This is a genomic window from Citrobacter sp. HN-141 (genome assembly GCF_033341895.1).
Classification (GTDB): domain Bacteria; phylum Pseudomonadota; class Gammaproteobacteria; order Enterobacterales; family Enterobacteriaceae; genus Citrobacter.
In genome coordinates, this window is record NZ_JAWPBF010000001.1 from 57,023 (window position 1) to 418,546 (window position 361,524).

The window sequence follows — 361,524 nt, forward strand, 5'->3', positions numbered from 1 at the left end:
CTGCATCACATACGAAGAAATCGCCGCATTCCAGTCAACATCAACCAGATTGCTCATCTGTTGCGTTTGGCCCAACGCGCGATCGGCACCCAACGAATCCAGAGCGCTAAGTTCACTGAGTTGCGTACCGAGTTCAGCACGAACAGACAGCACATTATTCAGTGAGTTCTTCAGACCACGGTTGGATTTATCGATGGCGGCTTTGGCTGCATCTTTAGCCGCATCATCGCCTTCAATCGGCGTTTTCAGGGCTGCAATAGCGGTATCCAGCATGACGAATAAGTTCGTTTCTGACTTGCTTCCATCTGGCTCTGGAACCGCGTTGCTGGTCACCGAGTTAAAAATCTTATCCCCGGTATGACCAATCACCATTGAGCGAGCGGCATCGACCTGTTGGGTGATATTTTGCGTTCCACCACTATAGGTTCCATCAGTCTTGGCAAATGGCGGCGCTTCCGTTTTGTAGCCGCCAAAGATATAGCGACCATTACCGTCGGTGCTGTTCGCCAGATTCATTAACTGATCGCGGATCCCTTGCAAATCAGTTGCCAACGATGCCCGGTTATCATCACTCAATGTACCGTTGCCAGCATTGACAATTTTTTCCTGTGCCGCGGTAATCGCGGTCGTCGCCCGGCTTAACACGTTCTCTTCCAGTGACACTTTTTGCGTCGCGAAAGTACGCGCCAGCGTATATTGGCTGTTCTGCGCCTGAGCCTGTGAAAGCACCACAGCCTGTGATGCGGCAATCGGATCGTCAGACGGGTTGTTCACGCGTTTCCCCGTTGACATCTGCTCGCCAAATTTCAACCATTCAGCCTGAGAGTTGGTGATGCCGCGCATATTCTGCTGGTACATCATCTGAGTACTGATACGCATTGAGTTCCTCTCCCTTAGCGAATATTCAGCAGTGCATCAAAGAGCGAATTCGCCGTTTGCAGTACCTGAGCGTTGGCCAGGTAATACTGCTGATAACGCTGCAAATTCCCGTACTCTTCGTCGAGGTTCACCCCGGAAATAGACTGTTGCTGATTTGAAAGCTGCGTGACCACGTTGTTTTGCGTGGTGCTGCTGGTTTTTAAGGTCGCCGTTTTGTTCCCGACATCGCTCACCAGCGTAGCGTAAGCATCGTTAAAGGTTTTATTCCCGATGGTTGCCTTGGTTTGCAGATCCAGCAGTTTCTGGCCGTTACGGTTATCGCTTTTTCCTTTATCAACATCGGGATCAGCGTCATTTTTGGACACTTCAGCCATGGCGATTTTCGACTCATCGGTCACCGCCACTTTCATATTAATAATGGCGTCCCCCACGGGTTTTACCGTAAAGCTATCATTTGCTACCGCACCATTTTTGACGGTAATTTCCAGCCCATCAAACGACATTTTTCCGCCAGTGACCGTCGGCTTAAAGCTGGTATTGTCAGCCAGACGGGTTACCTGCCAGTCAGTACCATCAAACGTAATTTTATAGTCTGTGGCCTGCACCGACGAGCTGTCCGTCATTTTAACATCAAGCGCACCGGTCCCTTTATTCTTCGTATTGCTAAGGACTGCCGGGCCACCAATATCGAAAAAGTTTTTGCCCGGGTCGCCGTTGGCATCAAAACCTTCTTTGTGCTGCGTGTTAAACGCATCAGCAAAGGCGAGGGCCAACTGACCAAGGGTATTACGCGTCTGGTCGAGTTCCTGCGAACGGAACGTCAACAGCCCGCCCAGCGAACCGGTCGTGATCAACTTTTCCGGGATGGCAACTTCTCCGGCCACGCCGTCAACATAAGCGACGGTCGTGCGAGAGGGATCATCGCTGGAAGGTACAGCGGCCAGTTGGCGAGCATTGCTGCCTTGCACCAGCGAGTAGCCATTCGCCATGGTCACGTTATAGGTGCCGCCGTCCTGAATGCTGACTTCCACGCCGACAATCTTGTTCAGCTCACTCACCAGTTGATCGCGCTGATCGAGCAGATCGTTCGGTGACGCACCCGCGCCAACGCCGGTCAAACGGGAGATTTGGTCATTAAGGCTGGCAATTTGCTTCGAATAGTTATTGATCTGATCGACGCTGGCCTTAATCGCAATATTGACCTGCTTATCCTGATCGCGCAGATATTGGTCCGTCGTTCTGAACTGATTGACTAAGCCATCAGCTTTACCGATAAGTGCCTGACGTGCCGCCGGATCTTCAGCGTTACTCACCAACGTCTGCAGGCTGGTAAAGAAACCCTGCATCGACGTTGAGATCGAACTGGTTTTGCTGGCGAGCAGGTTGTCAATTTTTGACATTTGCTCATAACGTGTCGTCAGACCGCTGCTCTGGTTCTGCGCCGCACGTAACTGATTAGTGATAAATGAGTCATACTCACGCTGTACGCCAGAAACATAGACACCATTGCCGACCCAGCCCCCCGCACCCAGCGTGCTGTTCGCTTGCGCCATAATTGTCGTTTGTCGGGTATATCCGGCAACGTTATAGCTGGAGATGTTATTACTGGCAGTGTTCAACGCGGCCTGCGCTGCGCTGAGTCCACTCATCGCGTTATTAATCAAGCTGGACATGGAGGTTCCTTGTAATCCTTCAATACTCGGTATTATCGGCAGCAGGTCAGCAGACTTGAGCTATTTAAAAGAGATTATCGAGATTCGTGCTGTAGGTTTTACTCACCTTTTCGCTCATCGATTTTAGCTGCTGGATCATGCTGGTTAATTTGCGCGCGTAGTTAGGGTCAGTGGCGTAACCCGCATTCTGCAATGCCTGGGCACCCTGCTCAGCGGTCGCGGCACCGGTCACCGCGGCGTAACGCGGATTGCGGGATATCAGACCGACATAATCCGACAGTGCTTCAAGATAGGAGCTATACACACGGAATTTCGCTTTCACTTTTTTCGCCTCACCGTTTTCGTATTCGGTGGTGGTGATTTCAGTGGTCGGCCCTTTCCAGCTTCCCGAGGCTTTCACCCCAAAAATGTTAAAGCTCGGCTCGCCGTTCTCCCGTCGAATTTGTCGTTGCCCCCACCCGGACTCCAGCGCCGCCTGCGCCAGAATCAGATGATGCGGCACCCCGCTTTGCTGACTCGCCAGCTTAGCCGGCAGCGATAGCTGAGCGAGGAAATCTTTACTGTCACCTGACAGCGGCTCATCATTGCTTTCCGTCGCCCGGGGAATGGCTTTACGCACCAGTTGCGTCAGCGCCTGATTTTGATAGCTGGTCACCGTTTCCAGCGAGAATTTCATCGGCACCTGCGGCGCATCATCCGCAGGTTGCCCCTGTCCTTGCGTCATCTGCTTGACCATCATTTCTGCCAGTCCCAGACCTTTTCCTGCCGTCATCTGCTGGGCGATCTGTTGGTCATACATACTGGTGTATAAACGCGTGGAGTCGCTGCTAAACACACCGTCTTTTGGCAACGCCTCGCGCATACTTTTCAGCATCATCTGCACGAACATCCCTTCAACCTGGCGGGCGACCGGGCGGATATTTGCCGCCGGGTCCTGACCCGCTTTCGCTTTCAGTTCGTTCAGTGATTGTGCATCCCAGGCTGCGCTGGTCAGCAGTTTGCTATCACCAATCATCAGATGATTTCCAGTTTGGCGCGCAGACAACCCGCACTTTGCATGGATTGCAGGATAGACATCAGATCCATCGGTGTTGCCCCCAGCGCATTCAATGCACGTACGACGTTGTTCAGGTTGGCGCTGGAACGAACGCTCTGCAACGACCCACCGCTCTGGCGCAGATCGATCTGCGTTTGTGGCGTCACCACGGTTTGTCCACCACCAAACGGGGTATCCGGCTGGCTGACGTTCGCCTGGCGGTTAACCGTAATCGACAGATTGCCTTGTGCAACAGCGCAACTATCCAGCGTCACTTCACGGTTCATTACCACCGATCCTGTACGGGAGTTAATAATCACCTTCGCGTCCTGCGGCGTGACGTTCACTTCCATATTCTGGATATCCGCGAGGAAACGTACCTGCGAGCTATTGCCGCTCGGGACGCGTACCTGGATCGTGCGTGCATCCAGCGCAGTCGCACTGCCAAATCCGCGAGAGCGGTTGATGGTGTCGGTTATCTGCTGCGCCATGGTGAAATCTTCATTATTCAGCTGCAGATTAATGGTGTTACCGCCACCAAACTGGGTAGGCAACTCGCGTTCAATAATGGCACCGTTGGTGATACGCCCGCCGTTAAGCTGGTTCACCTGGACACTACTACCACCCGCTGCGGCGCCTGCACCACCGACCAGAATGTTCCCCTGCGCCAACGCATACACCTGGCTATCGACCCCTTTCAGCGGCGTCATCAGCAACGTCCCGCCACGCAGGCTTTTGGCATTACCCATTGAAGAGACCACCACATCAATGGTTTGTCCCTGCCGCCCAAACGCCGGGAATGACGCGGTCACCATCACCGCCGCCACGTTTTTCAGCTGCATATTGGTGCCCGTCGGCACGGTAATACCCAGCTGCGAGAGCATGTTATTCAGCGTTTGTGTGGTAAACGGTGTCTGGGTGGTCTGGTCACCCGTACCGTCCAGCCCCACCACCAGACCGTAGCCTATCAGCGAGTTTTCACGCACCCCCTGAACACTGGTCAGATCACGAATGCGATCGGCATGCGCAAAGGTGGTAGCCAGTACCAGTACCATTCCAACAAGAGTTTTAAACACTGGATACCTCGCTTACATCGGCGATAAATTAAGGAAGAAACGCTGCAACCAGCCCATATTCTGCGCTTCATTGATATAGCCGTTACCGACATATTCAATACGCGCATCCGCAACCTGCGTTGACGGTACAGAGTTGCTGCCGCTAATGGTGCGCGGGTTAACAACCCCAGAGAAGCGAATGAATTCAGTGCCCTGGTTAATGGCGATCTGTTTTTCACCCACGACATGTAAATTGCCATTCACCAGTACCTGATCAACCGTCACGGTCAACGTACCACTGAAGGTGTTTCTGGCGTTCGCGCCGCCTTTACCGTTAAACGAGTTGCCGCCTGAAGCCTCTACGTCGGCACGCTCGTTGCCAAACAGCCCCTGCAGGTAACGTGGTACCGTGTCAAAACCAAAGTTAGTTTTGCCATCACGACTGGCATTCGCCGAGGAGCTTTTGCTCGCACTGACGTTTTCCTGCAATACGATAGTCAGCGTATCGCCAATATTGCGCGGACGGCGGTCTTCAAATAACGGCTGGTAGCCATAATTAATCGGCTGCGCAGACTGAAATATTGATCCATTCGCCACCGGCGTCGGGCCTGGAACGGGCTGGGCAGTCGTCGCGCCCTGCACGAGCGGAGTAGCCGGTATCCAGGCACATCCTGTCAGTGAAACCACCAGCAGGGCCAAAATCGGGTATGGGTGAAGCGCGTGTTTTCGCATTGCCTTCATCTTCAAAATCAGTGCGCCGGTGAGGCTTTCACCCCACCGGACGTCACTTTAGAGTTGCGTCAGTTTCTGCAGCATCTGATCGGTGGTCGATACCGCTTTACTGTTGATTTCATAAGCACGTTGAACCTGGATCATGTTAACCAGTTCTTCCGCCACGTTGACGTTAGAGGTTTCCACATAACCCTGGTACAACAAGCCCGCGCCGTTCAGCCCCGGCGTGCTTTCGTTCGGTGCGCCGGACGATTGCGTTTCGGTGTACAAATTCTCACCAATACTTTCCAGACCGGTATCATTCATGAAGGTTGTCAGGTTGAGCTGTCCCACCTGAACAGGCGCAGCCTGGCCCTGCTGAGTCACACTGACAATACCGTCTCGTCCAATGGTGATGCTCAGCGAGTTCGCCGGGATAGTGATTGCAGGCTGCACCTGAAAACCACCCGCCGTGACCAACTGACCGTTCTGATCCACCTGGAAAGAACCATCACGTGTATAGGCTGACGTCCCATCCGGTAACATGACCTGGAAAAAGCCCTGGCCTTTAATCGCCACATCTTTGCTGTTATTGGTCTGCGACAGGTTACCCTGGCTGTGCAAACGTTCGGTCGCAACCGGACGCACACCAGTACCAATCTGCAAACCAGACGGCAGCGTCGTCTGTTCAGAAGACTGAGCCCCCGGTTGACGAATCGTCTGGTACAGCAGATCTTCAAACACCGCACGCTGGCGTTTGAAACCATTCGTACTGACGTTTGCCAGGTTGTTGGCAATCACATCCATGTTGGTTTGCTGCGCGTCCAGGCCGGTTTTGGCGATCCATAATGAATTGATCATAAAATGTCCTGTATTAACTCATCGACAGCAGTTGGTTGGCGCGGCCCGCGTTATCATCCACGCTACTGATAATCTTCATCTGCATTTCGAAGCGGCGAGCGCTGGCGATCATATCGCTCATCGCCGCAACGGGTTTGACGTTACTGCCTTCCAGTACGCCCGACATCACGCGGATGCTGGGGTCAGCTTGCAGTGTCGGCCCCCGGGTAGCCTGCGCTGCCGCACTCAGACGGAACATACCGTCATCGCCACGTTGCACTTCACTTCCCGTCGCTTTAACCAGCTTCAGACGTCCTACTGGCGCCACCGTATTCGCGGGATCGCCTGGGTTGAGCGCCGAAATCGTTCCGTCTGCGGCGATAGTCACTTCCGACCCTTCCGGTACCGCTATCGGCCCAGCTTCGCCGATCACCGGATGTCCCTGAATAGTCAGCTCACCGGTTGGACTCACCTGAATAGCGCCATTGCGGGTGTATCCTTCGCTGCCATCAGCGGTCTGCACAGCCAACCAGCCATCCTGCTGCAAGGCCACATCCAGCGGGCGGGAGGTATAATCCATCTGGCCTGGCGTCATATCGGCCCCAGGCGTGGAAGCGACCACCAGCGTACGCGTCGGCAGTGAAAGCCCTTCTACGGGAACCGCGCGCAGCGCGTTGAGCTGAGCACGAAAACCCGGTGTCGAGGCATTTGCCAGGTTGCTGGCCGTCACCGCTTGTTGATTCAGCGTCTGACTGGCCGCGCCCATGGCGGTATATATTGCGTGATCCATTAAGCCATCCCGTCAGGCGCTTAGCGCAGGTTGACCAGTGTGTTAAGGATCTGATCCTGGGTTTTGATAGTCTGCGCATTCGACTGATAGTTACGCTGAGCGACAATCATATTCACCAGTTCTTTACTCAAATCCACGTTAGAGGCTTCCAACGCACCGTTGGTCAGCTTGCCGAAGTTACCCGTACCCGCGGTACCCAGCAGCGCCACACCGGAGGCCTGAGTTGCCGCCCAGACGTTATCGCCCTGAGACGCCAGACCTTCGTTGTTGGCAAAGTTTGCCAGCACGATCTGTCCCAGAACCTGTTTCTGTTCGTTGGAGTAGTTACCAACTACGGTACCGTCATTGTTAATCTGATAGCTCACCAGATCGCCTGGTTTGTAGCCGTCCTGGTTAGTGGCAACAATGTTGTTTGCGCCGGTGTTCTGCTGCATGGAGTTCTGGAAACTCATTGCGAAGGTGACGGCCGGTGCGCCATTGAGCGCGGCGGTAGTGATATCGAATGTACCGCCGCCGATTAACGCGCCATTGGTATCAAATTCCAGCGTGGACGTCGGTGCGGTTGGCACAGCAGCCTTAGGATCGCTGCTATCAATGGTATAGACAGCCCATTTGTTATCAGGCTGCTTTACAAAATAGGCGTTAACTTCGTGGGCATTGCCCAGGCTGTCATAAACGGTGACAGGGCCTTTTTTGTTATAGCTGTCAGCATCTTTCGGATCGAACTTTGTCGTTGTCGGGATTATTTTATCCGATGAGTTCAGGTTGATCTGCATTGAGGCCTTGCTGGTTGCCTGTGCCGCCATCAATGTATTGGGGATCGTGATCGGCCCCGGGTTCGCACCCTGCTGAACGGTCGGCGGCGTACCGGTCGCCGGATAGCCCGTCAGTTTCAGCCCCTGCATGTTAACAATGTTGCGGTTTTCATCGAGTTTGAACTGACCGTTGCGGCTGAAGAAAACGGAACCATTGCTGTCAACCATACGGAAAAAACCGTTCTGGCTGATAGCCACATCCAGCCCACGTCCGGTGTTGGTGGTGGTACCATCGGTAAAGTCCTGGGTAATACCCGCAACTTTAACGCCCAGACCCACTTTAGAACCGGCGAACATATCGGCAAAAGATGCCGTACCGGATTTAAAACCGTAGGTGGCGGAGTTGGCGATGTTGTTACCAATGACATCGAGGTTGGTCGCTGCAGCGTTCAGACCGCTGACCGCTTGTGAAAAGGCCATGACTTACTCCTGATAAGTGTGAAGGCTTAAATTATCTGCCGTACTTCGTCGAGGGTGGTGGTTCCATAGGTGCCCAGATCCAGTGTGTTACCGCCGTTACTGCGGATAACACCCTGCACCAGCGCAAACTGTAGAGGCTGCGCCACAAGCTGCGTTCCGGCGTTGCTGGCCGCAATCGAGACGTTATACGAACCGCTCGGCGCATCCGTGCCGTCCGTCATGGTGCCATCCCAGGTAAAGGTATGAACGCCCGCTTTCAACCCGCCAATATCAATGGTGCGTACCACCTTGCCGTCTTTATCGGTAATGGTTGCGGTAACCTTATCTGCCGGCTGCTGCAGCTCAACGCCAAACGGTGTCGTGGTCGTCGTAGCCCCTTCTTCGGTACCCTTACCGGTCAGAATGGTGGTCCCCGGGATCATGACGCCATGACCAATCAGCGTACTGGCCTGCAACGACTGGCTGCTATCGATCTGTCCGGAGATCGATCCCAGCGTGGTATTCAATTTTTCAATGCCGCTTACGGTACTGATTTGCGCTAACTGGGTAGTCAACTCATTGTTTTGCAGCGGGTTGGTTGGGTCCTGGTTTTTTAACTGCGCGACCAGAAGCGTCAGAAAGCTGCTTTGCAGATCGGCCGCGTTGCTCCCGGTCAGCGAACTTTTGCCAGTGGCAGCATTAACACCCGACGTACTCGGGTCATTCATTTTTACAGCAACGGACATATGCGCCTCCTTTACTGGCCCAGCGTCAGCGTTTTAAGCATCAAGCTTTTCACGGTATTGAGCACTTCAACGTTTGCCTGATAGCTGCGTGAAGCAGACATGGTGTTAACCATCTCGCCAACCACGTCGACATTCGGCATTTTTACGTAGCCATTCGCATCCGCCAGCGGATTGCCCGGTTCATAAACCAGCTTGTCCGGCGCCTGACTTTCAATGACGTCAGCGACTTTTACGCCACCGGTTGCTGCGCCTGGTGCTGCATCAACCTGAAAAACAACCTGCTTTGCGCGATACGGCTGACCATCAGGTCCGGTCACGCTATCGGCGTTCGCCATGTTGCTGGCAGCCACGTTCAGACGCTGAGACTGAGCCGTCAGCGCAGAGCCTGCGATATCAAAAATATTGAGCAACGCCACGGATTAGTTCCCTCCTTGCAGCACGTTCATCATGCCCTTGATTTGCCCACCTAACGCGGTAAGCCCCATCTGGTACTTCAGGCTGTTATCCGCAAACTGCGTACGCTCCCTGTCCATATCCACCGTGTTGCCATCCAGAGACGGCTGGTCAGGAATGCGATAGAGCAACTCCGTAGAAGGAGCCGAGACAGTCTGGGCAGGAATGTGTTGTGCAGAGGTCAGCGTCAACGAAACACCGCCTGTTTCTTCCCGCCCTCGCACCATGACTTTTTTTAATTCACTGGCGAAATCCAGGTCGCGCGCCTGATACCCCGGCGTGTCGGCATTGGCAATGTTGGCCGCTAATATTTCCTGGCGTTGGGCGCGCAAATTCAGCGCTTCCTGTTGAAAACGTAAGGCGGCATCGAGCTTATCGAGCATATCTCCTCCGCAAATGACAAAATTCAGCCGACAGCTTAAATCCCATCACGCGCGCGTTATCGCCGGAATAAACGCAAAATGCGTCGCTATTTGTTGCGTTGATGACTGCGTCACACAGGTAAAATCCTGCCACTACCTGAAAAAGCGCGAGGTTTTGATGCAAACGTTTAAACGTGGAATAGTCGTGGCAGCACTGCTGTTCAGCCCTATGACGCTGGCACAAGACCTGAATTCGCAGTTAACCGCGTGGTTTTCCCAGCGCCTGGCCGGGTTTAGCGATGAGGTGGTCGTCACTGTCCGTACGCCGCCAAACTTGCAGCCCAGCTGCGATCAGCCTGCGCTGAGCGTGTCCGGCAGTGCGAAACTGTGGGGTAACGTGAACGTGCTGGCCCGCTGCGCCAATGAAAAACGTTATCTGCAGGTCACTGTGCAAGCCACCGGCAACTATGTTGTCGCAGCGACCCCTGTTGCCCGCGGAAGCGCACTGAACGCGGCCAGCGTAACGCTAAAACGTGGTCGTCTGGATCAACTGCCGCCACGCACCGTACTGGACATTAACCAGGTTCAGGATGCCGTGAGCCTGCGCGACCTGGTTCCCGGTCAGCCAATCCAGCTCACAATGTTGCGCCAGGCATGGCGGATAAAAGCGGGTCAACGCGTGATGGTTATCGCTAACGGAGACGGCTTTCGGGTCAATGCCGAAGGTAAAGCGCTCAACAATGCAGCCGTCGCGCAAAACGCACGAGTGCGGATGATTTCTGGTCAGGTGGTGAGTGGAATCGTCGATTCTGATGGGAATATTCTTATTAACCTATAATAGGTTAAAGATTTTTTAGCGAGTGCCGATAGATAATCAACCAATGATTAAAGCGGGTCGCTATAGCGTAACCCCTCGATGAGGATAGAAAAAATGAGTATTGATCGTACCTCACCATTGAAGCCAGTAAGCACTGTTCAGCCACGCGAAACCAGCGACTCGCCGGTACAAAAAGCGCGGAAGGAAAAAACAGCGACGACAAACAGCACCAGCGTAATGCTGAGTGACGCTCAGGCCAAACTGATGCAGCCCGGCACCAATGACATCAACATGGAGCGTGTCGAAGCACTGAAAACCGCGATCCGTAACGGCGAGCTGAAAATGGATACCGGAAAAATTGCCGACTCGCTAATCCGCGAGGCACAGAGCTACCTACAGAGTAAATAAAGTATGACTCGTTTGTCAGAAATACTTGATCAGATGACGACCGTCCTCAATGACCTGAAAACGGTGATGGATGCTGAGCAGCATCAGCTTTCTGCAGGACAGATCAACGGTAGCCAGCTACAGCGAATTACAGAAGAAAAAAGTTCTTTGCTGGCCACCCTCGATTATCTGGAGCAGCAGCGCCGCCTGGAAAATGACGCCACGCGCAGCGCCAATGATGAGATTGCCGAGCGCTGGCAGACAATCACCAAGAAAACACAGCATTTGCGCGATCTCAACCAGCACAATGGTTGGCTGCTCGAAGGGCAAATCGAACGCAATCAACAGGCAATTCAAGTGCTGAAACCGCACCAGGAGCCGACGCTGTATGGCGCGAACGGCCAGACCTCTGCAGCACATCGCGGCGGGAAAAAATTCTCTATTTGATCATTGCCTGATGGCATTGTGCTTATCAGGCAACGCTATTCTGTTGGCCGGATGCGGCGTAGTACCGCCATCCGGCATAGGATGTCCATTACGCCGTCCGGCGAACGAACTCTTTCACTTTAAAGCCCAGCACAGCAAGAGCGGCGAAGTAGGCAACGATTCCCACGACCACCACCGCCAGCAAACGCATCACACGCCACACCATTGTCCCTTGTGACCAGTCCGGCATCATGTAAAGCATCCCTACCAGCGCAGCAGACATCACCAGCACTGAAATCACCAGACGCGTCAGGAACCAGGCCCAGCCCGGCTGTGGGGTGAATATTTTCTGTTTGCGCAGTTGCCAGTAGAGCAGTGAAGCATTCAGACATGCCGCCAAACCGATCGACAACGACAGTCCGGCATGCTTCAACGGCCCGATAAACGCCAGGTTCATCACCTGGGTCAGAATCAGCGTCACAATGGCAATTTTGACCGGCGTTTTAATATCCTGACGCGAGTAAAAACCAGGCGCCAATACTTTCACGATGATAATGCCAATCAGACCGACCGAATACGCCACCAGCGCGCGCTGGGTCATCGCCGCATCAAACGCGGTAAATTTTCCGTACTGGAACAGCGACACCGTCAGCGGTTTTGCCAGGATACCCAACGCCACGGCACTGGGTAACGCCAACAGAAAGCACAGGCGCAGCCCCCAGTCCATCAGACGGCAATACTCATCATGATTACCACTGGAAAAACTTTTGGACAGTGACGGCAGCAGGATTGTCCCCAGCGCCACCCCCAAAACACCGGACGGAAACTCCATCAGACGGTCAGCATAGTACATCCATGACACCGAGCCGGAGGCCAGAAACGAGGCGAAGATCGTGTTAATAATCATGGAAACCTGGCTGACGGAAACCCCAAGGATCGCCGGCCCCATTTGCTTCACGACGCGCATCGCACCTTCATCGCGGAAGTTGACACGCGGCAGTACCAGCATGCCAATTTTCTTCAAATGCGGAAGCTGATAAACCAGTTGCAGCACACCGCCCACGGTGACAGCCCACGCCAGCGCCAGCACCGGCGGATGGAAATAAGGCGCGGCAAACAGCGCAAAACCAATCATGCTGATATTCAGAAACGTCGGCGCAAACGCTGGAATGGAGAAGCGATTCCATGTGTTAAGGATTGCACCTGCCAGTGAGGCCAGCGAAATCAGCAGAATATAAGGAAAGGTTATCCGCAGCAGTTGGGTGGTCAGTATGAACTTATCTGCAGTATCAGCGAACCCTGGCGCGGTGACCATTATCACCCACGGTGCAGCAAGCATCCCGGCCACCGTGACGACGGCCAGCGCTAGCGTCAATAGACCAGAAACATAGGCGACAAACACGCGGGTGGCGTCTTCGCCCTGCTTACTTTTGTATTCGGCAAGAATCGGTACAAACGCCTGGGAGAACGCACCCTCAGCAAAAATACGGCGCAGCAGGTTAGGAAGTTTGAATGCCACAAAAAAGGCGTCGGTCGCCATCCCTGCGCCAAAGATTCTGGCGACAATCGCGTCACGCGCAAAACCCAGCACACGTGAGAACATCGTCATCGAGCTGACGGCTGCCAGCGATTTTAATAAATTCATCTATGTTGTATTCCAGACTCTGAGGCAGAACCCCGCATAGCCAGTCCATTGGCCGGAGAAGGCGTTGAGCCCTCATCCGGTGATGTCGCAGAGCCTGATGCCGACGCTAAAGCGTCTTATCAGGCCGACAAACTGGTCTATAGCTTGAAAAGAGGTGTTTTTTGAGTGGGCATATAGTACCTGGATTACCGTGAATTACTACCGCCAGATGTTACAGGGGGTTATTCCTCCATCGCCTCCCGCCACAGTTTTTCTACCACACGCTGTGCCAGAATCGCCTGCTCGCCCGCCGTCTCAGGAACCGTCTGATTTTGTACGCAGGCTATAAAATGACGAGCGCAGCCGGCAAACCCACGTTGTTCTAACGTCGTTTGCCATCCTGCAATGGGCTTATGTACCACACCCTGCCCGCGTTCCTCGCGCCATTCCCGCATATCCGTCACATCAATCAAGCCCCCCTCCATCACGGCCTGGATACACTCGCGCTGGCTACCAGCGCGGCGGTGCATACTGGTGGTTATCTGTAGCTGGTCGGCAGAAAAATGATGTTCAGCATACAGCATCTCACCGGTGTCATTTGTTAACAGCGTGCCGCCATTAAGTTGAACCTTTCCTCCCGCCAGCCACAGCGCGGTGTCTACCACGTGCAGATAATCATCCAGCAGCGTAAAACGCAGATCGTGCGGCCCGACGCTATCCGTACGGTGCTTGTCCATACGAACAGACGCCGCATTGCCCAACTGCGCCTTTAGATCCTGATACAGCGGCGCAAAGCGACGATTAAACCCAACCATTAGCGTCAGTTTTTTCCGCGCCGCCAGCTCCACCAGTTGTTCAGCTTCGCGCAGATTTTCTGCCAGCGGCTTGTCCACGCAAACGTGAACGCCGGCATTCAGCAACTCACTCACTACAGCGTAGTGGGTGGCGGTACTGGAATGAACGAAAACGGCATCGCAGGTTGCCGCTAAATTCTGTACGGAATCAACGTATGGCATTCGCCAGGTTTCACAAATACGCAGCGCTTTTTCCCGCGAGGGCGACCATGCACCCTGCAGCGTCCAGTCCGCAGATGCGCCCAACACAGGCAACCATGCCTTTTGCGCGATGCCCCCTAACCCGACCACGCCAATACGCAATTTTCCCACGTCAGTCTCCCAGGTGTGCCAATAATGAATCGAGCCGCTGTTTCAACTCTGCCACTTCGGTTTCCAGCGCTTCAACACGCGCCTGCAAATCTCCAGACGCCGCCTGCGGCTCATCTGCCGCAGCGAGTGACTCATCAACCTCACCACAAAACAGGTGCATATAACGACTTTCTCGTTTTCCAGGTTCGCGCGCCAGGCGGACCACATAAGGGCCATCTTCCCGGGTAGCCAGTTTCTCCAGCGTCGACTCTACTTCCGCCATATCGCTGAACTCATACATTCGGGATGCGCGGCTACGCAATTCACCCGGTGTTTGAGCGCCACGGAGTAACAGCGTGGTGATCAATGCCACTTCACCCGCGCTAAGCTTAAGATTGCCAAACTCTGAATTACAGAACCGCTGTTCGTATTTGGTCACGCGATTACCAAAGCCGCTGACCGTGCGCAGAAAATGCCTTTTTACCAGGTTATCAAGCTGATCCTGCACGTCGGCTTCCGACAGATTCATCACCGGTTCACGGTTGGTTTTTTGATTACACGCGGTCACCACACCATTCACGGAAAGGGGATACTGTTCCGGTGTAGTAACCTGCTTTTCTAATAAGCAACCAATCACACGGGCTTCGGTGGCGGTTAATTCGTATTTCATCGTCTTCTCCATTATTCAGGCCGTGCGCCTGAAACTTAGCGACCGGGGGTCCATTCTGATGTTGTCAACGCCGTCAGCACATGATCGCGCCACTGTCCATCAATCAGCAGATAGTCTTTTGCATACCCTTCTTTCTCAAAGCCGAGTCGCGCCAGCAAATCGCCGCTACGCTTATTGTGTGGCATGTAGTTCGCCATAATGCGGTGAATATGTTGCGTCCGCTGTACATAACGAATTGCGGCGGTCAGGGCTTCGTACATCAGCCCCTGCCCTTGCCACTTCTGCGCAATGGAATAACCGAGATAACAGGCGTGGAAAGATCCGCGCACCACGTTCGAGAAGTTCGCAACGCCGATAATTTCTTTTTCATCCGGATCGAGCAGCGCGAAATACCAGGCCGTGCCTTGTTTATGGAATTCAGAGATCATGCTCAGACGCGCCTGCCAGCCAGAGGGGTAGCAGTGGCTTTCATCGCGGATAGGTTCCCAGGGTTTTAAGAAATGACGATTCTCTGCGTAATAATCTGCCAGACGCCAGGCATCACGCTCATGCACCAAACGCACGACCAGGCGGTCCGTGGTTAAGCGCACTTTTGGCACGTTACTGCGATAGCCAAACATTCTATACCTACTCCTTCCCGTAACGTCTTCAATACGCAATTCGCATTACTATACCTGTGCAAATACACCGTGTGAAAAGAGCAAAATGCCATTTTTTGAATTATTCACACATTTTGATGAAAACTCTCTATCAAGACTGACTTTTGATAAAAAAATATTGTCCCGCCAAGGGTGGGAAAAGCGCAAACGACACCGCAGAATAGAAGGTGCTTATCTTTTAAACTCTCCACCGAGTGACGAGTTTTTTCCCTGGAGGGGAAATGTCGCAAGTCTCGCAGGCAAGGAACCTGGGTAAATATTTCCTGCTCATCGATAATATGCTGGTCGTGCTGGGTTTCTTTGTCGTTTTCCCACTGATCTCTATCCGTTTCGTCGACCAAATGGGCTGGGCCGCCGTGATGGTCGGTATCGCACTTGGATTGCGCCAATTTATTCAGCAAGGTCTGGGGATTTTTGGCGGCGCAATTGCTGACCGCTTTGGTGCCAAACCCATGATTGTGACCGGCATGCTGATGCGTGCCGCCGGGTTCGCCACGATGGGGATTGCGCACGAACCCTGGCTCTTGTGGTTTTCCTGCTTCCTCTCCGGCTTAGGCGGTACGTTATTCGACCCGCCCCGTTCAGCACTGGTGGTCAAACTGATCCGCCCGGAAAAGCGCGGGCGCTTTTTCTCTATTCTGATGATGCAGGACAGTGCCGGTGCCGTTGTTGGCGCATTACTCGGCAGCTGGCTGTTACAGTACGATTTCCGCCTGGTCTGCGCCACGGGGGCAATTTTGTTCGTTCTGTGCGCTGCATTTAACGCCTGGCTGCTTCCGGCATGGAAGCTATCCACCGTGAAAATTCCCGTGCGCGAAGGCATGAGCCATGTGATGCATGACAAACGATTTGTCACCTATGTCCTGACGCTGGCGGGGTATTACATGCTGGCGGTACAGGTTATGTTGATGCTGCCGATTATGGTTAATGACATTGCCGGTTCGCCGGCTGCCGTGAAGTGGATGTATGCCATCGAGGCGTGTCTCTCTTTAACGCTGCTCTACCCTATCGCCCGCTGGAGTGAGAAACGTTTTCGTCTTGAGCATCGGCTGATGGCAGGCCTGCTGATCATGTCTCTTAGCATGATGCCCATCGGTCTGGTCGGGAATTTACAGCAGCTTTTCACCCTGATTTGCACCTTCTATATCGGTTCTATCATTGCGGAACCGGCACGCGAGACGCTGAGCGCCTCACTGGCGAATGCACGCGCACGGGGCAGTTACATGGGCTTTAGCCGCCTGGGACTCGCCATCGGCGGAGCCATCGGTTATATCGGTGGCGGCTGGCTGTTTGATATGGGTAAAGCACTGTCACAGCCAGAGCTCCCGTGGATGATGCTCGGCATTATCGGCGTTATCACCTTCCTCGCGCTGGGTTGGCAGTTTAGCCATAAACGCCCGTCACGCAGCATGCTGGAACCTGATGCCTGATAGCTGACCAGACGTCCCGGACTCAATTTCAGTTTTTTCTGCTGGCGTCCGGGCCGCTGGTGCTGGATGCTGCTTTGTGTCACGATTACGCCACAAGCATCATGTTGAGGAACCCCATGAAAAAGATTTTTTTTGCTGCTGCACTGATTGTCAGCGGCCTGTTGGTTGGTTGTAATCAACTCACACAGTACACGGTTAGCGAGCAAGAGATTAATCAGGCACTGGCTAAGCATAACGACTTCTCGAAAGATATTGGTCTGCCTGGCGTTGCTGAAGCCCACATCGTACTGACCAATCTCGCCAGCCAGATTGGTCGCGAAGAACCGAATAAAGTGACGCTGACAGGCGATGCCAATCTGGATATGAATTCCCTTTTTGGTAGCCAGAAAGCGACCATGAAATTGAAGTTAAAAGCATTGCCAGTCTTCAATAAAGAAAAAGGCGCGATTTATCTACAAGAAATGGAAGTGGTCGATGCGACCGTCACACCAGAGAAAATGCAATCAGTGCTGCAAACGCTGATGCCCTACTTAAATCAGTCGCTGCGCAATTACTTTAACCAGCAACCGGCCTATATTCTGCGTGAAGACAGCAGCAAAGGCGAAGCGCTGGCGAAAAAACTGGCGAAAGGGATTGAGGTTAAACCGGGCGAAATCATTATCCCGTTTACCGATTAATCAACATCAGGGCGCGAATGCGCCCTTTTTTTTCGTGCAAACGAAAACGTTTCCGCTTATCCTTTGTTTCCGGCAAAAAAGACTATCCTCAGCCGGAGCATATTGATGACTGCACCATCCCAGGTTTTAAAGATCCGCCGCCCAGACGACTGGCACCTTCACCTTCGCGATGGCGACATGTTGAAAACTGTCGTGCCTTATACCAGTGAAACTTATGGTCGCGCGATTGTTATGCCAAACCTCGCTCCGCCGGTCACTACCGTTGATGCGGCCATTGCGTACCGTCAGCGCATTCTGGACGCTGTACCCGCCGGACATCACTTTACGCCGTTGATGACCTGCTACTTAACAGACACGCTGGATCCTAATGAAATTGAGCGTGGATTCAACGAAGGCGTCTTCACCGCCGCGAAACTTTATCCCGCCAATGCAACAACCAACTCTACACACGGTGTAACCTCGGTCGATGCCATTATGCCGGTACTGGAGCGCATGGAAAAATTGGGGATGCCACTGTTGGTGCATGGTGAAGTGACGCACGCTGAGATCGATATTTTCGATCGCGAAGCACGTTTCATCGAAACGGTGATGGACCCCTTACGTCAGCGTTTAACCGCGCTAAAAGTGGTGTTTGAACATATCACAACCAAAGATGCCGCCGACTACGTTCGCGAGGGCAACGAGCTTCTTGCCGCAACCATCACACCGCAGCATTTAATGTTTAACCGCAACCATATGCTGGTCGGCGGAATTCGTCCGCATCTGTACTGTCTGCCGATACTCAAACGTAACGTTCACCAGCAGGCGCTGCGTGAACTGGTTGCCAGCGGATTCAGTCGTGCATTCCTGGGTACCGACTCCGCACCGCATGCGCGTCATCGTAAAGAGTCCAGTTGCGGCTGTGCGGGCTGCTTTAATGCACCGACCGCGCTGGGCAGCTATGCCACTGTGTTCGAAGAGATGAACGCTCTGGACCATTTCGAAGCCTTCTGCTCACTCAATGGCCCACAGTTCTATGGTTTGCCGGTGAATGAGACCTTTATTGAGCTGGAACGCGTGGAGCACCAGGTCCCGGAGAGCATTGCGCTGGAAAATGACACGCTGGTGCCATTCCTTGGCGGTGAAACGGTACGCTGGTCAGTAAAACGCTAAAAAAATGTAGCCCACTGTTGTCAACTGGCGCAGTTAACTGTATAAATAACCAGTATATCCAACAGGGGGCTATTATGCGTATTGAAGTCACTATTGCCAAAACTTCACCTTTACCAGCCGGTGCTATCGACGCGCTGGCAGGTGAACTCTCCCGCCGTATTCATCATCATTTTCCGGATAACGAAGGTAACGTTACCGTTCGTTATGCCGGGGCCAACAATCTGTCGGTTATTGGCGCATCAAAAGAGGACAAAGAACGCATCAGCGAAATCCTACAGGAAACCTGGGAAAGCGCGGATGACTGGTTCATCAACGAATAAAAAATGATATGCAGTTATGTTTGTTTGCCGGGTCGCCCCGGCTTTTTTATACGTGAATCCTTTAAATCAATCTTGCATTCACCACGCTGGCAGATAATTTATATTAAATACCTTGATTATCTTTTAATCAAATCACCAAAATAATTGCACAACATGCTAAAAAAAAATGAATAACATGTTGTTTTATTAGTCAGATAACACTGAAAACAAAAAATTTATGCGCTGCCCTCTTTAAATTTTCAATGAATACCCTTATTTATTGATATACTGAAGTTGCTTCAGAAAAAAACGCATTGAACCTCGAAAACCGTTGTCTAGTAACACGAATTAGGGGGCATGATGGAAAAGAATAATGAAGTCATTCAGACTCATCCGCTTGTAGGGTGGGACATCAGCACTGTTGATAGCTACGATGCGCTGATGCTGCGTTTGCACTACCAGACCCCGAATCGTCCGGACCCGGATGGGACTGAAGTCGGTCAAACGCTCTGGTTAACCACTGATGTTGCCAGGCAATTTATTTCGATATTAGAAGCCGGAATCGCCAAAATTGAATCTGGCGATTACCAGGTAAATGAGTATCAGCGACATTAAACCTGATACATCACACCATCAAAAGGCACCTTCGCGGTGCCTTTCTTATTTGCAGGTTGAATATTCCGGTTCAGTTATTTACCCTGCTATACCTGTCATACTTCAAGTTGCATGTGCGTTGGCTTTACCCGGCCTTTGGCCTCGCCCCTTCGGGGCCAACGTAAGCGCTGTTCAAAACCGCCAGGGCATTTTGTCCTGCAACTCGAATTATTTAACGTATGCTATCGCGATTGCAGAGAGAAGCGGATGAAATACGACTTAATCATTATTGGCAGCGGTTCCGTGGGCGCCGCAGCCGGATACTACGCCACTCGCGCTGGTCTTAACGTTCTGATGATCGATGCGCATATGCCACCGCATCAACAGGGCAGCCACCACGGCGATACACGATTAATTCGTCATGCTTATGGCGAAGGTGAAAAATACGTTCCGCTGGTGCTACGTGCGCAGACCTTGTGGGATGAACTTTCCGCACAAAATGAAGAGCCTGTTTTTGTTCGCTCTGGCGTTATCAACCTGGGCCCAGCAGATTCAACCTTCTTAGCGACCGTAGCGCAAAGTGCCAAACAGTGGCAGCTCAATGTCGAACAGCTGGATGCAGCAGCCATTATGGCTCACTGGCCAGAAATTCGCGTGCCTGAAAACTATATCGGGCTGTTTGAAGCCGAATCCGGTTTTTTACGCAGTGAGCTAGCCATTAAAACCTGGATTCGCCTGGCTGAAGAGGCGGGTTGTGCACAGCTGTTTAAATGCCCCGTCACGGCGATTCATCACCACGGTGATGGCGTAACGGTTACAACAGCCGATGGTGACTACCACGCGAAAAAAGTCGTCGTCAGCGCCGGTACCTGGGTCAAGGCATTACTGCCTGAACTGCCGATACAACCGGTGCGTAAGGTGTTCGCATGGTATCAGGCTGACGGGCGCTACAGTGTCAAAAACACATTCCCGGCATTTACCGGCGAACTGCCAAATGGCGATCAATACTACGGTTTTCCGGCTGAGAATGACGAGTTAAAAATTGGCAAACATAACGGCGGACAGGTCATTCATTCACCTGAAGAACGTAAACCGTTTGCTGCTGTCGCCAGCGATGGTTCTGAAGCCTTCCCATTCCTGCGCGCTGTTTTGCCTGGCATTGGCTGTTGTCTGCATGGCGCATCCTGTACTTACGATAACTCGCCAGATGAAGACTTCATTATTGATACGTTGCCAGACCATGACAACACGCTGGTGATTACCGGACTCAGCGGACACGGTTTTAAGTTTGCTTCCGTACTGGGCGAAATTGCGGCTGATTTTGCCCAGGGTAAACCGTCAGCCTTTGACCTGACACCATTCAGGCTGTCCCGTTTTAAGCGATAATTGATCAATGGCCTCGTTGGTGAGGCCATTTTTAATGACAGGAATAACATTGATGCGCCGCATCTTTCACTATCTGGTTAATAATATTCGCGAGCATTTCATGCTCTACATTATTTTATGGTCGCTGCTGGCGATTATGGACGTCATATATATTATGTTCTTCTAATTGATATGCGCTGACATTAATTGACAAAAACTGATAATTACTTAATTTCATTGCAATAAACTGAATAACATAATTCTCATCCTTCCTTGTTTTCAAGCCCTTCTCTTTGTTCACTCACACTAACGATTTGATGATTGCGCCTTTAATTAATCAATTTTATTGAAATAAGAATAAATATCATCACCATTGTTATTTATTAGTTGCATTAATGTCTTTTACGCGCCATTTTCATTCACTTCTGAAATATCTAACGGTATGTTTATGCAATTCAATAATAGTCCACAGCGTTATGGCGTGGTGTCTGCCGCATTGCACTGGCTGGTCGCTATTGCCGTTTATGGCATGTTTGCTCTGGGTTTATGGATGGTAACACTCAGTTATTACGATGGTTGGTATCACCAGGCGCCTGAACTGCATAAAAGTATCGGTGTGTTGCTGATGATGGGACTGGTTGTCCGCATTGTCTGGCGGGTTGTTTCCCCTCCCCCTGCCGCGCTGAAAAGCTATTCCCGTCTAACCCGCATTGCGGCGGCATTGGGCCACCTCACTTTATATACCCTGCTTTTTTCTATTGTCATCAGCGGCTATCTGATCTCTACCGCAGACGGTAAAGCAATCAGCGTATTTGGTTGGTTCGATGTTCCCGCCACCTTTGCCAACGCAGGCGTACAAGCCGACATCGCCGGTAACGTGCACCTGTGGCTCGCGTGGGCCGTGGTGGTTTTATCACTTCTGCATGGGCTAATGGCCCTGAAACATCACTTTATCGATAACGACGATACCCTTAATCGCATGTTGGGAAAATCGTCATCTGACTATGGAGCTTAAAATGAAAAAAAACCTGCTGGGACTCACACTTGCCTCTTTATTATTCACGACCGGCTCTGCCATCGCGGCGGATTACAAAATTGACAAAGAGGGACAGCATGCCTTTGTTAATTTCCGCATTCAGCATCTGGGGTACAGCTGGCTGTACGGCACATTTAAAGACTTCGACGGTACATTTACCTTTGACGAGAAAAATCCGGCTGCCGATAAAGTCAATGTCACCATCAACACCAACAGTGTTGATACCAATCATGCCGAGCGTGACAAACACCTGCGTAGTGCAGAATTCCTCAATGTGAGCAAGTTCCCGCAGGCCACCTTTACGTCCACCAGCGTGAAGAAAGAGGGCAACGATTTGGATATCACCGGTAACCTGACCCTGAACGGCGTCACCAAACCGGTAACACTGGATGCAAAGCTGATGGGTCAGGGTGGCGATCCATGGGGTGGCACACGCGCCGGTTGTGAAGCTCAAGGGAAAATAAAGCTGAAGGATTTCAACATCACCACCGATCTCGGTCCCGCTTCGCAGGAAGTCGAATTAATTATCTCGGTGGAAGGCGTACAGCAGAAATAACGTCCTATTGATGCCGGATGAGGCTTTTGCCACCATCCGGCATCGTGTTACTGCGCCGGATCGGGAATACCGAGCTTAGTATTTAAATGACCCCGCGATTTGTTAAAGATCTTATTGCCGTTCTCACGCCCCGCGCGACGGCGGCGCTGCTCTTCTTCCGGCAGTTCACTCTCTTCACTACACAGTTCACTACAGCAGCCTTTATACTTTTGCGCACAGGCTGGACACTGAATAAACAGCAGATGGCAGCCATCGTTTTTGCAATTGGTATGGCTGTCACATGCGCTACCGCACTGGTGACAATGCGAAATCACATCGTCAGAGATCCTTTCACCCATGCGTTCATCGAAAACAAAATTTTTGCCGATAAAACGCACAGGCAGCCCCTGCTCACGCGCTTTGCGGGCATACTCAATAATGCCGCCCTCAATGTGCCAGACTTTGCTAAACCCGTTATGTTTCATCCAGGCACTGGCTTTCTCACAACGAATCCCCCCGGTACAGTACATAACGATTTTTTTATCCTTATGCTCCTGCATCATGTCTACCGCTTTCGGCAGTTGATCGCGGAAGGTGTCTGCCGGGATCTCCAGTGCGTTTTCGAAGTGACCCACTTCATATTCATAGTGGTTGCGCATATCAATAAACACCGCATCCGGATCGTCCAGCATGGCATTCACTTCAGCAGCCTTCAGATAATCACCCACGTTGCTGGCGTCAAAATCAGGATCATCAATGCCATCCGCGACAATTCGCTCACGGACCTTCATGCGCAGAACCCAGAAAGATTTGCCGTCATCATCTAATGCAATATTGAGACGCACCCCGGATAATGCAGGATCAAATGCGTATAACTGTTGGCGAAACGCATCAACGTGACTTTGCGGTACACTGATTTGTGCGTTAATGCCTTCCCGCGCAAGATATACGCGGCCAAACACATTCAATGTCGTGAACAGTTGATACAGTGCATCACGCGTTTGCTGAGGATCAGCGATGGTGAAATATTTATAGAATGAAATCGTCGTGCGCGGCTCAGATTCCGCCAGCATTTTAGCTTTGAGCGCGTCATTCGAAATGCGGTTGTGTAACACTGGCATGGTGTACGTATCCTGCAATCAGTAAAAATGAAAATTGGCCGGCATGATAAAGCAAACATCGCCAATTTACATCCACACATTTTACGCTACATTTCATACTTCACGATAAAAACGCAACAACAATTGATGGTTTAATCACCGTTCTCCCGTCGTAAATTTTGATACGCGTAAAAAAATGCGACAATACAGGGAATTGGTCGTTAGAAGACAGGATAGACATGACGAATTTACCCAAGTTTTCGGCTGCGCTACTGCATCCGCGTTATTGGTTAACCTGGTTGGGTATTGGCATCCTTTGGTTAATCGTGCAGTTACCCTACCCAGTGCTCTATAAATTGGGATGTGCATTAGGGCACCTGGCATTGCGTTTGATGAAACGTCGGGCAAAGATTGTTTCCCGCAATCTGGAACTGTGCTTCCCGCAAATGAGCGAGCAGGAACGCCAGCAGATGATGGTAAAAAACTTCGAGTCTGTCGGTATGGGCGTAATGGAAACCGGTATGGCCTGGTTTTGGTCCGACAGGCGAATATCACGCTGGACTGAAGTTATCGGAATGGAGCATATCCGTGACGTTCAGGCACAGAAGCGTGGGATCCTGTTAGTTGGTCTGCACTTTTTGACCCTTGAGTTGGGCGCACGCCAGTTTGGCTTACAAGAGCCGGGAATTGGCGTGTATCGTCCTAACGACAATCCGCTGCTCGACTGGCTGCAAACCTGGGGGCGTATGCGCTCCAATAAATCAATGCTCGATCGTAAAGACCTGAAAGGGATGATTAAAGCGTTGAAGAAAGGTGAAGTGGTCTGGTACGCGCCGGATCACGATTACGGCCCTCGCGCCAGTGTATTTGTGCCTTTGTTCGCCGTTGAACAAGCTGCGACGACGTCCGGTACCTGGATGCTGTCACGAATGTCGAATGCCTGCCTGGTGCCATTTGTTCCCCGCCGCAAACCTGACGGCAAGGGGTATCAATTGATCATGCTGCCACCGGAGTGTTCACCACCGCTGGACAATGCTGAAACAACGGCGGCCTGGATGAATAAAATCGTTGAAAAATGCATCATGATGGCCCCCGAGCAATACATGTGGCTACATCGCCGCTTCAAGACACGTCCTGAAGGCTCCCCGTCTCTGTACTGAGTCTTTGTTGCAGTCCAGTGGGCTGCAACACCTTCTCTCCCCTTTTAGGTTTAACTGCTATCCGCATTGCAGCAACTATCAACCAGGCGCATAATTAGCCTGCTTATTTATATTTAATCGATAGCGCAAACAGCGCATCACACTGCGGATCGCTATGTCACCCTCTGATGTCCCCATAAACTGGAAACGCAATCTCACCGTTGCCTGGCTGGGCTGTTTTTTAACCGGCGCAGCATTTAGCCTGGTCATGCCATTTTTACCCCTTTACGTCGAGAGTCTTGGCGTGACGGGTCACAGCGCCCTGAATATGTGGTCAGGGCTGGTATTCAGTATCACCTTCCTGTTTTCAGCGATTGCCTCACCTTTCTGGGGCGGGCTGGCCGACCGTAAAGGCCGGAAAATTATGCTCTTACGCTCGGCGCTGGGCATGGCCATCGTCATGCTGCTGATGGGGCTGGCGCAAAATATCTGGCAGTTCTTGATCCTGCGCGCCCTGCTGGGTTTACTCGGTGGATTTATTCCTAATGCCAACGCACTGATCGCAACCCAGGTGCCACGCAATAAAAGCGGCTGGGCGTTGGGAACACTTTCCACCGGCGGCGTCAGTGGTGCTTTACTTGGGCCACTGGCAGGCGGGTTACTTGCCGATCAGTATGGTCTGCGCCCCGTATTTTTCATTACCGCCCTGGTGCTGTTGATCTGTTTTATTCTGACACTCTTTTTTATCCGTGAACGCTTCCAGCCAGTGAGCAAGAAAGAGATGCTGCACGTTCGCGAAGTCGTGACGTCGTTAAAGAATCCAAAGCTGGTGCTGAGCTTGTTTGTCACTACCCTGATAATTCAGGTTGCAACCGGCTCTATTGCGCCAATCCTGACGCTGTATGTACGGGAGCTTGCGGGCAATGTCAGCAATATCGCGTTTATCAGCGGGATGATTGCCTCTGTACCCGGTGTTGCGGCCTTAATCAGTGCACCAAGACTCGGCAAATTGGGTGACAGGATTGGCCCGGAGAAGATCCTGATCGTGGCATTGGTTATCTCCGTACTGTTGTTGATCCCAATGTCATTCGTCCAGACACCCTGGCAGCTAGGCGTGCTGCGCTTTTTACTGGGTGCCGCTGATGGTGCATTGCTGCCTGCCGTACAGACCTTGCTGGTGTATAACTCAACCAACCAAATCGCCGGGCGCATCTTTAGTTACAACCAGTCGTTTCGTGATATCGGCAACGTGACTGGGCCGTTAATGGGAGCTGCTATATCAGCAAATTATGGCTTCCGTGCCGTCTTCTGCGTCACCGCGGGTGTTGTGTTATTCAACGCTTTCTACTCGTGGAATAGTCTGCGCCGTCGCCGGGGATCTCAGGTCCCGGGATGATTTTGTATATCCATTCTCAACGCTCCCCCCAACATATCAATTGGCTTAATGTGGGGGGATACGCAGAGTGAACTCAATAACAGTTCTGATCGTACTGGCTACACATCTTTTTTAAACGTCATGACACTCAATAACGCTTAATATTATTCTAGCTGTTATAGTAAACCACTTTATTTCTACCTGAGTTTTTCGCTTCATACAGCGCAGCATCAGCATATGATACGACTTTATCAGCAGAATAATCATCAGATTTACTACAATATACACCGATGCTGATTGTCATTTTCTCTTTCAAGCCATATATATTGGGCACCGCTGTTTCAGTCTCAACATTTTTTCTTATTCGTTCCGCAACAAACATTACTTCAGCTTTATCTTTACACTTAATCAGTATCCCAAACTCTTCCCCACCAATTCTCGCAAAAATATCGGAGTCCCTGATCGATTTATTAACAATATCAACAATGCTCTTTATAACGCGATCGCCTTCCTGATGGCCATAAGTATCATTGATGCGTTTGAATTTATCTATATCCAGTATCATTATACAAACAGCACCTTTTACTAAAGATGACTTCAGTGCCTTATAGAATAATTTCCGGTTATATATCTTAGTCATCGCATCTTTTATTGCTGAATCCGTCTCTCTCTTAAGAATAATGAACGTGTTGTACATTAATATAGATATGATACATAAGGTGCTGATGACTTCGATGCCCCTACTGACATACCAAATATACATACTATATTCATCCAGACTTAACAGCAGAACATTCGTCAGGATTGCCGAGCAACACAGTAACGCGATGCTTTTCCATAAGATACCATGCATTTTGGTTTTCACTGCCAGATACAATAAAACCATCCCCCATGCAATAATCAGAGAATATATGTAGCCAATATGCCAGTGCACCGTTTTATTGTCAGCTTTGAGACTGGTAATTTTAATCGTGACATCAGCGTTATAGCTGGATAAATTATGTGAAAGGAATGCAATTGCCAGCATAATCAGCAATGCTATAATGATGTAGCATGGTTCTCTTTCTTTAGTCTCAATAACGGTGGAAGTCGCTTTATACGCTTTCAATGATACAAAAAACAATGCAATAAAACTCACTTGCCTAAAATAATAGAAGATAGCAATATCATTTGTCCGTTTTTCTATCAAAACACTATCATTAATTAAATCCTGAACGATATATATAGTTTCTATAAAATAGATATTATTACTGAGGAATGCCATTCCTAATATCATCAGGTATGTTAGATCTCTCCTGCAAAGGTACTGAAATAGCATAAAAAGAAAAATAATTCCGTACAGAAAGAACAACCCCACGATGATAATTAAATATGTTGTTTGAGGTACACTCTGCACTTCTAACTGATACTGAGAAAGACACACACCAACAATAAGATAGCTGACTAAGCAAACTATGTAAAAACTCATCAACCTGCTATTGTTTGAATTACTATTATCCATAACAGCCTTGGCAAGAATCCCTTTTAGCATTTTATATATTAAGTTATTACTTTTTGCAAATTAATAATTCAACCCATAACACAACATTATTTATTCATCTTTTAATGATAAATAGCTTATCTATAACTTCTGTTATTATTCATTAAATATGATGAATTCATTTTTATGCAAACCAGGAGTTTACATACGAGTTACAAATTAAATGGTTGGCGATATTATCCACATTACTAAATGTTGATGATTTCAGATGTTATCTATATCTGCTTCTTGATATCATTCTCCTTTAATTTCATGCCGTTAATTAATGTTTATCTCATCTGCCCATTGTGTTTTTTCATTGTAAGCTGTCGCAAGTTTGCTATTCAATCACCCCCTTTAAACTATAATATCCTCACGTATTGTGCTCCAGTCATAACCGCTTGAGTTTAATACATTACACCCCATTCTTAGATACTTAAGGTTTATTGTTCATGAATCGTATTGGCGGCAGAGTTCAACCCGTATTTTTGTTGTTCCAGGAAGCACCACAACCGTGTGGTTAGGGTGAGAAACACCCGATGCTTCAAGTCGTTGCATACCTGAAACTTCGCGATAAACGAATGCTTTGACAGTTTTCACCACACCACCTATATCTTTTTATTAAGCCAATCACCCATGCGATCAGGATGCGAATATGAATGCCTTGTACCCCACCCTTGAAGAAGCCATTGATGCAGCCCGTGAAGAGTTTCTGGCCGATAATTCAGGCCTTGAATCTGACGAAGCCAGTGTCCAGCAGCTGAACGTACAAAAGTACGTGCTACAGGATGGCGATATCATGTGGCAAGCTGAGTTCTTTGCCGACGAAGATGATGGTGAAGGCGAATGTTTGCCCATGCTGAGCGGTGAAGCGGCACAAAGCGTTTTTGATGGTGACTATGATGAGATTGATATTCGCCAGGAGTGGCAGGAGGAAAATACGCTCCACGAATGGGATGAGGGTGAATTTCAACTGGAGCCTCCCCTTGACACAGAGGAAGGCCAGACCGCAGCCGATGAATGGGATGAACGGTAGTTACTCGTAAGGCCCATGGTGTACATCGAGCGGTAATAGCAACGTATCAAACACCAGCGAAAACGGCAGATCCAGGATGGTGACATAACGCCACGCAGAGTCCCGGACGTCCCATTGTACGCCTGGATAGTATTGATTTCCGTGTCCTTGACCGGGGATCGTCCGGCTAATAATGCTGCCGCATCCGCTCAGAAGAAAGACCATCATTCCCACAGCCAGTATTCGCACTGGATACCTCATGACTTTTATATTCAGTATAAAAAAATACCGGCTCCAGGCCGGTATTTTTACGTTTCACACGCTTATTTTTTCCTGAGCGCCAGTGGGTTCAGGGTTATCCCCTGATAATAATTAACCCATGAGGAATACTTATCTGGTGAATTCCAGACGCGATAATGTAAACGCGCCATGGTCACCGGATCGCTCAACAGAACCAGGCGGCGATCGCGATTCAGTTTCTCCGGCGTTTCATTCAGCGCCTGCTCGACATGGCGATCGCGTGCGATTTCAAGCACGTTACTCGCACGATGGCGCGCGGTAGCCATGGCCGTTGCCAGCGCGTTAAACGACGGATTAAACACGGCGTGCATGAAACCGTCATCCAGCGAACGATTACGGTTCAACTCCAGATAGTTATCCGTGTCCACCAGCACCTTCGGCGGTGAATACTCTTCCGGGATCAGGAACAGTTTCCAGCGTTTGGTACGTAACCCAACCGTTGAACGACTGGAAATGACGGAAACAAACGGCGACAGGATTAGTGAAAAGACAATCGGAGCCAGCCAGAACAGGAAACGCAGATCCAGCCAGGCCATCCCTACTGCCCACACCAGACCCAGCAACAGCTGAGATCCGTGACGCATAAACGCCTCGCCCCACGGAGTGGAGTCGTCATCACGTTGCGGCGAATTCCACACCACTTCCCATCCGAGGAAGGCACTCACCACGAAAACGGTGTGGAACAGCATACGCACCGGCGCCAGCAGCACGGAGAACAGAACCTCCAGCAGCAGCGACAGCGTGACGCGAATAAATCCACCGTACTCTTTCGTGCCTTTGCACCAGATAAGCAGAATACTTAGCAGCTTCGGCAGGAACAACAGCACCATCGTTGAGGCAAACAACGCGATAGCCAGCTCAGGACGCCACTGCGGCCAGACCGGGAACAGCTGACGTGGTTGCAGGAAGTACTGCGGTTCCGTCAACGCATGGACCACCTGCAATGCGGTCGACAACGCGAGGAACATAAACCATAACGGCGCGGACAGATAGGACATAACGCCGGTCAGGAACACCGCGCGATGAACCGGGTGCATCCCTTTAACCAGGAACAGCCGGAAGTTCATCAGGTTACCGTGGCACCAGCGACGGTCACGCTTGAGCTCATCCAGCAGGTTTGGTGGCAGCTCTTCATACGAGCCCGGCAGATCGTAAGCAATCCACACGCCCCAGCCCGCACGACGCATCAATGCCGCTTCCACGAAGTCATGGGAGAGGATCGATCCCGCAAACGAGCCTTCGCCCGGTAGCGGTGCAAGCGCACAGTGTTCAATAAACGGTTTCACACGAATAATCGCGTTATGACCCCAGTAGTGCGACTCACCCAACTGCCAGAAGTGAAGTCCGGCGGTAAACAGCGGGCCATAAACGCGGGTAGCAAACTGCTGGCAGCGCGCGTACAGGGTGTCCATACCAGACGCTTTCGGTGAAGACTGGATAATCCCGGCATTCGGGTTCGCTTCCATCAGGCGTACCAGACCGGTCAGACAGTCTCCGCTCATCACGGAGTCAGCGTCCAGCACCACCATATAGCTGTACTGGTTGCCCCAGCGACGACAGAAGTCATCAATGTTACCGCTTTTACGCTTCACACGGCGACGGCGGCGGCGGTAGAAAATCTGTCCTTCGCCCTGCACTTCGGCAATCAGTTCCATCCACGCCTTTTGTTCCGCGACGCAGATATCGGGGTTATAGCTGTCACTCAGAATGTAAACATCGAAATGCTCCGCATTCCCCGTGGCTTTAACCGACTCCCACGTCGCACGCAGGCCCGCGAATACGCGGTCAACGTCCTCGTTACAGATAGGCATGATTAGCGCGGTACGGTGCTCGGGATTCAGCGGTTCATCCCCTACCGTTGAGGCAGAAATACTGTACTTGTCACGCCCAATCAGCAACTGCAGGAAGCCCATCAGCGCGGTCCAGAAACCGGCTGATACCCAACAAAAAAGCACGGCAAACAAAATGAGGATACCGGTCTGTAGCACATAAGGCAGCAACTGCATAAAGGAAACCCACAGGTTCTGCCCCATCATATCTGCTGGATTAATGAACGCCCATCCCTGATAAGGAAGGATCGTCTTCATATACCAGGTCGCGACGACCGTTTGCGCCAGCGTTAAGATCAACAGCGTGTAACGGCGGATCGTGCCGACGGTACGCCATTTTTGCTCACTCTCTTGTTCTTCTTTCGTTAAACGAGAAAGATAACGCGGTGTGACATCGCGCCCACGCAGGCGATCCCAAAAACGGCCAACCGGGTTAGTACGCCAGGGATCGGGAAACATTGAGGTACGTGTCGCTTTCGGCATTGCCTGCAGCTGGTCACGCCCTTCATCATCCTTTATCAACTGATCTTTGGCCAGAGAGTCTGGCCAGGCTTGCTCAAGGCGAGCTTTTACAGAACCCTGCGGTGAATCATCTTCGCGCGAGTAAGTACGGTGCTCGGCATCCAGCGCCTGATGAACGGCGCGGATGTCAGTTTTCGGCAGTGCCGCTTTTTCGATATCCGAAAGCGGCATTGCGTCAATATACTCAGTTGTCTTATTCATTGGCAGGTAACTGGTAGCTCCAGGTTTCACTCAACGGCTGATCGGCATTGGCCAACGCAGCACGCATTTCAGTGGTTTTCTTCGCATCTTTCACTTTCACGCGCAGCATCAAACGCCACCCTTTCGTGACCGGGTTGTAACGCACGGTGCTTTCCACGATTTCACCGTTGTCGCCAATGCTGGTTTGCGCGGTAATCGGGGTGTCCTGCGGCAGCTTTTTCATCTCGGTGCCGGTGAAATCCACCACAAACGCGATAGTGCCGTCAGGCTGGCGAATGAGATTGGATTGTTTGACATCCCCTGTGGAACGGCGAGTCTGCTGCACCCAGGCATTTTCTGGCGCATGAAGCTTATCTTCATCACGCGTAAACGTCAGGGTGTACTTAAAGTTCATCTCTTTGCCTGCTTCCGGCAGTTGATCCGGCGTCCAGTAGGCAACGATGTTATCGTTTGTTTCGTCGTTAGTGGGGATCTCAACTAATTCAATTTTGCCTTTACCCCAGTCACCTTTTGGCGTGATCCAGGCACTTGGGCGCAGGTCATAACGATCGTCGATATCTTCGAAACGGGAGAACTGACGTCCACGTTGCAGCAGGCCGAATCCCTGCGGGTTTTCCATCGCAAAGCTGCTCACCGCGAGATGTTTCGGGTTATTCAGCGGACGCCAAATCCACTCGCCGTTACCAGCATGGATAGACAATCCGTTTGAGTCGTGCAGTTCAGGACGATAATTTGTCGTCGGAGAAGGCTGGTTCGGCCCGAACAGGAACATACTGGTTAACGGAGCTACGCCCAGTTTGCCCACTTTATCGCGCAGATAGACTTTGGACTGAACATCCACAACCGTGTCACGCCCAGGAATAATCACAAAGCGATACGCCCCGGTCGCACGCGGGGAATCCAGCAAGGCATAAATGGTTAAACGTTTGTCAGTCGGTTTTGGACGTTCGATCCAAAACTCGCGGAAGCGGGGAAATTCTTCGCCAGAAGGCAGAGCGGTATCTATCGCGAGACCGCGCGCAGACAGACCATAGACCTGGCCTGCACCCAGAACACGGAAATAGCTGGCACCGAGCATGCTGACGATTTCATCGTTTTTATCTTTGCTGTTGATCGGATACAGCACTTTGAACCCGGCGAAACCGAGATCTTTTACCGTGTCTTTATCATGCTGAACATCGCCAAAATTAAAGTAATCCGGGCTGTATTTGATTCTTTTCACCGCAGTGGCGGTGACTTCGTTGATTTTGACCGGCGTGTCGAAGTACATACCCTGGTGGTAGAATTCGAGCTTAAATGGGGTCTTGAGATTGCTCCAGTACGCTTTGTCGCGATTAAACTGGATCTGCTGATAATCCGCATATTTCATGTCGCGGAAAACGGAGGGCAAGTTACTTTTTGGCGCCTCGTAGCCTTTATCGGCTAAGGATTGAGCTTGCTTTGCAACATCATCAATACTGAACGCCCAGCTCGATGATGTATACAGCGTTAACATTACTGCTGCACCCAACCAACGCATTTTCATCATTTGTAGTTTATGTTTCATAATTAGTAAGCACTTCCCCCTTTGTGTGCTTATATTGATCCGATCCATTTTAATGGATAATCGGGTATTCCGACAACTGAATCCCTGTATTGTTCGCGTGCTGGCTCATGGTTTAATCAGGTTCGCCTACCTGTTTTCACTTTGAGTGCTTATCCTGGAGACAGGTTGTTGGACTTCGTGTAGGGTTGCCTTCGAATGTAACCATAATTCGTCTTAGGGATAAGACGAAAAGTCTGAGAATACGTAACTGTCTATGAGCTCTGTATCTCCACCGCGTGAATATTTTCTGGATTCCATCCGTGCCTGGCTGATGTTGTTGGGGATTCCCTTCCATATCTCGCTGATCTACTCCACGCATACCTGGCATGTGAACAGTGCAGAACCGTCATGGATATTGACCCTCTTTAACGATTTCATACATGCATTTCGCATGCAGGTCTTCTTTGTTATTTCGGGTTATTTTTCATACATGCTGTTTTTGCGCTACCCCTTAAAGCGCTGGTGGAAAGTGCGTGTTGAACGTGTGGGTATCCCCATGCTGACCGCCATCCCGCTACTCACGCTGCCGCAATTTATCATGCTGCAATATGTGAAAGGTAAAGCCGACAGCTGGCATACTCTCAGTGGATACGATAAATACAACGCACTGGCATGGGAGCTGATTTCTCATCTGTGGTTTTTACTCGTCCTTGTCGTTTTAACAACCGTGAGTATGTGGGTGTTTAGCCAAATGAAACACCGGTTGACGAGCCCCGATGGCATCAGCACTTCCACGGTATCGATGACGAAACTGACGTTGATTTTTTTGTTGCTTGGCGTCGGATACGCCGCCGTCAGAAGAACAATTTTTATCGTCTACCCGTCTATTCTCAGCGATGGCATGTTTAATTTCATCGTCATGCAAACGCTGTTCTATGTGCCGTTCTTTATGCTCGGCGCGCTGGCGTTTATCAATCCGCAGCTAAAAGCACTGTTCACAACGCCCTCGCGCAGCTGCACGTTCGGTGCGGCATTCGCTTTTGTGGCTTATCTGCTCAATCAACGCTATGGAAACGGCGATGCCTGGATGTATGAAACCGAATACGTGATAACGATGGTGATGGGACTGTGGATGGTTAACGTCGTTTTCTCGCTCGGCCACCGTTTATTGAATTTCCAGTCAGCCCGCGTCACCTATTTTGTCAATGCTTCACTGTTTATCTATCTGGTGCATCATCCGTTGACGCTGTTTTTCGGTGCCTATATCACACCACACATCACATCAAATCTGCTGGGTTTTCTCTGTGGGCTGCTGTTTGTGGTCGGGATTGCGGTAATATTGTACGAAATCCACTTGCGCATACCGGTGCTGAAGTTCCTCTTTTCCGGGAAACCCATCGTTAAGCAGGATAAAAACAAGGCCATTGCCGGATAGCAGACCTGTCATTGCATGGCTCAGAGCAGCCATTCAATCGGTAATATAGAGGCCAGCCTCACCAGAACCCGCTTCCAGAATCCTGTGGCGGGTTCTTTTTTCACTACCCGCTCACTGCCGCCAGGACAGTCTACCCAGTTTATCCGGCCCCAGCGGTCCAGGCGCAATTGCCAGGCCACATCACGCTGGCTTTGCATAAAGCGTTTATGAATCAATGACGCCAGCACTTCACTCTCAATCACAAACCCCATTTCCGTATTGAGCAACGTTGAGCGCGGATCAAAATTAAGCGAGCCGATGAAGACTTTGCGGCCATCAATGCTGAAGGTTTTCGCATGCAGACTGGAGCCCGAATTGCCGGTCAGCCCGCGATCGTGTACCACCGCACCGCGATCGCGGGTTGGTTTTAGCTCATACAGTTCTACACCATAGCGCAGCAATTTTTTCCGCCAGCGCGCATATCCCGCATGCACAATTGCCACATCATTCGCGGCCAGCGAGTTAGTTAAAATAGCAATTTTTACCCCTTTTCGGACCAGGCGCAGGAGCTGTGCGACTCCGGCACGTGTCGGCACAAAGTAAGCGGAAATTATATCAATACGCTCAGTGGGTGAGCCCATGACGTCAAACAAACGCTGCGGTAATAGCGAGTGACGCGGCGCTTTCCCCTCTCCTTTTGCCGGATCGTCACTGAGCAGCCGCGTTTTGGCCCAAATCAGCGACAGTGAACCCTGATCGAGCTGCGTCATAAACTGGCTGGTCTCCAGTTTGTGCAAATAGCGTCGGGTAATATCGTCGTTATACCAGGATTCTGGCAGTTCAATACGTTGCGTCGTTTCTGGCTCAGACAACGCAAGGACGCTCTGTAACGTTGAAACTGACTGACATTGCCAGTAGCGCTCAAAATCATCCGCGACCTCTTTCACCACCGGACCGATGGCCATCACGTCAAGATCGGAAAACAACGGTTCTTCACCCGCACCAAAATAGGCATCACCGATATTACGCCCGCCAACCAGCGTCACTACACCGTCCGCGGTATAACTTTTATTGTGCATGCGGCGATTGAGCCGGGCGAAATCGGTTAAATACCCCAACGCGCGAAGGATGCGAAATGAGAAGGGATTAAACAGGCGGACTTCAATATTCGGATGGTTATCCAGCAGACGCAGCGTGTCATCAAGGCCCGGCGTGTTGTTATCATCCAACAGCAAACGAACCCGTACCCCGCGTTTCGCCGCGGCCAGCAGAACAGAAAACAACAGCAGCCCGGACATGTCGTTCTCCCAGATGTAATACTGCACATCCAGCGTTCGTTCCGCCATTTCTGTCAGCCGATAACGGGCTGCGAAAGCATCCAGACTGTCATCCAGTGCCAGAATGCCGCACTGATCCGGATGGCTTACGCACAATGGGGTAATGGCACGCTCAAGTCGCGTCATATCAGGCCGTGTTATCATCGCCTTGTTGGGTGAGTAATCTCTTGTATAACCTGGCATTTTCCTCATCAAAACACACGAAATAGATTTGATCAGGTAGCGCACGGCGGGTGATAAACTTCAGCACCGTATTCACCGCTATCTCCGCCGCCGCCGCACGTGGATACCCGTAGGCTCCGGTGCTGATAGCCGGGAACGCAATAGATTGATAGCCATTGGCCAGTGCCAGTTGTAATGAATTGCGATAGGCCTCCTCAAGGCGTTCAGCTTCATGATGATCGCCGCCCTGCCAGACGGGCCCAACAGTGTGGATCACCGCTTTGGCGGGAAGATCTCCCGCCAGGGTGATAACCGCATGACCGGTTGGGCATTCGCCCTGTTGCTGTAATACCTGTTTGCAGGCTTCCAACAGTGCCGGTCCAGCTGCACGATGAATCGCTCCATCAACGCCACCGCCGCCCAGCAATGAGGAGTTGGCCGCATTGACAATCACATCAACGGCGATTGTCGTAATGTCGCCCTGTAAAACATGAACACGCGATTGCATAAGTTCCCCCTGACAAAACACTCTCTGTTAAGTGTACAGCAGGGTTTTCTACGAAATCTCACTTTTTAACCATACAGGTGCATATCTACGCCGGAACGATTCATTTATATTCAATATTAAGAATCGCCAGATTTTTCTGTTCATTAAGGTACTGCATTTTCACACTGGCAATTTGCTGGAGGCTTTCAGGGGCCATCGCTATCTGTTGCGTGTTATAGCGACTACTCCGTAGCTTGCCATCACGTATACATGACAATTCAATCTGTTGTTGTTGCGAGTTCACCTCACAAGGCGATTCAACTATTGCGCCACGGAAATGGATAATTCCGCCAGGTGTGATTTGCTGCGCCGTTGCGGAGAACATAAAAAAAGAAGTAACACATAAACTGGTACTTAAAATACGTTTTAATAAGGTGCTCATAAGGGTTCCTCAATGATAAACCATCCTTGAGGGATCGAAGTGATCCTTCACCGCTGCGATTAACGACCAAATAAAAACGTTTTCACGTCTCTATATTCATAGAACAGCACCGCTGTCCCAGCCACACCCTTAAAGCAAATACAGCAAAAAATCATGAGCGACTGCTTGAATCAGGCCACTGCTGGGACAGATGCAATGACTGCCCATCCGAAACGGTAACGACAATGTTGACCGTATCTTCAGGTGAAATATTAAAGCTCAGTTTTGTTAATTCAATCGGCCGATTAGCAGGGATCGACAGGCTTGTTTTCTGTTGCGTTTGGCTTTGCCCCCCCGACCCTTTACGTATGGCAAGAACTTGTACCTGGCACACGCAGGGTTGCGATAACGTCACCTGCGGAATAATGGTATACATCTCACCTTGCTGGGTTGTATTAAAGGTTATTTGATTTGAAAGCGCGGCAATAAGTAATAGCGTATGCATAATATGCTCCCGAAAAAAAACAGGGCTTTCGCCCTGTTTATTATCAGTCATAAAACTGAATTAGTGCTGGTTAGCTGTCGCATTGTTGCCATAACCAACCTGCTGAATCAGAACATTCGAGTCAGATGCAGTCTGATTAACCACCGCACCGTTACGACCACCGAACTGAGTTACACTGATGTCAGCATTTTTTGCATTCCACTGATTGATATCTGCGCTGTTCTGGAAGCCAGTCTGTTTCAGGCTAATGGTACTATCATCAGCACCTTGCCCGACGGTAGCACCGTTACCATGTCCGTGTTGTGTGATGGTCACGTCTGATTTACGTGCATCACTTTGCAGCGCATTCGCAACGTTACTTGACCCATATTGGTAAATACTCAATGAAGAGTCCGGGCCATAATTACTACCACCGTTATGGTGACCATTGCTGTTCAATTGCGGAACAAGGCCTGCCAGAGCACTGCCAGAAACTACGATTGCTGCGAATGCTGCCACTTTTAAAAGTTTCATGGTAAAACCCCCATCGGATTGATTTAAACGTCGTTCACGGATTAGCGTTGAGTAACGCGAATTGCCATTTGCGACTGTCTCTGCACCACAACTGCTGTTTTTTGTGTACCGTACTGGGTAATATTTGCTTTATTACCAGAACCTTTCTGGATAATCATCGCTGTATTACCGTAAGAACTTTGTTTAATACTCGCATCATTGGAGCTGCCCGTTTGATCAATATATGCAAAATTATATGATCCTGTCTGGTCTGTTCTCGCCCGGTTACCTGAACCTTCTTGCGAAATGACCGACAATAACTTGCTGCCCTCCTGGCGAGTATTTGCACTGTTAGCAGTGCCAACCTGACCAATAATGGCTGCCTGATTAAATGAAGACTTACTTAATTCATTTACCGCAAAGTTATATTCTGAATTAGCTAAATCATAACTGGTTGCGGATGCAATCCCAGGCACACCCAGTATTGTAAACATCATAAATAACAACTTGTTTTTCATGCTGTCACCCTGGACCTGGTCGTACATGAAGTTAAATTAATTACCACTCAAATTGTTGTTAACATGACTTACATTTGTTAACGCCACGTTACGATGAAGAGTATGTCCGTTGAAACATTTTAAATAACTCACCCGCGAGTGGTATTTTTATATCCAGATTCACACCAAAGTACTAATTAACAGTGAATAACACCGCTACAGGTAAAGGTTTTATTTTTATTTCGTCATCAGGAATGAATGTCTATGCAGTCACTGAAAAAGTGCACTTTCCACGATTTCAGGGCTTCGTAGCACCGCGTCGCGATAGTCATCGATGCAAGTCGTGACAAAGGTCAGTTTTTTCCGCCTAAAATTGTCCAACGTAAAGTGGGACAAAGAATTTTGAATTCATTAGAAATATAAAACTCGATGATTATAAATTAAAACATTATAAATCAATAAATTACTATAATTTGTATGATTTTTTAAATCTATGCAGCAACGGTAAAATGTACAACTTTCCTATCAAATCTAAACTCCAATAAAACCCAAAAATCACATTTAAATAGATAATTTTACATCCTGTTACATGTTTAACACTTGCTTTAAGATTTGTAATAGCTAGATTGAAATCAGTTGAAGTCCATTTGTTTTAATATTTTCACCCCTTTGGGTCGATATTTTATTTCTACACAGCAGTGCAACATCTGTCAGTACTTCTGGTGCCTCTATTTTAGTAGAGACAGCTGTCAGGTGTGCGACTAAAAAGTGGAGTTTCATCATGTTTAATGAAGTCCATAGCATTCATGGTCATACATTATTGTTGATCACGAAACCTTCTTTGCAGGCAACTGCATTATTACAACATTTAAAACAATCACTGGCGCTAACCGGAAAACTACATAATATTCAACGTTCTCTGGATGATATTTCCTCCAGCTGCATTGTTTTACTGGATATGATGGAGGCAGATAAAAAACTGATCCATTACTGGCAAGATAATTTGAGCAGAAAAAACAACAATATAAAGACGTTATTGTTGAATACCCCTGATGACTACCCTTATCGGGATATCGAAAACTGGCCACATATCAATGGCGTGTTTTACGCAACTGAAGACGAACAGCGTGTCGTTAACGGCTTGCAGGGTGTCTTACGCGGTGAATGTTACTTCACGCAAAAGCTTGCCAGTTATCTGATCACGCATTCTGGAAATTATCGTTATAACAGCACGGAGTCGGCGTTACTGACACACCGTGAAAAAGAAATACTTAATAAATTGCGTATCGGCGCCTCAAATATTGAAATCGCTCGCTCACTATTTATCAGTGAAAATACGGTAAAAACACATCTTTATAATCTTTTCAAAAAGATAGCTGTCAAAAATCGTACGCAGGCGGTCTCATGGGCCAATGATAACCTCAGGCGATAAAGCCATGAAACGCTATTTGACCTGGATAGTGGCAGCAAATTTATTCTTTGCTGCCGGGAATTTGCACGCGGCTACCAGCGTAGAGGTGGAGGTTCCCGGACTGTTAACTGACCACACTGTCTCTTCAATCGGGCATGATTTTTATCGTGCATTTAGTGACAAGTGGGAAAGTGAGTACACAGGAAATTTAACTATCAATGAAAGACCCAGTGCGCGTTGGGGAAGTTGGATCACCATAACGGTCAATCAGGACGTTATCTTCCAGACTTTTTTATTCCCCACGAAAAGAGACTTCGACAAAATTGTCGTCTTCGCATTGGCACAAACTGAGGAAGCATTAAATCGCCGGCAAATAGATCAAACACTATTAAGCACGAGCGATTTAGCGCGCGATGAATTCTAAAACATGATTTTGTCCGGAGGCTTTCATGCGTGTCAAACATGCAGTGGTTTTGCTCATGCTAATTTCACCATTAAGTTGGGCCGGAAACATGACGTTTCAGTTCCGAAACCCAAACTTTGGTGGCAACCCGAATAACGGGGCTTTTTTGTTGAACAGCGCTCAGGCGCAGAACTCCTATAAAGATCCGAGCTATAGCGATTACGGAATTGAAACCCCGTCAGCGCTGGATAACTTTACTCAGGCGATTCAGTCACAAATTCTCGGTGGCCTGCTCACCAACATTAATACCGGTAAGCCGGGAAGAATGGTGACCAATGATTTTATCATTGATATCGCTAACCGGGACGGGCAACTGCAATTGAATGTTACCGACAGGAAATCGGGAAAAACATCAACGATCGAAGTGTCGGGTTTGCAAACACAGTCAACCGATTTCTAAGCCATAGCCACGAAAGGAAAAAATCATGCAGCGCTTACTTATAATGGTTGCAGTATTTTTACTCAGCGGATGCTTAACGTCCCCACCGCAAGAAGCCGCTAAACCGACATTAATGCCTCGCGCCCAAAGTTACAAAGACTTGACGCATCTCCCGATGCCTACGGGTAAAATCTTTGTATCGGTTTACAATATCCAGGATGAAACGGGTCAGTTTAAACCTTATCCGGCAAGTAACTTCTCCACTGCCGTACCACAAAGTGCCACGGCAATGCTGGTTACCGCACTGAAAGATTCGCGTTGGTTCATCCCGCTGGAGCGCCAGGGATTACAGAACTTACTGAACGAACGGAAAATCATCCGTGCGGCACAGGAAAACGGCACGGTTGCTATTAACAACCGAATTCCGCTGCAATCATTAACCGCAGCTAACGTGATGGTGGAAGGTTCAATCATCGGCTATGAAAGCAACGTTAAATCAGGTGGTGTCGGCGCGCGTTATTTCGGTATTGGTGCAGATACGCAATACCAACTCGATCAGATTGCGGTAAACCTGCGTGTGGTTAACGTCAGTACCGGTGAGATCCTTTCTTCGGTCAACACCAGTAAAACCATCCTGTCTTATGAAGTGCAGGCAGGGGTATTCCGTTTCATTGACTACCAACGGCTTCTGGAAGGGGAAATTGGTTATACCTCTAACGAGCCGGTCATGCTTTGCCTGATGTCAGCCATTGAAACTGGCGTTATCTTCCTGATAAATGACGGTATCGATCGCGGCTTGTGGGATTTGCAGGATAAGAAACAAGTTGATAACGACATTCTGGTCAAATACCGTCATATGTCGGTACCTCCAGAGTCCTGATGCTAAAGAGAGAATAAAAAGCGTGAGGGAAGCCTCACGCTTTTTTTATTTACTGGTCAGTGTGGATGAAGTCGGGTTTTCGCGACGTGATGCCAGCCACAGACCACTGTTTTTCATCGCATAGCCAAACACCAGTCCCAGCCCCAGAGAAGGCAGAACCAACTGCCAGTCGCCCTGCCCTGCAAATGTTGCGCATGCCCCCATAAATGTGCCAGGGACAAATGAAAGCAGCCATTGCTTTGCCTGGATACACATCATAAATGCGACAATTCCCGTTATGACATAGCCAAGGATGTCCATATGCGGGGCAAGCGCGCTACCATTAATAATCACCAACGCCCACACCACACCGCTTAGCAGCGTACACGCCGAGATCCACAGCCCTTTCAGTCCACCTTGTGGGCAGGCAAAATAGGCCGTACAGCCCAGGAAACCAGCCCAACTGAGTAAACCAAGAGAAACGGCCACCCATCCCCAGAGTCCGGAGAGAATGCCCGTTGTGATTGCAATAGAGAGGAGTATGTTCATGCCGCGCATCTTAGCAGAAAAACGGCATAGTAATGAGATCGTGCACACAATTTATGCAAGTTGATAAATTGAGTTGCAGTAAATAGTGATTTAAATCACATTTATTCGTCGGTATCTTCCTGCAATTCGTCCCACATTGCGCTAATGGCATCGCGCGTCAGCGGCGCCATAGTTCGCCAGAAAGCGGTATTCGCGTGCGCCTCAACTTTACCAAGGAACGTGTCGCACCAGGGAAGCAGGTAGTCAACAAACAAGGTTTCCAGTGCTTCACTCTCATCTTCTGCGGACTGGTCTTCAAGCCAGGATGCCGCCAGCAACAAGGTGCCAATATGATCGGCTGGTGTATCCGCCAGCGGCATTCCACGCGCAGACAGGAATGCACGAACATCTGCTTCCTTCGCCCCTTCTACCCAGGCGCTACGATAAGGCGGCACTGAACACTCTTTCCCGACAAACAGCGCGTTGTAATCTGCAGCAAGCTGGGGCATATCACAGCTTTTCTGCAAACGGGCCAACAGCTCATCCTGTTCCAGTGGCCAGTTAGCAGACAGTTTACCTTCGCTAATCAGGGTAAACAGGGGAACCAGTAAAGGGTCCTGCGGTTGGCGGTAAAACAGCGAGCCCAGTACACGGCACAGGATAGAAAACTCGTTCATTGATATATTCCAGTTAGTAACAATTAAAGTTCAGCAAATTCCGCGATAGGCTCCATGCCCCGCGATTCAAGAAACGACAGCAAGCGTTTTGGTGAAACGTTCAGAATTCGCTCTTCCGGGAAGCCCACATCATCCAGAATCTTACGGCATTCACCGAACTCTCCCAACGTAAATGCGGTATGGGAATCTGAACCCAGGGCCACCCAGCCACCTGCATCACGTACTGCCGCAGCCACAGCACGACAGTTATCTTCACTGCCCTTACGCGAATGCAAAAATGAGGAATTATTGATTTCCAGTGCGACCTGATATTTTGCCGCCGCCTGTGCAATTGCGGTGATATCGACGGGATATTTGGGATTTCCTGGATGGCTGATAATATGCACATTGCCATTCGCCATCGTGGCGATCATCGCCTGAGTATTGGTCTCTTTATCGTGAGGGGCAAAAACTGGCTCATGGAAGCCCGCAATAATCAGATCGAGTGAGTCAAACATCGGCCCTGAACAGTCGATCTCCCCTTCAATATTCTTAATGTTCGCTTCTATCCCGCGCAGAATCCCCACGCCGTTCACCACGCGCGGCCAAATACGCATGTTAATAAAATGCCAGTGGTGTGGCGCATCCGCCATGTCCGGTCCATGATCGGTGATGGCAAACAGCTTGATACCCTTGCGATGGGCTTCAGCGATGTAATCACTCAGGGTGCTGTAGGCGTGGGTGCTGGCAACGGTATGCATATGCAGGTCAACGGGATACATAACTCTCTCCTGTAGTCGTTTTCCGTCAAGGATAGCAGGTATCGCCGCCATTAATACCCTAAATAATTCGGGTTGTATTGAGTCGAAACCCGGCACTGGCCGGGTTGACATTGATATCAGTAACCCCGAACGCGATCGACCTGACCGGTAACCGCTTTGCCACTTTCCAGGCTAAGGATTGTACGAGAGATATAATCCACCGCTTCCGCCGGGCGCGTTACCGCTGCAATGTGCGGCGTCATCGCCACACGCGGGTGTTTCCACAATGGGTTGTCTTCGGGTAGCGGTTCTCGGCTATAGACATCCAGCATCGCACCTTTCAGTTTTCCGCTATTCAACGATGCCAGAAGATCGTCTTCATTGAGATGAACGCCACGCGCCAGGTTAAGCACATAGGCTCCATCCTGTAATTGATTCAACAGTCCGGCATTAATAATACCTACCGTTTCTGCCGTATTGGGCAGAAGATTAATCAGCACACGCGTCTGGCTTAAAAATGCACTCAACTCTTCGGTGCCTGCAAAACTTTCCACACCAGGCCAGGATTTACGGGTACGGCTCCAACAGCGTAACGGGAAGCCCCATGCCTGCAGGCTCTCTGCCACTTTAGCCCCTAATACACCGGCCCCCATGATTCCGATAGTAAATTCATCACGGGTATACTCTTGCAACGGCTGCCACTTCGCCTGGGATTTTAATGCCTGATAGTCATCAAAGCGGCGGAACCAGTGCAACACCTGACTCACCGCATACTCCTGCATTTGCAGGCCCATACCGGTATCTTCCAGACGGAAAAGTGGAATCGAGGTATCCAGCATCTCCGGGTGCGCTTTTAGCTTACTGAGGATGGAGTCCACTCCGGCTCCCAATGCAAAGACGGCTTTCAACTTTCGTCCTGCCAGCATTTCAACCGGCGGATGCCAGACCAGCGCATAGTCGGCAGGGGCGTTATCACCCGCTTTCCACTCGCGAACGTTAGCGCCAGGGACGGCTTTCGTCAGCGCCTTTACCCACCAGGCCGTATCAAATGTAGGGTGATAGAAAATTATTTCCATATTGTCTCCTGAACATTGTTATGCGGAACATTCTCGCACTTATTATCATCATTTTCCGAGGGAACATCAGATTAGCAAATTTCAGGGTGCTGGCAAAAAAAACAATTCCCGCTCATTTAAGCCCCATGTTGCTTGAAGTTTGTGTAAATGCACGTTTTTTTGAAAAAGTAGATTGACGCCGGGGCGGTATTTCCCCTACATTAGCGCCCGTTCCAGCAGTACAGGAACAACAATATGGTGAGGTGTCCGAGTGGCTGAAGGAGCACGCCTGGAAAGTGTGTATACGGCAACGTATCGGGGGTTCGAATCCCCCCCTCACCGCCATATTCGAGAAAGAGCTCGTACGCAAGTACGGGCTTTTTTTTCGCATATTGCACACCTCCGGGGGGATGAGAAACCCCCGACCGGGGTTCGACTGCTGGCGTTGCCAGCTGGACAGACCGGGAGCATCGCGAACGGGCTGCCCCGTAGGGGCGAGCAAAGCGAGTCAATCCCCCCCTCACCGCCATATTCGAGAAAGAGTTCGTACGCAAGTACGGGCTTTTTTTTCGCATTTGACCCATACAGACTACCAACCTCCCTCAGAATCCGTCGATGGGTCTTCGCTTTCAGTCAGTTCCTACGCCATAAACGCATTCCTGGCATACACTAGTTAAAACGATAAAAGTGAGGCAACAGGATGATAGCATTCCCGGCCAGCTTACTGCTCCTGAATGGAAAAAGTGCTGATAACCTTCCCCTGCGTGACGCTATTGCTCAACTGCGCAATGAGAGTGTCGAAATCCATGTTCGCGTGACCTGGGAAAAAGGCGATGCGCAACGTTACGTTGATGAAGCGCTCCGGTTGGGCGTGGCAACGGTGATTGCCGGCGGTGGTGACGGTACCATCAACGAAGTATCCACAGCGCTGATTCACTGTCAGGGGGAGAATGTTCCGGCACTCGGGATTTTGCCATTGGGAACGGCAAATGATTTTGCTACCAGCGTTGGCATTCCTGAAGCGCTGGACAAGGCATTAAAGCTGGCTATTGCCGGGAACTCGGTAGCGATTGATATGGCGCAGGTCAACGATAAAACCTGCTTTATCAATATGGCGACCGGAGGGTTCGGTACGCGGATCACCAGCGAAACACCGGAGAAACTCAAAGCCGCCCTGGGCGGTGTGTCGTACTTTATTCACGGGTTAATGCGCATGGATACGCTAAAGCCAGACAGTTGCGAAATTCGCGGCGAAAACTTTCACTGGCAGGGGGATGCGCTGGTGATTGGTATTGGCAACGGGCGTCAGGCCGGTGGCGGACAGCAACTTTGCCCGACAGCGCTCATTAACGACGGTCTGCTGCAACTGCGAATCTTTACCGGTGAGGAGCTGATTCCGGCACTGTTGTCGGCGATAACTCAGTCCGAAGACAATCCGAATATCATTGATGGCGCATCATCATGGTTTGATATCCGTGCGCCACATGAAATTACCTTCAATCTGGATGGTGAACCGCTCAGCGGGCAAGAGTTTCATGTTGAGATCCTGCCCGCAGCCCTGCGCTGCAGATTACCACCGGGCTGCCCATTATTGCGCTAATCCGACGGTACTCTACTGACATCAGGCAATCGTGACTTTGTTATCCAGATAAACATCCTGCACGGCGTTAATCAGCTTCACGCCGTCAGCCATGGTTTTCTTGAACGCTTTACGTCCAAGAATTAACCCCATACCACCGGCACGCTTGTTAATCACCGCAGTACGCACCGCATCGCTGAGATCGGTTTCTCCGCCGGCCGCACCTCCGGAGTTAATGAGTCCGGCGCGTCCCATATAGCAGTTCGCCAGTTGATAACGCACCAGGTCAATCGGGTTATCACTGGTCAGCTTGCTATAGACACGATCGTCGGTGTAGCCGAAGTTAACCGCTTTATACCCGCCGTTATTCTCTGCCATTTTTTGTTTAACAATATCCGCGCCGATAGTCGCCGCCAGATGGTTTGCCTGCCCGGTCAAATCAGCCGAAACATGATAATCCACTCCGTCTTTCTTAAACGCGGAGTTACGCAAATAGGCCCACAGGACCGTTACCATGCCCAACTCGTGGGCGCGCTCAAAGGCCGCAGAAATCTCTTCAATCTGGCGGCGCGACTCCTCTGAACCGAAATAAATAGTCGCCCCCACCGCGACCGCGCCCATATTGAACGCTTGCTCCACGCTGGCATACAGCGTCTGGTCAAAGGTATTCGGGTAGCTGAGCGTTTCGTTATGGTTAATTTTCACCAGGAATGGAATGCGATGCGCATAACGACGCGAAACAGACGCCAGCACGCCATAGGTTGACGCGACGCAGTTGCAGCCCGCTTCAATCGCCAGCTCAACAATATTTTTGGGATCAAAATACAGCGGGTTTGCGGCAAACGATGCCCCAGCAGAATGCTCCACCCCCTGGTCTACAGGCAGAATCGACAAATAACCGGTTCCCGCGAGCCGTCCGGTGTTGTACAGCGTCTGCATATTACGCAGCACGGCGGGTGGACGGTTATTGTCAACCATCACGCGGTCGACGTAATCATGTCCTGGCAGGTAAAGTTGGTCAGAAGGAATGGTCATACAACGATGCTGTAAAAGGTTGTCGGCATCTTTGCCAAGCAACTGCGCAATATCAGTCATAGCTATGCTCCCGTAAGTTCCGATTTGATATCGGAAGTGGATTGTCCTGACCCGCCTGGTGGCGGGCAGCAATAAGCCTGGTACTGACTACGCATTTTTTCCATCTTTAGCGCACTTTTCAGCGATTTCCGCTGGCTCGATTCAGGCATCAAAAAATGATACAGCGGTCAAACTTAGACCATAAAGGTATTTAAAAGGTATTATCAAATGGTACTATCCAGCCGTACCTTACCTGTCATGAAGGATTTAAAGATGAAAACTACAGTTAAGCTGTCGTTCATGATGTTTGTGGAGTGGTTTATCTGGGGCGCCTGGTTTGTGCCACTTTGGCTCTGGCTGAGTAAAAGCGGCTTTACTGCCGGTGAAATTGGCTGGTCTTATGCCTGTACCGCCATTGCCGCGATCCTCTCACCGATCTTCGTCGGTTCGATCACTGACCGCTTTTTCTCTGCGCAAAAAGTACTGGCAGTGCTGATGTTTGTCGGCGCGATTTTGATGTATTTTGCCGCGCAACAGACGACGTTCGGCGGATTCTTTCCACTATTGCTGGCGTATTCACTCACCTATATGCCGACGATTGCACTAACCAACAGTATCGCCTTCGCCAACGTCCCGGATGTCGAGCGTGATTTTCCACGCATTCGCGTAATGGGCACGATCGGCTGGATCGCATCCGGCCTGGCTTGTGGATTCTTACCGCAAATGCTCGGCTATAACGACATTTCACCGACCAACGTTCCGCTGCTCATTACCGCCGCAAGTTCCGCATTATTGGGCATCTTTGCTTTCTTTTTACCGGATACGCCGCCGAAAAGTACCGGCAAGATGGATTTTAAAGTCATGCTGGGTCTGGATGCGCTGATCCTGCTGCGTGATAAGAACTTCCTGGTCTTTTTCTTCTGCTCTTTTCTGTTTGCCATGCCGCTGGCGTTTTACTACATCTTCGCCAACGGCTACCTGACAGAAGTTGGGATGAAAAATGCGACCGGCTGGATGACGCTGGGTCAGTTCTCTGAAATTTTCTTTATGCTGGCACTGCCGTTCTTCACCAAACGCTTTGGCATTAAAAAGGTATTATTGCTTGGTCTTATCACTGCCGCGATCCGCTACGGATTTTTTGTTTACGGCGGCGCGGAAGAATATTTCACCTACGCCCTGTTATTTCTCGGCATTCTGCTACATGGCGTTAGCTACGATTTCTACTACGTTACGGCCTACATCTATGTCGATAAAAAAGCGCCGGTGCACATGCGCACCGCTGCGCAGGGGTTAATCACGCTCTGCTGTCAGGGATTCGGCAGTCTGCTCGGCTACCGCCTGGGTGGGGTGATGATGGAGAAAATGTTTGCTTATAAAGAACCGGTTAATGGCCTCACCTTTAACTGGGCTGGCATGTGGGGATTTGGCGCGATCATGATCGCCGTTATCGCCGTGCTGTTTATGATTTTCTTTCGCGAGTCAGACAAAGAAATCACCGCCATTAAGGTGGACGACCGCGATATCGCATTGCAACAAGGGGAAGTTAAATGAAAGCAGAACGTATTCTCGGTGCTCTTTATGGGCAGGCGTTAGGGGATGCGATGGGTATGCCGTCGGAACTGTGGCCACGAACCCGGGTAAAAGCTCACTTCGGTTGGATCGACCGTTTTTTGCCCGGTCCTGCGGAAAATAATGCCGCCTGCTATTTCAACCAGGCGGAGTTCACTGATGACACCTCCATGGCGCTGTGTCTGGCCGATGCCCTGCTCGAGTGCAACGGAGAGATTGTTCCGGACGTTATTGGCCGCAATATCCTCGCCTGGGCTGAACGTTTTGATGCTTTCAATAAAAACGTGCTGGGCCCCACCTCAAAGATTGCGCTCAACGCCATCCGCGACGGTAAGCCCGTTGCTGAGCTGGAAAACAACGGTGTCACCAATGGGGCGGCTATGCGCGTGTCGCCGTTGGGATGTCTGCTACCGACAGGTAATCTTGATGCGTTTATTGACGACATCGCGCTGGCCTCCAGCCCGACACATAAGTCTGATTTAGCGATTGCGGGCGCGGTGGTCATCGCCTGGGCGGTGTCTCGAGCTATCGACGCAAGGACATGGCCTGAGATTGTCGGCGCACTTCCCGCGATTGCTCTCCACGCTCAGCAAAAACGGATCACTACGTTTAGCGCATCGCTCGCCGCCCGCCTTGAACTGGCATTGAAAATCGTTCGCGAGGCCAACGGTGCGGAATCTGCCAGCGAGCAGCTGTATCAGGTGATTGGTGCCGGGACCAGCACCATCGAATCCGTGCCCTGCGCCATCGCGATGGTCGAACTGGCACAAACCGACCCTAACCGCTGTGCCGTACTGTGTGCGAATCTCGGCGGTGACACTGACACCATCGGGGCAATGGCAACCGCTATTTGTGGTGCGCTACACGGCGTAAGCGCGATTAATCCGACGTTAAAACAGGAACTGGATACGGTGAATAAGCTCGATTTCACCCGCTATGCCAGTGCGCTAGTGCGACTGCGCGAGCAACGGGAGGCGCTATGAGTGCAACGCGTCTGCAAACGCTTCTCCCACAGTTGCACAGCCAGCGACCGGTAACGGTAGTCGGTGCGGCGGTTATTGATGTGATTGCCGATGCGTATGCTCTTCCCTGGCGCGGCTGTGATATTGAGCTTAAGCAACAGGGCGTGAACGTGGGCGGTTGTGCGCTCAACATTGCCGTCGCTCTAAAGCGTCTGGGCATCGAGGCCAGTAATGCCTTACCGCTGGGTCAGGGCGTGTGGGCCGATATAATCCGCAATCGTATGGCGAAAGAAGGATTGCACAGCCTGATCGACAATGCTGAGGGCGATAACGGCTGGTGTCTGGCACTGGTCGAGCCGGACGGTGAACGCACATTTATGTCCTTTAGCGGCGTCGAAAATCAGTGGAATGCTGACTGGCTGGCACAGCTGAATATCCCGCACGAGAGTTACGTCTACCTTTCCGGCTACCAGCTGGCCTCGCCCTGTGGTGAATTGCTGGTGCAATGGCTGGAAGGTCTGGAAGAGGTGACGCCGTTTATCGATTTTGGCCCACGAATTGGTGATATTCCCGATGTCCTGATGGCGCGGATCATGGCCTGTCGTCCGCTGGTGTCACTTAATCGTCAGGAGGCAGAAATTGCCGCCGAACGGTTTGCATTGAGTCAGGATGTGGAAGGTTTTGGCGCAGAATGGGTGCAGCGTTTCACCGCACCGGTGGTAGTGCGTCACGATAAAGACGGCGCGTGGTATTTCAGCGCTCAGACATCCGGTTGCGTGCCCGCCTTTCCGACCACAGTCGTTGATACCATCGGTGCGGGAGACAGTCACGCTGGCGGCATGCTGGCTGGGCTGGCATCGGGTTGGTCGCTGGGCGATGCCGTCCTGCTTGGCAATGCGGTAGCAGCCTGGGTGGTGGGTCACCGCGGTGGCGACTGCGCCCCCTCACGCGAGGCGTTACTCCTCGCACACAAAGACGTATAGGTCGCTTCGACAGTAACTGATACTGTATTCAATAGGCCGTTGCTGCTGATCAAGCGCTACCTGCTTGATCACCAGTACCGGCACTTTGCTGTCCATCTGGATATGCGACTGGAACTCGGCGTCCGGCATCCGCGCACTGACGCGTGAGCGTGTGCGCTGTGGAAAGATATGTTGGCTGCGGAAATAGTCGTACAGTGAAACGCCAATGGCATCCACATCATGGATAAGATGGGTGGGTACCCATGATTCTTCAATAGACACAGCATCTTCATCAACATAGCGAATGCGCTTCAGCAAGAAGACCTCACTGCCGACAGCAATAGCCAACTGCTGAGCCACCTCTTCCGGACAGGGCACCACGCGTTTATTCACCCACAGCGTATCCGGCTTTTTACCGCGTAACACCACCTGTTGTGAAAAACCGCGCGCTTCTTTGAGCGAATACTCGAAGATGTTATTGATTTGCGTCCCGTAGCCACGCGCACGCGTCACCACCCCCTCTTCTTCCAGCGCCTGCATCGCTTTTCGCACCGTAATGCGTGAAACGCCAGTCAACTGGCTGAGGTCGCGCTCGCCAGGCAGGATATTACCATGCTCCAGGATCCCACTGCGCACAGCGTTCTTAACCGTTTGAGCAAATTTCATATACAGCGGCGTGTTGTCCGCCGCTGAAATACGTTCATTCAGTTGCGCGATAAGCTGGGTATGCGCTTGTTCCATTTATCTTTTTCCTGGCAGCCGTTTCCGCAGCCAGTATACCATTTCTGCTCATCACCACCACGCGTGGAAATGATGCACCGGGCCAATCCCCTCGCCCACTTCCAGCGTATCCGCCTGCGCCAACGCCGCAGAGAGCCACAACTTAGCCTCCTGCACCGTATCAGCCCAGTTAGCATGACGTGGACGCAGTGCCGCCAGCGCTGCCGACAGCGTACAACCCGTTCCGTGCGTATTTTTGGTTGCCACTCTTGGCGCGGTGAAACGCTGTTCGCCATCACTGGTAAAGAGCCAGTCAGGGCTTTGTGCATCATCCAGATGCCCCCCTTTCATTAACACCGCCTCACAGCCCAGCGCACGCAGCGCACGCCCCTGTTCTAACATTTCCTGCTCCGTTCGGGCATGCGATGCCCCGAGCAGCGCCGCCGCCTCCGGCAGATTAGGGGTAATAATCGACACTTGCGGTAACAGACGGGTACGCAGCGTTTCAACGGCAGAGGAAGACAACAGCGGATCGCCGCTTTTTGCCAGCATTACCGTATCCAGTACGACGTTTTGTACCCGGTGACGCTGTAAACGTTCGGCAACGGCTTCAACAATGTCAGTTTCTGCCAGCATGCCGATTTTGGTGGTATCGATGCGCACATCGCTGAGTACCGAGTCCAGTTGCGCCGCCACAAAATCGGGTTCAATCCGGTATACCGACTGTACTCCGCGCGTATTTTGCGCCACCAGTGCCGTGATGACTGAACAGCCATAAGCGCCGAGTGCTGAAAAAGTTTTTAAGTCGGCCTGAATCCCTGCGCCACCGCTCGGATCGGTTCCGGCAATGGTTAAGGCGTTAATCCGTTTCATGCGTGCTCCTGGGGGTTCATATTATAGAGGGCGTCGAGAAATGCCGGGACAAAACTGCCTGGTCCGGTCGATTGTTGCGTGGCGATTTGTCCGGCCTGTTTCATCCAGCTACAGGCGGAAGCGATGTTATCAAGCCGGTCACCGGGCAGTGCGCAACTGGCGGCGACTACCGCTGACAGTGCGCATCCGGTGCCCACGACCCGTGTCATCAGCGGATCGCCACCATGAATACCCACCGTCCGCTGACCATCCGTGACGTAATCTACTTCCCCGGTAACCGCAACAATGGTTCCAACCTGGCGTGCCAGCGTTTGTGCTGCCGGAATCGCAGCCAATGCTGTGTCGGTGGTATCCACCCCACGCCCACCGGCATTCATCCCAGCCAGGGCGAGTATTTCTGACGCGTTGCCACGAATCGCAGCCGGGCGCAGCGCAAGTATGTCCAGACAAAAGCGACGACGAAAATCCAGTGCGCCAACGGCAACAGGATCCAGCGTCCAGGGGGTTTTTACCTGCTGCGCCTGCTCAACGGCGGCACGCATTGCCGTTGCTCGCGCCTGAGTCAGTGTCCCAACATTAATGAGCAGCGCCTGGGCAATAGCAGCAAACTGGCTGGCTTCCTCTGGTTCAATCACCATCGCGGGGGATGCCCCTAAAGCCAGTAGCGTATTGGCGGTAAAACTCTGCACAACGTCATTAGTCATACAGTGTGTCAGTGGGGAAAGCGTTCTAAATTGCTGTAAGGTGTGAGCCGCAAGGGTACGGCTGTGCAGGTCAGGCTGCATGGTTCAACTCCTGCCCACGTGAAGAAGGGACACGAGCAGTGTCAGACTTCCCTACGCTGGCATTATCCAGATCAGGTGGTACGGGTATTTCTCAGCCTTCACCAGAAGGGCACCCCGAGTCGTTGAAACACAAATATGATATTCAGGTTTCGGCAACAGGATACTGCCTGCGCTTAACGATGTAAATTGGCGCGGAACAGGCTTTGGCGGTGAAACCGCTGGATCACGGTTGCCGGATTTCTGTACTTTCATTTACACTTTTTACGAAATGACTGGAGTAATCACAAAATAGTGCTTGTCAGATGTCCTGTTAGCCAGGAATCATACAGGGCTAATTTTGATGACCCGAACAGGTAGAGAGGATGGGTATGAAGAAGAAAATGTTGCTGGGTGCACTACTGCTCGCAAGCAGTGCGGTCTGGGCCGCGCCGGCTGCAACCGCAGCCCCCACAGGTATTGATAAATATGAGTTGAGCAGTTTCATTGCCGACTTTACCCATTTCAAGCCCGGTGACAAGGTTCCACCACTGTATCTCACCGAAGAATACACCATTAAGCAGTGGAATCTGCGCAACCTGCCCGCACCGACGGCAGGCACCCACTGGACCTACATGGGCGGCGCGTACGTGCTGGTCAATGATGCTGATGCTAAGATCATTAAAGCCTACGACGGCGAGATTTTTTATCACCGGTGAAAAAGATAACGCGCTTTCAACTAAGTGAGAGCGCTTATTAAAAATTATAACCATCTAAAAGTATTAATAATATTCCACTACTACTTTCACAAGACTTCTTACACTTCCCGAATGAAAATCATCGCTATACACCACGTATTTTCCATATAAAACAAGGTCCATTTTTTGCTCAATCGAACTAATTTCATTAAAACTCAAAAGATTATAGCTCTTACTACTACCACTATCGAAATATATCTTGTTAGCGCCATCTAATGAAATCTCAAATCCGACATCACCCGCACCTGTAGCATTTCGCGCATCTTCGTTTTTAAGAATACTACCAACTGCATTGCTTGACTCAAAATGATATCGAAACGAATCAGATGACACCCCTGTAGTACACTTAAAAGCAACCTCACCGGCCGTCTTTTCTAACCTAAAGAAACTCTGCGGTGTACCTCTCAGGTCATTAATAGATATATCTGGCGCACTAAGCACTCCATCTAAAAATTTGCATGTTTTAATTATTAATTTCACATCAGGATTTATTTTAAAAACATACTTATGGCCTTTATTTGATGTAGCGCCAATACCTGTACTTTCTCTAGGTTCAAACCTAATTTCAAAACCATCGGACAAATTTGCAGCATTTATGGAGTTTTGATTATTAGCAGAAATAACATCAAACGTGAATTTTAGGTTTTGCTTGTTAATTTCATTTATATCTTGAGCTTTATAGTTCGTTTCATAAGAATTGATTTTATATTCTACAGTATTTGGTGAGCTAGGGTAGTTTGCTTTTAGATAAATAAATCGCCCTCCCCCAACATCATATTTAAAGTAAGGTGAAGTTGGGTATTTAATGTCAAAAATTGTTTCAACGCCCCAACCAAATATATTCCTGCACATTGGTTTTTTCGTGAATCCAAAGTTTTGCAAAACAAGTTCATTTCCATTCATTGTCGAAATAGATAACACCTCGTTTCTTTCTACACTTTCGATTCCGCCATCAGGAATATAGCAATTGGCAATGGAGTTAAAACTAAAAAAAACAACAAGTAAAAAAAATAATCTCATGATTTATCCCTCACCGACAAATATAAACTTTACTTTCATCAATCGTTTTGCCGAAAGTGATTGAGCATGAAAGTCCCTGTTGTTTATTGACCGCCACTTTTATCTCTGATGGCACTTCATTGGTGCGAATAAAGAGCTGACTCCCCTGGCCTACCACGCCGATATTGTGCCCGTGGCTATCTTCGATTTCGTAACCAAACGTCAGTGGTGAACCATCAGGGCGCTGTGCCCGGATATACCAAGGTTTACGTTGGTCGGTATCAAACGTTGCCAGCACAACCGCTCCCCGGTACGGCGCTGCGCTACGGCGATTACCTTGCAGGTCGGTTTCACTCTTGGCATTAGACACATCCAACGTCAAGTGGTTTTCACGATAAGGCGTTAAGCCGTCGTAGACCACCACGCCATTGCGGTTGGTGGTACGGTATTTCTGCCCATTCACATATGCCCCTTCCAGACCCGGCGCATGCATCACGGCAAACGTTTCTGATAGCCGATTGGCTAAATTCACGCCCCCAGACCAGGCCACCAGCCCTCCGGAAATACTGCCGCCAGTTTGTGTATATTTAGACGACTGGCTGTAGCTGCCGTTAAGCGTCGCAACTGGCGCATTCCACGTCAGATTGCCGCCAGCCGTTGTTTCGCTACCCTGCCGTTGATGACTGAGATTCACCCCATAGTTAAACTGATCGCGACTGCCTGCGGTGCCGGAAAGCCCGGTATTGTTGGATGCAAAGCCATCGTCATCAAAGGTCGTTGAGTTAGATACATACAAATGTCTGCGTGGACTGCTAATATCATCGCCCCAGTCGAACGGAATAGAGATAAAGACGTTAAAACGTTTATCTTCATGATGATCTTCATCGTAAGTCTGGCTGGCGGAAAAGGTATAGCTAATCCGTTGCCAGCTATTGGAATAACTCACCTGATAGTCTTTACTGTTACCGCTCCGCCCCCAGTAATCACGCCACAGCGTGCTCAGTGATACCGAGCCCCAGCCTTGAGGCAAGGACTGGCTGACGTTAGCCGAAAAGCTGTTTTTACGACCAAAATCATTCTGGTAATAATCCGCGATGTCATACACATCATTTTCATCGCGATGATAATTGTCCTTATTGTTTGCCCAGACATGATCGTTAAACGTCCGATAATCCCGTGATGAGTAGCGATAGGCAGCAAGCCCAAAACGCGTGGCGGTTTGCGTCAAATACTTGTTATAAGCAATCTGGTAACTTTGCCCGTCAAACACATCGCCATTATCCTGTTTGCTGTGCGATTGTGTCGCATCGACGGAAATCGCACCGATACGCGTATTCCAGCCAGTACCAAGCGTAAACGCATTGTAGTTATCTGCCAGCATGGTGCCGCCATACAGCGTTAACAGATTATTCAGCCCGTATTGGTAGCTCATTTGTGCAAAGTCGGTCTGATTACTGGCGCCTTCGATATGGCTACGTCCAGCGGCAAAATCATATTTTGACACGCCGGGTTGCAACATATTGGGCACCGCAGCGTAGGGCACCAGATAGGTTGTTACCGATCCGTCAGCCTCTTTAATGCTAACGTCAAGATCCGCGCCGCCGCCAGCAAGCTGTAAATCGGCAATGGAGAACGGGCCTGGCGGGACTTCTTTCTGATAAACGACAAAGCCGTTCTGTTCGATGGTGACCAGCGCGTTGCTTTGCGCAATCCCCTGAACCAGCGGCGTAAAATTCTGCTTTGAGTTCGGCAGCATCTGCATATCACGATACAACCGTACGCCCCGAAAACGTACCGCATCAAAAATATCTGATGAGGTATACATATCCCCGGCACGCAGCGTGCCCAGAATTTGCGGGATGCCACGTTCCAGATACAGGGTATTACTTTTCCATTCACCGCTGCTGTCATCAGTTTTGTTATAGCTGGCATCGGAATGCAACTGCCAGCCCAGCAGATTTAACCCACTGGTAAAACGAGCATAGGTACTTTTACTGTTACCCGAATCCTTATAATCGCTGTAATACTGGCTGGCATAGTACGAGGTATAGAAGGCATTGATGCCACGATCCCAGTTCTCAGGAGGAACATACCCTTGCTCAAGTTCGTCGACAAACGCCTGCGGTACGCTGAGATCAAGACGAAACGTGCCGATATTCCAGGCATAACTGCCCCCTTGCACCGCCTGCTTCAAGGTTGGGCATTCATTCAGCTTGTCTAACGCCTGTACATTTATCCCCAGACGCGTTAATGCGTCACGGGATAAACAGGTGTCATCCGGATTATCCTTAACGGTTATTTCATACTTACCACGCCACTGCTTATTGACGTAGATATCAATATCATATTGGCCTGGCAGTGGTTGATTATCATCGAGGCGAAAATTTGAGACCTTTTCGCCTTTCATACCGCCCATCATAAAGTGGGTGTCAAACGTCTCTTCTGCGGCCTGGGCGTCAATGCCAACCAACAACAGCAGTATTGCCGAAGCAAGCGGAGTCATCCTTAACATAATCAGCTCCTGTTATTTTAGGCTGACGTTATCGCTAATATAATTGCCGTGATCATCAATAATGGTCAATTTATACTGACTGGCGTTGCTATTCTTCAATGCCACTTTTTCACTGGAGAGCGGAGCAAGCATAATACTTTCATTGTTGATTTTGACATTATTAGCTTTGACTTCTGTCACCGTAACCCAGTTAGCAGCATCATTTCTAATAGAATAACCATTACCACTGCGTGTTAACGACAGTTTATGGAAAGTATTTTTATTAACGGCCGCTATACCTTTAGGACGATAAAATAATTTAATACGATTCTGCATCGCGAACTTCAATACATTTTTCCCAGTGTTGTCAGGGTTATTTGGTGGAATATCCAGTACATTAAGATAAAACAAGCTTTCTTTGTTATTTGGCAACATATTCGGCATTTTTTTAATTTTCAACTGCTGACCAGAATCCGCAGCTATCTTAGCCACCGGAGGAGTCAGCATAAATGGTACGTGAATTTTTTCCGGTGGCAACGAACTGTCGCCGTCATCAATCCATGACTGTACCAGTGCAGAGCGTTCACCCTGATTCATCAATTGTACCAATACTTCTTTCTTTTCTGCTGGGTAAATAACACGAGTGCCATAGATCACAATGCCAGCATGGACGGGTTGCACAGATACGATTAATAAAGCGCTTAGAATCCATTTCATGTTGCGTTCGTCCTTTAAAAAAACAGCCGGTGAACACACCGGCATAGAAATTTATTCTGCAGAAACGGAAATAGTTAAAACTGATGATATTTCCCCTGCAACAACGGGTGTTGCTGTATTTAACCTAGCGTACTGTGCTGAAAATCCCAGAGTATATTCCACCCCTGAAGAATCATCTTTAGTTGCGGTAATAATATCTTTGACATTAGTTTCCTGATCATTAGTAATCGACTTGTTACCTAATTTCAATTTAACACCAACACCCTTAGACGCATCGACTTCACCGTTTACTTCTTTTGTATTTTTAAGTACACCCTCTGTAGTAAATTCTCCATTAGAAATTCTTATTGTATTTAATTTTGTACCTGCGGGACATATTATCTTCATTGGTGTTGAATCAGATACTTCAGTACCAACAACTGCACCTGCAGACAATCCAGAAAAACGTGAAGCATCAATTTCCGGCAATGTGATAACACTTGAATTCATGTTGTCTGCAAAATGGCAAGAACTATTAATAATAGTACCTTCGATTGTTAACGTCCCTTCTTCCCCGGCAGCAAAAGCCCCGGCACTCATAAACACAGCAGACAGTACAGCAGCAGAAATAATTGAGCGTTTCATAATATCTTCCTTAATAAAGTAATTTCTATTTATTACCAGGGGTCGGCCCTTGAAATTAAATTCGCACAGCACAAACGTTACCGCAATGTAAACATGTTGTTTTTTTGATTTAAAACAAGTTACAAATAGCAATATAATTGCAACAAATGAATATCATAGATATTATTATCGACTTTAATAAATTAACGTAATTAATCGTTAGATATCATTATTCAGGCCAAAAAAAAGCCCCCATCTCTCATTAAAATGATGGGGCCTGCTATGCAGTACGCTTTTTTAATCGTAGCGATTTAATACTATCTGTCGCGAAGAATCCCCAGGAACAGCGACGATACGGGTCACAACGCCTTGTGCTGGAGCAGTCATCACATTGTTGATATCTGCACTATGCACAGTCTGACCACACCGCTGTTGCACAGTACTATCCACGACATCAGTGCTACAGGTGGGTTCAACTATCTTGCCGGTAATGGTCAAGGTCGCGGTATCAGAAGCAAAAGCAGACGTGCTAATTCCATAAGCCAGTGTGATAATTCCCAAGAATAAACTAATTTTCATGTGTTCATTATTCCTGTAATGGGTCAGAAACAGCATGCAAGCTGCTTGTCCGTTGAATTATGAGATAACTTCCCTGCTAAAACCAATTGAAATTGTAGATTGATGAGATTGGTATGATCAATTTTAATGATGCATTAAGAGGAATTATTCGGAAAAGGACACGGATTATAGTGGCATGATGAATAATATCGGGCAGTTTGTTCACTCCATATATTCACCGTATCAATATATCATTGATACGGTGAATATGTACAACACCTTTCGCATCAGAAAAAATTACACTGCGCGGAAGGCAATTTCCCCTGGAATAACCTCTCCCTGCCAGTAGAGCTGGGCGGCGACACGGCCGGCCAGATCGCGGTAAATCGCGGTGAATTCACTGTCAGGACGACTGATAACCGTCGGCATACCGCGGTCGAGATCTTCACGCAAGGAAATATGCAGCGGCATCTGTCCCAGCAGTTGGGTGTGATATTGCTCAGCCAGCTTTTGTGCGCCACCCGTGCCGAAAATCGGTTCATGATGACCGCAGTTGCTGCAAATATGCATGCTCATATTTTCAACAATGCCCAGCACCGGTACTTCCACTTTTTCGAACATCACGATGCCTTTTTTCGCATCGATAAGCGCAATGTCCTGCGGCGTCGTGACCACTACCGCGCCCGTTACCGGGATGTTCTGCGCCAGCGTCAGCTGAATGTCACCGGTGCCCGGCGGCATATCCAGGACCAGATAATCAAGATCCGGCCATAAGGTCTCTTGCAGCATTTGTAACAACGCCTTGCTGGCCATTGGTCCACGCCATACCATCGCGTTATCGTCAGTGACCAGATACCCAATGGAATTGGTTGCCAGGCCATGAGACATAATCGGCGCCATATGGGTGCCATCTGGCGAGGTTGGACGCTGATTTTCCGCACCGAGCATGGTTGGAATGGACGGACCATAAATGTCGGCGTCCAGAATCCCTACCTTCGCGCCTTCCGCGGCCAGCGCCAGCGCCAGGTTCACGGCGGTAGAGGATTTACCCACGCCACCTTTACCTGAACTGACGGCAATGATGTTTTTCACACCATTAATACCCGGCTGATTTTTCACGCGCTTCAGCGTCGCGATGTTATGCGACAGTTTCCAGTCAATGGCTTTAGCACCGGTAATACGCAGTAAATCGGCACTGCATTGCTCTTTTAATGCCTCAAACGCGCTGTGCCAGACGAATGGCATGACCAGCTCAACGTGCAACGTGTCATCCATCCAGGCGACGTGGTGCAACGCTTTCAGCGTCGTCAGATTATGCTTCAGGGTTGAATGCTGAAAATTCGCCAGCGTCCCAGCGACCATGGCGCGCAGGGTTTCTGGTGATTTGGCCTGGGATTGTGCGTTCATCCCGACTCCTTTTTGTTGTTCTGAATATACAATAGTCACCAGGTAGTTTACTCCAACCGCAACAATTATTCATTTACGGATAAATGCCCTTATCGCTTGGCGCAGTAATTACCATTTTGGTACTATCAAAGCCCTTTTCACTACAAAAGAAGTAATTGCCCACTATGACTCAAGTCGCGAAGAAAATTCTGGTAACGTGCGCGCTGCCGTACGCCAACGGCTCAATCCACCTCGGCCATATGCTGGAGCACATCCAGGCTGATGTCTGGGTCCGTTACCAGCGAATGCGCGGCCACCAGGTTAACTTCATCTGCGCGGACGACGCACACGGTACGCCAATCATGCTGAAAGCACAGCAGCTTGGGATCACGCCAGAGCAGATGATCGGTGAAATGAGTCAGGAGCATCAGACTGATTTTGCAGGTTTTGATATCAGCTATGACAACTACCACTCAACGCACAGCGAAGAGAACCGTGAACTGTCTGAACTGATTTACACGCGCCTGAAGGAGAACGGTTTTATTAAGAACCGCACTATCTCTCAGCTTTACGATCCGGAAAAAGGTATGTTCCTGCCGGATCGTTTTGTCAAAGGCACCTGCCCGAAATGTAAGTCTCCGGACCAGTACGGCGATAACTGTGAAGTGTGCGGCGCAACCTACAGCCCGACCGAACTTATCGAGCCGAAATCCGTCGTTTCCGGCGCCACACCGGTAATGCGTGACTCCGAGCACTTCTTCTTTGACCTGCCGTCGTTCAGCGAAATGCTGCAGGCGTGGACGCGCAGCGGCGCGTTGCAGGAACAAGTAGCGAATAAAATGCAGGAGTGGTTTGAATCTGGCCTGCAGCAGTGGGATATTTCCCGCGATTCACCGTACTTCGGTTTTGAAATTCCGAATGCGCCAGGTAAATATTTTTATGTCTGGCTGGATGCGCCAATTGGTTATATGGGTTCGTTCAAAAACCTGTGCGACAAACGTGGCGACACCACCAGCTTTGATGAGTACTGGAAGAAAGACTCCGATGCTGAGCTGTATCACTTCATCGGTAAAGATATCGTCTACTTCCACAGCCTGTTCTGGCCTGCCATGCTGGAAGGCAGCAACTTCCGCAAACCGACTAACCTGTTCGTTCACGGGTATGTCACAGTAAACGGCGCGAAGATGTCCAAGTCTCGCGGTACCTTCATTAAAGCCAGCACCTGGCTGAAACACTTTGATGCCGACAGTCTGCGTTACTACTACACCGCGAAACTCTCTTCGCGCATTGATGATATCGACCTGAACCTGGAAGATTTTGTTCAGCGTGTTAACGCCGATATCGTCAATAAAGTAGTGAACCTGGCTTCGCGTAACGCAGGATTTATTGCGAAACGCTTTGACGGCATTCTGGCCGCCGAACTGGCCGATCCGGCACTGTACAAAACCTTTACCGACGCAGCTGCAGTCATCGGCGAAGCGTGGGAAAGCCGCGAATTCGGTAAAGCAATCCGCGAAATTATGGCGCTGGCCGACGTGGCGAACCGCTATGTTGACGAACAGGCACCATGGGTTGTGGCTAAACAGGAAGGCCGTGACGCCGACCTGCAGGCAATTTGCTCCATGGGTATTAACCTGTTCCGCGTCCTGATGACGTACCTGAAACCGGTACTGCCGACGCTGGCTGAACGTGTTGAGGCATTCCTGAACAGCGACCTGTCCTGGGATGCCATTGAGCAACCGCTACTCGGTCACAAGGTCAACACCTTTAAGGCGCTCTACAACCGTATCGACATGAAACAGGTTGAAGCACTGGTGGAAGCGTCGAAAGAAGAAGTGAAAGCCGCAGCCGCACCGGTGACCGGCCCGCTGGCGGATGACCCTATCCAGGACACCATCACCTTTGACGATTTCGCCAAAGTTGATCTGCGCGTGGCGCTGATTGAAAACGCCGAGTTCGTGGAAGGTTCCGACAAACTGCTGCGTCTGACGTTGGATCTTGGTGGTGAGAAGCGTAACGTCTTCTCCGGTATTCGCTCTGCCTACCCGGACCCGCAAGCCCTGATTGGCCGCCAGACCATTATGGTGGCGAACCTGGCTCCGCGTAAGATGCGCTTCGGTATCTCTGAAGGGATGGTGATGGCAGCAGGCCCTGGCGGAAAAGATATCTTCCTGTTAAGCCCGGATGACGGTGCTAAACCTGGTCAGCAGGTGAAATAATAAAAAAGCCGGAGATAATCTCCGGCTTTTTTTGCTTTTTTCCGGCTGGCGGCTTCGCCTTACCCGGCCTTCAAATCCCGTAGGCCCTGCAAACGCAGCGCCACTGGACAACAATCACGACTTCGCTTTATGTACCCGCGCAGTTAAACCTCGTAAGAAATAGCGCAAAAATTGATCGCCACACTCACGGTAGTTCTTATGATCCGGTGCACGCATCATCGCAGTAATTTCCGGCATCGATACGCGAAATTTCTGTTCGGTCATAATGGCCAGAATATCATCGGTTTTCAGTGAAAACGCAATACGCAGTTTTTTCAGTACCGTATTGTTGTTAACACGACGTTCAATCGCCAGCTCCGGCGCAGAATCATCTTTGCCACGCAGATGGTAGATAAGGCCGTTCAGAAAACCGGAGAGGATGATATCCGGGCAGCGAACAAAGCCGTCTTCATCTTCTTTTGTCATCCAGGTGTCAAAACCTGCCGAGGTGGCTTCCATCTCAGCAAGCGCAAGAATGCGCACCATATCGTTATTGTTCGCTTTCAGGGTGTAGCGCAGGCTACGAAGAATATCGTTACTTAGCATAGAGCCTTCAACTGTCGGTGATGCAATGGCGCGCAGTGTACCAGTTTTACAGGCCAATCGCCTCTTTTAGACTTTTGAGGTAACGACGGCTCACTGGGACAGTCAGTCCGTTACGTAAAATCAGCTCAGCCTGGCCATTATCTTCCAGACGGATCTCCTGCAAATGGGCCATGTTGACCAGGTATTGTCGGTGGCAGCGTAGCAGCGGAGTTCGGCTCTCCAGCGTTCGGAGCGTCAGCTCGGTGAATCCTTCTTTACCATCGCTACTGGTCACATACACGCCGCTCATACGACTGCTGACAAACGCCACATCATCCATTTGCAGCAGATATATTCGGCTATGACCGCTACAGGGAATGAACTTAAGCGCCTGCTGATGTTCCGGCAGTAACGACACATCCTGCTTCGTGCGCTCCTGACGTAAACGGCTCAGCGTTTTCTCCAGCCGCGTTTCTTCAATCGGCTTAAGCAGGTAATCGAAGGCATGCTCTTCAAAGGCTTTCACTGCATATTCATCAAAAGCGGTGAGAAAAACGATATATGGGCGATGCTCGGGATCCAGCATACCCACCATTTCCAGCCCGCTGATACGCGGCATCTGGATATCGAGGAACAGCACATCCGGGCGCAGCTTATGTACTGCGCCAATGGCCTCTACCGCATTCGAACACTCTCCGACTATCTCGATGTCGCTTTGCTCCTGTAACAGGATCCGCAGGTTCTCCCGCGCTAACGGCTCATCATCGACAATCAGCACTTTGATCATGCCAGTTCCTCCAGGGGAAGTCGTAAAGTAATTCGGGTAAAGAGGTCAGGCTCACAGGCTACGCTGATGCCAAAATCATCGCCAAACCGTTCCCGCAGGCGTTTGTCCACCAGATTCATTCCAAGCCCGCTGGACTCTGTCGTGGGCTGATACAGTCCGGCATTATCTTCAATATCCAGCATCAGATACTGCCCTTCCTGACGAGCAGTGATAGAGACTTCTCCGGTATCAAGTAGCTGGGAAGTGCCATGCTTAATCGCATTCTCGACTATCGGTTGCAGCGTAAACGCAGGCAATTGCTGATGCGCAAGCGCTTCCGGGACCGTTAAGGTCACCTGCAGACGGGACTGGAATCGTGCCTTTTCAATTTGTAGATAGGCATTTACGTGTTCGATTTCATCAGCCAGCGTCACAATTTCCGACGGGCGTTTTAAATTCTTACGAAAGAAAGTCGAGAGATATTGCACCAGTTGGCTGGCCTGTTCGCTGTCACGACGGATCACGGCTTTGATCGTATTCAACGCGTTAAACAGAAAATGGGGATTAACCTGAGCGTGCAGAAGTTTGATTTCTGACTGCGTCAGCATCGCTTTTTGTCGCTCGTATTGCCCGGCCAGGATTTGCGCGGAAAGCAACTGGGCAATCCCTTCCCCCAGCGTGCGGTTAATTGAGCTAAAGAGACGGTTTTTGGCTTCATACAGTTTAATCGTCCCCATCACCCGCTGGTTTTCACCACGCAAAGGGATAACCAACGTCGACCCTAATTTGCATTGCGGATGCAGTGAACAGCGATAAGGCACTTCATTACCATCGGCATACACAACTTCCCCGGTTTCAATCGCCCGTTGGGTGTATGAAGAGGATATGGGCTTGCCTGGCAGGTGATGGTCATCACCAATGCCGGTAAACGCCAGTAACTTCTCGCGGTCAGTAATCGCCACCGCACCGATATCCAGCTCTTCATACAGCACCTGAGCGACCTTCATGCTGTTAACCTCGTTAAATCCCTGTCGCAGAATCCCCTCCGTAGAGGCGGCAACTTTTAGCGCAGTGGCAGAAAACGCCGAGGTGTATTTTTCAAACATCGCGCGTTTGTCGAGCAGAATGCGCATAAACAACGCAGCACCAACGGTATTGGTCACCATCATCGGTGCGGCAATGTTACTGACCAGGTGCAAGGCATTCTCAAAGGGACGCGCAATCAGCAAAATGATCAGCATCTGCACCAGCTCGGCAACAAAAGTAATCGCGCCCGCCGTCAGCGGGCTAAATACTTTATCAGTACGGCCACGTCGGGTAAGGACACTGTGTACCAGTCCCCCAAGCAGGCCTTCCACGATGGTCGAAATCATGCAACTGAGCGCCGTCATGCCCCCCATCGAATAGCGATGAAGACCGCCGGTCAGGCCAACCAGTCCCCCAACAACAGGACCGCCAAGCAGACCGCCCATCACCGCGCCGATGGCGCGAGTATTCGCAATGGAGTCTTCAATATGCAGCCCAAAGTAGGTGCCCATAATGCAAAAAATGGAGAAGGTGACGTAACACAGAAGTTTGTGCGGCAGTCGGATAGTGACCTGCATCAGCGGGATAAACAGGCGCGTCTTGCTCATTAGCCACGCGATAACGAGAAACACGCACATCTGCTGAAGCAGCAGCAACACCAGATTAAACTCGTACATACCCGCCAACCACACATTTCTTAAAAGCGCGTAACATACATGGGCTGCGCGTAACTTTCTTTGAACTGTTGCAAAAAAACAGGAATTTGTGAGAACGATCACTCGAAAGCGCGAGAATGACGACAATCTCACCCTTCTTCTGATCAAAAAACAGACAAAACTACCTGGTTCGCAAAAGAGCGTCTAAAGTAAAACTGGGACCTCGCGAGCAAGAGTGAGACAACGATGGCGCTTTACACGATAGGTGAAGTGGCTTTGCTTTGTGATATCAACCCTGTCACTTTACGTGCATGGCAGAGACGTTACGGATTACTAAAACCTCAGCGTACAGACGGGGGGCATCGCCTGTTTAACGATGCGGACATTGACAGGATCCGTGAGATAAAACGCTGGATAAATAATGGCGTTCAGGTCAGTAAAGTTAAAATGTTACTCAGCAATGAGAACATTGATGTGCATAACGGCTGGCGTGAGCAACAAGAAACGCTATTGAGTTATTTGCAAAGTAACAATTTGCACAGCCTCAGGTTGTGGATCAAAGAGCGTGGTCAGGATTACCCTGCGCAAACGCTCAATACACATTTGTTCATTCCCTTACGCCGACGTCTGCAATGTCAGCAGCCCATTCTCCAGGCGCTATTGGGGATCCTTGACGGTGTGCTCATCAATTATATTGCGATTTGCCTTGCCTCGGCGCGTAAAAAACAGGGTAAAGATGCCCTGGTGGTCGGCTGGAATATCCACGATACCACCCGCTTATGGCTGGAAGGTTGGGTCGCCAGCCAGCAAGGATGGCGTGTTGATGTACTGGCCCACTCGCTCAATCAGCTACGGCCCGAGCTGTTTGAAGGGCGCACCCTGCTCGTCTGGTGCGGAGAGAACCAAACCCCTGCACAACACCAGCAACTGGATGAGTGGCGCGCGTTAGGTCACGATATTTATCCACTCGGTATTTAATATTTTATTAACAAACGTGTACAATCCTTATATTCACATAAGGAGTACAAAATGAGCGCAGCTAAAATCGGTGTTATAACCCTCTTCCTGCTGATGGCTATCGGTGGTATCGGCGGCGTGATGCTGGCAGGTTATACCTTTATTTTACGTGCCGGGTAAGGTAGTACGCTAATCGCTCAAACCCGCGATCGGCAATGACTGCGGCCAAGGCGACCAGCAGCGCCCCCTGGATCACATAGGCGGTATTAAACCCGCTTAACCCGATAATAATCGGTGTTCCCAGCGTATTCGCACCAACGGTAGAGGCAATCGTTGCGGTGCCAATATTAATAATGACTGACGTGCGAATCCCGGCCAGAATAACCGGCGCCGCAAGCGGAAGTTCGACTTTGCATAGCCGTTGCCCATGACTCATGCCCATCCCGCTGGCGATATCTATCACGCTGGCAGAGATCCCTCCCAGCCCTGCCAGCGTTGCCTGTAAGATCGGTAACACCCCATACAGGATCAGCGCGATAATCGCAGGCTCTGGGCCAAACCCCATCACCGGTACGGCGATCGCCAGCACCGCAACCGGCGGAAAAGTTTGCCCCACCGCGGCAATCGTTTCGACCAACGGTCTGAATTCTCCCCCCCATGAGCGGGTTACCGCTACACCTGCCCCAACCCCAATAATGACAGCAATCAGGCTTGAAATACCCACCAGCGTGAAATGCGCCAGCGCCAGCGCCGTAAAGCTCTCTTGCTGATAAACAGGACGCGGCAATTGGGGAAACAACGCGCTGAACAGTGCCTGGCTGTGAGGCAATCCCACCAGCAACACCAGGAACAGCGCAATAAGCCACAGCAGAGGATCAAACAGATGTTTCACTGTGCGGTGTCTCCGAAAGCAGATCGTGAAAATGCAGCGTACCGCGGGCCACGCCCTGGACATTAACCACCGGCAACACATCACAGCCCCGGGCGACAAAAACAGATAGCGCCTCACGTAACGTCATCTCGTCCACCAACGGCTCACCGGCCAACTGTTCACCACGACGGATAAAATCCCCCACCGTGCGCAGTGACAGCAGCCGGACCCCCAGTTCACTGCGACCAAAAAAGGTCTGCACGAAATCATTAGCAGGTGCAGTCAACATCGACAGCGGCGTGCCCTGCTGCACCACCTTGCCCGCATCCATTAACACCAGGTGCTCCGCCAGTCTCAGCGCTTCATCAATATCATGCGTCACCAGCACGATGGTACGACCCAGCAGACGGTGGATACGGGTCATCTCCTGCTGTAGCGCACTGCGTGTTACCGGGTCCAGCGCGCCAAAAGGTTCGTCCATCAGCAGTACCTGAGGGTCAGCCGCCAGCGCGCGTGCCACACCGACCCGCTGCTGTTGGCCGCCGGAAAGCTGATGCGGATAGCGGTGACGCAAATCCGCTTCCAGCCCCAGCAACGCCATCAGTTCTTCTGTTCGGTCATCAATACGCGCACGTGACCACTTTTGCAGCTGTGGTACGGTGGCAATGTTCTGGGCGACTGTCCAGTGCGGAAACAAGCCAATCGACTGGATGGCATAACCCATACGTCGCCTTAATTCCAGCACCGGCAGGCTACGGATCTCTTCCCCGGCAAAACGGATCTGCCCACTGTCATGCTCGACCAGCCGGTTGATCATTTTCAACGTGGTGGACTTCCCCGAACCGGAGGTCCCAATTAATACCGAAAAACTCCCTTCGCCTAAATGCAGATTGAGATCGCGCACGGCCTGTTGCTGGTTATAGGTTTTATTGACATGGCTAAATTCAATCATCGTTTGTCACCTTCAGCAGCGCTAAGCCTAAATCAAACAGCGCATCAATCAGCACTGCCAGTACCACCACCGGAATCACGCCCAGTAGCACTAAATCAACGGCGCTACTGAGCAGTCCCTGAAAGACCAGCGCGCCAAACCCGCCTGCCCCAATCAATGCGGCAATAACCGCCATCCCCACCGTCTGAACCATCACCACCCGCAAACTGCGCAGGAAAACGGGTAGCGCTAACGGAAGTTGCACCGAAATAAAACGCTGGCGCACGCTCATTCCCATCGCCCGCGCACTTTCCAGCACATCACGCGGAACCTGATTCAGCCCGGCCACCACGCCACGAACCAAGGGCAATAAGGCGTACAGCACCAGCGCAATCAGCGCGGGCGTCAGGCCCGTTCCCGCTACGCCGAGCGAGCTAAGCCACGGGAAATGCTTAACCAGTCCGGCAAGCGGCGCGATCAACAAACCAAACAATGCGACGGAGGGGATCGTCTGGATGATATTCAACACGGCAAATATTGGCCCCTGACGCGAAGCAGAAAAGGTGCACCAGATACCCAGCGGCACGCCAATACACAGCGCAGGCACCACGGTACCGAACAGAATAGTCAGATGCTGCGCCAGAGCATCATCAAAGACATCCTGGCGGTTGGCATATTCTTTGAGCAGAGAAAGATCGTTAAGGGTACCGGACAGTAGCAGCGCCACTGGCACAATGACAATTTGCGCATGCAGCACCCAGCGCCAGAGCGGCTGAATGGTGATACGCCGAATGGCGTCACTGCCAGCCAGCAACAGCACTCCTAACCCAAGCCAGAAACCGCTCCCCAGGCTGGTTCTGGCGACAGAAGTTCCCGTCTGAGCCAGATGCGTTGCCGTTTTCCCGGCCATAAACAACGCCGCAATCACCAGTAACTGGACAACAACCAACGTCAATACACTGCCGGATTTACCGGGTATGAAGCAGAGAACCACGAGCAGTAAAAATGTCGCCGCCAGTCCCCACGCCATGTGGGGCCAGACCTCCCAGAGTTGGCGACCTTCACCGGAAACCAGACGATTAGGGGCATAGCTGATGAAAGGAAGCGCCGCTGCGGCCACGGTCAGAACCACCAGCAGCAACAGCACCCGATTAACTGATATCTTCGACACAACACTCACCTGCTGCAAATCCGTTACTTCACCCATCCTTTTTGCTTCAGGTAATCTGCAGCGACTTTTTTCGCATCCAGCCCCTCAACGGCGATACTGGCGTTGAGCTGCTGCAGCGTTTTTTCATCCAGACTGGCAAAGACCGGCTGTAGCCATTCCCCCATTTGCGGGTACTCCTTGAGCACCACGTCACGCACGACGGGTGCAGGCGCGTAAATGGGCTGAACCCCTTTGGGATCGCTTAATGTTTGCAGCCCCAGCGCAGCAACAGGGCCATCGGTTCCGTAAGCCATTGCGGCATTAACGCCGGAGGTCTGCTGCGCCGCAGCTTTAATTGTCACCGCAGTATCGCCCCCTGCCAGCGACAACAATTGGTTCTGATTGAGCTTGAAGTCATACGCTTTTTCAAAGGCGGGCAGCGCGTCTGCACGTTCAATAAACTCGGCGGAAGCCGCCAGTTTGAACGTCCCCCCCTCTTTCAGGTAGCTGCCTAAATCCGCAAGAGAGACAAGTTTGTTTTTTTCAGCGATATCCTGACGTACTGCAATAGTCCAGGTATTGTTGGCTGGCGCAGGCGTTAGCCAGATCAGTTTATTTTGCTCAGCGTCCAGTTTTTTCACTTTCTCGAAACCTGCCTGCGCATTTTTCCACGCGGGGTCGTTTTCATCTTTAAAAAAGAATGCGCCATTGCCGGTATATTCCGGATAAATATCCAGCTCACCGGAGGTGATTGCCCCACGCACCACTGGGGTGGTACCCAGCTGTACTTTATTGACGGTTTTCACGCCATGGCTTTCGAGCACCTGCAAAATAATGTTGCCGAGCAGCGCCCCTTCGGTATCTATTTTTGAACCGACCGTGACGGGTGACGCGGCCTGTAAGGGCAGGCTTACCGCGGCTAACAGCGCCAGCGAACCCACCGATACTTTTGAGATTATCATGCTGTACTCCTCATCCTTTTGCGGCTCTTTTCAGAGACTTGAGGAAAAAGCATAGTCGAAAAATCAAGCCTTAACCTGGCTATTGGGTGGTAACGCTGAGAGTTATTAGCGGTAAGGCGATAATAAAATAAAAAAAATCCGGCAAACCCAATGTGAATTTGCCGGATGATACGATTTAGTCGGCCTGATAAGCATTGCGCCATCAGGCCTGAGCATGGATTTACTCGTCAATTAAAGCAGTTCGAATTCGCCCTGCTTCACTCTGGCGGAATCCACACCGATAAAGACGTTAAACTTGCCAGGCTCTGCATCGTATTTCATCTGCTGGTTCCAGAACTTCAGCGCTTCAATATCAATCGGGAAGCTGACGGTCTGGGTTTCACCAGGCTTAAGATTCACTTTCTCAAAGCCTTTCAGCTGTTTTACCGGACGACTCATGGAGGCGGTCACATCCTGTAAATACATCTGAATCACCGTTGCACCTTCGCGCTTGCCGGTATTGGTCACCTGCACGCTGGCCGTCACGGTTCCGTCACGCTTCATCGTCGGGGAAGAGAGCTTCACATCAGAAACCGTGAACGTGGTGTAGCTCAGGCCATAGCCAAAGGGATACAACGGACCATTCGCTTCATCAAAGTAGCGCGACGTATATTTGTTCGGCTTATCGGCGTTATACGGGCGACCAGTATTAAGATGGCTGTAATAGACCGGGATCTGCCCCACCGATCGTGGGAAAGACATCGGCAGCTTACCTGACGGGTTATAATCGCCAAACAGCACATCAGCAATGGCGTTACCGCCTTCGGTGCCGGCAAACCAAGTCTCGAGGATCGCATCAGCCTGCTGATCTTCCTTCACCAGTGCCAGTGGACGACCGTTCATCAGCACCAGCACCAGCGGTTTCCCGGTTGCTTTCAGCGCAGCAATCAGATCACGCTGGCTTTGCGGGATAGTGATATCGGTTCGACTGGACGCTTCATGCGCCATCCCCTGCGCTTCACCGACTACCGCGACAACCACATCAGATTGCTGCGCTGCTTTTACGGCTTCATCGATCATCGCCTGTGGCGAACGCGGGTCAACCTTCACCGCTTCTTCATACAGGTTGAGGAAATCAACAATGCCTTTGTCGTTGGTGATATTCGCCCCTTTGGCGTACAACACTTTGCCCTGATCGCCGACGGCGTTTTTAATCCCCGTCAGTACCGTTACCGACTGATCGGCAACACCGGCGGCGGACCAACTGCCCATCACATCACGCTTGCTGTCAGCCAGCGGGCCGACGACCGCCACGGTGGCAGATTTTTTCAGCGGCAACGTTTCCAGACGATTTTTCAGCAGCACCAGGCTTTCACGTGCTACTTCACGCGCCTCTTTGCGATGCAAACGACTTTCTGCGTTGGTGTCCTGCGGGTCAGACTCTTTGGCCCCCAGATGGCTGTACGGATCGTTAAACAGACCCATATCATATTTCACATTCAGTACATGGCGCGTGGCATCGTCGAGTTCCGCCATCGAAACCTTGCCCGACTTAATCAGTCCCGGCAGATACTTACTGTAGTATTCATCGCTCATGCTCATGTTAATACCGGACGTGATCGCCACGCGCACAGCGTCTTCAGGGTCGGACGCGGTTCCATGCTTAATCAATTCTTTAATTGCGCCGTGATCGGAAACCGTTATGCCTTTAAAGCCCCATTTATCGCGCAGCACGTCTTTGAGCAGCCAGGCATCAGAGGTGGCAGGCGTCCCATTCAGTGAATTAAGCCCCACCATCACCGCACCGCTACCGGCATCCAGTCCGGCCTTGTACGGCGGCATGTAGTCGTTAAATAAACGCTGCGGACTCATATCCACAGTGTTGTACTCTTTACCGCCCTCAACGGCGCCATAAGCGGCGAAGTGCTTGACGCTGGTCATCACTGAATAGCGATCGGCCGGGCTTTTCCCCTGCATTGCTTCCACCATGGTTTTGCCCATGATGGCAGTTAAATACGTATCTTCACCAAAACCCTCGGACGCACGGCCCCAACGCGGATCGCGGGAGACATCGACCATCGGCGCCCAGGTCATGTTCAGACCATCGTCTGCAGCTTCATACGCAGAAATCCGGCCAACGGTTCTGACCGCATCAAGGTTAAAAGAGGATGCCAGGCCAAGGCTTATCGGAAACACGGTACGTTGACCGTGCAGCACGTCATAGGCGAAAAAGAGAGGGATTTTCAGGCGGCTGAGTTCCATAACCTGATCCTGCATCTTACGGATATCCTGGCGCGTGACGGTGTTAAAAATCGCCCCTACCTGTCCATCTTTGATCATCTCACGGATGGCTTCTTTCGGGTTATCAGGTCCGACGCTTATCAAACGCAATTGCCCAATTTTCTCATCCACGGTCATCTGTGTGAGTAAATCGGTCACAAACGCATCCCGCGCTTCAGGCGTCAGTGGATGGTTACCAAACAAGGTGTCCGCCAGCGCTGGTTGCAACGCCAGGCCCACCGCGACACCTACAGAACATAGCCATTTCATGTTGATTCTCTCTTAATTTCTACCCGACGAGGCAGCGAAAATATAACAAAAACCGCAGCTTGCCGTAAGCCTAAACGGGAGTGGGGAAGAAAGCTAAGGATATTCTCTGAATTTTCAAAACCAGCATGAATCAGTGGGATACAACACAGAGACAATGCGAATGAGAAAGCGTATTGTCATACATAGCGCTATGCTTGTTCCTGATATTGAGTCCCACCACAAGGAGTGGAGAATGTCTTCCATTACAACAACTGATAATAAAGCGTTTCTGACTGAATTGACCCGACTGGTCGGCCATTCACACCTGCTCACCGAACCGGCCAAAACGGCCCGTTATCGTAAAGGCTTCCGCTCGGGCCAGGGCGATGCGCTCGCCGTCGTTTTCCCTGGCTCGCTATTAGAACTGTGGCGTGTCCTCAGCGCCTGCGTCTCGGCTGACAAAATAATCCTGATGCAAGCCGCCAATACCGGTCTGACCGAAGGCTCTACGCCTAGCGGTAATGATTACGATCGCGACATCGTTATCATCAGTACTCTGCGCCTCGATAAGCTGCACGTCATCGGCAACGGTGAACAGGTGCTGGCTTATCCCGGTACGACACTGTATTCGCTGGAAAAGGCGCTCAAACCTTTTGGCCGTGAACCGCATTCGGTGATCGGCTCTTCCTGTATCGGTGCTTCCGTGATCGGCGGTATCTGCAACAACTCTGGCGGCTCGCTGGTACAACGTGGTCCGGCATACACAGAAATGTCGCTCTTTGCACGTATTGATGAGCAAGGCAAGTTACAGCTGGTCAACCATCTGGGTATCGAGCTGGGTCAAACGCCGGAGCAGATCCTCAGTAAACTCGACGACGAGCGGATCAAAGATGATGATGTCCAGCACGATGGGCGTCACGCACACGATCATGATTACGTCACCCGCGTCAGAGATATTGAGGCCGATACGCCGGCACGCTATAACGCAGACCCTGAGCGTTTGTTTGAATCTTCTGGTTGCGCCGGAAAGCTTGCGGTGTTCGCCGTGCGCCTGGATACCTTTGAGGCTGAGAAAAACCAGCAGGTATTTTATATCGGTACCAACCAGCCAGAAGTGCTGACAGAAATCCGTCGTCATATTCTGGCCAAATTTGAACATCTGCCGGTCGCGGGTGAATATATGCACCGCGATATCTATGACATCGCCGAAACCTATGGCAAAGATACGTTTCTGATGATCGACAAACTCGGCACTGACAAAATGCCGTTTTTCTTTACGCTGAAAGGCCGCACCGATGCGATGCTGGAAAAAGTGAAAATTTTCCGCCCGCACTTTACCGACCGGGCGATGCAGAAGTTTGGCCATTTATTCCCCAGCCATTTACCGGCACGGATGAAAAGTTGGCGTGATAAATACGAACATCACCTGCTGTTAAAAATGGCCGGTGGCGGCGTAGCAGAAGCACAGAGCTGGCTGACTGAGTTTTTCAAAACCGCCGAAGGTGATTTCTTTGCCTGTACGCCGGAAGAAGGTAGCAAGGCCTTTTTGCACCGCTTCGCCGCGGCGGGGGCGGCCATTCGATATCAGGCCGTCCATGCGGATGAAGTGGAAGATATTCTGGCGCTGGATATTGCGCTGCGCCGTAACGATACCGAATGGTATGAGCACCTGCCGCCGGAAATAGACAGCAAGCTGGTGCACAAGCTCTATTACGGCCACTTTATGTGCTATGTCTTCCATCAGGATTACATTGTGAAGAAAGGTGTGGATGCTCACGAACTGAAAGAGCAAATGCTGGTGTTACTGCGTGAGCGCGGGGCACAATACCCTGCAGAACATAACGTGGGACATCTGTATAAAGCGCCAGAAACATTGACGCGTTTTTATCGCGAGAACGACCCGACCAACAGTATGAATCCAGGCATTGGTAAAACCAGTAAGCAGAAGTACTGGAAAGAGTCGTAGGCCCGATAAGCGTAAGCGCCATCGGGCACGTTGCCGATGGCGCTTCGCTTGCCCGGCCTACGGTTTAATCGTTTTGCGCAGTTTGCTCACCTGTCGCTGAACCCGCTGCCGCCATCTGTGCGGCTTTTTGCTTTTTATAGCTCAGCGCCGCGGCCGGAACAGGCATCACTTTGCCGGTTTCGATCCAGGTGCGTAAACGACTGGCATCAGCAAAGTGGGTGTATTTGCCAAAGGCATCCATGACCACCAGCGCTACCGGCTTGTTATTAATGACCGTACGCATCACCAGACAGTGACCGGCGGCATTAGTAAACCCCGTTTTGGTGAGCTGAATGTTCCAGTTATCGCGGTACACCAGATGGTTGGTGTTACGGAACGGCAGCGTATAAGCCGGATTAGCAAAGGTCGCCATGTCTTCACGCGTCGTACTCAACTGACCAATCAGCGGATACTGCTTGCTGGCAATCAGCAGTTTCGTTAAATCACGCGCCGTCGAGACGTTATGAATCGACAAGCCAGTCGGTTCCACAAAGCGCGTCTGGGTCATTCCCAACGACTTCGCCTTCGCATTCATCGCCTTGATAAATGCGTTATAACCGCCCGGATAGTGGTGCGCCAGGCTTGCCGCTGCGCGGTTTTCTGAGGACATCAGCGCCAGTAGCAGCATATTCTTACGACTGATCTCACTGTTCAGACGCACACGAGAGTAGATGCCTTTCATTTCCGGCGTCTGGCTGATATCCACTTTCAGTTTTTCATCCAGCGGCAGTCGTGCGTCAAGCACTACCATCGCCGTCATTAATTTGGTAATCGACGCAATCGGACGCACAAGGTCCGGGTGGTTCGAATAGATAACTTTGTTGGTATTCAGATCAACAATCATCGCACTACCCGAAGCAATCTCAGGTTGAGATGCCGCTGCGGTAGTTGCCGTTTTCGCTACGGCTTGGGGTGCAAAAGGAACGGCCAGCACCAGGGCAAGACTTAATAATGAAACTCGGAATTTCAGCATGATGAGGTTTCTGATAATGGTTCACGCACGTCACAACGCACACCGCCTGAAATAAGGATTATCTCAGGCTAGCTCTGGCATCATAGCGATCCGGCAGGTTTGCCGCTACAGAAGAATCATCTCGAAATGCTGCGTTGCTGACTTTTACGTCAACAACGCAGCGCAGACAGGTTGTACACCTAGAACAATCGGTACCCGTAGCCCCACAGGATCACCGTAATCGCCAGCAGAACCTCCAGCACCAGCACACCGATCGCCAGCGTTGAACTGGAAAAGCTCAGCCCTTCTTCTTTCGTGATATTCAGGAACGTTGGAATACCGAGATAGAGTAAATAGCCGGTGTAAAACAGCGCGATGGTTCCCACGAGCGCACACAGCCAGACCAGCGGATACAACGCCACCAGTCCGCTCAAAAACAGCGGCGTGGCAACATATCCGGCAAAGACCATACAATGCGCCAGCGACGGGCGTCGCGAGTAATTACGCGCCATCCACCAGATCACTCTGCCCATAATGGCCACACCCGCCAGCATCACACCGTAAAACAGAATTGCCATCGCAAATCCGGTAAACAGGGATAACTTCAGGATATTGCCGTCGCCAAAATTCCAGCCAATTTGCGTGGTGCCAATAAACGCACAAATCACCGGAATTGCCGCCATCAGCAGGACATGGTGGGTATAGTGATGCGAAACACTTTCGTTCTCGCTGTTGATCACGTGCATTTCACGATCGGGATGGGAAAACAGCCCCCAGACATGGTTCATACCGCCCCCTTCTTGTCAGCTCCGGACCTCAACACTTCAAGTATAATTCAGCTTTTGATTATTTTATGTACACATGAAAAATACCGATGCGCTGAGTTGCTGCTTTTCCGGCATGAACAATTCACTGGGTGTATGCTATAGAGCGTGGAGGTCATACAACGTATGGATATAACGCATTATGTTGAGCAATACGGCTATGCGGCGCTGATTATTGGCAGCCTTGCCGAAGGCGAAACCATTACCTTGCTAGGCGGTGTTGCTGCGCATCAGGGAATTCTTAAATTTCCGCTGGTGGTACTCTCCGTCGCGTTGGGCGGGATGATTGGCGATCAGTTGCTCTTTTTACTTGGGCGTCGTTATGGCGGCAAAATTTTACGTCGTTTCTCGCATCATCGGGCAAAAATCCACTATGCGCAGAAGATGATCCAACGGCGTCCCTATCTGTTTGTGGTCGGCACGCGTTTTATGTACGGCTTTCGCGTCATTGGCCCGTTGCTGATTGGGGCCAGCCACCTGCCGCCGAAGATTTTCATCCCACTGAATATCCTGGGGGCGTTTGTCTGGGCTTTGCTGTTTACCACGCTCGGCTATGTTGGCGGTGAAGTGATTGCCCCATGGTTGCATAGCCTCGACCAGCATATTAAACATGGGATCTGGTTGGTTCTGGTTATCGGCGTTGTAGTGGCTGCCCGCTGGTGGATGAAACGGCGAAGTAAACGCAAAGAACAGGCAAATTGACCCGACAGCGGCTTCTGCCGGGTCAGACTATCAGGAGGCGCGGTAACCGCCGCCCAGTGCGCTGGTCAGCTGTATAGAAGCATCCAGCCATTGCCCCTGTAGAACCAGACCATTAAGCTGTTCGCGTAATGCCGGAATTTTGGCCTCGCTAACCCGGGAAACTGCAATGATACCGGCGCTATATCGTGCCTGCGCAAGCCCCACGACGCGCTGTGCGTCATGTTCAATTTGCTGCTGATGCTGGTTCTTCTGCGCCAGCGTTTCTACCTGTGATGCCGCACGCGCCACGTCATTCACCGCATCGACCACGGCCTTGTTGTAATTTGCCACCGTCAGGTTGCTCTGCGCTTTCGTGATATCGAGATTCGCATTCAGTCTGCCGCTATCAAAAATAGGCAGCGTCAGTCCAGCCGTCACGCCCATCTGCTGTGCAGAATGGCGGAACAAATCGCTCAGATGTAGCGCATCCTGCTGTAAAAACGCCATCAGGTTCACGTCCGGATAGAATGCCGCTTTTGCCGCATCAATGCTGCTCAGCGAAGACTCGATGTACCAGTGTGCGGCCTGTAAATCAGGGCGGCGGGCCAGCAGCGAATAACCAAGCTGGGACGGTAGCTGGCTTTCTACCGCCGGTAGCGCCGTTGCTTTAAGCTTCATGACGGAAGATTGCGAGTTGGTCAGTGCGCTCAGCCGCGCCTCTATCACCTTCATTTTGCCGCTGACATCGTTCAGCTGCTGCTCCGTTTTACTGGAATCGATATCCGTTTCAACACCTTCGACAGAAGAGGTAATCCCGTTTTGATACAGTTGACGATCGACGGTGATGACGTTCTGCTGCTCGTTTTTAATCTGCGTCAGTACGGTTTTCAGCGCCGCCTGTGTCTGCCACTCCCAGTACAAACGCGATACGCCGCTCGCCAGTAACTGGCGGGTTTGCTCACGTTCAGCCTCACGCGCTTTCACCTCACCAATACGCGCCGCCACTTCAGCCCGGTTTTTACCCCACAGATCCAGGTTCCAGCCCGCGGTTAAACCAAAGGTTCCATTGGTGTACCACGGCCCCGTATTTCCATCCAAATCGGTAGCAAACGGTCCCATCAGCCCTTCAGCCGACATTTTCTGACGCTCCACATCTGCGGAAAAATCAATCTCTGGACCATCCTGCGCCTTAACCGCTTTAGCCTGCGCTTCTGCCAGTTGAATGCGCTGTTCTGCTACCTGCATATCTGGAGAATTCTTGAGGGTGCTGTCAATCAACGCATTCAGCTGTGGATCGTGATACGCCTTCCACCATTGGCTATCCGGCCAACCATTTTTTAATGCCGCAGGCAATGCGGAATCCACGTTCACTGCGGGTGTCTGCTGTGACAGCGATTGACGATTGTCATGCATGGGTGCACAACCAACCATCAAAATAAGCAGCGGCAAACATGCCGTTGCAACAAGAACAGAATTACGATTCATGGGAATATACAGGTAAGAAAAGATGCACAGAGAGTACGACTTACCGCATTCTCTTTTTTAGTTACGCGTGGCAATACATCTTTTGAAATAAAATCACATAATTAAGAAACATATACATAACAAATGGTTCTGTCAAAATAATTCCACTGAATTATAAATGGAGGCGTAATGTCACAAACGCTTATCAGGCCTGCGAAATACGCGTCCGTTCCGTAGTCCGGATAAGGCGGTTACGCCGCCATCAGGCGATAATAGGGATGGCCTGAATCGCGCGTGCAATATCCGGTGAATTATTCAAAGCCCGAATTTCCTGAAACAGTTCTGTCGCTTCAACATATTCTTTACGAAGATAGCCCAGCCACTGTTTGATACGCGCCACATGATACAGCCCGGTATCACCCTGTTTTTCCAGTCGGGTATATTTTTGCAGTAACGTCACGACTTCAGGCCACGGCATACGCGGTTCGTTATATTTCACCACACGACTCAAATTAGGGATATTAAGCGCACCGCGCCCGATCATGACGGCATCGCATCCGCTGATAGCCATACAGTCCTGTGCGCTTTGCCAGTCCCAGATCTCACCATTCGCGATAACCGGGATATTGAGACGCTGGCGGATCTCGCCAATAGCCTGCCAGTTAATGTGCTCGGCCTTATAACCTTGCTCTTTCGTTCGACCGTGCACCACCAACTCACTGGCACCGGCCTGCTGGACGGCATCAGCAATTTCGAACTGCCTGTCACTGCTGTCCCAGCCCAGACGCACTTTTACCGTCACCGGTAAATGGGCCGGAACCGCATCACGCATGGCCTTAGCGCCACGGTAAATCAGCTCAGGGTCCTTCAGTAACGTTGCGCCACCGCCGCTGCCGTTCACCAGCTTCGACGGACAGCCACAGTTTAGATCGACGCCATACGAACCCAGCTCAACCGCGCGGGCTGCATTTTCTGCCAGCCACTGCGGATACTGCCCCAGCAGTTGTATACGCACCGGCGTACCGGATGTCGTGCGGCTGGCGTTAAGCAGTTCAGGACAAATGCGGTGAAAGACTTTTACCGGCAGTAGTTGATCCACCACGCGAACAAATTCGGTGATACAGAGATCATAATCATTCACTTCAGTCAGCAACTCGCGCACCAGTGAGTCGAGCACGCCTTCCATCGGCGCCAGTAAAACACGCATATTGTTACCCGCAAAAAAGAGAGGCGCTATGGTAACGTCTCTATGCAGGAGATTAAAGCGTCTCAGCGCCGGGCACAGGTTTGGTTATGCTGATTGGGGGCATTGCCTGATGTTCCAGATATCTATTTCCACTATGCTTAGAATTCATGATGTGATCGGTAGCACGTTTTAAAGTTTAATTGTATGATGAATCAGTCTCGTCAAGGGTTTCAAATATGAGCAAGTCACTGAACATTATCTGGCAATATTTACGCGCATTCGTCCTCATTTATGCCTGCCTCTATGCAGGTATTTTTCTTGCATCGCTGCTGCCAATCACGATTCCGGGCAGCATTATCGGCATGCTGATTCTGTTTGTATTACTGGCATTACAGATCTTACCGGCAAAATGGGTAAACCCAGGCTGCTACGTACTGATTCGTTACATGGCCCTGCTGTTTGTCCCGATTGGCGTGGGGATCATGCAGTACTTTGACTTGCTACGCGCACAATTTGGTCCGGTCGTGGTGTCCTGCACCATCAGTACACTGGTCGTATTCCTGGTAGTGAGCTGGAGCTCGCACATTGTTCACGGCGAACGCAAAATCGTTGGCCAAAAAGGGTCTAAACAATGATGTCGTATATCTGGTGGTCGTTACCCCTCACCCTGGCGGTATTTTTTGCTGCACGTAAGCTGGCAGCGCGATGCAAACTGCCGTTGCTGAATCCGTTGCTCGTCGCAATGGTGGTGATTATTCCCTTTCTGATGCTGACCGGTATCCCCTACGATCACTACTTCAAAGGCAGCGAGGTGCTGAACGATTTACTGCAACCTGCCGTCGTCGCGCTAGCCTATCCGTTATATGAACAGCTGCACCAAATCCGTGCCCGCTGGAAATCCATTATCGCCATCTGTTTTGCCGGCAGTGTCGTGGCCATGGTCACGGGCACCTCAATTGCCCTGCTGATGGGGGCTTCACCGGAGATTGCCGCCTCTATTATGCCTAAATCGGTCACCACGCCTATCGCTATGGCTGTGGGTGGCAGTATTGGTGGTATTCCGGCAATCAGCGCAGTGTGCGTCATTTTTGTCGGTATCCTCGGCGCCGTATTTGGCCATACCCTGCTCAATGCCATGCGCATTCGCACCAAGGCAGCACGTGGACTGGCAATGGGTACGGCTTCACACGCCCTGGGCACGGCTCGCTGTGCTGAACTGGACTACCAGGAAGGTGCATTTAGCTCACTGGCGCTGGTGATTTGCGGAATTATTACCTCATTGGTTGCCCCCTTCCTGTTCCCGGTTATCCTGGCGGTGGTAGGCTAATCTGCATTTTTAAGCTGTTTATTTGCGATGCGTTGCACATTTTTCATTTAAGTTTCATAAGTTGCACACACAATGAGATTTGGATCACATATAAAGCCCTGTCAGGCCCGTAAACTACGGTTCCATTACATTGTTATGAGGCAACGCCATGCATCCACGTTTTCAAACTGCTTTTGCCCAACTCGCGGATAACTTGCAATCAGCCCTGGCCCCTATTCTGGCGGATGAACATTTCCCCGCCATGCTGACGGCTGATCAGGTATCTTTGCTTAAACGCGAATCGGGACTGGACGAAGACGCGCTGGCATTCGCTCTGCTGCCTTTAGCTGCGGCCTGCGCACGCACCCCGCTGTCCAACTTCAACGTTGGCGCAATCTCACGAGGTATCAGCGGAACCTGGTATTTCGGTGGGAACATGGAGTTTCTGGGTGCCACAATGCAGCAAACCGTTCACGCCGAGCAGAGCGCTATTAGCCATGCCTGGTTACGTGGCGAAAAAGGACTCGCCGCGATTACCGTCAACTACACCCCTTGCGGGCACTGCCGTCAGTTTATGAATGAGCTGAACAGCGGACTGGATTTACGGATTCACCTGCCCGGGCGTGAACCACACGCACTGCGCGACTATCTGCCGGACGCTTTTGGGCCAAAAGATCTCGACATCAAAACGCTGTTGATGGACGACCAGGATCACGGCTTCGCGCTGCAAGGCGATGCGCTGACCCAGGCGGCGATTGCCGCAGCAAACAGATGCCATATGCCCTACAGCAACTCCCCGAGCGGCGTGGCGCTGGAGTGTAAAGATGGTCAGATTTTCAGCGGTAGTTATGCTGAAAACGCCGCCTTCAACCCAACGCTGCCGCCGTTGCAGGGTGCATTAAACCTGTTGAGTCTGAACGGTTACGACTATCCGGACATTCAACGTGCGGTGCTGGCAGAAAAAGCGGATGCGGCGCTTATCCAGTGGGATGCGACGTCTGCCACCCTGAACGCGCTGGGCTGTGACAATATCGAGCGCGTACTACTCGGTTAAATCATGATGCCCGGTGGCGCCGCGTCATCGGGCAACAGTGACTAAAATCCCCTCAATCAGACTGCTGTTTCTTGCGCTCCGCCGTTGGGTACAGTAGCCTGATTGACATTCCATCCAATTATCGAGTTTTCTGCATGTTAAAGCGCGTGTTTTACAGCTTGTTAGTCCTGGTAGGCTTGCTGCTGTTGACAGTGCTTGGGCTCGACAGATGGATGAGCTGGAAGACGGCCCCCTACATCTATGACGAATTACAGGATCTCCCCTACCGTCAGGTTGGCGTTGTCCTGGGCACGGCAAAATACTACCGTACCGGTGTCATCAATCAGTATTACCGCTACCGCATTCAGGGCGCATTAAATGCGTATAACAGCGGCAAAGTAAACTATCTGCTCCTTAGCGGCGACAACGCGCAGCAAAGCTATAACGAACCGATGACAATGCGTAAAGACTTGATTGCCGCAGGCGTCGATCCCGCTGACATCGTGCTTGATTACGCAGGGTTCCGTACGCTTGATTCGATTGTTCGCACCCGCAAAGTATTCGATACCAACGATTTCATCATCATTACTCAGCGATTCCATTGTGAGCGGGCGTTGTTTATTGCGCTGCATATGGGCATTCAGGCTCAGTGCTATGCGGTACCCTCGCCAAAAGATATGCTTACCGTGCGGGTGCGCGAATTCGGCGCTCGCTTTGGTGCGCTGGCCGATCTCTACCTTTTTAAACGCGAACCCCGTTTTTTAGGTCCGCTGGTACCCATCCCGACCATGCATCAGGTACCCGATGATGCTCAGGGATATCCGGCAGTCACGCCTGAACAATTACTCGAATTACAAAAGAAACAAGGAAAATAAGCATGGATGTACAAACACTCTTCGTCGTATTGGCCTTTCTGCTCATTCCCCTCTTTTGTTTCAGGGAAGCCTGGAAAGGATGGCGCTCCGGAGCCGTAGATAAAATTAAGAAGAATGCGCGCGAACCGGTTTATGCTTATCGCTCGCAAGAGCCATTGCAATTTTGGTCCTATGTGCTGGTTTATGCCGGATGCGGATGTTTATCATTAGGTATGGTTGTTTATTTGGTATTTTATCGTTAACGATATTGTCTTTATATTAGATGTTGAGAATAACTAATATTATGATAACGGTTACCATTTCAATATAAGGGATTCATGCTGCCCGTCAGCATTTCCCTCACACCTTCTTCTATTTGTGAATCCTTTCACAGAATACTCTTCCTGCAGTGCTTAGCCTTAAGAATAGCTTTTCACTTTTTATATTTTGTTATTAAAGGGTTGCCTTAATTTACTCAAGCATTAAGGAAGAAAATATGCCACAACAAAATTATCTGGATGAGCTCACGCCGGCTTTTACCCCATTATTAGCAATAAAAGAGGCCTCTCGTTGTTTATTATGTCACGATGCCCCCTGTAGTCAGGATTGCCCGGCACAAACCGACCCAGGGAAATTTATTCGCTCCATTTATTTCCGCAATTTTAAAGGCGCGGCTGAAACTATTCGGGAAAATAATGCGCTCGGTGCGGTATGCGCCCGGGTATGCCCAACCGAAAAATTATGCCAGCGCGGATGTACGCGTTCAGGAATTGATAAACCTATCGATATTGCGCGTCTGCAGCGATTTATTACCGATTTTGAACAGCAGACCGCAATGAAAATCTATCAGCCCGCAACAAAAACGCTGGGCAAGGTCGCCATCATCGGTGCAGGTCCGTCCGGATTACAGGCCAGCGTAACGCTGAGTAATCTTGGCTATGACGTCACCCTCTTCGAAAAGCAGGCCCAGCCAGGCGGCTGGTTGCGTTATGGCATTCCAGAGTTTCGTCTGCCGCAGACGGTTTTAGATAATGAGATTGCCCGTATCGTAGAAATGGGCGTGACCATCAGATGCAATTGTGAAGTGGGTACTGCCCTTTCCCTTGAGCAACTCAAAACAGAATACCGCGCCGTACTGGTAACTGTAGGGATGTCTTACGGTTCTACGCTGCCTCTGTTTGATCAGGCGAATAATGTCGAAATTGCCGTCGACTTTCTGCAACGGGCCCGACAGTCAGGCGGCAATATTAGCGCCGGGCAAAGCGCATTGATCATCGGCGGTGGCGATGTGGCAATGGATGTCGCCAGTACACTGAAACTGCTGGGCTGCCCGTCCGTCACCTGTGTCGCACGTGAAGAACTGGCTGAATTCCCTGCCAGCGACAACGAGTTCAACAGCACCCAGGCGTTAGGGGTATCGATTATTGACGGTTTCACGCCTGTGGCGGTTAGTGGAAATCGCGTCACCTTTAAGCACGTACGCCTGCCGGGAGAACTCTCGCTTGAAGCCGAACATATTATTCTTGCCGTCGGTCAACATGCGCAGCTTGATGATTTCGCCGCGTTAAAGCCACAGCGCAATCTTATTGATACGCACAATTACCAAACCGCCGATCCGGTTATGTTTGCCGCGGGCGATATTGTTAAAGGCGATAAAACCGTTGTATACGCCGTGAAAACCGGAAAAGAAGCCGCTCAGGCCATTCATCACTATTTAGAGGGAGCTTGCTCATGTTAACGAAAGATCTTTCTATTACTTTTTGCGGCGTCAAATTTCCCAACCCGTTCTGCCTCTCTTCTTCTCCGGTGGGCAACTGCTATGAGATGTGTGCCAAAGCCTATGATACCGGCTGGGGGGGTATTGTTTTTAAGACGATCGGTTTCTTTATCGCCAATGAAGTCTCCCCGCGCTTCGACCATCTGACCAAAGAAGATACCGGCTTTATCGGCTTCAAAAACATGGAGCAAATTGCCGAACACCCGCTGGAGGAGAATCTGGCCGCAATTCGCCGACTGAAACAGGACTATCCTGACAAGGTCCTGATTGCGTCGATCATGGGTGAAAACGAAGAACAGTGGCAGGAGCTGGCTCGCCTGGTTGAAGAGGCGGGTGCAGACATGATCGAATGCAACTTCTCGTGTCCGCAAATGACCTCACATGCCATGGGCAGCGATGTCGGGCAAAGCCCTGAGCTGGTCGAAAAGTATTGTCGGGCAGTTAAACGCGGCTCAACCTTACCAATGCTGGCTAAAATGACACCAAATATTGGTGATATGTGTGAAGTTGCTCTGGCGGCTAAACGCGGAGGTGCTGACGGTATCGCGACCATCAATACGGTTAAATCCATCACCAATATCGACCTGAAGCGCAAAATCGGGATGCCGGTCATCAACGGTAAATCCAGTATTTCTGGTTATTCCGGCAAGGCCGTGAAGCCTATCGCTCTGCGCTTTATTCAGCAACTGCGTATGCACCCTGAACTGCGCGATTTTCCGATTAGCGGCATTGGGGGGATTGAAACCTGGGAGGACGCCGCCGAGTTTCTGCTGTTGGGTGCTGCCACGCTGCAGGTCACCACCGGAGTCATGCAGTATGGCTACCGAATCGTGGAGGACATGACCAGCGGGCTATCGCATTACCTCGCCGATCAAGGATTTGACTCGCTGGAGGAGATGGTTGGTCTCGCTAACGCCAATATCATCCCCGCAGAGGAACTTGATCGTAGCTACATCGTCTATCCGCATATCAATCTCGCAAAATGTGTGGGCTGTGGCCGCTGCTACATCTCCTGCTATGACGGTGGGCACCAGGCAATGGAATGGAATGAGGAGACCCGTACACCTCACTGCAACACGGAAAAATGCGTGGGCTGCCTGCTGTGCGGTCACGTTTGCCCGGTAGCCTGTATCGATCTCGGTGAGGTGAAATTTAAAACCGGCGAGAAAGCACATGCTTTAACCTTGTAACACTCACAAAAAAGCCCGGTGCAGATTGCGCTGCACCGGGCTTTTAGCGTTCTAATCGTTACTTCTTACGTGCGTATTTCAGTGAATCCAGCGCGACGGCGAAGATGATGATGCCGCCCTTAATAATGTACTGCCAGTAAGGGTTCACGCCGATGTAGGTCAGACCGTAGTTGATGACGGTGAAGATAATCACACCGGTCACCACGCCGAAAACCGTCCCCACGCCACCGCTGAACGACACGCCGCCAACCACGCATGCCGCAATAGCATCCAGCTCGTACATAAAGCCGAGGTTGTTGGTTGCAGAACCGATACGCCCTGCTTCCAGCAAACCACCGAAGGCATAGAACACACCAGACAGCGCATAGATAATCAGCAGGTTCAGCGCCACGTTTACACCGGACACTTTCGCCGCTTCAGGGTTACCGCCGATAGCGAAAATATTTTTACCAAAACGGGTCTTGTTCCACAGCACCCAAACAAAGGCCACGGCAATCAAGGCATAGAAAGTAATGTAGGAGAGTCGGAAACTACCCAGCGCAATAAAGCCCTGCGCAAAGGTTGAGAACCCGCTGTCAAAGCCAGAAATTGGCGATGCCCCAACAAAATCGTAATACAGGGAGTTAATACCGTAGACGATAATCATCGTGCCGAGGGTGGTAATAAAGGGCGTCACATTCAGATAAGCAATGATGATACCGTTTACCAGACCGATAATGGCGCCAATCACGCAAACAATCAGCACCACTACAATGATCGGCATCGTCGCCATTTCCGGGAACACCTTGTTGGCATTCTCCATCGACTGCAGCAAGGTTGCTGCCACGACCGCCGCCAGGCCAACCTGGCGCCCTGCTGACAGGTCCGTCCCTTGCGTAACAATCAGCCCGGCAACCCCCAGCGCGATAATAATACGCACCGAGGATTGCGTTAGAATATTACTCAGGTTCAGTAAACTTAAGAAAGTGGGATCCTGGAAAATAATAATTGCCAGCAAAACCAAAAGAACAACGTAAATTCCGCCTTCTTTCAGATAAGTAAGAAAACTTTTCTTATTTAACGCACTCATGAGGAGCCCCTAATCTTAAAGGTGCAAAGACGCAAGACGGAGGATTTCGTTTTGCGTTGTGGTTTTGGTTTCAACAATTCCCGCGACGAGGCCATTGCTCATCACCAGAATACGATCGGTAATACCTAGCAATTCTGGCATTTCAGAGGAAATAATAATGATCCCCTTTCCTTTTTTCGCCAGTTCAGCAATCAACTGATAAATCTCAAATTTCGCGCCAACATCAATACCGCGTGTCGGTTCATCCAGCATCAGGATTTCCGGCTGCGTTAACAACCAACGGCCAATGACCACCTTTTGCTGATTACCGCCAGAAAGCGAACCAATTTGCGTACGGTGCCCTGGTGTTTTTACCCTCATCGAGTCAATTACCCACTGGGTATCGCTCTTCATGCGGGAATTATCCAGCAGGCCGACTTTATTTTTATAGTTCTGGATATTGGAGATTAACGAGTTAAAACCAATGTCCAGATAGGCATAAATCCCGGTTGAGCGACGCTCTTCGGTGACCAGCGCAAAACCATGGTTAATCGCTTCATTCGCGCTGTGGTTATTGATTTTTTTGCCGTGGAGCGTAATCGTGCCCGATGATTTCTCACGAATGCCAAACAACGTTTCAACGATGTCGGTGCGTTTCGCGCCAACCAGACCGGCAATGCCGAGAATTTCCCCTTTATGGAGATCAAAAGAGATATCACGAATCGACGGCTGACGCAGAGAAGTCAGGTTACGCACTTCCAGAATCACTTCTCCCGGCTTGTTCTCTTTGTCCGGGAAACGTTGGTTCAGTGAACGTCCGACCATCATGGCGATGATCTTATCCATGTCCAGCCCTTCCAGCGGCTGGGTCGCAATCCATTGACCATCGCGCAGCACGGTAATTTCATCACACAGTTGAAAGATCTCTTCCATTTTGTGAGAAATATACACAATCCCGCACCCACGCTCTTTCAGCTTACGGATGATGGTAAACAGATGATTAACCTCTTTCTCGGTTAACGATGAGGTCGGTTCATCCATAATGACGATTTTGGCGTCATACGAAAATGCTTTTGCAATTTCAATCATCTGCATTTGCGAAACAGATAATGTTCCGACACGCGCACGCGGATCGATGTCAATATCCAGTTCATCGAATATCGCTTTGGTATCGCGGTACATTTTTTCCTGATCGACAAACATGCCTTTGGTGGGATAGCGCCCCAGCCACATGTTGTCCATTACAGAACGTTGTAATACCAGGTTTAATTCCTGGTGTACCATTGAAATACCATTCTCAAGCGCTTCTTTAGCAGAATGAAAATCGATTTCTTTACCCTGAAATAAAATACTACCGGAATCTTTTTGATAGATCCCAAAAAGACATTTTAATAATGTTGACTTTCCAGCGCCATTCTCGCCCATCAGAGCATGAATAGAATGTGGGCGGACTTTTAAATTGACATTATCAAGAGCCTTAACGCCGGGAAAGGACTTGTTGATGCCGCTCATTTCCAACAAGTATTCGCCTGACGACTGAGTATTAGTGCTGACCATAATTATACCTTGTTGGCCTTGCAGAGTGCGCAATTAAGGGCGCAATGAAATTGCGCCCACAGACGGAGTATTTATTTGTTGGTGAACTCTGCCAGATTATCTTTATCGACACCGACATATGGAACGCGAACAATTTTGTTCTCAATTTTCCAGTTGGTGCCGTCTGCCGCGCCTTTGCCATCAGCCAGGTTTCTCGCCAGATCGAAGGTCGCTTTCGCCTGGTTGTTTGCATCGTTCAGCACGGTACCGGCCATGGCGCCAGATTTCACCAGAGCCAGTGCTTCAGGCAGCGCATCGACGCCAAATACCGGGACGCTGGTTTTGTTGTGCGCTTTCAGCGCTTCAACTGCGCCCATCGCCATGGCGTCATTGTTGGCGATAACCACTTCAATTTTGTTTGCGTTAGGACCAGACATCCACGCATCCATTTTATCTTTCGCCTGAGCGGTATCCCACATTGCGGTATCTAACTGCAACTGCTCAGTTTTAATGCCTTTGTCGTTCAGCTCTTTAATCACGTAGGTCGTACGTGCTTCGGCATCCGGGTGTCCCGGTTCGCCTTTCAGCAGAACAAACTGAATTTTGCCGTCTTTGTTCAGATCCCAGTTCGGGTTAGCGGCCCAGTGCTTGGCAATCAAATCACCCTGAATAATGCCGGACTCTTTAGAGTCAGTGCCGACGTAATAGGCTTTGTCATAGCTGTCCAGTGCTTTACGGGAAGGCTCTTTGTTGAAGAATACAATCGGTACGTTCTGTCCGCGTGCTTTTTCAATGACCGTGCCAGCAGCTGCCGGGTCAACCAGGTTGATAGCCAGTGCTTTAACGCCTTTTGCCAACAACACATCAATCTGATCGTTCTGTTTGGACTGATCGTTTTGCGAGTCATTCATCAGCAACTGTACATCCGGCGCCGCTTTGGCATCTTTTTCAATAGCCTTACGTACCACAGACATAAAGTTATCGTCATATTTATAGATAGTCACACCAATGCGGGTATCAGCAGCGTGCGCAGCCGCGCCGAATAACATGCTTGCCATTACAGCAGACAGGGTCAACACCTTCTTATTCATGGTATCTCCGGTTTTATTATGCAGGGTAGTGCTTGAGATAAATGCTCGGCAGGCAGAACGTTACTGAAGTGTTACTGAACGCCGAAGCTCACTTTTAAAAATATTTCTTCCGTGTCTGGCAACACTCCAAAAACAGGCTTTAATTGTTGTTTAAGACGCCTATACCTCGATGAAAGTGATTATTCACCGTTACATAGTAGTTACAGCGCAGCAAACAGTGTCATCATAGCTATCGCATTGTTAAGATACTGTGAATTTACTCACATATTGAAAGCGGTTACATAGCCCGACATTATCAGTTAGTGATCGGTGCCGCATTCTGCCGCAAAGCCACAGAATGACGTCGCACCAGCGTCGGCATAAAGCAATGAGTTGCATCAGGATCCAGCGTTCCCGCCGCGCCTTGTAGCGCAAGCTCGGTGGCCATTTTTGCCATAGAAGCAATGGGATAGCGCACCGTTGTCAGCTGCGGGTCGGTGTAACGTGCGATGGGAATATCGTCGAAACCAATGATAGACAGATGTAATGGAATGGCGATGCCGTTGTCTTTTAACGCCGTTAGCGCGCCAGCGGCCATATTGTCGTTGTAAGCGAAGACTGCCGTCAGTTGCAGGTTACGTCCCAGCAGTTCCACCATGGCGGACTCTCCGCCCTGCATATCCGGTGAACCGGTACCGATCCAACTGTCGGCCGGGGTAATCCCCTGTTCTTTCAGAGCACTTAGCCACCCTTCTTTACGCATTGCATCGTCCTCAATGCGGTGACTCGACGCCAGGTAACCAATACGTTGATGCCCATTGTTCAGCAGCATACGGGTTGCCATTTTGGCGCCGCTAATATTATCCAGACAGACGCAACGATGCGCATAGCCCGGCACAATGCGGTTGATCAGCACCATACCGGGGATCTGATCCATAAACTCCGCCAGCTCGCGATCGCTCAACGCTTTCGAGTGAACAATCAGTGCGTTACAACGCTGACGAATCAGTACCTCAATGGCATGACGCTCTTTTTCGGCTTCGTGGTAGCTGTTGCCAATCAGGACGTACTTCTGATGCTGCTGGGCAACCAGGTCCACGGCTTTGACCAGCGCGCCAAAAAATGCATCTGATACATCCATCACCACGACCCCAATCGTGTCGCTCACCTGCGTCGCCAGCGCTTGAGCATTGGCGTTAGGGCGATAGCCGAGCTGAGTCACAGCTTTCATTACCGCTTCACGCGTATCGGGACTCACCAGTGCACTGTTGTTGAGTACGCGGGAAACGGTCGCTACAGAAACGCCAGACTGCCGTGCCACATCACGAATGGTTACCATATTCACTGCCCTGTTTTAGATTGCGGCTACCCGCAGACACCCCAGGCTGGGTATTTTGTCAGCACAACGAAACGGACTGCGTGAGTGATGTCACAGGAATGAAAGCGCTTACATCCATTTTGTTAATGAATGTGATCCAGATCGTTATCTGGATGTTCGCGGTAATGATGTCCCTGACGCACGCAGGGTTAATTGACGCCATAGCCATTCTACCGGGCCTTGCCGGTAAAAACGCAGCCAAATGACGGAGAAAAGCAGGTTAACGGCCCAGACCGGAATGACAAATAACAGCAGCGCCAGTCGGTCATATTTCATAAATAAGCCGAATTGATAAAACAGCGTGGTGCAAATTAAGGTTTGTAACAGATAGTTGGTCAGCGCCATACGTCCAACGCAGGCTATCGCAACAACGCCTTTTAAGCGGCTCAGCTGCGGCCAGAAACCAAACAGCAATGCGGCATAGCCAATTGTCTGAAACGGCGCGCCCAGCTCACGCGGGGCCTGCAACAGAAAAGCGCACCAGCGATATGCCCAATCCAGATGCCACTGCGCAACGATAGCAGGCAGGTTAATCGCAATGCCAATAATGACCAATAACGCGCCGGTACGTCGATAGTGCTGCAAACTGTACTGCCCTTTCAGCCAACCGCTGCGCATCAATGCCGCACCCAGCAGCATCATCCCCGCCAACTGCCAGCCGTACTGTGCGCCCAGCGCCAGTAAGCTATTCGACAGCATATCCACGCGATTACTGACCGCTTCCATACCGCCGTTAATCTTCCAGTACTTCTCATACAGCAACGCAGAAGCATCCGGTGTCCAGGCCCGACTGGTCTCACTTCCGGAGATAAACCCCAGCAGCAACAGCACGCCAACGCCCACCAGATAGAGCAACACGCCGGTATTAAACAGACTTTTGACGGAAGGGGCATCGCGAACCAACCGCCAGCAAATCAGCCCGATGAGACCATACGCCAGCAGGATATCGCCATCCCAGAACAGCAAACCGTGAATAAACCCCAGCAGGACCAGCAAAGTGAGTCGCGACTGGAGCCAACGTTTGCCTCGCGGTAGCAGCATCTGCAAACCCGCGCCAAACAACAGCGCAAACAGCGTGAGGAATTTCACCTGCGCAAAGAGATCAAGCACAGCCCAGGTCCAGGCATCTGACGGGGTAATGTTGCCGTACCAGGCAGGATTCAGATAGGCCGCCTTTGGCAGACCAAAGGCGCTAATATTGAGAAGCAGGATGCCGAGGATGGCGACGCCACGAATAAAATCCAGCGTGACATTACGCTCCATGGCCCCTGCCCTGATCAGTTGTGGTGACGCACGGCGCGCAGGAATTCCTGACGCGTATTCTGGCTGGACTTAAACAATCCGCCAAGCGAGGTGGTGGTGGTGGCGCTGGTCGCATCACGGATACCACGCGCTTTCACGCAGTAATGCACAGCATCAATTGAAACCGCCACATTATTCGTCCCGAGCAGCGTTTGCAGCGCGGTGAGAATTTGCTGAGTCAACCGTTCCTGGACCTGCGGGCGCTGAGCGAAGAACTGCACAATGCGGTTAATCTTCGACAGACCGATGACCGAATCTTTCGGAATATAGGCCACCGTCGCTTTGCCATCAATCGTGACGAAGTGATGTTCGCAGGTGCTGGTCAGCGTGATATCACGAACCGTGACCATCTCATCCACCTTCATTTTATTTTCAATGACGGTGATTTTAGGGAAATTGGCGTAATCGAGGCCGGAGAAAATCTCATCGACATACATTTTTGCGATGCGATGTGGCGTTTCCATCAGACTGTCATCGCTCAAATCAAGATTGAGCAATTGCATAATCTCGGTCATATGACCGGAGATAAGACGTTTGCGCGTTTCATTATCCATCTCTTGCACGGGCGGGCGTAGCGGTGTTTCAAGACCACGCGCGACCAGCGCTTCATGAACCAGGGCCGCTTCTTTACTGAGTGATGACATTTCTTTTTCTCCTGCAGGTGGGGCGCCTCTGCCCTGCGTGGGGCAAAGTTTTTAGGCTGTGTCACAGCCAGAACATTGTGCGTGAGGCGGCGCACATAATCCAGTATTCGCCGCGATAATTATTGAAATTGGTGCTGCCTTTTAGCACACAGATTTCAAACGTCGTTCAACCGGGTGAATTCGAGTGTTAATGTAAAGTTATATAGATGATGAAGTATGTTTGCTCAATGCGGAAGTGAAAGTTACTCACAGTGCAATGAATAATCTGTATTATGGTGAGTTCGCAAACACATTCAGGTTCAACACAACAAGGAGCCACGCATGGAAATGCTTGAAGAGCACCGCTGTTTTGAAGGCTGGCAGCAACGCTGGCGTCATGACTCCACCACGCTAAATTGCACCATGACCTTCAGTATTTTTCTTCCGCCACCCCGCGATACCACCCCGCCTCCGGTGCTGTACTGGCTGTCGGGTCTGACCTGTAATGATGAAAACTTCACCACCAAAGCAGGCGCGCAGCGCATCGCAGCAGAGCTGGGCATTGTGCTGGTGATGCCGGACACCAGTCCGCGTGGCGAGCAGGTAGCTAACGATGACGGCTACGATTTAGGCCAGGGGGCGGGATTTTACCTCAATGCCACCCAGCAGCCGTGGGCAACGCATTTTCGTATGTATGACTATCTGCGTGATGAGCTTCCGGCCCTGATTCAGTCGCAGTTTAACGTCAGCGATCGCTGCGCCATCAGCGGACACTCCATGGGCGGTCACGGCGCATTGATTATGGCGCTGAAAAACCCCGGGAAATACACCAGCGTTTCCGCCTTTGCGCCGATCGTAAACCCTTGTCGCGTACCGTGGGGTGAGAAAGCTTTTAGCGCTTATCTGGGCGAAGATAAAACACAATGGGCAGAGTGGGATAGCTGCGCATTAATGCTGGCCAGCAAGCCCGCAGATGCGATTCCGACGCTAATCGATCAGGGAGACAGCGATCAGTTTCTTGCCGATCAGCTACAGCCCGCGGTACTGGCCGAAACGGCCCGTCAGACTGCATGGCCAATGACGTTACGCATCCAGCCAGGTTACGACCACAGCTATTACTTTATTGCGTCGTTTATTGAGGATCACCTGCGCTTTCACGCCCAGTATTTGCTGCTGAAGTAGCCTTCGAGGGCGCAAGCCCTCTTGGTTTCTCCATTATTCCTTCACTTTTTATCCATTTTTATTTCTCCGCTATCTCATTGATTTTATAACACTTCCTCAAATTTCATATCAAACACAAATGATTTCTATTATCATTTGTGTTTACAAAAATTCACACTTTTGTACAATCCCCCCGCTTCTTTACTGAAAAGAGTCCTTAAAAGACAAATACATACAATTGTCATGGCCTTTCACATGACACGCAGTTAGATTCATTTAAATGGAATGATACAAATGACTATACCTCACGTTAAGGCTGTAGCCGCCGCAGTATGCGTCGCGAGTCTCCCATCACTCGTCTATGCCGCCGACCAGGATACCGTGGTCGTCACCGCCACCGGGTTTGAGCAAAAAATTCAGGATGCCCCCGCCTCCATTTCGGTTATTACCAAGCAGCAGATCGAAGATAAAGCGTATCGCGATGTGACCGATGCACTGAAAGACGTCCCTGGTGTTGTTGTGACCGGCGGCGGTAGCAGCAGCGATATCAGCATCCGCGGTATGGCCTCGCAATACACGCTCTTCCTGGTTAACGGTAAACGTATCAGTACACGCGGTACCCGCCCGAACAGCGACAACGCGGGTATTGAGCAAGGCTGGTTACCGCCACTGGAATCCATCGAGCGTATCGAGGTGATCCGCGGCCCGATGTCGTCGCTGTACGGCTCTGACGCCATGGGCGGCGTGATTAACGTGATCACCAAAAAAGTCTCGAATACCAAAGCCTGGACCGGCTCCCTACATGGTGATGCTACCCTCCAGGAAGATCGGGACTCCGGTGACCTTTACCAGACAAACGCCTACGCGTCCGGACCACTGATCGACGGGCTACTCGGCGCAAAAGTGACCGGGCTGTTCTCCCATCGCGGAGAAGATAAGATAGTCAATGGTTACAATGAACAGCGCCTGCGCAACGGCGGACTTACCCTCAACTTCACCCCGGATGATAAAAACGACATCGACTTCGATGTCGCGCATGAACTACAGGATCGCAACAGCACGCCGGGCGAATCGATGGCGGCAGAAAACTGCCGTAACGGTGTTTGTAAGCCAAACAGCAAAAGCTACAACCGTTATGAACACACAACGTATTCATTAACCCACAGCGGTTATTACGACGATTTCAACAGCACCAGCTATGTTCAGCAGGAAGAGACCAAAAACCCTGGTCGTCAGATGAAATCCTACAATACGATCTTCAATAACCAGAACCAGGTCTTCCTCGGGGCGCACACCCTGACAGTTGGCGGGCAATACCGTTATGAAAAACTGCGCGATAACGGCAACCAACTGCAGGCAGCTGACGGTCTGAACAAATTGACCCGCTGGAGCTGGGCGCTGTTTGCCGAAGATGAATGGGCGGTTACCGATACTTTCACGCTGACCGGCGGTCTGCGTATGGATAAAGATGAAAACTACGGTGACAACTGGACGCCGCGCGGCTATGGCGTATGGCACCTGAGCGATCAATGGACCTTAAAAGGCGGTGTTTCTGCGGGCTATCGCGCGCCGGATCTGCGCCAGTCATCCGCAAGCTGGGGGCAAGTGACCGGTGGCGGTCGTCTGAACGGGATCATTGTCGGCAACCCGGATCTGAAACCAGAAAAAAGCCTGAGCGAAGAGATCGGTTTACTGTGGGATAACGGCAACGACCTCAATGCGGGCGTCACGCTGTTCAATACCGACTTCAAAAACAAAATCACCGAAGTGCGTCGCTGTAACAGCAGTGCCGATCCGGCTTGTACTATTGGCAGCACCCATTACGACTTTGTCAGCGATCGGGTTAACGTTGATAAAGCCAATATGCGCGGCGTCGAATCCACCTTCGGCTGGAAAATAACCTCCGACATCAACTGGACGGCAAACTACACCTATACGGAATCTGAACAGAAAAGTGGTCAGTTCTCGGGTCAGCCGTTAAACAAAATGCCAAAGCATATGTTTAACACCACCCTGGACTGGCAGGCTACGCAGGATATCGGTTTCTGGAGCCGTCTGAATCTGCGCGGGAAAACGTCTGAATACCTGAGCCGTACCTCCATGGCGCAAGGCACTCCTTCCTATACCCAGGTCGATATCGGTATGCGTTACTACGCAACCAAAGATGTACTGCTTACTGCGGGCGTGTATAACGTGCTGGATAAACAGATTGATTACGATACCTATGACACCGTGCTTGATGGTCGTCGCTACACTGTTGGCCTGACTTACAACTTCTAAAGTTTGGACAATAAAAACCCCGGCAAGGTGAATGTCTAATGCCTGTTAGTTAAGCATGTATGGAGAACATTTTATTCCGCTACGGGGTTCCGTTCACTTCAACGGTATCACTTCTTTGAATCACAGATACCCGTGAACGTGCAAGGGAGGCTCACCGCCGCCTCCCTTGCAACCCAGGCTCCCGGCACGGAAAATCGTCGCTGCGCGAGCTATTCGTCTTATGCCGTCTGCCTGTCGGGTCGGGGTCGAGCCTGCGTCCCTGCAGGCCGTCCCCTCTGCCCGCATCCCTGCGGGCAGCCCCGGTCAGCCGTCAACGCCTCATCGATTTTCAGCCGGACCAGGGTGTCGCTTCAACTCTCTGACTTTCAGTTAAATCTGTTTTGCTGTTCAAACATGTTCAAATAAAAATACAGATGGTCAGGCGTGGCGGGTCCGGCTGAAAATTGCCGACGTGTTTCCGTAAGGCCGGGAGAACCCGCAGGGATGCGGGTTCAGGGTGCGTGCGACAGGGATGTTGCATCGCGCCCGGCCCGGTAGCCTGGAGGAATAAGCGGAGGGGATTGCGCAGCAACAATTTTCCGTGCCGGGAGCCGGGATTGTTAAGGGTGCGGCGATAGCACCCTTAACACGTTCACAGGCGTTCAGTGTACAGAGAAGCGATGAACATGAGGTGAACGGAACCCTTTCTCAGAGAGAGCATGTTCATTACCCCGCCAACACATGTTGATGCTTTCTGAAACTAAAATGTTAACTGAACAGCGTGAGTGCCGGGGGAGGGTGATTGTCTGCCGGATGGCAACACGGAGGTCTTACCCGACCTACACTATCTTACGTAGGCCGGATAAGCGCGGTACCATCAGGTACAAGATTACTTCTTCACACGTTTCGGAAAGTGCATTTCGCTGTAACGAACGAAACGGGTTCCTTTGGTCAGCTTATAGCCAAACCAGATGATCAGGAACAGCGGGATACCAATGTAGGTTGCCATTACGCCGCCCCAGTCAATGGTATCTTTCAGGAACGCTTCGTAGTTTTGCCCCAGGGTGATTATCAGGCACAGGACAAAGGCAAAGATCGGCCCCAGAGGGAAGAAGCCTGAGCGATACGGCAGATCCTTAATATCATGGCCCTGCAACACATAACCACGACGGAAACGATAGTGGCTAATCGCAATTCCCAGCCAGGCGATAAAACCCGTCATCCCGGAGGTGTTCAACAGCCACAGGTACACCGTCTGGTTACCAAACATGGATGTCAGGAAGCACAGACCTGCCACGACAGTCGTCGCATACAGCGCGTTACGCGGTACGCCGCCACGAGACAGTTTAGAGAAAATACGCGGCGCTTTACCGTCACATGCCAGGGTGTAGAGCATACGCGTTGATGCATACATACCGGAGTTACCCGCCGACAGCACCGCCGTCAGGATAACGGCGTTCATCACCGCCGCCGCAGACAGCAGACCCGCGTGCTGGAATACCAGCGTGAACGGGCTGACGCTGATGTCTTTTACATCATTGCGCAGCAGGCTCGGATCGGTATACGGGATAATCAGGCTGATAATCAAAATCGCGAACACATAAAACAGCAGAATTCGCCAGAATACCTGGCGCACCGCGCGTGGAATGTTCTTCTCTGGATCTTCAGATTCGCCCGCGGCGATACCAATCAACTCGGTCCCCTGGAAGGAGAAGCCGACGATCATCGCCACACCAATCATGGCGGCAAAACCACCAGCAAAGGGTGCATCACCTGTCGTCCAGTTACTCCAGCCCACCGGTTGAGCACCTTTGAAGATACCGATAATCATCATCACGCCAACCACGATGAAGATAATCACGGTGGTAACTTTGATCAGTGAGAACCAATACTCTGCTTCGCCAAATCCACGTACCGAAATGTAGTTCAGCAGGAAGATAACGCCAAGGAACAGCGCACTCCAGATCCAGCCTGGCGTATCCGGGAACCACCAGCTCATTACCAATTGTGCGGCCACCAGGTCCACGGCGATAGTCACCGCCCAGTTGTACCAGTAGTTCCAGCCGAGCGCGAAGCCAAAGCCTTCTTCTACATAGTTCTGACCGTAGGTAGAGAACGAACCGGAAACCGGCATGTAGGCAGCCAGCTCACCGAGACTGGTCATCAGGAAGTACACCATCAGGCCAATCAGAATATAGGAAAACAGCGCGCCGCCAGGACCCGCCGCAGAAATGGTTGCACCAGATGCAACAAAAAGACCCGTACCGATGGAACCACCAATGGCGATCATCGTCAGGTGACGCGCCTTCAGTTCACGGCGTAGCGTGGGCGCTTCTGTGGTTTTAGTTTCGGAAACCATGTGAAAATGCTATCCATCCAAAAAATGAGGCGCGATTGTAGCAGACGAAATGGCATTCTTCCGGCACAAATGCGCTGTTATAAGAGACCTTCATGACTGGCCGCGGATTATAAGTAAAGCAGAAAATGGGCAACGTATGACGATTGCCCTCAGTTGAAGATGGGATGTTCATTGCAGGCGCGACGCACCAGCGTCTTATTCAACCTGCTCTACCTGGTCGCTATAACGCAAAAAACGCAGCAGCGAGTTTGAAAGATGTTTTTGGCGATGATGGACGCGCCAAAGCGTGCGGACCAGACGTGGCAACGGCACCGGAACTTCGCTTAACGTTCCTGCCTGCAGTTGTTCGGCAATAACCCGACGTGACAAGCAGCTGATCCCCAGGCCATGGCGGACAGCATGTTTAATAGCTTCAGAGTTACCCAACTCCATTGCCATCTGAAATCTCGGTAGATGAGACAGCAACAGGTAATCCACCAGCTCGCGAGTACCCGACCCACGTTCGCGCAGGATCCAGGGCGAAGCCGCAAGTTGCTCCAGCGTCACGGGACCCGTGGTTAGCGGCGATGACGGCGCAGCAAATACCACCAGTTCATCCTCCAGCCATGGTTCAGAGATGATCTCCGTACTGTGGCAGGGCCCTTCAATAAGCCCGATGTCGACCCGAAAATCCAGCACCGCATTGATAACATCCTGGCTGTTGCCCACGCTGAGTTCCAGCGGCAAGTCGGGGAAATCACGCCGGTAACCTGCAATCATGGCAGGTAAAATATAGTTGCCGATGGTGCTACTGGCATAGACGCGAATCGCGCCATTATCTTCACGAAAAAGCTGTTCGATTTCTGTCGTTTGCTCGAGCAAGGCCAACGCACGCGGATAGAGTAAGCGCCCGTGCTCATTGACGACCAGCCGCTTGCCGACACGGTCAAACAGTTGCACGCCAAGTTGCCCCTCTAAATCGGTCAGCGCAGCACTCACCGCTGACTGCGACAATGACAACATGACAGATGCCTGAGTCGTCGAGCCGCTTTTCAGTACCTCAGCAAACACTTCAAGTTGTCGCAGAGTGATATGCATAGTCGTTTTCCAGCGGGTAGCCCGCGCTTACCACTTATAAAGATTAATTATAAATATATAATCAATTTTATTTTTAAGCCACTTCACCTTACAATTTTTGCCAAGAAATCATTCAAATTGTTCAGGAGGGGTTATGACTGAACTCGCCCTACAGAATCATCGTCGTACAGTGTGGCATTTTATTCCGGGGCTTGCCCTGAGTGCAGTTATCACCGGGGCCGCCTTATGGGGAGGTTCCATTCCCGCCGTCGCAGGTGCCGGGTTCAGCGCCCTCACCTTAGCCATCTTATTCGGGATGGTTATCGGCAACACCGTGTACCCACAAATCTGGAAAAGCTGTGACGGTGGCGTGCTATTTGCCAAGCAACATTTACTGCGTCTGGGGATCATCCTGTATGGTTTCCGCCTCACCTTCGCCCAAATAGCCGACGTTGGTGTCAGCGGTATCGTCATTGATGTCCTGACGCTCAGCAGCACCTTTATGCTGGCCTGCTTCCTCGGACAGAAAGTCTTTGGTCTGGACAAACACACCAGTTGGTTGATTGGCGCGGGGAGCAGCATTTGTGGTGCCGCCGCGGTATTAGCCACCGAGCCGGTGGTGAAAGCAGAGGCCAGTAAGGTAACGGTCGCTGTAGCTACCGTGGTTATCTTCGGGACCATTGCTATCTTCCTGTACCCGGCAATGTACCCGCTACTGGCGCACTGGTTTAGCCCGGAAACCTACGGGATTTATATTGGCTCCACGATGCATGAAGTTGCACAGGTTGTTGCTGCCGGGCATGCAATCACCCCGGAAGCTGAAAACGCAGCCGTCATTGCTAAAATGCTGCGCGTCATGATGCTGGCTCCGTTCCTCATCATCCTGGCGGCACGTGTTAAACAACTGTCTCCGGCGACCGGCGGAGAGAAAAGCAAAATCACTATTCCGTGGTTTGCCATCCTGTTTATTGTGGTCGCGATTTTTAACTCGTTCCACCTGCTGCCACAGCCAGTGGTGAACATGCTGGTTACGCTGGACACCGTGCTGCTGGCGATGGCGATGGCCGCACTGGGGCTGACCACTCACGTCAGTGCGCTGAAAAAAGCCGGTGCAAAACCTCTGCTGATGGCACTGGTGCTGTTTGTCTGGCTGATTGTGGGCGGTGGCGCGATTAACGTTGCCATCCACGCGCTGATGGCATAATCGATCACGACTCACCTCCATTAACCCGCTATACTCTCCCTTTTTGTATTTGAGTATGGCGGGTTAAATTTATGAAATATATCGGAGCGCACGTAAGCGCCGCTGGCGGTCTGGCTAACGCTGCTATTCGAGCTGCAGAAATCGAAGCGACCGCATTCGCCCTGTTCACCAAAAATCAGCGCCAGTGGCGCGCCGCACCATTGACCACTGAAGTCATTGATGACTTCAAGTCAGCCTGCGAGAAATATCACTTTTCCTCCGCACAAATCCTGCCACACGACAGCTACCTGATTAACCTCGGCCATCCCGTCAGCGACGCGCTGGAAAAATCACGCGATGCTTTTCTTGATGAAATGCAGCGCTGCGAGCAGCTTGGTTTATCCCTGCTTAACTTTCACCCGGGCAGCCACTTAATGCAGATCCCGGAAGATGAATGCCTGGCGCGTATTGCCGAATCAATCAACATTGTCCTTGCTCAGACTCAGGGCGTGACGGCAGTCATTGAAAACACCGCCGGGCAAGGCAGTAATCTGGGTTTTAAGTTCGAGCATCTGGCGGCAATCATCGACGGCGTCGAGGATAAATCCCGGGTAGGCGTCTGCATCGACACCTGCCACGCCTTCGCGGCCGGTTACGATTTGCGTTCCGCTGACGAGTGTGAAAAGACATTCGCTGAATTTGAACGTATTGTCGGCTTTAACTATTTACGCGGTATGCACCTGAACGATGCCAAGAGCGCATTTGGCAGCCGCGTTGACCGCCACCATAGCTTAGGGGAAGGCAATATCGGTCACGATGCATTCCGCTGGATCATGCAGGACAGCCGTTTTGACGGCATCCCACTGGTACTGGAAACCATCAACCCTGATATCTGGGCCGAAGAAATCGCATGGCTGAAAGCGCAGCAAACTGAAAAGGCGGTTGCATAATCATGAACGACAGGGAAAAGCAGATCCTTAAGATCCTGCGACGCAATCCGCTGATACAACAAAATGAAATCGCCGATATTTTGCAGATCAGCCGTTCGCGCGTCGCCGCACATATTATGGATTTGATGCGCAAAGGAATGATTAAAGGTAAAGGTTATATCCTTACCGAACAAGATTATTGCGTCGTCGTCGGGGCAATAAACATGGATATTCGTGGTGTCGCTGACATCCACTATCCTCAAGCCGCATCTAACCCCGGCAGCATCCACTGTTCTGCAGGCGGCGTGGGACGAAACATCGCCCACAACCTGGCGCTACTGGGCCGTGACGTGCATTTAATTTCCGCTGTTGGCAGCGATTTCTATGGCGAAACGCTGCTGGAACAGACCCGTCAGGCCGGTGTTAACGTTTCCAATTGTATTCGTCTGCATGGACATAACACCTCCACCTATTTGTCGATCGCGAACCAGCAGGAAGAGACCGTACTGGCGATTAACGACACCCACATTCTGCAACAGCTAACACCGCAGTTGCTGAACGGTTCACGGGATCTTATCCGCCATTCCGGCGTCGTGCTGGCGGATTGCAACCTGACTGCTGAAGCCATCGAGTGGGTATTTACGATTGCTGATGACATTCCGGTATTTATTGATACTGTTTCAGAGTTCAAAGCAGCAAAAATGAAGACCTGGTTTACGCGTATTCATACGCTCAAACCCACGCAGAAAGAGCTGGGCATTTTATGGGGTAAGCCTGTCCAGTCGGATGCGGATCGCGTGCAGGCCGTCAACGACCTCCATCAGCAGGGCGTAAAACGCATCTTTGTGTGTCTGGAAGACGAATCCGTTTTTTGCAGCGAAAAGGACGGAGAGCAATTTTTACTGACATCGCCGAAGCATACTGTGATAGACAGCTTCGGTGCCGATGACGCATTTATGGCGGGATTGTTATACAGCTTCCTGGAAGGCAGTGAGTTCCGCGAAAGCGCGCAGTTTGCAATGGCCTGCGCAGCATTATCACGCGCCAGCGTCAGTATTAACAACCCGACGCTCTCTGCCGATAATGCCCTGTATTTGCTGAAAACCGCTTAGATATAATGCCGGATGGCGCTACGCTTATCCGGCCTACAAACAACAGCACTTCCTCGTAGGCTGGATAAGGCGTCAGCCGCCATCCGGCAAGACATCCGGCTACGCTAAACCAATAAAGAAACCGGCTATTGTGGCGCTCATCAGGTTAGAAAGCGTTGCCGCAGCCAGTGCTCTCATCCCAAGCTGTGCGATTTCCGGTGCGCGCTGCGGCGCAATGGCTGAAAACGCCCCGACGACGACACCAATCGAACCAAAGTTTGCAAAACCGCACAGCGCAAAGGAAATAATCGCAATGGTCTTCACATCCAACGTCCCACCGGTTTGCAGGTACGGCGAGAAGTTGAGATAAGCGACAAACTCATTAATCGCCAGCTTCTGCCCGATCAGGCTCCCCGCCAGCGTTGCATCGCTCCAGTCCACCCCCATAATCCACGCCAGCGGAGCCAGGATATAGCCAAAAATCCCTTCCAGGGTCGCGTGACCGAAACCAAACCAACCGCCAACGCCGCCAATAATGCCGTTAATTAACGCAATAATGGCGACAAATGCCATTACCACCGTCGCAACGCCTGCGGCAATCTTCAGCCCGGTCATCGCCCCACTGGCCGCCGCTTCGATGATGCTTTTCGGTGGTGTCTCAGTAAACGACAGGTTCTCGAAGGTGACGCGAGACTCTTCTGTTGCCGGGCTCAACATACGCGCGAACAAAATTCCGCCAGGAATTGCCATCAACGATGCCGCCAACAAATAATCGATGGGTACACCCATTCCGGCATAACCAATCATCATTGAACCCGCAATAGACGCCATCCCGCTACAAATTGCAGTAAACAGTTCATTGCGATTCAGGCGATCAATAAAGGGTTTCACGATTGCCGGAATTTCGTTTTGCCCGAGAAAAATTGTCGTCACCGCGACAAATGATTCGATTTTGCTGATGTTCAGCGCTTTCTGGAAAATACCACCGAGAATACGGATCAACAGTCCCATTACGCCAATGTAGTAAAGCAGGCTTATCAGCGCGGTAACAAAAATGATCGCAGGGAGAACACGGAAGGCAAAGATAAAACCGGCACCGTCAAACAGCACATCCATTTTAGGACCGACCAACGAGCCAAAAATAAATGCACTCCCCGCATCGCTATATGACATGACCTTGTGGACGCCGAGTGCCGCCTGTTCAACCAGCCATTTCCCCGGAGGGAAATACAACATGATACCGCCAATGGCGATTTGCAAAACCAACGCGGCGCCAACGGTACGCAGACTAATCCGTTTTTTATTTACTGACAGCAGAAACGCGATGGCCAGTAATACCACCATACCCACAACACTTCTCATTATATCCATAATGAAATCCCTTCATGCCAGGAAACCCGGCGCTAACGCCAGGTTTTGGTAGGTTTGATATTCACGGGCGACCACTTTCTGCCCGGTAAATTCGGTCAGGCGAGGCGTTGGTATTCCTTCGCAATCTCGCAAGCCAGTATGGCGTTGTTGAACACCAACTGAATGTTAGATTTCAGACTGTCGCCTCCGGTCAGTTCCGCAACCCGTGCCAGCAGGAACGGCGTACTATCTTTGCCCACCACGCCCTGCTCTTCAGCTTCTTTCACTGCCCGATCGATTGCCGCATTAATTTTTTCTTCTGCCATTGCGAACTGTTCAGGGATGGGGTTTGCGACAACCAGGCCGCCGTTCAGGCCGGTTTGCCATTTCACCGCCATCGCACGGGCAATGTCTTTTGCGCTGTCCAGACGAATACTGACGTCAAACGGACTGGTGCGGCAGAAAAATGCTGGCAGTGATGTTGTCTGATAACCAATGAGCGGCACACCGAAGGTTTCTAAATATTCGGTTGTTAATCCAAGATCGAGAATAGATTTTGCCCCTGCGCAAATAACCGTGACATTGGTATGTGCCAGTTCTTGCAGATCCGCAGAAATATCAAATGTATGCTCAGCCCCGCGGTGAACACCGCCGATACCACCGGTTGCAAATACTTTAATTCCCGCCATAGCGGCAATAATCATGGTAGAGGCAACGGTAGTCGCGCCATTTTTCCCCGCGGCGAAAACAAACGGTAAATCTCGACGGCTAACTTTAGCAACGTTATGCCCTTCACGTCCTAAAAGTTCAATTTCGTCTTTACTCAAGCCCACTTTCATTACCCCGCCAATAATGGCAATGGTTGCAGGCACAGCGCCATGTTTGCGAATAGTTTCTTCTACTTCAATTGCTGTCTGCGCATTCTGTGGAAATGGCATGCCATGGGAAATAATGGTTGATTCAAGTGCAACAATGGGTTTTTTACTGTTTAATGCTTCCTGAACTTCTGGAGATATTTGTAATAATTCAGAGGAAAGAGTTAATTCAGACATTCTGTGTTCTCCACTAATGAGCTAACATTCGCAACAGACAAATCAGGGTTATTGGTATATTCACAGGCCAGTGCCATCGATGAGCAACCCTGCGCAAATCGAACCGAATCAATAAAGGGCAAACCGTCTACCCAGCAGGACGCCAGTCCCGCCATCATGGCGTCACCCGCCCCCGTGACATTAATGACGTGAGTTTTAATGGGCAGCGACCAACCGCTACTCCCCGAGATATCACTATAATAAACACCGTCCCCCCCCATGCTGAGCACCAGGCGGTTTAGGCCGCGTTCATGAAACCACGTGGCAACTTTGCCAACATCCTCTCGCCCGGAGAGGGCAATACCACTCAGGGTTTCAGCTTCAAGTCGATTAGGTTTTAAGGTATGGATTTTGCCGAGCTGCTCGCGAATTTTAACGCACTTCCATGCCGATACCGGGTCAACAAACACCGGTACCTCACCCGCATTTTCCAACACCCATGTCAGCGCGTCTTCACTAATATTACAGTCAGCGACAATGACTTTTGCTGCACGAATAAAATCACGATGTTGTGACAAAAAATCCGCTGAAATGTGGTCGGTAATACTCATATCATTAATGGCAACCAGCATCTCACCGGTATTATCAAGCAGCGACAAATAGCTTGATGTATTTTCTCCAGCAACAATCAGGCATTTTTCGACATGAACACCAGATTGATTAGTTTGCGCCAGCAGTGATTGCCCATAGAAATCGTTACCAACGGCAGTCAGTAACCATGAATTTTTCCCCAGTAGCGCCAAATTATGAGCGATATTGCGCCCCACGCCGCCTGGTGTAAATTTTATTTTCCCCGGATTCGAGTCCGCATAATTAAGAGAAGCATGCGAATACCCAGCGACATCCATATTGGCCGAGCCAATGGTTACTATGTATTCCTTTTCACGCATAGCATGTCCCCTGGCAATATAATTACCACTTATGAGTTCGTCAGAAATAACCCTTACCACACCAAGGATTATTAGAGCACATGTTCACAATCAAACACGTGTTCATGTTAGCCAGGTTTTTTGTAAAGTAAATCCATCCGCAAGATCTAAAACAAATAGATATGAACAGAATCACAATTTTTTATAGATACAGTTTGCAAGGGCGCGAAAAAATGAGAGGTAGAACGCAAATTGAGCAAGTCAGAAAAAAAACCTCCGGATAACCGGAGGTTTTTCAGATGCACCAGGCGGACTGCGTGTATTAACTGAGCGAAACCAGATCCTCCGGCATGTGGTTGTACAAAATCCGCCAGAAGTGCTCAGCCGTTTTATTCAAGCGGGTATCCATCCGGTAAATATAGGCCTGAATAGGTACCATCAGTTCCGGCGTCTGCAGACAAACCAGCCGCTTGTCACGCAGTTCGTTTACGATAGTCCACGCCGGCAGCCAGGCGATACCATGCCCATCTAATGCCATATTTTTCAATAACTCACTCATCGAAGACATAAACAGTGTACGAGCAGAAATGCCCCCCACTTCCGCCAGATGACGGTTTACCAATCTTCCCATGTAGGATGTGCTGGTATAGTTCAGGATCGGCACCTGCGGCTGATAGATATCTAACAACGCCTTCCCCTGCGCGTCAGCCGCACAGACGGGATACAGCTCAGACTCAAAAACCTTTAAACCGCAGAAAGGTGACTGCATTAAGTCTTCATCCCGAAAGGAGATAATAAAATCACTTTTCCCTTCACGCAGGGTATTCACCGCTTGCACCACATCAATCGCCTCGACGTGATAAACAAACTCTTCCCCCCAGGCCGCCATTGAGTGCACTAATCTGGGCAACATAGTCAGCGACAGAGAATGTGCCGCCGCTATTTTGATATTGGGTACCCCAAGCAGGTTGTGCCCGCTGAGCTCATCCAGATTGCATTCCAGCTGTTGCAGCAGGCTACGGGTTTGTGAATGGAATAACTTGCCCTCCTCCGTGAGTTGCAGTGGGCTCGTCGTGCGATCAAAAAGCAGTACCCCCACGGCTGATTCGAGCGCTTTGATCCGCCTGCTAAATGCCGGTTGGGATATATTGCGTTCCTCAGCCGCCTGGGAAAAATGACGACACGCCTCCAGCGTCAGGAAATCATATAACCATTTTGTCTCAATATTTTTCATGCCTGTCACGCGGATGTTTAAATATGCCAATTGGCTTTAAGCATCATGCCTGAATATTTCCAGAGATGAAATTCATCATCGCCACCTGGTGATTCGTTTTTTGCATCAAGCCTTCGTTTTTAACATTACCATACCTCCCTCCCACTCGGCCACAACCGCTCGCCTGCCGCGTATTGTCGGACCTCAGGCTGAATACCGGCCTGATGAGATGACAAACGAAGCCACATCCATGCGGTTTTTGCATTGAACAAAACATTATTGCATTTCTCCTCACGCCTCACTGCTGTTAAACATTACCAGCAGATACAACGTAGCTCTGAATATTAATCATCGGTGAATTGAGGTATATATCGTGAAAGGTTTAATTGGCGTACTTGGTGGTATGGGGCCAGCGGCAACAGTCGATCTCTTTAATAAATTCGTCACCTTTACCGCGGCACAACGTGACCAGGAACATATCCCATTAATTATTTCATCAATTCCTGACATTCCTGACCGAACTGACGCGTTAATGCATCATGGTAATTCCCCGCTCCCGGCAATGCGCGATTATATGCATAAACTCGAAGATGCTGGCGCTGAGTGTATTGTGATCCCCTGTAATACCGCCCATTTTTGGTTTAATGAATTAAAAGAGTGCTGTCACACAGAGCTGCTCAGTATCGTTGAAACGACCATCAACGAGGTCAAGAACTGCGGAAAATCACGTATTGGACTGCTCGCCACCAACGCCACGTTGTACATGGGTCTCTATCAAAAAGGCATTGAATCTCTTGGGCTAACCTGCATCAGTCCTGACTCGGCCAGTCAGGAAAAAGTGATGGAAAGCATCTATTGCTTAAAAGCCGGTGATGCTAAGCGGGCACAAATGCTGATGAATGAACAGGCTCAAGCACTCTTCTCTCGCGGCGCACAAGTTATCGTACTGGGATGTACTGAAGTTCCCGTCATCCTTGCTGAGGCTGTCAGAACGTCACCTGAAAAATATATTGATTCAACCGGTTCATTGGTTCGCGCCGGTATTAAATGGTACGAGAAACGCGTGGGTAAAAATCACCTTTTGGTGCAATGAAAATCTATGCCGTGCTAATTGTTGCATTAAATAAACACCCATTTTAATAACGAATTATTCTCTGGCGGAGGCCATCATGATTTGGCTGGAAATTATCGTAGTGTTGGGCGCAATATTTTTTGGCATCCGCCTCGGCGGAATTGGTATCGGTTTATGTGGCGGGCTGGGGCTGGCTATATTAACGCTGGGATTTGGGCTGAGAATTGGTTCACCGCCCGTTGACGTTATTCTCATTATTATGACGGTTGTCGTGGCAGCATCTGCGCTACAGGCCGCCGGAGGTATGGATTATCTGGTTCGCGTTGCCGGGAATTTCATGCGGCGTAACCCTAAATATATCAATATTATTGCGCCGATCATCACCTGGTCGATGACCATTATGGCGGGGACCGGGTTTATTGTTTTTTCTACCCTACCGGTGATTGCCGAAGTCGCAAAAGAGTCCGGTATCCGCCCCTCACGCACGCTCGCAGGCTCCGTCGTCGCCTCCCAGGTGGCCATATCCGGCTCGCCGATCAGTGCTGCGATGGCCGCAATGTTAACCATCATGGAAGGAAACGGCGTCAGCTTTATACAGGTCATGGCGGTATGCCTGCCCGCCTCGTTCGTTGCCGCCATGGTGGCCGCATTAATCGCTTCACGCCAGGGGTGCGAGCTACAGGATGATGAAGTGTATCTGCAACGCCTGCAAAAAGGCCTGGTCCGTAAATATGAAAGCCAGAGTAGTACGACGCCGGGTGCCGTGCTTTCCGTGGCCCTGTTTATGCTGGCAACCATCGTCATCGTCATCCTTGCTGCCTGCCCTCAGCTACGTCCGGGATTCGACGTCGGTAGTCCAATGAATACGCGGGATATCATTATTATCTGCATGTTATCTGCCGCTTGCCTGATGGTCGTGTTATGCAAAACATCTACAGATGCCATTGTACTGACATCCACTTTTCGAGCAGGGATGAGTTCGCTGGCCGTCATTCTCGGCATTGTTACACTGGGAACCACATTCATTGACGCACACTTAGCGGAAATTAAAGACATCGCGGGTAATATTCTACAGGCCTACCCGATGCTGTTGGCTCTGGTACTGTTTGGGACCTGCGCGCTTCTCTATTCGCAGGGAGCCACCACGCCGCTGATTATCCCGCTTGCCGTCGCGCTCGGCGTACCCACCTGGGCCATTCTGGCTTCCTATGTGGCAGTGACTGGTGTGTTCGTTCTACCCACATACCCCACTTCACTGGCGGCAATGGAGTTCGACACCACCGGGACAACGCGCGTGGGCAAGTATGTTTTAAACCATCCGTTTATGTTGCCAGGACTGGGTGGGATCATCGCGGGCGTTGCCTTTGGTTTTATCATCGCGCCAATGATTGCCTGACCCGTTTTATTCAGGGGGGCCGAAAGCGATATCGCCCCCTGAAAACTTCGCGACTTACCTGACCTGGCTCACCATAGCAATACCGTCTTACCTTTATCTATTTGCTTCACATCGCTGCTTTTAATCACGCGGTGATAGCCATAGGTGTCAGCATATTTTGTCAGTCCTGTCCCGGAATCCGGCTCAGGCTTGCCTTGCGTCTCTATCGTTACCCCTGATGTTGTTGTCATCACATAAGTGGTTGAGCACCCCGAAAGCAACAGCGTAGCGAGTGACAGAGAGGCAAAAATGTGCGTTTTTTTCATATTCGATTTCCGTGATGAGTTTGATTTAAGGGCACTTTATCGAATTTGGTTAAGGCAGGATGGATTATTGTGGCGGTGCCGCAACGGTCGGGATCAAAGAATAAAAAAGGGCAGAGAAATCTCTGCCCTGGGAAGTAAAGAAGGGTTAGGCTACTTTCGCGACGGCGTCCACTTCCGGGCGCTTCAGCACCGCGTAGGAGAGACCTGCCACCAGCGTACCAGCAACAATCGCCAGCAGGTAACCAAGCACTGGGGTAATGGCGCCTGGGATCAGCAGTACAAACAGTCCGCCGTGTGGCGCCATCAACTTCGCACCCACAGCCATTGAGATTGCTCCCGTCACCGCGCCACCGACGATACAGCATGGTAGAACACGCATCGGATCGCGTGCCGCGAACGGAATTGCCCCTTCGGTGATGAAGCACAAACCCAGAACCAGCGCCGCTTTGCCACCTTCTTGTTGTGCTTTGTCGAACTTACGACGCGCAACCAGCGTTGCCAGACCCAGAGCCAACGGTGGCACCATACCTGCCGCCATAATGGCTGCCATCGGTGCATAAGTTTGCGTACTCAGCAGACCCACCCCAAAAGCGTAGGCCGCTTTGTTCACTGGGCCGCCCATGTCAGTACACATCATGCCGCCAAGAATAGCGCCAAGCAGAACCGCATTCGCCGTCCCCATGGTTTGCAGCCAGTGAGTCAGGCCTTCCAGAATGCCCGCAACCGGTTTACCAATCAGGTAAATCATTGCCAGACCAACGACCAGGCTCGAAAGCAGCGGAATAATCAGAATCGGTTTCAGCGCTTCCATACTCTGTGGGAGTTTCAACTTCGTGCTGATGAGCTTCGCCACATAACCGGCAAGGAAACCGGCGATAATCCCACCGATAAAGCCAGAACCGGTGCTCACCGCCAGCATACCGCCGATAAGACCCGGCGTCAGACCCGGACGGTCAGCGATGGAAAACGCAATGTAACCCGCCAGAACTGGCACCATCAGCGCAAACGCTGAACCACCGCCAATCTGCATCAGCGCCGCCGCCAGCGTCCCCTGCTCTTTGAACGCCTCGATACCAAAAGCAAATGAGAGTGCAATACACAGGCCGCCAGCAACCACCATCGGCAGCATGTAAGACACACCGGTCAGCAGGTGACGATACGCGCCCGCGCCCTCTTTTTTTCCTTCGGTGGCCGCAGTCTGATTCTTCCCGGCAGGCTGGTACGGAGTCGCTTCATCCAGCGCTTTATCCAGTTCCTGCTTCGTTTTCTTCAGCGCCAGACCCGTAGACGTGCGATACATCGGTTTTCCAGCAAATTTCGCCAGATCAACCTCAATATCAGCCGCCACAATCACCAGATCAGCCTCGGCAACCTCTTCCGGCGTAATGGCATTACCTGCCCCTACAGAGCCACGGGTTTCTACTTTCACCCACCAGCCGCGTTTTTTCGCTTCGGTTTCAATGGCTTCAGCAGCCATAAACGTATGAGCAACGCCGGTCGGACAAGCCGTCACCGCCACCACACGTTTTGGACCATTGCTTGCCACTGGTGTTGCCACAACCGGCGCGGTATATGGCTGCGCATGGCCTTTTGCTTCACTGAGAAAAAGCTCGGGATGTGCAACCGCACGACCTATGTCGCCCAGCCAGACTTTTTTGCCGTTCAGCGAGCTGTCGGCAGGAAGCGTGTCGCCCAGAACAATCGCCAGTTCGGCATCATTAGGATTATCAATAATTTCCAGATGTGCTTTCTGCGCCGCCGCTCCAAGCAGGGTTTTCGCCATGTAAGCGCGAGCCTGGCCGAGATTAGCGTCAATAATCAGCAGCGTTTTCATTATGCCTCTCCTGCTGTCAGTTAAACGGTTTTAAGTCGACACGCGCCATCATTGCGGCCAACTGAGGACGATCGGTAATGCCCACATTGCTTTGGCTTACCGCCAGGGCGGCAACTGCCGTCGCCAGACGCAGGGTATGTTCGCTGGATTCACGCATCAGCAAGCCGTAAATCAGACCGCCAACCATTGAATCACCCGCGCCTACGGTGCTGACCACCTCAACTGACGGCGGTTTAGCAATCCACTCACCCGAAGCGTTAACCCACAGCGCACCTTCCGCGCCGAGTGAAATCACCACGTGAGCAATACCCTGCTCGCGCAGCGCATGCGCCGCTTCAATCACATCTTTCATTTCCGGCAGCTTACGGCCTGCCCAGATTTCCAGTTCACGACGGTTTGGTTTCACCAGCCACGGTGCCGCTTTCAGACCCGCCACCAGCGCTTCACGACTACTATCAAAGATAATGCAAGGACACTGACTGCGCAGGCGCGTCATCCAGTCAGTGAATGCTTCAGGGCTCACGCCGGTCGGCAAGCTGCCGCTGACGCACACCATATCGAATTGCCCCAGCCAGCTTAGTGAGTCATTCACAAAGCGTTCCCAGTCAGCCGGTGTGACTTCAAAGCCGGAAAAATTGAAGTCAGATACTTCACCATCTTTTTCAGTCAGCTTGACGTTAATACGGGTACGCCCCTGCACCACCTGAAAACGGTTAGCGATGCCCAGTTCACTGAACAACTGCTGAAAACCATCCTGGTTGTCCTTACCCAGAAAACCGCCGACAGTCACGTCAATCCCCAGGTCCTTAAGCACTTTTGCGACGTTAATCCCTTTTCCTGCCGCATGCAGACCGGTCGTTTTCACCAGATTGACTTCACCACGTTCAATTTCTGGGCAAAAACCGACCAGATCGTAAGCCGGGTTCAGGGTGATAGTTGCAACACGTCTGCTCATTATGCGCCCTCCCCAAGACCTGCCGCGATGGCATCGCCAATGGCTTTCAGCGCCTGTTCAGCATCTTCACCCTGTGCGGTAAAGCGCAGGTGGTGTCCTTTTTTCACGCCCAATGCCACCACTTTCATCAAACTGCGTCCATTTGCCGGTTTTCCGGTTCCATCAAGATTCGTCACGGTTATTTCACTATTAAATTGTTTAATCGTATTCACCAGCATGGTGCCCGGACGGGCGTGTAAACCATGCTCATTACGCACTACAAACTCGGCACTCAGTACACCATCAGTTAATGCATCATCGCTGGTCAGCAGCGCCAACACCGTTGCTGCATCCGCCTTCAGCAAACGGTCAGCTTTATTGCTCAGCAACAGATCGCCAAGACGCTTCAGCACCGCAACGGGCTGGTCATCATTCATCGCGACAGTCACCAGCAGCGCAGCGGCTTCGCCCTGCACGTCAAATGCGCTTGCCGCACGACTGATTGCGACGGCGCTGCGCACATTGCCTTCAGCACAGTCATTCAGCCAGATGCCCTGACCAAGATTCATTGGTTGCTCGTTAATCGCTCTGGCCACAAAGGTGGCATCTACTGCCCCGGCTTCTTTCAGACGTGCGGCGTTTAGCGCCTGCAGCGTCACCAGCGAATTGGCGACGACGTCCAACGATAGCGTTTCGTTATCAAGCTTCAGCTGCTCGCTCTGCTTTTCACCCATCAGCAATGCACGTAATTCTTCTGCCGTGGTGGCGGATTTCAGCTGTTCCGCAACCGAGTCATCACTCAATACATGAGTCAGTTGACGCAACAACCCAAGGTGCTCATCTGAGCTGGCTGCAATGCCGATTGCCACATACGCAACCTGACCTTCGCCCCATGTCACCCCCTGTGGAAACTGAAACACCTGCACCCCGGTTTTCAGCACCTGATCGCGTGTATCTGTCGTACCGTGAGGAATGGCAATACCATTGCCGAGAAACGTCGATGTTTGTTGTTCGCGTGCCAGCATGCCATTGACATAGCCGTCCGCAACGTTGCCTGCTTGCACCAGGGCTGCGGCAACCTGGCGAATAGCCTCTTCTTTATTCCCGGCCTGTTCGCCCGGGTGAATATCCTGAACAGATAACTGGAACATGATTCTCCTCTCCTGCTGAATTGAAACGATTCAGCTAACATGAGAAAAAAGGCGCCACCCGACTCCATCAGTTAAGGCAAGATGACGCTGAAACGTTTCAAGAAGTCTGGATCTTTCTGCGTCAGCACGCAAGTAAAGTTAACAATTAACTTGCTGAATTTAGATGTACCGCACATTTTCTCAGCGTTTCTTTAAAACAAGCTGACGCAAAAACGCGTTCAGCTACTCAACTTCAGCATCGTCAGCATGTGGACTTCTCAGACTGAAATGACATTTTGATTTTCCATGCCGATTTTGATTTAGTGCCCTGTTTATTTTCTGGCGAGCAGCGTAAACTCCGCCTCTCTTCACTCCACTGATAGCTAAACATGCATAACACCCCCGTAGCCGCCACACCCAAGGCGTTTGATTTAACGTCTTCGGCGTTCCTGCTTGTCGCTTTTCTCACGGGTATCGCCGGGGCATTACAGACGCCCACGCTCAGCCTTTTTCTGACCGATGAGGTCCATGCACGTCCGGGAATGGTGGGTTTCTTTTTTACCGGTAGCGCCGTCATCGGCATTTTGGTAAGCCAGTTTCTGGCCGGACGCTCTGACAAAAAAGGCGATCGTAAAAACCTGATCGTTTTTTGCTGTGCACTGGGTATGCTGGCCTGCGTGCTGTTTGCCTGGAACCGTAACTATTTTATTTTGCTGTTTGTTGGCGTATTCCTCAGTAGCTTTGGCTCCACCGCCAACCCGCAAATGTTTGCGCTCGCTCGTGAACATGCCGATCGCACGGGTCGGGAAGCCGTCATGTTCAGCTCGATTTTACGTGCTCAGGTTTCACTGGCCTGGGTGATCGGCCCACCGTTGGCCTACGCGCTGGCCATGGGGTTCAGCTTTACGGTGATGTATCTCAGCGCAGCGGTGGCATTTATTGTCTGCGGCGCGATGGTCTGGTTTTTCTTACCGTCAATGAACAAAAGCGTACCTCTCGCAACAGGTGCGGTTGAGGCTCCACGCCGTAATCGACGTGATACGTTGCTGCTTTTTGCTATCTGCACATTAATGTGGGGCACCAACAGCCTCTATATCATTAATATGCCGCTGTTTATCATCAACGAACTGCATCTGCCGGAAAAACTCGCCGGTATCATGATGGGCACCGCAGCAGGGCTGGAAATCCCAACCATGCTGATTGCCGGATATTTTGCGAAACGTCTGGGCAAACGTCTGTTGATGAGAATCGCCGCCATCGCCGGGTTCTTTTTTTATGCGGGTATGCTGTTGGCACATTCGCCGGCGGTTTTGCTCGGCTTACAGTTGCTGAACGCGATTTACATCGGCATCCTCGGCGGGATTGGCATGCTGTATTTTCAGGATTTAATGCCGGGACAGGCGGGATCAGCCACAACGTTGTACACCAATACCATCCGCGTCGGCTGGATTATTGCCGGGTCGTTGGCGGGTATTGCCGCAGAAATCTGGAATTACCACGCCGTATTCTGGTTTGCGCTGGTGATGATCGTCGCGACGGTTGTGTGCCTGGTACGCATCAAAGACGTTTAAGGCGCAGTCAACGCTTCCAGCTCAATAAGATACAACATGGCCTGGCGTGTCGTTTTACCGCACATTTCCGCACTGGGTTGCAAACCAGCACACACTTTTGGGCGCAACGGAGACACAAAAATCTTACAGCGCAGGGATTCATCTAGCTGAACGCATGGCGTATTGGCGGGTTTGCCATCAGGCATGCCCGGGATAGGGCTGGAGATAGAAGGCGCGGTGCAACATGCGCCACAATCCGGACGGCATTCCATACAGTATTCTCTTTAGGGTAAACCATCGGATTGTTCAGGTAGCGAACAGTATACACAAATTCACTCGGCGCGCCTCAAGATGGCATACACACAGCCAACAACGAGGTAACCAGAAGGGCGAAGTGTATACCACCTTTTTTGCACCAGCAAAAGTGTGAATTCCGCTTGCCTGAATGCCCTGGCGCGAGTAGTTTGACGCGATATTTTAGACACTCCTCACTACAGGATTTTTTCGATGCCAAGAGCGAACGAAATTAAAAAAGGTATGGTACTGAATTACAACGGCAAGCTGCTGATTGTAAAAGATATTGATATTCAGTCACCGTCAGCACGTGGTGCAGCCACGCTGTACAAAATGCGTTTTTCCGATGTCCGTACCGGTCTGAAAGTTGAAGAGCGCTTCAAAGGCGACGATATCGTGGATACCGTCACCCTGAGCCGCCGTGGGGTTGATTTCTCCTACGTTGATGGCAACGAATATGTCTTTATGGATAAAGAAGACTATACCCCGTATACCTTCACCAAAGACCAGATTGAAGAAGAGCTGCTGTTCATCCCGGAAGGCGGGATGCCGGACATGCAGGTACTGACCTGGGACGGCCAGCTGCTGGCGCTTGAACTGCCGCAGACCGTCGACCTGGAAATCGTTGAAACCTCGCCAGGTATTAAAGGTGCTTCAGCGAGTGCGCGTAACAAGCCAGCAACCCTGAGCACCGGTCTGGTTATCCAGGTTCCTGAGTATCTGAGTGCGGGTGAGAAAATCCGTATTCATATCGAAGAGCGCCGTTATATGGGTCGCGCAGACTAATACCTCTGCCACACATTGACGATCAGGGACAGCACGGGCTGTCCCTTTGTCATTTTCAACGTTGGCTTCTGAGATAAAAATCATCCATCAACAGTGATTCCAGATACTGTTCATCTTCCCGTATAAACCCCACAATTACGCTAACCGCCCGCGCATAAAATCCCTTTTCATCACGCTGCTGGCAGCTATCACGGAACAAGGGTGCCCAACACATAATGTGATGATGCAGAAAGTAATATTGTGCAGATAGCGTTTCCTCTTTGGCCACCATCCTCGCCATCAACGCCAGCTGTATAGCGATATGATCGGAGGGCTCATTTTCCTGCGCAGCCAGCCCATGTTCAACCAACAGTACATTCATTTGTCGACGTTCTTCGGCCGCTGTTGTGTGCGGATAATGTCCCGCATACGGGGAAACTCCACCAGGCGGCGGCAGCAGAAATAACGTTGCAAAATCTGCGGCCAGCTCCAGTTGTCGGCTTTCACGACGCAGAACCTGCGTCAGGCTACGCTCCAGTTTTTTGACATCCAGCGAAAGCCCGGGAATACCCGCCAGCGACGCCAGCCACTGTCGGGTATCCTCGCTTTCAAGACGAGCGAGTTGTTTCTGGTCCAGCTCACGAAACAGCAATTGTGAAAACCACTGATAGACCGCGGCGCGTTGCTGGAAAATAAGGCTATGCTGCATTGTCCCCCTCCTCTTTCACAATCTCCGGCCCACCAAATCCCGTGACCGGTGGAACATGTTGCTGATAGCGTTCGACATCCACCAGCACGGTATGCGCTGAAGGCCCTTGCGCCAGTTGAGACGTACCAATATCCGCGCTCAGAACATTAGGATCGCCATAGGTACATAGCGTCCCGGCTTTCCCGCCTTCCTGTGGGGAATACCATGCCCCTTCATGAATGCGGATCACGCCTGGGGTAAAATCAGGGCTAATCACCACCCCCGCCAACACCTGACCGCGCGCGTTAAAGACCCGCGCAATATCCCCGGCTTTTAACCCCCGCGCGGCAGCATCTTGCTCACTGATGTAAAGCGGTTCTCTTCCCGCTACCGCATACGTGCTGCGAAACGCATCACTTGAGCACAACTGGGAGTGCAGGCGTTTATCCGGGTGACAGGATTGCAGGTGCAGTGGATATTTGTCTTTCCTACCCTGATGGCTACGTTCAAACGGCTCCATCCACACCGGATGCCCAGGGCAATCGTCATACTGAAAACCGGCAATCGTTTTGCTGTAAATTTCAATCAGACCTGATGGTGTGCCCAGGGGATTAAGATCGGGCTGATCGCGGAATTCGCCATGACGCACCCACGGTTGTCCCGCGGGATATTCAACATACCCTTCACCTTTCCAGAACGTGTCAAAGTCTGGCAACGTAACACCGAACGAGGCACCCATTTTGACCCCTTCGTCATAGAGTGCTTGTACCCACTGCATTTCATCGCGGTTTTCCCGGTATACCGACTCCTTGTCAAAACGTTTACAGAGTCCGGCAAACACGTCGAAATCATGCCGCGCTTCATATTGCGGTTTGACGACCTGATGCAGCGCCATCAGTCCCTTATTCGAATGGGTACCAAACTGCTCAATGTCGTTGCGTTCAAAGCGTGTGGTAACAGGCAGGACGATATCGGCAAAACGACAGGATGCGGTCCATTGGTGATCTAACACCACCACGGTCTCCAGTTTCTTCCACGCCTCGATCATTCGGTTGCGATCCTGCTGGGCGTGGAACGGGTTAGCCGCGCTGTAGATCGCCATTTTGATGTCAGGGTAGATTAACGTCTCACCGTTAAAGGCGATTTTTTTGCCCGGTTCCAGCAGGCAATCAACAATACGTGAGGTAGGAATATGCTCAGATACGCCGCGAAAATCCGGTTTATACTTCGCCTCTGGCGGATTGTTAATGCTCCCCAGACCAGAAAGTACCGGCCCGGCTGACGTCACCGTCCCTCCGCCATTGTAGTGCCAACCAAACCCCACACCGCCGCCCGGTAACCCAATTTGACCGACCATACTGGCCAGCACCACCAACATCCAGGGATACTGTTCGCCGTGGTGCATACGCTGTACGCACCAGCCGCCCATAAACTGCGTCCGGCCTTTCACCAGCAGCCGGGCAAAATCACGGATCTGATCCGCCGTCAGCCCACAGATTTCCGCTGCCCACTCGGCGTTTTTCGGTTGCTTGTCTGTTTCTCCCATCAGGTAGGGTAAAAACTGCTCGAAGCCAACGGTGTAGTCGTTAATGAATGCCGTGTCGTACAGTTTTTCTTCATACAGGGTGTGTGCGAGCGCCAGCAGTAACGCAACATCGGTTTGTGGTCGTAACGCCAGCTGTTCACACCCCAGAAAATTTTGCGATTTGCTGCGCACCGGATCAACGCTGATGACGCGCATTTTGCCCTCGGCGACGGCCTCTTTAATCTGCTGCCAGTAGCCAAACGCGTCGTGATCGGGAACCAAAAATTCAATCTGCAAATTCTTAATGGGATCACAGCCCCACAATACGATGGTATTGCTGTTCTCGATAACCAGCGGCAGCGAGGTTTGCTGTTCATAGACTTCAAGCGAACCAATGACATGCGGCAAAATCACCTGAGCTGCAGCCGCCGAGTAGTCGCCTACGGTCGTCACATAGCTACCATGCAAACCGAGCCCTCTGTCCATTGCACCGCCAGCCTTGTGGTATTTGCCCACCATTTGCCAATCCGCCAGCCCGGTGAAGACGCCGGATGAACCGTAGGTTTTTTGCACCCGCTCAAGCTCTTCATAAAACAGGTCCAGCGCCTGATCCCAGCTAACCCGCACAAAACGATTATCTCCCCGCTGGCTACGGTCCGACTTCTCTCGCTTGCGTAACCAGTCCAGTCGAACCATCGGATAGCGAACCCGTGAAGGGTTGTAGACGATTTCACGTACCGCATTGAGCATATCGCACGGGTATTTGTCATGTTTGAACGGGCGCGTTTCCGTCCACTCGCCGTTAACCACTTTGGCTTCAAAAGCACCATAATGTGAGCCGGACTGGATCCATTGTTCGGGGTTTTCCCCCGCCGCCCATACTTTTGAGATCAGCGGATTAGGCGCCAGCGCACTGGCTGCGCCAACCGCCAGCATTCCGGCCAGAAAACGACGGCGGGACGGATTAAAGTCATGAATATCCATATCTTATCCTTATTATTTGTTGGGTTCAGACACATCGCTGGCGTGGGTCTGGAGGTATTTCAACAACGTACGTTCTTCCACCGGATTGAGTCGATAATACGTCGACATCGCTTTCAGTCCGGCAATCCAGCCATTGGCGGTGTATCGGGTAGTCGGTGGCGTGCTGTGACAGGCGCTACACGTCGATTGCAGCATCTGATCCGAGTACTCCCACACCGGAGTAATGCTATCGATGAGTCCCTGCGCGGAGGTCCATGCGGTCACGCTCACCTGCTGCCATTCCTGATGCGAACCTGGGTCAGTCTGGGTTTGCAGGACTTTCACGTTTTCCATCAGCGAAGCATCAAGGACCGCGGAGAATACGCGTTTGCCCATATACTGGGTGATCACCCGCCCACGCCCCTTGCTTTCACGCCAGCCCGTCACTTCCAGCTGGACGTTGCTCCCCTCTTTTTGCAGCACCTTGACCTGGGTTGCCGGAAATAACAGCGCTTTCCCTGCTGGTGCCCCTGCCGTGGCTGTCAGTGTTTTTTCGCTTAACGAAAACAGCGTCGTCGCAGTCGCTAGTTTTTCTCCCTGCTGTTGTAGCTGCTTGTAGCGATCGCGAAAGCCACTGCTCATGTCCGGTTTGTGGTGTGCGATCCCTTTGTGGCAATCAATGCAGTTGCTGTCCTTCGCCGCTGCCGCCGTCATCTGTGCCGCGGCATTAGCGGATTGTTTTCCATGATCCATCGCCTCATAGCTGTGACACGATTTACAGGCTGCCGAATTGTTGGCGCTCATCCGTGCCCACTCTCTCTGGGCGAGCTCAGCCCGTTTGGCATTGAACTTTTCCGGGGTATCAATCGAAGGTGAGATAAAGGTGTGGTAGAGATCGTTTAAGGCTTCGGTTTTACGCATCAACGTCGGGACGACTCCCGGGGGAATGTGGCAATCCTTACACTCCGCTCGCACGCCAGAGGCATTACGAAAATGCACACTGGTCTTATACTCCTCTCCTGATGTGCGCATCGAGTGGCACGATAAACAAAACTCCGTAGTGCTGGTGTAATGGACTCCTTGCCATGTTCCCCAAATAACAATGGCCATTACGACTGCGCCACCTAACGCACACCAAAGCGCGTTCTTTTTTATCCACGACATACCTGCCTCCATTTTTTTAATAGCATCACGCTAAGGGATATTAAAAAGCAAAAATAGAGACAGCGATTTCAGATTATAGGAACAGCCTTAACTCTATGAGGCGTGTCAAAATAGCAATATGCTGAAACGTGTAATATGCCGATATTGTTTAAACAAGGAATTTCCTCATGCTGATACTGTCTCTCAATAGGGAAAGTCGCATCCCGCTACAATTGCAGATATTTCAATTCTACTTTCAGGCAATTCAGCAAGGTGATTTGCTTTGCGGGGATAAACTGCCCTCTATCCGCGAGCAGGCGCAGACGTTAAACGTGGCCAAAATCACGGTGGTGATGGCGTATGAAAAACTGATGGCGGCCGGTTTTATTAAGAGCAGGCAGGGTATCGGCTATGAAGTCACATTTACGGCACCTATGCGTAGCCCCCCGGTACACGTGCCATCTGCGGAGGGCTCACCGCCGATAAAGCCTAAGCCTGCCGGTGTTTCTACCGATGTTTACGCTGAAATGGGGCGTGAGTGCTATTGCCGGATGGGCGTCCCTGACCCTAATGCGTTTCCCTGGTCAAGCTGGCGTAAATGGAATAATGCCCCCAGCGTACTTAAAGAGCAGCTACTGACTCGATATCATTCACCAAACGGATTATTTTCATTACGTGAGCAAATTGTCAGATACCTTAATTTATCTCGCGGCATTAATACCAACGCACAAAACATCATCATTACTGATGGAATTCAGGAAGGATTATCACTGCTCAGTCAAATATTCATTATTCATCATGCACTAAGCCAGAATAAAAAATGTCACGTGGTCGCCGAATCACCTTGTTATTCTGGCGCGTGGCATCTGTTTAATTATTATGGTGCTGAGATTACGTCTATTGCCGTGGATAATCACGGGATGTGCACCGATAATTTACCCGAGGTTGAAACCCAGCTTTGTTATGTGACACCTGCTCATCAGTATCCAATGGGCAGTGTTCTGTCACTTGAGCGACGTAAGTCATTACTCACGTGGGCACAACGAGTGGGCGCCTGGATTATTGAAGACGATTACGACGCCGTATTTACGTATGGTGAGAATCCCCTTCCGGCACTGAAAGCCATGGATTACCACAACCGGGTTATCTACATGGGGACCTTCTCAAAAACGCTGGGACCGGGGGCACGTCTCGGTTACCTCGTTTGCCCTGATGAACTGCTGCCCGCCGTTCAAAATATGAAAGCGCTGAACAACAATGGTAGCCAGTGGTTATTACAGCAGTTTTTAGCCGAGTTAATGCAAAACCAGGTGTTTTATACCCATCTCGGCAAGCTAGCCTGCAACTACGCAGCACGCCTCGCATTACTGCGTGATGGCTTATCAGCCCTGTTCCCTGAAGGCAAGATCGATGGTGCCACGGCAGGGTTACATCTCTCATTGCGCATTAACTGGTCGCCTGACGTCATCGCAAAACTACGCCAGCGCTGTCTGCGGGCAGGGGTACGCTTTGATACATTACAGGAAATTGAAAACGGCTCAGAAACAGCCTGGCGGCAACAAAATTCAGATGCGGTGATGTTCTTTGGTTTTGGCGGACTGCAGATGCCGCACCTCAGAAAGGTATTAAACATACTGGAACAGGAGAGGTGTGCGTTATTACACCAATAACAACGCACCTGAGTATTGCCGGGGGACGCAACAAGCGCCACCCGGCAATTTATCGCCTGGTGTTGGGCGAATTACAGCAGATCGCGGAACTGCGTTTTTTTCAGCGCCAGCTCCACGCCGCGAACTTCTGCCAGCCCTTTCAGGCGACCAATCGCGGAGTAGCCCGGGTTCGTTTTCTTGTGCAGATCGTCAAGCATCTGATGCCCATGATCCGGGCGCATGGGGATCGGACGCAAATCCCCCGCTTTCTTACGGCGTTGCTCTTCACTCAAAATGGCTGCCACCACCGATACCATATCCACATCGCCCTGCAAGTGTGCGCCTTCGTGGAAGGTTTTCGGGTTTTCTTCACGGCAGGTTGAACGCAAGTGTGTGAAGTGAATACGATCGCCAAAGGTTTCAATCATTTTTACCAGATCGTTATCGGCGCGCACGCCATACGAGCCAGTACACATGGTGAAACCATTATTGATACTATCTACCGTTTCTTTCAGCCATTGCATATCTTCAATGGTCGACACGATACGTGGCAGACCGAGGATTGGCCGTGGCGGATCGTCAGGGTGCACTGCCAGACGTACGCCAACTTCCTCAGCAACAGGCACAATCGCCCGCAGGAAGACAGCCATGTTATTGCGCAGATCGTCTTTGCTGATCCCATCATATTCCGCCAGGCGCGCGCGGAACTGATCCAGCGTATAACCTTCTTCGGCACCGGGCAGGCCAGCAATAATGTTGCGGGTCAACTTTTCAATGTCGGCAGCGGTCATTGCATTGAAATAATCCAGCGCCTGGCGCTGCTCTTCAGGGGTGTAATCGGCTTCGGCTCCCGGACGTTGCAGAATGTGCAATTCAAAAGCCGCAAACGCAATCTGGTCAAAACGCAGCGCTTTGGACCCATCCGGTAGCTGATATTCAAGGTCAGTACGCGTCCAGTCCAGGATCGGCATGAAGTTGTAGCACACGGTATCAATGCCGCAGGTCGCCAGGTTACGAATACTTTGCTGGTAGTTTGCAATCCACGTCTGATATTGGCCGGACTGTGTTTTGATATCTTCGTGGACAGGGATACTTTCCACCACCGACCAGGTCAGCCCTTTTTCGGCCAGAATCGCCTGGCGCTTTTGAATTTCTTCTACGGGCCATACTTCACCGTTTGGAATGTGGTGCAAGGCGGTCACAACACCCGTTGCGCCAGCCTGACGCACATCATCAAGCGATACTGGATCGTTTGGTCCGTACCAACGCCAGGTTTGTTCCATTGCTTCACCTCACAAGTTGTTATACCAAATTAAACGACTCTTATGACGACTACCATACAGGCATCCGGTATACGATCAACACATCGCCCATCATTGATTGATCCAGCTCACATTACCCGGATAAATGAGGCACACCAATTCAATTTGTTGTCATATAACTTTATACTGCCATTGTTAATTAATGGTTAATCAGGTGTATTAAATGAAGACTATTGCCTCAGCGTCTCTTGCGGAAAATGTCGTGATGCCTCGGTACGATCGCCAACAGCTAAAAACGCGGATCGTACATTTTGGTTTCGGTGCATTTCATCGCGCCCATCAGGCGTTATTGACCGACCGGGTGCTAAATTCGCAGGGCGGAGACTGGGGGATTTGTGAGATCAGCCTGTTCAGCGGCGACCGGTTGATGAGCCAGCTACGCGAGCAGGATCATTTATTTACCGTGCTGGAAAAAGGAGCGACTGGCAACCAGCCGATTATCGTCGGGGCCGTCAACGAGTGCCTGAATGCAAAGCTGGATTCACTGGCGGCCATTATCGAAAAATTTTGCGAGCCTCAGGTCGCGATTGTCTCGTTAACCATTACGGAAAAAGGCTACTGTATTGATCCTGCCACCGGGTCACTCGATATCGCTAACCCGCGCATTATTCACGATCTGCAAGTGCCGGATGAACCTCACTCTGCACCGGGTATTATTGTTGAGGCCCTGCACCGCCGACGTCAACGTGGGCTGCAACCGTTTACCGTTCTCTCCTGTGATAATATCCCGGACAACGGCCATGTGGTAAAAAACGCCGTACTGGGAATGGCGGAGAAACGCTCACCTGAACTGGCTAACTGGATTCGGGAGCACGTCAGTTTCCCGGGAACCATGGTAGACCGGATTGTCCCGGCAGCGACTGAAGAATCACTGGATGAGATTGCCCGCGAATTAGGCGTGGCAGACCCTTGCGCAATCAGCTGCGAGCCGTTTATTCAGTGGGTCATTGAAGACCATTTTGTCAGCGGCCGTCCGCAATGGGAAACGGCCGGTGTACAGATGGTTGATGACGTTTTGCCGTGGGAGCAGATGAAACTGCGGATGCTGAACGGGAGCCATTCGTTTCTCGCTTACCTCGGTTATCTGGCGGGATTTCAGCATATCAGCGACTGTATGCAGGACCGCGCATTTCGCGAAGCGGCTCACCGCCTGATGCTCAGCGAACAAGCCCCAACGCTGCGCATCACCAATGTTGATTTAGACCAGTATGCCGACAGCCTGCTGGAACGCTTTGCCAATCCGGCGCTAAAACATAAAACCTGGCAAATCGCGATGGATGGTAGCCAAAAATTACCCCAACGTATGCTGGACGGGATTCGCGTTCATTTAGCACGTCAAAGTGAGTGGCCGCTGCTGGCACTTGGGATTGCGGGCTGGATGCGCTACGTAAGCGGGATTGATGATTCAGGTGAAATTATCGATATTCGTGACCCGATGAGTGACAAAATCCGCACTATCGTCGAACAGAGTACGGAATCAGAACGCGTCAGCGCGCTGCTTTCACTGCATGAAATCTTCGCCACTGACCTCGCACAGAACCCACACTTCGTCGATACCGTGGAACGAGCCTGGCAACGTATCGCCCAATATGGTGCACATCAGGCGGTCATCGAGACGTTAAAAAGTTAACGATTTCTGCCATTAAACAGGACGAAGTTCGTCTTCGTCCTCTCTGCCCTTCTCTTTTCCCCCGTTTTTCGCCAGGATTGTTAAAAGCCATTACGGTAATTTATGATTCTGGAGTAAACGTGACTAAAACCAATCTCATCACGGGTTTTCTCGGCAGTGGCAAAACCACCTCTATTCTTCATCTATTGGCCAACAAAGATCCCGCAGAGAAGTGGGCCGTTCTGGTCAATGAGTTTGGCGAAGTGGGTATCGACGGCGCACTGCTTGCCGACAGCGGCGCAATGCTCAAAGAGATCCCCGGCGGCTGTATGTGCTGCGTTAATGGTTTGCCCATGCAGGTTGGCCTCAATACGTTGTTACGTCAGGGAAAACCGGATCGTCTGCTGATTGAGCCCACCGGGCTCGGGCATCCCAAACAGATCCTGGATTTACTGACCGCGCCGGTTTACGAACCGTGGATCGACTTGCGCGCAACGCTTTGTATCCTTGATCCGCGCCTGTTGCTGGATGAGAAAAGCGTAGCGAACGAGAATTTCCGCGATCAGCTGGCCTCTGCCGATATTATCGTTGCCAATAAATCCGATCGTGCCACGACAGAAAGCGAAATTGCACTGCAAACCTGGTGGCAGCACTACGGCGGCAACCGCCAGTTAGTTCACGCCGATCATGGACAAATCGACGGACAATTACTGGATTTGCCCCGGCTGAATCTGACGGCGCTTCCCTCCAGCGCGGCACATACTCACCAGCATGCTGATAAAAAAGGGCTGGCAGCACTAAGCCTGCCTGCGCAGCAACGCTGGCGTCGCAGTCTGAACAGCGGTCAGGGGCATCAGGCCTGCGGCTGGATTTTTGACGCTGACACGGTGTTCGATACCATCGGCCTGCTGGAATGGTCACGTCTCGCCCCTGTCGGCCGCGTAAAGGGAGTGATGCGTATTAAAGAGGGGCTGGTGCGTATCAATCGTCAGGGTGAGGACTGGCATATTGAGACGCAAAACGTCGCTCCTCCTGATAGCCGTATTGAACTCATCTCCGATACCGAGACCGACTGGAATGCATTACAGAGTGCATTGTTGAGGCTTCGTTTAGACGTTGGCGCGTAAGGTTGCCTGCGTTTTATAGCAACGGTAAACGACGATGAAAACCCGATACCCACTCATACTCCTGCTTAATATTGCTGGTCTGGCGCTATTTCTGTCCTGGTATCTTCCACACGGGCATGGGTTCTGGTTTTCTCTTGATTCGGGTATCTTCCACTTCTTCAATCATAAGCTGGTTGAGAGCCCGCTCTTCCTGTGGATTGTCGCTGTCACCAATAACCGGGCATTTGACGGCTGTTCATTATTGGCGATGGGCACATTAATGCTGAGTTTTTGGCTAAAAGAAACGCAGGAAGGTCGTCGCCGTATTGTGGCAATTGGGCTGGTGATGCTGCTAACCGCGGTGATATTAAACCAACTGGGCCAGGCGCTTATTCCGGTTAAGCGCGCCAGCCCCACTCTCACATTCGATAATATTAATCGCGTCAGCGAGCTGCTGCATATTTCAACAAAAGATGCGTCCAGAGACAGTTTTCCTGGCGATCACGGTATGATGCTGCTTATTTTTTCCGCATTTATGCTGCGTTATTTCGGAAAAGTCGCAGGAATCATCGGCCTTATTATCACTGTGGTTTTTGCCTTCCCACGCGTAATGATCGGCGCACATTGGCTCACAGATATCGTGGTAGGTTCAATGACCGTCGTATTGATTGGCTTGCCCTGGTGGTTAATGACGCCATTAAGCGATCGCCTGGTTATGCTGTTTACCCATTATCTTCCCGGTAAAAACAAACAATTTTTAAACAAATAACGCAGAGTAATTAACATCATCAGGGATACTTCTGATTTCCTGATGATATCTGCCGGGAAATTATCACTCTGACTGTCATTCTCCTGTCATATTATTCCTGTTTAAAATGAATGAATTGCGTGTTTTTTGCCCTATCTGTTCTTAATTTAGCCAATGCAGTTTATTCACTTTCTGTATCACTTTTTCTTATAAGAAATCACATAAAATCACTCGCAATGACCGGAGCGATCGGGTAACCTCAGACTCGTTTTGCCTCGCGGGATAATTATTCACTATAAGAATAAATTTGTGCGTTCTGCCACAGATTTGACCTTAAAGAATTGTCTCCTCATGCGTTGGTAATTAGTCTCGTCACGTTTGGCATTTTTTATAACGATATTTATCGTTAAGGACTTCAAGGGAAAACAAACAAAATGGTCAAATCTCAACCGATTTTGAGATATATCTTGCGGGGGATTCCCGCGATAGCAGTTGCGGTTCTGCTTTCTGCATGTAGCACAACGAACACCGCGAAGAATATGCATTCTGAGACGCATGCTGTGGGTAATGGAGATAACTCTTCACTGCAAGCCTCTCAGGATGAATTTGAAAGTATGGTACGTAATATCGATGTTAAATCACGTATTATGGATCAATACGCTGACTGGAAAGGCGTGCGTTACCGCCTTGGCGGCAGCACTAAAAAAGGTATTGATTGTTCAAGTTTCGTACAGCGTACGTTCCGCGAGCAATTTGGTTTAGAGCTTCCGCGCTCAACCTACGAGCAACAGGAAACGGGCAAATCCGTTTCGCGCACTAATCTGCGCACAGGCGATCTGGTTCTGTTCCGTGCGGGTTCCACCGGCCGTCACGTCGGTATCTATATCGGCAATAACCAGTTTGTACATGCCTCGACCAGCAGTGGCGTTATCATTTCCAGCATGAACGAGCCTTACTGGAAAAAACGTTACAATGAAGCTCGCCGGGTCCTGAGCCGCAGTTAATTTCGTTTGGCAGCTATCCCTTGGCTATCCTGATGAGACTTATCAAAAGCACTGCTTCGGCGGTGCTTTTTGCGTTGCGCTATGTTTAAGAAAAATCTCACTATACGAATCAATCCAGGTTATAGTTTTACGGATCAAGCCGTTTAATAATAAGCAAATACCCCAGGTAAACATAAGGAACTATGTTCAGACGTCCCTCTTCTTCCAGTCGAAATGTCCTTTTTACCTGTATTTTTACGGGGGTAGTCGTCGCGGTACTTGTCAGCACCCTGCAGTTTTTTGCCACCTGGCACAAACGAGATGTTAAGTACGAAACGCTTCTTTCCGATATCGACTATTACATCAGCAGTTACCTCTCAGACCTCAAAAGTACAACAGATGCCCTGCAGCCGCTGGTCTCATACAATTGCCAACAAGTTGCCGCCAAGCTGACCGCCAGCGCAGCATTTAACCTCAATGTACGCGCTTTTTTATTGGTAAAAGATGGTATTGCTTTCTGCTCCTCCGCAACTGGCGCGATGGACTCGCCTATTCTGTCGCTGATCCCGAAGCTGGATATCCACAAAGATGTCGATGTGGAATTACTGTCCGGTACCCCGATGATGCCTGACAAACCGGCGATCATGATTTGGCACCGAAATCCTTCATTTAATAATAGCGGCGTCTTTTCCTCACTGAATATCAATCTGGCGCCTTACCTGCTCTATACCGCCCGAGAAGATGATTTCGACGGTATTGCAATTATTGTTGGTGATACCGCTATCACGACCTTTTCATCCCGACTGATGGACGTCTCCGCGCTGCCGGATACCACCTGGCGCCAGACGACGCTGAAAGGGATCCCGATGAAGATCCGGCTATACGCGCAAGAGTGGACGTACACTGACGTCTGGTATGCCGTCATGTTGGGATGTATGGCCGGGATCATGACCGGGTTGCTTTTGTGGTACTACAACTACGCCGTTCGTTTACGCCCGGGAAAGGATATTCTCAACGCTATCAAGCACGATCAGTTTTATGTGGTCTACCAACCGGTCGTTGAAATGCAGACGCTGGAAGTAAAAGGCGTAGAAGTATTGTTACGCTGGCGTCACCCGACAACAGGTGAGATCCCGCCAGATGCGTTTATTCACTACGCTGAATCACAACAAATGATCGTGCCGCTGACGCAGCATCTGTTCAAACTGGTGGCCCGTGATGCCCCCGCATTAAAAAAAGTGTTACCGCAAGGCGCAAAGCTCGGGCTCAACATCGCCCCAACGCACCTGCATGGTGAGAGCTTTAAAGACGATATTCAGCGCCTGGACGCCTCCCTGCCGCCACGCTATTTCCAGGTTGTACTCGAAATCACCGAACGCGATATGCTCAATCAGCATGAAGCATCAAAGTTGTTTGAATGGCTACACGCTGCCGGATTCGAAATTGCCATTGATGATTTCGGCACCGGCCATAGCGCACTCATTTATCTGGAACGCTTTACCGTTGACTATCTGAAAATCGACCGAGGATTTATCAACGCCATTGGGACAGAAACGCTAACGTCTCCGGTACTGGATGCGGTGTTGACACTGTCTAAGCGTCTTAATATGCTGACGGTTGCCGAAGGGGTAGAAACGCCTGAGCAAGCCCGATGGCTGCGCGATCGTGGGGTTCATTTCTTCCAGGGATACTGGATCAGCCGCCCATTAATGCTTGATGATTTTGTGCGTTGGATGGAGCAATCCGATAAGCCAACGTGGTGATCTCACCAGGCGATTCATATATTTTCACTCGCCACCCCAACCGCTATTTCTCGGGCAAGAAGCCTGTCGGGTTGTGGCAGGACAAGGAAACCTCTGTGATATGATGCCTCGCGTACTGCTTCTGTTTATCGCCCTTATCGGGTTTAACGTTCATGCCCAATCCATCAAAGAAAGCTACGCCTTTGCCGTGTTGGGTGAACCCAAGTACGCATTTAATTTTAATCACTTTGATTATGTAAACCCCGCTGCCCCTAAAGGCGGGCAGCTCACCCTCTCCGCCCTGGGTACCTTCGACAACTTTAACCGCTACTCGATGCGCGGCAACCCTGGCGCACGCACCGAAACGCTCTACGATACGCTGTTTACCACCTCGGATGACGAACCCGGCAGCTACTACCCGCTCATCGCTGACAGAGCGCGTTACGCCGATGATTATTCGTGGGTAGAAATCGCGATTAATTCGCGGGCCCGTTTTCACGATGGTTCCCCTATTACCGCACGCGATGTCGAATTCACCTTCCATAAATTTATGACCGAAGGCGTACCGCAGTTTCGTTTGGTCTACAAAGGAACAACGGTAAAGGCAATTGCCCCGTTAACAGTGCGAATTGAACTCGCCAAACCGGGCAAAGAGGATATGCTCAGCCTGTTTTCCTTACCCGTTATGCCCGAAAAGTACTGGAAAGATCACAAGCTCAGCGACCCCTTGTCGTCGCCACCGCTCGCCAGCGGCCCTTATCACATCAGTCAATGGAAAATGGGACAGTACATTGTTTATTCGCGCGTTAAAGATTATTGGGCGGCAAACCTGCCCGTCAATCGCGGACGCTGGAACTTTGATACCATCCGCTACGATTACTATTTAGATGATAACGTCGCTTTTGAAGCATTTAAGGCTGGAGCATTCGACCTGCGACTTGAAAACGATGCAAAAAATTGGGCAACCCGTTATACCGGTAAGAATTTCGCGAATCATTACATTGTCAAAGACGAACAAAAGAATGAGTCCGCACAGGACACACGATGGTTAGCCTTTAATATTCAACGTCCAATGTTTAGTGACCGACGTGTACGGGAAGCAATTACGCTGGCCTTCGATTTTGAATGGATGAATAAGGCCCTGTTTTATAATGCCTGGAGTCGGACGAACAGCTATTTCCAGAACACCGAGTATGCAGCCAGAAGTTACCCCGATGCGGATGAACTGGTGATCCTTGCGCCATTGAAAAAAGAGCTGCCACCGGAGGTCTTCAGTCAAATCTATCAACCACCGATGTCGAAAGGCGATGGCTACGATCGTGAAAACCTGTTGAAAGCCGATACGTTACTCCAACAGGCGGGATGGATACTGAAAGGGCAACAACGGATAAATAGCACCAGCGGTAAACCGCTGACCTTCGAGTTACTACTCCCGGCAGGCAGCAACAGCCAGTGGGTATTGCCATTCCAGCACAATCTGCAGCGCTTAGGTATTACGATGAATATCCGCCAGGTGGATAACTCGCAAATCACTAACCGCTTGCGCAGCCGTGACTATGACATGATGCCAAGGCTCTATCGCGCAATGCCGTGGCCAAGCTCAGACCTGCAAATTCTCTGGGCCTCTGAATATATAGACTCCAGCTATAACGCGCCCGGAGTGCAAAGCCCGGTCATTGATAAACTGATTAGCCAGATCATTGCCGCACAAGGGAATAAAGCCAAACTGATCCCGTTGGGGCGGGCACTGGACCGGGTATTAACCTGGAACTACTACATGTTGCCGATGTGGTACATGGCAGAAGATCGTATCGCCTGGTGGGATAAGTTTTCGCATCCGGCTATCCGCCCGATTTATACCATTGGCATCGACAACTGGTGGTATGACGTCAACAAAGCGGCGAAACTTCCCGCAGCCAGACGACAGGGAGAGTAAATGGGCGCTTATCTGATTCGACGTCTGCTGCTGGTGCTCCCCACGCTCTGGGCCATCATTACTATCAACTTTTTTATCGTACAGATTGCACCTGGCGGTCCTGTTGAGCAGGCCGTCGCCGCCATTGAGTTCGGACAAAGCGGTGCGTTGCCCGGTGCGGGCAGTGAAGGTGTGCGTGCCAGTCACGCGCAAACCGGCGTCGGGAATATCAGCGACAGCAATTATCGCGGTGGTCGGGGTCTTGACCCGGAAGTGATCGCAGAAATCACCCGTCGCTACGGATTCGATAAACCCATTCATGAACGCTATTTCAAGATGCTCTGGGACTATATCCGCTTTGATTTTGGCGACAGTCTGTTTCGCAGCGCCTCTGTTCTTACGCTAATCAAAGACAGCCTGCCGGTCTCCGTGACTTTGGGGCTCTGGAGTACACTCATCATCTATCTGGTGTCGATTCCACTTGGTATCCGCAAAGCGGTCCACAACGGCAGTCGTTTTGACGTCTGGAGCAGTGCTTTCATTATTATCGGCTACGCCATCCCCGCATTCCTGTTCGCGATTTTGCTGATCGTCTTTTTTGCCGGGGGCAGCTATTACGACCTGTTCCCGCTACGCGGACTGGTGTCCGCTAATTTTGACGCCCTGCCCTGGTATCAAAAAATTACCGATTATCTGTGGCACATAACCCTACCGGTGCTGGCAACCGTGGTGGGTGGGTTCGCCGCGCTGACCATGCTGACTAAAAACTCATTTCTGGATGAGGTACGTAAGCAGTATGTCGTTACTGCGCGTGCCAAAGGCGTTAGTGAGAAAAATATTCTGTGGAAACATGTGTTCCGCAATGCCATGTTGCTGGTAATCGCAGGATTTCCCGCCACATTTATCAGCATGTTTTTCACCGGTTCGCTGCTGATCGAAGTGATGTTTTCGCTTAATGGTCTGGGATTACTGGGGTATGAATCTACCGTATCGCGCGACTACCCGGTGATGTTCGGCACACTCTACATCTTCACCCTGATCGGCCTGTTGCTCAATATCCTCAGTGATATCAGCTATACGTTGGTCGATCCTCGTATTGATTTCGAGGGACGCTAATGTCGCGATTAAGCCCCGTCAATCAGGCCCGCTGGGCGCGTTTTCGTCATAACCGCCGCGGCTACTGGTCATTATGGATTTTTTTGGTGTTGTTTGGCCTGAGCATGTGTTCCGAGCTGATCGCGAATGATAAGCCGCTGTTGGTTCGCTATGACGGCAGCTGGTATGTCCCTCTGGTTAAAAACTACAGTGAGAGCGATTTCGGCGGCCCGTTAGCAACAAAGGCTGATTACCAGGACCCATGGATGCAACACCGTCTGGAGAGTCAGGGTTGGATACTATGGGCCCCCATCCGGTTCGGCGCTACCAGCATCAACTTTGCCACCGATAAGCCCTTCCCTTCTCCACCCTCTGCGCAAAACTGGCTGGGCACTGACGCAAATGGTGGTGACGTGCTGGCGCGTATCCTTTACGGCACCCGCATTTCAATTCTGTTTGGCTTGATGCTGACCCTGTGTTCCAGCGTCATGGGGGTGATGGCCGGCGCACTACAGGGCTATTATGGCGGTAAGGTTGACCTGTGGGGGCAACGGTTCATCGAAGTGTGGTCTGGTATGCCAACGCTGTTTCTGATTATTTTGCTATCCAGTGTCGTTCAGCCTAACTTCTGGTGGCTATTAGCGATCACCGTGCTGTTTGGCTGGATGAGCCTGGTTGGCGTGGTACGCGCGGAATTTCTGCGCACCCGAAACTTTGATTACATTCGCGCAGCGCAAGCGCTCGGGGTTAGCGATCGCAGTATTATTTTGCGTCATATGCTGCCGAATGCGATGGTTGCCGCCCTGACCTTTTTACCGTTTATTTTATGCGCCTCAATCACCACGCTCACCTCGCTGGATTTTCTCGGGTTCGGATTACCGCTCGGCTCTCCATCACTGGGAGAATTACTGTTGCAGGGTAAAAATAACCTTCAGGCCCCGTGGCTTGGCATCACCGCGTTTATCTCCGTTGCCCTCTTATTATCGCTATTGATTTTTATTGGTGAAGCGGTACGCGACGCATTTGATCCCAATAAGGCGATTTAAGATGACACAACCTCTGTTAGCCATTGAGAATTTATCCGTCGGTTTTCGTCAACAAGCTACCGTACGCACTGTAGTCAATGCTCTCTCTTTGCGCGTTGATGCCGGGCAAACGCTGGCGCTGGTGGGTGAATCTGGTTCAGGCAAGAGCGTCACCGCGCTTTCGGTGTTGCGTCTGTTGCCCACGCCGCCTGCGGTGTACCTCTCCGGTGATATCCGCTTTCACGGTGAATCATTACTTCACGCTAACGAGCAGACGCTGCGCGGTGTACGGGGAAATAAAATTGCCATGATTTTCCAGGAACCCATGGTGTCGTTGAACCCATTGCATAACCTTGAAAAACAGCTCTATGAAGTTCTGTCTTTGCATAGGGGAATGCGTCGGGAAGCCGCACGGGCAGAAATTCTGACCTGTCTGGATCGGGTAGGCATTCGCCATGCAGCGAAACGCCTTACAGATTATCCGCACCAGCTTTCCGGCGGCGAGCGCCAGCGCGTAATGATTGCTATGGCGCTGTTAACCCGCCCGGAGCTGCTCATTGCCGACGAACCCACAACCGCGCTGGATGTCTCTGTGCAGGCGCAAATTCTGCAACTGCTACGAGAATTGCAGCGTGAGCTGAACATGGGATTGCTGTTCATCACCCATAACCTCAGCATCGTGAGAAAGCTGGCCGATTCCATTGCCGTCATGCAGAACGGTCAATGCGTTGAACAAAATCGTGCCGAGCCACTGCTTGCCGCGCCAACCCATTCCTACACACAGAAACTGTTAAATAGCGAACCCTCCGGCGATCCCGTCCCTTTACCCGCCGGACAACCGCCATTACTGGAAGTGAATGGGCTGAGCGTCGCCTTCCCTGTACGCAAGGGTATCCTCAAGCGCGTGGTGGATCATAACGTGGTGGTTAACAACGTTAGCTTTGCCCTCAGGCCCGGTGAAACATTGGGGCTGGTGGGCGAATCAGGGTCCGGGAAAAGTACCACCGGTCTGGCGCTGCTGCGATTAATCACATCGCAGGGCAGTATCGTGTTCGATGGTCTGGCGCTGCATACCTTAAATCGTCGCCAACTGTTGCCAGTACGTCACCGCATTCAGGTTGTTTTTCAGGACCCCAACTCTTCACTGAATCCGCGTTTGAGCGTATTACAAATTATTGAAGAGGGATTGCGCGTTCACCAGCCAACGCTTTCCGCTGAACAGCGTGAAGCGCAGGTAAAAGCAGTGATGGCTGAAGTCGGACTCGATAGCGAGACCCGCCATCGTTATCCTGCAGAGTTTTCCGGTGGTCAACGCCAGCGCATAGCCATTGCCAGGGCATTGATTCTCAAACCCTCGCTGATCATTCTGGATGAGCCGACATCCTCGCTCGACAGAACCGTACAGGCGCAAATCCTCACGCTGTTAAAGTCCTTACAGGAAAAGCATCGTCTGGCCTATATCTTTATCAGCCATGATTTGCATGTCGTACGTGCGTTATGCCATCAGGTTATTGTGTTGCGGCAGGGAGAAGTCGTGGAACAGGGGCAATGCGAGCACGTATTTAACGCGCCACAACAGGCCTATACGCGTCAGCTGCTCGCGCTAAGCTGACGCTCAAAATGGATTGTTATTTGAAAAAGGTTCTGCGATGGCCACGCCGAAGTTTTTCAGTCTGCAGGTCGCGGCAAACTCATCCTGGCGGTTCACAAACAGGCACGGTTCCCCTTCACATTCCAGTACGGAACAAGGAACTTCGATATCACTAAGCGCCTGACTGAGTTTATGCATGACCGACCACGCACTGTCGCCATCGGGACTGAGTAATTTTAGCGCTACCAGGCTATTTTCTGTACTTTGGCCGTTTTGCGGAATCGGTTCAACTTTTGAGCCTGCGAAACCCACCGACCAACGATAGCACTGCGGCAGACGATGAACGATTGAGAGTTGTAATGTCATCACTTTCTTTCCCTGGAAGTACAGTTACTTCACAATTATTTTACATCAATATTAACACATCATTGACAATACGTCTTTAGACAGTTGGTAAACGTTTACACCCTGTCTTTAAGCCGCTTTCCGAACCCCGTATTTAAATTTATTCAATGGGTACGGCATGTTTCCGCGCTATATGTACGCGTTTCTGCGATCTAACTCAACCTTTTTAACTACAATGATGTGACTTTTTACATAAATTGATTTTACATAAAATAAACATTACTGGGGGAAATGATGGATTTGAGGTTGATATACATCAACTCCGGAGGCCTTATGGCCCCCAGGTTGTGTAATAGATCACCGTTTTTTGCTGCGACTGGCGTAGAGATAGAAGAGAATTGAGCTGGTGGCGCAAAACGCAATCGACCAAATCATTGGCCAGGCTGAGTTAAAGGTCGCCAGTGACAAGAGCGCGCCAACAATCGCGCCGATACCAAAACGAAACGTCCCCGCCAACGATGAGGCCGTACCGGCCATGTGTGGAAACTCATCCAGAATAACCGCCATCGCATTTGATGACACCATCGACACGCAACCTACAAACGCCGCAACACCGACAACCAGTGCCCAGAATCCAACGCCGAACAGCGCGCTGAATACCATCCAGCCCGCCATCACAAACTGGATCCACAGCCCGGTACGGAACATATTTAGTGCACCAACCCGACGAACAAAACGACTATTAATAATCGTCATCACAAACAGGAAAACGATGTTCAGTGCAAAATAATAACCGAAGTGCTGCGGTGAAACATGGTTGATTTCAATGTAGACAAAGGGGCCTGCGCTCAGGAAAGAAAACATCCCTGCAAAGCTAAACCCACTGGCCAGCATGTAACTCAGGACGCGCTTGTGGCGAAACAGCGAGGCAAAGTTGCCCAGAGTAGTACGCAAGCGAAACGGCTGACGACGCTCAACGGGCAAGGTCTCTTTGATCAGCGTAAAGATCATCACCGAGGCCAGAATCGCCGCCACAGCGAGGATCCAGAAGATATAGTGCCAGCTCAGCCATACCAGCACCCAACCGCCCACAATAGGCGCCATCAGTGGTGCAATCGTCGTCACCAGCATGACAAATGACATCATGCGCGAGAATTCTTCCTTCGGATAGATGTCGCGCATCAGGGCATTGATGACCACGCTTGCCGCCGCGGCCGCCAGACCGTGGAAGAAACGCATAGTGATCAACTGATCGATAGTTTGCGCCAACGCACAGGCGACCGCTGCCGCCGCAAACACCAGGGTCCCTCCCAGTATCACCGGTTTACGCCCGATGCTGTCGGCCATCGGCCCATAGATCAACTGCCCCACCGCGAACCCCAGAATATAGGTACTGAGGGTCATTTGCGCGCTGCCTGCCGGCACGCCAAATTGAGCAGAGATCACCGGCAGCGCCGGAAGATACATATCGATCGACAACGGCATCAACATGGCCAACAAGCCAAGGATAAAAACAATGGCAATTGAAGAGTTCTGCCGGGTGGTCACATTTAGCTCCTGATATTAACGCGGGGTTAAGTTAACGCTGGCGATTTCTTCTTCAGTCAATGGACGGTATTCACCGGGCTCCAGATCCTCATCAAGCTTGATGGCACCGATGCGTTCACGATGCAGTTCCACAACGTGATTCCCGACAGCGGCAAACATGCGTTTAACCTGATGATAGCGCCCTTCACTGATGGTCAAACGTACCTGAGTCGGCGTAATCACTTCCAGCACAGCCGGCTTCGTCAGATCTTTCTCGTTATGCAATTGCACACCGCGGGCAAACTGCTCAGCGGTATCGTCTGCCACCGGTGATTCCAGCGTCACCCGATAAGTCTTCTCACAATGGTGACGCGGAGAGGTAATGCGATGCGACCACTGACCGTCGTCGGTCATTAACACCAGCCCGGTGGTGTCGATATCCAGACGTCCTGCCGCATGCAGTTTGTGCGCGACAGGTTCATCGAGAAAATAGAGAACTGTCGGGTGATCCGGGTCATCCGTGGAGCAAACATAGCCCTGAGGCTTATTCAGCATAAAATAGCGTGGACCCGCCTGTTGAACCAGAGAATTGCCGTCATATTCAACGTCATGTTCTGGCAGCAGCTTAAAGGCGCTATTTCTGACGATTTCGCCGTCGACGGTAACACGGTTACCACGGATCTCACGCCCGGCAATAGCGCGGCTGACGCCGAGTTGCTGAGCGATAAATTTATCAAGTCGCATGAGTGTGATTTTGCCTGTAACAATACGGAAATCGGGCGTTATGCCCGAAAAGTGGAGCCGTTTTCCGCTCAGTATAACGAGCTAACAACTTCCCTCAAGGGAAAAAGATTCGTGGCATACTATACGCGAGACTGTTACATATTGTGAGCCCATGATTTTTACTCTTCGTCCTTACCAAAAAGAAGCCGTGGATGCCACGCTCAACCATTTTCGCCATCACCGCACGCCGGCAGTTATCGTCCTCCCCACAGGCGCGGGCAAAAGCCTGGTGATTGCTGAACTGGCGCGGGTTGCTCGTGGGCGCGTATTAGTGCTGGCACATGTCAAAGAGCTGGTTGCGCAGAATCATGCCAAGTACTGCGCTCTGGGGTTGGAAGCCGATATCTTTGCCGCCGGGTTAAAGCGCAAAGAGAGCCACGGGAAAGTGGTTTTTGGCAGCGTTCAGTCGGTGGCACGTAATCTGGACGCCTTCCAGGGCGAATTCTCCCTGCTCATCGTCGATGAATGCCATCGCATTGGTGATGATGAAGAGAGTCAGTATCAACAGATCCTGACGCACCTGACCAACGTAAATCCTCATCTACGCCTGCTCGGGCTCACCGCCACGCCTTTTCGCCTGGGCAAAGGCTGGATTTATCATTTTCATTATCATGGTATGGTGCGCGGCGATGAAAAAGCGCTGTTTCGCGACTGCATTTATGAATTACCGCTGCGCTACATGATTAAACACGGCTACCTGACGCCGCCAGAACGCCTCGATATGCCGGTCGTGCAGTATGACTTTAGCCGCCTGCAGGCGCAGAGTAATGGCCTGTTTAGCGAAGCGGATCTGAATCAGGAGCTAAAAAAGCAGCAGCGAATAACACCGCATATCATCAGCCAGATTGTCGAATTTGCCCAGACGCGTAAAGGCGTCATGATATTTGCCGCTACCGTTGAGCACGCCAAAGAGATTGTCGGCCTGCTGCCTGCTGACGACGCTGCGCTAATCACCGGAGATACGCCAGGCGCTGAGCGCGATGTGCTGATTGAAGAGTTCAAAGCCCAGCGCTTTCGCTATCTAGTGAATGTGTCGGTCCTGACCACCGGCTTCGACGCTCCGCACGTCGACCTTATCGCCATTCTGCGCCCGACGGAGTCAGTTAGCCTTTACCAACAAATTGTCGGTCGCGGGCTGCGTCTGGCCCCGGGTAAAACCGATTGTCTGATCCTCGATTACGCCGGCAACCCGCACGATCTGTACGCACCGGAAGTGGGTGCACCGAAAGGGAAAAGCGACAACGTTCCGGTACAGGTGTTCTGCCCTGCCTGTGGGTTTGCGAATACCTTCTGGGGCAAAACAACGGCAGACGGCACGCTGATTGAACACTTTGGCCGTCGCTGCCAGGGATGGTTTGAAGATGATGACGGCCATCGCGAGCAATGCGATTTCCGCTTTCGTTTTAAAAACTGTCCGCAGTGTAATGCGGAAAATGATATTGCCGCACGCCGCTGTCGCGAGTGCGATACGGTACTGGTCGATCCGGATGATATGCTGAAAGCCGCGCTCAGGCTCAAAGATGCGCTGGTTCTGCGCTGTAGCGGCATGGTGTTACAGAACGGCGAGGATGAAAAAGGCGAATGGTTGAAAATCACCTATTACGATGAAGATGGTGCCGACGTCAGCGAACGTTTTCGCTTACACACGCCCGCACAGCGAACGGCCTTTGAACAGCTGTTTATTCGCCCACATACCCGTACCCCCGGCGTGCCCTTACGCTGGATAACCGCCGCCGATATCCTCGCCCAACAGGCCCTGCTGCGGCATCCTGATTTTGTGGTGGCGCGCATGAAAGGCCAGTACTGGCAGGTACGTGAAAAAGTCTTCGACTATGAAGGTCGTTTCCGGCGGGCACATGAATTACGCGGTTAATCGTACTTTTGATTGATGTGCCAGCCGTTTGAGTATAGAATCTCGCCCGCTTTTGCATACGCAAAGCAGATCACTTACCTGTTGCTGGGTCGCCTGTAGCAGGAATTATTAAAGAGAGATTTAAATGTTTACTATCAACGCTGAAGTACGTAAAGAGCAGGGTAAGGGTGCGAGCCGCCGCCTGCGTGCCGCTAACAAGTTCCCGGCAATCATCTACGGTGGCGCAGAAGCCCCGGTTGCTATCGAACTGGATCACGATGCAGTTATGAACATGCAAGCTAAAGCTGAATTTTACAGCGAAGTTCTGACCCTCGTTGTTGACGGTAAAGAAGTTAAAGTTAAAGCTCAGGCTGTACAGCGTCACCCGTTCAAGCCGAAGCTGTCCCACATCGACTTCGTTCGCGCGTAATCGCCAACAAGTTGAAGAAAAACCCCGCCTCGGCGGGGTTTTTTTATGCGTTTAATTTAGTTTGACGACATTAAGAGCAACGAGAACCCACTTTGCTTTTCCGCTTTCTTAAATCTCGTCAAATTCAATTAACGCCTCCCCTAATCGAGGATCTGAAGTTTCCGCTGCTGTAATCATACCTTTTAGCCGATTGAATAATGCCCGTTGACGAACGCTGGCACTTTCCGGTTTCCACGGCAAAATTCGTATTGGTATAGTTTGCCCTTCATTCAACGCATCAAATACCTTTTCATTGGTAAGTAAGTCGCCGCCGCTCCATGTCTTGCTATCAAACTGAAAATCAAAAAAGACATGGAGTTCCAGTTCATCTACACGCACTCGACGCTTTGCATTATCGATGCTTATTTCCACCTTCTCTTTATGTGTCAAAGTAGCATCAAGATTGAGTCCATACCGTTTCAACTGCCCCTTATCGTAATAGTAACTCATGCTGGAATAGGTTGATTTAAAAGCAAATCCAGTAATGAACAAACCAGTAAATAAGAACAGTGGGCATATGAACAAAATCAGTAACCAGTTGGCACCATGAGTATAAAACAGTACCAACGAGAGAACTGTGAACACAATACCAAGCATCAACATCATCAAAAATGTTACAATGTGAGCGTACAAAACCTGCCGAAATAAACTGAAATTAACAGACGGCTTCTGACGTATTCCTTTACTCACTACTGTGTCCTTTTATGTAGTATGCCCTTATTTTCCGCCAGACGTGCGACGCTGGAGCTGATCGCGCAGATTCGGCGGCGTACCTTTGATGGTCAAGGTGTCTGTCGCCGGGTCCCAGAAAATACGCTCGCCCAATAGCATGGCATCGAAGTTAATCGTCAATCCACCGCCGCTTCCGGCAAATTTCGTTAACTGACGCAGCGTACTGCGATCTGCCGGGAAGCTCTCTTCCAGCTCATACCCTTTATCCGCGGTAAATTCACTAAAGCTGACTTCACTGACGCCGGAAAGCTCTTTGGACAGCGACTCCAGTTCGATCTCTTCGCCTGCCTGCAGCTGCTCGTTACAGTAGCTGTAGACCTGCTGGCGCACGTTCTGACGCTCAGCTTTATCGAGCTGCGCCTCAGCGGTAAAGTCGTCCACGGCCTGCAGCAGGCCACGGTTTTGCGCTTTGGCATTCAAACCTTCGCTGGCGCCGAGGAAATCCATAAAGAAATCGGCAACTTTACGCCCGACCCGCCCTTTCAGGAACGTCAGGTATCGCGTGGACTCCGGGTTGGTTTCCCACTCGGTTAAATCAATACGCGCGACGATGTCCGCATGATTGATATCCAGATAGTGTGTCGGGTTGATATCCAGATTTTCATTGACGCGCATACTGCTTAAATTATTCAGCACCGCGACCAGAAGATACTCTACCGCCAGATAGCGATAATGGCAGAACAGTACGATACCACCGTCGGCAAAAGGATATTTCGCCAGTTCGTCGCGCAGACGTCCCGTCGCAGCACGACTAAAAGCCAGAAAATCCTCTTCACCCTGGCGCTGTAAGCGCAGCGTTTGCGCCAGCTCGCTCTCTTCGCTAAAGAGGCCATAGGCTTTATTCTTGGCGCTATACACCCGGTGCAACTCAGCCATCATCTCGACAACCGTCGCTGTCGGTTCCAGTAATGAATCGCGCAAGACCAGCTCAAGATTCTGCTCGTCACGTTTGATAAGCTGGTGCAGGGCAATCTGGTTGATATCCAGACTCATGATAAACTCTCCTTTTAGACCGGGCGGTATTCAACCACCTGCCGGACAGTGACGCAATAGAAGATAAAAAAGCAGAAAAAAAACTGTCTCTACGGTAATATGTTGCCCTTTCATGAACAGACTGATTTCGATTTATGCCACAAATTTCCCGCTATAGTGACGAACACGTTGAACAATTACTGAATGAGATGCTCAACGTACTGGAAAAACATAAGGCACCAACCGATCTTTCCCTGATGGTTTTGGGAAATATGGTGACTAACCTTATCAATACAAGCATCGCACCGGCCCAGCGCCAGGCGATTGCGAACTCTTTTGCCCGCGCATTGCAGTCTTCGGTAAACGACGACCAAGCGCACTAAGAGCCTGCTCCGGGGAAACGAACAACAGTTTATGGTAACTCATCATCAGCGCTACCGTGAGAAAGTCTCCCAGATGGTTAGCTGGGGGCACTGGTTTGCCCTGTTCAACATGTTGTTGGCCATGGTACTCGGTAGCCGTTACCTGTTTGTCGCCGACTGGCCGACAACGCTTGCAGGGCGTGTTTATTCTTACCTGAGCGTTGTCGGGCATTTTAGCTTCCTGGTGTTTGCCACCTATCTGCTAATTCTGTTTCCTCTGACGTTTATCGTCATGTCCCAGAGGCTGATGCGCTTCTTATCAGCCATCCTGGCGACAGCAGGTATGACGCTGTTGTTGATCGACAGCGAAGTGTTCACCCGCTTCCACCTGCATCTCAATCCCATCGTCTGGGAGCTGGTCATTAACCCTGACCAGAATGAAGCGGCTCGCGACTGGCAGCTGATGTTTATCAGCGTGCCAATCATTCTGCTAATCGAAATGCTGTTTGCGACCTGGAGCTGGCAGAAACTGCGCAGCCTGACGCGTCGCCGCCATTTTGCCAAACCGTTAGCAGCATTCTTTTTCGTTTCATTTATCGCCTCACATGTGGTGTACATCTGGGCTGATGCCAACTTCTATCGCCCGATTACCATGCAGCGTGCAAACCTGCCACTTTCCTATCCTATGACCGCACGTAAGTTTCTGGAAAAACACGGTCTGTTGGATGCGCAAGAGTATCAGCGCCGCCTGATTGAACAGGGTAATCCGGAAGCGGTCTCCGTCCAGTATCCGCTCAGTGAGCTGCGTTACCGCGATATGGGTACGGGTCAGAATGTCCTGCTGATCACCGTTGACGGTCTGAATTACTCGCGCTTTGAACAGCAAATGCCTGCTCTGGCTGAATTTGCCGGACAGAATATCTCCTTTACGCGCCACATGAGTTCGGGAAATACTGCCGACAACGGGATTTTTGGCCTGTTTTATGGCGTCTCGCCAAGCTACATGGACGGCATTTTGTCGACCCGAACACCTGCCGCGCTAATCTCTGCGCTGAATCAACAAGGTTATCAGTTGGGATTGTTCTCCTCTGATGGCTTCACTAGCCCACTGTATCGCCAGGCATTGCTGTCAGACTTCTCGATGCCAAACGTGCAAACGCAATCTGATCAACAAACTGCAAGCCAGTGGATTAACTGGCTGGGCCGCTATGCGCAAGATGATAACCGCTGGTTCTCATGGGTTTCCTTTAACGGAACGAACCTTGATGACAGCAACCAGAAGAATTTTGCCAAACGCTACGCCAGCGCGGCGCAAGATGTGGATGCCAACATCAACCGTATACTCAGCGCACTGCGTGATTCCGGGAAGCTGAACAATACGGTGGTCATTATTACCGCAGGCCGCGGCGTGCCGCTGACGCAGGAAGAGAATAACTTCGCCTGGTCGCGTGGCCATCTACAGGTGCCTCTGGTTATTCACTGGCCGGGAACACCTGCGCAGCGTATTAATAGCCTGACCGATCATACTGACCTGATGACAACACTGATGCAGCGCCTGCTCCACGTCAGTACCCCAGCAAGCGAGTACTCACAGGGTCAGGATTTGTTTAATGCAACACGCCGCCATTACTGGGTCACAGCAGCTGACAGCAGCACAATGGCCATTACCACACCAGAGATGACGCTGGTGCTTAATAACAACGGTAATTACCAGACCTATGATTTACGCGGCGAGAAAATTAAAGATCAGAAACCGCAGCTGAGTTTGCTGCTGCAAGTGCTGACGGATGAGAAACGATTTATCGCTAACTGATTAATTATAAATCAGTTAGCAGTCCATCCTCTTGCATTCGTGGTGGAAAGCAGTAGTATTAGCAGCCATAAGTGTCGGCACGTAGCGCAGCCTGGTAGCGCACTGTCATGGGGTGTCAGGGGTCGGAGGTTCAAATCCTCTCGTGCCGACCAAAAATTCCAAAAAAAACCAACCCTTGTGGTTGGTTTTTTTATGCCTGTTTTCTGTACGGGGAAGCAATGGGGAATTATCGGGGAAAAAACCCGGTGCATCTGTGAAGGATCTTTGGTGAATTTAGGGACCAGTGCATCGCTACGTTTATCGGCATTCTCCAGCTTGATAAGTCATTAGCAGTTGCTAATGACTTATCACCGTTCTTAATTTTCTCAACGGCCTTATCAAGTTTGTCTGAAGATGTTGCACAAAGGAAATTATTCTCAACAACAACTACTTACGATTATATTTTAGTACTTGTAAATAGAGCAGTAGCCAAACTCCTGCCCCTCCCCATACACCAACAATTGCACCAATTTTTCCAGCTAAGATATATTCCGAAAAGGGAACCTCTCCTTTACTGATCAGCCAGGTACTAGCAACCATTCCAATAGAGAACGTAACTGCCAGTATAAACACCAACTTAATAAGTTCTAATAGAGGATGTTTCATTTACTCTCTCCATTAGCTTCTTTTTGCGTCACATTGCCAGTCCATTCTGAGATTACAGAACCACCAAAACCACCCAGTATACCAGGGTATGGGCTCATGTGACTGCCCTGATATATACCGTATCCGATAGACTTTTCCGAATATTTCAGTGAATACTTACTGGCATCCATTCCTGGCTGATTTTTTATATACTGTGATTCAAACTTATTAGTAATTGAAGCACCAATATTATAGCCAAAACCTGTACCGTCCATCCCTGCTGATATCGTTGCCAGCGTGCTGATGGTCTGCTTCTGATCCTCACTCAGTTGCGACAGGTCAGTCACATCAGGATACAGCATACCTGCAATCGCCCGGGCCGCAAGTTCTCCCGTTGCTGCGCCCGCTGCCGCGCTGTTTCCCTGCATCGCCGCCACTGCGCCGCCCAGTATCGCGTGAGCAATAACATTTACCGCAGTATTGCCCTCTGTCGATTTAAGCAGATGCGCTAGCTGTGGTGCCGACGCCCCCGCCAGCGCGGCCCCCATATCACCGCCAGCCAGATACGCGGTTTTGCTCCCCGTTATCCACTTTTCCCAGCGCTGTTAAAGAACTTATAGCTGTGAAATCAAAAATCCTGACGTATGCTCGGGATCTATGTGTTAGCTCAAAAGCTCCATTGATACGTTGCCAGTATTAAAAAATTCCTTAAAAACACTGATAACAATATCAAAGTCTTTTGTAAGCTGACGTTCAGGCCAACAATCACCAAGTATCATCATTTCGGCATCAAGTTTAGAGCGATCCCAGTAACTTCTTATCTGATATTCATCTTCGAAGATCTCACCTAATGTTATTAGGTAAAAATTATTTTCTGTTCTTACCTGAAGCATTTCACCTCCACTATCCACCCTGGTTAGGGTATCAAGAGTTATGGAACCTTTTTTTCCCTGAAGTTTTTTCAACTGATTTAATATATCATCCCAGTTTGAAATCTGCTTATTTCCGCCAGTTCAATTTAGCGTCCAACTCATTTTAAAATTCATTTTAATCCCTAGCCTTGAGAGATTTCATTCCCGGCTGCCAATAGAGGACAGACCCAGTAGTCTCTTCATAGATTGTTAAAGATTTTAGCCCCGCTTTATCGGCCATAGCTGCTATATCACCGCGACAATAACCACATACAGGCTCTTTAGATACACTCATTGTCATCTCACGCCCTTGAGACATACCCTTTTCAAAAGCTTGTTGGATGACGCCCACTTCAGCATGAGCTGTAGCCATATTTCCATTAGGAAGAGGCTTGCCTTGCTTATCTATTTTAGCTTGGATTCTTCCATCAATGAGTGTTGGCTTATTCACATCTGCTAAGTTGGATGGTCTTGCACCCTGATTGGTATCAGTGAAGATCCCGCGAAAATCTAATGAAAAAATGGCTTCGGACGGGCGCTCACGGTTCGCCAGTGACACTTACCGCCACCGCAACGTAGTGGTGCGGTGTTTTGGGCGGTTAAAAGAATACCGACGTATTGCCACACGTTACGACAAAACGGCGAGAAATTATCTGCCGATGGTGAAATTGGGCTGTATCCGGCTCTTTTACAAGAAGTTATGCAATAAGGGACACAGCCTAATATATGAGCTTCCTGGACTGCCCGGGTCAGTATTTGGTGGATAATAAATTGTACTTACTGGTGTTCTACCTGGCTAACCCAACCCTGAGGGATAACAGGTCCCTGAGGCGGGTTTGTAAAAGGCTGTAGTTTTGGGGGGGATTTAGGAATTGAAACTTTTGACATTCCATTCCCTTGAATGTCTCCATCAGCATCCACAACTCCAGGTTTCAGCCTGCCAGGACGGATATCCAGTATCGGAAGTTTCTTATCCTTATCTCCCAGCGCATTATTCTCAACAACAACTCTTTCCGGTGCACATCCCTGCGACGATAACAGTTTTTCCCTTTCCTTTCCGTAAATTATAACCGGTTTTCTCTGCTGTATTTCTGGAACGGCAACTTTTGCGCTGTTAAGCGTTTTTGGCTCCACAGACGCTACCGCCCGGCCGTTACACTTAGTCTGCTACTCCACAACCGTATCATTATGAAGACGTGATGCCACGACACACGCCTCAGAAGCATCTGTAAGTGGCTGAATAGTTTTATCGTTCTTTTCTAATCAAAGAGTCATATTTTCCAAATTCGGGAAACTGATCATAATTCCCCGTCACATCGACCGTTGTTTGACTCTCTCCCAGTTTATAGGGATTAAAATGTTCTTCCCTTACCACGGCACTACCATCTTCTTTAAAAAGATAAGTCGTACCATTAGAAACATTCATAAATCCAGCACCTTCACCTTCGATCTCGGCGAACTCTCGGTGAACTGCCATTGAAAGAAAAAGTCGCTCATCATCCAGAACTTTAAAACTATAAAGAAGATATTCTCTTAATTCTTCATCTAAAAAACCGACACTAATCCAACCAGCATTTTTTGTGACCTGAATAACATGTGATGGTTTTACATCAGAACCGATAAGTGCAGTATATGGCATCCCGTGAGAATGTTTTTTTTTGGCTTCATTCTCGCTTAGCGGATTCATTGGTTCTTTATAACCAGCGGACCATTTCTTACAATAAAAAACCTTATCCATTATTTGTAAACCTTCCCGTTAGTATCTCGGATTATGACATCAGCTTGCTTAGCCGCATTAAGAACTGATTGTGGAATTGGTTTCATCTGAGGTGGCACCTCCAAGATGTTACTCCCTTCCATCTGGCTTCCAGCCAACTTACCACTGGAAGGAACATTTGCGATTGTAGCACCGGCAGGATATTTATTCACAGCTTCCCGGATGTAACTGGTCGCCGTAGCCTCTGTAATATCAGCAAATTGTGTGAACTTACGAGACACTATCTCACCTGTTGCCGGGTTATATGAATCCACACGATAATAGCCGTTTCCGTTGGGTTTGTTTACATACAGTTCATTATACGGATAATTTTTAGACTGTTCTGCGTTAAACTTATTTCCGGCCTGAACATTCTGCAACCAGCCTGGCTTCGCAGAACTCACCGTTGTAACCTCAGCTTTTGCTGCTGCAATCTCTGCTGCATTCTTACCGACGGTAAGGATCCCCGCTGCACCCACGCCGCCTGGCGTTGCAACTTCAGCAGTCAGGATCCCCGCCTGATTCAGGCAAAGTATCGCTGCCGATTGACACCCTGCCAGCACCGCCTGTGCTGCTGCGGCCAGTTCAGGGGTAGCTGCAGCCAGTAAACCGCCACCAAGCCCGGCTGGCAGAGCTACCATCAGCGCATCCTGCATCGCCAGCCCTTTTTGACAAGAGGCACTACCGGGGGCAGTGCTGCAGGACATGATATTTTTCGCATGCTCCTGCGCCGCTTTTACCTGCCCGTCCTCTGTTCCACCACCCAGCAGGTTATTCTCAACCGCATTTTTCCCGGCCTGCGCCCCGGCAGCCGCCGACGCCGTGCTATCGCCCGACAGACCACCGGCCATCCCTGCTGATATCGTTGCCAGCGTGCTGATGGTCTGCTTCTGATCCTCACTCAGTTGCGACAGGTCAGTCACATCAGGATACAGCATACCTGCAATCGCCCGGGCCGCAAGTTCACCCGTTGCCGCACCCGCTGCGCCCGCTGCCGCGCTGTTTCCCTGCATCGCCGCCACTGCGCCGCCCAGTATCGCGTGAGCAATAACATTTACCGCAGTATTGCCCTCTGTCGATTTAAGCAGATGCGCTAGCTCCGGTGCTGACGCCCCCGCCAGCGCGGCCACCATATCACCGCCAGCCAGCCCCTGAAGCGCCGCCGTTGCCGCCTGAATCCCCCGCTGAATATCGCTGCCCGTGCCATACTTCGCCAGTTCTTCCTTATACTTCGGCGTATCTTTCAGCTTATCCGCAGGCAGATTCGGATTGTCCCTGCGCGCCTCTTTCAGCGCATTTATCTCTCCCTGTGTTCTGGCAATATCCGCTGCCTGACCGCCAATATCACTGATGAGACTTACCGTCTGCAGCCGCTTCTGCTCTTTCTCTTTGTCAAAAATCGGGCTGATGCTGTCGTTCGCATGTTCCGTATCACGGCTCAGACCGGATACATCCTGCTGCTGGTTCGCTGTATCACGAACTGTAATTGATCCTTTCGCTACCGCCGCCTGCGTAGTTCCTTCCGCATGCCCGCTGTTGCCACCCGCTGATATCATCCCGCCGGGCATATTGCCTTTGAACGTGTCGCCGCCAAAAGAACCGCCGCCGCTCAGGCTGACGCCTGAATGACTGACCTTAAAGTCCGCTTCGTTATGAATGTCCCTGAACCCCAGCGTTCCGGTATACAGGCTGTTTTTGTCCCCCGTTGCCGTCGAAGCGATTACCGCACCGTCCAGTTGCGTGTGACGTCCCACCGCCACATCAAATCCGCCATCGCCCGCAAAAAGCCCTGTCTGCTCCTGAACCGAGTCATAAGTGCTTTTCATCTTGTCCTGGCTGGCGCTGATATAGCCCGAACCGGTCATGCTACCGAAGGTAAAACTGCCGCCTGCCGCTACGCTGTTCTGCTTCGATTTGTAGTCGTTGCTGTCCTGCTGGCTGCTCATCCACAGGTCTCGACCAATATCCGCGACCACTTTATCGCCGCTGACCTGCGCGCCATTCAGAAGGGCATCGCGACCACTGGTCATCGATACTATGCCACCGCTGTCCAGCGTGGTCTCCGTCCACGCCGTGCCGTTACCCTTCTCATGTCCTTTTGCCGCATTCACGTTGGCGAAGACGCTGATACCATAGCCATTGGTTCCTCCGCCAATGCTGACCCCTACACCGCCGCCGCTGCTGCTATTTTTCCCGGTTGTCTGTTGAGTGTTTGCCGCACCGCTCAGTACGATATCATTCGCTGCTGCAAGCGCGGTGTCCCCACCCGCCTTTATCTGGCTGCCGCCGATCAGAATATCGCCGCTGTTCCCGCTCTGACCTTTACCCGTCGCCGTAATAGCCAGATTGTTGCCTGCATTCAGGGTGCTGCCTGCCACAGTATCACTCCGGGCATGCTGCTCAGACTTTGATTTCTGGGAAGTCAGAGAAATGCTGACGCCTATACCGTTATTCGGATCGCCGCCGGCCTGAGCAACTGCAACCCCCTGCGCAGCCTGCACGCCGGAAAGCGCCGCTTTCGTTGCCTTCAGAGCCGCAAGACGATCGTCACTCTCATCTTTCGCATCCTGCGCTGCTGAAACCGCGCTGTTCACCGCACTGCCCACAGCCCCTGACAACGCCACCGTCAGTCCGCTGGTTTTCTGTTCAAACTTCTCATCACGGGTGCGTTTGTCGTGTCCCGGTTCAATAAGTACACTATCGCCGCGAACAGCAATATCTTTCTGGGCGATAATATCCGCGCCGCCGATATGTGCCTGCTGGCCTGCGGTGATACTGACGTTGCCCCCCGTAGAACCGACCGTACTGAAGCTCTCGCTTTGGGTGGTGCCTTTTTCGCGCAGATCGTGCGTCGTTTTACTGCTACCGATGGTGAAGCCGATCCCGCCCGACCCCATCAGCCCGCTCTTTTTCGTCTCTTTAAAGCGCCATGAGGTATCCGTATTGGTGGCGGCAACGATATCCACATTGTTGCCAGCCCCCAGCGCCACATTGCCGTCACCGGCAACGGCTGAGCCCTGTACCAGAATGTTATTCCCGGCGGCGACAGTCACATTGTCCCCGCTCAGCAACGCACCTTTTTCCCGCGTAGCACTGTCTTCTTCAATCGTATGGGTAGTCTTTTTACTGAGGAATCCTTTTTTGGTTTTCGTGGTTTCCTGGTAGTGATAATCGCTCTCTGTGGCAGTCGTGAGATTCACATCCCGGCCTGCCGTGACACCGATATCGCCCTGCGCCGTAACATCCGCTGCCTGCGCACTCACATCGCGCCCGGCGATTATGACCGAGTCGCCACCGCTGGCAATTTCCGTCCCCTGCTGGCGTACGGCGTCATTGACCACGGTTTTCTTCTTCGCACGATAGCTGTCGCCGTCGGTCGTTGCTTCAGCCAGCAGGTTGACATCACGCCCGGCCAGCAGACCCACATCATTTTCCGCTGCCAGCCCGGCCGCGTGAGAATTAATATCCTGACCCGCTTTCAACACCAGATTGTCACCCGCTGAGACGGTGGTACGGGAAAGCCCGGTGCTGTGCGATTCACTGCCGCCGTTACGGCTATTCTGCTGAGTGGTGGCCGCATTCAGATTGAGATCGTTACCCGCTGTAAGCTGAGCATTCCCCCCCGCGTTAACATTGCTGGCGGTGACGTTGAGGTTATTCCCGGCATTGATACCGAGGTTACCGCCCGCGCTGATGGTGCTCCCCTGCCAGTCCACCGACGAACGACCGGTCTCAGTGACCCTGCGTCCGGAATGGCTCCGGGCATCGTTAATCTGGTTGGCATTTACCGCAATATCTCCCCACGCATCCATCAGCAATGAGCCACCCGCAGAGAGATTCGCGCCAGTAACGGTGATATCCTTGCCTGCCGAGAGCGACAATCCGTCCTGCGCGGTAATGGACGCCACAGAACCCAGCAACGTATCTTTAAAGCTCACATTGCGGTATTTGTCCCTGGCACTCACATCAATCTGCTCCGCCAGCGTCAGGTTATTGATGTTGCCGCCGAGGCTTTCCAGCGTCACCGTTTTTCCGCTGATGGCGGAGCTGACGTTGTTGATATCACCAATCGCATTCAGCGCAAGGTTGCCCCCGGCCTGCATCAGACTATTGTTAAGGTTGCTGATGCTGTTCTGACTGTCGAGAGTGAGATCGTTTCTCGCCAGCAGCGTACTGCCAGCGTTGGTGATATTCCCACTGGTAAGCTGAACATTATTCCCGGCAATGACGCTACCGTTGTTCACCGTGATATCTTTCGGCGAGAGATACAGCTTCGGTATCATGACCGTCTCACCGTTGACGGTCGCGGCTTCCCACCACAGCATGCTGTGCTCAAGGGACGCTATCTGATCGGCCGTCAGGGCCACCCCAAATTTCAGCCCCAGCGACTGCTGGGTACTGGCAGCGCTGTCCATCAGATAACGCATCTGGTCAAGATCAGAACCTATACCGTTGATGTAACGACTTCCCGTCTTATTCAGCATAGCGTTACTGACATAGCGGGTATCGAACGCCGCATCACCGAGGAAACGGTAGTCATATTCCGGGTTCAGTTTGAGACGATCGAGCATATAGGCCGATCCCAGAAACTGGTTTTGATCGGTATACGCAACGTTAGTTTCACGCGGCGCTTCGCCCGGTTTGATACCCAGCATGGCATTCAAATCACCAAACAGGCTGGGATCGAGTTGACCAAGACCATTCAGTTTCGGGTTGACGTTGATCAGGTACGGGCTTTTCGGATCGTCGGAGACAACGAAATAGCCGTTCTTTCCGGAAGGCAACGGATACACGCTGGTATCCACCGTTTTGCCCTGATTTTGCCCGGCAGTATTCACGCCCTTCTCGCCTGGGTTAATCAGGCCATTCAGTTGGCCGAGGCTGGCATCCCCTTTCTGCGTGGTAGAAACAGAGCTGAGCGTGGCGTCTGATACGCCATCGCTTTCCAGCGTGCCGCCGCCGTTAATCTGCTGCAATGCGTCATGCAGTCGATCGTTCCACTGTGGGGAACTGACGCTCACCGTGTCATTGCCTGCCAGCGCCTGCTTTTGCACCCCATTACTGAGGGTTTGGTTGCTGAGGGTGTTGAGGGTTGGCACAGAAATAGTGGTGCCGACTCCACTGTTTGCTGTTGTATTGGTATTACTAATGTTATGAGTGAATGTCGCACTGATATTGCCAGCAGCGCTTATCACTGCACGATAAGCATCACCATCAGCGACAAACTCAGTTTTTCTTTCACCCAGGATATAGGAGACCGATGTCCTGCCACGTTCTTTGTCCCGCCACCAGTACCATTTATCCCCCTCACCAGAAAGTGGACGCCAATCCTCACTGCCGCACTCATTGCTGAACCATTCACAACGATACTCTGCCTGAATATAAGTTACTCGCCGCCCGCTCTCAGCGGAGAGATTATTCAGTGTTTCTCCGGTAAGCCCTGCATTGCGTCCAGCCAGTATCTGGCTGGCGCGATTATCCAGGTTAACGGCATCAACAATAATATCACGGGCGGCCACAATACGGGCTGCCCCCCCCGTTACAGAGACCGTGACAACCGACTCACTCTGTACAAACTGACGGATATCATTACCTGTAAGAAGGTAAGAAACACCTGTCCGGCAGTTGTCATTCTTACCACCGGTACACTGCTCCCACTCCTTCCAGACGACATTATCACCCCGGTCAATCCACTCGTTCAGACTGACAGCAAAATCCGCATATTGACCCAGAGAGCTGGAGTAAGCAGGATACTTATCCCGAGCAGGAACAGCATCCGGATAGTTTTTATCGGACTGGTTAATCGTCAACCCATCCCGCTGGTTCAGCAGATGCCCGGTTTTGATGGTGATATCACCATTCTGGGTTTCGATATTGCCGGAGGTGTTGACCACTTCGCTGTTGGCATTTCCCGCCGCATCTCGCTGCATCCACAGATTGTTGCCTGCGAGGATATCGCCGCGCTGGTTGGTAATGGTGTTGGCATAAAGCGCCAGATTATTTGCCGCGTACAACAGCGCCGTATTAACGATAGCGCCAGGCGCATTGAGCGTCAGAGAACCACGCGTGCCGGTGAAACCATCGACTGAAATATTACCGCGACTGGTCAGCGTAATATCGCCACCGCCCTGTAACGTTCCGGCGGCATTGAGCGCCACGTTGCTGCCGCTGAGGTGGCTCGCACCGTTGCCCGTTGTGATTTGCCCGTTATTGCTGAGCTGCCCGCCCGCCGTCAGGTTGAGCGACTGCCCCTGAAGCACGCTACGGTTGTCGATAGCACCTTCGCTGGTCATGGTCAGCGTTTTACCGGCGGCAAACGCGCTTTGCGCAGTAAAGCCATTCACCAGTTTCAGCGTCAGATTACCCAGCGCAACCACCTGCCCCAACGCATCCAGCCCGTGGCTTTCAACAGACAGATCGCCACCGCTGAACAGTTTGCCTGCCGCATTCTGATTAACCTGACTGGCATTAACACTCAGTTGCGAGTTGCCCAAAAGCGTACCGTTATTCGTCACCTGCGTGTATTTCACTGCCAGTTGACCGGCCTGTGTCGTTCCCTGGTTGGTAAAATTGTTACCGGTAAGCGTGGCGCTGTCGGCCAGCCAGTTCCCGCCATTAGTGGCCGTTGCCGCATTCAGAATGAGGTTTGTCGCTTGTAACCAGCCTGCGCCGGAATACTGCGGCGTGGTCAGCGTCATTCCCGCGCCGGAAAGCAGTTTACCGTCATTGAGCGCGCGAGTTGTGGCGTTAAGATGGGTATCTCCACCGCCCTGCATTAAACCGTAGTTGGACAGCACTGGCGTAGAAAGCGTCAGCCCCTGACGGCTGACAATCTCCCCGGAAGCCTGGTTTATCAAATCGCCGCTCAGCGACAGCGTTGCGCCATTATCCCCTTGTAGGCGTCCGCTGTTGGTCAATGTGCCGGACGTCATGCCCAGCGTCGCACCCTGAATTTTGCCCTCGTTGGTGACTGACGCCGCAGTCAGATCCAACGCGCCACCGCTCAGCATACTGCCCGCTTTCTGCTGCCTGACCGCGCCGTTCATGGCAAGCGTGAGCGCATTTACGCCGCTAATTGCCGCGCTGTTATCGAGGGTTGTCCCCTTCAGCGTAAGATTTTTCGCCGTCCATTGCCCGGAGTTAGTCAGAGAAAGCGCCTGTAGCGTCGCGTTACCCAGCGCGGTAATTTTGCTGCCCGCTGTGGAAGTCAGGTTATTCGCGAGCGTAAGCTGCAGGGCGTCGGCGCTGTGTATTGCCCCATTGTTTGTCAGCGTTTGTGCATTGAGCAGAATCGACTGCCCCTGCCATGTGCCATTATTCGTCACATCGCCAGAAGTGAGTTTCAGCGTACCCTGCGTCAGTAGTGAACCACCTGCTGCGTTAATCAATTCCTGTTGCGGTGAAGCCATCGCCATGCGCGCCATCAGACGCTGAAGTGCTTCCAGCGTCAGGCTTTGCAGGCCGGTCAGCGTGCCCTGGTTGTGGATCCGGTTTTGCTGCAGGGTCAGGGTCTTTCCCTGTACCGTGCCGCTGTTATCAAGCTGTGCGCCGTCGAGCGTTACGTCGCTTTCGCTGAGCAGCTTTCCGCTGTTATCAAGCTGCTGCGCGGTCAGTGACATTCCGCCATGACTCATCATGTCGCCTGACGTGGTAAGGCCGTTGTTTACAGTCGCCGTCAGATTACCCAGGCTTATCAGCGAGCCTTTGTGCAGCCAGTCATCAGCGGTCAGCGTAAGTTGCTGCCCCTGCAGCGTTCCTTGCGTCGTTATACTGCTGGCATCAAAGGTCAACGCGCCGCCGCTCAGCGTACGGGACGTTATGCCCGTCGTGAGTACATCACCAGACAGGGCCAGTCCGTTTGTCCCCTGCCACAGACCTGTATTGTTTAACGTCGAGGCTGCAAGTGTCAGCCTGTCACCGGCAATACGCCCGGCGCTGTTGATATCATCAGCCGTCAGCGTCAGTGCGCCGCCACTTTGAATGTGTCCGGGGTTGATAAGTCGCCCGGATAGCTTGCCTTCCAGGCCATGTAAACCGTTAAGCACGCCGCTGTTATTCAGCGAGCCGGCAGTGAATGTCAGGACATCGCCCTGCAGTACGCCGGCGTTTTCCATCGCACCGGTATGCACCAACAGCGCATTACCGGCCAGCCATTTACCTGTGGCATCCGTGGTGACGGTATTCGCAGAAACCGAGGTACTGTCATTACCCTGAACCAGACCGCTGTTACGGATGGATTTTCCATCCAGAGTGACACTTTTCGCCGCCAGCATACCGCGGTTATCCAGAGAGGCGGTGTTTATCGACGCCCCCTGTTTCGCTACCAGGTTACCCTGGTTTTCAACCGAGTTTGCCAGCGCCAGGTCCAGGGAATCGGCCTGAATATCACCGCCGTTAATTAATGTGTTGCCGCGCAGCGTGAAGTCGGTATTCGTCAGCAGCAGACCGTGGTTTTCCAGCGTATCGAGACCTAAATCCAGCCCCGCGCCGCTAACCAGTTGTCCCTGCTGACCATTAAACAGATTGCGGGTGGTAAGCTGTAGCACCGAATTACCCTGCACAGTGCCGTTATTCATAAGCTCCGGCGCGGAAATGCTAAGGGACTTTGCTGCAATCGTTTTGTCGTTAAACAACTGCGCTGCAGCCAGTTCGAACAGATTCAGACTGCGCAGCGATCCCTGGTTATCCAGTCGCCCGTTAGCCTTAATTTTCAGGCTATCCAGTGCCTGAATGCTGCCGCCGTTCCGCAGGATGTCCAGCGTAATCGCCGCCGTACGGGCCTCCAGTTGGCCATCGTTGTCGATATGCTTTCCGCTAAGATGCAACGCTTCGCCGCTGGTTACCTGCCCACCCGCAAGGTTAGTGAAGCGATTGCCATCCCAGGCGAGCGCCTGATTCCCCTGCAGGATCCCACTGTTGCTGAGATCGCCGTGTAATGCCAGCACCTTCGCCGCCAGCATTCCGCTGTTATTCGCACTGGCGGCATGCACGGTCATACCTTGTTGACTGAGTACCTTGCCCTGGTTAGTGAACGCGTCGTGTATTGTCGCCGTTACCCCCGTTTCACCTAACGCATTACCGCTGTTTTGCCACGTATTTGCTTCCAGATTCAGCGTGCCGCCCTGCAGCAAGCCGGTGTTGTGCAGGGTCTGATTCTTCAGGCTCAATTCACCCACCGACAACACATTGCCGTCGTTATTCACGTCCTGACTGTTCAGCACGAGCGTATCAGCAGCCATGAGTCCGAGGTTATCTGTCTGCTGTCCGTTAACAGATAATGACGTGTCCGCCAGCAGGCGCCCCGCAGTTTCGTTTTTTACCGTCGCATATTCACTTTGCAGATTAACGCCGTTAATTTCTCCGCCGTTAACTAACTGGCGACCGTTGAGGTGCAATGAACCGTCGGTGGTAATCAGCCCATGGTTGGTCAGATACGGTATATCCAGCGCCAGAGAACGCCGGGCATAGAGCGAGCCGCCGCTAAGGTTATCTAACGTATCAATCTGCAGGTCCATTGCCGCGTTGCCCTGCATCAGGCCGCTGTTCACAACATGCTGACTGCGAAGCGTTAACGTGTCGGCTACCAGAGAGCCGCTGCTGGTGAGAAGTTCAGGTACAATAATCGAGATGCGTTCAGCGCTGGCGCTACCGCTATGAGTCAGCGTCGCCGCGCTGAGCGTCAGGGTATCGGCCAGCAGTTCACCCTGGTTATCAACTGACTGCTGCGCGCTGAAACCAACGCGTGTGCCGGTGGATTTTCCGCGATGACTGAGCCTGTCCGCCGTTACGTCCAGCGAACCTTTTGCCGCCTGTACACCGTCCAGTGTGATGCGGTTGCCGGTAATCGCAAGGTCCAGACCGCTCTGCAGATGACCGTCCTTGCCGGTAGTCAGCTGCTTTGCGCCTACGTTAAGCGCACCAGCGGCATTAACCTGACCGTTCAGGTTCAGGTTTTGCGCAGCGTTTAACTGTATGCCCTGTTGTCCGGCGATCAGCGAATCTTTCGCGGCGGTAAGGTTTTCAGCATTGACTGTCACCCCCCGGTTGCCAGAGAGAACGCCATATTGTTCAACTGACGCGGCCTGCACCGTTAGAGTGCCATCAGAGAGCAACTTTCCACTATTACGCAGCGTGGCATCCGCCCGGATATCCGCATCGTTTTTCGCGCTGAGGGTGCCCTGTTGATTCAGCGTTGTTGTCTGTACTGAAAGCTGGCTCCCGCTCGCCAGCGTGCCCTTATTATCCAGCGACCCGCTATGGACCGATACGCTGTTACCCTGCATCAGACCTGTGTTGCTAAGACTGCTGACAGAAGCATCAAGACTGCCGTTTGCCGCCAGTTGACCACCATTCACGAGGTGGACACCGGAAAGAGACAATGCGCCTCCCGCATTGACCTGTCCCTGGTTGTTCATTTCGCTACCGGCCAGGCTTAATGCTCCTTTCGCATCGGCCCGACTGGCGTTATCCAGTGCTATGTGCTGCGCCTTCAGCGTGAGTCCGTTACCTGCAGAGAGCAATCCCCCTTTAGCCGACAGGTTGCCGTGACTGTTAAGGCTAACATCAGCATCACTCCCCAGCGTGGAATGGGTCAGCGTCAGCCCATTAGTACTCGCGACATCCAGTTTTTCTTTACTGGTCAGGCTACCGTCGGTGATTGTCAGCGAACCGTCACTACGCAATGAAGTGTTTTTTTGGCTAACCAGAGTGGTTGCGGCAATGGCGACATCCTGTTTAGCCGTAATCTGCAACTTTCCAGCTGCAGCAACTCCGCCCCCCTCGATCGTCATCTTGCCATCGCTACCCAACTGCACGCCTGCGCCACTGGAGAGATTTGCACCTTGTAGCGCTAACGCCCCGGTGCTGTTGATGGCCATCCCGCTTGCGGTCTTATGGTTGCCGGTCAACGTGACGCCTTCGCCACTGGCGGAAAGACCACCGTTTGCCAGAGTGTTGCCAATCGTTAATTTCCCGTTAGCATTGAGGGTGATATCACCCTGGCGGGCATTCAGATTCCCGAGATTGACTCCCAGCCCTTTCTCGCTGGAGACCAAATGAATACGGTTAGCGTACATCCCACCTAATGCGCCGGTGTCTACCGCAATTTTCGGTGCTTCCCCTTCGCCATTCAGCGGGCTCGTCTGACCATTCGCCGCGACGCGATTCGCCCCAGCGATAACCGTCAAATCTTTGGCGTGTAGCGCAGCGTTAATTTCCGTGGCGCGGGCAATAATTGACACCGCATCGCTCTGACTACCATCCAGCCCTTTGCCTTCAATGGTAATGCTGCCTTTGCTCACATCCAGTGACTGCAGGTTACCGTTAGCATCCAGCACCGGTTTACCGGTAGTCAGGGTGGCGTTAGGCGTGTTGATAAATCCGCACCCGTTACAGGTAATACCGTAGGGGTTGGCGACCATGACGTTGGCGGCTTTCCCCGCGACTTCGGTATAGCCCTGTAGCTGCGAACGGTTAGCGCCGGTAACTTCGTTGATGATCCCTGACGCTTCCTTTCCGGGACGCAGGTTCGGGTTATTCTGGACGATGCCGCCGAGCTGGGTTTGGGTAAATTGCCCGGTCGCGTTGTTGAGGATCAGCCCCTCTTTTCCCACGTTGTAGTCGTTATATTTGTTGTGTGAAATCCCGGACTGGTTCGGCGTGGCAATATTCACCACCGGAACACCATTGGCGGCTTTATCCATCTGCGTATTGCCTTCAGGCGTGATGGCAGCAGCCATCGCCGGGAGCAGCGGTTGGGTAGCCAGCAGGAAACTCAACATGCCACTTAGCAAACGCTGGGAGAAACGCACCTGATCCTTTTTCATCATCCTTGTTCCTTAAAATGCCACCGCAACGCGGTAATACACATTGAGATGATCCGGTGCCAGCCAGTCCGGATAATTCACTGGCGTTCCTACGGTAAACTGACTGGAGAACCAGCGCCCTGAGCTGGTTAATCCCAGCGCGGCCCCCCACAACGTGCCGGAGGCATACCTGTCAACGCTATCTTGTTTCAGCCAGCCGCCGTCGAATGCCGCTATCGCGCCAATCTGTCCCAACACCGGCAGCGTAAACAGAGAGTAATTCACTTCGTTGCGCCAGTAGCCGCCGTTATCTCCTGAAATGTATTGTTCTTTATAGCCACGTACCGATGTTTCACCGCCCAGCGTCAGGCGTTCGCTGCCGTAAAGGCGGTCCGGTGACCATTGAAAATAGAGGCTGCTCAGCCACCACAGTTTTTCTGTCAGCGGGCGCTGAAAACTGCCGCTGACGCTCCACTTGCGAAATTCTGCCTTTGGCACATCACCCTGTTTATCATTGTCATCCTCTGCGCCAAACCACGGCACGCCCTGGGTGAATGAGGGGTTAAACGTCGCAACGCCGGAAGCAATTTTTTGCGTATGGTTGATACCCAGCGAAACGCTGGAAAGCTTGCGGCTACTGGTTTCCAGCAGGACATCATTCAATCTGTTACGATTGATTCGATGCGTGAGACCCAGCGATACTGCGGTTTTGCTCTCACCGTTGCGAAACAAAACCCAGGAGCCGGTCAGACGATGGGTTTCGCTGTCACCGGTGGAGCGCCAGGCATAGCCATTGTTATCAATGGTGCTGAGGTAGTTACTCCAGCTGTAGCTGTAATCCAGCAATCCGTAGCCGTAAGGAACACTCACGCCAGCAGCAACGTTCTGCGCATCTTTACTGCTGGAAAAATCGCTGCTACGCCCGCCGCTGATAAACCATTTATCCGCCAGCCCAAGCATATTATTGAAAAATAATGCCCCGCTCAGTTGTCCGGTACCGGTACTCTTTTGTCCGCTGTTATCAAAACTGACGGAACCGTTAACGGGGAATTCAGGCGTGGCGCTCAGATTAACTATTGATAACCCCTGCTGGCTGCCCGGCAAAATTTCAATTTCCACCGGCGTCTGGCGAACCCGGTTCAACTGCTCCATACCCTGTTCAATGTCACGCAGATTGAGAATCTTTCCTTCCAGCCCCGGAAAGATCATTTTCAGCGTGCGCGATGGGACACCTTCCAGACGTATTTGCTGCAATTTTCCCTCAAGCACCGCAATGTGCAGCACCCCAGAGGAGAGATCCTGTTCGGTTAAAAAGGCACGACTGGTGATGTAACCTCGGCTGATATACCAGTCGGAAATTGCGTTTGTCAGTTCCGTCAGGCGAGGAATATCCAGGCATTGATTCACCCACGGCGCGGTAAGCTTTGCCGAGGCAGCGGCGGACAACGTCGTTGCGCCGTCAATATCAATGCGCGAAATCATAAAACACGGCCCTTCAGTCGGGGCTGGCGTTTTCGACGTGACGGCTTCGGGCAGCGTAACGCTACGCTCCAGCTCTTCACGCTGGCGCTGGTTTTCATTAAGTAGCTGCTGTTGCTGCTGCTGAATGGTATTACGATCCGCAGGAGAGAGTGGTGCGGCAGAAACCGTGGTGAACGGCAAAACTAACATCCCAATCAGTAATGCCAACTTTCTTTCATCCCTGAACTTCACCCTATCCCCCAAAGTACGAAACCGAACTTAGCTGTGCGCTCCTTGCCAAAAAAGCACAAAATGCAAACAAAAGTAAAGGCAATAAATGCTCTTTCACTTTATTACTATTGCATTTTAGGATTTTTTATATTCTTAAGTTAAATTACGCTTACTCTATTGGCCCAATCCCATCGCTAGTCGCCCATTTGCATAAAGAGCGCTGGGATGAGTATGTCGCGCACGTCGTGCCGCCTGGGTGACGTCTGCGGAGTTCTCTTCCAGCTGCTTGCACCTTCAATATCAACATTGCTTATTATTGCCACTTGTTAATGTTGATATTTAATCAATGTTGTCAAACAGCAAATCGAGAATTCTTTCGTCTCGCAAACCGCCACCACCTTGATTCAAATCATAAAGAGTTTTCTTTGTAAAAATTCCAATGAGAGCTTTTTGAGTCAGGATATACTATTTGCACCTGTAAAAAGTAAGGTCACGTTGCCTTATCATCTACGTGATAAATCAGGATTATCCCATGCCCCGGAATATAACGAAATTAAGAGTACTCAGGAGAAGAAGATGCCTGAATTAACACCTTTTAAGGTGATGATCGTTGATGACCACCCACTCATGCGGCGAGGAATTAGTCAATTATTACAACTGGATACCGCATTCGATGTTGTCGCTGAAGCCGGCGATGGCGCGAGCGCTATCGATCTGGCAAACCGTCTGGATCTTGATGTGATCCTGCTCGATCTCAATATGAAAGGCATGAGCGGACTGGACACCCTGAATGCGCTACGTCGGGACGGCGTTACTGCGCAAATTATTATTCTTACCGTTTCGGATGCCGCCAGCGATGTGTACGCCCTGATTGATGCCGGCGCAGATGGCTATTTGCTGAAAGACAGCGATCCTGAAGTTCTGCTGGAAGCCATTCGCGCTGGTGCAAAAGGAGGTAAAGCCTTTAGCCAACGCGTCAGCGATTATCTGCGGGAACGGGAACTGTTTGGCGCTGAGGAAGATCCGTTCAGCGTACTCACCGAACGCGAGCTGGATGTGTTACATGAGCTGGCTCAGGGATTATCGAATAAACAGATAGCATCTGTACTGAATATTTCCGAGCAAACGGTGAAAGTGCATATCCGCAACCTGCTGCGTAAACTTAACGTCCGCTCTCGCGTTGCCGCCACCATCCTGTTTTTGCAAACACGCGGAATGCAGTAATCAATAAGATGCCGGATGCGACGCCGCAGCGTCTTATCCGGCCTACAAGACCCACACAGGCCCGAAAGCTGCGCGCCATCGGGCAATCTGAACGCTTATTTCTCCTGCGGTGCCAGCTGTTCCATCGCCTGTTTGATGCTGCGCTCAATTACCGCCCGACGGGTATCATTGGCGGGCAATAATTTCAGCATCATCTCCCACGCCGCAACCGCCTCACCGAAGCGCTGCTGTTCGAAAGCGTTAAACGCGTACATGCTCAGTACGCGCACATTCGCATGTTCGCCCCTGACCAATTGACGTAACAACTCCCCACCGCGACGGTTATCATCTGGATCGGAAGAACGGGTCAACGCTTCAGCATAACCCAACGCGGCATCGCTATTTTTAGGATCCAGTCGGTAGGCATTGGCATACGCCTCAGTCGCCGTACTGGCATTACCGAGAACCATGCCTACGCGCCCAAGCATAATCCAGCCTTCAACGTTTCCGGCATCGGTTTGCAGCCGGGTACGTAATCCCAACGCCAGACGCGCCATATCCTCTTCATTCAGCGGTTCAGCCTTTGGATCTAACGCTCGCTCCAGCAACGCCGGAGCCTGTGCAGTCGCCTGCTGCCAGACCTTAACCTGCTTATAGCTGCCGGTTTGGTAATAGCTCACCGCGCCCACCACCAGCGCCACGATAACGCCGGGTATAAAGAGTCCTAATCCACCGCGTTTGCCGTCGGGGGTAATCTCATCAGGAAATTCTTCCTGCTTCACTCGTACGCGACGGCGTGAACGGGCAAAAATAATCCAGCCCCCCAGACCAATTGCCACAACGGGCATCACCCACAACAGCACGGTCAGCGGTGTCAACGGCGGATCGTAAGTCACGAAGTTGCCGTAACGCGCCACCATGTAATCGACAATTTCTTTCTGGCTTTTCCCTTCCTGCATCAGTTCGTAAACCTTCTGACGCAGATCGGTGGCAATCATTGAGTTAGAATCAGCAATGCTGTTGTTCTGACACTTGGGACAGCGTAACTGTTCAGTGAGCTGACGGAACTGCTGTTCCTGCGCCTCATCTTTGAACTGCATCACGTCGATAGTGGCCAGCGCCGATCCCGAGATAACCAGCATCAGCAGGCCCAGAAAGAACCTCATTGCGCAGCCTCCTTACTGTATTTATCCCACAATGGTTTGAGCTCGCTCTCCCATACCCTGGCGTTTAAATCACCGGCATGGCGATAACGAATAATGCCTTTACCGTCGATCAGGAACGTTTCCGGCGCACCGTACACCCCCAGATCCAGACCCAGCATACCGTCGCCGTCAAACAGACTTAAGGCATACGGATTGCCCAGCTCTTTCAGCCAGACGATGGCTTTTTGACGATCGTCTTTATAGTTCAACCCAACGACCCGCACGCCTTGTACCGACAGCTGGTTCAGATACTGGTGCTCAGCGCGACAGGTCGGACACCAGGTCGCCCAGACGTTTAGCAGCACCGGTTTCCCCTGCGTCAATACATCAGCCTGGTAATGCTGGCCCGGATTTTCCAGCGACTCCAGACGGAACGTCGGCACCGGTTTACCGATTAATGCCGATTCCAGATTCGTCGGGTCGTCTCCCTGTGCGTTACGTGCCAGTTGCCACAGCAGCGCCGCTGCAATAATGAGAAAAATAATAAATGGGATTAACAATGCATTGCGCTTCATACAGCCTCCGGCGCGTTTTTTTGCGCAGCAGCACGAGGACGCGTGCGCTGGCGATAGCGTGGATCAAACAGGCAGAACAATCCGCCCAGCGCCATCAGCAACCCTCCGGCCCAAATCCAGCGAATAAACGGTTTATAGTACAGACGCACTGCCCACGCGCCGTTGTCCAGCTCTTCGCCTAATGCCGCATACAGGTCACGCGTCAGTCCGCCATCGATCGCCGCTTCGGTCATCATTGAACTGGTGCTGTTGTAAAAGCGTTTTTCCGCATGCAGCGTCGCTTCCGGCTTGCCGTCACGGGTCACACCAATCACGGCCACGCCCCCCCGGTAGTTAGGTCCGGTAATATCTTTTACTTCGCGGAAAGTGAACTGATAATCATGGATACTGACGCTATCGCCCGCCTTCATGCGCACATCACGTTCAACGCTGTAGTTCTGGCTAAAGGCAATACCGACAATAGTTATCGCCAGCCCAACGTGGCCCGACACCATGCCCCAGTAGCTCGGCGTCAGCTTCGTGCCACGCGAAATACGCAGGAACGCCTCGGACATCGCCAACACAAATATCCAGCATGCCATTGCCATACCCACGACCGTCATCGCGGCAATGCGATCTTCAAACAGCCACGGCAGCAGCACGGACAGTACCAGCGTGGTAACAAACGCGACAAGCAGTAGCGTTTTCAGCTTACGCGGTCGGTCACGTCCCCAACGCACCAGTGGCCCAATCCCCAGCAGCAGTGCGAACGGCGCCATCAGCCAGGTAAACATAGTATTGAAGAACGGCTCGCCAATCGAAATACTGCCCAGCCCCAGCTGTTTGTGCACCAACGGTAACAGTGTGCCCAGCAGCACCACCAGCATCGCTGCAATCAACAGAACATTGTTCCCTAACAGCAGCGATTCACGCGACCATAGCGCGTTATTCACCCGTGAGCGAACCTTGTGACCGCGCACCGCAAACAGCAGCAGGGAACCGCCGATAACCAGTACCATAAAGGCAAGAATGAACATCCCGCGCGACGGGTCAGAGGCGAAGGCGTGCACCGACACCAGTACCCCCGAACGCACCAGGAACGTCCCCAGCAAACATAGCGAGAAGGCGCAGATTGACAGCAGTAACGTCCAGGCTTTAAAGCTGGCGCGTTGTTCGGTCACTGACAGCGAGTGCATCAGCGCAGTCCCCACCAGCCACGGCATAAACGAAGCGTTCTCTACCGGGTCCCAGAACCACCAACCGCCCCAGCCCAGTTCGTAGTATGCCCACGCAGAGCCGAGCACAATACCCAGCGTCAAAAACACCCATGCCGCCAGCGTCCACGGACGCGAAAAACGGGCAAAGGTGCTATCCAGACGCCCGCTCATCAGTGCGGCAATGGCAAAAGCAAAAGCCACAGAGAAACCGACATAGCCCATATACAGTAATGGCGGATGGAAGATCAGCCCCGGATCCTGCAACAACGGATTAAGGTCACGCCCTTCTATCGGGAAATCCGGCAGCGTGCGGGAAAACGGATTGGAGGTAAACAGAATAAACAGCAGGAAGCCGACGCTGACCATGCCCATCACCGCCAGTACGCGTGCGACGATATCCAGCGGCATCCTCTGGCTGAACAGCGCCACAGCGAACGTCCAGCCGCTCATCAGCAACACCCACAGCAACAATGAGCCTTCATGCGCGCCCCACGTCGCGGCGACGCGATACCAGAACGGAAGTTGCGTATTGGAGTTGCTGGCGACATAGGTCACGGTAAAGTCATTGACCACAAATGCGTTTACCAGCACCAGAAACGCACCCATCACACAGATAAACAACACCCAGGCAAAGGGTCGCGCAGAGGCCATCATCCGGACATCGCCACGCGCAACACCCCACAGCGGATAAACCGACAGCAACAGTGCAACGCCGAGTGCCAGACACAGTAGCCCATTGCCAATTTCAGGCATCATGACGTTTTATCCTTATAAACACTTTCCGGGCGACGGTGGTTTTCCTGCATCGCCTTTTCGACCTCCGGCGGGGTGTAATTTTCATCATGTTTGGCAAGAACCTCTTTGGCCTGCACATGATTTCCCTGATCCAGTTCCCCCTGAACAACGACGCCCTGCCCTTCACGGAACAGATCCGGCAGGATACCTTCGTAGGTCACATCCACCACGCCTTCGGCGTCATAGATGCTGAAGTTAACTTTCAGCGACTGCGGGTCACGCTTCACACTACCCGGCATAACCATACCGCCAACGCGCAGGCGTTGACCGACTTCCGGCATCTGCTGAGTTTCGCGCTTGCCGTAGAGTATTTCTCCCGGCGTATAGAATAAATCGATATTGGAACGCAATGCGTAGAGCACCAGCGTGATGGTCAATGCCAGGCCCGCCAGTACCGCGCAGGCTATCCATAACCGATTTTTACGTCGAATATTCACGCCGCCTCCCGTTGCACTTGCGCCGCACGCATGCGCGCTTCTCTCGCCCGCTGCTGCGCCACGCCGCGTAAGATTGCGCGATGCTGTAGTGCAGAATGCAGCACCAGCACCACCAGCGGGATAACGCTCATGGCCACAGCCAGCCAGACATACAAGGCGTAGCCGCCCATCGCGAAAAAATCACTCCATGATGCAAATGCAGGGGTCATTGGCGGCCTCTTTTTAAGATCAGTTCGCTCACACATGGGCGGCGTTTTTCCATCATCAAAATCAGGTTACGCATGCGCATCAGCGCCAGCGTGACAAACAGTAACAGATAACCGACGATCGCCAGGCGCAGCGGCGTACGCATCGCCGGATCAATACTCTGCTGCATGCGGGTCGACCCCTGGTGCAACGTATTCCACCACTCGACCGAATAGTGGATAATCGGTAAGTTCACGACGCCAATCAGTACCAGAATACCGGCTGCCCGTCCCGCCATGCGGCGATCATCAAAGGCATGCCACAGCGCAATGGCACCAACATAGAGAAACAACAGCACCAGCTCAGAAGTGAGTCGGGCATCCCAGACCCACCAGGTTCCCCACATTGGTTTTCCCCATGCAGAGCCCGTCACCAGTGCAATAAAGGTAAACACTGCGCCAATCGGCGCCATCGCTGCCAGCGCCAGATTGGCCATTTTCATCTGCCAGACCAGGCCGATAAATGCGGCAACCGCCATCGACGCATAAATACCCATCGACCAGATTGCCGCCGGGACGTGCAGATAGATGATGCGATAGCTCTGCCCCTGCTGATAATCCGCTGGCGCGAAGCCAAATCCCCAAACCCATCCTGTTACCAGTACCACTGCGCTGGCAATCGCCAGCCATGGGATAAACCAGCCACAGATCTGATAGAGACGTGGGGGCATCGCCAGTTGATGAAGTGTTTTCCACATAGTTCAGTCACCAGACTCAATAAATTAGTAAATTTCCGTTTTACCGGAGGGCGGCTTCGCCATGTCCGGCCCACAAGTCATATCTGCGCTATTGCACGCTGATACGTAACGCCGCCGCCGTCGCAAAGGGACTTAATGTGGCGCTTCCTACCAGTAGAGCGCCAAGAATCGCCATATACCCTTCAACGGGTAAGTGCATCGAGGCGGCGTCCATCGCAGCGGTCGCAAAAATCAGTAAGGGAATGGTTAACGGGAGTACCAGCACGCTCAACAGCACGCCACCGCGTTTTAACCCCACCGTCAGCCCCACGCCAGGCGCGCCGAGGAAACCCAGCGTCGGCGTTCCAAGCAGCAACGTCAGTGCCATAATTTGCCAACCATACATATCCATTCCCAGCAGCAATGCCACCAGCGGCGAGAGGATCAGCAGCGGCAAACCGGTTACCACCCAGTGCGCCATCACCTTCGCCAGCACCACGGCCGGTAGCGGCAATGGCAGCAGCATCAATTGTTCGAGGCTGCCATCCTGTAAGTCATCCCGGAATAAACGTTCCAGCGCCAGTAATGAGGCCAGCAATGCGGCAACCCAGATAATGCCCGGTGCAATACGCGCCAGCAGCTGTGGCTCCGGCCCTATGCTGAGCGGGAACAGGGTTATGACGATCAGGAAAAACCATAACGGATTGGCGATCTCTGCACTATGACGGAACGCAACCCGCAGTTCTAAACGGAAGATTTGCCACATCATTGCGCGGCCCTCTCGCTGGTCAGCGCAATACGTCGCACTTTATCGGTCTCAACACCCAGAGGCTGGTGCGTGGTAAGGATCACAATACCACCCTGCTCTGTATGCTGTGCCATGCGCTGAGTCAGTCGCTCAACGCCGTGCACATCAATTGCCGTAAAGGGTTCATCGAGGATCCACAGTCGCGCGCGGGTCAGCCAGAGGCGAGCCAGTGCTACGCGCCGCTGTTGTCCGGCGGAGAGTTGATTAACAGGAATATCTTCATATCCGGCGAGTCCTGCCTGCGCCAGCGCCGCCAGACAATCGCCATCGTGATGAAAAAACCGCAGATTCTCCAACGCCGAAAGCCGGGTTTTTATCCCCGGCTGATGTCCGATCCACAGTAGTTCCTGATGGTAGCTGTCCCGCACCTGGTGCAGCGCTTTCCCTTGCCAGCAAACCTCTCCGGCGTCAGGACGAGCCAGCCCGGTAAGCAACCGCAGCAGGGTGGTTTTCCCTGCGCCATTACTCCCGGTAATTTGTACCCATTCCCCTGCATTGACGCGAAATGACAGATCGCTAAACAGTATTCTGTCATCTCGCTCGCAGAGCAGTTCTCTGGCCTCAAGCATCCTGATTATTTACATCCTGTTAAAAGCCCGGTTTGACTTCGCGCATATCAGGCAGTTTGTGGGCTATCCCTTTATGACAGTCAATACAGGTTTGCCCTTCTTTCACGGCCTGGTCATGCATTTTAGCCGCTACGCCTTTCTGGGCGGTTAAATCCATAAACTCGAAGTTGTGACAGTTCCGACACTCTTGCGAATTATTGTCTTTCATACGCCGCCATTCATTTTGCGCCATCGATAAACGGTGGTCTTCAAATTTTTGCGGTGTATCTATCAACCCCAGTGCTTTCGCGTACAGCTCCTTGCTGGCCTTGATTTTGCGGATCATTTTCGGACCCCACTCATGAGGGACGTGGCAATCAGGGCAAGTCGCGCGCACACCGCTGCGGTTGTTGTAGTGTACGGTTTCCATATATTCCTGGTATACCGTGTTGCGCATTTCGTGACAGCTAATGCAGAACTCTTCAGTATTGGCCTTTTCCATACCGGTATTAAAGCCGCCCCAGAAAATAATGCCGCCCACAAAGCCGATTAACAACAGCGTGCCGAGCGCCAGACGGCTGGGGCGACGCCACCATTGCCAGACGCGCTTAATCCAGCCTGGTTTACGGTTAGAATTTTCCATAATGACCTCCCGAGCCTATTCCAGTAGGCGTAAATTGTTGCAGCCAGTTTGGATACGGACAGCGCGGAACAACCGGAGCGTACTTACAGTACGTGAGGACTGTGAGCACTGCCCTGGTCCGAAATGGCAAATAAAATAGCCTAATGGGACAGGCTCTCATTTCCCGTAACCTTTCGAGGGGGTAAAGGTATTTTCAACAATCGGTGCCGCATCAGCCTGCGGGACATGACACTGCAGGCAGAAGTAACGACGCGGAGCGACTTCAGCCAGTACCTTGCCGTTGCTGTCCATAAAGTGCGTCGGGCTGATACGCGGTGCACCGGTGGTGCGGTAGCTTTCAACACCGTGACACTGCAGGCAACGGTTGGTATTGGTCGTCACCTGGTAGCCGTCAACACTGTGCGGAACCATTGGTGGCTGATTCACATAATTCAGCGGCATACGCTCCTGCTCTTTCGGCATGCGAATCGCCCCTTCCTGTGTTCCCGAGACTTCCGGTGACTGACTCAGATCCACTCCATTTGCAGCCCAAACAGCCCCACTGACGACCAGGGCAAGCAGGGCCGTCCATTGACACAGCGTCTTAATCAGGTCATGGCTTTTCATTGTTTAGCTCCCGAACTCCATCGCATTTACACTTCATCCTTTAAGCTGCCTCTTTGTTGGCTGCGCTCCGAAACCCCAGTCACATAGTTACTATGCTCCCGGGGATTTCCTCACTTGCCGCCGCGATGCATCTCAAATGATTTTGTGTATCGTTATTGTAAAAACATCCTCAGAACAGACATCCACACAGCGACCGCAGGCCATGCAATCGCGGCTGGTTACCTGCACCGGACTTTGCTCATCCAGCACCGGCGCACGTAGCACATGCGGTTCCGGGCAAACATGAAAACAATCCATACAGCGGTTACATCTCTGACGTTCTTTTGCCGATACGGTTAATGCACCTTTACTACCCAATACGCCATACAGCGCACCCAGGGGGCAGAGATGTCCGCACCAGCCATGCTCAACAACCAGTAAATCAAATAAAAACAGTGCAAGAATAAGCAGCGCCCCGCTGCCAAAGCCCATTACCAGGCTACGTCCCAGCAAAGAGACCGGATTTATCCATTCCCATAGCAGCGTCCCTGTCAGGGCAGAACCGACCAGGATAACCACCAGCAGGACGTACCGTATATGGCGCGGCAAAGTTGCAGACTGATTCAGGTCAAATCTTCTGCGCAGCCAGCTCGCCAAATCAGTAACCGGATTCATCGGGCAGACCCAACTACAAAACAGTCGCTTACCTGCAAGGGCATACAACACCGTAATAATGGCGGCCCCTGTTAACGCGACTGTTGCTGGCAAGTGCCCGCTGGCCAGGCTTTGCAGGGTGATCAGCGGATCGGTTAACGGAATGGTATCCAGCAACAGGCTGCTGCTGTAATTACCATGCAGCACCCACACGCCCAGCCACGGACCGCTGAGAAACATTGCCAGAACCAGGAACTGACTCAGACGACGCAACACCAGCCAGCGATGGCTCCGCCACCAACCTTTTTTCGCTTGTGCTTCACGCCCCGCATCACGTTTACGATTTGCCATTGTTCCCCTCCAGCCAACCGAAGCGGTAATGGTGCCCCAACTCCCCTTTCGCCAGCGACAGCGGTAACACTTTTATTGCTGGCTGTTCCAGTACGCAGACTTTTTCGCATTTACCGCAGCCAGTACAGGCATCGCTATGCACGGTAGGAATAAACCGCGCATGCTTACCGGTACGCATGTTGCGGTCCAGCTCCAGGGTGATGGCCTCATCGATTTTCGGGCACTCGCGATAGCAAACGTCGCAACGCAATCCCTGATAGTTAAGGCAGTTCTCGTGATCCAACAACACCGCCAGCCCCATGCGTGAATCGTCAATAGACTCGATCTCCCTGTCCAACGCGCCGCTGGGGCAAACTTTGGCGCACGGAATGTCTTCACACATCTCGCAGGGGATGTCGCGAGCGACAAAATAGGGTGTTCCGGCCGCCAGCCCGGAGGCCAACGTTGCCAGTTTCAGCGTGTCATACGGACACGCCTGAACGCACTGACCGCAACGTACGCAGGCGCTGGCGAATGCCTCCTCGCTCAGTGCACCTGGCGGGCGCAACCGCACGCCGGTTGCGCGTGCGGTTTGTTGTTGCAACCCCAGCGCCACGCCAACGACAGCCAGCCCGCCCGCTGCGCGAACCATATCGCGCAGAAAGCGGCGGCGGCCATTTTGGGGTTTTGCTGACCGGGACATAACGCGTTACACCTTCGCCAGTTTCACGGCGCACTTCTTGAAATCCGTCTCTTTGGAGAGCGGATCCGTCGCATCCAGCGTCAGGTTGTTCACCAGCTGTGCGGCGTCGAAGAACGGCATGTACACCAGCCCCTGCGGCGGACGGTTACGACCGCGTGTTTCAACAATCGAAATCACTTCACCACGACGGGAAACCACTTTGACCTTGTCACCACGGCGCAGATCGCGCGCTTTCGCGTCCAGCGGATGGATAAACAGTACCGCCTCCGGGAAAGCACGGTGCAGTTCAGGCACACGACGCGTCATACTGCCGGTATGCCAGTGTTCCAGCACACGTCCGGTAGACAGCCACAGGTCATATTCTTTATCCGGTGCTTCAGCCGCCGGTTCAAATGGCAGTGCGAAGATGACGGCTTTCCCATCCGGTTTGCCGTAGAACTTGTAGCTTTCACCCGCCTTCACGTACGGATCGTTGCCTTCGCTGTAGCGCCACTGAGTCTCCTTACCGTCGACCACCGGCCAGCGTAACCCGCGCGCCTTGTGGTAATCATCGAACGGTGCAAGATCGTGTCCGTGTCCGCGACCAAACCAGGCATACTCTTCGAATAGGCCTTTTTGCAGGTAGAAACCGAGTTCGCGAGATTCATCGTTGAGTTGATCTTCAGCCAGTTCGCTGACCGGGAATTTCGTTACCGCTGGCGTGGCGAACAGCACGTCATACAACGTCTTACCGCGCAGCTCGGGTTTCTTCGCCAGCAGTTCCTCCGGCCAGACGTCTTCCGTTTTGAATCGGCGGGCAAACTGCACCATTTGCCACAGGTCAGATTTCGCTTCACCCGGTGCTTTAATCTGCTGGCGCCAGAACTGAGTACGGCGCTCGGCGTTACCGTAAGCCCCTTCTTTCTCTACCCACATCGCTGTTGGCAGGATCAGGTCGGCCGCCAGAGCACTGACCGTCGGGTACGGATCGGAAACGATGATAAAGTTGCGCGGATCGCGCCAGCCAGGCATACGCTCTTCGTTGATGTTCGGCCCAGCCTGCATGTTGTTGTTACACATCACCCAGTAGACATTGAGCTTGCCATCTTTCAGTGCGCGGTCCTGTGCCACAGCATGCAGGCCGATTTTCGCCGGAATGGTCCCCGCCGGAATGTTCCAGTGTTTTTCACAGATATCGCGGTGTTTCTCGTTCGTCACCACCATGTCCGCAGGCAGACGGTGAGAGAAGGTCCCGACTTCACGCGCGGTACCACAAGCGGAAGGCTGACCCGTCAGCGAGAATGGGCCGCAGCCTGGCTGAGAAATTTTACCGGTCAGCAGGTGCAGGTTATAGACCAGATTGTTTGCCCATACGCCACGGGTATGCTGGTTAAAGCCCATCGTCCAGTAGGAGATAACTTTCTTCTTCGGATCGGCATACAGCTGTGCCAGCTGTTCCAACTGATCTTTTGGCACGCCGGTCATTTCTGCGGTTTTATCCAGCGTATATTCCGCAACAAACGCTTTGTACTCTTCAAAGCTGATCGGTTCAGAGGCGTCAGAACCGGGGTTTTTCGCCGCTTTTTCCAGCGGATGGGTAGGACGTAAACCGTAGCCGATATCCGTCGCCCCTTTACGCAGGTTAACATGCTTGCTAAAGAAGTCCTGGTTTATCGCATTGTTTTGAATGATATAGTTTGCGATGTAGTTGAGGATCACCAGGTCGCTTTGCGGCGTAAAGACGATGCCGTTATCCGCCAGCTCAAAGCTACGATGCTGGAAGGTGGAGAGAACGGCGACGTTGACGTTAGGATCGGACAGACGACGGTTGGTAATGCGCGACCACAGGATCGGGTGCATTTCCGCCATATTTGCGCCCCACAGGACGAAAGCATCCGCATGCTCGATATCGTCATAGCAGCCCATCGGCTCATCCATACCAAAGGTACGCATAAAACCGACTACCGCTGACGCCATGCAGTGACGTGCGTTCGGGTCGATGTTATTGGAACGGAAACCCGCTTTAAACAATTTGGCAGCGGCATAACCTTCCCAAATCGTCCACTGGCCAGAGCCGAACATACCAATAGCATCCGGCCCTTTCTCTTTCAGAGAGGCTTTAAACTTCTCTTCCATCACATCAAAGGCCTGGTCCCAGCTAATCGGGGTGAATTCGCCTTCTTTGTGATACTTGCCGTCTTTCATGCGCAGCATCGGCTGCGTTAAACGGTCTTTTCCGTACATGATTTTCGGCAGGAAATAACCTTTAATGCAGTTAAGGCCACGGTTAACCGGCGCATCAGGATCGCCCTGACATGCCACAACTCGTCCTTGCTGGGTTCCTACCAATACGCCACAACCCGTACCACAGAATCGGCACGGGGCTTTGTCCCATTTGATCGCTTCTTGCTGACCGACTACCGCACGGGCAACGCCCGGCACGCTTAACCCGGCAGCCGCCGCAGCGGCCGCAACGGCGTTAGCTTTCATAAAGCTACGACGACTGAGTTTCATGGTGTTTCCTCACCTTGCTCATCCTGCTGGTGATAAACCAGCGACACCGCCAGCACGCCCGCAACGTTGCGCACTGACTCAATTGTTTTCATTAGCGTTTCACTATGCTCAGCTTCGACCACCACAATCAGCTGACCGCTTTCCACATCGCTGAGTGCAACGTCGCAACCCGCAAACGAACGTAACTGCGTGGCGATATCGCTGATGTGCTGACTTTTGGCCTGAACGACCAGGCTGCAGACCTGCCAGTTAGTGTCCATGGTTGTACTCCGCATTAATGGCTGATACCGGACAGATAGCGACACACGCGCCGCATCCGTTACATGCCTGATTGTCGAGCTGCGGCTGATAAATACCGGACAGCGTGGGACGAAAGGTAATGGCCATGGGTTCACAGCTATCCTGACAGCGATGGCATTCAACGGACTGATGCGCGAGACAGTTGTCACCGATCGAAAAATTCAGATCCCATGCCCTGGTGTGGCGCGGAAGAAAAAGTGATTCGGGACAGGCCTCTGCGCAGGCGTAACAAAAGCTGCATTCGCCGTGTTTGAAATTTACGCTTGGATAACCACCCTGGCCTCGCTGCAGGATATCGGTTTCACACGCCTGGATGCAGGCGTCACAACGGAGGCAATGAGCCAGAAAATGTGAGTCTTCCCTGCTCCACGGCGGACGAATCCCACTGCTGGCTTTACGCCAACTGCCTGTCAACATGCCTCGACGGGATAAATCAACCATGACATTGTCCTTCCATAATGACGCTCTCCCTCGGCGGGGTGAACGACAATAAAAAACGCACTATTTATGAGTAGTTATTTTTAACCGTAAGATATTTCAGGATGTGTTAGAGGTGCATACCCCAATTGGGGTAAATGCTGTTGCCGGATCAAAAGAGTGTTGAGTTGGCGGGGAAAAGTGCGCTTTTGCTCACATTTCAATGAGTTATGTAATGAATTATATAACGAAAGCATGAAACAGAGAATAATCTCATAATTCAGATAATTCCTGGCATTTATCGCTACACAAATTCCAAACCTTTAATTAATGCACTTAAAATATAAGTAAATTTAGATTAATAGACGATATGAATATGCTAACCTGCCCTGGATACGTTCATAAGACAGAAGAAAGGAAACACTGTGAACAATAAGATGAAGACAATTGTCCCTGCCGTACTCTTTGCCGCCTTCGCCAGCACCACTACGTGGGCGACAACCACCGATGCCAGCGCTCAGCCGCTGGAAAAAGTCGCCCCTTATCCTAAAGCGGACAAGGGAATGAAGCGTCAGGTTATTCAGCTTACTCCTGAGAAAGATGAATCTACTCTGAAAGTAGAACTGCTGATCGGACAAACGCTGGAAGTTGATTGCAACAAACATCGCCTTGGCGGAGAACTGGACAGCAAAACGCTGGAAGGTTGGGGTTATGACTACTATGTATTCGACAAAGTCACCTCTCCGGTTTCAACCATGATGGCCTGCCCGGACGGTAAGAAAGAGAAGAAATTCATCACCGCGTATCTGGGTGAAGACGGTATGCTGCGTTACAACAGCAAATTACCGATTGTGGTCTACACCCCGGAAAACGTGGAGGTGAAATACCGCATCTGGAAAGCAGAAGATAAGATTCAGGACGCCGTCGCGCGCTAAGTGAGAATGTGCCGGATGGCGGCGTACCGCCATCCGGCCTTTTTTTTACAGCGCGATATCCGCCACGGCTTTCTGCTCAGGCTGCGGTTGTGCCTGAGGTTTCAGCTGTGGTTTCGGCGCTTCATCAGCAACCTGCGGCTTGTCATATTTAAGACCCAGAACCTCACTGGTGTATTGCAGCTCTTGCTCCGTAGCTTCAACGTTGCCGTTCAGCTTGGTGCCATAAGACGGAATAATCGTTTTCAGCTTCGCCTGCCATTGCGGACTGGCAACTTTATCTTTAAACACTTTTTCCATCAGATGCAGCATGATCGGTGCCGCGGTTGATGCCCCCGGTGATGCGCCCAGTAGCGCAGCAATGGTTCCCTCTTTATCGCTGACCACTTCGGTTCCCAGACGCAGAACGCCGCCCTTCTCAGCATCGCTTTTGATGATCTGCACGCGCTGGCCCGCTTGCCACAAACGCCAGTCTTCTTTCTTCGCCTCGGGATAGTACTCCTGCAAAGCAGCAAAACGATCGTCGTCGCTGAGCATCACCTGGCTTACCAGATATTTGACCAGATCGAAGTTATCCAGACCCACATTCACCATTGGCATAAAGTTGGACGTGGTTGTAGAACTGAGCAGATCCCACAAGGAGCCATTTTTCAGGAATTTAGTGGAGAAAGTTGCGAACGGCCCAAACAGCACCACGCGCTTGCCATCAAGGATACGGGTATCGATATGCGGTACGGACATCGGCGGCGCGCCAACGGAGGCCTGACCGTACACTTTCGCCAGGTGACGATTGACCACATCAGGGTTTTCCGCCACCAGGAACTGACCACCCACCGGGAATCCGGCATAGCCTTTCGCTTCCGGGATATCGGTTTCCTGCAGCAGTTTCAGTGCTGCACCACCGGCACCGATAAAGACAAACTTCGCCTTGATATCGTGTTCCGCTTCGTTGTTTTTCAGATCAGCAACCGTGACGGTCCAGCTATTATCCGCGTTACGCTTAAAGCCGCGAACTTCGGTGCTCAGTTGCAGCGCAAAATTAGGCTTTTTCTGCAACGATGCAATCAGCTGGCGCGTAATTTCACCGTAGTTCACGTCAGTACCAATCTCGGTACGCGTTGCCGCAACTTTTTGTTTCGGATCGCGACCTTCCATAACCAGAGGCGCCCATTCTTTAATCTGCGCGTGATCTTCAGAGTAGCGCATACCGCGGAACAGAGTGCTTTGCTGGAGTGCCGTGTAACGGGCACGCAGGAAATTTACGTTCTCGTCGCCCCAGACAAAGCTCATATGGGGAACCGTGGTGATAAACGAGCGGGGTTCATGCATCACGCCGTTGTTGACCTGATACGCCCAGAACTGGCGGGAAATCTGGAAGGCTTCGTTAATTTCGACTGCCTTTTCAATACTGATGCTACCGTCAGCCTTTTTAGGCGTGTAGTTCAGTTCCATAAGTGCGGAGTGGCCTGTTCCGGCGTTGTTCCAGCCGTTTGAACTCTCCTGAGCAACGCCATCCAGTCGCTCTACCATGGTCATTGACCATTGCGGCTCCAGCTCCTGTAAATAGGTTCCCAGTGTGGCGCTCATGATGCCGCCGCCAATCAACAGTACATCCGTTTCCTGCTCTTCCGCCGCTTTCGCTTTTGCTGCCATCGAGACAACATTCAGCCCTACGGCCATGGTGAAGAGCATGGCAGTCACTTTTTTCATAATGTTAATGCCTTACTTTTAGTATCGCTTTTTGCTTTTAGTGCAGGTGAAAATCGAGCGGTAACAACGGTAACACTTAAGTAAAAATAATTAAATATTGTTTATAAATTATATTTAAATTTTAAAAATGTTATTAATACGTTGATTCTTTATACGGTTATTGACAATCATTTCTGGAAACCTCCCCGTCAGACGGGTACTATGCTGCGCTTTGCTATTCACCGCACGGATGCCTGTCGGTCTGCTGTCATCAGGCCTTTTCTGACCTGAGAGTAACTATGTCTGCAACACACTCTTCCCCTGCCGCGGTGGCAGAACACACCACCCGCACCGTGTTACGCCAACCCCGCCTGTTGGTTCGTGAAACGCTGGCTGGTGTGGTAACCGCCCTGGCGCTGATCCCGGAAGTGATTTCGTTTTCAGTTATCGCCGGCGTAGACCCTAAAGTCAGCCTGATAGCCTCGGTCGTACTGTGCCTGGCGATGTCCTTTTTAGGTGGGCGTCCGGCAATGGTTACCGCCGCTGCAGGATCGGTTGCATTAGTCATTGGCCCGATGGTGCATCAACACGGCGTGCAATACATCCTGCCAGCGGTAGTGCTGGCCGGGATTATTCAGATCCTGTTTGGCGTGTTAGGCATGGCACGTTTGATGCGGTTCATCCCCACGGCAGTGATGACCGGTTTTGTCAACGCGCTGGGTATTTTGATTTTCTTTGCTCAGGTTCCGCACTTCTGGGGGAAAAGCCCGTTAATCTGGGGGCTGTTCGTCCTGACGCTGCTGATTGTGCTGTGGGTTCCGCGGTTTATTAAAACAATCCCCGCGCCGCTTATCGCCATCGTGCTGCTGACCGTGTTCACTGTCACCAGCGGGCAACTGTTACCGACCGTCGGTGACGAAGGTTCAATGAGCGGCAGTCTGCCGGGCTTGACGCAGTTACTCGTACCACTCAACCTGCAAACGTTAGCCATTATCTGGCCCTGCGCGCTGAGCATCGCTTTTGTTGGGTTGATGGAGTCATTGTTAACCGCCCGTCTGGTTGACGACCTGACGGTCACCCCGTCAAATAAAAACCGTGAAAGCACTGGACTGGGCGTAGCCAATATTCTTGCCGGATTTTATGGTGGTATTGCCGGATGCGCGATGATCGGTCAAACGATTGTCAACGTTGAGATGGGTAAAGGACGCAGCCGCGTCTCGACGTTTGCCGCCGGGCTGGTGCTGTTGCTGCTGGTCACCGCACTCATCGAGGTGATGGCAAAGATACCGATGTCAGTACTGGCGGGAATTATGGTGATTGTGGCGGTAAAAACGTTTAGCTGGCACAGCATCCGACCCACGACGCTAGCCAACATGCCGGTCGCCGAAACGCTGGCAATGTTGGTTACCGTCGCCGCGACAGTCTCTACCGGCAACCTGGCGATTGGCGTGGTTGCCGGCGTGGTTACGATGTTGATACTGCCGCGCATCGTCAGAGGGAAACGGGCGTCTACATCAAAAACAGCGTCGCCAGACCCAGAAAAATAAAGAATCCGCCGGTGTCGGTGATAGCGGTAATCATGACGCTGGAGCCGACCGCCGGATCGCGTCCGAGCTTCACCATCGTCATCGGAATGATAACCCCCATCAACGCCGCCATCAGCAGATTGAGCATCATCGCCAGGGTCATCACACCGCCGAGCGCCATATCATCGTACAACCACCACGTAATACCGCCCATAATCCCGCCCCACACGAGGCCGTTGATTAGCGCCACGCCCATCTCGCGCAGGATGAGAAACGTCAGGTTCCCCGGCTGAATATTTTGCAGCGCCAGCGCGCGGACGATCATAGTGATAGTTTGATTCCCGGTATTGCCGCCGATACCCGCCACTATCGGCATCAGCGAGGCCAGTGCCACCAGCTGTGAAATGGTGTGCTCGAAACCGTCGATTACCCGCGAGGCGATAAAGGCGGTACAGAGATTAATTGCCAGCCACGCCCAACGGGTTTTTACCGCTTTAGTGACCGGAGCAAATACGTCCTCTTCGGCACTTAAGCCCCCCATTCGACGCAGATCGGTATCGGTTTCTTCGTAAACCACATCAACGATCTCATCGATGGTTAAGCGTCCCATCAGTTTGCCTGAGGGATCAACCACCGCAGCACTGACCAGGTTGTCACGTTCAAACGTACGCGCAGCGTTCTCGGCGATATCTTCCGGAGAAAATGTCAGCGGATCATCCTCCATCACTTCGCTGACTTTACGCTGCACGTCATTGAGCAAAATACAGGTTAGCGTCAGTTCACCCACCAGTACTTTATTGCGATCGGTCACGAAAAGTTTATCGGTGTTCTCCGGCATTTTCCCCAGCCGCCGCAGGTAGCGTTGCACCACTTCCAGCGTCACGTCCGGACGCACGGTGATGACTTCGAACTCCATGATCGCGCCGACGCGATTCTTCTCGTAGTGCAGCACCTGACGGACGCGCGCCCGCTCTTCAGCAGGCAGTGATGCCAGCAGTCGACCGGTAAGGTTACGGGGTAAATGCTGTACCAGATAAATTTGTTCGTCGATGTCGAGATATTGCAGCGCATCCAGGAGCTCGCGGTCGCTCATCTCGTCGATCAGGTCATCCCACACATTTTCTGATGCTTCAAGCAGGACGTTGCCGCGTTTTTCACTTTCGACCAGTCGCCACAGGGCGTGACGCTCTTCGGAGGGCAGTGCTTCGAGGGTATCGGCCAGATCAGGTGGCGGCAGATGCGCCACCAGTGCCCCTACCTCAGCAATATCGTCGGCTAACGTACCGACGTCATATTGCTCAGCCAGGGTAAGCTTACCCAATAATGTTGAAATGATGGCTTTATCAGTGGTCAGTAGCCAGATAAGACGAGCACGTTCCTCGTCACGTAACCTGGCGCTGTTTTTGTTTATTACGGACATCAATCATAAATCCATGATATGAAATATCATCAATCATGATGCCGAATTATGTAAATAACAATAAACGAGGCCGCCGGCTGGATAAAAAACCGGCGGCATATGGGATCATGCTGTGCGAGCCACCGCATCACGTGAGGCTGCATCACGCTCATCGCCCAGCAGTTCACTCAATTGCCCATTACGCATTTCCAGCAAACGGTCTGCATGAATAAAGTAATGATCGTCATGGCTAATGGCGAAAATAGTTTTGCCCATCTCCTGCATCAGCGGCAACAATACCTGGTAGAATTCACGCCGGAAATGCGGGTCCTGATCGGCGGCCCATTCATCCAGCAGAATGATGTCGCGCTCCTCTGCTAAGGCCAGCAACAGCGCCACACGCTTTTTCTGCCCTTTCGACAGCTTCAGGTTGAGAATGCGCCCGTCGTTCAGCTCCAGCTTGTGCGCCATTTGCAGATGTTCCAGCCACTTCGCGACCAGCGCCGGAGAAGCGTCTCTGCCTTCGGGTCCCAGCAATTTGTCAAACAACCAGACGTCGGTAAACACTGCCGAGAACAGCTTACGGTAGTCCTCCGGTTTTTCGACAGCAACCGCCTTGCCATCCAGTAAAATCTCACCAGACTGCGGCTGGTACAACCCGGTCAGCAACATCGCCAGCGTGGATTTACCGCTGCCATTACCGCCAATCAGGAAGATCAGTTCACCACGACGGATGGTCAGATTCACTGGCCCAACGGAAAACGCATTATCCTGATAATGGAAAACCACATCACGCAACTCCAGCGTTTGCCAGTCCGGAAATGCGGTTGGCCGCGGGAATTCTGCCTTGAAGGGGGCCAGGGAGAACTTATTCAGCTTGTTGAACGCCACCTGTGCCGTCAGCAGCGTCGGCAGTGCGCCAACGGCAGAGAGCAGCGGCGTGCGCAGGAATAGCAACGTCAGCGAATAGGTTGCCGCCACCGCGGTATCCGCCCAGCCCAGACTGTTGGCCATCCAGAATACCAGGCCAATGGCGCCCAACATCATAATATTCGACCAGTTGACCGCGCTCAGGTGGAAGGTATCAGCACGAATAATATGGTGGCGGTATTCTTTGGCATCCGGGACGTACAGCTGGTTAAAGATATGCTCGGCGCGCTCGCGGTTGAGCGTCAGTTCTTTGCGCCCTTCCAGCACCGTCTGGTAGTCGTTGTACAGCTTGTCTTCGGTTTCACGCAGGGTAGCCATGTGTTTATACACCCGCGCCACCAGCACAAACCCGCCCCAGATGGTGATTGCCATCCAGATTGCCGTCACCAGCAGCATTTTCGTCGACAACATGGCCAGATACGCCGCTGACCCCACGGTCAAAATAATCCCCTGTACCAGCTCAGGCAGGCGCACAAAGGCAATGGTAATGTTACGGATATCGCTGGTTAAACCGGCCAGTAACGAGGCGCTACCGATTTGCTCGATACGCTCGACGTGGGTGTCCAGAATACGTTTGATAAATTCGCTACGCAGACGGTAGACAAAGTGGTGTCCCAGCGTGGTGAGCGCCAGCTGTGAACCGAGGGTGACGACCATCAGTAACAGCAGCAGGCCAAGAAACTCCGGTAGCACCATCAGCGTGGTGTCGACCGTTTCAATCAGGCGCTGGTTGATAAACGCAATCAGCCCAATTCCCAACGCGGCGCTGGCGAGGCTGAGCGCCATAACGCTCATAAATGGCCAGCGATACTGCCGCCAGACAAGAAGTAAAAGTTCCATGCACACAACCCGGACAAGTAATAACAGCCCGCAGTTTAAACATCTCTTCGCTGACAGCAATAATAATTCTTATTTTTATTCTTTTTTACCCGCCTGACGAAACGTCAGGTTGTAGCGACAATCTCCGGTCAACGGATGATACCCTGTCTTAAGCGGCTGGACGCCGTGATAAAACAGCCGCGAGTTTCCCCCCCATACCACCACATCACCATGTTCCAGCAATACTCGCTTTAGGGGATCGTTGCGCCGTAAGCCACCAAACTGAAAAATTGCCGGCAGGCCCAGCGATGCAGAGACGATAGGCGCTCGCAGGTCAGGCTCATCTTTATCCTGATGTAAAGACAGTTTTGCCCCCGGCGTATAGCGATTAATAAGGCAAGCATCCGGTTGAAAATCAGGATAGCCTGCGGCCGTTGCCGCCTGTTGGCACAGCTCAGCAAAGACCTCGGGTAATGGCGGCCAGTGAGCGCCAGTTAATGGGTCGACCGGTGAATAGAGGTAGCCATGTTGATCCGTTGTCCACCCCAGATGGCCGCAATTCGTCATGGCTACCGACATCGTATAACCGCCAGGGGTGACCATCTGGCGGAACGGCGACTGCCTGGCTGTCGCCGCGATTGCCTGCAGTAAAGCGGGTGCGTATTCAAATGCAAAACGCCGCAAAATCACCGCACCTGACGCCAGCGGCTCGTGCCAGGGTTTCTCATCGGCAAAGAGATCGAGCATTAGGTTTCCTCGCGGGTGGCTTCACGTTGCAATAGCTGCGCCTTGCGCGTTATTCCCCAACGATAGCCAGAAAGCGCGCCGTCGCCACGGATTACGCGGTGACACGGGATCACAATAGCTAGTTTGTTCGCCGCGCAGGCACTGGCGACGACACGCACCGCCTTCGGCTTGCCGATAGTGCTGGCCAGTTGCTGATAACTCACCGTCTCACCACAAGGGATTGCCCGCAGCGCTTGCCATACCTGTTGCTGAAAGGCAGTTCCCTGAATATCCAGCGGCAGTGACAGTGCAGTATTGCGCGTGTTAATCACGGCGATCACCTCACGCACATGTTGTTGAAACTCCGCATCGGCGGGCTCGTCACGTGCCGTCGGAAACAGTTCATGTAATTCTGCGATCAGCGCAGCATCGTCGTCGCCCAGCAAGATTGCACAGATACCCCGTTCACTTTCCGCGACCAGGCAGCGACCCAGAGCGCAATCTGCGAGGGTATAGCGCACAGAAACATTACCGCCGCCTTGACGAAATTGCCTGGCGGTCATGCCTAATGCCTGATCCGCTTTGCGGTAATAGCTGCTGCTGTCGGGGAATCCGGCGTCAAGAATCGCCTGCGTGACCGGTGCGCCTTTTGCCAGCGCGTCACGCAGGCGACGGGCACGCCATGACTGTTGCCAGGCTTTCGGGGTCATCCCGGTGGTTGCTTTGAACAGGCGATGCAGGTGAAACGGGCTCATCGCCACATGCTGCGCCAGGGCCTCCAGTGTGAGGGGGGACTCTCGCTCCAGCAACTGACAGGCGTGGGCTATTTTGTCCAGCCGCTGCTGTTGTGCGCTGTCTTTGTCCGGCTGGCAGCGTTTGCAGGGACGAAACCCTGCCGCCTGTGCCTGCTCAGCATCCGCGAAGAAACTGACATTTTTGCGCAGCGCGTGTTTTGCCCGACAGGACGGTCGACAGAAAATGCCGGTCGTCTGAACAGCAAAAACAAACTGACCGTCAGCCCTGGCGTCACGATCCAGCACAGACTGCCAGCGTTCATCATCAGTTATATGGAAGAGATTTGTCATGATGGACTCCTTTGTTAAGCATAGCGCTTAGCCTCAGTGTGTCCGCATTGCGGGTTATAAAAACCCGCAATCTTGCTTTTTAATTTTTTTCGCTGACCAGGAAGCTTTTAAATTGCGGCGACATCCAGGTTTTAAACCCGTCGCCTTCTTTAACAATCATATACACCGCCAACCCTTCGCGACGCACGACTTCTTTGGCCTTTTGCGGGCCAAGCACCATTAGCCCAGTATCCCAACCATCAGCCTCCAGCGCCGTAGGTGCAATCACCGTCACAGAGACCAGATTGTGTTCAATAGGACGACCGGTTTGCGGATCGATGACATGGGACAAACGTTTTCCGTCCAGTTCGTAATAGTTGCGATAGCTACCGGAGGTGCTGATGCCATGTCCGTTGATATCGACAATCGCCTGCACCGTGTTTTCACGATCGGTCGGTTTCTGTATTGCCACACGCCACGGTTGCCCCTCGGCATTCATTCCACGGCTGTTCAGAGCACCACCAACAGAAACCAGATAGCGGGCGATCCCTTCCTGTTCCATCAAGCGCGCCAGATGATCGGCCGCATACCCTTCCCCCACGGTGGAGAGATCAACGTACAGCGCCGGCAGATCTTTCTGCAGATAATTCTGGTGCGCCTCATTAACCACCTTCAGATGTGCAAGCCCGGTTTGCACTTTGGCTGCGTCAATTTGCGCCTGAGTGGGAATATGCACCGGTTGCTTATCCGGGCCAAATCCCCACAGATTGACCAACGGTCCCACGGTAATATCCATGGCCCCATCGGTTTTTGCGCCAATGCGCAGCGCCGAAGTCACGATATCTGCCATGGCATCATTCACCGGCCACGGCGACAGACTTTTCGACAGGTTAAAACGCATCAGCGCAGAATCATTCTTATAGGTAGAAAGCAGTTGATCATCAGCATCGAGCTGCGTCTGGATCTTCGCCTGCAACTCCCCGGCGCGTTTGGCATCCACGCCAACCACACTGACCCGCCAGAAAGTGCCCATGGTTTTGCCTTCCAGGACTGTCGCGGTTGAGGACGGGGTCTGGGTTGATTTCGGGGCCTCATCGCACCCGACAAAAAAGAGTGTTACAGCCAGGAGCGCTGCACGACAAAAAATCATATCCATACGTGATTACCCTTATGAAAACGGGCGCAAGAGTACACCAAAAAAGAGTGTTTGTACGTCAGAAAAACGGCATTAAAAAAGGCCCCGTAGGGCCTTTGATAGAAATAAATGCAGATTAGAACTGGTAAACCAGACCCAGTGCTACGATATCATCGGTAGAGATACCGGCATTACGGGTGAACTGGTTGTCATCCAGCAGGTTGATTTTGTAATCAACATAGGTGGACATGTTTTTGTTGAAGTAGTAGGTCGCGCCAACATCAACATATTTCAGGATATCCTGGTCGCCGTAGCCGCTGTCCAGATCTTTACCTTTGGACTGCAGGTAAGCCACAGACGGACGCAGACCGAAGTCGAACTGGTACTGTGCAACAGCTTCGAAGTTCTGTGCTTTGTTAGCCCAGCCCAGTTTGCCCGCACGCGTTGCGTTGTAGGTCTGGGTGTACTGTGCTGCCAGGTAGACGTTGTTCGCGTCGTATTTCAGACCGCCAGTGTAGGTTTCAGCACGATCGCCGGTACCGAAGCCCAGCTTGTTCTGCTCATCAGTACGTTTGGAGCTGGTGACCGCGGTACCCAGGGAGAAGCCTGCGCCGATATCATAAGTGATAGATCCGCCAACGCCGTCACCGTTCTGATTCAGTGCGTCACGACCGTTGCCAGTCACGCCGGTCATGCCTTCACCTTCCGGACTACCGTTTTTACCCTGGTACTGCAGGGCAAAGTTCAGACCATCAACCAGACCGAAGAAATCAGTGTTACGGTAGGTTGCAAAGCCGTTACCACGCTGCTGCATGAAGTTGTCAGAACCGTAGGTATCGCCGCCGAATTCCGGCAGGACGTCGGTCCAGGACGTGACGTCATAAACCACGCCGTAGTTACGACCGTAGTCGAAAGAACCTGCATCAGCGAATTTCAGACCGGCAAACGCGACACGCGTCCAGGCGTTGTTTTCGTTTTCAGAGGAGTTACCCATGATCTGGTATTCCCACTGGCCGTAACCGGTCAGTTGGTCGTTAACCTGGGTTTCACCTTTGAAGCCGATACGCATGTAGGTCTGATCGCCATCTTTAGTAGAGTCATCAGAGAAATAGTGCAGACCGTCGACTTTACCGTACAGATCTAATTTGTTGCCGTCTTTGTTGTAAATTTCAGCCGCATTTGCTGCGCCTGCTACCAGCAGAGCCGGTACCAGGAGGGACAGTACTTTAACTTTCATGTTATTAACCCTCTGTTATATGCCTTTATTGCTTTTTTATGCCACTGCTCACTGGCTAACCCTCATTAACCAGTCGGCAACTTCATTCTCCGCAAAAACACAGAATAATCCAACACGAATATGATACTAATACTTTAAAGATGTTTCATTTATCGATGGAGATGTTTCAAAATATTAACAAAAGGGAACTTTTTTTAATTAAGAAAATGGAGAGAATAAGCACGAATAGTCAAGAACCATTACAAAAAACCTATAAATCAATCAGTTACACAAAACACAGCCATAGCACTGAATGATAAAACAAAATCTTCACTCGCAACTAAAATAGACTCGCTATCATCATTAACTTTATTTATTACCGTCATTCATTCATGAATGTCTGTTTACCCCTATTTCAGCCGAATGCTCTGCGTTCGGTTTTTTTTTACCCTTCTTTACACAAACGTCACGGTTCTGTGCTACCGATGAATAACTATAACGACTATTAACTATCTCACCTGTTCACCATCACATATAAATCAGACAAATAATTTCTTGTTATTTAATGCTAAATCTGTCGTTTTCATACCTCTATTTGTACCGATAGTGACCGGCTGTACATGTTTGCATTGCCTGCCTGGCAACGATACACAGCAATAAAAAATGCAGCTCAGCGGATGTTGCGTAAGTATGGCAATTCATACATTACCCTTTATACTGCCCCTTCATCTTTAGCGTCGTTTTAACAGGTCATAAACACGAATGAGTCAGTCTGACACAACGGCTTCTACCCGATTCTCCCTGCTTCCGGGAAGTATTACCCGTTTCTTCTTATTACTGATCGTGGTGCTGTTGGTGATGATGGGCGTGATGGTCCAGAGCGCGGTCAACACCTGGCTAAAAGATAAGAGCTATCAGATTGTCGATATCACCCACGCAATTCATAAAAGGGTGGATACCTGGCGATACGTGACCTGGCAAATCTATGACAATATTGCAGCTACAACCAACTCATCAACTGCCGACGGGTTACAGGAAACCCGGCTCAAGCAAGATGTCTACTATCTTGAAAAACCCCGGAGAAAGACGGAAGCGCTGATTTTTGGCTCGCATGACAGTTCTACGCTGGAAATGACCCAGCGTATCTCAACCTATCTGGATACGCTGTGGGGCGCGGAGAATGTCCCATGGTCAATGTATTATCTGAATGGTCAGGACAATAGCCTGATTCTTATCTCGACGCTGCCGCTGAAAGATCTCACCTCCGGCTTTAAAGAATCGACAATTGGCAACATTGTCGATTCGCGCCGCGCTGAAATGTTACAACAGGCCAATGCGCTTGATGAGCGTGAAAGCTTCTCGTCCCTTCGCCGGTTAGTCTGGCAAAACGGCCATTACTTCACGTTACGCACAACCTTTAATCAGCCAGGGCATCTGGCAACCGTGGTCGCGTTTGACCTGCCGATTAATGATTTGATCCCGCCGGGCATGCAGTTGGACAGCTTTCACCTGGAGCCCGATGCCACGTCTACGGCTGAGCATCTCAGTGAAAAAGAGTCGCCTGACAGCGTCAGCATCAACTTTAACAATAGCAAGATTGAGATCTCCTCAGCGCTAAATTCAACGGATATGCGACTGGTCTGGCAGGTTCCCTTTGGTTCATTACTGCTTGATACGCTGCAAAGCATTCTGCTGCCGCTGTTACTGAATATTGCTCTGCTGGCGTTAGCGCTGTTTGGCTATACCACTTTCCGCCACCTCCCTGCCCGCTCAAACGAAGTGGCGCCAAACCTTGCCGCAAATAATGAACTCCGGGTGCTGCGTGCAATCAATGAAGAAATTGTTTCGCTGCTGCCGTTGGGGTTATTGGTGCACGACCAGGAATCCAACCGCACGGTTATCAGCAATAAAATTGCCGACCATCTGCTGCCACATTTAAATCTGCAAAATATCACCAGTATGGCGGAGCAGCATCAGGGAGTCATCCAGGCCACAATCAATAATGAATTGTATGAGATCAGGCTGTTCCGCAGCCAGATCTCAGCCCGCACGCAGATCTTTATCATTCGCGACCAGGATCGCGAAGTACTGGTCAATAAAAAGCTGAAACAAGCGCAGCGACTGTATGAGAAAAACCAACAGGCACGCGCTGCCTTTATGCAAAACATTGGTAGCGCACTGAAAGATCCTGCCAAAACGCTGGCCATCAATGCTGCCGCACTCAATACGCCCGACAGCCACAAACTGGCAAACCAGGCAGACGTTCTGGTACGTATGGTCGATGAGATTCAATTGGCCAATCTTCTGGAAAGCGATGACTGGAAAAGTGAATCAACGCTGTTTTCCGTGCAGGCGTTAATTGACGACGTCGTGCCTGAAGTATTACCCGCCATCAAGCGTAAAGGGTTACAGCTGCTGATTAAAAATCATCTGAGCGCCAATGATGAGCGCCGTGGCGACCGCGATGCCCTGCGTCGTATTTTGCTGCTGCTCATTCAATATGGCGTGACCACAACGCAGATTGGCAAAATTACGCTGGACGTCGACCAGGATGAGTCGGAGGCAGAGCGTCTGACCTTCCGTATTCTGGATACCGGGGAAGGCGTCGCGCTGAATGAAATTGATAATCTGCACTTCCCGTTCAGCAATGACACCCAGAGCGATCGATATGGCAAAGCGAATCCACTCACGTTCTGGTTGTGCGATCAGCTCGCACGCAAACTGGGTGGACATCTGAATATTAAAGCGCGGGAAGAACTTGGAACGCGTTATATCGTCCATGTTAAGATGCCGCTGCATGACCAACATGCTGATAATGAAGAACGCCTGTTGGATGACGTCAGCGTGATGGTTGACGTCACCTCGAATGACGTACGCAGCATTGTATTGCGTCAGCTGGAAAACTGGGGGGCAACCTGCATCACGCCCGATGAGCGACTGAATAGTCAAGAATATGATCTCTTTATCACTGATAATCCGTCTAATCTTACTGCCTCGGGCTTGCTTTTAAGCGATGATGAGTCTGGCGTGCGAAAAATTGGCCCCGGTCAGCTGCGCGTCAACTTTAATATGAGCAATGCTATGCAGGAAGCTGTCCTGGAGCTAATAGAAGAACAACTGGCGCAAGAAGAGATCCAGGAACTCACCCTCGGCGGTGATGAAAACGCCGAACTTCATGCCAGTGGTTACTATGCACTCTTTGTAGACACAGTACCGGATGATGTTAAGAGGTTGTATACTGAGGCAGCAACCAGCGATTTCGCTGCGTTAGCCCAAACGGCCCATCGCCTGAAAGGCGTGTTTGCCATGCTTAATCTGGTACCCGGCAAGCAGTTATGTGAAGCGCTGGAACATCTTATTCAAGAGAAAGATGCTCCAGGTATAGAAAAGTACATCAGCGACATTGACGTTTACGTCAAGAGCTTGCTGTAGCAAGGTAGCCCAATACATGAACACTATGAACGTAATTATTGCCGATGACCATCCGATTGTACTGTTCGGTATTCGTAAATCACTTGAACAAATCGAGTGGGTGAACGTTGTCGGCGAATTTGAAGACTCCACTGCACTGATCAACAATTTGCCTAAATTAGATGCTCATGTGTTGATTACCGATCTCTCAATGCCGGGGGATAAATATGGTGATGGGATCACGTTAATTAAATATATTAAACGCCATTTCCCAAGCCTGTCGATCATCGTTTTGACCATGAACAACAACCCGGCCATTCTGAGCGCGGTACTGGATCTCGACATTGAAGGGATCGTGCTGAAACAAGGTGCGCCAACTGACCTGCCTAAAGCGCTGGCGGCGCTGCAAAAAGGTAAGAAATTCACCCCGGAAAGCGTCTCTCGCCTGCTGGAAAAAATCAGCGCCAGCGGCTATGGCGACAAACGCCTGTCACCGAAAGAAAGTGAAGTTCTGCGCCTGTTTGCCGAAGGTTTCCTGGTGACTGAAATCGCTAAAAAGCTCAATCGCAGTATTAAAACCATCAGTAGCCAGAAAAAGTCTGCAATGATGAAGCTCGGCGTGGAAAACGATATCGCCCTGCTGAATTACCTGTCATCCGTGACGTTAAGCCCGTCAGATAAAGAGTAATTCGGTTTCATATCATCTGCCTGATGGCACCGTGTTTATCTGGCCTACGAACAATACAGCGTTGTGTATGTTCTGTAGGCCGGATAAGGCAAACACCGCTACCCTGCCCCTTTTATCCCCGCGTTTTTCTCACGCGTTCCGCATAGACCGTCAACGTCTGTTTTAGCACGTCTAACGTCACTGGCTTGGACAAACAGCTGTCCATTCCCGACTCCAGACAACGCTGCTTCTCTTCCGCCAGAGCATTGGCCGTCACACCAATCACCGGCAGCGTTAGCCCCAGTTGGCGAATACGCTGCGTCAAACGATAGCCATCCATATTCGGCATGTTGACGTCGCTCAGCACGATATCAATATGGTTTTTACTCAACACATTGAGCGCGTCCACACCGTCGTTAGCAGTTTTACACTGATACCCCAACGATCCTAGCTGATCGGCCAACAAACGACGGTTAATCGGATGATCGTCAACCACCAGAATCATCATGTCATCGTTTGTGGCGCCCACTTTGTCCGGAGCTGGCAGTGCGGTGGAAAGTGCTTCACTGCCCAGTTCAACGCTGTAAATATGCGCCAGCAGCGCGGGCAACTCGTGCGGTGATGCCACGCTGTGCACCCACTCCCCAGGCGTTCTTTCCAGCGGAATACCAATGTGGCGACGACAGAAAATCACCGTGGCTCGTCCCTGCCATGCCTGATCCTGCACATCATCAGCAATCAATACATCATTTGCATCAGGTTGCTGTCCCTCATAACGCAGCACCGTCATCCCGGTGCGCGTGAGGCTGGATTCGATAAAGTGATAGAGTGACGCGTTTCGCACCGCCAGCCAGCAGCGGGTACTGGCAAGACCGTCCACGCTTTTATTCTGTGGGTACTGGGCACCATACAGCGGTATCCGCAGCGTAAACTGGCTCCCCATCCCCGGTTCAGAATCGACGGAAATATCCCCGTCCATCATGCTGATCAGTTTCTCACAGATAGCCAGACCCAACCCGGTCCCCTGGAAATTACGCTGCACGCCCGTCCCCACCTGGAAGAAGGGATCGAACAGGCGAACGACTTCTTTAGCCGGGATCCCCACGCCAGTATCACGCACACGAATGCTGAGGTAGTCGCCGCTGCACTGAACATGCAGCACAATACAGCCGGTATCAGTGAATTTAATCGCATTACTCAACAGGTTAGAAATGACCTGCTGTAAGCGCATCGGATCGCCATTTAATGCCACAGGCACATCCGGTTCGATGAAACAGTACAATCCCAGTTGCTTGCGTACTACCAGCGGCAGATAGTTGGCCGTAATATGGCTCATCACTTCCCGCGGTGAAAATTCACGCGGTTCAATCTTCAACTGTTCGGATTCAATTTTCGAGAAATCAAGAATATCGCTGATAATCTTCAACAACAGGCTGGAGGAGTTATTCATCGCCGTCACCAGGCGATCCACTCCGCTGGGCAGTTCTTTCGTTTGCAGCAGGTCGAGGTTGCCGATAATGCCATACAGCGGCGTGCGTAATTCATGACTCACCGTCGCAAGGAACATTGATTTTGACTGGCTGGCCTGTTCCGCCGCCTGCGCCATCTCCTGTAACGACTCTTCCATTTTCACACGCGCACTCACATCGACCAGGACGCATATCGCTACGTTCTCATTGCGATAACGTGAATGCACAAAGCTGATTTGCAGATTGGTATTATTGCTGGTCAGCACATCGACGAAATTAACCTGCTGGCCGCAGATAATTTGCGTCAGCCGTTGCCTGTCTTCATGCGTCAGCATGTTGAGATAGGTATGCGCCAGCTCGTTGCTCAGAATGTTAATGCCATCAATTGTGCGCAGAATACAAATACCGACCGGCGCAGAAGCCACGATTTTACGGTTAAACTGCTCATGCTCTTCCAGGCGCTGGGCATCGCTTTCCGCTGGAATAAAAATACGCCGCTCATACATGCGCGTCAGCATAAACAACGCCGCACCTACCAGCACATTCAGCAGAACCGCATTCAGGATCATCATGCGTATCCGCTCCAGCACCAGATCGACCGGCACGGAGTACACAATACTGAGCGATGACGGCGGCAGGTTTTTCTTCAACACCAGGTTGCGAAAACCCGGCGTGTAGCCAAACCACGAGCGCTCCTGCATCCAGCGCGATTCAGACTGAATAGCGCCTTCAGGACCGGTGAGTGAGATCAGCGCATGACCATTTTCATCAAGGATTGTCACCCCCATCGGCAAACTGCCCGGCGTAAAGAAGTTCTCCATGCGAATCGGCTGTTCCACACCCAGCAACGCCTGCAGACGATTGGCAAGATAGACCGGCGTCAGCGCATAAAAATACCCCACCCCCGGACGCGGTCCCTGGCTTATCCAGAACAGGTTATTGCCGTTTTCTTCCTGCGGCGCATTGCGATACTTAATGATGCGCTCATGCAGCGCTTTCAGCGCCTCGTCACGTTCGACAGGCATATCCCGCAGACCGAAATTGGCCATACAGAGGTTATCGCTGCCGATCAGAAACACGCGGTTCAAATCATAAGCCGCTGAGAAATTGTCGCGCCAGTAGCGCATAAACCACGCCAATGACTCCAGCGAGCCACGCCAGGCATTCCCCATCACCGCACAGTCGGAATCGGCAAACAGCGGTTCAAAATTCGGCACCACGGTTTTATCATCCCGTGCCCGCAATGACATCACGCCGTTTTCTGCCGTTAACCGGTTTTCAGCAATGTATTTCAGCTCTTTTATCACGTCAGAAGTACGCTGAATGTAGCGTTGGGCCTGATCGGAGCTGAGATTAAACTCCTGGCGGATCTCAGATTCTCGCTGGTGCAGCGCATTCACAATGTAGAACACCGACGCAAAAGCAATCAGACACCAGACCAGTAAGGCCAGCGCTCTGAACAGGTAGCGTGAGACTTTTAGGGTTGAATGAACGGAAGCAAGGTATTTCAAAGGGGCGAAGCTCCGCCTCAGGGTATCAATAGAGTGTGGTTAAGGTAGCGGTAAATGTCCGGCGTCGCAATGCCCTCTCTTTACGGGAATATGATACACCGCTCTGACACCGTTGTCTTAACCCCTGATAATCGTCGTTTGCCTAAAAAACACTGCACGGATGTGAGAATGCGCAAGCTGAGATGGCTGACGCGTCGTTTATACCCGCGACGTTTACGCAACCAAATGATCATGATGGCCATTCTGATGGTCATTGTGCCGACGATTTCTATTGGTTATATCGTAGAAACCGAAGGCCGGTCAGCAGTCTTATCTGAAAAAGAGAAAAAACTGTCATCGGTGCTCACTCTGCTTAACGGCGCGCTGGGCGATCGCTTTAGCCACTACGCGGAGTTACCGCGTGAAGCGCGCATTCGGGCGCTAAATCTTGAGTTGGGCCCCATCACCGAACGGATCACCCAGGCATTTCCTGGCATTGGTGCGGGGTATTACAACAAAGCACTGGATGCAATCATCACCTACGCCCCCTCTGCGTTGTACCAAAGTAATGTCGGTATCACCATCACCGAGGATCACCCCGGGCGCGAAGTGATGCGCAGCAACGCACCTGTGGTTTTTTCCGGACGACAGGTTCGTGGCGACATCCTCAACTCCATGATCCCCATCGAACGACAGGGTGACGTCATTGGCTATATCTGGGCGAATGAACTGACGGAAGATATCCGCCAGCAAGCCTGGAAAATGGACGTCAGGATCATTGCCGTACTGGCTGCCGGACTCATCAGTAGCCTGCTGTTGATTGTGCTTTTCTCTCGCCGTCTCAGTGCGAATATCGACATTATCACCGACGGACTCTCCACGCTGGCGCAAAAAACGCCAGCCCGCCTGCCTGAACTGCCCGGCGAACTGGGGCAAATCAGCCGCAGCGTCAATGCGCTGGCACAAACGCTTCGGGAAACCAAAACCCTTAACGACCTGATTATTGAGAACGCAGCAGACGGCGTCATTGCCATCGACAGACAGGGCGATGTCACCACCATGAACCCGGCGGCAGAGCAAATCACTGGCTATCAGTTGCATGAACTGGTCGGGCAACCCTATGCAACCCTCTTTGCCGATACTCAGTTTTCCAGCCCGGTACTGGATACGCTGGAGCACGGCACCGAACATGTCGCCCAGGAGGTGAGTTTTCCTGGTCGCGACCGCACCATTGAAATAAGCGTCACCACCAGCCGGATCCATAACGCGCATGGCGAGCTAATCGGAGCCCTGGTGATTTTCTCTGATTTAACGGCCCGCAAAGAGACCCAGCGCCGACTGGCACAAACGGAAAGGCTCGCGACGCTCGGCGAGTTGATGGCTGGAGTGGCGCATGAGGTACGTAACCCGCTGACGGCAATCCGTGGCTACGTCCAGATCATCCGCCAACAAACGTCTTTACCAGAACATCAGGAATATTTATCCGTTGTGCTGAACGAAATTGACTCAATCAATAAAGTCATCCAGCAACTGTTGGATTTCTCACGCCCGCGGCAAAGCCAGTGGCAGCAGGTACGGCTCAACGCGTTGATTGAAGAAACGCTGATCCTCGTGCAAACCGCGGGCCTACAGGCTCGAATCGCGTTTACCACGGAATTAGATGCCAGCCTGCCCGCCATCGTCGCCGATCGCGAACTCCTCAAGCAGGTGATCCTCAATATTTTAATCAATGCGGTGCAGGCGATAGCCGCACGGGGCGAAATTCGCATCCGCACCTGGCAATACTCCACCTCACAGCAGGCGGTGATGATTGAAGATAATGGCAACGGTATCGATAGTGCTATTCAGAAGAAAATATTCGACCCCTTCTTTACGACCAAAGCGTCAGGTACGGGTCTTGGACTGGCGCTAAGCCAGCGCATTATCAACGCGCATCAGGGGGATATCCACGTGACAAGTATGCCGGGCTGCGGCGCAACCTTCACCCTGATTTTACCTCTTAACCCGCAGGGAAATCCGTCAGAATGAAAACGACCTACCGAATTCTCATCGTTGATGACGAAGAAAATGTTCGCCGTATGCTTACCACTGCGTTTTCCCTGCAAGGGCATGAAACGCACTGCGCCAGCGACGGAAAAGCCGCGCTGACTCTGTTTGCTGATACGCATCCTGACGTAGTACTGATGGACATCCGCATGCCAGAGATGGACGGTATTGATGCACTGAAAGTCATGCGCGCCCAGCAGCCGCGGATCCCCGTTATTCTGATGACGGCCTACGCCGAAGTGGAAACCGCAGTGGAAGCTCTCCGTAGCGGCGCGTTTGACTATGTGATTAAACCCTTTGATTTGGATGAGCTCAATCTGGTCATTCAGCGCGCACTACAGCTACAGGCAATGAAGCAGGAGATCCGCAATCTACATCAGGCGCTAAGCACCAGCTGGCAATGGGGGCATATCCTGACCAACAGCCCGGTGATGATGGATATTTGTAAAGACACGGCAAAAATCGCCCTCTCACAGGCGAACGTACTAATTAGCGGTGAAAGTGGCACAGGAAAAGAGCTGATTGCCCGCGCCATCCACTACAACAGTAAACGCGCCAACGGTCCCTTTATCAAAATCAACTGTGCGGCCTTACCGGAATCCTTACTGGAAAGCGAACTGTTTGGTCACGAAAAGGGGGCATTTACCGGTGCACAGACCCTACGCCAGGGACTGTTCGAACGTGCGCATCAGGGAACGCTTCTGCTCGACGAGATTGGTGAAATGCCGCTAGTTCTGCAGGCCAAACTGCTGCGTATTTTGCAGGAAAGAGAGTTCGAGCGCATCGGCGGACACCAAACTATCCGCGTCGATATCCGTATTGTTGCCGCCACCAACCGCTGCCTGCAAACAATGGTGAAGGAAGGAACGTTCCGCGAAGACCTGTTTTATCGGCTTAACGTGATTCATCTGACCCTTCCCCCGTTACGCGAACGCCGCGAAGACATCGCCCTGTTAGCGAATCACTTTTTACAAAAATTTAGCTCAGAAAATCAGCGGGATATCATTGAGATCGATCCAACGGCGATGTCCATGCTTACCGCCTGGCCATGGCCAGGGAACATTCGTGAACTGTCTAACGTCATCGAACGCGCGGTGGTCATGAATACCGGTGCGGTGATTTTTGCCGAAGACCTGCCTGCGCAGTTCCGATCGCCTGTCAGTACCGTAACAGAGGTAAAAGCAGTTCAGACCGGAGAACGCAATCTGAAGGAAGAAATTAAGCGTGAGGAAAAACGCATCATCCTTGAGGTGCTCGACAATCAGGATGGCAACCGCACCCGTACCGCGCTAATGCTGGGGATCAGTCGGCGCGCTCTGATGTACAAATTGCAAGAGTATGGTATTGACCCGTCAGGCTCCTGATACCTAAATTTGCTATGCAGAATTTTGCACACTGCGCAAAACTCTGCATAGCAACTCCCCCTTCCCCTCACCAGCCAATAAAAAATAAATCATAAAATTCAAATAATTAAAAATTAATTTCGCCATTTGTCATTCTGGCACCCGGCTTGCAATTCCCTGAACGTACCCAAAATGGAGTATGCAAAAGGGAAACATAATGAAAACAAAACTGATTACTTTACAAGACGCAGCGAGCTTCTTTCGTGACGGCATGACCATCATGGTCGGCGGTTTTATGGGGGTTGGCACGCCACCTCGCCTTGTCGAAGCCTTACTTGAATCTGGCGTCAGGGATTTGACGTTAATTGCCAACGATACCGCATTTGTCGATACCGGTATCGGCCCCTTAATCGTCAACGGCCGCGTGAGCAAAGTGATTGCCTCGCACATTGGCACCAACCCTGAAACCGGTCGCCGCATGATTGCCGGTGAAATGGACGTACAACTGGTGCCGCAAGGCACTCTGATTGAGCAAATTCGCTGCGGTGGCGCAGGCCTTGGCGGTTTTCTCACACCAACCGGCGTCGGCACCGTAGTGGAAGATGGCAAGCAGACCATGACGCTCGATGGCAGAGTCTGGTTGCTCGAACGTCCATTACGTGCCGATCTGGCGCTGATCCGCGCACACCGCGCCGACACGCTTGGCAACCTGACCTATCAACTTAGCGCCCGTAATTTTAACCCACTGATTGCCCTCGCCGCCGACATCACACTGGTTGAACCGGATGAAATGGTCGGGATCGGTGAACTCCAGCCAGACCAGATCGTTACCCCCGGTGCCGTTATCGACCATATCGTCATGCCACAGGAGAGCTAATCATGGATGCTAAACAACGTATTGCGCGCCGTGTGGCGCTTGAGCTTCACGATGGGGATGTCGTCAACCTGGGGATTGGTCTGCCGACGATGGTTGCCAACTACCTGCCCGCTGACATTCATATCACATTGCAGTCAGAAAATGGTTTTCTCGGTCTGGGCCCGGTCACGACCGCGCATCCAGACCTGGTAAACGCCGGTGGGCAACCGTGCGGGATTTTACCAGGCGCGGCCATGTTTGATAGCGCCATGTCGTTTGCGTTAATTCGCGGCGGCCATGTCGATGCCTGCGTGCTCGGTGGGTTACAGGTCGATGAACAAGCCAACCTCGCCAACTGGGTCGTTCCCGGAAAAATGGTTCCCGGCATGGGAGGGGCGATGGATCTGGTGACCGGCGCGCGCAAAGTGATTATCGCGATGGAGCATTGCGCAAAAGACGGCTCAGCGAAGATCCTCCGACATTGCACCATGCCGCTGACGGCACAACATGCGGTGCATATGCTGGTCACCGAACTCGCCGTTTTCCGCTTCATTGACGGAAAAATGTGGCTTACGGAAATCGCAGAAGGATGCGATATCGCCATGCTGCGTGAAAAAACCGAAGCGCAGTTTGATGTCACCGCCGAGCTGATTATCCTGCGAGGTGATGCATGATCGGCCGCATTGCTCGTTTTATGACGCGCGTGGTCAGCCGCTGGCTGCCCGACCCGCTGATTTTCGCCATGCTGCTAACGCTGTTGACCTTCGGCATCGCGCTGTGGCTGACGCCACAAACGCCAGTCAGCATGGTGAGATTCTGGGGTGATGGTTTCTGGAACCTGCTGGCCTTTGGCATGCAGATGGCGTTGATCATCGTCACAGGCCATGCGTTAGCCAGTTCAGGACCGGTGAAAAGTCTGCTGCGTACGGCAGCGTCTGCCGCCAAAACCCCCGCTCAGGGCGTGATGCTGGTGACGTTTTTCGGTTCAGTCGCCTGCGTCATCAACTGGGGTTTTGGTCTGGTAGTGGGAGCGATGTTTGCCCGTGAAGTCGCACGCCGGGTACCCGGCTCCGACTATCCCCTGCTGATTGCCTGCGCCTACATCGGTTTTCTCACCTGGGGGGGTGGCTTCTCCGGCTCAATGCCATTGCTGGCGGCAACGCCAGGCAACCCGGTTGAGCACGTCGCAGGATTAATTCCGGTCGCAGATACGCTGTTTACCGGTTTCAACATCTTCATCACCGTGGCGCTGATCGTCGTGATGCCGTTCATCACACGCATGATGACGCCAAAACCGTCTGATGTAGTAAGCATCGATCCGAAGCTGTTACTGGAAGAAGCTGATTTCCAGAAAAAACTGCCACCCGACGCCCCGCCATCGGAAAAACTGGAAGAGAGCCGCATTCTGGCCCTGGTAATCGGGGCATTAGGGATTGCTTATCTGGCCCTCTATTTCACTGAGAAAGGCTTCAACATCACCATCAACACCGTCAACCTGATGTTTATGATTGCCGGTCTGCTGCTGCATAAAACGCCTATGGCCTATATGCGTGCCGTTAGCGCTGCCGCACGTAGCACCGCCGGCATCCTGGTGCAGTTCCCCTTCTACGCCGGTATTCAGTTGATGATGGAGCACTCTGGCCTCGGCGGATTGATTACCGAGTTCTTCATCAACGTCGCCAACAAAGACACCTTCCCGCTGATGACCTTCTTCAGTTCAGCACTGATTAACTTTGCCGTGCCATCTGGCGGCGGCCATTGGGTTATTCAGGGACCGTTCGTCATGCCAGCCGCTCAGGCGCTTGGCGCCGATCTCGGTAAGTCAGTAATGGCTATCGCCTATGGCGAGCAGTGGATGAACATGGCGCAGCCGTTCTGGGCGCTACCTGCATTGGCGATCGCCGGATTGGGTGTGCGCGACATCATGGGGTACTGCATCACCGCCCTGCTTTTCTCAGGCGTCATTTTTGTCATTGGATTGACCTTGTTCTGACAGCCATTACTTACATAAAGGAACAGAAAAATGAAAAACTGTGTCATTGTCAGCGCGGCACGTACCGCAATCGGTAGCTTTAATGGCGCACTGGCGACCACCAGCGCTATCGAGCTGGGATCAACCGTGATAAAAGCGGCAATCGAGCGCGCTCATCTTGATCCGCAACAGGTTGAAGAAGTGATTATGGGTAATGTGCTGCAGGCCGGTCTTGGACAGAATCCGGCGCGTCAGGCATTGCTAAGAAGCGGTCTTTCCGACACCGTTTGCGGCTTCACCGTCAACAAAGTGTGTGGCTCCGGTCTCAAAAGCGTGGCGCTTGCGGCTCAGGCGATCGCCGCCGGACAGGCCCAGGCACTGGTCGCTGGCGGAATGGAAAACATGAGTCAGGCCCCCTACCTGTTAGACGCAAAAGCCCGCTGGGGATATCGCCTCGGCGATGGGCAATTGTCGGACGTTATTTTGCGCGACGGCCTGATCTGCGCCGAGCATGGTTACCATATGGGGATCACCGCAGAAAATGTCGCCAAAGAGTATGGCATCAGCCGCGAAATGCAGGATGAACTGGCACTGTTATCACAGCAGAAAGCTATTGCCGCAATAGAGTCCGGCGCTTTCCAGGCCGAAATCGTCCCCGTCAGCGTACAATCGCGTAAGAAAACCCTCATTTTTGAACGCGATGAGTTTCCCAAGGCAGACTCCACGGCGGAAGGTCTTGCCGCATTGCGTCCTGCCTTCGACAAAGCAGGTACCGTTACCGCTGGCAACGCCTCGGGGATTAACGACGGTGCTGCCGCTCTGGTGGTAATGGAAGAGTCGGCAGCGCTGGCTGCTGGGCTAAAACCGCTGGCGCGAATCAAGGCCTGGGCCAGCGGCGGCGTCGCCCCGGCGATGATGGGCATGGGACCCGTTCCGGCCACGCAAAAAGCGTTACAACTGAGCGGGCTGCAACTGTCGGATATCGACCTTATCGAAGCCAACGAAGCATTTGCCGCACAGTTTCTTGCCGTGGGTAAAACGCTGGGGTTTGATGCGCAAAAGGTCAACGTTAACGGTGGTGCGATTGCGCTGGGCCACCCTATCGGCGCCAGCGGCGCGCGTATTCTGGTCACATTGCTGCACGCGTTACAGGCACGGGATAAAACGCTCGGTCTGGCAACTCTGTGTATCGGCGGCGGCCAGGGTATAGCAATGATCGTGGAGCGGATGAACTAAAAAAAAGGGCCGGATTTCTCCGGCCCTTCTCATTACAACTTAATTACTCTTCTGCGTCATCTGCCGCATCATCGTCGCTCTCAGCTTCAGGAGCGATATCATCGTCCCCTTCCGCAGCACTACCGTCGATGGAGTCAAGTTCTTCATCATCAACCGGTTCAGCAACACGTTGCAGACCGACGACGTTTTCATCTTCCGCCGTGCGGATGAGGATCACGCCCTGGGTGTTACGCCCAACCACGCTGATTTCCGACACGCGAGTACGCACCAGCGTACCTGCATCGGTGATCATCATGATCTGGTCGGTATCTTCAACCTGTACCGCGCCGACAACAGAGCCGTTGCGCTCGGTAACCTTGATGGAGATAACGCCCTGCGTCGCACGAGACTTGGTCGGATACTCTTCTGCCGCGGTACGCTTACCGTAGCCGTTCTGCGTCACGGTCAGGATGGCACCTTCACCGCGCGGAACAATCAGAGAAACAACTTTATCTTCTCCTGCCAGCTTGATACCGCGTACACCGGTCGCGGTACGTCCCATCGCACGGACTGCGTCTTCTTTGAAGCGCACCACTTTACCGGCAGCAGAGAACAGCATGACTTCGTCACTACCGGACGTCAGGTCAACGCCAATCAGCTCGTCGCCTTCGTTCAGGTTAACCGCAATGATACCGGCGGAACGCGGACGGCTGAACTCGGTCAGCGCGGTTTTCTTCACCGTACCGCTGGCGGTCGCCATGAAGACGTTCACACCCTCTTCGTACTCGCGTACCGGCAGAATTGCGGTGATGCGTTCGTTGGCTTCCAGCGGCAGCAGGTTGACGATTGGACGTCCACGCGCGCCACGGCTGGCTTCCGGTAGCTGATAAACCTTCATCCAGTACAAACGACCGCGGCTGGAGAAGCAGAGGATCGTGTCGTGAGTGTTGGCCACCAGCAGGCGGTCGATAAAGTCTTCTTCTTTAATGCGTGCTGCTGATTTACCTTTCCCGCCACGACGCTGTGCTTCGTAATCGGTTAACGGCTGATATTTCACGTAGCCCTGATGAGACAAGGTTACGACAACATCTTCCTGGCTAATCAGATCTTCGATGTTGATGTCAGCGCTGTTCGCGGTGATTTCAGTACGACGCGCATCGCCGAACTGCTCACGAACCAGCTCCATCTCTTCACGGATAACTTCCATCAGACGATCGGCACTGCCCAGAATGTGCAGCAGTTCAGCGATCTGCTCCAGCAGCTCTTTGTATTCGTCGAGCAGTTTTTCATGCTCAAGGCCGGTCAGTTTCTGCAAGCGCAGATCCAGAATCGCCTGGGCCTGCTGTTCAGTCAGGAAGTACTGACCATCACGCACGCCAAACTCAGGTTCCAGCCATTCAGGACGCGCAGCGTCATCACCCGCACGTTCCAGCATGGCAGAGACGTTACCCAGTTCCCAGGAGCGCGCAACCAGCGCCGCTTTCGCTTCTGCCGGGGTCGGGGCACGACGGATCAGTTCGATAATCGGATCGATGTTGGCAAGAGCAATCGCCAGCGCTTCGAGGATGTGCGCACGGTCGCGGGCTTTACGCAGTTCAAAAATAGTACGGCGGGTAACCACTTCACGACGGTGACGAACAAACGCAGCGATAATCTCTTTCAGGTTCATGATCTTCGGCTGGCCATGGTGCAGCGCAACCATGTTGATACCGAAAGAAACCTGCAGTTGGGTCTGGGAGTAGAGGTTATTCAGCACCACTTCCCCGACCGCATCGCGTTTCACTTCAATCACGATGCGCATACCGTCTTTATCAGACTCGTCACGCAGCGCGCTGATGCCTTCAACGCGTTTGTCTTTTACCAGCTCGGCAATTTTCTCGATCAGGCGTGCTTTGTTCACCTGATACGGAATTTCATGCACGATGATGGTTTCACGACCGGTTTTCGCGTCAGCTTCGACTTCTGCACGTGCGCGAATGTATACCTTGCCGCGACCGGTACGGTAAGCTTCTTCGATACCACGACGACCATTGATGATCGCTGCGGTCGGGAAGTCCGGACCCGGAATATGTTCCATCAGCCCTTCAATGCTGATGTCTTCATCGTCAATATATGCCAGACAGCCGTTGATCACTTCCGTCAGGTTGTGCGGCGGAATGTTGGTTGCCATACCTACCGCGATACCGGACGAACCGTTCACCAGCAGGTTAGGAATTTTGGTCGGCATGACGTCTGGAATGCGTTCGGTGCCGTCGTAGTTATCGACGAAATCAACCGTTTCTTTTTCCAGGTCAGCCATCAGCTCGTGGGCGATTTTCGACATACGGATTTCCGTATAACGCATCGCAGCTGCGGAGTCGCCATCGACAGAACCAAAGTTACCCTGACCATCCACCAGCATGTAGCGCAAGGAGAATGGCTGCGCCATACGAACAATGGTGTCGTAAACGGCGGTATCACCATGAGGGTGGTATTTACCGATTACGTCACCAACGACACGGGCAGATTTTTTATAGGCTTTATTCCAGTCGTTGCCCAATACGTTCATGGCGTAAAGTACGCGACGGTGTACCGGCTTCAGGCCATCTCGGACGTCCGGCAGCGCACGGCCAACAATGACCGACATCGCATAATCCAGATAGGAGCTCTTCAGCTCTTCCTCAATGTTGACCGGTGTAATTTCTCTCGCAAGGTCGCTCATCTAACCGCTATCCCTCTACTGTATCCCGGATTCAAAGGTCGCAAATTATAACACACCCGTGCAGATTCAGGTAAATGGATTCCCCCAGACAGAGGCTTTATTCATCCCGTCAGGCTGATATACTCGTTTGTATTGCTAATTTAGGAGTAGAAGCCCCAATGAATGCCGAAAAACAGCCGGTAACTCACAACGTTGACCATGAAGAAATTGCCAAATTTGAAGCAGTCGCGTCGCGCTGGTGGGATCTTGAGGGTGAATTTAAGCCTCTGCACCGCATAAACCCGCTGCGTCTGGGCTATATCGCCGAACGGTCAGGTGGTCTGTTTGGTAAAAAGGTACTCGACGTCGGCTGCGGCGGCGGGATTCTGGCAGAAAGCATGGCGCGTGAAGGCGCAACGGTCACCGGCCTGGATATGGGGTTTGAACCGCTCCAGGTGGCAAAACTGCATGCGCTGGAAAGCGGCATTCATGTTGAGTATGTGCAGGAGACTGTCGAAGAACACGCCGAGAAACATGCGCATCAGTATGACGTCGTCACCTGTATGGAAATGCTGGAACACGTACCGGACCCGCAGTCGGTGGTCAGAGCCTGCGCCAGGCTGGTGAAACCCGGCGGCGAAGTATTTTTCTCCACGCTCAACCGTAACGGTAAGTCCTGGTTGATGGCTGTGGTCGGCGCGGAATATATTCTGCGCATGGTGCCGAAAGGTACGCACGATGTGAAAAAATTTATTAAGCCGGCTGAATTGTTACAGTGGGTCGACCAGACGGTGTTGAAGGAACGTCACATGACCGGTCTGCATTACAACCCCATTACCAACACCTTCAAACTGGGCCCCGGCGTGGATGTGAACTATATGGTACATACCACCGCCAGGGTTGATTAACCGCTCCTGTAGGCCGGATAAGGCGCGCCAGCGACGCCATCCGGCATGCTAACGGGAACAATGCCTGATGGCGCTTCGCTTATCAGGCCTACAAATCCTGTGCCAGATCATAAGAACTTTCTTTGCCTTAGATGAAGAAATCAGCACTCGATCAAATTTTCTATTTTTTTTCTCAATTATTGACATCCCCGCCAGGCCTTATAAGACGCGCACTTAGCGATCCTTACCCTTTTGCAACCTCAATTTAACCTCAAAATCAACTCTTGTGCTGAAAAGAATCCCTACTAGAATACTCACCATATAGCGTCTATTTTATCAAACAACCCCTACATATAGTATTTATCCACAGACTTAGTCACAACGTGGCACTGTGGATAATATGGGGGATATTTTTTCTTTCACGGACAGGTAAAAAACCACATGAATCAGAGTCTGCTGGTGACAAAGCGTGATGGTAGTACAGAGCGCATCAATCTCGACAAAATCCATCGAGTTCTGGATTGGGCGGCAGAAGGACTGAATAACGTATCGATTTCACAGGTCGAGTTGCGCTCCCACATTCAGTTTTATGACGGTATCAAGACTTCCGATATCCATGAAACGATCATCAAAGCTGCTGCAGACCTGATCTCCCGCGACGCGCCGGATTATCAGTACCTGGCTGCTCGCCTGGCCATTTTCCACCTGCGTAAAAAAGCCTACGGCGAGTTTGAGCCGCCAAAACTGTTCGACCATGTTGTGAAAATGGTTGAAATGGGCAAATACGACAATCATCTGCTGGAAGACTACACGGAAGAAGAGTTCAAGCAGATGGACTCGTTCATCGAGCACGACCGTGATATGACCTTCTCTTATGCTGCGGTAAAGCAGTTAGAGGGCAAATATCTGGTGCAAAACCGCGTCACCGGTGAAATTTATGAAAGCGCACAGTTCCTCTACATTCTGGTAGCGGCTTGCCTGTTCTCGAACTATCCGCGTGAAACCCGTCTGCAATACGTTAAACGTTTCTACGACGCCGTTTCTACGTTCAAAATCTCTCTGCCGACGCCAATTATGTCCGGCGTGCGTACCCCTACGCGTCAGTTCAGCTCCTGCGTACTGATCGAGTGCGGCGACAGCCTGGACTCCATCAACGCAACCTCCAGCGCAATTGTGAAATACGTTTCTCAGCGTGCCGGTATCGGCATTAACGCCGGTCGCATCCGTGCGCTGGGTAGCCCAATTCGCGGCGGTGAAGCGTTCCACACCGGCTGTATTCCGTTCTACAAGCATTTCCAGACTGCGGTGAAATCCTGCTCTCAGGGTGGCGTACGCGGTGGTGCAGCCACGCTGTTCTACCCGATGTGGCATCTGGAAGTAGAAAGCCTGCTGGTGCTGAAAAACAACCGTGGCGTAGAAGGTAACCGCGTCCGTCACATGGACTACGGTGTGCAGATCAACAAGCTGATGTACACCCGTCTGCTGAAAGGCGGCGACATCACCCTGTTCAGCCCATCCGACGTCCCAGGCCTGTACGATGCGTTTTTCGCCGACCAGGACGAATTCGAGCGTCTGTACACCCAATATGAAAACGACGACAGCATCCGCAAACAGCGCGTGAAAGCGGTTGAGCTGTTCTCGCTGATGATGCAGGAACGCGCTTCTACTGGTCGTATCTACATTCAGAACGTTGACCACTGCAACACCCACAGCCCGTTTGATCCGGCTGTCGCACCGGTACGCCAGTCCAACCTGTGTCTGGAAATCGCACTGCCGACCAAACCGTTGACCGATGTGAACGACGAAAACGGTGAAATCGCGCTGTGTACGTTATCCGCATTCAACCTGGGTGCTATCGACAGCCTGGATGAGCTGGAAGAACTGGCCGTACTGGCTGTGCGTGCTCTTGATGCGCTGCTGGATTACCAGGATTATCCAATTCCGGCCGCTAAACGTGGCGCCATGGGCCGTCGTACGCTGGGTATTGGCGTAATCAACTACGCCTACTGGCTGGCGAAAAACGGTAAGCGTTACTCTGACGGCAGCGCGAATAACCTGACCCATAAAACCTTTGAAGCCATTCAGTATTACCTGCTGAAAGCCTCTAACGAACTGGCAAAAGAGCAAGGCGCATGCCCGTGGTTCAACGAAACCACCTATGCGCAGGGTATTTTGCCGATCGATACCTATAAGAAAGATCTGGATGCCATTGCCAACGAGCCGTTGCACCTGGACTGGGAGCAACTGCGTGAGTCCATTAAGACCCACGGTCTGCGTAACTCCACGCTTTCTGCGCTGATGCCGTCGGAGACCTCTTCGCAGATCTCCAACGCAACTAACGGCATTGAACCACCGCGCGGCTACGTGAGCATTAAAGCATCCAAAGATGGCATTCTGCGTCAGGTTGTGCCGGACTACGAACACCTGCACGACGCGTACGAACTGCTGTGGGAGATGCCGAACAATGATGGGTATCTGCAACTGGTAGGGATCATGCAGAAATTTATCGATCAGTCGATTTCTGCCAACACCAACTACGATCCGTCACGTTTCCCGTCCGGAAAAGTACCGATGCAGCAGTTGCTGAAAGACCTGCTCACCGCCTACAAATTTGGTGTCAAAACGCTGTATTATCAGAACACCCGTGACGGTGCGGAAGATTCTCAGGACGATCTGGTGCCGTCCATTCAGGACGACGGCTGCGAAAGCGGCGCTTGTAAGATCTGATGAATGATGCCGGGCGGCGCTACGCTTGCCCGGCCTATAAATTAATTCGCGGTAATGTAAGTCGGGTAAGCGAAGCGCGTCCGGCAATACATTCCAGACAGGATTCACATCAATGGCATACACCACTTTTTCACAGACGAAAAATGACCAGCTTCTGGAACCGATGTTTTTCGGCCAGCCGGTGAACGTCGCCCGCTACGATCAGCAAAAATATGACATCTTCGAAAAACTGATCGAAAAGCAGCTCTCTTTCTTCTGGCGTCCGGAAGAAGTCGACGTTTCACGTGACCGCATTGACTTCCAGGCACTGCCGGAACATGAAAAACATATTTTTATCAGCAACCTGAAATATCAGACGCTGCTGGACTCTATTCAGGGTCGTAGCCCGAACGTGGCGCTGCTGCCGCTGATTTCTATCCCTGAGCTGGAAACCTGGGTGGAAACGTGGGCATTTTCCGAAACTATTCACTCCCGCTCTTATACCCATATCATCCGTAATATCGTTAACGATCCCGCGGTGGTGTTCGACGATATCGTCACCAACGAACAGATCCAGAAACGCGCGGAAGGCATTTCCAGCTACTACGATGAGTTGATCGAGATGACCAGCTACTGGCATCTGCTGGGCGAAGGCACGCATACGGTCAATGGTAAAACGGTTGTCGTCAATCTGCGTGAACTGAAGAAAAAACTGTATCTGTGCCTGATGAGCGTTAACGCGCTGGAAGCTATTCGCTTCTACGTCAGCTTTGCCTGCTCTTTCGCTTTTGCGGAACGCGAACTGATGGAAGGCAATGCAAAAATCATTCGTCTGATTGCCCGTGATGAAGCCCTGCATTTGACCGGCACCCAGCATATGCTGAACCTGCTGCGCAGCGGTGTCGACGATCCAGAGATGGCCGAAATTGCCGAAGAGTGTAAACAAGAGTGCTATGACCTGTTTGTACAGGCCGCGCTGCAGGAAAAAGAGTGGGCAGATTATCTGTTCCGTGACGGCTCGATGATCGGTCTGAACAAAGATATCCTGTGCCAGTACGTTGAGTACATCACCAATATCCGTATGCAGGCTGTTGGTCTTGATCTGCCATTCCAGACACGCTCTAACCCGATCCCGTGGATCAATACCTGGCTGGTATCCGATAACGTCCAGGTTGCACCGCAGGAAGTGGAAGTCAGCTCTTATCTGGTCGGCCAAATCGACGCCGAAGTTGATACCGACGACCTGAGTAATTTCCAGCTCTGATGGGCCGCGTGACTCTGCGCATCTCTGGCACACAACTGCTGTGCCAGGATGAACATCCTTCCCTGCTCGCCGCGCTCGAATCGCACAACGTTGAAGTCGAGTATCAGTGCCGTGAAGGTTACTGCGGTTCCTGCCGTACCCGCCTGGTGGCGGGACAGGTTGACTGGATTGCGGAACCTCTGGCGTTTATTCAGCCGGGTGAGATATTGCCCTGCTGTTGCCGGGCAAACGGGGATATTGAGATTGAAATGTAGTGCTTAGTGGACTTCATGCGCGGAGACCAGTACCACGTCGCCGCGTTTTTTCATCTGCATAATATACAATGCCCCTGCCAGCACCACCAGCAAAGCCCCAACCAGGTAAATCGCCCGATACCCCACGCCTTCGACCATCATCCCCATGATGAACGCACCAATGGCCATTCCCGCGTCCATTGCATTGAAAAACAGCGAATTGGCCACACCGATTTTGTGCGGCTCCACCGAGCTAATAATTTGTGTCTGAAACACAGGCGTCACTGAGCCATAGCCGATACCAATTAATCCACCGGCCAGAATCATCATCATACTCCCGTTGGTGTAGCCCAACGCCACCAGCCCAACGGTGAAGGCCAGCAAGCACGGGTAAACCACGTATTTCGGCCCTTTTTTATCACAAATATTGCCGGTAAAGGTCCGGCAGACCATCAGGCAAATAGCGTAGCAAAGCAGGAAATTACTGGCGGCCGCCATCAAATCCAATTCGCGGGCATACAATGCAAGGAAGGCTGAAACGCCCGCATAGGAAAAGGTCATAAAGAATGTCACCATCGCGAAAGGCAGCGCAGCGCGGTCAAACATGGCAGCAAAGCCCAGCTTCGGTTTAGAACCATCAGCGTGACGAATCACCGGCGGTACGGCGACAATCAGCGACAGCCCAATCCCCAGCGCCGCCACAGCCGTACACAGCCAGAATGCGGCGGTGTAGGCTTCCCAGCGCGCCATGTTCAGCCCGACCCATGGCCCAACCACCATTGCCAGTCCCATGGCTAAAGAGAAAAAACTGATGCCCTCCCCACGTCGGGAGGCCGGTATCAACCGCGCGGAAATCGTTCCTTTTACCGTGGTTATAACGCCAAACGTTACACCATGAAGCACCCGAATCAGCAGGAGTGATTCAATTGAATGGCAAACCGGATACAGCGCAGTGACCACCAAAAAGGCCAGAGAAGAGAGCACCAGAATCGTTTTATTCGAATATTTCCCCACCCACTGCCCGGCAAAAGGACGGACAAGAATGGCAGCACCCAAAAAGAACGTGACTAATAAACCGGCCTTATCAGGAGTCGCATGCAGGCGATCCGAAATATAGATCGGAAGCAGGGTCAGCAGGACATAAAAAACAAAAAAGATAATAAAGCTGATAATCGTTATTGCCCAAAAATCCTTCGTCCACAGTTTTTCTTTCATTTTCGACAACCTGTTCAGACGGCGCACACAGGCAACGCTCAGCTCAACTGAACCACGGACAGGTGCGTCAAAATATGATTTATACCCGTCATACTTCACGTTGCTTACGTGTTGGCTACGCCAATTATTTTGGGTACTGAATGTAGAAAGTCAGTATAAACAGGCCTATGCTATTAGAGAAATTAATCATTTTAATTATATTAATTAGAGATAACTAATGACACTAACGCAGATCCACGCCCTGCTTGCCGTTCTTGAGTACGGAGGTTTTACCGAAGCCAGCAAGCGGCTCTATATGACCCAATCGGCAGTGAGTCAGGCTATTTCAGCGCTTGAAGAAGAGCTGGGCATCGATATTTTGATCCGTGAGCGTCGAAAAGATATTCAGCTAACGCCAGCAGGTTCCCGACTTATCCCACATCTGCGGGAGATTATCGTGCAAACGCACGCGGTCAAAGAGATTGCCGAGCAGGAGAAGCAAAACCCAATTCGTACCCTGCACATTGGCTGTTTTCCCAGCGCCTGCGCCTGCATTTTGCCCGGCATCATCCGCTACTTTGAGCACCAGCACCCTACTATCAAAATCATACCCTACGAAGAAAACAGCAACGAGATTGTGGATTCACTCCGCAATGGCAGCATTGATGCAGGCTTTGTACACTTCCCGGTCAGTAATATGTATTGCGTACCGGTCATTCGCGACAAATTTACCGTAGTGGTTCCCGAAAGCCACCCGCTGGCAACCAACACGACCGTTTCGCTGGAAGAACTGATGGGAGAGCCGCTGATTATCAGTAAAGGCCGCTATGAATTAAGCATCATGACGTTGTTTAAAGAAAAAGGGATTGAGCCAGTTATTAAATACGAATTTAACCACCCGGATACCGCAATGAGCTTTATTCGCCAGGGGCTGGGGATTGCATTATTACCGGAACTCACGCTGAAGGCAGTAGGCGGGGAAATTCGCTCAGTGGCGCTGGAGCCAACGTTTTATCGACAAATATCATTATTGGCAAAAGAGCCGCCGGTAGACGGCAGCCCTTTATTTCTACTGCAGGCATATATGGAATCGTTGACTGCTGACGGCCTCATCTAGCAATCTGCTCACGCTTCACCAATAAGGCCTGCGAAAATACGTTCATCGCAGGCCTTCTGCCGTTACTCTTTATGCAGGAATTTCACCGCTTTGTCGGGGAAGTCGGTGAACAGCCCGTCAACGCCCGCCTTGTTGTACAACACGTCATACAACTGGTTTACATCCGTTGCATAATCCGGCAGCTGATCGGCACGAACAGTATAAGGATGCACCACCATCTTGTTCTGGTGCGCGTCCTGTACCATACCCGTTAATGAGATATTGCCCTTACTGGACTTCTCATCAACCAGCATATGGTAGTCCGGCCCAATGCCGTCCGCATACTCCGCCACCTGCTTCATGGCACCCGGTTTGAACATCCAGTCGTAGTTGTAATTCACCCAACTACCGTCTGGTTTTTTCTCCTGAGTTTCATTCCAGTCAGTGTACGCAATCAACTGCACCAGATTGAGATCCATCCCCATCTTCGGTTCCAGTTCATTTTTGATGCGTTTTAACTCCGCAACATCAAAGCACTGCAGATAGACATTGTCTTGTTTACCGGTGTACCCGTACTTTTTCAGCACTTCCAGCGTCTTAGCGGCGATGTCCTTCCCTTCCTGGTGATGGAACCACGGCGCTTTCATTTCCGGGTAAATGCCGATGTTTTTGCCGGTTGAATGATTTAATCCCTGAACAAACTCAATTTCTTCTTCGAAAGTGTGCACACGGAAATCAGATTTACCCATCGGGAAACGCCCTGGATATGTCTGTACCTTTTTGCCATTTTCGATATCAAAACCTTCGGTAAATTTCAGCGATTTGATCTCATCCAGCGTAAAGTCGATGGCATAGTAACGCCCATCTTTACGCGCACGATCCGGAAAGCGCTCAGCAACATCGGTTACGCGGTCAAGATAGTGGTCATGCAGGACAACCAGATGATCATCCTTGGTCATCACCAAATCCTGCTCCAGAAAATCCGCGCCCTGAGCATAAGCCATCGCTTTCGCAGGCAGCGTGTGCTCGGGTAAATATCCGCTGGCGCCACGGTGTGCAATGACAATTTTATCTGCGGCAACCGCCGCACTGCTAACAACCATACCTGCCAGCATCAGCGCGACGCTGAGACTTTTCAATGTGGTTTTCATTCATTAGCCCCCGTTACGCTTCAGCATCATTTCTGCATGATGGCGTTTTTCACCAATCATAACGACCACCAGCAGAACCACCGCCAGTACGCTACCGCCAATCATCACCATGAAGCCGCCATCCCAGCCGAAGAAGTCAACGGTGTAACCTACAATGGCGCTCGCCGCGACAGAGCCACCCAGGTAGCCGAACAGTCCGGTGAAGCCTGCCGCCGTCCCCGCCGCTTTTTTCGGTGCCAGTTCCAGCGCATGCAGACCGATCAACATGACCGGGCCGTAGATCAGGAAGCCGATGATAATCATACAAGCCATATCCACGTTCGGATTGCCTGCCGGGTTCATCCAGTAAACGACCGTCGCGATGGTGACCAGCGTCATAAAGAACACGCCGGTGGCACCACGGTTACCGCGGAAGACTTTATCCGACATCCAGCCGCACAGCAGCGTACCTGGGATACCGGCATACTCATACAGGAAGTAAGCCCAGGACGATTTATCCAGTGCAAAATGCTTCACTTCTTTCAGATAGGTCGGTGACCAGTCCAGGATACCGTAACGCAGCAGATAGACGAACACGTTGGCGATAGCGATATACCACAACAGTTTGTTCGGCAGTACGTATTGCATGAAGATCTGCTTCGCAGTCAGCTCTTCTTCCGCTTTTTCGTTGTAATCATCCGGATAGTCGTTCTTGTACTCTTCGATTGGCGGCAGGCCACAGGACTGCGGCGTATCACGCATCATCGCAAAGGCGAACAGCGCAACGACTATCGCACCAAAGGCAGGCATGTACAGCGCCGCTTTCCAGTCGTTAAACCAGGCCATACCCAACAGGAACAGCAGCGGAGGCAGACCGCCACCGACGTTATGCGCACAGTTCCAGACGGAAACGATGCCGCCACGCTCTTTCTGCGACCACCAGTGCACCATGGTACGGCCACACGGCGGCCACCCCATCCCCTGGAACCAACCGCAGAGGAACAGCAGCACAAACATGACGGCAATGCTGGATGTCGCCCACGGCACGAAGCCCATGAACAACATCACCGCAGCAGCCAGAATCAGGCCCGCGGGCAGGAAAACGCGCGGATTCGAGCGATCCGAGACGGACCCCATGATGAATTTCGAAAATCCGTATGCAATGGAGATACCGGACAACGCAAAGCCCAGATCGCCACGAGAGAAACCCTGTTCAACCAGATACGGCATGGCCAGAGCAAAGTTCTTACGTACCAGATAGTACGCGGCATAACCGAAAAATATCCCCAGGAAAATCTGCCAGCGCAATCGACGATAAGTCGGATCGATCTCCGCTGCAGCTAAACGCGCTTTGTGTGGCGCAGGTTTAAAAATGCTCAACATATATAGTAGCCTCCGTGGCCGTCTTTCATTCGAAGGAAACACTGCAGATTGCCGTAACAACCCTACCGCTCCCAGTGTGGCCGCGATGTTAAGGAAACATTCCGGGCAATAATGTGAATTGCAGCACAGATTGTTACACATTTATGACAAATGTTCATAAAAGCGCACGGAATCACGTTTCATTTTCGAATTATGAGCGATTATGCGCGAAATCAAACAATCCATGTTTTTTATGTGGCTAAATGATAAAAAACGAACTGTGAGGAAAAACAATGAAAACTCGCGACTCGCAAACAAGTGACGTGATTATCATTGGTGGAGGAGCAACAGGTGCAGGGATCGCACGCGACTGTGCTCTGCGCGGATTGCGCGTCATCTTAGTAGAACGCCACGATATCGCGACAGGCGCAACGGGCCGTAACCACGGTCTGCTGCACAGCGGAGCACGTTACGCCGTTACTGACGCTGAATCTGCCCGCGAATGCATTAGCGAAAACCAAATTCTGAAACGTATCGCCCGCCATTGTGTTGAGCCGACGGACGGTCTGTTTATTACGCTGCCGGAAGATGAACTCTCTTTCCAGGCCACCTTTATTCGTGCCTGTGAAGACGCGGGCATCCGCGCAGAAGCGATCGATCCCCAACAGGCGCGTATTATCGAACCTTCGGTAAACCCGCAACTGATTGGCGCAGTGAAAGTACCAGACGGTACCGTTGATCCTTTCCGCTTAACCGCCGCCAACATGCTGGATGCACGAGAGCACGGTGCGATCATCTTAACAGCCCATGAAGTGACGGGGCTGATTCGTGAAGGTGCGACGGTGTGCGGGGTGAACGTACGCAACCATCTGACGGGCGAGATGCAGTCTCTGCATGCGCCGGTGGTCGTGAATGCCGCCGGGATCTGGGGGCAGCGCATTGCGGAATATGCCGATCTGAGCATCCGTATGTTCCCGGCGAAAGGTTCTCTGTTGATCATGGACCATCGTATAAATCAGCATGTTATCAACCGCTGCCGTAAGCCATCTGACGCCGATATTCTGGTGCCTGGCGATACCATTTCGCTGATCGGTACAACCTCGCAGCACATTGATTACGACGATATCGACAGCAACCGCGTCACCGCAGAAGAGGTGGATATTCTGCTGCGTGAAGGTGAGAAGCTGGCGCCAATTATGGCGAAAACTCGCATCCTGCGTGCTTACTCCGGTGTGCGTCCGCTGGTGGCCAGCGACGACGACCCGACCGGTCGTAATGTCAGCCGCGGAATTGTACTGTTCGATCATGCACAGCGCGACGGACTGGACGGATTTATCACCATTACCGGTGGCAAACTGATGACCTATCGCCTGATGGCAGAATGGGCCACCGACGCAGTGTGCCGTAAACTGGGCAATTCTCGCCCTTGTACGACCGCAGAGACAGCACTGCCGGGCTCGCAGGAGTCAACCGAACACACGCTTAAACGCGTGATCTCATTGCCTGCGCCACTGCGCGGCTCGGCGGTCTACCGTCACGGCGACCGCACCCCGGCATGGCTTAGCGAAGGCCGTCAACATCGCAGCCTGGTCTGTGAATGCGAAGCGGTCACCGCAGGTGAAGTGCAATACGCCGTCGAGAATTTAACCGTCAACAGCCTGCTCGATTTGCGTCGCCGTACCCGCGTCGGGATGGGGACGTGTCAGGGCGAATTGTGCGCCTGCCGCGCCGCAGATTTGCTACAACGTTTTAATGTCACCACCGCCGCACAATCTATCACCCAGCTTTCTGAATTCCTCAACGAACGCTGGAAAGGCGTGCAGCCTATCGCGTGGGGAGATGCACTGCGCGAAAGCGAGTTCACCCGCTGGGTTTATCAGGGATTATGCGGTCTGGAAAAGGAGCACCAGGATGAAATTTGATACCGTCATTATCGGCGGCGGTCTCGCCGGGCTGATGTGTGGCCTGCAACTGCAAAAAAGCGGGTTGCGCTGCACGATTGTTACCCGCGGCCAAAGCGCCCTGCACTTCTCCTCCGGCTCACTGGATTTGCTCAGCAACCTGCCGGATGGCCAACCGGTAACCGACATTGAAGCGGGGCTGAATGCACTGCGTACTCAGGCTCCGGGTCATCCTTATAGCACCATCGGAACTCACAACGTTCTGGAACTGGCCCAGCAGGCGCAGAATCTGTTGGAAGCGTGCGGAACACATTTGCACGGTAAGGTTCATCAGGCTCATCAACGTGTAACACCGTTGGGAACCCTGCGTTCAACCTGGCTTAGTTCAGCGGAAGTGCCGGTCTGGCCGTTATCAGCACAACGTGTCTGTGTGGTGGGAATCAGCGGCTTACTGGATTTCCAGGCGCACCTTGCCGCGGCCTCACTGCGCCAGCGTAACCTCAGCGTCGAAACAGCTGAAATCGATTTGCCAGAACTGGATGTCCTGCGTGATAACCCAACCGAATTTCGCGCCGTCAACATTGCACGTCTGTTAGATAACGAAGATAAATGGTCGCTGCTCTATGACGCCCTGCTGCCAATCGCAAAAACCTGCGACATGATAATTATGCCAGCCTGTTTCGGCCTGGCTGACGATCGGCTCTGGAAGTGGCTCAACGACCGCCTGCCCTGCTCACTGATGTTATTACCCACTTTACCGCCGTCAGTGCTGGGCATGCGCCTGCATAACAAATTGCAGCGCCAGTTTGTACGCCAGGGTGGGGTGTGGATGCCGGGCGATGAAGTGAAAAAAATCACCTGTCAGGATGGCGTTGTCAGCGAAATCTGGACCCGCAACCATGCCGATATTCCATTGCGCCCACGCTTCGCCGTGCTCGCCAGCGGTAGCTTCTTTAGCAGCGGACTGGTCGCCACGCGGGAGGCCGTTCATGAGCCGATTCTCGGTCTGGATGTACAACAAACCGCCACACGTGCGCAGTGGTATCAGCGTGACGTCTTTGATCCGCAACCGTGGCAACAGTTTGGCGTAACTACCGATGCTGAACTGCGTCCATCGCTTGCAGGAAAAACAGTAGAGAATATGTTTGCCATCGGATCGGTACTTGGCGGTTTTGACCCTATCGCCCAGGGTTGCGGAGGCGGAGTGTGCGCAGTGAGCGCTTTACACGCCGCACATCATATTGCGAAACGTGCAGGAGGCCAGCAATGAGCGACACACGTTTTGAAAGTTGTATCAAATGCACAGTGTGCACCACAGCCTGCCCGGTAAGCCGTGTCAACCCAGGGTACCCAGGTCCTAAACAAGCCGGGCCTGACGGTGAACGTCTGCGGTTGAAAGATGGTGCGTTATATGACGATGCGCTGAAATATTGCATCAACTGCAAACGCTGTGAAGTGGCCTGCCCTTCGGATGTCAAAATTGGCGATATCATTCAACGCGCACGAGCCAAATACGACACGACGCGTCCGTCGATACGTAACTTTGTCTTAAGCCATACCGATTTGATGGGCAGTGTTTCTACGCCATTCGCCCCCATCGTGAACACCGCGACTTCACTGAAACCGGTGCGTCAGCTTCTTGATTATGCACTAAAAATCGATCATCGCCGTACGCTGCCGAAGTACTCCTTCGGGACCTTCCGTCGCTGGTATCGCAGCATAGCCGCGCAACAGGCGCAGTTTCAGGATCAGGTCGCGTTTTTCCACGGTTGTTTTGTGAACTACAACCATCCGCAACTCGGTAAAGATCTGATAAAAGTGCTGAACGCGATGGGTACCGGCGTACAACTGCTGAGTAAAGAGAAATGCTGTGGCGTACCACTGATCGCCAACGGTTTCACCGATAAAGCACGTAAGCAGGCGGTAAGTAACGTGGCTTCACTGCGAGAAGCGATTGACGGAAAAGGCATCCCGGTTATTGCCACCTCTTCAACCTGTACCTTTGCGCTACGCGATGAATACCCTGAAGTGCTGGATGTCGACAACTCAGGCCTGCGCGAACATATTGAACTGGCTACACGCTGGCTGTGGCGCAAGCTGGACGAAGGGAAAACCTTACCGCTGAAAACGTTGCCGCTAAAAGTGGTCTATCACACACCCTGTCATATGGAGAAAATGGGCTGGACACTCTATACGCTGGAACTGCTGCGACAAATTCCTGGACTTGAACTGACAGTGCTGGATTCACAGTGCTGTGGGATCGCCGGAACGTACGGATTTAAAAAGGAAAACTATCCGACGTCACAGTCAATCGGCGCACCGTTATTCCGCCAGATTGAAGAAAGCGGCGCGGATATCGTCGTGACCGACTGCGAAACGTGTAAATGGCAGATTGAGATGTCTACCAGTAAGCGCTGCGAACATCCGATCACCCTGCTTGCCAAAGCGTTGGGTTAAACCTGCTGCCCGGTGTCATTTGCTACCGGGCATTTTTTGCGTAGCCCGTTCCGCTTAATTGAATACGTTGTAGTCGGGCGTATTTATCTCTGATTCACCCACGCAAAGACCCCATTTCCCGCATGCAGCGCATATTAAAAGTGGATACCGTCACGCCATCTTCTCTTTCCGGTGACGGACTACCATGGCTAAATCCACTACATCTACACCGCATGATGCCGTTTTTAAAAAGATAATGTCTTACCCTGAGATGGCTCGGGATTATCTGGATATACAGATCGCGATTTGATGGGATTAGTGGACCGCCTGGTCTCGCTATTAGTTACAAGCACCGCTAATGACAGCCAGCTACAAACGTTACTTAATTACCTGCTACGGTACGGTGACGTTTTTCACGTCAGCGAATTTATCCATGAAGTTGCCGAACGTTCCCCCCATCATAAGGAGAGGTTGATGACAATTGCAGAGAGGCTAAAACAAGAAGGTCACCACAATGGGCTACAACAAGGGATACAACAAGGATTAGCGCAAGGAGTACAGAAAGGTACGCAAGAAGAAGCCTTACGTATCGCGCGCATGATGCTGGAAAAGGGAATTGATCGTGATTTAATTCAGTTAATTACCGGGCTATTGCCTGGCGATACCACCGCATGAACCAGATTGGGAAGGCATTTAGCCTTCCCAATCAATGATTAAATCGTCAACGACTCAACCACTTCGATCCAGCCGTGTTCGCTAGCGATATCCTGATTGTTTAGCCATCGGCGCAGCATATTTAGCGCCATCATCGCGCACACTTCCTGACGAATCGCCAAGCTGTAGCGATTTGCATTCAGCCGTACGCGCAAGGCGTGTGTCCCATCAGGCGTGGCCAGTGCGAAGTTAATATGTTCGTTTTCGAAAGCCGATATCGCGAGTGCCAATCCAGCATAATGTTTGCTGCGTCGCTCGGTTATCCAGTGAGCCGTTTGCGCCAGCGTTTCTTCCTGGGGCGGAACCACTTCACTCGCCAACAGTGGCGCATTCGCACGAGAAAGCTGGAGTGCCACCAGACCACCGGTGAATTGTTCGCTCAGCGTCAGACTGTACTGGCGCTCCTGGAGCTTACGGGCAATTTGCGCAGGTAACCCTTCGGTACCTTCAAAAATCATATTCTGCCCGGCAACGCGCTTCACCTCTGGCCATAGCGCCAGCATCGCTTCACGTTGGGAATCGGGCCCGGTTAACTTCAGCTCAATAATCGGCATCGACGAGCGATATCCCATTGTCACCCCTGGCGGTAAAACCAGAGAGTCCAGGCTCTGTGCCAGATCGCTTTCAGAACGACCAAAGGTCGTTAAGCGCAGGCATAGCGGGGGCTGAGAAAGAGAAAAACGTTCACGCAGGCGCGGCAGGATCTCATGTTCAACCATGACTTTAAATTCTGACGGCACACCCGGCGTAAAGAACATCAGGCAGCGATTAAGCTTCACGGCGAACCCGCAGGCAGTTCCGACCGGATTATTGATAAACTCCGCGCTGGCCGGAAGTTCAGCCTGTTTGCGATTGCTCGGCGCCATCACGCGTCCCCGCTCACGGAAAAAACGCGTCATTTCGGCCAGCCACGCTTCATGCAGCACCAGCCCTTCACCTTTGGCGGTTGCCGCCGCCAGTGCGCTCAAATCATCGCTGGTCGGCCCTAAGCCGCCATTAACGATCAGCACATCAGCATGTTCGCTACGCTCACGCAGAATAGCGACCAAATCATTCAGATTGTCGCCTACCGTATTGCGGCGTGTTAACGGTAATCCCTGATTAAAGAAAAAATCGGCCAGCCAGGCGGCATTGGTGTCGACGATTTGTCCGTGCAACACTTCATCCCCGGTGGATAGCATCTCCACGTTTAACATCGTGTTCTCCTGCTTTTATGATGAAAACACTATAACGCATGGAGGGGGGAAGGCGCGACTGAACGCCGCGCCAGAAATGTTAGAAGCTGGCGTTAACCCCAACGTACGGGCCATCAGCAATTGCGTTATCACGGTTGCCGTCTTTACCTGCCAGGTTCAGGTAACGATAACCGGCTTCAATGCTCAGCGGACGCATAATCGTCAGACGCGCACCGGCATTTGCTTCTTCGTAGCTGTCGATACCGCTGGAGAGTGAGTCCGGGGAGTAGTAGTATTCGCCAAACAGACGGAAACTGTCGCCAATCGGCCACTGTAAACCACCACCGACAGCTGCCGCGTAGCCTTCATCACCGTCTTTCGGGTTGGTATAGATACCTTTCCCACCGACTGTTGCCAGCAGCGGACCCAGAGGGATATTCAGACCAAGGCCAAGCCCTGCAACATCACCGTCGTCATCGTTATGCATCCAGTTGCCGCTAACAGCCAGTCCGGTGGACTCAGTACCCATACCAAAGCCGAGGTTAGTGTAATCTTCGCCAGCCTGACCGCTAATGCTAATCGCATTCGCCGACGCAGAAACAAACAGCATTCCGGCAAAACCCAGTAATAAACTTTTTTTCATTTTCTATCCTTTCCAGCAAGAATCAAAACATAGCCCCAAAACCGCTGGATTGTACTGCCAGATGGCGAGGAATCAATGAGCTAAAAAAGCGATACAATGACATATTGTAACTAAATACTACCCGCAATGTTTCAGTAAGGTTAAGTTCTTACCTGAAATAGACGGTGAAAGGCACCTGATTGCCGTTTTCAACAGACAACCTTCTTTTCCCCGGCAAAGCAGGCTTAAACAGCAATGAAGCGTTTTTTCTGTCGCCTGCAAAAGGTAAGATAAGTTTACGATGGACTCCTCCGCCCTCCCCTACAAGGAACAGACTTATGCGTCAAAGAACGATTGTTTGCCCACTCATTCAAAATGAAGGCTGTTATTTATTGTGCAAAATGGCCGACGATCGCGGTGTTTTCCCTGGCCAGTGGGCGTTGTCTGGCGGCGGCGTTGAGCCAGGCGAACGTATCGAAGAAGCCTTACGTCGGGAAATCAGGGAAGAGCTGGGAGAACACCTCGAGTTATCGCAGATTACCCCCTGGACCTTCAGTGACGATATTCGAACCAAAACCTATGCTGATGGTCGCCAGGAAGAGATTTACATGATTTATCTCATCTTCGATTGTATTTCCGCCAACCGTGAAGTGAAGATTAACGAAGAGTTCCAGGATTTCGCCTGGGTTAAACCGGAAGATCTCGCCCATTACGACCTAAACGTCGCCACACGTAAAACGTTAACATTGAAAGGGTTATTGTAAGTTCACAGGGTGATAGCAGCAAAATATTGACCCTTCAGATCATGGCATTGCACTCATCATTCAGCAGCAGAGCGGCGATGCCATAGCCACGACAAAATACGCGTAAAAATCATTTATTTTCAGACAAATAAAATGTTCTCCTCCGCATTCCTCTTTATATCTCCAACCTTAAACTCTTAAGGATAAATTAACCTTCAGTCTTTAATCTTTGTGGCCTGATGAAATAATTAACGATGCCCCTGTTTATCACTAAAAATAAAACGGCGGTGGCGTTAAATGGCTGAAGGAATAATGATGTCTGACTTTTTGCCTTTCTCCCGTCCGGCAATGGGTGATGAAGAACTTGCCGCAGTTAAGGCGGTTCTGGATTCAGGGTGGATAACCACGGGTCCTAAAAATCAGCAGTTGGAAGACGCTTTCTGCCAGCTCACAGGTAACCAAAACGCTGTTGCCGTCTGTTCCGCGACGGCAGGTATGCACATTACGCTAATGGCGCTGGGTGTGGGTGAAGGCGATGAAGTGATCACCCCGTCGATGACGTGGGTATCTACACTCAACATGATTGTCCTGCTGGGCGCCACACCGGTTATGATCGATGTCGACCGCGATACGCTGATGGTGACCCCTGAACACATTGAAGCCGCTATCACCCCGCGTACCAAAGCCATTATTCCCGTGCATTATGCCGGGGCCCCCGCCGATCTTGATGCCATTTACGCCATCGGTGAACGCTACGGAATCCCTGTTATTGAAGATGCAGCGCACGCCGTCGGAACGTTATACAAGGGTCGTCATGTTGGTGCTCGTGGTACCGCAATCTTTTCCTTTCACGCGATCAAGAATGTGACCTGTGCCGAGGGTGGACTGATTGTTACTGACGACAGCCAGCTCGCTCAACGGCTTCGTAGCCTGAAATTCCACGGCCTGGGGGTAGATGCTTATGACCGTCAAACCTATGGTCGCGCGCCGCAGGCTGAAGTTCTCGCGCCGGGGTACAAGTACAACCTGACAGACATCAACGCCGCCATCGCCCTGGTGCAGTTGAACAAGCTGGATCGCCTCAACGCGCGCCGGGCGCAAATTGCGCAGCAGTATCAACAGGCGCTGGCCGATACGCCGTTTCAACCGCTCACCCTGCCCCAGTGGTCGCATGTGCACGCCTGGCATTTGTTCATCATTCGCGTGGATGAAGCCCGCTGTGGGCTGAGCAGAGATGCTCTGATGGAAGCACTAAAAGCCAGAAATATTGGCACAGGCCTGCATTTTCGCGCGGCCCACACGCAGAAATATTATCGCGAACGTTTCACCGATCTTTCTCTGCCTAATACCGAATGGAATAGCGCACGCATTTGTTCACTGCCGCTATTTCCCGACATGACCGACGATGACACACAACGCGTCATTACGGCACTTCGCCAGATTGCAGGACAATAAGCATGTTTGAAGCCTCACCGATTAGTAAAGTCTCGGTGGTCATTCCCGTTTTTAACGAACAGGAAAGCCTGCCAGAATTAATCAGGCGCACCAGCGCCGCCTGCGAAAAACTGGATACCGAATATGAAATCCTGCTCATCGATGACGGTAGCAGTGACAATTCGGCTCAACTGATGATGGACGCCTCCCAGGCCCCGAACAGCCATATTGTCTCTATTCTGTTGAATCGAAACTATGGGCAGCACTCGGCGATTATGGCCGGTTTCAGCCACGTCACTGGCGACCTGATCATCACGTTGGATGCCGATTTGCAAAACCCGCCAGAGGAGATCCCGCGGCTGGTTGCCACGGCAAAAGAAGGCTTCGATGTCGTCGGAACGGTGCGTCAGAACCGCCAGGACACCCGCTTTCGTAAGACCGCCTCACGGATGATCAATCATCTGATTCAGCGCACCACCGGTAAAGCCATGGGCGATTATGGCTGCATGCTGCGCGCCTATCGCCGTCACATCGTCGATGCCATGTTGCATTGCCAGGAGCGCAGCACCTTTATTCCGATCCTGGCTAACATCTTTGCCCGCCGAGCCACGGAAATCCCGGTGCACCATGCCGAGCGTGAATTTGGCGACTCTAAGTACAGTTTCATGCGTCTGATAAACCTGATGTATGACCTGGTAACCTGCCTGACCACCACGCCATTGCGTATGTTGAGCCTGCTGGGCAGCATCATTGCCGCCACAGGCTTTACCCTGTCGGTCCTGCTTGTTGTTCTTCGCCTGACGCTCGGCCCGCAGTGGGCGGCAGAAGGTGTGTTTATGCTGTTTGCCGTGCTGTTTACCTTTATCGGCGCGCAATTCATAGGCATGGGATTACTCGGCGAATATATTGGTCGCATCTATAACGATGTCCGCGCACGCCCTCGCTATTTTGTTCAACACGTTATCCGTCCACAAACCACGCAGTCAACTGAGGAAAACCGCGCATGAAAGCCGTCGTATTTGCCTATCACGATATGGGATGTCAGGGGGTTCAGGCCCTGTTGGATGCGGGTTATGACATCGCTGCGATTTTTACGCATGCCGATAACCCAGGTGAAAAAGCGTTTTTTGGCTCAGTTTCCCGCCTCGCTGCCAGCGCAGGTATTCCGGTGTACGCTCCGGACGAGGTCAATCACCCGCTGTGGATCGAGCGGATCGGCCAGCTCGCCCCCGATGTGATCTTCTCATTCTACTATCGCCATTTACTCAGCGATGAGATCCTGCGTCTTGCGCCTGCGGGTGCCTTTAATCTGCACGGCTCATTGCTGCCCAAATATCGTGGCCGTGCACCGCTGAACTGGGTATTAGTCAATGGCGAAACCGAAACAGGCGTGACGCTGCACCGCATGGTCAAGCGCGCAGATGCCGGTGCCATCGTCGCCCAACAACGCATTACCATTTCCCCCGATGACGTGGCGTTAACCCTGCACCATAAATTATGCCAGTCTGCCCGCGAGGTACTGGCACAGGCGCTGCCGGCCATCAAAGCCGGTGATTTTCAGGAGTACCCACAACAGGAAGCCGATGCCACCTGTTTTGGTCGCCGCACGCCGGAAGACAGTTTCCTCGACTGGAATAAACCCTGCGCACAACTGCATAACATGGTTCGCGCCGTGTCCGATCCATGGCCGGGTGCATTTAGCTATGCCGGTACGCAAAAATTCACCGTCTGGTCATCGCGCCAAAGTGCAAATACATCTGCGGCGCTGCCAGGAACGGTTATCTCCGTATCACCATTGCTGATTGCATGTGCCGATGGCGCACTCGAAATCATTACCGGGCAAGCGGGTGATGGCATTACCATGCAGGGCTCACAGCTGGCACAAGTTTTGGGTCTGGTCGCCGGTTCCCGCCTCAACAGCCAGCCCGTTTCCGCCAGCAAACGCCGCACCCGGGTTTTGATCCTTGGCGTTAATGGTTTCATTGGCAACCATCTGACTGAACGCCTGCTGCGCGAAGATAACTACGAAATCTACGGGCTTGATATCGGCAGCGATGCGATCGAGCGTTTTCTGCAACACCCACGATTCCATTTCGTGGAAGGCGATATCAGCATTCACTCCGAATGGATTGAATATCATGTGAAAAAATGCGACGTCGTGCTGCCACTGGTCGCCATTGCCACGCCGATTGAATATACCCGCAACCCGCTGCGCGTCTTCGAACTCGATTTTGAAGAAAACCTGAAAATTATTCGTTACTGTGTCAAGTACCGCAAACGCATCATTTTCCCGTCAACATCTGAAGTTTACGGTATGTGTACCGATAAAGATTTCGATGAAGACAGCTCCAACCTGATCGTCGGCCCGGTTAATAAACCACGCTGGATCTACTCGGTCTCTAAACAACTGCTGGATCGCGTCATTTGGGCATACGGTGAAAAAGAAGGGCTACGTTTCACCTTATTCCGTCCGTTTAACTGGATGGGACCGCGTCTGGACAGCCTGAACGCCGCACGTATCGGCAGCTCACGCGCCATTACCCAACTGATCCTGAATCTGGTGGAAGGCTCCCCCATCAAGCTGATTGAAGGTGGTAAGCAAAAGCGCTGCTTTACCGACATTCGTGACGGTATCGAAGCCTTGTTCCGTATCATTGAAAACGACGGCGGGCGCTGTGATGGCGAGATCATCAATATCGGTAACCCGGATAACGAAGCCAGTATTCAGGAACTGGCTGAAATGCTCCTCTCCTGCTTCGAAAAACATCCATTGCGCCAGCACTTCCCGCCGTTTGCTGGTTTCCGCGACGTTGAGAGTAGCAGCTACTATGGCAAAGGCTACCAGGACGTTGAGCACCGCAAACCCAGTATTCGTAACGCCAAACGTTGCCTGAACTGGGAACCAACAATCGAGATGCAAGAAACGGTTGAAGAGACGCTGGACTTCTTCTTACGCAGTGTGGATATCACGGAACACACATCATGACCAAAGTGGGCTTGCGCATAGATGTCGATACATTCAGGGGGACACGCGAAGGCGTGCCCCGCCTGCTGGAGACATTGAACCGGCATAACGTTCGGGCAAGTTTCTTTTTTAGCGTCGGGCCCGACAATATGGGACGCCATCTCTGGCGTCTGGTGAAGCCGCAATTTTTATGGAAGATGCTGCGCTCAAACGCAGCCTCACTCTACGGGTGGGATATTTTACTGGCTGGCACCGCCTGGCCTGGAAAAGAAATTGGCCTGGCCAATGCGGCCATCATTTCACAAGCTGCCCGGTATCACGAAACAGGCTTACACGCCTGGGATCATCATGCCTGGCAATCACGAAGCGGCAATTGGAACGATAAACAGCTGATTGATGATATTTCGCGGGGCATTAATGCGCTCGAAACGATCATCGGCCAACCCGTCACCTGTTCTGCCGTCGCTGGCTGGCGTGCCGACTCGCGCGTGGTCGAGGCAAAAGAAACATTCCATCTGCGCTATAACAGCGATTGCAGGGGAACATCGTTATTCCGTCCTGTACTTGAAACAGGAGAAATGGGGACGCCACAAATTCCGGTCACGCTACCAACATGGGATGAGGTGGTTGGTCAGGAGGTGCAGGCCGCGGACTTCAACGACTATATTCTCTCCCGCATTCAGCGGGACAAAGGCACCCCGGTCTACACGATTCACGCAGAGGTGGAAGGCATTGCTTTTCAGCAGAAATTTGACGATCTGCTCATTCGTGCCGCCGACGCTGGGATTACGTTTTGTCCACTGGGCGAACTGTTACCAGACGATATCAGTACACTGCCAACGGGCCAGATCGTTCGTGGCAAAATACCCGGCAGAGAGGGATGGCTCGGCTGCCAGCAACCCGCGAGTGTGACACCATGAAATCCGCACGTTACGCCCTGGCATTTGTCGCATTTATTGCACTGTATTTTATTTTACCCATCAATAGCCGCCTGCTCTGGCAGCCCGACGAAACGCGCTACGCTGAAATCAGCCGGGAAATGCTGACGTCTGGCGACTGGATCGTCCCACATTTTTTAGGGCTACGCTATTTTGAAAAGCCCATCGCGGGGTACTGGTTAAACAGCATCGGGCAATGGTTGTTTGGCGCAAACAACTTTGGCGTCAGGGCGGGGGCTATTTTTGCAACCCTACTGACTGCACTCCTGGTCGCCTGGCTGGCAATGCGGCTATGGCGTGATAAACGTACGGCCCTACTCTCTGCCGTTATATTTCTAACGTTTTTTTCTGTTTACAGTATCGGAACCTATGCGGTACTTGATCCCATTATCGCGCTGTGGCTGATGGCAGGCATGTGCTGTTTTTGGGAGGGAATGCAGGCCACCACCAGAACAGGTAAAATTGTCGCCTTTTTGCTGTTAGGATTCACCTGCGGCATGGGCGTGATGACCAAAGGCTTTCTCGCGCTCGCTGTCCCCGTCCTCAGCGTGTTGCCATGGGTTTTCGTGCAAAAGCGCTGGAAAGAGATCTTTATTTACGGCCTGTTGTCGATTATCAGCTGTATTGCCATTGTCCTGCCGTGGGGGCTGGCGATTGCACAACGCGAGCCCGACTTCTGGCACTACTTTTTCTGGATTGAGCATATTCAGCGTTTTGCGCAGGATGATGCCCAGCATAAAGCACCATTCTGGTACTACATACCGGTTTTCGTGGCGGGCGCCTTACCCTGGCTCGGGCTACTACCGGGGGCATTGCGTACCGGCTGGCGTGAACGGGATGTTCCACGTAGCGCCTTATACCTGCTGAGCTGGATTATTATGCCGATCCTGTTTTTCAGTATCGCCAAAGGGAAGCTGCCAACCTATATTCTTTCCTGCTTCGCACCGCTGGCGATCCTTACCGCACGGTTTGGCTTGCAGGCGGCTGAAAAAGGTTCTGCAGCGCTGCGCGTCAACGGTTGGATCAACATTCTGTTCGGTGTTATTGGTATTGTCGCCACATTTATCGTGTCCACGCTCGGGCCGTTGAAGACACCGGTCTGGTCGCATATCGAAACGTATAAAGTGTTTTGCTCATGGGGTATCTTTATCACCTGGGCGCTGTTTGGCTGGTATACGCTTAACAACCGTGAAAAAAACTGGAAATTAGCAGCGCTCTGCCCGCTGGGGCTGGCGCTGTTGTTCGGCTTCTCAGTACCGGACCGGGTAATGGAATCCAAACAGCCACAGTTTTTTGTCGAGATGACCAAAGAGTCGCTGGAGTCGAGCCGTTATATTTTCACCGACAGTGTTGGCGTTGCCGCAGGCCTGGCCTGGAGCCTGAAACGCGATGACATCAACATGTACGGGCAAACAGGTGAGTTAAAATACGGCCTTAATTATTCGGATGCCCAGGGACGCTTCGTCAGCCGGGATGACTTTGCCGACTGGTTGGCGCGACATCGTCAGGAGGGGATCATTACGCTCGTGCTGTCAATTTCGAAGGATGAAGATATTAATCAGCTTGCCATTCCCCCCGCCGACTATATCGACAATCAGGGGCGTCTGGTCTTGATTCAGTACCGGCCTAAATGATCTGGCTAACCTTAGTCCTTGCCAGCCTGCTCAGCGTCTGTGGACAATTGTGCCAGAAGCAGGCCACCCGCCCGGTACCCGCCCACGCGCGAACACGCTATATCGCGCAGTGGATTGGTCTGGCGCTGGCCTGTCTGGGACTGGCCATGCTGCTCTGGCTGGCAGTATTGCAGAATATTCCCGTCGGCATCGCCTACCCGATGCTAAGCCTGAACTTTGTATGGGTCACGCTGGCGGCATGGAAAATCTGGCGCGAACCTGTCACAACGCGTCACTGGCTGGGGGTTGGGCTACTCATCACCGGCATCTTTATTCTTGGGAGTGCGGTGTAATGGGCATCTTTTGGGGGCTGTGCAGCGTGATTATTACGTCGGTTGCTCAGCTAAGTCTGGGTTACGCGATGGATAATCTGCCGCCCATGCTGCAACCGCTGGCGTTTATCTCCGCCGTTTTTTCAACCAGCAGCAGCGCATTCGCCTTGTATGGCGGGCTGGTAGGTTATTTACTGTCAGTGATGTGCTGGCATAAAGCCCTGCATCAGCTCGCGCTGAGCAAAGCCTATGCCTTGCTCAGCCTCAGCTATGTGCTGGTGTGGATCGCATCAATGATTTTACCTGGCTGGCAGGGAACCTTCTCAATAAAAGCCCTGGTGGGTGTGCTGTGTATTATGGCGGGATTAATGACCATATTCTTACCTGCCCGCCAACACACGCCCTGAGATCATTTATCGTCAGACAGTTGTCGCAGACGCTCCCATTCTTCACAGAGATACTGTCTGGCATCAATGATTTTAATCACTCGCGATGTGTCACGGTTAATACAATACTGGGCATCTTTTAGCGGTGACAGCAGATCGCCTACTTTTACACGCTCGCAGGCTTGCGCTTCAGCCAGCATTTTCAACGAACCACCGGTATCACAAAGTACAATATAGAGCCTCCCTGCTTTTCGGTTACAGCAAGACTTCTTCACATGCCATTCCATAGCGCACCTTTTGCTAATGATTTTCACAATAGGTTACACTTTAGCAGATAAACTAAAGGACAATGGCCCGGGAATGGCAATTATGCGGGATAAATTTAATGTTTTCTTAAGCTTTACCGCGGGTACGGACCCACTCCAGCAGCGCCCGGCGAGAAATCTTAATACCACCGCTTTTCAATTCTGCGGGTAAGGTTAGCCATCGAACGGGTTGCTGGAAACGTGCCAGCTTATCTTTCACCCATTCAGCCAGATCAATACTTCCGGCTTCGGCATCGTACTCCACAACCGCAACGGGGCGATGGCCAAACTCTTCATCTTCGATTGGCACAATAAAAGCTTGTAGAACATGGGGATGCGATACAATAACGCGCTCCACCTCTTCCGGTTGGATCCCTTCTCCGCCACTAAAAAACAGGTTGTCCATCCGCCCGACAAGGGTTAACTTGCCATCATGCACGATGCCGCGATCGCGGGTGGCAAACCAGCCTTGCGCATTAACCAGCGGATAAAGCTGTCCGTTACGCCAGTACCCTTGCGCCATGCTGGCGGCACGCAGCCAGACTTCATCATCAACAATCCTGACTTCTCTGCCTGGTAGCGCAGAGCCGACATCCGCCTTACCATCGGCTTCTTTCGCACACACCGTGGAGGCAAATTCCGTCAACCCGTAACCGCACCAGCAGCGAATACCCTGCTCACGCGCTTGTTCCGTCAATTCAACAGGAATCGCGGCACCGCCCAGCAACACGGCCTTTAGCGATACCGGTGCGTTATTGACCAACAGTCGCCAAAGCTGCGTGGGAACCAGCGAAGCATGGGTACAACCCGCCAGCATCTGCTCTAACGGCTGCTTATCGCGCACGGTCATACGCGCCCCGGCAAACAACCAGCGCCACATAATCCCCTGACCGGAAACGTGAAATAACGGTAGCGAGAGCAGCCAGTCATCGTTTTCGCCAAATGGCATCAGTGACAGCACCCCCTGCGCACTCGCCAAATGCGCCTGACAGGTATGTACCGCTGCTTTAGGCAGTCCGGTTGAGCCGGAGGTTAACGTCATTGTGCTCAAGCGCTGAGGCAACCAGACGGCAGCATGCTCGCCAGACTGTTCCAGCATTCGCAGCGGTGTCAGTCCCGGGAGCGGACTTTCGCCTTCCAGATCCAGCGCAAAACGCAGCGTCAGATCCGGGATTAACACATCCAGCAACGACTGTGGCAACTGCGGGTTCACAGGTAAAATTCGTGCCCCGCACTGCAACAATGCCAGCCAGGCCAGCAGCGGACGGGGATGATTCCAGGCGCGGAGCAATATGCCATCGCCCTCTTCCACCCCTTGAGCCGCAAAGCCACTTGCCAGACGATCGACTCGCGCACAGAGATCGCCCCAGCTTAACACCTCATCGTTGAGGCGTAAGGCTGGCGCGTCCGCACGAGCCTGTCGCCAGTGACGCCACGGCCAGTCAGTAAAATCAGGCGTATCGGACAATCGCTCCAGGCCCGATGCGCTTGCGCCATCGGGCATTTCCCACTGGGTCATAGCAATCGTTCCAGCGCATCAATCTCAATGCACGGCAACGTACTGCCAGGCCAGGTACGCACCTGCTGGCACTGCATCAGGCTGAGCGTATCCAGACCAGGGATAGTCTGTGGCGTCAACCAGGCAGCAATGCGCGCCAGCTGGGTTAAGCCCAGGCTCGATTCGATAGAGGAGCTGATCACGGCGGTGAGACCGAGCGCGTGTGCGGCTGCAACCTGCTCACGCACCTTGTCGAGGCTACCCGTCAGCGTAGGCTTGATGACGACAGCCTTCACGCCCTCTTCGGACATAAAGGTGAAATCGGCTTCACGCAGACTTTCATCCCAGGCGATGGCAATCCCTGTTTCACGCGAGAACGCACGGGAATCATCACGGGTTTTACACGGCTCTTCGAGGAAGGCAATGCGGCCGCGATACTCAGGATTGACATATTTCGCAAACTGCTGGGCTTTCAGCGGCGTCCACGCACGATTGGCATCGAGCCGCAGGTGCAGTTCCGGGATCGCCTCCAGCAACAGATTGACGACCATACCGTCGCGAACCGCTTCATACAGACCGACTTTTACCTTCGCAACTTTCTCGCCAGGCATGTCTGCCAGTTGCAGCACCAGATCGTCAGGATCACCGGTACACAACGGCGCAGCACGATAGTCCGCCGCCTCAGGCAACGTACCCTCAAGCTCGGCCAGCGCACAGCTAACACCAAATGCAACGGCAGGCAGTTGTGGTAAGGATGAATCCCCCTGCAGCCAACCGTTAACCCAGGCCAGCAGCGCAGTTTGCGCCTCTTCCCAAGTTTCCTGGCTGAAGCCCGGTAGTGGAGAGATCTCTCCCCACCCTTCGTGCTCGCCGTCACGAAGACAAACGTACAGCCCGTCACGCGTTTTTAACCGCCTGTCACGCAAAATCACCCCCGCGTCCATGGGGATCTGCCAACGGTATACCTGCGCGCTACGCATTACGGATTCCGTTTGAATTTGCTGAAATCAGGCTGGCGTTTCTGGTTAAAGGCGTTACGGCCTTCCTGACCTTCTTCCGTCATGTAGAACAGCATGGTCGCGTTCCCGGCCAGCTCCTGCAGACCCGCCTGGCCATCGCAGTCAGCATTCAGTGCGGCTTTCAGGCAACGCAGCGCCATCGGGCTGTTTTGCAGCATTTCACGACACCAGCGCACCGTCTCTTTTTCCAGATCGACCAGCGGAACCACGGTATTGACCAGGCCCATATCCAGCGCCTGTTTTGCATCGTATTGACGGCACAGGAACCAGATTTCACGTGCTTTTTTCTGGCCGACGATACGCGCCATGTAGGATGCGCCCCACCCGCCGTCGAAGGAACCGACTTTCGGGCCAGTCTGACCAAAGATGGCGTTTTCAGCCGCAATGGTCAGGTCACACATCATGTGCAGCACATGGCCACCACCGATGGAATACCCTGCCACCATCGCGACAACCGGTTTCGGACAGGTACGAATCTGGCGCTGGAAGTCCAGTACGTTCAGGTGATGCACACCGGAGTCATCCTGGTATCCGCCGTAATCGCCACGTACTTTCTGATCGCCGCCCGCACAGAACGCTTTGTCGCCCGCGCCGGTCAGAATAATCACGCCGATATTGTCGTCATAGCGCGCATCCGCCAGCGCCTGAATCATCTCTTTGACGGTGACAGGACGGAAAGCATTGCGTACCTGCGGACGATTAATGGTGATTTTTGCGATACCGTCGGTGGATTTCTCATAGCGAATGTCGGTGTAGCCTTCAGAGCAATCGAGCCATTCTACCGGTGCGTAAAGCATTGTTTCATCAGGATAGATCATAAAATGTCCTATAGTCAGCGACGCAGAATCTGAGCCAGACAGTCCACCACGCCAGCGGGATTCTCCCGATGTGCGTTGTGTCCGGCGTTACGAATCACATGGTTCGGTACGGATATTTCCGCCGCCAGAGCGCGGAATTTATCGTCACGTTCACCACATAAATAATAAAACGGAAATGTGCGCGTTTTCAGTTGCACACGTAAATCAGGTTGTACGGCAAGCGAGGTGGCCTCCAGCATTGCCGCCAGCGTTTGCCCATTATTCTGGCTACGCAGAGCGACCAGCGCCTCTCTTTGTGCCGCGTTCAGCGAGGAAAAAACGGGCTGTTGATACCAGTCATTAAACACCTCACGTAGCGGCTCTGCGCGGAAACGCGCAGCCCAGCGGCCATCCGAGAGACGACGCTGAACGCGCGCTTCTTCGCTTTGCAAGCCGGGATGTCCACCTTCAACCACCAGACCACAAAGTCCGGGCATCTCCTGGCAGGCCGCCATCATCGCGACTCTGCCGCCAAGAGAGTATCCCACCAGCCAGTAGTTAAGTATGTTGTAACTAAGTAGAGTGTTACGCAGCAAATCGCTGACATCATCGAACCCGCTCACGCTGATGTCAGCGGAGCCACCGTGGCCAGGCAGGTCGATATACAGCCGCGAATAGTCCGGGAATGCTTCACCGACCGCCTGCCATTCCCGGCGATCGCCGGAAAATCCGTGCAGGAAAACCAGCCAGGGGAAATCCACCTGCCCCGTGTTCGCCTGCGCGTGCAGGATCATAGATGACTGACCTGCGCCAGCAGTTGCTGCAGGGTTTGCGCCCCGTCAGTTTCATTCACTACCAGCTCAATCACCGTTGCCACCGGAGTACGCCAGGCGTTCGTCAGCGCGCTCTCCAGTTGCGCCCAGTTCTCCGGGCGGTGATATTTGAGGTCAAACATAGCCGCGGCATGCTCAAAATGGACGTTCTGCGGCATCAGGTAGAACCGTTCACGTTCGCCTGGCGGGGTTGGCAGCAGAGAGAAAATCTGTCCGCCGTTATTATTCACCACAATCAGGACAAACGGTGCGGAAACCTGGCGCAAAAGCGCCAGCGCATTCAGGTCATACAGCGCGGATAAATCGCCAACAATAGCCAGCGTCGATTTCGCACTGGCACGCTGTACGCCTGCCGCTGTTGATAGCAGACCGTCAATACCGCTCGCACCGCGATTGCTGTAAACCGGAAAACCTGCCGGAAGCTGAGACAGCGCGTCAATCAGCCGTACAACCAGGCTGTTCCCCACGAACAACTGTCCCTGCTCTGGCAGATACTCGCGAATACGGTGCGCCAGCTGTGCTTCGCCAAACGTGTCGCGGCGGGCTTCTACCGCCTGCCATGCCTGTTGCGCCAGACGAGGGATTTCTACGCACCAGGGCTGACGTTTCTCCGCCGGATGCAGCTCCAGCCAATCGCCAACTTTCGCCACCAACCTGCGGCCACGATGATGGGCCGGATCGAGGCGGCCTTCGATATTATCGACAATCCAGTATTCCTGCGGATCGCAGCTAGCCTGCCATTGCAGCAGACGTTTTCCTGTCAGGCTGCTGCCAAGCTGCACCACAATCTGCGCCTGCTGTAACTCAGCGACCGCTTTCGCATTTCCCAGCCACAGGTCGGCGCACGGTAGCGGTTGTCCGGTTTGCGACAGCACATCACCAATAAGCGGCCAGCCTAACGTCTGCGCCCAGAGCGCAACTTTCTTGCCCTCTTCGGCGCTCATGCGCCCGGCAAGTACCACACCACGTTTTTGCCGCCAGAAGAACCAGTCGCGCTGTTTGTCGCTTTCCAGCCGACGCGCTTCGCGCAACCAGGGTTTGTCATCCTGCCACCAGTCGCCCAGGCGCTGCTGCCACTCAATGCCCGTGTCGTCCATCTCGCCATACAGCGGCTCCGCAAACGGGCAGTTAATGTGTACCGCACCGCTGTGCAGTAAGGCCAGAGCGTTATCGAGGGTAGACACCAGCCAGCTTGCCGGAATGTCCTGCGTCGGACGCGGTAAAGAGAGCGTTTGCGACGGATGTGACGCAAACATGCCGGCCTGACGAATCGCCTGGTTAGCGCCACAGTCAATAAGCTCAGGCGGTCTGTCAGCGGTGAGTAAAATCAGTTTTTCACCGGTCAGTCCGGCTTCAATCAGCGCCGGATACAAATTCGCTACCGCCGTACCAGAGGTGACAATAACGGCAACAGGTTGCCTGCTGACTTTCGCCAGGCCTAAGGCGAGATGTCCCAGTCCGCGCTCGTCAAAATGGGTATGATGGATAAAAGCGGGATTTTCCGCTGCCGCTAAAGTCAACGGCGTCGAACGCGAGCCAGGGGCAATGCAAACATGCCTGACGCCGTGGCGAGTGAGTGCTTCCAGAATGACCGCCGCCCAGCGTCGGTTAAATGCGCTTACTGACATGAGATTGTCCGGTATCAATATTGCGACACAGTATAAAGAATCGAATAAATGGATTTTTGATATGAGTCGGGAATATACACGAAATCATTATCCTTCCATCTGTAATAAAGTACGTAACCCTGCCGCTTTATTATCTATTTCTTGCCATTCTTGCTCAGGATCTGAACCGCGCACGATCCCCGCCCCGGCATACAGGCGTACGACATTTGCGCTAATTTTCGCTGAACGTAATGACACGCAAAACTCGCTCTGACGCAGTGAAAGATAACCCGCGGAACCGGCGTACCACTCGCGTTCAAAGGGTTCATTATGTTGGATAAATTCACGCGCCAGCTCGCGGGGAATACCCGCTACGGCTGCAGTAGGCTGTAGCTGTACCAGACAAAGCGTATCGTCGGCCTGATTGAGCGCAGTCCAGATACAGCGGCGCAGATGCTGTACTTTGCGCAGTCTGAGTACCTGCGGCGGCAGGACATCGAGGGTTTGCGTACAGTTCTGCAGCCGTTGGCAAATATCTTCCACCACCAACATGTTCTCACGCTGGTTTTTATCGTCCTTCATCAGCCATTCACCAAGCTGCCAGGCGCGATGATCGTCAGGGTGATTGGCGACCGTTCCGGCCAGCGCCTCAGTGCGCAGTGCCGTGTCACGCCGTCTATACAGACGTTCAGGGGAAGAGCCAAGAAAAGCCGATTCGGCGGAAAACGCCATATAGAAGTGGTAACAGTTGAGATTTAAACGCCGACTGGAGGCCATAACCGCCGCGGCATTAACCGGCTGAGAAAACTGTAAATCGGTCGCACGCGCCAGCACCACTTTGTCGAGTTCTTCCTCAGCAATGGTCTGCGTGGCAAGCTCAATCAGGCGAACCCAACCGTCTTTATCCGGCCAGTGCTGCTCTCCCGTCAAAACCAGACGCAATGTGGGAAGCGGTTTTACCTGCGCAAGCGTTGAAATAAACGCAGCGGCCTGCGCGGCATCTTCACGCAACGACACGTCGCTATACAGGTGGAGTCGTAAGGTCGCAACCCCGGCGCAGCGTCGCCATTCCAGTCGCGGTAGCAATAAATTACCGCGCTGCGGCTCAAACGCATTCAGGCCCCAGATGCGCAGTTCGGGGTGATTATCATATTGGCGTAAAAACCGTTGGGCAGATTCCAGTGAGGAGAATGTCGCCACTGCGCCCAGCACAGCCGCTTCTTCATCGCCGTTACGTTGCTGCCAGTAAAACTGAGGCCAGACGGGCTGGCTGGCCAGCCATCCTAAAGCGTCAAAAGCATCGTTCAGTGGGAAAGGTATGTCGTAAATACGAATGCCAGGTGCTGCCGGTATCTCTTGCGACAAAATGCGCATCAGACTTTCCAGCACAGTAGTGATTGAATGCACGCGGACCTCTCCCTGTTAAAAACCTCTCATTATACGGGGTACTGAGCAGAAAAAGCAGTACCCCCGTATAGGGAGTGCGATGACAGCGCTATATTTATCGCCGTGCCAGCAATAATCCCATCACTAAACCGACTGTCGCCCCCACGCCGATCCCACGCCAGGGTTTTTCGTGTACATAGTCATCGGCCCGGCAAACTGCCTGCTTTGCACGATAATAGTAACTGTCAGAGGCGTGACTAACGCGATTTCTCACCTCTTCTAACGCCTGCTCAGCCCGCGCTTTTAACTCAAGATACTTCTGGTCGGCAGGATCGCCGGAAGAACGTAGCACTTCTGCCAGCGTTTCGCTCAATAATTCCAAATCATCATCAATACGTGACTCGTAAGAATGAAAAGACATTATATTCTCCCTTTCTATTGACGTACCCGCTAACTATAGACGACAGGGGCTGTTTACGCTTGATGCCCCTCACGCGCCATGCCGATATGTGGAATACCATCTTCGTCATAGATCTCCGTGACTGGAACAAACCCAAATTTCGCATAGAACGATTGCAGATGCGCCTGAGCCCCCAGATATAACGCCTTATGCGGCCAATGCTGCGCACAGGAGGCCAGCGTTTGCGTCATTAACTGCTGCCCCAATTTTTCGCCGCGTAGCGCTTCGCTGACAATCACCCGGCCAATCACTACCGGCTCCAGATCATCGTCACTTTTCAGAATCCTCGCATACGCCACCAGTTCATCATTATGCCATCCCAGAATGTGACGGTTCTCGCCGACTAAGTCGTCGCCATCCACGTCCTGATACGGACATTGTTGCTCAACAACGAATACCGCACAGCGAAGCTGAAGAATAGCATACAGCTCCTGAACACTCAGCTTTGCATGATGGAGATCTTGCCAGTGGATCATTGTCTGCCCCTTTGTTGTGATAACCTGAACACCCTGCCTCATTGATGGCGAAAAGTGTAACGTAAAGATGGAATTACTATTTTTAGGTACGTCTGCGGGAGTTCCCACACGTTCTCGCAATGTAACGGCAATATTACTGAATCTGCAACACCCTACTCAGGCAGGTTTGTGGCTTTTTGATTGCGGCGAAGGGACGCAGCATCAAATGCTTAGCACCTCGTTCAACCCGGGCAAACTTGATCGTATTTTTATCAGTCATCTGCATGGCGATCACCTTTTTGGTTTGCCTGGGCTGCTGTGCAGCCGTTCAATGGCCGGAAACGTCCAGCCGCTGACGCTTTATGGTCCGAAGGGATTACGGGAATTTACCGAAACAGCCCTGCGACTGAGCGGTTCCTGGACCGATTACCCGCTGGATATTGTAGAAATTACCGCCGGTGAGGTTGTGGATGACGGCCTGCGCAAAGTGACCGCGTTTCGACTGGAACATCCGCTGGAGTGCTACGGTTTTCGTGTTGAAGAACACGACAAACCCGGCGCGCTTGATGCCAACGCGCTCAAAGCGGCGGGCGTTAAACCAGGCCCTTGTTTTCAGGATCTTAAAGCGGGAAAAACTATCGAGCTGGAAGACGGGCGCACCATTAACGGGGCCGATTTTCTCGCCCCGGCAATCAAGGGAAAGTCCGTCGCCATTTTCGGTGATACCGGGCCCTGTGCGAGCGCTATCGAACTGGCAAAAGGGGTGGACGTGATGGTGCATGAAACCACGCTGGATTCGTCAATGGAGGAAAAAGCCAACAGCCGCGGGCACAGCTCCACCCGGCAGGCCGCACAGCTGGCACGGGACGCCGGTGTGGGCAGACTCATCATGACCCACGTCAGCTCACGCTACGATGCAAAAGGCTGCCAGCGGCTACTTGAAGAGTGCAGAGCGCTGTTCCCGGCAACGGAACTGGCTCACGATTTCGCCATTTTCACCGTTTAACGCTTTATTTTTCCGCCTCAATGCCGATAACAGTGGAAAGGCTGGTTTTCACACTGAGGACAGGATGAACAATTTCCAGAAAGATATTGATGACAGGACCAATCTAACCTTGTCGAACCGCTTTGAGCTGCTGCTATTTCGCCTCGGCAAGTCGGTTGAAGAGCAGAAATCAGAGCTGTTTGGCATCAACGTTTTCAAACTCCGTGAAATCGTTCCGATGCCAACATTTACTCGCCCTGCCGGCATGAAGGCTCCGCTGTTAGGCATGGTGAATATCCGGGACCAGGTGATCCCGGTGATCGACCTGCCTGCTGTCGCCGGGTGTAAACCCGAAACCGGGCTTAATATCCTGTTGATCACCGAGTACGCCCGCAGCGTACAGGCATTTGCGGTGGAGTCAGTAGAGAACATTATGCGCCTCGACTGGCAGCAGGTGCACACTGCGGAGAAAGCCGTCAATGGTCGCTACATCACCAGTATTGCTTGTCTGGACGACGACAAAGAAACCAACAATTTGGCGCTGGTGCTTGATGTCGAACAGATCCTGTATGACATTGTGCCGTCCAACCACGATTTACGCGCAACCGACCTGAAAACCAGCAAATTCAATATCACGCCAGGTGCGGTAGCCATTGTTGCGGAAGACTCCAAAGTTGCCCGGGCGATGCTGGAGAAAGGACTGAACGCGATGGAAATTCCGCATCTGATGCATGTCACGGGCAAAGATGCCTGGGACAAAATTCAGCAACTCTCCGCAGAGGCTCAGGCGGAGGGTAAGCCTGTCAGCGAGAAAATCGCCCTGGTGCTTACAGATCTGGAAATGCCGGAGATGGACGGTTTCACACTGACCCGTAAGATTAAAACCGACGAACGTCTGAAGAAGATCCCGGTTGTCATCCACTCTTCACTGTCCGGTAGCGCCAACGAAGATCACGTCCGCCGGGTGAAGGCCGATGGCTACGTGGCAAAATTCGAGGTCAACGAATTATCATCTGTGATTCAGGAAGTGATGGAGCGTGCAGCAAAAGATGTTAGCGGTCCTTTGGTGAGCCGTCAGCTTTCCGCCTGATAGCCTTGCCCGCATAAAAAAACCCGCCGAGGCGGGTTTTTTCGTTTCAGCGTGTCGCTTACATCAGCGGCGTCGCCAGCTGCACGATGCTGATCAGCGGTTGTGGGTAGATACCCAGCACCAGCACCAGCAGTGCGGAGATCAGCACCACGATACCGCCCGCGCTGTACTGCCAGTTAGACGGTGCATCGCGGTTCAGTTGCTGCGGTGCGCTCAGGTACAGGCTTACTGCAACGCGCAGGTAGTAGTACAAACCAATCGCGGAACCGACCACCACAGCAGCAACCAGCCACCACAAGTTGGCCTGCACACCGACAGCCAGTACGTAGAATTTACCGATAAAGCCCAGCGTCATCGGGATACCCGCCAGAGACAGCATCATCACCGTCATCACTGCCGCGAGGATCGGACGATGCCAGAACAGGCCGCGATAGGAGAACAGAGAGTCTGCATCCGGACCACGGTACGGGCTGGACATCAGGCTGACCACACCGAACGCGCCAAGGCTGCTGAACAGATAACCGGCCAGATACACGCCTACCGCTTCCATTGACATCTCGCCGCTCTGCAGGGCAATCAGCGCCACCAGCAGGTAACCGAGGTGAGAGATGGAAGAGTAACCGAGCAGACGTTTGATATTGGTCTGGCTCAGCGCCATCAGGTTACCGAAGATGATGGACGCAAAGGCAATTATACCCAGCACGATACGTACCGCTTCGCTGTCGCCAACCGGCGCGTACAGGAACAGACGCATCACCACGCCGAAGATAGCGATTTTGCTCGCCGTCGCCAGGAAGGTGGAAACCGGGGCTGGAGCACCCTGGTATACGTCTGGCGTCCACAGATGGAACGGAACCAGCGAAAGTTTGAAGCCGAGGCCCACGATCATCAGACCGAAGCCCGCCAGCAGCAGCGGCTCATGCAGCATACCGTCGCCGAGGCTCTTACCAAGTGCAACGAACGACAGGTTGCCGGACTGTGCGTACACCAGCGCCATACCAAACAGCAGGAAGGAAGACGCTGCGGCAGACAGGATGGTGTACTTGATACTGGCTTCCAGCGAACGTTTCTGACGGAACGCATAACCGACCAGGCCAAACAGCGGCAAAGAGATCAGCTCAATACCAAGGAACAGCGCCGCCAGATGGTTAGCATTGGCGAGCAGAATTCCACCCAGCGCGGCAATCAGCACCAGCAGGTAGAACTCTTCCCGGTTGTCGTCGTAGCCTTCCAGCCACGGGTAAGCGAAGGTACAGGTGGCAAGGCTCGCCAGCAGCACCAGCCCGGTGTAGAGCATAGCGAAACCGTCAACCCGCATCAGCGGGGTGACGTCCATGGCGCCCGCCTGGCCAACAAACCAGAGCGAAACCAGCGCGGCGTTAAGCCCAATGACCGACAGCGTGGCATTGAGGAAGTGATTGCGTCGCCACGCAATGGAGAGCATCACAACCACCACCGTCAAGCCGACGATCAGCAGCGGTAGCAGCGCAATCAGGTGTTGTGGAGTTATTGTCATGGCGATTTACGGCCTTGTAGTAGTAACGGAATTAACAAACCACTGCTGGATGTTGCTCATCGCAGAATGCGAGGTATCCAGAATCGGCTGCGGATAGAAGCCAAGCAGTACCAGAAGCACAACCAGCAACAGGATGATAAACAGCTCACGCAGCGACATCCCTGGCAGTTCAACACTGGCAATCTGGCTTTTCGCCTTACCAAAGTAAGCGCGATGCAGCATCGCCAGCGAGTACACAGAGGCAAACACCAGACCAAAGGTCGAGATCACGGTAATGACCGGAACCACCTGGTAGCTGCCGAACAGAATCATAAATTCGCCAACGAAGTTACCTGTACCCGGCATACCCAGCGTACACACTGCGAAGAACATAGACAGTGCAGGCAACCATTTCATTTTGCCCCACAGGCCGCCCATCATACGCATATCACGCGTGTGCAGACGTTCGTACAGCTGACCACACAGAATGAACAGACCGGCTGCGGACAGACCGTGCGCAATCATCTGGATAACAGCACCCTGGTACGCCAGCTGGCTGCCGGTGTAAATAGCAATCAGTACGAAGCCCATGTGCGATACGGAGGTGTAAGCGATCAGACGTTTGATATCGTACTGATTAAAGGCCATCCACGCGCCGTAGAAGATACCGATAACGCCCAGCCACATTGCGATAGGTGCAAACTCAGCCGACGCGTTCGGGAACAGCGGCAGAGAGAAGCGCAGCAGACCGTAAGCCGCGGTTTTCAGCAAGATCCCCGCCAGGTCAACGGAACCTGCCGTCGGCGCCTGGGAGTGGGCATCCGGCAACCAGCCGTGCAGCGGAACCACCGGCATTTTCACCGCAAACGCGATGAAGAAGCCCAGCATCAGCAGATATTCCACACCGTGGGACATCGGAGTATTCAGCAGCTCTTCATAGTTGAAGGTCCACACGCCGGTCGCTTTATAGTGCACAAACACCAGCGCCAGGATGGCAATCAACATCACCAGACCACTCGCCTGGGTATAAATGAAGAACTTGGTCGCCGCCGTGATACGCGTTTTACCGTCAGAGGCTTTATGCCCCCACAACGCGATCAGGAAGTACATCGGCACCAGCATCATTTCCCAGAAGAAGAAGAACAGGAACATGTCGATGGCAAGGAACACGCCGATAACGCCGCCCAGAATCCACATCAGGTTCAGGTGGAAGAAGCCCTGGTATTTTTCGATTTCATTCCAGGAGCACAGTACCGCCAGAACACCGAGCAGACCGGTCAGCACTACCATCAGCAGCGATAAACCGTCGATTGCTAAGTGAATAGAGATGCCGAAACGCGGGATCCACGGCAGGATAAACTCAGACTGCCACTGCGGAATGCCAGCGGATTGCGTCAGTGAATAGCCGCCCTGCAACCACAGCTGCAGGCCAAGCGCCAGCGTCAGTCCCATGGTAATCAGCGCTATCCAACGCGGCACCTTCACGCCAAAGCGTTCGGTCTGCCAGCAAAGGAAGCCACCGATAAAGGGGATTAATATCAACCAGGGTAATAACATAGCTAAGTATGTCCCTTATATTTACTCCTGCTCAGGCTATCTCACTCGTCAGCCCAAATCCCGGCAGTGCTCGCAATCCTCACGTGCTTCAGTACGCTCCGGTTGCTCTGCGCTGGCGGTATTCGGTCTGACTTCGCCGATGACGCCTGTACTTCAGGAACAGATTTTCAACGAATTCTAAAAATTATTTTGGGTTTGTAGGCCGGATAAGCGAAGCGCCATCCGGCAATCGTTCATCCAGCCAACAAACTCAACGCAGTACCATCAACAGTGCCAGCACAACGACGGCGCCGATGCTCATTGATGCGACATACCAGCGCAGATAACCGTTCTCGCTTAACAGCAGGCCTTTACCTGCAAAGCGGGAAAGGATAGCCGGAATGTTCATCATTGCGTTCAGCGGATCGCGTTTCAGCAACCAGGCAACACCCAGGAACGGCTTGACGAACACTTTGTCGTACAGCCAGTCAAAGCCCCAGGCGTTATACCACCAGGTACCCAGCAGGCGGCCCGGCGCACTGTTGGCAATCGACGTCACCAGCGTGCGTTTACCCAGCCACAGCCATGCTGCGATCAGGATGCCTGCAATCGCGACGATACCGGAGGTAATTTCCAGCGTCATGACACGACCATGCGGCAGCTCGGTCGTTGCCGGCAGTACACCCTGCAGCGGCGGCACAATCAGCGCACCAACGAAGGTGGACAGGATCATCAGCACAATCAGCGGCAGATGATGGGTAATCCCCTTCCCTGCGTGAGCGTGAATTTGTTCTTTACCGTGGAACACGATGAAAATCATACGGAAGGTGTACAGAGAGGTCATGAACGCACCGACCAGACCTGCAACCATCAGATTGATATGACCGTTCGCCATCGCACCGGCCAGAATCTCATCCTTACTGAAGAAGCCAGCGGTAATCAGCGGCAGAGCCGACAGTGCCGCGCCACCGATCAGGAAGCAGAGATACACCAGCGGAATAGACTTACGCAGGCCGCCCATCTTGAAGATATTCTGTTCGTGATGGCAGGCCAGGATAACCGAACCGGATGCCAGGAACAGCAGCGCCTTAAAGAAGGCGTGCGTCATCAGGTGGAAAATAGCCGCATCCCACGCTTGTACGCCGAGAGCCAGGAACATATAACCAATCTGGCTCATGGTGGAGTACGCAAGAACGCGTTTGATGTCGGTTTGGACCAGCGCGGCAAACCCTGCCAGCACCAGCGTGATAGCACCAATAATCCCTACCAGATGCAGAATTTCCGGGGTCATCAGGAACAGACCGTGGGTACGTGCAATCAGGTAGACACCGGCGGTAACCATCGTCGCGGCGTGGATAAGCGCAGAGACAGGCGTCGGGCCGGCCATCGCATCAGCAAGCCAGGTCTGCAACGGCAGCTGTGCAGATTTACCAACCGCACCGCCCAGCAGCATCAGGGTTGCCCACATCAGCATGTTGTTACCGTCTGCAAAGTGCGCAGGCGCCAGTTCCACCATTTCGCGGAAATTCAGCGTACCCAGCTCGTTGTAGAGGATGAACAGCGCGAATGCCAGGAATACGTCACCCACGCGGGTTACCACGAAGGCTTTCATTGCCGCAGCGCCATTCTTCGGATCGGTGTAGTAGAAACCAATCAGCAGATAGGAGCACAGGCCCACACCTTCCCAGCCGAGGTACATCAGCAGCAGGTTATCCGCCAGCACCAGAACCACCATGCTGGCGATAAACAGGTTGGTGTAGGCGAAGAAACGAGAATAGCCCTCTTCACCGCGCATGTACCAGGAGGCGAACATGTGGATCAGGAAACCAACGCCGGTTACCACCGAGAGCATAGTCAGCGACAGGCCGTCCAGCACCAGGTTAAAACCGATGTTGAAGTCGCCGACCGACATCCACGTCCACAGCGGCTGGTTGTAGGCCTGTTGACCATTGGCAAAGAAGTCAACACCAACAAACGCAGTCACCAGCGCCGCCAGGCCAATCGACCCGACGCCCACGATTGCGGACAGATTCTCTGACCAACGGCCACGAGAAAACGCCAGTAATACAAAGCCAATAAATGGCAGAATAATGGTTAAGGCAAGCATGTTCATCCACGCATCTCACTTACTGAATCGATGTTCAGGTTCTGGCGACGGCGATGAAGTTGCAGCAACAGCGCAAGTCCAATGCTCGCTTCAGCAGCCGCGAGGCTGATGGCAAGAATGTACATCACCTGACCATCGGTCTGGCCCCAGTAGCTCCCGGCGACCACGAAGGCCAGTGCGGAGGCGTTAATCATGATTTCCAGCCCGATCAGCATAAACAGCAGATTGCGGCGGATAACCAGACCAGTTAAACCCAGTACGAATAAGACAGCCGCGAGGATCAGTCCATGTTGTAAGGGGATCATGCGTGCTCCTCCGTTTTTCTTTTCGCGCGGTCATCAGTGCGATTGCTCAGCACTTCACCGGAACGCTCTTCGCGCCCCACGTGGAAGGCCACAACCAGACCCGCCAGCAGCAGCATCGAAGCCAGTTCAACCGCCAGTACATACGGTCCGAACAGGGAAATACCGACTGCTTTCGCGCTAATTGGCGTGCCGTCGATGCCCTGATCGTTAACGCCCAGAATGGCGTAAACAATAACCACCAGCATGATAGCCGACAGAATCGCCGGACCAATCCACACCTGCGGTTTCAGCCACTGGCGTTCCTGCTCAATTTCAGAACCACCGAGGTTGAGCATCATTACCACGAACACGAACAGCACCATGATGGCGCCCGCGTAGACGATAATTTCCAGCGCACCGGCGAAGTAAGCGCCTAACGAGAAGAACACCCCAGAAATCGCCAGCAGCGAAATAATCAGGTACAGCAACGCGTGTACCGGATTGGTGTGGGTGATCACCCGCAAGGTTGCGAGAATGGCTATCAGGCCACAGATATAAAAAGCGAACTCCATTGCCCCTCTCCTTACGGTAACAGGCTCTTGACGTCGATAGGCTTGGCTTCGTTCTCTGCTTCGCCTTTATCTTTGCCGTCGATTGCCATACCTGCCATCCGGTAGAAGTTATATTCCGGGTATTTGCCCGGACCGGAGATCAGCAGATCCTCTTTCTCGTAAACCAGGTCCTGGCGCTTGTACTCACCCAGCTCGAAATCTGGAGTCAGCTGAATAGCCGTAGTCGGACAGGCTTCTTCGCACAGGCCGCAGAAAATGCAGCGTGAGAAGTTAATGCGGAAAAACTCCGGATACCAGCGGCCGTCTTTAGTCTCTGCTTTTTGCAAAGAGATACAGCCAACCGGACACGCTACCGCACACAGGTTACAGGCAACGCAGCGCTCTTCACCGTCTGGATCACGGGTCAAAACGATACGACCACGAAAACGGGGCGGTAGATAGACCGGCTCTTCCGGGTACATCTGCGTTTCGCGTTTGGCGAACGCATGCAGGCCGATCATCCAGATACTACGTACCTGGGTGCCGAAGCCTACTAACAATTCTTTTAAGGTCATGGTCTTTGTGTCCCTTATTGCGCCTGCCAGAGAATGACAGCCGCCGTTACCAGCAAGTTGACGAGCGTCAGCGGCAGACAGACTTTCCAGCCGAAGGACATTACCTGGTCATAACGAGGACGCGGTAACGACGCACGAATCAAAATGAACATCATCATGAAGAACGCGGTTTTCAGCGCGAACCAGACGAATGGCGGTAAGAACGGGCCATGCCAGCCACCGAAGAACAGGGTAACCATCAGCGCAGAAATGGTGACGATACCGATGTACTCACCCACGAAGAACAGACCGAATTTCATACCGGAATATTCAATGTGGTAACCGTCGGCCAGTTCCTGCTCGGCTTCTGGCTGGTCAAACGGGTGACGGTGGCACACCGCCACGCCCGCGATGGCAAAGGTGACAAAACCAAAGAACTGCGGAATAACGTTCCAGATATCAGCCTGGTTGTTGACGATGTCGGTCATGTTAAATGAACCGGCCTGTGCCACCACGCCCATCAGGGACAATCCGAGGAACACTTCGTAGCTCAGCGTCTGCGCAGACGCACGCATCGCACCGAGCAGAGAGTATTTGTTGTTACTGGACCAGCCGGCGAACAGCACCGCGTAGACCGCAAGGCCTGCCATCATCAGGAAGAACAAGATCCCGATGTTCAGGTCAGCAACCACCCAGTTCGGACTCACCGGCACAATAGCAAAGGCCAGCAGCAGCGAGGTGAAGGCGATCATTGGTGCCAGGGTAAAGATGACGCGATCCGAGAATTTCGGGATCCAGTCTTCTTTAAAGAACATCTTGATCATGTCCGCAACCAGCTGGAGCGAACCGCCCCAGCCAACACGGTTCGGTCCGTAACGGTTCTGGAACAGACCCAGCAGACGACGTTCGCCAAAGCTCATGAATGCCCCGCAGGTGACCACCACCAGCAGGATCACCACCGCTTTGAGAATGCTCAGCAGGATCTCAATCAGATCGGGTGTAATCCAACTCATTGTTGTGCCTCCTGCAGATCCTCAAGACGCGCACCTGCCAGAACCGGCGCGATGCCAGGCATACCCATCGGCAAACCAACCTGCCCTGCCGTTAATCCTTCGGCGATTTCAACCGGCAGTGTAACCGTGTTGCCATCGTAGCTGAAAGAAACGCGCGTGCCGGCATTGACACCCAACTTCGCGGCATCTGCCGGGTTGAGTTTGATGTAGGGCTGCGGCATGCGGGTCTGGAAGACCGGTGCACGCTGGGACATTTCATCACTACCAAACAGATGGTAGTACGGTGCGATACGCCACTGACCATCCTGAGCCTGGAAGCTCGCCGGAACGGTAGTGAAGTAATCCAGGCCACCTTCAGATGCTTCAATCAGACGCACGCCCGGATCGCCATGACGCAGTTTACCGCCCACTTCATCCTGGAACTTGTTCCACGCCTGTGGGGAGTTCCAGCCTGGTGCCCAGGCAAACGGAATTTGTGAACGTGGCGCAGACGGTTGGTTGTTCCCTTCCATCGAGAAGGCGAACATGGTGTCTTTATCCTGCGGCTGGCGCGGCTCGTGCACGCTGATGTTAGCGCGCATTGCGGTACGACCACTGTAGCGGTGCGGTTCACGCGCCAGTTTCTGTCCACGGATACGGAAGGTTGCGTCCGGCGCATCATCTTTGATACCCGCCAGCTGCGGCAACTTCTCAACGACCGCGTCGATAACGTGGTCGAGCTGCGTCCAGTCCACTTCACGGCTCTGCACGGTGCTGTGCAGCGAATGCAGCCAGCGCCAGCTTTCCAGCATGATAGTGTTGCTGTCGTAGTAGGACGGATCATAAACCTGGAAGAAACGCTGGGCGCGGCCTTCGTTGTTAATCACCGTACCATCGCTTTCGGCGAAGCTTGCGGCGGAAAGCACCAGATGAGCGTTTTCCATAATAGCCGTACGCTGATGGTCAATGACCAGTACCAGCGGCGCTTTCGCCAGCGCAGCATTTACGCGAGTCGCTGAAGCATGACGATGCAAATCGTTTTCCAGCACCACAACGGCGTCAGCACGACCTGTTTCCAGCTCGGTCAGCGCATCGTCAAGGGAACCACCGCCAATCATACCCAGGCCCATGCTGTTAACAGAGCGGGCAATCATGGTGATCCCCACATCAGCACCGCGGACTTTCAGTGCTTTCGCCACGTTAGCAGCAGCCTGAATCACTTCGGCGCTACCGGCGTTGGTGCCGGAAATAATCAGTGGTTTCTTCGCCCCGGCCAGTGCCTGAACGATAACGTCAATTTTGTTCTGCAGGTCACGGCCGATGCCGTCAACCGCCGGTGCGTTGTTATCCAGCGCATGGGCGATAGCGAAACCTAAACGCGCCTGATCTTCAACCGGTGCACGGTAGGTCCATGCCGCGATATCATCCAGACGGGTGTTATCGACGTTGGTAACGAACAGCGGGTGTTTGGCACGCTGGCCAATGTTAAGGATTGCGGCGATTTGCCAGTCGGCCACTTTCTGTGCCGCTGCCATTTCACGCGCTTTCCCCTTCACAGCCTGACGCACAGCCAGCGCAACACGCGCCCCGGTCTGGGTGACATCTTCACCCAACACCAGGACCGCGTCGTAAGATTCGATTTCGCGCAGAGCCGGGGTATGAATACCGCCGTCACGCAGCACGCTCAGCGCCAGTTGCAGACGTTCCTGCTCACCCTGGGCGATACCGGTATAGAAGTTATCCGCACCCACCAGTTCACGCAGCGCGAAGTTGCTTTCAACGCTGGCACGCGGGGAGCCGATGCCGATCACTTTCTTCGACTGACGCAGAATATCTGCCGCACCCTGCATCGCCTGCTCAGCGTTCAGGGTGATCAGATCATCGCCACGGCGCTGGACCGGCTGACGCGGACGGTCTTTCAGGTTCACGTAGCCATAGCCAAAACGACCACGGTCGCAGAGGAAGTAGTGGTTAACGGTACCGTTGTAACAGTTTTCGATACGACGCAGTTCGCCGTAACGCTCACCCGGGCTGGTGTTACAGCCGATGGAACACTGCTGGCAGATGCTCGGCGCAAACTGCATGTCCCATTTACGGTTATAACGCTCGGAGTGCGTTTTATCAGTGAACACACCGGTCGGGCAGATTTCTACCAGGTTACCGGAGAATTCGCTCTCGAGCGTACCGTCTTCCGGACGACCGAAATAGACGTTGTCATGTGCGCCATAGACGCCCAGATCCGCGCCGTCCGCATAATCTTTGTAGTAACGCACGCAGCGGTAGCAGGCGATGCAGCGGTTCATTTCGTGAGAGATGAATGGCCCCAGATCCTGATTGCGGTGAGTACGCTTAGTAAAGCGGTAGCGACGGAAGCTATGACCGGTCATAACGGTCATATCCTGAAGGTGGCAGTTACCCCCCTCTTCACAGACCGGACAGTCGTGTGGGTGGTTAGTCATCAACCATTCCACCACGCTTTCACGGAATTGCTTCGCTTCTTCGTCGTCGATAGAAATAAAAGTGCCTTCGGTAGCCGGTGTCATACATGACATCACCAGGCGACCACGCGTATCTTCCGCGTTTTGATATTGCTTCACCGCACACTGGCGGCAAGCACCGACGCTCCCAAGCGCCGGGTGCCAGCAAAAGTATGGAATATCAAGGCCGAGAGACAGACAAGCTTCCAGCAGGTTGTCCGCTCCGTTGACCTCATATTCTTTGCCGTCTACATGAATCGTAGCCATAGTCAGCATGCTTCCAGTTGGCTTAGTCAGTGACCAAGCGTTAATCGAATTTCTTTTCCGCTTTATCCTTCAAGCTGCCTCGGCGTTGGCTTCCCTCGTTCATCCCAGTCACTTACTTTAGTAAGCTCAGGGATTCTCTCGGTTGCCGCCTTGACGCATCTTGAATGCTTTCGCGTAAAACGTTTACCAGCGCTCTTTCAGCAGGTTCGGCTGAATACCACTAATTACGTGGGTATTGCTGAAAGTCTGCTTAATGCCAGCTTCGAATTCTTCGCGGAAATATTTAATGGCGCTCTGCAGCGGTTCAACCGCGCCCGGTGCGTGTGCACAGAAGGTTTTACCCGGGCCGAGGAAACGACACAGTTGCTCAAGTGTCTCGATATCCCCTGGCTGGCCTTCGCCACGCTCCAGCGCACGCAGAATTTTCACACTCCACGGCAGACCGTCACGGCACGGCGTACACCAGCCGCAGGACTCGCGGGCAAAGAACTCTTCGAGGTTACGCACCAGAGGAACCATGCCAATCTCGTGGTCAACCGCCATCGCCAGCGCGGTACCCAGACGGCTGCCTGCTTTACCAATGCTTTCGAATTCCATCGGCAGATCGAGGTGTGCTTCGGTCAGGAAGTCAGTACCCGCCCCGCCCGGCTGCCAGGCTTTGAACTTCAGGCCATCGCGCATACCGCCCGCGTAATCTTCGAGGATCTCACGCGCGGTAGTGCCGAAAGGCAGTTCCCACAGGCCAGGATTCTTCACACGACCGGAGAAGCCCATCAGCTTGGTGCCCGCGTCTTTGCTCTGCGAAATATTCTGGTACCACTCCACGCCGTTGGCGAGGATAGCCGGTACGTTACACAGCGTTTCGACGTTGTTTACGCAGGTCGGCTTACCCCATGCGCCAGAGCTTGCCGGGAACGGCGGTTTGGAACGTGGGTTAGCACGGCGACCTTCGAGGGAGTTGATCAGTGCGGTTTCTTCACCGCAGATGTAACGCCCTGCCCCGGTGTGCACGAACAGTTCGAAATCGAAACCGGTGCCCATGATGTTTTTACCAAGCAGACCGGCTTCGGTCGCTTCGGCAATCGCACGGCGCAGATGCACAGCCGCTTCGATATACTCACCGCGCAGGAAGATGTAACCACGGTACGCTTTCAGCGCAAACGCGGAGATCAGCATGCCTTCCACCAGCAGGTGCGGCAGCTGTTCCATCAGCAGGCGGTCTTTATAGGTGCCCGGCTCCATTTCATCGGCGTTACACAGCAGGTAACGGATGTTCATGGATTCGTCTTTCGGCATCAGGCTCCATTTCAGACCGGTGGAAAAGCCCGCGCCGCCGCGCCCTTTCAGGCCAGCGTCTTTTACCTGATTAACGATTTCGTCCGGTGACAGCCCGGTCAGGGCCTTACGCGCACCTTCGTAGCCGTTCTTGCTACGGTATTCGTCCAGCCAGACCGGCTGTTTATCATCACGCAGACGCCAGGTCAGCGGATGCGTTTCGGGAGTACGGATAATGTCTTTCATTTATACCGCTCCAACAGTTCGGGAATGCCTTCCGGGGTCAGGTGAGCATGAGTATCTTCATCGATCATCATGTTCGGCCCCTTGTCGCAGTTCCCCAGGCAACAGGTCGGCAACAGCGTAAAGCGACCATCAAAGGTCGTCTGCCCCGGCTTGATGTTGAGTTTTTTCTCAAGCGCAGCCTGGATCCCCTGGTAGCCATTGATATGGCACACGACGCTGTCGCAATAGCGGATCACGTGGCGACCGACCGGCTGGCGGAAGATCTGGCTGTAGAATGTCGCAACACCTTCGACGTCGCTTGCCGGGATACCCAGCACGTCAGCGATCGCGTAGATCGCTCCATCCGGCACCCAGCCACGCTGTTTCTGAACGATTTTCAGCGCTTCAATGGACGCCGCACGCGGGTCTTCGTAGTGGTGCTTCTCGTGCTCAATCGCTTCACGCTCAGCCGCACTCAGCTCAAAAGCCTCGGTTTGTGGTTGTTGATTCTCGTGCATAATTAGCGGTCCACATCTGACATAACAAAATCGATACTACCCAGATGGACGATAAGGTCGGACACCAGGCTGCCACGTACTGCTACCGGGATCTGCTGCAAGTGCGCATAACTCGGGGTACGGATACGAGTACGGTAACTCATGGTGCTGCCATCGCTGGTCAGGTAGTAACTGTTGATACCCTTGGTCGCTTCCACCATCTGGAAGGACTCGTTCGCCGGCATAACCGGGCCCCACGAAACCTGCAGGAAGTGGGTGATCAGGGTTTCGATATGTTGCAGCGTGCGCTCTTTCGGCGGCGGCGTGGTCAGCGGGTGATCCGCTTTGAACGGGCCTTCCGGCATGTTATTGAGGCACTGCTCAAGGATGCGCAGACTCTGGCGCAGCTCTTCCACTTTCAGCATCACGCGGGTATAGCAGTCGGATACACCGCCGCCAACCGGTACTTCAAAGTCAAAGTTCTCATAACCAGAGTACGGACGTGATTTACGCACGTCAAAATCAATACCCGTCGCACGCAGCGCAGCACCGGTACAGCCCCAGTCCAGCGCTTCTTTTTTGCCATATGCGGCAACACCCTGCGAACGGCCTTTCAGGATGGTGTTGCGCAGTGCAGCTTTCTCGTAGGAATCCAGACGCTTCGGCATCCAGTCGAGGAAGTCACGCAGCAGTTTGTCCCACCCGCGTGGCAGATCGTGTGCGACACCACCGATACGGAACCAGGCCGGGTGCATACGGAAACCGGTGATCGCTTCGACAACGTCATAGATTTTCTGACGGTCGGTAAAGGCGAAGAATACCGGGGTCATTGCGCCGACGTCCTGAATGAACGTGGAGATGTACAGCAGGTGGCTGTTGATGCGGAACAGTTCAGAGAGCATGACGCGAATCACGTTCACGCGATCCGGTACGGTAATGCCCGCCAGCTTTTCGACTGCCAGCACGTATGGCATTTCGTTCACGCAGCCGCCGAGGTACTCGATACGGTCAGTGTACGGAATATAACTGTGCCAGGACTGACGCTCACCCATCTTTTCAGCGCCACGGTGGTGGTAGCCGATGTCAGGCACGCAGTCGACGATTTCTTCGCCATCAAGCTGCAGGACAATACGGAACGCACCGTGTGAAGACGGGTGGTTAGGACCGAGGTTGAGGAACATGAAGTCCTCATTTTCGGTGCTACGCTTCATGCCCCAGTCTTCCGGTTTGAAGGTCAGCGCTTCCATCTCCAGATCCTGCTTGGCTTTGGTCAGCTCAAACGGATCGAATTCAGTGGCGCGTGCCGGGTAGTCTTTACGCAGCGGATGGCCTTCCCAGGTATGCGGCATCAGCAGACGCGTCAGGTGTGGGTGGCCTTCGATATCGATGCCAAACATTTCCCAGGTTTCACGCTCATACCAGTTGGCGTTCGGGAACAGTTTGGTGAAAGTCGGTACGCGCAGGTCGTTTTCAGACAATGCCACCTTGAGCATGATATCGCGATTGCGTTCAATGGAGATCAGGTGATAGAAAACGGAAAAATCCGCGGCGGGTAACCCTTCGCGGTGCGTACGCAGACGTTCGTCCATGCCGTGTAAGTCAAACAGCATGACGTAAGGTTTCGGCAGTCTCTTTAAGAAATCGCCAACTTCGAGTAACTGTTCACGCTTGACCCAGACAACGGGTACCCCGGTGCGAGTCGCCTGAACGGTAAAGGCATCCGGCCCAAAACGGTTGCGCAGTTCGCCAATGACCGGGTCATCGAGGTGATCCCGTGTTTGCCATGCAGCGTCTTGCGCGGTTAAGTCGGTCATATTGTTCACCATTGCAAATGGTTCGTGGTAGTCGGCAGTGCTTCGCGCTGTTTATCCACTTCATCCTTCAAGCTATCTCGGTGTTGGCTGCCTTCCCTCACCCCAATCACTTACTGATGTAAGATCCAGGGGATTCGCTCAGTTGCCGCCTTGATACACCTTGAATGATTTTGTGTATGTCTAATAGTTCACGAAGCGCAATGTTGCTGCCGACAGGCGCAAATTAAATCTCGTCTGGTGTACGAAGATTCGTTACAGCAATACGTTCGCCGCGTTTACGCTCGCGTTCTGACTGCATATTGGCGCGATAAACGCCCTGATCGCCAACCACCCAGGAGAGCGGACGGCGTTCTTTGCCAATGGAGTCTTGCAGCAGCATCAGTGCCTGCATGTACGCTTCTGGACGCGGCGGGCATCCCGGGATGTACACATCTACCGGAATAAATTTATCAACGCCCTGCACTACCGAGTAGATATCGTACATACCGCCGGAGTTGGCGCATGCGCCCATGGAAATAACCCATTTAGGTTCCAGCATCTGATCGTAGAGGCGCTGAATAACCGGGGCCATTTTGGTAAAGCAGGTTCCGGCTACGACCATCAGGTCAGCCTGACGCGGTGATGCACGCAGAACTTCCGCACCAAAACGGGCCACGTCATGCACGGCGGTAAACGAGGTCACCATCTCTACGTAGCAGCAGGAAAGGCCAAAGTTGTATGGCCAAATTGAGTTTTTACGGCCCCAGTTAACCATGTCATGCAGCTTGCCCATAAACACGTTTTTGTTAACTTCTTGCTCCAGGGGGTCGGTTACGATCTCCTGTTTTTGCAGGGGGTAACGGTCGTTCTCACCGTTAGGATCTATGCGGGTGAGCGTATAATCCATCTTAATGCCTCGCGGTTAGCGTTGACGATTAGCGATACTGTTCGTTTCCGGGTTCATACGCTCGCGGCGTGAACGCGCGGGCGTCCAGTCCAGCGCGCCAATACGCACCAGATAAACCAGACCTGCCAGTAACACAAAAATAAAAATTGCAGCTTCCACAAAGCCAATCCAACCGCTTTCACGGATAGAAGTTGACCATGCGAACAGATACAGCGCTTCAACGTCGAAGATAACGAAGAACATGGCTACCAGATAAAACTTGGCAGACAGGCGCAAGCGGGCGGTGCCGACCGAGTCGATACCTGATTCAAACGGCACGTTTTTAGATCTCGCGCGTGCGCGACCACCTAAAAACCAACCGCCGACGAGCATCAGGCAGCACAGGCCAATGGCGACAATAAGAAAGATAGCGAATGCCCAGTGATGAGCGATGACTTCAGTGGATGTTGACATACTCATTGCTTACTCATCAAAAGTAGCGCCAAATTCTCTGCTCTTTTCGGCAGATGAACGCCACATCGATTCATGGGGAGGAATAAAAAAAACCTTACAATCACTGTAGAAAATCATTTATACAGCCAATTGATGGGGTTTTTTACTCCTTTCTATAACCTTTTGTCAACTTTAACAAAAGTTTCCTCACATTATTTTACACCGTTCCAACTTCATTAACATAAAGTGCTCTTTAGACTAATTTCGATCGCATCATCAGTCATTTTCAATGTTGTTGAATCGTGTCCGTTGTGAAGTAAAAAAGATAATACACGTCTATTTTGACAGGAATTCGCACAGATGCCTCCCCCTAAATGGGAGTATTTTCTTGATCTGTGACACGCTTTTGTTAATTCACCATAAAAAACAGCAACAATTTCTCTAGTTTTTTAACATGGAAATGAATAGCGCCTCGAGTGATTATTTTTTGCACTATCTGTGGGTGGCTTTTTTACCTACTGATTTTGTTAAGTTTTGGTATACAAAATGGCATCTCCGACCATTATTTGCATAAAAAAAGAGCCACTGGATGTTTTTTCATCACCAGCGACTCTTTTTTGCACTTACATTTTATAACGATTATTTATGGTACATCACTCGAAGTCGCCCTCAACAATCAGCGAATCATCTCCCCCTTCAGGGGTAAACTGGTTGTATTGCCACGGATTTTGATAGGTCTGCATCGACTTAAAGATCACCTGAGCCAGCTCATTTTGTGAGGCAGGGTCGCAGCACAGCAAGTACTCTGTTTCCGGCAACGGTGGCAATCCGTCCGCCGCGCCCAGTACGCGTAAATCCGGGCTCATCATTTCTACTGGACGGGCAGTCACGCCCAACCCCGCCTTCACCGCCGCACGCACAGCCGCTAATGTTGAAGCAACATAGGCCAGACGCCACGGGATCTGCGCAGCGTTCAGCGTTGCCAGCACCATATCGCGGAACGGACTCGGATCGTCCAGCAGCACCAGCGGCACCGGTTCACCTTTTTGTAAAATATACTCGGCCGCACAATACCAGTGCGTCGGTGAGGTACGCAGATTCAGACACTCAAAATCGCCTGGCCGGTTGGTTGTTACCACCAGATCAACGTCTTGTGACTTCAGCATATCCACCATGTAGGCGTTACGTTTCACTCTGACATCCAGCGCAAGCTTCGGATAAACCGAACTTATCCGGTTCAGCAGAAAAGGAAGGATGGTATCCGCTGACTCATCAGAAGCGCCAATAGTTAACACTCCCTGAAGATTGTTAAACATCAATGATGAGCATGCCTCATCATTAAAACGCAATATTTTTCTGGCGTAACCCAACAGCTGAATCCCATGCTCGGTCAGTAGTTTGTTACGTCCATGGCGCGCGAACAACTCTTTCCCCACTAGTTGTTCGAGGCGTTGCATTTGCTGACTCACCGCAGACTGAGTGCGACATACCGCAGCTGCCGCAGCCGCGAAGGTATTCAGATCGGCAACAGCAACGAAGGTTCTCAGCAGATCGAGGTCGAGGTTAATTATCGGACGATTTGCATTTATCATAATTTTTCACTTACTCGCGGGTCATACCGGGTTAATGCTGTGCATTCAGAAACAAACAACTCCATTTGTAATGGACCTCCCTCGCCGTTTCACCAAGTGTAACCGGGTGAAAATAAGGATGTATTTGCTTTAACAAACGAAACAATTCCTCTTCAGCGCTATTTAATACCCGTGGTACTCATCGGAATATAGCAACGAGAAAGAGTCACTTTTTAGCTATTGGATGATTCTGACTAATGGAAAACATGTAAACTTTGTAAATTTAAAAAATAGTTAACGAACACTAATTTACACATTAAAAACTAACTTTTCAGTATGTTAGAAACTCTCAACTAACATTAGAATTATCGCAAAACACAAGTTGCGTACCATTTCATGGGACTTATCTTAACCTAAAACCACTATATTTATAAGTGTTATCGCGAATTAATCGAAGCAAAAAGGTGTTAACTCAGACTAGTGGTTTTCGTATTATTAACGCGTTCAATAAATCCTGTTTAAATATTAAATAATAATTAATTAAGAATGCCACCATTCATTAATTATACTTAACAATAGATTCACACCGCGCCGTTGTCAGATCAGGCCGATAACAGTTTGTCAGGCTCAAACCTCAGTATTTTCGAATCGCGCAATACAGCAGATACTGCAGACCGCGCACCGCTTTGCACATCCCACTATTTTCAGCCAAACAAATCACCACATCCAAGTCGCCACCGCGAAATATATAACCATAAAATACAAAATATCAAGATTATAATTCTATATTAAATTCATTATTTAGTTATTACCAGTTAATTATAACCTCGCAACTTTCGAAATCTTCTACTAAAGACCCTTCAAAACTCACCGTCGGGGGAGTACATTGTTCTGTGCTGACTTCCACGGCAGGGAGTGGCATTCACAGCTAAAAAGGTCAAGATTCATGTCCCCCATTGAAAAATCCAGCAAATTAGAAAATGTCTGTTATGACATTCGTGGCCCGGTTCTGAAGGAAGCAAAGCGCCTGGAAGAAGAAGGCAATAAAGTTCTGAAACTCAACATCGGCAACCCTGCGCCATTCGGGTTTGAAGCACCAGATGAAATTCTGGTCGATGTGATACGCAACTTGCCTACCGCACAAGGGTATTGCGATTCAAAAGGTCTTTATTCAGCCCGCAAAGCGATCATGCAGCATTACCAGGCCCGCGGGATGCGCGATGTTACCGTGGAGGACATTTATATCGGTAACGGCGTTTCTGAATTAATCGTTCAGGCGATGCAGGCGTTGCTGAACAGTGGGGACGAAATGCTGGTTCCTGCACCTGATTACCCGCTGTGGACAGCGGCAGTATCGCTCTCTGGCGGTAATGCCGTGCACTACCTGTGTGATGAATCTTCAGACTGGTTCCCGGACCTTGATGATATTCGGGCAAAAATCACCCCGCGCACGCGTGGGATCGTCATCATCAACCCAAACAACCCTACCGGCGCCGTCTATTCCAAAGAGTTGCTGATGGAGATTGTTGAGATTGCTCGCCAGAACAACCTCATTATCTTTGCTGACGAGATTTATGACAAAATTCTCTATGATGATGCCGAGCATCACTCAATTGCGGCAATGGCCCCGGACCTGCTGACGATTACCTTCAACGGCCTGTCAAAAACCTATCGTGTTGCTGGTTTCCGTCAGGGCTGGATGGTACTGAACGGACCGAAGAAACATGCCAAAGGGTATATTGAAGGTCTTGAAATGCTGGCCTCAATGCGCCTGTGTGCCAACGTCCCGGCGCAACACGCCATTCAAACCGCGCTGGGTGGCTACCAGAGCATCAGCGAATTTATCATGCCAGGCGGACGTTTGTATGAACAGCGCAACCGGGCCTGGGAATTACTTAATGATATTCCGGGCGTTTCCTGTGTGAAACCGCGCGGCGCGCTGTATATGTTCCCGAAAATTGATGCCAAACGCTTCAATATTCATGATGACCAGAAAATGGTACTCGATTTCCTGCTGCAGGAAAAAGTCCTGCTGGTCCAGGGCACCGCATTCAACTGGCCGTGGCCGGATCACTTCCGTATCGTCACGCTACCGCGTATTGATAATATTGAAATGTCGCTGAGCAAGTTTGAGCGTTTCCTGTCCGGTTATCACCAGCTGTAATCATGCAAAGTGCTACCGGGTTTGCATCCGGTAGCACTCTCTGCGCAAAATACCGTTACTGAAGTCACAGAGTAAGGGTCGTTATGAAGCAGAGCCACTTTTTTGCCCACTTATCCCGTCTGAAGCTCATCAACCGCTGGCCGCTGATGCGTAACGTACGCACCGAAAACGTCTCCGAACATAGCCTGCAGGTCGCCATGGTCGCCCATGCACTGGCCGCGATTAAGAACCGGAAATTTGGTGGTCAGGTTAACGCAGAGCGCATCGCGCTACTGGCGATGTACCACGACGCTTCCGAAGTACTGACCGGCGACCTCCCTACCCCGGTAAAATACTTCAACTCACAAATTGCTCAGGAATATAAAGCCATTGAGAAAATTGCCCAGCAGAAGCTGGTCGATATGGTTCCGGATGAATTACGCGATATCTTTGCGCCATTAATTGATGAGCACGCCAGCAGCGATGAAGAGAGATCGATTGTGAAGCAGGCCGATGCCCTGTGCGCCTATCTGAAATGTCTGGAAGAGCTTTCGGCCGGTAACAACGAGTTTCTGCTGGCAAAAACACGGCTGGAAAAAACGCTGGAGTCACGGCGTAGTGAAGAGATGGACTATTTTTTAGCGGTCTTTGTCCCAAGCTTCCATCTGTCGCTGGATGAAATCAGTCAGGATTCACCGCTGTAAGTTTGCGGCGACGTTATGTCGGCCGGATAAGACGTTTACGTCGCCATCCGGCCTACAAGCCCCACGCAGCGTAGGCAATCCCGTAGGCCGGATAAGGCGGCAGCCGCCATCCGGCGCATAAAAATTAAAACGGGAACAGCATCGGGATCATCACCACACACACCGCCATCACGATCACCGTAAATGGCACCCCAATTTTCACAAAGTCGCTAAAGCTATAGTTACCCGGCCCCAATACCAGCGTGTTGACGGGTGATGAGACTGGCGTCATAAAGGCCGCGGATGCCGCCATTGCAATCACCATCGCAAAAGGATACGGCGAAACGCCCATCGACTTTGCCGCCGCCAGCGCAATCGGCGCCATCAGCACTGCTGTTGCGGTATTCGAGATAAATAAGCCAATGGTCGCACACAGGACAAACAGACAACCCAACATCATGTACGGGCCATATCCCCCACCGACGTCCATGAGTCCTTTTACCACCAGATCGACACCGCCGGTTTTTTGTAAAGCCAGCGCGAAAGGCATCATCCCGACGATCAAGATAATACTTGGCCAGTGGATAGCCTTATAGGCGCTCTCCGCATCAATACACCGGAATTTCCCCATTAGCAGGCAGGCGATAATGGCGGCCACCGTATTGGGGATTTCATCCGTCAGCATTAACGCAACCATCAGAACCAGGCAGAAAATCGCGTGCGGTGCCTGGCTGTGTGCCGGAGACGCTTCACTGACTTCGACCGGCATGTTCAACACCACAAAGTCGCGGCCTTTTTTCCCAAGCGCGGTGATAAGTTTCCAGTTACCCACGACCAGAATGATATCACCCATCAGCAACGGTTCATCCACCACCGCGCCGTCCATCGCCGTACCATCACGCTTCACCCCGACGACGTTCAGGCCGTAACGCGTACGAAACGCGATTTCCCGTACCGTTTTACCGATTAATTCTGATTCCGGGATCAACGAAATCTCAGCCATCCCCACATCGAGCGCCTGTTCGGAAAAATACTCGCCGCGCAACACCATCGGCTCCAGCAATTGTTCACTGCAGAATTCGCGCAGATCGACATCAGCGGCGGACATATCAATGAGCAAAACGTCGCGGGCACGGAACTCAGAGACCCCATTAACGTCCACAATCACGCGCCGAAAGCGACGCCAGCGCTCAACACCAATCACGTTCGCCCCGTAGCGCTCACGCAGCTTCAGGTCGTCAAGACGCTGGCCAATCATCGGCGAGCCGGGACGAATAGCCAGGCGGCGGGCGCGCCCCGTCAGACGATACTCTTTGATAAGATCGCGAAAGGTCCGGCGTTTCCAGCCATCCCCCTGCTGCCCGGCATCATCGCCCTTCAGCATAAAACGCATCAGCAGCATGTAAATGATACCGAGCACCAGAACAACCAGCCCCAACGGAGTCACGCTGAAAAAGCTGAAGCCGTTAAGTCCCTCGCGCAGTAACTCACTGTTGACGACTAGGTTCGGTGGTGTCGCCACCAGCGTCATCATGCCGCTGATAAGCCCCGCGAAGCTAAGCGGCATCATCAGGCGTGAGGGAGAGGTTTGCATGCGCATAGATACGCTTAAAACAACAGGAATAAAAATCGCGACTACGCCGGTGGAACTCATAAAGGCACCGAGTCCGGCGACGGTGATCATCAGCAAAACCAGCATTTTGACTTCACTACTGCCGGCCACCTTCACCAGCCAGGCCCCCATCACCGTTGCCACCCCGGTACGCACCAGGCCGTCCCCAATGATAAATAAGGCCGCAATCAAAATAACGTTAGGATCGCTAAAACCCGAAAAAGCCTCTGAAATGCTCAGTGTTCCACTCAGAACAAAGGCAATGATGACCAACAGAGCAACGGCATCCATACGCACTCTGCCAGTAGCAAACAAAACGACGGCAATCGCCAACAATGAGAGAACCCATATCAATTCACCGTTCACAACATATCCTTGTTAAATGAGAGGGATGGATTGAGTTTGCCATAAAAAAGCCCCAACAGTCTGGGGCTAAATCACGATCAGGTATTTCTTACCACGACCACATTTCCGTTGGGTTGCTTGGTCACGGAAATCTGTTCCAGACTGGTCAACGAAAAGTCGACCTCATCCAGACGCGGCGTGTCTGACGGCGCGTTGACCGCGATCACATGACATCCGGCAGCCAGGCCAGAGAGCACCCCAGCGGGCGCATCTTCAACCACGGTACACTCCTGCGGTGCCAGACCTAGCAGTTGAGCGCCTAACAGATAGGCATCGGGCTCGGGCTTGCCCCTTTTAACCCGCTCAGCAGTGACAAACACTTCAGGCGCGGGAAGACCAGCAACACGATGGCGTGCCCGTGCGACCGGCATTGACCCCGAGGTCACAATCGCCCAAGGGATACCCGCTTTATTCAGGTGATTGAGTAACTCAATCGCCCCTAGTAGCGCGGTGATTCCATCCGTTTCAGTCGCTTCGATATGCTCCAGACGGGTGAATTCCGCCGCGATCTCCGCGTCTGACTTGCCAGGCATAAAGTGCCGCAAGGAAGTAATTGCCTGCTTGCCGTGAATAAAACCGAGTACCTCGTCATGATTGAGACCAAAACGATCGGCCCAGTTACACCACGCACGTTCTACTGCGGGTAAGGAATCGACCAGTGTCCCATCCAGATCAAACAGAAAGCCTTTGCACTGCACGCTCGCCCCCTCAGGCATTAATGATTTGGTTAATTTCATTCGCGCTCAGGTGATACTGACGCGGGCAGGAGTGCCAGACATTCAGCATACGCTGATATTTTTCCCACATTGGAGTCTGAGCGTTGAAGCCATGTGTACCGGCATCAAAATGGGTATAACGGCCTTCCACGTTCACCATAAAACGAACATACCCGAGGAAACGGGCTTCCGTTGCGGCATCAAAGCCAAGGAACGTCACGCGGCGTTCATCAATAGCCTGTGCATCTTTAAGGTTAGTCCAGGACACGTGTAATGCGTGATACATCTCCATAATATCGATAATCGTACGACAGGTTTCTTCCGTCAGCTCACCAAACTCACGATCCAGCTCGCGCATCTGCAAGCCGTAACCGCGTTCAATAATCGTCTGTAAACGACGATAACGCTCGGCGTTGGTCGGATCGAGCATGGTCATCATTTTGTACTGGTTCGACAAAATAAGACGTTGAGCGTTGGTCATTTCCATTTGGGACTCCTGTATCACTACTACTGCGATGAAAAAAAAGAAGGCAACTTGTGCCTTCTTTTATATGCGTAATCAGGGGTCAATTACAAATCATCGAGGAAAGTTTTATCCAGTTGTTTGAAGGCGCGCTTAAGCGTGTCAGCCAGCGCCTGGTAATCCGGCTTCCCTTCAACCGGCGATAACGCCTGCCCGGCTTCTTGTAATTTTCCCCGAACTTCGTAGAACCAGTTGAGAATCGAAGGCGGCAGCGGCGTAACGGAGCGTTTACCCAACCACCACATGCCCTGCATTGGCAGGCTCAGCGCAAACAGCGCCGTTGCCACAGCCGGCCCCAACTGACCACCTAACGCAATTTGCCAGCATAAGGTGAAGACGGCGATAGGCGGCATAAAACGGATCGCGTAACGCGTCATGCGGATCACGCGGTTCTCAACAAACACAGGCGCCAGGCGCTTTTCCATTGGCCACGTCTTTGCGTAGTGCTGTCCCCGGCGAAACAAGCTAAAAAAATTGACGGAGCGATTATCCGGTGTCGACATGGCGGTTACCTCAACTTCACATATAAAAATTAAAAAATTTGTGCAAAACAACAACTACAAAGGACATCGTTCAAAACATTTTGTCTTTGATACCCACATTCAGGTATCCTGTGCCGGCCTGTAAGGCCTTTAGTCCAAAATCATTGAGTCGTCAAATTGGCATACAGTATGCCATTGGCTGAAAAATACGCAAAATGGCATAGACTCAAAGGTATTTATTCCATCGTGCCCAAAAAGACCCTGGCGCATGATGTTAATCATAAACGTCGGTGTCATCATGCGCTACGCTCTATGACTCCCTGACGTTTTTTTAGCCACGTATCATAAATAGGTACTTCCATGTCGAGTAAGTTAGTACTGGTTCTGAACTGCGGTAGCTCCTCACTGAAATTTGCCATCATCGATGCAGTAAACGGTGAAGAATACCTCTCTGGTTTAGCCGAATGTTTCCATCTCCCAGAAGCACGTATCAAGTGGAAAATGGACGGCGGTAAACAAGAAGCGGCTTTAGGTGCAGGCGCCGCTCACAGTGAAGCGCTGAACTTTATCGTTAACACTATTCTGGCACAAAAACCAGAATTGTCCGCGCAATTGACTGCAATTGGTCACCGTATCGTACACGGCGGCGAGAAGTATACCAGCTCCGTGGTTATTGACGATTCCGTTATCCAGGGCATCAAAGATTCCGCCTCTTTCGCACCGCTGCACAACCCGGCTCACCTGATCGGTATCGCAGAAGCGCTGAAATCCTTCCCAAGCCTGAAAGACAAAAACGTGGCTGTGTTCGACACCGCGTTCCATCAGACTATGCCGGAAGAATCTTACCTCTACGCTCTGCCGTACAGCCTGTACAAAGAGCATGGCGTTCGTCGTTACGGCGCGCACGGTACCAGCCACTTCTTCGTGACTCAGGAAGCGGCAAAAATGCTGAACAAACCGGTTGATGAACTGAACATCATCACTTGCCACCTGGGCAACGGCGGTTCTGTTTCTGCAATCCGTAATGGTAAATGTGTTGATACCTCCATGGGTCTGACCCCGCTGGAAGGTCTGGTGATGGGTACGCGTTCCGGTGACATCGACCCGGCGATTATCTTCCACCTGCACGACACCCTGGGCATGAGCGTTGACCAGATCAACAAAATGCTGACCAAAGAGTCTGGCCTGCTGGGTCTGACCGAAGTCACCAGCGACTGCCGTTATGTTGAAGACAACTACACCACCAAAGAAGACGCTAAACGTGCAATGGACGTTTACTGCCACCGTCTGGCGAAATACATCGGTTCCTACACCGCGCTGATGGATGGTCGTCTGGATGCGGTTGTCTTCACCGGTGGCATTGGTGAAAACGCAGCGATGGTTCGTGAACTGTCTCTGGGCAAACTGGGCGTTCTGGGCTTCGAAGTTGACCACGAACGTAACCTGGCCGCACGTTTCGGCAAATCTGGTTTCATCAACAAAGAAGGTACCCGTCCTGCGGTGGTTATCCCAACCAACGAAGAACTGGTTATCGCGCAAGACGCGAGCCGTCTGACTGCCTGATTTCACACCGCCAGCCTAGCTGGCGGTGCTGTTTTGTAACCCGCCGTATATCGGCGGTAACGAAAGAGGATAAACCGTGTCCCGTATTATTATGCTGATCCCTACCGGAACCAGCGTCGGCCTGACCAGCGTCAGCCTTGGCGTGATCCGTGCTATGGAACGCAAAGGCGTTCGTCTGAGCGTCTTTAAGCCAATCGCTCAACCTCGTGCCGGTGGCGATGCGCCAGACCAGACTACCAGCATCGTGCGTGCTAACTCTTCTCTGCCAGCCGCTGAGCCGCTGAAGATGAGCCACGTGGAATCTCTGCTGTCCAGCAATCAGAAAGATGTGCTGATGGAAGAGATTATCGCGAACTATCACGCGAACACCAAAGATGCTGAAGTTGTGCTGGTTGAAGGCCTGGTCCCAACCCGTAAACATCAGTTCGCCCAGTCTCTGAACTACGAAATCGCGAAAACGCTGAACGCGGAAATCGTCTTCGTGATGTCTCAGGGCACCGATACTCCGGAACAGCTGAACGAGCGTATTGAACTGACTCGCAGCAGCTTCGGCGGCGCGAAAAATACCAATATCACCGGCGTTATCGTTAACAAACTGAACGCACCGGTTGATGAGCAGGGCCGTACCCGCCCGGATCTGTCCGAGATTTTCGACGACTCTTCCAAAGCGAAAGTGATCAAAGTTGATCCGGCTAAACTGCAAGAATCCAGCCCGCTGCCAGTACTGGGCGCGGTGCCGTGGAGCTTCGATCTGATCGCAACACGTGCAATCGATATGGCGCGTCACCTGAACGCTACTATCGTTAACGAAGGCGATATCAATACCCGCCGCGTGAAGTCTGTAACGTTCTGCGCACGCAGCATCCCGCACATGCTGGAACACTTCCGCGCAGGTTCCCTGCTGGTAACTTCCGCCGATCGTCCTGACGTGCTGGTTGCAGCATGCCTGGCGGCAATGAACGGCGTAGAAATCGGCGCCCTGCTGCTGACCGGCGGCTATGAAATGGACGCGCGCATCAACAAACTGTGCGAACGTGCATTCGAAACTGGCCTGCCAGTCTTCATGGTCAACACCAACACCTGGCAGACCTCTCTGAGCCTGCAGAGCTTCAACCTGGAAGTGCCGGTTGACGATCACGAGCGCATCGAGAAAGTTCAGGAATACGTTGCAAACTACATCAACGCTGACTGGATTGAATCTCTGACCGCGACCTCTGAGCGCAGCCGTCGTCTGTCTCCGCCAGCGTTCCGCTATCAGCTGACTGAACTGGCGCGTAAAGCCGGTAAACGTGTTGTTCTGCCAGAAGGTGACGAACCGCGTACCGTTAAAGCAGCGGCTATCTGTGCTGAACGCGGTATCGCAACCTGCGTACTGCTGGGTAACCCGGATGAGATCACCCGTGTTGCCGCGTCTCAGGGCGTTGAACTGGGTGCTGGCGTAGAAATCGTTGACCCGGATGTGGTTCGCGAAAGCTACGTTGCTCGCCTGGTCGAACTGCGTAAAAACAAAGGTATGACCGAAACCGTTGCCCGCGAACAGCTGGAAGACAACGTGGTTCTCGGTACTCTGATGCTGGAACAAGACGATGTTGACGGTCTGGTTTCCGGTGCCGTGCACACCACGGCAAACACCATTCGCCCACCGCTGCAGCTGATTAAAACTGCGCCGGGTAGCTCTCTGGTGTCTTCGGTGTTCTTCATGCTGCTGCCGGATCAGGTTTATGTTTACGGCGACTGCGCGATCAACCCGGATCCGACCGCAGAACAGCTGGCAGAAATCGCGATTCAGTCTGCTGATTCCGCGATTGCCTTCGGCATCGAACCACGCGTTGCAATGCTCTCCTACTCCACCGGTACCTCTGGTGCAGGTAGCGACGTAGAGAAAGTACGTGAAGCTACGCGTCTGGCGCAGGAAAAACGTCCTGACCTGATGATCGACGGTCCGCTGCAGTACGATGCGGCTGTTATGGCTGATGTAGCAAAATCCAAAGCGCCGAACTCTCCGGTTGCAGGTCGCGCTACCGTGTTCATCTTCCCGGATCTGAACACCGGTAACACCACCTACAAAGCGGTACAACGTTCTGCTGACCTGATCTCCATCGGGCCGATGCTGCAGGGTATGCGTAAGCCGGTGAACGACCTGTCTCGTGGCGCGCTGGTAGACGATATCGTCTACACCATCGCTCTGACCGCGATCCAGTCTTCCCAGCAGCAGTAATCTGCTGTGTACGCCGGATGGTGACCTAAACGCATCCGTTGCGACCTACATAGCGTGATTCTTGAAACCGGAAATAGCTGATATTTCCGGTTTTTTTATGCCTGTCCCGTTCATTAACAAATTCTGAAACATTTGCTTAGATGCGCTGCATCAATGAATAACTATTCCCCTGTTTGCATACTTAGCCTCTTTGCTTTGCAACAGGGATAGTCCTTTATGTCTGCAGTAACAGAATCACAACCCGCGAAAAAATGGGCCATGCCCGACACGCTGGTGATTATTTTTTTGGTCGCCATTTTAACCAGTCTGGCAACCTGGGTCGTTCCCGTCGGAATGTTCGACAGCCAGGAAGTGCAGTACCAGGTTGATGGACAAACCAAAACGCGTAAAGTGGTCGATCCCCACTCTTTTCGTATTCTGACCAACGATGCGGGTGAAGAGCAATATCACCGGGTTAAGTTCTTCACCACCGGCGATGAAAGCCCTGGTCTGATGAATTTTCCGTTTGAAGGGTTAACCTCCGGTTCAAAATTTGGCACCGCCGTTGGCATCATTATGTTTATGCTGGTGATTGGTGGTGCATTCGGTATCGTAATGCGCACAGGAACCATCGATAACGGCATCCTGGCGCTGATCCGTCATACCCGGGGTAATGAGGTCCTGTTTATCCCGGTACTGTTTATTCTCTTCTCGTTAGGCGGTGCCGTCTTTGGGATGGGGGAAGAAGCGGTCGCCTTCGCCATTATCATTGCACCGCTTATGGTGCGGTTAGGTTACGACAGTATCACCACCGTTCTGGTGACCTATATCGCCACCCAAATTGGCTTTGCCAGCTCATGGATGAACCCATTCTGTGTGGTTGTCGCACAGGGTATTGCGGGTGTCCCTGTACTCTCGGGTTCGGGTCTGCGCATCGTCGTGTGGGTTGTAGCGACGATGATCGGCCTGACGTTCACGCTGGCCTACGCGGCACGCATTAAGAAAAACCCTCTGCTGTCCCGGGTGCATGAATCGGACCGTTTCTTCCGTGAGCAGCAGGACGAGGTCGTCGAGCGACGTTTCACACTGGGTGACTGGCTGGTCCTGATCGTGTTGACCGCAGTGATGATTTGGGTGGTCTGGGGCGTTATCGTCAACGCGTGGTTCATTCCTGAAATTGCCAGTCAGTTTTTCACCATGGGGCTGGTGATTGGCATTATCGGTGTTGTTTTTCGACTCAACGGTATGACGGTCAATATCATGGCCTCCTCGTTTACTGAGGGTGCGCGAATGATGATCGCGCCTGCCCTGTTGGTCGGCTTTGCCAAGGGAATATTGCTGCTGGTTGGTAATGGCGAAGCGGGTGATGCCAGTGTGTTAAATACCCTACTGCACAGTATCGCCAACGGTATTAGTGGCCTGGACAACGCGATTGCGGCCTGGTTTATGCTGCTTTTCCAGGCTGTGTTTAACTTCTTTGTCACGTCCGGATCGGGTCAGGCAGCACTGACTATGCCGCTACTGGCACCACTGGGCGATCTGGTAGGGGTCAACCGCCAGGTCACCGTGTTGGCCTTTCAGTTTGGTGACGGCTTCAGTCATATTATCTACCCAACCTCTGCATCGCTGATGGCGACATTAGGGGTGTGTCGGGTGGACTTCCGCAACTGGTTGAAGGTGGGCGCCACGCTGCTGGGTCTGCTGTTTATTATGTCCAGCGTAGTGGTCATTGGTGCGCAACTGATGGGCTACCATTAAACAACAAGGCCGGATAATGCGCATCAGCGGCTTATCCGGCCTACCACGAGTCCCGATCCGTCATCCAGGATCGGCGGCGCTGAGTTTACTCAGCTTCTTCGTGTTTTTCGGCTTTCGCACTTTCATTCTTGGCATTGCGTGTCATCCACAGCGCCAGTGCTTTCAGTGAGTCCGGTGTAAATTCGTCACAGCGCGCGGTAATTTCTTCCGGCGTCAGCCAGCACACTTCACTAATCTCTTCTTCCTGCAGCGCAAACGGTCCGTGAGACACGCAGCTAAACAGCCCGCCCCAGACGCGACAGTTCTGGTCTTCAAAATAAAACTGACCGTGCTCGGCAAATGGGACGCCGGCAATGCCCAATTCTTCTTCCGCTTCACGACGCGCGGAGTCCAGAAGCTGTTCATCAGCCTGCACAACACCCCCCGCGGTAGCATCCAGCATACCGGGCATAAAGTCCTTTGTCTCAGTGCGACGTTGAACCAGAATTTTACCCATACCATCGTGTACAACGATATACGTTGCACGGTGGCGCAAGCATTGTGCCCGCATTTGTTCCCGGCTGGATTGTGCGATGACTTCATTGTCTTCATTCACAATATCCACCCATTCAGTACTTGCCAAACGACGCTGTTCCACCATCAGGAAACCTTCTTTTTTCTAGCGCTCTTACGGCGCGTTTACGTTTGTGGGGTAACTTACGGATTAATCTCGATCTGCGCAATAATACTTTGATCATTGAGTGCCATCACGCTGAGAACATTATCATCCAGAATCCCGTAGCTTGCCGTAAATCCCCCTTTCGGGATACTTACCGAACCTGGGTTAAACTGGTAGATATCCCCACGTCGCTCTGCCACCGGCAGATGCGTGTGCCCATAAACCAGCACATCGCCAGCGTTGAGCGGTGGTAAGTTATCCGGACCAAAAAGATGTCCGTGCGTCAGAAAGAGTCGCTGGCTGTCAGTCAGAATTTGCTGCCACGGCGCGGTTATTGGAAAATGCAGGAGCATCTGATCCACTTCGCTGTCGCAATTCCCACGCACCGCAATTATCCGCGACGCCTGCTCATTCAAACGCTCGGCGACCTGCGCTGGCGCGTAGCCCTCTGGCAGCGCATTACGCGGCCCATGGTTCAATACATCGCCCAGTATCACCAGCCATTGCGCACCGCTTTGGGCAAACCGTTCAAGTACGCATTCCGTAGCCGGCAACGAACCATGAATGTCCGATGCGAACATCAGTTTCATCACTCACCCCTCGTTGAAAAACACCTTTCAATGATACTGGATTACGCCCCTACTTTCAGCAGGAACGCTTCGCTGAAAGCGCGATAAAACGTTGTACCGAAGCGCGCTGCCACTGGAAGGTGGCATACTCCGCGAGCTGTTCTGGTACATCATCGCCATTCAGAACCAGTCGATTAAGCATTAGCGCTAAATCGCTGTCTGCAATACACCATTCACCAAACAAATTCTGCTTACCGTGCGCCAGTAAACTGCCCGCCGTAGCAAACAATTTTTCCGCACTGGCCCTGCCTGCTTCCGTCAACGGACCTTTCTTCACGCCACCAAAAACCACATCCGTCGAACGCTCTTCCCGGACAGGCATCAGATCGCTGCGGAGCCAGGCCTGAACCTGGCGGGCGCGAGCTCGTTTTTGTAGATCGTGCGGATAAATGCGCTCCCATTGCGGCGGCGCGAAACGCTCTTCCAGGAATTCGGCAATCGCCGAGGATTCACTCAGTTCAAAACCGTCAATGTCCAGAACCGGTACGCGCCGCGTCAGCGCATACCCTTGCCATGAAGGTTGCAAGTGTTCACCACTGTTGAGGTCGACAGTTTTCAGCGTAAAAGGCAGCCCTTTCTCTTGCAGAGCGACATAAACAGACAGCACATAAGGGGAGAAAAAGTTGGCATCTGACCACAGCGTAATTGCAGGTTTGCTCATAATGTCCTCTGACGTGTATTGGCTTGCTTTCAAAATATAGAGTCTTTCTCTCGCTGTCACTTGATGAAAACTCACGCACGTCAGCAGCTTCTATACTTGTAGTGACCCGGTTCATGACAAAACGGACGCTGAAAATGATCGACCTCTACTACACGCCATCGCCAAACGGGCACAAAATCACACTGTTTCTCGAAGAGGCACAGTTAAAATACCGGCTGATTCATGTAGATATCAGCAGAGGCAGCCAGTTCCGCCCTGACTTTTTGCTGATTTCACCAAATAATAAAATTCCGGCTATCATCGACTGCGCCCCGGAGGATGGTGGAAAACCCATTAGCCTGTTTGAGTCTGGTGAGATTTTACTCTACCTGGCGGAAAAGAGCGGTAAGCTACTCAGCGGTGAATTACGCGAGCGCCACACCACGCTGCAGTGGCTCTTCTGGCAGGTTAGCGGACTTGGGCCAATGCTGGGACAAAATCATCACTTCAGCCACTTCGCACCGCAAACTATCCCCTACGCTATTGAACGGTATCAGGTAGAAACCCAGCGACTATACAACGTCATGAATAAACGTCTGGAAATATCACCCTGGCTGGGTGGCGATCATTACAGCATTGCCGACATTGCCTGCTGGCCGTGGATTAATCTCCACCAGCGCCAGCGTATCGACCTCGACAACTATCCGGCGGTCAATAACTGGTACGAACGAATCCGTACTCGTCCCGCAACAGAACGGGCGATGCAGCAAGCGCAGAGCGAGAAAAGTTAACGCGATTCGGTTCTCGTGTATCATGAAAAGGTTCATACATGGAGGAAACCTGCAATGTCACAACCTGACGCAATTATTCGTATAAAAAACCTTCGTCTGCGCACTTTTATCGGCATTAAAGAAGAGGAGATCCTGAACCGACAGGATATCGTCATCAATATTGCCATCCACTATCCCGCAGACAAAGCCCGGACCAGTGAAGATATCAACGACGCGCTGAATTATCGCACCATCACCAAGAGCATCATTTCGCACGTTGAGAGTAACCGCTTCTCATTGTTGGAAAAATTAACGCAAGATGTGCTCGATATCGCACGCGAACATCACTGGGTCACTTATGCTGAAGTGGAGATCGATAAACTTCACGCATTGCGTTACGCCGACTCCGTTTCCATGACATTGAGCTGGCAGCGCTAAACGTAACCCGGGAGGCGACATGCAGATTCTGATTACCGGCGGTACTGGCCTGATTGGACGTCATTTGATCCCCTGCCTGCTGGAACTGGGGCATCAGATTACCGTAGTGACACGTACTCCTGATAAGGCTCGTCAGATTCTGGACTCCCGGGTCACGCTATGGAAAGGGCTGGAAGAGCAGCAAAACCTCGATGGCATTGATGCTGTCATCAATCTTGCCGGAGAACCTATCGCTGACAAACGCTGGAGCGCTGAGCAAAAAGAGCGTTTGTGCCAGAGCCGCTGGGGGATTACGCAGAAACTGGTCGATTTAATCAAGGTCAGCGACACGCCGCCTGCCGTACTCATCTCTGGTTCCGCTACGGGATACTACGGCGATCTGGGTGAAGTCGTTGTGACGGAAGAAGAACCGCCACACAATGAATTCACCCATAAGTTGTGCGCCCGGTGGGAACAGATCGCCAGCGCTGCGCAAAGCGACAGAACGCGCGTATGTTTGCTGCGTACTGGCGTTGTATTGGCCTCTACGGGCGGGATCCTCGCTAAGATGGTCCCACCGTTTCGTCTGGGGCTTGGCGGTCCTATCGGTAATGGGCGTCAATACCTGGCCTGGATCCATGTTGACGATATGGTCAACGGGATTATCTGGCTGCTGGACAACAATCTGCGCGGTCCCTTCAACATGGTTTCGCCATACCCGGTTCGCAATGAGCAGTTTGCCCATGCGCTGGGTCATGCCCTGAACCGCCCGGCGATCCTGCGCGTTCCAGCGGCCGCTATGCGGCTGCTGATGGGCGAATCCTCGGTGCTGGTCCTCGGGGGTCAGCGCGCGTTGCCCAAACGCCTGGAAGCGGCCGGTTTTGCGTTTCGTTGGTACGATTTGGAAGAAGCGCTGGCCGATGTCATCCGATAATGTCTGATATCCCTTCACTGTTGCCATTGTGGTGGTATGGTTAAAAAACCGAATACCACGATGGCGACGTTATGGCGATAATATCAACACCCCGACTTACCCTCTCGTTGTACCAACTCGCTGACTGGCCTTTTTTCCAGCGGCTACGAGAAAATCCTGACGTCATGCGTTTCATGGGGGATATCGCCCCAACCAAAGATACTCGCCTGCTCTTCGCCAGACGCCTTTCCGCTCGACATACCTTTGTTATCCGGGAGCACAACAACACGACGCAACTGGGCGATATTGGCTTACAGATAAGCCATCTTTATCCTCAGGAAGCTGATATTGGCTACGCCATCACGCCACGGGCGCAAGGAAAAGGTATTGCCAGTGAAGCCGTACGTGCCGTGTGCGATTATGCCTTTCAACAGGCTGGCGTAACGGCGATAAATGCCTATGTATTAGCCGGGAATACCGGATCGATACGCATTCTGGAAAAAACAGGATTCAAACGCACTCAGGTGCTTGAAAAAGCCTATGAAGTGAACGGCATAGCGCATGACGACTGGGTTTATCGTCTGGAGTACAGCGCGTTAAAACGGTAGGCCCGGCAAGCATATCGCCTCCGGGCAACTCAATTACTTCAGCGATCCTTTAAGGAACTGCTGTAAACGCGGGCTTTGTGGGTTCCCAAACACCTGCTCCGGATTGCCCTCTTCTTCAATTTTTCCCTGATGCAGGAAAATAACGTGTGAGGAAACGTGGCGGGCAAACCCCATTTCATGCGTCACGACCACCATGGTTTTCCCCTCCTCAGCCAGCTGTTGCATGATGCGCAGCACTTCGCCGACCAGCTCTGGGTCTAGCGCCGAGGTGGGTTCATCAAACAGCAGAACTTCCGGCTCCATCGCCAGCGCACGGGCAATTGACACACGCTGCTGCTGACCGCCGGACAGATGCACCGGGTATTTCCCCTGCGCGCGCTCATCAATACCGACTTTGGCCAGATACTTCACCGCACGCTCGCGGGCTTCCTGCTTGCTCAGCCCCAGCACCTGAATCGGCGCTTCCATGACGTTTTCCAGCACCGTCATATGACTCCACAGGTTGAAGTGCTGAAAAACCATCGTCAGTCGCGTACGTAACAGACGCAGCTGATTTTTATCTGCAACCTTCAACTGACCGTCTTTGTCGCGTACCAGACCAATATTCTGACCGCTAACCACAATCGTTCCGGCGCTCGGTTTTTCCAGAAAGTTAATGCAGCGCAGGAAGGTACTTTTACCTGAACCTGACGAACCAATAATGCTGATAACATCACCCGCATTGGCCTGCAGCGATACCCCTTTCAGCACTTCATGTTCGCCGTAGTGCTTATGTAAATCGATAACGTTTAATTTATTCTCAGGCATCGTGTTACTCGAACTATTTAGAGGATACATGCTGCAACCAGCGTTTTTCCGCTTTACGGAACAGGCTGATCAGGACATACGAAATCATCAAATACAGTACAGCGGCAATACCGAATGCAGTAAATGGCTGGTAGGTTGCCGAGTTGATGTCACGGGCGATTTTCAACAAATCCGGCACCGTCGCGGTAAACGCCAGCGCCGTGGAATGCAGCATTAAAATGACTTCGTTGCTGTATGCCGGTAACGCGATACGCAGCGCGGAAGGCAAAATAATGCAGCGGTACAGTTTGAAGGAAGAGAAACCGTAAGCGCGTGCGGCTTCAATCTCGCCATGCGGAACGGAACGGATGGCCCCGGCAAAAATTTCCGTCGTGTAGGCACAGGTATTCAGCGTCAGCGCCAGTACGGTACAGTTAAGCCCACTGCGGAAAAATGCGTTGAGGAAATCTGTCCCTTTCACAATCTCCAGCGTATACATGCCGGAATAAAACACCAACAGCTGAACATACAGCGGCGTTCCACGAAAAATATAGGTGAACAACCAGATAGGAAACTGGATAAATTTATTGCTTGATACACGACCAATCGCCAAAAACAACGCCAGTATTCCGCCCATCACTACTGACGAAATCAAAAGCCACAGGGTGATAGCGACGCCAGTGTAGCGATATCCGTCGGTCCACAGCAGGGACTTCCAGTATTCCTGAATAATCTCAATCACAGGTCAGCCCTCTTCACACCCACGGAATAGCGGCGCTCAAGGTACAGCAGCACACCATTAGAAACAGTGGTAAACACCAGATAGATGACCCCGCACACGACGGCAAAATAGAACGGCTCCCAGGTACTCTTCCCGGCAAGCTGAGTCGCTTTAACCACGTCTTCAAGTCCAAGCAACGATACCAGCGCCGTAGCCTTAAGAATAACCTGCCAGTTATTACCGATTCCCGGTAAGGCATAACGCATCATCGCCGGGAACATAATGCGACGAAATATTTGTGAGCTGGTAAAGCCAAACGCCGTTGCGGCTTCAATATGGCCTTTTGGTACAGCCATAAACGCACCGCGAAAAGTTTCGGTAAAGTAGGCACCGTAGATAAATCCAAGGGTGATAATGCCCGCAACCATCGGATCGATATCAATCTGGCCGATACCGATTGCATCAGTAATGGTATTCAGCGCGATTTGTAATCCGTAGAAGATGAGCAGCATTAAAACCAGATCGGGCACGCCGCGGATTAGCGTGGTGTACCCTTCGAAAATAAGCCCCATTGCCCGGCTTTGCGACAGCTTTGCTGCTGCGCCGACAAGACCTATCAGAACCGCCAGTACCACCGAGCTGAGTGCCAGCTCCAGCGTAACAATTGCGCCCTGTAAAATAACACCTGAAAAGCCATACAACATGCTGCCTGTCCTGTCGTGTGTGGTGGAGTAGTAAGCCTCTTTTGATTTCAGACTAACCGTTAAATGCCGGATGGCGGCCTTGCCTTATCCGGCCTACAAAATCACCGTAGGCCTGATAAGCGCTGCGCCATCGGGCATAAATTCAACGCGTCAAAAATCTACGGGCTTTATCAGCACCTGCGGTAATTAACCGCCGTAAACATCAAAATCGAAGTACTTTTTCGCCAGCTTCTCGTAAGTACCGTCAGCTCGCATTTCGGCAAAGGCTTTGTTCAGCGCTTCGCGCAGCTCGTTATCGTCTTTGCGCAGCCCCATACCGGTACCCACGCCGAATAACTTCTCGTCTTTCACAGACGGGCCGCCGAATTTGTAATCTTTACCGACTGGCTGTTTCAGGAAGCCTTCGCTGGCCGCGACTTCATCCTGGAATGCGGCGTCAATACGCCCGGCAGTCAGGTCAGAATAGATATTGTCCTGCCCCTGATAAGAGACAATCTCAATACCTTTTGGCGCCCAGTGTTCGTTACCGAACGTTTCCTGAGTGGTGCCCTGCAGCACACCAACACGTTTACCTTTCAGCGACTCAATGGTCGGCTGAATAGCAGAATCTTTAGCGACAACCAGACGCGAATCGGCTGCATAAAGCTTGTCGGTAAAAGCGATTTCCTGCTGACGCTTTTCAGTAATGGAAAGCGAGGACATGATGGCATCGATTTTCTTCGCTTTTAGCGAAGGGATCAGCGCGTCCAGCGGGTTTTCCACAAAGGTACATTGCGTATTGATACGTTTGCACAGCTCTTTAGCCAGATCGATATCAAAACCGACCAATTCACCCTGTGCATTTTTCGATTCGAACGGTGCATAAGTAGGATCGGTACCGATACGAATTTTTTGCGGGATGGCTGCAAATGCTGCGGTAGCACTGGAGAAAGCCAGAACCAGAGAAAGAGACAACACCAGTTTTTTCATAACTATCCTCAACAGACTGTCTTTTATAGGGGATCTTTACAGGACCAGGTGCAGTTATCGTGCCATTAATCAGGCCGACAAGGCAAAGCATTCTACCCTGTCAGCAGGATTTATTTGCATGAAAAGCGCTTAAGTATGCAATCACGCCCATTAAAACTACGATGAAAGCACCAAAACAGTGCACTGAAATCATTATGCACCGTAATGGTTAACCCCTAGGGTGCAGTCAATTCCCCGTTTCAGCGTATCAATCGCCGTAGACATTAAAGTTAAAATACTTACTCGCCATTTTGTCGTAGGTGCCATCTTTACGCAGTTCGCCCAGCGCTTTATCAAACGCCGCTTTCAGCTCGACATCGTCTTTGCGTAAGCCAATCCCGGTCCCGTCGCCAAAGTATTTTTTATCTTTTACTGAAGGACCGGCAAACGCGTAATCTTTACCTGCTGGTTGTTTCAGGAAGCCTTCGCTGGCTGCGACTTCGTCCTGCAATGCCGCATCCAGACGGCCTGCCGTCAGGTCAGAATAGATAAGGTCCTGGTTTGCATAAGCCACCACATCCACGCCTTTGCTGCGCCAGTTGTCATTGGCATAGGCTTCCTGCGTCGAACCTTGCAGTACACCAACGTGTTTACCCTTGAGTGAATCCAGAGTCGGTTGAATTGGGGAGCCTTTCGCGGCGATCAGACGTGAATCGGCTGCGTAAAGTTTGTTTGAGAAAGCAATTTCTTGCTGGCGTTTCTCGGTGATGGAAAGCGAAGAGATGATGGCATCAATTTTTTTCGCTTTCAGCGACGGGATCAGCGCATCAAAATCACTGGCGACCCAGGTACATTTGATCTGCATACGTTTACACATCTCATTTCCCAGATCGATATCAAAGCCGACAAAATCACCTTTGGCATCTTTAGAGGAAAAAGGAGCGTACGTTGTATCTGTACCAATACGAACTGTCTGCGGAAGTGCTGCGTAGCTGGCCGCGGTGGCGGAGAGCCCTACCAGCAAAGACAAAGCAAGAACCGTCTTCTTCATACATAACCCTCAAGTGGCGTAATTTTATTATGTTTTACGTTGTGTTGTGTGTTTGCAGACTTTTTCATGCAGGTCTTATGCCATTTTCGCATCGATGAGGATATTCGACGTTAAATATGTTAATAAAACGTTGCAATAATGTCCTGATTTTGAAGATAGCAGGTCTGACGGTTGAACCGCAGCGTTTCGTTGCGTTTTAACGAATTAAATGTTGAGGATATGATCGCGGTTACAAAATTGCCCTGAAACAGGGCAACGGATGTTTCTTTGCACGCTGATGGAACGGCTTACGCCCCTTGCCAGCGGGTGAACAGGTCCTGCGGAAGAGCGATATCAAACTGATCAAGCACACGATTAACCGTTTGATTAATCACATCATCAAGCGTCTGTGGCCGATGATAGAAGGCGGGAACGGGTGGCATAATCACCGCGCCAATTTCTGCCGCCTGAGTCATAAGACGCAAGTGCCCGAGATGCAGCGGAGTCTCACGTACACACAGCACCAGGGGACGGCGTTCTTTCAGCACCACATCTGCCGCACGGGTAAGCAGTCCATCGGTGTAGCTGTGAACGATGCCAGAAAGCGTTTTGATTGAACATGGCAGAATAACCATTCCGGCGGTCTGAAAAGAACCGGAGGAGATACTGGCGGCGATATCGCGCGTATCGTGCGTCACATTCGCCAGCGCCTGCACGTCGCGTACAGAGAGGTCCGTTTCCAGCGCCAGCGTCTGCCGCGCCGCCTGGCTCATCACCAAATGGGTTTCCACATCGGTAACGTCACGCAAAACCTGTAGCAGGCGCACACCGTAAATTGCCCCGCTTGCGCCAGAAATACCAATGATGAGTCGTTTCATGTTTAATCGCCCTTGCTTGCTCAGGGCCGACTTTGCAGGAATTTACGGTGAGTTGCAAGCAAGGGTGCAGGTTGCCCCTTGCTTGCGATCAAACGTTAACCTTCGTTGTGCATCTCAAGATTTTCCGCTTCGTTCTGGCGCAATACCGCTTTGGCATCGTCATTACGCAAAGAGTCGAGGAAATCGAGATACTGCTGGTCAACATCTTTAGTGACATAGACGCCATTAAACACAGAGCATTCAAACTGCTGAATGTCCGGGTTCTCAGCACGTACAGCGTCGATCAGATCGTTCAGATCCTGGAAGATGAGTCCATCCGCGCCAATGATTTGACGGATCTCGTCCACTTCACGACCATGAGCAATCAGCTCCGTCGCTGTTGGCATGTCAATACCATAAACGTTCGGGAAGCGAATCTCCGGTGCGGCAGAGGCCAGATAAACCTTCTTCGCGCCAGCTTCACGCGCCATTTCGATAATCTGTTCTGAAGTCGTTCCACGCACGATGGAATCATCAACCAACAGTACGTTTTTATCACGGAACTCAGCACGGTTGGCATTCAGCTTACGGCGCACGGATTTACGGCGCAGCTGCTGGCCCGGCATGATAAAGGTACGCCCCACGTAGCGGTTTTTCACAAACCCCTGACGATATGGCTTACCGAGGATACGGGCAATTTCCAGCGCGATATCACAAGAGGTTTCCGGAATGGGGATCACCACGTCGATATCCAGGTCTTCCCACTCACGGGCAATTTTTTCGCCAAGCTTTGTTCCCATATTCACACGGGCGCTGTAGACGGAAATCTTGTCGATGAAGGAGTCAGGACGCGCGAAGTAAACATATTCAAACAGGCATGGGTTGCTGACCGGATTATCGGCACACTGGCGGGTAAACAGCTGGCCTTTTTCGGTGATATACACCGCTTCACCAGGAGCTACGTCGCGCAGGAATTCAAAGCCCAGCGTATCCAGCGCCACGCTCTCAGACGCCACCATATATTCGGTACGACCATCGCCGATATCGCGTTTGCCCAGCACCAGCGGGCGGATACCATTAGGATCGCGAAACGCCACCATACCGTGACCGATAATCATCGCCACGCAGGCATAGGCACCACGGATCTGACGGTTGGTCGCTGCAATCGCAGCAAAAATATTGTCGGCTTCCAGCGGATAATGGCGGAAGTTATCCAGCTCGCTGGCGAAAATATTCAGCAGAATTTCTGAATCTGAAGTGGTATTGATGTGACGGCGCTTTTCTTCGAACAGCTTTTTACGCAGCTCATGCGCGTTGGTCAGGTTGCCGTTGTGGGCAAGCGTGATGCCATACGGTGAGTTGACGTAAAAAGGTTGAGCTTCAGAGGCGCTGGAGCTGCCAGCCGTTGGGTAACGCACATGACCGATGCCCATATTGCCCTGCAAACGCTGCATATGGCGCGCTTCAAAAATATCGCTCACCATTCCGTTTGCTTTACGCAAACGGAAGCAGTTATTGGCATCAATGGTGATGATGCCTGCGGCATCCTGACCACGGTGCTGAAGCACCGTTAACGCGTCATAAATCGACTGGTTTACCGGCATAACACCGGCGATACCGACAATACCGCACATACGTCTTTTCCTCGTTCAGCAACGACCCAAAGTTTATACTTTGGGCAAGAAACTTGACGAGCTTTGCAGATAGTCAAAGAACCATCTGATGATGAAACTGAACTGCGGGATCAGCTGCGACTTACTCCAGTCTTCACTTTTCGACAGACCGGTAAACGTATCGAGAAAGAACAGTATGGCGGCGACGATCAGCGCCCCTCTCAGAGCACCGAAGCAGATCCCCAACACCCTGTCAGTACCCGACAGGCCTGTTTTCTCCACCAGCTGGCCTATCACAAAGTTAACGATAGCGCCGACGATAAGTGTCGCGATGAACAGTATCGCGATAGCAATCCCATTTCGAACCAGTTCGTCTTCAAAGCCCGTAAACCAGACAGACAGGTAAGTGTAGTAATGGCTGGCGACAAAGAAAGCACAACCCCAAGTCACCAACGATAATGCTTCACGTACAAAGCCACGGATCAGGCTAACCAGACAGGAAAAACCAATCACCGCGATAATGGCGTAATCAATCCAGACCATAAGTGTCCCACGATTTTACGCCCTGTCGTCCTGTTCGGGGCGCATTCTAACAGAAAAAGAAAACGTTTGCGTAGGGATTTCCTTTCCACGCGTAAATAAAAATGGCGCTGAAAAAATCTTCAACGCCATACGGTTTTATGCCTCTTCGGGCACTGCCGGATAGCGGTGTTAACACCGTACCCGGCCGACATGAGACTGCCCCTTAATTAGGGGTATACCCCATCACAACCCCACTCAGGCCGGAGATTTTCTGCAGTTCTCCCAGCGAGTTTTTCAGCTTATCTCTGGACGCATCAGGCCCAACGAGAATTCGGGTTATTTTACCCTGTACCGGCGTTGACGGGGAAGTATATACCCGGAAGCCCGCACCACGTAACTTACCGACGATCTCATTGACCTTATCCGCATTTTTCAACGCACCGAGCTGCACAACGTAGGCTTTCCCGGTTGGTGCCGGCGCGTCTTCGACGACCGGTTTCGGTGCTGGTGCAGGAACGGGCGTCGGCGCCGGAGCAGCGGCAACAGGTTGCGGCTTCGGTTTTGGTTTTGGCGGCTCCACAGGCGCAGGGACAGGATCGAACTCTGCGTTGTTTGCTGCCGTCAGACGCGACGGGTCCAACGACGGCGCGGCCGCGTCACCGGCACGCACCTCTTCTGCCGCACCTTCCGGCGGTTGCGTCGGCAGTGCCTGCGTCGCCGCAGGCATCATGTCCGGTTCATCGCGATCGCCAGGTTTTGGTACCAGCGGGATCGCCGCAAACTCATCCTGATAATGTTTTTTCTGCCCGTCGAGCAGCCCGGGAAGCACAATCACCCCTAGCGCGACCAGCACAATAGTGCCAACTAATCGATTCTGAAACTTACTCGCCACCGCTTCTCCCCACGTCTATTACTTCCATGACATGTGCGACAGTGTGAAACGATCCACACACCAACACGGTATCTTCTGGTTTTGCCGCGGCCAGGGCCGCAATCCATGCCTGAGCCACGCTGTCATAGGCTTCGCCATTACCCAAGTGCTCCAGCAGTTGTTCTGCCGTTGCGCCACGCGGGCCTTCCAGAGGCGCACAATACCAGTCGTCAACCACGCTTTTCAACCAGGCTAACGTACCGGCAATGTCTTTATCATGTAGCATACCGATAACCGCAAGTACGCGCCCACTTTTCACTAACTTTTTCAGACGTTCAGTCAAATATTCCGCCGCATGTGGATTATGAGCAACATCAAAAATCACCCGCGGTGACTCGCTCACAATCTGAAAGCGCCCCGGTAAAATAGCCTGCTCGATACCTTCACGAATCGCCTGCTCGCTGACGTTAAGTCCGCTGGCTCTCAGTGCTGCCAGTGCGGTCGCGGCGTTAGGTTGCGGGACCTGCGGTAACGGCAGTTGTGTCAGCGTACCGTGGCTATCGGTGAATGACCAGTCGTTATCCGTAACCGAATAGCGCCAGTCCACGCCACGGCGCTGCAGTATCGCCCCTGTCTCTTGCGCCACATCCGCGATGGTATAGGGCATTTCCGGTTCACCGACGATAGCCGGTTTCTCTGCACGGAAGATCCCCGCCTTCTCACGGCCAATGCTTTCGCGATCGGGTCCCAGCCAGTCAGTATGGTCAAGCGCAATGCTGGTGACCACCGCGACATCGGCATCGACGATATTGGTTGCGTCAAGACGGCCACCTAAACCCACTTCCAGAATCACCACATCAAGCTGCGCCTGTTTAAACAGCCACAATGCTGACAGCGTGCCGTATTCAAAGTAGGTCAGCGAAATATCGCCACGTGCGTCTTCAATCTCAGCAAACGAGGCGGTATGCGCGGATTCAGGCAGTTCACGCCCCTGCACGCGCACGCGTTCCGTGTAGCGCACCAGATGCGGCGAACTGTATACTCCGACCTTATAACCTGCTGCGGTCAGCACCGATTCCAGCGTACGGCAGGTCGTGCCTTTTCCGTTAGTTCCCGCCACCGTAAAGACAAATGGCGCAGGTTTCAACACGCCCAGTTTGCGCGCCACCAGGCTTACTCGTTCGAGGCCCAGATCGATGGTTTTACTGTGCAGGTTTTCCAGATAAGAAAGCCACGACGCCAGGGGCGACGTGGCTTGAGGAATATGTTTATTGTCCATGATGCCTGTAGATTCTTTACGTTGAGAAAAGCAAAAGGGCAGCGCCTGTGGCCCTGCCCTTTTCAGTTATCAGGCCTCTGATTCCTGATCGGGTACCGGAGGTACCACCTCGCCTTCACGCGGTTCATCCGGATTCGGCGCGGGCAGATTCATCAGCTTCGCCAGAACACTTGCCAGTTTCAGACGCATTTCCGGGCGGCGTACGATCATATCGATAGCGCCTTTTTCAATCAGGAATTCACTACGCTGGAATCCCGGCGGCAGTTTCTCACGTACGGTCTGCTCAATAACACGCGGACCTGCAAAGCCGATCAGTGCTTTCGGCTCAGCAATGTTGAGATCGCCCAGCATCGCGAAACTTGCAGAAACACCACCCATGGTAGGGTCAGTCAGTACGGAAATGTACGGTAAACCACGTTCCTGCATTTTTGCCAGCGCCGCAGAGGTTTTTGCCATCTGCATCAGTGACATCAGCGCTTCCTGCATACGCGCCCCGCCAGACGCGGAGAAACAGATCAGCGGGCAGTTGTCTTCCAGCGCCTGTTCGACCGCACGGACGAAACGCGCGCCGACGACAGAGCCCATGGAGCCGCCCATGAAAGCGAACTCGAATGCAGCTGCAACGACCGGCATGCCGTGAAGCGTACCTTTCATTACCACCAGCGCGTCTTTCTCACCGGTTTCTTTTTGCGCAGAAGCCAGTCTGTCTTTGTATTTTTTGGAATCACGAAACTTCAGCACATCTTTCGGCTCAAGCTCGCTACCCAGTTCCACAAGAGAACCTTCATCTAACAGGCTATGCAGGCGATTACGCGCCGACATGCGCATGTGATGGTCACACTTCGGACAGACCTCAAGATTACGTTCCAGCTCAGCACGGTATAAAACCTGACCGCAGCTATCGCACTTGGTCCACACCCCTTCAGGAATGCTTGCCTTGCGGGTGGGAGTAATGTTGCTTTTAATTCGTTCAATCCAGCTCATTGGTGACCTTTCTGCCTGAACCCTAGTCAGCTTTGTTATAAGGGGCGCATAATGCCATTTTTGCCCCTAACAGACCATGAATGTTGCACATTAAAACATAACAGCCCGAAACTTTGGATAAAAAAGTGGTCGAACCGCTGAGTTACTTTCTATTTTGCAGCCCGTGACGCAGCGCGTTTATGGCGAATCACTTCAATCACACCAGGCAATACGGAGAGGACGATAATTGCCACAATCAGTAATTTCAGGTTTTCCTGAACGATCGGCAGATCGCCAAACAAGTAGCCTGCATAAGTGAACAGCAATACCCACAGCAACGCGCCTACAACGTTATACATCGCAAAATGACGGTAAGACATGTGTCCCATACCCGCAACAAACGGTGCAAATGTACGCACGATAGGAACGAAACGCGCCAAAATAATCGTTTTGCCGCCATGACGCTCATAGAACGCATGGGTTTTATCCAGATAGCTGCGGCGGAAAATTTTGGAATTTGGGTTACTGAAAAGTTTTTCACCGAACAACCGGCCAATCGTGTAGTTCACCGCATCGCCCACAATCGCCGCCACAATCATCAACGCCACCATCAGATGAACATTGAGATCGTTCGTAGGCAGCGCAGAAAGCGCACCAGCAACAAACAACAGCGAATCTCCTGGCAGGAACGGCGTTACCACCAGTCCTGTTTCGCAGAACAGGATCAGAAACAGAATCGCGTATACCCAGATACCGTATTCCGCGACCAGCTCCGCCAGGTGCACATCAATGTGCAGGATAAAATCGATGAGGAAGTAAATCAGATCCATAGTTATGCCTTTATACAATTCAAATTAGTCCGCCAGAAATAGCGGGCCCATTGGCGGTTTTGGCAGGTCAAATCGGTCAGGGTAATCTACCGCCACCAGATACAGACCTTCCGCCTTCGCCGTTGCTGCTGCTAACGTTCTGTCCTTCGCCGCTAACAGTTCTGCAATCCAGCTCTCCGGCTGGTTGTGGGCGCCTACTTCCATCAGGCTGCCGACAATATTCCTGACCATATGATGTACAAAGGCATTCGCTTTAATATCCACCACCACATAAGTGCCGAAACGCGCGACGTTTATATGCATCACGTTACGCCACGGCGTGCGTGACTGACACTGCACTGCCCGAAACGAGGTAAAATCATTTTCGCCAATCAGGCACTGAGCCGCACGATGCATACGCTCAGCATCCAGCGGCTCATAGTAATGTGTCACGCCTTTACCCAAAACCGCAGGGCGCAACCGATGATTGTAGATGATGTAGCGATAACGGCGAGCCGTGGCGCTAAATCGGGCATGAAAATCATCCGGTACCGCTTTCACCCAGCGTACGGCGATGTCACCAGGTAAATTCGCATTTACCCCCAGCGTCCACGCCGCATCTTTACGCAGGGCGGTCGTTTCAAAGTGCACAACCTGCCCCGTACCGTGAACACCCGCATCCGTGCGGCCCGCACAAAAGACAGTAATGCGTTCATTCGCAACCTGAGAGAGCGCTTTTTCCAGTTTTTCCTGAACGCTACGCACTTCGTTCTGGCGCTGCCAGCCATAATACTTGCTGCCGTCATACTCAATGCCCAGCGCAATTTTATGCGTTGACGGCTGTTGCAGGTCAGACATTAGTACAGGTACTCCTGCACCAGTTTTTCCGCAACTTTTACTGCCATCAATGCGCCGCCAAAGCGCACATTATCCGCCACGGACCAGAACTGAACCTGTTCCGGCATACCGTAGTCGTTATGTACGCAACCAATTGACAGGTGCGGCGTACCAGACGCATCGCCAACCTGGGTCGGGAAATCAGTCTCTTCTGACAGCACAATATCTTCACCACGAGAAAAGGCATCACGCGCCTCTTCTGCGGCCAGCGGGCGCAGCGCTTCAAAATTCACCATCTGCGCATGACCGTAGAACACCGGTGACTGCACGATGCTGGCTGAAATTAACAGGCCGTCATCTTGCATAATTTTACGGACTTCATCGACGATACGACGTTCTTCGCGCACGCTACCTTCGCGATCGGGCAACAGCGGCAGCATATTGAACGCCAGTTGGCGGCCAAAGAAGTCATCCTCGTCAATCGGGATACCGTTGAGCAATTTCGCACTCTGCCCGGCCAACGCGTCTACCGCTTTTTTACCGTGGGCGGAAGCCGAGATAATGTTGGTTACCGTAATACGTGAGAGGCCACCGTCATCGATCAGCGGCTTCAGCGCGGAAAGCAGTTGACTGGTCAGGCTGTTTGGCACCGCGATAACGTTGCGATTGCGGTAATCTGCCAGTACAAATGGGTTAACGTCCGGGACGACCAGCGGAACGTCAGGCTCGAGCGCAAACAGACCACTGCTGTCAATCACCAGACAACCGGCATTGGTTGCTTCTTCCACCCATGCCGCAGTGGCTTCAACCCCCGCGACAAAAAATGCCAGTTGAGCCTGGGTCCAGTCAAAGTCAGCAACATCCTGGACAATGACCGATTTACCGTTAAAACGCAGGTGTTCACCGGCACTTTCATTACGAGCCAGCGCATAGATTTCACCGACCGGGAACTGGCGTTCAGCCAGCGTATCGAGCAGGGCTTCGCCTACGGCGCCCGTTGCGCCCAGAATGGCAATATTCCAGCCTTCAGACATGGTGATTTACTCCAGAAATACATAAGCGTCCCTGTCGTATTATTCGACAGGGAGCATTAAGAAGACATTAATGTGCCGGATGATGAACGGCGTTAAAACCCAGCTTACACAGCAGGGCTGCGGCGGCGGCATCGTCACACATTACGTATAAAGACGACCATTCGCGACGTTCAAGATAATTCTTGCGCAGTTTATCAAACTCACCCGGAATTCCAGCAACTTTGCGCAGTGGCGCATCGTCGCGGCGCACATCATACACTAAATGAACCAGCCTTTTCAGTGTTGGCTGATCTAACGGACCATGCAAGGTAATACGGCCAAATTCCGGCGCAGGCAACAGCGTGTTTAATGCAACGTGCTGTTCACGACCAATAAATTTGCTATAGGCCTCGAAGACCTGCGTTGTCCCACGTGCTTTCCCTTCCAGGGTATAGCCGGCAATGTGCGCCGTACCAATGTCCGCTTTCTCCAGCAGCGCCACATTCAGGTCCGGCTCGCCTTCCCAGACATCCAGCACGACGCTCAGCGGCTGCCCGGCGTTGAGTCGGTTCAGTAAGGCGGAATTATCCACGACCGGTCCGCGGCAGGCATTAATCAGAATGGTTCCGGGCTTCAGGCGGCTAATCAGCGCCTCATCGGCCAGGTGAAGCGTTTTGTACGGCCCTTCTTTGAATAACGGCGTGTGGAAGGTCAACACATCTGCTTGCTCAACCAGTTCTTCCAGCGTGCGGAAATCGCCCTCGTCGCCCCGATCGGCACGCGGTGGATCGCACAGCAAAGTACGGATACCTAATGCTTCCAGTCGCGCCTGTAAACGCCCTCCCACATTACCTACACCGACAATACCGACCGTACGGTCACGTAATGCAAAACCATCGCGCTCAGCCAGCATCAGCAGCGCAGAGAAGACATATTCCACTACCGCAATCGCATTGCAGCCGGGAGCCGCTGAAAAACCAATACCTGACTGCGCAAGCCAGGCATCATCCACATGATCCGTGCCTGCCGTTGCCGTACCGACAAACTTTACCGGTTTTCCACTGAGTAGCGATGCGTTTACTTTCGTCACCGAACGCACCATTAACGCATCCGCATCATCCAGTTCGGTGACGGGAATCGGGCGACCGGGAACCGCTTTGACCTCCCCCAAACGACTGAACAGTTCGCGGGCATAGGGCATATTTTCATCAACGAGGATTTTCACGTCTTTCTCACCTGTTTGAGAACGAGAGTTAACCGGGCAAGTGTGCCATAATCTCGCCGCCAGGCATACTGCGAGACCTGGTTAGCACAGATTTAAGGAACAGAGATGATGCAGCCCATTTCAGGTATGCCCGCACGCCCTCCCGGCGAAGGCCAAAACCCTCCTTCCGTTGCCGGTGAACAGCCACTGTCCACGCAGCAGCGTACCGTGCTGGAACGATTGATTACCCGTTTGATTTCGCTTACCCAACAGCAAAGCGCTGAGGTGTGGGCTGGAATGAAGCACGATCTGGGCGTCAAAAGTGATACGCCATTGCAGTCACGTCACTTCCCCGCAGCAGAACAAAACCTGAATCAGCGTCTGGGGGTTGCTCAGCAGAATCATGCTAACCGTCAGGTTCTGTCGCAGCTCACTGAATTACTGAGTCAGGGAAATAATCGCCAGGCGGTGAGTGATTTTATCCGTCAGCAGTATGGGCAAACGGCGCTCAGCCAGCTCACGCCTGAGCAGTTAAAGAACGTGCTCACTCTGCTGCAGCAGGGGCAGCTTTCGATACCGCAGCCGCAGCAGCGCCCGGCAACCGATCGCCCTTTATTACCCGCCGAGCACAATACGCTGAATCAGTTGGTCACTAAGCTGGCGGCCGCCACGGGAGAGTCGGGGAAAATGATCTGGCAGTCCATGCTGGAACTGTCTGGTGTAAAAAGCGGCGAGCTGATCCCGGCAAAACAGTTCACCCATCTGGTGACATGGCTGCAGGCGCGCCAGACCCTCAGTCTGCAAAATGCGCCGACGCTGCAAACGCTGCAGGCGGCGCTAAAACAGCCGCTGGAGCCAAATGAGCTAACGGCCATAAAAGAGTATGCACAGCAAACGTACCAGATCCAGCCGCAAACGATCCTGACGGCGGTACAAGTGCAGGACTTGCTGAATCAAATCTTCCTGCGCCGCGTGGAACGTGACCGGGAGCAGGAATTAAACGATCCGCGTCATCTTCAACCCATTTTCAGCCCGTTCGCACCGGTGATTGAAACAATAAAAACACTGTCGGCACGACCGGGGCTGATATTTGTCGCCTTGCTGGTAGCATTAGCCCTGTTCTGGTTGCTTGCTTAACCTTTTCGCAGAGTCAGCAGCGTCACGAAAATGCCCACCACCGCGGAAATCGCCCCGGCAAGGAATACCGAGGAGTAACCGTATGCAGTGGCCAGAACCCCGGCGACAGGACCGCTTATGCCGTAGGAGATATCCTGAAACGCGGCGTAACCGCCGAGAGCCGTACCACGAACCTGGGCAGGCACTCGCTTCACGACCTCCACACCCAGCGCCGGGAAGATCAGCGAACACCCGGCCCCGGTTAATGCCGCTCCCAGCAGCGCAATCCAGGCAGATGGAGCCTGCCATAGTAGAATCAGACCCGCGGTTTCAACCAGTAAAGAGACAACTGCGACGTTAACCCCGCCAAACCTGTCTGGCATCCAGCCAAACAGAATACGCATCAGCACAAACGCCCCGCCAAATGCAGTCAGAGTGAAACCCGCCATCGTCCAGCCGTTGCTGACAAAATAGAGCGAAATAAAGGTACCGATTACCGCAAAACCAACGCCCTGCAGCGCCAGGCCCAGACCAGGTTTCCAGATAAGTCCCACCACGCTCCACAACGAAGGGCGTTCTCCTGCATGCGCAGGCACTTTACGCACGGTACCGTTGAACGCCCATGCCAGCAGCGGTAATACCATCGTGGTTCCCGCCAGCGCCGCGAAGCCAAAGTGGCTGTGGATCAGTAGCCCCAGCGGTGCACCGGCCGCCAGCGCGCCGTAAATCGCCATTCCGTTCCACGACATCACCTTACCGGAGCGCGTTGGCCCGACCAGCCCAAGCCCCCAGGTCAGCGTTCCGGTCAGTAACTGGCTTTCACCACAACCGAGGATCAAACGCCCAACGATCAACAACGCAAACTTCACCGGAACGGAGACGGGCAATAGCGCGGCTAACAGCCACGCCGCACCCGCCAGCGCACAGGCAAACATCCCCTGTAGCGCCGAACGTTTAGCGCCATATTGATCGGCTAAGCGCCCGGCGTAGCCGCGCGTTAATACCGTTGCCAGAAACTGGACGCCTACGGCGATACCGACCATGGTGTTGCCATAGCCCAGTTCCTGATGCACAAACAGAGGAATGACGGGCAAAGGTAAACCGACCGTCATATAGGTCAGGAAAACCGCAAAAGCGATACGAAACAGCGAAAAATTCGCCGAAGGTGTTTTTTCTTGTTGGGTTACAGCTGTCATGCGTTACTCCAAAATGCAGAGTAAGGCGAGGAATGTCCACGCCCCCTCTACCTGACTATCAGGATTAAGGTGCGTTGGATAACGTTAAACGCTTACGCATTATCAAGAGGATAATGTTGAAGCTGGAGTCTGCCTGCGAGTGGCCCTGGCTGTCAACTGTGAAAGCATCGCAGTGCGTTTCAACGCTGTGATTTCTCTACGAACAAAAAGGGAAATACCGCATCAATGCCTTTCGCTCTGAACCGCTCGGTTACCTGTTCACGCTGCTGCGGCGTCAGGAGCAGGAACATCATATCCCAAATCTCTTTGGGTCCTGCTTCCTGCACGATGTTGCGATCTGGTGCTTCGGTTTTCTCATTTTCATTCAGATACGAGCGTAGATACAGTGGGAACACAGAAATATGAAATTCCTCGGCCTTAGATTTCGCACGCTTGCGCTTAACGCCCTCTTTCCCTTCACTGTAGGTATTTAAGCGCAGGCGTACAGCGGGTGCGCTTCCAGGAAACCCCGGTAATTCAAGACACTCCTTTACCGTGAACCACTCTTTTACCATCAGTTTCTTTCCTTTCTGCTGATGAAATAAAAATATTTTTTCTTTTTCGCGAAATTTCAAATTAATTCTGGCACTATTCCTACGATAAAAAGAAAGTAACGTTCTTTTGTCTTTCTAATTTATAACTTGAAAAATATCGGTGCCGATAACACATCTTCTTAGGATTACAGAATGGAACAAAAAAGCCAAGACTGGCATCGTGCAGATATTAAAAGTGCACTGGAAAAAAGAGGTATTACACTCAGAGAATTGTCACGTTCGGCGGGTTTATCTCCTGACTCGCTGCGTAATGTATTTACCCGCAGTTGGCCCCGTGCAGAACAGATCATCGCACAGGCGCTGGAAACCACGCCGGACGTAATTTGGCCGTCACGCTATCTTGCAAAATCAGCAAAAAAAACCGTTACAAAGAATAACCATCAATTATAAATATATTAACCAAAATTTACCCGGCGGATTTATTAATATCTCAATAAAATACATTTACGATATTAATAGCACTATCGACCCTTCCCATCAGATTAAATCCTGTTAAAGCAATACGCGAACTTATTACCTATTCCATTAACAGGAGTCATGATGAGCTGGAATAAAACAACAGCAGTTAATCACGCTAAATCCCACGCGAGTTCACATTCTCAAGGACGCTGCGCGGAATTTACCCGCAAAGCCATTCAGGCAGGAGGTATCACTCTTGGGCATACTTATCATGCTAAAAATTATGGCCCCATGCTAAAAAGTGCCGGTTTCAGCGCCATTGGCCACTTTGAACAGCCCCGAGAAGGAGATGTCATCATCATTCAGCCGTATGAGGGAGGAAACCCAAGCGGTCATATGGCGATATTTGACGGCCAGGAGTGGTACTCCGATTTTAGACAGCGTGATATGTGGACGGGGCCTGGCTATCGGGCGGCAAAACCGTCATACACCATTTACAGGAAACAGTAATGAAAGCGTTCTCGTTGATTGCTCTGGTTTTGTTACTTTGTGGCTGTTCTTCATTCCACCGTGACAGCACTCAGGATGTTAAACAATTCTATCTCGCGTGGATGTCCGCATACACACAAGATCAAGACACGTCCGCACTCATGCAACGCTATGTAGCGAAAGACGTTATCAATCGTCTGGCGCTGATTGATAGTCTTTACGAGCAGGAAATACGGGATTCTGACTACTTTATGTACGTGCAGGATTACGACCCAGAATGGATCCCGCAGTTACGGGTTGGACCGGCTCAACCTTTTCTCGGTGGCGAAAAGGTGGAAGTGCAATTAGGTGGGCCGACAGGCGAAGCACCCATGCTGCTGGAAGTGTATACGCGTTGGGAAGACAGGCGCTGGAAAATTTATCGCGTTCGCGATATTCGCGATCGTTATGAACAGCCCATCTACAGTACCGGGGATATTACCCGTGCGAAAGCATGGTCTACGGAGATCGCACCGGAGTACGAAAAGATGAATAAGTAAAAAAGGGAGCCATCAGGCTCCCTTTTGCATCTCATTTTTGCAGACTTACGCTTTCAGCTTACGCATAACCAGCGTGGCGTTGGTACCGCCAAAACCGAAGCTGTTAGACATAACAGTCGTCAACGCTTGCTCGGTCGGTTTAGTCACGATGTTCAGACCTGCAGCCTGCTCGTCCAGCTCTTCAATGTTGATGCTCGGCGCGATAAAACCGTGTTCCAGCATCAGCAGAGAGTAGATGGCTTCCTGAACGCCAGCCGCACCCAGTGAGTGACCGGTCATGGCTTTGGTTGCAGAAATGGCCGGGCTGTTATCGCCAAAGACTTCGCGGATTGCGCCCAGTTCCTTCACGTCGCCTACCGGAGTAGAAGTACCGTGGGAGTTCAGGTAATCAATCGGGGTATCAACACCGTGCATCGCCATCTGCATGCAGCGAACTGCACCTTCACCTGACGGAGCAACCATATCTGCGCCATCAGACGTTGCGCCGTAACCTACGATTTCAGCATAGATGTGCGCGCCACGAGCCAGTGCGTGTTCCAGTTCTTCGACAACAACCATACCGCCGCCGCCTGCGATAACAAAACCGTCACGGTGTGCATCATAAGTACGGGAAGCCTGAGACGGGTTGTCGTTATATTTGGTAGACAGCGCGCCCATTGCGTCGAACTCGCACGCCATTTCCCAGCACAGCTCTTCGCCGCCGCCAGCAAAAACGATGTCCTGCTTGCCCAACTGAATTTGTTCAACAGCGTTGCCGATACAGTGTGCAGAAGTCGCACAAGCAGAGCTGATGGAGTAGTTGACGCCGTGGATTTTGAACGGTGTCGCGAGGCAGGCAGAAACGCCGGATGCCATCGCTTTGGTGACCACATACGGGCCAACCGCTTTCAGACCACGCGGGCTACGCATTGCGTCAGCGCCGAATACCTGAAAACGCGGAGAGCCGCCGCCGGAACCTGCAATCAGGCCAACGCGCGGATTGTTCTGGTAATCTTCTGCAGCAAGGCCGGCATCAGCCACTGCCTGCTCCATAGAAAGGAAAGCATAGATGGATGCGTCGCTCATAAAGCGCACTACTTTGCGGTCAATGAGGCCAGTGGTATCCAGTTTTACGTTGCCCCAGACGTGGCTACGCATGCCGGAGTCCTTCAGCTCCTGAGAGAAAGTGATCCCTGAACGTCCTTCACGCAGAGATGCCAGGACTTCCTGCTGGTTATTACCGATGCTGGAAACGATGCCCAAGCCAGTAATCACTGCACGTTTCATTCAATACCTCTGTAAGTCGCACTATTTTAAAGTTTCGAGTGGCACAATAGCGTACACTTGTACGCCGAACAAGTCCGATCAGCCATTTAATGTGGAAATTTGCGCAGCCAGGCACTCCTCGTTAAGATCGGGGCACAGCCTGCCAGACGAGTAACTTACGTGAAACAATACGCAATACAACCTGCCAACCTTGAATTCAACGCTGAGGGTACACCTGTTTCCCGAGATTTTGACGATGTCTATTTTTCCAATGATAACGGGCTGGAAGAGACACGTTACGTCTTCCTTGGCGGCAACCACCTCACCGCACGTTTTCCTGCGCACCCACGCCCGGTGTTCGTGGTGGCAGAAAGTGGCTTTGGTACCGGGCTAAACTTCCTCACGCTCTGGCAGGCATTCGCCACCTTTCGCAACGCACACCCTGACGCTACCCTGGAAAGATTACATTTCATCAGTTTTGAAAAATTTCCGCTGACGCGTGAGGATCTGACATTAGCGCATCAGCGCTGGCCAGAACTTGCCCCGTGGGCCACGGCGCTGCAAGAGCAATGGCCGCTGCCGCTGGCGGGATGCCATCGCCTGCTCCTTGATGAAGGACGCATCACGCTGGATCTGTGGTTTGGCGATATTAACGAACTGACCAGTAAGCTCGATGACTCTCTGAATCAAAAAGTGGACGCCTGGTTTCTGGACGGCTTCGCCCCGGCAAAAAATCCGGATATGTGGACGCCAACACTCTTTAACGCCATGGCCCGACTGGCCCGTCCGGGTGGCACGCTGGCAACCTTCACTTCTGCAGGCTTTGTGCGTCGGGGGTTGCAGGAAGCCGGGTTTACGATGCAAAAATGCAAAGGCTTTGGTCGCAAACGCGAAATGCTGTGTGGCGTAATGGAACAGACGCTGACGCTCCCCTCCTCGGCACCGTGGTTTGCACGTACCGGAACAGAAAAACGCGAAGCCGCCATTATTGGCGGTGGTATTGCCAGCGCATTACTGTCTCTGGCGCTACTGCGCAGAGGCTGGCAGGTCACGCTCTACTGCGCTGACGATAAACCCGCGCAGGGTGCTTCCGGCAATCGTCAGGGCGCACTCTATCCGTTGCTCAGTAAACATGATGCGGCGATTACGCTTTTCTTCCCCACCGCATTTACCTTTGCTCGTCGCCTGTACGATGCCCTACCCGTTAATTTTGCCCATGACTGGTGTGGCGTCACGCAGCTCGCCTGGGATGAGAAAAGCCAGCAAAAAATCAGCCAAATGCTGTCCCTTGAACTGCCCGATGCGCTCGCCGTCGGGGTGGACGCAGACCAAATTTTGCAAACAACAGGCGTTGTGACCGAATGTGATGGCATCCAGTACCCGGCCAGCGGATGGCTGTGTCCGGCACAACTTACCACCGCCGTTCTCGACTATGCGACAACGCTTGGGTTGCGTACCCACTACCAACACACACTGACCTCACTTGCTCATCAAACCGATAGCTGGCAGCTGCAGTTCGCCAGCGGAGAAGCAGCAACACATGAGGTCGTGGTTCTGGCGAATGGGCACTGTATTCACCGTTTTGAACAGACTCAGTCACTACCGGTGTATTCCGTTGGCGGCCAGGTAAGTCACATTCCCACGACGCCTTCGCTTTCCACACTGCGTCAGGTTCTGTGCTATGACGGCTACCTTACCCCGCAAAACCCGGAAAATCAGCAGCACTGTATTGGCGCCAGCTATCATCGGGGGAGTGAAGAGACGTCGTTCCGTCATGATGACCAGCAGCAAAACCGTCAGCGTTTGATCGACTGCTTGCCGGATGCGGCATGGGCGAAAGAAGTGAACGTCGGTGACAATGCAGCCCGTTGCGGCGTCCGTTGTGCCACGCGCGATCACTTACCGATGGTCGGTAATGTGCCGGACTATAATACCACACTCGATCAGTATGCCCGGCTTGCAGAAGACAAAGAGCATGCTTTACGCGCACCGGTATACCCGGATTTGTTCATGTTGGGCGCACTGGGGTCACGCGGGCTATGTTCTGCCCCGCTATGTGCAGAAATTCTGGCCGCGCAAATGAGTGATGAACCGATCCCAATGGATGCCAGCACGCTGGCGGCGCTAAATCCGAATCGCCTGTGGGTACGGAAGTTATTGAAGGGTAAAACGGTGAAATAAGATACCATCTCATTATTGCCTGATGCGCGGCGCTTATCAGGCCTACAACCCCAATCTGAATCGTTTGTGGGTAAAAAAATCGTAGGCCGGGTAAGCGTAGCGCCACCCGGCAAGCTGAGAATGCCGGATGGCGGTCGGCTACGGGCAATGATTATTTTGTCGCCTTCTGGAACAGGGTGTCCCACATCTCTTTCACTAATGCCTGGTCGCGAGGCGAGAGTTCGCCCGCACTGATGGCTTTCTCCAGGCTGCTGGTCACATTGGCGTACAATGCTTCAGCGGAATGGTCCTCACCACCGTCCAGTTCAGCAACGGCCAGCGTCAGGTGCCCACGCAAGTAACCACTGGCAAACAACTCATCATCGCTGGCGTGCTCTACCATATCGTCGATTAATGCCAGAATGCGTGATTCAAACTCCGCGATCATCTTCTTTCCTCATTGTAAACGTGGCATCGGCGTCAGTTGAGCGCTTCGGGCCACGGGAATTGTTCCGCCTTAAGTTCAGGCGTGTGATAATAATTTTGTAGTGCGTTAATGAAACGCGCCGGGCGTTCGGGGATCCCCTTTTCCAGATACTCCATCACCTGGGCATGAACGCGGCGCTGGAATACCACGCGATCTGGTTCAAAGTCCCCTTCCAGGTTGTCGCAACTGACGTTAAACGGGTAGCCCGCCGCCATGCAAAACAGCCAGTCAAACGCCTGCGGCTTCACTTCCACATCTTCAAACTGACATTGCGTCTTCGCGTCGCGGCCATCGGGGCAGTACCAGTAACCGAAATCGACCAGCTCACGGCGCGCCTTACCAGCGATGCACCAGTGTGAGATTTCGTGTAACGCGCTGGCGTAATAACCATGCGCAAAAACGATACGGTGATACGGTAATTCCGCATCAGCAGGAAGATAGATCGGTTCGTCGTCGCCTTTAATCAGACGGGTATTAAATTCATCGGCAAAGCAGCCGTTAAATATCTCAATTAACTGTTCGTAGTGATGGGTATTATTCATTAGTTCATCCCCAGCCAGTGGAGAATCTCCTGTCCATGATTATCATAAAGTAGCTTGGCGCTCATCACGGCGGAGACGATGACAATCATTGGCCGAATGAGTTTTTGTCCTTTACTGAGCACCAGCCGCGAGCCCATCCGTGCGCCAATAAACTGGCCAATGAGCATCACAAATCCGGTCGCCCAAATCACTTTGCCGCCGAGAGCAAACAGCAATAGCCCACCGATATTCGATGTGGCATTTAATACTTTGGCGTGGGCCGTCGATTTCGCCAGGTTATAGCCGCATAACATGACAAAGGCCAGCGCGTAGAACGACCCCGCCGCCGGACCAAAAAAGCCATCGTAAAAGCCAACACAGCCACCGGCTACCAGCGCGAAAGGCAACCCGTGCAATCGACGCTGCCGATCTTCTTCGCCCACTTTCGGCATTAACAGAAAGTAAAGGCCAATACAGATAACCAGAACCGGCAGGATCTGACGCAGAATATCTGACTGCACGTGCTGAACCAATAGCGCGCCGCTCATTGACCCGATAAACGTCATGAAGATATTGAGCTTCTGATCCGCCAGGTTAACCACACCACGACGAATAAAATAGAGGGAAGAAGAGATAGATCCGCCACAGGCCTGCAGCTTATTAGTCGCCAGCGCTTGTGCAGGTGGCATCCCGGCCGCCATCAATGCCGGGATGGTGAGTAAACCACCGCCTCCGGCCAGAGAATCAATAAAACCTGCCAGCATCGCCACAAAAAAAAGCACACCCAGCAGCAGCGGAGACACCATAAACAAATTGGCAAAATGATCCATTAGAGTACATGCTCGTCCAGTAGCGCCTGGCAGGAAGGCGGCAACGGCGGCGGTGTCTTCTTCTCAGGCTTGGTGGTTCCAGGTTTTGGAGGTTCGAACCAGCTTTGCAGCTCCGCGCCGCAGCCGTCACCCGGTGGCGGTAACGGTTGATCTTCGCACTCAAGACTGTCGGCAGGACAACGTAACCGGACATGCATATGCGCACGATGCTGGAACCATGGCCGCACTTTACGCAACCAGTCCCTGTCGGTCCCCGCATCCAGACAAAGTTGCTGCTTAATCGCCGGATTCACGAAAATACGCGTTACTTCATTATCTTTTGCCGCCAGCCTGATCAGGCTGAAAATCTCCGGCTTCCACAGTGACGGCACGACACGTTTGCCGTCCTGTGAGACCAAATCTAACGCCTGCGGCCGCAGCAGTTGCGACTGGGTCCAGCGCGTTTTTGGCAGTTGCAGGAAAATATCGACATCCAGCCCAGTCTGGTGACTGGCATGACCGCCATTAAAACGCCCACCGGCCGGCATACCCATATCACCGATTAACACCGTGCCCAGCCCCAGATTATTAGCCTGATTACTCAGGCGCTGGATAAACATCACCAGGTCCGGATGACCAAAGTAACGGCGCTGATCGGTGCGCATCACCTGATAGTGTTCTGACTGTACCGGCAGCGTATCCGCCCCCACGATACAGCCATTGGAGAATGCGCCGATAGACTGTGCGCTACCCGCAACCGGATGGGTAATTTTCTGCCAGGGCGTCGCCGCCAGACAGGCGGTGCTGGCAAGCAGAGCCAGCGCCGCAAGTGCCATTTTTTTCATTTCTTACCAGCGTGGAATGTCAGTCTTCACATCCGCATTTTGCGCCCGCTGGCGCAACAGGTGATCCATCAATACGATCGCCAGCATCGCCTCGGCGATCGGCACTGCGCGGATCCCAACGCACGGATCGTGCCGACCTTTAGTGATCATTTCAACTTCTTCACCAAAGCGGTTAATGGTGCGCCCCGGAACGGTAATACTGGACGTCGGTTTCAGCGCCATATGAGCAATGATTTGTTGCCCGCTGCTGATCCCGCCCAAAATGCCACCCGCATGATTGCTCTGGAAACCGCCTTTGGTGATTTCATCACGGTTCTGACTGCCGCGCAGCGCCACAACGTCAAATCCGTCGCCAATCTCAACGCCCTTAACGGCGTTAATGCTCATCAGCGCATGGGCGATGTCGGCATCCAGGCGGTCGAATACAGGTTCGCCAAGACCTGCCGGCACACTGTCAGCGACAACGGTGACTTTTGCCCCAATGGAGTCACCCTCTTTCTTCAGTCCACGCATTAGTTCGTCCAGCGCGTCGATTTTATCCGGGTCCGGGCAAAAGAAGGGATTCAATTCGACCTGAGACCAGTCTTTAATCTCCAGCGGAACATCGCCCATTTGAGTCAGACAGCCACGGATTTTAACGCCGAATTTTTCCGCCAGATATTTCTTGGCGATTGCTCCCGCCGCTACGCGCATTGCCGTTTCACGAGCGGATGAACGTCCACCGCCACGATAATCACGCAGGCCGTATTTCTGCTCGTAGGTATAGTCGGCGTGTCCAGGACGGAAAACATCCTTGATGGCGCCATAATCCTGAGAACGCTGATCGGTATTTTCGATCAGCAGACCAATACTCGTACCCGTGGTGACGCCTTCGAATACGCCGGAGAGGATCTTCACTTGATCTGGTTCCCGACGCTGGGTAGTGTAGCGCGACGTGCCCGGACGACGCCTGTCGAGATCGTGCTGCAGGTCGGCTTCTGTCAGAGGAATGCCCGGCGGAACACCATCAACGATACAACCGAGCGCCAGCCCGTGTGATTCACCGAAGGTCGTTACGCGAAAGAGTTGCCCAATTGTATTTCCTGCCATCACGGCTCCGTTATGCGTGTTGTGTATCTGCGCGTGTAGTTAGTCTTTGTAAATGCTGAAGTGCTCACGAGCGGCTACTAACTGCTCTTTGGTCAGCATGAATACACCGTCTCCACCGTTGTCGAATTCCAGCCAGGTAAACGGCACATCAGGGTATTGCTCTATCAGATGTACCATGCTGTTTCCGACTTCACAAATCAGAATACCGTTATCAGACAGGTAGTCCGGAGCATTGCCCAAAATGCGGCGAGTCAGCTTCAGTCCATCACTACCGGATGCCAGACCCAGTTCAGGCTCATGGCGGTATTCGTTCGGCAGGTCTGACATGTCTTCCGCATCAACATACGGCGGGTTAGTGACAATCAGGTCATACTGGATTTTCACCAGATCGCGGAACAGGTCGGAACGGATTGGCGTGACGTGATGAATCAGACCGTGCTCTTCAATATTGTGTTCGGTAACCGCCAGCGCATCCGTCGAAATATCAACCGCATCCACTTCAGCTTCCGGGAAGGCATAGGCGCAGGCGATAGCAATACAACCGCTGCCGGTGCACATATCGAGGATATGCTGCGGCTGCTCGTTGATAAGACCCGCAAAGCGGTTATTGATCAGCTCGCCAATCGGCGAACGCGGAACCAGCACGCGCTCATCAACATAAAATTCATGCCCGCAGAACCAGGCCTTGTTGGTCAGGTAAGCCACCGGAATACGCTCGTTGACGCGACGAATTACACGCTCAACAATACGATGACGCTCGCTGGAGGTCAGACGTGCGGTACGCATGTCCTCAGGAATATCCAGCGGTAGATAAAGAGACGGCAGCACCAGCTGTACGGCCTCATCCCACGGGTTATCCGTGCCATGGCCATACCAGATGTTCGCCGCGCTAAAACGGCTGACCGCCCAACGCAACATGTCCTGAATGGTATGCAGTTCACTCACTGCTTCATCGACGAAAATTTTATCCACGTATTCCTCCAGGGCATGCTCGTATTAATTTCGGCGGCTAGTTTGCCACGAAGACGGCGATAAATCAGCATTCACACGGGGCCTGAGCGCGAAAATTGCGTTTTAAGCGATCGGATGCCCGCCGAGTCGGGTTAAACTAACGGAAAATAAAAGTTGAGACTCTCGAATGAAAAAGAAAACATCGCTCAGCGAGGAGGATCAGACGCTGTTTCGCCAGCTGATGACCGGCACGCGTAAAATTAAACAGGACACCATTGTTCACCGACCTCCACGTAAAAAAATTGCCGAGGTTCCGGTTAAAAGACTGCTACAGGAGCAGGCTGATGCCAGCCACTATTTCTCGGATGAGTTTCAGCCGCTGCTGAATACGGACGGCCCGGTAAGATACCTGCGTGCCGACGTCAGCCATTTCGAACTGAAGAAAATGCGCCGTGGCGATTACTCCCCGGAGCTGTTTCTCGATTTGCACGGATTGACGCAACAGCAGGCTAAACAGGAGCTCGGCGCATTGATTGCCGCCTGTCGTCGTGAGCATGTCTTTTGCGCCTGCGTAATGCATGGCCACGGGAAGCACATTCTGAAACAGCAAACGCCGCTGTGGCTGGCACAACATCCGCATGTGATGGCCTTCCATCAGGCACCGAAAGAGTACGGTGGCGATGCTGCACTACTGGTACTGATCGAAGTGGAAGAGTGGTTGCCACCTGAACTCCCCTGAGCCTGCGATTCAGAAACAGAAAGAGCCGCATTTGCGGCTCTTTTATTTTCCGGATGGCGGCTCTGCCTTATCCGGAGGATGAAACATGGCACGGGTTCGATTAAATCGCTTTTGCCATTTTCAAATTACACGGGCTCATCTGCCAGTTAAAAATGCCCTTTCCGCTCTCATCAAGCGTTACGCTGGCTATTGCAGATGTGGTAAACATCGGCGGCGTTTCACCCGGGCAAAGCTCAGACACCAGATATCCCACTAACGGTAAGTGAGAAATCACCAGCGCCGTCGCGATACCTTCATTGGCCAGAGCCTGTAAATAGGCGCTGACCAGACCGACATCGCCGCAGGGAGTCAGCTCCGGCAAAACATCCACACCGGCTGGCAGGTTCATACACTCTCCCACCACATCCAGCGTCTGTTCGGCTCGTAGGAACGGGCTCACCAGAACACGTTCGATATCCACTTTTTGACCTTTCAGCCAGTTCGCCATCAGGCGAGATTCGTCACAACCACAAGAGGTTAAAGGACGAACCGAATCACTGGCGGCATCGAGGGCCGCGTCGCCGTGACGCATGATAAAAACTTGCATATTGCACCGCTTTTGTTAACCAGAATCACCAACACGTTTACACAAAGCCCCTATTGGCTGTGGTAACTATGTGGTGGCCGGCATTGTGCCTTATCCATTCACCGAATGAAACGCTGTTTTTTACCTCAACGGCGTAAGTATAGTCAATCTCTGTTTACATTTTGAGCGCGACACATACATTCGGTGCGGATTCATCCTACCTTTGACCTCATGAATTCAGGTCAGTTTCCCCGATATTCCAGAATCTTTCACCACGTTCCGCCATCTGCAATAACTGTTCACACGGAGTAAACCGTGAACCATATTGCGTGGACAGTCGTTGCAGAACCGCAACCACTTCACCCGCACCGAGAGAATCCATATACCGGAACGGGCCGCCGAGGAATGGCGGAAAACCAATACCAAATACAGCGCCGATATCACCATCACGTGCGCTGCGGACGACCTGCTCACCAAAACAGCGTGCTGCTTCGTTAAGCATTAACATGACACACCGCTCGGCAATTTGCGGAGCTGCGAGTTGGCCCTGACCCTGGACGCCAATAAGCGTATAAATTGCAGGGTCGACCTGTTTTTTGCTTTTACGCCCTTTCGCGCCATAAAGATAGAAACCCCGACCATTTTTTCTACCTTTGCGATCGTCATTCAAAATTGAAGCAACAACATTTGCAGGCGCGCTAAAACGTTCTCCATATGCGGCCTCAAGCACTGGTATAATTTTAGTGCCCGTATCAATTCCGACCTCATCCAAAAGTTGGATTGGCCCTACCGGAAAACCAAACTTAACCAGCGCGGCATCAATCGCGTCGACACGTTCGCCTTCGGTCAGCATGCGAATCGCTTCGTTGATGTAAGGCGCTAAAATACGGTTAACGTAAAAGCCAGCCTTATCCTGGACAACAATCGGCGTTTTTCCCTGTTTTTTCGCTAACTTAACGGTTGTGGCAATCGTCTGCTCAGAGGTTGTTGCATGCGGGATCACTTCCACCAGTGGCATTTTTTCTACCGGGCTAAAGAAGTGCAGACCAATTACCTGCTCAGGTCTGGCAGCATTAGCCGCAATATCGCCAATCGGTAAAGATGAGGTGTTCGATGCAAAAATAGTATGAGGGGCACAATTCTGCTCAATTTCTGCCACCATCTGTTGTTTTAATGACAGATCTTCGAATACTGCTTCAATAATCAGATCGCGATGAGCAAAACCGCGATAATCGGTGGTTCCCGAAATCAGCGCCAGCTGTTTGTCACGTTCACCCGCTTTGATATGACGGCGACGAACCTTCGTTTCAAGTTGATCCCAACTGTACTTCAGCGCGTGGTTGATTCCTTTAGCATTAATATCTTTGATGCGCACCGGCAAGCCGCCTTTACAGGCAGTGACGTAAGCAATACCGCCGCCCATCAGGCCACCGCCCAAAATACCGACGCTATTCAGCGGGCCGGGCTTCGCTTCACTACCGGGATCCTTTTTCACATCGGTATTGGCAAAAAAGATGTTCCGTAGCGCCTTAGACTGCGAAGTCATCGCCAGCTCGCCAAACGCGCGAGCTTCCGCCTCATAGCCGCTGCTGCTGCCCTGCGCGAGACCGGTTTCGATCACCTCAAGAATGCGGTCCGTTGCGGGGTAGTTGCCCAGCGTTTTTTGCGCCGTCTTTTTGCTGACCATACGAAACAGCAGCGCACGTCCCAGCGGCCCCGCCAACACGCGTTCACGTACGGGCAGAACCCGGTGCGCCGAACTGTCTTTTTTAGCCAGTTCAACCGCAGCTTCCAGCAAAATGGTCTGTGGTACAACTTCATCCACCAACCCCACTTTTAGCGCCTGTTTTGCCCGGAGCTGTTTTCCTGTCAGGATCATATCCAGCGCTGTACTGACACCAATAAGACGGGGCAATCGCTGGGTGCCCCCGGAACCGGGAAGCAGGCCTAACTGCACTTCCGGTAAACCCAGCACGGTTTTAACGTCATCGGTACAGATACGGTTATGACAGGCCAGCGCCATCTCCAGCCCACCGCCCAGACAGGCACCATGAATCGCGGCGACAACCGGGATCGGCAAGGCATTAATTTCCGCCATGATCTGCTGCCCCTGACGGGCCAGCGTTTCAGCTTCCTGTGCGCTGCGGCAATCACCTATCATGTTGATATCGGCACCGGCGATAAAATTATCGGGTTTCGCCGAAATGAACACGACGCCACGCAACGCTTTATTGTCGCGAATTTGTTTCAGAATGGCCCGAACCTGAGAAGCGAACTCCGCTTTCAGGGTATTCATTTTCTCTCCGGGTACATCAATGGAGACAACGGCGACGTTATCCAGACGCACGTTGAGCGTAAAAGCCGATGTCATTTCCATTATTCTGCCTCCAGAACCATTGCCGCACCCAAACCACCTGCCGCACATGCGGTGACTAAACCAAACCCACCGCCACGACGGCGTAGTTCATGGAGGGTTTGGGTGATCATTCGTGCACCGGTTGCGGCGAATGGGTGCCCATAGGCAATTGAGCCACCCAGCACGTTAAATTTACTGTCGTCGACTTCGCCAGTAGCATGGGAGCGCCCCAGCACTTCGCGGGCAAAACGCTCGCTGCCCAGCAACTGGAGGTTCGCCAGCGTTTGTGCGGCAAAGGCTTCATGCATATCAATGAGCGTTAAATCCGCCATGGTTAACCCTGCGCGCTCCAGGGCCAGTGGTGTCGACCATGCAGGCCCCAACAGCATGTCCTGCCAGACATCGATGGCGGTAAAGGCAAAACTACGCAGATATCCCAGCGGTACCAGCCCCAACTCTTTCGCACGCGATTCCGTCATCAAAATCACGGCGGCTGCGCCGTCCGTTAGCGGGGTACTGTTTGCTGCGGTGACGGTGCCGTGCTTGCGGTCAAACGCCGGACGTAGTTTGGCGTAATCCGCCAGCGTAGAGTTACCGCGAATATTGTTATCTTCCGAAAAAGGATCTTTAAACGGCGGCGCATAGGTCGTCATCACCTCATCCGCTAGTTTTCCTTCAGACCATGCCTGTGCTGCGCGCTGATGAGAACGGTGCGCCAGGGCATCCTGTTGCTCTCGGGTAATACCATAGGTTTTGGCCATTTGCTCAGCCGTATCCCCCATACGCAAACCGGTGGAATACTCGGCGACGGCAGGCGGCACAGGCATCAAGTCACGTAAGCGCAATCGGGAAAAGAGTTTAAGGCGTTGACCGGTTGTGCGGGCTTTATTGACATCCACCAGTACTCGCGCCAGCTTTTTGCTGACGCCAATAGGCAGAACGGAAGAGGAGTCTGCGCCGCCGGCAATCCCAGCACGAATAGTACCGGCCATCAGGCTTTCAGCGACATTCGCCACGGCCTGAAAGCTGGTTGCACAAGCCCGGCTTACGCTGTAGGCATCGGTATGCACATTCATCCCGGTTCCCAGAACGATTTCCCGGGCAATGTTGGGGGCTTCTGGCATTTGAACCACCTGGCCAAAAACCAGCTGTTCAATAACATCAGCAGGTATTTCGCTGCGGGCCAGCAATTCACCAACAACCATTTTTCCCAAATCAACGGCGGGAATGCCATGAAACGCGGTAGCCTGACGGGCAAATGGCGTACGCAATCCGCTCACGATGGCTATACGGTCGCCCTGGCGGGTAACCAGCGGTAAAGCCTGACTCATAACACTCCCCTGTAAAAAATAAAAATAAGTGGTCTGACCTGATCATAGTCTTAACCAATTTTTTACATTTAGCCAAGCGGGGAGAAAAGAAAGTGAGAGCTATGACACAGTGAATAGTCACTGACTGTTACGAAAATGCCCTTGCCACCAGGTGGCAAGGGCATGAGCAGAAGGGATTAACGCAGGCCCAGCTGGAAAATCAGCGTTTCAGCTTCACAGGCAAAAACAAAATCGATATCCAGACGCACACCCTCTGACTCTTCAGTGAAAGTCGAGGTGATTTTGCAAGGTTCAGATTCCACGCTACGTGCCTTCTCAGTCAGAGCGGCCAGCGTTTCTTCTGCCTCTGCGCGATTCGCGAACACGCGGCTGTAGGAAGCGGTGCAATCGGAGTTGTCCATGATGGTGCCAACATCCATACAGCAGCAAACCGGGGTTTCATCAGCACTGCATTTACTCATTGTAGATTTCCTCTGTATTCGCACCCGAGGTGCCAGATAAACGATAGGGACATTTTACGCTCCCATTATTCGCCTCTCCAGTCGTTAATTGTGCGAAATGAGATAAGTGACAGAAATCACACTTAAAAATGATCTAAAACAAAAATCGCCCAAACAGGTGAGTGCGCGTACCCGCAATTTTGCCAGCTGAATCGCGTTTCTTAGATCAGAATTGAAAATATTTATAAACATACTTGCAACATTCTGGCTGGTCCGACCTATACTCTCGCCACTGGTCTGATTTCTATGTGGTACCTCAGACCCTACACTTCGCGCTCCTGTTACGGCATGTAACATAGTTTGTATAAAAATAAATCTATGAGGTTATGGTCATGAGCCAGAAAACCCTGTTTACAAAGTCTGCTCTCGCAGTCGCAGTGGCAATTATCTCCACACAGGCCTGGTCTGCAGGCTTTCAGTTAAACGAATTTTCTTCCTCTGGCCTTGGCCGGGCATATTCGGGTGAAGGCGCTATTGCAGATGATGCGGGTAACGCCAGTCGTAACCCCGCGCTGATCATGATGTTTGATCGCCCTACTTTCTCTGCGGGTGCCATTTTCGTTGACCCGGATGTCGATATTTCCGGACGCTCACGTATTGGTAACGACGCCAGCCAGGACAATATCGCCCCAACCGCCTGGATACCGAACGTGCATTTTGTTGCCCCGATTAACGATCAATTTGGTTGGGGGGCGTCAGTTACCTCTAACTATGGTCTGGCAACGGAGTTTAACAATAATTACGCAGCCGGCTCGATGGGCGGAAAAACCGATCTGGAAACGCTCAACTTAAACCTGAGCGGCGCCTACCGTCTGAATAATCATTTTAGCTTCGGCCTCGGTTTTAACGCCGTCTATGCCAAAGCGAAGCTTGAGCGTTATGCAGGCGATCTGCCGCAGCAAATCGTTGCAGGCTCTGGTGGCCGGGTTCCTCCCGCACTGGCCGCACAATACCCGGCAGATACCCAGATTGCGCGCCTGAAGGGTGACGAATGGGGCTTCGGCTGGAACGCCGGTATTCTTTATGAAGTGGATAAAGACAACCGTTACGGTTTCACCTACCGTTCGGAAGTAAAAGTTGACTTCGACGGTGATTACCGCAGCAGTCTGCCATCAATGGACCGTATTCCAGCGCAGTTGCGCCCGGTGTTCGCTAGCCTGCCTGCTGGCACTAACGGCAACACAATCGACGGTTCGCTTGATCTGAATCTGCCAGAAATGTGGGAGTTCTCAGGTTATAACCGCGTTGCGCCACAGTGGGCGGTTCACTACAGCATGGCATATACCAGCTGGAGTCAGTTCCAGGAGCTTAAAGCAAAAGGCAGCAACGGCCAGACTCTGTTCTATAAAGAAGAAGGTTTCAAAGATTCTTACCGTATCGCGCTGGGGACTACCTACTACTACGATGATACCTGGACATTCCGTACCGGTATCGCCTTCGATGATAGCCCAGTTCCAGCTAACCGCCGTTCCATCTCTATTCCGGATCAGGACCGCTTCTGGCTGAGTGCGGGTACCACCTATGCGTTTAATAAAGATGCTTCATTGGATGTCGGCATTTCTTATATGCACGGTCAGAAAGTGAAATTCGAAGAAGGCCCGTACTCCTTCGAATCAGAAGGGAAAGCCTGGCTGTATGGTATGAACCTGAACTACGCATTCTGATTTTCATCAGATGTAAAAAAGGTGAGCTTTTTAGCTCACCTTTTTATTTGCCTCTATTCCTTACTCAGAATCGATCTCTTTTAACTCATCCTGAATATCTTTTGCGTTCGGGTTTTCTTCTGGTTTGAGTTTACCGCCATTCGCAATAAAGTCATGACGCTGGAAGTAAGCTTCTCGCACCATGATGTAAGGATCTGAAGATTGACGCAGCAGACCGTCAGAATCGAGCAATTGCGCACGCGTTTCAATTCCTTCAACCGTCCATTTACCTATCGACAACGGCCAGGTTAGCCAGGACAGAACCGGATACAGCGTATCCACCATATCGCCGCCATCATCACGCAGCGTGAAACTGCCGTAGAACGGAAGCTGCATATATGGACCGTAACCGACATCATAATGGCCTAATGTGCTGCCGAAGCGGTGTGGTTCAACACGCTGCAACTTCGGATTCGCCATCCCCGCCACATCAATAAACCCGCCCATACCTAACAAGGTGTTGAGGAAGAAACGGGTAAAATGCACCATCCCCTGATAGGGGTCGCCTTGCAGGAAATAGTTAACCATGACAGCCGGTTCTTCAAGGTTGCCAGTAAAGTTGCTCAAACCATTACGGGCCGGCTGCGGAACATAATCACGCCAGGCTACAGCCACCGGGCGAACAACGTATGGATCCAACACATTAAAGTTGAAGTTGTACATGGTGCGGTTGAACCCTTCAAATGGGTCCGAACGCCCCTGCTGTTCAGTACCGGAGCTCGCACACCCCACCAAAAGTGTGGTTCCCAGCGCAAGCGCCGACAGGCGAAGCTTCATAAGTGTCTCCCTGTGTATTATGGCTATCGCTGATTGCCATCCATGACGGAACGATGATGTATCCGCCTGATTAGATGTGAGCGATTGTAACAGCACGTCAATCGATGTCTATATGCCCTAACTTACTGATTTGATCATAGCCTGGTAATACAGACACAGTGATGGTTCATTTTAACGAAGCCAATAAAAGCATGCGTTACCATTTTTGCGATTTCAGACTTTATCCACCTACCCTCAAATAAAAACCGCTACGCTTTAGCAATACGTGCTTATTCAGGAGCCTGGAATGACTGACATCGAAAAAGAAAAGATTGATCGCCACAGCGACGAGCTCCAGGTGGAAAGCGAAGAAAAGCGGAGCGGAAAAAAGATAGAGCTCAATGAGGACAGGCTCCCCTCACGAGCAATGGCGATCCACGAACATATCCGCCAGGACGGAGAAAAAGAGATGGAACGCGACGCGATGGCGCTATTGTGGTCAGCCATCGCAGCCGGACTGTCAATGGGAGCCTCACTGCTGGCAAAGGGAATTTTTCACGTACAACTGGAGGGTGTTCCCGGCGGATTTTTGCTGGAGAATCTCGGTTATACCTTCGGCTTTATTATTGTGATTATGGCCCGCCAACAGCTCTTTACGGAAAATACCGTCACCGCCGTCTTACCCGTTATGCAAAACCCTACCCTCGGCAATTTTGGTCTGTTGATGCGTCTGTGGAGCGTAGTACTACTGGGTAATATTCTGGGCACCGGGGTTGCGGCATGGGCGTTTGAATACATGCCGATTTTTGATGAAGAGACCCGCGATGCCTTCGTGAAAATTGGTATGGATGTGATGAAAAATACGCCAACAGAGATGTTTTCCAACGCCATCATTTCTGGCTGGTTAATTGCCACGATGGTGTGGATGTTCCCCGCCGCCGGAGCGGCAAAAATTGTGGTCATTATTCTGATGACCTGGCTAATTGCGTTAGGCGATACCACGCATATCGTCGTCGGCTCGGTAGAAATTCTTTATCTGGTCTTTAATGGCACGCTGCACTGGAGTGATTTTTTCTGGCCCTTTGCGCTACCAACGCTCGCCGGGAATATCTGTGGCGGAACGTTTATTTTCGCGCTGATGAGCCATGCGCAGATCCGCAATGATATGAGCAACAAACGCAAGGAAGAAGCCAGGTTGCAAGCAAAGCGTGATGAGCAAAAGCAGAAAAACCAGAAAAAACAGGCCTGAATGGTGACTGTTTGAGCAGTCGGGTGGCCTGAGACTTACCGTTGTGAGTAAAAAACGCTATACTCGTGCCGCTTCGTCCCCTTAGTTAAATGGATATAACGAGCCCCTCCTAAGGGCTAGTTGCAGGTTCGATTCCTGCAGGGGACACCATTAAGTCATTTCACATCACTTCAGTTCACTTAAGAAACCCAGTGATACCAAGCCTCTCAGAAAACCCAAGCTTTAAATAGCTTTCATATCTCTTCATGACATTACAGCATCATGATGGTATAAGTGATGGTACTCACCAGTTCGATATCCAGATACCATCAATTACCTCTCAAGGGGTGCCACTTATGGCTATAAACGAGCTTTCACCCAAACAGATCGAGAATGCCAAACCACAGAATACCGATTACAAATTATCCGATGGTGGCAGCTTGTACCTATTGATCAAAAAGGCAGGAGGTAAATACTGGCGTATGAATTATCGCTTTGCTGGGAAGCAGGCAACATTAGCGTTAGGTGTTTATCCAGATGTGCCGCTTGCAACCGCTCGTAAACGCCGAGATGAAGCCAGGCAAGTGCTGGCCGATGGCAAAGATCCACGCGAGCTAAAAAAAGCTGAAAGCAATGAGGCAACTTCACCGTCATTTGAAACGATCGCTCGCGAGTGGCATCGCGGATCTATGGGCCATCCAGAGTGGAAAGAGATCACCCGTAATAAAATTTTGAGGGAAATGGAAAACCACATATTTCCTCTAATCGGTAGCAAACCCATCGACAGCTTAAAAACACGGGATCTATTGCCTTTGCTTATCAGCATGAACGAACAGGGCATCGGTGCTACGACGGGGAGAGTTAAGACCACGATGAGCAGCGTTTTCCGCTATGCGGTCCAACGTGGAGTTGTCGAGTACAATCCAGCCCATGATCTGAAAGGCGCTTTAACGAGTCCCAAAACTAAACACCGCCCTGCCCTTGCCTTGGATCGTCTACCTGAATTGATAGCTAAAACTGAAACGTATACCGGCAGACCACTCACCAGACTCGCAGTGTTACTTTCTCTTCATACATTTGTCCGTTCGAGCGAACTTCGTCACGCTCGCTGGGACGAGATAAATTTTGAAACTGCAATGTGGACAATCCCTGGCCAGCGAGAAGAAATTGCAGGTGTAAAATTCTCTGAACGTGGGGCTAAAATGGGCAGTGCGCATTTTGTGCCGCTATCATCTCAGGCGATGGACGTATTGAAGTCGATCAAATTCATTAGCGGTGAATACACGCTGATTTTTCCTGGTGATAGCAATCCTTATAAACCTATGAGCGAGAATACGGTTAACAAAGCGCTCCGTACTATGGGCTATGATACTCAGGCTGACGTTTGTCTACATGGTTTCCGGGCAATGGCCTGTTCAGCTTTAACCGAATCAGGACTGTGGTCACGGGATGCAGTAGAACGACAAATGAGCCATCAGGAACGTAACGAAGTACGGGCGGCTTATGTTCATCTGGCACAGCACATGCAGGAACGCCGCCGAATGATGCAATGGTGGTCAGACTATCTGGAAGCAAACGCTGATAAACATGTTGCGCCATACGACATGAAGAAATTGCGGATAGTGGGCAGTTAACCGAAAAAACTGAAGCTAGCCCAAACAGGCGAAAAGCAGTAACACCTGCTGTCTGCTTCAGTTTTCATCAGGTGCGCACGAAGGTGACTTGATGGATAGCAACGTTTGGAAAGAAAACAGAATTGCGCCTTTAGAATACTGCTCATTTGAAAGAGCAGCTAAGTTGCTCAATTGCGAATGTGAAGACCTAATTCATTGGAATAAAATAGGTGCTATATCGATAGCATTTAAGCCAGAAAATATGGAAGGTTCTTTTTCTGTTCAATTACGTGAGCAGAAAGATAGCGCTGACATAGAAAAATACAATAAATCTCAATATATCATGCACGAACTTGGAATTTATGGCTCTCAATTTCTACGCAATTTGGGCGATGTAAATGACAAGGGCTATATAGCATCAATTGATGAATTTCGATTTCATGGAAACATTAGTGACTTATGGGTTATAATTAATGGATCAGTGGATGAAAAAAACAGCATAACTATAACAAAATCATTCAGCACTGGATATAAAACACTAAGCCCTGCAAACATTCCAAATGACATAACCTCAGCGTTATTTTTTTACCAAGGAACGAAAGACGTCATCCTTGAGTTAAAAGACCTCCTAATTACGAGGAACGATATCGAAAAAATATGGACATCGGCTATATCAGGTAAACAAATGGAGAGTTATTTTACAAGCAAGACGCGTGAAATTAAGGTTATTCCTGTCAGCTCAGTTTCAATAGCACAAACTGACAGACACGAACACAACCGACAAGAAGTTGAACTGGTTGCCATGAAAGTTCGTGAACATTATCCGGATGAATGCACCAAAAATGGCAAATTACTACTCAATAAATGGGTAAAAGCCACTCTAGCGCGTAAAAATGATTATGGCGGTTTGAAACTTAGATCCGAGAGAAAGATTTCCACAATACTTAGCGGAATTATCAAAGCAGAAAAAACTACTGAGTAAGCTTACTCGACTGCTGAGTAAACTTACTCAGCATTTCACTCTATCCGGCTGTTATATACCATCTGCCATGTTGATTACACAAGCGACATAACATGGCAGGTGAAACCTATGATTACGCAGATCTATCCCCTCTCAGGACACGCTCGCCCACGAGCTACTGCTGACTTTTTAAAAGTTAGCACCGTCACCCTCTGGCGTTGGGAAACAAGCAAACCTGATTTCCCAAAATCAATTCGCCTCTCTGAACGCGTCACTGTTTACGATGCAGCAGAGATTCGCGCCTGGCTGGAAGCTAAGAAACACAACTAATCCCCCGGAGTAAAACCATGAAATTAAAAAATTCTGGCTTAACAGCCAGCGGCCAAACTCACGCTAAAAACAGTAGTGTTCTAATTATCAAACACAGCAAAAGAGCAGCCGATGCGTAATATCGACCTTATTCACGAAGTCACTCACGCCGCTGCCGGTCGTTGGCCATCAGTACTGGCAAGCCTCAATATCGATGTCCCTGATTCACCGCGTAAGCACACCTCATGCCCTGCTTGCGGTGGCAAAGATCGCTTTCGTTTCGACGATAACGGACGTGGTTCGCATATTTGCGGTCAGTGTGGCGCAGGAGATGGTTTAGACCTGATCCAGAAAGTAAATAACTGCGACACCACACTGGCCGCACGCCTTGCGGCTGATGTACTGGGTATTGATTACCAGGCAACGGAAACAGACCCGACGACAGCCAGCCTGAGACGGAAGCGGCTGGGAGCCGAACAGCAGCAGCGCAAACAGGAATGCCAGAAACAAGCCGTAGAGGACGCAAAACAGCGCCGAGATATGTTTGTCCGTCTGTATACCGGAATACGCCAGCAAGCTGTGCAGGGTGAATCTGATTATCTGCGATCAAAAGGACTGGGTGGGTTCACTTTCCCCATACTGACCGATGGTTCAATCCTCCTGCCGCTGGTGGATGAATCTGGGGCTGTTGTGGCAGCACAGACCATCACTCCACAAGGAGAAAAACGCCTTGTGTCGGGGTCGGCAAAGCGTGGGGCATATCACACCGTAAACACACCAGAGCAATCGCAGGAAGTGATTATTGCCGAAGGGCTAGCAACAGCCCTTTCTGTCCATCTGATGCGCCCTGACGCATTGACGGTGTGCGCTATTGACGCCGGGAATCTATTACCCGTGGCAGAAGCCATGCGCCGGAGCCACCCAATACTGCAAATTATCATCGCCGCCGATAACGACTATCACGACGACAGCCAGCCGAACATCGGGAAGATAGCCGCTGAGAAAGCTGCTCTGTCCGTGGCGGGCTGGATTGCTTTACCTCCGACGGAGGAAAAGACCGACTGGAACGACTACCACCAGCAAAAAAAACTGAAAGCCGCTACCGCAGCATTTACCGATTCGATGTATCAATCACTGGAGGAAGACGTGACAGCTGAACTCAAACCTATTGAAGGCAATAACCCGCGCCGTAAAACTGACAGCGGCGATATTTCGCAGATGGCGGTCAGCCAGAAGGCAAAACTTCTCGCCGGACGTTGGGAAATACTGGCCGTCAATCCTAACAGCGGGACTGTTTATTGCTACATGGCAGGGATATGGGAAAAGCTAGCAGATAGTGAGCTTGAGCGCGTCATGGTGTCAATTTTTGAAGAACACAAAGCCCATTACACTGAAAAGGGGATTAAATCCGTCGTAGCGACAATGAAACTACAGCTTGCAGTTATTGGTGATCAGCGCGGTGATTTGATTGGGTTCGAGAATGGTGTTTATGACCTGATTCGACAGACATTCCGCAATCACGGTCCGGAAAACTGGTTAATGAATCACAACGGGATCATCTATACCCCACCGGTGCCCAGTGAGAATCTCACGACTCACGCACCGAACTTTAGTCGCTGGCTGACCCATGCTACCGCAAACGACAGCCAGAAAGCTGATCGGATAAAAGCGGCGTTGTTTATGGTACTGGCGAAACGGCACGACTGGCAGCTATTCATTGAGATTACGGGGGAAGGTGGCAGCGGAAAATCAGTATTCAGCAGCATCGCTACTGCTCTGGCGGGCGAACACAACACCGCTAGCGGAAGCATGAGCACGTTAGATCTCGCCCGAGGGCGTGCGCAGTTTGTCGGAAAAAGTCTGATTATTATGCCAGACCAGACACGCTACGTGGGTGAAGGAGCCGGGATTAAGGCCATTACAGGTGGTGACCCGGTAGAGATTGACGGTAAATATGAGAAGCAGTTTACAGCCGTTTTAAATGCCGTAGTACTGGCAACCAATAACGAACCTATGACCTTCACAGAGCGTAACGGAGGCATTGCCCGCAGGCGCGTTATATTCCCATTCAACCACACGGTGTCAGATGCCGATAAAGACCCGGACTTAACCGCGAAGATCCGCCGTGAAATCCCTATCATTATTCGTTACCTACTAAAAGCATTTACTGACCAGAACAGTGCAAAGAGATTACTCATCGAGCAGCGTGATTCACTGGAGGCACTGGATGTGAAGCGTGGTACTGATCCGGTAATCGATATGTGTGCTGCACTGTATTTCATGAATGAGCCTAAAGGGTTGATGATGGGTGGCGGCACATGGACAGGCCAGCCAGAACCTCGTAAATATCTGTATCACCTTTATCTGGCTTTTATTGAATATCACGGGCTGGGCAAGCCGCTTTCTGTTAATAAATTCTCACGCGCTATCAAATCAGCCGCCAGAGAATATCGAGCCACCTACCAGACGCGAAGTATTAATGGCAGAGCACAAACCAACGTGGGATTTACAGAACTGGCAGAGGAATTTATCCCCCGCGCTTTTGGTGTATCTCCACCTCATGAAAATGAGTGAGAATTTTACGACAGGACTTATCCCTACCACTCTACCAAAATGAAGATTAAGCCAGCAATCACAAGGTTTTAGGCATGGTAGATATATCTATATTTATCCCTACTTATCCCCATATACCCCTACTAAGTAATTTACTCCGTGTGGTAGGCTTTCGGCATTTGGTAGGGTTATGTAGGGTCATGAAAATATTAGCCTACAAGTCTGAAACTAGCGTTATTACTGGGTTTTTTCAGTTTGGTAGGGCAAGTAGGGATATACATGCTGCAAAAAAATTCACAGGAGGTGTAAACATCCTGATTCAGCTACAGATAAGTACCACAACTGGCAGACGCCGCGCAGGTGAGTTACGGGTATCGATGCCCTCAATACGCGAACGCTCAGCAAAATTTTATAGACTAAGCCCCATCACCCCCCACGCATCTTTCCAATCAGCAATGCGTTTTGCTGAAATAGCATGATGAGTCGACTCATCATTTTGCGCACGGTGCCCACCGTGTTTCTCCAGATAACCCATAAATGCCGTATAAATATCATTCCTGATCCACGATAGCGGCGTGACATAGAAAGTATTCGGTTCTCGACCAAGATCTATAAATACCCAAAACTCATTATCATTTTTATCAAGGGTACACTGGGCAGCATAGTTTGTTGAGGTTTGCCAGGTCCCTGACGTTTTCGCTCTGGTGGTAACTTTATACGTTTTACCGTTTGGGGCATCAAATGTGATGGATGACCTGTTGCCCTCTTTCTGGACGATGGCATTACTGGCACCAAGGCTCGTGAGTTTCTGCAATACCATTAACTGCCCTAATTCTGCTGTAGTCATATTTCCCCCTGAGCTGTTTAAAACAAATTAAGCGATCACATCAAATTTGAAGCGATGAAATAATCCCGTGAAAAATAGCAAAACAACGCCCAATGATTACTAAAAAAAGCATCATAAGGAACGTGGAGAAATCGACCAAACAGTTTGCAGCCAAGTTAACCGCTGTTGCAATTGTGGGATGAACTCATTGAGCCAAAACAGGGAAGCAACATAACCCGAAGATCCGCCACCACGACTGAATCGCTCGACGTAAAAGTCGTTGCCGCCCACCCGATTGATTAACGACTTCCCCGTCAGTGACTGAAATGCTGCCGAAATAATATTCGCTAACTCATCTTTATCTTCCGGGATACAAACCTGACATAAGGCTTGTCGCATCTCCAGCCACAAGAACAAACTCCCTCTCAATCCCCATTGCGTCGGAGCAGGTTCAAACAAGTCTGATACAACGGCCCACTCACGTTCCGGAAAGCTAATCTTTTTTGCCGCTGCTTGATGTACCAGCGGGAAAAATTTCAGTCTGAAAAACTCAGCTTCTACCGTAAATGTAAAACCTTCAGCTACTTCAAAGTGAATGGTATCAGCCGTTGATATCGCTTTCCCCGTCAACGCAAAAAAGAGGTGATTTAGCCTGGTATCCAGTTCGTTAAGGTCATCAGGACATTGCTCAACACCGCAAGCCGCAATCATTTTATCGACCAAAAATTGGTTGCCATCATAATCAGTGAACAATTGCCGCTCAGTGGAAACCACTTTTCTGAAAATTTGTGCGATGGTCAATTTTTGCGGGAACAGAAGATATTGCAGATCAGACCGTTTATGCCTTTCAACGACGATATCATAAGCAGTCTGCCGCTTAGCATTTGTTGTCGCACTTCGGTCAGCGCCAAGAGTTAACAGTTCTCCAATAACCGACAAATTAGCCCCATGCCATGCAGCCTGATGCAGCGGGGTATAACCTTTAGGCTCACTGGGGTGATTTACCAGATCAGGATAATCACGAAGAATAGGTAAAAGCGTATTCCATTCGCCCTGGAAGGCGAGTTTCAATACTTTATCGCTAACAGACATCATTCCAGCCTCTCTTATTCTGCCCGTTCAGTGTCCCAGCGTAAAAAAATACGCTTTAACTTATCGACTGTATGCCGCCATTTTGGTGTGGTCGGTTTGCAGACCGTATTCTGATTACCAAAGAAACCAATCTCATTAACCGCTTCCTGTTCGCTGCGGGTTTCCAGCCATTTCACAGGGACAAAATATTCAGATTTATCAGGGTCATCCGCATTCTGGCGATAGAGATCGCTGTACTTAAGTACGTCCATCGCCAGTTTTTCACCGTCTTCGGTGTTGATCGTGAAGCTACTGGCAGGCTCAACCGCACTCTGGACAATACCAACTCCAACGTAACCCGTTGCCGGGATTTTTACCCACACACGATTGCCAGGCTGCAGCTGCTTTAACGTTTGGCTATACCAGCTTCCGCCTCCGGCGCTGATAAACCCGTAGCGGCGAGCTTCTTCCCAGACGCGGCTTTTCGGGTCACCAAATGAGACGTAAAACTCACCGAACCAAGGTTCTTTTGCACCCGTAATAGCGTCCACAGTCGCTTGCGCTGCGTTGGTTTGGGTTTCGCCCGGATCAATTAGCCACGTGCGGCTTAAAAACTGTTCTTCGCCATGTTGAAAAACTCTAAAGAAAAGCACATTTATCGGAAGCTTATTTTTACTGAGATACGCAACAATGCGCTCTGTGGACGAGTCCAACTCTGCCGCAACAATAATGATTTGATGAGTTTGGTTAATGGACTCTTCTTCTAGTTCAGCATTAAAGCGTTGCTTAAATGCATCAGCCAGATTACCGCCACGGGAGAATTTTTCATAAATCTGCGACAGGCGATCGGCGGTTAAATCATCGACCCAAGAGGCGTAATCCAGCGCTTGCGCCACCACTTCACGCGGCGTGCGATCGCGCTTAAGTTCAATCAGGATCAACGAGGCATCTGGTGCAATTGCCAGCAAGTCGATACGCCCGCTGTCGAACGTATTGACCTCCTCACCGATAATCATCCACTGATCGGACAGTATGGCCGGATCTTGGATAATCATCTTCTGCAGCAGTTTTTCACTGGAGAGCTTGCTGATAGTTAGCGGCTGAGGGTTCTCCCCCACCCGCCAGATAGCATGATGAACCGGCATTATCTGTTCCTTAGCTTAATGCTGCATCTGTGAATGCATCCGCCAGATGGAGCTGGGTTTGCTGGGCAGATTGCAGGCGGGACTTAAGTTGGTCACATACTTTGAAAAAATCTTCAATAGTGGATATCACCTTCAATTGAATTGCTGTAGGAGGAAGAGCTATGGGGGCTGATCTCAAATTTTCTTGGGATATATTCATTTGGCTTTCAGCCATACCAGATTTCGATGCTTCCAAATAATCAGCTGTCACCCCACGGTTAAGGCATAATGAAATATATTTTGCTGATATATCATCTGAAATTAAATGAAACCTGATGATTTTGTCCGATATCATTAACTTGGAACGTGTCTTTTCAACTAAACACGAAACACCAACTCTGTTCTTTGGTCCCGCTCTTGTTACTAAGATATCACCATCATGAACCTCATATTGAGGTCGGGGCAGCTTACTACTTGGCAAAGTTTTATTTTCCTGTTCTCTATACTCCAAACTTTGTACTGCAGTAGTTTTTAATACCCCCCAAATATCTTCATTGGGTGATGGCTCAGGAGAACAAGCGGGACTCCAACCAGCATCCATGTTTGCAATAATTTCACCAATGCGACACCACTCCCACCCCACCGGCAACTCAAACGGTTTCTCCTCATCACTCACTGGCGGCAAAGGTTTTTGTTTTTTAATTTTTCCTTCTTTCACCAGTTGCGATTTTTCCTGCTCAATACGTTTGAGCAGCTCTGAGGCGGGTTCATCATTCGGGTCTTGAGGCACCAGTTTGCCCATCACCGCCAGTTGCAGAATAGTTTGTTTAAGTGCATCAATGCTCGAGCCAGTGGTAAAAAGCGTGTCGAAATGCTGGCTGATTCGCGCCCAGTTTTCGGCGAGTTCTTCGGCATTTTGGCTATCGGTCAGTGTTGCCAGCAGGGTTTCTACCAGTTGCTGATGTGCATCCAGACTGGTCAGGGATTGCTGTTCCAGTTGGTCGCAAAGGGACATAAGTTCTTCAACTTTAGAAGCAATTCGATTCTGTTCGCCAATAGGAGGTACTGAAATAACAAGGGGGTTTAACTTTTCGAGAGAAATATTAGCAATATTTGTTGTCTGGCTTGAACTATCAATAAGAATAGATTTTATATTAGGAGAACGTAATACTGACATCAGAAAAGCAGCATTAAAGCCATATGGTCTGATGGCGCTTAAAAAACCACCAAATGTTGCGGAGCCAGTAGGAATATTATAGATGTATGCAACTTTTCCAACCAGCTCTCGACTGTTTGCCATTGACATAACAATATCGCCTTTTTCAGCGAATTGCTCAGAGCGCTTCACAAATGATTCACTAACATAAAGTAAATCATCCCATTCTATGCTGTCTTGAACATTCGCTGTCCGCAGGCAAGCAACTTTTCCTTCAGACGGTTCTTTATGCTTTTCACTCGCAGGGAATGTAATTCCACGAATAATTGCAACTGTGTTACCTAAACGAGCACATTCCCACCCCACCGGCAACTCATACGGTTTCTCATCCTCGCTAATTTCAGGAAGCAGCTTTTGCTTTTTAATTTTGCCCTGCTTAACCAACTCCGCTTTTTCAGCAGCAATACGCTTTAACAGCTCAGAAGCCGGTTCATCAGTCGGGTCCTGCGGCACCAGCTTGCCGCGCACCGCCAGTTCCAAGATCAGCTCACGCAGTTTCTTAATGCCATAGAGGTCGATTTTACCGTTGCTGCCGCGTCCTGCTGTCGAGCGGGTTTGCAGGGCGGAAGTCCAGGTATCGATATGTTGGGTGATCAGTTTTTCAACGGCCATCAGTTCGCCCCCTTGTTACCCGCCAGCGCGGCACCGAGGATATCGCGCAGCTGGTTGCGCAGTTCGCTGATTTCCGCCTGCTGAGTCTGATACTGCGCCAGCAGTTCGTCCGGATCGTGGCTGATGGTTTCGCCCTGGTACGGGTTCTTGATATCAAGGTTGAAGTTGCGGGCGATGATGTCTTCGATGCTGACTTTCCACGCTTGGTTGTTCGCTTCGCGGCTGGCAAAGCCGTCGGCTTCGCTGCCCCACCAGTCGATTTCAGTCTGGAATTCTTCGTACTTCATCGGCTTGGTTTTGCTGTAGTTCTTCACGCCATCCGGGTACGGGTGTTCGTAGAACCAAATCTCTCTGGTTGGCTGCCCTTTGGTGAAGAACAGAATATTGGTTTTGATGCCGGTGTACGGGTTAAACACGCCGTTTGGCAGACGCACGATGGTGTGCAGGTTGCACTCTTCGGTGAGCAGCTTTTTGATTTTGGTTTTAACACCTTCACCAAACAGCGTACCGTCTGGCAACACCACCGCCGCACGGCCTTTATCGGCCAGCACTTCAATAATCAGTTGCAGGAACAGGTCGGCGGTTTCACGGGTCTGCATTTCTGCCGGGAAGTTTTTCTCAATGCCGTCTTCTTCGGTGCCGCCAAACGGCGGGTTGGTGACAATCACATCTAGCTGCTCATCCCAGGAGGAAAGCGGCTTGTTAAGGGTGTTGTCGTGTCGGATTTGTACCGGTACTTCAATTCCGTGCAACAGCATATTGGTGGTACACAACAAGTGTGGAAGCTGCTTTTTCTCGACGCCAAAAATCTGCTTTTGCAGTGTTTTATGGTCTTCGGTGGTTTTAACGTAATGCTCTTTCACATGGTCGAACGAACAGGCCAGGAAACCGCCAGTACCGCAGGCCGGGTCCATGATCGACTCACCCAGCTTCGGGTCGATACGGTTGACCATAAAGCGCGTCACCGCGCGCGGGGTATAGAACTCACCCGCATTGCCTGCGTTTTGCAGGTCGCGCAGGATTTGTTCGTAGATGTCGCCAAACAGATGGCGCTCTGAACTGCTGCTAAAGTCGATTTCATTGAGTTTATTGATCACCTGACGCAGCAGCGTACCGTTTTTCATGTAGTTATAGGCATCGCTAAACGCTTGTTTCACTACAAAACCACGCGGGTTTTTATCGATTGGCGCAATCATGCTTTTCAGCGTCGGGAACAGATCGTCATTCACAAACTCCAGCAGCTCATCACCGGTAATCCCTTCGCTGTTCGCCGCCCAGGTGCGCCACAGGTAACGTTTAGGGATTGGCAACTGGTAGTCATCCTGCTCCAGTTCCAGTTCTTCTTCCTGGGTGTCAAAAATCTTCAGGAACAGCAGCCAGGAAAGCTGGCCTAAGCGTTGGGCATCGCCGTCCACGCCTGCGTCTTTGCGCATGATGTCCTGGAGGGATTTTATGACTGAGCTAATCGACATGTTTTATTTCCGTTTTTAAAAAATGATGCCACCGGGAGCCGTAAGCGCCAGGTGGCAGAATAGTGGTTGGGTTATCAGGCGGAGCGTGGTGGCAACTGGTAGATTTCGTTTTCCAGTTCGTTCACCGCATCTTCGTAAGCCTGCTTGTTACCAAAGCTGCTTTTGATAATTTCCAGCGGGCGACCCAGCGTGTCGAACGGTTTGAGTTTCAACACCTGGATATCCTCGATTTCCTGCACGCCTTCATCAGCGTATTTATCCAGAAGCGTGTTTAACACATTCTGCGCAGGCGCGGAATATTTGGTGAAGTAGTTACGCTTGCGCACACTATTGGCACGTTCCTGGCGCGTAAGCGGTGGCTGGCCGTATACCACGTGGCAGAGCAAATCGAACGGGTCGAGATCTTTACCCACCTCTTCGGCTAACACATCCCAAAGCACGCCTAACTGTTGCAGTTCCTCAATGATAACCTGCTTGCGGGCGGCAGATTGCCACTTACGGGTGAAGTCATCAAGTGATGCGTAGTCTTTATCTTTTAGCAACGTTTTGCGGGTGTAATCCTGGAAGGATTCTGTGACCAGTTTGCCGTCGGCGTCGTAATACTGCACACGCTTTGCCAGTACTTTTACGGTGACGCCGTTGACGTGGAACTTACGGATTTTGTTTTCGTCGTCTTCTTCAAAAGCCCCACTGCCGTTACCTGATGTTGAGTCATAGATGGCAGGTGTTTCAGCGACGCCATTTATCAAATCAGGTAATTCGTGCTCTGGCGTTTCGTCTTCAAGCTGGTCGTCGAAATCAGATTCAGGATCGGTAATATCCTGCGGCGTGGTACGGATCACTTTCTCTGGTACGCCGTCGAAGCGTTCGTCCGCAAATAGCTCGGTCGCTTTTTTGAAGTCGAGAATGGTGAACCACAGCTTGCCGTATTTTTCGTTGATACGCGTGCCGCGCCCGATGATCTGCTTAAATTTGGTCATCGACTGAATGTTCTGGTCCAGAACCACCAGTTTGCAGGTCTGCGCATCCACACCGGTACTCATCAATTCTGAGGTGGTGGCGATAACCGGGTAGGCTTTCTTCGGGTTGATAAAGTTATCCAGTTGCCCTTTGCCGACATCGTCGTCGCCGGTGATTTTCATCACATACTTTTCGTTCTTCTTCACCTGCTCCGGATTCAGGTTGACCAGCGCCCGGCGCATTCTGTCGGCATGGTCGATGTCGTTACAAAAAACGATGGTTTTATCCATCGGGTTGGTACGTTTTAAATAGTCGGTGATAGTTTGCGCCACCAGCCAGGTGCGCTCATCAATGACCATCGTGCGGTCAAAATCTTTCTGGTTATAAATACGGTCTTCAATCAGTTCACCATGTTTATCAACCTGCCCTTTGGTTGGCCGCCAGCCCTGTAAATCGACATCAATATCCACACGCACCACTTTGTAAGGGGCAAGGAAGCCATCTTCAATGCCTTCTTTGAGCGAATAGGTGTAAACCGGCTCACCAAAGTAGTCGGTGCTTGAGACTTCTTCGGTTTCTTTCGGCGTGGCGGTCAGGCCAATTTGTGTAGCGCTACTGAAGTATTCGAGGATTTCGCGCCAGGCACTGTCTTCCGACGCGCTGCCGCGATGGCATTCGTCAATCACAATCAGGTCAAAGAAATCAGGGGCAACCTGTTTAAACGCTTTCTGATGCTCTTCGGGGCCGGTAATAGCCTGGTAGAGTGCCAGTTGAATTTCATAGGCCGGATCGATGGTGCGCCCGGTGATTTTTGTCATCGCGCTTTCAAAAGGTTGGAAGTCATTAATTTTAGTCTGATCGACCAGGATATTGCGGTCAGCAAGGAACAGAATGCGTTTCTTATTTTTTGCTTTCCATAAACGCCATATAATTTGAAAGGCTGTATACGTTTTCCCGGTTCCAGTGGCCATCACCAGTAATACCCGTTTTTGCCCGGCAGAAACGGCCTCTACTGTTTTATTGATTGACTGGAGCTGGTAGTAACGCGGGGATTTGCCTTCGTGGTAATCCTGACTGATCACCGGCAATTGCTCAGCGGTGAAACCTTTCCAGACGCAGTATTTATTCCACAGCTGTTCCGGCGTTGGGAAATCGTTGAGCGTGATTTCTGATTCAAGCTGGGTGGGATTCGTTTTATCGTGGAAGATAAAACCATCGCCATTAGAGGCAAAAACAAAAGGCACGTCGAGCAAGCGAGCGTAATCCAGACCCTGCTGCATCCCTTTGCCTATCTCATGCTTATTGGCTTTAGCCTCTATGACGGCAAGCGGTAATCCCAGCTTATGGTAAAGCACAATGTCCGCTGATTTCACGGTCAGACGTGCTGCCAGCTTGCCGCGCACCACCACTTTACCATCGCGGAGCTTCACTTCCTGGCGGATCTGCGACATCACATCCCAGCCCGCGTCTTTAATCGCGGGCAGGATGAATTTGGTAATGATGTCCGTTTCGGTCAGATGAGTTTTGTTTACGCCAGCCATAGCAGAGCACTCCACGATATTGGGTTAGCTCTGATTTTACACAGATTAGTGCATGACGTAATGACCTGAAACGATGTTTTGGGCAATTGGTAGACACCATTCGGAATCAGAAGTCGCTTCAAAATTGCAGTGACCTCTTTTTTGCAGCATGTCAGTCTACGCAAAAAAGAGTATTGCGATAATCTGGCTCATGCGAGTACAACCGAACAATAAAACCGTCCCGTGCACGCCAGCGATTGCTAGCCTCATCACTTTTTCCCTTTGTTTTTGCGCCAGCGCCACACTAGCGCCCCGATAATCAGCACAATTAACGCGTCAATAATCGGCTGCTCCCGGATGAAATCGCCGACCGCACTGATACCAGAAAACACCGCTTTATTGAGGTGTTTCCAGTGCGCAGACCATGCCGCTGCACTATCAAATCGACGGCTAACACTGTAATGACCGAGGCTGTTACTTTCGGTACGCCATGCAACTGATTCGCAAGTTTCTGCGCTGCCCATATCAGTACCGACATACTGATAGTTACGCGGATTTTCCGCCATATACAGCACCCATGCACCGCCGTTCGGATAAACGCAGGTGTAAACCTCATGATAGGGATCGCCATTAAAAGAGAGGTACTTAAAGCGCGTTGTCACTTTGCCATAACGCAGATCACCCAATGGCCCCATACCCAATGCTTCCGCCAGCCGCACATCGGTTTCATAGGGCGCGCGCTCACGCGCCAACCGTTCGGAAATCTCCAACTCTGCACGCTCGCGTTTATTACGCTGGGATTCCTGATAGCCGCGTTCAATTTCAGCCTCGTTACGTCTTGCCAACTCAGCGGCGGTTACGACTTCAACGTTATCAGCCATCAATAAAGCCCTCCCAATGCAGCCATAAACAACGCATGCGGGTTAAGTTGCAGCTCCAACTCATCAGAGTGAGCAAGACATAACCCCGATCCGGTTGTTTAGCTTGGGGAATGCCATATTTAACGCGCAGAAAGCCGCATAGAATATAGAAATCCATCAGGTCACATTCCAGCATCAGCTTCATGGTGGTTTTTTCGGTGCGTAAAGTATCGATATGCCGCTGCAGGTGCTGGCGGTCGGTGAATGGATGCCAAAGATTATCCGGATCAGCCATCAACCCACCGGCATACGCCGCTGTTGAACGGTATTCGCACATCACATCAGCCGTCTATACGGCGCTGCGAGATTCGGCTTCGGTCAATAATCCCAAGCGGACTGCAATTACCCGGTCTGCCGGGAAAGAGGGGAGTCCATGTATTCTTGATAGGTCACGCCTGACCTCCGAATTGCTTCGCCAGGTGGGCAATTTCAGTACGGGCAAACCGACTCCCTGGTTCTATTCCCGCACACTTAAAATTGAGCCACTCACAATCACCTGATGGTATCTGTGATGGTACTCAGTGAAAGCTTCCTCACTAAATACATTATTATCAATATTTTAAATATAGATTCGATTCCTGCAGGGACACCATGAACACTTCTCACTAAGTCTAATTAATTCCATAACCCACTGTTTTAACTGCACTCATCTCCTTTTACTTGTCCAGCAAAGTGCCATTATTTCTAATGGAATCTATACATCTCTGCGTATAACATTGTGTATAACAGAGTTCGATCTTTTTTCTATACACATGCTGTTATCTGACAAAGAGCAAAACCTAAGGACAAACCCTATACACTTAACGATGGTATGGGACTATCACTCCTCATCGACACAACGGGCAGTAAAGGCTGGCGTTTCCGCTATCGCTTTGCAGGTAAGCCTAAGATGATTTCCTTCGGTGTATATGGCGATGTGTCATTGGCACAAGCACGTGCTAAACGTGATGAAGCGCGTTCGATGTTGGCCAAAGGGATCAACCCAAGTGAAGCCAGAAAAGCAGATAAGATTGCTTTGCAGTTTGCACATGAGAACAGCTTTGAGTCAGTGGCCAGAGAATGGCACTCATCGAAAAAAGCCACCTAGTCAGAGGGGTATGCAAAAGAAGTTCTCAATTGTCTGGAAAAGGATATTTTTCCTTTTATCGGCCAGCGCCCAATTGAGCAGATTGAACCACTAGAGCTGCTCACCGTCCTGCAAAAAATTGAGAAAAGAGGTGCGCTAGAGCAAACCAGCAAGATCCGCCGCCGCTGCGGTGAAGTGCTTCGTTATGCTGTTGCCACTGGTAGAGCAAAGTATAATTTTGCACCCGATTTAGCTATTGCACTCAGTAAACCTAAAACTCAACACTTCCCGTTCCTGACTGAAAATGAATTGCCTGCTTTTGTCAACGCTCTGGAAAACTTTCAAGGCAGTTTAGTAACCAAATATGCCACACAGTTGCTGATGCTCACAGGTGTGCGCACAATCGAACTACGTGCCGCAGAATGGGCTGAGTTTGATTTGGATAATGCCTTATGGGAAATCCCCAAAGAACGGATGAAGAAACGCCGCCCCCATTTGGTTCCGTTATCTACTCAGGCTATCTGCATCCTGAAGAAGCTGCAAGAAATAACTGGGAATTACAACCTCGTATTTCCTGGACGAAACGACGTCAGGAAACCAATGAGCGAAGCCAGTATCAACAAAGTGATAAAACTACTGGGCTATCATGGTAGGTTAACGGGTCACGGCTTCAGGCATACCATGAGTACTATTTTGCATGAGCATGGTTTTGAAAGCGCCTGGATTGAAATGCAACTTGCGCATGTTGATAAGAACTCTATCCGGGGGACTTATAACCATGCGCAATATATTAAAAATTGTCATAAAATGATTCAGCACTATGCCGATTTATTATTCCCCTGTCAAAAATACAACTAGCTAAGAAAAATAAAACATGTATCCCTTATAAGGTTTGATTTTTTCTGCGTTTTTTAACTTAACACTAAAATCAAAATCTTTAGTAGTTTCAAATATATCATGCCTAGCGCCATTAAAAAAAATCGACTCAATGGAATGTTTTTCAATTATTTCATGAGATGATGATTTCAAATAAACTATTTGGCCTTCATAAATGCATTTTCTTTGCTTAATATCTTCTAAATTTTTTATAGAAAAGCCAAAAGCAGATTGTTTATCAAAGATTTTGGTTGGCACAAAAAATTCAAATGCTTTGCTATTAGTTAATTCAACACTCATCAAATGATATTTTTTTGATTTATCAGCAACAAGGAAAATACCATGGCATAACTTATCAAAAAAAATGCATTTTTCTAATAATAATTTATAACTCAACATGTTATCTTCAATTGCACCATGAGCAATTCGGTTTCTTCGCTGTACTAGTTCGAGTATTTCCTCAGTTAACTTATTAATTATTTCATTATGTTCAGCACTATCATCTAATCCAAAAAACTCTTTATAGTATTCAGGATACTCATTTAATGATAAGGTTTTGTCGATTATCCTATCAATACCTACATTATTAAATAGGGAAGTAATTAAATCATACCTAAAATTTGAAGTATGATTGGAATATACCTTTTCAACTAAACTAAAATCCTCAATTCCATACCCTAATGATTGATACAGGCTTGTTATTAATAAGCGATGTTTATTTTCTTTATCTTCGTCACTCAGATAACGATCTTCTAAATTTCTTTTGGCATATTTCAATGTCAAATCACAATGCATTTCTTGCATTTTCTTTGGCAGAAACTTGTAATTCTTCACTCCTGATGAGATTAATTTCACATAGCCTTCAATTTGACTTTCAATAAACTGTTCAAATAACCCATACAAAGATATTATAGTTATATTGTATAAGTACTGACTTCTTGTAACTCTCTTCCTATTATCATGGTGTTCTTTTATGAAATGATTATATTCGTTGTCATTGGCATCATGGTATCCATGTTTAAGATCATTCGCCAATTTATTCAAAAGCAGTTCTACATTGTGCATGTAAGACATCTGCATTTTGAGGCTTTCATAACCAGCTTGAAACTGGATATATGACGTCATCATAACTCAAATAAATCCTTTCAGATAATTAATAAATGCCTCATCACGACGATCTAGTGCAGCTGGATTTGTGTTTCTGCCTTCAAAAGTAGAATAATTATCAATATAAAACTGCTCAATAGAGGCTAATATTTCTTTTCTTTTTGATATCAATTTATCTTTATAATCAAGAAAACCAGAAACAGCATACATCAAGGAATCATAAACAGCTGTAGTTGGTCTTTCAAACCAAGACCAATATACATCCTTTCTGCATCGATACATCCTAAATGCTTGATCATCGAACAATGTATCAATTAACTCAAGAGTACTTACAAAAACATACTCCATTTGTTGCATGGTCTCGAAATCTAAAGAATTAGCTCTCTCAAGATATTTATCTAAGTATTTCTCCAAGGTCATTCCTTTTTGCAGGTCTCTCCTTTGTCGATAAGAAAAGAATCTCAAAACTAATTCTACATCACTCATATTTTTGAAAAATCTGTTTTCAATACGCTCCTCGCTATCAGTATATGTTCCGTCAATACTGTATGTTGGAGCCGGAATATCCCACAACTTACATAAATATTTGTTGGAAGATAATCTGATGCAAAACTTGTTAAAAGGCCCGTTAAAATTCGCATTACGCTTTTCTTGTGGCGTTAATAGTTCTCCGCCACTATTGATTCGGTCAAAAACCATTTGCTTCATGAAATCAGCTTCTTCCGAAGTTTTTGCAGTCTCATTTAACAAAATGATAGATGAAACATAACGACGATCTATTCCCTTCCTTATCATTTCAGGAAGAGTTGAATAACGCCTGCCATTTAACTCTGACCATTGAGTTAAACCTTCCAGTTCAAACTCATCATCATAAAATTTTGCAATTGCAGTTAACCGCTGCAAGCCATCCATTACCTCATAAGAAGAGAATTCATACTCATATAAGAAAATAGGTGGAATGGGCACATTCATAATTAATGATTCGATTAGTGCCGATCTTTTCTTATTATCCCAGCGATGCCGTCTTTGAAACTCAGGATCCAATATGTAACTTGAATTATGAACAATTTGACCAGATATTGTATTCAATGGATATCTAGCCTGTTCAGTTACTATTCTTATTTCCCCCTGAACATATTTCTTATTAATCTCTTCATCTGTTAATTTTTTTACATTATCAGATGGTAAGTCAAAGCTAATTTTTTCATTATTAAAAATATTCACGAATAATCCTCCTGCAAAGCTATGCTCAAACTTTACCACAAGAATACCAATAATCTCACCAAAATCGCACTACACCGCACCCGCCTGCCGTTTTCATATCACTAAAATTTTTCAGTTGGGATTTTTTACAAACGATACCGCCAGCCCGCGCCAGTGCTGGGGATGTACATCGAGACAGGAACTGAAAAGAATGAAAAGAAATTCAGTTTTTTTCAGTTTTACTGTCCGTAGTATCTATGGCCTGAATACGCAACTATATGATATTAAATGGATAATTAATTTTAGGTGTGTGATTTTATGAAGGTTTGTGAAACATGAAAAACATAACAAGTTGAAAAATAATAATTTTATGTCCGTATAAACTGAAATCCTGTGTTCAGGTTCCGGGAACGGATCGGCCATTCCCGACGCATACTTTACCCATTCTTTTGCGCAGCCAGCAGCAACTTTAAAGCCTTTTCCCGTTCCTCGGGTGGAATTGCATCAATTAGCTCTTTAACCCTCCCCTGCCCGTTCAGCGCGCTTGGACTAACGGAATGGGAGAGAGCAACATTCATCACAAAAGAGTGACCGCACTCCACATTAGAGCAATAGCAGTACACATCGTACAGTTGTGGGTGTTTCCTGTTTGTTTTACCTACGGGATATGACTGATAGATTTGCTCTTGAATTGTCATACCAGAAAACGTTAGGCATTATCAGGCATTGCACCACGGTAGAACATACCAGACGATCAACAAAAAACATAAGTGACGAGCAACGCCAATCAGCTTTGCACCACACAGCCCTTGTCGCTATTTGCGAATAGTTCGATCACAACTAAATAAGTAACATAAAATCACATGTACAAGTAGTTGTACGTATGCCATGATAAACCATCAAGTCTCGACACCCTGGAGAAGTCATGCAACACGTAAACTACACCGATGCTCGACAGCATTTAGCTGACCTGATGCAGCAGGCTAATGATGATCGTGCGCCAATCCTGGTTACGCGTAAGGGTGCTAAAAGCGTGGTAATGATCGACGCGGAGGAGTTCGCATCGATTCAGGAAACGTTGCACCTGTTCAGTAACCCTGCGAACGCTGCACACATTGAAGCCAGCCTTGCATCGCTCGAACGCGGCGATTATGAGGAACTGGACATTTAATGAAAGTCAGGATATCCCCGCAGGCAAAAAGCGATCTTCAGTACTGGGCCGAGAATGACCCAAAGACGCATAACAAGGTAATGGAGTTAATCAAATCGGCTAAGGAAAGCCCCTTCAAGGGGATAGGGAAGCCGGAGGCGCTAAAGCACCGTAAGCCCCTCTGGTCACGTCGCATCACGAAAGAACACCGTCTGGTGTATTACGTTGAGCAAGGCGATCTGTACATTGTCGCGTGTCGTTATCACTACACCACGATCTAACAGCTTTTCCCTGGCTGGCGGGTTTGCCTTAAACTTTGCCAGCTAATTAAATTATCATCATAAAAACAAATTGAACATCAATAAGTTATCATTAGATGCGTTTCCTGCAGGGACACCATCACATCTATCACGCAACGCTGCGTTTTATTTCACCATCACGGTACTTGCCATAGCTCCACACAGTTTCTCCCCCGGCGTTTTGCGCCATACAGCGCTTCATCAGCCGCCTGGATAAGGCGCTCATAATCGGGATGTCCATTAAACATCGCTGCACCGATTGAAAGAGAAAGTAAAATGGGTTCGCCTGTCGGAGAGTTCACCTTAATTCTCTCCACGCCTTTGCGGATCCGCTCCGCAATGCGCAGAGTGTCTGCCACGGTGATTTCGGTCAGGATGATGAGGAACTCATCGCCGCCATAGCGAAAAACATAGTCGCAGGTACGCACATTGTCATAAAACGCACCGGCGACTTTACGCAGGATCTCATCTCCGGTGTTATGTCCCCACGTATCGTTGATCTGCTTAAATTTGTCGACATCAATCAGCAGCGTCGAAAGAGGTATCCCGCTCCGACTGGCGTGAATGATTTCGCGTTTAAAAATGGTTGGCAGAAAACGACGGTTCAGCAAGCGCGTCAACACGTCCATCCCCACCTCATGTCGCGAGACTTCATCAAACAGTTCGCGCAGTAAAGTGACGATTTGCGAGAGTATGTTCCGTGTTTGCTGCAAAAACTTAACCCGTCGCGGTTTACTGGCGAGGGCATCGTCAGAGATGCGGATATCTTTAAAAATGTCATCAAAATCCTGGATCAGGCGGGATATATGTCCTGCCTCAGCAATCCCACTGAAGTAATGACGTCCCTTATGGCTAAACCACAATCCGAAATCGGATTGACCAAGCGGGCTGCTATTCCCGATGCTGGAGTCAAACATGACTTTATAAAGCAGCGTCATTTCCCACGTCAGTAACGCGTTAGTCTGCCGTTCCTTTTCCTCTTCTGCGTTCTCCATCAGTGAGAAGATGCGATAGTTTTCGTCCTCTTTAGCCGCATTATTCTCACTGAAGACATACGCTCGTGACATAACCTCCATCGCCAGATCGATACTGTTGATGGCGTAGTGGTAAATGTTGAGTTTGATTTCAGAAGTGTGCGGACTGGTATTAATCAGCGGCAACAGTAATTTTTTTAGTACCCTGAAACCCATTTCAACCAGATCAACAGAGATCCCGATGCGAGCGTGAACATCCGCGGCACGCTGCTGGGCGCGCATCTGTTCTTCAACCTGTTCGACCTGGCAGGAAAGCACATCGACAAGCCAACGACGTAATGCTTCTTGTAGCTGCCTTTCCACCTGCTCGGTGGTCAAAAACTCTGCGGCATTAGGGTCGGCCAATACAACGCGGTAAAACTCTGCGATCAGCACCGGCGCATGAACGTGTGCCAGTTGTGCTGCAAGCTGATGGACGTATGGGTCCGTCTCATTAATCAACTGTACCCACTCGTCCTTCACGGTTTGCAAATAGGTTTCCATAGAATGGCCCTCAGGGTAAGTTGTTACCGTTTTCGGTACGGCTGGCAAATTATAGTCTGTTATGATTATTGTGTATGAATGCCTTCCCTACCAATATCGCCTTCACATACACTGCTTTGCACAATCCAAACAGACTGACTGACACTGGACTCCTTTCTGGCGGCTAACATGAAACAAATAACCTTCAGCGATCTGCAACAACAAAGTGAAGCGGCAGCCCATTCTCCTCGCTTGCGCGCACATCGTAATTTTCATCCGCAACTAAGCGATCCCGTTCAGCGTCTGGCGATTGCGATGGAACCCGGAACCTATGTCCGTCCTCATCGCCACCCACATACCTTTGAGCTGTTATTACCTCTCAGCGGACGCTTTGTGGTATTGAATTTTGATGAGGCTGGCGTCGTTACGCGACGTGTTGTGTTAGGAGAGGACTGTATGGCGCTGGAGATGGATGCCGGTACCTGGCACGCCGTCTTGTCCCTGGATAAGGGGGGCGTTATTTTTGAAGTTAAACACGGTGGTTATCAACCCGTGACCGAACAAGACGTTGCGGCCTGGGCGCCTGCCGAGGGCGAGCCCGGCACGACTGAGCTGATGGCCTGGTATCAGCATGTTCAGCCCGGAGATACGCCGTTTAGCGCCTGAGCATTTCGCGATGCCAGACAGGAGCCAGACCGATTTGGCAAACCCCGTATTCTGGCATCCCGTTGGACGTTAAGGTTATAATCCTGACAACGATTTTATTGGATCAGACGCAAAAATGACAAAACTCACCCTACAAGAGCAGATGCTGAAAGCTGGCTTAGTCTCCAGCAAAAAAATGGCGAAAGTACAGAGAACGGCGAAAAAATCGCGCGTTCAGGCCCGTGAAGCCAGAGAAGCGGTTGAAGAGAATAAAAAAGCACAAATTGAACGGGATAAGCAGTTAAGCGATCAACAGAAACAAGCAACGCTGTCGAAAGAATACAAAGCGCAGATTAAGCAGCTTATTGAAATGAACAAAATCACCATTTCCAAAGGTGATATTGGGTATAACTTCACCGATAATAATCTGATTAAAAAAATCTACGTAGATAAGGTGACACAGGCGCAATTGATTAAAGGGCGTCTGGCTATTGCCCGGCTGACCGCCGAAAGCGACCGTGACAGCGAATATGCTATTATCCCGGCCGTCGTTGCCGATAAAATTGCGCAGCGCGACGACAGCTACATCGTCTTAAATTGTGAGCTGAGCCAGGAAGCGAAAGACGAAGACGATCCGTATGCTGACTTCGTCGTACCTGACGATTTAATGTGGTAAGTGAAAAATGCCGGATAATAAGTCCGGCATTTTTTCTAATAATGAGGTGACGACTCAGATGTTCATTCAATTACCCTTATCATAACCGCGCCTCCTCTCTCTAGAACTTATAATGCTCTTTGCTTAGCCCGTATTTTCTCATCCGCAAATACAGTTTTTTGCGCGGAATTTGCAGATATTCTGCCACTTCATTAATACGCCCTTGATGAATATTTAGCGCTTCGGTAATGATTTGCCGCTCATACTCTTCAACCCGACGATCCAACGGTGTTGGTTCCGGCATATGCAACTGCGGATTGGCGGTTTCCGCCAATGGCAGCAACCCAACGGCAAAAAGCTCTGCGGCGTTTGCCAGCTCTCGCACATTACTCAACCACACACGACGTCGCATCCCTTTCAGCAATTCTCCGTCGACCTGTGGAATGGGGTGGTTCAGACGCAGACAGGCTTTTTGCAGGTAATGGCGAAATAGCGGCTCAATATCGTCCGGGCGCAGGGATAACGGCTGGCAGGCGATTTGCGTCATGGCGAAACAGTAATACAGTTCGGCCACGATCTGGTTTGTTGCCGCCAGCTCCACCAGCGATGTCGTGCCAATACCAATTAACCGAAAAGGACGCCGCTCCTGGCTTTGCAGGTGAACCAACTGGTGCTGTTGCTCGCGCGTCAAACACGCGATATGGCTTAATACCAGCGTCCCGCCTTGCGCTTGGGCAATCAGCTCACCGAGCTGAGCGGTGTTCCCGGTGGTGAGCTCTGCGCGGATAAACGGCCCCTGGGCGCTACGTCCCAACTGATGCAGATAACGGGCTCCCGTCATGCGTCCCGTCCCGGGCTCCCCATAAAACCAGACGGCAAGATCCGTTTCTGCCAGTTGCTGCAGGCGTTGACGGTACTGATTTATCCAGTCGCTGTAGCCCACCAGCTCAACCTGCAGCTTTTGTTGGCAGTAATGACGACGGGCAATCACAGATTTTCGCTGTTGCAACGCCTCTGCAACCTGCAACAGCAGCTTGCCGGGATCGACCGGCTTTTGCAGAAAATCCCATGCCCCTTTTTTCACCGCATCCACCGCCATCGGCACATCACCATGTCCGGTAATCAGCAGGATCGGCAGCTGGTTATCATCCTGATGAAAAAGAGTCATCAGTTCGATACCGTTACAGCCGGGCATACACACGTCACTCAGAACGATACCGGGCCAGTCAGCCTGTAGCCAGTTTCGGGCATCGTAGGGGTTATTGCACGCGCATACCCGATAGCCTGCCTGCTCAAGCAACAAGGTGTAAGCATCAAGGACATCGGCATCATCATCAATCAGCAGAACAGAATATTCATCACTCAACATCTTCTACATCCGTCAGGTTGAATTGCAGTACCACGCAGGCATTGCGCCCCAGCGTTGACGCCAGGCGTAGCTCGCCGTTCATCTGCGTCATTAATGAGACACAAATTGATAGCCCTATACCGAGACCAACATCCTTACTGGTAGTAAACGGTTTTAATAGCGACGGTAGCAGTGCACCAGGCCAGCCGGGGCCATTATCGCTGACAAAGACACACACCGTGCTGCCCTCGACCTGCCAGTAAACGTCAATCTTCGCGGCAACCGGACAGGCATCCAACGCATTTGCCAGTATGTTGACCAAGACCTGCTGAATTCTCACCTCATCGCCCGTAACCCACACGCGCTCAACCGGCAGCGAAAGCGTACCCTGCTGCGGTTTATGCCGCATAGACAATAGCTCCCAGGCCGCGCTGAAGGTTTGTCGTAAATCGACCGGATGCAGTGGTGCCCCCGGCTCGGCCCGGCGCGCAAACTGTCGCAATGAGCGGATAATGGCATCGATACGGGTAATGAGTCCTTCAGCTTTGGTTAACGTGCTTCTGGCCTGCGCCAACTGCTCCTGTTCAATTGCCCTGCCCGCAGTAAACAGATACATCGACAATGCATTCAGTGGTTGATTGATTTCGTGGGCCAGCGTGGTCATGGTCTGTCCAACCACCGCCAGTTTCGCTGTCTGAATCAATTCGCCCTGGGTCGCTCGCAGATCGGCTTCAATCTCCTTACGCTCTGCCACTTCCTGCTCAAGCTGACTTTTTTGCGTATTGAGCTGACCCAGCGTATGGCGCAGTAACCCCGCAATGCGCCCTAGCTCATCACGACCATAAACCGGGATCGAGGCGTCGGTTCTACCAAGACCAATTTGCACCACGGCCTGGTTGAGTGCGGTAAAACGCTTCACCAATCGTGAACGGATAAAGTAGTGGTTGAGTCCCCAGGCCAGAAGCAGTGCCAACAACGTCGCCAGCAGAATAAGCCCGCCGCTGACGCGAACAATCTGCTCCAGCCGCTGGTTAAACATCTGCATTTGCTGATGACTACTTCCCAACTGAGCCTCAAGCAATGTTCGAAAACGACCAAGTGTAGCTTCTCTGGCATGGCTGGCATCAACCAGCGCTTTTTGCGCCGCGACGTAATCGCGCATCGTATCGGGCATTTTGTTTTTCATCATCCCGATTTCCAGCAATTCGTCGATGGTTTGTCGCAACGTGATAGTACTGGGCCAGTCGTCCAGGGTGCGGATATTTTCATCCGCCGTTTTCTTCAGATTTTCCAGATAGCGAATATGATTCTCCACCAGCATGCCGTCGTCGCTACCTGACTTCAGTTCATTCAACCTGTCGCGTAAATCATCGACGATCTGGTTTTCAATTCTTGCCAGCGTGTACACCTGTTGCTGCTCATTTTGCACCTCCCTGGCGCGTTTCAGGTACAACGCCGCGTCGCCATTTTTCGCTTCAATTTGATCCAACAACGTTCCCTGCTGCCAGGTGAAATCCTGCACCAGAGAGTTCAGTTCTGTCGTGAAATCATCATGTAACCAGTCAATTCGCGCGGAAAGTTCGCTGACTTTTTCGCGTACCAGGAACATGTTGTAGAGCACCCTGTCCAGCTCGGTCATCAACGCCCGACTATCCTGCAAAATCACCGCCAGTTGTTGCTGTTCCGTGGGTTGCAATCCCCGGCTCAACAGTTCAATTTTGTCCAGATGCTCGATGATCTGATTGCGCAGTTGCAACCGCACGGTCGTATTGGGGGCCAGCAGGAATTCATTAAGCTGATCGACAACCAGGTTAAGATTCCCTTCAATCAAAAAAGCGGAATGCACGCGCGGGAAATAGTCATCGAGCGAATAGCGAATTTGCGAACTTTGCTCATGCCAGGAATACAAACTGACACAGCTCACGCTCAGCGTCAGTAAAGCCCCCGTCAGAAATGCCCCCCGCAAACTGCTGCTGATGCTGAGCTGACGAAGACGTTGCCATAGCGAACCGCCTTTCATTGTAGTTCTTCCAGTTTTGATATCGCCAGACGCTGGTTTTTAAGAAACCAGAGTTGCCACTCCATCATTTGCTGTTCAGCAAAACTTTTATTATCGAATTGAGCAAGCCAGGCTTCATCTTCGCTGCTCCTGGCGTCGATTGGGACCTGGGTTAACAGCGCTCTGATTTCGGGTAACGGGTGTTTCAGACGGGCTTCCGCACTGTACAGCGCTCGCCAGGCATCCTTAAGCTGCGCGAGCCGGAAACTGATGGCCGTATCAAACATCCGCTGGACCAGTTGTTGACGCTTCAGGATCAGACGGTAATTAAGCGGTGGCTGTTTCATCAAAATGGCCTGTTGGGCTGCACGCGGGTTATCTGCTGCCAGCGACGTTACCGGATATTTACCGGTATTCGCATCGGCAAGGATCCGCTGACCTTCCGGGCTCAATAAATAGCGGATAAAACGTTGCGCTTCATTGGCTCGCGGGCTGTTTTTCAGCACGGCTACGTAGGTCGGCGAGACCGCAGAGTGTGGGAAGTAAGTAAAGGTCAGATTGGGGTCATTGAGCAGCAGATTGGCATAGTTATCAATAACCGGCCCCGCAACGCCCAACCCGCTCTTAATTTTATCCGCAACACCAAAGCTGCGTGATGAGATGGTCACCAGGTTCCCGGCACTGGCCAGCAACGTCGCCCAACCTTCTTGCCACCCTTTTTGTTGCAGCAGTGATTCAACCATCAGGTGATTGGTATCGGAGCGCGATGGGCTACTCATCAGCAGGGCATTTTGATATTTAGGATGCGTTAAATCGCCCCAGTCCGTCGGTGGTGGCAGATGTCGCGCCGTCAGTGCTGAACGATTAATCAGCAGACCAAATCCCGAGAGAGCCACGGCTACAGACGTCGACCGTATTGACTCAGGCACCAGCCGCTGGCTTTCCGGCAATGCATTATCAAAAGGAGCAAGTTTCTGATGCTCCTGAAGATGCTGCAGTAGCATCGGCGAAGAGGTTAAAATCAGGTCAACGTTTTCCGCATTTGCGGTATCGAGCAGTTGCTCGAGAGAAGAACTGGTCCGGTTTAGCGTGCGGATCATCACTGACCCCGGCTCCGTTTGCCAGCGCTGAATAATCCAGGCCGTTGCCCCCGGGGAAAACGTCGTCGCCATCACCAGCTCCTTCCCCTGTGCCAGACAGGTCGCCGACAGCGACATAAAACACAGTGACAGCGCCAACAAACTACCCCGACAGAAAAGTCTGTTTGTGATCCTGTTCATAAATACCAACATCTTCGAAAAATAATATTGAGACAAAACTTACCCGTTTATCACAGCAGGTGGAAAAGATAAAACTGCTATCAAAATAACCAGACGGAATGCGATAACAGAGATAAAGAATACCTGAAAATGTCGTTTGAATTTGTTAATACCCGCACATGCTGATGATAAAAACGCATTAAGAATAATAGCTCTGACCTCGCCATAATTCAAAAGGGTCAAAATCAGTCCCACTTTCAGCAAATTGGGTCAATAGTGACACATTTCTTCAATTTGAATTTCTTCGCCACCTATTTCACTCTTCACTGCGAAAAATCCTGATATTCACATCAATATAAATTTAGGTGATGATATGTTATCAATATTTAAGACAGGGCCATCGGCAAATAAAGTCCCGGAAGAAAAAATCCAGGAGACTTATGGTCGATACCGCATTCAGGCGTTACTTAGCGTATTTCTTGGTTATCTTGCGTATTATATTGTACGCAATAACTTCACCCTCTCTACCCCGTACCTGAAAGAACATCTGGATCTCAGCGCAACACAGATTGGTTTACTCAGCAGTTGTATGCTCATTGCCTATGGGATCAGTAAAGGCATCATGAGCAGCCTGGCAGACAAAGCCAGCCCGAAAGTCTTTATGGCTTGCGGCCTGATCCTGTGCGCCATTGTCAACGTTGGCTTAGGGTTCAGCACCGGATTCTGGATTTTTGCCGCACTGGTGGTCTTCAACGGACTGTTTCAGGGAATGGGCGTCGGTCCCTCGTTTATTACCATCGCCAACTGGTTCCCACGCAAAGAGCGCGGACGCGTTGGCGCATTCTGGAATATCTCACACAACGTCGGTGGCGGTATTGTCGCCCCCATTGTTGGCGCCGCCTTTGCTATTCTCGGCAGTGAACACTGGCAAAGCGCCAGCTATATCGTCCCAGCCTGTGTTGCGGTGCTGTTTGCTTTTATCGTTCTGATGTTGGGCAAAGGCTCACCGCGCGAAGAAGGCTTGCCTGCTCTGGAACAGATGATGCCGGAAGAAAAAGTCGTGTTAAATGCCCGGCACGTAACCCAGGCGCCGGAAAACATGAGCGCCTTTCAAATTTTTTGCACCTACGTGCTGCGTAACAAAAACGCCTGGTATGTTTCATTGGTAGATGTTTTTGTCTATATGGTGCGTTTTGGCATGATCAGTTGGTTACCGATTTATCTGTTAACTGAAAAACATTTCTCGAAAGAGCAAATGAGTGTGGCGTTCCTGTTTTTCGAATGGGCCGCAATTCCTTCCACACTGCTGGCAGGCTGGCTGACCGATAAACTGTTTAAGGGTCGTCGCATGCCGTTGGCCATGATTTGTATGGCGCTGATCTTCGTCTGCCTGATCGGTTACTGGAAAAGTGAATCCCTGCTGATGGTCACTATTTTTGCCGCCATCGTCGGGTGCCTGATCTATGTGCCCCAGTTCCTGGCGTCTGTGCAGACCATGGAAATCGTCCCCAGCTTTGCTGTCGGTTCGGCGGTCGGATTACGCGGTTTTATGAGCTACATTTTTGGTGCATCGCTGGGAACCAGCCTGTTTGGCGTCATGGTCGATAAAATGGGATGGCATGGCGGTTTCTATTTGCTGATGGGCGGGATTGTCTGCTGCATTCTGTTCTGCTATCTGTCTCACCGCGGGGCGCTGGAACTCGAACAACAACGAAAGAATGCCCAACAACAGGACACGGAGCTGCAGCTTGCTGATGCCAGGTAATCGGCTTTAGCGAGAAAAAAGTGCCAGCGATACTGGCACTTTAGTTTGCTCAGATGGAAGCCAGAAAATCAGTCAATGGGGTACACAATGGCGTTTTCAGTTATGAACCTGCGATTTAATGCTTATCGTCCCCCACCATAAAGCGAATGATCAATCCGCATGTCGGGGCAAGAAAAAGAAACAGTCCCGTTACCATTTCGTTTCCGTCAGTCAACCGCATGGTAAAGAAATAAATTAATGCCGTAAGGATAGCCATGCCGAAAAAAGAACTAATTGACGCGGCAGCGCCCATTACCTGCCAAATATAGCAACTGACGCACAGAATGCTCAATGCGAGGAAAGTCCAAAAATAGAACATAGCGTTACCTCCTGTCTGCCGTAAAAATCGACGTAAGTCCTTACACTTCCTTGATTTTATAGTCTAAGACAATTCCTATCCGTTCGCAATTCAAGCAACATTTTCGTTACAATAACTGTTCATTTTCTGAACCGAGCATTCCCTGCAGGCCTTTATTTAATCGTCATAAAAACAACAAATTATCTATAAGCCTATTATTGCTTTTTATCGACCCAAAAACATTTACGAAACTTGAGGAATTATTTCTGGATGACATTAATCTTCGGGTGTACATTATGCGTCCGATCATTCATATCCCTCGTGGTTTGTCCTGACTCAGTTTTACACTCTTTACAGGAACCATTGTCGCTCATAGTGACCTAACTGTTCAGTGTCAGAGAGTAACGCTGTAGACAAAGAATCTTCGCGATACATTATTTTCGTACCAACAACAGGTGCTTATGTTCCCCCAATGTAAATTTTCACGCGCGTTTTTGCATCCGCGCTACTGGCTCACATGGTTCGGTGTCGGTGTGCTCTGGTTACTGGTGCAGCTCCCTTATCCTGTTTTATGTTTTCTGGGCACCCGTACAGGTACGCTGGCGCGCCCATTTTTAAAGCGCCGGGAATCCATTGCCCATAAAAATCTCGAACTCTGTTTCCCGAATCTGTCACAAGAAGAAAGGAACAAACTGGTCGACGAGAACTTCCGCTCACTCGGCATGGCACTGCTTGAAACCGGTATGGCCTGGTTCTGGCCAGATCGCCGGGTGCGTAAATGGTTTGATGTTGAAGGCCTGGACAATCTGCAACGCGCTCAGGCGCATAACCGTGGCGTAATGGTTGTCGGCGTGCATTTTATGTCGCTGGAACTGGGAGGCCGTGTGATGGGTCTTTGCCAGCCAATGATGGCAACCTACCGCCCGCACAACAACAAATTAATGGAGTGGATACAAACCCGCGGCCGTATGCGCTCGAACAAAGCCATGATTGGCAGAAATAATCTGCGCGGCATTGTCGGCGCCCTGAAAAAAGGGGAAGCCGTATGGTTTGCACCCGATCAGGATTATGGCCGTAAAGGCAGTTCATTTGCGCCATTCTTCGCCGTCAAAGATGTTGCGACAACCAACGGCACCTACGTGCTGTCACGCTTGTCGGGGGCGAAAATGCTGACCGTCACCATGGTGAGAAAATCTGATAACTCCGGCTACCGTCTGTTTATCACGCCAGAAATGGAAGGCTACCCGGAAGATGAAAACCAGGCCGCGGCCTATATGAACAAAATCATTGAGAAAGAGATCATGCGGGCACCCGAGCAGTATCTCTGGATCCATCGTCGTTTCAAAACCCGCCCGATGGGTGAAGCCTCGCTATATGTCTAAAAAGAAAGGCCGAATGGCCTTTCTTTATTTCTGCGCCTGAATTACTTAACACCCCACTTGTTCTGTAATTCAGTCATTCGTTCGCTATATTCTCTGGCAAGGCAGGCGGGCTTATCCTGCTCTTTCCAGCATTCATTACGTCCTTTGATCCAGCCTCGTTGCTCTGCTTTTAGCGTTGGGTCATTTTTCGATTTAGCCAGCGCCTGCTTGTAGACCCCGTTCAATTTTAAATCCATTGCGGAGAGCGAGGGGCTCTGACAGATAATCTCTTCCATACTTCCCTTTTCCGCTGCAGAACAGGAGAACGATGGGCCAGCATGAGTCGAATTTTTCGCCGGAGAGAAATCAACATTATCTTCAGGCTGACAAATCCCATGCTTGCGGTTTGGGCCAGCCCAGGACACTTCCGGGTTTCCGTCATCTTTTCTGGAAATAGAGACGGTATTTTTACCGCTCTTCGCCTCCCAGTAATTTTCATTGAAGGTCTTAATGGTCGCTTTTGCGCCATTAATCCATACATTGCCGTTACCATCGCTATTCACACCACCAATACTTGCGCAGCTGAAATTGAACGCTTGTGGTGCAGCCGCCATCGACGTCAATGGCGCAAGAACAAGTGCTAACATCATTAATCTGGTCATTTTTAACCTTTTCATTATCAAATTCCGCGAGAAAATTAACCGCATTAACCTCAAGGTGATATGAGAATTCTCTGAGTAACAACTACGTCGCTCAATAGCAATTTATTACCGTCGGAAATTAAACTGTCGCCGAATCACGACACTTGTAAGTTACTAAAATTAAATAAAAAAATGCCTCTTGTTTCACCTCATTTTTAGGCGTACATTAGCGCCGTCTGGAGCATTAAAGCTCAGAATTCTGAGGTGATGCAGCCAAGCAAACGCGGGGTATTCTCCCTTTCGTTTATGCTCGCATCAGCTCTCTGTCAGGTAAGCATATGTTCATTTAGGCGTACTCATCGTATGCGGAGAGATGAAAAGTGAAATATTTCTTTATGGGCATTTCTTTTATGGTCATCGTATGGGCCGGCACTTTTGCCCTGATGATCTAAATTGAAAGATGCAGCAAAAAAACAGGAGCCATTTGGCTCCTGTTTGCGTTGTAAGGTGAAGGTTTTGCTAGTCTGTACTTTCAGTGGCTGATTTCGGGCTGGCCGGCAGTAAACCATCTGCGCGGAACATGGCTTTGATTCCGCGGATTGCCTGGCGGGTACGGTCACGGTTCTCAATCAACGCAAAACGCACGTGTGTATCACCATAGTCTCCAAAACCAATCCCCGGCGAAACACAAACCTTCGCCTCATTCAGCAATTTTTTGGCAAATTCAAGCGACCCCATTGCGGCGTACTGCTCCGGAATTTTCGCCCACACGTACATCGATGCTTTTGGCATTTCAACCATCCAGCCCGCTTCATGCAGCCCCTTGACCAGCACATCGCGACGACGCTTATATTGCTCGGCGATATCCCGTACGCACTGCTGATCGCCTTCCAGCGCGGCAATAGCGGCTACCTGCAGCGGTGTAAACGTTCCGTAATCGTGATAGCTCTTAATGCGCGCCAGTGCGTTTACCAGCGTTTTATTGCCAACCATAAAACCAATGCGCCACCCCGCCATATTATAGCTTTTCGACAAGGTGAAAAATTCAACGGCAACATCTCGGGCACCCGGAACCTGCATAATCGATGGCGCTTTCCAGCCATCATAGACAATATCGGCGTAGGCCAGGTCATGAACCACCAGCACGTCGTAGCGTTTAGCCAGTGCGACGACCTTTTCGAAAAACTCCAGCTCGACACACTGCGCCGTCGGGTTGGACGGGAAGCCTAAGATCATCATCTTCGGTTTCGGGTAGCTTTCGCGAATCGCACGTTCCAGTTCATTAAAGAAGTCGACCCCTTCCACCAGCGGCACGGAACGCACCTGGGCTCCGGCGATAACAGCACCATAAATATGGATGGGGTAACTGGGATTTGGCACCAGGACCGTGTCGCCGTGATCCAATGTCGCCAACATCAGGTGAGCCAGCCCCTCTTTGGAGCCAATCGTTACAATCGCTTCGGATTCCGGATCGATCTCGACGTCATAGCGTTCCTGATACCAGCGAGAAATCGCCCGACGTAGACGAGGAATACCACGCGACGTTGAATAACCGTGGGTATCCGGGCGCTGCGCCACGGTACACAGTTTTTCGACAATGTGAGGAGGCGTGGCGCCATCCGGATTCCCCATGCTGAAATCGATAATATCTTCGCCGCGCCGACGCGCAGCCATCTTCAGTTCAGCGGTAATGTTAAAAACATAAGGGGGAAGACGATCAATACGCGTAAAACGACGTTCAGGGCGGGAGTCAGCCATAATATCCTCAGATGTACGTTAGCGCCCGGACCGTCCGAGCGACGCGGCCACGATGGTGGCACGTTTAGAAAATAGCCTGATTAATTTCCTTCTGTCGAGAGGTACAGCAAAATATTTTTTATCGGCATAAAAGAGGAACAACGTTTCTAAAACGGGAAATACATGAATATCTAACCCTCATGAAATCACCAGTTTTTAACATTTTGTTGTTAAATACATTACGTTGAAGTTCGCCTTCTGTGGAGAGATATTGTAAATACAACAATCATGCAACAATCCCCTTTTAATATTGTGGTTTTTCCTCATTAGCCTGTGCTGACAGGGATGCTGGTCATCCTGCCTCAGGTTACCTATCATAGAGGTTTACCCCCTTCGCAAGAGTCACCTGTGCACGAAATATTCAATATGCTGCTGGCGGTCTTTGATCGGGCAGCGCTAATGCTGTTCTGTCTGTTTTTCCTGATTCGTATCCGCCTGTTCCGCGAACTGTTGCACAAGTCAGCTCACTCGGTGAAAGAGCTGCTCGCCGTTACGGCCATTTTCTCCATGTTTGCCCTGTTCAGCACCTGGTCTGGTGTACCGGTAGAAGGCTCACTGGTGAACGTGCGTATTATTGCCGTGATGTCAGGAGGAATTCTGTTCGGCCCATGGGTCGGTATCATTACCGGACTCATCGCGGGTACACACCGTTATCTGATTGATATTGGAGGTGTTACCGCCCTTCCCTGTTTTATTACCAGCATCCTTGCTGGCTGTATTGCGGGTTGGATCAACCGAAAAATCCCTAAGGCACAACACTGGCGCGCCGGTATTTTAGGCGGAATGCTGTGCGAATCATTGACCATGATTCTGGTGGTCGCCTGGGCCCCCACCACCGAACTGGGGCTGGATATCGTCTCGAAAATCGGTATCCCAATGATCCTTGGCAGCGTCTGTATCGGCTTTATCGTCATGCTGGTACAAAGCGTGGAAGGAGAGAAAGAGGCCAGTGCGGCAAAACAGGCTAAGCTGGCGCTGGATATCGCCAACAAAACCCTGCCGCTTTTTCGTCAGGTCAATAGCGAGTCGCTACGCCAGGTGTGCGAAATTATTCGCCATGATATTCATGCTGATGCCGTCGCGATCACCAATACCCAGCACGTTCTGGCCTATGTCGGCGTTGGCGAACTGAACTACCGCGATAACGATGATTTCGTTAGCCCTACCACCCAGCAGGCAATAAATTACGGAAAAATCATCATAAAGAACAATGATGAAGCACATCGCACACCGGAAATACACTCCATGCTGGTAATACCGTTGTGGGAAAAAGGTGTGGTCACCGGTACGCTGAAAATCTACTACTGCCATGCCCACCAGATCACTTCTTCATTACAGGAAATGGCTATCGGTCTGTCACAAATTATCTCGACTCAGCTTGAGGTTTCCCGCGCCGAACAGCTACGCGAAATGGCAAATAAGGCAGAGTTGCGGGCACTACAAAGTAAAATAAATCCCCATTTTCTGTTTAACGCGCTAAACGCGATCTCATCGTCAGTGCGGCTTAACCCGGACACTGCACGCCAGCTCATTTTTAATTTATCTCGCTATCTTCGCTATAATATTGAATTAAAAGATGATGAGCAGATCGACATCAAGAAAGAGCTGTATCAAATTAAAGATTACATTGCCATTGAGCAGGCCCGTTTTGGCGATAAGTTGACGGTTATTTATGATATTGATGAAGAGGTCAGCTGTTTTATTCCCAGCCTGCTGATTCAGCCATTGGTTGAGAATGCCATCGTCCATGGGATCCAACCCTGCAAAGGGAAAGGTGTGGTCACTATCAGCGTGGCGGAATGTGGTAATCGGGTACGCATTGCCGTCAGAGATACCGGCCATGGTATCGATCCGAAAGTCATTGAACGCGTTGAGTCCAATGAAATGCCGGGCAATAAAATTGGCCTGTTGAATGTGCATCACCGCGTTAAGCTCCTGTACGGCGAAGGGCTACATATCCGCCGTCTTGAGCCGGGCACAGAGATTGCCTTTTACGTGCCAAACCAGCACTCACCTGCAGCGGCCCCGGCCACATTATTGCTTTAACCAGGAGTTAAGTTGTGAAAGTCATCATTGTTGAAGATGAATTCCTGGCCCAACAGGAACTTAGCTGGCTGATAAAAGAGCACAGCCAGATGGAGATTGTCGGCACATTTGACGACGGTCTGGATGTCCTTAAATACCTGCAGCACAACCGCGTTGACGCTATTTTTCTGGATATCAATATTCCGTCACTGGATGGTGTGCTGCTGGCGCAAAACATCAGTCAGTTTGCGCATAAGCCCTTTATTGTGTTTATTACTGCCTGGAAAGAACACGCTGTTGAAGCCTTTGAACTGGAAGCGTTTGACTATATTCTGAAACCGTACCAGGAATCACGGATTGTCGGCATGTTGCAAAAACTGGAGGCAGCCTGGCAACAGCAGCAAACAGGAGCCCCCCTTACCAGCCCGGTGACGCGTGAAAACGATACGATCAACCTGATCAAAGACGAGCGGATCATCGTTACGCCAATCAACGATATTTACTACGCTGAAGCCCATGAAAAGATGACCTTCGTCTACACGCGGCGCGAATCGTATGTCATGCCGATGAACATCACCGAATTTTGCAGCAAACTGCCTGCCTCACATTTTTTCCGCTGCCACCGCTCATTCTGCGTAAACCTGAACAAAATCCGCGAGATCGAACCGTGGTTTAACAACACCTATATTTTGCGATTAAAAGATCTGGAATTTGAAATCCCGGTTAGCCGGAGCAAAGTAAAAGAATTCAGACAGTTAATGCATTTATAGGGCGATTAGTCATGACCGTGCGGATCGTTGTAAAATGGCGATCTACCGCCGGTGCTATAAAACGTAATAAAGTGAATTTTCAATGAAATACAGACATGCGCTATCCCAGTTATGTTTTCAGATGCTGGAAATGGGTGCGGATCGCCGTACGGTGAAAAAAGCCCTCACCTCACGTCGAATGAAGGCTCGTCAGGCTATCGTACTGCTGTGCAAGCAAGAGATGGTGCTACTGAGAGCCGGGAAACTGCCGATACAAAACGCAACAAGCACGACATCTCACTGACAATAACCGGTCGCGGGCTAACTAAACCCTTAACTCGCGGCCACTCAGCGTACAGAGCATGAGCACGCTACAGGCTAAACTGAATTAGCTAAGAGCAACCTTAATACCGAGGGCAATCAGCAGACCACCCAGCATTTTATCGATGACTTTCTGCGCCTTTGCCAGGCCAGCGCGCACTGGCGCACTTTGGATAAGGATCACCAGTACCGGCCACCAAATCACTGACACCATCAGGATAACGCCGGCATACCAGGCTTTTTCTGGAAAACCAGACCGGACGCTCAGCACCTGAGTGAAGATCGACAGGAAAAACAGCGTTGCTTTTGGATTAAGCAGGTTGCACAAATAGCCCTGCAGAAATGCTTTACCTAACGTCACTTCCTGGCGCGCAACCTGGGTCATATCCATACTGTTGTGCCCGCGTGACAGCAGAGCCTGCAGCCCCACCCAAATCAGATACGCAGCCCCCGCATATTTCAAAATATCGAACAGCCAGGGCGTCGTGGTAATAACAACCGCCAGTCCTGCCACACAGTAGGACATATGGGTCGCCACACCACCGACGATGCCAAGAGCTGTCATCATGGCCTGAAGACGCTGGTAGCGCGCCGCATTTTTAATCACCATGAAGAAGTCCGGGCCGGGAGAAAGAATGCCCAATGTGGCAATCGAAGCAACAAAGGCCGTCGCACTAACAGAAGGAATAAACATATTTAAAAATTCGCCAGACTGAAATGTATTACCCATAAATCAGGAAGTTGATTCTAGCTCACCAGCCTCTTTAAGCTCCATCACTTTTATCGCTTATTAAATATACTAAAAAGAATTCCTCGCGATAAATCGATTTTTATTGCAGCAATCTGACCTGGATAATGTCACCTTACCCCGATGTATCACTGTAAATAAGATGTCCGCTCTCATAAAGGGAACTGCATTAAATTTACGCTAACTTAATGATATTTCGACACGTTATTCACCAGAGTGTTATTTATACTTTTTCTTATTATTGCGGCAACCTTTTGCGGTTGTGCCCGGATATTTAATGTCAACATAATGACATTTGTAATAATTGATAATACAAAAAATCGCCCACTTCCTCAGAGCGTCTCAGTTTTAACCGTCAACGGAATTATTTTCGGTGTTGGCCGGATAAGCGCAAAGCGCCATCCGGCACGGGCCTTACAGAATGTGTCCCAGCGTCTGGCGTAAATGCGCGCCGGAACCAAGCAGGCCTGGATTATCATGCACAATCAGATAGACCGGGATATCCTGCACATAGGCTTTAAAACGCCCTTTATCCTCAAAACCGCCGCGAAAACCCGATGCTTTAAAGAATTCCAGGAAGCGCGGCACTATGCCGCCGGCAATGTACACCCCGCCAAACGTCCCCAGCGTTAATGCAAGATCGCCGCCAAACCGGCCCATGATGACGCAAAACAGCGACAGTGCGCGACGACAGTCAATACAGGAATCAGCCAGGGCGCGTTCCGTAATGTCTTTCGGTTGCAGATTTTCCGGCAGACGTCCGTCAGATTTCACAATCGCGCGATACAGATTTACCAGCCCAGGACCGGACAGCACGCGCTCTGCCGAAACGTGACCAATCTCAGCCCGCAGCACTTCCAGGATAATCGCCTCTTCCTCACTGTTCGGCGCAAAATCCACATGCCCCCCCTCGCCTGGCAGGCTCACCCAGCGTTTATCCACATGAACCAGATGCGCCACGCCGAGACCGGTGCCTGCGCCATAGACCGCAATGGGTTTGCCCTCGACAGGCTCAGCGCCGCCAAACTGGATCAAATGCTCTTTTTTCAGCATTGGGATTGCCATTGATACGGCAGTGAAATCATTGATGATTTCCAGATGGCTAAAGCCCAGATTCTTTTTCATCTCGGCAATAGAAAATGCCCAGGTATGGTTGGTCATGGCCACCCAGTCGCCGGTTATTGGGCAGGCAATGGCGATACAGCCATCTTTGACGCTAACGCTATGCTCATCCAGGTACACGCGCACAACGGCTTCAAGGCTTGGGTAATCCAGCCCGGAATAGGTTTTCGCCTGTGAAATCTCGCCGCTGGCAATATCGCACAGAGCAAGACGCGCGTTGGTGCCGCCAACATCACCCACTAAAGCATATTTTGTCATTCTTTCACGGCTCCGCTAAAGTCAGAATAAATCTTTGTCACACTGTAAATTCATGGGGGCATAACAACAACGCCCTGAAGGCTGATGCCCGTGGAATATCGATCCAGGTCACAGAATTACTTTATCGTTTCAGCATCATTTGCAGCGATGCCGTTGGGCAGGCTGTGCAAACTACGCCTATGACTCTGCATTAAGGAATAGAAAATGCTCCATCCACGAGCCAGAACGATGCTCTTGCTATCAACACCTGCGCTGCTGATTGGTGTAGCGTCCAGTCTGGTGCTGATTGCTGTGATGAAAGTGGCTTCCGTTTTACAGCAGTTTTTGTGGGAACGTCTGCCCATAAGCATCGGTATTGCCCAGGATTCTCCATTCTGGATTATTGCAATGCTCACGCTTACCGGGGTCGTGGTCGGGCTCATCATCCGCTACAGTCATGGCCATGCTGGCCCTGACCCAGCCTGCGAACCTTTAATCGGCATGCCCGTCTCGACGTCTGCGTTGCCTGGACTGCTGGCCGCCCTGATTATTGGCCTCGCGGGGGGCGTCAGTTTGGGTCCAGAGCACCCCATCATGACCGTTAACATTGCGTTGGCAGTGGCGATGGGTAGCCGCATGTTTCCACGAATTGCAAAGCTGGACTGGACCATCCTCGCCTCTGCTGGCACCATCGGGGCGCTATTTGGTACCCCGGTTGCCGCTGCGCTGGTCTTTTCGCAAACGCTGAACAGCTCCAACGATGTCCCCCTATGGGACCGTTTGTTCGCACCGTTAATGGCCGCCGCGGCAGGATCACTCACCACCAGCCTGTTCTTTCATCCCCACTTTTCATTGCCCATCGCGCACTATACGCAGATGCATCTGGTCGATATCTTCAGCGGCGCGGTCGTTGCGGCCATTGCTATCGCGGCGGGGATGGTGGCCGTGTGGTGCCTGCCTCGTTTGCACCATCTGATACATCGCCTGAAACATCCGGTGCTGATCCTCGGCGCTGGAGGCTTTATCCTCGGCATTTTGGGTGTTATCGGAGGACCACTGACCCTGTTTAAGGGCCTGGATGAGATGCAGCAAATGGCATTTAGCCAGACGCTGGGAGCCTCAGACTATTTCATGCTGGCGGTGATAAAGCTGGCTGCGTTGGTCGTGGCTGCAGCGAGTGGTTTTCGCGGTGGGCGAATTTTCCCCGCGGTATTCGTTGGCGTCGCACTGGGGCTGATGCTGCATGCCCATGTCGAAGCCGTTCCTGCCGCGATTACGGTCTCCTGCGCCATTCTGGGATTGGTACTGGTCGTCACTCGTGATGCATGGCTGAGCCTGTTTATGGCGGCAGTGGTGGTGCCGGACACCACCCTACTCCCACTGTTGTGCATCGTCATGCTTCCGGCCTGGCTGCTATTAGCCGGAAAACCAATGATGATTGCTGACCGTCCCGATAAGTAACTATCCCCCGTTGCGGGATTCCAGCGCACGGGTCACCGTGCGCAAGAGTTCGGGAAGGTCAGCCTTCGGCAACACCACTTCTATCAACGAGAGGCGTTGCGGTTTTGCCAGACGAGCCAGAACCTCTTCCAGTTGGACAGCCTGCTTCACGCGCCAGCATTCCGCCTGACATTCACGACTTAGCGCCTGTGGCACCTGCGTCCAGCTCCATCCGGCGATATCATTGTATCGTTGGTTCGCACCATGAATAGCACGCTCCACGGTATAACCGTCATTATTGAGCAGTAAAATAACAGGCGTTTGCCCGTCTCTAAGCATGGTTCCCAATTCCTGAATGGTGAGCTGTGCCGCACCATCGCCAATAATCAGGATCACCCTACGGTGCGGGAAGGCTGTTTGCGCCCCAAATGCAGCAGGCAAAGCATAACCGATTGACCCCCACAGCGGCTGGACCAGTACTTCCGCCCCGGCAGGAAGTGACAGCGCAGCTGCGCCAAATGCTGCGGTCCCCTGATCGACAAGAATAATATCGTCGGGGGCCAGATACTGTTGCACCGTATGCCAGAAATTTCCCTGCGTCAGAGGGCCTTTCTCAACCTGCAGACGCCCGGCACAAGGACGTTCAGGCGGAAGCGAAAACGACATTTCCAGGCACAGTTCCCGTAGCGTAGTAACCGCCTGTTCCATCGGAATGTTAAACCAGCTTCCCCCAACCCGCGACGCATGGGGTTGAATCTCAATCGTTCGCTCGGGAGGTAAGTTTTGCGTAAACCCGGCGGTCAGGGTGTCAACAAACCGGGTACCGACGCAAATAATCGTATCGGCGTCTTCTATCGCATGGAGCACATAATCGCTGCTGGCCCCCGCGCTGTAGGTACCCACAAACGCCGGATGTCGCTCGTCAAACAATCCTTTGCCCATCAACAGCGTGGCATGAGCCATCGGCGTTTCCGTCATCCAGCGTTGTAAAACGGGCTGCAAGCCAAAGCGTAGCGCGAGAAAATCGGCTAATAGCGACACGCGCGAACTGTCCAGCAGCTGTTCACGCGCATGATAGCGAAACGCAGCAGCTACGCTACTTTCCGGCTCGCTCAAGGGAACAATAAGTATATCACTTGGTGGTGTAGCAGGTTGTTTCGCAACATCAGCAGGTAGCATCAGGTAACCCGGTCGTCTTTCGGTTAACATCGCCTGCAACACGCGGTCAATTTCATAGCAGGCATTTTGTTCATCCAGCACGGCACTGGCGACCGTCACTGACTGTTGCATACGGTAGAAATGCTGAAAGTCACCGTCGCCGAGGGTGTGATGCATTAACTCGCCACGACGCTGAGCGCTGCGACATGGCGCCCCGACAATGTGCAGGACAGGAACGTATTCCGCGTAACTTCCGGCAATACCATTAATTGCGCTTAACTCGCCCACGCCAAAAGTGGTAAGCAATGCTCCCGCTCCGACTACCCTGGCATAGCCATCCGCGGCATACGCCGCATTCAATTCATTTGCACACCCGACCCAACGCACGCTTGAGTGGTCAATGACGTGGTCAAGAAACTGCAAATTGTAATCGCCCGGCACACCAAACAGATGGTCAATGCCACAGTCTGCCAGCCTGTCCAGCAGATAATCAGCAACGGAATACGGGGTTTGCATGACAGCTATCCTTCTGACGGTAACCTCATGTTGAGTATCGAAGAACTGTGATGACTGTCCAGGAATGTCGCTGCGAAGGAGGTGGAAAGCAGAGTGTACAGTTTTGACGATCAAAATTTCCTTGAAGAATCGATTGTGTAACCGTATACACTAAAAGACACCTATGTTCTGGAAGGAGGCGACATGGCTTATCAGGCTAACGAAAATCGCTATCACACAATGGAATACCGCCGCTGCGGTCAGAGCGGGCTCAAACTGCCGATTGTCTCCCTGGGTCTGTGGCACAATTTTGGTGATACCACTCAGGTCGAAAACAGCCGGGCCCTATTACAGCACGCCTTCGATCTGGGGATCAGCCATTTTGATCTGGCGAATAACTACGGCCCGCCGCCGGGTTCGGCTGAACGAAACTTCGGTCGCATCCTGCAGGAAGATTTTTTATCGTACCGGGATGAACTGATAATCTCGACCAAAGCAGGCTATACCATGTGGGAAGGTCCCTACGGTGACTGGGGATCGCGTAAGTACCTGATTGCCAGCCTCGATCAAAGTCTGAAACGTCTGGGGCTGGAGTATGTTGATATCTTCTATCATCACCGACCCGATCCCCAAACTCCGCTCAGAGAAACCATGACCGCGCTGGATCATATTGTGCGTCAGGGGAAAGCGTTGTACGTAGGACTCTCTAACTATCCTGCGGATCTCGCCAGGCAGGCGATCGAAATACTCGATGATTTAGGGACACCATGTCTCATCCACCAGCCGAAATATTCCATGTTTGAGCGCGGGGTTGAGGGGGGACTGCTATCACTCTTGCAGGAAAAAGGTGTGGGCAGCATCGCCTTTTCCCCACTGGCTGGCGGGCAATTAACTGACCGCTATCTGAACGGTATTCCGGCGGATTCCCGTGCAGCGAGCGCCAGCCGTTTTCTCAACCCAGACCAGATCACCCCACAAAAACTGGAAAAAGTCCGTGCCCTTAATGCGCTGGCCGGGCGCCGGGGACAAAAACTGTCCCAGATGGCGTTAGCCTGGGTTCTTCGCGATGATAAAGTGACGTCAGTACTGATTGGCGCCAGCAAACCTGCGCAAATTGAAGATGCCGTTGGCATGCTGGCAAACCGTCATTTCTCTGCCGAAGAGTGTGCGGAGATCGACGCCATCCTGGGTTGATGGAAATAAAGACACATTTATTAACAAAAAGTGCGTTCTCTGACGATTTAAGAGTTAAGGCGATGAAACGGGGCTTTACTGCCCCGTAATATTGCGTTAACAGGCCGGCTACGGCTCGATCGTGAAGGAGAGAAACAATGTTCAGGTCACTGATTCTGGCGGCAGTCTTATTGGCTTTTGCACCGCTGGCCGCAAACGCTGGCGAAATCACCCTGCTGCCGTCGATTAAATTACAAATTGGCGATCGCGATAACTACGGTAACTACTGGGACGGTGGGCGCTGGCGTGACCGGGATTACTGGCACCATAATTATGAATGGCGTAAAAATCGTTGGTGGCGTCATGACAACGGTTATCATCGCGGCTGGGATAAGCGCAAAGCTTATGAGCGAGGCTATCGTGAAGGCTGGAACGATCGCGATGACCATCGCGGGCGTGGACGTGGCCACGGGCACCGCCATTAATGTAACAAATCCCCATCATGCGGGGAGTATTGTTCACACAAATCATCGAGTTACCCAGGGCCTGTGTCTATACCCAGGCCCTTTTTGCATCACGCTTTGCCAATCGCCAGATGACAAGCAGCCACATCCCCTCGCCCCTGTTTTCCCGTAAATTTCCTGTTCATTTCACAAATTCGCAAAATCGGAAAAAAAAATTCCGATTTATCGTGTTTTTTTTGAACTTTGCGCGATAAATATTAACATTAATTTAATATTATAAAACCTGGGGTGAGCGCTAATGAAAAAACAAGAAAGACAAAAGGCCATTCGGGTTAAGTTAGTAACCGATAAAAAGGTTTATGTTAGCGAATTAGCAAAGGAATTATCTGTCACAACTCGCACGATCCGTAATGACTTAAATGAATTAAGTCAGAATAGTCTTTTCTCATTATTTCATGGTGGTGCACAATTAAAAAGCACACCTGAGGAATCATTATTTGAGCAGTCTTTCACCAACACCATATTGAATGGGTTCAAAAGCCAGAAAGAAATTGTATCGGTTTCTGCTCATGCCAAAAAAAATAGCTATATAGATGATAGCATTTACATACTTGGTTCATTCAATATAGATATTGTTTCTGAAACGACGACATTTCCTCAGATTGGCCAGACCATCCGAGCCTCTGCAACCCGTTTTTATGCCGGAGGAAAAGGCACAAACCAGGCGGTTGCCGCGGCTAAAATCAATAACAATGTTCATCTCACCGTTAAGTTAGGAGCCGATGAGTTTTCAAAAAAAGCCAAAAGATATTTAACCAATACTGAAATTTCTTCTTTTTCTTTTTTTGAAAATGAAATGTCATCCACGGGCATTGCAATGGTATGGGTTTCAGGTGCTACGGGTGACAATATGATCAGTATCGATCTTGGGGCCAATGAAACTTTTACCCAGGAAGATATTCTATTGGATATTGATACCATCCGTAATTGCAAAGTTTTTTTAACTCAGCTGGAGAATAATTTTCCGATCACGCGTTTCGCTATCATGCAGGCAAAACTCGGAAAATCGCTGGTTGTCCTGAACCCGGCGCCTTATGTTTCAGAGATCAAAGAAATATTGCATTTAATTGACATTATTACGCCGAACAAAATTGAAGCTGAAGCGTTATCTGGTATCAACATTGTTGATATCTATTCGGCCAAAAATGCCGCCAGGAGCATTTATGTGCAAGGCGCAAAATGCGTCATTATCACGTTAGGTAGCGACGGTTGTCTGATCTTTGATGGCACAGTTTTCACGCATATTCCTGCCTATAAATCAGCCGTGGTCGATACCAGTGGAGCAGGCGATGCCTTTACCGGGGCACTGGCTGCATGCATTGCAAACGGTAAAGGACTCATCAATGCAGCGCAGTATGCTTCTGCGTTTGCCTCGTTGAAAGTTGAACGTAAAGGTGCATCAAACATGCCCAACAATTCACTCGTTTATCATCGTATGCAGTAGCTGTTTAGAGCATCTTCAGCCCCCTACACCTATAGGATAATTTCATGAAAAATAAAATGTTTTATCGTGTTATCGGTGCCACAGTCGGTTTAGCGCTTTCCGCCACTTTCACCGCCCCCACTTATGCCGCCGATACTCAGACGCATAAACCTAAAGTCGCGCTGGTGATGAAGTCACTGGCAAATGAGTTTTTCCTGACCATGGAAACCGGAGCAAAAGAGTATCAGAAAAAAAATGCCGATAAGTTTGATTTGATTTCTAACGGCATCAAAAACGAAACGGATACGGCAAATCAAATCCAGATCGTTGAACAAATGATTGTCTCAAAAGCCGATGCGATTATCATTGCGCCATCAGACTCGAAAGCCCTTGTACCGGTCATTAAGAAGGCAATTGATGCCGGTATTATTGTCATCAACATTGATAACAAATTTGATGACGGTGTACTTAAAGATAAAAACCTGAATATTCCTTTTGTTGGCCCGGATAACCAAAAAGGTGCAAAAGAAATTGGCGATTATTTAGCGAAGCATCTTAAGGCCGGCGATCAGGTTGGCATTATTGAAGGCATCCCTACCTCCAGCAACTCTCAGCAACGTACTCTGGGCTTCCAAAATGCAATGTCCCAGGGCGGCATGAAAGTTGTTTCTGTTCAATCTGGCCAGTGGGAAATTAACAACGCCAATGCGGTCGCGGCGGCAATGTTAAGTGAATATCCTGATATCAAAGCACTGTTAGCCGATAACGATAATATGGCATTAGGCGCCGTTTCCGCCATCCGCTCCGCCGGGAAAAAAGGACAGGTTCTGGTTGTCGGCTATGACAATATCGAAGCGATTAAGCCTATGTTAAATGACGGTCGTGTTTTAGCCACTGCGGACCAATTTGCCTCTCAACAGGCGGTATTTGGTATTGATGCCGCCCTTGATGCCTTAAAAAATGGCAAAAAACAGAGTGAGCTCTCCAGCAACGTAGAAACGCCAATAAAACTGATCGTTAAACAATAAGCGGATAACAACAGTACGCCGCTGTGGTACTGCCATCAATTGAGTATCAGAGCGGCTTACCGGATAAGGCCAGAATATGAAAAGTGGGCAAGAAATCCTCACGATACAGGGAGTAGGTAAAACCTACAGTGAACCTGTTCTGGTGGATGTGACGCTAGCATTATATCCAGGAAAAGTACTGGCCCTGACGGGAGAAAACGGTGCCGGGAAAAGTACGTTATCAAAAATTATTGGCGGGTTAACCAACGCAACGACCGGGAAAATGGTTTATCAGGGGCAGCCTTACGCACCTGCGAGCCGAAAAGAGGCAGAAAAGCTGGGTGTTCGCATGGTTATGCAAGAACTCAATTTACTGCCTACGCTGTCGGTTGCAGAAAACTTATTTCTCGAACAACTTCCGCATCGATTCGGCTGGATCGATCGTAAAAAGCTAGCAGAAATGGCCCGCCCGGTAATGGCAATGGTTGGGCTGCAATCAGTCAATCCAAATACGCTGGTGGGCGAATTGGGTATTGGTCACCAACAGATGATCGAAATCGCCAGAAACCTGATTGGTGAAAGCCGGGTACTGATTCTGGATGAACCGACGGCCATGCTCAGTAGTCGTGAGGTCGAACTGCTGTTTAAACAAATCGCGCTCTTCAAAGCCCGGGGCGTTTCAATAATTTATATTTCTCACCGACTGGATGAGCTTGCGATGATTGCTGATGACATCGCGGTGCTACGTGATGGCCATTTGGTTTGCGTGGACGATATTAAACGCTATACCCGCGATCAACTTGTTTCGTTGATGGTCGGCCGTGATTTAGAAAGTTCATTTGATTTAAGTGGGCGCCAGGCAGGTCAACCCATCCTGAAAGTGGAAAATTTTAAGCGTGGGAAAATCATTCGCGACACGTCGTTTACCTTGCACAGTGGCGAAGTGCTCGGCATCAGTGGCCTTGTCGGCTCTGGCAGGACAGAGTTGCTACGCGCTATTTTTGGCGCGGACAAAATAGACAGTGGCACATTACTGGTTGGTACTCCACTAAAGCCGGTGGTGATCCGTTCGCCTGCACAGGCTATCCGGCACGGTATCGCCTTAGTCACGGAGGATCGTAAAGGTGAAGGGCTTCTGCTACCACAGTCGGTGGCCGCAAATATCTCGTTGGGCAACAGCGACAAAATTAGCCATCTGTCGGTCGTTAACACATTGAGTGAAACCACATTAGCGAATAAGCACATCAAAAGTTTAGGCGTTCGTACAACGAACACCTCACAGGCCGTGGAAAGCCTGTCAGGTGGTAATCAGCAGAAAGTTCTCATTAGCCGCTGGCTGGAACGAGACTGTGAAGTCGTCTTATTTGATGAGCCGACTCGCGGTATTGATGTGGGTGCCAAGCAAGATATTTATCAATTGCTGAATACGTTAACGGCGAAGGGAAAAGGCGTTGTTGTCGTTTCCAGTGACCTACGCGAGCTGATGTTGGTTTGCGATCGTATTGCGGTCATTTCCGATGGCAAGTTAGTGAACACATTTACACGTGATAACTGGAGCCAGGATCGCATTTTAGCGGCTGCATTTTCGGCCTATCAGCATTCAGAAGAGACTGTCAGCGAGTAGCCGGGGATAAAAAATGAAAAACAATTTTGCGACAAAACAAGCGGCAGCAGAGAAAAGAAATATACCGACGTCATGGAAAGGCCTAAGTAGCTATATCGGGTTGCTCGGGGCGTTAGCCGCCATGATCGTCCTATTTTCATGCCTCAGTTCTCATTTCTGGAGCATGAACACTTTCAGCACTATTGCGAATCAGATCCCCGATTTAATCGTCATGTCGGTGGGGATGACATTTATCTTAATCATTGCCGGCATCGACCTTTCCGTTGGATCGTTGCTGGCGCTTGCTGCTGCAGTCGTCAGCGTCACCTATTTAAATTTTCATTGGACGCCCTGGCTGGCCGCGCTTTCAGGCGTAGCGCTCGCCACATTCGTTGGGGCGCTAACGGGCCTGATTACCGTTGCCTGGCGTATTCCGGCGTTTATCGTCTCACTGGGCGTTCTGGAAATGGCCCGCGGAGCCGCGTATCAGTTAACTGACTCGCGGACCGCGTATCTCGGTTCTATTTATGATTATTTAGCCGACCCCATTCTCTTTGGCGTCTCCCCTTCTTTTATTATCGCGATCGTTGTCATTGTTGCCGGGCATCTGGTGCTGACACGAACCGTATTTGGTCGCCATTTGATCGGTATTGGCACCAATGAAGAAGCCGTTCGATTATCAGGTATAAATCCTGGTCCTTATAAGATCGCAGTCTTTGCCTTGATGGGGGGATTATCCGGTCTGGCATCGCTGTTTCAGGTTGCCCGTCTTGAAGCCGCCGATCCCAATAGCGGCGTTGGCATGGAACTACAGGTGATTGCCGCCGTTGTGATTGGTGGCACGAGCCTGATGGGAGGACGTGGCTCGATTATCTGTACGTTTCTTGGCGCGTTGATTATTTCCGTTCTGGCGGCGGGACTGGCGCAAGTTGGCGCAAGCGAACCGACAAAACGTTTTATCACAGGAGCCGTGATAATCGTTGCAGTGGTACTTGATACATACCGTAGTCACTTAAATAAAAAATAATCATGCGGGTTACCCGGTTTGACCGGGTAACCACAGCAGATGAAAGCCCTGCTACAATCCGAGCGCGGTCCCGACGAGCAGCCAGATATTCAGTGCCACGACCAGTACCACAATCACCCAGCCAACCTGTTTCACCCAACGGCCATTAACTAAATCCCCCATCAGTTGGCTGTTGCTGGTAAAAATCAGTAGCGGCACCAGCGCCAGGGCGATACCAAAGCTGAGTAATACCTGGCTCATCACCAGAATACGCGTCGGATCTAATCCCATCAGAATCACAATAAATGACGGCATCATGGTGACAGTGCGGCGCACCCAAAGCGGAATGTGAAAGCGAATAAATCCTTGCATCACCACCTGCCCCGCCAGCGTACCGACCACGGTAGAGGAAAGCCCTGCCGCCACCAGGCTTAAACCAAACACGGTTGCCGCAGCATGGCTCAGCAGCGGCTCAAGCGTCAGATAGGCCTGGTCCAGGTCTGCGATCCCGGTATGCCCGCTAAAGTGAAACGCAGCTGCTGCGGTCGCCATCATTGCCAGATTGACAAATCCGGCAATCGTCATGGCAATAGCCACATCCCATTTCGTCGCTGCGTAACGCTGCTGGCGCGTACCACCGTGCAAATGCTGGGTTAAGGAGGAGTGCAGATAAATGACGTGCGGCATGATGGTGGCGCCAAGCACACCGGCCGCCAGGAACACCGCTTCGGAATTGGGCAGGCTCGGTATAACCATCCCTTTGCTAAGCTGCGCGAAGTTCGGCTGGGAAAAGATCAGTTCCACAATGTAAGCCGCAGCCACAAACAACAACAAACCGCCGATCACTTTTTCCAGGGGTTTTTGCCCGCGACGCTGCAGCATCAGAATTAAAAATGTCGCAATACCGGTGAGCACAGCCCCCTGCAATAATGACACGCCGAGGATCAACTTGAAACCAATCGCAGCGCCAATAAATTCTGCAAGATCGGTCGCCATCGCAATAATTTCGGCCTGTACCCAGTAAAACCAAACCACTGGACGAGGATAGTGATCGCGGATCTGTTCCGCCAGGTTTTTGCCGGTGGCAATGCCAAGCTTGGCCGACAGCACCTGAATCAGCATCGCCATCAGGTTTGCCCAGACCACAACCCACAGCAGTTTGTAGCCAAAGCTAGCCCCTGCCTGGATATTCGTAGCAAAGTTACCGGGATCGATATATCCGATAGCCGCGATGAACGCAGGTCCCATTAATGCGAGCTTCAACTTGCGCGCTGCCCGTCCACTGCTACTCTCAACGCGATCGTTAGTCATTTTAGTGCCTCAGAAACATAGCCTTTGCTATGTTTCAAGCTACGCCTATTGAGAATGATTATCAAATTCATTTTGATGGGAGAAGTTGATTTCTCTGATAGCGTTTGTCTATGGAACGGTAAGAAATTTGGAAATGCCGGTAAGATGTTTGATTATTGTTATGAGATTAGCACAGTGACATAACTTTTCACTTCCATACTAAACATAACGGAAGTGTATCACCGATCACTAATTTTGAATCTCGTCACAGGTCCTTATTATAGTGTGTGTTTGATCTCGTTTTCTTTACTGTTGTTACATAGAATGTGCACGAAAACTAAATCTGCCTCAAATTTGGAGCAAATATGGACCGCGTTCTTCACTTTGTCCTGGCCCTTGCCGTGGTTGCGGTACTCGCACTGCTGGTAAGCAGTGACCGTAAAAAAATCCGCATTCGTTATGTTATTCAATTGCTTGTTATCGAAGTGTTACTGGCATGGTTCTTCCTGAACTCTGATGTCGGCCTGGGCTTTGTAAGAGGCTTCTCCGAAATGTTTGAAAAACTGCTCGGATTCGCTAATGAAGGGACTAACTTTGTCTTCGGCAGCATGAACGATAAAGGCCTGGCATTCTTCTTCCTGAAAGTGCTTTGCCCAATCGTCTTCATTTCCGCCCTGATCGGTATTTTGCAGCATATCCGTGTTCTGCCGGTTATTATCCGCGCGATTGGTTTCCTGTTATCCAAAGTGAACGGTATGGGCAAACTGGAATCCTTCAACGCCGTTAGCTCCCTGATTCTGGGTCAGTCCGAGAACTTTATCGCCTATAAAGATATCCTCGGTAAAATGTCTCGCAACCGCATGTACACCATGGCAGCAACGGCGATGTCTACCGTTTCCATGTCTATCGTCGGCGCGTACATGACGATGCTGGAACCAAAATACGTTGTTGCTGCGCTGGTTCTGAACATGTTCAGCACCTTTATCGTTCTGTCACTGATCAACCCTTATACCGTTGATGCCAGCGAAGAAAATATTCAGATGTCCAATCTGCACGAAGGTCAGAGCTTCTTCGAAATGTTGGGTGAATACATTCTGGCAGGTTTCAAAGTTGCGATTATCGTTGCAGCAATGCTGATTGGTTTCATCGCGCTGATCGCAGCCCTGAACGCCCTGTTCGCGACCGTTACCGGTTGGTTTGGCTACAGCATCTCCTTCCAGGGCATCCTGGGTTACATCTTCTACCCGATTGCGTGGGTGATGGGTGTGCCGTCCAGCGAAGCGCTGCAGGTGGGCAGTATCATGGCAACTAAACTGGTTTCCAACGAATTCGTCGCAATGATGGACCTGCAGAAAATCGCCTCTACGCTCTCTCCGCGCGCTGAAGGCATTATCTCTGTGTTCCTGGTTTCCTTCGCGAACTTCTCTTCTATCGGTATCATTGCAGGTGCAATTAAAGGCCTGAACGAAGAGCAAGGTAACGTGGTTTCCCGCTTTGGTCTGAAACTGGTATACGGTTCTACGCTGGTCAGCGTACTGTCTGCATCTATCGCCGCACTGGTGCTGTAAGCGTAAGACAACGTCGTATTGATAAGACCGGGGAGATTCTTCTCCCCGGTTTTTTTATGCCTGCTATTCAGCAAACCGAAGAGATACAGGGTAAGAAAAGGCAGGATACAGAAACGAAAAACCCCCGCTTTTCAGCGAGGGTTTCAATTT

325 protein-coding genes, 3 tRNA genes, 4 pseudogenes and 1 riboswitch (1 of these 333 running past the window's edge) are annotated in these 361,524 nt (G+C 51.5%); of the genes and pseudogenes, 135 read left to right on the forward strand and 197 right to left on the reverse strand.

The genetic code is table 11. The annotated features are described in order from the left end of the window. From flgL to flgB, 11 genes are all read right to left on the reverse strand, one after another. Positions 1–879 carry the 5' portion of a flagellar hook-associated protein FlgL gene (gene flgL / locus RYZ59_RS00310; RefSeq protein ID WP_137383032.1) on the reverse strand. Its footprint begins 75 nt before the window's first position, so 879 of the gene's 954 nt are visible here — the first part of the coding sequence; the start codon lies at positions 877–879; its stop codon lies beyond the left edge, outside the window. Between the two features lie 14 nt (positions 880–893). Then, positions 894–2,552 carry a flagellar hook-associated protein FlgK gene (gene flgK / locus RYZ59_RS00315; RefSeq protein WP_318048741.1) on the reverse strand — a complete coding sequence of 553 codons (1,659 nt, stop codon included), beginning with the start codon at positions 2,550–2,552 and terminating at the stop codon, positions 894–896. A gap of 64 nt (positions 2,553–2,616) precedes the next feature. Then, the gene (flgJ, locus tag RYZ59_RS00320) at positions 2,617–3,567 is read right to left on the reverse strand and encodes a flagellar assembly peptidoglycan hydrolase FlgJ (RefSeq protein ID WP_137383034.1); all 951 of its coding nucleotides are present in this window, start codon (positions 3,565–3,567) and stop codon (positions 2,617–2,619) included. Beyond that, on the reverse strand, positions 3,567–4,643 hold the full coding sequence (locus tag RYZ59_RS00325) for a flagellar basal body P-ring protein FlgI (RefSeq protein WP_137383046.1): 1,077 nt from the start codon (positions 4,641–4,643) through the stop codon (positions 3,567–3,569). Before RYZ59_RS00325 ends, flgJ begins: the two co-directional genes overlap by 1 nt. 33 nt (positions 4,644–4,676) lie before the next feature. After that, entirely contained in the window at positions 4,677–5,375 is a 699-nt protein-coding gene (flgH, locus tag RYZ59_RS00330) for a flagellar basal body L-ring protein FlgH (RefSeq protein WP_003036206.1), read from the reverse strand. Positions 5,376–5,432: 57 nt separating this feature from the next. After that, positions 5,433–6,215 (reverse strand): flagellar basal-body rod protein FlgG, encoded by a 783-nt coding sequence (gene flgG / locus RYZ59_RS00335; RefSeq protein ID WP_005129045.1) that lies wholly within the window; start codon positions 6,213–6,215, stop codon positions 5,433–5,435. Between the two features lie 13 nt (positions 6,216–6,228). Beyond that, a complete protein-coding gene (locus RYZ59_RS00340; protein WP_048211227.1) occupies positions 6,229–6,984 on the reverse strand; it encodes a flagellar basal body rod protein FlgF in 756 nt (251 codons plus the stop codon). A 20-nt stretch (positions 6,985–7,004) separates the two neighbouring features. After that, positions 7,005–8,219 (reverse strand): flagellar hook protein FlgE, encoded by a 1,215-nt coding sequence (gene flgE, locus RYZ59_RS00345; protein ID WP_137376453.1) that lies wholly within the window; start codon positions 8,217–8,219, stop codon positions 7,005–7,007. Positions 8,220–8,245: 26 nt separating this feature from the next. Further along, a complete protein-coding gene (flgD, locus tag RYZ59_RS00350; protein ID WP_137383035.1) occupies positions 8,246–8,944 on the reverse strand; it encodes a flagellar hook assembly protein FlgD in 699 nt (232 codons plus the stop codon). 11 nt (positions 8,945–8,955) lie between these two features. Continuing rightward, on the reverse strand, positions 8,956–9,360 hold the full coding sequence (flgC, locus tag RYZ59_RS00355) for a flagellar basal body rod protein FlgC (RefSeq protein WP_045441655.1): 405 nt from the start codon (positions 9,358–9,360) through the stop codon (positions 8,956–8,958). A 3-nt stretch (positions 9,361–9,363) separates the two neighbouring features. Further along, positions 9,364–9,780, reverse strand: a complete 417-nt coding sequence (flgB, locus tag RYZ59_RS00360; protein ID WP_003036189.1) for a flagellar basal body rod protein FlgB — start codon at positions 9,778–9,780, stop codon at positions 9,364–9,366. A gap of 157 nt (positions 9,781–9,937) precedes the next feature. Here flgB and flgA point away from each other — a divergent pair, with 157 nt between their 5' ends. The 3 genes from flgA (at position 9,938) to flgN (ending at position 11,410) form a co-directional block, all read left to right on the forward strand. Beyond that, positions 9,938–10,597 carry a flagellar basal body P-ring formation chaperone FlgA gene (gene flgA / locus RYZ59_RS00365; RefSeq protein WP_318048749.1) on the forward strand — a complete coding sequence of 220 codons (660 nt, stop codon included), beginning with the start codon at positions 9,938–9,940 and terminating at the stop codon, positions 10,595–10,597. 93 nt (positions 10,598–10,690) lie between these two features. Then, positions 10,691–10,984: a flagellar biosynthesis anti-sigma factor FlgM gene (gene flgM, locus RYZ59_RS00370; protein WP_005129057.1), complete on the forward strand. Its 294-nt coding sequence runs from the start codon at positions 10,691–10,693 to the stop codon at positions 10,982–10,984. 3 nt (positions 10,985–10,987) lie between these two features. Beyond that, positions 10,988–11,410, forward strand: a complete 423-nt coding sequence (gene flgN / locus RYZ59_RS00375) for a flagella biosynthesis chaperone FlgN (protein ID WP_137383037.1) — start codon at positions 10,988–10,990, stop codon at positions 11,408–11,410. An 88-nt stretch (positions 11,411–11,498) separates the two neighbouring features. Here the strand turns inward: flgN and murJ are convergent, their stop codons facing one another. From murJ to rimJ, 4 genes are all read right to left on the reverse strand, one after another. Further along, positions 11,499–13,034: a murein biosynthesis integral membrane protein MurJ gene (murJ, locus tag RYZ59_RS00380; protein ID WP_318048754.1), complete on the reverse strand. Its 1,536-nt coding sequence runs from the start codon at positions 13,032–13,034 to the stop codon at positions 11,499–11,501. A 221-nt stretch (positions 13,035–13,255) separates the two neighbouring features. Next, positions 13,256–14,179 (reverse strand): Gfo/Idh/MocA family oxidoreductase, encoded by a 924-nt coding sequence (locus RYZ59_RS00385; RefSeq protein ID WP_318048757.1) that lies wholly within the window; start codon positions 14,177–14,179, stop codon positions 13,256–13,258. 1 nt (position 14,180) lies between these two features. After that, positions 14,181–14,828, reverse strand: coding sequence for a YceH family protein (locus tag RYZ59_RS00390; protein ID WP_048211222.1), 648 nt, complete (start codon positions 14,826–14,828; stop codon positions 14,181–14,183). Between the two features lie 35 nt (positions 14,829–14,863). Beyond that, complete coding sequence (gene rimJ / locus RYZ59_RS00395; RefSeq protein ID WP_005129064.1) at positions 14,864–15,448, reverse strand: ribosomal protein S5-alanine N-acetyltransferase; 585 nt, start codon at positions 15,446–15,448, stop codon at positions 14,864–14,866. A gap of 260 nt (positions 15,449–15,708) precedes the next feature. Between rimJ and mdtH the strand changes: the two genes are divergently transcribed. The 9 genes from mdtH (at position 15,709) to RYZ59_RS00440 (ending at position 22,596) form a co-directional block, all read left to right on the forward strand. Further along, positions 15,709–16,917, forward strand: a complete 1,209-nt coding sequence (mdtH, locus tag RYZ59_RS00400) for a multidrug efflux MFS transporter MdtH (protein ID WP_318048760.1) — start codon at positions 15,709–15,711, stop codon at positions 16,915–16,917. Between the two features lie 116 nt (positions 16,918–17,033). Next, positions 17,034–17,594 carry a lipoprotein gene (locus RYZ59_RS00405; RefSeq protein ID WP_061068127.1) on the forward strand — a complete coding sequence of 187 codons (561 nt, stop codon included), beginning with the start codon at positions 17,034–17,036 and terminating at the stop codon, positions 17,592–17,594. A 105-nt stretch (positions 17,595–17,699) separates the two neighbouring features. Continuing rightward, positions 17,700–18,746, forward strand: coding sequence for a dihydroorotase (pyrC, locus tag RYZ59_RS00410; RefSeq protein ID WP_318048764.1), 1,047 nt, complete (start codon positions 17,700–17,702; stop codon positions 18,744–18,746). A gap of 74 nt (positions 18,747–18,820) precedes the next feature. Continuing rightward, on the forward strand, positions 18,821–19,066 hold the full coding sequence (gene dinI, locus RYZ59_RS00415) for a DNA damage-inducible protein I (RefSeq protein WP_202038314.1): 246 nt from the start codon (positions 18,821–18,823) through the stop codon (positions 19,064–19,066). A 339-nt stretch (positions 19,067–19,405) separates the two neighbouring features. Beyond that, on the forward strand, positions 19,406–19,660 hold the full coding sequence (gene bssS, locus RYZ59_RS00420; protein ID WP_003036154.1) for a biofilm formation regulator BssS: 255 nt from the start codon (positions 19,406–19,408) through the stop codon (positions 19,658–19,660). A 246-nt stretch (positions 19,661–19,906) separates the two neighbouring features. Continuing rightward, positions 19,907–21,025, forward strand: coding sequence for an N-methyl-L-tryptophan oxidase (gene solA, locus RYZ59_RS00425; RefSeq protein ID WP_318048768.1), 1,119 nt, complete (start codon positions 19,907–19,909; stop codon positions 21,023–21,025). 52 nt (positions 21,026–21,077) lie between these two features. After that, positions 21,078–21,191 carry a YceO family protein gene (locus tag RYZ59_RS00430; protein WP_003846814.1) on the forward strand — a complete coding sequence of 38 codons (114 nt, stop codon included), beginning with the start codon at positions 21,078–21,080 and terminating at the stop codon, positions 21,189–21,191. Positions 21,192–21,452: 261 nt separating this feature from the next. Continuing rightward, complete coding sequence (locus RYZ59_RS00435; RefSeq protein WP_286629198.1) at positions 21,453–22,019, forward strand: cytochrome b; 567 nt, start codon at positions 21,453–21,455, stop codon at positions 22,017–22,019. Between the two features lies 1 nt (position 22,020). Continuing rightward, positions 22,021–22,596, forward strand: coding sequence for a YceI family protein (locus RYZ59_RS00440; RefSeq protein ID WP_318048785.1), 576 nt, complete (start codon positions 22,021–22,023; stop codon positions 22,594–22,596). 47 nt (positions 22,597–22,643) lie between these two features. Here RYZ59_RS00440 and RYZ59_RS00445 read toward each other — a convergent pair whose 3' ends face one another. Beyond that, complete coding sequence (locus RYZ59_RS00445; protein WP_318048788.1) at positions 22,644–23,696, reverse strand: rhodanese-related sulfurtransferase; 1,053 nt, start codon at positions 23,694–23,696, stop codon at positions 22,644–22,646. 218 nt (positions 23,697–23,914) lie between these two features. Here RYZ59_RS00445 and RYZ59_RS00450 point away from each other — a divergent pair, with 218 nt between their 5' ends. Beyond that, positions 23,915–24,835 carry a Kdo(2)-lipid IV(A) acyltransferase gene (locus RYZ59_RS00450; RefSeq protein WP_318048791.1) on the forward strand — a complete coding sequence of 307 codons (921 nt, stop codon included), beginning with the start codon at positions 23,915–23,917 and terminating at the stop codon, positions 24,833–24,835. A gap of 154 nt (positions 24,836–24,989) precedes the next feature. After that, positions 24,990–26,210 (forward strand): multidrug efflux MFS transporter MdtG, encoded by a 1,221-nt coding sequence (mdtG, locus tag RYZ59_RS00455; RefSeq protein WP_202038309.1) that lies wholly within the window; start codon positions 24,990–24,992, stop codon positions 26,208–26,210. 148 nt (positions 26,211–26,358) lie between these two features. On the opposite strand, the gene RYZ59_RS00460 is transcribed toward mdtG, so the two are convergent. Next, positions 26,359–27,720 carry a sensor domain-containing diguanylate cyclase gene (locus tag RYZ59_RS00460; protein WP_318048795.1) on the reverse strand — a complete coding sequence of 454 codons (1,362 nt, stop codon included), beginning with the start codon at positions 27,718–27,720 and terminating at the stop codon, positions 26,359–26,361. Between the two features lie 643 nt (positions 27,721–28,363). Between RYZ59_RS00460 and RYZ59_RS00465 the strand changes: the two genes are divergently transcribed. Continuing rightward, on the forward strand, positions 28,364–28,744 hold the full coding sequence (locus RYZ59_RS00465; RefSeq protein ID WP_137383210.1) for a MysB family protein: 381 nt from the start codon (positions 28,364–28,366) through the stop codon (positions 28,742–28,744). On the opposite strand, the gene RYZ59_RS00470 is transcribed toward RYZ59_RS00465, so the two are convergent. From RYZ59_RS00470 to mdoG, 3 genes are all read right to left on the reverse strand, one after another. Then, complete coding sequence (locus RYZ59_RS00470; RefSeq protein ID WP_411961629.1) at positions 28,745–28,984, reverse strand: YceK/YidQ family lipoprotein; 240 nt, start codon at positions 28,982–28,984, stop codon at positions 28,745–28,747. It abuts the gene before it with no gap. A 62-nt stretch (positions 28,985–29,046) separates the two neighbouring features. After that, positions 29,047–31,575 carry a glucans biosynthesis glucosyltransferase MdoH gene (gene mdoH / locus RYZ59_RS00475; protein WP_137383209.1) on the reverse strand — a complete coding sequence of 843 codons (2,529 nt, stop codon included), beginning with the start codon at positions 31,573–31,575 and terminating at the stop codon, positions 29,047–29,049. Then, complete coding sequence (gene mdoG, locus RYZ59_RS00480) at positions 31,568–33,103, reverse strand: glucans biosynthesis protein MdoG (RefSeq protein ID WP_137383216.1); 1,536 nt, start codon at positions 33,101–33,103, stop codon at positions 31,568–31,570. Before mdoG ends, mdoH begins: the two co-directional genes overlap by 8 nt. Positions 33,104–33,374: 271 nt before the next feature. Between mdoG and mdoC the strand changes: the two genes are divergently transcribed. Then, positions 33,375–34,535 carry a glucans biosynthesis protein MdoC gene (gene mdoC, locus RYZ59_RS00485; RefSeq protein WP_318048799.1) on the forward strand — a complete coding sequence of 387 codons (1,161 nt, stop codon included), beginning with the start codon at positions 33,375–33,377 and terminating at the stop codon, positions 34,533–34,535. Positions 34,536–34,555: 20 nt separating this feature from the next. Here mdoC and RYZ59_RS00490 read toward each other — a convergent pair whose 3' ends face one another. From RYZ59_RS00490 to csgB, 6 genes are all read right to left on the reverse strand, one after another. After that, entirely contained in the window at positions 34,556–36,043 is a 1,488-nt protein-coding gene (locus RYZ59_RS00490; protein WP_318048800.1) for a phospholipase D family protein, read from the reverse strand. Then, positions 35,979–36,521: an O-acetyl-ADP-ribose deacetylase gene (gene ymdB, locus RYZ59_RS00495; protein ID WP_137383206.1), complete on the reverse strand. Its 543-nt coding sequence runs from the start codon at positions 36,519–36,521 to the stop codon at positions 35,979–35,981. Before ymdB ends, RYZ59_RS00490 begins: the two co-directional genes overlap by 65 nt. 100 nt (positions 36,522–36,621) lie before the next feature. Then, positions 36,622–36,942, reverse strand: coding sequence for a type 1 fimbrial protein (locus RYZ59_RS00500; protein ID WP_202038304.1), 321 nt, complete (start codon positions 36,940–36,942; stop codon positions 36,622–36,624). Positions 36,943–37,093: 151 nt separating this feature from the next. Continuing rightward, the gene (gene csgC / locus RYZ59_RS00505) at positions 37,094–37,426 is read right to left on the reverse strand and encodes a curli assembly chaperone CsgC (RefSeq protein WP_137383204.1); all 333 of its coding nucleotides are present in this window, start codon (positions 37,424–37,426) and stop codon (positions 37,094–37,096) included. Between the two features lie 60 nt (positions 37,427–37,486). Beyond that, positions 37,487–37,939 carry a curli major subunit CsgA gene (csgA, locus tag RYZ59_RS00510; protein WP_137383203.1) on the reverse strand — a complete coding sequence of 151 codons (453 nt, stop codon included), beginning with the start codon at positions 37,937–37,939 and terminating at the stop codon, positions 37,487–37,489. Positions 37,940–37,980: 41 nt separating this feature from the next. Next, entirely contained in the window at positions 37,981–38,436 is a 456-nt protein-coding gene (csgB, locus tag RYZ59_RS00515) for a curli minor subunit CsgB (protein WP_048211206.1), read from the reverse strand. Between the two features lie 760 nt (positions 38,437–39,196). On the opposite strand from csgB, the gene csgD reads away from it, so the two are divergent. The 4 genes from csgD to csgG are packed head-to-tail and all read left to right on the forward strand — an operon-like array spanning position 39,197 to position 41,548. Then, positions 39,197–39,847 carry a biofilm master transcriptional regulator CsgD gene (gene csgD / locus RYZ59_RS00520; protein ID WP_318048805.1) on the forward strand — a complete coding sequence of 217 codons (651 nt, stop codon included), beginning with the start codon at positions 39,197–39,199 and terminating at the stop codon, positions 39,845–39,847. 4 nt (positions 39,848–39,851) lie between these two features. Beyond that, on the forward strand, positions 39,852–40,250 hold the full coding sequence (gene csgE / locus RYZ59_RS00525; RefSeq protein ID WP_061068136.1) for a curli production assembly/transport protein CsgE: 399 nt from the start codon (positions 39,852–39,854) through the stop codon (positions 40,248–40,250). 25 nt (positions 40,251–40,275) lie between these two features. Continuing rightward, positions 40,276–40,689 (forward strand): curli production assembly/transport protein CsgF, encoded by a 414-nt coding sequence (csgF, locus tag RYZ59_RS00530; protein WP_005129126.1) that lies wholly within the window; start codon positions 40,276–40,278, stop codon positions 40,687–40,689. A 25-nt stretch (positions 40,690–40,714) separates the two neighbouring features. Further along, the gene (csgG, locus tag RYZ59_RS00535) at positions 40,715–41,548 is read left to right on the forward strand and encodes a curli production assembly/transport protein CsgG (RefSeq protein WP_005129128.1); all 834 of its coding nucleotides are present in this window, start codon (positions 40,715–40,717) and stop codon (positions 41,546–41,548) included. 45 nt (positions 41,549–41,593) lie between these two features. Here csgG and RYZ59_RS00540 read toward each other — a convergent pair whose 3' ends face one another. The 4 genes from RYZ59_RS00540 to ghrA form a co-directional block, all read right to left on the reverse strand. Continuing rightward, positions 41,594–42,076, reverse strand: coding sequence for a DUF1097 domain-containing protein (locus RYZ59_RS00540; protein ID WP_271442619.1), 483 nt, complete (start codon positions 42,074–42,076; stop codon positions 41,594–41,596). A gap of 101 nt (positions 42,077–42,177) precedes the next feature. Next, the gene (locus RYZ59_RS00545) at positions 42,178–42,732 is read right to left on the reverse strand and encodes a molecular chaperone (RefSeq protein WP_005129133.1); all 555 of its coding nucleotides are present in this window, start codon (positions 42,730–42,732) and stop codon (positions 42,178–42,180) included. A gap of 23 nt (positions 42,733–42,755) precedes the next feature. Then, positions 42,756–43,493: a phosphatase gene (locus tag RYZ59_RS00550; RefSeq protein WP_202038301.1), complete on the reverse strand. Its 738-nt coding sequence runs from the start codon at positions 43,491–43,493 to the stop codon at positions 42,756–42,758. Between the two features lie 116 nt (positions 43,494–43,609). Further along, positions 43,610–44,548, reverse strand: a complete 939-nt coding sequence (gene ghrA / locus RYZ59_RS00555) for a glyoxylate/hydroxypyruvate reductase GhrA (protein ID WP_318048814.1) — start codon at positions 44,546–44,548, stop codon at positions 43,610–43,612. 236 nt (positions 44,549–44,784) lie between these two features. Here ghrA and RYZ59_RS00560 point away from each other — a divergent pair. Then, positions 44,785–44,872: transfer RNA gene (locus RYZ59_RS00560), tRNA-Ser, on the forward strand. 355 nt (positions 44,873–45,227) lie between these two features. Further along, positions 45,228–46,127, forward strand: coding sequence for a lipid kinase YegS (gene yegS / locus RYZ59_RS00565; RefSeq protein ID WP_318048816.1), 900 nt, complete (start codon positions 45,228–45,230; stop codon positions 46,125–46,127). Positions 46,128–46,148: 21 nt separating this feature from the next. Here the strand turns inward: yegS and fbaB are convergent, their stop codons facing one another. Then, entirely contained in the window at positions 46,149–47,201 is a 1,053-nt protein-coding gene (fbaB, locus tag RYZ59_RS00570) for a class I fructose-bisphosphate aldolase (protein WP_005129139.1), read from the reverse strand. A gap of 252 nt (positions 47,202–47,453) precedes the next feature. On the opposite strand from fbaB, the gene RYZ59_RS00575 reads away from it, so the two are divergent. From RYZ59_RS00575 to RYZ59_RS00585, 3 genes are read left to right on the forward strand one after another with little or no spacing between them, the layout of a single operon-like run. Continuing rightward, entirely contained in the window at positions 47,454–48,731 is a 1,278-nt protein-coding gene (locus RYZ59_RS00575; protein ID WP_202038298.1) for a nucleoside permease, read from the forward strand. Beyond that, a complete protein-coding gene (locus tag RYZ59_RS00580; RefSeq protein WP_318048820.1) occupies positions 48,728–49,732 on the forward strand; it encodes an ADP-ribosylglycohydrolase family protein in 1,005 nt (334 codons plus the stop codon). Before RYZ59_RS00575 ends, RYZ59_RS00580 begins: the two co-directional genes overlap by 4 nt. Beyond that, positions 49,729–50,694 (forward strand): carbohydrate kinase family protein, encoded by a 966-nt coding sequence (locus tag RYZ59_RS00585; protein ID WP_202038296.1) that lies wholly within the window; start codon positions 49,729–49,731, stop codon positions 50,692–50,694. Before RYZ59_RS00580 ends, RYZ59_RS00585 begins: the two co-directional genes overlap by 4 nt. Here RYZ59_RS00585 and RYZ59_RS00590 read toward each other — a convergent pair. From RYZ59_RS00590 to thiM, 3 genes are read right to left on the reverse strand one after another with little or no spacing between them, the layout of a single operon-like run. Further along, a complete protein-coding gene (locus RYZ59_RS00590) occupies positions 50,668–51,414 on the reverse strand; it encodes a GntR family transcriptional regulator (protein WP_137345579.1) in 747 nt (248 codons plus the stop codon). The genes RYZ59_RS00585 and RYZ59_RS00590 overlap by 27 nt on opposite strands. 51 nt (positions 51,415–51,465) lie before the next feature. Next, complete coding sequence (gene thiD, locus RYZ59_RS00595; RefSeq protein WP_318048827.1) at positions 51,466–52,266, reverse strand: bifunctional hydroxymethylpyrimidine kinase/phosphomethylpyrimidine kinase; 801 nt, start codon at positions 52,264–52,266, stop codon at positions 51,466–51,468. Continuing rightward, positions 52,263–53,051: a hydroxyethylthiazole kinase gene (thiM, locus tag RYZ59_RS00600; RefSeq protein WP_318048829.1), complete on the reverse strand. Its 789-nt coding sequence runs from the start codon at positions 53,049–53,051 to the stop codon at positions 52,263–52,265. Before thiM ends, thiD begins: the two co-directional genes overlap by 4 nt. A 31-nt stretch (positions 53,052–53,082) precedes the next feature. Then, a riboswitch (TPP riboswitch) is annotated at positions 53,083–53,178 on the reverse strand. Positions 53,179–53,413: 235 nt separating this feature from the next. Between thiM and RYZ59_RS00605 the strand changes: the two genes are divergently transcribed. After that, positions 53,414–53,746, forward strand: coding sequence for an RcnB family protein (locus tag RYZ59_RS00605; protein WP_137382311.1), 333 nt, complete (start codon positions 53,414–53,416; stop codon positions 53,744–53,746). A gap of 63 nt (positions 53,747–53,809) precedes the next feature. On the opposite strand, the gene RYZ59_RS00610 is transcribed toward RYZ59_RS00605, so the two are convergent. From RYZ59_RS00610 to apbC, 6 genes are all read right to left on the reverse strand, one after another. Next, positions 53,810–54,805, reverse strand: coding sequence for a hypothetical protein (locus RYZ59_RS00610; protein WP_318048833.1), 996 nt, complete (start codon positions 54,803–54,805; stop codon positions 53,810–53,812). Positions 54,806–54,815: 10 nt separating this feature from the next. Continuing rightward, positions 54,816–57,296 (reverse strand): fimbrial biogenesis outer membrane usher protein, encoded by a 2,481-nt coding sequence (locus tag RYZ59_RS00615; protein ID WP_318048834.1) that lies wholly within the window; start codon positions 57,294–57,296, stop codon positions 54,816–54,818. A 12-nt stretch (positions 57,297–57,308) separates the two neighbouring features. Next, positions 57,309–57,992, reverse strand: a complete 684-nt coding sequence (locus tag RYZ59_RS00620) for a fimbria/pilus periplasmic chaperone (protein ID WP_149691491.1) — start codon at positions 57,990–57,992, stop codon at positions 57,309–57,311. A gap of 51 nt (positions 57,993–58,043) precedes the next feature. Beyond that, positions 58,044–58,616, reverse strand: coding sequence for a fimbrial protein (locus RYZ59_RS00625; RefSeq protein WP_182290247.1), 573 nt, complete (start codon positions 58,614–58,616; stop codon positions 58,044–58,046). Positions 58,617–58,892: 276 nt separating this feature from the next. Then, entirely contained in the window at positions 58,893–59,174 is a 282-nt protein-coding gene (locus RYZ59_RS00630; protein WP_271440047.1) for a DUF2574 family protein, read from the reverse strand. A 276-nt stretch (positions 59,175–59,450) separates the two neighbouring features. Next, on the reverse strand, positions 59,451–60,560 hold the full coding sequence (apbC, locus tag RYZ59_RS00635; protein ID WP_040230634.1) for an iron-sulfur cluster carrier protein ApbC: 1,110 nt from the start codon (positions 60,558–60,560) through the stop codon (positions 59,451–59,453). A 164-nt stretch (positions 60,561–60,724) separates the two neighbouring features. Between apbC and metG the strand changes: the two genes are divergently transcribed. Next, positions 60,725–62,758, forward strand: coding sequence for a methionine--tRNA ligase (metG, locus tag RYZ59_RS00640; protein ID WP_101741581.1), 2,034 nt, complete (start codon positions 60,725–60,727; stop codon positions 62,756–62,758). A 114-nt stretch (positions 62,759–62,872) separates the two neighbouring features. Here metG and RYZ59_RS00645 read toward each other — a convergent pair whose 3' ends face one another. Genes RYZ59_RS00645 through RYZ59_RS00655 form a run of 3 tightly spaced genes read right to left on the reverse strand, consistent with a single transcriptional unit; the run spans position 62,873 to position 65,791 of the window. Further along, the gene (locus RYZ59_RS00645; RefSeq protein ID WP_137382304.1) at positions 62,873–63,343 is read right to left on the reverse strand and encodes a DUF1456 family protein; all 471 of its coding nucleotides are present in this window, start codon (positions 63,341–63,343) and stop codon (positions 62,873–62,875) included. Between the two features lie 46 nt (positions 63,344–63,389). Next, the gene (gene btsR / locus RYZ59_RS00650) at positions 63,390–64,109 is read right to left on the reverse strand and encodes a two-component system response regulator BtsR (RefSeq protein WP_202038285.1); all 720 of its coding nucleotides are present in this window, start codon (positions 64,107–64,109) and stop codon (positions 63,390–63,392) included. Beyond that, positions 64,106–65,791 carry a sensor histidine kinase gene (locus RYZ59_RS00655; RefSeq protein ID WP_318048843.1) on the reverse strand — a complete coding sequence of 562 codons (1,686 nt, stop codon included), beginning with the start codon at positions 65,789–65,791 and terminating at the stop codon, positions 64,106–64,108. The genes btsR and RYZ59_RS00655 overlap by 4 nt, the downstream gene beginning before the upstream one ends. A 225-nt stretch (positions 65,792–66,016) precedes the next feature. Between RYZ59_RS00655 and mlrA the strand changes: the two genes are divergently transcribed. Further along, positions 66,017–66,748, forward strand: coding sequence for an HTH-type transcriptional regulator MlrA (gene mlrA, locus RYZ59_RS00660; RefSeq protein WP_048211186.1), 732 nt, complete (start codon positions 66,017–66,019; stop codon positions 66,746–66,748). 51 nt (positions 66,749–66,799) lie between these two features. Next, positions 66,800–66,907: a protein YohO gene (locus RYZ59_RS00665; protein ID WP_003027354.1), complete on the forward strand. Its 108-nt coding sequence runs from the start codon at positions 66,800–66,802 to the stop codon at positions 66,905–66,907. Here the strand turns inward: RYZ59_RS00665 and RYZ59_RS00670 are convergent. From RYZ59_RS00670 to bglX, 5 genes are all read right to left on the reverse strand, one after another. After that, positions 66,888–67,619, reverse strand: a complete 732-nt coding sequence (locus RYZ59_RS00670; protein WP_137382302.1) for an ABC transporter permease — start codon at positions 67,617–67,619, stop codon at positions 66,888–66,890. The two genes, RYZ59_RS00665 and RYZ59_RS00670, sit on opposite strands and share 20 nt — an antisense overlap. After that, entirely contained in the window at positions 67,603–68,550 is a 948-nt protein-coding gene (locus tag RYZ59_RS00675) for an ABC transporter ATP-binding protein (RefSeq protein WP_318048846.1), read from the reverse strand. The genes RYZ59_RS00670 and RYZ59_RS00675 overlap by 17 nt, the downstream gene beginning before the upstream one ends. Next, entirely contained in the window at positions 68,543–69,736 is a 1,194-nt protein-coding gene (locus tag RYZ59_RS00680; protein ID WP_318048848.1) for an ABC transporter permease, read from the reverse strand. The genes RYZ59_RS00675 and RYZ59_RS00680 overlap by 8 nt, the downstream gene beginning before the upstream one ends. Beyond that, entirely contained in the window at positions 69,724–70,641 is a 918-nt protein-coding gene (locus RYZ59_RS00685; protein ID WP_318048852.1) for an ABC transporter substrate-binding protein, read from the reverse strand. Before RYZ59_RS00685 ends, RYZ59_RS00680 begins: the two co-directional genes overlap by 13 nt. Before the next feature lie 231 nt (positions 70,642–70,872). Continuing rightward, complete coding sequence (bglX, locus tag RYZ59_RS00690; RefSeq protein ID WP_318048853.1) at positions 70,873–73,170, reverse strand: beta-glucosidase BglX; 2,298 nt, start codon at positions 73,168–73,170, stop codon at positions 70,873–70,875. Positions 73,171–73,402: 232 nt separating this feature from the next. Here bglX and dld point away from each other — a divergent pair, with 232 nt between their 5' ends. Next, positions 73,403–75,115: a D-lactate dehydrogenase gene (gene dld, locus RYZ59_RS00695; RefSeq protein WP_137382297.1), complete on the forward strand. Its 1,713-nt coding sequence runs from the start codon at positions 73,403–73,405 to the stop codon at positions 75,113–75,115. A 64-nt stretch (positions 75,116–75,179) separates the two neighbouring features. Here the strand turns inward: dld and pbpG are convergent, their stop codons facing one another. Together pbpG and RYZ59_RS00705 are read right to left on the reverse strand one after the other, a co-directional pair. Next, positions 75,180–76,127 (reverse strand): D-alanyl-D-alanine endopeptidase, encoded by a 948-nt coding sequence (gene pbpG / locus RYZ59_RS00700; RefSeq protein ID WP_048211180.1) that lies wholly within the window; start codon positions 76,125–76,127, stop codon positions 75,180–75,182. Positions 76,128–76,306: 179 nt separating this feature from the next. Then, complete coding sequence (locus tag RYZ59_RS00705; protein WP_005129189.1) at positions 76,307–76,894, reverse strand: Yip1 family protein; 588 nt, start codon at positions 76,892–76,894, stop codon at positions 76,307–76,309. Positions 76,895–77,056: 162 nt separating this feature from the next. On the opposite strand from RYZ59_RS00705, the gene RYZ59_RS00710 reads away from it, so the two are divergent. Then, positions 77,057–77,632 (forward strand): DedA family protein, encoded by a 576-nt coding sequence (locus RYZ59_RS00710; protein WP_318048861.1) that lies wholly within the window; start codon positions 77,057–77,059, stop codon positions 77,630–77,632. Between the two features lie 30 nt (positions 77,633–77,662). Here the strand turns inward: RYZ59_RS00710 and mdtQ are convergent, their stop codons facing one another. Beyond that, the gene (gene mdtQ / locus RYZ59_RS00715) at positions 77,663–79,096 is read right to left on the reverse strand and encodes a multidrug resistance outer membrane protein MdtQ (RefSeq protein ID WP_318048862.1); all 1,434 of its coding nucleotides are present in this window, start codon (positions 79,094–79,096) and stop codon (positions 77,663–77,665) included. Positions 79,097–79,337: 241 nt separating this feature from the next. Next, positions 79,338–80,282, reverse strand: coding sequence for a tRNA dihydrouridine(16) synthase DusC (gene dusC / locus RYZ59_RS00720; protein WP_137382293.1), 945 nt, complete (start codon positions 80,280–80,282; stop codon positions 79,338–79,340). A gap of 215 nt (positions 80,283–80,497) precedes the next feature. On the opposite strand from dusC, the gene RYZ59_RS00725 reads away from it, so the two are divergent. From RYZ59_RS00725 to preA, 7 genes are all read left to right on the forward strand, one after another. Further along, positions 80,498–80,896, forward strand: a complete 399-nt coding sequence (locus RYZ59_RS00725; RefSeq protein ID WP_005129194.1) for a CidA/LrgA family protein — start codon at positions 80,498–80,500, stop codon at positions 80,894–80,896. After that, complete coding sequence (locus tag RYZ59_RS00730) at positions 80,893–81,588, forward strand: CidB/LrgB family autolysis modulator (RefSeq protein WP_202038276.1); 696 nt, start codon at positions 80,893–80,895, stop codon at positions 81,586–81,588. Before RYZ59_RS00725 ends, RYZ59_RS00730 begins: the two co-directional genes overlap by 4 nt. A 148-nt stretch (positions 81,589–81,736) precedes the next feature. Continuing rightward, positions 81,737–82,621: a cytidine deaminase gene (gene cdd / locus RYZ59_RS00735; RefSeq protein WP_318048868.1), complete on the forward strand. Its 885-nt coding sequence runs from the start codon at positions 81,737–81,739 to the stop codon at positions 82,619–82,621. Between the two features lie 134 nt (positions 82,622–82,755). Then, entirely contained in the window at positions 82,756–83,475 is a 720-nt protein-coding gene (sanA, locus tag RYZ59_RS00740; RefSeq protein WP_137382290.1) for an outer membrane permeability protein SanA, read from the forward strand. A gap of 2 nt (positions 83,476–83,477) precedes the next feature. Continuing rightward, positions 83,478–83,717 carry a DUF2542 family protein gene (locus RYZ59_RS00745; protein ID WP_137382289.1) on the forward strand — a complete coding sequence of 80 codons (240 nt, stop codon included), beginning with the start codon at positions 83,478–83,480 and terminating at the stop codon, positions 83,715–83,717. A gap of 233 nt (positions 83,718–83,950) precedes the next feature. Beyond that, entirely contained in the window at positions 83,951–85,192 is a 1,242-nt protein-coding gene (locus RYZ59_RS00750; protein WP_318048874.1) for an NAD(P)-dependent oxidoreductase, read from the forward strand. Then, positions 85,186–86,421 (forward strand): NAD-dependent dihydropyrimidine dehydrogenase subunit PreA, encoded by a 1,236-nt coding sequence (gene preA / locus RYZ59_RS00755; protein ID WP_137382287.1) that lies wholly within the window; start codon positions 85,186–85,188, stop codon positions 86,419–86,421. Before RYZ59_RS00750 ends, preA begins: the two co-directional genes overlap by 7 nt. Positions 86,422–86,479: 58 nt before the next feature. On the opposite strand, the gene mglC is transcribed toward preA, so the two are convergent. From mglC to folE, 6 genes are all read right to left on the reverse strand, one after another. Further along, positions 86,480–87,490, reverse strand: coding sequence for a galactose/methyl galactoside ABC transporter permease MglC (mglC, locus tag RYZ59_RS00760; protein WP_003027393.1), 1,011 nt, complete (start codon positions 87,488–87,490; stop codon positions 86,480–86,482). 15 nt (positions 87,491–87,505) lie between these two features. Then, complete coding sequence (mglA, locus tag RYZ59_RS00765; RefSeq protein ID WP_048211171.1) at positions 87,506–89,026, reverse strand: galactose/methyl galactoside ABC transporter ATP-binding protein MglA; 1,521 nt, start codon at positions 89,024–89,026, stop codon at positions 87,506–87,508. Between the two features lie 71 nt (positions 89,027–89,097). Further along, a complete protein-coding gene (mglB, locus tag RYZ59_RS00770) occupies positions 89,098–90,096 on the reverse strand; it encodes a galactose/glucose ABC transporter substrate-binding protein MglB (protein WP_043016958.1) in 999 nt (332 codons plus the stop codon). A 295-nt stretch (positions 90,097–90,391) separates the two neighbouring features. Further along, the gene (gene galS / locus RYZ59_RS00775; RefSeq protein WP_318048879.1) at positions 90,392–91,414 is read right to left on the reverse strand and encodes an HTH-type transcriptional regulator GalS; all 1,023 of its coding nucleotides are present in this window, start codon (positions 91,412–91,414) and stop codon (positions 90,392–90,394) included. Between the two features lie 144 nt (positions 91,415–91,558). After that, positions 91,559–92,716, reverse strand: a complete 1,158-nt coding sequence (gene yeiB / locus RYZ59_RS00780; protein ID WP_318048881.1) for a DUF418 domain-containing protein YeiB — start codon at positions 92,714–92,716, stop codon at positions 91,559–91,561. 14 nt (positions 92,717–92,730) lie between these two features. Further along, positions 92,731–93,399 carry a GTP cyclohydrolase I FolE gene (gene folE, locus RYZ59_RS00785; RefSeq protein WP_003027410.1) on the reverse strand — a complete coding sequence of 223 codons (669 nt, stop codon included), beginning with the start codon at positions 93,397–93,399 and terminating at the stop codon, positions 92,731–92,733. 321 nt (positions 93,400–93,720) lie between these two features. Here folE and fghA point away from each other — a divergent pair, with 321 nt between their 5' ends. Together fghA and RYZ59_RS00795 are read left to right on the forward strand one after the other, a co-directional pair. Beyond that, a complete protein-coding gene (gene fghA, locus RYZ59_RS00790) occupies positions 93,721–94,560 on the forward strand; it encodes an S-formylglutathione hydrolase (protein WP_318048883.1) in 840 nt (279 codons plus the stop codon). A 273-nt stretch (positions 94,561–94,833) separates the two neighbouring features. After that, the gene (locus RYZ59_RS00795; protein WP_318048885.1) at positions 94,834–96,819 is read left to right on the forward strand and encodes a ligand-gated channel protein; all 1,986 of its coding nucleotides are present in this window, start codon (positions 94,834–94,836) and stop codon (positions 96,817–96,819) included. Between the two features lie 868 nt (positions 96,820–97,687). On the opposite strand, the gene lysP is transcribed toward RYZ59_RS00795, so the two are convergent. Next, complete coding sequence (gene lysP, locus RYZ59_RS00800) at positions 97,688–99,157, reverse strand: lysine-specific permease (RefSeq protein WP_137383673.1); 1,470 nt, start codon at positions 99,155–99,157, stop codon at positions 97,688–97,690. Positions 99,158–99,352: 195 nt separating this feature from the next. Next, on the reverse strand, positions 99,353–100,234 hold the full coding sequence (gene yieE, locus RYZ59_RS00805; RefSeq protein WP_048211165.1) for a DNA-binding transcriptional regulator YeiE: 882 nt from the start codon (positions 100,232–100,234) through the stop codon (positions 99,353–99,355). A gap of 133 nt (positions 100,235–100,367) precedes the next feature. Between yieE and RYZ59_RS00810 the strand changes: the two genes are divergently transcribed. From RYZ59_RS00810 to RYZ59_RS00820, 3 genes are all read left to right on the forward strand, one after another. Then, the gene (locus RYZ59_RS00810) at positions 100,368–101,417 is read left to right on the forward strand and encodes a YeiH family protein (protein ID WP_318048889.1); all 1,050 of its coding nucleotides are present in this window, start codon (positions 100,368–100,370) and stop codon (positions 101,415–101,417) included. Between the two features lie 71 nt (positions 101,418–101,488). After that, a complete protein-coding gene (gene nfo / locus RYZ59_RS00815; RefSeq protein ID WP_318048890.1) occupies positions 101,489–102,346 on the forward strand; it encodes a deoxyribonuclease IV in 858 nt (285 codons plus the stop codon). A 2-nt stretch (positions 102,347–102,348) separates the two neighbouring features. Beyond that, entirely contained in the window at positions 102,349–103,437 is a 1,089-nt protein-coding gene (locus tag RYZ59_RS00820) for a sugar kinase (protein ID WP_137383676.1), read from the forward strand. 99 nt (positions 103,438–103,536) lie between these two features. On the opposite strand, the gene RYZ59_RS00825 is transcribed toward RYZ59_RS00820, so the two are convergent. The 4 genes from RYZ59_RS00825 to hypT form a co-directional block, all read right to left on the reverse strand. Beyond that, on the reverse strand, positions 103,537–104,787 hold the full coding sequence (locus RYZ59_RS00825; protein WP_040230612.1) for a NupC/NupG family nucleoside CNT transporter: 1,251 nt from the start codon (positions 104,785–104,787) through the stop codon (positions 103,537–103,539). A gap of 95 nt (positions 104,788–104,882) precedes the next feature. Continuing rightward, complete coding sequence (locus RYZ59_RS00830; RefSeq protein ID WP_318048893.1) at positions 104,883–105,818, reverse strand: pseudouridine-5'-phosphate glycosidase; 936 nt, start codon at positions 105,816–105,818, stop codon at positions 104,883–104,885. After that, positions 105,806–106,747 (reverse strand): pseudouridine kinase, encoded by a 942-nt coding sequence (locus RYZ59_RS00835; protein ID WP_137384074.1) that lies wholly within the window; start codon positions 106,745–106,747, stop codon positions 105,806–105,808. Before RYZ59_RS00835 ends, RYZ59_RS00830 begins: the two co-directional genes overlap by 13 nt. A 301-nt stretch (positions 106,748–107,048) precedes the next feature. Beyond that, on the reverse strand, positions 107,049–107,960 hold the full coding sequence (hypT, locus tag RYZ59_RS00840; protein WP_318048895.1) for a hypochlorite stress DNA-binding transcriptional regulator HypT: 912 nt from the start codon (positions 107,958–107,960) through the stop codon (positions 107,049–107,051). Positions 107,961–108,312: 352 nt separating this feature from the next. On the opposite strand from hypT, the gene RYZ59_RS00845 reads away from it, so the two are divergent. Further along, positions 108,313–109,032, forward strand: a complete 720-nt coding sequence (locus RYZ59_RS00845; RefSeq protein WP_318048898.1) for an aspartate/glutamate racemase family protein — start codon at positions 108,313–108,315, stop codon at positions 109,030–109,032. 76 nt (positions 109,033–109,108) lie between these two features. Beyond that, positions 109,109–110,407: an anaerobic C4-dicarboxylate transporter gene (locus RYZ59_RS00850; protein WP_318048900.1), complete on the forward strand. Its 1,299-nt coding sequence runs from the start codon at positions 109,109–109,111 to the stop codon at positions 110,405–110,407. A gap of 68 nt (positions 110,408–110,475) precedes the next feature. Here the strand turns inward: RYZ59_RS00850 and RYZ59_RS00855 are convergent, their stop codons facing one another. The 4 genes from RYZ59_RS00855 to fruB all read right to left on the reverse strand — a co-directional run bounded on the left by RYZ59_RS00855 (position 110,476) and on the right by fruB (position 114,631). Then, positions 110,476–110,712, reverse strand: coding sequence for a YgdI/YgdR family lipoprotein (locus tag RYZ59_RS00855; protein WP_318048902.1), 237 nt, complete (start codon positions 110,710–110,712; stop codon positions 110,476–110,478). 145 nt (positions 110,713–110,857) lie between these two features. Beyond that, on the reverse strand, positions 110,858–112,546 hold the full coding sequence (gene fruA / locus RYZ59_RS00860) for a PTS fructose transporter subunit IIBC (RefSeq protein ID WP_318048903.1): 1,689 nt from the start codon (positions 112,544–112,546) through the stop codon (positions 110,858–110,860). Positions 112,547–112,562: 16 nt separating this feature from the next. After that, positions 112,563–113,501, reverse strand: coding sequence for a 1-phosphofructokinase (fruK, locus tag RYZ59_RS00865; protein WP_003834544.1), 939 nt, complete (start codon positions 113,499–113,501; stop codon positions 112,563–112,565). Further along, positions 113,501–114,631 carry a fused PTS fructose transporter subunit IIA/HPr protein gene (fruB, locus tag RYZ59_RS00870; protein WP_318048904.1) on the reverse strand — a complete coding sequence of 377 codons (1,131 nt, stop codon included), beginning with the start codon at positions 114,629–114,631 and terminating at the stop codon, positions 113,501–113,503. Before fruB ends, fruK begins: the two co-directional genes overlap by 1 nt. A gap of 368 nt (positions 114,632–114,999) precedes the next feature. Here fruB and setB point away from each other — a divergent pair, with 368 nt between their 5' ends. After that, positions 115,000–116,181 (forward strand): sugar efflux transporter SetB, encoded by a 1,182-nt coding sequence (gene setB, locus RYZ59_RS00875; protein ID WP_318048906.1) that lies wholly within the window; start codon positions 115,000–115,002, stop codon positions 116,179–116,181. On the opposite strand, the gene RYZ59_RS00880 is transcribed toward setB, so the two are convergent. Then, positions 116,178–116,432, reverse strand: coding sequence for a YkgJ family cysteine cluster protein (locus tag RYZ59_RS00880; protein WP_318048907.1), 255 nt, complete (start codon positions 116,430–116,432; stop codon positions 116,178–116,180). The genes setB and RYZ59_RS00880 overlap by 4 nt on opposite strands. Before the next feature lie 235 nt (positions 116,433–116,667). Here RYZ59_RS00880 and yeiP point away from each other — a divergent pair, with 235 nt between their 5' ends. Next, positions 116,668–117,240: an elongation factor P-like protein YeiP gene (gene yeiP, locus RYZ59_RS00885; RefSeq protein WP_005129255.1), complete on the forward strand. Its 573-nt coding sequence runs from the start codon at positions 116,668–116,670 to the stop codon at positions 117,238–117,240. A gap of 55 nt (positions 117,241–117,295) precedes the next feature. Here yeiP and torD read toward each other — a convergent pair whose 3' ends face one another. Genes torD through torC form a run of 3 tightly spaced genes read right to left on the reverse strand, consistent with a single transcriptional unit; the run spans position 117,296 to position 121,559 of the window. Further along, positions 117,296–117,928 (reverse strand): molecular chaperone TorD, encoded by a 633-nt coding sequence (torD, locus tag RYZ59_RS00890; RefSeq protein WP_318048909.1) that lies wholly within the window; start codon positions 117,926–117,928, stop codon positions 117,296–117,298. Beyond that, a complete protein-coding gene (gene torA / locus RYZ59_RS00895) occupies positions 117,918–120,416 on the reverse strand; it encodes a trimethylamine-N-oxide reductase TorA (protein ID WP_318048910.1) in 2,499 nt (832 codons plus the stop codon). The genes torD and torA overlap by 11 nt, the downstream gene beginning before the upstream one ends. A 12-nt stretch (positions 120,417–120,428) precedes the next feature. After that, positions 120,429–121,559, reverse strand: coding sequence for a pentaheme c-type cytochrome TorC (torC, locus tag RYZ59_RS00900; protein ID WP_318048912.1), 1,131 nt, complete (start codon positions 121,557–121,559; stop codon positions 120,429–120,431). 167 nt (positions 121,560–121,726) lie between these two features. On the opposite strand from torC, the gene RYZ59_RS00905 reads away from it, so the two are divergent. Continuing rightward, on the forward strand, positions 121,727–123,208 hold the full coding sequence (locus RYZ59_RS00905) for a PLP-dependent aminotransferase family protein (protein ID WP_318048917.1): 1,482 nt from the start codon (positions 121,727–121,729) through the stop codon (positions 123,206–123,208). A 71-nt stretch (positions 123,209–123,279) separates the two neighbouring features. Here the strand turns inward: RYZ59_RS00905 and uxuA are convergent, their stop codons facing one another. Further along, on the reverse strand, positions 123,280–124,470 hold the full coding sequence (gene uxuA, locus RYZ59_RS00910) for a mannonate dehydratase (protein WP_318048919.1): 1,191 nt from the start codon (positions 124,468–124,470) through the stop codon (positions 123,280–123,282). Between the two features lie 202 nt (positions 124,471–124,672). On the opposite strand from uxuA, the gene RYZ59_RS00915 reads away from it, so the two are divergent. From RYZ59_RS00915 to yejF, 9 genes are all read left to right on the forward strand, one after another. Beyond that, positions 124,673–126,139, forward strand: coding sequence for a mannitol dehydrogenase family protein (locus RYZ59_RS00915; RefSeq protein WP_202038253.1), 1,467 nt, complete (start codon positions 124,673–124,675; stop codon positions 126,137–126,139). Positions 126,140–126,258: 119 nt separating this feature from the next. Beyond that, positions 126,259–127,245, forward strand: coding sequence for a CobW family GTP-binding protein (locus tag RYZ59_RS00920; protein ID WP_137384087.1), 987 nt, complete (start codon positions 126,259–126,261; stop codon positions 127,243–127,245). A gap of 34 nt (positions 127,246–127,279) precedes the next feature. Next, positions 127,280–127,993: a phosphatase PAP2 family protein gene (locus RYZ59_RS00925; protein WP_202038252.1), complete on the forward strand. Its 714-nt coding sequence runs from the start codon at positions 127,280–127,282 to the stop codon at positions 127,991–127,993. A 413-nt stretch (positions 127,994–128,406) separates the two neighbouring features. After that, positions 128,407–128,976, forward strand: a complete 570-nt coding sequence (gene mepS / locus RYZ59_RS00930; RefSeq protein WP_121584825.1) for a bifunctional murein DD-endopeptidase/murein LD-carboxypeptidase — start codon at positions 128,407–128,409, stop codon at positions 128,974–128,976. A gap of 182 nt (positions 128,977–129,158) precedes the next feature. After that, the gene (locus tag RYZ59_RS00935; RefSeq protein WP_318048923.1) at positions 129,159–130,718 is read left to right on the forward strand and encodes a cyclic di-GMP phosphodiesterase; all 1,560 of its coding nucleotides are present in this window, start codon (positions 129,159–129,161) and stop codon (positions 130,716–130,718) included. Positions 130,719–130,818: 100 nt separating this feature from the next. Then, positions 130,819–132,633, forward strand: coding sequence for an extracellular solute-binding protein (locus RYZ59_RS00940; RefSeq protein ID WP_318048925.1), 1,815 nt, complete (start codon positions 130,819–130,821; stop codon positions 132,631–132,633). Next, positions 132,634–133,728: a microcin C ABC transporter permease YejB gene (locus RYZ59_RS00945; protein ID WP_318048928.1), complete on the forward strand. Its 1,095-nt coding sequence runs from the start codon at positions 132,634–132,636 to the stop codon at positions 133,726–133,728. Continuing rightward, the gene (locus RYZ59_RS00950; RefSeq protein WP_318048931.1) at positions 133,728–134,753 is read left to right on the forward strand and encodes an ABC transporter permease; all 1,026 of its coding nucleotides are present in this window, start codon (positions 133,728–133,730) and stop codon (positions 134,751–134,753) included. Before RYZ59_RS00945 ends, RYZ59_RS00950 begins: the two co-directional genes overlap by 1 nt. 1 nt (position 134,754) lies before the next feature. Beyond that, positions 134,755–136,344, forward strand: coding sequence for a microcin C ABC transporter ATP-binding protein YejF (yejF, locus tag RYZ59_RS00955; RefSeq protein WP_202038248.1), 1,590 nt, complete (start codon positions 134,755–134,757; stop codon positions 136,342–136,344). 3 nt (positions 136,345–136,347) lie between these two features. Here the strand turns inward: yejF and RYZ59_RS00960 are convergent, their stop codons facing one another. The 3 genes from RYZ59_RS00960 to rsuA form a co-directional block, all read right to left on the reverse strand. Then, positions 136,348–136,692 carry a YejG family protein gene (locus RYZ59_RS00960; protein WP_137384093.1) on the reverse strand — a complete coding sequence of 115 codons (345 nt, stop codon included), beginning with the start codon at positions 136,690–136,692 and terminating at the stop codon, positions 136,348–136,350. Between the two features lie 333 nt (positions 136,693–137,025). Then, complete coding sequence (locus RYZ59_RS00965) at positions 137,026–138,216, reverse strand: Bcr/CflA family multidrug efflux MFS transporter (RefSeq protein WP_137384094.1); 1,191 nt, start codon at positions 138,214–138,216, stop codon at positions 137,026–137,028. A gap of 15 nt (positions 138,217–138,231) precedes the next feature. Further along, complete coding sequence (gene rsuA, locus RYZ59_RS00970) at positions 138,232–138,939, reverse strand: 16S rRNA pseudouridine(516) synthase RsuA (RefSeq protein ID WP_202038247.1); 708 nt, start codon at positions 138,937–138,939, stop codon at positions 138,232–138,234. 151 nt (positions 138,940–139,090) lie between these two features. Between rsuA and RYZ59_RS00975 the strand changes: the two genes are divergently transcribed. Both RYZ59_RS00975 and rplY read left to right on the forward strand, forming a co-directional pair. Then, complete coding sequence (locus tag RYZ59_RS00975; RefSeq protein ID WP_318048937.1) at positions 139,091–140,851, forward strand: DEAD/DEAH box helicase; 1,761 nt, start codon at positions 139,091–139,093, stop codon at positions 140,849–140,851. Positions 140,852–140,975: 124 nt separating this feature from the next. After that, positions 140,976–141,260, forward strand: a complete 285-nt coding sequence (rplY, locus tag RYZ59_RS00980) for a 50S ribosomal protein L25 (protein ID WP_137384097.1) — start codon at positions 140,976–140,978, stop codon at positions 141,258–141,260. Between the two features lie 108 nt (positions 141,261–141,368). Here the strand turns inward: rplY and RYZ59_RS00985 are convergent, their stop codons facing one another. Continuing rightward, positions 141,369–141,989, reverse strand: coding sequence for a hypothetical protein (locus RYZ59_RS00985; RefSeq protein WP_318048941.1), 621 nt, complete (start codon positions 141,987–141,989; stop codon positions 141,369–141,371). A gap of 27 nt (positions 141,990–142,016) precedes the next feature. Beyond that, positions 142,017–143,024, reverse strand: coding sequence for a nucleoid-associated protein YejK (yejK, locus tag RYZ59_RS00990; RefSeq protein ID WP_005129293.1), 1,008 nt, complete (start codon positions 143,022–143,024; stop codon positions 142,017–142,019). Between the two features lie 134 nt (positions 143,025–143,158). On the opposite strand from yejK, the gene RYZ59_RS00995 reads away from it, so the two are divergent. The 3 genes from RYZ59_RS00995 to RYZ59_RS01005 all read left to right on the forward strand — a co-directional run bounded on the left by RYZ59_RS00995 (position 143,159) and on the right by RYZ59_RS01005 (position 145,330). After that, positions 143,159–143,386, forward strand: coding sequence for a YejL family protein (locus RYZ59_RS00995; protein WP_003027506.1), 228 nt, complete (start codon positions 143,159–143,161; stop codon positions 143,384–143,386). A 31-nt stretch (positions 143,387–143,417) separates the two neighbouring features. Then, positions 143,418–145,178 (forward strand): LPS biosynthesis-modulating metalloenzyme YejM, encoded by a 1,761-nt coding sequence (yejM, locus tag RYZ59_RS01000; RefSeq protein ID WP_137384098.1) that lies wholly within the window; start codon positions 143,418–143,420, stop codon positions 145,176–145,178. 75 nt (positions 145,179–145,253) lie between these two features. Next, positions 145,254–145,330 (forward strand) — tRNA-Pro (locus tag RYZ59_RS01005). A 274-nt stretch (positions 145,331–145,604) separates the two neighbouring features. Here the strand turns inward: RYZ59_RS01005 and RYZ59_RS01010 are convergent. From RYZ59_RS01010 to RYZ59_RS01025, 4 genes and pseudogenes are all read right to left on the reverse strand, one after another. Continuing rightward, a complete protein-coding gene (locus tag RYZ59_RS01010) occupies positions 145,605–145,823 on the reverse strand; it encodes a hypothetical protein (RefSeq protein ID WP_137384099.1) in 219 nt (72 codons plus the stop codon). 245 nt (positions 145,824–146,068) lie between these two features. Continuing rightward, positions 146,069–146,365: pseudogene (locus RYZ59_RS24675) on the reverse strand (VENN motif pre-toxin domain-containing protein); the annotation flags it as partial. Positions 146,366–146,464: 99 nt separating this feature from the next. Next, entirely contained in the window at positions 146,465–146,797 is a 333-nt protein-coding gene (locus RYZ59_RS01020; protein WP_411961636.1) for a DUF6911 family protein, read from the reverse strand. A gap of 52 nt (positions 146,798–146,849) precedes the next feature. Beyond that, positions 146,850–147,086, reverse strand: a complete 237-nt coding sequence (locus RYZ59_RS01025; RefSeq protein ID WP_318048961.1) for a deaminase — start codon at positions 147,084–147,086, stop codon at positions 146,850–146,852. Positions 147,087–147,198: 112 nt separating this feature from the next. Between RYZ59_RS01025 and RYZ59_RS01030 the strand changes: the two are divergent. Further along, a pseudogene (locus tag RYZ59_RS01030) lies at positions 147,199–147,420 on the forward strand (IS5/IS1182 family transposase); the annotation flags it as partial. A 70-nt stretch (positions 147,421–147,490) separates the two neighbouring features. On the opposite strand, the gene RYZ59_RS01035 reads toward RYZ59_RS01030, so the two are convergent. From RYZ59_RS01035 to RYZ59_RS01050, 4 genes are all read right to left on the reverse strand, one after another. Continuing rightward, a complete protein-coding gene (locus RYZ59_RS01035; protein ID WP_318048949.1) occupies positions 147,491–147,847 on the reverse strand; it encodes a hypothetical protein in 357 nt (118 codons plus the stop codon). Positions 147,848–147,959: 112 nt separating this feature from the next. Next, positions 147,960–148,451, reverse strand: a complete 492-nt coding sequence (locus tag RYZ59_RS01040) for a lytic transglycosylase (protein ID WP_202038244.1) — start codon at positions 148,449–148,451, stop codon at positions 147,960–147,962. After that, complete coding sequence (locus RYZ59_RS01045; protein WP_318067330.1) at positions 148,451–160,294, reverse strand: hemagglutinin repeat-containing protein; 11,844 nt, start codon at positions 160,292–160,294, stop codon at positions 148,451–148,453. The genes RYZ59_RS01040 and RYZ59_RS01045 overlap by 1 nt, the downstream gene beginning before the upstream one ends. A gap of 12 nt (positions 160,295–160,306) precedes the next feature. Then, on the reverse strand, positions 160,307–161,944 hold the full coding sequence (locus tag RYZ59_RS01050; protein WP_318044695.1) for a ShlB/FhaC/HecB family hemolysin secretion/activation protein: 1,638 nt from the start codon (positions 161,942–161,944) through the stop codon (positions 160,307–160,309). A 597-nt stretch (positions 161,945–162,541) separates the two neighbouring features. Between RYZ59_RS01050 and narP the strand changes: the two genes are divergently transcribed. Then, positions 162,542–163,189 carry a nitrate/nitrite response regulator protein NarP gene (narP, locus tag RYZ59_RS01055; protein WP_202038243.1) on the forward strand — a complete coding sequence of 216 codons (648 nt, stop codon included), beginning with the start codon at positions 162,542–162,544 and terminating at the stop codon, positions 163,187–163,189. A 95-nt stretch (positions 163,190–163,284) separates the two neighbouring features. Here the strand turns inward: narP and RYZ59_RS01060 are convergent, their stop codons facing one another. The 16 genes and pseudogenes from RYZ59_RS01060 to RYZ59_RS24680 form a co-directional block, all read right to left on the reverse strand. Beyond that, positions 163,285–164,334, reverse strand: coding sequence for a cytochrome c-type biogenesis protein CcmH (locus RYZ59_RS01060; protein ID WP_137384102.1), 1,050 nt, complete (start codon positions 164,332–164,334; stop codon positions 163,285–163,287). Then, positions 164,331–164,888 (reverse strand): thiol:disulfide interchange protein DsbE, encoded by a 558-nt coding sequence (gene dsbE, locus RYZ59_RS01065; protein ID WP_318044307.1) that lies wholly within the window; start codon positions 164,886–164,888, stop codon positions 164,331–164,333. The genes RYZ59_RS01060 and dsbE overlap by 4 nt, the downstream gene beginning before the upstream one ends. Further along, the gene (locus RYZ59_RS01070; protein WP_318044309.1) at positions 164,885–166,840 is read right to left on the reverse strand and encodes a heme lyase CcmF/NrfE family subunit; all 1,956 of its coding nucleotides are present in this window, start codon (positions 166,838–166,840) and stop codon (positions 164,885–164,887) included. Before RYZ59_RS01070 ends, dsbE begins: the two co-directional genes overlap by 4 nt. After that, a complete protein-coding gene (ccmE, locus tag RYZ59_RS01075; RefSeq protein WP_005129319.1) occupies positions 166,837–167,316 on the reverse strand; it encodes a cytochrome c maturation protein CcmE in 480 nt (159 codons plus the stop codon). The genes RYZ59_RS01070 and ccmE overlap by 4 nt, the downstream gene beginning before the upstream one ends. Further along, complete coding sequence (gene ccmD / locus RYZ59_RS01080; protein ID WP_020996676.1) at positions 167,313–167,525, reverse strand: heme exporter protein CcmD; 213 nt, start codon at positions 167,523–167,525, stop codon at positions 167,313–167,315. The genes ccmE and ccmD overlap by 4 nt, the downstream gene beginning before the upstream one ends. After that, positions 167,522–168,259, reverse strand: a complete 738-nt coding sequence (locus RYZ59_RS01085) for a heme ABC transporter permease (protein ID WP_318044313.1) — start codon at positions 168,257–168,259, stop codon at positions 167,522–167,524. Before RYZ59_RS01085 ends, ccmD begins: the two co-directional genes overlap by 4 nt. A gap of 88 nt (positions 168,260–168,347) precedes the next feature. Further along, entirely contained in the window at positions 168,348–169,007 is a 660-nt protein-coding gene (ccmB, locus tag RYZ59_RS01090; RefSeq protein ID WP_005129323.1) for a heme exporter protein CcmB, read from the reverse strand. Further along, the gene (gene ccmA / locus RYZ59_RS01095) at positions 169,004–169,621 is read right to left on the reverse strand and encodes a cytochrome c biogenesis heme-transporting ATPase CcmA (RefSeq protein WP_271440147.1); all 618 of its coding nucleotides are present in this window, start codon (positions 169,619–169,621) and stop codon (positions 169,004–169,006) included. The genes ccmB and ccmA overlap by 4 nt, the downstream gene beginning before the upstream one ends. Positions 169,622–169,634: 13 nt before the next feature. After that, positions 169,635–170,237: a cytochrome c-type protein NapC gene (napC, locus tag RYZ59_RS01100; protein ID WP_005129332.1), complete on the reverse strand. Its 603-nt coding sequence runs from the start codon at positions 170,235–170,237 to the stop codon at positions 169,635–169,637. Between the two features lie 156 nt (positions 170,238–170,393). Further along, a complete protein-coding gene (gene napB, locus RYZ59_RS01105; protein WP_318044315.1) occupies positions 170,394–170,843 on the reverse strand; it encodes a nitrate reductase cytochrome c-type subunit in 450 nt (149 codons plus the stop codon). A gap of 132 nt (positions 170,844–170,975) precedes the next feature. Continuing rightward, positions 170,976–171,827: a quinol dehydrogenase ferredoxin subunit NapH gene (gene napH / locus RYZ59_RS01110; protein WP_318044316.1), complete on the reverse strand. Its 852-nt coding sequence runs from the start codon at positions 171,825–171,827 to the stop codon at positions 170,976–170,978. Next, positions 171,814–172,509, reverse strand: coding sequence for a ferredoxin-type protein NapG (napG, locus tag RYZ59_RS01115; RefSeq protein ID WP_003834629.1), 696 nt, complete (start codon positions 172,507–172,509; stop codon positions 171,814–171,816). Before napG ends, napH begins: the two co-directional genes overlap by 14 nt. Positions 172,510–172,515: 6 nt before the next feature. Further along, positions 172,516–175,002, reverse strand: coding sequence for a nitrate reductase catalytic subunit NapA (gene napA, locus RYZ59_RS01120; RefSeq protein WP_271456608.1), 2,487 nt, complete (start codon positions 175,000–175,002; stop codon positions 172,516–172,518). Further along, positions 174,999–175,262 (reverse strand): chaperone NapD, encoded by a 264-nt coding sequence (gene napD, locus RYZ59_RS01125; RefSeq protein WP_137384110.1) that lies wholly within the window; start codon positions 175,260–175,262, stop codon positions 174,999–175,001. The genes napA and napD overlap by 4 nt, the downstream gene beginning before the upstream one ends. Continuing rightward, on the reverse strand, positions 175,252–175,743 hold the full coding sequence (gene napF / locus RYZ59_RS01130) for a ferredoxin-type protein NapF (protein WP_318044323.1): 492 nt from the start codon (positions 175,741–175,743) through the stop codon (positions 175,252–175,254). Before napF ends, napD begins: the two co-directional genes overlap by 11 nt. Before the next feature lie 375 nt (positions 175,744–176,118). Continuing rightward, positions 176,119–176,175, reverse strand: a pseudogene (locus RYZ59_RS24680) (hypothetical protein); the annotation flags it as partial. On the opposite strand from RYZ59_RS24680, the gene eco reads away from it, so the two are divergent. Continuing rightward, entirely contained in the window at positions 176,157–176,654 is a 498-nt protein-coding gene (eco, locus tag RYZ59_RS01135) for a serine protease inhibitor ecotin (protein ID WP_271456637.1), read from the forward strand. The pseudogene RYZ59_RS24680 and the gene eco sit on opposite strands and share 19 nt — an antisense overlap. 45 nt (positions 176,655–176,699) lie before the next feature. Here the strand turns inward: eco and mqo are convergent, their stop codons facing one another. Continuing rightward, positions 176,700–178,361, reverse strand: a complete 1,662-nt coding sequence (gene mqo / locus RYZ59_RS01140; RefSeq protein WP_318044325.1) for a malate dehydrogenase (quinone) — start codon at positions 178,359–178,361, stop codon at positions 176,700–176,702. Between the two features lie 278 nt (positions 178,362–178,639). Between mqo and RYZ59_RS01145 the strand changes: the two genes are divergently transcribed. Further along, entirely contained in the window at positions 178,640–179,887 is a 1,248-nt protein-coding gene (locus RYZ59_RS01145) for a SulP family inorganic anion transporter (RefSeq protein ID WP_318044327.1), read from the forward strand. On the opposite strand, the gene mgtE is transcribed toward RYZ59_RS01145, so the two are convergent. The 6 genes from mgtE to RYZ59_RS01175 all read right to left on the reverse strand — a co-directional run bounded on the left by mgtE (position 179,850) and on the right by RYZ59_RS01175 (position 187,176). Then, positions 179,850–181,286, reverse strand: a complete 1,437-nt coding sequence (mgtE, locus tag RYZ59_RS01150; RefSeq protein ID WP_137384114.1) for a magnesium transporter — start codon at positions 181,284–181,286, stop codon at positions 179,850–179,852. The genes RYZ59_RS01145 and mgtE overlap by 38 nt on opposite strands. 105 nt (positions 181,287–181,391) lie before the next feature. Further along, positions 181,392–183,035 carry a multidrug ABC transporter permease/ATP-binding protein gene (locus RYZ59_RS01155; protein WP_318044331.1) on the reverse strand — a complete coding sequence of 548 codons (1,644 nt, stop codon included), beginning with the start codon at positions 183,033–183,035 and terminating at the stop codon, positions 181,392–181,394. Positions 183,036–183,110: 75 nt separating this feature from the next. Continuing rightward, complete coding sequence (gene alkB, locus RYZ59_RS01160) at positions 183,111–183,761, reverse strand: DNA oxidative demethylase AlkB (protein WP_411961630.1); 651 nt, start codon at positions 183,759–183,761, stop codon at positions 183,111–183,113. Further along, on the reverse strand, positions 183,761–184,825 hold the full coding sequence (ada, locus tag RYZ59_RS01165) for a bifunctional DNA-binding transcriptional regulator/O6-methylguanine-DNA methyltransferase Ada (RefSeq protein ID WP_318044333.1): 1,065 nt from the start codon (positions 184,823–184,825) through the stop codon (positions 183,761–183,763). The genes alkB and ada overlap by 1 nt, the downstream gene beginning before the upstream one ends. 79 nt (positions 184,826–184,904) lie before the next feature. Beyond that, entirely contained in the window at positions 184,905–185,960 is a 1,056-nt protein-coding gene (gene apbE / locus RYZ59_RS01170) for an FAD:protein FMN transferase ApbE (RefSeq protein WP_318044335.1), read from the reverse strand. A 115-nt stretch (positions 185,961–186,075) separates the two neighbouring features. Then, complete coding sequence (locus tag RYZ59_RS01175; RefSeq protein ID WP_137384120.1) at positions 186,076–187,176, reverse strand: porin OmpC; 1,101 nt, start codon at positions 187,174–187,176, stop codon at positions 186,076–186,078. A 741-nt stretch (positions 187,177–187,917) separates the two neighbouring features. On the opposite strand from RYZ59_RS01175, the gene rcsD reads away from it, so the two are divergent. Together rcsD and rcsB are read left to right on the forward strand one after the other, a co-directional pair. Beyond that, positions 187,918–190,587 carry a phosphotransferase RcsD gene (rcsD, locus tag RYZ59_RS01180; RefSeq protein ID WP_318044337.1) on the forward strand — a complete coding sequence of 890 codons (2,670 nt, stop codon included), beginning with the start codon at positions 187,918–187,920 and terminating at the stop codon, positions 190,585–190,587. A 16-nt stretch (positions 190,588–190,603) separates the two neighbouring features. Further along, positions 190,604–191,254 (forward strand): response regulator transcription factor RcsB, encoded by a 651-nt coding sequence (rcsB, locus tag RYZ59_RS01185; RefSeq protein ID WP_003027592.1) that lies wholly within the window; start codon positions 190,604–190,606, stop codon positions 191,252–191,254. Positions 191,255–191,366: 112 nt separating this feature from the next. On the opposite strand, the gene rcsC is transcribed toward rcsB, so the two are convergent. Then, positions 191,367–194,213, reverse strand: coding sequence for a two-component system sensor histidine kinase RcsC (gene rcsC / locus RYZ59_RS01190; protein WP_318044339.1), 2,847 nt, complete (start codon positions 194,211–194,213; stop codon positions 191,367–191,369). Positions 194,214–194,381: 168 nt separating this feature from the next. Between rcsC and atoS the strand changes: the two genes are divergently transcribed. The 6 genes from atoS (at position 194,382) to RYZ59_RS01220 (ending at position 201,645) form a co-directional block, all read left to right on the forward strand. Then, a complete protein-coding gene (gene atoS, locus RYZ59_RS01195) occupies positions 194,382–196,220 on the forward strand; it encodes a two-component system sensor histidine kinase AtoS (RefSeq protein ID WP_318044340.1) in 1,839 nt (612 codons plus the stop codon). After that, positions 196,217–197,602: an acetoacetate metabolism transcriptional regulator AtoC gene (atoC, locus tag RYZ59_RS01200; RefSeq protein WP_202038222.1), complete on the forward strand. Its 1,386-nt coding sequence runs from the start codon at positions 196,217–196,219 to the stop codon at positions 197,600–197,602. The genes atoS and atoC overlap by 4 nt, the downstream gene beginning before the upstream one ends. A 196-nt stretch (positions 197,603–197,798) precedes the next feature. Next, positions 197,799–198,458: an acetate CoA-transferase subunit alpha gene (atoD, locus tag RYZ59_RS01205; RefSeq protein WP_318044343.1), complete on the forward strand. Its 660-nt coding sequence runs from the start codon at positions 197,799–197,801 to the stop codon at positions 198,456–198,458. A 2-nt stretch (positions 198,459–198,460) separates the two neighbouring features. Next, entirely contained in the window at positions 198,461–199,111 is a 651-nt protein-coding gene (locus RYZ59_RS01210; protein ID WP_318044345.1) for a 3-oxoacid CoA-transferase subunit B, read from the forward strand. Further along, complete coding sequence (locus RYZ59_RS01215) at positions 199,108–200,430, forward strand: TIGR00366 family protein (protein WP_318044346.1); 1,323 nt, start codon at positions 199,108–199,110, stop codon at positions 200,428–200,430. Before RYZ59_RS01210 ends, RYZ59_RS01215 begins: the two co-directional genes overlap by 4 nt. A 30-nt stretch (positions 200,431–200,460) precedes the next feature. Next, complete coding sequence (locus RYZ59_RS01220; RefSeq protein WP_271440114.1) at positions 200,461–201,645, forward strand: acetyl-CoA C-acetyltransferase; 1,185 nt, start codon at positions 200,461–200,463, stop codon at positions 201,643–201,645. 43 nt (positions 201,646–201,688) lie between these two features. Here the strand turns inward: RYZ59_RS01220 and gyrA are convergent, their stop codons facing one another. Continuing rightward, positions 201,689–204,325: a DNA topoisomerase (ATP-hydrolyzing) subunit A gene (gene gyrA / locus RYZ59_RS01225; protein ID WP_137384128.1), complete on the reverse strand. Its 2,637-nt coding sequence runs from the start codon at positions 204,323–204,325 to the stop codon at positions 201,689–201,691. A 158-nt stretch (positions 204,326–204,483) separates the two neighbouring features. Between gyrA and ubiG the strand changes: the two genes are divergently transcribed. The 4 genes from ubiG (at position 204,484) to yfaE (ending at position 209,415) form a co-directional block, all read left to right on the forward strand. Next, a complete protein-coding gene (gene ubiG, locus RYZ59_RS01230) occupies positions 204,484–205,212 on the forward strand; it encodes a bifunctional 2-polyprenyl-6-hydroxyphenol methylase/3-demethylubiquinol 3-O-methyltransferase UbiG (RefSeq protein WP_318044351.1) in 729 nt (242 codons plus the stop codon). A gap of 420 nt (positions 205,213–205,632) precedes the next feature. Then, positions 205,633–207,918 carry a class 1a ribonucleoside-diphosphate reductase subunit alpha gene (gene nrdA, locus RYZ59_RS01235; protein ID WP_318044353.1) on the forward strand — a complete coding sequence of 762 codons (2,286 nt, stop codon included), beginning with the start codon at positions 205,633–205,635 and terminating at the stop codon, positions 207,916–207,918. 112 nt (positions 207,919–208,030) lie between these two features. Continuing rightward, the gene (nrdB, locus tag RYZ59_RS01240) at positions 208,031–209,161 is read left to right on the forward strand and encodes a class Ia ribonucleoside-diphosphate reductase subunit beta (protein WP_003834668.1); all 1,131 of its coding nucleotides are present in this window, start codon (positions 208,031–208,033) and stop codon (positions 209,159–209,161) included. Continuing rightward, a complete protein-coding gene (gene yfaE / locus RYZ59_RS01245) occupies positions 209,161–209,415 on the forward strand; it encodes a ferredoxin-like diferric-tyrosyl radical cofactor maintenance protein YfaE (RefSeq protein WP_115643144.1) in 255 nt (84 codons plus the stop codon). The genes nrdB and yfaE overlap by 1 nt, the downstream gene beginning before the upstream one ends. Positions 209,416–209,418: 3 nt before the next feature. On the opposite strand, the gene RYZ59_RS01250 is transcribed toward yfaE, so the two are convergent. Continuing rightward, the gene (locus tag RYZ59_RS01250) at positions 209,419–210,609 is read right to left on the reverse strand and encodes an MFS transporter (protein ID WP_326929139.1); all 1,191 of its coding nucleotides are present in this window, start codon (positions 210,607–210,609) and stop codon (positions 209,419–209,421) included. A 217-nt stretch (positions 210,610–210,826) separates the two neighbouring features. Between RYZ59_RS01250 and RYZ59_RS01255 the strand changes: the two genes are divergently transcribed. Beyond that, positions 210,827–211,705 (forward strand): LysR family transcriptional regulator, encoded by an 879-nt coding sequence (locus RYZ59_RS01255; RefSeq protein WP_318044356.1) that lies wholly within the window; start codon positions 210,827–210,829, stop codon positions 211,703–211,705. A 62-nt stretch (positions 211,706–211,767) separates the two neighbouring features. On the opposite strand, the gene glpQ is transcribed toward RYZ59_RS01255, so the two are convergent. After that, positions 211,768–212,835 (reverse strand): glycerophosphodiester phosphodiesterase, encoded by a 1,068-nt coding sequence (gene glpQ / locus RYZ59_RS01260; protein ID WP_137384133.1) that lies wholly within the window; start codon positions 212,833–212,835, stop codon positions 211,768–211,770. Positions 212,836–212,838: 3 nt separating this feature from the next. Then, on the reverse strand, positions 212,839–214,197 hold the full coding sequence (glpT, locus tag RYZ59_RS01265) for a glycerol-3-phosphate transporter (protein ID WP_318044359.1): 1,359 nt from the start codon (positions 214,195–214,197) through the stop codon (positions 212,839–212,841). Between the two features lie 272 nt (positions 214,198–214,469). On the opposite strand from glpT, the gene glpA reads away from it, so the two are divergent. From glpA to RYZ59_RS24690, 5 genes are all read left to right on the forward strand, one after another. Then, entirely contained in the window at positions 214,470–216,098 is a 1,629-nt protein-coding gene (gene glpA / locus RYZ59_RS01270; protein WP_318044361.1) for an anaerobic glycerol-3-phosphate dehydrogenase subunit A, read from the forward strand. Beyond that, positions 216,088–217,347 carry a glycerol-3-phosphate dehydrogenase subunit GlpB gene (gene glpB / locus RYZ59_RS01275; protein WP_318044363.1) on the forward strand — a complete coding sequence of 420 codons (1,260 nt, stop codon included), beginning with the start codon at positions 216,088–216,090 and terminating at the stop codon, positions 217,345–217,347. Before glpA ends, glpB begins: the two co-directional genes overlap by 11 nt. After that, positions 217,344–218,534, forward strand: coding sequence for an anaerobic glycerol-3-phosphate dehydrogenase subunit GlpC (gene glpC, locus RYZ59_RS01280; protein WP_318044365.1), 1,191 nt, complete (start codon positions 217,344–217,346; stop codon positions 218,532–218,534). The genes glpB and glpC overlap by 4 nt, the downstream gene beginning before the upstream one ends. Before the next feature lie 235 nt (positions 218,535–218,769). Beyond that, a complete protein-coding gene (locus RYZ59_RS24685) occupies positions 218,770–218,823 on the forward strand; it encodes a hypothetical protein (protein WP_411961637.1) in 54 nt (17 codons plus the stop codon). Between the two features lie 164 nt (positions 218,824–218,987). Further along, positions 218,988–219,188 carry a hypothetical protein gene (locus tag RYZ59_RS24690; protein WP_411961631.1) on the forward strand — a complete coding sequence of 67 codons (201 nt, stop codon included), beginning with the start codon at positions 218,988–218,990 and terminating at the stop codon, positions 219,186–219,188. Between the two features lie 38 nt (positions 219,189–219,226). Here the strand turns inward: RYZ59_RS24690 and RYZ59_RS01290 are convergent, their stop codons facing one another. Further along, positions 219,227–220,423: a nicotinamide mononucleotide deamidase-related protein YfaY gene (locus tag RYZ59_RS01290; protein WP_318044366.1), complete on the reverse strand. Its 1,197-nt coding sequence runs from the start codon at positions 220,421–220,423 to the stop codon at positions 219,227–219,229. 79 nt (positions 220,424–220,502) lie between these two features. After that, positions 220,503–221,045, reverse strand: a complete 543-nt coding sequence (locus RYZ59_RS01295) for a YfaZ family protein (protein ID WP_202038208.1) — start codon at positions 221,043–221,045, stop codon at positions 220,503–220,505. A 317-nt stretch (positions 221,046–221,362) separates the two neighbouring features. On the opposite strand from RYZ59_RS01295, the gene nudI reads away from it, so the two are divergent. The 8 genes from nudI (at position 221,363) to arnF (ending at position 229,456) form a co-directional block, all read left to right on the forward strand. Further along, entirely contained in the window at positions 221,363–221,788 is a 426-nt protein-coding gene (gene nudI, locus RYZ59_RS01300) for a nucleoside triphosphatase NudI (RefSeq protein ID WP_202038207.1), read from the forward strand. 294 nt (positions 221,789–222,082) lie between these two features. Continuing rightward, positions 222,083–223,222: a UDP-4-amino-4-deoxy-L-arabinose aminotransferase gene (gene arnB, locus RYZ59_RS01305; RefSeq protein WP_137384269.1), complete on the forward strand. Its 1,140-nt coding sequence runs from the start codon at positions 222,083–222,085 to the stop codon at positions 223,220–223,222. A gap of 2 nt (positions 223,223–223,224) precedes the next feature. After that, positions 223,225–224,208, forward strand: a complete 984-nt coding sequence (gene arnC, locus RYZ59_RS01310) for an undecaprenyl-phosphate 4-deoxy-4-formamido-L-arabinose transferase (RefSeq protein ID WP_137384140.1) — start codon at positions 223,225–223,227, stop codon at positions 224,206–224,208. Continuing rightward, entirely contained in the window at positions 224,205–226,187 is a 1,983-nt protein-coding gene (gene arnA / locus RYZ59_RS01315) for a bifunctional UDP-4-amino-4-deoxy-L-arabinose formyltransferase/UDP-glucuronic acid oxidase ArnA (protein ID WP_318044370.1), read from the forward strand. Before arnC ends, arnA begins: the two co-directional genes overlap by 4 nt. Further along, the gene (gene arnD / locus RYZ59_RS01320; RefSeq protein WP_271448524.1) at positions 226,184–227,086 is read left to right on the forward strand and encodes a 4-deoxy-4-formamido-L-arabinose-phosphoundecaprenol deformylase; all 903 of its coding nucleotides are present in this window, start codon (positions 226,184–226,186) and stop codon (positions 227,084–227,086) included. The genes arnA and arnD overlap by 4 nt, the downstream gene beginning before the upstream one ends. After that, the gene (gene arnT, locus RYZ59_RS01325; protein WP_318044700.1) at positions 227,083–228,738 is read left to right on the forward strand and encodes a lipid IV(A) 4-amino-4-deoxy-L-arabinosyltransferase; all 1,656 of its coding nucleotides are present in this window, start codon (positions 227,083–227,085) and stop codon (positions 228,736–228,738) included. The genes arnD and arnT overlap by 4 nt, the downstream gene beginning before the upstream one ends. Beyond that, entirely contained in the window at positions 228,735–229,070 is a 336-nt protein-coding gene (gene arnE, locus RYZ59_RS01330) for a 4-amino-4-deoxy-L-arabinose-phosphoundecaprenol flippase subunit ArnE (RefSeq protein ID WP_040230124.1), read from the forward strand. Before arnT ends, arnE begins: the two co-directional genes overlap by 4 nt. Then, positions 229,070–229,456, forward strand: a complete 387-nt coding sequence (gene arnF / locus RYZ59_RS01335) for a 4-amino-4-deoxy-L-arabinose-phosphoundecaprenol flippase subunit ArnF (RefSeq protein ID WP_137384143.1) — start codon at positions 229,070–229,072, stop codon at positions 229,454–229,456. The genes arnE and arnF overlap by 1 nt, the downstream gene beginning before the upstream one ends. Before the next feature lie 2 nt (positions 229,457–229,458). On the opposite strand, the gene pmrD is transcribed toward arnF, so the two are convergent. The 9 genes from pmrD to RYZ59_RS01380 form a co-directional block, all read right to left on the reverse strand. Continuing rightward, a complete protein-coding gene (gene pmrD, locus RYZ59_RS01340) occupies positions 229,459–229,722 on the reverse strand; it encodes a signal transduction protein PmrD (protein ID WP_137384144.1) in 264 nt (87 codons plus the stop codon). Between the two features lie 106 nt (positions 229,723–229,828). After that, positions 229,829–231,259 (reverse strand): o-succinylbenzoate--CoA ligase, encoded by a 1,431-nt coding sequence (menE, locus tag RYZ59_RS01345; protein ID WP_202038202.1) that lies wholly within the window; start codon positions 231,257–231,259, stop codon positions 229,829–229,831. After that, positions 231,256–232,218 (reverse strand): o-succinylbenzoate synthase, encoded by a 963-nt coding sequence (menC, locus tag RYZ59_RS01350; RefSeq protein WP_318044378.1) that lies wholly within the window; start codon positions 232,216–232,218, stop codon positions 231,256–231,258. The genes menE and menC overlap by 4 nt, the downstream gene beginning before the upstream one ends. Next, positions 232,218–233,075 carry a 1,4-dihydroxy-2-naphthoyl-CoA synthase gene (gene menB / locus RYZ59_RS01355; protein WP_137384147.1) on the reverse strand — a complete coding sequence of 286 codons (858 nt, stop codon included), beginning with the start codon at positions 233,073–233,075 and terminating at the stop codon, positions 232,218–232,220. The genes menC and menB overlap by 1 nt, the downstream gene beginning before the upstream one ends. 14 nt (positions 233,076–233,089) lie before the next feature. Further along, entirely contained in the window at positions 233,090–233,848 is a 759-nt protein-coding gene (menH, locus tag RYZ59_RS01360) for a 2-succinyl-6-hydroxy-2,4-cyclohexadiene-1-carboxylate synthase (RefSeq protein WP_318044379.1), read from the reverse strand. Beyond that, positions 233,845–235,515, reverse strand: coding sequence for a 2-succinyl-5-enolpyruvyl-6-hydroxy-3-cyclohexene-1-carboxylic-acid synthase (gene menD / locus RYZ59_RS01365; protein WP_318044381.1), 1,671 nt, complete (start codon positions 235,513–235,515; stop codon positions 233,845–233,847). The genes menH and menD overlap by 4 nt, the downstream gene beginning before the upstream one ends. Before the next feature lie 87 nt (positions 235,516–235,602). After that, positions 235,603–236,901, reverse strand: a complete 1,299-nt coding sequence (menF, locus tag RYZ59_RS01370) for an isochorismate synthase MenF (RefSeq protein ID WP_318044383.1) — start codon at positions 236,899–236,901, stop codon at positions 235,603–235,605. Positions 236,902–236,995: 94 nt separating this feature from the next. Continuing rightward, positions 236,996–237,301, reverse strand: a complete 306-nt coding sequence (gene elaB / locus RYZ59_RS01375) for a stress response protein ElaB (protein WP_137384151.1) — start codon at positions 237,299–237,301, stop codon at positions 236,996–236,998. A gap of 53 nt (positions 237,302–237,354) precedes the next feature. Next, positions 237,355–237,816 carry a GNAT family N-acetyltransferase gene (locus tag RYZ59_RS01380; RefSeq protein WP_318044385.1) on the reverse strand — a complete coding sequence of 154 codons (462 nt, stop codon included), beginning with the start codon at positions 237,814–237,816 and terminating at the stop codon, positions 237,355–237,357. Between the two features lie 67 nt (positions 237,817–237,883). Between RYZ59_RS01380 and rbn the strand changes: the two genes are divergently transcribed. Next, the gene (gene rbn, locus RYZ59_RS01385; RefSeq protein WP_318044388.1) at positions 237,884–238,801 is read left to right on the forward strand and encodes a ribonuclease BN; all 918 of its coding nucleotides are present in this window, start codon (positions 237,884–237,886) and stop codon (positions 238,799–238,801) included. Between the two features lie 64 nt (positions 238,802–238,865). Then, positions 238,866–239,870, forward strand: coding sequence for a chemotaxis protein (locus tag RYZ59_RS01390; protein ID WP_318044389.1), 1,005 nt, complete (start codon positions 238,866–238,868; stop codon positions 239,868–239,870). A 58-nt stretch (positions 239,871–239,928) separates the two neighbouring features. On the opposite strand, the gene nuoN is transcribed toward RYZ59_RS01390, so the two are convergent. From nuoN to lrhA, 14 genes are all read right to left on the reverse strand, one after another. Further along, complete coding sequence (nuoN, locus tag RYZ59_RS01395; RefSeq protein WP_137384155.1) at positions 239,929–241,386, reverse strand: NADH-quinone oxidoreductase subunit NuoN; 1,458 nt, start codon at positions 241,384–241,386, stop codon at positions 239,929–239,931. Positions 241,387–241,392: 6 nt separating this feature from the next. Beyond that, complete coding sequence (gene nuoM / locus RYZ59_RS01400; RefSeq protein ID WP_005129465.1) at positions 241,393–242,922, reverse strand: NADH-quinone oxidoreductase subunit M; 1,530 nt, start codon at positions 242,920–242,922, stop codon at positions 241,393–241,395. Positions 242,923–243,172: 250 nt separating this feature from the next. Beyond that, positions 243,173–245,014, reverse strand: a complete 1,842-nt coding sequence (gene nuoL, locus RYZ59_RS01405) for an NADH-quinone oxidoreductase subunit L (protein WP_318044394.1) — start codon at positions 245,012–245,014, stop codon at positions 243,173–243,175. Beyond that, positions 245,011–245,313: an NADH-quinone oxidoreductase subunit NuoK gene (gene nuoK, locus RYZ59_RS01410; protein WP_006683663.1), complete on the reverse strand. Its 303-nt coding sequence runs from the start codon at positions 245,311–245,313 to the stop codon at positions 245,011–245,013. The genes nuoL and nuoK overlap by 4 nt, the downstream gene beginning before the upstream one ends. Then, entirely contained in the window at positions 245,310–245,864 is a 555-nt protein-coding gene (nuoJ, locus tag RYZ59_RS01415) for an NADH-quinone oxidoreductase subunit J (protein ID WP_003028059.1), read from the reverse strand. The genes nuoK and nuoJ overlap by 4 nt, the downstream gene beginning before the upstream one ends. Before the next feature lie 11 nt (positions 245,865–245,875). Next, complete coding sequence (gene nuoI / locus RYZ59_RS01420; protein WP_005129470.1) at positions 245,876–246,418, reverse strand: NADH-quinone oxidoreductase subunit NuoI; 543 nt, start codon at positions 246,416–246,418, stop codon at positions 245,876–245,878. A 14-nt stretch (positions 246,419–246,432) separates the two neighbouring features. Beyond that, positions 246,433–247,410, reverse strand: coding sequence for an NADH-quinone oxidoreductase subunit NuoH (nuoH, locus tag RYZ59_RS01425; RefSeq protein ID WP_003028063.1), 978 nt, complete (start codon positions 247,408–247,410; stop codon positions 246,433–246,435). After that, complete coding sequence (nuoG, locus tag RYZ59_RS01430; protein WP_318044396.1) at positions 247,407–250,133, reverse strand: NADH-quinone oxidoreductase subunit NuoG; 2,727 nt, start codon at positions 250,131–250,133, stop codon at positions 247,407–247,409. The genes nuoH and nuoG overlap by 4 nt, the downstream gene beginning before the upstream one ends. A 183-nt stretch (positions 250,134–250,316) precedes the next feature. Next, a complete protein-coding gene (nuoF, locus tag RYZ59_RS01435; protein WP_137384159.1) occupies positions 250,317–251,654 on the reverse strand; it encodes an NADH-quinone oxidoreductase subunit NuoF in 1,338 nt (445 codons plus the stop codon). Then, on the reverse strand, positions 251,651–252,151 hold the full coding sequence (nuoE, locus tag RYZ59_RS01440; protein WP_003028069.1) for an NADH-quinone oxidoreductase subunit NuoE: 501 nt from the start codon (positions 252,149–252,151) through the stop codon (positions 251,651–251,653). Before nuoE ends, nuoF begins: the two co-directional genes overlap by 4 nt. Positions 252,152–252,153: 2 nt before the next feature. Beyond that, the gene (nuoC, locus tag RYZ59_RS01445) at positions 252,154–253,956 is read right to left on the reverse strand and encodes an NADH-quinone oxidoreductase subunit C/D (RefSeq protein ID WP_318044399.1); all 1,803 of its coding nucleotides are present in this window, start codon (positions 253,954–253,956) and stop codon (positions 252,154–252,156) included. 211 nt (positions 253,957–254,167) lie between these two features. Further along, the gene (gene nuoB / locus RYZ59_RS01450) at positions 254,168–254,830 is read right to left on the reverse strand and encodes an NADH-quinone oxidoreductase subunit NuoB (protein WP_003028075.1); all 663 of its coding nucleotides are present in this window, start codon (positions 254,828–254,830) and stop codon (positions 254,168–254,170) included. Between the two features lie 15 nt (positions 254,831–254,845). Then, entirely contained in the window at positions 254,846–255,289 is a 444-nt protein-coding gene (gene nuoA / locus RYZ59_RS01455) for an NADH-quinone oxidoreductase subunit NuoA (protein ID WP_040230134.1), read from the reverse strand. Positions 255,290–255,915: 626 nt separating this feature from the next. After that, positions 255,916–256,854, reverse strand: coding sequence for a transcriptional regulator LrhA (gene lrhA, locus RYZ59_RS01460; protein ID WP_005129482.1), 939 nt, complete (start codon positions 256,852–256,854; stop codon positions 255,916–255,918). Positions 256,855–257,779: 925 nt separating this feature from the next. On the opposite strand from lrhA, the gene alaA reads away from it, so the two are divergent. Together alaA and yfbR are read left to right on the forward strand one after the other, a co-directional pair. Next, positions 257,780–258,997: an alanine transaminase AlaA gene (gene alaA / locus RYZ59_RS01465; protein ID WP_318044402.1), complete on the forward strand. Its 1,218-nt coding sequence runs from the start codon at positions 257,780–257,782 to the stop codon at positions 258,995–258,997. Positions 258,998–259,080: 83 nt separating this feature from the next. Then, on the forward strand, positions 259,081–259,680 hold the full coding sequence (gene yfbR / locus RYZ59_RS01470) for a 5'-deoxynucleotidase (RefSeq protein WP_137384161.1): 600 nt from the start codon (positions 259,081–259,083) through the stop codon (positions 259,678–259,680). 124 nt (positions 259,681–259,804) lie between these two features. Here yfbR and RYZ59_RS01475 read toward each other — a convergent pair whose 3' ends face one another. From RYZ59_RS01475 to yfbV, 4 genes are all read right to left on the reverse strand, one after another. Next, positions 259,805–261,637, reverse strand: coding sequence for an SLC13 family permease (locus RYZ59_RS01475; protein WP_202038190.1), 1,833 nt, complete (start codon positions 261,635–261,637; stop codon positions 259,805–259,807). 77 nt (positions 261,638–261,714) lie between these two features. Further along, entirely contained in the window at positions 261,715–262,392 is a 678-nt protein-coding gene (locus RYZ59_RS01480) for a sugar phosphatase (RefSeq protein ID WP_318044702.1), read from the reverse strand. Further along, on the reverse strand, positions 262,385–262,879 hold the full coding sequence (locus RYZ59_RS01485; RefSeq protein ID WP_003028086.1) for a YfbU family protein: 495 nt from the start codon (positions 262,877–262,879) through the stop codon (positions 262,385–262,387). Before RYZ59_RS01485 ends, RYZ59_RS01480 begins: the two co-directional genes overlap by 8 nt. Before the next feature lie 83 nt (positions 262,880–262,962). Continuing rightward, positions 262,963–263,418: a terminus macrodomain insulation protein YfbV gene (gene yfbV / locus RYZ59_RS01490; RefSeq protein ID WP_003028087.1), complete on the reverse strand. Its 456-nt coding sequence runs from the start codon at positions 263,416–263,418 to the stop codon at positions 262,963–262,965. 339 nt (positions 263,419–263,757) lie between these two features. Here yfbV and ackA point away from each other — a divergent pair, with 339 nt between their 5' ends. From ackA to yfcC, 3 genes are all read left to right on the forward strand, one after another. Next, complete coding sequence (ackA, locus tag RYZ59_RS01495) at positions 263,758–264,960, forward strand: acetate kinase (RefSeq protein ID WP_006683648.1); 1,203 nt, start codon at positions 263,758–263,760, stop codon at positions 264,958–264,960. A gap of 76 nt (positions 264,961–265,036) precedes the next feature. Beyond that, the gene (gene pta, locus RYZ59_RS01500) at positions 265,037–267,178 is read left to right on the forward strand and encodes a phosphate acetyltransferase (protein WP_137384163.1); all 2,142 of its coding nucleotides are present in this window, start codon (positions 265,037–265,039) and stop codon (positions 267,176–267,178) included. A 216-nt stretch (positions 267,179–267,394) separates the two neighbouring features. Beyond that, on the forward strand, positions 267,395–268,915 hold the full coding sequence (gene yfcC, locus RYZ59_RS01505; RefSeq protein WP_318044410.1) for a putative basic amino acid antiporter YfcC: 1,521 nt from the start codon (positions 267,395–267,397) through the stop codon (positions 268,913–268,915). 85 nt (positions 268,916–269,000) lie between these two features. Here the strand turns inward: yfcC and yfcD are convergent, their stop codons facing one another. The 3 genes from yfcD to yfcF are packed head-to-tail and all read right to left on the reverse strand — an operon-like array spanning position 269,001 to position 270,863. Continuing rightward, positions 269,001–269,555, reverse strand: coding sequence for an NUDIX hydrolase YfcD (gene yfcD / locus RYZ59_RS01510; protein WP_048211064.1), 555 nt, complete (start codon positions 269,553–269,555; stop codon positions 269,001–269,003). A 56-nt stretch (positions 269,556–269,611) separates the two neighbouring features. Continuing rightward, positions 269,612–270,163: a phosphodiesterase gene (gene yfcE / locus RYZ59_RS01515; protein WP_202038188.1), complete on the reverse strand. Its 552-nt coding sequence runs from the start codon at positions 270,161–270,163 to the stop codon at positions 269,612–269,614. Between the two features lie 55 nt (positions 270,164–270,218). Further along, entirely contained in the window at positions 270,219–270,863 is a 645-nt protein-coding gene (gene yfcF, locus RYZ59_RS01520; RefSeq protein ID WP_137384167.1) for a glutathione transferase, read from the reverse strand. 134 nt (positions 270,864–270,997) lie between these two features. Between yfcF and yfcG the strand changes: the two genes are divergently transcribed. The 4 genes from yfcG (at position 270,998) to RYZ59_RS01540 (ending at position 273,550) form a co-directional block, all read left to right on the forward strand. After that, the gene (gene yfcG / locus RYZ59_RS01525) at positions 270,998–271,633 is read left to right on the forward strand and encodes a GSH-dependent disulfide bond oxidoreductase (RefSeq protein WP_048211061.1); all 636 of its coding nucleotides are present in this window, start codon (positions 270,998–271,000) and stop codon (positions 271,631–271,633) included. 54 nt (positions 271,634–271,687) lie between these two features. After that, positions 271,688–272,050 (forward strand): dihydroneopterin triphosphate 2'-epimerase, encoded by a 363-nt coding sequence (gene folX, locus RYZ59_RS01530; protein ID WP_005129505.1) that lies wholly within the window; start codon positions 271,688–271,690, stop codon positions 272,048–272,050. 19 nt (positions 272,051–272,069) lie between these two features. Beyond that, positions 272,070–272,963, forward strand: coding sequence for a TIGR01777 family oxidoreductase (locus RYZ59_RS01535; RefSeq protein ID WP_318044418.1), 894 nt, complete (start codon positions 272,070–272,072; stop codon positions 272,961–272,963). 71 nt (positions 272,964–273,034) lie between these two features. Then, a complete protein-coding gene (locus tag RYZ59_RS01540; RefSeq protein ID WP_137384169.1) occupies positions 273,035–273,550 on the forward strand; it encodes a GNAT family N-acetyltransferase in 516 nt (171 codons plus the stop codon). Positions 273,551–273,583: 33 nt separating this feature from the next. On the opposite strand, the gene hisP is transcribed toward RYZ59_RS01540, so the two are convergent. From hisP to pdxB, 15 genes are all read right to left on the reverse strand, one after another. After that, positions 273,584–274,357 (reverse strand): histidine ABC transporter ATP-binding protein HisP, encoded by a 774-nt coding sequence (gene hisP / locus RYZ59_RS01545; RefSeq protein ID WP_318044420.1) that lies wholly within the window; start codon positions 274,355–274,357, stop codon positions 273,584–273,586. A gap of 13 nt (positions 274,358–274,370) precedes the next feature. Beyond that, complete coding sequence (gene hisM, locus RYZ59_RS01550) at positions 274,371–275,078, reverse strand: histidine ABC transporter permease HisM (RefSeq protein WP_137384171.1); 708 nt, start codon at positions 275,076–275,078, stop codon at positions 274,371–274,373. Continuing rightward, on the reverse strand, positions 275,075–275,761 hold the full coding sequence (locus RYZ59_RS01555; RefSeq protein WP_003028118.1) for a histidine ABC transporter permease HisQ: 687 nt from the start codon (positions 275,759–275,761) through the stop codon (positions 275,075–275,077). The genes hisM and RYZ59_RS01555 overlap by 4 nt, the downstream gene beginning before the upstream one ends. Positions 275,762–275,947: 186 nt before the next feature. Then, entirely contained in the window at positions 275,948–276,730 is a 783-nt protein-coding gene (gene hisJ, locus RYZ59_RS01560) for a histidine ABC transporter substrate-binding protein HisJ (RefSeq protein ID WP_003028120.1), read from the reverse strand. 247 nt (positions 276,731–276,977) lie between these two features. Then, the gene (gene argT, locus RYZ59_RS01565; protein WP_271440243.1) at positions 276,978–277,760 is read right to left on the reverse strand and encodes a lysine/arginine/ornithine ABC transporter substrate-binding protein ArgT; all 783 of its coding nucleotides are present in this window, start codon (positions 277,758–277,760) and stop codon (positions 276,978–276,980) included. A gap of 287 nt (positions 277,761–278,047) precedes the next feature. Continuing rightward, positions 278,048–278,617 carry a UbiX family flavin prenyltransferase gene (locus tag RYZ59_RS01570; protein ID WP_137384175.1) on the reverse strand — a complete coding sequence of 190 codons (570 nt, stop codon included), beginning with the start codon at positions 278,615–278,617 and terminating at the stop codon, positions 278,048–278,050. Between the two features lie 95 nt (positions 278,618–278,712). Beyond that, positions 278,713–280,230 (reverse strand): amidophosphoribosyltransferase, encoded by a 1,518-nt coding sequence (gene purF, locus RYZ59_RS01575; RefSeq protein WP_137384176.1) that lies wholly within the window; start codon positions 280,228–280,230, stop codon positions 278,713–278,715. Between the two features lie 33 nt (positions 280,231–280,263). Then, on the reverse strand, positions 280,264–280,752 hold the full coding sequence (gene cvpA / locus RYZ59_RS01580) for a colicin V production protein (protein ID WP_005129678.1): 489 nt from the start codon (positions 280,750–280,752) through the stop codon (positions 280,264–280,266). 202 nt (positions 280,753–280,954) lie between these two features. Further along, positions 280,955–281,623 (reverse strand): cell division protein DedD, encoded by a 669-nt coding sequence (dedD, locus tag RYZ59_RS01585; protein WP_137384177.1) that lies wholly within the window; start codon positions 281,621–281,623, stop codon positions 280,955–280,957. Beyond that, positions 281,613–282,881: a bifunctional tetrahydrofolate synthase/dihydrofolate synthase gene (gene folC / locus RYZ59_RS01590; RefSeq protein WP_318044427.1), complete on the reverse strand. Its 1,269-nt coding sequence runs from the start codon at positions 282,879–282,881 to the stop codon at positions 281,613–281,615. The genes dedD and folC overlap by 11 nt, the downstream gene beginning before the upstream one ends. A 69-nt stretch (positions 282,882–282,950) precedes the next feature. Further along, positions 282,951–283,865, reverse strand: coding sequence for an acetyl-CoA carboxylase, carboxyltransferase subunit beta (gene accD, locus RYZ59_RS01595; RefSeq protein ID WP_137384179.1), 915 nt, complete (start codon positions 283,863–283,865; stop codon positions 282,951–282,953). Between the two features lie 149 nt (positions 283,866–284,014). Next, the gene (locus RYZ59_RS01600) at positions 284,015–284,674 is read right to left on the reverse strand and encodes a DedA family protein (RefSeq protein ID WP_003028140.1); all 660 of its coding nucleotides are present in this window, start codon (positions 284,672–284,674) and stop codon (positions 284,015–284,017) included. Between the two features lie 24 nt (positions 284,675–284,698). After that, positions 284,699–285,511, reverse strand: a complete 813-nt coding sequence (truA, locus tag RYZ59_RS01605) for a tRNA pseudouridine(38-40) synthase TruA (protein WP_318044429.1) — start codon at positions 285,509–285,511, stop codon at positions 284,699–284,701. After that, positions 285,511–286,524: an aspartate-semialdehyde dehydrogenase gene (locus RYZ59_RS01610; RefSeq protein ID WP_137384181.1), complete on the reverse strand. Its 1,014-nt coding sequence runs from the start codon at positions 286,522–286,524 to the stop codon at positions 285,511–285,513. Before RYZ59_RS01610 ends, truA begins: the two co-directional genes overlap by 1 nt. A gap of 67 nt (positions 286,525–286,591) precedes the next feature. Continuing rightward, entirely contained in the window at positions 286,592–287,728 is a 1,137-nt protein-coding gene (pdxB, locus tag RYZ59_RS01615) for a 4-phosphoerythronate dehydrogenase PdxB (RefSeq protein ID WP_318044432.1), read from the reverse strand. Positions 287,729–287,836: 108 nt separating this feature from the next. Here pdxB and flk point away from each other — a divergent pair, with 108 nt between their 5' ends. Beyond that, on the forward strand, positions 287,837–288,844 hold the full coding sequence (gene flk, locus RYZ59_RS01620) for a flagella biosynthesis regulator Flk (protein ID WP_318044704.1): 1,008 nt from the start codon (positions 287,837–287,839) through the stop codon (positions 288,842–288,844). On the opposite strand, the gene RYZ59_RS01625 is transcribed toward flk, so the two are convergent. Continuing rightward, positions 288,841–290,019, reverse strand: a complete 1,179-nt coding sequence (locus tag RYZ59_RS01625) for an MFS transporter (protein WP_318044436.1) — start codon at positions 290,017–290,019, stop codon at positions 288,841–288,843. The genes flk and RYZ59_RS01625 overlap by 4 nt on opposite strands. A gap of 179 nt (positions 290,020–290,198) precedes the next feature. After that, complete coding sequence (locus tag RYZ59_RS01630; RefSeq protein WP_202039679.1) at positions 290,199–290,573, reverse strand: hypothetical protein; 375 nt, start codon at positions 290,571–290,573, stop codon at positions 290,199–290,201. Positions 290,574–290,744: 171 nt separating this feature from the next. On the opposite strand from RYZ59_RS01630, the gene RYZ59_RS01635 reads away from it, so the two are divergent. From RYZ59_RS01635 to RYZ59_RS01645, 3 genes are all read left to right on the forward strand, one after another. Next, positions 290,745–291,002, forward strand: coding sequence for a transcriptional regulator (locus tag RYZ59_RS01635; RefSeq protein WP_202038178.1), 258 nt, complete (start codon positions 290,745–290,747; stop codon positions 291,000–291,002). Positions 291,003–291,152: 150 nt separating this feature from the next. Next, positions 291,153–291,521: a hypothetical protein gene (locus RYZ59_RS01640; RefSeq protein ID WP_318044706.1), complete on the forward strand. Its 369-nt coding sequence runs from the start codon at positions 291,153–291,155 to the stop codon at positions 291,519–291,521. Next, a complete protein-coding gene (locus tag RYZ59_RS01645) occupies positions 291,521–292,039 on the forward strand; it encodes a YbjP/YqhG family protein (protein ID WP_318044442.1) in 519 nt (172 codons plus the stop codon). The genes RYZ59_RS01640 and RYZ59_RS01645 overlap by 1 nt, the downstream gene beginning before the upstream one ends. 45 nt (positions 292,040–292,084) lie before the next feature. Here RYZ59_RS01645 and fabB read toward each other — a convergent pair whose 3' ends face one another. Next, positions 292,085–293,305 carry a beta-ketoacyl-ACP synthase I gene (gene fabB, locus RYZ59_RS01650; protein ID WP_005129715.1) on the reverse strand — a complete coding sequence of 407 codons (1,221 nt, stop codon included), beginning with the start codon at positions 293,303–293,305 and terminating at the stop codon, positions 292,085–292,087. Positions 293,306–293,464: 159 nt separating this feature from the next. Between fabB and mnmC the strand changes: the two genes are divergently transcribed. After that, on the forward strand, positions 293,465–295,465 hold the full coding sequence (gene mnmC / locus RYZ59_RS01655; RefSeq protein ID WP_318044444.1) for a bifunctional tRNA (5-methylaminomethyl-2-thiouridine)(34)-methyltransferase MnmD/FAD-dependent 5-carboxymethylaminomethyl-2-thiouridine(34) oxidoreductase MnmC: 2,001 nt from the start codon (positions 293,465–293,467) through the stop codon (positions 295,463–295,465). Positions 295,466–295,616: 151 nt separating this feature from the next. Here the strand turns inward: mnmC and RYZ59_RS01660 are convergent, their stop codons facing one another. Genes RYZ59_RS01660 through prmB form a run of 6 tightly spaced genes read right to left on the reverse strand, consistent with a single transcriptional unit; the run spans position 295,617 to position 300,167 of the window. Then, positions 295,617–295,892 carry a YfcL family protein gene (locus RYZ59_RS01660; RefSeq protein WP_005129722.1) on the reverse strand — a complete coding sequence of 92 codons (276 nt, stop codon included), beginning with the start codon at positions 295,890–295,892 and terminating at the stop codon, positions 295,617–295,619. Between the two features lie 32 nt (positions 295,893–295,924). After that, positions 295,925–296,473 (reverse strand): elongation factor P hydroxylase, encoded by a 549-nt coding sequence (locus RYZ59_RS01665; protein WP_016153873.1) that lies wholly within the window; start codon positions 296,471–296,473, stop codon positions 295,925–295,927. Continuing rightward, positions 296,473–297,282 (reverse strand): sulfite exporter TauE/SafE family protein, encoded by an 810-nt coding sequence (locus RYZ59_RS01670; protein WP_137384189.1) that lies wholly within the window; start codon positions 297,280–297,282, stop codon positions 296,473–296,475. Before RYZ59_RS01670 ends, RYZ59_RS01665 begins: the two co-directional genes overlap by 1 nt. Next, positions 297,282–298,106 (reverse strand): penicillin-insensitive murein endopeptidase, encoded by an 825-nt coding sequence (mepA, locus tag RYZ59_RS01675; protein WP_202038175.1) that lies wholly within the window; start codon positions 298,104–298,106, stop codon positions 297,282–297,284. Before mepA ends, RYZ59_RS01670 begins: the two co-directional genes overlap by 1 nt. A 3-nt stretch (positions 298,107–298,109) precedes the next feature. Beyond that, the gene (gene aroC, locus RYZ59_RS01680) at positions 298,110–299,195 is read right to left on the reverse strand and encodes a chorismate synthase (RefSeq protein WP_318044449.1); all 1,086 of its coding nucleotides are present in this window, start codon (positions 299,193–299,195) and stop codon (positions 298,110–298,112) included. Between the two features lie 39 nt (positions 299,196–299,234). Beyond that, the gene (gene prmB, locus RYZ59_RS01685; protein ID WP_005129736.1) at positions 299,235–300,167 is read right to left on the reverse strand and encodes a 50S ribosomal protein L3 N(5)-glutamine methyltransferase; all 933 of its coding nucleotides are present in this window, start codon (positions 300,165–300,167) and stop codon (positions 299,235–299,237) included. Positions 300,168–300,333: 166 nt separating this feature from the next. Here prmB and smrB point away from each other — a divergent pair, with 166 nt between their 5' ends. Then, the gene (gene smrB, locus RYZ59_RS01690; RefSeq protein WP_003839296.1) at positions 300,334–300,885 is read left to right on the forward strand and encodes an endonuclease SmrB; all 552 of its coding nucleotides are present in this window, start codon (positions 300,334–300,336) and stop codon (positions 300,883–300,885) included. A gap of 100 nt (positions 300,886–300,985) precedes the next feature. Here smrB and sixA read toward each other — a convergent pair whose 3' ends face one another. The 4 genes from sixA to RYZ59_RS01710 form a co-directional block, all read right to left on the reverse strand. Continuing rightward, positions 300,986–301,471: a phosphohistidine phosphatase SixA gene (gene sixA, locus RYZ59_RS01695; RefSeq protein ID WP_048211041.1), complete on the reverse strand. Its 486-nt coding sequence runs from the start codon at positions 301,469–301,471 to the stop codon at positions 300,986–300,988. A gap of 208 nt (positions 301,472–301,679) precedes the next feature. Further along, positions 301,680–303,827 (reverse strand): fatty acid oxidation complex subunit alpha FadJ, encoded by a 2,148-nt coding sequence (gene fadJ / locus RYZ59_RS01700; protein WP_202038173.1) that lies wholly within the window; start codon positions 303,825–303,827, stop codon positions 301,680–301,682. Then, positions 303,827–305,137 carry an acetyl-CoA C-acyltransferase FadI gene (gene fadI, locus RYZ59_RS01705; protein ID WP_318044455.1) on the reverse strand — a complete coding sequence of 437 codons (1,311 nt, stop codon included), beginning with the start codon at positions 305,135–305,137 and terminating at the stop codon, positions 303,827–303,829. Before fadI ends, fadJ begins: the two co-directional genes overlap by 1 nt. Before the next feature lie 176 nt (positions 305,138–305,313). Next, the gene (locus tag RYZ59_RS01710) at positions 305,314–305,598 is read right to left on the reverse strand and encodes a YfcZ/YiiS family protein (RefSeq protein WP_137384194.1); all 285 of its coding nucleotides are present in this window, start codon (positions 305,596–305,598) and stop codon (positions 305,314–305,316) included. Positions 305,599–305,969: 371 nt separating this feature from the next. Here RYZ59_RS01710 and fadL point away from each other — a divergent pair, with 371 nt between their 5' ends. Then, positions 305,970–307,301: a long-chain fatty acid transporter FadL gene (fadL, locus tag RYZ59_RS01715; protein WP_005129763.1), complete on the forward strand. Its 1,332-nt coding sequence runs from the start codon at positions 305,970–305,972 to the stop codon at positions 307,299–307,301. Positions 307,302–307,361: 60 nt separating this feature from the next. On the opposite strand, the gene mlaA is transcribed toward fadL, so the two are convergent. Next, positions 307,362–308,117 (reverse strand): phospholipid-binding lipoprotein MlaA, encoded by a 756-nt coding sequence (gene mlaA, locus RYZ59_RS01720; RefSeq protein WP_005129765.1) that lies wholly within the window; start codon positions 308,115–308,117, stop codon positions 307,362–307,364. Positions 308,118–308,403: 286 nt separating this feature from the next. Here mlaA and RYZ59_RS01725 point away from each other — a divergent pair, with 286 nt between their 5' ends. The 6 genes from RYZ59_RS01725 to RYZ59_RS01750 all read left to right on the forward strand — a co-directional run bounded on the left by RYZ59_RS01725 (position 308,404) and on the right by RYZ59_RS01750 (position 314,781). Next, positions 308,404–309,345, forward strand: a complete 942-nt coding sequence (locus RYZ59_RS01725; protein ID WP_318044460.1) for a formate/nitrite transporter family protein — start codon at positions 308,404–308,406, stop codon at positions 309,343–309,345. Positions 309,346–309,420: 75 nt separating this feature from the next. Beyond that, positions 309,421–309,495, forward strand: a tRNA-Arg gene (locus tag RYZ59_RS01730). Between the two features lie 185 nt (positions 309,496–309,680). Beyond that, entirely contained in the window at positions 309,681–310,958 is a 1,278-nt protein-coding gene (locus RYZ59_RS01735) for a tyrosine-type recombinase/integrase (RefSeq protein WP_259154042.1), read from the forward strand. A 91-nt stretch (positions 310,959–311,049) separates the two neighbouring features. Beyond that, positions 311,050–311,919 carry a hypothetical protein gene (locus tag RYZ59_RS01740; protein WP_259154045.1) on the forward strand — a complete coding sequence of 290 codons (870 nt, stop codon included), beginning with the start codon at positions 311,050–311,052 and terminating at the stop codon, positions 311,917–311,919. Positions 311,920–312,027: 108 nt separating this feature from the next. Next, on the forward strand, positions 312,028–312,228 hold the full coding sequence (locus tag RYZ59_RS01745) for a helix-turn-helix transcriptional regulator (RefSeq protein ID WP_094948409.1): 201 nt from the start codon (positions 312,028–312,030) through the stop codon (positions 312,226–312,228). Positions 312,229–312,339: 111 nt separating this feature from the next. Continuing rightward, entirely contained in the window at positions 312,340–314,781 is a 2,442-nt protein-coding gene (locus RYZ59_RS01750) for a phage/plasmid primase, P4 family (protein WP_259154049.1), read from the forward strand. 388 nt (positions 314,782–315,169) lie between these two features. On the opposite strand, the gene RYZ59_RS01755 is transcribed toward RYZ59_RS01750, so the two are convergent. The 8 genes from RYZ59_RS01755 to RYZ59_RS01790 form a co-directional block, all read right to left on the reverse strand. Then, entirely contained in the window at positions 315,170–315,607 is a 438-nt protein-coding gene (locus RYZ59_RS01755; protein ID WP_259154050.1) for a hypothetical protein, read from the reverse strand. Positions 315,608–315,718: 111 nt separating this feature from the next. After that, positions 315,719–316,681, reverse strand: coding sequence for an ankyrin repeat domain-containing protein (locus RYZ59_RS01760; protein WP_259154051.1), 963 nt, complete (start codon positions 316,679–316,681; stop codon positions 315,719–315,721). An 11-nt stretch (positions 316,682–316,692) separates the two neighbouring features. Next, entirely contained in the window at positions 316,693–317,802 is a 1,110-nt protein-coding gene (locus tag RYZ59_RS01765) for an endonuclease NucS domain-containing protein (protein ID WP_259154053.1), read from the reverse strand. Positions 317,803–317,812: 10 nt separating this feature from the next. Then, positions 317,813–319,609 carry a restriction endonuclease subunit S gene (locus tag RYZ59_RS01770; protein ID WP_259154055.1) on the reverse strand — a complete coding sequence of 599 codons (1,797 nt, stop codon included), beginning with the start codon at positions 319,607–319,609 and terminating at the stop codon, positions 317,813–317,815. Continuing rightward, complete coding sequence (locus RYZ59_RS01775) at positions 319,609–321,081, reverse strand: type I restriction-modification system subunit M (RefSeq protein ID WP_259154056.1); 1,473 nt, start codon at positions 321,079–321,081, stop codon at positions 319,609–319,611. Before RYZ59_RS01775 ends, RYZ59_RS01770 begins: the two co-directional genes overlap by 1 nt. A gap of 74 nt (positions 321,082–321,155) precedes the next feature. Further along, positions 321,156–323,582 (reverse strand): EcoAI/FtnUII family type I restriction enzme subunit R, encoded by a 2,427-nt coding sequence (gene hsdR, locus RYZ59_RS01780; RefSeq protein WP_259154058.1) that lies wholly within the window; start codon positions 323,580–323,582, stop codon positions 321,156–321,158. 248 nt (positions 323,583–323,830) lie between these two features. After that, positions 323,831–324,442 carry a hypothetical protein gene (locus RYZ59_RS01785; protein ID WP_318044472.1) on the reverse strand — a complete coding sequence of 204 codons (612 nt, stop codon included), beginning with the start codon at positions 324,440–324,442 and terminating at the stop codon, positions 323,831–323,833. Further along, positions 324,435–324,716, reverse strand: coding sequence for a hypothetical protein (locus tag RYZ59_RS01790; RefSeq protein WP_259154062.1), 282 nt, complete (start codon positions 324,714–324,716; stop codon positions 324,435–324,437). Before RYZ59_RS01790 ends, RYZ59_RS01785 begins: the two co-directional genes overlap by 8 nt. Positions 324,717–325,247: 531 nt before the next feature. On the opposite strand from RYZ59_RS01790, the pseudogene RYZ59_RS01795 reads away from it, so the two are divergent. Then, positions 325,248–326,405, forward strand: a pseudogene (locus RYZ59_RS01795) (tyrosine-type recombinase/integrase); the annotation flags it as partial. Here RYZ59_RS01795 and RYZ59_RS01800 read toward each other — a convergent pair. The 3 genes from RYZ59_RS01800 to RYZ59_RS01810 form a co-directional block, all read right to left on the reverse strand. Further along, complete coding sequence (locus RYZ59_RS01800) at positions 326,406–327,551, reverse strand: MAE_28990/MAE_18760 family HEPN-like nuclease (RefSeq protein WP_318044475.1); 1,146 nt, start codon at positions 327,549–327,551, stop codon at positions 326,406–326,408. A 3-nt stretch (positions 327,552–327,554) separates the two neighbouring features. Continuing rightward, on the reverse strand, positions 327,555–328,754 hold the full coding sequence (locus RYZ59_RS01805; RefSeq protein ID WP_318044478.1) for a DUF262 domain-containing protein: 1,200 nt from the start codon (positions 328,752–328,754) through the stop codon (positions 327,555–327,557). A gap of 416 nt (positions 328,755–329,170) precedes the next feature. Then, a complete protein-coding gene (locus RYZ59_RS01810) occupies positions 329,171–329,431 on the reverse strand; it encodes an ogr/Delta-like zinc finger family protein (protein ID WP_318044481.1) in 261 nt (86 codons plus the stop codon). Between the two features lie 227 nt (positions 329,432–329,658). Between RYZ59_RS01810 and RYZ59_RS01815 the strand changes: the two genes are divergently transcribed. Both RYZ59_RS01815 and RYZ59_RS01820 read left to right on the forward strand, forming a co-directional pair. Further along, a complete protein-coding gene (locus RYZ59_RS01815; protein ID WP_052932205.1) occupies positions 329,659–329,904 on the forward strand; it encodes a type II toxin-antitoxin system Phd/YefM family antitoxin in 246 nt (81 codons plus the stop codon). Beyond that, positions 329,904–330,164, forward strand: coding sequence for a Txe/YoeB family addiction module toxin (locus tag RYZ59_RS01820; protein ID WP_079965309.1), 261 nt, complete (start codon positions 329,904–329,906; stop codon positions 330,162–330,164). The genes RYZ59_RS01815 and RYZ59_RS01820 overlap by 1 nt, the downstream gene beginning before the upstream one ends. A gap of 155 nt (positions 330,165–330,319) precedes the next feature. Here the strand turns inward: RYZ59_RS01820 and RYZ59_RS01825 are convergent, their stop codons facing one another. Then, entirely contained in the window at positions 330,320–331,699 is a 1,380-nt protein-coding gene (locus RYZ59_RS01825; protein WP_318044490.1) for a diguanylate cyclase, read from the reverse strand. A gap of 168 nt (positions 331,700–331,867) precedes the next feature. Between RYZ59_RS01825 and RYZ59_RS01830 the strand changes: the two genes are divergently transcribed. Beyond that, a complete protein-coding gene (locus tag RYZ59_RS01830; RefSeq protein WP_318044492.1) occupies positions 331,868–332,344 on the forward strand; it encodes a WbuC family cupin fold metalloprotein in 477 nt (158 codons plus the stop codon). A gap of 115 nt (positions 332,345–332,459) precedes the next feature. Beyond that, positions 332,460–332,999: a DUF2058 domain-containing protein gene (locus tag RYZ59_RS01835; protein WP_040231426.1), complete on the forward strand. Its 540-nt coding sequence runs from the start codon at positions 332,460–332,462 to the stop codon at positions 332,997–332,999. A 100-nt stretch (positions 333,000–333,099) separates the two neighbouring features. Here the strand turns inward: RYZ59_RS01835 and pgtA are convergent, their stop codons facing one another. Genes pgtA through pgtC form a run of 3 tightly spaced genes read right to left on the reverse strand, consistent with a single transcriptional unit; the run spans position 333,100 to position 337,542 of the window. Continuing rightward, complete coding sequence (gene pgtA, locus RYZ59_RS01840; RefSeq protein ID WP_318044495.1) at positions 333,100–334,347, reverse strand: two-component system response regulator PgtA; 1,248 nt, start codon at positions 334,345–334,347, stop codon at positions 333,100–333,102. Beyond that, on the reverse strand, positions 334,337–336,346 hold the full coding sequence (gene pgtB, locus RYZ59_RS01845; protein ID WP_318044498.1) for a two-component system sensor histidine kinase PgtB: 2,010 nt from the start codon (positions 336,344–336,346) through the stop codon (positions 334,337–334,339). Before pgtB ends, pgtA begins: the two co-directional genes overlap by 11 nt. Then, entirely contained in the window at positions 336,343–337,542 is a 1,200-nt protein-coding gene (pgtC, locus tag RYZ59_RS01850) for a phosphoglycerate transport regulator PgtC (protein WP_202039677.1), read from the reverse strand. Before pgtC ends, pgtB begins: the two co-directional genes overlap by 4 nt. A 415-nt stretch (positions 337,543–337,957) precedes the next feature. Here pgtC and pgtP point away from each other — a divergent pair, with 415 nt between their 5' ends. After that, complete coding sequence (gene pgtP, locus RYZ59_RS01855) at positions 337,958–339,349, forward strand: phosphoglycerate transporter PgtP (protein ID WP_040231431.1); 1,392 nt, start codon at positions 337,958–337,960, stop codon at positions 339,347–339,349. 115 nt (positions 339,350–339,464) lie between these two features. Here the strand turns inward: pgtP and RYZ59_RS01860 are convergent, their stop codons facing one another. Continuing rightward, positions 339,465–339,707, reverse strand: coding sequence for a YfdY family protein (locus RYZ59_RS01860; RefSeq protein WP_137384253.1), 243 nt, complete (start codon positions 339,705–339,707; stop codon positions 339,465–339,467). 440 nt (positions 339,708–340,147) lie between these two features. Between RYZ59_RS01860 and lpxP the strand changes: the two genes are divergently transcribed. Continuing rightward, positions 340,148–341,068 (forward strand): kdo(2)-lipid IV(A) palmitoleoyltransferase, encoded by a 921-nt coding sequence (lpxP, locus tag RYZ59_RS01865; protein WP_005129779.1) that lies wholly within the window; start codon positions 340,148–340,150, stop codon positions 341,066–341,068. A gap of 41 nt (positions 341,069–341,109) precedes the next feature. Here lpxP and RYZ59_RS01870 read toward each other — a convergent pair whose 3' ends face one another. Continuing rightward, entirely contained in the window at positions 341,110–341,724 is a 615-nt protein-coding gene (locus RYZ59_RS01870) for a lysozyme inhibitor LprI family protein (protein ID WP_318044504.1), read from the reverse strand. A 344-nt stretch (positions 341,725–342,068) separates the two neighbouring features. Between RYZ59_RS01870 and ypdK the strand changes: the two genes are divergently transcribed. Beyond that, on the forward strand, positions 342,069–342,140 hold the full coding sequence (gene ypdK / locus RYZ59_RS01875; RefSeq protein WP_010723117.1) for a membrane protein YpdK: 72 nt from the start codon (positions 342,069–342,071) through the stop codon (positions 342,138–342,140). 67 nt (positions 342,141–342,207) lie between these two features. Here ypdK and alaC read toward each other — a convergent pair whose 3' ends face one another. Next, positions 342,208–343,446, reverse strand: a complete 1,239-nt coding sequence (gene alaC / locus RYZ59_RS01880; protein WP_137384255.1) for an alanine transaminase — start codon at positions 343,444–343,446, stop codon at positions 342,208–342,210. Between the two features lie 387 nt (positions 343,447–343,833). Here alaC and RYZ59_RS01885 point away from each other — a divergent pair, with 387 nt between their 5' ends. From RYZ59_RS01885 to RYZ59_RS01895, 3 genes are all read left to right on the forward strand, one after another. Continuing rightward, positions 343,834–345,531: a sensor histidine kinase gene (locus RYZ59_RS01885; RefSeq protein WP_086523807.1), complete on the forward strand. Its 1,698-nt coding sequence runs from the start codon at positions 343,834–343,836 to the stop codon at positions 345,529–345,531. Between the two features lie 14 nt (positions 345,532–345,545). Continuing rightward, positions 345,546–346,280 carry a two-component system response regulator YpdB gene (gene ypdB, locus RYZ59_RS01890; protein ID WP_286628991.1) on the forward strand — a complete coding sequence of 245 codons (735 nt, stop codon included), beginning with the start codon at positions 345,546–345,548 and terminating at the stop codon, positions 346,278–346,280. Between the two features lie 82 nt (positions 346,281–346,362). Beyond that, complete coding sequence (locus RYZ59_RS01895) at positions 346,363–346,563, forward strand: hypothetical protein (RefSeq protein ID WP_202038156.1); 201 nt, start codon at positions 346,363–346,365, stop codon at positions 346,561–346,563. Positions 346,564–346,647: 84 nt separating this feature from the next. Here RYZ59_RS01895 and RYZ59_RS01900 read toward each other — a convergent pair whose 3' ends face one another. Together RYZ59_RS01900 and glk are read right to left on the reverse strand one after the other, a co-directional pair. Continuing rightward, the gene (locus tag RYZ59_RS01900) at positions 346,648–347,274 is read right to left on the reverse strand and encodes a LysE family transporter (RefSeq protein WP_318044515.1); all 627 of its coding nucleotides are present in this window, start codon (positions 347,272–347,274) and stop codon (positions 346,648–346,650) included. Positions 347,275–347,742: 468 nt separating this feature from the next. Beyond that, on the reverse strand, positions 347,743–348,708 hold the full coding sequence (glk, locus tag RYZ59_RS01905; RefSeq protein ID WP_115643122.1) for a glucokinase: 966 nt from the start codon (positions 348,706–348,708) through the stop codon (positions 347,743–347,745). A 204-nt stretch (positions 348,709–348,912) separates the two neighbouring features. On the opposite strand from glk, the gene RYZ59_RS01910 reads away from it, so the two are divergent. After that, positions 348,913–350,148 (forward strand): ion channel protein, encoded by a 1,236-nt coding sequence (locus tag RYZ59_RS01910; RefSeq protein ID WP_318044518.1) that lies wholly within the window; start codon positions 348,913–348,915, stop codon positions 350,146–350,148. Here the strand turns inward: RYZ59_RS01910 and RYZ59_RS01915 are convergent, their stop codons facing one another. Further along, on the reverse strand, positions 350,149–351,801 hold the full coding sequence (locus tag RYZ59_RS01915; protein ID WP_318044520.1) for an alpha-keto acid decarboxylase family protein: 1,653 nt from the start codon (positions 351,799–351,801) through the stop codon (positions 350,149–350,151). Between the two features lie 183 nt (positions 351,802–351,984). Between RYZ59_RS01915 and mgrA the strand changes: the two genes are divergently transcribed. The 6 genes from mgrA (at position 351,985) to RYZ59_RS01945 (ending at position 358,537) form a co-directional block, all read left to right on the forward strand. Beyond that, positions 351,985–352,974 carry an L-glyceraldehyde 3-phosphate reductase gene (mgrA, locus tag RYZ59_RS01920; protein ID WP_318044522.1) on the forward strand — a complete coding sequence of 330 codons (990 nt, stop codon included), beginning with the start codon at positions 351,985–351,987 and terminating at the stop codon, positions 352,972–352,974. Between the two features lie 137 nt (positions 352,975–353,111). Beyond that, positions 353,112–353,438, forward strand: coding sequence for a DUF2502 domain-containing protein YpeC (ypeC, locus tag RYZ59_RS01925; RefSeq protein WP_005122377.1), 327 nt, complete (start codon positions 353,112–353,114; stop codon positions 353,436–353,438). 277 nt (positions 353,439–353,715) lie between these two features. Then, complete coding sequence (locus RYZ59_RS01930; RefSeq protein ID WP_318044527.1) at positions 353,716–354,921, forward strand: PfkB family carbohydrate kinase; 1,206 nt, start codon at positions 353,716–353,718, stop codon at positions 354,919–354,921. A 44-nt stretch (positions 354,922–354,965) separates the two neighbouring features. Next, positions 354,966–355,928: a sugar ABC transporter substrate-binding protein gene (locus RYZ59_RS01935; protein WP_318044529.1), complete on the forward strand. Its 963-nt coding sequence runs from the start codon at positions 354,966–354,968 to the stop codon at positions 355,926–355,928. A 76-nt stretch (positions 355,929–356,004) separates the two neighbouring features. Next, positions 356,005–357,531, forward strand: coding sequence for a sugar ABC transporter ATP-binding protein (locus RYZ59_RS01940; RefSeq protein WP_318044531.1), 1,527 nt, complete (start codon positions 356,005–356,007; stop codon positions 357,529–357,531). A gap of 13 nt (positions 357,532–357,544) precedes the next feature. Further along, entirely contained in the window at positions 357,545–358,537 is a 993-nt protein-coding gene (locus tag RYZ59_RS01945) for an ABC transporter permease (RefSeq protein WP_202038149.1), read from the forward strand. Between the two features lie 51 nt (positions 358,538–358,588). Here RYZ59_RS01945 and RYZ59_RS01950 read toward each other — a convergent pair whose 3' ends face one another. Next, positions 358,589–359,827, reverse strand: a complete 1,239-nt coding sequence (locus RYZ59_RS01950; RefSeq protein WP_318044535.1) for an Nramp family divalent metal transporter — start codon at positions 359,825–359,827, stop codon at positions 358,589–358,591. A 344-nt stretch (positions 359,828–360,171) separates the two neighbouring features. Between RYZ59_RS01950 and nupC the strand changes: the two genes are divergently transcribed. Beyond that, positions 360,172–361,374 carry a nucleoside permease NupC gene (nupC, locus tag RYZ59_RS01955; protein WP_048210997.1) on the forward strand — a complete coding sequence of 401 codons (1,203 nt, stop codon included), beginning with the start codon at positions 360,172–360,174 and terminating at the stop codon, positions 361,372–361,374. Positions 361,375–361,524: the final 150 nt, after the last annotated feature.

Coding starts and splice junctions, on each gene's coding strand:
- flgK (WP_318048741.1), bottom strand. CDS start 2,552: ATGTCCAGCTTGATTAATAACGCGATGAGTGGACTCAGCGCAGCGCAG.
- flgJ (WP_137383034.1), bottom strand. CDS start 3,567: ATGATTGGTGATAGCAAACTGCTGACCAGCGCAGCCTGGGATGCACAA.
- RYZ59_RS00325 (WP_137383046.1), bottom strand. CDS start 4,643: ATGGTACTGGTACTGGCTACCACCTTTGCGCATGCCGATCGCATTCGT.
- flgH (WP_003036206.1), bottom strand. CDS start 5,375: ATGCGAAAACACGCGCTTCACCCATACCCGATTTTGGCCCTGCTGGTG.
- flgG (WP_005129045.1), bottom strand. CDS start 6,215: ATGATCAATTCATTATGGATCGCCAAAACCGGCCTGGACGCGCAGCAA.
- RYZ59_RS00340 (WP_048211227.1), bottom strand. CDS start 6,984: ATGGATCACGCAATATATACCGCCATGGGCGCGGCCAGTCAGACGCTG.
- flgE (WP_137376453.1), bottom strand. CDS start 8,219: ATGGCCTTTTCACAAGCGGTCAGCGGTCTGAACGCTGCAGCGACCAAC.
- flgD (WP_137383035.1), bottom strand. CDS start 8,944: ATGTCCGTTGCTGTAAAAATGAATGACCCGAGTACGTCGGGTGTTAAT.
- flgB (WP_003036189.1), bottom strand. CDS start 9,780: ATGCTCGATAAGCTCGATGCCGCCTTACGTTTTCAACAGGAAGCGCTG.
- flgA (WP_318048749.1), top strand. CDS start 9,938: ATGCAAACGTTTAAACGTGGAATAGTCGTGGCAGCACTGCTGTTCAGC.
- flgM (WP_005129057.1), top strand. CDS start 10,691: ATGAGTATTGATCGTACCTCACCATTGAAGCCAGTAAGCACTGTTCAG.
- flgN (WP_137383037.1), top strand. CDS start 10,988: ATGACTCGTTTGTCAGAAATACTTGATCAGATGACGACCGTCCTCAAT.
- murJ (WP_318048754.1), bottom strand. CDS start 13,034: ATGAATTTATTAAAATCGCTGGCAGCCGTCAGCTCGATGACGATGTTC.
- RYZ59_RS00390 (WP_048211222.1), bottom strand. CDS start 14,828: ATGAAATACGAATTAACCGCCACCGAAGCCCGTGTGATTGGTTGCTTA.
- rimJ (WP_005129064.1), bottom strand. CDS start 15,448: ATGTTTGGCTATCGCAGTAACGTGCCAAAAGTGCGCTTAACCACGGAC.
- mdtH (WP_318048760.1), top strand. CDS start 15,709: ATGTCGCAAGTCTCGCAGGCAAGGAACCTGGGTAAATATTTCCTGCTC.
- RYZ59_RS00405 (WP_061068127.1), top strand. CDS start 17,034: ATGAAAAAGATTTTTTTTGCTGCTGCACTGATTGTCAGCGGCCTGTTG.
- pyrC (WP_318048764.1), top strand. CDS start 17,700: ATGACTGCACCATCCCAGGTTTTAAAGATCCGCCGCCCAGACGACTGG.
- dinI (WP_202038314.1), top strand. CDS start 18,821: ATGCGTATTGAAGTCACTATTGCCAAAACTTCACCTTTACCAGCCGGT.
- bssS (WP_003036154.1), top strand. CDS start 19,406: ATGGAAAAGAATAATGAAGTCATTCAGACTCATCCGCTTGTAGGGTGG.
- solA (WP_318048768.1), top strand. CDS start 19,907: ATGAAATACGACTTAATCATTATTGGCAGCGGTTCCGTGGGCGCCGCA.
- RYZ59_RS00430 (WP_003846814.1), top strand. CDS start 21,078: ATGCGCCGCATCTTTCACTATCTGGTTAATAATATTCGCGAGCATTTC.
- RYZ59_RS00435 (WP_286629198.1), top strand. CDS start 21,453: ATGCAATTCAATAATAGTCCACAGCGTTATGGCGTGGTGTCTGCCGCA.
- RYZ59_RS00440 (WP_318048785.1), top strand. CDS start 22,021: ATGAAAAAAAACCTGCTGGGACTCACACTTGCCTCTTTATTATTCACG.
- RYZ59_RS00445 (WP_318048788.1), bottom strand. CDS start 23,696: ATGCCAGTGTTACACAACCGCATTTCGAATGACGCGCTCAAAGCTAAA.
- RYZ59_RS00450 (WP_318048791.1), top strand. CDS start 23,915: ATGACGAATTTACCCAAGTTTTCGGCTGCGCTACTGCATCCGCGTTAT.
- mdtG (WP_202038309.1), top strand. CDS start 24,990: ATGTCACCCTCTGATGTCCCCATAAACTGGAAACGCAATCTCACCGTT.
- RYZ59_RS00460 (WP_318048795.1), bottom strand. CDS start 27,720: ATGCTAAAAGGGATTCTTGCCAAGGCTGTTATGGATAATAGTAATTCA.
- RYZ59_RS00465 (WP_137383210.1), top strand. CDS start 28,364: ATGAATGCCTTGTACCCCACCCTTGAAGAAGCCATTGATGCAGCCCGT.
- RYZ59_RS00470 (WP_411961629.1), bottom strand. CDS start 28,984: ATGAGGTATCCAGTGCGAATACTGGCTGTGGGAATGATGGTCTTTCTT.
- mdoH (WP_137383209.1), bottom strand. CDS start 31,575: ATGAATAAGACAACTGAGTATATTGACGCAATGCCGCTTTCGGATATC.
- mdoG (WP_137383216.1), bottom strand. CDS start 33,103: ATGATGAAAATGCGTTGGTTGGGTGCAGCAGTAATGTTAACGCTGTAT.
- mdoC (WP_318048799.1), top strand. CDS start 33,375: ATGAGCTCTGTATCTCCACCGCGTGAATATTTTCTGGATTCCATCCGT.
- RYZ59_RS00490 (WP_318048800.1), bottom strand. CDS start 36,043: ATGAGGAAAATGCCAGGTTATACAAGAGATTACTCACCCAACAAGGCG.
- ymdB (WP_137383206.1), bottom strand. CDS start 36,521: ATGCAATCGCGTGTTCATGTTTTACAGGGCGACATTACGACAATCGCC.
- RYZ59_RS00500 (WP_202038304.1), bottom strand. CDS start 36,942: ATGAGCACCTTATTAAAACGTATTTTAAGTACCAGTTTATGTGTTACT.
- csgC (WP_137383204.1), bottom strand. CDS start 37,426: ATGCATACGCTATTACTTATTGCCGCGCTTTCAAATCAAATAACCTTT.
- csgA (WP_137383203.1), bottom strand. CDS start 37,939: ATGAAACTTTTAAAAGTGGCAGCATTCGCAGCAATCGTAGTTTCTGGC.
- csgB (WP_048211206.1), bottom strand. CDS start 38,436: ATGAAAAACAAGTTGTTATTTATGATGTTTACAATACTGGGTGTGCCT.
- csgD (WP_318048805.1), top strand. CDS start 39,197: ATGTTTAATGAAGTCCATAGCATTCATGGTCATACATTATTGTTGATC.
- csgE (WP_061068136.1), top strand. CDS start 39,852: ATGAAACGCTATTTGACCTGGATAGTGGCAGCAAATTTATTCTTTGCT.
- csgF (WP_005129126.1), top strand. CDS start 40,276: ATGCGTGTCAAACATGCAGTGGTTTTGCTCATGCTAATTTCACCATTA.
- csgG (WP_005129128.1), top strand. CDS start 40,715: ATGCAGCGCTTACTTATAATGGTTGCAGTATTTTTACTCAGCGGATGC.
- RYZ59_RS00540 (WP_271442619.1), bottom strand. CDS start 42,076: ATGAACATACTCCTCTCTATTGCAATCACAACGGGCATTCTCTCCGGA.
- RYZ59_RS00545 (WP_005129133.1), bottom strand. CDS start 42,732: ATGAACGAGTTTTCTATCCTGTGCCGTGTACTGGGCTCGCTGTTTTAC.
- RYZ59_RS00550 (WP_202038301.1), bottom strand. CDS start 43,493: ATGTATCCCGTTGACCTGCATATGCATACCGTTGCCAGCACCCACGCC.
- ghrA (WP_318048814.1), bottom strand. CDS start 44,548: ATGGAAATAATTTTCTATCACCCTACATTTGATACGGCCTGGTGGGTA.
- yegS (WP_318048816.1), top strand. CDS start 45,228: ATGATAGCATTCCCGGCCAGCTTACTGCTCCTGAATGGAAAAAGTGCT.
- fbaB (WP_005129139.1), bottom strand. CDS start 47,201: ATGACTGATATTGCGCAGTTGCTTGGCAAAGATGCCGACAACCTTTTA.
- RYZ59_RS00575 (WP_202038298.1), top strand. CDS start 47,454: ATGAAAACTACAGTTAAGCTGTCGTTCATGATGTTTGTGGAGTGGTTT.
- RYZ59_RS00580 (WP_318048820.1), top strand. CDS start 48,728: ATGAAAGCAGAACGTATTCTCGGTGCTCTTTATGGGCAGGCGTTAGGG.
- RYZ59_RS00585 (WP_202038296.1), top strand. CDS start 49,729: ATGAGTGCAACGCGTCTGCAAACGCTTCTCCCACAGTTGCACAGCCAG.
- RYZ59_RS00590 (WP_137345579.1), bottom strand. CDS start 51,414: ATGGAACAAGCGCATACCCAGCTTATCGCGCAACTGAATGAACGTATT.
- thiD (WP_318048827.1), bottom strand. CDS start 52,266: ATGAAACGGATTAACGCCTTAACCATTGCCGGAACCGATCCGAGCGGT.
- thiM (WP_318048829.1), bottom strand. CDS start 53,051: ATGCAGCCTGACCTGCACAGCCGTACCCTTGCGGCTCACACCTTACAG.
- RYZ59_RS00605 (WP_137382311.1), top strand. CDS start 53,414: ATGGGTATGAAGAAGAAAATGTTGCTGGGTGCACTACTGCTCGCAAGC.
- RYZ59_RS00610 (WP_318048833.1), bottom strand. CDS start 54,805: ATGAGATTATTTTTTTTACTTGTTGTTTTTTTTAGTTTTAACTCCATT.
- RYZ59_RS00615 (WP_318048834.1), bottom strand. CDS start 57,296: ATGTTAAGGATGACTCCGCTTGCTTCGGCAATACTGCTGTTGTTGGTT.
- RYZ59_RS00620 (WP_149691491.1), bottom strand. CDS start 57,992: ATGAAATGGATTCTAAGCGCTTTATTAATCGTATCTGTGCAACCCGTC.
- RYZ59_RS00625 (WP_182290247.1), bottom strand. CDS start 58,616: ATGAAACGCTCAATTATTTCTGCTGCTGTACTGTCTGCTGTGTTTATG.
- RYZ59_RS00630 (WP_271440047.1), bottom strand. CDS start 59,174: ATGAAAATTAGTTTATTCTTGGGAATTATCACACTGGCTTATGGAATT.
- apbC (WP_040230634.1), bottom strand. CDS start 60,560: ATGAACGCACAATCCCAGGCCAAATCACCAGAAACCCTGCGCGCCATG.
- metG (WP_101741581.1), top strand. CDS start 60,725: ATGACTCAAGTCGCGAAGAAAATTCTGGTAACGTGCGCGCTGCCGTAC.
- RYZ59_RS00645 (WP_137382304.1), bottom strand. CDS start 63,343: ATGCTAAGTAACGATATTCTTCGTAGCCTGCGCTACACCCTGAAAGCG.
- btsR (WP_202038285.1), bottom strand. CDS start 64,109: ATGATCAAAGTGCTGATTGTCGATGATGAGCCGTTAGCGCGGGAGAAC.
- RYZ59_RS00655 (WP_318048843.1), bottom strand. CDS start 65,791: ATGTACGAGTTTAATCTGGTGTTGCTGCTGCTTCAGCAGATGTGCGTG.
- mlrA (WP_048211186.1), top strand. CDS start 66,017: ATGGCGCTTTACACGATAGGTGAAGTGGCTTTGCTTTGTGATATCAAC.
- RYZ59_RS00665 (WP_003027354.1), top strand. CDS start 66,800: ATGAGCGCAGCTAAAATCGGTGTTATAACCCTCTTCCTGCTGATGGCT.
- RYZ59_RS00675 (WP_318048846.1), bottom strand. CDS start 68,550: ATGATTGAATTTAGCCATGTCAATAAAACCTATAACCAGCAACAGGCC.
- RYZ59_RS00680 (WP_318048848.1), bottom strand. CDS start 69,736: ATGGGTGAAGTAACGGATTTGCAGCAGGTGAGTGTTGTGTCGAAGATA.
- RYZ59_RS00685 (WP_318048852.1), bottom strand. CDS start 70,641: ATGATAATCTCAAAAGTATCGGTGGGTTCGCTGGCGCTGTTAGCCGCG.
- bglX (WP_318048853.1), bottom strand. CDS start 73,170: ATGAAATGGCTATGTTCTGTAGGTGTCGCGGTGGGCCTGGCGTTGCAA.
- dld (WP_137382297.1), top strand. CDS start 73,403: ATGTCTTCCATTACAACAACTGATAATAAAGCGTTTCTGACTGAATTG.
- pbpG (WP_048211180.1), bottom strand. CDS start 76,127: ATGCTGAAATTCCGAGTTTCATTATTAAGTCTTGCCCTGGTGCTGGCC.
- RYZ59_RS00705 (WP_005129189.1), bottom strand. CDS start 76,894: ATGAACCATGTCTGGGGGCTGTTTTCCCATCCCGATCGTGAAATGCAC.
- RYZ59_RS00710 (WP_318048861.1), top strand. CDS start 77,057: ATGGATATAACGCATTATGTTGAGCAATACGGCTATGCGGCGCTGATT.
- mdtQ (WP_318048862.1), bottom strand. CDS start 79,096: ATGAATCGTAATTCTGTTCTTGTTGCAACGGCATGTTTGCCGCTGCTT.
- dusC (WP_137382293.1), bottom strand. CDS start 80,282: ATGCGTGTTTTACTGGCGCCGATGGAAGGCGTGCTCGACTCACTGGTG.
- RYZ59_RS00725 (WP_005129194.1), top strand. CDS start 80,498: ATGAGCAAGTCACTGAACATTATCTGGCAATATTTACGCGCATTCGTC.
- RYZ59_RS00730 (WP_202038276.1), top strand. CDS start 80,893: ATGATGTCGTATATCTGGTGGTCGTTACCCCTCACCCTGGCGGTATTT.
- cdd (WP_318048868.1), top strand. CDS start 81,737: ATGCATCCACGTTTTCAAACTGCTTTTGCCCAACTCGCGGATAACTTG.
- sanA (WP_137382290.1), top strand. CDS start 82,756: ATGTTAAAGCGCGTGTTTTACAGCTTGTTAGTCCTGGTAGGCTTGCTG.
- RYZ59_RS00745 (WP_137382289.1), top strand. CDS start 83,478: ATGGATGTACAAACACTCTTCGTCGTATTGGCCTTTCTGCTCATTCCC.
- RYZ59_RS00750 (WP_318048874.1), top strand. CDS start 83,951: ATGCCACAACAAAATTATCTGGATGAGCTCACGCCGGCTTTTACCCCA.
- preA (WP_137382287.1), top strand. CDS start 85,186: ATGTTAACGAAAGATCTTTCTATTACTTTTTGCGGCGTCAAATTTCCC.
- mglC (WP_003027393.1), bottom strand. CDS start 87,490: ATGAGTGCGTTAAATAAGAAAAGTTTTCTTACTTATCTGAAAGAAGGC.
- mglA (WP_048211171.1), bottom strand. CDS start 89,026: ATGGTCAGCACTAATACTCAGTCGTCAGGCGAATACTTGTTGGAAATG.
- mglB (WP_043016958.1), bottom strand. CDS start 90,096: ATGAATAAGAAGGTGTTGACCCTGTCTGCTGTAATGGCAAGCATGTTA.
- galS (WP_318048879.1), bottom strand. CDS start 91,414: ATGGTAACCATTCGTGATGTGGCACGGCAGTCTGGCGTTTCTGTAGCG.
- yeiB (WP_318048881.1), bottom strand. CDS start 92,716: ATGGAGCGTAATGTCACGCTGGATTTTATTCGTGGCGTCGCCATCCTC.
- folE (WP_003027410.1), bottom strand. CDS start 93,399: ATGTCATCACTCAGTAAAGAAGCGGCCCTGGTTCATGAAGCGCTGGTC.
- fghA (WP_318048883.1), top strand. CDS start 93,721: ATGGAAATGCTTGAAGAGCACCGCTGTTTTGAAGGCTGGCAGCAACGC.
- RYZ59_RS00795 (WP_318048885.1), top strand. CDS start 94,834: ATGACTATACCTCACGTTAAGGCTGTAGCCGCCGCAGTATGCGTCGCG.
- lysP (WP_137383673.1), bottom strand. CDS start 99,157: ATGGTTTCCGAAACTAAAACCACAGAAGCGCCCACGCTACGCCGTGAA.
- yieE (WP_048211165.1), bottom strand. CDS start 100,234: ATGCATATCACTCTGCGACAACTTGAAGTGTTTGCTGAGGTACTGAAA.
- RYZ59_RS00810 (WP_318048889.1), top strand. CDS start 100,368: ATGACTGAACTCGCCCTACAGAATCATCGTCGTACAGTGTGGCATTTT.
- nfo (WP_318048890.1), top strand. CDS start 101,489: ATGAAATATATCGGAGCGCACGTAAGCGCCGCTGGCGGTCTGGCTAAC.
- RYZ59_RS00820 (WP_137383676.1), top strand. CDS start 102,349: ATGAACGACAGGGAAAAGCAGATCCTTAAGATCCTGCGACGCAATCCG.
- RYZ59_RS00825 (WP_040230612.1), bottom strand. CDS start 104,787: ATGGATATAATGAGAAGTGTTGTGGGTATGGTGGTATTACTGGCCATC.
- RYZ59_RS00830 (WP_318048893.1), bottom strand. CDS start 105,818: ATGTCTGAATTAACTCTTTCCTCTGAATTATTACAAATATCTCCAGAA.
- RYZ59_RS00835 (WP_137384074.1), bottom strand. CDS start 106,747: ATGCGTGAAAAGGAATACATAGTAACCATTGGCTCGGCCAATATGGAT.
- hypT (WP_318048895.1), bottom strand. CDS start 107,960: ATGAAAAATATTGAGACAAAATGGTTATATGATTTCCTGACGCTGGAG.
- RYZ59_RS00850 (WP_318048900.1), top strand. CDS start 109,109: ATGATTTGGCTGGAAATTATCGTAGTGTTGGGCGCAATATTTTTTGGC.
- RYZ59_RS00855 (WP_318048902.1), bottom strand. CDS start 110,712: ATGAAAAAAACGCACATTTTTGCCTCTCTGTCACTCGCTACGCTGTTG.
- fruA (WP_318048903.1), bottom strand. CDS start 112,546: ATGAAAACGCTGCTGATTATTGACGCTAATCTCGGCCAGGCTCGCGCT.
- fruK (WP_003834544.1), bottom strand. CDS start 113,501: ATGAGCAGACGTGTTGCAACTATCACCCTGAACCCGGCTTACGATCTG.
- fruB (WP_318048904.1), bottom strand. CDS start 114,631: ATGTTCCAGTTATCTGTTCAGGATATTCACCCGGGCGAACAGGCCGGG.
- setB (WP_318048906.1), top strand. CDS start 115,000: ATGCATAACACCCCCGTAGCCGCCACACCCAAGGCGTTTGATTTAACG.
- RYZ59_RS00880 (WP_318048907.1), bottom strand. CDS start 116,432: ATGGAATGCCGTCCGGATTGTGGCGCATGTTGCACCGCGCCTTCTATC.
- yeiP (WP_005129255.1), top strand. CDS start 116,668: ATGCCAAGAGCGAACGAAATTAAAAAAGGTATGGTACTGAATTACAAC.
- torD (WP_318048909.1), bottom strand. CDS start 117,928: ATGCAGCATAGCCTTATTTTCCAGCAACGCGCCGCGGTCTATCAGTGG.
- torA (WP_318048910.1), bottom strand. CDS start 120,416: ATGGATATTCATGACTTTAATCCGTCCCGCCGTCGTTTTCTGGCCGGA.
- torC (WP_318048912.1), bottom strand. CDS start 121,559: ATGTCGTGGATAAAAAAGAACGCGCTTTGGTGTGCGTTAGGTGGCGCA.
- RYZ59_RS00905 (WP_318048917.1), top strand. CDS start 121,727: ATGCTGATACTGTCTCTCAATAGGGAAAGTCGCATCCCGCTACAATTG.
- uxuA (WP_318048919.1), bottom strand. CDS start 124,470: ATGGAACAAACCTGGCGTTGGTACGGACCAAACGATCCAGTATCGCTT.
- RYZ59_RS00915 (WP_202038253.1), top strand. CDS start 124,673: ATGAAGACTATTGCCTCAGCGTCTCTTGCGGAAAATGTCGTGATGCCT.
- RYZ59_RS00925 (WP_202038252.1), top strand. CDS start 127,280: ATGAAAACCCGATACCCACTCATACTCCTGCTTAATATTGCTGGTCTG.
- mepS (WP_121584825.1), top strand. CDS start 128,407: ATGGTCAAATCTCAACCGATTTTGAGATATATCTTGCGGGGGATTCCC.
- RYZ59_RS00935 (WP_318048923.1), top strand. CDS start 129,159: ATGTTCAGACGTCCCTCTTCTTCCAGTCGAAATGTCCTTTTTACCTGT.
- RYZ59_RS00940 (WP_318048925.1), top strand. CDS start 130,819: ATGATGCCTCGCGTACTGCTTCTGTTTATCGCCCTTATCGGGTTTAAC.
- RYZ59_RS00945 (WP_318048928.1), top strand. CDS start 132,634: ATGGGCGCTTATCTGATTCGACGTCTGCTGCTGGTGCTCCCCACGCTC.
- RYZ59_RS00950 (WP_318048931.1), top strand. CDS start 133,728: ATGTCGCGATTAAGCCCCGTCAATCAGGCCCGCTGGGCGCGTTTTCGT.
- yejF (WP_202038248.1), top strand. CDS start 134,755: ATGACACAACCTCTGTTAGCCATTGAGAATTTATCCGTCGGTTTTCGT.
- rsuA (WP_202038247.1), bottom strand. CDS start 138,939: ATGCGACTTGATAAATTTATCGCTCAGCAACTCGGCGTCAGCCGCGCT.
- RYZ59_RS00975 (WP_318048937.1), top strand. CDS start 139,091: ATGATTTTTACTCTTCGTCCTTACCAAAAAGAAGCCGTGGATGCCACG.
- rplY (WP_137384097.1), top strand. CDS start 140,976: ATGTTTACTATCAACGCTGAAGTACGTAAAGAGCAGGGTAAGGGTGCG.
- yejK (WP_005129293.1), bottom strand. CDS start 143,024: ATGAGTCTGGATATCAACCAGATTGCCCTGCACCAGCTTATCAAACGT.
- RYZ59_RS00995 (WP_003027506.1), top strand. CDS start 143,159: ATGCCACAAATTTCCCGCTATAGTGACGAACACGTTGAACAATTACTG.
- yejM (WP_137384098.1), top strand. CDS start 143,418: ATGGTAACTCATCATCAGCGCTACCGTGAGAAAGTCTCCCAGATGGTT.
- RYZ59_RS01010 (WP_137384099.1), bottom strand. CDS start 145,823: ATGAAACATCCTCTATTAGAACTTATTAAGTTGGTGTTTATACTGGCA.
- RYZ59_RS01025 (WP_318048961.1), bottom strand. CDS start 147,086: ATGGCTACAGCTCATGCTGAAGTGGGCGTCATCCAACAAGCTTTTGAA.
- RYZ59_RS01040 (WP_202038244.1), bottom strand. CDS start 148,451: ATGGATAAGGTTTTTTATTGTAAGAAATGGTCCGCTGGTTATAAAGAA.
- RYZ59_RS01045 (WP_318067330.1), bottom strand. CDS start 160,294: ATGAAAAAGGATCAGGTGCGTTTCTCCCAGCGTTTGCTAAGTGGCATG.
- RYZ59_RS01050 (WP_318044695.1), bottom strand. CDS start 161,944: ATGTTAGTTTTGCCGTTCACCACGGTTTCTGCCGCACCACTCTCTCCT.
- narP (WP_202038243.1), top strand. CDS start 162,542: ATGCCTGAATTAACACCTTTTAAGGTGATGATCGTTGATGACCACCCA.
- RYZ59_RS01060 (WP_137384102.1), bottom strand. CDS start 164,334: ATGAGGTTCTTTCTGGGCCTGCTGATGCTGGTTATCTCGGGATCGGCG.
- dsbE (WP_318044307.1), bottom strand. CDS start 164,888: ATGAAGCGCAATGCATTGTTAATCCCATTTATTATTTTTCTCATTATT.
- RYZ59_RS01070 (WP_318044309.1), bottom strand. CDS start 166,840: ATGATGCCTGAAATTGGCAATGGGCTACTGTGTCTGGCACTCGGCGTT.
- ccmD (WP_020996676.1), bottom strand. CDS start 167,525: ATGACCCCTGCATTTGCATCATGGAGTGATTTTTTCGCGATGGGCGGC.
- RYZ59_RS01085 (WP_318044313.1), bottom strand. CDS start 168,259: ATGTGGAAAACACTTCATCAACTGGCGATGCCCCCACGTCTCTATCAG.
- ccmB (WP_005129323.1), bottom strand. CDS start 169,007: ATGATGTGGCAAATCTTCCGTTTAGAACTGCGGGTTGCGTTCCGTCAT.
- napC (WP_005129332.1), bottom strand. CDS start 170,237: ATGGAAAATTCTAACCGTAAACCAGGCTGGATTAAGCGCGTCTGGCAA.
- napB (WP_318044315.1), bottom strand. CDS start 170,843: ATGAAAAGCCATGACCTGATTAAGACGCTGTGTCAATGGACGGCCCTG.
- napH (WP_318044316.1), bottom strand. CDS start 171,827: ATGGCAAATCGTAAACGTGATGCGGGGCGTGAAGCACAAGCGAAAAAA.
- napG (WP_003834629.1), bottom strand. CDS start 172,509: ATGTCCCGGTCAGCAAAACCCCAAAATGGCCGCCGCCGCTTTCTGCGC.
- napA (WP_271456608.1), bottom strand. CDS start 175,002: ATGAAACTCAGTCGTCGTAGCTTTATGAAAGCTAACGCCGTTGCGGCC.
- napD (WP_137384110.1), bottom strand. CDS start 175,262: ATGGACACTAACTGGCAGGTCTGCAGCCTGGTCGTTCAGGCCAAAAGT.
- napF (WP_318044323.1), bottom strand. CDS start 175,743: ATGGTTGATTTATCCCGTCGAGGCATGTTGACAGGCAGTTGGCGTAAA.
- eco (WP_271456637.1), top strand. CDS start 176,157: ATGAAGACAATTGTCCCTGCCGTACTCTTTGCCGCCTTCGCCAGCACC.
- mqo (WP_318044325.1), bottom strand. CDS start 178,361: ATGAAAAAAGTGACTGCCATGCTCTTCACCATGGCCGTAGGGCTGAAT.
- RYZ59_RS01145 (WP_318044327.1), top strand. CDS start 178,640: ATGTCTGCAACACACTCTTCCCCTGCCGCGGTGGCAGAACACACCACC.
- mgtE (WP_137384114.1), bottom strand. CDS start 181,286: ATGTCCGTAATAAACAAAAACAGCGCCAGGTTACGTGACGAGGAACGT.
- RYZ59_RS01155 (WP_318044331.1), bottom strand. CDS start 183,035: ATGGAACTTTTACTTCTTGTCTGGCGGCAGTATCGCTGGCCATTTATG.
- alkB (WP_411961630.1), bottom strand. CDS start 183,761: ATGCTCGATCTCTTTGCCGATGAGAAACCCTGGCACGAGCCGCTGGCG.
- ada (WP_318044333.1), bottom strand. CDS start 184,825: ATGACAAATCTCTTCCATATAACTGATGATGAACGCTGGCAGTCTGTG.
- apbE (WP_318044335.1), bottom strand. CDS start 185,960: ATGGATATGATTTTTTGTCGTGCAGCGCTCCTGGCTGTAACACTCTTT.
- RYZ59_RS01175 (WP_137384120.1), bottom strand. CDS start 187,176: ATGAAAGTTAAAGTACTGTCCCTCCTGGTACCGGCTCTGCTGGTAGCA.
- rcsD (WP_318044337.1), top strand. CDS start 187,918: ATGAGTCAGTCTGACACAACGGCTTCTACCCGATTCTCCCTGCTTCCG.
- rcsB (WP_003027592.1), top strand. CDS start 190,604: ATGAACACTATGAACGTAATTATTGCCGATGACCATCCGATTGTACTG.
- atoS (WP_318044340.1), top strand. CDS start 194,382: ATGCGCAAGCTGAGATGGCTGACGCGTCGTTTATACCCGCGACGTTTA.
- atoC (WP_202038222.1), top strand. CDS start 196,217: ATGAAAACGACCTACCGAATTCTCATCGTTGATGACGAAGAAAATGTT.
- atoD (WP_318044343.1), top strand. CDS start 197,799: ATGAAAACAAAACTGATTACTTTACAAGACGCAGCGAGCTTCTTTCGT.
- RYZ59_RS01210 (WP_318044345.1), top strand. CDS start 198,461: ATGGATGCTAAACAACGTATTGCGCGCCGTGTGGCGCTTGAGCTTCAC.
- RYZ59_RS01215 (WP_318044346.1), top strand. CDS start 199,108: ATGATCGGCCGCATTGCTCGTTTTATGACGCGCGTGGTCAGCCGCTGG.
- RYZ59_RS01220 (WP_271440114.1), top strand. CDS start 200,461: ATGAAAAACTGTGTCATTGTCAGCGCGGCACGTACCGCAATCGGTAGC.
- gyrA (WP_137384128.1), bottom strand. CDS start 204,325: ATGAGCGACCTTGCGAGAGAAATTACACCGGTCAACATTGAGGAAGAG.
- ubiG (WP_318044351.1), top strand. CDS start 204,484: ATGAATGCCGAAAAACAGCCGGTAACTCACAACGTTGACCATGAAGAA.
- nrdA (WP_318044353.1), top strand. CDS start 205,633: ATGAATCAGAGTCTGCTGGTGACAAAGCGTGATGGTAGTACAGAGCGC.
- nrdB (WP_003834668.1), top strand. CDS start 208,031: ATGGCATACACCACTTTTTCACAGACGAAAAATGACCAGCTTCTGGAA.
- yfaE (WP_115643144.1), top strand. CDS start 209,161: ATGGGCCGCGTGACTCTGCGCATCTCTGGCACACAACTGCTGTGCCAG.
- RYZ59_RS01250 (WP_326929139.1), bottom strand. CDS start 210,609: ATGAAAGAAAAACTGTGGACGAAGGATTTTTGGGCAATAACGATTATC.
- RYZ59_RS01255 (WP_318044356.1), top strand. CDS start 210,827: ATGACACTAACGCAGATCCACGCCCTGCTTGCCGTTCTTGAGTACGGA.
- glpQ (WP_137384133.1), bottom strand. CDS start 212,835: ATGAAAACCACATTGAAAAGTCTCAGCGTCGCGCTGATGCTGGCAGGT.
- glpT (WP_318044359.1), bottom strand. CDS start 214,197: ATGTTGAGCATTTTTAAACCTGCGCCACACAAAGCGCGTTTAGCTGCA.
- glpA (WP_318044361.1), top strand. CDS start 214,470: ATGAAAACTCGCGACTCGCAAACAAGTGACGTGATTATCATTGGTGGA.
- glpB (WP_318044363.1), top strand. CDS start 216,088: ATGAAATTTGATACCGTCATTATCGGCGGCGGTCTCGCCGGGCTGATG.
- glpC (WP_318044365.1), top strand. CDS start 217,344: ATGAGCGACACACGTTTTGAAAGTTGTATCAAATGCACAGTGTGCACC.
- RYZ59_RS24690 (WP_411961631.1), top strand. CDS start 218,988: ATGACAATTGCAGAGAGGCTAAAACAAGAAGGTCACCACAATGGGCTA.
- RYZ59_RS01290 (WP_318044366.1), bottom strand. CDS start 220,423: ATGTTAAACGTGGAGATGCTATCCACCGGGGATGAAGTGTTGCACGGA.
- RYZ59_RS01295 (WP_202038208.1), bottom strand. CDS start 221,045: ATGAAAAAAAGTTTATTACTGGGTTTTGCCGGAATGCTGTTTGTTTCT.
- nudI (WP_202038207.1), top strand. CDS start 221,363: ATGCGTCAAAGAACGATTGTTTGCCCACTCATTCAAAATGAAGGCTGT.
- arnB (WP_137384269.1), top strand. CDS start 222,083: ATGTCTGACTTTTTGCCTTTCTCCCGTCCGGCAATGGGTGATGAAGAA.
- arnC (WP_137384140.1), top strand. CDS start 223,225: ATGTTTGAAGCCTCACCGATTAGTAAAGTCTCGGTGGTCATTCCCGTT.
- arnA (WP_318044370.1), top strand. CDS start 224,205: ATGAAAGCCGTCGTATTTGCCTATCACGATATGGGATGTCAGGGGGTT.
- arnD (WP_271448524.1), top strand. CDS start 226,184: ATGACCAAAGTGGGCTTGCGCATAGATGTCGATACATTCAGGGGGACA.
- arnT (WP_318044700.1), top strand. CDS start 227,083: ATGAAATCCGCACGTTACGCCCTGGCATTTGTCGCATTTATTGCACTG.
- arnE (WP_040230124.1), top strand. CDS start 228,735: ATGATCTGGCTAACCTTAGTCCTTGCCAGCCTGCTCAGCGTCTGTGGA.
- arnF (WP_137384143.1), top strand. CDS start 229,070: ATGGGCATCTTTTGGGGGCTGTGCAGCGTGATTATTACGTCGGTTGCT.
- pmrD (WP_137384144.1), bottom strand. CDS start 229,722: ATGGAATGGCATGTGAAGAAGTCTTGCTGTAACCGAAAAGCAGGGAGG.
- menE (WP_202038202.1), bottom strand. CDS start 231,259: ATGACCCAGTGGGAAATGCCCGATGGCGCAAGCGCATCGGGCCTGGAG.
- menC (WP_318044378.1), bottom strand. CDS start 232,218: ATGCGTAGCGCGCAGGTATACCGTTGGCAGATCCCCATGGACGCGGGG.
- menB (WP_137384147.1), bottom strand. CDS start 233,075: ATGATCTATCCTGATGAAACAATGCTTTACGCACCGGTAGAATGGCTC.
- menH (WP_318044379.1), bottom strand. CDS start 233,848: ATGATCCTGCACGCGCAGGCGAACACGGGGCAGGTGGATTTCCCCTGG.
- menD (WP_318044381.1), bottom strand. CDS start 235,515: ATGTCAGTAAGCGCATTTAACCGACGCTGGGCGGCGGTCATTCTGGAA.
- elaB (WP_137384151.1), bottom strand. CDS start 237,301: ATGTCTTTTCATTCTTACGAGTCACGTATTGATGATGATTTGGAATTA.
- RYZ59_RS01380 (WP_318044385.1), bottom strand. CDS start 237,816: ATGATCCACTGGCAAGATCTCCATCATGCAAAGCTGAGTGTTCAGGAG.
- rbn (WP_318044388.1), top strand. CDS start 237,884: ATGGAATTACTATTTTTAGGTACGTCTGCGGGAGTTCCCACACGTTCT.
- RYZ59_RS01390 (WP_318044389.1), top strand. CDS start 238,866: ATGAACAATTTCCAGAAAGATATTGATGACAGGACCAATCTAACCTTG.
- nuoN (WP_137384155.1), bottom strand. CDS start 241,386: ATGACAATAACTCCACAACACCTGATTGCGCTGCTACCGCTGCTGATC.
- nuoM (WP_005129465.1), bottom strand. CDS start 242,922: ATGTTATTACCCTGGTTGATATTAATCCCCTTTATCGGTGGCTTCCTT.
- nuoL (WP_318044394.1), bottom strand. CDS start 245,014: ATGAACATGCTTGCCTTAACCATTATTCTGCCATTTATTGGCTTTGTA.
- nuoK (WP_006683663.1), bottom strand. CDS start 245,313: ATGATCCCCTTACAACATGGACTGATCCTCGCGGCTGTCTTATTCGTA.
- nuoJ (WP_003028059.1), bottom strand. CDS start 245,864: ATGGAGTTCGCTTTTTATATCTGTGGCCTGATAGCCATTCTCGCAACC.
- nuoI (WP_005129470.1), bottom strand. CDS start 246,418: ATGACCTTAAAAGAATTGTTAGTAGGCTTCGGCACCCAGGTACGTAGT.
- nuoH (WP_003028063.1), bottom strand. CDS start 247,410: ATGAGTTGGATTACACCCGATCTGATTGAGATCCTGCTGAGCATTCTC.
- nuoG (WP_318044396.1), bottom strand. CDS start 250,133: ATGGCTACGATTCATGTAGACGGCAAAGAATATGAGGTCAACGGAGCG.
- nuoF (WP_137384159.1), bottom strand. CDS start 251,654: ATGAAAGACATTATCCGTACTCCCGAAACGCATCCGCTGACCTGGCGT.
- nuoE (WP_003028069.1), bottom strand. CDS start 252,151: ATGCACGAGAATCAACAACCACAAACCGAGGCTTTTGAGCTGAGTGCG.
- nuoC (WP_318044399.1), bottom strand. CDS start 253,956: ATGGTGAACAATATGACCGACTTAACCGCGCAAGACGCTGCATGGCAA.
- nuoB (WP_003028075.1), bottom strand. CDS start 254,830: ATGGATTATACGCTCACCCGCATAGATCCTAACGGTGAGAACGACCGT.
- nuoA (WP_040230134.1), bottom strand. CDS start 255,289: ATGAGTATGTCAACATCCACTGAAGTCATCGCTCATCACTGGGCATTC.
- lrhA (WP_005129482.1), bottom strand. CDS start 256,854: ATGATAAATGCAAATCGTCCGATAATTAACCTCGACCTCGATCTGCTG.
- alaA (WP_318044402.1), top strand. CDS start 257,780: ATGTCCCCCATTGAAAAATCCAGCAAATTAGAAAATGTCTGTTATGAC.
- yfbR (WP_137384161.1), top strand. CDS start 259,081: ATGAAGCAGAGCCACTTTTTTGCCCACTTATCCCGTCTGAAGCTCATC.
- RYZ59_RS01480 (WP_318044702.1), bottom strand. CDS start 262,392: ATGCCTGAGGGGGCGAGCGTGCAGTGCAAAGGCTTTCTGTTTGATCTG.
- RYZ59_RS01485 (WP_003028086.1), bottom strand. CDS start 262,879: ATGGAAATGACCAACGCTCAACGTCTTATTTTGTCGAACCAGTACAAA.
- yfbV (WP_003028087.1), bottom strand. CDS start 263,418: ATGTCGACACCGGATAATCGCTCCGTCAATTTTTTTAGCTTGTTTCGC.
- ackA (WP_006683648.1), top strand. CDS start 263,758: ATGTCGAGTAAGTTAGTACTGGTTCTGAACTGCGGTAGCTCCTCACTG.
- yfcC (WP_318044410.1), top strand. CDS start 267,395: ATGTCTGCAGTAACAGAATCACAACCCGCGAAAAAATGGGCCATGCCC.
- yfcD (WP_048211064.1), bottom strand. CDS start 269,555: ATGGTGGAACAGCGTCGTTTGGCAAGTACTGAATGGGTGGATATTGTG.
- yfcE (WP_202038188.1), bottom strand. CDS start 270,163: ATGAAACTGATGTTCGCATCGGACATTCATGGTTCGTTGCCGGCTACG.
- yfcF (WP_137384167.1), bottom strand. CDS start 270,863: ATGAGCAAACCTGCAATTACGCTGTGGTCAGATGCCAACTTTTTCTCC.
- yfcG (WP_048211061.1), top strand. CDS start 270,998: ATGATCGACCTCTACTACACGCCATCGCCAAACGGGCACAAAATCACA.
- folX (WP_005129505.1), top strand. CDS start 271,688: ATGTCACAACCTGACGCAATTATTCGTATAAAAAACCTTCGTCTGCGC.
- RYZ59_RS01535 (WP_318044418.1), top strand. CDS start 272,070: ATGCAGATTCTGATTACCGGCGGTACTGGCCTGATTGGACGTCATTTG.
- RYZ59_RS01540 (WP_137384169.1), top strand. CDS start 273,035: ATGGCGATAATATCAACACCCCGACTTACCCTCTCGTTGTACCAACTC.
- hisP (WP_318044420.1), bottom strand. CDS start 274,357: ATGCCTGAGAATAAATTAAACGTTATCGATTTACATAAGCACTACGGC.
- RYZ59_RS01555 (WP_003028118.1), bottom strand. CDS start 275,761: ATGTTGTATGGCTTTTCAGGTGTTATTTTACAGGGCGCAATTGTTACG.
- hisJ (WP_003028120.1), bottom strand. CDS start 276,730: ATGAAAAAACTGGTGTTGTCTCTTTCTCTGGTTCTGGCTTTCTCCAGT.
- argT (WP_271440243.1), bottom strand. CDS start 277,760: ATGAAGAAGACGGTTCTTGCTTTGTCTTTGCTGGTAGGGCTCTCCGCC.
- RYZ59_RS01570 (WP_137384175.1), bottom strand. CDS start 278,617: ATGAAACGACTCATCATTGGTATTTCTGGCGCAAGCGGGGCAATTTAC.
- purF (WP_137384176.1), bottom strand. CDS start 280,230: ATGTGCGGTATTGTCGGTATCGCCGGTGTTATGCCGGTAAACCAGTCG.
- cvpA (WP_005129678.1), bottom strand. CDS start 280,752: ATGGTCTGGATTGATTACGCCATTATCGCGGTGATTGGTTTTTCCTGT.
- folC (WP_318044427.1), bottom strand. CDS start 282,881: ATGGACAATAAACATATTCCTCAAGCCACGTCGCCCCTGGCGTCGTGG.
- accD (WP_137384179.1), bottom strand. CDS start 283,865: ATGAGCTGGATTGAACGAATTAAAAGCAACATTACTCCCACCCGCAAG.
- RYZ59_RS01600 (WP_003028140.1), bottom strand. CDS start 284,674: ATGGATCTGATTTACTTCCTCATCGATTTTATCCTGCACATTGATGTG.
- truA (WP_318044429.1), bottom strand. CDS start 285,511: ATGTCTGACCTGCAACAGCCGTCAACGCATAAAATTGCGCTGGGCATT.
- RYZ59_RS01610 (WP_137384181.1), bottom strand. CDS start 286,524: ATGTCTGAAGGCTGGAATATTGCCATTCTGGGCGCAACGGGCGCCGTA.
- flk (WP_318044704.1), top strand. CDS start 287,837: ATGCAGCCCATTTCAGGTATGCCCGCACGCCCTCCCGGCGAAGGCCAA.
- RYZ59_RS01625 (WP_318044436.1), bottom strand. CDS start 290,019: ATGACAGCTGTAACCCAACAAGAAAAAACACCTTCGGCGAATTTTTCG.
- RYZ59_RS01630 (WP_202039679.1), bottom strand. CDS start 290,573: ATGGTAAAAGAGTGGTTCACGGTAAAGGAGTGTCTTGAATTACCGGGG.
- RYZ59_RS01635 (WP_202038178.1), top strand. CDS start 290,745: ATGGAACAAAAAAGCCAAGACTGGCATCGTGCAGATATTAAAAGTGCA.
- RYZ59_RS01640 (WP_318044706.1), top strand. CDS start 291,153: ATGAGCTGGAATAAAACAACAGCAGTTAATCACGCTAAATCCCACGCG.
- RYZ59_RS01645 (WP_318044442.1), top strand. CDS start 291,521: ATGAAAGCGTTCTCGTTGATTGCTCTGGTTTTGTTACTTTGTGGCTGT.
- fabB (WP_005129715.1), bottom strand. CDS start 293,305: ATGAAACGTGCAGTGATTACTGGCTTGGGCATCGTTTCCAGCATCGGT.
- RYZ59_RS01660 (WP_005129722.1), bottom strand. CDS start 295,892: ATGATCGCGGAGTTTGAATCACGCATTCTGGCATTAATCGACGATATG.
- RYZ59_RS01665 (WP_016153873.1), bottom strand. CDS start 296,473: ATGAATAATACCCATCACTACGAACAGTTAATTGAGATATTTAACGGC.
- RYZ59_RS01670 (WP_137384189.1), bottom strand. CDS start 297,282: ATGGATCATTTTGCCAATTTGTTTATGGTGTCTCCGCTGCTGCTGGGT.
- mepA (WP_202038175.1), bottom strand. CDS start 298,106: ATGAAAAAAATGGCACTTGCGGCGCTGGCTCTGCTTGCCAGCACCGCC.
- aroC (WP_318044449.1), bottom strand. CDS start 299,195: ATGGCAGGAAATACAATTGGGCAACTCTTTCGCGTAACGACCTTCGGT.
- smrB (WP_003839296.1), top strand. CDS start 300,334: ATGAAAAAGAAAACATCGCTCAGCGAGGAGGATCAGACGCTGTTTCGC.
- sixA (WP_048211041.1), bottom strand. CDS start 301,471: ATGCAAGTTTTTATCATGCGTCACGGCGACGCGGCCCTCGATGCCGCC.
- fadJ (WP_202038173.1), bottom strand. CDS start 303,827: ATGGAAATGACATCGGCTTTTACGCTCAACGTGCGTCTGGATAACGTC.
- fadI (WP_318044455.1), bottom strand. CDS start 305,137: ATGAGTCAGGCTTTACCGCTGGTTACCCGCCAGGGCGACCGTATAGCC.
- RYZ59_RS01710 (WP_137384194.1), bottom strand. CDS start 305,598: ATGAGTAAATGCAGTGCTGATGAAACCCCGGTTTGCTGCTGTATGGAT.
- fadL (WP_005129763.1), top strand. CDS start 305,970: ATGAGCCAGAAAACCCTGTTTACAAAGTCTGCTCTCGCAGTCGCAGTG.
- mlaA (WP_005129765.1), bottom strand. CDS start 308,117: ATGAAGCTTCGCCTGTCGGCGCTTGCGCTGGGAACCACACTTTTGGTG.
- RYZ59_RS01725 (WP_318044460.1), top strand. CDS start 308,404: ATGACTGACATCGAAAAAGAAAAGATTGATCGCCACAGCGACGAGCTC.
- RYZ59_RS01735 (WP_259154042.1), top strand. CDS start 309,681: ATGGCTATAAACGAGCTTTCACCCAAACAGATCGAGAATGCCAAACCA.
- RYZ59_RS01740 (WP_259154045.1), top strand. CDS start 311,050: ATGGATAGCAACGTTTGGAAAGAAAACAGAATTGCGCCTTTAGAATAC.
- RYZ59_RS01745 (WP_094948409.1), top strand. CDS start 312,028: ATGATTACGCAGATCTATCCCCTCTCAGGACACGCTCGCCCACGAGCT.
- RYZ59_RS01750 (WP_259154049.1), top strand. CDS start 312,340: ATGCGTAATATCGACCTTATTCACGAAGTCACTCACGCCGCTGCCGGT.
- RYZ59_RS01755 (WP_259154050.1), bottom strand. CDS start 315,607: ATGACTACAGCAGAATTAGGGCAGTTAATGGTATTGCAGAAACTCACG.
- RYZ59_RS01760 (WP_259154051.1), bottom strand. CDS start 316,681: ATGATGTCTGTTAGCGATAAAGTATTGAAACTCGCCTTCCAGGGCGAA.
- RYZ59_RS01765 (WP_259154053.1), bottom strand. CDS start 317,802: ATGCCGGTTCATCATGCTATCTGGCGGGTGGGGGAGAACCCTCAGCCG.
- RYZ59_RS01770 (WP_259154055.1), bottom strand. CDS start 319,609: ATGGCCGTTGAAAAACTGATCACCCAACATATCGATACCTGGACTTCC.
- RYZ59_RS01775 (WP_259154056.1), bottom strand. CDS start 321,081: ATGTCGATTAGCTCAGTCATAAAATCCCTCCAGGACATCATGCGCAAA.
- hsdR (WP_259154058.1), bottom strand. CDS start 323,582: ATGGCTGGCGTAAACAAAACTCATCTGACCGAAACGGACATCATTACC.
- RYZ59_RS01785 (WP_318044472.1), bottom strand. CDS start 324,442: ATGGCTGATAACGTTGAAGTCGTAACCGCCGCTGAGTTGGCAAGACGT.
- RYZ59_RS01790 (WP_259154062.1), bottom strand. CDS start 324,716: ATGGCTGATCCGGATAATCTTTGGCATCCATTCACCGACCGCCAGCAC.
- RYZ59_RS01800 (WP_318044475.1), bottom strand. CDS start 327,551: ATGATGACGTCATATATCCAGTTTCAAGCTGGTTATGAAAGCCTCAAA.
- RYZ59_RS01810 (WP_318044481.1), bottom strand. CDS start 329,431: ATGACAATTCAAGAGCAAATCTATCAGTCATATCCCGTAGGTAAAACA.
- RYZ59_RS01815 (WP_052932205.1), top strand. CDS start 329,659: ATGCAACACGTAAACTACACCGATGCTCGACAGCATTTAGCTGACCTG.
- RYZ59_RS01820 (WP_079965309.1), top strand. CDS start 329,904: ATGAAAGTCAGGATATCCCCGCAGGCAAAAAGCGATCTTCAGTACTGG.
- RYZ59_RS01825 (WP_318044490.1), bottom strand. CDS start 331,699: ATGGAAACCTATTTGCAAACCGTGAAGGACGAGTGGGTACAGTTGATT.
- RYZ59_RS01830 (WP_318044492.1), top strand. CDS start 331,868: ATGAAACAAATAACCTTCAGCGATCTGCAACAACAAAGTGAAGCGGCA.
- RYZ59_RS01835 (WP_040231426.1), top strand. CDS start 332,460: ATGACAAAACTCACCCTACAAGAGCAGATGCTGAAAGCTGGCTTAGTC.
- pgtA (WP_318044495.1), bottom strand. CDS start 334,347: ATGTTGAGTGATGAATATTCTGTTCTGCTGATTGATGATGATGCCGAT.
- pgtB (WP_318044498.1), bottom strand. CDS start 336,346: ATGAAAGGCGGTTCGCTATGGCAACGTCTTCGTCAGCTCAGCATCAGC.
- pgtC (WP_202039677.1), bottom strand. CDS start 337,542: ATGTCGCTGTCGGCGACCTGTCTGGCACAGGGGAAGGAGCTGGTGATG.
- pgtP (WP_040231431.1), top strand. CDS start 337,958: ATGTTATCAATATTTAAGACAGGGCCATCGGCAAATAAAGTCCCGGAA.
- RYZ59_RS01860 (WP_137384253.1), bottom strand. CDS start 339,707: ATGTTCTATTTTTGGACTTTCCTCGCATTGAGCATTCTGTGCGTCAGT.
- lpxP (WP_005129779.1), top strand. CDS start 340,148: ATGTTCCCCCAATGTAAATTTTCACGCGCGTTTTTGCATCCGCGCTAC.
- RYZ59_RS01870 (WP_318044504.1), bottom strand. CDS start 341,724: ATGAAAAGGTTAAAAATGACCAGATTAATGATGTTAGCACTTGTTCTT.
- alaC (WP_137384255.1), bottom strand. CDS start 343,446: ATGGCTGACTCCCGCCCTGAACGTCGTTTTACGCGTATTGATCGTCTT.
- RYZ59_RS01895 (WP_202038156.1), top strand. CDS start 346,363: ATGAAATACAGACATGCGCTATCCCAGTTATGTTTTCAGATGCTGGAA.
- RYZ59_RS01900 (WP_318044515.1), bottom strand. CDS start 347,274: ATGTTTATTCCTTCTGTTAGTGCGACGGCCTTTGTTGCTTCGATTGCC.
- glk (WP_115643122.1), bottom strand. CDS start 348,708: ATGACAAAATATGCTTTAGTGGGTGATGTTGGCGGCACCAACGCGCGT.
- RYZ59_RS01910 (WP_318044518.1), top strand. CDS start 348,913: ATGCTCCATCCACGAGCCAGAACGATGCTCTTGCTATCAACACCTGCG.
- RYZ59_RS01915 (WP_318044520.1), bottom strand. CDS start 351,801: ATGCAAACCCCGTATTCCGTTGCTGATTATCTGCTGGACAGGCTGGCA.
- mgrA (WP_318044522.1), top strand. CDS start 351,985: ATGGCTTATCAGGCTAACGAAAATCGCTATCACACAATGGAATACCGC.
- ypeC (WP_005122377.1), top strand. CDS start 353,112: ATGTTCAGGTCACTGATTCTGGCGGCAGTCTTATTGGCTTTTGCACCG.
- RYZ59_RS01930 (WP_318044527.1), top strand. CDS start 353,716: ATGAAAAAACAAGAAAGACAAAAGGCCATTCGGGTTAAGTTAGTAACC.
- RYZ59_RS01935 (WP_318044529.1), top strand. CDS start 354,966: ATGAAAAATAAAATGTTTTATCGTGTTATCGGTGCCACAGTCGGTTTA.
- RYZ59_RS01940 (WP_318044531.1), top strand. CDS start 356,005: ATGAAAAGTGGGCAAGAAATCCTCACGATACAGGGAGTAGGTAAAACC.
- RYZ59_RS01945 (WP_202038149.1), top strand. CDS start 357,545: ATGAAAAACAATTTTGCGACAAAACAAGCGGCAGCAGAGAAAAGAAAT.
- RYZ59_RS01950 (WP_318044535.1), bottom strand. CDS start 359,827: ATGACTAACGATCGCGTTGAGAGTAGCAGTGGACGGGCAGCGCGCAAG.
- nupC (WP_048210997.1), top strand. CDS start 360,172: ATGGACCGCGTTCTTCACTTTGTCCTGGCCCTTGCCGTGGTTGCGGTA.